Annotated in this window: 416 protein-coding genes, 23 pseudogenes and 1 riboswitch (2 of these 440 only partly in view); of the genes and pseudogenes, 219 read left to right on the top strand and 220 right to left on the bottom strand. The window is 60.1% G+C overall.

Translation table 11 applies throughout. The features are described from left to right. The 4 genes from FZ934_RS21800 to FZ934_RS21815 form a co-directional block, all read left to right on the top strand. Positions 1–105 carry the 3' end of a transcriptional regulator gene (locus FZ934_RS21800; protein WP_153272973.1) on the top strand. The gene continues 318 nt to the left of window position 1, outside the view, so the window shows 105 of its 423 coding nt (coding positions 319–423); the start codon falls outside the window, past its left edge; its stop codon occupies positions 103–105. A gap of 123 nt (positions 106–228) precedes the next feature. Continuing rightward, complete coding sequence (locus FZ934_RS21805; protein WP_153272974.1) at positions 229–759, top strand: hypothetical protein; 531 nt, start codon at positions 229–231, stop codon at positions 757–759. A gap of 423 nt (positions 760–1182) precedes the next feature. Then, positions 1183–1605, top strand: a complete 423-nt coding sequence (locus tag FZ934_RS21810) for a hypothetical protein (RefSeq protein WP_153272975.1) — start codon at positions 1183–1185, stop codon at positions 1603–1605. Between the two features lie 4 nt (positions 1606–1609). Then, complete coding sequence (locus FZ934_RS21815) at positions 1610–2188, top strand: OmpA family protein (protein WP_153272976.1); 579 nt, start codon at positions 1610–1612, stop codon at positions 2186–2188. A 70-nt stretch (positions 2189–2258) separates the two neighbouring features. On the opposite strand, the gene FZ934_RS21820 is transcribed toward FZ934_RS21815, so the two are convergent. Then, entirely contained in the window at positions 2259–3221 is a 963-nt protein-coding gene (locus tag FZ934_RS21820) for a C45 family autoproteolytic acyltransferase/hydolase (RefSeq protein WP_153273985.1), read from the bottom strand. A gap of 229 nt (positions 3222–3450) precedes the next feature. On the opposite strand from FZ934_RS21820, the gene FZ934_RS21825 reads away from it, so the two are divergent. Then, positions 3451–4755: a DUF2254 domain-containing protein gene (locus tag FZ934_RS21825; RefSeq protein ID WP_153272977.1), complete on the top strand. Its 1305-nt coding sequence runs from the start codon at positions 3451–3453 to the stop codon at positions 4753–4755. A gap of 54 nt (positions 4756–4809) precedes the next feature. Here FZ934_RS21825 and FZ934_RS21830 read toward each other — a convergent pair whose 3' ends face one another. Beyond that, the gene (locus FZ934_RS21830; protein WP_153272978.1) at positions 4810–5253 is read right to left on the bottom strand and encodes a pseudoazurin; all 444 of its coding nucleotides are present in this window, start codon (positions 5251–5253) and stop codon (positions 4810–4812) included. 308 nt (positions 5254–5561) lie between these two features. Between FZ934_RS21830 and ccoN the strand changes: the two genes are divergently transcribed. The 10 genes and pseudogenes from ccoN to FZ934_RS21880 all read left to right on the top strand — a co-directional run bounded on the left by ccoN (position 5562) and on the right by FZ934_RS21880 (position 14646). Next, the gene (ccoN, locus tag FZ934_RS21835) at positions 5562–7184 is read left to right on the top strand and encodes a cytochrome-c oxidase, cbb3-type subunit I (RefSeq protein WP_153272979.1); all 1623 of its coding nucleotides are present in this window, start codon (positions 5562–5564) and stop codon (positions 7182–7184) included. 8 nt (positions 7185–7192) lie between these two features. Then, positions 7193–7927 (top strand): cytochrome-c oxidase, cbb3-type subunit II, encoded by a 735-nt coding sequence (gene ccoO / locus FZ934_RS21840; RefSeq protein WP_113522102.1) that lies wholly within the window; start codon positions 7193–7195, stop codon positions 7925–7927. A gap of 9 nt (positions 7928–7936) precedes the next feature. Then, positions 7937–8089, top strand: a complete 153-nt coding sequence (locus tag FZ934_RS21845; protein ID WP_065691373.1) for a cbb3-type cytochrome c oxidase subunit 3 — start codon at positions 7937–7939, stop codon at positions 8087–8089. 1 nt (position 8090) lies between these two features. Then, on the top strand, positions 8091–8954 hold the full coding sequence (ccoP, locus tag FZ934_RS21850; RefSeq protein ID WP_153272980.1) for a cytochrome-c oxidase, cbb3-type subunit III: 864 nt from the start codon (positions 8091–8093) through the stop codon (positions 8952–8954). Positions 8955–8964: 10 nt separating this feature from the next. Continuing rightward, the gene (locus FZ934_RS21855; RefSeq protein ID WP_065693224.1) at positions 8965–9153 is read left to right on the top strand and encodes a hypothetical protein; all 189 of its coding nucleotides are present in this window, start codon (positions 8965–8967) and stop codon (positions 9151–9153) included. Positions 9154–9484: 331 nt separating this feature from the next. Beyond that, positions 9485–11050 carry a cytochrome c oxidase accessory protein CcoG gene (gene ccoG / locus FZ934_RS21860; RefSeq protein ID WP_153272981.1) on the top strand — a complete coding sequence of 522 codons (1566 nt, stop codon included), beginning with the start codon at positions 9485–9487 and terminating at the stop codon, positions 11048–11050. Beyond that, positions 11047–11538 (top strand): FixH family protein, encoded by a 492-nt coding sequence (locus FZ934_RS21865; protein ID WP_153272982.1) that lies wholly within the window; start codon positions 11047–11049, stop codon positions 11536–11538. The genes ccoG and FZ934_RS21865 overlap by 4 nt, the downstream gene beginning before the upstream one ends. Further along, positions 11535–13816, top strand: a pseudogene (locus FZ934_RS21870) (cation-translocating P-type ATPase). The gene FZ934_RS21865 and the pseudogene FZ934_RS21870 overlap by 4 nt, the downstream one beginning before the upstream one ends. Further along, complete coding sequence (gene ccoS / locus FZ934_RS21875) at positions 13813–13971, top strand: cbb3-type cytochrome oxidase assembly protein CcoS (RefSeq protein WP_153272983.1); 159 nt, start codon at positions 13813–13815, stop codon at positions 13969–13971. Before FZ934_RS21870 ends, ccoS begins: the two are co-directional and overlap by 4 nt. A gap of 111 nt (positions 13972–14082) precedes the next feature. After that, entirely contained in the window at positions 14083–14646 is a 564-nt protein-coding gene (locus FZ934_RS21880) for a threonine transporter RhtB (RefSeq protein WP_153272984.1), read from the top strand. A gap of 168 nt (positions 14647–14814) precedes the next feature. On the opposite strand, the gene FZ934_RS21885 is transcribed toward FZ934_RS21880, so the two are convergent. Continuing rightward, positions 14815–15765 (bottom strand): LysR family transcriptional regulator, encoded by a 951-nt coding sequence (locus FZ934_RS21885; protein WP_153272985.1) that lies wholly within the window; start codon positions 15763–15765, stop codon positions 14815–14817. 94 nt (positions 15766–15859) lie between these two features. Here FZ934_RS21885 and FZ934_RS21890 point away from each other — a divergent pair, with 94 nt between their 5' ends. The 9 genes from FZ934_RS21890 to FZ934_RS21930 are packed head-to-tail and all read left to right on the top strand — an operon-like array spanning position 15860 to position 25257. Beyond that, positions 15860–16735, top strand: coding sequence for a dioxygenase (locus FZ934_RS21890; protein WP_153272986.1), 876 nt, complete (start codon positions 15860–15862; stop codon positions 16733–16735). Further along, positions 16732–17793: a maleylacetate reductase gene (locus FZ934_RS21895; RefSeq protein ID WP_153272987.1), complete on the top strand. Its 1062-nt coding sequence runs from the start codon at positions 16732–16734 to the stop codon at positions 17791–17793. The genes FZ934_RS21890 and FZ934_RS21895 overlap by 4 nt, the downstream gene beginning before the upstream one ends. Positions 17794–17851: 58 nt before the next feature. Further along, entirely contained in the window at positions 17852–19132 is a 1281-nt protein-coding gene (locus FZ934_RS21900) for an ABC transporter substrate-binding protein (RefSeq protein WP_153272988.1), read from the top strand. Between the two features lie 55 nt (positions 19133–19187). Next, positions 19188–19907: an ABC transporter ATP-binding protein gene (locus tag FZ934_RS21905; protein ID WP_153272989.1), complete on the top strand. Its 720-nt coding sequence runs from the start codon at positions 19188–19190 to the stop codon at positions 19905–19907. Continuing rightward, positions 19907–20629: an ABC transporter ATP-binding protein gene (locus FZ934_RS21910; protein ID WP_153272990.1), complete on the top strand. Its 723-nt coding sequence runs from the start codon at positions 19907–19909 to the stop codon at positions 20627–20629. The genes FZ934_RS21905 and FZ934_RS21910 overlap by 1 nt, the downstream gene beginning before the upstream one ends. Next, positions 20616–21479: a branched-chain amino acid ABC transporter permease gene (locus FZ934_RS21915; RefSeq protein ID WP_153272991.1), complete on the top strand. Its 864-nt coding sequence runs from the start codon at positions 20616–20618 to the stop codon at positions 21477–21479. The genes FZ934_RS21910 and FZ934_RS21915 overlap by 14 nt, the downstream gene beginning before the upstream one ends. 5 nt (positions 21480–21484) lie before the next feature. Then, entirely contained in the window at positions 21485–22600 is a 1116-nt protein-coding gene (locus tag FZ934_RS21920; protein WP_246738015.1) for a branched-chain amino acid ABC transporter permease, read from the top strand. After that, positions 22593–24347 carry an FAD-dependent oxidoreductase gene (locus FZ934_RS21925; protein WP_153272992.1) on the top strand — a complete coding sequence of 585 codons (1755 nt, stop codon included), beginning with the start codon at positions 22593–22595 and terminating at the stop codon, positions 24345–24347. Before FZ934_RS21920 ends, FZ934_RS21925 begins: the two co-directional genes overlap by 8 nt. Positions 24348–24354: 7 nt before the next feature. Then, on the top strand, positions 24355–25257 hold the full coding sequence (locus FZ934_RS21930; protein ID WP_153272993.1) for an intradiol ring-cleavage dioxygenase: 903 nt from the start codon (positions 24355–24357) through the stop codon (positions 25255–25257). Between the two features lie 96 nt (positions 25258–25353). Here FZ934_RS21930 and FZ934_RS21935 read toward each other — a convergent pair whose 3' ends face one another. From FZ934_RS21935 to FZ934_RS21960, 6 genes are all read right to left on the bottom strand, one after another. Next, the gene (locus FZ934_RS21935; RefSeq protein WP_153272994.1) at positions 25354–25569 is read right to left on the bottom strand and encodes a DUF6719 family protein; all 216 of its coding nucleotides are present in this window, start codon (positions 25567–25569) and stop codon (positions 25354–25356) included. A 329-nt stretch (positions 25570–25898) separates the two neighbouring features. Further along, a complete protein-coding gene (locus FZ934_RS21940) occupies positions 25899–29060 on the bottom strand; it encodes an ATP-binding protein (protein WP_153272995.1) in 3162 nt (1053 codons plus the stop codon). A gap of 169 nt (positions 29061–29229) precedes the next feature. Then, positions 29230–31317 carry a hypothetical protein gene (locus tag FZ934_RS21945; RefSeq protein WP_246738016.1) on the bottom strand — a complete coding sequence of 696 codons (2088 nt, stop codon included), beginning with the start codon at positions 31315–31317 and terminating at the stop codon, positions 29230–29232. A 13-nt stretch (positions 31318–31330) separates the two neighbouring features. After that, positions 31331–31927 carry a nuclear transport factor 2 family protein gene (locus tag FZ934_RS21950; protein WP_153272997.1) on the bottom strand — a complete coding sequence of 199 codons (597 nt, stop codon included), beginning with the start codon at positions 31925–31927 and terminating at the stop codon, positions 31331–31333. 262 nt (positions 31928–32189) lie between these two features. Next, complete coding sequence (locus tag FZ934_RS21955; protein ID WP_153272998.1) at positions 32190–33215, bottom strand: hypothetical protein; 1026 nt, start codon at positions 33213–33215, stop codon at positions 32190–32192. Positions 33216–33476: 261 nt separating this feature from the next. Beyond that, positions 33477–34472: a LacI family DNA-binding transcriptional regulator gene (locus tag FZ934_RS21960; RefSeq protein ID WP_153272999.1), complete on the bottom strand. Its 996-nt coding sequence runs from the start codon at positions 34470–34472 to the stop codon at positions 33477–33479. A gap of 180 nt (positions 34473–34652) precedes the next feature. Between FZ934_RS21960 and FZ934_RS21965 the strand changes: the two genes are divergently transcribed. From FZ934_RS21965 to FZ934_RS21985, 5 genes and pseudogenes are all read left to right on the top strand, one after another. Next, complete coding sequence (locus FZ934_RS21965) at positions 34653–35897, top strand: ABC transporter substrate-binding protein (RefSeq protein ID WP_153273000.1); 1245 nt, start codon at positions 34653–34655, stop codon at positions 35895–35897. A gap of 103 nt (positions 35898–36000) precedes the next feature. Beyond that, positions 36001–36897, top strand: a complete 897-nt coding sequence (locus FZ934_RS21970) for a carbohydrate ABC transporter permease (protein WP_432443655.1) — start codon at positions 36001–36003, stop codon at positions 36895–36897. Continuing rightward, positions 36897–37763 (top strand): carbohydrate ABC transporter permease, encoded by an 867-nt coding sequence (locus FZ934_RS21975; RefSeq protein ID WP_153273002.1) that lies wholly within the window; start codon positions 36897–36899, stop codon positions 37761–37763. Before FZ934_RS21970 ends, FZ934_RS21975 begins: the two co-directional genes overlap by 1 nt. A gap of 29 nt (positions 37764–37792) precedes the next feature. Continuing rightward, positions 37793–39723: pseudogene (locus FZ934_RS21980) on the top strand (glycoside hydrolase family 127 protein). A 9-nt stretch (positions 39724–39732) separates the two neighbouring features. Beyond that, positions 39733–40806, top strand: a pseudogene (locus FZ934_RS21985) (ABC transporter ATP-binding protein); the annotation flags it as partial. A 94-nt stretch (positions 40807–40900) separates the two neighbouring features. On the opposite strand, the gene FZ934_RS21990 reads toward FZ934_RS21985, so the two are convergent. Further along, positions 40901–42199 carry an alpha/beta fold hydrolase gene (locus FZ934_RS21990; protein ID WP_153273003.1) on the bottom strand — a complete coding sequence of 433 codons (1299 nt, stop codon included), beginning with the start codon at positions 42197–42199 and terminating at the stop codon, positions 40901–40903. A gap of 1033 nt (positions 42200–43232) precedes the next feature. Here FZ934_RS21990 and FZ934_RS21995 point away from each other — a divergent pair. From FZ934_RS21995 to FZ934_RS22020, 6 genes and pseudogenes are all read left to right on the top strand, one after another. Then, positions 43233–44198, top strand: coding sequence for a GGDEF domain-containing protein (locus FZ934_RS21995; RefSeq protein ID WP_246738017.1), 966 nt, complete (start codon positions 43233–43235; stop codon positions 44196–44198). Positions 44199–44327: 129 nt separating this feature from the next. Further along, the gene (locus tag FZ934_RS22000) at positions 44328–45473 is read left to right on the top strand and encodes an extracellular solute-binding protein (RefSeq protein WP_153273005.1); all 1146 of its coding nucleotides are present in this window, start codon (positions 44328–44330) and stop codon (positions 45471–45473) included. Beyond that, a pseudogene (locus FZ934_RS22005) lies at positions 45473–46362 on the top strand (ABC transporter permease). Before FZ934_RS22000 ends, FZ934_RS22005 begins: the two are co-directional and overlap by 1 nt. Beyond that, positions 46362–47186: an ABC transporter permease gene (locus FZ934_RS22010; protein WP_153273987.1), complete on the top strand. Its 825-nt coding sequence runs from the start codon at positions 46362–46364 to the stop codon at positions 47184–47186. Before FZ934_RS22005 ends, FZ934_RS22010 begins: the two are co-directional and overlap by 1 nt. Before the next feature lie 37 nt (positions 47187–47223). Next, positions 47224–48303, top strand: a complete 1080-nt coding sequence (locus tag FZ934_RS22015; protein ID WP_153273006.1) for an ABC transporter ATP-binding protein — start codon at positions 47224–47226, stop codon at positions 48301–48303. Continuing rightward, positions 48296–49147, top strand: a complete 852-nt coding sequence (locus FZ934_RS22020; protein ID WP_153273007.1) for a glycerophosphodiester phosphodiesterase — start codon at positions 48296–48298, stop codon at positions 49145–49147. The genes FZ934_RS22015 and FZ934_RS22020 overlap by 8 nt, the downstream gene beginning before the upstream one ends. Here the strand turns inward: FZ934_RS22020 and FZ934_RS22025 are convergent. From FZ934_RS22025 to FZ934_RS22040, 4 genes are all read right to left on the bottom strand, one after another. Further along, entirely contained in the window at positions 49138–49983 is an 846-nt protein-coding gene (locus FZ934_RS22025) for an inositol monophosphatase family protein (protein WP_153273988.1), read from the bottom strand. The two genes, FZ934_RS22020 and FZ934_RS22025, sit on opposite strands and share 10 nt — an antisense overlap. Before the next feature lie 446 nt (positions 49984–50429). Beyond that, positions 50430–50630 carry a hypothetical protein gene (locus FZ934_RS22030; RefSeq protein ID WP_153273008.1) on the bottom strand — a complete coding sequence of 67 codons (201 nt, stop codon included), beginning with the start codon at positions 50628–50630 and terminating at the stop codon, positions 50430–50432. Between the two features lie 111 nt (positions 50631–50741). After that, positions 50742–51155, bottom strand: a complete 414-nt coding sequence (locus FZ934_RS22035; RefSeq protein WP_153273009.1) for an NUDIX hydrolase — start codon at positions 51153–51155, stop codon at positions 50742–50744. 127 nt (positions 51156–51282) lie between these two features. Continuing rightward, on the bottom strand, positions 51283–53067 hold the full coding sequence (locus FZ934_RS22040) for a methyl-accepting chemotaxis protein (RefSeq protein ID WP_153273010.1): 1785 nt from the start codon (positions 53065–53067) through the stop codon (positions 51283–51285). A 442-nt stretch (positions 53068–53509) separates the two neighbouring features. On the opposite strand from FZ934_RS22040, the gene FZ934_RS22045 reads away from it, so the two are divergent. The 3 genes from FZ934_RS22045 to FZ934_RS22055 all read left to right on the top strand — a co-directional run bounded on the left by FZ934_RS22045 (position 53510) and on the right by FZ934_RS22055 (position 55581). Continuing rightward, positions 53510–53872, top strand: a complete 363-nt coding sequence (locus FZ934_RS22045) for a response regulator transcription factor (RefSeq protein WP_153273011.1) — start codon at positions 53510–53512, stop codon at positions 53870–53872. A 188-nt stretch (positions 53873–54060) separates the two neighbouring features. Beyond that, positions 54061–54822 carry a carboxy-S-adenosyl-L-methionine synthase CmoA gene (gene cmoA / locus FZ934_RS22050; RefSeq protein ID WP_153273012.1) on the top strand — a complete coding sequence of 254 codons (762 nt, stop codon included), beginning with the start codon at positions 54061–54063 and terminating at the stop codon, positions 54820–54822. A gap of 9 nt (positions 54823–54831) precedes the next feature. Then, entirely contained in the window at positions 54832–55581 is a 750-nt protein-coding gene (locus FZ934_RS22055; RefSeq protein ID WP_153273013.1) for a methyltransferase family protein, read from the top strand. Positions 55582–55627: 46 nt separating this feature from the next. Here the strand turns inward: FZ934_RS22055 and FZ934_RS22060 are convergent, their stop codons facing one another. After that, complete coding sequence (locus FZ934_RS22060; protein WP_153273014.1) at positions 55628–56440, bottom strand: class I SAM-dependent methyltransferase; 813 nt, start codon at positions 56438–56440, stop codon at positions 55628–55630. Positions 56441–56620: 180 nt separating this feature from the next. Between FZ934_RS22060 and FZ934_RS22065 the strand changes: the two genes are divergently transcribed. Then, positions 56621–56854: a hypothetical protein gene (locus tag FZ934_RS22065; RefSeq protein WP_153273015.1), complete on the top strand. Its 234-nt coding sequence runs from the start codon at positions 56621–56623 to the stop codon at positions 56852–56854. Positions 56855–57006: 152 nt separating this feature from the next. On the opposite strand, the gene FZ934_RS22070 is transcribed toward FZ934_RS22065, so the two are convergent. Then, a complete protein-coding gene (locus FZ934_RS22070; RefSeq protein ID WP_153273016.1) occupies positions 57007–57456 on the bottom strand; it encodes an Rrf2 family transcriptional regulator in 450 nt (149 codons plus the stop codon). Positions 57457–57592: 136 nt separating this feature from the next. On the opposite strand from FZ934_RS22070, the gene FZ934_RS22075 reads away from it, so the two are divergent. Continuing rightward, a complete protein-coding gene (locus FZ934_RS22075) occupies positions 57593–58507 on the top strand; it encodes an NAD(P)/FAD-dependent oxidoreductase (protein ID WP_432443656.1) in 915 nt (304 codons plus the stop codon). Positions 58508–58539: 32 nt separating this feature from the next. Here FZ934_RS22075 and FZ934_RS22080 read toward each other — a convergent pair whose 3' ends face one another. After that, complete coding sequence (locus FZ934_RS22080) at positions 58540–60465, bottom strand: mechanosensitive ion channel family protein (RefSeq protein WP_153273017.1); 1926 nt, start codon at positions 60463–60465, stop codon at positions 58540–58542. A 10-nt stretch (positions 60466–60475) separates the two neighbouring features. Beyond that, positions 60476–61693, bottom strand: coding sequence for an alpha/beta hydrolase (locus FZ934_RS22085; RefSeq protein ID WP_153273018.1), 1218 nt, complete (start codon positions 61691–61693; stop codon positions 60476–60478). A 355-nt stretch (positions 61694–62048) separates the two neighbouring features. Here FZ934_RS22085 and FZ934_RS22090 point away from each other — a divergent pair, with 355 nt between their 5' ends. Beyond that, on the top strand, positions 62049–63029 hold the full coding sequence (locus FZ934_RS22090) for an SDR family oxidoreductase (RefSeq protein ID WP_153273019.1): 981 nt from the start codon (positions 62049–62051) through the stop codon (positions 63027–63029). Positions 63030–63040: 11 nt separating this feature from the next. Here FZ934_RS22090 and FZ934_RS22095 read toward each other — a convergent pair whose 3' ends face one another. Then, positions 63041–64804, bottom strand: coding sequence for an adenylate/guanylate cyclase domain-containing protein (locus FZ934_RS22095; protein ID WP_153273020.1), 1764 nt, complete (start codon positions 64802–64804; stop codon positions 63041–63043). Between the two features lie 120 nt (positions 64805–64924). After that, complete coding sequence (locus FZ934_RS22100) at positions 64925–65125, bottom strand: hypothetical protein (protein WP_153273021.1); 201 nt, start codon at positions 65123–65125, stop codon at positions 64925–64927. Positions 65126–65524: 399 nt separating this feature from the next. Between FZ934_RS22100 and FZ934_RS22105 the strand changes: the two genes are divergently transcribed. Then, entirely contained in the window at positions 65525–65788 is a 264-nt protein-coding gene (locus FZ934_RS22105; RefSeq protein WP_056811629.1) for a DUF982 domain-containing protein, read from the top strand. Positions 65789–65867: 79 nt separating this feature from the next. Here FZ934_RS22105 and FZ934_RS22110 read toward each other — a convergent pair whose 3' ends face one another. Further along, positions 65868–66173: a hypothetical protein gene (locus FZ934_RS22110; RefSeq protein WP_153273022.1), complete on the bottom strand. Its 306-nt coding sequence runs from the start codon at positions 66171–66173 to the stop codon at positions 65868–65870. Between the two features lie 428 nt (positions 66174–66601). Between FZ934_RS22110 and FZ934_RS22115 the strand changes: the two are divergent. The 13 genes and pseudogenes from FZ934_RS22115 (at position 66602) to FZ934_RS22175 (ending at position 84768) form a co-directional block, all read left to right on the top strand. Next, positions 66602–67494, top strand: a pseudogene (locus FZ934_RS22115) (LysR family transcriptional regulator). A gap of 258 nt (positions 67495–67752) precedes the next feature. Beyond that, complete coding sequence (locus tag FZ934_RS22120; RefSeq protein WP_153273023.1) at positions 67753–70542, top strand: bifunctional aconitate hydratase 2/2-methylisocitrate dehydratase; 2790 nt, start codon at positions 67753–67755, stop codon at positions 70540–70542. A 770-nt stretch (positions 70543–71312) separates the two neighbouring features. Beyond that, a complete protein-coding gene (locus tag FZ934_RS22125) occupies positions 71313–72314 on the top strand; it encodes a substrate-binding domain-containing protein (RefSeq protein ID WP_432443662.1) in 1002 nt (333 codons plus the stop codon). A 66-nt stretch (positions 72315–72380) separates the two neighbouring features. After that, positions 72381–73907 (top strand): sugar ABC transporter ATP-binding protein, encoded by a 1527-nt coding sequence (locus FZ934_RS22130; RefSeq protein ID WP_153273025.1) that lies wholly within the window; start codon positions 72381–72383, stop codon positions 73905–73907. Between the two features lie 22 nt (positions 73908–73929). Next, positions 73930–74919 carry an ABC transporter permease gene (locus FZ934_RS22135; protein WP_194273869.1) on the top strand — a complete coding sequence of 330 codons (990 nt, stop codon included), beginning with the start codon at positions 73930–73932 and terminating at the stop codon, positions 74917–74919. A 1-nt stretch (position 74920) separates the two neighbouring features. After that, positions 74921–75928 (top strand): sugar-binding transcriptional regulator, encoded by a 1008-nt coding sequence (locus FZ934_RS22140; RefSeq protein ID WP_153273027.1) that lies wholly within the window; start codon positions 74921–74923, stop codon positions 75926–75928. Beyond that, on the top strand, positions 75925–76920 hold the full coding sequence (locus FZ934_RS22145) for an aldo/keto reductase (protein ID WP_153273028.1): 996 nt from the start codon (positions 75925–75927) through the stop codon (positions 76918–76920). The genes FZ934_RS22140 and FZ934_RS22145 overlap by 4 nt, the downstream gene beginning before the upstream one ends. A 65-nt stretch (positions 76921–76985) precedes the next feature. Next, positions 76986–78680, top strand: a complete 1695-nt coding sequence (locus FZ934_RS22150; RefSeq protein WP_246738018.1) for a glycerol-3-phosphate dehydrogenase/oxidase — start codon at positions 76986–76988, stop codon at positions 78678–78680. Next, the gene (locus FZ934_RS22155; protein WP_153273029.1) at positions 78653–79495 is read left to right on the top strand and encodes a class I fructose-bisphosphate aldolase; all 843 of its coding nucleotides are present in this window, start codon (positions 78653–78655) and stop codon (positions 79493–79495) included. Before FZ934_RS22150 ends, FZ934_RS22155 begins: the two co-directional genes overlap by 28 nt. A 101-nt stretch (positions 79496–79596) precedes the next feature. Beyond that, a pseudogene (locus FZ934_RS22160) lies at positions 79597–81125 on the top strand (FGGY-family carbohydrate kinase). Between the two features lie 2 nt (positions 81126–81127). Next, positions 81128–82747, top strand: a complete 1620-nt coding sequence (locus FZ934_RS22165; protein WP_153273990.1) for a GMC family oxidoreductase — start codon at positions 81128–81130, stop codon at positions 82745–82747. A 7-nt stretch (positions 82748–82754) separates the two neighbouring features. After that, a pseudogene (locus FZ934_RS22170) lies at positions 82755–83243 on the top strand (alpha/beta fold hydrolase); the annotation flags it as partial. A gap of 523 nt (positions 83244–83766) precedes the next feature. Continuing rightward, a complete protein-coding gene (locus FZ934_RS22175; protein WP_153273030.1) occupies positions 83767–84768 on the top strand; it encodes a glycine betaine ABC transporter substrate-binding protein in 1002 nt (333 codons plus the stop codon). Between the two features lie 232 nt (positions 84769–85000). Here FZ934_RS22175 and FZ934_RS22180 read toward each other — a convergent pair whose 3' ends face one another. The 7 genes and pseudogenes from FZ934_RS22180 to FZ934_RS22210 form a co-directional block, all read right to left on the bottom strand. Further along, complete coding sequence (locus FZ934_RS22180) at positions 85001–86032, bottom strand: trans-3-hydroxy-L-proline dehydratase (RefSeq protein ID WP_153273031.1); 1032 nt, start codon at positions 86030–86032, stop codon at positions 85001–85003. Between the two features lie 87 nt (positions 86033–86119). Beyond that, positions 86120–87172, bottom strand: coding sequence for a proline racemase family protein (locus FZ934_RS22185; RefSeq protein ID WP_153273032.1), 1053 nt, complete (start codon positions 87170–87172; stop codon positions 86120–86122). Positions 87173–87218: 46 nt separating this feature from the next. Next, positions 87219–88217 carry an Ldh family oxidoreductase gene (locus tag FZ934_RS22190; protein WP_153273033.1) on the bottom strand — a complete coding sequence of 333 codons (999 nt, stop codon included), beginning with the start codon at positions 88215–88217 and terminating at the stop codon, positions 87219–87221. Positions 88218–88530: 313 nt separating this feature from the next. Beyond that, positions 88531–89607: a quaternary amine ABC transporter ATP-binding protein gene (locus FZ934_RS22195; protein WP_153273034.1), complete on the bottom strand. Its 1077-nt coding sequence runs from the start codon at positions 89605–89607 to the stop codon at positions 88531–88533. After that, entirely contained in the window at positions 89600–90487 is an 888-nt protein-coding gene (locus tag FZ934_RS22200) for an ABC transporter permease (protein WP_153273035.1), read from the bottom strand. The genes FZ934_RS22195 and FZ934_RS22200 overlap by 8 nt, the downstream gene beginning before the upstream one ends. A 255-nt stretch (positions 90488–90742) precedes the next feature. After that, positions 90743–91537 carry a pyrroline-5-carboxylate reductase family protein gene (locus tag FZ934_RS22205; protein ID WP_153273036.1) on the bottom strand — a complete coding sequence of 265 codons (795 nt, stop codon included), beginning with the start codon at positions 91535–91537 and terminating at the stop codon, positions 90743–90745. Between the two features lie 10 nt (positions 91538–91547). Further along, positions 91548–92176, bottom strand: a pseudogene (locus FZ934_RS22210) (TetR/AcrR family transcriptional regulator). A gap of 146 nt (positions 92177–92322) precedes the next feature. On the opposite strand from FZ934_RS22210, the gene FZ934_RS22215 reads away from it, so the two are divergent. The 7 genes and pseudogenes from FZ934_RS22215 (at position 92323) to FZ934_RS22245 (ending at position 99011) form a co-directional block, all read left to right on the top strand. After that, a complete protein-coding gene (locus FZ934_RS22215) occupies positions 92323–94359 on the top strand; it encodes an NADH:flavin oxidoreductase (protein WP_153273037.1) in 2037 nt (678 codons plus the stop codon). Between the two features lie 63 nt (positions 94360–94422). Then, complete coding sequence (locus FZ934_RS22220; protein WP_153273038.1) at positions 94423–95172, top strand: electron transfer flavoprotein subunit beta/FixA family protein; 750 nt, start codon at positions 94423–94425, stop codon at positions 95170–95172. A 24-nt stretch (positions 95173–95196) separates the two neighbouring features. Continuing rightward, positions 95197–96126 carry an electron transfer flavoprotein subunit alpha/FixB family protein gene (locus tag FZ934_RS22225; RefSeq protein ID WP_153273039.1) on the top strand — a complete coding sequence of 310 codons (930 nt, stop codon included), beginning with the start codon at positions 95197–95199 and terminating at the stop codon, positions 96124–96126. 33 nt (positions 96127–96159) lie between these two features. Beyond that, entirely contained in the window at positions 96160–97638 is a 1479-nt protein-coding gene (locus tag FZ934_RS22230) for an FAD-dependent oxidoreductase (protein WP_153273040.1), read from the top strand. Positions 97639–97657: 19 nt separating this feature from the next. Further along, positions 97658–97869 (top strand): annotated as a pseudogene (locus FZ934_RS28275) (FAD-dependent oxidoreductase); the annotation flags it as partial. Positions 97870–97949: 80 nt separating this feature from the next. Beyond that, a complete protein-coding gene (gene gfa / locus FZ934_RS22240; protein WP_153273041.1) occupies positions 97950–98522 on the top strand; it encodes an S-(hydroxymethyl)glutathione synthase in 573 nt (190 codons plus the stop codon). 84 nt (positions 98523–98606) lie between these two features. Then, positions 98607–99011, top strand: a complete 405-nt coding sequence (locus FZ934_RS22245; protein ID WP_153273042.1) for a GFA family protein — start codon at positions 98607–98609, stop codon at positions 99009–99011. Between the two features lie 183 nt (positions 99012–99194). On the opposite strand, the gene FZ934_RS22250 is transcribed toward FZ934_RS22245, so the two are convergent. From FZ934_RS22250 to FZ934_RS22260, 3 genes are read right to left on the bottom strand one after another with little or no spacing between them, the layout of a single operon-like run. Beyond that, a complete protein-coding gene (locus FZ934_RS22250; protein WP_153273043.1) occupies positions 99195–100475 on the bottom strand; it encodes a M24 family metallopeptidase in 1281 nt (426 codons plus the stop codon). Positions 100476–100502: 27 nt separating this feature from the next. Further along, a complete protein-coding gene (locus tag FZ934_RS22255; protein WP_153273044.1) occupies positions 100503–101585 on the bottom strand; it encodes an FAD-binding oxidoreductase in 1083 nt (360 codons plus the stop codon). Further along, on the bottom strand, positions 101575–102828 hold the full coding sequence (locus tag FZ934_RS22260) for an aromatic ring-hydroxylating oxygenase subunit alpha (protein ID WP_153273045.1): 1254 nt from the start codon (positions 102826–102828) through the stop codon (positions 101575–101577). The genes FZ934_RS22255 and FZ934_RS22260 overlap by 11 nt, the downstream gene beginning before the upstream one ends. A gap of 109 nt (positions 102829–102937) precedes the next feature. Between FZ934_RS22260 and FZ934_RS22265 the strand changes: the two genes are divergently transcribed. Beyond that, positions 102938–103831, top strand: coding sequence for a LysR substrate-binding domain-containing protein (locus FZ934_RS22265; protein WP_153273046.1), 894 nt, complete (start codon positions 102938–102940; stop codon positions 103829–103831). Positions 103832–103865: 34 nt separating this feature from the next. Here the strand turns inward: FZ934_RS22265 and FZ934_RS22270 are convergent, their stop codons facing one another. Beyond that, a complete protein-coding gene (locus FZ934_RS22270; protein ID WP_153273047.1) occupies positions 103866–105767 on the bottom strand; it encodes a potassium transporter Kup in 1902 nt (633 codons plus the stop codon). A 353-nt stretch (positions 105768–106120) separates the two neighbouring features. Further along, complete coding sequence (gene rsgA, locus FZ934_RS22275; RefSeq protein WP_153273048.1) at positions 106121–107131, bottom strand: ribosome small subunit-dependent GTPase A; 1011 nt, start codon at positions 107129–107131, stop codon at positions 106121–106123. A 430-nt stretch (positions 107132–107561) separates the two neighbouring features. Here rsgA and FZ934_RS22280 point away from each other — a divergent pair, with 430 nt between their 5' ends. From FZ934_RS22280 to FZ934_RS22295, 4 genes are all read left to right on the top strand, one after another. Beyond that, complete coding sequence (locus FZ934_RS22280; RefSeq protein WP_153273049.1) at positions 107562–107942, top strand: DUF6481 family protein; 381 nt, start codon at positions 107562–107564, stop codon at positions 107940–107942. A gap of 71 nt (positions 107943–108013) precedes the next feature. Further along, a complete protein-coding gene (locus FZ934_RS22285) occupies positions 108014–109054 on the top strand; it encodes a fatty acid desaturase (RefSeq protein WP_153273050.1) in 1041 nt (346 codons plus the stop codon). 135 nt (positions 109055–109189) lie between these two features. Beyond that, positions 109190–109621 carry an NUDIX hydrolase gene (locus tag FZ934_RS22290; RefSeq protein ID WP_153273051.1) on the top strand — a complete coding sequence of 144 codons (432 nt, stop codon included), beginning with the start codon at positions 109190–109192 and terminating at the stop codon, positions 109619–109621. Positions 109622–109729: 108 nt separating this feature from the next. After that, positions 109730–109915, top strand: coding sequence for a hypothetical protein (locus FZ934_RS22295; protein ID WP_153273052.1), 186 nt, complete (start codon positions 109730–109732; stop codon positions 109913–109915). Positions 109916–109993: 78 nt separating this feature from the next. Here the strand turns inward: FZ934_RS22295 and FZ934_RS22300 are convergent, their stop codons facing one another. Further along, positions 109994–110398 (bottom strand): helix-turn-helix domain-containing protein, encoded by a 405-nt coding sequence (locus FZ934_RS22300; protein ID WP_153273053.1) that lies wholly within the window; start codon positions 110396–110398, stop codon positions 109994–109996. A 307-nt stretch (positions 110399–110705) separates the two neighbouring features. Here FZ934_RS22300 and FZ934_RS22305 point away from each other — a divergent pair, with 307 nt between their 5' ends. Next, positions 110706–111929, top strand: a complete 1224-nt coding sequence (locus tag FZ934_RS22305; RefSeq protein WP_153273054.1) for an HD-GYP domain-containing protein — start codon at positions 110706–110708, stop codon at positions 111927–111929. Positions 111930–112254: 325 nt separating this feature from the next. After that, positions 112255–114011: pseudogene (locus FZ934_RS22310) on the top strand (adenylate/guanylate cyclase domain-containing protein). Between the two features lie 304 nt (positions 114012–114315). Here FZ934_RS22310 and FZ934_RS22315 read toward each other — a convergent pair. Then, on the bottom strand, positions 114316–115266 hold the full coding sequence (locus FZ934_RS22315) for an arginase family protein (protein ID WP_153273055.1): 951 nt from the start codon (positions 115264–115266) through the stop codon (positions 114316–114318). Between the two features lie 295 nt (positions 115267–115561). Between FZ934_RS22315 and FZ934_RS22320 the strand changes: the two genes are divergently transcribed. Further along, on the top strand, positions 115562–116410 hold the full coding sequence (locus FZ934_RS22320) for a sugar phosphate isomerase/epimerase family protein (RefSeq protein ID WP_246738020.1): 849 nt from the start codon (positions 115562–115564) through the stop codon (positions 116408–116410). A gap of 25 nt (positions 116411–116435) precedes the next feature. Here FZ934_RS22320 and FZ934_RS22325 read toward each other — a convergent pair whose 3' ends face one another. Further along, on the bottom strand, positions 116436–117320 hold the full coding sequence (locus FZ934_RS22325) for a sugar phosphate isomerase/epimerase family protein (RefSeq protein WP_194273871.1): 885 nt from the start codon (positions 117318–117320) through the stop codon (positions 116436–116438). Positions 117321–117442: 122 nt separating this feature from the next. Between FZ934_RS22325 and FZ934_RS22330 the strand changes: the two genes are divergently transcribed. Together FZ934_RS22330 and FZ934_RS22335 are read left to right on the top strand one after the other, a co-directional pair. After that, positions 117443–118930 (top strand): GMC oxidoreductase, encoded by a 1488-nt coding sequence (locus FZ934_RS22330; RefSeq protein WP_194273872.1) that lies wholly within the window; start codon positions 117443–117445, stop codon positions 118928–118930. Between the two features lie 16 nt (positions 118931–118946). Beyond that, on the top strand, positions 118947–120005 hold the full coding sequence (locus FZ934_RS22335; RefSeq protein WP_153273058.1) for a Gfo/Idh/MocA family protein: 1059 nt from the start codon (positions 118947–118949) through the stop codon (positions 120003–120005). A 133-nt stretch (positions 120006–120138) separates the two neighbouring features. On the opposite strand, the gene FZ934_RS22340 is transcribed toward FZ934_RS22335, so the two are convergent. The 4 genes from FZ934_RS22340 to FZ934_RS22355 all read right to left on the bottom strand — a co-directional run bounded on the left by FZ934_RS22340 (position 120139) and on the right by FZ934_RS22355 (position 123635). Next, the gene (locus FZ934_RS22340; RefSeq protein WP_153273059.1) at positions 120139–120360 is read right to left on the bottom strand and encodes a hypothetical protein; all 222 of its coding nucleotides are present in this window, start codon (positions 120358–120360) and stop codon (positions 120139–120141) included. 83 nt (positions 120361–120443) lie between these two features. Continuing rightward, a complete protein-coding gene (locus FZ934_RS22345; RefSeq protein WP_153273060.1) occupies positions 120444–121283 on the bottom strand; it encodes a TIGR01459 family HAD-type hydrolase in 840 nt (279 codons plus the stop codon). Further along, positions 121276–122556, bottom strand: coding sequence for an FGGY-family carbohydrate kinase (locus FZ934_RS22350; protein ID WP_153273061.1), 1281 nt, complete (start codon positions 122554–122556; stop codon positions 121276–121278). Before FZ934_RS22350 ends, FZ934_RS22345 begins: the two co-directional genes overlap by 8 nt. Then, entirely contained in the window at positions 122553–123635 is a 1083-nt protein-coding gene (locus tag FZ934_RS22355; protein ID WP_153273062.1) for a class II aldolase/adducin family protein, read from the bottom strand. Before FZ934_RS22355 ends, FZ934_RS22350 begins: the two co-directional genes overlap by 4 nt. 188 nt (positions 123636–123823) lie before the next feature. Between FZ934_RS22355 and FZ934_RS22360 the strand changes: the two genes are divergently transcribed. From FZ934_RS22360 to FZ934_RS22385, 6 genes are all read left to right on the top strand, one after another. Beyond that, a complete protein-coding gene (locus tag FZ934_RS22360; RefSeq protein WP_153273063.1) occupies positions 123824–124603 on the top strand; it encodes a DeoR/GlpR family DNA-binding transcription regulator in 780 nt (259 codons plus the stop codon). Continuing rightward, a complete protein-coding gene (locus FZ934_RS22365) occupies positions 124600–126006 on the top strand; it encodes an FGGY-family carbohydrate kinase (protein WP_246738021.1) in 1407 nt (468 codons plus the stop codon). Before FZ934_RS22360 ends, FZ934_RS22365 begins: the two co-directional genes overlap by 4 nt. Next, entirely contained in the window at positions 126003–127547 is a 1545-nt protein-coding gene (locus tag FZ934_RS22370) for a sugar ABC transporter ATP-binding protein (protein ID WP_153273064.1), read from the top strand. The genes FZ934_RS22365 and FZ934_RS22370 overlap by 4 nt, the downstream gene beginning before the upstream one ends. Positions 127548–127578: 31 nt before the next feature. Further along, on the top strand, positions 127579–128562 hold the full coding sequence (locus FZ934_RS22375; RefSeq protein WP_153273065.1) for an ABC transporter permease subunit: 984 nt from the start codon (positions 127579–127581) through the stop codon (positions 128560–128562). Between the two features lie 65 nt (positions 128563–128627). Continuing rightward, entirely contained in the window at positions 128628–129566 is a 939-nt protein-coding gene (locus FZ934_RS22380) for an ABC transporter substrate-binding protein (RefSeq protein ID WP_153273066.1), read from the top strand. A gap of 76 nt (positions 129567–129642) precedes the next feature. Beyond that, entirely contained in the window at positions 129643–130542 is a 900-nt protein-coding gene (locus tag FZ934_RS22385; protein ID WP_153273067.1) for a sugar phosphate isomerase/epimerase family protein, read from the top strand. A gap of 184 nt (positions 130543–130726) precedes the next feature. Here FZ934_RS22385 and FZ934_RS22390 read toward each other — a convergent pair whose 3' ends face one another. Then, complete coding sequence (locus FZ934_RS22390; protein WP_153273068.1) at positions 130727–131278, bottom strand: DUF924 family protein; 552 nt, start codon at positions 131276–131278, stop codon at positions 130727–130729. 314 nt (positions 131279–131592) lie between these two features. On the opposite strand from FZ934_RS22390, the gene FZ934_RS22395 reads away from it, so the two are divergent. Together FZ934_RS22395 and FZ934_RS22400 are read left to right on the top strand one after the other, a co-directional pair. Then, positions 131593–132822 carry an MFS transporter gene (locus FZ934_RS22395; RefSeq protein WP_153273069.1) on the top strand — a complete coding sequence of 410 codons (1230 nt, stop codon included), beginning with the start codon at positions 131593–131595 and terminating at the stop codon, positions 132820–132822. 380 nt (positions 132823–133202) lie between these two features. Further along, on the top strand, positions 133203–134321 hold the full coding sequence (locus tag FZ934_RS22400) for an OpgC family protein (protein WP_153273070.1): 1119 nt from the start codon (positions 133203–133205) through the stop codon (positions 134319–134321). Positions 134322–134342: 21 nt separating this feature from the next. Here FZ934_RS22400 and FZ934_RS22405 read toward each other — a convergent pair whose 3' ends face one another. Then, positions 134343–134591, bottom strand: coding sequence for a hypothetical protein (locus tag FZ934_RS22405; protein WP_153273071.1), 249 nt, complete (start codon positions 134589–134591; stop codon positions 134343–134345). Between the two features lie 332 nt (positions 134592–134923). Next, entirely contained in the window at positions 134924–136003 is a 1080-nt protein-coding gene (locus tag FZ934_RS22410; RefSeq protein ID WP_153273072.1) for a helix-turn-helix transcriptional regulator, read from the bottom strand. A 380-nt stretch (positions 136004–136383) separates the two neighbouring features. Here FZ934_RS22410 and FZ934_RS22415 point away from each other — a divergent pair, with 380 nt between their 5' ends. Further along, positions 136384–137127: a DUF6030 family protein gene (locus tag FZ934_RS22415; protein WP_281409941.1), complete on the top strand. Its 744-nt coding sequence runs from the start codon at positions 136384–136386 to the stop codon at positions 137125–137127. A gap of 183 nt (positions 137128–137310) precedes the next feature. Then, positions 137311–137796 (top strand): GFA family protein, encoded by a 486-nt coding sequence (locus FZ934_RS22420; protein WP_153273074.1) that lies wholly within the window; start codon positions 137311–137313, stop codon positions 137794–137796. Between the two features lie 163 nt (positions 137797–137959). On the opposite strand, the gene FZ934_RS22425 is transcribed toward FZ934_RS22420, so the two are convergent. The 5 genes from FZ934_RS22425 to FZ934_RS22445 form a co-directional block, all read right to left on the bottom strand. Then, positions 137960–138211 carry a hypothetical protein gene (locus FZ934_RS22425; RefSeq protein WP_153273075.1) on the bottom strand — a complete coding sequence of 84 codons (252 nt, stop codon included), beginning with the start codon at positions 138209–138211 and terminating at the stop codon, positions 137960–137962. A 99-nt stretch (positions 138212–138310) separates the two neighbouring features. Next, a complete protein-coding gene (locus tag FZ934_RS22430; protein WP_153273076.1) occupies positions 138311–139321 on the bottom strand; it encodes a GlxA family transcriptional regulator in 1011 nt (336 codons plus the stop codon). Positions 139322–139783: 462 nt separating this feature from the next. After that, complete coding sequence (locus tag FZ934_RS22435; RefSeq protein WP_153273077.1) at positions 139784–140278, bottom strand: histidine kinase; 495 nt, start codon at positions 140276–140278, stop codon at positions 139784–139786. Between the two features lie 195 nt (positions 140279–140473). Then, positions 140474–141376: a DMT family transporter gene (locus FZ934_RS22440; RefSeq protein ID WP_153273078.1), complete on the bottom strand. Its 903-nt coding sequence runs from the start codon at positions 141374–141376 to the stop codon at positions 140474–140476. Between the two features lie 21 nt (positions 141377–141397). Continuing rightward, positions 141398–142744: an NAD(P)/FAD-dependent oxidoreductase gene (locus tag FZ934_RS22445; RefSeq protein ID WP_153273079.1), complete on the bottom strand. Its 1347-nt coding sequence runs from the start codon at positions 142742–142744 to the stop codon at positions 141398–141400. 594 nt (positions 142745–143338) lie between these two features. Here FZ934_RS22445 and FZ934_RS22450 point away from each other — a divergent pair. Next, on the top strand, positions 143339–144358 hold the full coding sequence (locus FZ934_RS22450; RefSeq protein WP_153273080.1) for a DUF3095 family protein: 1020 nt from the start codon (positions 143339–143341) through the stop codon (positions 144356–144358). A 20-nt stretch (positions 144359–144378) separates the two neighbouring features. On the opposite strand, the gene FZ934_RS22455 is transcribed toward FZ934_RS22450, so the two are convergent. The 3 genes from FZ934_RS22455 to FZ934_RS22465 form a co-directional block, all read right to left on the bottom strand. Further along, positions 144379–145962: a Na+/H+ antiporter gene (locus FZ934_RS22455; RefSeq protein ID WP_153273081.1), complete on the bottom strand. Its 1584-nt coding sequence runs from the start codon at positions 145960–145962 to the stop codon at positions 144379–144381. A 137-nt stretch (positions 145963–146099) separates the two neighbouring features. After that, entirely contained in the window at positions 146100–146933 is an 834-nt protein-coding gene (locus FZ934_RS22460; protein WP_153273082.1) for an aldo/keto reductase, read from the bottom strand. Positions 146934–147044: 111 nt separating this feature from the next. Next, a complete protein-coding gene (locus FZ934_RS22465; protein WP_153273083.1) occupies positions 147045–148226 on the bottom strand; it encodes an MFS transporter in 1182 nt (393 codons plus the stop codon). Positions 148227–148383: 157 nt separating this feature from the next. Between FZ934_RS22465 and FZ934_RS22470 the strand changes: the two genes are divergently transcribed. After that, positions 148384–149340, top strand: a complete 957-nt coding sequence (locus tag FZ934_RS22470; RefSeq protein ID WP_153273084.1) for a LysR family transcriptional regulator — start codon at positions 148384–148386, stop codon at positions 149338–149340. A 91-nt stretch (positions 149341–149431) separates the two neighbouring features. Here FZ934_RS22470 and FZ934_RS22475 read toward each other — a convergent pair whose 3' ends face one another. The 7 genes from FZ934_RS22475 to FZ934_RS22500 form a co-directional block, all read right to left on the bottom strand. After that, positions 149432–150706, bottom strand: coding sequence for a DUF763 domain-containing protein (locus FZ934_RS22475; RefSeq protein WP_153273085.1), 1275 nt, complete (start codon positions 150704–150706; stop codon positions 149432–149434). Positions 150707–150816: 110 nt separating this feature from the next. Further along, positions 150817–151011 (bottom strand): hypothetical protein, encoded by a 195-nt coding sequence (locus FZ934_RS22480; protein ID WP_113359420.1) that lies wholly within the window; start codon positions 151009–151011, stop codon positions 150817–150819. Positions 151012–151070: 59 nt separating this feature from the next. Beyond that, positions 151071–151307, bottom strand: a complete 237-nt coding sequence (gene rpsU / locus FZ934_RS22485) for a 30S ribosomal protein S21 (RefSeq protein WP_153273086.1) — start codon at positions 151305–151307, stop codon at positions 151071–151073. A gap of 27 nt (positions 151308–151334) precedes the next feature. Then, on the bottom strand, positions 151335–151487 hold the full coding sequence (locus FZ934_RS27895) for a hypothetical protein (RefSeq protein ID WP_194273873.1): 153 nt from the start codon (positions 151485–151487) through the stop codon (positions 151335–151337). 249 nt (positions 151488–151736) lie between these two features. Further along, positions 151737–152519 carry a sulfite exporter TauE/SafE family protein gene (locus tag FZ934_RS22490; RefSeq protein WP_153273087.1) on the bottom strand — a complete coding sequence of 261 codons (783 nt, stop codon included), beginning with the start codon at positions 152517–152519 and terminating at the stop codon, positions 151737–151739. Positions 152520–152523: 4 nt separating this feature from the next. Then, positions 152524–153402 carry an MBL fold metallo-hydrolase gene (locus FZ934_RS22495; RefSeq protein ID WP_153273088.1) on the bottom strand — a complete coding sequence of 293 codons (879 nt, stop codon included), beginning with the start codon at positions 153400–153402 and terminating at the stop codon, positions 152524–152526. Beyond that, positions 153389–154915, bottom strand: coding sequence for an aminotransferase class V-fold PLP-dependent enzyme (locus FZ934_RS22500; RefSeq protein ID WP_432443663.1), 1527 nt, complete (start codon positions 154913–154915; stop codon positions 153389–153391). The genes FZ934_RS22495 and FZ934_RS22500 overlap by 14 nt, the downstream gene beginning before the upstream one ends. A gap of 75 nt (positions 154916–154990) precedes the next feature. Here FZ934_RS22500 and FZ934_RS22505 point away from each other — a divergent pair, with 75 nt between their 5' ends. Next, positions 154991–155473, top strand: a complete 483-nt coding sequence (locus FZ934_RS22505) for an Lrp/AsnC family transcriptional regulator (RefSeq protein ID WP_113358977.1) — start codon at positions 154991–154993, stop codon at positions 155471–155473. A 91-nt stretch (positions 155474–155564) separates the two neighbouring features. Here the strand turns inward: FZ934_RS22505 and FZ934_RS22510 are convergent, their stop codons facing one another. Beyond that, a complete protein-coding gene (locus FZ934_RS22510) occupies positions 155565–156455 on the bottom strand; it encodes an AraC family transcriptional regulator (protein WP_153273089.1) in 891 nt (296 codons plus the stop codon). A 135-nt stretch (positions 156456–156590) separates the two neighbouring features. Here FZ934_RS22510 and FZ934_RS22515 point away from each other — a divergent pair, with 135 nt between their 5' ends. After that, positions 156591–157673 (top strand): aldo/keto reductase, encoded by a 1083-nt coding sequence (locus tag FZ934_RS22515; protein ID WP_153273090.1) that lies wholly within the window; start codon positions 156591–156593, stop codon positions 157671–157673. A 165-nt stretch (positions 157674–157838) separates the two neighbouring features. On the opposite strand, the gene FZ934_RS22520 is transcribed toward FZ934_RS22515, so the two are convergent. The 6 genes from FZ934_RS22520 to FZ934_RS22545 all read right to left on the bottom strand — a co-directional run bounded on the left by FZ934_RS22520 (position 157839) and on the right by FZ934_RS22545 (position 161902). Beyond that, on the bottom strand, positions 157839–158378 hold the full coding sequence (locus FZ934_RS22520; RefSeq protein ID WP_153273091.1) for a hypothetical protein: 540 nt from the start codon (positions 158376–158378) through the stop codon (positions 157839–157841). Between the two features lie 195 nt (positions 158379–158573). Beyond that, a complete protein-coding gene (locus tag FZ934_RS22525) occupies positions 158574–158876 on the bottom strand; it encodes a hypothetical protein (protein WP_153273092.1) in 303 nt (100 codons plus the stop codon). 164 nt (positions 158877–159040) lie between these two features. Continuing rightward, positions 159041–159559 (bottom strand): Dps family protein, encoded by a 519-nt coding sequence (locus FZ934_RS22530; RefSeq protein WP_153273093.1) that lies wholly within the window; start codon positions 159557–159559, stop codon positions 159041–159043. A gap of 29 nt (positions 159560–159588) precedes the next feature. Beyond that, positions 159589–159756, bottom strand: coding sequence for a hypothetical protein (locus FZ934_RS22535; RefSeq protein WP_153273094.1), 168 nt, complete (start codon positions 159754–159756; stop codon positions 159589–159591). A 111-nt stretch (positions 159757–159867) separates the two neighbouring features. Then, positions 159868–161583 carry an FAD-dependent oxidoreductase gene (locus FZ934_RS22540; protein ID WP_153273095.1) on the bottom strand — a complete coding sequence of 572 codons (1716 nt, stop codon included), beginning with the start codon at positions 161581–161583 and terminating at the stop codon, positions 159868–159870. A 16-nt stretch (positions 161584–161599) separates the two neighbouring features. Further along, the gene (locus FZ934_RS22545; protein ID WP_153273096.1) at positions 161600–161902 is read right to left on the bottom strand and encodes a UBP-type zinc finger domain-containing protein; all 303 of its coding nucleotides are present in this window, start codon (positions 161900–161902) and stop codon (positions 161600–161602) included. Between the two features lie 720 nt (positions 161903–162622). Between FZ934_RS22545 and FZ934_RS22550 the strand changes: the two genes are divergently transcribed. Further along, positions 162623–162862: a hypothetical protein gene (locus FZ934_RS22550; protein ID WP_153273097.1), complete on the top strand. Its 240-nt coding sequence runs from the start codon at positions 162623–162625 to the stop codon at positions 162860–162862. Between the two features lie 87 nt (positions 162863–162949). On the opposite strand, the gene FZ934_RS22555 is transcribed toward FZ934_RS22550, so the two are convergent. After that, on the bottom strand, positions 162950–164062 hold the full coding sequence (locus FZ934_RS22555) for an NADH:flavin oxidoreductase/NADH oxidase (protein ID WP_153273098.1): 1113 nt from the start codon (positions 164060–164062) through the stop codon (positions 162950–162952). A 442-nt stretch (positions 164063–164504) separates the two neighbouring features. On the opposite strand from FZ934_RS22555, the gene FZ934_RS22560 reads away from it, so the two are divergent. Both FZ934_RS22560 and FZ934_RS22565 read left to right on the top strand, forming a co-directional pair. Further along, entirely contained in the window at positions 164505–164897 is a 393-nt protein-coding gene (locus FZ934_RS22560; protein ID WP_153273099.1) for a copper resistance CopC family protein, read from the top strand. A gap of 29 nt (positions 164898–164926) precedes the next feature. Further along, positions 164927–165190 (top strand): hypothetical protein, encoded by a 264-nt coding sequence (locus FZ934_RS22565; protein ID WP_153273100.1) that lies wholly within the window; start codon positions 164927–164929, stop codon positions 165188–165190. Between the two features lie 86 nt (positions 165191–165276). Here FZ934_RS22565 and FZ934_RS22570 read toward each other — a convergent pair whose 3' ends face one another. From FZ934_RS22570 to FZ934_RS22580, 3 genes and pseudogenes are all read right to left on the bottom strand, one after another. Beyond that, positions 165277–167526: a CDC48 family AAA ATPase gene (locus FZ934_RS22570; RefSeq protein WP_153273101.1), complete on the bottom strand. Its 2250-nt coding sequence runs from the start codon at positions 167524–167526 to the stop codon at positions 165277–165279. Between the two features lie 197 nt (positions 167527–167723). Further along, positions 167724–168741 (bottom strand): annotated as a pseudogene (locus FZ934_RS22575) (FAD-dependent monooxygenase). Between the two features lie 10 nt (positions 168742–168751). Next, positions 168752–169957: an MFS transporter gene (locus FZ934_RS22580; protein ID WP_153273102.1), complete on the bottom strand. Its 1206-nt coding sequence runs from the start codon at positions 169955–169957 to the stop codon at positions 168752–168754. A 103-nt stretch (positions 169958–170060) separates the two neighbouring features. Here FZ934_RS22580 and FZ934_RS22585 point away from each other — a divergent pair, with 103 nt between their 5' ends. Beyond that, positions 170061–170963, top strand: coding sequence for a LysR family transcriptional regulator (locus tag FZ934_RS22585; RefSeq protein ID WP_153273103.1), 903 nt, complete (start codon positions 170061–170063; stop codon positions 170961–170963). 44 nt (positions 170964–171007) lie between these two features. Here the strand turns inward: FZ934_RS22585 and FZ934_RS22590 are convergent, their stop codons facing one another. Further along, positions 171008–171604, bottom strand: a complete 597-nt coding sequence (locus FZ934_RS22590; protein WP_153273104.1) for a helix-turn-helix domain-containing protein — start codon at positions 171602–171604, stop codon at positions 171008–171010. 279 nt (positions 171605–171883) lie between these two features. Between FZ934_RS22590 and FZ934_RS22595 the strand changes: the two genes are divergently transcribed. Both FZ934_RS22595 and FZ934_RS22600 read left to right on the top strand, forming a co-directional pair. Then, positions 171884–172336, top strand: a complete 453-nt coding sequence (locus FZ934_RS22595) for a MarR family winged helix-turn-helix transcriptional regulator (RefSeq protein ID WP_153273105.1) — start codon at positions 171884–171886, stop codon at positions 172334–172336. Positions 172337–172380: 44 nt separating this feature from the next. After that, positions 172381–172782, top strand: a complete 402-nt coding sequence (locus FZ934_RS22600; protein ID WP_153273106.1) for a DUF1398 domain-containing protein — start codon at positions 172381–172383, stop codon at positions 172780–172782. Positions 172783–172817: 35 nt separating this feature from the next. Here FZ934_RS22600 and FZ934_RS22605 read toward each other — a convergent pair whose 3' ends face one another. From FZ934_RS22605 to FZ934_RS22620, 4 genes are all read right to left on the bottom strand, one after another. Next, positions 172818–174032 (bottom strand): MFS transporter, encoded by a 1215-nt coding sequence (locus FZ934_RS22605; RefSeq protein WP_153273107.1) that lies wholly within the window; start codon positions 174030–174032, stop codon positions 172818–172820. A 4-nt stretch (positions 174033–174036) separates the two neighbouring features. Beyond that, positions 174037–174891 (bottom strand): MBL fold metallo-hydrolase, encoded by an 855-nt coding sequence (locus FZ934_RS22610; protein ID WP_153273108.1) that lies wholly within the window; start codon positions 174889–174891, stop codon positions 174037–174039. A 127-nt stretch (positions 174892–175018) separates the two neighbouring features. Continuing rightward, positions 175019–175873, bottom strand: a complete 855-nt coding sequence (locus FZ934_RS22615) for a LysR family transcriptional regulator (protein WP_153273109.1) — start codon at positions 175871–175873, stop codon at positions 175019–175021. Between the two features lie 117 nt (positions 175874–175990). Then, the gene (locus FZ934_RS22620; RefSeq protein WP_153273110.1) at positions 175991–176155 is read right to left on the bottom strand and encodes a hypothetical protein; all 165 of its coding nucleotides are present in this window, start codon (positions 176153–176155) and stop codon (positions 175991–175993) included. Here FZ934_RS22620 and FZ934_RS22625 point away from each other — a divergent pair. After that, positions 176141–176442 (top strand): annotated as a pseudogene (locus FZ934_RS22625) (FAD-dependent monooxygenase); the annotation flags it as partial. The gene FZ934_RS22620 and the pseudogene FZ934_RS22625 overlap by 15 nt on opposite strands. 34 nt (positions 176443–176476) lie before the next feature. Here FZ934_RS22625 and FZ934_RS22630 read toward each other — a convergent pair. Together FZ934_RS22630 and FZ934_RS22635 are read right to left on the bottom strand one after the other, a co-directional pair. Continuing rightward, the gene (locus FZ934_RS22630) at positions 176477–177121 is read right to left on the bottom strand and encodes a pyridoxine/pyridoxamine 5'-phosphate oxidase (protein WP_153273111.1); all 645 of its coding nucleotides are present in this window, start codon (positions 177119–177121) and stop codon (positions 176477–176479) included. A gap of 11 nt (positions 177122–177132) precedes the next feature. Further along, the gene (locus tag FZ934_RS22635; protein ID WP_153273112.1) at positions 177133–177909 is read right to left on the bottom strand and encodes a class I SAM-dependent methyltransferase; all 777 of its coding nucleotides are present in this window, start codon (positions 177907–177909) and stop codon (positions 177133–177135) included. A gap of 166 nt (positions 177910–178075) precedes the next feature. Between FZ934_RS22635 and FZ934_RS22640 the strand changes: the two genes are divergently transcribed. The 4 genes from FZ934_RS22640 (at position 178076) to FZ934_RS22655 (ending at position 182238) form a co-directional block, all read left to right on the top strand. Further along, on the top strand, positions 178076–178951 hold the full coding sequence (locus FZ934_RS22640; RefSeq protein ID WP_153273113.1) for a LysR substrate-binding domain-containing protein: 876 nt from the start codon (positions 178076–178078) through the stop codon (positions 178949–178951). A 69-nt stretch (positions 178952–179020) separates the two neighbouring features. Next, positions 179021–179246: riboswitch (cobalamin riboswitch) on the top strand. 177 nt (positions 179247–179423) lie between these two features. Continuing rightward, positions 179424–180440, top strand: coding sequence for an ABC transporter substrate-binding protein (locus FZ934_RS22645; protein WP_153273114.1), 1017 nt, complete (start codon positions 179424–179426; stop codon positions 180438–180440). After that, positions 180437–181477: a FecCD family ABC transporter permease gene (locus tag FZ934_RS22650; protein ID WP_246738022.1), complete on the top strand. Its 1041-nt coding sequence runs from the start codon at positions 180437–180439 to the stop codon at positions 181475–181477. The genes FZ934_RS22645 and FZ934_RS22650 overlap by 4 nt, the downstream gene beginning before the upstream one ends. Then, entirely contained in the window at positions 181474–182238 is a 765-nt protein-coding gene (locus FZ934_RS22655) for an ABC transporter ATP-binding protein (RefSeq protein WP_153273115.1), read from the top strand. The genes FZ934_RS22650 and FZ934_RS22655 overlap by 4 nt, the downstream gene beginning before the upstream one ends. A gap of 248 nt (positions 182239–182486) precedes the next feature. Here FZ934_RS22655 and FZ934_RS22660 read toward each other — a convergent pair whose 3' ends face one another. From FZ934_RS22660 to FZ934_RS22695, 8 genes are all read right to left on the bottom strand, one after another. After that, entirely contained in the window at positions 182487–182969 is a 483-nt protein-coding gene (locus tag FZ934_RS22660) for a hypothetical protein (protein ID WP_246738023.1), read from the bottom strand. Between the two features lie 137 nt (positions 182970–183106). Further along, positions 183107–183886: an SDR family oxidoreductase gene (locus FZ934_RS22665; protein WP_153273996.1), complete on the bottom strand. Its 780-nt coding sequence runs from the start codon at positions 183884–183886 to the stop codon at positions 183107–183109. Between the two features lie 14 nt (positions 183887–183900). Continuing rightward, complete coding sequence (dgoD, locus tag FZ934_RS22670; protein WP_153273116.1) at positions 183901–185049, bottom strand: galactonate dehydratase; 1149 nt, start codon at positions 185047–185049, stop codon at positions 183901–183903. Between the two features lie 13 nt (positions 185050–185062). Then, positions 185063–186691 carry a GMC family oxidoreductase gene (locus tag FZ934_RS22675; RefSeq protein ID WP_153273117.1) on the bottom strand — a complete coding sequence of 543 codons (1629 nt, stop codon included), beginning with the start codon at positions 186689–186691 and terminating at the stop codon, positions 185063–185065. After that, positions 186692–187606, bottom strand: coding sequence for an aldose 1-epimerase (locus tag FZ934_RS22680; protein ID WP_153273118.1), 915 nt, complete (start codon positions 187604–187606; stop codon positions 186692–186694). A gap of 4 nt (positions 187607–187610) precedes the next feature. Further along, a complete protein-coding gene (locus FZ934_RS22685) occupies positions 187611–188621 on the bottom strand; it encodes an ABC transporter permease (RefSeq protein ID WP_153273119.1) in 1011 nt (336 codons plus the stop codon). A gap of 12 nt (positions 188622–188633) precedes the next feature. Then, entirely contained in the window at positions 188634–190160 is a 1527-nt protein-coding gene (locus FZ934_RS22690) for a sugar ABC transporter ATP-binding protein (protein WP_153273120.1), read from the bottom strand. Between the two features lie 73 nt (positions 190161–190233). Beyond that, positions 190234–191214 carry a substrate-binding domain-containing protein gene (locus FZ934_RS22695; RefSeq protein ID WP_153273121.1) on the bottom strand — a complete coding sequence of 327 codons (981 nt, stop codon included), beginning with the start codon at positions 191212–191214 and terminating at the stop codon, positions 190234–190236. A gap of 274 nt (positions 191215–191488) precedes the next feature. On the opposite strand from FZ934_RS22695, the gene FZ934_RS22700 reads away from it, so the two are divergent. After that, on the top strand, positions 191489–192256 hold the full coding sequence (locus tag FZ934_RS22700) for a FadR/GntR family transcriptional regulator (RefSeq protein ID WP_113358900.1): 768 nt from the start codon (positions 191489–191491) through the stop codon (positions 192254–192256). 261 nt (positions 192257–192517) lie between these two features. Here the strand turns inward: FZ934_RS22700 and FZ934_RS22705 are convergent. The 3 genes and pseudogenes from FZ934_RS22705 to FZ934_RS22715 all read right to left on the bottom strand — a co-directional run. Continuing rightward, a pseudogene (locus tag FZ934_RS22705) lies at positions 192518–193012 on the bottom strand (serine O-acetyltransferase); the annotation flags it as partial. A 241-nt stretch (positions 193013–193253) separates the two neighbouring features. Continuing rightward, positions 193254–193670, bottom strand: a complete 417-nt coding sequence (locus FZ934_RS22710) for a hypothetical protein (protein WP_153273123.1) — start codon at positions 193668–193670, stop codon at positions 193254–193256. Positions 193671–193718: 48 nt separating this feature from the next. Beyond that, positions 193719–193880 carry a DUF1328 domain-containing protein gene (locus FZ934_RS22715; RefSeq protein ID WP_153273124.1) on the bottom strand — a complete coding sequence of 54 codons (162 nt, stop codon included), beginning with the start codon at positions 193878–193880 and terminating at the stop codon, positions 193719–193721. Positions 193881–194162: 282 nt separating this feature from the next. Between FZ934_RS22715 and FZ934_RS22720 the strand changes: the two genes are divergently transcribed. After that, positions 194163–194447, top strand: coding sequence for a DUF3175 domain-containing protein (locus tag FZ934_RS22720; protein ID WP_246738024.1), 285 nt, complete (start codon positions 194163–194165; stop codon positions 194445–194447). Between the two features lie 209 nt (positions 194448–194656). Beyond that, the gene (locus tag FZ934_RS22725; RefSeq protein WP_153273125.1) at positions 194657–195121 is read left to right on the top strand and encodes an HD domain-containing protein; all 465 of its coding nucleotides are present in this window, start codon (positions 194657–194659) and stop codon (positions 195119–195121) included. 21 nt (positions 195122–195142) lie between these two features. Here the strand turns inward: FZ934_RS22725 and FZ934_RS22730 are convergent, their stop codons facing one another. The 3 genes from FZ934_RS22730 to FZ934_RS22740 form a co-directional block, all read right to left on the bottom strand. Continuing rightward, on the bottom strand, positions 195143–195718 hold the full coding sequence (locus FZ934_RS22730) for a BA14K family protein (RefSeq protein ID WP_153273126.1): 576 nt from the start codon (positions 195716–195718) through the stop codon (positions 195143–195145). After that, the gene (locus tag FZ934_RS22735; RefSeq protein WP_153273127.1) at positions 195715–195879 is read right to left on the bottom strand and encodes a hypothetical protein; all 165 of its coding nucleotides are present in this window, start codon (positions 195877–195879) and stop codon (positions 195715–195717) included. The genes FZ934_RS22730 and FZ934_RS22735 overlap by 4 nt, the downstream gene beginning before the upstream one ends. Positions 195880–195950: 71 nt before the next feature. Beyond that, positions 195951–196349: a DUF1236 domain-containing protein gene (locus tag FZ934_RS22740; protein ID WP_153273128.1), complete on the bottom strand. Its 399-nt coding sequence runs from the start codon at positions 196347–196349 to the stop codon at positions 195951–195953. A 177-nt stretch (positions 196350–196526) separates the two neighbouring features. Between FZ934_RS22740 and FZ934_RS27900 the strand changes: the two genes are divergently transcribed. Then, positions 196527–196703, top strand: coding sequence for a hypothetical protein (locus FZ934_RS27900; RefSeq protein ID WP_194273874.1), 177 nt, complete (start codon positions 196527–196529; stop codon positions 196701–196703). 306 nt (positions 196704–197009) lie between these two features. On the opposite strand, the gene FZ934_RS22745 is transcribed toward FZ934_RS27900, so the two are convergent. The 7 genes from FZ934_RS22745 to FZ934_RS22775 form a co-directional block, all read right to left on the bottom strand. Then, positions 197010–197342, bottom strand: coding sequence for a cupin domain-containing protein (locus FZ934_RS22745; RefSeq protein ID WP_112533968.1), 333 nt, complete (start codon positions 197340–197342; stop codon positions 197010–197012). A 6-nt stretch (positions 197343–197348) separates the two neighbouring features. Then, positions 197349–198104 (bottom strand): 2-dehydro-3-deoxy-D-gluconate 5-dehydrogenase KduD, encoded by a 756-nt coding sequence (kduD, locus tag FZ934_RS22750; protein ID WP_153273129.1) that lies wholly within the window; start codon positions 198102–198104, stop codon positions 197349–197351. Then, positions 198101–198943 carry a 5-dehydro-4-deoxy-D-glucuronate isomerase gene (gene kduI / locus FZ934_RS22755; protein ID WP_153273130.1) on the bottom strand — a complete coding sequence of 281 codons (843 nt, stop codon included), beginning with the start codon at positions 198941–198943 and terminating at the stop codon, positions 198101–198103. The genes kduD and kduI overlap by 4 nt, the downstream gene beginning before the upstream one ends. A 31-nt stretch (positions 198944–198974) precedes the next feature. Next, the gene (locus FZ934_RS22760) at positions 198975–199712 is read right to left on the bottom strand and encodes an ATP-binding cassette domain-containing protein (RefSeq protein WP_016554332.1); all 738 of its coding nucleotides are present in this window, start codon (positions 199710–199712) and stop codon (positions 198975–198977) included. After that, positions 199712–200731 (bottom strand): ABC transporter permease, encoded by a 1020-nt coding sequence (locus FZ934_RS22765; protein ID WP_194273875.1) that lies wholly within the window; start codon positions 200729–200731, stop codon positions 199712–199714. The genes FZ934_RS22760 and FZ934_RS22765 overlap by 1 nt, the downstream gene beginning before the upstream one ends. A gap of 70 nt (positions 200732–200801) precedes the next feature. Next, the gene (locus tag FZ934_RS22770; protein ID WP_153273132.1) at positions 200802–201752 is read right to left on the bottom strand and encodes a sugar ABC transporter substrate-binding protein; all 951 of its coding nucleotides are present in this window, start codon (positions 201750–201752) and stop codon (positions 200802–200804) included. 252 nt (positions 201753–202004) lie between these two features. Next, the gene (locus FZ934_RS22775) at positions 202005–203519 is read right to left on the bottom strand and encodes an aldehyde dehydrogenase family protein (RefSeq protein WP_153273133.1); all 1515 of its coding nucleotides are present in this window, start codon (positions 203517–203519) and stop codon (positions 202005–202007) included. 121 nt (positions 203520–203640) lie between these two features. Here FZ934_RS22775 and FZ934_RS22780 point away from each other — a divergent pair, with 121 nt between their 5' ends. The 11 genes from FZ934_RS22780 to FZ934_RS22830 all read left to right on the top strand — a co-directional run bounded on the left by FZ934_RS22780 (position 203641) and on the right by FZ934_RS22830 (position 215794). Further along, a complete protein-coding gene (locus tag FZ934_RS22780; RefSeq protein ID WP_194273876.1) occupies positions 203641–204342 on the top strand; it encodes a GntR family transcriptional regulator in 702 nt (233 codons plus the stop codon). A 394-nt stretch (positions 204343–204736) separates the two neighbouring features. Then, the gene (locus FZ934_RS22785; RefSeq protein WP_153273134.1) at positions 204737–205714 is read left to right on the top strand and encodes an AAA family ATPase; all 978 of its coding nucleotides are present in this window, start codon (positions 204737–204739) and stop codon (positions 205712–205714) included. Next, on the top strand, positions 205711–206664 hold the full coding sequence (locus FZ934_RS22790; protein WP_153273135.1) for a DUF58 domain-containing protein: 954 nt from the start codon (positions 205711–205713) through the stop codon (positions 206662–206664). Before FZ934_RS22785 ends, FZ934_RS22790 begins: the two co-directional genes overlap by 4 nt. Beyond that, on the top strand, positions 206664–207176 hold the full coding sequence (locus FZ934_RS22795) for a DUF4381 domain-containing protein (RefSeq protein ID WP_153273999.1): 513 nt from the start codon (positions 206664–206666) through the stop codon (positions 207174–207176). The genes FZ934_RS22790 and FZ934_RS22795 overlap by 1 nt, the downstream gene beginning before the upstream one ends. Beyond that, complete coding sequence (locus FZ934_RS22800; RefSeq protein ID WP_153273136.1) at positions 207163–208152, top strand: vWA domain-containing protein; 990 nt, start codon at positions 207163–207165, stop codon at positions 208150–208152. The genes FZ934_RS22795 and FZ934_RS22800 overlap by 14 nt, the downstream gene beginning before the upstream one ends. Further along, on the top strand, positions 208149–209702 hold the full coding sequence (locus FZ934_RS22805; RefSeq protein ID WP_153273137.1) for a vWA domain-containing protein: 1554 nt from the start codon (positions 208149–208151) through the stop codon (positions 209700–209702). Before FZ934_RS22800 ends, FZ934_RS22805 begins: the two co-directional genes overlap by 4 nt. Next, a complete protein-coding gene (locus FZ934_RS22810) occupies positions 209699–210976 on the top strand; it encodes a BatD family protein (RefSeq protein WP_153273138.1) in 1278 nt (425 codons plus the stop codon). Before FZ934_RS22805 ends, FZ934_RS22810 begins: the two co-directional genes overlap by 4 nt. A 135-nt stretch (positions 210977–211111) precedes the next feature. Next, positions 211112–212773, top strand: a complete 1662-nt coding sequence (locus FZ934_RS22815) for an arylsulfatase (protein WP_153273139.1) — start codon at positions 211112–211114, stop codon at positions 212771–212773. Positions 212774–213031: 258 nt separating this feature from the next. Further along, the gene (locus FZ934_RS22820; protein WP_153273140.1) at positions 213032–213652 is read left to right on the top strand and encodes a hypothetical protein; all 621 of its coding nucleotides are present in this window, start codon (positions 213032–213034) and stop codon (positions 213650–213652) included. Positions 213653–213779: 127 nt separating this feature from the next. Next, entirely contained in the window at positions 213780–215174 is a 1395-nt protein-coding gene (locus tag FZ934_RS22825) for a sensor histidine kinase (RefSeq protein WP_153273141.1), read from the top strand. Next, positions 215171–215794, top strand: a complete 624-nt coding sequence (locus FZ934_RS22830; protein WP_153273142.1) for a response regulator — start codon at positions 215171–215173, stop codon at positions 215792–215794. The genes FZ934_RS22825 and FZ934_RS22830 overlap by 4 nt, the downstream gene beginning before the upstream one ends. Here the strand turns inward: FZ934_RS22830 and FZ934_RS22835 are convergent. Next, positions 215791–216291 carry a hypothetical protein gene (locus FZ934_RS22835; RefSeq protein ID WP_153273143.1) on the bottom strand — a complete coding sequence of 167 codons (501 nt, stop codon included), beginning with the start codon at positions 216289–216291 and terminating at the stop codon, positions 215791–215793. The genes FZ934_RS22830 and FZ934_RS22835 overlap by 4 nt on opposite strands. Before the next feature lie 353 nt (positions 216292–216644). On the opposite strand from FZ934_RS22835, the gene FZ934_RS22840 reads away from it, so the two are divergent. Next, positions 216645–216947 carry a hypothetical protein gene (locus FZ934_RS22840; RefSeq protein ID WP_153273144.1) on the top strand — a complete coding sequence of 101 codons (303 nt, stop codon included), beginning with the start codon at positions 216645–216647 and terminating at the stop codon, positions 216945–216947. A gap of 6 nt (positions 216948–216953) precedes the next feature. Here the strand turns inward: FZ934_RS22840 and FZ934_RS22845 are convergent, their stop codons facing one another. Both FZ934_RS22845 and FZ934_RS22850 read right to left on the bottom strand, forming a co-directional pair. After that, positions 216954–218078 carry an HPP family protein gene (locus FZ934_RS22845; protein WP_153273145.1) on the bottom strand — a complete coding sequence of 375 codons (1125 nt, stop codon included), beginning with the start codon at positions 218076–218078 and terminating at the stop codon, positions 216954–216956. 32 nt (positions 218079–218110) lie between these two features. Further along, on the bottom strand, positions 218111–219007 hold the full coding sequence (locus FZ934_RS22850) for a LysR family transcriptional regulator (RefSeq protein ID WP_153273146.1): 897 nt from the start codon (positions 219005–219007) through the stop codon (positions 218111–218113). A gap of 202 nt (positions 219008–219209) precedes the next feature. Between FZ934_RS22850 and FZ934_RS28280 the strand changes: the two genes are divergently transcribed. Further along, entirely contained in the window at positions 219210–219398 is a 189-nt protein-coding gene (locus FZ934_RS28280; RefSeq protein ID WP_056818530.1) for a hypothetical protein, read from the top strand. Between the two features lie 69 nt (positions 219399–219467). Here the strand turns inward: FZ934_RS28280 and FZ934_RS22855 are convergent, their stop codons facing one another. After that, a complete protein-coding gene (locus FZ934_RS22855) occupies positions 219468–220010 on the bottom strand; it encodes a cysteine hydrolase family protein (protein ID WP_153273147.1) in 543 nt (180 codons plus the stop codon). A 104-nt stretch (positions 220011–220114) separates the two neighbouring features. Between FZ934_RS22855 and FZ934_RS22860 the strand changes: the two genes are divergently transcribed. Beyond that, entirely contained in the window at positions 220115–221107 is a 993-nt protein-coding gene (locus FZ934_RS22860) for a GlxA family transcriptional regulator (protein ID WP_153273148.1), read from the top strand. 437 nt (positions 221108–221544) lie between these two features. Here FZ934_RS22860 and FZ934_RS22865 read toward each other — a convergent pair whose 3' ends face one another. Then, positions 221545–223032 carry a sensor histidine kinase gene (locus FZ934_RS22865; RefSeq protein WP_153273149.1) on the bottom strand — a complete coding sequence of 496 codons (1488 nt, stop codon included), beginning with the start codon at positions 223030–223032 and terminating at the stop codon, positions 221545–221547. A 142-nt stretch (positions 223033–223174) separates the two neighbouring features. On the opposite strand from FZ934_RS22865, the gene FZ934_RS22870 reads away from it, so the two are divergent. Continuing rightward, positions 223175–223483 (top strand): hypothetical protein, encoded by a 309-nt coding sequence (locus FZ934_RS22870; protein WP_153273150.1) that lies wholly within the window; start codon positions 223175–223177, stop codon positions 223481–223483. Between the two features lie 23 nt (positions 223484–223506). On the opposite strand, the gene FZ934_RS22875 is transcribed toward FZ934_RS22870, so the two are convergent. After that, positions 223507–224232: a response regulator gene (locus FZ934_RS22875; protein WP_153273151.1), complete on the bottom strand. Its 726-nt coding sequence runs from the start codon at positions 224230–224232 to the stop codon at positions 223507–223509. A 190-nt stretch (positions 224233–224422) separates the two neighbouring features. On the opposite strand from FZ934_RS22875, the gene FZ934_RS22880 reads away from it, so the two are divergent. From FZ934_RS22880 to FZ934_RS27905, 3 genes are all read left to right on the top strand, one after another. Then, the gene (locus FZ934_RS22880) at positions 224423–224677 is read left to right on the top strand and encodes a hypothetical protein (RefSeq protein ID WP_153273152.1); all 255 of its coding nucleotides are present in this window, start codon (positions 224423–224425) and stop codon (positions 224675–224677) included. A 1-nt stretch (position 224678) separates the two neighbouring features. Next, positions 224679–224951 (top strand): hypothetical protein, encoded by a 273-nt coding sequence (locus FZ934_RS22885; RefSeq protein WP_153273153.1) that lies wholly within the window; start codon positions 224679–224681, stop codon positions 224949–224951. A 244-nt stretch (positions 224952–225195) separates the two neighbouring features. Then, positions 225196–225810, top strand: coding sequence for a hypothetical protein (locus FZ934_RS27905; protein WP_194273877.1), 615 nt, complete (start codon positions 225196–225198; stop codon positions 225808–225810). Between the two features lie 75 nt (positions 225811–225885). Here the strand turns inward: FZ934_RS27905 and FZ934_RS22895 are convergent, their stop codons facing one another. Then, positions 225886–230613 (bottom strand): beta strand repeat-containing protein, encoded by a 4728-nt coding sequence (locus FZ934_RS22895; protein WP_153273154.1) that lies wholly within the window; start codon positions 230611–230613, stop codon positions 225886–225888. 1112 nt (positions 230614–231725) lie between these two features. Between FZ934_RS22895 and FZ934_RS22900 the strand changes: the two are divergent. Both FZ934_RS22900 and FZ934_RS22905 read left to right on the top strand, forming a co-directional pair. Then, positions 231726–232690: pseudogene (locus FZ934_RS22900) on the top strand (formylglycine-generating enzyme family protein). 50 nt (positions 232691–232740) lie between these two features. Next, the gene (locus FZ934_RS22905; RefSeq protein WP_432443664.1) at positions 232741–233688 is read left to right on the top strand and encodes an HAD family hydrolase; all 948 of its coding nucleotides are present in this window, start codon (positions 232741–232743) and stop codon (positions 233686–233688) included. Between the two features lie 158 nt (positions 233689–233846). Here FZ934_RS22905 and FZ934_RS22910 read toward each other — a convergent pair whose 3' ends face one another. Next, on the bottom strand, positions 233847–235823 hold the full coding sequence (locus FZ934_RS22910; RefSeq protein ID WP_153274002.1) for an ABC transporter ATP-binding protein/permease: 1977 nt from the start codon (positions 235821–235823) through the stop codon (positions 233847–233849). Positions 235824–235938: 115 nt separating this feature from the next. Between FZ934_RS22910 and FZ934_RS22915 the strand changes: the two are divergent. Further along, positions 235939–236265 (top strand): annotated as a pseudogene (locus FZ934_RS22915) (hypothetical protein); the annotation flags it as partial. Positions 236266–236300: 35 nt separating this feature from the next. Here the strand turns inward: FZ934_RS22915 and FZ934_RS22920 are convergent. Next, on the bottom strand, positions 236301–236936 hold the full coding sequence (locus tag FZ934_RS22920) for an NrsF family protein (RefSeq protein WP_153273155.1): 636 nt from the start codon (positions 236934–236936) through the stop codon (positions 236301–236303). Beyond that, on the bottom strand, positions 236923–237489 hold the full coding sequence (locus tag FZ934_RS22925; RefSeq protein ID WP_153273156.1) for a sigma-70 family RNA polymerase sigma factor: 567 nt from the start codon (positions 237487–237489) through the stop codon (positions 236923–236925). The genes FZ934_RS22920 and FZ934_RS22925 overlap by 14 nt, the downstream gene beginning before the upstream one ends. A 227-nt stretch (positions 237490–237716) precedes the next feature. On the opposite strand from FZ934_RS22925, the gene FZ934_RS22930 reads away from it, so the two are divergent. The 10 genes from FZ934_RS22930 to FZ934_RS22975 all read left to right on the top strand — a co-directional run bounded on the left by FZ934_RS22930 (position 237717) and on the right by FZ934_RS22975 (position 245770). Next, positions 237717–237986, top strand: a complete 270-nt coding sequence (locus FZ934_RS22930; RefSeq protein WP_153273157.1) for a BufA1 family periplasmic bufferin-type metallophore — start codon at positions 237717–237719, stop codon at positions 237984–237986. Between the two features lie 45 nt (positions 237987–238031). Further along, complete coding sequence (locus FZ934_RS22935; protein ID WP_153273158.1) at positions 238032–238319, top strand: BufA1 family periplasmic bufferin-type metallophore; 288 nt, start codon at positions 238032–238034, stop codon at positions 238317–238319. A gap of 64 nt (positions 238320–238383) precedes the next feature. Next, the gene (gene bufB, locus FZ934_RS22940; RefSeq protein ID WP_153273159.1) at positions 238384–239238 is read left to right on the top strand and encodes an MNIO family bufferin maturase; all 855 of its coding nucleotides are present in this window, start codon (positions 238384–238386) and stop codon (positions 239236–239238) included. Between the two features lie 11 nt (positions 239239–239249). Further along, positions 239250–240023, top strand: a complete 774-nt coding sequence (locus tag FZ934_RS22945; RefSeq protein WP_153273160.1) for an HvfC/BufC N-terminal domain-containing protein — start codon at positions 239250–239252, stop codon at positions 240021–240023. Between the two features lie 58 nt (positions 240024–240081). After that, complete coding sequence (locus FZ934_RS22950; protein WP_246738042.1) at positions 240082–240498, top strand: DoxX family protein; 417 nt, start codon at positions 240082–240084, stop codon at positions 240496–240498. A gap of 229 nt (positions 240499–240727) precedes the next feature. Beyond that, positions 240728–241564, top strand: a complete 837-nt coding sequence (locus FZ934_RS22955; RefSeq protein ID WP_153273162.1) for a metallophosphoesterase family protein — start codon at positions 240728–240730, stop codon at positions 241562–241564. Then, entirely contained in the window at positions 241561–242724 is a 1164-nt protein-coding gene (locus FZ934_RS22960; protein WP_153273163.1) for an ABC transporter ATP-binding protein, read from the top strand. Before FZ934_RS22955 ends, FZ934_RS22960 begins: the two co-directional genes overlap by 4 nt. Then, entirely contained in the window at positions 242717–243643 is a 927-nt protein-coding gene (locus FZ934_RS22965; protein WP_153273164.1) for a carbohydrate ABC transporter permease, read from the top strand. Before FZ934_RS22960 ends, FZ934_RS22965 begins: the two co-directional genes overlap by 8 nt. After that, positions 243640–244479 carry a carbohydrate ABC transporter permease gene (locus FZ934_RS22970; RefSeq protein WP_153273165.1) on the top strand — a complete coding sequence of 280 codons (840 nt, stop codon included), beginning with the start codon at positions 243640–243642 and terminating at the stop codon, positions 244477–244479. Before FZ934_RS22965 ends, FZ934_RS22970 begins: the two co-directional genes overlap by 4 nt. Before the next feature lie 25 nt (positions 244480–244504). Then, positions 244505–245770 carry an ABC transporter substrate-binding protein gene (locus FZ934_RS22975; RefSeq protein ID WP_153273166.1) on the top strand — a complete coding sequence of 422 codons (1266 nt, stop codon included), beginning with the start codon at positions 244505–244507 and terminating at the stop codon, positions 245768–245770. 6 nt (positions 245771–245776) lie between these two features. Here the strand turns inward: FZ934_RS22975 and FZ934_RS22980 are convergent, their stop codons facing one another. The 5 genes and pseudogenes from FZ934_RS22980 to FZ934_RS23000 all read right to left on the bottom strand — a co-directional run bounded on the left by FZ934_RS22980 (position 245777) and on the right by FZ934_RS23000 (position 251189). Further along, positions 245777–246808 carry a substrate-binding domain-containing protein gene (locus tag FZ934_RS22980; protein ID WP_153273167.1) on the bottom strand — a complete coding sequence of 344 codons (1032 nt, stop codon included), beginning with the start codon at positions 246806–246808 and terminating at the stop codon, positions 245777–245779. A 148-nt stretch (positions 246809–246956) separates the two neighbouring features. Continuing rightward, complete coding sequence (locus FZ934_RS22985) at positions 246957–247259, bottom strand: hypothetical protein (RefSeq protein ID WP_153273168.1); 303 nt, start codon at positions 247257–247259, stop codon at positions 246957–246959. Between the two features lie 188 nt (positions 247260–247447). Then, positions 247448–248677, bottom strand: a complete 1230-nt coding sequence (locus tag FZ934_RS22990) for a c-type cytochrome (RefSeq protein ID WP_153273169.1) — start codon at positions 248675–248677, stop codon at positions 247448–247450. Further along, positions 248674–250440 carry a GMC family oxidoreductase gene (locus FZ934_RS22995; RefSeq protein ID WP_113358867.1) on the bottom strand — a complete coding sequence of 589 codons (1767 nt, stop codon included), beginning with the start codon at positions 250438–250440 and terminating at the stop codon, positions 248674–248676. Before FZ934_RS22995 ends, FZ934_RS22990 begins: the two co-directional genes overlap by 4 nt. Before the next feature lie 3 nt (positions 250441–250443). Further along, positions 250444–251189: pseudogene (locus FZ934_RS23000) on the bottom strand (gluconate 2-dehydrogenase subunit 3 family protein). A 372-nt stretch (positions 251190–251561) separates the two neighbouring features. On the opposite strand from FZ934_RS23000, the gene FZ934_RS23005 reads away from it, so the two are divergent. Then, complete coding sequence (locus tag FZ934_RS23005) at positions 251562–252026, top strand: MarR family winged helix-turn-helix transcriptional regulator (protein ID WP_194273879.1); 465 nt, start codon at positions 251562–251564, stop codon at positions 252024–252026. A gap of 101 nt (positions 252027–252127) precedes the next feature. Here FZ934_RS23005 and FZ934_RS23010 read toward each other — a convergent pair whose 3' ends face one another. The 4 genes and pseudogenes from FZ934_RS23010 to FZ934_RS23025 form a co-directional block, all read right to left on the bottom strand. Next, on the bottom strand, positions 252128–252706 hold the full coding sequence (locus FZ934_RS23010) for a flavin reductase family protein (protein WP_153273171.1): 579 nt from the start codon (positions 252704–252706) through the stop codon (positions 252128–252130). Between the two features lie 114 nt (positions 252707–252820). Beyond that, positions 252821–253237, bottom strand: a complete 417-nt coding sequence (locus FZ934_RS23015) for an ACT domain-containing protein (RefSeq protein ID WP_153273172.1) — start codon at positions 253235–253237, stop codon at positions 252821–252823. A 172-nt stretch (positions 253238–253409) separates the two neighbouring features. Beyond that, a pseudogene (locus FZ934_RS23020) lies at positions 253410–254636 on the bottom strand (MFS transporter). Positions 254637–254788: 152 nt separating this feature from the next. Next, a complete protein-coding gene (locus FZ934_RS23025) occupies positions 254789–255697 on the bottom strand; it encodes a DMT family transporter (RefSeq protein WP_153274003.1) in 909 nt (302 codons plus the stop codon). Positions 255698–255930: 233 nt separating this feature from the next. Between FZ934_RS23025 and FZ934_RS23030 the strand changes: the two genes are divergently transcribed. Genes FZ934_RS23030 through FZ934_RS23055 form a run of 6 tightly spaced genes read left to right on the top strand, consistent with a single transcriptional unit; the run spans position 255931 to position 261665 of the window. Then, positions 255931–257190 (top strand): ABC transporter substrate-binding protein, encoded by a 1260-nt coding sequence (locus FZ934_RS23030; RefSeq protein ID WP_153273173.1) that lies wholly within the window; start codon positions 255931–255933, stop codon positions 257188–257190. 56 nt (positions 257191–257246) lie between these two features. Then, positions 257247–258116, top strand: a complete 870-nt coding sequence (locus FZ934_RS23035) for a carbohydrate ABC transporter permease (RefSeq protein WP_153273174.1) — start codon at positions 257247–257249, stop codon at positions 258114–258116. Next, positions 258106–258915 (top strand): carbohydrate ABC transporter permease, encoded by an 810-nt coding sequence (locus tag FZ934_RS23040; protein WP_153273175.1) that lies wholly within the window; start codon positions 258106–258108, stop codon positions 258913–258915. Before FZ934_RS23035 ends, FZ934_RS23040 begins: the two co-directional genes overlap by 11 nt. A gap of 24 nt (positions 258916–258939) precedes the next feature. Further along, positions 258940–259689: a glycerophosphodiester phosphodiesterase family protein gene (locus FZ934_RS23045; protein ID WP_153273176.1), complete on the top strand. Its 750-nt coding sequence runs from the start codon at positions 258940–258942 to the stop codon at positions 259687–259689. Then, positions 259686–260753, top strand: a complete 1068-nt coding sequence (locus FZ934_RS23050) for an ABC transporter ATP-binding protein (protein ID WP_153273177.1) — start codon at positions 259686–259688, stop codon at positions 260751–260753. Before FZ934_RS23045 ends, FZ934_RS23050 begins: the two co-directional genes overlap by 4 nt. Positions 260754–260777: 24 nt before the next feature. Beyond that, entirely contained in the window at positions 260778–261665 is an 888-nt protein-coding gene (locus tag FZ934_RS23055) for a MurR/RpiR family transcriptional regulator (protein ID WP_153273178.1), read from the top strand. 21 nt (positions 261666–261686) lie between these two features. On the opposite strand, the gene FZ934_RS23060 is transcribed toward FZ934_RS23055, so the two are convergent. Further along, positions 261687–262112, bottom strand: a complete 426-nt coding sequence (locus tag FZ934_RS23060; protein ID WP_153273179.1) for an Lrp/AsnC family transcriptional regulator — start codon at positions 262110–262112, stop codon at positions 261687–261689. A gap of 128 nt (positions 262113–262240) precedes the next feature. Between FZ934_RS23060 and FZ934_RS23065 the strand changes: the two genes are divergently transcribed. The 9 genes from FZ934_RS23065 (at position 262241) to FZ934_RS23100 (ending at position 269467) form a co-directional block, all read left to right on the top strand. Next, the gene (locus FZ934_RS23065; RefSeq protein ID WP_153273180.1) at positions 262241–263284 is read left to right on the top strand and encodes an ornithine cyclodeaminase; all 1044 of its coding nucleotides are present in this window, start codon (positions 262241–262243) and stop codon (positions 263282–263284) included. Between the two features lie 3 nt (positions 263285–263287). After that, the gene (ctlX, locus tag FZ934_RS23070) at positions 263288–264250 is read left to right on the top strand and encodes a citrulline utilization hydrolase CtlX (RefSeq protein WP_153273181.1); all 963 of its coding nucleotides are present in this window, start codon (positions 263288–263290) and stop codon (positions 264248–264250) included. 40 nt (positions 264251–264290) lie between these two features. Then, positions 264291–265091, top strand: coding sequence for a dimethylarginine dimethylaminohydrolase family protein (locus FZ934_RS23075; RefSeq protein ID WP_153273182.1), 801 nt, complete (start codon positions 264291–264293; stop codon positions 265089–265091). A gap of 32 nt (positions 265092–265123) precedes the next feature. Continuing rightward, positions 265124–265921 (top strand): transporter substrate-binding domain-containing protein, encoded by a 798-nt coding sequence (locus FZ934_RS23080; RefSeq protein ID WP_153273183.1) that lies wholly within the window; start codon positions 265124–265126, stop codon positions 265919–265921. 181 nt (positions 265922–266102) lie between these two features. Continuing rightward, positions 266103–266816 carry an ABC transporter permease gene (locus FZ934_RS23085; RefSeq protein WP_153273184.1) on the top strand — a complete coding sequence of 238 codons (714 nt, stop codon included), beginning with the start codon at positions 266103–266105 and terminating at the stop codon, positions 266814–266816. After that, positions 266816–267133 (top strand): ABC transporter permease subunit, encoded by a 318-nt coding sequence (locus FZ934_RS28285; protein WP_246738025.1) that lies wholly within the window; start codon positions 266816–266818, stop codon positions 267131–267133. Before FZ934_RS23085 ends, FZ934_RS28285 begins: the two co-directional genes overlap by 1 nt. Beyond that, entirely contained in the window at positions 267130–267516 is a 387-nt protein-coding gene (locus FZ934_RS28290; protein WP_246738026.1) for an ABC transporter permease subunit, read from the top strand. The genes FZ934_RS28285 and FZ934_RS28290 overlap by 4 nt, the downstream gene beginning before the upstream one ends. 26 nt (positions 267517–267542) lie before the next feature. After that, a complete protein-coding gene (locus tag FZ934_RS23095) occupies positions 267543–268307 on the top strand; it encodes an ABC transporter ATP-binding protein (RefSeq protein ID WP_153273185.1) in 765 nt (254 codons plus the stop codon). 8 nt (positions 268308–268315) lie between these two features. Continuing rightward, positions 268316–269467, top strand: coding sequence for a M20 aminoacylase family protein (locus FZ934_RS23100; protein ID WP_153273186.1), 1152 nt, complete (start codon positions 268316–268318; stop codon positions 269465–269467). A gap of 83 nt (positions 269468–269550) precedes the next feature. Here the strand turns inward: FZ934_RS23100 and hpaI are convergent, their stop codons facing one another. Genes hpaI through FZ934_RS23135 form a run of 7 tightly spaced genes read right to left on the bottom strand, consistent with a single transcriptional unit; the run spans position 269551 to position 276514 of the window. Continuing rightward, a complete protein-coding gene (hpaI, locus tag FZ934_RS23105; RefSeq protein WP_153273187.1) occupies positions 269551–270363 on the bottom strand; it encodes a 4-hydroxy-2-oxoheptanedioate aldolase in 813 nt (270 codons plus the stop codon). Positions 270364–270372: 9 nt separating this feature from the next. Beyond that, entirely contained in the window at positions 270373–271176 is an 804-nt protein-coding gene (hpaH, locus tag FZ934_RS23110) for a 2-oxo-hept-4-ene-1,7-dioate hydratase (RefSeq protein ID WP_153273188.1), read from the bottom strand. Continuing rightward, positions 271176–272051 carry a fumarylacetoacetate hydrolase family protein gene (locus FZ934_RS23115; RefSeq protein ID WP_153273189.1) on the bottom strand — a complete coding sequence of 292 codons (876 nt, stop codon included), beginning with the start codon at positions 272049–272051 and terminating at the stop codon, positions 271176–271178. The genes hpaH and FZ934_RS23115 overlap by 1 nt, the downstream gene beginning before the upstream one ends. Before the next feature lie 9 nt (positions 272052–272060). Further along, a complete protein-coding gene (locus tag FZ934_RS23120; protein WP_153273190.1) occupies positions 272061–273467 on the bottom strand; it encodes a pyridoxal phosphate-dependent decarboxylase family protein in 1407 nt (468 codons plus the stop codon). A gap of 46 nt (positions 273468–273513) precedes the next feature. Continuing rightward, positions 273514–274494, bottom strand: a complete 981-nt coding sequence (gene hpaD / locus FZ934_RS23125; RefSeq protein ID WP_153273191.1) for a 3,4-dihydroxyphenylacetate 2,3-dioxygenase — start codon at positions 274492–274494, stop codon at positions 273514–273516. A gap of 59 nt (positions 274495–274553) precedes the next feature. Beyond that, on the bottom strand, positions 274554–276068 hold the full coding sequence (gene hpaE, locus FZ934_RS23130; protein ID WP_153273192.1) for a 5-carboxymethyl-2-hydroxymuconate semialdehyde dehydrogenase: 1515 nt from the start codon (positions 276066–276068) through the stop codon (positions 274554–274556). A gap of 53 nt (positions 276069–276121) precedes the next feature. After that, on the bottom strand, positions 276122–276514 hold the full coding sequence (locus FZ934_RS23135) for a 5-carboxymethyl-2-hydroxymuconate Delta-isomerase (RefSeq protein ID WP_153273193.1): 393 nt from the start codon (positions 276512–276514) through the stop codon (positions 276122–276124). Between the two features lie 132 nt (positions 276515–276646). On the opposite strand from FZ934_RS23135, the gene hpaR reads away from it, so the two are divergent. Then, positions 276647–277126, top strand: coding sequence for a homoprotocatechuate degradation operon regulator HpaR (gene hpaR, locus FZ934_RS23140; protein ID WP_056818627.1), 480 nt, complete (start codon positions 276647–276649; stop codon positions 277124–277126). Positions 277127–277128: 2 nt separating this feature from the next. Here hpaR and FZ934_RS23145 read toward each other — a convergent pair whose 3' ends face one another. From FZ934_RS23145 to FZ934_RS23170, 6 genes are read right to left on the bottom strand one after another with little or no spacing between them, the layout of a single operon-like run. Next, positions 277129–278112: a phosphotransferase enzyme family protein gene (locus FZ934_RS23145; RefSeq protein ID WP_153273194.1), complete on the bottom strand. Its 984-nt coding sequence runs from the start codon at positions 278110–278112 to the stop codon at positions 277129–277131. Continuing rightward, complete coding sequence (locus FZ934_RS23150) at positions 278112–279395, bottom strand: aspartate aminotransferase family protein (RefSeq protein ID WP_153273195.1); 1284 nt, start codon at positions 279393–279395, stop codon at positions 278112–278114. Before FZ934_RS23150 ends, FZ934_RS23145 begins: the two co-directional genes overlap by 1 nt. Before the next feature lies 1 nt (position 279396). Continuing rightward, positions 279397–280758 carry an aspartate aminotransferase family protein gene (locus FZ934_RS23155; protein WP_153273196.1) on the bottom strand — a complete coding sequence of 454 codons (1362 nt, stop codon included), beginning with the start codon at positions 280756–280758 and terminating at the stop codon, positions 279397–279399. A gap of 13 nt (positions 280759–280771) precedes the next feature. Further along, entirely contained in the window at positions 280772–281431 is a 660-nt protein-coding gene (locus FZ934_RS23160; RefSeq protein WP_153273197.1) for an HAD family hydrolase, read from the bottom strand. Next, on the bottom strand, positions 281428–282681 hold the full coding sequence (locus FZ934_RS23165; protein WP_153273198.1) for a Tm-1-like ATP-binding domain-containing protein: 1254 nt from the start codon (positions 282679–282681) through the stop codon (positions 281428–281430). Before FZ934_RS23165 ends, FZ934_RS23160 begins: the two co-directional genes overlap by 4 nt. Continuing rightward, a complete protein-coding gene (locus FZ934_RS23170; protein ID WP_153273199.1) occupies positions 282681–283466 on the bottom strand; it encodes an IclR family transcriptional regulator in 786 nt (261 codons plus the stop codon). Before FZ934_RS23170 ends, FZ934_RS23165 begins: the two co-directional genes overlap by 1 nt. Positions 283467–283741: 275 nt before the next feature. On the opposite strand from FZ934_RS23170, the gene FZ934_RS23175 reads away from it, so the two are divergent. After that, complete coding sequence (locus tag FZ934_RS23175) at positions 283742–285193, top strand: APC family permease (RefSeq protein ID WP_153273200.1); 1452 nt, start codon at positions 283742–283744, stop codon at positions 285191–285193. A gap of 60 nt (positions 285194–285253) precedes the next feature. Next, positions 285254–286732, top strand: a complete 1479-nt coding sequence (locus tag FZ934_RS23180) for an aldehyde dehydrogenase (protein ID WP_153273201.1) — start codon at positions 285254–285256, stop codon at positions 286730–286732. 89 nt (positions 286733–286821) lie between these two features. On the opposite strand, the gene FZ934_RS23185 is transcribed toward FZ934_RS23180, so the two are convergent. Continuing rightward, a complete protein-coding gene (locus tag FZ934_RS23185) occupies positions 286822–287334 on the bottom strand; it encodes a flavin reductase (protein ID WP_153273202.1) in 513 nt (170 codons plus the stop codon). 12 nt (positions 287335–287346) lie between these two features. Next, a complete protein-coding gene (locus FZ934_RS23190) occupies positions 287347–288906 on the bottom strand; it encodes a 4-hydroxyphenylacetate 3-hydroxylase N-terminal domain-containing protein (protein WP_153273203.1) in 1560 nt (519 codons plus the stop codon). Between the two features lie 97 nt (positions 288907–289003). Between FZ934_RS23190 and FZ934_RS23195 the strand changes: the two genes are divergently transcribed. Continuing rightward, complete coding sequence (locus FZ934_RS23195) at positions 289004–289870, top strand: helix-turn-helix domain-containing protein (protein ID WP_246738027.1); 867 nt, start codon at positions 289004–289006, stop codon at positions 289868–289870. Positions 289871–289895: 25 nt separating this feature from the next. Here the strand turns inward: FZ934_RS23195 and FZ934_RS23200 are convergent, their stop codons facing one another. Further along, positions 289896–290549 (bottom strand): glutathione S-transferase family protein, encoded by a 654-nt coding sequence (locus FZ934_RS23200; protein WP_153273205.1) that lies wholly within the window; start codon positions 290547–290549, stop codon positions 289896–289898. Positions 290550–290702: 153 nt separating this feature from the next. Here FZ934_RS23200 and FZ934_RS23205 point away from each other — a divergent pair, with 153 nt between their 5' ends. Continuing rightward, positions 290703–291497, top strand: coding sequence for a TIM barrel protein (locus tag FZ934_RS23205; protein ID WP_153273206.1), 795 nt, complete (start codon positions 290703–290705; stop codon positions 291495–291497). 62 nt (positions 291498–291559) lie between these two features. Here FZ934_RS23205 and FZ934_RS23210 read toward each other — a convergent pair whose 3' ends face one another. The 3 genes from FZ934_RS23210 to FZ934_RS23220 all read right to left on the bottom strand — a co-directional run bounded on the left by FZ934_RS23210 (position 291560) and on the right by FZ934_RS23220 (position 295023). Beyond that, positions 291560–294001 carry a glucan 1,4-alpha-glucosidase gene (locus tag FZ934_RS23210; RefSeq protein WP_246738028.1) on the bottom strand — a complete coding sequence of 814 codons (2442 nt, stop codon included), beginning with the start codon at positions 293999–294001 and terminating at the stop codon, positions 291560–291562. 117 nt (positions 294002–294118) lie between these two features. After that, positions 294119–294589 carry a MarR family winged helix-turn-helix transcriptional regulator gene (locus FZ934_RS23215; RefSeq protein WP_153273207.1) on the bottom strand — a complete coding sequence of 157 codons (471 nt, stop codon included), beginning with the start codon at positions 294587–294589 and terminating at the stop codon, positions 294119–294121. Further along, positions 294577–295023: a MarR family transcriptional regulator gene (locus FZ934_RS23220; RefSeq protein ID WP_153274005.1), complete on the bottom strand. Its 447-nt coding sequence runs from the start codon at positions 295021–295023 to the stop codon at positions 294577–294579. The genes FZ934_RS23215 and FZ934_RS23220 overlap by 13 nt, the downstream gene beginning before the upstream one ends. Before the next feature lie 87 nt (positions 295024–295110). Between FZ934_RS23220 and FZ934_RS23225 the strand changes: the two genes are divergently transcribed. Beyond that, positions 295111–296925, top strand: coding sequence for a chloride channel protein (locus FZ934_RS23225; RefSeq protein WP_153273208.1), 1815 nt, complete (start codon positions 295111–295113; stop codon positions 296923–296925). Positions 296926–296995: 70 nt separating this feature from the next. Here FZ934_RS23225 and FZ934_RS23230 read toward each other — a convergent pair whose 3' ends face one another. From FZ934_RS23230 to FZ934_RS23250, 5 genes are all read right to left on the bottom strand, one after another. Further along, on the bottom strand, positions 296996–298045 hold the full coding sequence (locus tag FZ934_RS23230) for an ABC transporter ATP-binding protein (protein WP_153273209.1): 1050 nt from the start codon (positions 298043–298045) through the stop codon (positions 296996–296998). Positions 298046–298054: 9 nt separating this feature from the next. After that, positions 298055–299569 (bottom strand): DUF4038 domain-containing protein, encoded by a 1515-nt coding sequence (locus FZ934_RS23235; protein ID WP_153273210.1) that lies wholly within the window; start codon positions 299567–299569, stop codon positions 298055–298057. Further along, positions 299566–300432 (bottom strand): carbohydrate ABC transporter permease, encoded by an 867-nt coding sequence (locus FZ934_RS23240; RefSeq protein ID WP_153273211.1) that lies wholly within the window; start codon positions 300430–300432, stop codon positions 299566–299568. The genes FZ934_RS23235 and FZ934_RS23240 overlap by 4 nt, the downstream gene beginning before the upstream one ends. Further along, entirely contained in the window at positions 300429–301328 is a 900-nt protein-coding gene (locus FZ934_RS23245; RefSeq protein ID WP_113364050.1) for a carbohydrate ABC transporter permease, read from the bottom strand. The genes FZ934_RS23240 and FZ934_RS23245 overlap by 4 nt, the downstream gene beginning before the upstream one ends. Positions 301329–301391: 63 nt before the next feature. Beyond that, positions 301392–302633, bottom strand: a complete 1242-nt coding sequence (locus FZ934_RS23250) for an ABC transporter substrate-binding protein (protein WP_153273212.1) — start codon at positions 302631–302633, stop codon at positions 301392–301394. Positions 302634–302862: 229 nt separating this feature from the next. Between FZ934_RS23250 and FZ934_RS23255 the strand changes: the two genes are divergently transcribed. Further along, the gene (locus tag FZ934_RS23255) at positions 302863–304050 is read left to right on the top strand and encodes an ROK family transcriptional regulator (protein WP_153273213.1); all 1188 of its coding nucleotides are present in this window, start codon (positions 302863–302865) and stop codon (positions 304048–304050) included. A gap of 36 nt (positions 304051–304086) precedes the next feature. Here FZ934_RS23255 and FZ934_RS23260 read toward each other — a convergent pair whose 3' ends face one another. The 7 genes and pseudogenes from FZ934_RS23260 to FZ934_RS23285 form a co-directional block, all read right to left on the bottom strand. Continuing rightward, a complete protein-coding gene (locus FZ934_RS23260; protein ID WP_246738030.1) occupies positions 304087–305997 on the bottom strand; it encodes an adenylate/guanylate cyclase domain-containing protein in 1911 nt (636 codons plus the stop codon). Positions 305998–306208: 211 nt separating this feature from the next. Then, on the bottom strand, positions 306209–306652 hold the full coding sequence (locus FZ934_RS23265; protein WP_153273215.1) for a YbaN family protein: 444 nt from the start codon (positions 306650–306652) through the stop codon (positions 306209–306211). Positions 306653–306898: 246 nt separating this feature from the next. Beyond that, a pseudogene (locus tag FZ934_RS28715) lies at positions 306899–306994 on the bottom strand (serine protease); the annotation flags it as partial. Positions 306995–307034: 40 nt separating this feature from the next. After that, a complete protein-coding gene (gene katG, locus FZ934_RS23270) occupies positions 307035–309218 on the bottom strand; it encodes a catalase/peroxidase HPI (RefSeq protein WP_153273216.1) in 2184 nt (727 codons plus the stop codon). A 256-nt stretch (positions 309219–309474) separates the two neighbouring features. Continuing rightward, the gene (locus tag FZ934_RS23275; protein WP_153273217.1) at positions 309475–309636 is read right to left on the bottom strand and encodes a DUF1328 domain-containing protein; all 162 of its coding nucleotides are present in this window, start codon (positions 309634–309636) and stop codon (positions 309475–309477) included. Between the two features lie 76 nt (positions 309637–309712). Next, positions 309713–310237, bottom strand: a complete 525-nt coding sequence (locus FZ934_RS23280; protein ID WP_153273218.1) for a hypothetical protein — start codon at positions 310235–310237, stop codon at positions 309713–309715. Between the two features lie 167 nt (positions 310238–310404). After that, positions 310405–311847, bottom strand: coding sequence for a sensor domain-containing diguanylate cyclase (locus FZ934_RS23285; protein ID WP_153273219.1), 1443 nt, complete (start codon positions 311845–311847; stop codon positions 310405–310407). A 225-nt stretch (positions 311848–312072) separates the two neighbouring features. On the opposite strand from FZ934_RS23285, the gene FZ934_RS23290 reads away from it, so the two are divergent. Next, the gene (locus FZ934_RS23290) at positions 312073–313062 is read left to right on the top strand and encodes a potassium channel beta subunit family protein (RefSeq protein WP_153273220.1); all 990 of its coding nucleotides are present in this window, start codon (positions 312073–312075) and stop codon (positions 313060–313062) included. Here the strand turns inward: FZ934_RS23290 and FZ934_RS23295 are convergent. Next, the gene (locus FZ934_RS23295; protein WP_153273221.1) at positions 313059–313538 is read right to left on the bottom strand and encodes a DUF6634 family protein; all 480 of its coding nucleotides are present in this window, start codon (positions 313536–313538) and stop codon (positions 313059–313061) included. The two genes, FZ934_RS23290 and FZ934_RS23295, sit on opposite strands and share 4 nt — an antisense overlap. Positions 313539–313589: 51 nt before the next feature. After that, the gene (locus FZ934_RS23300; protein WP_153273222.1) at positions 313590–314351 is read right to left on the bottom strand and encodes an exonuclease domain-containing protein; all 762 of its coding nucleotides are present in this window, start codon (positions 314349–314351) and stop codon (positions 313590–313592) included. A gap of 158 nt (positions 314352–314509) precedes the next feature. Between FZ934_RS23300 and FZ934_RS23305 the strand changes: the two genes are divergently transcribed. Further along, positions 314510–314983, top strand: a complete 474-nt coding sequence (locus FZ934_RS23305; RefSeq protein ID WP_153273223.1) for a hypothetical protein — start codon at positions 314510–314512, stop codon at positions 314981–314983. A gap of 3 nt (positions 314984–314986) precedes the next feature. Here FZ934_RS23305 and FZ934_RS23310 read toward each other — a convergent pair whose 3' ends face one another. Together FZ934_RS23310 and FZ934_RS23315 are read right to left on the bottom strand one after the other, a co-directional pair. Continuing rightward, positions 314987–315241: a hypothetical protein gene (locus tag FZ934_RS23310; RefSeq protein ID WP_153274006.1), complete on the bottom strand. Its 255-nt coding sequence runs from the start codon at positions 315239–315241 to the stop codon at positions 314987–314989. Positions 315242–315543: 302 nt separating this feature from the next. Next, positions 315544–316746 carry an MFS transporter gene (locus FZ934_RS23315; protein WP_153274007.1) on the bottom strand — a complete coding sequence of 401 codons (1203 nt, stop codon included), beginning with the start codon at positions 316744–316746 and terminating at the stop codon, positions 315544–315546. A gap of 218 nt (positions 316747–316964) precedes the next feature. Between FZ934_RS23315 and FZ934_RS23320 the strand changes: the two genes are divergently transcribed. Next, positions 316965–317879: a LysR family transcriptional regulator gene (locus FZ934_RS23320; RefSeq protein ID WP_153273224.1), complete on the top strand. Its 915-nt coding sequence runs from the start codon at positions 316965–316967 to the stop codon at positions 317877–317879. Positions 317880–317929: 50 nt separating this feature from the next. On the opposite strand, the gene FZ934_RS23325 is transcribed toward FZ934_RS23320, so the two are convergent. The 5 genes from FZ934_RS23325 to FZ934_RS23345 form a co-directional block, all read right to left on the bottom strand. After that, the gene (locus tag FZ934_RS23325) at positions 317930–318943 is read right to left on the bottom strand and encodes an aldo/keto reductase (RefSeq protein ID WP_153273225.1); all 1014 of its coding nucleotides are present in this window, start codon (positions 318941–318943) and stop codon (positions 317930–317932) included. A gap of 306 nt (positions 318944–319249) precedes the next feature. Continuing rightward, positions 319250–320263 carry a fatty acid desaturase gene (locus tag FZ934_RS23330; RefSeq protein ID WP_153273226.1) on the bottom strand — a complete coding sequence of 338 codons (1014 nt, stop codon included), beginning with the start codon at positions 320261–320263 and terminating at the stop codon, positions 319250–319252. 214 nt (positions 320264–320477) lie between these two features. Further along, positions 320478–321284 carry a phosphate/phosphite/phosphonate ABC transporter substrate-binding protein gene (locus FZ934_RS23335; protein WP_153273227.1) on the bottom strand — a complete coding sequence of 269 codons (807 nt, stop codon included), beginning with the start codon at positions 321282–321284 and terminating at the stop codon, positions 320478–320480. A 275-nt stretch (positions 321285–321559) separates the two neighbouring features. Further along, positions 321560–323536 (bottom strand): methyl-accepting chemotaxis protein, encoded by a 1977-nt coding sequence (locus tag FZ934_RS23340; protein WP_153273228.1) that lies wholly within the window; start codon positions 323534–323536, stop codon positions 321560–321562. 235 nt (positions 323537–323771) lie between these two features. After that, the gene (locus FZ934_RS23345) at positions 323772–324644 is read right to left on the bottom strand and encodes a LysR substrate-binding domain-containing protein (protein ID WP_153273229.1); all 873 of its coding nucleotides are present in this window, start codon (positions 324642–324644) and stop codon (positions 323772–323774) included. Between the two features lie 100 nt (positions 324645–324744). Here FZ934_RS23345 and FZ934_RS23350 point away from each other — a divergent pair, with 100 nt between their 5' ends. Together FZ934_RS23350 and FZ934_RS23355 are read left to right on the top strand one after the other, a co-directional pair. Next, complete coding sequence (locus tag FZ934_RS23350) at positions 324745–325755, top strand: YeiH family protein (RefSeq protein ID WP_153273230.1); 1011 nt, start codon at positions 324745–324747, stop codon at positions 325753–325755. 158 nt (positions 325756–325913) lie between these two features. Continuing rightward, complete coding sequence (locus tag FZ934_RS23355; RefSeq protein ID WP_153273231.1) at positions 325914–327200, top strand: GGDEF domain-containing protein; 1287 nt, start codon at positions 325914–325916, stop codon at positions 327198–327200. Between the two features lie 271 nt (positions 327201–327471). Here FZ934_RS23355 and FZ934_RS28720 read toward each other — a convergent pair whose 3' ends face one another. Next, a complete protein-coding gene (locus FZ934_RS28720; protein WP_432443657.1) occupies positions 327472–327687 on the bottom strand; it encodes a hypothetical protein in 216 nt (71 codons plus the stop codon). A gap of 133 nt (positions 327688–327820) precedes the next feature. Then, complete coding sequence (locus FZ934_RS23365) at positions 327821–328003, bottom strand: hypothetical protein (RefSeq protein WP_153273232.1); 183 nt, start codon at positions 328001–328003, stop codon at positions 327821–327823. 304 nt (positions 328004–328307) lie between these two features. On the opposite strand from FZ934_RS23365, the gene FZ934_RS23370 reads away from it, so the two are divergent. Continuing rightward, entirely contained in the window at positions 328308–329792 is a 1485-nt protein-coding gene (locus tag FZ934_RS23370) for an MDR family MFS transporter (protein WP_153273233.1), read from the top strand. 55 nt (positions 329793–329847) lie between these two features. Here the strand turns inward: FZ934_RS23370 and FZ934_RS23375 are convergent, their stop codons facing one another. The 3 genes from FZ934_RS23375 to FZ934_RS23385 all read right to left on the bottom strand — a co-directional run bounded on the left by FZ934_RS23375 (position 329848) and on the right by FZ934_RS23385 (position 332106). Then, the gene (locus tag FZ934_RS23375; protein ID WP_153273234.1) at positions 329848–330258 is read right to left on the bottom strand and encodes a type II toxin-antitoxin system VapC family toxin; all 411 of its coding nucleotides are present in this window, start codon (positions 330256–330258) and stop codon (positions 329848–329850) included. 110 nt (positions 330259–330368) lie between these two features. Beyond that, positions 330369–331574 carry a chromate efflux transporter gene (gene chrA, locus FZ934_RS23380; protein ID WP_153274008.1) on the bottom strand — a complete coding sequence of 402 codons (1206 nt, stop codon included), beginning with the start codon at positions 331572–331574 and terminating at the stop codon, positions 330369–330371. Between the two features lie 106 nt (positions 331575–331680). Continuing rightward, a complete protein-coding gene (locus FZ934_RS23385) occupies positions 331681–332106 on the bottom strand; it encodes a GFA family protein (RefSeq protein WP_153273235.1) in 426 nt (141 codons plus the stop codon). 172 nt (positions 332107–332278) lie between these two features. Here FZ934_RS23385 and FZ934_RS23390 point away from each other — a divergent pair, with 172 nt between their 5' ends. Next, a complete protein-coding gene (locus FZ934_RS23390) occupies positions 332279–333184 on the top strand; it encodes a DUF1003 domain-containing protein (RefSeq protein WP_153273236.1) in 906 nt (301 codons plus the stop codon). An 81-nt stretch (positions 333185–333265) separates the two neighbouring features. Here the strand turns inward: FZ934_RS23390 and FZ934_RS23395 are convergent, their stop codons facing one another. Continuing rightward, complete coding sequence (locus FZ934_RS23395) at positions 333266–334585, bottom strand: solute carrier family 23 protein (protein ID WP_153273237.1); 1320 nt, start codon at positions 334583–334585, stop codon at positions 333266–333268. A 366-nt stretch (positions 334586–334951) separates the two neighbouring features. Between FZ934_RS23395 and FZ934_RS23400 the strand changes: the two genes are divergently transcribed. The 3 genes from FZ934_RS23400 (at position 334952) to xth (ending at position 337493) form a co-directional block, all read left to right on the top strand. Then, the gene (locus FZ934_RS23400) at positions 334952–335836 is read left to right on the top strand and encodes an MBL fold metallo-hydrolase (protein ID WP_153273238.1); all 885 of its coding nucleotides are present in this window, start codon (positions 334952–334954) and stop codon (positions 335834–335836) included. A gap of 281 nt (positions 335837–336117) precedes the next feature. Next, positions 336118–336561, top strand: a complete 444-nt coding sequence (locus FZ934_RS23405) for an SRPBCC family protein (RefSeq protein ID WP_153273239.1) — start codon at positions 336118–336120, stop codon at positions 336559–336561. A 152-nt stretch (positions 336562–336713) separates the two neighbouring features. Next, positions 336714–337493 (top strand): exodeoxyribonuclease III, encoded by a 780-nt coding sequence (xth, locus tag FZ934_RS23410; protein ID WP_153273240.1) that lies wholly within the window; start codon positions 336714–336716, stop codon positions 337491–337493. Between the two features lie 59 nt (positions 337494–337552). Here the strand turns inward: xth and FZ934_RS23415 are convergent, their stop codons facing one another. Beyond that, a complete protein-coding gene (locus FZ934_RS23415) occupies positions 337553–338284 on the bottom strand; it encodes a phosphatase PAP2 family protein (protein WP_153273241.1) in 732 nt (243 codons plus the stop codon). Between the two features lie 308 nt (positions 338285–338592). On the opposite strand from FZ934_RS23415, the gene FZ934_RS23420 reads away from it, so the two are divergent. Then, positions 338593–340251: a phosphoethanolamine transferase gene (locus FZ934_RS23420; protein WP_194273881.1), complete on the top strand. Its 1659-nt coding sequence runs from the start codon at positions 338593–338595 to the stop codon at positions 340249–340251. 177 nt (positions 340252–340428) lie between these two features. Here FZ934_RS23420 and FZ934_RS23425 read toward each other — a convergent pair whose 3' ends face one another. Together FZ934_RS23425 and FZ934_RS23430 are read right to left on the bottom strand one after the other, a co-directional pair. Further along, complete coding sequence (locus FZ934_RS23425) at positions 340429–340914, bottom strand: tetratricopeptide repeat protein (RefSeq protein ID WP_153273243.1); 486 nt, start codon at positions 340912–340914, stop codon at positions 340429–340431. Between the two features lie 12 nt (positions 340915–340926). Continuing rightward, complete coding sequence (locus FZ934_RS23430) at positions 340927–341901, bottom strand: MBL fold metallo-hydrolase (RefSeq protein ID WP_153273244.1); 975 nt, start codon at positions 341899–341901, stop codon at positions 340927–340929. Between the two features lie 533 nt (positions 341902–342434). Between FZ934_RS23430 and FZ934_RS28725 the strand changes: the two are divergent. The 3 genes and pseudogenes from FZ934_RS28725 to FZ934_RS23440 all read left to right on the top strand — a co-directional run. Further along, positions 342435–342536, top strand: a pseudogene (locus FZ934_RS28725) (sigma factor); the annotation flags it as partial. A 181-nt stretch (positions 342537–342717) separates the two neighbouring features. After that, positions 342718–342942, top strand: coding sequence for a sigma factor-like helix-turn-helix DNA-binding protein (locus FZ934_RS28730; protein WP_432443658.1), 225 nt, complete (start codon positions 342718–342720; stop codon positions 342940–342942). Beyond that, the gene (locus FZ934_RS23440) at positions 342939–343742 is read left to right on the top strand and encodes an anti-sigma factor family protein (protein WP_153273245.1); all 804 of its coding nucleotides are present in this window, start codon (positions 342939–342941) and stop codon (positions 343740–343742) included. The genes FZ934_RS28730 and FZ934_RS23440 overlap by 4 nt, the downstream gene beginning before the upstream one ends. Before the next feature lie 255 nt (positions 343743–343997). Here FZ934_RS23440 and FZ934_RS23445 read toward each other — a convergent pair whose 3' ends face one another. Together FZ934_RS23445 and FZ934_RS23450 are read right to left on the bottom strand one after the other, a co-directional pair. Beyond that, positions 343998–344264, bottom strand: a complete 267-nt coding sequence (locus tag FZ934_RS23445; RefSeq protein ID WP_153273246.1) for a DUF2277 domain-containing protein — start codon at positions 344262–344264, stop codon at positions 343998–344000. 113 nt (positions 344265–344377) lie between these two features. Continuing rightward, positions 344378–344989 (bottom strand): L,D-transpeptidase, encoded by a 612-nt coding sequence (locus FZ934_RS23450; RefSeq protein WP_153273247.1) that lies wholly within the window; start codon positions 344987–344989, stop codon positions 344378–344380. Between the two features lie 360 nt (positions 344990–345349). Here FZ934_RS23450 and FZ934_RS23455 point away from each other — a divergent pair, with 360 nt between their 5' ends. The 3 genes from FZ934_RS23455 (at position 345350) to FZ934_RS23465 (ending at position 349488) form a co-directional block, all read left to right on the top strand. Beyond that, on the top strand, positions 345350–348061 hold the full coding sequence (locus FZ934_RS23455) for an SH3 domain-containing protein (protein ID WP_194273882.1): 2712 nt from the start codon (positions 345350–345352) through the stop codon (positions 348059–348061). Then, on the top strand, positions 348036–348482 hold the full coding sequence (locus tag FZ934_RS23460; protein ID WP_153273248.1) for a DUF2721 domain-containing protein: 447 nt from the start codon (positions 348036–348038) through the stop codon (positions 348480–348482). Before FZ934_RS23455 ends, FZ934_RS23460 begins: the two co-directional genes overlap by 26 nt. 130 nt (positions 348483–348612) lie before the next feature. After that, positions 348613–349488: an amino acid ABC transporter substrate-binding protein gene (locus FZ934_RS23465; RefSeq protein ID WP_246737918.1), complete on the top strand. Its 876-nt coding sequence runs from the start codon at positions 348613–348615 to the stop codon at positions 349486–349488. Between the two features lie 20 nt (positions 349489–349508). On the opposite strand, the gene FZ934_RS23470 is transcribed toward FZ934_RS23465, so the two are convergent. The 5 genes from FZ934_RS23470 to FZ934_RS23490 form a co-directional block, all read right to left on the bottom strand. Beyond that, a complete protein-coding gene (locus tag FZ934_RS23470) occupies positions 349509–350300 on the bottom strand; it encodes an ABC transporter permease (protein WP_153273250.1) in 792 nt (263 codons plus the stop codon). Next, positions 350297–351475 carry an ABC transporter permease gene (locus tag FZ934_RS23475; RefSeq protein ID WP_194273817.1) on the bottom strand — a complete coding sequence of 393 codons (1179 nt, stop codon included), beginning with the start codon at positions 351473–351475 and terminating at the stop codon, positions 350297–350299. The genes FZ934_RS23470 and FZ934_RS23475 overlap by 4 nt, the downstream gene beginning before the upstream one ends. After that, on the bottom strand, positions 351472–352536 hold the full coding sequence (locus tag FZ934_RS23480; RefSeq protein ID WP_153273251.1) for an ABC transporter ATP-binding protein: 1065 nt from the start codon (positions 352534–352536) through the stop codon (positions 351472–351474). The genes FZ934_RS23475 and FZ934_RS23480 overlap by 4 nt, the downstream gene beginning before the upstream one ends. 81 nt (positions 352537–352617) lie before the next feature. Then, on the bottom strand, positions 352618–353658 hold the full coding sequence (locus FZ934_RS23485; protein ID WP_153273252.1) for an ABC transporter substrate-binding protein: 1041 nt from the start codon (positions 353656–353658) through the stop codon (positions 352618–352620). Between the two features lie 118 nt (positions 353659–353776). Further along, the gene (locus FZ934_RS23490) at positions 353777–354325 is read right to left on the bottom strand and encodes a cupin domain-containing protein (RefSeq protein WP_113359470.1); all 549 of its coding nucleotides are present in this window, start codon (positions 354323–354325) and stop codon (positions 353777–353779) included. A gap of 179 nt (positions 354326–354504) precedes the next feature. On the opposite strand from FZ934_RS23490, the gene hisD reads away from it, so the two are divergent. Both hisD and FZ934_RS23500 read left to right on the top strand, forming a co-directional pair. After that, complete coding sequence (gene hisD, locus FZ934_RS23495; protein ID WP_153273253.1) at positions 354505–355809, top strand: histidinol dehydrogenase; 1305 nt, start codon at positions 354505–354507, stop codon at positions 355807–355809. Positions 355810–356069: 260 nt separating this feature from the next. Further along, positions 356070–357170, top strand: coding sequence for a branched-chain amino acid aminotransferase (locus tag FZ934_RS23500; RefSeq protein ID WP_153273254.1), 1101 nt, complete (start codon positions 356070–356072; stop codon positions 357168–357170). Between the two features lie 278 nt (positions 357171–357448). On the opposite strand, the gene FZ934_RS23505 is transcribed toward FZ934_RS23500, so the two are convergent. The 4 genes from FZ934_RS23505 to FZ934_RS23520 form a co-directional block, all read right to left on the bottom strand. Beyond that, positions 357449–358756, bottom strand: a complete 1308-nt coding sequence (locus FZ934_RS23505) for an NtaA/DmoA family FMN-dependent monooxygenase (protein ID WP_153273255.1) — start codon at positions 358754–358756, stop codon at positions 357449–357451. Next, the gene (locus FZ934_RS23510) at positions 358753–360006 is read right to left on the bottom strand and encodes an acyl-CoA dehydrogenase family protein (protein WP_153273256.1); all 1254 of its coding nucleotides are present in this window, start codon (positions 360004–360006) and stop codon (positions 358753–358755) included. Before FZ934_RS23510 ends, FZ934_RS23505 begins: the two co-directional genes overlap by 4 nt. Positions 360007–360098: 92 nt before the next feature. Continuing rightward, positions 360099–361184, bottom strand: coding sequence for a rhodanese-like domain-containing protein (locus FZ934_RS23515; protein ID WP_153273257.1), 1086 nt, complete (start codon positions 361182–361184; stop codon positions 360099–360101). Between the two features lie 18 nt (positions 361185–361202). Next, positions 361203–362801 (bottom strand): ABC transporter substrate-binding protein, encoded by a 1599-nt coding sequence (locus tag FZ934_RS23520; RefSeq protein WP_153273258.1) that lies wholly within the window; start codon positions 362799–362801, stop codon positions 361203–361205. A gap of 349 nt (positions 362802–363150) precedes the next feature. On the opposite strand from FZ934_RS23520, the gene FZ934_RS23525 reads away from it, so the two are divergent. From FZ934_RS23525 to FZ934_RS23550, 6 genes and pseudogenes are all read left to right on the top strand, one after another. After that, positions 363151–364329, top strand: coding sequence for an acyl-CoA dehydrogenase family protein (locus FZ934_RS23525; RefSeq protein ID WP_153273259.1), 1179 nt, complete (start codon positions 363151–363153; stop codon positions 364327–364329). Positions 364330–364340: 11 nt separating this feature from the next. Further along, positions 364341–365699, top strand: coding sequence for an LLM class flavin-dependent oxidoreductase (locus FZ934_RS23530; RefSeq protein WP_153273260.1), 1359 nt, complete (start codon positions 364341–364343; stop codon positions 365697–365699). Between the two features lie 10 nt (positions 365700–365709). Then, positions 365710–366050: pseudogene (locus FZ934_RS23535) on the top strand (DUF3088 domain-containing protein). 13 nt (positions 366051–366063) lie between these two features. Beyond that, positions 366064–367283, top strand: a pseudogene (locus FZ934_RS23540) (acyl-CoA dehydrogenase family protein). Beyond that, the gene (locus FZ934_RS23545) at positions 367280–368605 is read left to right on the top strand and encodes an LLM class flavin-dependent oxidoreductase (protein ID WP_153273261.1); all 1326 of its coding nucleotides are present in this window, start codon (positions 367280–367282) and stop codon (positions 368603–368605) included. Before FZ934_RS23540 ends, FZ934_RS23545 begins: the two are co-directional and overlap by 4 nt. A gap of 20 nt (positions 368606–368625) precedes the next feature. Then, positions 368626–369474: an NADPH-dependent oxidoreductase gene (locus FZ934_RS23550; protein ID WP_153273262.1), complete on the top strand. Its 849-nt coding sequence runs from the start codon at positions 368626–368628 to the stop codon at positions 369472–369474. A gap of 25 nt (positions 369475–369499) precedes the next feature. On the opposite strand, the gene FZ934_RS23555 is transcribed toward FZ934_RS23550, so the two are convergent. Further along, positions 369500–370510, bottom strand: a complete 1011-nt coding sequence (locus tag FZ934_RS23555; RefSeq protein ID WP_153273263.1) for a LysR substrate-binding domain-containing protein — start codon at positions 370508–370510, stop codon at positions 369500–369502. Positions 370511–370797: 287 nt separating this feature from the next. Here FZ934_RS23555 and FZ934_RS23560 point away from each other — a divergent pair, with 287 nt between their 5' ends. Next, positions 370798–372414: an ABC transporter substrate-binding protein gene (locus tag FZ934_RS23560; protein WP_153273264.1), complete on the top strand. Its 1617-nt coding sequence runs from the start codon at positions 370798–370800 to the stop codon at positions 372412–372414. Positions 372415–372483: 69 nt separating this feature from the next. Here FZ934_RS23560 and FZ934_RS23565 read toward each other — a convergent pair whose 3' ends face one another. The 8 genes from FZ934_RS23565 to FZ934_RS23600 all read right to left on the bottom strand — a co-directional run bounded on the left by FZ934_RS23565 (position 372484) and on the right by FZ934_RS23600 (position 381254). Then, positions 372484–373899 carry an FAD/NAD(P)-binding protein gene (locus FZ934_RS23565; protein ID WP_153273265.1) on the bottom strand — a complete coding sequence of 472 codons (1416 nt, stop codon included), beginning with the start codon at positions 373897–373899 and terminating at the stop codon, positions 372484–372486. Positions 373900–373968: 69 nt separating this feature from the next. Continuing rightward, positions 373969–374931 (bottom strand): amidohydrolase family protein, encoded by a 963-nt coding sequence (locus FZ934_RS23570; RefSeq protein ID WP_153273266.1) that lies wholly within the window; start codon positions 374929–374931, stop codon positions 373969–373971. A gap of 33 nt (positions 374932–374964) precedes the next feature. Then, positions 374965–376173, bottom strand: a complete 1209-nt coding sequence (locus FZ934_RS23575; protein ID WP_432443665.1) for an acyl-CoA dehydrogenase family protein — start codon at positions 376171–376173, stop codon at positions 374965–374967. Between the two features lie 110 nt (positions 376174–376283). Then, positions 376284–377342, bottom strand: coding sequence for an aldo/keto reductase (locus tag FZ934_RS23580; protein ID WP_153273268.1), 1059 nt, complete (start codon positions 377340–377342; stop codon positions 376284–376286). Positions 377343–377355: 13 nt separating this feature from the next. After that, on the bottom strand, positions 377356–378291 hold the full coding sequence (locus FZ934_RS23585; RefSeq protein WP_153273269.1) for an ABC transporter ATP-binding protein: 936 nt from the start codon (positions 378289–378291) through the stop codon (positions 377356–377358). Beyond that, positions 378272–379264, bottom strand: coding sequence for an ABC transporter ATP-binding protein (locus FZ934_RS23590; protein ID WP_153273270.1), 993 nt, complete (start codon positions 379262–379264; stop codon positions 378272–378274). The genes FZ934_RS23585 and FZ934_RS23590 overlap by 20 nt, the downstream gene beginning before the upstream one ends. Next, positions 379264–380268, bottom strand: coding sequence for an ABC transporter permease (locus FZ934_RS23595; RefSeq protein WP_153273271.1), 1005 nt, complete (start codon positions 380266–380268; stop codon positions 379264–379266). The genes FZ934_RS23590 and FZ934_RS23595 overlap by 1 nt, the downstream gene beginning before the upstream one ends. Then, positions 380265–381254, bottom strand: coding sequence for an ABC transporter permease (locus tag FZ934_RS23600; RefSeq protein WP_065690711.1), 990 nt, complete (start codon positions 381252–381254; stop codon positions 380265–380267). The genes FZ934_RS23595 and FZ934_RS23600 overlap by 4 nt, the downstream gene beginning before the upstream one ends. Positions 381255–381528: 274 nt before the next feature. On the opposite strand from FZ934_RS23600, the gene FZ934_RS23605 reads away from it, so the two are divergent. From FZ934_RS23605 to FZ934_RS23630, 6 genes are all read left to right on the top strand, one after another. Next, entirely contained in the window at positions 381529–383136 is a 1608-nt protein-coding gene (locus FZ934_RS23605) for an ABC transporter substrate-binding protein (RefSeq protein WP_153273272.1), read from the top strand. 23 nt (positions 383137–383159) lie between these two features. Next, positions 383160–384338, top strand: coding sequence for an LLM class flavin-dependent oxidoreductase (locus tag FZ934_RS23610; RefSeq protein ID WP_153273273.1), 1179 nt, complete (start codon positions 383160–383162; stop codon positions 384336–384338). 10 nt (positions 384339–384348) lie between these two features. Continuing rightward, on the top strand, positions 384349–385386 hold the full coding sequence (locus FZ934_RS23615) for an ABC transporter substrate-binding protein (RefSeq protein WP_153273274.1): 1038 nt from the start codon (positions 384349–384351) through the stop codon (positions 385384–385386). Positions 385387–385406: 20 nt separating this feature from the next. After that, positions 385407–386561 carry an acyl-CoA dehydrogenase family protein gene (locus tag FZ934_RS23620; protein WP_153273275.1) on the top strand — a complete coding sequence of 385 codons (1155 nt, stop codon included), beginning with the start codon at positions 385407–385409 and terminating at the stop codon, positions 386559–386561. Positions 386562–386613: 52 nt separating this feature from the next. Further along, complete coding sequence (locus tag FZ934_RS23625; RefSeq protein ID WP_153273276.1) at positions 386614–387684, top strand: LLM class flavin-dependent oxidoreductase; 1071 nt, start codon at positions 386614–386616, stop codon at positions 387682–387684. 311 nt (positions 387685–387995) lie between these two features. Then, positions 387996–388523, top strand: a complete 528-nt coding sequence (locus tag FZ934_RS23630) for a hypothetical protein (RefSeq protein ID WP_153273277.1) — start codon at positions 387996–387998, stop codon at positions 388521–388523. A 41-nt stretch (positions 388524–388564) separates the two neighbouring features. Here the strand turns inward: FZ934_RS23630 and FZ934_RS23635 are convergent, their stop codons facing one another. From FZ934_RS23635 to FZ934_RS23680, 10 genes are all read right to left on the bottom strand, one after another. Further along, entirely contained in the window at positions 388565–389386 is an 822-nt protein-coding gene (locus FZ934_RS23635) for a carbohydrate ABC transporter permease (RefSeq protein WP_153273278.1), read from the bottom strand. Continuing rightward, on the bottom strand, positions 389383–390255 hold the full coding sequence (locus tag FZ934_RS23640) for a carbohydrate ABC transporter permease (protein WP_153273279.1): 873 nt from the start codon (positions 390253–390255) through the stop codon (positions 389383–389385). The genes FZ934_RS23635 and FZ934_RS23640 overlap by 4 nt, the downstream gene beginning before the upstream one ends. Before the next feature lie 53 nt (positions 390256–390308). After that, positions 390309–391637: an ABC transporter substrate-binding protein gene (locus FZ934_RS23645; protein ID WP_194273818.1), complete on the bottom strand. Its 1329-nt coding sequence runs from the start codon at positions 391635–391637 to the stop codon at positions 390309–390311. Positions 391638–391676: 39 nt separating this feature from the next. Further along, positions 391677–393137 carry a putative N-acetylmannosamine-6-phosphate 2-epimerase gene (locus FZ934_RS23650; RefSeq protein WP_432443666.1) on the bottom strand — a complete coding sequence of 487 codons (1461 nt, stop codon included), beginning with the start codon at positions 393135–393137 and terminating at the stop codon, positions 391677–391679. Between the two features lie 130 nt (positions 393138–393267). Next, positions 393268–394017, bottom strand: coding sequence for a GntR family transcriptional regulator (locus FZ934_RS23655; protein ID WP_153273281.1), 750 nt, complete (start codon positions 394015–394017; stop codon positions 393268–393270). A gap of 425 nt (positions 394018–394442) precedes the next feature. Further along, positions 394443–394937 carry a GNAT family N-acetyltransferase gene (locus FZ934_RS23660; RefSeq protein WP_153273282.1) on the bottom strand — a complete coding sequence of 165 codons (495 nt, stop codon included), beginning with the start codon at positions 394935–394937 and terminating at the stop codon, positions 394443–394445. Positions 394938–394954: 17 nt separating this feature from the next. Next, the gene (locus tag FZ934_RS23665; protein WP_153273283.1) at positions 394955–395833 is read right to left on the bottom strand and encodes a carbohydrate ABC transporter permease; all 879 of its coding nucleotides are present in this window, start codon (positions 395831–395833) and stop codon (positions 394955–394957) included. A gap of 2 nt (positions 395834–395835) precedes the next feature. Then, positions 395836–396726 carry a carbohydrate ABC transporter permease gene (locus FZ934_RS23670; RefSeq protein ID WP_153273284.1) on the bottom strand — a complete coding sequence of 297 codons (891 nt, stop codon included), beginning with the start codon at positions 396724–396726 and terminating at the stop codon, positions 395836–395838. Then, the gene (locus tag FZ934_RS23675; protein WP_153273285.1) at positions 396723–397838 is read right to left on the bottom strand and encodes an ABC transporter ATP-binding protein; all 1116 of its coding nucleotides are present in this window, start codon (positions 397836–397838) and stop codon (positions 396723–396725) included. Before FZ934_RS23675 ends, FZ934_RS23670 begins: the two co-directional genes overlap by 4 nt. Positions 397839–397951: 113 nt before the next feature. Beyond that, on the bottom strand, positions 397952–399208 hold the full coding sequence (locus FZ934_RS23680) for an ABC transporter substrate-binding protein (protein WP_153273286.1): 1257 nt from the start codon (positions 399206–399208) through the stop codon (positions 397952–397954). 157 nt (positions 399209–399365) lie between these two features. Here FZ934_RS23680 and FZ934_RS23685 point away from each other — a divergent pair, with 157 nt between their 5' ends. The 8 genes and pseudogenes from FZ934_RS23685 to FZ934_RS23720 all read left to right on the top strand — a co-directional run bounded on the left by FZ934_RS23685 (position 399366) and on the right by FZ934_RS23720 (position 407832). Next, positions 399366–400166 carry a GntR family transcriptional regulator gene (locus FZ934_RS23685; protein WP_153273287.1) on the top strand — a complete coding sequence of 267 codons (801 nt, stop codon included), beginning with the start codon at positions 399366–399368 and terminating at the stop codon, positions 400164–400166. Between the two features lie 120 nt (positions 400167–400286). Next, entirely contained in the window at positions 400287–401804 is a 1518-nt protein-coding gene (gene glpD / locus FZ934_RS23690) for a glycerol-3-phosphate dehydrogenase (RefSeq protein WP_153273288.1), read from the top strand. Between the two features lie 44 nt (positions 401805–401848). After that, positions 401849–402924, top strand: a pseudogene (locus FZ934_RS23695) (ABC transporter ATP-binding protein). Between the two features lie 12 nt (positions 402925–402936). After that, the gene (locus FZ934_RS23700; RefSeq protein ID WP_153273289.1) at positions 402937–404007 is read left to right on the top strand and encodes an ABC transporter ATP-binding protein; all 1071 of its coding nucleotides are present in this window, start codon (positions 402937–402939) and stop codon (positions 404005–404007) included. Between the two features lie 3 nt (positions 404008–404010). Then, positions 404011–404877, top strand: coding sequence for a carbohydrate ABC transporter permease (locus FZ934_RS23705; RefSeq protein ID WP_037178749.1), 867 nt, complete (start codon positions 404011–404013; stop codon positions 404875–404877). Between the two features lie 25 nt (positions 404878–404902). Continuing rightward, complete coding sequence (locus FZ934_RS23710) at positions 404903–405730, top strand: carbohydrate ABC transporter permease (protein WP_153274011.1); 828 nt, start codon at positions 404903–404905, stop codon at positions 405728–405730. 18 nt (positions 405731–405748) lie between these two features. Continuing rightward, positions 405749–406030, top strand: a complete 282-nt coding sequence (locus FZ934_RS23715) for a DUF2160 domain-containing protein (RefSeq protein WP_153273290.1) — start codon at positions 405749–405751, stop codon at positions 406028–406030. Between the two features lie 77 nt (positions 406031–406107). After that, complete coding sequence (locus FZ934_RS23720) at positions 406108–407832, top strand: ABC transporter substrate-binding protein (protein WP_153273291.1); 1725 nt, start codon at positions 406108–406110, stop codon at positions 407830–407832. An 88-nt stretch (positions 407833–407920) separates the two neighbouring features. On the opposite strand, the gene FZ934_RS23725 is transcribed toward FZ934_RS23720, so the two are convergent. Further along, a complete protein-coding gene (locus FZ934_RS23725; RefSeq protein WP_153273292.1) occupies positions 407921–408331 on the bottom strand; it encodes a cupin domain-containing protein in 411 nt (136 codons plus the stop codon). A gap of 409 nt (positions 408332–408740) precedes the next feature. Between FZ934_RS23725 and FZ934_RS23730 the strand changes: the two genes are divergently transcribed. Continuing rightward, positions 408741–409709: an MBL fold metallo-hydrolase gene (locus FZ934_RS23730; RefSeq protein WP_153273293.1), complete on the top strand. Its 969-nt coding sequence runs from the start codon at positions 408741–408743 to the stop codon at positions 409707–409709. Between the two features lie 878 nt (positions 409710–410587). Here the strand turns inward: FZ934_RS23730 and FZ934_RS23740 are convergent. From FZ934_RS23740 to FZ934_RS23750, 3 genes are all read right to left on the bottom strand, one after another. Then, positions 410588–411067 (bottom strand): carboxymuconolactone decarboxylase family protein, encoded by a 480-nt coding sequence (locus FZ934_RS23740; RefSeq protein ID WP_153273295.1) that lies wholly within the window; start codon positions 411065–411067, stop codon positions 410588–410590. A 165-nt stretch (positions 411068–411232) separates the two neighbouring features. Then, a complete protein-coding gene (gene hmpA, locus FZ934_RS23745; RefSeq protein ID WP_153273296.1) occupies positions 411233–412447 on the bottom strand; it encodes an NO-inducible flavohemoprotein in 1215 nt (404 codons plus the stop codon). A gap of 15 nt (positions 412448–412462) precedes the next feature. Continuing rightward, complete coding sequence (locus tag FZ934_RS23750; protein ID WP_153273297.1) at positions 412463–413119, bottom strand: DUF1971 domain-containing protein; 657 nt, start codon at positions 413117–413119, stop codon at positions 412463–412465. A gap of 105 nt (positions 413120–413224) precedes the next feature. Between FZ934_RS23750 and FZ934_RS23755 the strand changes: the two genes are divergently transcribed. From FZ934_RS23755 to FZ934_RS23770, 4 genes are all read left to right on the top strand, one after another. After that, positions 413225–413641, top strand: coding sequence for an RrF2 family transcriptional regulator (locus tag FZ934_RS23755; RefSeq protein ID WP_153273298.1), 417 nt, complete (start codon positions 413225–413227; stop codon positions 413639–413641). A 321-nt stretch (positions 413642–413962) separates the two neighbouring features. Next, positions 413963–414586 (top strand): hypothetical protein, encoded by a 624-nt coding sequence (locus FZ934_RS23760; RefSeq protein WP_153273299.1) that lies wholly within the window; start codon positions 413963–413965, stop codon positions 414584–414586. A gap of 101 nt (positions 414587–414687) precedes the next feature. After that, a complete protein-coding gene (locus FZ934_RS23765; RefSeq protein ID WP_153273300.1) occupies positions 414688–420297 on the top strand; it encodes a trifunctional serine/threonine-protein kinase/ATP-binding protein/sensor histidine kinase in 5610 nt (1869 codons plus the stop codon). A gap of 17 nt (positions 420298–420314) precedes the next feature. Continuing rightward, positions 420315–420674 carry a response regulator gene (locus tag FZ934_RS23770; protein WP_153273301.1) on the top strand — a complete coding sequence of 120 codons (360 nt, stop codon included), beginning with the start codon at positions 420315–420317 and terminating at the stop codon, positions 420672–420674. Here FZ934_RS23770 and FZ934_RS23775 read toward each other — a convergent pair. The 7 genes from FZ934_RS23775 to FZ934_RS23805 all read right to left on the bottom strand — a co-directional run bounded on the left by FZ934_RS23775 (position 420667) and on the right by FZ934_RS23805 (position 429339). Further along, a complete protein-coding gene (locus FZ934_RS23775) occupies positions 420667–423012 on the bottom strand; it encodes a PAS domain-containing protein (RefSeq protein WP_153274012.1) in 2346 nt (781 codons plus the stop codon). The two genes, FZ934_RS23770 and FZ934_RS23775, sit on opposite strands and share 8 nt — an antisense overlap. Before the next feature lie 704 nt (positions 423013–423716). Next, positions 423717–424577 carry a LysR family transcriptional regulator gene (locus FZ934_RS23780; protein ID WP_246737921.1) on the bottom strand — a complete coding sequence of 287 codons (861 nt, stop codon included), beginning with the start codon at positions 424575–424577 and terminating at the stop codon, positions 423717–423719. Between the two features lie 201 nt (positions 424578–424778). Next, the gene (locus tag FZ934_RS23785; protein WP_153273303.1) at positions 424779–425702 is read right to left on the bottom strand and encodes a LysR substrate-binding domain-containing protein; all 924 of its coding nucleotides are present in this window, start codon (positions 425700–425702) and stop codon (positions 424779–424781) included. A gap of 108 nt (positions 425703–425810) precedes the next feature. Beyond that, on the bottom strand, positions 425811–426524 hold the full coding sequence (locus FZ934_RS23790) for a nitroreductase (protein WP_153273304.1): 714 nt from the start codon (positions 426522–426524) through the stop codon (positions 425811–425813). A gap of 108 nt (positions 426525–426632) precedes the next feature. Continuing rightward, a complete protein-coding gene (locus FZ934_RS23795; RefSeq protein WP_246737922.1) occupies positions 426633–428075 on the bottom strand; it encodes a mechanosensitive ion channel family protein in 1443 nt (480 codons plus the stop codon). Positions 428076–428190: 115 nt separating this feature from the next. Next, positions 428191–428811 (bottom strand): glutathione S-transferase family protein, encoded by a 621-nt coding sequence (locus FZ934_RS23800; protein WP_153273306.1) that lies wholly within the window; start codon positions 428809–428811, stop codon positions 428191–428193. 99 nt (positions 428812–428910) lie between these two features. Next, complete coding sequence (locus FZ934_RS23805) at positions 428911–429339, bottom strand: CBS domain-containing protein (protein WP_153273307.1); 429 nt, start codon at positions 429337–429339, stop codon at positions 428911–428913. Between the two features lie 530 nt (positions 429340–429869). Here FZ934_RS23805 and wrbA point away from each other — a divergent pair. From wrbA to FZ934_RS23825, 4 genes are all read left to right on the top strand, one after another. Beyond that, on the top strand, positions 429870–430499 hold the full coding sequence (gene wrbA / locus FZ934_RS23810; RefSeq protein WP_153273308.1) for an NAD(P)H:quinone oxidoreductase: 630 nt from the start codon (positions 429870–429872) through the stop codon (positions 430497–430499). Positions 430500–430758: 259 nt separating this feature from the next. Beyond that, on the top strand, positions 430759–432831 hold the full coding sequence (locus tag FZ934_RS23815; protein ID WP_153273309.1) for an ATP-binding protein: 2073 nt from the start codon (positions 430759–430761) through the stop codon (positions 432829–432831). Between the two features lie 86 nt (positions 432832–432917). Continuing rightward, positions 432918–433547: a response regulator transcription factor gene (locus FZ934_RS23820; RefSeq protein WP_153273310.1), complete on the top strand. Its 630-nt coding sequence runs from the start codon at positions 432918–432920 to the stop codon at positions 433545–433547. Between the two features lie 71 nt (positions 433548–433618). Beyond that, entirely contained in the window at positions 433619–433990 is a 372-nt protein-coding gene (locus FZ934_RS23825; RefSeq protein WP_153273311.1) for a response regulator transcription factor, read from the top strand. Between the two features lie 87 nt (positions 433991–434077). Here FZ934_RS23825 and FZ934_RS23830 read toward each other — a convergent pair whose 3' ends face one another. Continuing rightward, positions 434078–434644: a hypothetical protein gene (locus FZ934_RS23830; RefSeq protein ID WP_153273312.1), complete on the bottom strand. Its 567-nt coding sequence runs from the start codon at positions 434642–434644 to the stop codon at positions 434078–434080. 601 nt (positions 434645–435245) lie between these two features. Between FZ934_RS23830 and FZ934_RS23835 the strand changes: the two genes are divergently transcribed. Continuing rightward, positions 435246–436406, top strand: a complete 1161-nt coding sequence (locus FZ934_RS23835; protein WP_153273313.1) for an adenylate/guanylate cyclase domain-containing protein — start codon at positions 435246–435248, stop codon at positions 436404–436406. A 124-nt stretch (positions 436407–436530) separates the two neighbouring features. Here FZ934_RS23835 and FZ934_RS23840 read toward each other — a convergent pair whose 3' ends face one another. Then, positions 436531–437916 (bottom strand): PLP-dependent aminotransferase family protein, encoded by a 1386-nt coding sequence (locus tag FZ934_RS23840; protein ID WP_246738045.1) that lies wholly within the window; start codon positions 437914–437916, stop codon positions 436531–436533. Positions 437917–438027: 111 nt separating this feature from the next. On the opposite strand from FZ934_RS23840, the gene FZ934_RS23845 reads away from it, so the two are divergent. The 4 genes from FZ934_RS23845 to FZ934_RS23860 all read left to right on the top strand — a co-directional run bounded on the left by FZ934_RS23845 (position 438028) and on the right by FZ934_RS23860 (position 441093). Then, a complete protein-coding gene (locus FZ934_RS23845; RefSeq protein WP_153273315.1) occupies positions 438028–438447 on the top strand; it encodes a cupin domain-containing protein in 420 nt (139 codons plus the stop codon). A 122-nt stretch (positions 438448–438569) separates the two neighbouring features. Next, positions 438570–439229 carry a winged helix-turn-helix domain-containing protein gene (locus FZ934_RS23850; RefSeq protein ID WP_246738046.1) on the top strand — a complete coding sequence of 220 codons (660 nt, stop codon included), beginning with the start codon at positions 438570–438572 and terminating at the stop codon, positions 439227–439229. A gap of 200 nt (positions 439230–439429) precedes the next feature. Next, positions 439430–440011, top strand: a complete 582-nt coding sequence (locus tag FZ934_RS23855) for a hypothetical protein (RefSeq protein WP_153273317.1) — start codon at positions 439430–439432, stop codon at positions 440009–440011. A 110-nt stretch (positions 440012–440121) separates the two neighbouring features. Continuing rightward, positions 440122–441093, top strand: a complete 972-nt coding sequence (locus tag FZ934_RS23860) for an alpha/beta fold hydrolase (RefSeq protein WP_153273318.1) — start codon at positions 440122–440124, stop codon at positions 441091–441093. A 485-nt stretch (positions 441094–441578) separates the two neighbouring features. Here the strand turns inward: FZ934_RS23860 and FZ934_RS23865 are convergent, their stop codons facing one another. Next, a complete protein-coding gene (locus FZ934_RS23865; RefSeq protein WP_153273319.1) occupies positions 441579–442340 on the bottom strand; it encodes an SDR family oxidoreductase in 762 nt (253 codons plus the stop codon). A 272-nt stretch (positions 442341–442612) separates the two neighbouring features. Further along, positions 442613–443251, bottom strand: a complete 639-nt coding sequence (locus FZ934_RS23870) for a response regulator transcription factor (RefSeq protein ID WP_153273320.1) — start codon at positions 443249–443251, stop codon at positions 442613–442615. Positions 443252–443513: 262 nt separating this feature from the next. On the opposite strand from FZ934_RS23870, the gene FZ934_RS23875 reads away from it, so the two are divergent. Further along, positions 443514–444266 carry an SDR family oxidoreductase gene (locus FZ934_RS23875; protein WP_153273321.1) on the top strand — a complete coding sequence of 251 codons (753 nt, stop codon included), beginning with the start codon at positions 443514–443516 and terminating at the stop codon, positions 444264–444266. A 51-nt stretch (positions 444267–444317) separates the two neighbouring features. On the opposite strand, the gene FZ934_RS23880 is transcribed toward FZ934_RS23875, so the two are convergent. Further along, positions 444318–444752, bottom strand: coding sequence for a hypothetical protein (locus FZ934_RS23880; protein ID WP_153273322.1), 435 nt, complete (start codon positions 444750–444752; stop codon positions 444318–444320). A gap of 110 nt (positions 444753–444862) precedes the next feature. Here FZ934_RS23880 and FZ934_RS23885 point away from each other — a divergent pair, with 110 nt between their 5' ends. Then, positions 444863–445114 (top strand): hypothetical protein, encoded by a 252-nt coding sequence (locus tag FZ934_RS23885; protein ID WP_153273323.1) that lies wholly within the window; start codon positions 444863–444865, stop codon positions 445112–445114. Positions 445115–445315: 201 nt separating this feature from the next. Here the strand turns inward: FZ934_RS23885 and FZ934_RS23890 are convergent, their stop codons facing one another. Next, a complete protein-coding gene (locus FZ934_RS23890; RefSeq protein ID WP_432443667.1) occupies positions 445316–446086 on the bottom strand; it encodes an alpha/beta fold hydrolase in 771 nt (256 codons plus the stop codon). Positions 446087–446401: 315 nt separating this feature from the next. Here FZ934_RS23890 and FZ934_RS28735 point away from each other — a divergent pair, with 315 nt between their 5' ends. Continuing rightward, positions 446402–446521, top strand: a complete 120-nt coding sequence (locus tag FZ934_RS28735; protein ID WP_246738048.1) for a hypothetical protein — start codon at positions 446402–446404, stop codon at positions 446519–446521. Between the two features lie 47 nt (positions 446522–446568). Here FZ934_RS28735 and FZ934_RS23900 read toward each other — a convergent pair whose 3' ends face one another. Then, positions 446569–447315, bottom strand: coding sequence for an SDR family NAD(P)-dependent oxidoreductase (locus FZ934_RS23900; protein ID WP_153274013.1), 747 nt, complete (start codon positions 447313–447315; stop codon positions 446569–446571). 775 nt (positions 447316–448090) lie between these two features. Here FZ934_RS23900 and FZ934_RS23905 point away from each other — a divergent pair. The 4 genes from FZ934_RS23905 to FZ934_RS23920 all read left to right on the top strand — a co-directional run bounded on the left by FZ934_RS23905 (position 448091) and on the right by FZ934_RS23920 (position 451464). Continuing rightward, positions 448091–448525 (top strand): EF-hand domain-containing protein, encoded by a 435-nt coding sequence (locus tag FZ934_RS23905; RefSeq protein WP_153273326.1) that lies wholly within the window; start codon positions 448091–448093, stop codon positions 448523–448525. Positions 448526–448557: 32 nt separating this feature from the next. Further along, the gene (locus FZ934_RS23910; protein ID WP_153273327.1) at positions 448558–449856 is read left to right on the top strand and encodes a flagellar hook protein FlgE; all 1299 of its coding nucleotides are present in this window, start codon (positions 448558–448560) and stop codon (positions 449854–449856) included. 8 nt (positions 449857–449864) lie between these two features. Further along, positions 449865–450473, top strand: a complete 609-nt coding sequence (locus FZ934_RS23915; RefSeq protein ID WP_153273328.1) for a hypothetical protein — start codon at positions 449865–449867, stop codon at positions 450471–450473. A 157-nt stretch (positions 450474–450630) separates the two neighbouring features. Then, positions 450631–451464 (top strand): SDR family oxidoreductase, encoded by an 834-nt coding sequence (locus tag FZ934_RS23920; RefSeq protein ID WP_153273329.1) that lies wholly within the window; start codon positions 450631–450633, stop codon positions 451462–451464. A 356-nt stretch (positions 451465–451820) separates the two neighbouring features. Here FZ934_RS23920 and FZ934_RS28580 read toward each other — a convergent pair whose 3' ends face one another. From FZ934_RS28580 to FZ934_RS23930, 3 genes are all read right to left on the bottom strand, one after another. Further along, on the bottom strand, positions 451821–452171 hold the full coding sequence (locus tag FZ934_RS28580) for a hypothetical protein (RefSeq protein ID WP_348649096.1): 351 nt from the start codon (positions 452169–452171) through the stop codon (positions 451821–451823). Next, complete coding sequence (locus FZ934_RS28585; protein WP_348649097.1) at positions 452132–452467, bottom strand: hypothetical protein; 336 nt, start codon at positions 452465–452467, stop codon at positions 452132–452134. The genes FZ934_RS28580 and FZ934_RS28585 overlap by 40 nt, the downstream gene beginning before the upstream one ends. 158 nt (positions 452468–452625) lie before the next feature. Then, positions 452626–453105: an MEKHLA domain-containing protein gene (locus FZ934_RS23930; RefSeq protein ID WP_153274014.1), complete on the bottom strand. Its 480-nt coding sequence runs from the start codon at positions 453103–453105 to the stop codon at positions 452626–452628. A 262-nt stretch (positions 453106–453367) separates the two neighbouring features. Here FZ934_RS23930 and FZ934_RS23935 point away from each other — a divergent pair, with 262 nt between their 5' ends. The 3 genes and pseudogenes from FZ934_RS23935 (at position 453368) to FZ934_RS23945 (ending at position 455571) form a co-directional block, all read left to right on the top strand. After that, positions 453368–453919: a plasmid partitioning protein RepB C-terminal domain-containing protein gene (locus FZ934_RS23935; RefSeq protein WP_246737924.1), complete on the top strand. Its 552-nt coding sequence runs from the start codon at positions 453368–453370 to the stop codon at positions 453917–453919. A gap of 63 nt (positions 453920–453982) precedes the next feature. Further along, positions 453983–454907, top strand: a pseudogene (locus FZ934_RS23940) (plasmid partitioning protein RepB C-terminal domain-containing protein). 463 nt (positions 454908–455370) lie between these two features. Then, entirely contained in the window at positions 455371–455571 is a 201-nt protein-coding gene (locus tag FZ934_RS23945; RefSeq protein ID WP_153272531.1) for a cold-shock protein, read from the top strand. A 155-nt stretch (positions 455572–455726) separates the two neighbouring features. On the opposite strand, the gene FZ934_RS23950 is transcribed toward FZ934_RS23945, so the two are convergent. The 3 genes from FZ934_RS23950 to FZ934_RS23960 all read right to left on the bottom strand — a co-directional run. Continuing rightward, positions 455727–456440: a response regulator gene (locus FZ934_RS23950; protein WP_246737925.1), complete on the bottom strand. Its 714-nt coding sequence runs from the start codon at positions 456438–456440 to the stop codon at positions 455727–455729. A gap of 81 nt (positions 456441–456521) precedes the next feature. Further along, a complete protein-coding gene (locus tag FZ934_RS23955) occupies positions 456522–457823 on the bottom strand; it encodes an HlyD family type I secretion periplasmic adaptor subunit (RefSeq protein WP_153273330.1) in 1302 nt (433 codons plus the stop codon). Between the two features lie 42 nt (positions 457824–457865). Beyond that, positions 457866–459398, bottom strand: partial view of a calcium-binding protein gene (locus tag FZ934_RS23960; RefSeq protein ID WP_153273331.1) — the 3' portion only. The gene runs 1134 nt beyond the window's last position; only the last 1533 of its 2667 coding nucleotides appear in the window; the start codon falls outside the window, past its right edge; it ends in the stop codon at positions 457866–457868.

The following is a 459398-nucleotide window of genomic DNA, read 5'->3' on the forward strand; positions in this document are numbered from 1 at the left end:
GACCTCCTTCGCTTGGAGGAAGAAAACCAGAAGCTCCGCAAGCTGCTTTCGGAAAAGCTCCGCAACGAAAACGCGGACCTTCGCAAGCGTCTTGGCATGGGCTGACCGCCTACGGCGACAGCGCCAAGACGAGCTTTATTTTTGCCATATCAGGACGGAGATTTCGGCGTCGTGACCGTCGCCGGAATCTCAACTCGGATGCGTGATCAAGCACGAGGTTGAGAAGTAATGGCAAGGTCCCCTTGGAAATTTCTTGTCGGACTGACAAAGCGGCGCGGCAAGGATGAGGCAGCGCCGGCTGAGGAAACGCCTGCAACTTCATCGCCGATCGAGGCGCGGGAGGAAACGGCGACAACCGATCCGCAAGACGCGCCAGCGGCAGCAAAGACGCCTGTACGCGATGCGACCGGCGAGCTCGACGCGGCCAAGACCATCAAATCTGACAGTGACGACACTGTTGAAAGGCCGAAGCCGCGTTCTGACGATGTGGTCCCTTCGCCGGCGAGCGCTCCGGAGGCCGGCATCTCCGAACCCCAAATCTCAGCCAGATCCCGAAAGACAGTTGTCCCTCGGAGACAGGCGAAGCCAGCCGAACCGCCCGCGGCCCGTACAGAGGTTCAGCCAAATTCACGCGCGCATATCTCGACCGAAATTCGCGAACTGGACGATGAGATTAAACACCTGCGCCGCCAGTTGGCCGAACGGCTTCAATCGCAGAATACCCAGTTGAAGAAGATGCTGGAGCGATTTGAGCAGTAAAGCGTCGCAGGTGAAGAGGTGCCGGTAAAGACAAAAAAGGTCGGAACGACATATCGTACCGGCCTTCTTCGCTCGTCCCGATTACGCCCGCCAGTACATCCGTGGTCAACCGCAAGAGACGATGGTGAGCTTCAGTGTACAGTTTTCGGGCGGTCTTTCAACTGGACCAAATGCCACTCCGGATTAGCTAAAAGGTTGAGCTTGTTCACCTCCACGGCGCCTCGAGCGGCAAGCCGAACCGAGCGAGCGGCCTTGCGGAGGGCGCGCGTAAGAAGCCGCCGACAACATAGGTGAAACGGTCGCCTGTTTTAGTGTCAAGCTGTTGATCGAAGCGGTGTGCGTTACCGTAACATACAGGCACTGCCGCTAACTTTCGTGCAAGGTGCCCCGGTTCAAGCTCACACCCATTCGAGAGGGGATGAAATGCTGAAGGGCGGATTTCGACTGGCGGCCATCGCACTGGCCTCCGTTGCTTACATGACGGCGGCATCGGCACAGACGATGAGTTATGCGGACGCCGTAACGAAGTTGGCGAACGACTGTGGTGCCGATATTCAGAAACTTTGCAAAGGGCTCAATCTTGGCAGCGGACGCATTGCCGATTGCCTACAGCAGAACTCAGCCAAGGTGTCAGCCGCCTGCAAGGGGTCGCTGACGGCGGCATTCCAATCGATCTCGCAGCGCGAGCACGCGCAGACGGTCTACAAGGAGGTTTGCCAGCGCGACATGTCGAAGAGCTGCTCTGGCATCAAGGGAGACGGTTTCGTGCTGGCGTGCCTGGTGAAGAAGGAAAACCGCGTCAGCAAGGAATGCAACCAGGTAATCACCGATGCAGGCTGGAGGTAAGCGGATGAGACGCATTCTTTTGAAGACGACGCTGCTGTTTGCCGTGGCACTTCTTCCGGGCCTCGTGGCCGCTCAGGAAGTCTCTCAGGATCGCATCGTCAAGGGACTGGGCAAGCTGACGTCGGCAGCGCCGGCGATCGACCTCGAGCTTTTGCGCCAGGAAGCGATCAACGGCGGCAACAAGCAGATGGGTGAGCTGCCAAACTGGAAACGGCTGGCGAAGCTGCCTCAGATGGTTGTCGAGATCAATTTTGAGAATGATTCCGTCGCCATACAGCCCGCGTCTTATCGCACGCTCGGAATGATTGCCGATGCCCTGCATCACCCGAACATGTGGGCCTACAATTTCCTGATTGTCGGTCATGCGAGCTCAACGGGCGATGAGAAGCACAACCTCGACCTCAGCGAGCGCCGGGCTGCCGCCATCAAGGAAGCGCTCTCCACGACCTTCGCCGTCGATCCTCAGCGCCTGTATGCACTTGGCGTCGGAGAATATCTGCCGATCGACGGCACCCAGGGCGATGCGTCGAACAACAGGCGTGTGCAGCTCATCAACCTTGGCGTCTTCAAGAAGAAATCCTGAACTGACCGGCTCTAGGTGCGGCGAAAACCGAAGCCGACGCGAATGTTGGCTTCGGTCCGATTTTTTCCGGTCAAACCGGTTCGCCAAATCGGTGCGTGTATCCACCTTCCTGAAAGTCGTCGAAGCCGTGCGACCAGCTCTTGCCCGGCCAGACATAATCCACTCGCCCTTCCGCCGGCCGGTAGATGGCCGTGTAGAGAGTAGGGTGGGAACCGCTCCTGGAATATAGCGGCGGTCGCAGGAACAAGTCGGTCAGCCGCGACAAGGACATGGATGGATCTGCGAGAGCCTGCTGGATCGCGAGCTGCCGCGCCATTGACGACGATGAGGGACGGGTGGTTCGCTGATGGTTCGTGCAGGCCCTCAACCGCGAGATGATCGGTCGCTGGCGGGGGCCGAGCAGCAACGTCGCGTATTGGCCCGAGCGGTCGAGCACGGTGACGTTCTGGGGGAGAGCAACGGGTATCCGGCAAAGCGCTGCGACGGCCTCATCGACGCGGCGACACGTTTCGAGAATGTACCGGATTACCAGGATGATCGAGAAGCCGACCCCCTGCGTGCGTCCACCACCGAGCGTGACGCTTGCCGCCAATCCCTCTTCGTTCATGCCGTCAACGCAACCTCCCCATGGCCTCTGCGCCTTGGAGATCACTTTCAAGCTCGACCACGCCGTCATTTCAAATCGCCCCGAGACGATCTCAGGCGGATAGTCGAAATTGCGGATCAATGCCGGACCATCGGGCCCGAACCATACCGCCTGACTGCAACCAAAGCGCTCCGGGGCGGGCCGGTAGTGGCTCAGCATCCGATGGGCCACCTCGTCATCGCCAACCAGAGCACAGGCGCTCTCATAGAAGGGCATCAACTCCAGCATGTGCTGCAGTAGGGCGGCGCGACAGTCGTTGGCGGTCGGTGTGTCTGACGCGGTTTGTCCGAAATACCACTTCTCGGCTTCGGCTCGTCCGGCAACGAACCGGGACAGCCATGCTTCCCCTGGCCGGTCTTCCCGTGCGGTGATGAAGGTCTTCTCCATAGCGGCGGCAGTATAGGAACGGCTTTGGCGGAGTGGCAAGTTGCGTTCCGCAAAGCGGGAGGGCAGTCGTCGGTCGGTGTGTGTGTGCGATACCGTAATATACGCCCTCCGCAGTTCCCTCTCATGCATAATCTCTTCCGGTCCCATCAAGCGATCGGGATAAAAACGGTGCGGCTGATCAAATCAAAGCGCGAGAAAACATGCATTCGGGCATTCTGGGGATAGCGCGATGGGCTGGAATCGACTGTATAGCTTGAGAAGCTACATCAAGTCTTCGCTGTGGCTCGTGCCGTTTCTGGCTCTCCTTTTCTACATCCTTGCAATCCGGCTGGTCTATCTGCTCGAGCCATGGCTGGGGTGGACCGAACAATGGCCATGGGGGCTTGCTGGTTCTCAGAGGTTGCTGGAGACGATTATCACGATGACGCTGACGTTCGTCGTGTTTACCTTCGGCTCGCTGTTGGTGGCGATCCAAATCGCCGGCGGCCAACTGACGCCCAGGATTATTGCAACGACCTTGCTGCGGGACAATGCGATCCGCTTTACCGTCGGCCTGTTCATTTTCACTCTGTTGTTCGCGACAGGGGCACTGGCGAGGTTGGAGTCCGACGTTCATCAGGCGGTGGTTGGTGTCGCCGGCATCCTCGGCTTCCTGTCTATCGCAGCCTTTCTTTACCTGATCGATTATGCAGCTCGTCTCCTCAGGCCTGTGAGCATTGTCTTGAGGGTGAGCGAAGAAGGTCGCGCCGTCATCGAAGAGGTCTATCCTGCGATGGCGACCGATGACGAAGTGGATACTTCACACGACCCGAGACCAAGTGAGCGGCCTGCAAAATCCATTCTCTATAGGGGGAGGCCTGCCATTATCGTGGCCGTCAATACGAAGGCCCTGTTCGGCCTGGCTGAGAAAACGCGCTCCGTGGTGGAGCTGGTCCCACGGGTGGGTGATTTCGTCGCCTCCGGCGAGCCTCTTTTTCGGCTCTACGGCGCAAACGTCCCCGAGGAATCAGTCCTGCGAACGATGATCGCCTTCGGGCCGGAACGAACCCTCGAACAAGACGCGACCTTCGCCTTCCGGATCCTCGTGGACATCGCCATTAAGGCGCTCTCGAAGGCGATAAACGACCCGACGACGGCCGTTCTCGCCATCGATCAATTGCAGCGCCTGCTCTGCTACGTTGGCAAGCGCAGCCTTGTCGGAGAAGCGCTGATGAACCAATCCGGAGAACTGCGCGTCATCTGTCGTACGCCGGATTGGGAGGATTTCGTGAAGGTGACGTTCAGCGAGATTAGGCTTTACGGCGCTGAGAATTTCCAGATCGCACGCCGCCTGCGGGCTGTGCTGGAGTACGCTCTGCAGGTGCTGCCGGAATTCCGACACGCAGCGCTCGAAACCGAATTGGATCTGCTCGATCGGCGATTGGCCGAGCTCTACTATTTTCCCGAGGACCTTGCGCTCGCTAGGGTGGCCGATTCACAGGGCCTGGGTGGCGGCAAAGGTAGTGGTGCATCGACGCCGACCGCTACGACGTGATGTCGCTCGACAGAAAGCCGGGGCGCGAGGTCGCGCCACCGGCAGGCCGGATGACTACTGCGTCAGTTGCACGAGGTCGGCGTCCAGCCGCTTGCGAACCAGGTTTGGCACCTTGGCAATTTTGATCGCCTCGAGGTTGGAAGGGGTGTCGCCGACCTGGATCAGCGCAACCATCCCCATGCCCACATGCGGCGTGCATTTGACGACATAGGCGCCGGGCAGATCGAACCTGGCTTGATATTGTTCGTTCGGCTTGGATTTGAATTCGGGTGCGCCGTCGGGGATGAGGCCCTTGAAGGTTTCGACGTTGTGGCTCTTGTCGGTCGGGACGAAGGTGATCGTATCGCCCGGAGCGATCTTGACGAACCCTGGCTCGAAGACCATCGCGCCATCGGCGCCCTTGTTGAGCATCTGAATCTGGTGGTCCGCGGCCATCGACGGTGCTGCCGAGGCAACCAGCGCTGCCGCCACAGCGATCAGACCGAATTTCAAACGCATGTGCATGTCTCCTGTTTCCTGAGGTCGAGCTGACCTCGGCGCTCGTTCTAGGGCGCGGCGCCTCGATGTTCTTTGATGTCTGTCAAACTTGCGAGAAATGCCCCCGCCTCGTGCCCGCGACACATTGGACGCGCGGTCCTACGGCAAACTCGTTTCGTCCGCGAACGCGGCTTCGCGCGAAGCATTCATTCCAAAGCCGGTATTCCTTGATGTAGATCAAGGAGCACGGTCGCTGTCCGTGCCAGTCCTCATCCCCAGTACGACAGAACCGGCCGCGCCGGGCTGGTCTACGCACTGGGGACGACAACATGAATTATTCAACCGAAACAATCGTGGTCGCTGCGGCCGCGTTCCTGGCTTTGCTGGGGGCGGGCTACGCGCATGACCATCTTTTCGCGGTCCACATGGCCATACTGTGCTTCTGCCTCGTGGCCGGCACGGTGCTGCTTCTTCGGCGAGTGGATTTCTCGCCGGCGGCCCGTCACGCCAAGGTCGATACGTCAGGATATTTCGACGAGGTGATCAGGTACGGCCTCATCGCCACGGTCTTCTGGGGTGTCGTCGGCTTTCTCGTCGGAGTGGTCGTCGCCGCCCAGCTGGCATGTCCCGACCTCAACATAGCGCCCTGGTTCAATTTCGGCCGCCTGCGCCCGGTCCACACCTCGGCGGTGATCTTCGCCTTCGGCGGCAACGCTCTGATCATGACGTCGTTCTATGTGGTCCAGCGTACCTGCCGCGCTCGCTTGTTCGGCGGTAGCTTGGCCTGGTTCGTGTTCTGGGGCTACCAGCTGTTCATCATCATGGCGGCGACCGGCTATCTTCTCGGCATCTCGCAGGGCCGCGAATATGCGGAACCGGAATGGTACGTCGACCTCTGGCTCACGGTCGTCTGGGTCGCCTATCTCGCGGTGTATCTGGGCACGATCCTGAAGCGCAAGGAACCGCACATCTACGTCGCGAACTGGTTCTATCTCGCCTTCATCGTGACGATCGCGATGCTGCATGTTGTGAACAACCTGGCAGTCCCGGTCTCCTTCCTCGGGTCGAAGAGCTATTCGGTCTTCTCGGGTGTCCAGGATGCGCTGACGCAGTGGTGGTACGGCCATAACGCCGTCGGCTTCTTCCTGACCGCCGGGTTCCTCGGCATGATGTACTACTTCGTGCCGAAGCAGGCGAACCGCCCTGTCTATTCGTACCGCCTGTCGATCATCCACTTCTGGGCACTGATCTTCATGTACATCTGGGCAGGCCCGCACCACCTGCATTACACCGCCCTTCCGGACTGGGCCCAGACGCTCGGCATGGTCTTCTCGATCATGCTGTGGATGCCGTCCTGGGGCGGCATGATCAACGGCCTGATGACGCTGTCGGGCGCGTGGGACAAGATCCGCACCGATCCGATCATCCGCATGATGGTCATCGCCATCGCATTCTACGGCATGTCGACCTTCGAAGGCCCGATGATGTCGGTGAAGACGGTGAACTCGCTCAGCCACTACACGGAATGGACCATCGGTCACGTCCACTCGGGCGCGCTTGGATGGGTCGGTATGATCACCTTCGGTGCAATCTACTATCTGACGCCGAAGCTGTGGGGACGCGAGCGACTCTACAGCCTGCGCATGGTCAACTGGCATTTCTGGCTCGCCACGCTCGGCATCGTGATCTACGCGGCCGTTCTCTGGGTCGCCGGCATCCAGCAGGGCCTGATGTGGCGCGAATACAATTCGCAGGGCTTCCTCGTCTATTCCTTCGCCGAGACCGTCGCCGCCATGTTCCCCTACTACGTGCTGCGCACGGTGGGCGGAGCGCTCTACCTGGCGGGCGGGCTCGTGATGGCCTGGAACGTGTTCATGACGATCAAGGGTCACCAGCGCGCGGAAGCCGCTATTCCGACCGCATATGTGCCCCAGGCACAAGCTGCCGAGTGAGGTGAGACATGGCATCGATACTAGACAAACATCATATCCTCGAGAAGAACGCCACGCTGCTTCTGGTCGGCTCGCTGCTCGTGGTCAGCATCGGCGGCATCGTCGAGATTGCTCCACTGTTCTATCTCCAGAACACCATCGAGAAGGTCGAAGGCATGCGTCCTTATACGCCTCTCGAACTGGCGGGGCGCAATATCTATATCCGCGAAGGATGCTATGTCTGCCATAGCCAGATGATCCGCCCGTTCCGGGACGAGGTGGAGCGCTACGGCCACTATTCGCTTGCCGCGGAATCCATGTACGACCATCCGTTCCAGTGGGGCTCCAAGCGAACCGGTCCCGACCTTGCTCGCGTTGGCGGCCGTTATTCGAACGAGTGGCATGTCCAGCATCTCTCGGATCCGAGAGCCGTCGTGCCGGAATCGATCATGCCCAAATACGCCTTCCTGAAGGAACAGGAAGTCACCGTCAAAGACGTCGGCATGGACCTCAAGGCAAACGAGGATGTCGGTGTGCCTTATAACGACGACATGCTCGCCAATGCCGAAGCCGACATGAAGGCGCAGGCCGATCCGAACGCCGATACCACTGCTCTTCTCCAACGATATCCGAAGGCGAAAGTCGGCGATTTCGACGGTGACCCGCAGAAGCTGACCGAGATGGATGCGCTTGTCGCCTACCTCCAGATGCTGGGCACGCTGGTCGATTTCTCGACCTACGACGACGCAACCGGCTATCGATGAGGTGATCTGATGGAAACCTATACCGCAATGCGGCACTTCGCCGACAGCTGGGGCCTTCTGGCAATGGCCGCGTTTTTCGTTGGCGCGATCGTCTTTACGCTCCGTCCCGGCAGCAAGCAGACGGCCAAGGACGCCGCCGATATTCCCCTGAAGGATGATTGAGATGTCGGAAAAGCATGTTGATGAAATCAGCGGCGTCGAGACCACCGGACACGAATGGGACGGCATCAGGGAGTTGAACAACCCGATGCCCCGGTGGTGGGTCTGGACGTTCTACGCGACGATCCTCTGGGCTATCGCCTATGCGATCGCCTATCCGTCCATCCCGATGATCAAGGACACGACCAAGGGGCTACTTGGCTTTTCGAGCCGTGCCGAGCTGCAACAGGACCTCGACCAGGCGAAGGTCGCGCAGATCAGGTTCCACGATCAGATCGCGGCAAGGACGGTGCAGGAGATCGACGCCGATCCTGCATTGCGTGAATTTGCGATTGCCGGCGGGGCATCGGCCTTCAAGGTCAACTGTGCGCCATGCCACGGCTCTGGCGCGACGGGCGGTGCTGGCTTCCCCAACCTCAACGACGACGATTGGCTCTGGGGCGGAGATCTGGACTCGATCCAGAAGACCATTGCCCATGGCATCCGCTATGACGCTGACGCGGACACTCACGTATCCGAAATGCCGGCGTTCGGGGAGATTCTGGACTCCACCCAGACGGCACAGGTCGCCGCCTATGTCTGGAGCCTGACGAACACGCCCTCGGATGCCGCGCGTGCGGTAGCAGGCAAGCAGATCTTCCTCGACAACTGCGCCGCGTGTCACGGCGAGGATGCGAAGGGCAAGGCCGATATGGGCGCGCCAAACCTGGCTGACGCGATATGGCTGAAGGGGAGCGGCGAAGATGCCATCATTCGCCAGGTTTCGGCACCCAAGCACGGCGTCATGCCCGCATGGGCCCGGCGCCTGGGTGAGCCTGTCGTGAAAGAACTCACGGTCTTCGTTCATTCGCTCGGCGGCGGCCAGTAAGGATGATCCGATGAGCACCCATGATCACAACCCTCTCCTCGGGCTCTATGGCACGCCTCGCTCCGTCATTCACTCGCGCGTGTCATCGCGCTCCAGCAAGACCGTGACACCGGTGAGCGAGCAGGAAGATCCCGGCAAGATGGGCAGCTCGATCGTCAGCTTGAATTGCCTCAAGGATCAGAAGCCGACCAGCCGTTAGAAACGGATAGTACCAATGAATGTTTCGGGGGCGTGCCTTCGCAGGCGCGGCCCCTTTTCATTCCGGACCCTTGTGCCCTGTTGCCCCTGCGGACCTTGCAGCGAACTCAACAGAAGTTTGACCTATCTCAAAGGGCGACCGGCCGATCAGTGCTACACAGCTTTCCGTCTAGTGGAGGTTACGTCACGCAGTCTCTCCTGCGTGATCCCTTCGGGCCACGTCTCCTCTCCGGGACGTGGCCTTCCTTTTTCGACTGCCTTCCGCTTCTTGATCTACGTCAAGGCGTGACCCTCGGGGAGATGGAAAAACGGTGTCAAAGGCGGACACCAAAATGAACCTCTATACTGCAAACGATCCAGGCAACGTCGAACGTATCAACGCCGAGGCCGTCAATGCCCGGCACAATCGTCCGCCACTCTATGCAGCGCGCAAGAAGATCTTCCCGAAGCGGGCCGAGGGTCGCTTTCGTACCTTCAAATGGATCGCGATGCTGATCACACTCGGCATCTATTATCTCGCCCCGTGGATTCGCTGGGATCGTGGCCCCTACGCCCCCGATCAGGCCATCCTCGTCGACCTTGGTTCACGACGTTTCTTCTTCTTTTTCATCGAGATCTGGCCACAGGAATTCTATTACGTCGCCGGGCTCCTAGTCATGGCGGGCTTTGGCCTTTTCCTTGTCACCTCGGCCGTCGGCCGCGCCTGGTGCGGCTATGCCTGTCCCCAGACGGTCTGGGTCGATCTGTTTCTCGTCGTCGAACGGGCCATCGAGGGCGACCGTAACGCGAGAATGAAACTCGACGCCGGCCCCTGGACCTTCGACAAGGTCAAAAAGCGGATTGCCAAGCACGCGATCTGGATCGTCATCGGCGTGGCGACCGGTGGCGCGTGGATATTCTACTTCGCGGACGCGCCCAAGCTTGTGGTCGCGCTGTTCACCGGACAGGCACCCGCCGTCGCCTATGCGACGGTCGCAACCCTGACCGCCACGACATATGTTCTCGGTGGTCTCATGCGCGAGCAGGTCTGCACCTACATGTGCCCCTGGCCGCGCATTCAGGGCGCCATGCTCGACGAGAACTCGCTGGTAGTGACCTACAATGACTGGCGTGGCGAGCCGCGCACCCGCCACGCCAAAAAGGCTCAAGCCAAGGGCGAGCCGATCGGTGATTGCGTCGATTGCAACGCCTGCGTCGCCGTCTGTCCGATGGGCATCGACATCCGCGACGGGCAGCAGATGGAATGCATCACCTGCGCGCTGTGCATCGATGCCTGCGACGGTGTCATGGGCAAGCTCGGCAAGGAGCGTGGTCTGATCGCCTACGCGACCCTCAGCGAATATGCTGATAACATGGCGCTAGCCACCAACGACGGACGAACGCCGGTCCAACCGGCTCGCGTGCGCGACGAAGACGGTTCGTTCACCGCCGGCGTCCGCCACTTCAACTGGCGCATCATCTTTCGCCCGCGTGTCGTCTTCTACGCCACCGTCTGGGCTTTCATCGGCCTGGCGATGCTGGTGCATCTGTCGCTGCGCGAGCGGTTGGAACTCAACGTCATTCACGACCGCAACCCGCAATACGTGCTGGAGAGCGACGGCTCGATCCGCAACGGCTATACGCTGCGCGTCCTCAACATGGAGCCTCGTCCGCGCAAGGTGACATTGAGCCTTTCCGGGCTCGAGGGCGCGACCATGCGCATTCCTGAACTCGGCAAGGATGAAGGACGCTCCTTCACCATCGACACAGCGCCTGACGCCGCCACCACGCTCAAGGTCTTCGTGACGGACAGGCCGGGTGGCGGGACCAACGAGCTTCTGTTCGTGGTCGAGGATGCCGATCATTCTGATCGGGCGACCTATCGGGCCGCATTCAACACTCCAGGAGACGCGAAATGACCGCACCATCTTCATCACAGGGCTTCACAGGCCGGCACATGCTGCTGGTCATCTGCACCTTTTTCGGCGTCGTGATCTCCGTCAACGTCACCATGGCCTGGCTCGCCTCGTCGAGCTGGAGCGGCCTTGTCGTTCAGAACACCTACGTCGCCAGCCAGGAGTTCAATCAGAGGGCCGAGGCGATGAAGGCCATGACCGCTTCGGGCATCAGCGGGGTGCTGTCGATCAATGGGGGCATGGTTCACTACGACCTTCGCAACAGGGACGGGTCGCCGACCGCGATCGACGACGTCGTGCTGAACTTCAAACGGCCCGTGGGAGACCATGAGGATTTCAGCATCACGCTTCGCAAGACTGCGGAGGGTCGATTTGAGGGCGAGCACAACGTTGCGACAGGCGACTGGATCGTCGAAGCCGTCTCAAAGCGAGGCGGAGCGTTGATCATGCACGAAGCCAAGCGGATCGACACCGCGGAGTTCGGCCAATGACCTGTTGCACGATGGACAGCGAAGGCGTGCTTGCTTTGAGCTCGACCGCCTTCAGCGCCGAGGAAGTCGCGCTCGCCAGCCATCCGGTCGGCGACGGCCTGCGCCAACTCGACCTGAGCGTTCCCGATGTACACTGCGGTGCATGCATCTCCACGATCGAAGGCGCCCTGGCCAAGATCCCGTTTGTCCAGAAAGCGCGCGTCAACCTGACGGCGCGCCGGGTCACCTGCCTCTATCGCGAGGAAATGGACAACCGGCGGACCGATCCTTCGCAGATCGTCACTGCGGTTAATGCCGTCGGATACCGCGCGCATCTCTTCACACCCGCAACGCCCGAGAATGACAAGACCCGAAACCAGTTGCTGCTTGCCGTAGGTGTCTCGGGGTTCGCGGCGGCGAACATCATGCTGTTGTCGGTTTCCGTTTGGTCGGGCGCCGATGCCGCCACCCGCGACCTGTTCCACTGGATCTCGGCAATGATTGCCGCGCCGGCACTCGTCTATGCGGGCCGTTTCTTCTTCCAGTCCGCGTGGAATGCGCTGAAGCATGGCCGCACCAACATGGACGTCCCGATTTCGCTTGCGGTGACGCTGTCCTACGCGGTTTCGCTCTGGGAAACCATGCGCCATGGCGAGCACGCCTGGTTCGACGCATCGGTGTCGCTGCTGTTCTTCCTGCTGATCGGCCGAACCCTTGACCACATCATGCGAGAGAAGGCCCGCGCGGCAATCAACGGGCTGGCGCAGCTGGCTCCCCGGGGGCGATGCAGATCATGCCGGACGGATCGCGTCGCTACGTCCCCGTGGAAGAGATTTCCGTCGGGGATCAGATCGCGATCGCGGTCGGCGAGCGCGTTCCCGTCGACGCCCAGGTGATTGGCGGCAGCAGCGATCTCGACATGTCGATCGTCACAGGCGAAAGCAGCCCTGTCGCTGTTTCAGACGGAAGCGATGTCATGTCCGGCGCGATGAACCTCACGGGCGCCCTCGTTCTGCGTACCACAAAGATTGCGAAGAACTCCCTGCTTGCCGAAATCATCGGTTTGATGGAAGCCGCGGAAGGCGGCCGCGCCAGGTATCGCCGCATCGCCGATCGGGCGGCGTCGCTCTATTCTCCGGTGGTCCACTGCCTGGCGCTGGTTTCGTTTCTCGCCTGGGGTTTTGCCGGCGGGGACTGGAAGCACGCCATGCTGGTCGCCGTTGCCGTCCTGATCATCACCTGCCCGTGCGCATTGGGTCTTGCTGTTCCGGTCGTGCAGGTGGTCGCCGCCGGAGAGCTTTTCCGCAAGGGGATTATGGTCAAGGACGGCTCCGCTCTCGAAAGGCTCGCCGAAGCCGACATCGTGGCATTCGACAAGACAGGGACTTTGACGATCGGCCAGCCACGCCTCGTCGCGTCGCTGGCGGCGGAGCGGGAGATCTCCACTGCCCTTGGTCTTGCCATTCATTCGAGGCATCCGTTGTCGCAGGCGCTGGTGCGAGGCTGCGACCTAGCGCCTGTCAGCTTCGACAGCGTCAGGGAAGTTCCCGGTGGCGGGCTCGAAGCGGCGGGCGGAGATGCTGTGTATCGCCTCGGCAATGCGGCCTTTGCCTGTGGGGAGAAAGTCGAACCACGGACGGCTGGTGACAATCCCTATTCGGAAGTCGTTCTGTCGAAGGATCGCGTCGAACTCGCTCGCTTCCTATTCGATGACACACTGCGTCCGGGCGCGGCCGATGCCATCGCCCAGTTGCAGAAGGCGGGTCTGGGATCGATCGTGCTATCCGGCGACAGGCAGGCCGTGGTGGACAACACCGCCGAGGCGCTCGGGATCGACAAGGCATTCGGGGCGCTGACGCCAAAGCAGAAGGTGGAAGAATGCGCTCGCATGAGCGCAAGCGGTCACCGCGTGCTGATGGTGGGAGACGGCATCAACGACGCGCCGGCGCTGGCCGCCGCGCACGTGTCGATGGCACCGGCAACAGCATCGGACATCGGACGACAGGCCGCCGATCTCGTGTTCTTCAATGACCGGCTGGACGCGGTTCCCGACGCCATCACGATTTCAAGACGCTCCGCGAGCCTTATCCGGCAGAACTTCGCGCTGGCAATCGGCTACAACGTTCTGGCTGTTCCGATCGCGATTGCCGGTTTCGCCACTCCTCTCATCGCGGCGGTTGCGATGTCCACCTCGTCGATCATCGTGGTCATGAACGCCCTGCGTCTCAACTCGTTCGATCGAGCCTTGAGCAGACAGTCGGCAACCGTTGTCCCGGCCAACAAGGTGAAAATCGCATGAACATGCTGATCTATCTGATCCCGATCGCGCTCTTCATGGGCGGCATGGGCCTGGCGGCCTTCCTGTGGTCCTTGCGAAGCGGCCAGTATGACGACCTGCAAGGGGCCGCGTGGCGCGTGCTCAGCGATGAGGATCCAGACCAGAAGCAACTCTAGACGCCGGGACATCCGCAGGTTCCCTTTGGGCTTGCGGACACGGCCGGCTGCGTGACATTTATCAACGCTGATAGTGTGCCGAAGGCTGTCCGATCAGCAGGAGCAATTTTGATGCATTTTTCGGCGTTAGCCCTCGGTATTTTCACCCTGCTCATCCTGCCGGGTCCGACAAACGCGATCCTTGCGATGGCTTCGCAGGGATTGACGCTTGCACGCGCCATCGCCCTGCTGACCGCCGTCCTCTGCTCGTACCTGGCTGTCATCATCCCCGTATCGTCACTTACCGCTCCACTGTTGCATGGCCATCCAATCATTACGCAGACCGTGAAGCTTATCTCTGCTACCTGGGTCCTCTATCTGGCGATCAAGCTTTGGACCAGTGCTCCGAAGAGCCAAGGCGGCGTGGTGCGCGTGCCGCATCTGATCATCACGACATTGCTGAATCCGAAGGCGATCATCATTGGTCTCACCATGATCGTTTCAGATAACGGGTCATCTCCGATTGCCGCACTCGTGACCTTTTCGATCGCAGTTATCGCGACGTCGACGGTCTGGCTATTGGCCGGTCGCCTCATTCTGGGAGGCAAGGGGCAGACGCCGGTCATCGCACAACGGTGCGGATCCGTTGTGCTGCTCGCGTTCTCGGCATTGCTCACGATCAGCGCACTCCAATAGCGGTTCGCTGGAGGTGGCGGAACGGGTAAACGCTTTCATAGCGACCGTAAATCCCTTCCGGGATTGTCTTGCTCGGCGATTGGCGTTCCCCTAAAAAGCGAAGGCTCTCACTCGATCATCGGTCTCGCCTTGTGTTTCCGTGGCCCCGGCGCTGCCAGCCTTCCGCACTCACTGCCCCCAGATCACCGCCTCCTCGTGGCGTTTGATCAGATGGCGCAGCGTCTGGAAGCCGGAGCGGATATGATTGGCGAACTGCTCGACAGCCGGTGCCCGCGGCGCGTCGACTCTTTTCAGGATCGCAAGCGCTCGCTCCGGATGCGGAATATTGATCGGGAGCGCCGTAATCGACCGCTCCTTTCTCTGCGCAAACACGACGCTATGCGGCATGACGGTCAGCGCCTCGGAGGCCTTCAGATAATTGATCACGCCCATCAGCGAGCCGCCTGAGTATCGCACCTTTATCTCCGTGCCGCCGAATGACAGCAGCAGCGCGCGGAGGTCGGCGAGGAGGGGGCTGCCCGGAGGAGGGGCGACCCAGGGATAGCTCAGGAGTTGGCTGGGCTGTGGCTTCCTCTTGAGGAGAAGCGGATGCGTGACGCTGCATGCAATCACGTTTCTGCCCGGCAGAATTTGCTGGAATTCCAAACCGGAGCCCTCGTCGAGGATGTCGATCGGGCAAATTGCAATGTCGATCTGGTCCGCCTTGAGGCCTGCACGCAAATCCGGGAAATAGCCGTAGCTCTGATCGATACGCACATCGGGATGCGTTGCCTGGAACTCCGCGCAAAGGCCGGCGATCAGCGAGTCCATGAAAAACGGTGTACCGCCCACGCGCACGACACCGCTATTGCCGATGCGGAAGCTCTCCACGAGATCTGAGGCCTTGCGGGACGCGGCAAGCATAACAAAGCCATGTTCGGCGAGTGACAGGCCGAAGGCTGTCGGCTGCAGCGGACGTCTTCCCTTGATGAAGAGCGGTTCGCCGACGCGCTTCTCCAGCATGGAAAGCGTTCTCGAGACGGCGGACTGCGCCAGCCCGAGCAATGCCGCGCCTTCGGTAACGCCGCCGGTCTTCACCACCGCGGCAAGCTGGATAAGGTGTCGCTCATCGATCTTCATAACAATCTGTTATATTGCGACATAACAAAATCATCAACGTCGCTCGGGCTCGCTGCTAAAGTCTCTTCGTCTGCTAGGGAATGGGAGGAGAAGAATGGTGGGCCGTCTTCCGACGCTGACCTTCAGCGAGGCAACCTCTTCCGATGTGTTCGCCGAACGTCTTGCCGGGCGGCAGGACACCGATGTGGCGCAACTCCTCGCCGCCGCCGTCGCGCATATCCACGACCTTATCAAGCAGTTCCGACCGACACAGGACGACTGGCGGAAGGTGATCGCCTTCCTGACAGAGGTCGGTCACGCGTCGGATGAGAGGCGTCAGGAATGGGTGCTGCTTTCTGATCTGACGGGCGCGTCGGCTCTCGTTGAAGAGATCAACTCTCGCAGGCCGAAGGGCGCAACGCCCAATACGATCCGCGGCCCCTTTTTTCGAGAGGACGCCCCCGAACGCAAGCAGGGCGCATCCATCTCGCTAGACGGTGTTGGTGAGCCCCTGGCGGTATCGGTCAGCGTGCAGGACCTTGACGGTTTACCTGTCCCGGGTGCGGAACTCGTGACCTGGCAGGCCAATTCTCAAGGCTATTACGAGAACCAGCAGCCGGACCTGCAACCCGAGCACAATCTGCGCGGCCTGTTTCGAACCGACGGCGCTGGACGTGTCGAATATCGCTCCATCGTGCCGTCAGGTTACGGCGTTCCCGGCGACGGGCCTGTCGGCCGGCTTCTGGCGGCTGCGGGTGTTCCGCTTCACCGGCCTGCGAATTTGCATTTCGTGATCCGCGCTGATGGTTTCGAGACGATAACCACGCATATCTACGATGCCGGCGATCCGCTTCTGGCGGAAGATGCGCTTTTTGGCGTTCGCCCGGAGCTCGTTCACACCTTCGAACCGGCCGATGTCGCCGGTCAACGTGGGAAGGCTGTGGCTCTAACCTTCGTCATGGTTCGTTCGAAACCGAGGAGGGCGGCATGAGCATCGCATTTTCCTACGCTGGTAGTCCGGCCCGGATCGTCTTTGGAGATGGCGCCAGCAAGACGGTGTCTGAATGGATCGCGAAGTCGGGCGCCAAGCGCGCGCTTGTGCTCTCCACACCGCATCAGAAAGCCGATGCGGAGGCGCTTGCAAAAGAAATCGGCGAACCGGTTTGCGGCGTGTTTGCGGGTGCTGTCATGCACACGCCCGTCGACGTGACCGAGATCGCAATGAAAGTGCTTGCCGAAACGAAGGCGGACTGCCTGGTTGCCCTTGGCGGCGGCTCGACGACTGGGCTCGGCAAGGCGCTTGCCTATCGGACTGACCTGCTTCAGATCGTTGTGCCGACGACTTATGCAGGGTCGGAAGTCACGCCCATTCTCGGCCAGACCGAGGGTGGGCGGAAGACGACCGTGAAGGATGTGAAGATCCTGCCCGAGATCGTGATCTACGATCCGCTGCTCACCCATGGACTGCCCGTTCAGATGAGCGTGACGAGCGGCCTCAATGCCATGGCCCATGCCGTCGAAGGTCTTTACGCACGTGACCGCAATCCGATCTCGACGCTAATGGCAATCGAGGGATTGCGCGCCTTCGCGCGCAGCCTGCCCAAGATCGTTCAAGCGCCTGATAGTGCGGAGGCTCGCAGCGACGCACTTTACGGCGCCTGGCTCTGCGGCACCGTGCTTGGGGCCGTCGGTATGGCGCTGCATCACAAGATCTGCCACACGCTCGGCGGTTCCTTCGATACCCCGCATGCCGAAACCCATGCAGTCATGCTGCCTCACACCGCAGGCTTCAACGCGAAGGCGGCATCAAGCGAGCTTGCGCCGGTTGCCGAAATCTTCGGTGGCTCGGTTGGTGGCGGTCTCTGGGACTTTGCCAAGGCCGTAGGCGCGCCACTGTCGCTGCGCGATTTCGGACTAACGGAGGCCGACCTGGACCGCGCGTCGGCGATTGCCGTCGAGAACCCTTACTGGAATCCGCAACCGATCGATCGTCAAGCGATCCGGCAGCTTTTGCAGAATGCCTGGGAAGGACGTCGGCCAACGGACTAAAGTTCTGGTGCACTGTCGAGTGCGCTCTTTGGGAGGAGAGAGAACAATGGGAGGAAACATGTTCACGAGACGCAATTTTCTAAAGACCACCGCTGCCGGCGGTGCAATCATCGCTACGTCTGGTCTGGCTGCGCCTGCGGTTGCAAAGGATGTGGCGATCAAGCTTGGCTATGTCAGCCCGCAGACCGGACCGCTCGCCGCATTCGGGGAGGCCGACAAGTTTGTCGTCGACGCGTTCCTGGAAACGACGAAGAAGCTCGGGCTGAATTATGAGGTCGTGGTTAAGGACAGCCAGTCCAATCCGAACCGGGCCGCTGAAGTGGCCAAGGAGCTGATCGTCACCGACGAGATCAATCTGATGCTCGTATCGTCAACGCCGGAAACGACCAATCCGGTCTCGACCACCTGCGAAGGCGAACAGATGCCCTGCATCTCGACGGTCGCACCCTGGCAACCCTGGTTCATCGGCCAGCAGGGAAACCCGGGCGATCCGGCTTCGTGGAAGCCGTTTGACTATTCCTACCATTTCTTCTGGGGTCTTGAGGATATCATCGCCGTCTTCACCGGAATGTGGGGGCAGATCGAAACGAACAAGAAGATTGGCGGCCTCTTCCCTAATGATGGCGATGGTAACGCCTGGGGTGACAAGGTCGTCGGCTTTCCACCGGTTCTCGAAAAGCTGGGTTACAGCCTCACGGATACAGGCCGCTATCAGAACCTTACCGATGATTTTTCGGCACAAATCAACGCCTTCAAGCAGGCAGGGACAGACATTCTGACGGGCGTGATGATCCCGCCTGACCTGACGACATTCTGGAACCAGGCAAAGCAGCAGGGACTGAAGCCGAAGATCGCGTCGATCGGTAAGGCGTTGCTCTTCCCGCAGACGGTCGAAGCGTTGGGCAACGCTGGTCACAACCTCTCGACGGAGGTCTGGTGGACGCCGAGCCATCCGTTCAAGTCGTCGCTGACGGGAGATACGGCGGCCACTGTTGCCGATGCCTTCACCAAGGCGACTGGGCGCCCGTGGACGCAGCCGATCGGCTTTGCACATGCGCTGTTCGAGCTCGCCGTCGATGTCATGAAGCGAACCGAGGATGCCTCCGACGGCAAGGCCGTCGCCAAGGCGATCGGCGAAACCAAGCTGGACACGATTGTTGGACCGGTCGCCTGGGGTAGCGACAAGCTGCCGCCCTTTGCCCAGAAGAATGTCGCCAAGACACCGCTTGTCGGCGGCCAGTGGCGCCTCAAGTCGGGTGGTGGCTACGAGCTCGTGATCGTCGAGAATAGTCTTGCGCCAAACGTGCCGCTCGGCGGCAAGCTCGAGGCGCTGGCCTGAGAGACGCGGTCTGCCCGGCTCATGGGTCGGGTGGACTCCGTGTGGAGATTGATCGATGCCCCTACTGGAACTGAACGGTGTCTCGAAGTCCTTCGGCGCGCTTGTCGTCGCTGAGGACATCAGCTTTGCCGTCGAAACAGGCGAGGCGCTCGGCGTGATCGGACCGAACGGTGCCGGTAAGTCGACACTGTTCAACCTGATCAACGGCAATCTTGCTGTTGCCGGCGGATCGGTGACTTTCGACGGGAAGGACGTAACAACAGTTCCGCCGATGCAGCGCTGCCTGGCAGGAATGGGTCGCACCTTTCAGATACCACAGCCTTTCGAGCGGCTGACCGTCTACGAAAACCTGCTCGTTGCCGGCGCCTTTGGGTCACGCGCGAGCGAGAACGACGTCGCAGGCTTTTGCGCCGATATCCTTGTCGAAACCGGCCTGATCGCCAAAGCGAACGTGGCTGCCGCTTCGCTCACGCTTCTCGAGCGTAAGAGGCTCGAGCTCGCTCGTGCGCTAGCGACAAAACCGAAGCTGCTGTTGCTCGATGAGATTGCCGGTGGGCTGACCGAAGGAGAGTGCAAACAACTGGTCGCGACCATCAAGCGGGTTCATTCCCGGGGTGTGACGATCATCTGGATCGAGCATGTTCTGAACGCCCTGACCGCAGTTGCCGAACGCTTGCTGGTGCTCAATTTCGGTCGGGTGATTGGCATTGGTGCGCCTGACGACATCATGGCTTCGCGCGCCGTGCGTGAGATCTATCTGGGAATGGAGGTCTGATGCCGAACCTTCTCGAAACCTGCGGGTTGACCGCGTTCTATGGCGACTTCCAGGCAATCTTCGGCGTGGACATGCAGCTTCAGGCCGGCGAGACGATCGCGGTGATCGGCGCCAACGGGGCTGGCAAGTCGACCCTGATGCGCTCGATCGCCGGCGTGATCGCCAACCGTTCCGACATGATCCTTCATAGTGGCGAGCCGATTGGGTCGATCGACGCCGCCGATGTCGTCAGGCGCGGCATCGCCCTCGTGCCCGAGGGTCGTCGGCTCTTTCCGTCGCTGACGGTCGAAGAAAACCTTCAGATCGGCAGCTATGGAAAAAGGGACGCCGGTTATTGGTCGCTGAACACGGTCTATGAGTTGTTTCCCGTCTTGAGGGAGCGGCGTCGCAATCCAGCAACGGCTCTTTCTGGAGGCCAGCAGCAGATGGTGGCGATCGGCAGGGCGTTGATGTCCAACCCGGAAGTTCTCCTTTGCGACGAGCTCAGCCTCGGGCTCGCCCCTGTTGTGATCAAGGATATCTACGGCGCCTTTGCAAAGATCCGTGCCTCAGGTGCAGCGATCGTGATTGTCGAGCAGGACATCGCGCAGGCGCTGAAGGTCGCGGACCGGGTCTACTGCATGATGGAAGGCAGGATCACCCTGACAGGTCGTCCGGCGGAACTCGATCGGGCTGATATCCATGCGGCCTACTTCGGAGCGAGCACCGATGAACTGGCTTGATACGCTTCTGCAAGGCGTGCTGCTCGGAGGGCTTTACGCGCTCTTCGCAGCCGGATTGAGCCTCGTCTTCGGCATCATGCGCCTCGTCAACCTCGCCCATGGCGATCTGATCGTGCTTGCGGCTTTCCTGATCCTGTTGATCGTCTCGACCCTTGGACTTAACCCTTTCCTGTCTGCTTTGATCGCTGCTCCCATCATGTTCGGACTTGGATGGATGCTGCAGTATCATCTCTTGAACCGCACGCTCGGCAAGGACATCCTGCCGCCACTGCTCGTTACGTTCGGCCTTTCGATCGTAATCCAGAACGGGCTGCTCGAGACATTCACTGCCGACAGCAAGCGCATTTCAGCGGGCTATCTCGAGACTGCGTCGGTCCAGCTCGCAGGGATAAACGCCGGCGTGATGCCGCTTCTGACGTTTGCTTCGGCTATTGCCGTCATCGTGGCGCTCAACCAGTTGATCTACCGCACGGCGCTGGGGCGGGCTTTCCGTGCAACGTCGGACGATGTGGTTACCGCTCGCCTGATGGGTGTTCGGCCGAACTCGATCTTCGCGATCGCCACGGGTCTCGCAATGATGATCGTGACCATCGCCGCGCTCTATCTCGGCACGCGGGCGAACTTCGATCCGACGTCCGGTCCCGCTCGGCTCATCTATGCCTTCGAGGCCGTGATCATCGGCGGGCTTGGTTCTCTGTGGGGCACCCTTGCAGGTGGCGTCATTCTCGGTGTTGCACAGACCGTCGGCGCTTCGATCAATCCGGAGTGGCAGGTCTTGTCCGGCCACATCGCTTTCCTCCTCGTACTGCTCTTCCGGCCGCGAGGTCTCTTCCCCCGAGCTGTGGATTGAGTTCCATGACGACAGGTTTCGACACGATGACGAATGAGATCGATGCGCCACCCGGCTGGAAGATCGAGACGCGCACGAAACTTTCCGGCGCTTTCTCGGTCGTCGCCATCGTGGCTGTGGCGGCGATGGCTGCAGCACCGTTTGCGGTTTCGCGCGGCGTCGTTCAGGATCTCTTCTTCATTCTGACGATGTTGACACTTGCCCAATGCTGGAACTTGCTCGCCGGCTATGCGGGGCTGATTTCCGTCGGCCAGCAGCTGTTTGTGGGATGCGGGGCTTACGCCCTGTTTGGACTTGTCATCCTGGCAGGATTGGATCCGCTGATCGCGATCCCACTCGCCGGGATTTTTGCAGTGCTGGTTGCCATTCCAACGGCATTCTTCGCGTTCCGCCTCTATGGTCCCTACTTCGCGATCGGCACCTGGGTCATTGCGGAAGTAGGACGGCTTCTTCTTGCTCAATGGAAGGCGCTAGGCGGCGGCACCGGAACATCTTTGCCACGAGACGCCACCCGCGAGATGCTTGGGATATCAGCGCTCAGCGACTGGTTCGGCATGCGGCCGGCGGCCGCGGCGGATGCACTGGCTTACTGGCTGGCGCTCGCACTGGCGGTCGCGACCATCGGATTTATCTACAGGCTGCTGCGCAGCAAGCATGGTCTCGGCCTCGCCGCCGTACGCGACAATGAGACCGCCGCCCGTGCGCTGGGCGTCGATGCCCGGAAGCTGAAATCGGCGATCTACCTGCTGACCGCGTTCGTAACCGGGATGGTCGGTGCACTCATCTATCTTCAGAAGGCGCGGATATCACCTGACGCGGCATTCTCACTCACGGATTGGACGGCCTACGTCGTCTTCATCGTGGTGATCGGTGGTATTGGAACCATCGAGGGGCCGATCCTCGGTGTCCTCGTCTTCTTCCTACTGCAGAATGCCTTTGCGAGTTACGGTTCCTGGTATCTTCTGGCGCTTGGCGCACTGGCCATCGTGACCATGCTGTTTGCGCCCCAGGGGCTCTGGGGACTGTTTTTCCATCGCACGGGTTGGGAGCTTTTTCCGGTCCGCCGACTGTTGCGGGGCGGACTGACATCACTTGATAAAAGGGGAGGGCCGAATGGCTGATATCACCACAGACGTCTTGATCATTGGAACGGGACCGGCGGGATCCGCGACAGCGGCGCTGCTTGCGACCTACGGCATCGAGCCGCTGGTGATCAATCGCTACCGATGGCTGGCGACCACACCACGTGCGCACATTACCAATCAGCGTACGATGGAAGTGTTGCGTGATCTCGGCCGGGATGTCGAGGACGAAGCCTATCTCTTCGCGACCGAGCAGGACCTGATGGGGCAGAACGTATTCTGCACGGCTGTCGCCGGCGAGGAGATCGGCCGCATGCAAAGCTGGGGCAACCACCCGCTGTCCAAGGCCGAACATATACTGACATCGCCGGGGCGGATGAACGACCTTCCGCAAACCTATATGGAGCCGCTGCTTTTCAAGACGGCATGTTCGCGCGGTGCCCAGTCGCGTATGTCGACCGAATACGTTAGCCACGAACAGGATGGGGAGGGCGTGACGACGACCTGCCTTGATCGACTGACCGGCAAGCAGGTGACGATCCGGTCTAAGTTCCTGATTGGCGCGGACGGCGGAAACTCCAAGGTCGCCGAACATGCCGGACTGACCTTCGAGGGCAAGATGGGCGTCGCCGGCTCGATGAACATTCTGTTCGAGGCCGATCTCTCCCGCTATGTCGCGCACCGGCCTTCGGTTCTCTACTGGGTACTGCAGCCCGGCGCCGACGTCGGCGGCATCGGCATGGGTCTCGTGCGTATGGTTCGTCCGTGGAACGAGTGGCTGATCGTCTGGGGCTACGACATCAATCAACCGGCCCCTCAGGTCGACAACGCCTTTGCCACCAAAGTCGTCCGGGAACTCGTTGGCGTTCCTGACCTCGAGCCAAAGATCAAATCCGTCTCGACATGGACGGTCAACAACATGTACGCGACTACCCTGTCGAACGGCCGAGTCTTCTGCATGGGCGACGCCGTCCATCGGCATCCGCCGTCCAACGGGTTGGGGTCGAACACCTCGATCCAAGATGGCTTCAATCTCGCCTGGAAGCTTGCCATGGTGCTCAGGGGACAAGCGGGCGCCGGGTTGCTGGAGAGCTACCAGGAGGAGCGGGCTCCGATCGCCAAGCAGATCGTGACACGGGCAAACAAGTCGATTGAGGAGTTCGGCCCAATCTTCAAGTCGCTTGGCCTACTGGACTCTGTCGATCCGGTGAAGATGCAGCAAAACATGGATGCGCGGTGCAACGACACCGATGATGCTGAACATCAGCGCAAAGCAATCCGCGAGGCCATCGCCTACAAGGTCTATGAGTTCGATGCGCATGGCGTGGAGATGAACCATCGCTACGCCTCGAGCGCGGTGGTCAAGGAGAATCAGCCGGAGCCGACGTTCGAAAAGGACGCGGAGCTTCACTTCCAGCCGACGTCTTGGCCCGGCGCCCGATTGCCGCATGTCTGGCTGTTTGGCCAGAACGGCGAGAAGGTCTCCAGCCTCGACCTGACCGGCCACGGGGTCTTTACGATCCTTACGGGCATCGGCGGCGATGCATGGATCGCGGCAGCCAAAGCTGTTTCGAAAGAGTTTGGAATCCACCTCAATGTCCACAAGATCGGGCCAAGACAGGCGTGGCAGGACCTGACTGGCGACTGGGCTCGTGCGCGGGAAACGAGGGATTCCGGCGCCTTGCTGGTGCGCCCGGATCACCATGTGGCATGGCGCGCGGACAGCGCGGTGTCAGATGCGGAAGGTGATCTGCGCCGCGTTCTCAAATCCGTCCTGGATCGTTGAGGTAACCATGAGCATGGAAGAAAAAGGCTACTTTACCGAAGAGAGCTCCGTCGACGTCGTGACCAGCCGCAACGTCAACGCCAAGGACGAGCGGCTGAAACAGGTGATGGAAGTCGTCACGCGAAAGCTTCACGAGGCAGTCAAGGAATTGGAGCCGACGCAGGACGAGTGGATGGAGGCGATCATGTTCCTCACACGCACCGGCCACACCTGCACTGATTGGCGCCAGGAGTTTATCCTGTTGTCCGATGTACTCGGTGTCTCGATGCTGGTGGACGCGATCAACAATCGGAAGCCCTCAGGCGCTTCCGAAAGCACGGTGCTCGGACCGTTCCATGTGGCCGATGCGCCCGAGCTGCCGATGGGTGCAAATATCTGCCTCGACCAAAAGGGCGAGGACATGGTGATCAGCGGTCATATCCTCGACACCGATGGAAAGCCGATCGAGAACGCGGTTATCGATGTCTGGCAGGCCAACGACGAAGGCTTCTATGATGTCCAGCAAAAGGGCATCCAGCCGGACTTCAATCTCCGCGGCATCTTCCGCACTGGAGCGAACGGGCATTACTGGTTTCGTGCGGTGAAGCCGAAATTCTATCCGATCCCTGATGATGGGCCGGTCGGTCAGCTACTCGGTCAACTCGGCCGCCATCCCTACCGTCCGGCACACCTACACTACATCATCAAGGCCAGTGGCTTTGAAACACTGACGACGCACATCTTCGATCCAGACGATCCCTACATCCATTCCGACGCGGTGTTTGGGGTGAAGGAAAGTCTGCTGGCGAAATTTGAACTCGCCGACAATCCTGCCCGCGCGAGCGAGCTTGGCTTCGCGGATAAGTTCTGGGAGGTCCGGCACGACTTTGTTCTGGCGCGAGACAACGCTTTGCCGCAGCATCAGCGGTGATATTTACGCAACGGGCAGGTCGGCCTATTGGACTACGGGCCAGCCTGCAGTCTAGCGTTCCGTCGGTGCGGTATCGCCGCACCGACTTCAGGCCGTTCATTTCTTCGGCATTGGTACGCATTCCTTGATGCGTGGCGTTCCGGGCGTCGCACCGGTGACCTGTTTAACCTGGCCGGCCGGGCATGAGCCGTCGTCCACGAGGACTTTTTGCCCAGTGGCCAGCGTGCCCTTCGGCGGCTCCGCCTTCAAGATGGACTGGCAGCCCGACAGGGCGGCGATCGTCCCGATTGCAATCAGGATCCTTATCTTCATGACATCCCCTCTCTTTGTTTGCGTGTCGTGCGCCGGAAGCCGCCTTTGGGGCCGTCTATTCCGGCTTCGAAATGCAGTAGCGGGAAAGGAAACCTACCGCATGCTCCAAATGGGGGAGCGAGGATGAGGAAGTTGTAACAGGGTGGGAGAAACAAGCCGGGCCGCCCTGCCTGTATATCGCGATGTCGCTGCAGGACCGGCGCGAAGTTTTGAGGGAAATCTACAAGCTGACCCGGCACAGACGTTCGCATCGCAATTAGCATCGATCAACGCCCAGACCGGCCTTGTGTCGCTGTCGATGCGCTGATCGGTAGACCTGTCGAGCAGGCTTACGCTAACCTCGTCGCCTCCAGCGATTTGAGCGACTGCAGCGCTTTCCGCTCCCACGTTCCTGCGCCCTGTCGCCGCGCAAAATCGAGCGCATCTCGAAAAGACTGCTCTGCGTCATTCTTCTGGCCGAGACGAAGCTCAATCTCGCCTCGCAGTCTGAGAAGCTCGGCAGTGAAGTAGTTTTCACCGGTCCGCTCCACCAGCGCAAATGCTTCGTCCAGAGTTGCCGCTGCCCGTTCGATGTTGCCGGTTCGCAGGTAACTTCCGGCGAGCAGGCCGAGGTAGCACGACCTGTCGATTTCCTGTTCGCCGAGGTTGGCGTAGGTCTCTTCCATCCTCTCGATGCCGGCGAGCTTGTTTTCGCCATGCTCCATGATCCAACCTCGGAAGAACGAGGCGACGTTAGCCCACATGCGAAAGCCGTTGTCTCTTGTCAGCTTCGAGAGCTCATCGACCTTGTGCTGAAGGGGAGCGAAGTCGTCGCGAAGACCATAGAGGATGCAGCAGTTGCCCAGGCAGGCGGCCAGCCTATAGGCCGAGTGCCCCCGCGCATCCGCTTCCGCAGTGGTATACAGCTCGGTTGCCCTTGTTTCGTCGCCCATCAATTGCAACGCCCATGAGAGGTAGAGCATCGTCATGCTCGGAAAGTCGCTGCCGACTTCGGTGGCACGGTCCATGTGCAGCAGGGCCTGTTCCAGATAGTCTTTGGCTTGCTGCAAGTGCCCCTGTGAAAACAGGCACATGCCCCGAAATTGCAAACCGAGCACAAGCGCCTTGATGATGTTCCGCGACTTGCCGATCAAAAGGAGCTCGTTGCCTGCCCATTCGGCATCGGCGAAACGTCCCGAGTTGAGCGCGGTGCCGAAGAGGCCGTCGAGCGCGTGGATGGGGGCGTCCACATCCCCCAGCTTCTCGCTCAGGCGGATGACGTTGCGGTAGGCCGCGCTGCCTTCCGATGTCACGAAGCCGAAGGTGGCATAGAGAACATCGCCGCGTTCGAGTTCAAGCTTGAGCTCCATCCGGTCCCGCTTGACGGAAGGGGGGCATCTCGCAAGACAGGCAAGGCCATTGGCAAACATGTTGGCCGCTTCCACCTTGGCCCAGGTTCGGCCGGTGTTTAGGCCTGCGGCAAGCCATCTTTCTGCTGCCTTCTCGAAGAGGCCAGCTTCGGCGAAATGCTGAGCCAGAACCTCTGGATGTTCCTTCGATAGCTTCGGATTGATGCTCTCGATGGTGCGAGCCACCTCGCCATGGAGCTCGCGGTACCGTTCCTTGAGAAGGGTTTCCCGCGCTGCTTCCTGCAGGAGCGCATGCGTGAATGCGTAGTTTGCTTTGCCGGTCGTGGCCTGCCGGGTAACCAGTCCGGCCTCCACCAGTCGCTGGAGTGCTGGCTCCACGACAGCCGGAGCGAGGCCACAGACCTGAGCGACAACGGGAAGCTCGAACTCACGACCTACGACGGCCGCCACTTGGGCGATCATCTTCCCAGGGCCTATCTTGTCGAGCCGCGACAGCAGCGAGGATTGGATGGAGCTTGGCAAGTTGATCGCGGATTTGCGGGGGCTTTGTGTGGGCTCTTCGAAAGAGAGACCACTTTCCAGGGCGGCTCGTCCCAGTTCTTCCACGTACAGCGGAACCCCCTCGCTTTTTTCCAGCAGAAGTCTGCCGGTTTCGTCTGCGAGATCCTGTCCGGCAACGAGGCTCTGTAGAAGCGCGACCGCATCCTCTTCGGAAAGGCGATCAAGCGCGATTTGGTGGAGTGCAGGCGTATTGCGCTGCCAAGGTTCGCGCGAGGTCACGAGGAACAGGATAGGAAAGGGCCCAGGTTCTGCGATCAATGCCTCGAGCAGGTTTCGCGAAGAGGGGTCTATCCATTGCTCATCCTCGATCGACAGAAGGAGCGGTTCGATTTGTGCGAGGTGATGCAGCCAGTCGATCAGAATTCGATGCGACAGGTCGCGGTGCTGCGCTGGAGACCGTGCGCCGACCAGTTCATGAGAATGATCGATCGCCAGGAGGTCGGAAAACACAGGCAGCGATTCTGCGATCGGGACATCGCTCAACGCAAGAACGGCTTTGAGCTTCGCCATGGCGACGTCCGGCGTGTCGGTGGCGGCTATGCCGGCATAGCGCTTCAGCAGCGTCAGGAAGGGGAAAAGAGCGCTATTGGAATATGTGCTCGAGCATTGAAGTGTCAGATAGGCACCTCGCGGAATGCGGCGCTGCACCTCGAAAAGCAGTCGCGATTTTCCGATACCCGGTTCGCCGATGATGAGAGCTGCCTGCCCTCGCTTTTGTGCGAGCACCTCTCGCCATAAAGCCAGCAGGCTCGCGATTTCCGGCTCACGCCCGACAAGTTCCGTCAGCTCCCGTCGCTTTGCGAAGCGATTTTCGAGCATTTTCGGTCTGTCTGCCCGCCAGACATGAACGTCATTGGGGAAGCCCTTCAACGATTGCGAACCGAAATCGGAAAACTCGAAGGCGCCGGCTGTTGCGTCGTAAGTCCGCTGATCCGTGAGGATCGTTTGCGGCTCGGCGATCGTCTGAAGGCGTTGAGCAAGGTTGGGGATCGATCCCAGCGCCACTGTCGAAACGCCGGCCGGTGCGCCGACAAAGTCGCCAACGACAACCAGGCCACCGGCAATCCCGATCCGCACACGCAACGGCGGCTCGCCCTGTACCTTGATCCCGGGGATCAGCTGAAGGATCTCGAAAGCGAGTTCGAGCGCGCGTTCGGCGTCATCTTCCTCCGCGATCGGATAGCCGAACAGCGCCTGAAAGGCGTCGCCGACGTAGTTGGCGGTGATGCCGTTGTGCTTTCGTACGGCCGCGGTGCATTCCGCCAGATAGGTCTTTGTCAGTTGGGTGAAGTCTTCCGGGTCCATGCGGGTTGCGTATCCGGTCGAGTCGACCAGGTCGCAGAAAAGGATCGTCAGTTGCCGGCGCTCAGCCGAGGTCGCAAAAGCTTTGGCGGCTTCCCCGGCATTCAGCAGCTTTATCGCCGCAGCTATTTTCTTGCGCGGGCCAAGAGGTAGCTCCATCTCGCGCAGATCTTCTTCCGAGAGCATGCGAAGGCTGTCGCTGTCGATCTGCGATTGCGCGAAAACGCCAGCGAGGTGCTCAAGCCCCAAACCCTTCAGCCATTCCCTCACTTCTTCCATCGAAGCTCCCGGAAAACTGATGACCCACTCGTTCGCTCCTTAGACATCGGAAACGAGGATAGCATCTCTCCGGCCGGGCCAGAAGCAACATTAGACAAAAGACATCCGCCACCACAACTTGGGCGAGCTTTGGCTTGTGGTGCGGTCGGCCGTTGATCAAGCTGAATCGTCAGTTGCATTCAACGTCCGCGAAAACGAGCTCGCCACGTTCGGCATACTGAATGCCGTTCTGGTCGAAGCAGAACCGCTTCGGCAGGATGCGCGCGAGATAGCGTTGGCCGCACATCGCTGGCACGTCAGCCCGGAATTCTCGTGGGGTCGTGGCGGGCGCCGGCTCGGTAAATCGCCGGTGGCCGATGTAGGATAGGTTGCGGATGGTCATGAGGCCGCCGGCGTTGCCAACGTTGCCAACGTTGCCGGCGATCGCAACGAAGCCGTCGTCGCTTGCTTCGGCGATCGCAGGATACTCTTCTTCGTCTGGAGGCTTACGAGATTGGGGTATGGGGACCGACCTGATCGCGATATTGAAGCGGACGTCGTCACGCTGCGGAACGCCCCCGTAGTCATTGAGGTAGCGCCAATTCAGGCGAAGGACGCGCTCAGCGCCGCCTTCATCTGCGTTGGATGGAAGTATGGCGATCGACAAATCGGTCGGCAGAGAGCCGTCTCCTCCCGATGGTGTGGCGGGAGGAGGGCAGGCTGTGTAGAGCGGGCGGTAATTGCATTCGGCACCGCCTGCTTCCCAGATGCAGTTGCTCAATTGTCGCCAGTCGTCTTCGTCGATCTGATGCCCGCCGGCACCAACCTTGCCGCCATTCCGCGGAACCATCCAAGGGTGGATCTTGCCTTCTCCGGAGCGGCGAGCCCAGTCCGTTCGGTGTGCATCGATCTCGCGGAGTTTCTGCAGTTCCGCTCGAACGCTGACGGTGTCGGACCAGGACGGATCGGTTATGACGGGGTCTCGCCCCGCTGCGTCCGCGGCAATCCGCTGACCGGTAACCTGCGTGGTCAAGGTATGGCACTCGGTGCAGTTTCCGGAGGGATCCTGCAAGGTTTGCGCTCGGGCAAGATCCGTTGCGTAGGTGGACGTGTAAGCCGAACCGATGACACGAAACGGCAGGCGCTCCTCATGCGGCATCGTCGGAATGTAGTCTCCGAGGCTGAACGCCGAAGCGCTCTCGCCGGTTGCTCCGCCTTCGTATCCGATGCGGGATAGACCCATGTGCGGGCTGATCACATAAGGGCCCTTGTTGTCGTGACAGGCTGAGCATTGGATCTGGAATGTCGGGTCATAGAGCCCTGCGGCTTCCATCCGCCCGCTTTCATCATGATACGATCGGCCGCCGGGTGGCACGAAGGGTCGCTCCCAGTCGAAGTGAGGTCGGTCCTTGCTCCCATCGAAGAAGGCAATTTCTCCGCTTTGCCTGTTGAAGCCGATGACGCCCAGACGGGCGAAATTCGGATTATTCCTTTGCCAGTATGGTTCCGGATCGATCTCCTGGTGCGGGCTGGATTTGCGGCAGAGCGCGACCCATTCCACGCTGCCGATGACCTTGCGGCTCACACGGGAATTCATGCCGCAATAAGTGACGTTGCCGGCAAGCGAGGGCTTGTCGCAACGGGCGATCTGCGTGCTCCATTTGACGACCCTGCCGGCGGTATCGCGATGTTCGAATTGCAACGGGCTGCCGGCGACCCCGGGATTCGGTTTGAGGTCGACGATGTTGCCGTCGATCTCCAGAGGGATGACCTTTGCAGCATTGTCGCCGCAATCGATATCGGGAATGGGGCCAAAGACCGCGCGTGCTTCATCGCCAAATCTTGTGATGACGTCGGTGCTGGCGGACGCCGGCGCCCAGAGGACATCGCCGTTCCAGCGGTTCGCAAGTTCGGCGAAGGAGATTGCCGCACTGCTTGCTCCCGCAGTTCGGACCACTTCAGGAGTGTTGCCACGTGCCACGAATTCGACAGACTGCCGACAGGGCCGGAATGCTTTGAGGGCGTCAACGTAGCGCCGATGCGCCTGATCGTCAGGGAGCGCTTCCATGAGAGGCCGAGGCGCACGAGACGGCAGCGTGCAGCCCGTCAATGTGTCGCAGCGTAGATCATCAGCACAGCCGAGCGGGCCCGGAGCCGACCAAGCCCTCGTTGCTGCCGCAAGTCGACGACCGGGATCGATTGCAATCCATGCAGACAACGCGGAACCTGCCGCCATTGCGGCCAAGCAGACGAGCAATCCGAAAGCGAGTGGCCGCATTGGCGGCATCTGCTTAGCGAGCCCTGAGAGCGACTTTCGGCCCATCTGGAACGACGAGGATCATCGCGAATTTCCAAGTGCCGGCGTCTCGCTTGAACATCGTCACCATCGTCGCCGTGTAGTCGAGGACCGGTGTCTCGATCTCGGTGAACTGAATGGTCGCGACGATGGTAGACTTTCCTTCCACCGTGTCTTTGTCGATCAGGTTGAGCAGCGTATTGCTTTCGATATGTCGCCTTTTGCCGCGATCTCCCATCAGGCCGTTGATCTGTTTCAGATACTCGATCACCTGAGCCTTCCCGGTTTTCTTTTCCAGCTGATTGCGCCCCGCACATGTTTCGTAGGTCGCGCTATCCAGCAGCATGTTCTCGACACCCTGATCGCTGGAGTCATCGAGTGCCCAGTTGTAGCGATGCAGGAGGTCCATGATTTCCTGCCGGTCGGAAAGCGAGGGATTTTGAACCGTGCGGAGATAATCCGGTCGAAGCATGAAGGTGCACTGCGTCGTTTGCGCTTCCACTGAGCTCGCGAAAGAAAGACCGGCAATTGCCCCAAGCGCCAATGCGGCCAGCTGCGAGCGAACGGAATGCCTTTTTATCATGGATGCCATGCTCTGCCCCCATCAGTTAAGAATGACATGCTTGAACGCGAAGGTCTGCGAAGCTGATATGGAACGCCGTTCGTTGGTCGGTTGGCCAGGCGGTGCGACCGGAAATCATCTGCTGAACACTGCCGGTGACCGAGTTCAAGTAAAGGCCCCAACCCGCAATGTGCATCGCCTATATTAGGCTACGCTTATTGTCTGGTCGTGACAATTCCGAGATTGCGAAGCCTCTCTCGGTCTGGGTTCGGGCACGCCGACGAACGCCTCGTCAGACGATCGCGGGCGCAATGATTTTTCGGCGGACGAACACGGTCTCGAACAGCGTCTGCACCGCGGGGCCGCGGCCGGAGCCAGGGCCGAGACTCGTTGTCACCATCGCCGCCGCGATCGTTTCATAGAAGTGCTCGCCGAACGGGGCATTGCCAAGTGCCTCGACGAGGATGTCGCGCATATCACAGCTGACCTGCTGCAAGTCTTCAGGCTTGGCTGCCTTGTTTCCGACCCTGATCGCCAGCATGCCAGCGAGGATTTCGAAGAAGGCGCCGGTGAAGACCCGGGAGAAGGAATGCGGATTTGCAGCGACCTCGGTTGCCGGGCCGGTGTTGTTCAGACCAGCCGGATCCTCGTAGAGGTGGTCGTTCCAGGCGTTGCGAAGGCAATCGGCATCGGCCTGCTTCGGGTCCTCCATGCGCAGAGCGGCGCCAAACTGTTGCGCGACACGCGAGAGGCTGGAATCGCTCCAGAAATTCTGACCGGCGGTTTCCTGAAGCACGGCAGCGCAGAATGTCGGAAGCTGCATCGCGCAGAGTATGGCGCTCATGTCTCCGAACGATTCATGAAACGCGTCCGTCTCCAGGAAGCCCCGGTCGAACAAATCCGGGCGGAGCGCATCCAATATGGCGTGGCCGAGTTCATGGCAGAGCAGGTCGGGGCTTTCCCCGGAGTAGACGACCACCTCTGGATGCCCGACAGGCGAGCCGTGATAGAAGCTGAGCGACTGTCCGTCATACTTGGATTGCAGCGCCACGCCGCGGTCGAGATACACGTCGAGAACTGCCATCCCGTTCCACTCTACCGGCGGCGTGCTGCTCGCCGCCCAGAAGTCGGCAGCTCTTCGCAAAGTCGAGGCGGCATTCCAATAGCGGAAGTCCTCGGTGTTCCTATCGTTGCTATAGGGACGAGCGGCGGGAAAATTGAAGGCCAAAGGCAACTTCGCGACATCAGGTATTGGTGCGGTGGTAAACCTGCCGACCAGTGCGGGGTCTTTTTCCCAAACGGTAATTGTCCCAGGCATAAGCGCCTCCCTCTACGACCGTTTCAAAGACAATGATCTTTATGCTCTGAGCTTTTACAGTCATGCGCATCAAACGGCGGTGAACCCGCCGAGGAACTTGGAGACTTCGAACTTCCTGTACCGATGCTGAGCGGCGGTGTGTCACCGCGGCGTCTGAGGGCCTTTATGGCATCGACAACCTTCAAGGTTGGATGGCCCCTTCTGCGCGTATATTTTAGGACGACATCCTTGAGCTGTCCACATGTCTTTTGACGGCCTGTCTTAGGCGGACCCTCGGACGACAAGGCCGCACGGCAGCCGTTCGACGCCCGGCTCGAGCTTCTCCCCGCGGGAAAGGCCAAGGATCGCCAAGCCCGCGCGGTGACCGAGCTCCTTGAGCTCCATGTCGATCGTCGTCAGCGGGGGGCGCGTCTGCTTGGAGACGACTTCCCAGTTGTCGAACCCGACGACTGCGACGTCGTCGGGGATCGAGATCCCTCGATCGCGAAGCGCATCGATGACGCCGCGCGCGATCTCGTCGCTGCCACAGAAAATCGCGTCAGGCTTCGGGCCTGATTGGGAGTAGACCTCATCGATTGCGGAGTGTCCCCATTCTTCGGACCACTCACCGAACATCACTTGGCCGGAGGAGCCCACAAGTTCCCGATAGGCGTCCGCACGGAGGCGGGCGGCGAGGTAGTTCTGCTCGCCGGTGATGTGGAGGATACGTGACCTGCCGAGGGCCTGGAGATGTTGCACGGCGATGCGTGCGCCCTGGGCATCATCGGGATGGAAGCTCACGCTGTCGGCAGGTCCCTGCGCGAATGCGTAGATAACCGGAATCCGGAGTTTCAGGAGTTCGGGCGGCGGCTCGAGATCGATCCGCGTGGCGGTGAAGATGATCCCGTCGACCTGACGGTCCAGCAGGGCATCGAGATGGAGTTTGGCGAGCCGCGGGTCGTTGTTGGTCGCGCAGAGGAAGAGCGATACGCCATGGTCGACGAGGATTTCGGACACGCCCGCCGCCATTGGGAGCGTCAGTCGACCATAGGTATCGTTCGTCAGCATCCCGATGGCATGGCTGCGCTTTGTCAGCAACCCACGCGCGAGTGCATTTGGCCGGAAGCCAAGTTCGTCGGCGATCCGTTTGACCTTTTCGCGCGTCTCGGCGTTCGTCCGCCCAGTCCCGTTCAGAGCGTTCGAGGCTGTCGAAATACTGACACCCGCAGCTTTCGCCACGTCGCGAATTGTCCTGCGCCCATGGTCTGAATCGCTCAAACTCGCTCTCTCCTAATGTGCTTGATAAAACCTTTTAACAGAAAAAATACAGGAGATAAAAGGTTTTATCAAAAAGTCGTTCCGTTTGCGTTGTGGCTATGTCGACATGGAATATTTTCTCATCTAACGTTGCCTTCGTCTTGAGGTCCTGGAGCCTCGAATAAGAGAAGGGGAACCCGCATGTACCGTCTAAGAACTACGATTGCAGCTGTTGCTCTGTTGGCGAGCACTTCTCTCGCCGGCGCTGAAGAAATCACGCTATGGGTGCGTACGTCATCGGGGGCAGTGCTCCAGGGGCTTGCTGAAAAATACAACGCCGCCCATTCCGATAAGGTCAACGTCACCCAGATCACCGCTGAACAGATGGTGCCGAAGCTCGGCGCCGCGATTGCCGGTGGCGCAGCGCCAGATGGCGCGGTCCTCGATCTCATCTATCTCCCGACCTTTGCCGCAAACGACAGCCTTGAAGATATCAGCGATTTTGTGAAGGGCCTTCCATATGCTGACGCGCTGAGCCCCTCACATATTCGTCTGGCCACCTATGACGGCAAGGTGTACGGCGTCCCTGCATTGCCCGACGCTTCAATCATTGCCTACAACACGGACCTCTTCAAGAAGGCGGGTCTCGATCCCGACAAGGCGCCGGCCTCACTCGAAGAGATTGCCGCAGACGCCAAGAAAATCCATGCGTTGGACAAGGAAACCTACGGCTTTTATTTCGTCGCCAATTCCGGCAGCTGGCTGATCTACGACTTCCTGCCGCATCTCTGGGCCGCCAGCGCGGATGTGCTGAGCGATGACGGGCGCACCGCGACCGTCGATACGCCGGCGTTGCGCGATACCGTTGCGGCTTATCGCGACATGTGGAAGTCCGGCGCCATCCACCCGACCTCGCGTTCGGGCAACGGCAACAATGCGGTTGAGGCCTTCGCATCGGGCAAGGTCGGCATCCTCATGACCGGCTCGTACATCGTCAACTTGCTGACCAGCAAGTATCCCGATGTCAAGTTCGCGGTTGCTCCGATCCCCGGCCCGAAGGGCGGCGCGTCGAGCTTTGCCGGCGGCGATACGCTGGCGCTCATCAAGGGTCTCAGCGAGGAAAAGAAGAAGGTCGCCCTCGACTTCGTTAAATTCTACATGGAGCCCGAGCAGCAGGTCTATATCACACAGGAATCCGGCATGCCGTCGCGCACGGACCTCGCCAAGGAAGCCTACGCGAAATTCGATCAGCGCAACCTCATTGCCTATGACATCCTGGCAAAGGCCCGCACGCCTTACACGTTCTCGTCCGATGAGTTGTTCGTCAGCCGCACGGGCCCGTTCCTCAACCTGATCCAGGGCACGATCTTCGGCGATGACATCGATGGATCGATCAAGAAGGCGCAGGACGACTTCACCAAGATTCTCGACCGCACCAATCCGTAACGGCTGAGTGCGGGGCAGTCCTCTGCCCCGCACCTGTCCAATCGCTGATGCGCATTTTCGAGCTCTTCGAGGAATGATAGTGGTCGATACCCCGACAAAGGATATGAAACAGCCGATCTCCGGCGAACCGGAGCCGCAGGGCTGGCTCGGACTGGCATTCATCCTGCCCGGCTTCCTGTTCATCCTGGTTCTGTTTCTTGTTCCGCTCGCCATGACGATATGGATGAGCTTCTACAATTGGCCCTTGCTCGGCCGGAAGAAATTCATCGGTTTTGCCAACTACGGTGAACTCCTTGGCGATATGCAGCTTTGGCACTCGCTGGGCTTCACCATGCTTTACACGGTGTTGGTCACGGCCGCGATCTTTGCCGTAGCCTTCCCCTTGGCGCTGATCGTCGACCGCCCGCTGCGATCCGCCGGCTTCTTCCGTACGATCTTCTTCATGCCTGTTGTCATCGGCTTCGGCGCCGCGTCCACGCTCTGGATGTGGCTGCTCAACCCCGACAGCGGCGTCTTTGCCCAAGTCCTGCGCGGCATCGGCCTGATCAGCGCGGCACCCCGGCCGCTTGAAAGCTTCTGGCCGGCGCTCGCCGTGATCATTCTGATGGTCGTCTGGAAGACCGCCGGCTTCACCATGGTCATTCTGCTGACCGGTCTGCAGGGTATTTCCAACGACGTGATCGAGGCTGCCAAGATCGATGGCGCCAGCGTCTTCAGCCGCTTTCGCCGGATCACGCTGCCATTGATGCGCAATTCCCTTGTGCTGGCCCTGGTTCTCAACGTCACCTCGTCGATGCTCGCCTTCGACCAGTTCTTCATCATCACGCAAGGTGGCCCCGAAAATAGCACGATCTCGGCCGTGTTCTCGATCTACCTCGCGTCCTTCTCGTCCTATCGGCTCGGTTACGGCTCTGCACTCTCCTTTGCGCTGCTGATCGTTCTGGTTGCCATTAGTGCCATTCAATTCGTGCTGTTGCGCGAACGCGCGGAGGAAGGCTGATGACCTCCCAATCCACTCCGAGCAGCAATCCGCGCGGCGGCCACACCGGCTATCTGCTGTTCCTGCTCGCATCGATCCTGTTTGCGATCTTCTTCATCATGCCGATCGTCTGGTCGCTGGCGAATTCGTTCAAGCCAGCCGCGGAAGCGCTCGCCAATCCGGCAGCGCTGTTTTCGAAGACCTTCTCGCTGGAAAATTACCGCCGCCTCGAGAATGTCGGTGCCGGATGGTACATCTATGCGGGCAACTCGGTGCTGATCGCGGTCGGGACGGTGCTGCTGACAATCATCGTCTCGGTGCCTGCCGGCTACGGCTTCTCCAAGTTCAAGTTCCCCGGTCAGTCGATGCTGTTCGTCCTGATCATGGCGACGATGATGATCCCGTTTCAGTCGATCCTGACGCCGCTGTTCCTCATCCTGAAGATGCTCAGCCTGCAGAACAGCCTGTTCGGGCTGGTCCTGATCTACGTCACGTTCCAGCTGCCGTTTTCGGTCTTCATGATGCGCAATGCGTTTGATGCCGTGCCCAAGGCGCTGATCGAGGCCGCGCGCATCGACGGCGCCTCACAAGCGACGATCCTGCGGCGCATCATGTTGCCGATCGCCTTGCCTGGCGTAGCGACGGTGGCGATGTTCGCCTTCCTGAATTCGTGGAACGAGTTCTTAGCAGCACTCATCTTCCTGTCGGATCAGAACAAGTTCACCCTGCCTATCATGCTGGTGAACGTGTCGTCTGGTCTCTACGGCATCATCGATTGGGGCGCATTGCAGGCCGGCATCGCGGTCACCATGATCCCCTGCATCATCCTGTTTCTTCTTCTGCAACGCTACTATGTGCGCGGCCTGACGGCCGGCGCCGTGAAATGAGAAGCGGCCCGTCCGCTCAAGGAGTCTTCATGTCTAATGCCCAGAAAGCACAGCCGCGGTTGCCGATCGACCGCTACGTTCCGGCCGACCACGCCCGCGTCACCTTCGACGGCGGTTTCTGGAAAAGCTGGACGGACACCGTCCGCGACGTCACCATTCCGACCCAGCACATGCGGCTGGACGAGGAAGGCTTCCTGGAGGTTCTCGATTTCGACAAGCCTGCCGGCCCGCTCGCCCGCCCGATCCAGCCGAGCGGCCTATCGATGCAGCACTTCTTCGATTCCGATTTCGGCAAGTGGATCGAGGCCGCCAGCTACACGTTGAAGAACAATCCCAACCCTGATGTCGAGGCAAAGATCGATGCGATCGTCGAGAAACTCGAACACGGTCAGATGGCTGATGGTTATCTGAACAGCTGGTTCATCCGCCGTGAGCCGGAGAACCGTTGGACCAACCTGCGTGACCTTCACGAGATGTATTCGATGGGCCATCTGCTGGAAGGAGCCGTGGCCTATTTCGAAGCGACAGGAAAGCGCCGCTTCCTCGACGTGATGATCCGTGCTGTCGATCATATAATCGATACCTTCGGCCGCGAGCCGGGCAAGCTTCGCGGCTACGACGCGCACGAAGAAATCGAGCTCGCGCTCGTCAAGCTCTACCGCGTGACTAGGGATCCACGCCACCTGAAGCTGGCGACCTACTTTGTCGACGAGCGCGGCCAGATGCCTTCCTATTACGACGAAGAAGCGCGCAAGCGTGGCGAGGATCCCGCAAGCTACGTCTTCCAGACCTATGCCTACAGCCAGGCCCACATGCCGGTGCGGGAACAGACCCAGGTGGTCGGTCATGCCGTGCGCGCCATGTACCTGTTCTCCGCCATGGCGGATCTCGCTTTCGAGAACGACGATGAAAGCCTGAAGAGCGCCTGTGACCGACTGTTCGACAATCTGGTCGGGCGCCAGCTTTACGTCACCGGCGGCCTTGGCCCATCGGCCTCCAACGAAGGCTTCACGCGCGAATACGATCTGCCGAACGAGACCGCTTATGCCGAGACCTGTGCGGCGGTTGCGCTCGGCTTCTTCAGCCACCGCATGGCCCAGATCGAGCTCGACAGCAAATTCACCGACAAGCTCGAGACGGTGCTTTATAACGGCGCCCTTTCCGGAATTTCGCGCGACGGCGAACATTACTTCTACGAGAACGTCCTCGAGAGCCATGGGCAGAACCGCCGCTGGAAGTGGCACTATTGCCCTTGCTGCCCGACCAATATCGCCCGGTTCATCACGTCGCTCGGCCAGTATTTCTATTCCATCAAGGCCGAAGAGGTGGCGATCCATCTCTACGGTGAGAACACGGCCGAGCTTTCCGTTGGCAACGCCTTCCTGCGCCTGCGGCAGAAGAGCCAATATCCGTGGAACGGCGACGTCGCAATCTCGCTTGGCCTCGACCAGGCAAAGCGCTTCACCTTGCGGCTTCGTATTCCGGGCTGGTGCCGCGATGCTCGTATCTTTGTCAACGGCGACGCCACCAAGCTCGATGTCACCAAGGGCTACGCGGCGATCGAACGGGAATGGAAGGACGGCGATACGGTCAGACTGGCTTTCGACATGCCGGTCGACCGCCTCTATGCACATCCTGCGGCGACCGAAGACAATGGCCGCTTTGCGCTTCGGCGCGGGCCGGTGATCTTCTGCGTGGAGGAAGCCGATCTTGGCACCGAACCGCAACGGCTGAGGCTGCCGGCGCAAGGCGAGATCGCCGTAAGCTTCGACGAGACACTGCTTGGTGGGGCGACCATCCTTGAAGGTGATGCACTCGAAGCAGATGCATCCGACTGGCAGGAGACGCTCTATCGCACGCAACCGCCGGCGTTGAAGCCGACGCGCTTCAAGGCGATCCCGTACCACCTCTGGCAAACCGAGAGCCGGGCGCGATGGCCGTCTGGCTGCACGAGAAGTAGGGGAATACGATGGCTCGCCTTGAACTTCGCAACGTGGTCAAATCTTACGGCATCTACGAAGCCGTGCGCGGCATCAACCTTACGATCGAGGATAACGAGTTTGTCGTCTTCGTCGGTCCGTCCGGCTGCGGCAAGTCGACGACGCTGCGCATGATCGCCGGTCTGGAACATATCACCCGTGGCGACATCGTCATCGGCGATCAGGTCGTCAATCGGCTGGGGCCCGGCAAGCGCGATATTGCCATGGTATTCCAGAACTATGCGCTCTATCCGCACATGAGCGTGAGGGAGAACATCTCCTTCTGCCTGGAGCAGCAGAAGCTGCCGAAAGCGCAAATCGACGAACGCATCACCCGCGCCGCCGAGACGCTGCATATCACCGAACTCCTGTCGCGGCGCCCCGGTCAGCTTTCAGGCGGGCAGCGTCAGCGTGTCGCGATGGGGCGTGCCATTGTACGCAACCCGAAGGTCTTCCTGTTCGACGAGCCGCTTTCCAATCTCGACGCCAAGCTGCGCGTCCAGATGCGCACCGAGATCAAGCGCTTGCATCAATTGCTGCCGACGACGACTGTTTATGTCACCCATGACCAGGTCGAGGCGATGACGATGGCCGATCGTGTCGTTGTCATGAACGGCGGCATCATCGAACAGGCGGGGCCGCCGCAGGAGCTATACCATCGTCCGGTCAGTCAGTTCGTGGCGGGCTTCATCGGCTCGCCGTCGATGAACTTCCTGAATGCAAAACTTGAGAGCGTTGGAGATGGCTTGGTTGTCGTTCTCGACGATGGCAGCCGGCTAGCCGTTCCCGCATCCCGGACCGCCGAATACAGGCCGCATGCCGCCAAGCCAGTCGTTTTCGGTATCCGGCCTGAATCGATATCGAGCCTGACGCCGAAACCCGGCTTTGAAACGATCGAGGCGAACATCGATCTCGTGGAACCGCTCGGGCCAGAAACAATGATCTACTTCAATATCGGGCCGGTCAGCCTCTGTGCCAATGTCGATCCGGAAAGTGAGCCGCGTCCGGGTTCGCGCATGCCGCTTTCCTTCAACATGAACCGCATGCATCTTTTCGATCCGGCCGGGGCCGTTCACTCTCGTCCTGATGGCGTCAGGAATGCACAGGTAGAAGCGTTCTGGCCGGCACGGTCGTCGACCAGAACTACCATTTGGGCTGCTAGCTCAATGGACCGCCACGCTCGCGCACCATCTGGCGGAGGCGGGAGAAGACGGTCGAGGACTGGCGTACGCCGTCATGCTCGAACTCGTTGGTCACCCAAGCCTGAACGTTGCCCACATCCTTCGCGGTTGCCAGCGACAGTTCGGCATCGACATACATATCGTCGAAGTAGACGGCGGCAGCCACGGGGATTTCGCTCGATGCAAGTCTTGCGGGATCGTAGAGCGGCTCGAACTGGTCGTAGCGGGCAAGTGCATCGACCGCATCGCGGAACGGCCGCAGCGAGCGGATTTCCTCGAACATCCATGGGTACATCATTTCGCCGGTCAGGAGCAGCGGTCGGCTTCCCTCGCCAAATTCCGAGAATTCGGGCCTTACCCGTTCAGCGGCCCAGCCGGTTGCTCCAGAGCCTTGGCCGTAGATGCTTTCCTGCAGGGCGGCGAACATCGGGTTGCCATCGTACGATGTGAGGGACATGACCGATGCCAGGAAAGCGTCGGAGAAGCGTGTTTCCTCGTGGTCGGAGAATGCCTCGTCGATCAGCCAGTGGATATTCTCATATCCCGGCGCCATGCCGAAATCGATGCCGACGGTTTGCAATCTGCGGATCGTCAACCGGTCGCCATCGGGCAGGCGGACATCCTCCGCCGCGATCTTGTCCGCGATCCGGCCAATGCGGTCGCGATCGGCAGGGTATCGCTTGTAGTATTCACGGTTCTTGGCAGCAACACGCGGATAGGTCCGTCTGTATACGTCGTCCGCGCTCGCTGAAAGTCCCGCAAGCCCACCCGTCACATAGCAGGCCGCCAACCCCTCGGGAGCCCGCGACAGATAGGTCAGCGTCAGGAAGCCGCCATAGCTCTGGCCGAGCGTCTCCCAACGCGCGCCGCCAAAGACGGTCTTCCTGATATGTTCGCAATCGGCAACGATGCTGTCGGCGCGGAAATGACTGAGATAGCGAGCTCCAGCATTTCCATCGGCAAATGCCGCCATTGTGGCGCTCTCGATACGGGTGCTTCTGCCCGTGCCACGCTGGTCGAGCAGAACAACACGGTAATTCTTGAGCGCTTCGCCGAGCCACGACGGACCTCCGCCCACGGGACGCGGCGACTTGCCGCCTGGGCCGCCCTGGAGGAACAGCAGCACGGGCAGCGGTTCCTTCTTGCGGGTGGGGTCGCAGACCTCGCGCGCAAACACCTTGATCGTTGGGCTGTCCGGCTTCTTCCAGTCGAGCGGCACGTCGACGAGATGGTCACGGACGTGGACGCCGGGGATCGTGTATTCGCTGACGAGCATGATGAAATCCTGGAGATTGTTGTGTCCTTAACTGGGCTACAACTGAGGTCCGCAGGTATCAAGTCCCGAATGGCGCTGCGTCAGAGAATGTTACGAATCTCAACGTCAATATCGAATATTTACGATATTGTTCAATAATTTAAAGAACGTTTTTAAGGTAATTGGTGCACTGCCGTCAGATGGCGCCTATTTCCCGGCTTTACTGACGGAGTGATGAGTCGTAACAATACACAAAATTGCATCGTAATATCAGGTATATACGAATTGTTTCGAAAGTGATACAGTAGGTATTAGGTAGGCGCCAGAACGGTTCGTGGAGCGTCTCCAAGCGAAGCTCCGCAGCGTGGTCGACCTCACCGCCGACAGGTTCTTGCGCGAGTGGCGGATCAGCAAACGTCGGTAAGTATGCCGATTATGCCGAGCAGAACACTGGACAAGCTCAGCACGGCACAAATCACCGCCCAGAAAATCGCCTTCCTGCGGGGTTCCGATGCTCGCTCGCTGTAACTCAGCGTAGCGCCCATCCAGCCGGCTTCCGCCAGAACCGGGTCCGCCGGTTCAAAGGACGCCACGCCCTCCGACCATCGAGGGCCAGCGCCCTCGCGAAGTGCTTCCCATCCGCAATGGGCAGACAGGCAGCTGGTGAAAAAAGCACATAGAGCGAGCAATACGGAAACCGTCGGCATTACATCCCCCACTGCCTGATGAACAACACACTTAAGGCCCGTCGCGGACGTCTACGCGGCGGGCCGGCCAGGTTGGTTGTGATGTTGACGCCACGGCGCCACCCCGGCATGCGCGTATGATAACATGCCGCTGACACGTGATCTCATCCTTAATTTGGTTGATACTAATATACCCCATGCCCATGAGCGGACGTGCGCCCTTCTTTCGCTCATCAGGCAGAGGCCAAACACTGTCCACAGGCAGTTGCCGCGCGTGGAATGATTCTGCTGCGTGTCGGCGTGCAGTAAACCTCGCGTCAATGAAATCGTGCAACGCTCGCGATGATGAGATGTCGGGATGGAGGAACATGATGGTGCTGTCGTCCCTGATAGAAAAATTTGCGCGCCGCAGGGCTCCTTCTGGCCTCGGAACGATGGACCGTTCCGGAGACGTCAAACATCTGCAAAAGGTGTTCGATCACTGCTCACGGGCGGCACGGATCGGCGTCTGGGAGTGCACGCTCGCCGACGAGAAGCTCTACTGGACCGACATGGTCTACGAAATTTTCGACCTGCCGCCGAACACGCCACTGGTGCGCGACGAGATCGTGGCGCTCTATTCGCCTGAAACGATGAGTGAGCTTCATCGGCTTCGGTCCGCCGCGATCGAGCAGCGCGGCGGCTTCTCGCTCGATGCCGAGATCGTGACGCATAAAGGCAACCGCCGCTGGGTGAGGATCACCGCCTCCGTCGAATGTGAAAACGGTGCGCCGGTGCGCATCTTCGGCCTCAAGCAAGACGTCACGGCTGAGATGATCATGATGCGCGAAATCCGCCGCAGAGCCGAATTCGACCATCTGACCGGACTGCACAACAGGTTCAAGTTCCATGAACGGCTTGACCAGTTGTGCGACGTGGGATCCGACACCGCCCTTCTGCTGGTGGATCTGGATGGCTTCAAGAACGTCAACGACACGCTCGGCCACAAGCAGGGTGATCTTTGCCTGATCGATGCAGCGGCTCGCCTCAGCAGTGCCGCGGAAGGCGCCGATCTCGTGGCCAGAATCGGGGGCGACGAGTTCGCAGTGATCTATAGCGGTAGTGCGGCGAAACACATCGAGCAGATCGCTGGCCGGATCGTCGGCGCTCTCAACTGGCAATTGGGCGAGGGGGCATCCATTGGCGCGTCGATCGGCGTCGCCCATAGGTTGCCGGGGATCAGTTCCGGCGTCCTCTACGAGGAAGCGGACAAGGCCATGTACGAGGCGAAGACGCAAGGGCGCAATCGTTTCGTCCTGTTCCGCCCACAATCGAACTCCCTGAGTGCCGCGTAACGCCGCAAATCTCCATGTGAAGCCGAATGCACAGCTGTGCAATTCTTTTCTGAAATAACTCCATTGTCATGAGTCTGTTACGCATGGAGGATAGCACGGCCTTCTACATCCGAGCCAATGGAGAAGGCTATGAACAGACGCGATTTCCTCGTCACCACCACTGCCGCAGCAGGTATGCTGATGCTTCCGCGCCTCGCATCGGCCGCGACAGCGACGATCGATCTCTACAGCGGATCGGACGCGAACATCATCGACTTCTGGAACAATACCGTCCGTCCGGCCTTCGAGAAGGTCCATCCGGATCTCGCGGTGAAGATCACCGATGCAGGCGACAATACCGGTTTGCGCGCGATTGCAGACCGCGCCCTGGCTGCGTTGAAGACGAACACAAATCCGCAGGCTGATATCTTCGAGCATTTCGATCCTCGCCTCCCGCCGGCAGGCGCGGAAGCCGGCCTGTGGGTCGAATTCTCGGCGCAGAACATTGAAGGATTCGACCACGTCAATCCGCTGGCGGTCGATAGCAAGTACTCGCTTCCCTATCGCGGATCGCAGGTGCTGCTGGCCTACGACAAGACCAAGCTGGATTCGAAGGATGCGCCCAAGAGCTGGGAACAGCTGACGGCCTGGATCAAGGCCAATCCGGGCCAGTTCATTTACAACCGTCCAGACAAGGGCGGTTCGGGTGGCAACTTCGTTCGTCGTGCCATTCACGAAGCCAATGGTCGCGACCCGAAGAAATTCACGATCGACAACTTCACGGCTGATTATGCCAATCAGGCACTGACGCCGGCCTGGGCGTTGCTGAATGATCTCGCGCCGTCGCTCTACGAAAAGGGCGCCTATACGGCTGGCAATACGCAGTCGATCCAGCTACTCGCGCAGGGCGTCGTGACGATGACACCAGTATGGTCCGACCAGGTCTTGCAGGCGATCTCGCAGGGCGTTCTTCCTGAGACCACGGGTCTTGTCCAGCTTGGCGACCTGGCACTCTGCGGCGGCTTCTCGCGCATGACGGTGTTCTCGAATGGCGCCAACAAGGATGCGGCGATGAAGCTCGCGGCCTTCCTGCTGACTAAGGAAATGCAGGAAGCAATCATCACGGAAATCGGCGGCTTCCCTGGAATCTCGTGGGATCACATCTCCGACGAGCTGCGCCAGAAGTATGCCGATGTCATCCCAGCCACGATCCCGACCTTCCCGGGCGGCGATTGGGAAACCACCATCAACGACGGTTGGTACCGCAACGTCGCACCGGGCATCAGCCGCACCTGATGCGCAGGGCAATAACACTTCCGCTGCCGGTGCGGCATTCCGCGCCGGCTAGCAACAAAGGTTGGGTAGGGCTTCCGTTGGTTGCCCTGCCTGTTCTGCTGCTGGCCTGGCTGATCATCTATCCAATCTTCTCGGCGGTGACGAGCACGGTATTTATCGCCCAGCCTGATGGCACCTCGGCGCTATCCTTCGCCTCCTATCACTTCTTCTTCAGTGACCAGTACAGCCGCACCAATCTCTGGATCACGCTCTGGACCACGTTGATCTGCGGCGTGCTGCTTCTGGCAACCGGGCTTCCAATCGCTCTCTACCTACGATTTTCTCGCGGCCCGCTGTCGGCTTATGTGCAGGGACTGGCGATCTTCCCGATGTTCGTGCCGTCGATCATCCTGTCCTATGCGCTGATCCGCACAATCGGGCCGAACGGTGCGGTGGACGTGCTGTTGAATGCCGTTGGCCTGCCGAAGCTGCCATCACCCTATTTGACGCCGTGGGGGCCGGTCATCGGCTTGGTCTGGGACAACCTGCCTCTGACCGTCCTGATGCTCACGGCCGGACTGGGAAGCATTCCTAAGAGCTCCATCGAAGCGGCGCGCGATGTCGGTGCCTCGCCGCTGCGCGTCTTCCTGTCTATCATTCTTCCGCGAATGGGAAATTCCCTGCTGGTGACGACGTCCTTCGCGATCCTTGGCATCTTCTCGTCATTCACCTTGCCCTACCTGCTCGGACCGGCCTCGCCGGAAATGATGGGCCATTCATGCAGCGCACCTTCTCCGACATGAACGATCCCACCAATGCCTTGACGCAGGCGGTCATCGCCTTCGGCTTCTGCCTCGTGTTCGGAATCTTCTATGTTCGCTCCATTGCTCGAAACAGGGGAGGCAAATGATGAAGCCTCTAAACGTGGCCGTTGCCGAGGCGGATTGGATCGGCGTCCTGCTGGCACTGCTGTTGACGCTTTTCATCGCCCTGCCGCTTGTCGTCGTCGGCACCTGGGCCTTCAGCGAGGTCTGGCGCTACCCCGCAGTGATCCCGCAGCAGTTCGGACTCCGCTACTGGTCGCTGACGCTGTCGCGGAAAGATGTCTGGGACGCGCTTTTCCTCAGTCTGCGCCTCGCGACCACAGTGACTGTTCTTTCGGCGATCATTTGTCTTCCGGCCGCCTACGCCTTCGCGCGCATGAAGTTTCCGGGCAGGAACGTCCTCTTTCTGTCGTTCCTTGCGTCCCACGCTTTCCCGAAGTTCGGTCTGCTCGTCGCTATCGCCGGCATCTTTCTGCAGATAGGGCTCATCAGCACGTTTTGGGGCGTGGTCCTCATTCAGTTGGTCGGTACGCTGATGCTGATGATCTGGATACCGGTCGCGGCGTTCCAGAACGTCGATCGGCGGATGGAAGAGGCGGCGCGCGACGCGGGCGCGTCCCCGTTGCGTGTCTTCTGGTCGATCACATTGCCGCAGGCGGCGCCGACGATCGTTGCCGCCGTGTTGCTGACATTTGTCGGCACCTTCTATGAAACGGAAGGGGCCTGGCTGATCGGAGCGCCTGAGATCCGCACTATGCCGGTTCTGATGGTCACGTTCATCAACAATCAGATCGTCGTTCAATACGGTGCAGTGCTCTCCGTCATGCTGTGGGTGCCGTCTTTCGTCGCACTCATGTTCGCTCGCAGAGTGGTCGGAACCGGAACCTTCGCGAAGGGGCTGGGAGCATGATGTTCATTACGGCGAATGACGCCAGGAAGGGCTCCACATGGCGCGCTTGACCATAAAGGGTATCTCGAAGAGTTTCGGTTCCTCTCATGCGGTTCGTGATGTCTCGCTCGATGTCGAGGATGGAGAACTGGTTTGCCTTCTCGGTCCTTCCGGCTCGGGCAAGTCGACACTGCTTCGCATGATCGGCGGCTTCGAAGCACCGACCGCCGGAAGTATCCTGATCGATGCCAAGGATGTGACGTCGTTGCCGCCGGAAAAGCGCCCGACGGGGATGGTGTTCCAGAGCCATGCTCTGTGGACCCACATGGATGTCTTCAACAACATAGCGTTCGGCCTGAAACTGCGCCGCCTTCCGAAAGCTGAGATCCGCGAACGCGTCGAGCAGGCTCTGGCGCTCGTTGGCCTCGCCGATTACGGCAAGCGCATGACGACGCAGCTTTCCGGTGGACAGCAGCAGCGTGTGGCGCTTGCCCGCTCGCTCGTGCTCGAACCGAAGATCCTCTTGCTCGACGAACCCTTCGCAAGCCTTGACCAGCACCTGCGCGAGCGGTTGCGTGAAGAGGTACGTGATATCCAGCAGCGGCTGGGCATCACGACGCTTTTCGTCACGCACGGGCAGGACGAGGCGCTGGCGTTGGCCGACCGGATCGTCGTCATGCGCGACGGCAGCACCGAGCAGATCGGGCCGCCGGACCGCATCTATCGAGAGCCGGAGACGGAATTCGTTGCCGGCTTCATCGGCTCGATGAACTTCATTCGCACGACCGTCAAAGCCGGATTGAGCGAGCATGCTGCCTTCGCGCTCCCGGTCCCCGTCGCGGATGGCGACGTCGTACTCGCCGTTCGCCCTGAGGCCCTGTCAATTGCTACGGCCAAGGGGGCAGGCGCCGGCGTCGTTCACCGGAGTATCGACTTCGGGACACACAAGGTCGTCGACGTCGATCTTGCCGACGCGACGCGGGTGAAAGTCATGACATCGAGCGACAGCAATTGGACGAAGAGTATGCAGGTGGATCTTACGGCCACTGCCTTCAGAGTTTTCCGCGACAATCGTCTGGTGCACGAGTTCGCCACGACGCAGTCGCGTCAGAATGATCGGGTGTTTGGACATGCTTGACGGGCGCGGGATTGCAATCGAACGGGCCGGGCATCGCACGTGGCTGAAATGGCATCGGGGACACCGCTTCGCCGGCGACATCTCGTTCACCGGCGAGCGCATCGTCGAGGGAATGGAACTCGGAGCCAGCGTCGAGATCGACCTGGTGCGCTTCGGCGGAGATGGTTTCGCGGTGCTGCATGACGAAACGCTCGATGCAGCGACAACGGGGACCGGTCCCGTTCGGGAGGCAACGGAGAGCTATCTGCGCGGTCTCCATCTGCGCGATCCATTCGGAGCGCAGAGTGCGCACAAGGTGATGATGCTCGAGGATCTCGCGCACCTTCTGGCAAAGATCGATCGCGATCCCAGGGCCGGTCTGCAGCTTGATCTCAAGGAGAATTCGAACACCATTCGAGACGCCGACATTGCCGCATTCGCAGCGGCTATCGCTCCAGTGGCGGAGTCAGTCATTCTTTCAGGCGGCGACTCCCTTGCGGTCGAGCGGCTCTCGAAAGCCGTGCCCGAGATGGCGATCGGTTACGACCCGTGCCACGACGGAGCGATCGAACGGCTCATGGAAACGCGTGATTTTGAAGGCTTCGTAGTGGGCGCGGTAGATGCGGCGCCGCGTGCGAGAATGATCTATCTCAATCGCCGCCTGGTTCTGTTCGCCGATCAGGCAGGATTTGATATGATCGCGGCCTTCCACGATACGGGCCGGGTCGTTGACGCCTACACGATCAACTCGGCCGTGCCGTCAACATTGCCAACGGTCAGACGGCTGCTTGAGCTGAAGGCCGACCAGATCACGACCGATGATCCGGTTGGTCTGGAGCGGCTTCTGACGGAAGATCAGGTCTGAAGGCCTTCAACGAGCCAAGGGTGGAGAGACCGGTTTCCGGCGAGGATATCGCCATTCTCGGTGACCGGGCCACCATTGAAGGCGGTGACCACGCCACCGGCCTCGCGCACGAGCAGGGCAGACGCTCCGTAGTCGTGCAACGATAGCCCATCCTCAAAGAAGCCGTCGAGACGGCCGCACGCGACATAGGCGATCGACAGCGCTGCCGAACCCAATCTCCGCACGCCTGCGGTGGTCGCCATGAGACGCTTCAGTGCGCTGAAATAGACGCTCTCAGGAACGGCCTTCAGCTGGCCGGGAACCGGCAAGCCCGCACCAACAAGAACGTCTTCGGTTCCCTTGGAGCCCACACACGCGATCCGCTGCCCATCGAGATAGGCGCCGCCACCAAGCTCGGCGCTGAACAGCTCGTCCAGCATCGCGTCGTAGACGACACCAGCCACGAGCTCATCGTTCTCGACGATCGAGATGGTCATGCCGAAATGGGGTATCCCCCAGGCGAAGTTCGTCGTGCCGTCGATCGGGTCGATATAGATCACCGGGGCGCCTTCCGCGGCGTTGCGGTTGCCGACCGCCTCTTCGCCCTTGATCGCATAAGTCGGAAAGGACTTGTTCAGTTCGTCCACGATGATCCGTTCGACGGCAACGTCGATCTCGGTCTGATAGTCCCGCGGTGCTTTGGCCAGCAGTTCGCCATCCATGCGACGACGGAGCGACGAGCGCGCCTTGATCCCGCCGATGAGGACGGCTTCCGCGAGCGCCGTAAGGCGTGGAGAGGCGTCTGGGGAGATGCGGGAGGACACTTTGGCGGCTTCGGAGGAATTTGGATTCGACATCATTCGAAAGCTCATGGCAGAGCCATATGAACCTTTGATGACGAGATTCTTGTGGTGCAGCGCCAGGTGACATTTCTCGAAATAATGTGAATGTTCAGATGCTTGAAGCTCACCCCATCCCAACCGGCCCAATCAATGGATCCGAGCACGTAGGGAGCGTAGAGGAAGTCACGGATCCCGATGATCCGGTTGTCTGTTCATTCAATGAAGATAAAATGGGCGGGATCTTCCATTGGACCTTCACTGTCGAGGACCGACATGGCAGACGATCCTTCGATCGCACCGGGCGAACCGCCATTTCGAAATTTCCGTATAACGCGTGAAGTAGGGTGTGATCTTCTCGCGTCCCTGCGAGCGAAGCCGATTGACCAACTCGAGCTTTACGTCTGCTTTTCAGCGACGAACGCGCGCATGCCGGACAGAGGCAGCATTCAGATTTCGCTGGGTTACCGGTCGCCCTTTGCCGAAAGGGCAAGAAGTCCGAGCGCCACGGTAAACAACAGGGTTGTTGCGAACCTGTCCGGATATTGAAGGAAATCCGGAATCGTATCCGGGTCGGGGCCGTCGAACGATACGTATTGACCGTATACGAGCACCAGCAACGCAATCGCTACTGAAAATCCCGCGACTCTGACAAGCTTGACCATACCGTACTCTCCGCAATTTTACGGGGACGTTCCCCGACGCGACTTCGGTAGAACGACCCTATCGTTAAACGGGTCAATTGGGTCGAAAGTGGGATTGGGGCTCTCGCGCGGTCAGCCGTTGACGACTGTCCGACGATAATGCGGGAGGATGTGATCCCGTGTCAGGGGAGCAACCTGAACAGTCGGATCGCCATTGACGGAAATCCATCGGATTTCGGCAATCTCGGCCGTGGGGCGTGCAATCTGATCGCCGATGTCGACTTCGAAAACATCAGCCACGACGAGATGGCCGGGTTCGTTTGCCGCCTCTGCCTGAAAATGACCGAGGAACCGCATCCTTGAGCTGGATATTTCCAGACCTAGCTCCTCATGCAGTTCGCGGACGAGAGCCTGCTCGGCTGTCTCATCAGGTTCCAGCTTGCCTCCGGGCTGCATGAAGGCCGACGTTCCCTTCTTGCGGACCAGCAATGTTTCGTTGTCGTGCCGCGTGAGAAGAGCCGCGGCGATCTGGATTCGTCGTTCCATCGTAGTTTCGAACCGGTGGGCTGCAGGTTCTGTGAGCTATATCGACAGCCTGCCGATGCCGCAACAAGGAAGCGCTGCGCGCAGGTGGGGTCAGGCCACCTGCCGGACATTGAGCGGCGGGACCATGTCAGGCTACGGCCTTGAACGACTGCCCACTGTTGACCGCCTTTCCGTCTACGGGTGGAAGGTAGATGCTGGTCTTGCCGAACCCGCGGTATTGAGCACCCCTTGCGGCCGCGTCACTGCCCGGTTCGCGAACCCACTTGCGGCGGTTCAGCTTGAACCGCTTGACCAGTTGCTCGAGTTCGTTCGCACCCAGGGAAAGCGCCTCGGCAATCGCACTCATGTTGATCACCATGCCAGCGTTTTCCTGGGTCATCGTGTCGAGGGCGCTCATCGCGATGTTGATTTCACCAAGACTTGCCGATTGCTCGGACGATCCGCTCGAAATCGCGTCAATGTTGATGTCGATCGATTGGACGTATTCCTCGATGCTCTTGAGTGCATCGCCGGTCTCGCCCACGAGGCGCACGCCTTCCTTTACTTCCGCCGAGGAATTGCCAATCAGGTTGGAGATGTCCTTGGCCGCATCGGCAGACCGTTGAGCGAGCGCGCGGACTTCCTGCGCGACCACCGCAAATCCCTTGCCGGCGTTTCCGGCGCGGGCGGCCTCGATCCCGGCGTTGAGGGCGAGAAGATTCGTCTGAAATGCAATCTCATCAATCATGCCGACAATGTTCGAGATCTCGTTCGAAGCCGCGTTGATGCGATCCATGGCGCTGACCGTCAATGTAACCACCTGGACAGACCGCGACACGGCCGAGCGAGCCTCGGATACGAGTTTTCGGGCATCCGCCGTGCGCGTCGACGCCTCCCGAACTGTCTGTGTTATCTGCTCGAGCGTGCCGGTTGTTTCCTTCAGCGCCACAGCCTGCTGCGCCGAGCGGTCGGCAATGCCGCTGGTACTCTCCCGCATATCGCCGCTCTTTGAAGAGAGCATGCTGGTCTGGCCGAGAACCTGTTCGAGCGTTTCCTGAAATTTGGCCAGGGACTGATTGAAATCGTGACGCAAATGATCGAATTCCGGCACGAAGGGATCGTCGATCGTTACCCTGATGTTGCAGTCTGCCAACCGCTCCAGCCCGGAGCCAATCTCCTGCAAAGCGCGTACGCGGCCCGTTACATCCGTGGCGAACTTCACGACCTTGATGACGTTGCCATCATCGTCAAGGATGGGATTGTACGTCGCCTGGATATAGACGGCGTTTCCGTCCTTGGCCAACCGCTTGAACTCGTCACTGAAAAACTCCCCGGCGGCCAGCCGCGACCAGAACTGAGCGTATTCGGGAGATGAGACGTATCGCGCCTCGCAGAACATGCGGTGGTGCTGCCCGACGATTTCCTCAAGCGAATACCCAAGGCTGCCGAGAAAGTTTTCATTCGCCGTCATGATCCTGCCATCCGGCGTAAACTCGATAATTGCCTGAGCCCGCGACAATGCCGCGAGCTTGCCGCTGCTATCGATGTCCTGCAGTTTGCTGGCGGTGATATCGGTGGCGATCTTGACGACCTTGATGACTTTACCACGGCGAATGACCGGATTATAGGACGCCTCGATCCAGATCTCCTTGCCATTCTTGCCGATGCGCTTGTACTGCCGCTGATCGAACTGTCCTTCGGAGAGTCGTTTCCAGAAGGCGCTGTATTCGGAAGATTCGGCCTCGGCCGAGTGGACGAATATGCGGTGGTGCTTTCCGACGATCTCGTCTCTTTGATATCCGACGGCGCTGCAGAAGTTCTCGTTCGCATCGAGGATCGTTCCATCCGGCTTGAACGAGATGATGGCCTGCGAGCGATTTAGAGCCTCGAGGATTTCGGACGCGTTGCCGCCAAAAATAGATCTCAGTTGCAAACCATGGCTCCGATCAACAATAATTAGAATTTTCGGAATAATGGACGAAATACATTAAGTTGCTCTTACGGATGCGGCTGCATCGGTCGCTATACTTTGAAATTTGCGCTCAGAGCTACGCTTTCAACCGGTAGGCATTGAGACTGCCGCGACTGCATTTCGTGCTGGACGTCCTCTCCTAACGCCGGCTGAGCGCATCCCCGATCTTTGCTGTTCGGATTCAGGTTGCAGTCAGCCTTCTTCTTCAGAAGGGCTACTCGCGTCGGCGGTGAGGTTGGACGAAAGCTCCAGCCATGCCCGGCGACCCTCCATCAGCTGCTCGGCACGGTGGAGACGGAAACATCCATCTAACGGTGAAAGCGCGGCGCACCGCCAGGCGCAAGCAATCACTCCTGACGCAACCGCCATTCCGTCACGGCGCGGAAGATAGGGGCATCATTCGGTGAACGTTCTTCTTGTTGAAGACAACGTCGACATTGGCGACGCGATAGCGGCTCACGTGATCGCCGACGGGAACCGTGTCGACTGGTGCATGAATCTACGGGATGCTTTCCGAAAATTGCTGTCAAAGAAGTATGACCTCATCCTTCTGGACCTGCGTCTTCCCGATGGCAATGGCCTCACGCTTCTTGAGGACATCCGCGGCGGGAACGACGATGTTCCGGTGATCATCATGACGGCGCAAGACCAGCAGAGCGATCGGCTGGAGGGAATGGTGCGAGGAACGAACGACTTTCTCGTCAAACCCTTCGATCTCGCTGAATTGTCGAACCGGATGAGACTCATCAAGAACTGCACGCGATAGTTTGAAGAGCTCTGCGAGCCAACCGGTTGGATCGGCTTGCGCGCGTGTCGCCCGTCTGCCGTTTTGCGATCACTCTAAAGGTGACGCTTTCAGGTTGACGTCAGATTTATATGACCAAATCGCGCCGCGCCGGGGTGCTTCGGGGAAGAAAGCGCTCCAATTCAAATTGCTGTCTATTTGGAGCGGATATGACCGATCAGTCTACCCGTCTGGTTCTGCACACGCATGCGCGCGATCAAGTATTTGCCGACGAGCGCGAGTCGATTGCGGATTTCTCATTCAATTCTACCGTTGCCAACGTCTTTGACGACATGGTCAGCCGATCGGTGCCGTTCTACGGCGAGATGCAGCGTATGGTCTGCGAGCTGGCCCGGGATTTCGCGCAGCCTCATTCAAACCTTTACGATATCGGCTGCTCGACCGCCACGACGTTGCTCGCACTCGATCATGTGGTCGACAGCCATGTCGACTTTGTCGGCGTCGACAATGCGCCGGAAATGCTGAAAAAAGCCGCCGAGAAGATCGAGGCATCCGGAACCAACCGGTCGATCGATCTGGTAACGGGCGACCTCCACAGCGGTTTCGTCGTCGAAGACGCCAGCGTCGTGACCCTCCTTCTCACCCTGCAATTCGTTCGCCCGCTCTTTCGCGAGCGGGTGATGAAAACAATCTATCAGGGCCTGAATGAAAACGGCTGTCTGTTGCTCGTGGAAAAGCTGACGAGCGAGGATACGACCTTCAATCGCCTGTTTATCGACCACTACTACGACTTCAAGCGTCGCAACGGGTATTCATCCATCGAAATCTCGAAGAAGCGCGAAGCCTTGGAGAATGTCCTCATTCCGTATCGGTTGGAAGAGAACATCCAGCTGCTTCGCGAAACGGGCTTCAAGAGCACCGAAGTGTTTTTCCGCTGGTACAATTTCTGCGGCATTGTCGCGATCAAGTGAGACGACCCCATGAAGAACCTTATGCTGAAGATCGGGACCTTCTTCTTCAAATACCGGAACCAGGCGTTCCCGCTGATCATTGTCGCGCTGTTCGCCTTGTTTGCGCCAACCACAGCAATATTCGGCAGCAGCGCGGCGGAGCAATGGAAGGATGTTGTGGCCATCCTCGTCGTGCTCTCGGGGCTGCTGTTGCGCGCAACGGTGATCGGTTACGCCTACATCCAGCGCGGTGGGCGCAATAAACGTGTCTATGCCGCCAATCTGGTCACCGAAGGCATGTTCGGTGTCTGCCGCAATCCTCTCTATGTGGGGAATATGCTTATCTACGCCGGCCTCTTCCTGTTCCATGGAAACCCGGTGGTGGTCATCCTTGGATGCCTTCTGTTCGGGTTCATCTATCAGTGCATTATCCTCGCGGAAGAAGAGTTTCTTTCGGCCAAATTCGGTGACGCTTACAGCGCCTATTGTCGGGATGTGCCGAGATGGGCCCTGAAGCTCAGCGCATTTTCCGCCTCGACAGAGGGTATGGTCTTCAATCTGAAGCGTGTGGTGGCCAAGGATTACTCAACGATGTCCTCGACGCTGATCGCGCTGCTGGCGACGGAGTTCTATCGCGTGGCTGCCGATTCCATAACCGAACAGGAGGTATCCTACGCAATCCTTCTGGCGGTGCTCTTCGTCGGCGTCGTCGCTCTCACCGGTCTGGTGAGCTCGCTCAAGAAACGCGGCATCTTCGATGAACTGACCGCTGCGCACTGAAATCCTGTCGGTTTCATGGCTTGCACGGTATGCATTCGATCTTGGCTTATGCCATCGCGACGATCACGTGTGCCTGGATCTTGGCGCTAACTTCGCCCGTCCCGTGCCGCTCCGCCAGTGCCGACGTTGCGTGATCGGTTGCGGCGTCAAGTTTGCCGGAATCTCTGGCCTCGATCTCGCTGCGCAGTGGCGTTCCCTGGCAATAGGCAACGGCAACGGTGTGCGGCGAGGGGGCGCGGCTCTCTTCGGCGAGCGTATCGATCTCCACACGCGAGAAACCCGCATCCGCCAAATCACCGCGGATGATATCCTTGTCGTGGTAACCGTGTGGCGTGCGCGCGAGAAAGCGAGGCGGATCGTCGGGGAAAATCCCTGCGAGAGCGGTCGTTATCTCATCCGCAAACACATTCTCCTCGATCCGATCCCAGACGCTGAACAGAAGGCGCCCGCCTGGTTTCAGGACGCGCTTCACCTCTCGATAGGCAGCTGGGCGGTTCGGAAAGAACATCGCCCCGAACTGGCAGCAAACGAGATCGAAGGACGCATCCTCGAAAGGAAGGGCAAGAGCATCCGCCTGTCGCCATTGGACGCGGCTATCCGACGGCTGTTGTGAACGCGCGTAGTCGAGCATTGCCTGATTAAGGTCGGTGGCGACGTAGCGTGTATCTGGGGCAAGTCTACTGGCCATCGCGCGCGCGACGACGCCGGTGCCCGCAGCGGTTTCCAGGACTGAGCTTGGCGAGAACGAGGCTGCTCGTCGCGCAAGATCGACGGCATAGGGTTCAAAAATCATCGGAACCATATGTCGGTCGTAACTCTCCGGGATAGAACCGGCGAACTCCTTGTCAGCCTCCAACATTGGCGATCGCCCTCCGTCGGTCGTGATGGATGGCGAGACTAGCATAAGATCCAGCGTCTTGCGCGTCTTTATGGGAGCCCGGCGTGGCGCTTGACCAGATCCGTTCACAACTCCGAGAGCGGCCCATTGAAGCATGACCGGGTTGCGCTAGCTCACCGGGGTCTACGAGGAGAAAGTCGCATGCCACATGACGATCTGGAATTTCGGCTGCTGTCGGAGGCTGTGCAGCAGTGGTATCGATACTACGAGGTTACTCCGGACGAGCAATGCTCAAGCACGCTTTGCAATGCTGCGATCGACCTGTTCAATAGGGGCTATCGCACTGCTGACGACGTGGCCACCATGCTCATCGGAACCTACGTCGGACGCTGGGCCACACGGGTGAACATGCCAATCTCGTCGACAATCCATTAGGCCGATCTCGTCGGCCCGCCCAATTGCATTTCATCGTTACGCGGATCTTTCCGTTTCACCGCGCCGCCTGTTGTAGAGAGGCTGGAACACGTCCCGTTGGTCGCCGATCAAGGGAATGCGCGCAGGGCTTGCGTCGTACCGATCTCCTGACGCTAGGAGGCGCACCGCTCGTCCTTGGCTGTGCCTGAAGGCGAGGTGAAGCCCCTGGCTATATCCGCAAGCGTCACGCCCGCAAATCGCTTCAGCAGCAATTGCTCGGCATCGGCGAACACGTCCTTGAGGGTGGCGTTGACCGCCTTCTCGATCGGGCAACCCGGCATGTCATAAGCTGGGCCGAGAGCGAAGATCGAGGGCTCCCCAACCGCACGGTGAATGTCGAGAAGTGTTAGCTCGTCGAGGGGGCGTGCGAGGGTCCAGCCGCCGCCGTGCCCCTTTTCAGAGCGCACATAGCCGTTTTCGCGCAGTCCCGCCATCGTCCGCCGTATCACGACCGGGTTGGCATCAAGCATGCGAGCAATCATGTCCGAGGTCATTGCCCCATCATGCTGGCCCATATGGATCAGGACGTGCAACATGCGCGAAAGTCTACTGTCCTGTCTCATGCGTCCCGATCCCGTCATCAATGCCTGTTTCTCGCGGCATCCTAGCACGAACCCACATTTGTAACAACGAAAGTGTCGTGACCATTGACTCCGCAATGTCATGATACTTATGTTGTGGCGAGAAAAGGAGAGTGCGATGACCGACATCGTTCACGACGTGATTATCATCGGCGGAAGCTATTCCGGCTTATCCGCCGCCCTGCAGCTTGGACGCGCCCGCCGGGATGTGCTCATCATCGATGAGGGCCAGCGGCGCAATCGGTTCGCGAGCCATTCGCACGGCTTTCTGACCCAGGACGGCGTCGATCCGGCTGTTATCGCCGACAATGCGCGCGCGCAGGTGATGAAGTATCCGACCATCCAGTTTCTTTCCGGTCGCGCGGACAGCGCTGTTCGACTGAAAGCGGATCACTCATCCGGAGCCGCGTTCGAAATTGTTGCAAGCGGTCAGAGCCACTTTGCCCGCCGACTTCTGCTTGCGACCGGGGTCCGTGACATCCTTCCGGACATCAGCGGATTGCCGGAGCGTTGGGGCAAGTCCGTATTTCATTGCCCTTATTGCCACGGCTACGAACTTGAGCGCGGCGAGATCGGAGTCATCGCCGCATCGGCCTTGTCCATGCATCACGCGCTGATGCTGCCCGATTGGGGCCCGACCACATTCCTTGTCAACGGCGCTTTCGAACCGGATGCCGAGCAACGTGACGCCCTTGCCGCACGCGGCGTGAAAGTTGAGTCCATGCCGATCCGGGAGATCTTCGGACACGCCGATATCCGGCTGACGGACAGCCGCGAACTGTCGTTCACCGGGCTGTTCGCGCTGGCGCGGTTCGAGCTGACGAGCCCGATTGCCGAGACGATGGGGCTGGACCTCGAGGAGGGGCCGCTTGGATCGGTCATCAAGACCGACCCGATGAAGGAGACCAGCATGGCTGGCGTCTTTGCCTGCGGCGATGCCGCACGTCCGATGGCGTCCGTGGCGCTCGCTGTCGGCGACGGCAATCTGGCTGGCGCCGGTTTGCATCGATCGCTGATGTTCGGCTCTATTTGACGACGAGCGGCGCCGTCAAACTCTGTTGACGGTCACTTTGGTGCAGTGGCGGCGCTGGCTTGCTGTGCTCGGATTGCCTGGGCTGCCGCGGCGCCGCCGCCCTTATCGTCACCTCCAACCTGCACGGTCGGTTGGGCGAACGAGATGCCGTTTGCTAGGAACACTTCGCGGATCTTGGCGTAGGCTTTGCGGCGGATATAGGTCTGCATCCCCGGCACGGTAGTCATGGCGAAGCTCAAGACGATCCCATAGTCGGCGAACTGCTCCACGCCCTTCATCTTCAATGGCTCGATGAAGAGCTTGCCGAGTTCCTCGTCCTCTTTCAGCTCGGCGCCGACCTTCTTTGTGAGTTTGCGCGCTTTCTCGATGTCGGTCTCGAAGCCGACAGTAATTCTGAACTTGTCGATGACCCAGTCGCGGCTCATGTTCTCGACCGCGCCGAGCTCTCCGAACGGCACGGTAAACACCGGGCCGCGGTGATGGCGAAGGCGGACCGATCGCAGGCTGAAGCCTTCGACTGTTCCCTTGTAATCTTTCGCCTGGATGTACTCGCCAACGCGGAAAGCATCATCGAGCATGTAGAAGACGCCGCTGATCACGTCCTTGACGAGCGTTTGCGACCCGAAGCCGATCGCGACGCCAAAGATGCCGGCTCCGGCGATAAGCGGTCCGATCTGCACCCCGAGCTGCGACAGCACCACCAATCCCGCTAGCACGGCGACGACGACGGCCAAGGCATTGCGGAAGATCGGAAGAAGCGTACGGAAACGCGCCCGCCGCGCAGCATCGGCGGGATTGAGCGATGTCGTGTCGGTCGTCACCAGCAGCGAGCGATCAATCCAGCCTCTGGCGAGCTGCCAGAGGAAATCCGCGCAAACGAGGATGAGGACACTTTTCAGGCCGCCATAGAACAAGGAAACGAGGACGGGATCCCGTTGGCCAAGCGAGTCCGGGTTGAGGTGCCAGACGAGCGCCAGCCATCCGACCGCAAGGGCGATGATCGCGGCGCGTGCCCCTCGGATGATCAGCACGCCGCGGAAACTGGCGGGATCGCTGGTGAAGGATGCCGCCAGGCGGCCGACCCCATTGAGGATTGCCGGCAGAGCGAGCGCGTAGATGCCAATCCAGAAGAGGCCCCTCATATTGAGGCACCAGACCAGCCAGAGCACGACCAAGAAAGCCATTATGCCGAGCTTCCAGGGTCGCGACCGGCTTGATGTCGCCCATACCATCTCAATTGCCAGACATAGCCCGACGATCGAGAAGCAGTAGCTGATTGCATCCGTGACAAGCGGCGGGACGCCGAGCGGCTCTCCGATGGCGGCGGTGGCAACCGCGAGGCTAACGACCCCGATGAACAGCATCAGCCGGTTGCGCAAAGGGGGGCTGATATCGGCTGCGTAGAGAAATGCCGCCGCGAGGCGGAAGAGGATGAAGGCTGAGAGATAGGCGAGCAGCACGACGCGGGCGAGGGGTGGCCAGTCCACCGCAAAGAATACGATCGCCATCGCGCCCGCAAAGATTCCGACCGGTGCCAACCGACCTATCAACGTCTCTCGCCGTATGGAGACCTTGCGATAGAGAAACTCGGCGACCAGACCAAGGGCAACCAGCCCGCCGAATATCATGAATATGGGCGCATAGCCCCTGCTGGTGGCATCGTTGCGCGCTCTGGAGGCGGCTGCGGCGAATTCTCCCGGGATTTCGGGGATTGCCGCTCTGATCTGGTCGACACGCGCGCGGGCCGCCGATTCCCATTTCGCCAAGGAGCCAGTCGACGATGGGGTAACGGCGGGCGTTCCAGCCTCTTTGCGGCTGTTCAGCCAAGCCTGCACGTCCTTGTCCTGCAGCAGGCGCACGAGTTCGTCAATCTTCTCCTGCGAAGCCGGAGCCGGTGCCTGCGCGAAGGCGCAGAATGAAAACAGTAGCCCCACGAGGAAAGACAGAGACCATTTCATGCCGAGTATCCTATTGCGTCAGCGTCTGTGGCTTCAGGTCGCCGCCCAGCGTGTCGTCTGGCTGCTGGGGCTTCTTTTTCCGGATGAGCGGCTGCTCGATGATCGTGGCGGGTGCTGCCACCGCTGCTCCGGCAACCGTGCCGATATTCGTGACAGTGCCGCCGACGACCGCCGTAATGCCTTCACTAAGCGAGACCTTTGAATCGGTGAGCGTCTGTCCGGTCATGAGGCGCTGACCGATGAGCTGGACGATTTCAGGGCTCTCGGCGAACTTGCCGTGATTGAGGCCGTCTTCCGTTTTCACCTTCGTCAAATCGATTGCCGTGATGCCGGCTTTCTCCAGCTTCGAGCGATACGGTTCCTCCGCAGGATTGATTGCGCCCAAGCGCGAGACGCGTCCGGTGATGAAGCTGGAGACCGCAAGCGCCTTGTCGTCCTGGGAGACGAAAATCGTGAACTTCGGTCGCGGCTCGCCCATTTCCACGTACTGTTTCGCAAAGACCTGAATGTCGATGTCGGGCGAGGCAAGGATCACGTTGTGGATCTTCGAGTTCACGTGTCCATCGCGTATGCCCATCTGGCGCAACGACTCCATTGCGAGCCACGTTCCCATGGAATGGGCCATGATGGTGATATCTTTGACATTGGGGTCAGCGGCCAGCGTGCGTAGAGCCTGCTCCAGTCCTGTGCGGGAGTAGTTGGTGCTCTCCTTGTCATACTGGTAGGCCGTGATTTCGGCTCGCGACGGCCACGTAAACAGCACCGGCGTCGCCTGCATCTTGCTGTCCTGCACGATTTGCGCCAGCCGGAAAACGGAATCTTCGTAGGTATTGTTGAAGCCGTGAACGAAGACCAGCGCATGCCCGCCATTCACGTGTTGCCCAAACCACTGGCGTCCCTGGGCGATCGTGTCGATCTGTTGGACATTGGTGACGGCAAAATCCTTTGCGGGGTCCGGCGGCAACTGCTGCGGCCACTGGACGGTGCCGGACTCGCGCTTCGGCGGGAGAGACACGGTGATCTGCGTCAGGTGTGGCTTTGCGCTTCGTTCGCCATTGAACAGGGTTGCCGGATCTCCGGAGGGTTCGCGCGTGGTGGCAACCAGCATTTCGACCTTGGATGTCGGTGGTGTGTTCGCGGTGAGCTTGACCGGCATCATAACGCCGTCCGGATGTCCGCAGCCTGTCAGAACAAGGAGAAGAAAAAGGGTACCACTACGTCTTAACATACACGCATTCCAGCTATCGCCCGGGAGGAGGGCTCTCAAGACTGGAGGCTAGCAGCAGGTGCGTGGCGAGGCCTGTAGCATCACGTAGATTCTGTACCCGTTGACGCTTCTGTGGTGCGGAATTGTCACGCGTTCTCTGGGTAGAAAGAAGGACGGGATTCCACGGCTGATTGCCCCCCGATGTCGTGAGCGACGCGAGGCCGGAGAAGGCGCCTCAAATAGCTATCTCGATCAGAAAGCTCACATGGAACTCGAGGCCAAGACGGCCCATGGCATTGCATTTGCGTCGAGACGCCCAAATTCTTTCAGGCTATGAAGGCTCATCGCCGATCCAACCGAAACCGAGGTTCGTTTCATGCCGCTGAAAGTTCTTTTCATTGGAGGTACCGGCCAGATCTCCTATCCATGCGTGGAACGCGCTGTGATGCAAGGCCACGATGTGAGCGTGTACAACCGTGGCCTGACAGGAAATCCGCTCCCGGCAAGGGTCACGTCTATTGCAGGCGAACTCGGATCCGCGGCTTACACCGAGCTCGCGAAGGCGCGCTACGACGTCATCTGCCAGTTCATCGCTTTCACGCCGGACCAGATCGCGCGCGACATCGAATTGTTCTCGGGCAATTGCGGCCAGTACATCTTCATTTCTTCGGCTTCGGTCTACCAGAAACCACCTCGACACTACGTGATCACCGAAGAGACGCCGGCGATCAATCCGTACTGGCCCTACAGCCAGGCGAAAATCGCCTGCGAGGAGTTGCTGACGAATTCCGGCAATCTTGCGTGGACGATCGTGCGTCCGAGCCACACGGTTAGAACCCGCCTGCCCATCATGTTGGGAGACGGTGACGTCGTCGCGCGACGCATGCTGGACGGCGAGCCGACGATTGTCGCAGGTGATGGCCATACGCCCTGGACGCTCACGCGTTCGATCGATTTCGCCTGGCCGTTCGTCGGACTTTTCGGCAAGGATGCAGCGCTGCGCGAAGTGTTTCACATCACCTCTGATCGCGCGCACTTATGGGACGATATTCAACGGACGATCGCGAGATTGCTCGGTGTTGAAGCCAAGATCGTCCATGTGCCGACGGATACGCTTATCAAGTATAATCCGGATTGGGTCGGGCCGCTTTTGGGCGACAAGGCCTGGACAGCGATCTTCGACAACTCCAAGGTCAAGCACGTTGCGGGTGACTTCTCCTGCGCGGAAAACCTCGATGAAATCCTGGCCGAACCAATCCAGCACCTCAAGCAACGCTTCTCCAAGAGTCGACCACCAAGAGGTGAACTGGATGCATTGATCGACAGAATCTGCGCCGCGCAAGGCGCGCTGGGCTGAAACCCAGTCGGTCACTGTTTCGGCGGCACCGATTTCTTGCGGGTCGCGGGTTTCCGGGGTGTCAGCGGCAAGCCGGCGTCGCAATTCCGTGCAATCAGGGTTTCGGTGATCGACGCGTCTGCATAGGTCTCCTGCATCCGAATGTAGATTGCCGACAAGCTTGGGTCGAGGGAGAGCGCCTGGCGAACCAGAAGCTCGGCCCTTTCGATGTTGCCGCACGCCATGTTTGCCGCAACCTGATAGAGCGAGGTCCGCCGGGTCTGGAATGGCAGCGTCAGGGCAGCGCGCACCATCTCCTCGAAGCGTTCCAGCGCGTAGAGCGCCGCAACGCGCTCTTCAGTAATCCAGACCGGTAGAAAAGGATCGAGCGTCTCGGCGCGATCAAGCATATCAAGCGCGCGTTCCGGCTCCCCGGCATAAACATAGAAAGCGGCGCTGCGACCGAGGATATAGGCATCGTTGGGTGCAAGTTCGTGGGCGCGGATGTGGTGGTAACGCGCCGAAGCGAAGTCGCCCGATTTCATCTTGATCGCGCCCATGATGCGATGCGCTTCGGGGTCTGTTGGATCAAGCGCCAGCGCATGCGCGACCTGCAGCTCAGCCCGAGAGAGGTCGAAGCTCGGCAAATTGCTCCACGAGCAGACATGCATCGCAAAGGGCCGGCCGAAACCCGGATCGGCGGCCATCGACCGCTCGAACCATGATATCGCTTCGTGGATATGGTTGTCAGACACGCCGGTCAGGCGGTGGTGGTCGAGCCCGCGTAGATAATACTCATAGGCCGTCATATTCTCCGGACGCTTCAGCCGAGCCGCTGCCAGTTCCGATTGCTCAACGCGTCCAGAAACGGTCGCGGCGACGCGCGCGATGATTTCGTCCATGACATCAAGCAATTCATGAAACGGACGCCTGATACGGTCGGACCAGATGACGAGACCTTCTCCGGTCTCCAGAAGCGAGATATTGATCCGCAGATCGTCTCCCGCTTGCCGGATCGAGCCACTGATGACGTAGCCAACGCCGAGGATGCGTCCGATCTCGACAGGGTCTCTCGTCGCTAGCGCGCTGGCTGCCGTCCGGGAGCTGACGAACACGCCCTTCAGTCGGCTGAGCTCGAGCGTCAAGTCGTCTGTGATGCCCTCGGCCAGAAAGTGCTGGTCTGCAATGGCGCCCGGAGCGACATCAAACCGGGCGACAGCTATTGAGTTCGTGCGTGGCGATTGTGCAGTGCTCGGTGCGGATCGGGTCGGTGCGAACTGATAGAGGTGGCGGTCGACAAGATCGGTGACGCGATATATTCGGATCGGCTCGAAGATCCCCTTCAACTGGCGCTCGCCGATGTCTTCGAAACCGCAGGGCGAGACGCGCCGAACCTGATCGTAAAGCAGTCCCGAAACCTCGATCGCGCCAGGCGGCGCGGATGCCTCGATGCGCGCGGCGATATTCACGCCGTCGCCGCGAAGGTCCGAACCCACGACAACGACATCGGCGACATGAAGGCCGAACCGCATGTCGCCGCCGCTCGATCCGGGAAGGGCTGCGATCTCGGCGCGCGCCTCGATCGCGGATCGGAGCGCGTTGACCGGGCTGCCGAACTCGGCAAGCAGGGCGTCTCCCGCCGTGCCGAAGACGCGGCCGTCGTGACGCTGGACGACCATGCGAACCGTATCGAGCGCGGCGCCGATGCGGGCAATCGCGTCTTCCTCGTCCAATTCCATAGCGGGGGTCGAACCGACGAAATCCCCAACCATGATCGTGGCCAGCTTGCGCTGCATGCTCGCTACCCCACAACAGAAGCACATGAGGATGCTAGTTTAGCATATTAGCGATCGCTTGGTGTTTGTGATTGGAAAGACGCTTGCGCGAAGCAAAGGGGAGCCGGCTGCCGCGTCATATTATTCGGAAAGCACCAGCCGGCTCGAGGTGGCAGCGGAGAGATGTTCGGCGATGGCGCGTCGAATCTCCGTGATCGTATCGAACACGCGGTTGTCGAGGTCGATAACATGGAAACGGACGGCGATGAATCTCAGGCGGTTGTCCACGGGAACCGCGATCCCGACTTCCTGACCATTAAAGACGACAGCTTGCTTGCACATAACAATCCTCCGCCCACGCAAGACCGGGCGCACCATTAGCAAAACGAATGAAAGATTTGCGACGTCGCTAGATGGTCGCGCGCCGAGATCGCACTAAGGCGAGACGAAGTCTTCGCGCCACCCACGAGGAATGGCGATGTCGAATATAGCCGGTCATCACTCCTCCCGATTGATTGCGCCAGGCGAATGCTGGCGACTTGTATGTGAGTAAGATCGTTATCTAAAAAGGTAGTCCAGAAAGCATACCCAAGCAACTGATTTCGGCTACGTTTTAGCGATTTAAATTATATGACAATTACCGCAGTAGCGAAGAGAAAGCTGACGTACGTCCCTCCGTGCGGCGCGTGGAACGGTTCTTGCAAAGTTAGCGATGTGTTAGCTGCGTGAGGTGCGCTTGTAGTGAATTGGCACAGAAATGGTGAATTCGCCCCCTTATTGCTCGTTATGGGTGGACGAGAAAAATACAGACACATCGGGTCGCTTCGTGATGTCGCAGAAACGCTAATCATCTCGTGGCCCTCGGATGACGGTGAGGAATACATGACGGCTATCAAGGCCTGCCTTGAAGCGATCCATGGAAGGGTGGCAGCACACGAGGCCCGCGCCGCGCTTATCCGCGCTGCGGAAGAAGCCGGTATTCCTGTTATCACCGTCGTTCACTGAGAACGGGTATTTAGGGAGTGCGGCGCTGAATTATGCCGCGTGGCAGTGGATCAACGTGGCAAAGCCGTTGCGCGACGTTTCATATCCCTGACCCGTCGAGCTCTTCGACATCCTCGCCCTCCCACGGGGTGGGCATCGAACTACGGCTGAGATTGGCCGAGGGCATCGGCATCCAGCACTTCAGTTCGGGTTCGGCGTATTCGATGATCCGGCCGGGTGAAGAGTCGGACGCCCGCCAACCCTCGGCACCGAACCGATCGCTATGCGACCAGTAGGCAAGGTCAACTTCGGCCGCGCCCTGCTCGGAGGGATGGATCGTGACGAGTATCCGACTGCCGTCTTTCGGCGCGCTCGCCATGTGGCGCCAACGGTCTTGTTCGATCATCCTTTTTCCTCCTGCCTCGCTTCAGGCTGCAAGTGTCGCCTCGCGATACAAGACGGTCAACCCAAACTTTGTAGCGCTGACATCGATTGATTGTCTGGTCGGCCCGAGGCTTCTTCGGCAAGGGTCGCGGTCACAATGTCAGCTATCTCTAGTCGACCCGGTTCTGCACTGATCGGTAGTCGTTCAACGTTGTCGCTGACTCCTGCTGGTGTGATCGGTTGTCGGGGACGGTCCGTGCGATGAGGACGGCGAGAACACAAAGCGCCAGCCGCCAGGCGAAGGCGCGGAGGAGAGCTTCTGAAGCATCCATGGTTTATCCCTGCATTGGAAAACGATGCGCCAAGGATCGTGAACAGGCGACTTTGCACAATGCGCAAGATACAAGGGGACCCTACGGAAAATCCGAAGACCTCTGGACGTGGTGAGTTATGCGCTTTGACTTGACCGATCTCCGCCTGTTTCTTCAAGTCGTCGAGGCGGAGAGCATCACACAGGGAGCAGAGCGGGCAGGGATGGCCTTGCCATCAGCGAGTGCCCGTATTCGGGGTATGGAGGAAATGAGTAGGGTCTCGCTACTTGACCGAGGCGCGCGCGGGGTTCGCCCGACCGCCGCCGGCGAAGCGCTTGCTCATCACGCGCGCATCGTTCTCGGGCAGATGGAACAGATGCGGGGCGACCTCCAACTTTATGCGCGCGGCCTGCGAGGCAAGATCCGGATTTTGTCGGGCAGAGCCGCAATGGCTCATCTTCCTGATACGCTACGCCGATACCTGCTGGCGCATCCGACAATCGACATCGACCTTGAGGAGCGGCAAAGCCCCGATGTCGTCGCAGCGGTGGCCGGAGGCCATGCCGACCTCGGCATCGCCGCCGACACGACTGATACGGGAACACTTGAAACCCGGCCGTTCGAAATCGATCGCCTGGTGTTGATCACCCCGGCGACCATGCTTTCGCCAGCCGCGACGAGGTGGCGTTTGCCCAGGTGCTGGACCAGCCATTCATCGGTCTCCCGGCCGAGAGCGCGCTGCAGGGGCATCTGGCCACCCATGCTGCCCGGGAAGGCAAGCCCTTCAAATTGCGCGTTCGCCTCGACAGTTTCGAGGACATTTGCGCGATGGTGAGCAGCGGCGTCGGGCTCGCCATTGTGCCCGAGGTCTACGCGCGGAGGTACGAGGCGGTGATGGCTTTCCGGATCGTGGCGATAACGGACGGGTGGGCACTGCGGCACCTTCTCATCTGCGCGCGCAGTTTCGACGCGCTTCCGGTCCATGCCCGAGCGCTCGTCGAATATTTGTCGAATGACGCGGGTGATCGCTGAGTGAACGCTGCGCCCGGCAGCGTGCTTGCACGACTTTGAAGAGGCAGCGTTCAATCCTGGAGGGATCTGACCGGTAGAGCCTTGCGCCCCATGCTTAACCGATGAAATCCGCGAAATACCACTTTTTTACCCGAGAGAGTTTATCGTGCCGCGCGGTCTTGGTTGTCAGGGCAAAAGCCTGTAAGACCTCGACCGAACAAACCTGCCGCTCAGTGGCGCTGCGTTCCAGCGCCATACACTCATGACGTTGGAATTGCGATGAACCTTTACGTGGATTATCTGGCCGAGATCAAAAGCAGAGAAACTCAGGGGCTCGCGCCCAAGCCGATCGATGATGGCGCGCTTACCGCTGAAATCATCACCTTGATCGAGGATGCCGGCGGCGAATATCGCGCCGATGCGCTGAAATTCTTCATCTACAACACGCTGCCGGGTACGACGAGTGCCGCTGGCGTCAAGGCCGCCTTCCTCAAGAAGATCATTCTTGGCGACACCATCGTCCCTGAGATCACCCCCAAATTCGCCCTCGAGCTGCTGTCGCACATGAAGGGTGGCCCGTCGGTGGGAGTGCTGCTCGACGTCGCGCTCGGCAACGATGCCGAAATTGCCTGTCAGGCCGGCGACGTGCTGAAGACCCAGGTTTTCCTCTACGACGCCGACATGTTCCGCCTGCGCGATGCCTATAAGGCCGGTAATGTCGTCGCCAAGGACGTTCTCGAGAGCTACGCCAAGGCCGAATTCTTCACCAAGCTTCCCGATGTCGAGGACGAGATCAAGGTCGTGACCTTCATCGCCGCCGAAGGCGACATCTCGACCGACCTTCTGTCTCCCGGCAACCAGGCACATTCGCGCTCCGACCGCCAGTTGCATGGCCAGTGCATGATCACGCCTGAGGCCCAGGCCGAGATCGTCGCGCTTCAGCAGCAGCACCCAGACAAGCGGGTGATGATGATTGCCGAAAAGGGCACGATGGGCGTTGGTTCCTCGCGCATGTCCGGCGTCAACAACGTGGCGCTGTGGACCGGCAAGCAGGCCAGCCCCTACGTTCCCTTCGTCAACTTCGCCCCGGTCGTTGCCGGCACCAACGGCATCTCGCCGATCTTCGCGACCACGGTCGACGTCACCGGCGGCATCGGCCTCAACCTGAAGAACTGGGTCAAGAAGCTCGACGACAGCGGCAAGCCTATCCTCAACAATGATGGTAACCCGATCCTCGAGCAGAAGTTCTCGGTCGAGACCGGCACCGTGCTGAAGATCGACGCGAAGAACAAGAAGCTGCGCGACGAAGCTGGCAACGAGCTGGTCGACGTCGCCTCTTCCTTCACGCCGCAGAAGATGGAGTTCATGAAGGCTGGCTCGTCCTACGCCATCGTCTTCGGCAAGAAGCTCCAGACATTCGCCGCCCAGACGCTCGGCATCGAAGCAACGCCGGTCTTCGCGCCGAACAAGGAAATCGCGATCGAGGGCCAGGGCCTGACGGCGGTCGAGAAGATCTTCAACCGCAACGCTGTTGGCGTGACGCCCGGCAAGGTGCTGCATGCCGGCTCCGACGTTCGCGTCAAGGTCAACATCGTCGGCTCGCAGGACACCACCGGCTTGATGACCGCGCAGGAACTGGAAGCGATGGCGGCCACCGTCATTTCGCCGCTGGTCGACGGCGCCTACCAGTCGGGCTGCCACACCGCATCCGTATGGGACAAGAAGGCCCAGGCCAATATTCCGAAGCTCATGTCCTTCATGAACAACTTCGGCGTCATCACCGCCCGCGATCCGAAGGGTGTCTATCACTCGATGACCGACGTCATCCACAAGGTGTTGAACGACATCACTGTGGACGACTGGGACATCATCATCGGCGGCGACAGCCATACCCGCATGTCGAAGGGCGTCGCCTTCGGGGCTGACTCGGGCACTGTTGCGCTGGCGCTCGCCACCGGCGAAGCCACCATGCCGATCCCGCAGTCGGTCAAGGTCACCTTCAAGGGCACGATGCAGCCCTATATGGACTTCCGCGACGTCGTGCACGCCACCCAGGCGCAGATGCTCAAGCAGCACGGCGACAACGTCTTCCAGGGCCGCATCATCGAAGTCCATATCGGCACGCTGCTCGCCGACCAGGCCTTCACCTTCACCGACTGGACGGCCGAGATGAAGGCCAAGGCCTCCATCTGCATTTCGGAAGACGAAACGCTGATCGAGTCGTTGGAAATCGCCAAGTCGCGCATGCAGATCATGATCGACAAGGGCATGGACAACGAGGCGCAGACCCTGAAGGGCCTGATCGCCAAGGCCGATCGCCGCATCGCCGAAATCCGCTCGGGCGAAAAGCCGGCGCTGACGCCTGACGATAACGCGAAGTATTTCGCCGAAGTCGTCGTCGATCTCGACCTGATCGACGAGCCGATGATCGCCGACCCAGACGTCAACAATGCCGACGTCTCGCGCCGCTACACCCACGACACGATCCGCCCGGTCTCCTACTATGGCGGCACCAAGAAAGTCGACCTCGGCTTCGTCGGCTCCTGCATGGTGCACAAGGGCGACATGAAAATCGTCGCTCAGATGTTGAAGAACATCGAGAAGAACGAGGGCAAGGTCGAGTTCAAGGCGCCGCTCGTCGTCGCCGCTCCGACCTACAACATCATCGACGAGCTGAAGGCCGAAGGCGACTGGGAAATCCTCCAGAAGTATTCAGGCTTCGAATTCGACGATGTGAAGCCGAAGACATCGAACCGCACCGAGTACGAGAACATCCTCTATCTCGAGCGTCCGGGCTGCAACCTGTGCATGGGTAACCAGGAAAAGGCCGAGAAGGGCGACACCGTTCTCGCCACCTCGACCCGGCTGTTCCAGGGCCGCGTCGTTGAAGACACGGCGGAAAAGAAGGGCGAGTCGCTTCTCGCATCCACGCCGCTGGTGGTCCTCTCTGCGATTCTCGGCCGCACGCCGAGCATCGAAGAGTATCGCGTCGCCGTCGAAGGCATCAACCTGACGAAGTTCGCGCCGCCGAAGACCAAGCCGATCGACAGCCTTTCGGTTCACTACTGATAATTTCGCACTCGGGAAGCTCTCCCGAGTGCGTTGTTCTCTCAGGCGACATGAGATCGCCGGTAATGGTTGTCGTGTTGCCGCTGCTGCGGCGGCGCGGCAGTAAAGCGCGGTCATGATTGGCGCGACATCGATCCCGTTGCGCCAAATGTCTGTCAAGTGCGCGTGCATGCAAACCGCAGAGGATCATCTTGAGGATTCTGTCGGTATTGCGCTTCTCCGACAGCATGGGCGCTCAAATTCTTCGACACCTGCGGACATGATCTCGATGCTGAGTGCCAGCACGCCCCGACTCCTGTCCGGCCGATGTTGAATGTAGTCGGTCACGGCCAAGCAGCGTCGAAGCCGCGGGCTCGGATTCGTCCCAGCTGTTCCGTCGCCATTGTGCGCCGAAGCGTCTTGCGTTCTCTTTAGTGCAATCTTGGAGTGGGCCCAGTTCGGTGCCTCCGAAGACGCCGGCTACAAGTAAAATGCTTCCGGGTCCAGCCATTCTCGCCCTTCGGTGTTCCCGTCCCAATCTTTGGGCCTTGGACTTTCACCACCACGCACGAGGAAGCAGAAGTCGGCGCGCTCGGCGTGATGTGAAATATATTTCCGATGATGAATTATATTGACTATCAGTCCTGATTGCCCTCTACTGCCCTCATCGAACTTCGAGGAGGAAGTTCGGTTTCAACGCGATCAGCGGCGTCCGTGTGACGCCCTCGGGCTTTTGGGAGGGGCTTCGGCCTCGAGGAGGAATCTTGCGCAAATTTATCGGCTCGACCGCCATGGCGGTTCTTGCAACCACGTTTCTGGCGGGCACTGCAGCGGCGGCAACGGACAATCCGTTCCGTTGCAAGCCGGGCGAAAAATACGTGATGAACGTGATGGTCTCGGGCGTGGAATACTGGTTCCCCGTCTATGAAATGTTCAAGCAGGCCGGCCAGCAGTTCGGCTGCGAGACGGAATACACCGGCACGCCGGAATATGACGTCAACAAGCAGATCGCCAGCTTCGACCAGGCGCTGGCGCAGAACCCGGCCGGGATTCTCGTCCATCCGATGAACTCCGATCCGTTCATCGAGCCGATCAATCGCGCCATCGGCCAGGGCACGGCGGTTGTCACCTTCGCCGCCGACTCGCCGCTGTCGAAGCGCGTTTCCTTCATTACCTCGGACAACACACGCGAAGGCACCTACGCCGCCGACGCGATTGCCGAGAAGATGGGCGGCAAGGGCGAATATGCGGTGCTCGAAAATCCGGGCCAGGACAACCACGACAAGCGCATCGCCGCCTTCATCAGCCGCATGGAGACGAAGTGGCCGGACATGAAGCTCGTCGGTCGCGCAGCCTCCAACCAGGATCCGACGAAGGCCTATCAGGGGCTTTCGAGCATCATCCAGGCCAATCCGAACCTTGGCGCTGTCTTCATGCCGGAGGCGAATTCGGCGATCGGCGCATCGCAGGCCAGCAAGGAAAACGGCGGCAAGGTGCTTGTCATGTGCGCCGACGTCAACGCCAACATCCTGGACATGATCAAGGCCGGCGAAGTCTTCGGCTCGATCAATCCGAACCAGGGCATGCAAGGCTATATGGGCTTCATGCTGCTCTGGCTGGCCAAGCACCCCGAGCTGATCGACCCGATGAACGACGCCAAGCGCTCCGGTTTCAACCCGATGAGTATTCCAGTCGTCGATAACGGGCTTTCGATCGTGACTGCCGAAAATGCCGACGACTTCTACTGGGACAAGTACCTGAAGCGTCGCGGCACCAAGGGTATCGAGGAGTAACCTCCCGGGTACGCGCCATCCGCGTCATGCGGCGCGGATGGTGCTCCACGGAGGAGGAGGACGAAGATGGCTGAACGGGTTCTGTCGATCCACGGCGTTAGCAAGCAATTCGGTGCTATCCAGGCGCTGACGAATGTCGATTTCACCCTGGAGAAGGGGGAAGTCCACGCGTTGTGCGGCGAAAACGGCGCCGGGAAATCGACGCTCATGAACATCATTGCCGGCGTTGTGCAGCCGACCGAGGGCGAGATCCGGGTCGACGGCAGGGCTGTGCGGATATCGTCGCCTGCCGCCGCGCAGATGCTCGGCATCGGACTTGTCCACCAGGAAATCGCGCTTTGCCCGGATGCGACAGTCGCCGAGAACATGTTCATGGCGGCCACCAACCGCCGCCGCTCGCCTTTCATGAACTATCGCGCGCTGGAGCGTGACGCGCAGGCTGTGATGAACCGGCTTGCCGCCATCGACGTCCGCCGGAAGGTTGCAGACCTGCCCATTTCCAGCCAGCAGCTTGTCGAGATCGCCAAGGCGCTGACACTCGACTGCCGTGTGCTGATCCTCGACGAGCCGACCGCGGCCCTGACGGAAACCGAGGCGCAGCAGCTTTTCTCGATCATCCGCGATCTCAAGGCGAACGACATCTCGATTATCTACATCAGCCACCGCATGGCTGAGATCTTCAGTCTCTGCGACCGGGTGACGGTCTTCCGCGATGGCCGCTACGTCTGCACCGATCGTATCGCTGACGTGAGCCCGGATGATGTCGTTCGCCGCATGGTTGGCCGCGAGATCACGCAGCTTTATCCTGATAAGCTCGGACCGGTCGACGTCGGCGCTGAGACCATCCTGGAGGTTGACGGCCTGAGTGACGGTGAGCGGTTCCATGATGTGTGCTTTGACCTGCGCAAGGGTGAAATTCTGGGCATCGGCGGGCTTATCGGTTCCGGCCGTACGGAGATTGCCGAAGGCATTTGTGGACTTCGCTCACGCACTGCCGGCGCCATCCGCCTTCATGGTAAGCAGCAGGCGATCGGCACCTACGCGGATGCGGTCAAGGCCGGCATTGTTTATCTCTCGGAAGACCGCAAGGGTTCCGGCGTGTTCCTGGAGATGTCGATCGCCCAGAATATTTCGGTGCTGAACCTCAAGGCGTTCACCAATCGCGCGGGCCTGCTCAACGGCCGTGCCGAAGCAGCGCTTGCAGAGGATTTCGCGCGCCGGCTCGGCGTGCGTATGGGCGGCGTCGAGGCACCGGTCAAGTCACTTTCAGGCGGCAACCAGCAGAAGGTGGCGATCGCCAAGCAGCTCGCCGTCAGGCCGAAAGTGATCCTGATGGACGAGCCGACGCGGGGCATTGATGTCGGTGCCAAGACCGAGATCCACCGCCTGTTGCGAGAGCTTGCGCGTTCCGGCATCGGCATCGTCGTCATTTCGTCGGAGATGCCGGAACTGCTTGGGCTTTGCGATCGGGTTCTGGTGGTCAGGGAGGGGCGCATCGCGGGCGAACTCAGTGCAGACAATATGACGGAAGAGGCCGTGATCCGCCTGGCATCAGGGATCGGCACGGCAAGGACGGCAGATCATGCCGCGTGAAGATGGAAGGGGAGAGACGGGCATGGCGATCGATACGATGACGTCGGAAATACAGAAGACAGGGGCGTGGAAACGCATCGGCACGATGCGCGAAGCGGGATTGATCGCAATCATCCTCGCCCTCTGCGTCGCCATGAGCTTTGCCTCGCCGTACTTTCTGACGCTCGGCAACTTCCGCGCCCTGCTGATGAGCTTCTCGGTAGAGGGCATCGTCGTCGTCGGCATGACGATCCTTTTGATCGTCGGTGGCATCGATCTGGCTGTCGGCTCGGTCGTCTGCTTTGCCATGGTGCTTTCCGGCTCGCTGTTCCTTGCCGGGCTCGACCCGTGGACCGCATCGCTGATCGGCATCCTTGCCAGCGGCGTCATCGGCGCAATCATGGGCTTCTTCGTGACCGTGGTGGGGCTCAATCACTTCATCACCTCGCTTGCGGGCATGGTGATCGTGCGCGGGCTCTGCCTGATCATCACCAAGGGCACGCCGCTTTCGCTCTTCACACTGCCGGCCGGCTTCAAAGCCGTTGGTCAAGGCACGTTCTACGGTGTGCCGTATGTCATCCTGATCTTCGTCGCCGTTGTCGTCCTCTTCGATTTCCTGCTGCGCCGGGCAACGGCATTCCGCAAGGTGTTCTACACCGGCAGCAACGAGAAGGCGGCGCTCTATTCCGGCATTAAGACCAACCAGGTGAAGTTCTGGGTCACGGTGCTCTGCTCCACGCTCGCAGGTGTCGCCGGGGTGATTTACATGTCCCGCTTCGGCGCCGCGACACCGACCTTCGGTGTTGGCATGGAGCTCAACATCATCGCGGCAGCGGTGATCGGTGGCGCCTCGCTCAACGGCGGTTCCGGCACCATCCTCGGCGCCATCCTCGGCATTGCTTTGCTCTCGGTCGTCACCTCGTCGTTGATCCTGCTGAACGTATCCGTCTATTGGCAGGACATGATCAAGGGGTGCATTCTCCTTGCCGCCGTTTCCATCGATCATTTCCTGCACAAGCGGAAGGCCGTCTGATATGCCGATCGCCAGACTGAAACCCAAGACCACAGCGCCGCGCGAGGAAATCGTCATCGCGCGCCAGATGCACCAGGCGCTCGTGCTGCACTTTCTTGAAGGCCTGACCCAGGCGCAGATCGCCGACCAGCTCGGCATCTCGCATGCGACCGTCAACCGGTTGATCAAGCGTGGTCGCCAGCTCGGCCTCGTCGAGATCAAGATCAAGTCGCCGGTCGAGCCGCTGGTGGATATGGAAGAGCGGCTGCTCGCGCTTGGCGGCATCAGCCGCGCCGTCGTGGTGCCGACTGTTTCCGACAACCCGCAGACGGCACTTCAGGCGGTCGGCGAGGCGGCAGCCCGGCTGTTGATCGAAGAAATCGCCGATGGCGACACGATCTGCATCACCGGCGGCAAGGGTGTCAGCGCCGTCGTCGCCGGCCTGCAACCGGGCCGCCGCTTCGATGTCGAGGTTATTCCCGCGACCGGCTGCGTTCAAGGCAAGCACTATACCGACGTCAACCATGTCTCGACGCTGATGGCCGAGCGGCTGGGTGGCCGCTCCTATCAGATCCATGCACCGCTCTTTGCCGACAATGCCGAGCAGCGCGCGATGCTGATGGCCATGCGCTCCGTGGCCGATGTCTTCCAGCGGGCGCGAGAGGCGAAGGTTGCCGTCGTGGGCATCGGCTCGATCCTGAGCAGCGACTCGACCTATTACGACCTGCATCCATCATCGAGCACCGATCGCATGGCGATCGAGCACGCCGGCGCGAGTTCCGAACTGCTTGCACACCTGCTCGATGGCGCAGGCGAGCTTTGTGACTACAGCCTCAACCGGTCGCTGGTCTCGCTGACACTGGAGGAGTTTGCCTCGATCCCGACGAAGATCGGTGTCGCCAGCGGGTTGAACAAGGCGGGCTCCATCCTCAGCGTTCTCAGAGGCAATCATCTCGACACGCTGGTGACCGACGAGGCGACCGGGGCGCGCATTCTTGAAATAGCATCCGAGGAAGGACATCAGGCATGAGCGGCGAACAGTTGACCCGCGAGATCGGGCACTCCGGCGTCAAGGCCTCGGCTGTCGGGCTTGGAACATGGGCGATCGGCGGCTGGATGTGGGGCGGGACCGATGAGGCTGAATCGATCGCCGCCATCCATGCTTCGCTGGATGCGGGTGTCACGCTCATCGACACGGCGCCCGCTTATGGGCTTGGCCGCTCGGAGGAAATCGTCGGCAAGGCGCTTGCCGGACGTCGCGACCAGGCCGTCATCGCGACGAAGTGCGGTCTCGTCTGGCACACGCAGAAGGGCCGCCATTTCTTCGATCAGGACGGTAAGCCGGTTCACCGCTATCTTGGCCGGGACGCGATCATCCATGAGGTGGAAGAAAGCCTGCGCCGCCTCGGTACGGATCATATCGATCTCTACATCACCCACTGGCAGGACGCGACGACACCGATCGAGGAGACTGTCCGGGCGCTGGAAGAGTTGAAGGCGGCGGGCAAGATCCGCGCGATCGGCGCCAGCAACGTCGATCGGTCCGAGCTTCAGCGCTACATCGAAACCGGGTCGCTCGATGCGATCCAGGAGCGGTTCAGCATGATCGATCGCGAGATCGAGGCGGACCTGCTGCCGCTCACTATTGCAAGCGGCGTGTCGACGCTCAGCTATTCCTCGCTGGCGCTCGGGCTGCTCTCCGGCACGGTCGGGCCGGACCGCATCTTCTCGGGCGACGACCAGCGCAAGGACAACCCGCGCTTCTCGGTCGGCAATCGACAGAAGGCGAAGGACTTCTCCGATGCCATTCAGCCGGTCGCCGCGCGACATGATGCGAGCATTGCCCAGGTGGTGATCGCCTGGACGCTGGCGCAGCCGGGGATCACCTTTGCGCTCTGTGGCGCTCGCAACCCGGCGCAGGCGCTCGACAATGCAAGGGCCGGCACGCTTCAGCTTTCGGTCGACGATCTCAAGGCTATCGACGCGGCGCTCTCAGCCAAGCTCGCCCATATGGACGGATAACGGACTAGCATCATGAACCGTAAAGAGACATTGGACGGGCTTCGCAAAAGCCCGAAGGTGGACGTATGCGTCGTCGGCGGCGGGATCAACGGGCTCAGCGTCTTTCGCGAGCTGGCGTTACAGGGCGTCAATGTGCTGCTTGTCGAGCAGGGGATTATTGCTCCGGTGCCAGTGCCGCGCTTTCCCGCATGGTGCATGGCGGGCTGCGTTATCTCGAGAACGGCGAATTCAGTCTCGTGCAGGAATCCCTGGTCGAGCGGGACCGGTTGCTGCGCAATGCGCCGCACTATGTTGCGCCATTGGCGACGACGGTTCCGATCTTCGACGTGTTTTCCGGCCTTGCCAATGGCATCGTCCGCTTCCTTGGGCTTAGCCGCCGGCCGAGCCGTCGTGGCGCCGTAGTCATCAAGGCTGGGCTCAGCATCTACGACTTCCTGACGCGCAAGCGGGCGCTGATGCCGCGCCACCAGTTCCGCGGGCGCAGGAGCACGCTCGCCAAATGGCCGGCGCTCAATCCCGCGATCCGCAACTCCGCAACCTACTACGATGCCTGGGTAAGCCACCCGGAGCGCATTGGCATGGAATTGTTGGTCGATGGCCTCACGTCGAGTGCGAACGCCGCTGCGCTGAACTACGCGACTGTCGAACAGAATTCGGGCGGAGAATTTCTGCTGCGCGACAGTCTCTCGGGCGAGACGCTGACAATCAAGCCGGCATTGATCATCAACGCGACCGGTGGCTGGATCGATATCGCCAACGGCGCGCTCTTTCTGGAGAAGGCCCGCCCTGCACCGTTGATGGGGGGCACCAAGGGCTCGCACCTGATCATCGACAATGCCGGCCTGCGCGAGATGCTCGATGGCCACATGATCTACTATGAGAACGAGGATGGGCGCATCTGCATCCTCTTTCCCTATCTCGGGAAGGTGCTGGTTGGCTCGACGGACATAAGGGTCGATGACCCCGGCGCGGTGCGCTGCGAGACGGATGAGCGCGATTATATTCTGCAGTCGCTTGCCTTCGTGCTGCCCGGCGTCGTGATCCGGCCGGAGGAGATCGTCTTCCAGTTTGCCGGTGTGCGGCCGCTGCCCGCCAGCAAGGACAGCTTTACCGGCCGCATTCCGCGCGACCATTTCTGCACTGTCATCGAGGGTAGCGACGGCGGCCCACCGGTGCTCTGCATGATCGGCGGGAAGTGGACGACCTTCCGCTCGTTTGGCGAACTGGCCGCCGACATGGCGCTGGAGCGCCTCGGCCGGAAGCGCCGGCTCGATACGGCGGAGCGCACATTCGGCGGCGGACGCGATTTTCCCGACGATCGAGGCGATTGGCTGCGGCGGCTCGCGGCGACTACCGGTCTTGCAGAGGATCGCGCCGCGGCGCTCTTTGGCCGCTATGGCACGGATGCAGCCGAGGTCGCCCGTTTCATTGCGGCGGCGCCTGATCGCATGTTGCCTCATGCCGGCTACAGCGCTCGCGAGCTCATCTTCCTCATTCGCGGCGAAGCGGTGGAGCATCTGGACGACATTCTGCTGCGGCGCACGACGCTTGCCATCACCGGCGAACTCTCCCTCGAGATGGCGGATGCCGTTCTTGAGATTCTCGCCGCCGAAAAAGGCTGGCCGCCTCAGCGTGCCGCCGAGGAGCGCACCCGTTTCCTAACCCTCATACGCGAACGCCACGGCGTCTGCGAAGAAACCCTTTCCGCAAGGAACGAACAAAGGAGTGAAGTATGCGAGACAACCGCAAAGTCCGGATGAACCGGCTGTTCGGCAACGGCCGTTGCCTAGATGTCGCGATCGACCATGGCGTCTGCAACGAGCCATCCTTCCTGGATGGCCTGGAGAACATGCCCGCTGTCGTGAAGGCGTTGGTCGATGCGAAACCCGATGCGATCCAGATGAATTACGGCCAGGCTGACTTGCTGCAGGACCTACCGGGCAATGACAAGCCTGCGCTCGTCATGCGCCTCGATATGGGCAATCCCTATAACCGCATTCGCCATCGCGACATGTGGGCGGTGCTGCAGAACGAGGCCGAGCCCCTGGTTGGCGCGCTGCAGATGGATGCCGCCTGCGCCGTCGTGAACCTCTTCATGCTGCCCGACGAGCCGGATCTCTTTCGCCAGTGCGTCCAGAACATTTCTCGCGTGCGGGCCGACTGCGAGAAGTACGGCATGCCGCTGATGATCGAGCCGCTGGTCATGCAGCCGGTGACCGAGCGTGGCGGCTACATGGTCGATGGCGATGCCGACAAGATCGTCACGCTGACACGTCTTGCCCGGGAGATGGGCGCCGATATCGTCAAGGCGGATCCGACGACGAACGCTGATGATTTCCACCGCGTGGTGGAGGCGGCGCGCTGCCCGGTGCTGGTGCGCGGCGGTGGAAAGGAAGACCTTGGAGCCGTATTTGCCAAGTCCGCGGCCTTGATGCGGCAGGGTGCAATGGGCATGGTCTATGGGCGCAACATCTACCAGCATGCCAATCCGAATGCGGTAGTGCGCGGCCTGATGGCGATTATTCACGAGGATGCGAGCGGCGAGGAGGCCTTCGCACTTTATCAGCGGGGGTAATCGCGACGAGTTTCCTCGACTCCGGCAGGGAGGAGAGGGGAAGGCGCTGGGCTTTCGTTCGAAAGCGCGCATAACTGTCAGAACCTTGGGAGGGGTTCGGAATGGAAGGATATCTGTTGGGGCTGGATGCCGGAAACACCGTCATCAAGGCCGTGATCTTCGATCTTAAGGGCCGGGAAGTGGCCTATGCCGGGGAGGAGGGTCACAGCCACATGCCTTGCCCGGGCCATGTCGAGCGTGATCTCGGCGAACTCTGGGCCAACGCAAAACGGGTGATCCGTGCCTGCCTCGACAAGGCGAATATTGCTGCCAAAGATATTGCCGCGATCGGCTGCGCGGGGCATGGCAATGGTCTATATGCGCTCGATCGCGACGGTCAACCGCTTCTCGGCATCCAGTCGCTCGATACGCGCGCGACCGGACTTGTCGAGGAATGGGTGGCGGAAGGCGTTGGTGACCTTACAGCCCCGATCGCCCGCCAGCGCCCTTGGCCCTCCCAGACGCCGACACTGCTTGCCTGGCTGAAGCGCCACCGGCCGGACCTGTTCCAGCGCATAGGCACGGTCTTCTTTTCCAAGGATTTCGTCGTCAACCGGCTGACCGGCAGCCGCGTCAGCGAAGTGTCTGACATGTCCGGCGCCGGTCTGCTTGATCTTGCGGCCCGTCGCTATGACAGGACACTGATGGCGGCCTACGGTCTTGCCGACAGCATGCACATGCTGCCGCCGCTAATCGAAAGCGCCGATATCGCGGGACATGTCACGGAAGAGGTCGCGGCCGAAACCGGGCTTGCGGCAGGCACGCCTGTCATCGGCGGGCTGTTCGATGTCGTGGCGTCGGCACTCGGCTCGGGCGTGTCGCGCACCGGCAGCGCCTCTGTTATCGCCGGCACCTGGAGCATCAACCAGGTGATCATCGATAGCCTCGATCTCAATGGCCCGTCTTCATGTCCTCCACCTTCGATCGCGGCCGCTATATGGCGATGGAAAACAGCGCGACCTCGGCCGCCAATCTCGAATGGCTGGTGCGAGAGTTTTTCGATGAGGAGCATCAGGAAGGCGTTTCGCCATTCGATGCGGCCTGCGCGCTTGCAGCAGCGGTCACACCGGCAGCGGACGATCCGCTCTATCACCCTTATCTCTATGGCGCCCAGCAGGATGGCCATGCGCGGGCTGGCTTCTACGGCATGGCTGGCTGGCATACCAAGGGACACCTGATCCGGGCGCTTCTGGAAGGCGTCGCCTTCGGCCATCGCCAGCATGTCGAGACGATCCGCAAGGCAGGTGCGATGTTCGAGGAGGCTGTGCTCTCCGGCGGTGGCTCGCGCAGCAAGCTCTGGCCGCAGATTTTCGCGGATGTGCTCGGCGTTCCCGTCACTGTTGCCGTCTCGCGGGAAACCGGGGCGCTTGGGGCCGCAATCGCGGCCGGGACGGGTGTCGGCCTGTTTGCCGGTTTCACCGAAGGCGCTGCCGCGATGGTTCGCACCGACCGGCACTATCAGCCGAACGGCGCGCTTTCGGCCCACTATAACCGTCGCTACGGGCTCTACCAGGATATTGCCGAGGCGATGACGCCGCTCTGGCGGCGCCTTTCGGAGGCGCAGAGCCTCGCAACAGGAGTTGCAGCGTGACCATGTCCATGAATGAGACGCCGGTGGATGAAGGCAGCTACGATTTCATCGTCGTCGGCGCGGGGTCGGCCGGTTGCGTGCTGGCAAACCGGCTCTCGGCCGACCCAAAAAACCGCGTGCTGCTGCTCGAGGCCGGCGGCTCGGATCGATATCACTGGGTGCATGTGCCGATCGGCTATCTCTATTGCATGGGCAACCCGCGCACCGACTGGATGATGAAGACGGCCGCCGAAAAGGGCCTCAATGGCCGCGCCCTGAACTATCCGCGCGGCAAGGTGCTCGGTGGCTGCTCGTCGATCAACGGCATGATCTACATGCGTGGGCAGGCGGCGGACTACGATGGCTGGCGGCAGGCTGGCAACGCGGGTTGGGGATGGGACGATGTGCTGCCCTATTTTCTGAAATCGGAAGACAACTATCGCGGCAAGTCATCCATGCACGGCGCGGGCGGTGAATGGCGCGTCGAGCGCCAGCGGCTGTCCTGGCCCATTCTCGATGCTTTTCGTGATGCGGCGGAAGAAATCGGGATCCGCAAGACCGAGGATTTCAACGACGGCGACAATGAGGGTTCCGGCTACTTCGAGGTTAATCAGAAGGGCGGCTTGCGCTGGAACACGACGAAGGCTTTCCTGCGTCCGGCAATGAAGAGGAAGAACCTGCGCGTGCTGACCGGCGCCGAGACGGAGCGGTTGGAATTCGAAGGTAAGACGGCGGCCGGTGTAAGGTTTCGCCTGAATGGTCGCCCTTGTGTCGCCCGCGCGTCGCGCGAGGTGGTTCTGTCTGCAGGTGCGATCAACTCGCCGAAAATTCTGGAGCTTTCAGGCATCGGGCGGCCAGACTTGCTCGCGAGCCTGGGCATTCCGTTGCATCATGAGCTTCAGGGCGTCGGCGAAAACCTGCAAGATCACCTGCAGATACGAACTGTGTTCAGGATTGAGGGCGCGCGCACGCTGAACCAGCTTTACCACAACCTGTTTACCCGTGCCGGCATGGGTTTGCAGTATGCGATCAGCCGTTCCGGCCCGCTCTCGATGGCGCCAAGCCAGCTTGGTATTTTCGCCAAGAGCGACCCGTCGGTTGCCACCGCCGATCTCGAATATCACGTCCAGCCGCTCAGCACAGACCGGCTTGGCGAGCCGCTGCATCGCTATCCGGCGGTGACTGTCTCTGTCTGCAATCTCCGGCCGGAAAGTCGCGGCACCGTGCACATGACCACACGCGATGCCTCGTCAGCTCCCGAAATCCGTCCCAATTATCTGTCGACAGTGGGCGATCGGCTGCTGGCGGTCAATTCTATCCGCCATGCCCGCAGCCTGATGGAAACGAAGGCCATCTCCCGGTTTCGACCGCAGGAGATGCTGCCGGGGAGGGAATATCAAAGCGATGACGAACTGATCCAGCGTGCCGGCGATATCGCCACCACGATCTTTCATCCTGTCGGTACCTGCAGGATGGGAAGCGATCCAACGTCGGTGGTGGATACGCAGTTGCGCGTGCATGGGCTTGAGAAGCTTCGCATTGTCGATGCCTCGGTCATGCCGACGATCGTGTCCGGCAATACGAACTCTCCCGTGATCATGATCGCGGAAAAAGCAGCGGCGATGGTGTTGAGCATGCGGTAGCTGCAACGATGGTCTCGTCCTTTTCGACGAGGCGAAGGACTTCCTGAGCAATGGCTTCGGCTACGCTGCGATCATGAATACCCGTCCGGAGACGATCGGCTACGGTACCGCGGACTCACCCGTCGGACTGGCTGCGTGGCTGTACGACAAGATCGCCGACTGGGTGTTTTTCCGTGGGGAGCCGGAAAAGGCTCTATCGAGGGACGCGATACTCGACAACATCACCCTTTACTGGCTGACCAATACAGGCCCATCGAGCGGACGCATTTATTGGGAAAACACTGTCGCGGGTGCAAAGCTATCGTCTGTTCAAGTCCCGGCCGGCGTCACCGTGTTTCCCGGCGAGGTATATCGACCTCCGAGAGAGTGGTTGGCCCGCGCATATCCGAAGCTCGTCTATTATAACGTTGCTCCGCGCGGAGGTCACTTCGCCGCTTGGGAGGAGCCCGAACTCTTTGCTCAGGAAATCAGGGCAGCGTTTCGGAATATGCGATAATAAGCCTGGTAGGCCGAACCTATCAGCATTGAGGGAAGAGCATGCCGTTCGTCGATTGCAGTCGGCGAAACGTCACTTTGCTGGGTCGACCGCGCCCCGCAGGCTTAGATCGCTGCAAGTGACCTGACGACATCGCTGATTCAAAAGCGGAATTTCCCTTTCACTCTCTAGTACGAACCGATCGGGCACTCCAGCGCCGAAGGCTATCTCTCCCTTGGGTGAAGTGAAAAATGTACACAACCGTCGTAAAAATACTCTCTATAGAATATAAAATAGACATTGTTGTACATTTTGCTTGTTTGATCGGCGCCGGTTTGTTACATCTTCCTTCACGGCGACTGAGGAAGCGAAAGCATCACCCTTCCAGTTCTCGTTGAAAGTGCAGCAGAACGCAGATCGACTGACGACATAGCGTCTAAGCATGCATCGCCTCGCGCGATTGGTTTTTCCGCATTGAGTTTGGCCAGGACGTTCGCGGCCGCCTGTCCTTTTAAGAAGAGCCGCTCCAAAAAAAGGGAACAAAATGAGGAAATTACTCGCATCGACATGTCTGGTGGCGGGCGTCATCGCATTGTCTCACTCGGCAAGTGCTGCGGAATGCGGCGATGTCACCCTCGCGCTTCACAACGTTCAGAGCGCCGAAGTTCTGACCTACGTTGACAAGTTCATTCTCGAGAAGGGCTTTGGCTGTTCCGTTGAAACGATCCCCGGCGACACGGTTCCATCGACCACGTCGATGGTTGAAAAGAGCCAGCCTGATGTTTCGTCCGAGACCTGGGTCGACCTTATTCCTGAAATCGTTCCGCCCGGCCTGAAAGATGGCAAGATCGTCAAAGGCAGCAAGGCGCTTCCTGACGGCGGCGTACAGGGCTGGTGGATTCCCAAGTATCTCGCTGATGCGCATCCCGATATCAAGACTGTCGAAGACGCCCTCAAGCATCCCGAACTCTTTCCGGACCCGGAAGATTCAAGCAAGGGCGTGATCTTCAACGGCGCGCAGGGCTGGGGCGCCACCGTCGTAACCGCGCAGCTGTTCAAGGCCTATGACGCGGAGAAGAAGGGATTCACACTGATGGATCCGGGGTCCGCGGCTGGCCTCGACGGTGCGATCGCAAAGGCATACGAGCGCAAGGAAGGCTTCATCACCTACTATTGGGCTCCGACCGCATTGCTCGGCAAATACCAGATGGTCATGCTGAAAACGACAGCGGCGCAGGATCCCGCGGAGTGGAAGCGCTGCATCACCAACTTGGCTTGCCCGGATCCGAAGGTGGCAGCATGGCCCGTCGACAACGTCTATACGGTCCTGACCAAGAAGTTTGCTGACCGTGCGCCGAAGGACGTCATGGACTACTTCAACAACCGTGGCTGGAGCAATGAAACCGTCGGCAAGCTCATGGCGTGGGAAACCGACAACCAGGCGACCGGTGACGAAGGCTCGAAGCACTTTCTCAAGGAGTATAAGGACATCTGGACCAAGTGGGTTACGGATGACGTGGCCAAGAAGGTCGAAGCTGCCTTGTAATCATACCGGAGCGCGCGGCGAACCTGCGCGCTCCCTGACTTGTTGATCGACCGCGCAGAACAACGAGACTTTGTTCTCGCAGGCCTCGGCGCACTGCTTTCCTTTTCGGAAATGTCCCGATCCCAAACCTCGCAAGTCTCGGCCAACCGTGACAGCTCGCGATGACCTTACGGATCAGTTCGGCTTCCTGCCTGAAGGCGACCCCACGTGTAAAGTGGGGTATCTCAAGTTCCTACTTCAGCATCGGCCAAGTGTCGGAGAGCTTGTAGCCTCCGGGGAATGGATCGGCGGGATCGAGCATCAATTGGGCGGTCCCGCTGATCCACGCACTGCCAGTGATCGACGGCACGATCGCTTTCTGGTCGGCGATCGTCGTCTCCCTGACGATCTTCCCGACGAACTTGGTGCCGATGATTGAGACGCCGGTCAGGCTCTCGCCTTCGTGCAACTGGCCGCGCGCGTTGAGAAGTGCCATACGCGCCGAGACAGCCGTACCGGTCGGCGAGCGGTCGATCTTGCCGGGTTGGATGGCGACGACGGATTTTGCCTGGAGGTTGCCATCCTCGCGATAGGGCTTCCCAGCGAAGAGGCAGAACGAGATATGGTTCCAGCCCGTATCTTCGGGATGCGAGAAGCCCAACTGTTGGTTTGCCGCATTGGTGATCTTGATGCCCGTTTCGGCGATCAGTCGGGCGTTCTCGGGAGCAAGCTCGATGCCGACCTGTTCCGGGTCCACGACGACGAAACTGTCACCGCCATAGGCTGTGTCGACGGTCAGCTTCCCAATTCCGGGTACGTCGAGCGTCGCATCCAGCCTCTGCGCGAAGCTCTTTACGTTGGTCACCGTGATACGTTCGGCCTTGCCGTTGCGGCATTGGGCTTCCACCTCGACGAGCCCGGCGGGCGCTTCAAGAACCATCTTCGTGACAGGTTCGGTCATCGGGATAATGCCGCTGTCGAGCAAAACGGTGGAGACGCAGATCGAGTTTGATCCCGACATGGGAGGCGTGTCTTCCGGTTCCATGATAATCCAGCCCATCTGTGCCTTGGGGTTCTTCGGCGGTACCAACAGGTTGACGTGCCGGAAAACGCCGCCACGCGGCTCGTTGAGCATGAAGTTCCGTAGCGTTTCGTCCTTGGCAATCCATCTCGATTGTTCCCAGATGGTCTCGCCGGGTGGTGGAGCAACGCCGCCGACGATGACGTCGCCGACTTCGCCTTCCGCATGGCAATTGACGACGTGGACGATTTTGGTAGTGCGCATCCTTGATCTCTTTCTTTGGTTCTCGCTGGTTCGTGCAGCGGATGTTCCCAGTAGAAGCGAGGTTCCCGCAAGCGTGTCGGCCGCCCGTTACGCCCAGACGTCGCCGATCGTGAAGCCCTCAGTAAACGGGTCGTCATGGTCGAGAACGATGGTGTTCAATCCATAGATCCAGCTCTTGCCGCTAACGGTCGGAACGACGGCATTCCGGTCCCCGATCTTCGTCTCCTCGACGAGACGACCAGTGTAGATGTTTCCGAGAAGGCCTTGATGGCGGAACGGCTGGTCAAGCTTGAGCTGACCCTTGGCGTGAAGCGTCGCCATCTTCGCACAGGTACCCGTGCCGCAAGGGCAGCGATCGAGCGCGCCGGTCCAGGTTCCCGGGCTGTCCCAGGAGAAGTCGCCGGAAGCCATCGTGACAGCGTTCTTCCAGTCGGCGTTCGGGTCCTCGCTTGGACCGGATAGTTGTGAGATCGTGATGCCGACGCCGGGATAATCGGGATGGACAACCGGCAGCTGCTCGATCGCTGCCTCGCGGATCATCGACGACACGCGTGCGATCTCCCGTCCGTGCTCGGGCTTCAACTCGAGCCCCTTGAACTGGCGCACATCCGCGATGACGTAGAACATGCCGCCCCAGCCCACGTCGACGGTGACCTTGCCGAGGTGCGGCACGTCGATGACCGCGTCGAGATGCGCCGCGAATGCCGGGACGTTCTTGAACGTGACGCTCTTCACCTTGCCGTTCTCGCATTCCGCCTTGACGCGGATGAGCCCGGCCGGTGCCTCAAGCACAAGCTCGGTTACCGGCTCCTTCATCGGCAGCATGCCCATTTCGAGAAGCACCGTAACGACGGAGATGGTATTGCCACCCGACATCACGGGATATTCGATTTGCTCCATGATGATGTAGCCGGCATCGGCTTCCGGATGGCTCGGCGGCACGATGATGTTGCAGCAATGCGCGGGATAACCGCGAGGCTCCCGGAGAAGCAGCTTGCGGAGGCCGTCGTCATTTGCCTCCAGCCACTTCATCTTCTCGTAGGATGAGTTACCCGGAATGTGCGGAATGCCGCCCGTAACCACGCGCATCGGTGTGCCTGCATGAGTGTCGACTGCCTGGATGGTTCTCTTGAATGCCACGTTGCTGTTCCCGTTTGCTAACTAAATGGAGGCTGTAAGAATGTGCCTATCGCGCTGCGATCGCTGAAACTCGCTCGAAGACGCTTCGCGGAATGCTGATGCCCTCTGCAGTCATCGGGTGCTCGATCCCGGTTACTCCAGGCATGAAGACGCCCAGTTCTTGCAGACGAGCCGACTGGGATTGTGCTCGTTGGATACGCTGATCTCCGTTGTTGCCAGGCATGATCGCCACGACGGTAAGACCCACCGCCGGGGAGGTGGCGCCCGATCGGAAATCCGGTACGTCCAGCGACCAGTTTCCTCCCGACAATCCCGCCGACAGCATTTCGACGAGAAGCGCAATGTTTCCGCCTTTGCGCCCGCCGAACGGCAGAAGCGCGCCGGCAAGGGCCTTCTGGGCGTCCGTGGTGGCGTTGCCGTCAGCGTCGACAGCCCAGCCTTCCGGTATCGGTTGGTTTTCCTCGGCGGCTCGAACGATGTTCACGAAGGCAGTTGCGCTGGAAGCCTGATCGATGACCATTGGCGGACTGTCGGGTCCGAGAGGAAAGCCGAACGCCAACGGATTTGTGCTATAGACGGCCGGGCCTCCCGGTGTGGAGACGACCATCGCGTTAGCGTTGGTCGCCGCCAGGCCGATTGCGCCATTGTTGGCGAGCGTCCGGACGTAGTAGCCGAGTTCGCCGGTCGTGAAGCCGTTGGACTGCGTGAAGATTGCAATGCCGTAGGTGCGGGCTGCACCTAATAGGTCTTCAAGTGCCACATCAAAGCCAAGTTGTGCGATCCCGGCGTCGGCATCGGACGCGAGGAACGCCGGAAAGCTGCGCTCGAGGCGCGGGGTCGGATGGCCATTGATACGGCCTTCAACGAAGCCGTTCAGATAATCGACAAAATGTGGGAAGCCCAGTGTCGCCGGGCCGTGCAAGGCTGCGGAAAGCGTTGCCTCAACGAGAGAGCGAGCGCTCGCGGGCGATGCGCCGGCTGCTAGGCACGCTCGCATTGCAAGGTCCTCCGCTTCCTTCAGCGTGAGGTAAACCTCATCTGCCATCTAGGGTCTCCAATACTGTTTCTCTGCCTTCATAGGATGCGCGTGCGATGACGGTGCTGGCTCTTTCTAACGCTGTGGCTAGTGGCCCATCCGGCAGCCACGATGTTTCTTGCGACATGGCGAATTCCAGCCCCAGCTGACTGCCGGGACGGCGAAGGAAGGGCGGCTCTTGTGCGCCCCCGATTGATGTGGCGTTACGGGTCCGATGCAAGGTCGAACGAAAGGGGCGGCTAGGCATGGAACTACTCGTAAAGCTCCATGCGCGATTGGTATTCCACCCCCGCAATCATCTTTGCCGTACTCTCGGATCAGGTCACCTTACGAGGGAGACGACGCTTTCATGGTGTTGGTGGGGTTGCGAGTTGACCATCGCTGCCGCCAGCTGACGGAAGGTAACGACCCCTACGGGTTGGGACGACGCTCCGAGCACCGTTACCTCGCCATCAGGCTGTGACGTCATCATCCGAAGAGCTTCCTCTATTGTCGTCTGAGCGCCGATGGTGGGGCCTCCAACACCTGCGCCATGGCGCAGCGGGCTCATGACGGCCTCGACATGGACGACCCTTCCACGGTTCACTTCCTTCACGAAGTTCGCGACGTATTCGTCTGCCGGTCGCAGCACGATCTCCTGGCTCGTACCCTGCTGGATGACCTCACCGTCGCGAAGGATAGCGATCTGATCCCCAAGACGAAGGGCTTCGTCGAGGTCATGGGTGATGAAGACGATCGTCTTCTTGATCTCCTTCTGGATGTCCAGAAGCACGGTCTGCATGTCTGTTCGGATCAGTGGGTCGAGGGCCGAATACGCCTCGTCCATCAGCAGGACCGGTGCATCGTTCGAAAGCGCCCGCGCCAGACCGACGCGTTGCTGCATGCCGCCCGAAAGCTGGTTCGGGAACTTCTGTTCGAAACCCTTCAGACCGACACGCTCGATCCAGCGCATCGCAATGTCGACGGCCTTTGAGCGCTCCATTCCTTGAACTTCGAGACCGAAGACGGTGTTATCAAGGACGTTGCGATGGGGCAGGAGGGCGAACTTCTGAAAGACCATGGCGGTCTGATGCATGCGAAATTCGCGAAGCTGCGTTTCGTTCATCTTCACGACATCGACGCCGTCCACAACCACTTCGCCAGCCGTTGGATCGATCAATCGGTTGATATGGCGGATCAGCGTCGACTTGCCTGAACCCGACAGCCCCATGATGACCTGGATGCAACCCGACGGAATTTCGATATTGATGTCCCGAAGACCGAGGATGTGTCCGTGCACGCGATTGAGTTCGGCCTTGCCGAGGCCTTTCCGGATGGCGTCGATGTACGCCTTTCCATCCGGCCCAAAGATCTTGTAGAGATTGCGGATCTTGATGCCGCCGAAGTGGTTGTCAGCCATGGACGGTCTCCCGGTACGCCTGGAGTCTCTTGCCATAGGCTTGGCTGACTCGGTCGAACATGATGGCGATGCCGACGATGGCAAGGCCGTTGAAGATACCCAGAGTAAAGTACTGGTTCGCGATCGCCTTCAGGACCGGCTGGCCAAGTCCCTGCACCCCGATCATCGAAGCAATAACCACCATCGCCAATGCCATCATGATGGTCTGGTTGATGCCTGCCATGATCGTCGGCAGCGCCAGAGGCAGCTGAACCTTGAAGAGCTTCTGAGACCGGTTCGTACCGAAGGCGTCGGCCGCTTCGAGAACGTCCTTGTCGACAAGGCGGATGCCGAGATCGGTCAATCGGATCATCGGCGGGATTGCATAGATGACGACCGCGATGAGGCCTGGAACGCGGCCGATCCCGAGCAGCATGACAACGGGAATAAGGTACACGAAACTCGGCATGGTCTGCATGACGTCGAGCACGGGGCTGACAATTTTCTGAACCCGGTCAGACCGCGACATCAGGATTCCGATCGGAAGACCGATAGCGACCGAGAGCACGGTACAGACGAAGATCATCGAGATGGTCCGCATCGTATCCTGCCACATGTCGAAGTAGCCGATGATCATGAGGGTCAGAAGACAGCCCAGGACGATCTTCAGGCTTCGACTGGCAAACCAGGCAGCGACCAGGATGAGGACCGTGATGATGGGCCACGGCGTCTGTGTCATGAATTTCTCGGCGGCAATAAGGAATTGCTGCAGCGGCTTGAAGAAGCTCTCGATCCCGTCGCCGTAGGCCCGTGTGAAGGCGCGGAAGTTCTCGTCGATCGATTGCTTCAGACCGCGCAATGCGTCGTCGTTCATGTGAGGAAAATTGTAAAACCAGTCCATTCGGATCCCCTTTTCATGGAAGAAGCCGGTGCCAAGTCTTTTGGTTTTTGTTCGCAGCGTGGCGCCTGGCGCCTCGGCTTATGATGGCCAGCGAGCTGGCGCCGTCCGCCTATATGATTGCTCGATAGCCCGCGGAGGTCCGCGACGCGCGTCCGGCGATTTCTAAGGTCAGCGGTCTTGAATTCAGCTCGATCATTTCGTTCCCTTATTTTTGCTTGTGTTCGTTTCGTTCGTCGCAAAGTCGGCGGCCCTGTCTCAGGGTTGCCCTCCCATGACGAGGGTCTTTTCAAGCGCGGCAGCGAGACCATCCGACACCGCTGCCGCAAACCCTCGATCCTTCATCGCATTGAGGCCTGCGGCGGTCGTTCCTCGGTATTCGAAAAATGCGTCGAGGGTCTTTTGCGGATGTTCCGGTCTTGCCTGAAGGAGACCTCCGGCGCCGATGATCAGACCATTGACTGCACGAAGGGCGATGTCTTCGCTCAACCCATGCGACCGGGCGTCATCGAGCATCGCCAGCGCTAGCAGCGCTGGATACGCCGGGCCGGTCCCGGTCAAGCCGGTGAGATAGTCGATGTCTCTCTCGCTCGTAACTTCGTCCTGCGTGCCGCATGCGTCGAAGATGATCCGAACGATCGTTCGATCGAGGCTGGTCACCTGAGCTGACGCAAGCCAGGGGGTGTAGGAGAGGGCGATTTCGGCGGCCGCATTCGGAAGTGCGCGAACGACGCGGCGCGTGTTGTGCCGTTGAGCGATGGCCTCGGCCGAGATCCCCGCCATGACGGAGATCACCAGTTTGCCGCGCACATCGATGGATAGTGAATGCCAATCGTCTGGCCGAACCGACAATATGATGACGTTCGACTTGTCTGCGAGCTCCTGGCTGTCGCGTGTCCAATGTGCCTTGGGATGGAAATCGGGCTGGCGACTGCGGAACGAGAGGATCAGGTCTTCCTCGGTCACCGAGCCGGCGCGGATCAGAGAGCGGGCGATTGCATTGCCGAGCCAACCGGCCCCGCCAACAATGCCTATCCTGATCGATCCGCTCATCCGTTGTTTCCTAGCCTGGTTTGTAGCCGTGGCGGGCGAAGAAGCGATCCAACTCCCTTTGCTGCGGAATCTGGCCTGTGTAGATCGCAATGTACTCCGGAATCCGTTTCATTCGAACGGCGATGTCTTCCTGCGACTGCATCGAAATGTAGCCGATCTGCACAAGGTAGGTTGTCCGTGCGCGAACGTCGGCCGGAACGGCCTTTAGACCGAACCGCATGAACATCTTCGACAGCGCCTCCACCCGCGTCTGGTCCGCGGCCTGCACTTCCTTGAGAATGTCCGACGACTGCAAGGCCCAGCTGCGGACAGCGAATTCAAACTGAGAATCGAACAGATCCTTGTTCAGCCAGCAGTCAAAGACGTTGAGCATCGCCTCTGCGAGCGACTCCGCATATGCTTCGGACTGCTTGATCAGATTGCCCGTGTTTTTATCCCGCCACTTCTGCACGAGGGCGTCGAGCAGCTCCTCGCGATCCTTGAAGAACCAATAGAAACTCGTTCTAGATAGCTTCAGCTTCTTCGCCAGGGCAGGATCTTAACGGAATCGACGCCGGAATCGATGAGGGAGGAGTAGGCGGCTTCAAGCCAGCCTTCCTGAGATCCCCGCCATCCGGTGTCGTTCAAATTCTGGTCCATGACCTATCTCCTAACAAATTATGGCGATCGCCACAAGCAAAATGTACATCAGTGTCAAAAACGAAGACGTAAATGTTTTCGTCATTGACACTGATGTACATTTTCGCTTAGCGTCTTGTCGATGTTTCTAATCCGGAGCACGACGCATGTCGAATGATCCCCTTCTTCAGCCGTACAAATTGAAGCACCTGACCCTCCGCAACCGTATCATCGTGACCTCTCACGAGCCCGCTTATCCGGAGGAAGGAATGCCGAAGGAGCGGTATCGCGCCTATACCGTCGAACGTGCGAAGGGTGGCGTTGCCCTCACTATGACCGCCGGCTCAGCCGCGGTTTCGCGGGACAGTCCGCCGGTCTTCAACAACCTGCTCGCCTATAAGGACGAGATAGTTCCGTGGATTAGAGAAATGACCGATGCCGTGCACGAGCACGGTTCGGCGATCATGATCCAGCTTACCCATCTTGGTCGTCGCACGCGCTGGGACAAGGGCGACTGGCTGCCGGTTCTCGCACCGTCGCATCATCGTGAAGCCTCGCATAGGGCGTTTCCGAAGAAGATCGAAGACTGGGATATCGAGCGCATCATCAAGGATTTCGCCGACGCGGCCGAACGCATGAAGGCGGGGGGCATGGATGGCGTCGAGCTTGAGGCCTACGGCCATTTGATCGACCAGTTTGCCTCTCCGCTCACCAATGAACTTGACGGGCCATATGGCGGCTCGCTCGAGAACCGCATGCGTTTCTGTCTTGATGTCTTCAAGGCGATGCGAGAGCGGGTCGGCGACGACTTCATTCTCGGCATTCGCTATACTGCGGACGAGCGCCTTCCTGGTGGCACGGGCAAGGAAGAGGGGATCGAGATTTCGAAGAGGCTGCGCGACAGCGGCTTGATCGATTATCTCAATGTGATCCGCGGTCATATCGACACCGACCCCGGCCTGACCGACGTCATCCCGATCCAGGGCATGGCGAACTCTCCCCATCTCGATTTTGCCGGTGAGATCCGTGCGGCGACGAACTTCCCGACCTTCCACGCGGCCAAGATCCCGGATGTGGCAACGGCGCGTCACGCGATCGCTGCAGGCAAGATCGACATGGTCGGCATGACCCGCGCTCACATGACCGATCCGCATATCGTGCGGAAGATCATCGAGAAGCGCGAAGAGGATATCCGTCCTTGCGTCGGCGCCAACTACTGTCTTGACCGCATCTACCAGGGCGGCATGGCATTCTGTATTCACAACGCGGCGACCGGCCGCGAGCAGACAATGCCGCACATCGTAAAGAAGGCCGAGGTCCGCAAGAAGGTCGTTATCGTTGGCGCGGGCCCGGCTGGTCTTGAGGCTGCGCGCGTATCGGCTGAGCGTGGCCATGACGTGGTCGTTTTCGAAGCGGCGAACAACGCGGGCGGTCAAATTCGCCTCACGGCGCAGAGTGAACGCCGCCGTGAAATGATCAGCATCATCGACTGGCGAATGAGCCAGTGCGAAAAATTGGGCGTCACCTTCCACTTTAACACCTGGGCGGAAGCTAAAGTGATCACGGCTGAAAAGCCCGATGTCGTCATCATTGCCACCGGCGGGTTGCCTCATACCGATGTCCTGACGAAGGGCAACGAGCTTGTGGTCTCCTCCTGGGACATCATCTCCGGGGACGTAAAGCCAGGCACCAATGTGCTCGTTTTCGACGATGCGGGCGATCATGCCGGCCTGCAGGCGGCCGAGTTCCTCGCGAAGGCTGGCGCCAAGGTCGAAATCATGACGCCGGATCGGTCTTTCGCTCCCGAAGTCATGGCGATGAACCTCGTACCTTACATGCGCTCGCTGCAGAAGTTGGACGTCACCTTCACGGTCACGTTCCGGTTGGAGTCGGCCGAGAAGAGTGGCAACCAGATCGTCGCGAAAGTCGGAAGCGACTACGGCGGCGTTGCGAAGGAGCGCGTCGTCGATCAAATCGTCGTCAATCACGGCACGATCCCGCTCGACGAGCTCTACTTCGAGCTCAAGCCGCTTTCCCGAAATCTCGGCGAGACCTCATACGACCAGCTTCTGTCTGGCGAACCGCAGTCGGTGACGCGCAACAGCGATGGGCAGTTCCAGCTCTTCCGGATCGGTGACGCTGTCGCTGCGCGCAACACGCATGCCGCGATCTACGACGGCCTGCGCATAGCAAAGGATCTCTAACCGTTCGGCCGGCCCGCCTTCTTGGCGGCCGGAGAACTTTAGCGAAAACAACAGGGGGTACCCATGAAAATCCTCGTCCCCGTAAAGCGGGTTGTTGATTACAACGTGAAGATCCGCGTGAAGGCCGATGGCACAGGCGTTGAGCTCGCGAACGTCAAGATGTCGATGAACCCCTTCGACGAGATCTCCGTCGAGGAGGCCTTGCGCTTGAAGGAAGCCGGCAAGGCCGAGGAAGTGGTGGTCGTCTCGATCGGTCCTGCCAAGGCCGAAGAGACGCTGCGCACAGCACTCGCCATGGGTGCTGACCGTGCCATTCTCGTCGAGACCGACGATGCCGTCGAGCCGCTCGCCGTCGCCAAGATCCTCAAGGGTGTCGCCGACGTCGAACAGCCGGGCCTGATCATCGTCGGCAAGCAGGCGATCGATGACGACTCGAACCAGACCGGCCAGATGCTGGCAGCCCTGCTCGGCTCCGCCCAGGCCACCTTCGCCTCGAAGATCGAGATTGGCGATGGCAAGGCCCAGGTGACGCGCGAAGTCGATGGCGGCCTGCAGACCATCGAGATCAAGCTCCCGGCTGTGGTCACGACTGACCTGCGCCTCAACGAGCCACGCTATGCCTCGCTGCCGAACATCATGAAGGCGAAGAAGAAGCCGCTCGACAAGAAGAGCCCTTCCGACTTCGGCGTTTCCACGTCGCCGCGCCTCAAGGTGCTGAAGACAGAGGAACCATCAGGCCGCAAGGCAGGCGTCAAGGTCGCGTCGGTCGCCGAGCTCGTCGACAAGCTCAAGTCCGAAGCCGGCGTCCTCTAAGGTTCGAGAAAGGGAGATCTATCCATGGCCATTCTTCTTCTGGCTGACCACGACAACAACCACCTTTCCGACCAGACCGCCAAGACACTGACGGCAGCTTCCAAGATCGGCGGCGACGTGCATGTGCTGGTATCAGGCAAGGGCGCCAAGGCGGCGGCCGAACAGGCAGCCAAGCTATCTGGCGTTTCCAAGGTGCTGGTTGCCGAGGATGCAAGCCTCGCCAACAATCTGGCCGAGCCGCTGTCTGCCCTGATCGTCTCGCTGGCTGCCGGCTATGACACGATCATTGCCGCTGCGACCTCGACCGGCAAGAACGTACTGCCACGCGTCGCAGCCCTACTCGATGTCGCCCAGGTTTCGGAAATCATCGAAGTTGTCGCGGCTGATACCTTCAAGCGCCCGATCTATGCCGGCAACGCCATCCAGACGGTACAGTCGACCGACGCCAAGAAGGTTATCACCGTGCGCACGGCCTCCTTTGCAGCAACATCAGAAGGCGGTTCCGCTTCCGTCGAGGCGATCCCGGCCGTTTCCGATCCGGGCCTCTCCACCTTCGTCAAGGACGCGTTGTCGGCTTCCGACCGTCCGGAACTGACGTCTGCGAAGATCATCATCTCAGGCGGTCGCGCGCTCGTTTCTGCCGAGAAGTTCCAGGAAGTCATCCTGCCGGTTGCCGACAAGCTCGGCGCCGCCGTTGGCGCAAGCCGTGCCGCTGTCGATGCCGGCTATGCGCCGAACGACTGGCAGGTCGGGCAAACTGGCAAGGTGGTTGCGCCCGATCTCTACATCGCCTGCGGCATCTCGGGCGCGATCCAGCATCTTGCCGGCATGAAAGACTCGAAGGTCATCGTCGCCATCAACAAGGACGAAGAGGCGCCGATCTTCCAGGTGGCCGACTACGGCCTCGTCGCCGATCTCTTCGATGTCCTGCCGGAACTCGAAAAGGCCATGTAGTCAGACGGTGTGGTCACGATGGATGCACGCGAAATGAACTGCCGAATATCGTCGCTGGATGGTGTGACTTACGAAGCCGTCGTCATCGGCGCGGGTGCGGTTGGATGCGCCGCGGCACGCGAGCTTGCCGGGCGAGGGTTCAAAACCCTGCTTGTCGACCGCGGCGATATTGGTGCGGGCACGTCTTCGCGCTCAAGCCGAATGCTCTACTCCGGCGTTGGCTACCTCGCGCCGCCCTTTCCCTTGTGGCAACTCCCGTTTCGACCAGTCACGATGCTGCGACGCTTTCTGTACTCGCGGAACATCATGCATTGCCGCGCGGAACTCTTCCGGGACATGCCGGATCGGCTGACCAAGCATCGCTTTCACTATCCGTTTCGCAAGGGAGACCGATATCCGCATTGGCTTGTGGAATTCGGGTTCAGGATGATGGAGACGCTCTGCAGTCGCAAAGTCCCTCTCGCATTTCGGCGATTGTCACCGGCCGCGGCTGCGAAGGAGAGCGACATGGTGGCGTCTCTTGGCGGTCCGGTGTCGAGCGTCGGCGTCTTTGAGGAATACATGTACGCATGGCCGGAAAGGATCTGCGTCGATACGGCGCTCGATGCCGAACGGCGAGGTGCCACCATTCGCACCTATGCGAAGGTAAGTTCGATCCAGCAACGCGGAGACGGCTGGGAAATCACCCTGGAAGATCAGGCACCGGGGGCAAGCGGACAGGCGCGCATCACCACAAAGTCGATCGTGAACGCGGCAGGCCCGTGGGTCGATAGAGTTCCCGGCGGCGGAAAGGCCGAAAAGAAGCGTGTGCTCGGCCGCAAGGGTGTCAATGTGATGGTCCGTTTGCCCGACACCTGGCGAGGGCAGGGTCTCGAAGCGTTTTCCAGCAAGGGCGAGACATTCTATGTTTTCCCTTGGGGCGATTACCACTTCGTTGGTCCGACCGAACTGGTAGTCGAGGAAGATCCGGATAATGTTGGGGTTCTGGACACGGAAGTTGACTATATTCTCGGCGAGGCGAACCTATTATTCCCCGAACTCGCTCTGACAAGGGGCAACGTACTGCATGCGTGGTGCGGTGTTAGGCCAATGTCCACCACGGACGGCGAGACGGTCAGCCTTCCGGTGCGTGCAATCCAAGACCCTCGGAAGCCGGGCCTCATCACGATCACCGGATCCTACATCATGATGCATCGGCATGCTGGGCGTCTCGCCGCAAGGCTGGTCGAGAAAAGGCTGGGCAGGCGCAAGGCTCCGCCAAAAGGAATGCTTCGAGCCGATGGCGAGTCCGATATCCGCGAAATCGTCCTGAAGGAGCATGTCGTCCGTCTCGTCGATCTCATTCGCAGGCGGTTGGCGGTTGGGCTTGATCCGTCGTTGGGGCGCGATCAGGCCGAGGAGCTTTCGCATGTCGCGGCTGCCGCCGCCGGTTGGTCGGAGGCTAGGCGGCAGGAGGAACTGCGCCATTTCGAGGAGGATACCTCTCGCGTTTACCAGCGGGTGAGCGGCTAGTGGCCATCGAAGAACTGCCCTGACGCGAACGCATGAATTCGACGTCGTGATCGTCGGCGGCGGTCCTGCGGGTGTGTCGGCTGCGATCGGGGGAAGCCAGCTAATCAAGGAACTGTCGGTCATCGTGCTTGAAAATGGTACCGAAATCGGTGCCATATTCTCTCGGGTACGGTCGTCAGACCCCTCGCCATCGACCGCCTGCAGCGCGATCGCCATGAGGAGGCCGATCACCGCTGAAAGACAGACGAAATGGAGGATTGCAGCTCGGTCGGAGCATTCCGCTCCGGCCCTGGAGGGAAGGAGAACATTCTATGAGTAGTATCAATATCCACCCTGTCGTGGATTCTGGGTACCGTGCGACGGACGCGAGTTTTTCGGGCGGCACGCTCGTCTGCAATTGCGCGAGCAACCCGGTGAAGGTTAAGGTCAACAGCGATATCGCCCACAACCATGCATGCGGCTGCACCAAGTGCTGGAAGCCCGCCGGAGCGAACTTTTCGGTCGTCGCGGTAGCCCCGACGGACAAGGTCGAAGTCCTGGAAAACGGCAACAAGCTTGCCGTCGTCGATCCGTCCGCTCTTATCCAGCGCCATGCCTGCAAGGAATGCGGCGTCCATATGTATGGACCGGTCGAACGCGAGCACCCATTCCAGGGCCTGTCGTTTCTCCATCCCGAGCGCTTCGAAGGCAAAGGCTGGGCGCAGCCGGGCTTCGCAGCGTTCGTCTCGTCCATCATCGAAAGTGGCTTCGACCCGTCGAAAATGGGTGAGGTTCGTTCGAAACTGAAATCGTCCGGCCTTGAGCCCTACGATTGCCTGTCGCCCGGCCTGATGGACTACATCGCGACCTGGACCGCAAAGAAGAGCGGCGCTCTCCCCGCATGATGCCTGTCGACGCCGGCCGGTGGAACCAGGCTCGGCGTCGCCCACTTTTAGACGGAGATCAGTCCAGCAAGAGGAGGCATATCGATGCACATCGATGGCGGGTGTCACTGCGGGTTCATCTCGTACGAGGCTGACGTCGATCCCGAGATGGTCTCAATCTGTCACTGCACGGATTGCCAGCGTCTGACGGGAACCGCATATCGAGTGACCATCAGCGCCCCACGAGAGGCGTTCTCGATCACCGCCGGCGAGCCGAAGCTCTACGAGAAGCTCGGCGACAACGGTCTCAAACGGCTACAGTATTTCTGCCCAAACTGTGGATCTCCGGTGTACACCACCGGCGAGAATGAGGATGCCGAGGAGGTTGGCATCCGGTTGGGAACAGTCAATCAGCGCCATGAATTTCATCCGAGGTCGCAGATCTGGTGTTCATCAGAGCTTTCCTGGTCCCAAGATATAAGTTCGCTCCCGAAACGACCACTCGACTAGGTGGAAGTGAAGGTGAAACTTCGTCGACATGCTTCGCCTGCCGGTTATGACAGATCCAACCGCCGGGAAGGGCCCCTCCGGGAAGAAAGCCGCTGACGAACTGCAGCCAGGCAGCGCATTGAGAGCAGCGCGACGTGGAGCTTAGGGCACAAGCTGAGCGAAGAAGAGAACTCGGTTCCGCCTTCAGATTTCTTCCCAGGGGAAGGTATCCAATCGCTCGGCACCCTTCGAGGTAACCAGCGCCTGCGTCTCGAGTTTGATGCTCTCGGAGCCGTCTTCGGCGATCAGGCTCTCGATATTGAGGACCATTCCTTCCTCGATCGCGCCGGCGAATTCGGCATCGTAATCAGGATGAAGAAGGATGCCCGGCCATTCGTCCGCCATGCCGGTGCCATGCGCAGCGAGGGTGTAGCGGTACGGAACGTACTTCTCCGGGATGCGCCAGCTCTTGTCGTTGAACTCGCCGAAGGACATGCCCGGCCGGATGATCGAGAGATTATGCTCGATCTGCTCTCGTGCCGCCCAATAGAGGTCTCGCTGCTTGGCATTCATCACAACGTGCCCGCAGGTCCATGACCGGGAGAGGTCGGCACAATAGCCGTAGGGGCCGATCATGTCGGTGTCGAAGGAGATCATCTCGCCGCGCTTGATGACGTAGTCGGAGCATTCCTGGTACCAGGGATTGGTGCGCGGGCCCGCCGTCAGGAGCTTGGTCTCCAGCCACTCGCCGCCGCTGCGCGCATTCTCGAAGTGGAGTTCCGCCCAGATCTCCCGCTCGGTTCGTCCGGGCTCTGAGACTTCGTACATCCGCGCCATCCCGGCTTCACAAACGCGGATCGTCCAGCGCATGAGCTCGATTTCTTCCGGGCTCTTGATCGAGCGCGCGCGCTCCGCCAGTTCCTGCCCGTCGAGCAGGGTGAAGCCGCGGCTTTGCAGTTCGTGGGCCGGTGCCGGCTCCAACCGGTCGACGCCGATCCGTCGGTTGCCACCGTGAGACTTCAGGATATCCGCGATCTCATCGGCCCAGGCCTTCATCCGGGTTTCGACCAGGTTTCCCGCGGTGAAGAATAGAAAGGACTTCGACGTTCGAACTTCGTCAATACCGGGGAGCCCGTCGTTGACGTGCTCCGACCCTTCGAACTCGAACATAATAGCTGGCCCGTCGGCGAGGATCAGTGCGTAGCGCGACGGGTTGTGCATCGTCCATATGCTCATGTTCGAACAGTCGAACGCATATCGGATATTGACGGGGTCGTAGAGGAGGAGCGCGGAACAGTCCCATTCCTTCATTTTCGTGCGGAGACGACCAAGGCGATAGCGTCTGGCGGCGTCCAAGGTTGACGCAGGAATTGGGCTGGTCAAGGGGCGATCAGCACCCTCAGGGTTCAGATAGGCCTGCTTCCGGTCGTCCTTGAACACGGACGCGTTCGATGACGGCGACGAGTTTTCCTCGGTACGCAACATTTCCATCTCCTCCGATCATTCTTAGGGTCAACGATCGATGACGAGATCGCTAAGCGGCTTCGAACAGCACGGCAGGAACATTCCGGCATCGATTTCGCGCTGCCTGATGCCGCCGTTGTGGTTCATTTCCACGGAGCCCGAGACGAGCTTGGACTTGCATGTGCCGCAGACACCGTTCGAACAGGACGAAGGAAGCCGTACGCTTCCCTTCTTCGCAGCCGCAAGCACCGTATGATCCGCAGACACGTCCAGCGTCTTCTTCTGCTTAGAAAATTCGACCTGGTAGATCTTGCCGACAGGTTGCGCCTCTACGTCGAGGCCCGGTTGGTCAATCACGGCCGCGTCGAAGCTCTCCTCTATATAATCGGACGGCGGGACGCCTAGAGCTGCCGAGATCGAGCGAGCGGCCGCCATGAACGGCGCGGGACCGCAACACATAACGATGCGCTCGGCAATGTCGGGCACGGCCAGTTTGACGAACTCGGGGGAGATCCGGCCCGTCAGACCGGGCCAGGACTGTTCACCGACGACGGTCTCCGGCAGGAACTGCAGGCGCAGTCCCTTCATTCGCGTGGCAAGACTTGCAAGCTCCTGCCGGAAAATCAGGTCGGACGGCGTTCGCGCCGCATGCAGGAAGACGATGTCGGTGGCCTCGTACTGATCCGCAAGATCACGCGTGATCGACATGACGGGTGTGATGCCCGAGCCCCCCGAAATCAGCAGGAGCTTCCTCTTTTCGCCTTTCGGACGGATGAAGTGACCGAGCGGTCCCTGGCCTTTGACCGTCATGCCGGGTGTCATGTTGTCGTGCAGCCAGTTCGAGACCTTGCCTCCGGGTACGCGCTTGACGGTTACCGTGAACGCGTTCCGACGGTGCGGCGAGGACGAGATGCTGTAGCAGCGGGCTTCTCCGTCCGAACCTGTCGGGAAGTCGAACAGGAAGTACTGCCCAGCGTCGAAGTTGAACCGCTTGCCTTCAGGAGATGCGAACGTGAAGCTCTTCACGTCGTGCGTTTCCTGGTGGACATCAAGACAGACGAGCGTTTCGTCCTGTTCGGGATCCCAGATCGCGGTGTCAGCCCGCGTCAGTTGTTGAAATTCAATACCCATGAGCGCGCATCCGATCGATGTACCAGGTCGCGAACTTGTCGAGGTTGGTTTCGGAGAACTTGGAATAGGGGCCAGGCTGGTAGGCCGGGTCGAGGGCGCCCGCATGCGAGCGGGCAACGAGATCTGCGTCCTGGTCGGTTGTCGCGATCCAGACGTCGGTCAGCTTGTCGAGGTCGTAGTCTTTGCCTTCGACGGCATCCTTGTGCACGAGCCACTTGGTTCTGACGAGCGTGCGGCCGGCGGAAAGCGGGATGACGGTCGCAACCACCGCGTGGTCGCCCATGAAATGGTTCCAGCTATTATGGCCCCAAAGGTGGGTGTCGCCGAGGTCCTTGCGCGTCATGTGACCGAGCAGCTTGGAAGAGGCGGCAGTGGCGTCATGGGTCTGGGACTCGCCGGCGCCCGCAATGATCAGCCGCTGGGTGCGGAAGTTCGTGGCGCAGTTTTCGAGTTGTTCGACCGCAGCGGACGGGAAGCCGTCGGCCTCCCAGGATTTTGTTCTTTCATCGTATAAGCGGAAGTGCTTTTCAGCCTGCTCACGATCTTCAGGGCTCAGCGTTTCGGGATCGAAGCCAAAGTCGAGATCGACGAAGGAAACACAGAGTTCGGGATGGTTGGCAGAACAGTGGTAGCACTCGCGATTGTTTTCCATCGTGAGCTTCCAGTTGCCGTCCTCGATCACATCCGTCTGATGCGCGACCTTGGCATTGCGAATGTCATAGGGCGCAAGCCGTTCGATCATGGCCTGCTCGAGATTTGAGATGTCCTCTGGCGGATGGTCCGAGAGGCATACATAGACAAGGCCGCCGATCGATTTGAAGGTCACCGGTTTCAGGCTGTGACACTGTTTGTCGAGGTCCTTGCCCATATGAGGGGCGTAGGCCAATTCGCCAGTGAGCTCATAGGTCCAGGTGTGATAAGGACAGACCAGCTTCGAAACGATCGTCTTTCCTGCGTCGAGCAACCGTGAACCACGGTGACGACAGACATTGTGCAGGACACGCAGTTCGCCGTCATCGTCGCGAAGCAGGATCAAGCTTGTCTTGCCGATATCGACCACCGTCGCATCGCCTGCTTCCGGAACGTCGCAATCGAGGCCAATGCAAATCCAGTGTTTATGGAAGAAGACGTCGATATCCGCATCGAACACGTCCTCGCGTGTGTAGAGGCCGGCAGGCAACGAATGACCGTTGGTGCGAGCTTCGAGGAGGGCAGAGATGTCAGATGGCAGCTTGTTGAGCATGATAACCTCTCGTGGTTCGATAGCTGGCAGTTTGCGCTTGCGTCCCAGAGGCTTCAACGGCACTAATTTTTAGCGATCCATAACTTTAGGGAATGCGAAGGCAGCGTTGATGAACTTTCGGCGGCGTATTCCATCCCTGACCGCGCTGTTGACTCTCGAGGCCGTGCTTCGGCATCGGAGCTTCACGGCGGCAGCCGTTGAACTGGGCGTTACCCAGGCAGCAGTGAGCCGCCAGATCGCCGTCCTTGAAGAGGAGCTCGGCTTGGATCTCTTCGTACGAAAGCATCGCGCGATCGAGCCTACTCCGCCTTGTCTTACGCTCGGCACGACATTGGCGCAGAGCTTCGCCAATATCGCGGATACGGTTGACGGGGTAAGATCGTCCCAGCAAGGCGTGGTCACCATTGGAGCCTCGGTGGCGTTCTCTTCGTTCTGGCTTTTGCCACGGCTCGCAGAGTTTCGACGGGAGAATGCCGGCGTGCAGATCAGGGTGATTTCCCAGGATGCCAGGATCGATCTAGATGCCGGCGGTGTCGACATAGCCATAAGATATGGAAGGCCGCCTTTCACCGACGCCAAGATCGTCGCATCGCAGGAGGACTTCGTCGTTCCAGTATGTTCGCCGGACTATCAGCGACGGAGACAGCCTGGTGAACTCTCAGGCGCCGACGAGTTCATCGAGACGGATGCGCAAGACAGAACCTGGCTTTCCTGGGCGCATTGGGTCGAGGAAACGGGGCGCGATCTCCGAGTTAGACCCCATCTACGCTTTAGTCATTACACGGAGACGATCGCGGCTGCTCGGGCAGGGCAGGGGATAGCGCTCGGGTGGCGGCTTCTCGTTCAGACGTTCCTCGATGATGGAACCCTGGTCGCTCTCGAGGAGGCTAAGATGCCGACAGTGGAGAGGTTCCATGTTCTTCTTCCGGCAAAGACGCGAAGAAGCGATTCAGCTGAACATGCAGCGACCTGGCTTGCCAATGCATTGACCCACCAACGTTAGGTCCTCCAATACGAGGCCGGCTTTCCTCTTCCGGCTAGATGACTGTCTGCAGGCCTAGTTCGACGACCCTGCCAGACGGCAGACCGAAATAGTCAGTTGCGGTTCCGGCATTTCGTGCAAGCGCGATGAAGAGCCGATCCTGCCAGAACGGCATGCCTCCTTTTTTTGAAGGCAGGATTGTTCGTCGCGACAGGAAGAAGGACGTTGACATGATGTCGAAGCTTAGGCCGAGCTTTCGCGCGAGAGCAAGGACGCGCGGAATGTTCGGTGTCTCCATGTAGCCGAACGTGATCACGAGCCGGCTGAACAGCGGATTGAAGCTTTCCAGGAATATCTTGTCGTCGTCGGGAACGAATGGAGTTGCCGCGGTCACGACGCTGAGGATGATGTTCTGTTCGTGAAGTACCTTGTAATGCTTCAAGCTGTGCAGCAGCGCCGTCGGTGCGCCCTCGACATCGCTCGTCAGGAAAATCGCGGTGCCCGGGACCGTCGGCGGCTTCTTTTGCGCGAGCCTGTCGATGATCGAACGCAACGGGATCTCGTCAGCCCGCGTTCGCGCGGCAAGCAACCGCCTGCCGGAAATCCAGGTCTGCATCATCAGACCCATGATCGACGCCACGGTGATCGGAACCCAGCCGCCATCGGGAAACTTCGCGATGTTGGCGGCAAAGAAACCGGTATCGATAAGGAGAAGCGGAACGATGACTGCCGCCGCACTAAGCATCTTCCAATTCCACACATGCCGCATGACAACAAACAGCAGGATGCTGGTAATCAGCATTTCGCCGGTAACCGCGATGCCGTAGGCCGCCGACAGTCCGCTCGAGCTCCTGAAATACAGGACCAACGCCACTACGAAAACAAAGAGGAACGAATTGACCTGCGGGATAAAAATCTGGCCGGAGTGGGTTTCGGACGTGTGGAGAATCTGCATGCGCGGCAGGAGGTTAAGGTGCATGGCCTGCCGGACGAGGGAGTAGGCGCCCGATATCACCGCCTGGCTGGCGATCACCGTCGCCGCAGTGGCAAGGCATACGATCGGCACGCGCGCCCAATCCGGATGCATCCCGAAGAACGGATGTGAGGCCATGTCCGGATTTGCCAGTACGAAAGCGCCCTGGCCGAAATAGTTGAGGAGAAGGCACGGGAAAACGAACACAAACCACGCGATGACTATCGGTCGCCGGCCGAAATGCCCAAGATCGACGTAGAGTGCCTCGGCACCGGTGACCGCCAGGAACACCGCGCCCAGAACCGTGATGGCGAGGCCGACGTTGTTGCCAGCGTATTGGATGGCGTGAATTGGGTTGATGGCTCCGAGGATCGCCGGATCGTCCAGAATGTGGATGCCGCCGCTGATCCCAAGGACGGCGAACCAAAGCGCCATCACGGGACCGAACACGGCTGCCACCCCGCCAGTTCCAAAACGCTGGATGATGAACAGCATCGCGATGATCGTCAGCGTGATCGGCACCACCCAATGCGAGAGCGCCGGTGCAACGACCTGGATGCCTTCGACGGCTGACAGGACCGAGATAGCAGGCGTGATGATCGCGTCGCCGAGAAAGAGGGAAGCGCCAGCGACGCCCAACACCATAATCCAGAGAGGTCGGCCCGGAATGCTTTCGCGGGCGAGGGTCATCAGGGAAAGTGTGCCGCCTTCGCCATGGTTGTCCGCCTTGAGGACGAAGGTCACGTATTTCACTGTCACCACGACCGTGAGAGCCCAGACGATCAATGAAAGGATGCCGAACACGTTGTCGCGATGCGAACCCAGTCCCGCCGTCGCGTGCAGCGCCTCTCGAAATGCATAAAGCGGGCTCGTGCCGATATCGCCGTAAACGACGCCAAGTGCGGCAAGCACGAGTGGCGCAGTTCCGCTGCTGGTTTCATGTCCGATTTCCGGGTCTTCGGAACGAAGCTGCGGATAGGTCAAACGGGCGGTCCTTGATCGAAAATGCGAGCACTTAGGCTGAGCTTGTATGCAAATCGGCAGGCATTGGCAAACTGACGGCAGTCGAGACCGGCGATCCGCTATGGAGACAGAGCCGCGCCTTCGACTCGGTCCTCCATGACCGGCTTTGCTTCATGCTATGGCACACGCTGCATCAAAACGAGTTTCCCGATGGAGCCCATACATGCGCCGAGCTGAGTTCTCTCCGGTGCACTTGATTGCTTGTGGTGGAAGAAAAGAGCTGTTGATTGAAACGGTCTTCAAACAGCTCGTGTTGGAACTCTATATCCCCGGAAACAATGGTTTCAGGTCGAACCGGCACGGCGCGGACGTCCTTAATATTTCTTCTTGCGAACGATCTTGTTGCCACGTGGCCCGCTGATGGCCGGTGTTCTATCGCGATTTTCGACGACGAGGCTTCGCCAGCGTTCAAGACGGTCGGCGGCTAAAGTACCGCTCTTGACGGCAGCCTGAACTGCGCAGCCCGGTTCATGGGCATGGGTGCAGTCGCGAAACCGGCAAAACGTCGCCAACTCCGTGATATCGGAAAAGTGCGTATCTATTCCGTCTGTGACGTCGCTGACGTGGAGCGTTCTGATCCCTGGCGTATCGATGACCCATCCACCGCCTGGAATTGCATGCAGCGACCGCGCCGTGGTGGTGTGGCGGCCCTGTGCGTCGTACTCCCGGATGGTGCCGGTCTTCTGCTTGGTGTCGGATCCAACCAAGGTGTTTACGAGGGTCGATTTTCCAACTCCGGAGGACCCCACCAACGCGATTGTCTGACCAACGCCGTACCAGGGCTTCAAGAGGGAGGCGGCGTCGGCCGAGCGCCCGTTGAGTGCGATGACAGGAAGGTCATGCTGCAGCGCCTCGGCCTGAGACTGGAACTCGCCAATATCTTTCGCCATATCGGCCTTGGTCAGCACAACGACCGGATTGCTGCCGGCCTGCTTGGCCATGATCAGATAGCGTTCCAATCGCTCGGGATCGAAATCGGCGTTGCACGAAGTAACGATCAACAACGTATCAACGTTCGCAGCAACCAACTGCTGGCCGTGTCCGCCTTCGGTCCGTCGCTGAAACACGCTTTTCCGCTCGAGGCGTTTGACAAGCATGTCGGTCAGTGGATCGGCCATAATCCAATCGCCCACCGCAAAGTCAGCGGTACTGCTGTGGGGCGGGAGTTGCAGTCCGACTGGCCCGTTGACATCGATCGCTTCAATCCGTGCTCGATGTACCGAGGCGACACGCCTGGGGACGAGGCCTGCTTCCCCAGGTCCGATTTGATAGGCGAAGAACTCGGACCAGCCAAGCTGTTCCAGCGTTGAATGAAAGGGGGTCAAATTTTATCTCGCATTCGGTACGACAGCTGTGCGGAGTGGCTGGGGTGTGCTCGCAGCGTTTTGCCTAGCTTTGCGGATCGCGCTTTGACAACGGCACATTTGCGTCCCTCGTGCTTTTGCTTGGAAACGTTTGCAGCTAATTACCCCCTAAAGCCGCAAACAGCCAGCTATAAAACAAAGCGTCGACGTAAGAGCACGCCTGGTGTATGCACGGATTATCGATGCTTTGTTTGCCGATGCTTGTTTTGGCTGCGCTCTGCGCCTCTTGATCAACTCTCACTTTCAAAAGTCGACAGACCGCTGTGCGTGGCTCGGTCGGAATTGGTGTATGTAGCGCATTGGTCTGTGATGACCGTTACCGCTATCTACAAAGCTCCGTGCTACACGGCGGGTATTTGCTAATTAAACCTGTCTCTGAAAAGGGAATCTATTGAAATTTTCGAACGACAACAGCTTTGCCGAGCGCCGCAAGTCGGCGGCGAAATCCAAGCAGGACCTTCTGGCGAAGTTCAAATCTGCGCCGAAGCCAACGGACCCTGACATGCAGGAAAGGCTTGCTGCGCGCGATGCGGTCGCTGCTGCGAGGACCGCACGTCGTGCCGAGCGCGATGCTTCGAAGGCGGAGGAAAATAATCGCCTGTTGATAGAAGTCGCGGCTTTCGCCATGGCGGCGGAGGCGCAGGAAAAGGCCGAAGCTGAGGCCCGACAGGCGGAAATCGACGCTCGCGCTTCCCGCATCGTGGCCGATGAAGCCGCACGCAAGGCCGAGCGCGATCGCCGCTATGCGGCACGCAAGGCTCGTCGCGCCTGATGCCCGAAAACTCATATGCAATCCTGGACTTGGCGAACTCCACCCCTGAACTCAGGAAGGGCTCGCATCAGATGAACTCTCAAGCCCGCCGACAAAACTCGCCGGAGCAGGATACAGCTGGTGCCTGGCTAAAGATTCTTGCGCAATACCGGCAGCCGCGATTTGGCCGCAGCGTGTTTGAGCTCCTGATAACGGTTGTACCGTTCGCTGCGTTTTGGGCCGGCGCCTGTATTTCCATCATTCACGGTTGGTGGCTGGGCGGCATCCTTGTTCTGCCGGCTGCGGCTTTCCTGCTCCGGCTCTTCATGATCCAGCACGACTGTGGGCACGGTTCGTTCTTCGCGCGGCGGAGATTGGACACATGGACGGGGCGTGTGGTCGGCGTTCTTACTCTAACGCCTTACGATTACTGGCGGCGTGCGCATGCCGAACATCATGCCTCTGCCGGCAATCTCGATGAACGGGGAGTGGGCGACATCGCCACACTAACGGTCGCAGAATATCGCGCCCTGTCTCCGGCGCGGAGGCTCGGATACCGGCTTTATAGGCATCCGCTTGTCATGTTCGGCATAGGTCCTGCCTGGCTGTTCCTTCTGAAACAGCGTCTGCCGATCGGTATGATGGGAGCCGAAGTCTTGCCTTGGGTCTCCACAATGGCAACCAATCTGGCGATCGCGTTCGTCACTGCCTTGATGATATGGGCCGTGGGGCTTGTACCCTTCCTCGTGGTCCATCTTCCTGTTGTATTGTTGGCGGGAGCTGCCGGCGTCTGGCTGTTTTACGTGCAGCACCAGTTCGAGGAAACGCATTGGTCAAAGGCGGGAGAATGGCAATTTCCTCAAGCCGCCCTGCATGGCGCGTCGCATTATGACCTTCCGCTGGTGCTTCGATGGCTGACGGGAAACATCGGCGTCCATCACGTTCATCATCTTTCGAGCCGAATTCCGTATTACCGTCTTCCAGAAGTCCTACGCGATCATCCGGAGCTGGCAGGCATTGGCCGCATAACATTACGGGAAAGCTTCGGATGCGTGCGACTTGCGTTGTGGGATGAGCGGCAGGGAAGGCTAGTTTCTTTCCGAGAGGCCCGGAAAGCCGCGGCGCACCAATAGCATCCAACTAGACTTCCACCGCCGGGGTAAGCCCCCGGCGCGCTAGTCCACTTGCTGCTCGTTAGTCGCGCTCCATCTACCAAGCATGAACCGATCGTTGAAACAATTCTCCCGGATAGCAGGCCTGCCGACGCTATGCTGCATGGCGGACGCATTCGACAGGTTGGGGCGATCTGCTACAGAACTGGCGCCAGCGGGATCGAAATCCTTCTAATCACGACGCGCGATACCGGCCGCTGGACGATACCTAAAGGATGGCCGATCAACGGCAAGGCCTCACACCGAGCCGCCGAACAGGAAGCCTTTGAAGAAGCCGGCGCAAAGGGACCGGCCAGCGGAATCATCTTCGGTCGATATGCCTACGTGAAGGTTCTTTCGACGCGCATGCGGGTCGATGCGGTGGTCGACGTCCATCTGCTGGAGGTCCGACGCATGGCGCCTCGCTTTCCGGAACGCGGACAGCGAAAGCAGGCTTGGCTGTCGCCACAAGAGGCCGCGTTGCGGGTCAAGGAGCCAGCCCTCAAGCGTCTGCTCTCGCGGGTTCACCGGTCAGTCAAGGCTTGGTGAGATAAATCATTTGTTAATAATGGTTTGCCGAGATTATTTAATGCCGTACCAGAGCAGGGAACGATCCTCAAGGACGAAACGTCTACGACGGGATCATGGAGGCACGCCGTGGAACAGCCGCGAGACATACCGGTACTGGTCAATGTCGTAATCGGCGCCTTGTCCGGATATGCGTCCGCCGAGATCACGTTGATGTGCCCGTTGTCGGGCCCTCTTTACGCAGGCGTCGTATTTCTACTCATTCTCTTGATGACGAGCTTTGCGATCAAGACGATGAAACAATTCTGGCAATAGCGTGCAACCGGTCCGACCGGTGACGCATTGGCCTTGAGCTTACGAAGCAGTTTGGAACGCCTTTGCGGCTCAAGCTGCTTAATTGCCGCCTTGATCCGTCGCCAGACTTTTCACCAACGCGATGATCGATCTTCTCACTTGCTCATCGCGGATCTTGACGAAGGCGACGTTCAGCGCGAATCCCTCCGAAGACCGGACGAGCTGTTCGATCGCCTGGACTTCGACCATTTTGGTCGTCTGGTCCCCTTCGACTTGTCCGAAGAGGGCGGCCGGTGTTGTGCCCAAAGCATGCGCGATCTGCTGCAAGCGGCTCGAGCCGACGCGGTTCATGCCCTTCTCGTATTTCTGGACCTGCTGGAAGGTAACGCCCAGTTTCTCGCCAAGCGATGTCTGCGACATGCCAAGAACCTTGCGGCGCATCTTGATCCTTGCCCCAACTTCGGAGTCGATTTTGGCGGCGGTGTTGTTCGATGTTCTTGGCATAGGCGTCCATTGCAGGTCTTCCGGTAACAGGATTCTACATGGAGTGCCCGGACGTTAGCTAGATCGGACTAAGGTCCGGGGTGCCAGCAAAGACGACGTCACTTGTAACACTGCAGCCTGCGCTGCAGTCTTGGCGTGTGAACAGCGCGACAATATCGCCTGACGAGAAATAAAGCTTGAAACAAGCGGCGCTGAGGTTGCAAATACTACGACCTTAAGTAGATTGTCATATACTGCGGATAAATATCGAATATCGCGACGGCCAAGCGCGGCCAGTCTAATCAAACTCAATCCATTCCGGTCCGACATGGTTGCATTAGCTACTCGCCAAAGCGCAGAAGAATCCATTCTAGATCTGGAGAATTTGATACTCAGCATTTCCATGGCTCGGGGATTGGCGGAGATCATGTCCGCGGTACGCCTTGCGGCAAGAAGGCTGGTTGGTGCGGATGGCATCACGTTTGTCCTGCGCGAAGATGGGCTTTGTCACTATGCCGACGAAGACGCCATTGCGCCCCTTTGGAAGGGGCAGCGGTTTCCGCTTGAACAGTGCATATCGGGATGGACGATCCTTAATCGCCAGCCCGCGATCGTTGACGATATCTATGCGGACAATCGTATACCGCATGCCGCGTATCGACCGACCTTCGTACGCAGCCTGGTCATGATGCCAGTCAGGGAAGAGGATCCCGTCGGGGCTATCGGCGCATACTGGGCGAAGCAGCACGTTCCGAGCGCAGAAAGTGTGCATATACTTCGGCGTATTGCAAACAGTGCAGCGGTTGGCATGACCAACGTAGCACTGATCAATTCTCTGGCTACTTCACGAGAAGAGGCTCTGCGTGCCAAGGATGCCATTATTCTTGCAATGGCGTCGCTGGCCGAAACCCGTGACAATGAAACGGGGAACCATATTCGTCGAACGCAGCACTACATTCGCGTTCTGGCCGAGGCCGCACGTGCGCATCCTGCATTCAGGTCGGAACTGAGCGAGGCGCTGGTCGAACTCCTGTACAAGTCGGCGCCGCTCCACGATATCGGCAAGGTCGGTATTCCTGACCGGATTCTGCTGAAGCCTGGAAGGCTCAGCACGGACGAATTCGCGATCATGAAAACCCATTGCGAGCTCGGCATGTTGGCAATCGCAAATGCACAGCAGCATCTCGGCGTGTCGAGTAACTTCTTGAGTGTTGCCCAACAGATTGTCCTTACCCATCACGAAAAGTGGGACGGCTCGGGATATCCCCTTGGGCTGAAAGGGCAGAGCATTCCGCTCGCCGGGCGTCTTATGGCTGTCGCCGATGTCTATGACGCACTCGTCTCGGAACGGATCTATAAATCAGCCATACCTCACGCCGAGGCGGTCGCGATCATCCTCGCGGAAAAGGGAAAGCACTTCGATCCGGAGCTGATCGACGTCTTCGAAACCGTTGCTCCTCGCTTCAACGAGATCCATGAACGGTTCATGGATGGTAGGAATAGAGTTGAAGAGGAGATGGACGACCATTCCGGAGCATCGGCGGCCGTTTGACGGCTGATTTCCAGATGGTTGGCGGTCGCGGCACTATGTTGCAAGAATTGGTGCGTTCGAGCAGCTGCTCGTGACACGGCTGGGTTCGGAGGCGGTCATCGACCTTAGTCAACGGGCGGTCGGAAACGCAGGGCGCGCTGGCGACATCACTCGGACATATGCTGTCGCATTCGTCAGAAGTAGAACTTGGTTCGAAGCCGCTCACGGGTCGGTGCCATTGCAAAAGGTAGGGCAGTGGATTTCGACCACCGTCACATGTAAACTTCGGGCACTCGGACAGGCGTAGTCACCCAAAGATCTTGACCCCGCAGGAGCGGTCGCCGCTGTGGATCGAAAGCTTGCAGCCATCCTTTCCACCGATGTTGTCGGCTTCAGTCGGCTCACCGCTCTCGACGAAGAGGGGACTATCCGCGCCCTTACCTTGTGCCATGACCACATTGCGGAACTGGTGCGCGAGTATAGCGGCCGCATCTTCGGGAGCGCCGGGGACGGTCTCGTCGCGGAGTTCCCGAGTGCTGTTCAAGCGGTCCGCTGTTCGGTCGAAATCCAGCGTCGCCTTCTTCGTCACTTCGGAGACTTCCCTGGGGAACGTCGGCTGGAATTCCGCATAGGGATCAATCTGGGGGACGTGGTCGTGTCGGGCGGCGATTTGCTGGGCGATGGCGTCAATGTCGCCGCGCGCCTGCAGGAGATGGCAACACCGTCGGGCATCTGCATTTCCGGATCAGTGCGCGAGCATCTTGACGGCAAGGTGGCGTTCGCTCTGAGGAGTCTCGGCGAGCGGGCGCTCAAGAATATTCCGAGACCTGTTTGGGTGTTTCAAGTCGACTGGTCGGATGAGGCGCTCGGTGGGCTATCCGGATCATTTCCCGCCAACCGCTTCGGCAAGGATCAGCCGTCTATCGTGGTCATGCCCTTCGACAATCTCAGCGGCCCGAACGATGGGTACTTCGTGGACGGAGTGGTTGAGGAAATCACCTCGGCACTGTCTCGTGTTCGCGACTTCTTCGTCATCGCACGCCAGTCGGCATTTACCTACAAGGGGAAATTTATCGACGTGCGCGACGTTGGCCGGGAACTTGGTGTGTCCTACGTGGTGGAAGGCACAGTTCGCCGGGGTGGTGAGCGATTGCGTATTTCTGTCCAACTCGTCGACGCCGAGAGGCGGACCCAACTTTGGTCGGAACGATACGAGGGTGTGACCGAAGACCTCTTCGAGTTCCAGGACAGGATTGCGGCGCAAGTCGCCGGCGCAATCCATCCAGCCATTCGCAGTGCCGAGATCGAGCTGTCGAGGCGCAAGCCACCAAGCAGCCATCGTGCCTATGATCTGGTCATGCGGGCCTACCCGCACCTGTGGGGCCACAACAAGGAAGGAGTCAAGCTGGCAATTCCCTTGCTTCAGGATGCGATTACGATCGACCCGGCCTACGGCCGGGCCCACGCTTGTCTGGCATGGTGCCACGCTCAGAACCTCGGCTATGTCTGGACTGAAGAACCGGGGCGGGAACTGGAACTCGCATTAAGCGCAATCGAGGCTGCAACGCGCTCGATCGACGATGATCCGGCTGCTCTCACGGCGGTCGGGGAGCAATCAGCCACTGTGGTGATCAGGACCGCGCGGCCGCCTTCCTCGAGAGGGCTTTGGCACTTGATCCGAACAATGCGTGGGCATGGGCGAGGTTCGGCTGGGTCGCAAGCTACAAGGGCTTGCCCTATCCCGCCAGGGAACGGTTCGAGAGAGCGATGACGCTCAGTCCAGCTGATCCTCTGGCGTTCAATATGAGAATGGGGTTTGCGCTCGCCCTGGCATTGGCAGGGTCTCTTGCCGAAGCCGTCTCCATCGCACGGGAAGTCGTCAATAAGCATCCGGACGTGACGTGGCCCTATCGAATGATGACCGCGTGGTCATCGATGAGTGGCGATGAGGACACCGCTCGCTGGGCCGCAACGAAATTGCTGGCCGCCGAGCCAGGATTTACGATCGAGCGTTACATGAAGCGGCCTGTCTTTAGAGCCGTTCCCCAGTGGGCTGACCAGATGGCCGAGGCCTTACGAAAGGTTGGGGTGCCTGAGTGCTGAAACCCACCGGCATGGGCGCGGCTGCGATTTGGGCGACGGCTGCCAGGTTGCTCTAACTGGCTCATCCGCGACGTTGCCTGAACGATCGCTCTTCATCTTCGGTGCCGATCGCAACGTAAACATGAACTAATATACCATATGAGATATAAGAACATTCGTAAAACGGATAGGAAACAAATCGACCGAACGGGCCGGCATGGACCTTGAGGACGCGAGACGGCCACGGGGGTAGCTTACCATCGCTCGCATCGCAGCACGATTTTCGCTTTCGCGGCAGAGCCGCTTGCTTAAACTTCGGTGCGCTTCATTTTCGGTGACGCGTCTCGGATGGCACGCTGCGCGCGAGATGGCCGAGTACGTGGCAGACCAGCCGGCCGGCAACTGTTGCCGTCATTGCATTGATGTCGGCCGCAGGGTCCAGTTCGACAACGGAAAGCCCTGCCAGTGTCCGGTCCTGCATTGTGGCGGCGATCAGATCGGTCACTTCGTCGAGGCGAAGCCCTCCGGGTGACAGCGCGTTCACACCGGGGCAAATCGACGGATCGAGGGCGTCGAGATCGATGTGGATCAGCAGATGACCGTCGCGGGGTAGGGCGTCCGCAACTGTCGTCATGCCCAATGCTCGAGACTTCCGAACTGTAAAGATGCGCGCACCCCATGACGTTGCGGTCTCAACTTCTTCTCGACGCGCGCTTCCCACGGCCCGGATACCGACCTGCGTTATAGAACGGACATTCGAGAGTTCGGACGCACGCCGCATCGTGCTCGAATAGCCGAACCGCTCGCCAGCTATGTGGTCGCGCCAGTCGATATGCCCATCGATCTGCAGGATGTGTAGAGCTGGCACATCCGACAATCCCTTCATGAAGGGGATGGCCGTGGAATCGTCTCCGCCGATCAGGATAGGCATGGCTCCGTGCGCTCGGATATCTCGCGTCGCACTTTCGATTGCGTCTCGATTCTTGTCATTGGCGTGCGGTGTCGTCGGGACGTTCCCAAGATCGACAACCTTGAGTGCGCCATCGTTCAGCAGTGGTCCGTCGAAATCGAAATCCCAGTGATCGATGTGAACGGAGGCGGTGGTGATTGCACGGCGAACGGCGTCCGGTCCGGTCTCGCTTGGCGGTGCAAATTGGGCGCCGGCATAAGCGGTTCCATGCACGGCACCAAAGATTGCCACGTCAGCATGGGCCGCATCGGCGGCGGAAGGGACGCCAAGGAATGTCCCGGATACCTTCTGAAATTTCTCGGTCATATCTGCTCCAGGCGGATCAAATCGGTAGCCTGCCGACCACTATCTGGTGGCGCCGATTGCTCGTAGCCATCAACGCACAGATTCCACAAGATCCCAAGTCGGAGCATCTCCCAAACCGCTACCACTGCGCCGCCCCGACCGTTCTCTAAAAGGTGCGCCTTGCTGAACTAAACTTAGAATCCTGTAGCCGGTGCCGAGGACTGCTTGTTGCCTTCCAATGACCAATTGATCCGCTTTGTATTGGCTGACATAGTTCCGCCGCGCATCCGCTCCCACCAAGCAAAAGATCCCATCTATGACCGAATTCGCCAATCAACCCTCCACGCCCGTTTCCGCTCGTCCGCTGGCGAAGATCAGCCTGAAATGGAGCATGGTCGAGGAGCCTTCGCTCTCCATCCTGGAAAAATTCCAGCTCTTGCGTGATCTCGGTTATGACGGTGTTGAGCTAGACTCGCCCAATGATTTGCCGCTCGACGAGGTTCTGAATGCCCGCGACAAGACCGGCCTCAAGATCCCCGGCCTCGTCAACGCCGTGCACTGGAAACACCCGCTGACGGATTCTGATCCGGCGGCGCGTCAGGCCTGTGTCGATTCGATGGTCAAGGCGCTCCACGATGCCGCGCTCTACGGCGCGACGACGGTGCTGCTCGTTCCCGGCGTCGTCAACGCGGACACCAGCTACAAAACCGCTTACGCGCGAGCCACCGAGGGAATCGCCGAGATCCTGCCGGCCGCGGAAGAAACAGGCGTATCGATCGCGCTTGAAAATGTCTGGAACGACTTCCTGCTCAGCCCCCTGGAGGCGGCGGATTTTGTCGATCGCTTCAATCATCCGAAGCTCGGCTGGTATTTCGATGTCGGTAATGTCCTTCGCTACGGCAGACCGATGCATTGGATCGAGGCGCTCGGGCCGCGCATCCTGAAGATCGACATCAAGGAATACAGCCTCGAAAAGATGAACAGCGAAGGCCCGTGGAAGGGTTTCGATGTCGAGTTGGGCGAGGGCGATTGCGATTGGGCCGCGGTCAACAAGGCTCTGTCGGATGTCGGCTATTCCGGTTGGGCGTCAATCGAGGTCCCGGGAGGCAACCGAAATCGCCTCGCCGATCTCAAGAAGCGCGTCGACCGGATCGCCGCGCTCTAATCTCAAGATTGCAGGAGGGCAATGTTCAGCGGCCGCCAGCCGCAAACATTGCCTTTGCATTCTTCAGGCCGATTTCACAGCCATATTGCGTCGGTTCATTGCCTTCGTATTCCAGCGAGACGAAGCCGTCGTAGCCCGAGGCGACGATGTCCTCGATGATCGACTGAACAGGCAGATCGCCATAGCCGAAGACCGAACCGCGAATTGCCTGGCCGCCCACCGTCTGCAGCCAATCGGTGCCAGGAGCGGTCTGGCGCACATAGAAGTCCTTGATGTGGACGAAGCTTGCGTCGGAGAGGCAGGCCCTCGTTCCCGTCAGCGGGTTCTCATCGACGCAGAGGAAATTGCCGATATCGACGGTGAGCTTGAAGCTCGGCAGATTGACCGCGTGCAGCAGCCGCTTGATCCGCTCGCTTGAGTTCATGAAGAAGCCATGGTCCTCGACGCTCGTCGTCACGCCATATCGCCCGGCATGCACGGCAAGCTCGTGGGTCGCTTGGGCGATAGCGGGGAATGCCGCTTCGAACTGGCCAGGCGCCGTCACGCGCAGCGACCACGGCACGACGTCGTGGCGCAGGAAGCGCACGCCAAGCTTGTCACACAGCTCGACATAGCGCTTCAGCCGTGCGAGTTGGAACGCGCGTTCGTTATCATCGATGAAGTTGCCCGAAGTGCATAGGCCGGCAAGCGGCACACCGCTCTTCCCGGACGCTCCCGTCAGCCGCTCCAGCATCTCGGCGTCATCGATGAGTTGATATTGCAGGTCCTGTCCTTCGGGGGCGACGGAAAGCGTTGCCAGTTCGACATGATCGCCGCCGTGTTTGCCGACCCAGGCGAACACATCCTCGATCTGCATGGCCCCGCTCTGCATCAACGGACGGAAACTATATGAACTCAGACCTATCTTCATCGCGGCATCTCCTCGATCGCTGTTATCAAACTTTGTTCGTAGACTAACGATCCCGGTTGACATCCGCTAGGATACATCTTTGTTAGATATCAAATTGATACCGAAGAATGGGGAATAACGTAATGCCTGAGCAATCTGCCGACGTCGTCATTATCGGGAGTGGCCCGACCGGCTCGGCCTATGCGCGCGTCATCAGAAACAAATGGCCGGAAGCGCGTATTCTGATGGTTGAGGCCGGCCCGCAGATTCTTCCGCAAAAGGGTGCGCATCTCGACAACATCGTCGATCTGGATGAGCGTGCGGCTTTCGAACTGCAAGCCCAGGGCGGCGATCGCAGCCCGCGCATGCCGATCAACAAGGAGGAATGGGAAGCGCGTCGCGCCGGCGGTTTCGACGGATCGATGTTGCGCCGTTCCGGCCTATTCATCGCCAATGAAGCCGATCCGCAGGACGAGAACCTGTTTGCCGGCTTCTCGGCAGCCAATGTCGGCGGCATGGGAACCAAGTGGTCGACCGGCACGCCGGTGCCCTCCGAAATCGAACTCGTGCCTTTCATCCCCACCGACGAGATGCACAAGGCTCTGGCGGTGTCGGCGCAATTGCTCGGGACCAACAAGGATCCACGCGCCGGCGATGTTGCAGCCATCGCCATGCGCGAGCGACTGGGCGAAGTCTTCAATCCCGGTCGCACGCCTGATCGCTTCGTTCAGCCCATGCCGCTTGCCGCAACGCCTGGCCCCGAGGGCCTGCGCTATCACGGCACGGACGTCGTTCTCGGCGATCTCGTCGATGAACCGAAGGAACGCTTCCAGATTCTATCCGAAACGGCTTGCCGCCGCGTGATTCATGAGAATGGCCATGTCACCGGTGTCGAACTTGTCCGCGTCGGCTCGGAAGAAGCCTTCGTGGTCAAGGCCGCAACGGTCGTCGTTGCCTGTGATTCGCTGCACTCGCCGCAACTGCTCTACGCCTCGGGTATCCGCTCGGAAGCGCTCGGCCGCTACATCAACGACCACTATATCGTCTCGCAGATCAGCGAAATGCAGACCGATGTGCCGATGGCGTCGATGAGCTGGATTCCGTCCACCACGGAGTTTCCCTATTCCGTCACGATTGCCGCGACCAGCCTGCATACGATGCCGAAGGCCAGCGAAATGAGTGGTCAGCCGATCGGCATGGGCTTTTTCGTGGCCTCCGACATCAGTGCCGACAACCGTGTCACCTTCGATGACAACAACCGTGACTGGCTCGGCCTTCCCGCCATTTCGATCCACTGGCGGCAGTCGGAAGGCGACAAGGCGCGCCTGGAAGAGGCCAAGGGCCATGCGCAGCGCATTTCGGCCATCATCGGTCGCCCAGCCCCCGGCTTTGCTACCTTCGTGCAGCCCGTTGGCTCGTCGCTGCATTACCAGGGGACGATCCGGATGGGCGAGCGCGACGATGGTACCAGCGTCTGCGACAGGAACTCGAAGGTCTGGGGCTTCGACAATCTCTATGTCGCCGGAAATGGCGTCATCCCGACGGTGACCGCGACCAACCCGACGCTGTTCAGCGTCGCTCTCGCCAGCATCGGCGCCAGCCAGATCGCTGACGCTCGCCGCACTGTTTGACTTGGAGATTGCCTGAATGACAAAGCAAAAACTCACGGTTCTGATCGTCGGTCTCGGTCAGATGGGCAAGAGCCATGCGCTCGCCCATCACAATCACCCCGGATTCGAGATCGTCGGTCTCGTCAATCGCTCGGTACCCGACCTGCCGGAAGAACTGCGTTCCTATCCCTTGCGTCACGATTATTTGCAGGCGCTTGAAGAGTTCACGCCCGACGTCGTCTGCATCGCGACCCACACGAACACCCATGCGGATATGGCCGTCGCGGCGCTGGAAAGCGGCGCGCATGTCTTCGTCGAAAAGCCGCTTGCCGCCAATGTCGGCGATGCGGAGCGCGTCGTGGCCGCCGCCAAGGCCAATGACCGGAAACTCGTCATCGGCTATATCCTGCGCCATCACCCATCCTGGATGCGCCTGATCGACGAGGCACGCGGCCTCGGCGGTCCTTATGTCTTCCGCATGAACCTGAACCAGCAGTCGAGCGGCAGCGCCTGGGCGATCCATAAGTCGATCATGCAGACAACATCGCCGATCGTCGATTGCGGGGTGCACTATGTCGACGTCATGTGCCAGATCACCGATTCAAAGCCGGTGGAAGTGCGCGGCATGGGCGTGAAAATGGCCGGCGGCCTGCCTGATGGCATGTACAATTACGGCCACTTCCAGGTGCTGTTCGAGGATGGAAGCGTCGGCTGGTACGAGGCCGGCTGGGGTCCGATGATGTCGGAGACCGCCTTCTTCGTGAAGGACGTCATCTCGCCGAATGGCTCCGTTTCCATCGTCATGGACGAGGGCGCAAGCTCCGCCGATCTGGACGCCCATACCCGGACGTCCAGATTGCGCGTCCATCATGCAGAGCTGAAGGCAGATGGTTCTCCGGCAAAAGCGGATGATTGGCTTGATATGCATGACGAGCCGGGCCATCAGGCGCTGTGCGATCGGGAGCAGGACTTCGTCTATCGGTCTGTGGTCGAAAACCTCGACCTTACCCGTCACATGGACGACGCCGTGACCTCGCTGCGCATCTGTATTGCCGCGGACGAGAGCGTCAGGACCGGCCGCAGCATTGCTCTCTAGCTTACCCTCTGGCCGCGAAATACCTCGCGGCCAGAGGCTCTAGAGCCGTCATGCATTTGGGCATGCGTGAGATTCGCACTTCGCGCGAGGCGTACTGGCTTGCTCGCCTGCTGGTCCGAACCGAAAAGGGCCGCTAAGGCAACGACTTCAATAGCTTAAGTTTGTGTCCTGGTGCAAATACTAAGATCCGGTCCTGCTCAAGCGCAGAGAGGACCGACATGATCTCCTCCTGCGTAAACCCCGCTGCATTCAGTGGCTCTTTTACATCGAGAAGGTTGATCGTGACGTCGGGCTTCACCTTCATCGACCGAAGTTTTTCGATGAGGGCGGTTTCAGTTTCTGCAAATCGGCTCATGCGGCATCTTAGCAAAGATCTGGCTGAAGCGAAGTTCTCTCAGGCGAGCATCCTGGAGTTTCTCGGGAGGTAAGATCTTTCTCCTAGAACACAAAGGCTTGCATCATATACCTCGGAGACGCACCAGTGTCGGCAATGATGCGGTGGAGTTCGTCGTCGCTGTTATCGGCCAGTATCCCGGTTCTGACGAGTACGCTGTCCAACCCGGCAGACGCCGCTCCGAGGATATCGTGTTCAACACTGTCGCCTATGCAGACGACGCGTCTCCTGTCCTCAACGTCGACAAGCTTAAGCGCGTGATCGTAGATTTCAGGATAGGGCTTTCCGACCCAGACCACTTTCCCGCCTATCGCTTCATAGAGCTTGGCAATGCTGCCTGCACCCGGCGCGACGGAACCCTCGTGGAGTTTGTGGATATCAGGATTGGTGCAGTAGCACGGCACATTGTTTTCGGCAGCCGGCCTCAACATCTCGCGGTAATCGTCCATGGAAATGCGCTCGGCCTCGCTGCCCGAGATGATGACGATGTCTGCCTCTTTCCCGCTACGCACGGAGGTTAGTCCCAATCGATCGGCAAGGTTGGTATCCCCACCGCTTGAGATCGTCAGCGCTCTCGCCCCCTGGGAGATGGCAACCCCGGGCCGTGACAAAATCTCGAAGGCAACATCGCCCGATGTCACGAAGAAGTTGAAACTATCCGGCGCGAAGCCGAGCTTCACCAGCCTTTCGGCATTGTACTGGCCGCTGCGCCCCGAATTTGAGAGGATCACGATCCTTCTGCCCGACCGGCTCAATTGCCGAAGGGCATCGACGGCGCCCTGATACGGCCCGATATCGTCGCGAAGGACGCCGAACTGATCGACGAAAAACACGTCATACTCGGCGCTCAATCGCGCCACGTCCACGGTGACAGATTTAGGCATCTTCCTGCTCCAACGCGGCGATGACCAGAGATGCCGTACCGACGGCGGCCTCCAGCGATCTGGCCGGCAGCGTCTCAACGCCGAGCGCGTGAGACCGCATTGCTGTCCAGGCCGGATTGCGTGCGCCGCCGCCGACTGTTCTCAAGGACTTGATAGGCATGGCGCCCAGTTCCTCGAGGCGTCGGTAGCCAAGGCGTTCGATCTCGGTCATCCCCTCCAGAATGGCCTGGAAGAATTGGGCGTCATCGGCGGGCCGTGGATCCAGCCGAGGCTGATAATCAGGATCGTTGAAGGGAAACCGTTCGCCCGGCCTTAAGAGTGGATAGTAGTTGAGACCGAGCGGCTGCTCCGGGTTGATCCGGGCGGTCAAGTCGTCGAGCCTGTTATCGCCGATCAGGGCTCGAACCACGTTGCCGCCGCTGTTGGAGGCGCCTCCGAGCAGCCAGAACTTGCCCACCCGATGGGAATAGACGCCGAATTCCGGCGCGTTGATCGGGCGGTCGGAGGCGAGTTTCAGCACGATCGTCGAGCCGAGCGCCGTTACCGCATCACCGATTTCCGATGCTCCGGTCGCGAGGAAAGATGCACATCCGTCCGTCGTACCGGCATGGAAGAACGTCGATTTCGGAAGACCGAGATCCCGCAAATAGCCTGCGACCGGTGCGACCCTCTCGCCGGCGCGCACGACCTTGGGCAGTGCGCTCACATCCATCCCGGCACGCTCGATCCACTCAGGCCAACGCTCCGAGGCGAGATCATAGCCTGTTTTCAGGGCATTGTTTTCGTCGCTGATGCGCTCCGGGCAACCGAGCATCATCAGGATCCAATCCGCCTGGTGAACGACGGCCACGGCGTCCTGCCCCCGGGACAGGTAGATGGCCCGCGCAAGCCCGGAACTGGCGCCGACCGCAGTACTGCCTGCGGGAGCGTGACGAGCGATCCGGCTGACGATCTCAGGCTCGGGGCAGGGGTCGTTGTACATCAGCACCGAGCCCGTTGGCCGATTGTTCCTGTCGAGTGCTAGCACGGTGCCGGATGTTCCGTCGACTGCGACACCTCTGACCGCGGTCAGGTCGACCTGCGAGTTGAGGTCTTCGACGGCCTGTCGCACACGTGTCCACCACGCGGCGGGTTGCCGTGTCTCGGCGGGACTTTCGAATGGCGCAGCCGCGAAGCCTAGAGGGTTGCCATGCCGATCGAGGGCGCTCGCCCGCGCACCCGATGTGCCGATGTCGATGCCAAGCGCATATGCCTGCTCGGAACCGCTGGTCACGCCGAGTGCCTCGTTGACTGCCGATCCAGCGCCTGACGGTATTGTTCTGCTTCCCAATGTGTCAGTTCATATTCGTCGGCATCGGACAGATAGGCGATCTTCTCGCCATCAGGGATGCGACCGACAACCTCTGCAAGGCAGCGGGCCATGACTTCGCCTCCGGCCGTAAGCGTATTTGACAGCAGGATGCCTTTGCCGGGAACGATCACCAGTTTGGGCAGTTCGCGTCCCTCCCTGGCGTAGGCTGCTTCCAGATCGTTGGCGTTCTGTTCGGGCGTGAGCATGCCGATCTCGGTTCCGAGGAAGATCACATGGTCGGGGTAAAGTGAGCCGCCGAGGGCAAGTGCCTGGTTGATGTCCGAAAGCGCAATCACATGACTGTCGAGGTCCTTTGCGGCGTGAAAGCTTGATCCGTTGGCCGCAGTGGTCAGGGCGTCGAAATTCGGGGCAGCGGTTGCGCGCGGGGCTGAACGAAGGGCCTCGGTGACGCGATCAATCCGCTCGGCGACTTCGCTTACCGTTTCGCCGCAGACGATGATGCCGTGGTTGAAAAGGATCAGGATATCAGGTCTTGCTGCCGCGGCTTTTTCAATCTCTCGAGCCAGAGGCGTTCCAGGGCGTCTGTAGGGAACAGAGGCCCACTTCAAGTCGTGAACCGCTGCCATCCGAGCCGCCAGGATCTCGTCGCGTCGGTCCAGCACCGCAAGCGCAATCGCATTGACGCAGTGATAGTGGGCGACCACCGGGCTCTGCAGCGCGGCATGGAAACTTGTCTCGATGGACGGCCGCAGGCCGCTCGAGTTCAGTTCGTCAACGACGAAATCGATCGACTTTTCGGCCCTGGGGTCGCCTTCCCGCAGTGCCGTGACCAGCGGATCCACGAGAACGGGGACCATGATGTCCTGTTCGCGGGCCTTCGCAAGCCAGGTTCCCGAGGCCTTCACCCACATGACGCCGTCATGTTTGATCGAGGTATTGCCGCCTGCGCCCTGGGTTTTCTGTATGTCGTTGCCGATCTCGCTTGAGAGATGGAGGAAATCCCCGAACAGGTCGGTTTTCCGCAAGTCCGGAATTGTCATCTGGTTCTCCTCCTACGGCACATTGCTCAACTGGGCTGAATAAGCTGAGCAAACTTTGGCGCGATCCTATAAATGTGATCGAAGATCGTCAACTGTGAAGATTTTCAGTCTAATCTATTGCGACAGTTACGTCAGTGTGATTATAGTTCGTCATAGCGCTTGAGGAGAAGCGCGAATGGAGGCACTTCTTGAACGATTCCGATCGCCATCGCCTGATCACCGAGATGCTGCTCGAAACGCCTTTCGCATCGGTGCGCGATCTGCAGGAGCGCCTTGGCGTGTCTCCAGCTACCATTCGGCGCGATATCGACAAGCTTCACGAGATCGGCAAGGCGCGGAAAGTCTATGGCGGGATTTCCGCAAATGACGCGTCCGCGACCGGGCGGCTCTCGGCGCGGCCTTACGATGAAAATCGCGACATTGCGGTGGATGCAAAGCGCGCGATTGCCGAGAAGGCGGCCGGCCTCGTCAGGGACGGGGACTCCATTATCGTGCATGCTGGCTCCACCTGCTATCAGCTCGGGCAGCAGCTTGCTCGGCGCAATGTGCGCGTCTACACCAATTCGATGCCGCTCGCTGCTTATCTCGGGGAGCACGGGACGTGCCACCTGACACTCGCCGGTGGCGAGCTTTATCGCGAGCCCGGCATAATCCATGACCCTTCGGCGGGAGCGCCGGATTTCTTTGCATCTCGCTTCTTTCTCGGCACGCAAGGCATCAGTGCGGAAGGGCTGCTGGAATCGCATCCCCTGCTCACCAAGGCTATCGGCGAGCTCAGCACGCGTGCCGACGAAATCGTCCTCTTGGCCGACAGCCGGAAGTTCTCGATCCAGCCGCGCAACATCGTGCTGCCGCTTTCGAGGATCGGGACGATCGTCACCGATGATGGCCTATCCGACTCGGGCGCCAAGATGCTTGAGGATGCCGGCATAACCATCCTGATTGCCGCGGTCGGGGTGCCATCATGACCGGACATGCTGCAGTAGCGGTCTTCGACCTCGGCAAGACGAACTCGAAGCTGTTCGTCCTCGGCCACGATGGCTCGATACTTTGGGACGCTCGCAGCAAGCCAAGCTGGGTCGATCATGATGGAGTTCGGGTTCTTGACGATCAGGCGCTCTTCGCGTGGATGAAGGACGTCTTGAAGACGGCGGTTGAAGATCATGGGGTAGGGCACGTGACCTTTTCCGGACACGGCTGCACCTACGCGTTGACCAAGGGTGACAGTCTGGTCCATCCGATCCTCGACTACGAGCAGGAGCCGCCGCGCGAGGTTGCTGATCGCATCGACATGATGGTTCCGGCCTTCCGAGAGACCTATTCGCCTCGCCTTCCACTCGGCTTCAACTATGGTCGGCACATTCTCTGGGTCGAGGATACCAAGCCCGAGCTTCTGGCTCAAACCGATGCCATCTTGTCCTATCCTCAATTCTGGTCCTGGCGGTTTTCAGGCCGGAAGGTGTCGGAAGTTTCTTACATCGGTTGCCATTCCCATCTCTGGGCGCCTCTGATCGGGGACTTTAGCAGTCTGGTCGACGGCAGGGGGTGGCGGGAGAAAATGCCGGCCTTTGCCAGGGCGGGCACGGAACTCGGTACATTCCTGGTCACGACGAAATACGGTGAAGCCGTTCCGGTCGCCGTTCATAACGGAGTCCACGATAGCAACGCGGCGCTCTATTTTTACCGTTCGGTCGGGTTCGACGATTTCACGCTGGTGTCCACGGGGACGTGGGTCGTTATCTTCAACTCCGCTTGCCCGCTTGAGGCGCTGGACGAACACCGTGACATGCTCGCCAACGTGACCGTTGATGGCAGGCCCGCGCCGACCATTCGGTTCATGGGAGGTCGGGAATACGACATCGCGAGCGGTGGCTGGAACAAGGCCGTGAGCCTAGAGGCATTGGCGCGCGTGATTGCCAAGGGAGCATTCGCGTTGCCCTCCTTTGCTCCCGGCGGTCCCATGCAAGGCTTCGATGGGCGATTTGTCGGCCCCTCGGTCGATGGCGAGGAGAGGGCGGCCACGGCTCTTCTCTATGTCGCGCTGATGACCGACCTTTCGCTTGACCTGATACGATCAAGCAACCCGATCGTTATCGACGGCGGCCTCGTCAAGACCGGTTTGTTTGCGGAGTTGCTTGCCCAATTGCGTCCGGCCCAGCCGATATTCACGAGCAAGACGGCCGAAGGAAGCGCCTTTGGAGCCGCCGCGCTCGTTTTCAATGAACTCGGCCATCATCCGTTCGCCAACGAGACGGTTGAGGCTGCCTCGCTCGATGTCGAGGGTCTTGAGTCCTATCGGCGCACCTGGAGTGGTTTCCTTGGGATCAAAGACCCGTCCGCGATGCAGCCAGAAAAGGAGCTCCACGCATGAGTGCGGCAGCGCCAAGGGCGAATGCGCCCGTTCTCGAAATGAGAAACATCAGCAAGACGTTCGGCAACACGAGAGCTCTGACCAACGTGTCGCTGACGGTCTATCCAGGCGAGGTTCACGCGCTGATGGGCGAGAACGGCGCTGGAAAGTCCACGCTGATGAAGGTGCTTTCAGGCGCCTATACGGCTGATCCAGGCGGCACTGTTGCAGTTGACGGTCAGCCGATCGTATCAGGCGATCCCATTCGCGCAAAGGCGAACGGTATCGCGGTTATCTATCAGGAACTGTCTCTCGCGCCAAACCTGACGGTTGCGCAGAACATGTTTCTCGGCGCGGAGCCTGCTCGCTTCGGCGTTATCGACAAGACCGCAGCGCGCGAGCGCGTCGAACCGATTCTCAAGCAACTCGGCATTGAGTTCGGCCCGTCGCAGCTTGTCGCGGGCTTGTCTCTCGGCGAGCGGCAAATGGTGGAAATTGCGCGTGCGCTGACGACGAATGCGAAGATCATCGTCATGGACGAGCCGACGACCTCGCTCACATCGAGAGAAACCGAACGTCTGTTCGAGGTCATTGCCGGCCTCAAGGCTCGCGGTATTGCCATCATCTATATCAGCCACCGCATGGAAGAAATCTATGCGCTCGCCGATCGTGTCAGCGTTCTACGCGACAGCGCTTATGTGGGAACGCTCGAGCGTGCCGAGCTTTCAGCCGAAAAACTCGTGTCGATGATGGTTGGTCGCGACCTGTCGTCTTTCTACAAGAAAGAGCATCGCGCGCCGCAGCAAGCCGCCCTAACGATATTGTCCGTCCGCGATATCGGAGACGGGCGACGCGTTCACGGATGCTCCTTTGACGCAAAGGCCGGGGAAGTCCTCGGGATCGCCGGTCTCGTTGGTTCCGGCCGCACCGAACTCGCACGGCTGATTTTCGGGGCCGACAAGAAGATATCGGGCACCGTACTGCTCGAAGGCAGCGAATTGACGATCGGCGGCCCGCGCGATGCCATGGACGCCGGTATTGCCTATCTCACCGAAGACCGGAAGGGCCTGGGGTTGTTCCTCGACATGACGATCAACGAAAACATCAACATCGGTGTGATCGGCAAGGACGCGGCCAAGGGTGGCATTCTGAATTTCGCGGCGGCTCGCGAACGCGCGGCAAAGGCGATCTCCTCACTTTCCATTCGAACGCTGAGCGCAAGCATCAATGTTGGAGCGCTGTCGGGTGGAAATCAGCAGAAGGCACTGATCGCCCGCCTGCTCGAGACCAAGCCGAAAGCCATCATCTTCGACGAACCGACGCGCGGCGTCGATGTCGGCGCGAAGTCCGAAATCTACCGAATTATCGACGAACTTGCGCAGACCGGCATCGCGATTGTCGTCATTTCCAGCGACCTTCCCGAGATCATCGGGATTGCCGATCGCGTTCTCGTCATGCGCGAGGGCCACATCGCAGGCGAGGTGTCGTCGACGTACGAGCAACCAATCCGCCAGGAAGCCATCATGGCGTTTTCGACCGGCTCGGCGCCGAAAGTCGCCTGAGTTCGCCAATTCAAAAGACGGGACAAGAAGCATGACCGCCACATCGACCGAACAGCCGAACGCCAGCAAAGCCAGGTTCCGATCAACGTTGACGGCGCTCGGCATGCTTCCGGTTCTCGTCATATTGGCAATAGGCTTCCATCTTCTCAGCGGGCGGTTTCTAAGCGTCAACAACCTGTCGATCGTCATGCAGCAGGCATCGATCAACACGGTGCTGGCTGCCGGGATGACCTTCGTCATCCTCACAGGCGGTATCGATCTTTCGGTGGGCTCGATCCTGGCGGCATCTGCCATGGTTGGCGTCATCGTTTCTCTTTGGCCGGATATCGGCATGCTCGGAATTCCGGCTGCAATCGCCGTCGGTCTTGCCTGCGGTGTTGTCAACGGAACGATCATTTCGGCTCTGAAGCTGCCGCCGTTCATCGTGACCCTCGGCTCGCTGACTGCGATGCGTGGCATCGCTCGGCTGCTCGGAAACGACACCACAGTCTTCAATCCGGATCTGCCCTTCGATTTCATAGGAAACGGCAGCTTCCTCGGCGTGCCGTGGCTTGCCATCATCGCGCTTGCGACGATCCTGATCTCCTGGTTTATCCTCAAGCGGACCGTTCTCGGAACCTGGATCTATGCGGTTGGCGGCAACGTCGAGGCCGCACGCCTGACGGGGATCAAGGTGCCGCTCGTCCTGCTGTTCGTCTATTCGATGTCCGGCCTTCTTGCCGGTCTTGGCGGGGTCATGTCGGCAGCGCGGCTTTACGCGGCCAACGGTCTCCAGCTTGGCCAGGCATACGAGCTCGATGCGATTGCCGCTGTTATTCTTGGTGGTACCAGCTTCGTCGGCGGTGTCGGGTCGATCTGGGGCACGCTCATTGGCGCGCTGATCATCGCCGTGCTGTCGAACGGCCTCATCCTCGTCGGTGTCTCGGACATCTGGCAGTACATCATCAAGGGACTTGTCATCATCGTGGCCGTGGGGCTCGACCGCTACCGGCTGAAGGGGCTTAGCCGCACGTAAGGTGTGGCTGATGGGACCGGGGTTACCGGATAACAAGGCGCAGGAGGCGCCCAATGGAGGAAAGAATGCGCATGATTTCGAAACTGCTCGCCGCCACCGCACTGGCTGCATCCATCGCAATGCCGGCGGCCGCAAAGGACCTCGAAAAGATCGGCATTTCGGTCGGCCTTCTCGGCAACCCATTCTTCGTTGCCACGATCAAGGGCATTGAGGACCGCGCCAAGGAAATCAATCCAAACGTTCAGGTCACCTCGGTTTCCGCGGACTACGACCTCAACAAGCAGGTATCGCAGATCGACAGCTTCATCGCTGCCGGTGTCGACATCATCATGCTGAACGCAGTCGATGCCAAGGCGATCGCTCCAGCCGTCAAGAAGGCTCAGGCCGCCGGCGTTATCGTTGCCGCGTTCGACGTTTCCGCACCGGGTGCGGACGTCACCGTCATGACCAACAACGTGAAGGCGGGCGAAGAAGCCTGCCAGTACATCGTTGATCAGCTGAAGGGCAAGGGCAACGTCATCATCATCAACGGACCGGCATCGTCGTCGATCATCGACCGCGTTCAGGGATGCAAGAATGTTCTCGGCAAGAGCCCTGACATCAAGATCCTCTCGGACGATCAGAACGGCCAGGGCTCGCGCGACGGCGGCCTTGCGGTCATGCAGGGTCTTCTGACCCGCTTCGACAAGATCGACGCGATCTTCGCGATCAACGACCCGACCGGCATCGGCGCTGAACTGGCGGCAAAGCAGTTGAACCGTAACGAGTTCATCATCACTGCCGTCGACGGCGCCCCCGATATCGAAAAGTCGCTGGCAAGCGGCAAGTCGATGATCAAGGCCTCCGCCTCCCAGGATCCCTACGTCATGGCAGGTGACTCGCTGAAGATGGCTGTCGACGTATTGAACGGCAAGAAGCCTGCCGAAAACACTGTGCTGCTGGATCCGAAGCTGATCACGGCCGACAACATCAAGGACTACAAGGGCTGGACGGCAGCTCGCTAAGGTCTCCTCCCGTGCGGCCCGCCGATGCCTATGTGCTCGGCGGGTCGTGATCTCAAGCAATCAGGAATACGGTCTCATGTCCAAAATCGGCGTCCACTCCTTCGTCTGGAGCGCCGGCTCCTCGAAAGACGAGCTGGCGAGAACTCTTGCCCGCTCCCGCGAGCTCGGCTTCAATCTTGTCGAATTCTCGTATCTCGATCCAAAACAGGTCGATGTGAAGTGGCTCGCCTCGCGTATTGAAGAACTCGGACTGGATGTCGCAATCAGTATGGGGCTGCCGGCGGAAGGAGATATCTCCAGCGACGACCCGTCCGTTGTTGCCCACGGTGTCGATATTCTCGACCGTGCGGTTGCGCTTGTCAGGGATCTCGGCGGATCGAAGCTTGCAGGTATCCTGAGCTCTGCTCATGGAAAGCAGGAGCACGCGCTAACGAAGAAGGCGTGGGACACAAGTGTGAGCACGCTGTCGAAAGTCGCGGAACGTGCAAAGTCGGCTGGCGTCACCTTGAACCTTGAGGTTGTCAATCGCTTCGAGAGCAACATGCTCAATACCGCCGCCCAGGGTCTTGCCTATATCAGGGACACGGGTGCTTCGAACGTCTTTCTTCACCTCGACACATTCCACATGAACATCGAGGAGGCCGACGTGGGTCTGGCGATCCGCAATGCGGCGGACAAGATCGGTTACGTTCACATCGGTGAAAGCCACCGTGGCTACCTCGGTACGGGGAATATCGACTTCGCCGCGATCTTTGACGCCCTCGTGGCAATCAGATGGGATGATTTCGTCACGTTCGAGTCATTCTCCACCACGATCGTCGACAGGGACCTGTCGCTGAAAACGGCGATCTGGAGAAACCTCTGGAGCGACAATGTTGCACTTGCCGAGCATGCGCGGCGGTTCATTGAATTGGGGTTGGAGACAGCGCGTCTGAAAGCGCAGCTTGTCACCAATGCTCACCTGCCAACGGTGTGAATGGTTCCTTCCGGCGCAGTTCGTTTCCGTTCCAGAGTGTCCCATACGAGGGAGGCGCATGCGACGCCACGCCCGTTCGATACGATGCGGTCGGCTGCCGACACGGCGACTGAATCGAGGGCGTCAACAGCGATTGGCTGCGGCGAAATCTGCCTGTCCGTTGCCCATGGGCGGGCGCCGCGGTTCAGAAACCCGCTCCCGGCTGCGCGAGATAACGGAGTTCGGCCTCGGTCGATTGCCGGCCCAATACCCGGTTGCGATGAGGGAAGCGACCGTAGGATGCAATCACCTCGCGGTGGCGCCGTGCGTAGTCGAGGAACTCTGGATCTCCAAGCTCGGCGAACAGTGCTACCGAACGATCCTGCTGGGCGATGTCCTCCGCATGTTCGAAGGGCAGGTAGAAGAAGACGCGGAACTCCTCGGGAACACGCTTGTCGTCGCCCGACTGAAGCGCCAATTCGGCTTCGGCCAAAGCCAGTCCATCGGTCGCAAACGCCAAAGCCGTTCCTCGATAGATATTGCGCGGAAACTGGTCGAGCACGACGGTCATTGCGAGACGGTTCTGCGGGGTTTCTCGCCAAACGCTGCTCTCTCCCGACGCCAGTGCAAGGTGGGTGTCACGAAACTGTCTTTTGATCTCGCTGTCGAGTTCAGCTGCGCCTTCGAACCAGTCTTTGCGGTCACATTTTTCGAACCAGAAGGCGCAGACTTCCTCAGGCGTACAGATAGAACTCATGTATCCTCCAAATCCTAGCGAATGCGCTGTTGGCATAACTCCTATCACGCAGCTAGGTTCTTCGAGTCGGATATTCAACTGGTAACCCATTTGGCGCGCGCTTCTCCTAAGAATGGCGGATTAGGTTCCATAACGTTGATTATCGAGCAAGACGTGTGCCTCTCAACGTCAGCCGGCAGAGTTACAACCCTGCCTGGCTCATAAAAATGGACTGGCCAGTACGGTTCCATGGGAAAGTGACCTCGACCCTCAGTTTGCAAGGTCCTAGAGATACGCAAGGAGAACGGGATCACCGATCCCTTTGGGAGAGTTTCATGACCGCATCAGTTTCGGAGGCGTCCTCTGTCGATACTGCGAGCGCCAACCGGCCTCGAGTCCATCTGTTGGTTTTGCTCGCTCTGGGCCTATCGCATCTCTGCAACGATACCATCCAGTCCCTGATTCCGGCTGTCTATCCGATTTTGAAGAGCGAGTTCGCCCTCGATTTCGTACAGATCGGCGTCATAACGCTTGTCTTCCAGATCGCAGGTGCACTGTTGCAGCCGGCGATCGGGCTCTACACTGACCGCCACCCGTTGCCCTACTCGGCGGTGTTCGGCATGGCGTTCACGCTCGCCGGTCTCATCAGTCTCTCCTACGCTTCATCCTATGTCCTGATTCTGATCTCGGTGACCCTGGTTGGTATCGGTTCGTCCATCTTCCATCCGGAAGCGACGCGCGCAGCTCGTTATGCATCCGGCGGCAGGCAAGGATTGGCGCAGGGTATCTTTCAGGTCGGCGGGCAGATCGGCGGCGCACTCGGCCCGCTTTGCGCCGCGGTCTTCATCGTTTCGAATGGCCGGCATAGCCTGGTGTTCTTTACGGCGATGATCGCTCTGGCGATGTTCCTGCTCACATGGAGTGCTCGGCAATACTGGTCGATCCAGTCGCAGTTCGAAGCCGCGCTTCGCAGCAAGGGCACGAAGGACTCCCGACCTGACCACTCGCGCCGTACCGTCGTTATCGGTCTCGCTGTCCTGACCTTGCTCATGGCATCGAAGCTGACCTACCTTGAGAGCTTCCGCTCCTTCTATACATTCTACCTGATCGATCGCTTCGGCGTCTCGGTGTCGATGTCGCAGATGATGCTGTTCGTGTTCTTCATCTCGTCGGCTGCCGGAGTCTTGCTTGGTGGTATCGTCGGGGACAAAATCGGCAGGTACCGGATCATCTGGATTTCCATCCTGGGTCCCCTGCCCCTCACCCTGCTCTTGCCCTATGCCGATCTGTTCTGGACGGGCGTGCTGACGGTCGGGATCAACCTCATCATGGCAAGCGCGTTTGCCTCCATCATGATCTACGCCATGGACCTCGTTCCGAAGCGGATCGGCCTGATTGGCGGCATGTTCTACGGCCTCAATTTCGCGATTGGCGGGATTGCCGCAGCGTTCCTGGGCGGCCTGACCGACAGGATCGGCATTGAGGGTGTCTACCAGATATGCTCGTTCATACCGATTGCCGGCTTCCTGGCTATCTTCCTGCCGCGTCTGGAGGTCAGGCGATAATGCCCGTCTGATTTCACTGCCTAGGCCGGGAATCTCGCAGCAGATATAGAAGTCGTCTCCGGTCCGATCGGAGAAGTTGCGGACCATGACGGCAACAGGCTCGTCACGACGAAAAGGCGTGCTTTATGAACGACATAATGAGCTGCGCCTGTAGAAACGCCGCTCCTCAATCAGACGTCCGATCATCCCGGCGATACTCCCAGGATGACGGCTATGTCGGCGGATTACTGTCTCGAGTTGTCAACGGCCGACCAAAGCCCTGGGCGGCTATTTCAGTTCGGATGTCAGGAATGTGAACTGCTCGTTCATGTCGGCTTCATCCGGCGATTGCTACCTTTGGTTCGTCGTCAACAGAAATGAATCACCAGGACAAGTTAGCAATGCAGCACCCTGCCGCTCCATCGGCCGGCCGAGATCCGCGCCTTGATTTTTTCCGTGGCCTGGCTCTGGTTATGATCTTCATCAACCATGTGCCTGGCAATATGATGGAAGGAGTTACGTCGAAGAACTTCGGTTTCTCGGATGCCGCCGAGGCCTTCGTCCTGATGTCCGGCATGTCTGCGGGCCTCGCCTATTCGAGCGCCTACGCCCGCGATCGTATTCACGCGATTGCTCGCATATTGCGCCGCGCGGGCCGGCTTTACAGCGTCCATCTGCTCACGACGGCGCTGGCGGTCGTCATTTTGATGGCCGGCCACAATTTTCTGGGTACGACCGCACTTTCCGAACGCGTCAACATGATGTCGTATCTTGAAGCGCCATGGGCGACCGCCCTTGGCGTGCTCGGCATGACGCATCAACTCGGCTACTTCAACATCCTGCCGCTCTATATGCTGCTGCTGGCAGCGACGCCTTTCTTCCTGGCTCTTGCCTCGCGCAGCCGGCGTCTTCTGTTGGCCGTGTCCGTTTTGATCTGGGCGATTGCCGGCTGGAATAATATCAATCTGCCGAACTTCCCAACCGAAGGCTCGTGGTTCCTGAATCCGTTCTCGTGGCAGCTGATCTACTGCATCGGGCTATGCGCCGGCATCTCGTCGAAAGAGGGCGAGGTTCTCGTCAGATACAGCCCGGTGTTGATGACGGCTGCGATCGCGTATCTCGCCTTTGCAATGTTCGTCATTCAGGGCCAGCATTACGATCTGACGAGTTGGGGCGATCACCCGGCTCTGCTGGTCGGATTTGACAAGGGGATACTGCCCCTTCCTCGGCTGATGCATATCCTGGCGCTGGCATACGTGATCTCTCAGATTGCCGCGTTCCGTGCGATCGCTGGGAGCGCCAAGCTGGCCGCTGTGTCCCTGCTTGGAAAGCAAGGCCTCGCTGTGTTCGCCTGGGGATCGGTTGTCTGCATTTCGCTACAGGTTCTGAGAGATGCCTACGCGTTCTCGCCTGCCCTTGACTGCGCGACGCTCGCGGTGGGCTTGGCGGTTCAATATGCCGTGGCAATACGTCTGCAGGCCGAGAAAATGGCGCTACGGCCTCGTTCGCAGATGGCATAGAACCAAGATCGATCGGCGACGCTAAACGCGGGTCGATCGTTGGAGCAAATCGCGCCATCTCTTCGCGTAACCGTCAACCACCGGCGGGTTCATATTGGAGGCTCTGAAACGGGCTTCCAATACCTCCACATCAAACTCTTCCAGAGGAGTCTCCTTTGGATAGTGCTTGAGCGTGTACCTGAACATGTCTTCCCAGCTACGGCGCACGCCGAGCGACTCGTCGGCCAGGTCGCCGCGCGTGCGATCAATGAGTTCTTCCAACGTCGTCATATGCTGCCTCAACGAATGCCGGAGCCAGATAACAACAATTGCGTCGCTTACGCGAGGACCTCGATGAAAACGGATGCTGTCATCCTCGGATGACCAAACATGCGGAGCCGCGCGGGCGGTGCCGACGTCCCCACGGAACGGAGACGCCGCCTACGCTGGTACGGAAAATTGGTGGTGAACGGGAAGCTCTGACGCGCAGCGAACTGAAACGCAGGAGACCGTTTCAGCGCTCAACCCTCTTCCCGGTCAACCTATAAGAGAGTAACGAGAACCGGCGAGGCGCGCATATACCAATTGATATAAGCCCGCCTGCTCCAGTCACCATCAGTCGTTTATTTGGAGAGACCGAAGATCAGCCGGGCGAGGTCGATCTGCCGCTTGGAGCCTGTCTTGTCGAATACGGCGTGAAGCTGTGCGCGAACCGTTCCGACCGAAACATCGCGGGACTTTGCGACTTCGTCGACACTTCTGCCGAGCCCGATCTCCCGGGCCACACTCGCCTCGGCGGGGGTCAAGTCATAGAGGCCAGCGAGAATGCCATCGTCGACCTTGGCATCCTTGAGCACCGGAGTGATAGCAAGCAAAAGATCCGCGGCGTTGAAGATGTCGTGCGCTGCGCCTGCGATCGGTAGCGCGTGGACGACCATCGCTGGGTGTTCATCTTCGGCGGCAATGGGAAAGGAGCCGCCGAGTTTGGCGACGCGCGCGTCCAACAACGATGCCCAGCGGGCGTCCGCCGCCTTCTGAGCAAACACAAGTCGGCGCCGGTGGTCGCGAATGACACCTGGAATGAGGCTCGCAAAGCTTTTGTTGGCGACCACAAGCCGCCCGTTCTTCAACGCCGCCGCCCAAATTCCGAGCGTCTCCATAGCATCCACAGTGGACTTGATCTGTTCGAACTTAAGCCTCGATGCCAACAGCGCCGCCCGCGCAAGGTGTGGCCGGAGCTCCGTCAGCGCCGTTGTCACCTCTTTTGGGAGAGGGCCCTCCTCGAAGCTGCGGTGCACCGACAGCTTGATGATGTCTCCCGATGGCGAGGTTATTCCGGTGCCTGCATGCCAGAAGCATCCGTGAGGACGCATGAAGCCCTGGTAGTATTCGCTTTCCATCATCTCCTCGACGGACATCACGTCGGTGTCCATCAGGAAGCGGGGTTCCGCGAACTTGCGGCTTCGCTCCTCACTATGAAGATAGGGGTTCTTGGATCCCCAGCCCCCGTCGATATAGGCCTGCATCTTCGGAATGACGGAATCATTTCCGATCCACCTGAAATCCCCATCCGGGGAAACTCCCATCAGGACACCGTCGCGCGATTGGCTGCGCCGGGCCAGCTGGTCGAGTAATCCAGGGCCTTTCGAGAGCTCCGGCACCACCGCAGCTTCGTATATCGTGTCGATGAAGTCGTGATCCATGTGCGTCCCCTGCACCGGGAAGCCTAACACATACAACACAATGTTGCGGTCTTTTTTACAACCCGCCTTAGATGACGCCACAGCCACAACGCTGGGTGTTTGGCGCGGCGCGCAAGCTTGTGCGCGCCGAGACTTCTGACTGGCGACAGGCCGAGATGGCTTCGTCGTTGCCCGGCATTCAGCACTGAAAGCCTGGACCAGCGTCGCTCCTGGACCGATCACTTCCAAACGTCTTCAACCGCTGCTATGTTAGCGATGTCGCATTCACGCTCGCGGTGGTGTTGAATTTGGGAAGCCAGTCTTCAGGAGGTCAAGCAGCGACCTCGCCGCCTTGGAGGAAAAGCCGGATAGTGCTCGTAGGGCTCGTCTGCGTCGTCGTCATGGGGGCGGTTTCAGGGGCGCTCCATTGGCGAGAGGTGGCTCTTAGTCGCCACCAAAATCCGATCGTTGACAATGAGGCCTTGCCCGCTCAATCGACTGGGGATGTGATTGCCGTGCCCGTCAGTTCGCAATCTTCCATGTTGGGTGGAACACGCCTTTTCGACGCTCCAAGTCCCGAACTGACCAGCCAGTTCATTCGCAGGTGGCGGATATCCGGACCCCAGATCTGTGCAGCCTTCCGTGACGCCGGCATAGAGGCGACAGAGTGGCGCGCCGCTTCCATGCGTGGCGTCAGCTACGAATGCTATTTTCAGCGGATCTATGAGAGAGACGATATTCGTCCTCTGCGCTCGACCTTTCTGCGCGTTCGCGGAAACGCATCGGGTGAGGTTCTTGAGATCAGCGGCAGGATTGTCGGGCCGACGACGGATGACCAAGGGCTCCTCGACCCGTCCCTGATGCGCATCTTCGAGGTCTTGGTCAACGAGGTACGGTGGGGGGACTTTCAGGACACGCTGATCCCGATCCGGAAACTGCTGGATATCAGATGCGAACGCTTCGGCGCATCCTTCGAGTTCAGGCGAGAGCTGAGCCGGGAAAACAGCTACGATTTCACCCTGGTCCTGTCTCAGAACTCCGACCAGCAGGCCCGCACAAGAGCGTACTTCTCTCCGGATCGATGGATGGTCAAGCCGGATTTCGCGAGGATGCGTCCTGTGCTTCTAACGGTGTCGAGCAGGTAACGCGGTCATCAGGACGAAATATGGTCTCGTTGTCCGGCCTGTCAGGTGGTTCGAACGCTCCCTAATGACGGCGGCCCACGACGAGCAGCGGTCAAATCGCTCCTTGCATTCTGTCGAACGGATCTGTTTCCTGATGCGATCGTTGCCGACCAGGTAGATGAAAATGTCGTTTGGAAGAAACCTATGCAAACCCATGTTTTGACTGGAGGCTGCCAGTGCGGCGCGATCCGATACGCGCTTGATCAGCAACCGCAGAACGTTCACGTGTGCCACTGTCGCATGTGCCAGAAGGCGGTTGGCGGCCCCTTCGCGATCATCTGCCCTGTCGTGAAGTCCGCATTTCGCGTGACACGCGGAACAGTCAGTTATTTTCATAGTTCGGATATCGCTCGCCGGGGCTATTGCCGCGACTGCGGTACTCCGCTGATATTCGACTATCCGGATGCCGAGGATGTGGGAATTCTTGTCGGGACGCTCGACGAGCCCGATCGCGCGCCACCGGAAAATCAGTATGGAAATGAGAGCCGCGTCGCCTGGTACGCCGGGCTGATCCAGGTGCCCGGAGATCGGCCGACTTACGCCGACAACGCAGAGATGCTGCACCGGATTTCCAGCACCAATCACCAGCATCCTGACCACGAAACGATCAATTGGCCGCCGGCCGATTAGCATCCCGCTCGCCCATAGTGTCGATCAGCGACTTTTCTGAGCCGTTGCTTTTACGACGGATCGATGACCGGATCATTTCGGGACCGACCTTCGTTATGGGAGCGCGGATACCCCGTTCCCATATAAACTCAGCCGAGTGACCTCTGCTTTTTGCCTGACGCGTTCAGTGGCTGCTGTAGAGCGGTGGGAAGTCGTCGTCTCCCCGATCCGGAAAAAGGCTCCGTCTCATGCGCCGGATTGCTTCGGCCTCGCGGCGCTGTCGCGAAAGCATCACATTTGTCACCTCGGTAAAAGCCGCCCCGTCTTTGTCAGCGACGCGTACCGTTCCTCCTTGCGCAAGGAAGTCGCAGAACGCTTCAACGGACCGGAGCCGCGTCGTCAGTTCAACATAGCGATCTTCATATCGTTCCTGCATCACTGCCTCCTCGGAGGATTGTCCACGCAGAGTTCGGCGATATCATGGCTGTCGTCATTGTGGATCATGCGGATGCCGGAACCGCAGGCTGGCGCATGCTCAGTGCACCTCCAAAGGCATTGCCCGCACCTGCGAGGGCGTCGCGCCGAAGGTTCGCTTGAAGGCGCGCGTGAAGTGTGAGGCGTTTTCGAAGCCGACATCGAGCGCGATTTCGATCATCGACAGTTTGGGGTTTGCAAGGAGTGCCTTTGCCCGTTTCAGTCGGACGCGCTTGTAGGCCTGCGCCGGCGACATCCCCGCCTTCTCCATGAAGACGCGCTCGAGCTGCCGCCGCGACAGGCCGACCGAGGACGCGAGTTCGGGGATCGAGATGCAGTACTCCATGTTCTGTTCCATCAGGATCATCGCAGCCCTGACACGATCATCCTCGTAGTTTTCATAGAGCGGCCGGTGCGGCTGTACGTCTCCCGGAGATCTTGCCTTCTCGATCTGCAGGACTTCGAGCGCATTTCGTTCCGCCTCGTGGCTGATGTATCGGCGAACAAGAAGTGCGGCCATGTCTGCGGCGCTGGTTCCGCCCGCACACGAACCGCGCTGGGCGTCGAGATTGAAGAGCCGGTCCGAGCGAGCCGACAGGGTCGGAAACCGCTCCTTGTAAGCCTGTACATGGAGCCAGCTGACGCAGGAGTTGTGGTTACCCATGAGGCCGGCCTCGGCAAGGATGAAGGTCCCAGTGCAGAGACCTATCAGGGGAACGCGTTGTGCGGCGGCACGCTTCAGGAATGCGACGGTTTCGTCGTCCACCGGTCGGTCGACGGTCAGTAGACCGCCAACCACCACGATGTAGTCAAAGCGAGACGGGTCGATGAAGTCGGAGGTCGGCGCGACCTGGACGCCGCAGCTTGAGGTGACGAGATGACGCGTGCTTCCCAGAACCTGCCAATCGGCCCGCACCCTTCCGGAGCGATCGAACTGATCGCTCGCAAGACGCAAGGTGTCTACGAAAAGGGCGAATGCCGATAGCGTGAATGTCCGCGCAAGCACGAAGCCAACCTTGAGCTGCTTGGTTGCGACTGCATTTTCCCCGGTTCGAAAATCCTCTGGTCTCATCGGTCATGCCTCCTGTTTCGAAAGCCCATCATCAAGCGATCTTAAAATCCCTACGCGAGTGGATCCCGCTCGTCCACGACCACGGCGTTGTGACCAACGACGCAGGCGCAATCCCCGATGCGGAAGAGCGTGTCCGCCATCGATCACTTGGGAGCAGCCGACGACGTGTTGTTTGTCGCTGCGAGCCGCTCCAGCGCGCGGGCTAGCCGGTACCGCGCCAGGTACTCCATGACCGAGATGCCAAGCAGGGCGAAGTCGCGGTGATCGAACCAACGACGCAGATCACCGCGGTTCTCGCGGGAACGAACATCGTTTCTACGGTTCGCGAATCTCCTTGCTGGCGATATAATCGCCCGCTTCAGTCGGATTTCAGCAAGGTGCATCTCTTCGACGCGAAGACCGAGAGACGCTTGTCGGCAGGTTGGAAAAAAGGCAGCGAACCGAGTTCGCTGCCTCGCCCGGTCAATTGACTGGCTTGATGGACGCCACGATGGCTTTCACTTCCGCGTCGTGCTTGTCTTCCTCGCCCTTGTTGCCCCAATAGGTGACGACAAGCGCCTTGTCCTGAGACGTCTGGACAAAGAGCAGACCGACGCTGACGGGGCCGTCCTCGTCCTTGCCGTCCCACTCGATCGTCGTCATGTTCATGCCGTTCACCTCGGTAACCGGCGTGTCTTTCTGCGTCGACGGATCGATGTTGACGCCGTTTTTCGTCAGGAAATCCACGGCGTCGGAGACCACCTTCTCGATCGAGCCGTTGTCTGCGACATCGGCGGAAAGATAGACGGCCGAGTCGGCCGACGTTGCTTCGATGCCGCTCTCTGTTTCACTGGGTCCCCAGCTGTCGGGGATGGTGATGCTGGCGATGGGTGCGTCGCTTGGGAATTTCAGCGTCGCCGCATGGGCGAAGGCGGGAATGGTGAATGCGAGCAGTGCAAGGGCAATGGTTCTATTCATCGGAAAATCCTTGGGGGCCACGAGCGACGAATAGCGCCGATATCTTAATATCCCACCTCAACCCTGTAAGATGTTCGACAGAAACCCGACCTCACTGGCACGTGCAAGAAGCCGTACGACATCACTCTACTGTACGCATGCGATACAAACGGTTCGCCCAGCTCGACGGTTCCGCCGCACGCGATCGAAGATCGCCTACTGTTGCGATGCAGGCGTGCGTGCCGCGATTACTAGTCGTCGTTCCCAGGCGACGAGTACAATGCTGGAGCCGACGATCAGCAGCGCACCGATGAAGACGTTGAGCGTCGGTACTTCAGCCCAGATCGCATAGCCGTAAACGAAGGCCCAGATGAGCCCCGTATATTCCACCGGCGCGAGCGCGGAGGCTGGTGCATGACGAAAGCCTTCGTAAAGGAGGAACTGGCCGACCGTTGCGACCACACCGAGCGCAATCATGAGCATCCAGCCGATGGCGTCAGGCGTCTTCCATATCCACGGGAAGGAGACAGCGCATGCGAGACCGAACAGCAGGCTCGTGGCATACATCTGCGTCAACGTGCTTTCGCTTCGGCTCACCAGACGGACAAGGATCGTGCTCCACGCCCAGCACAGGCCCGCCACGATGCACATGGCGGCTGGGATGAGGTTCGGGGAATGTGTCGGATTGGCTGCGACCAACACGCCGACGAAGCCTCCCACGCCGGCGATCCAGCGCCCTACCCCGACGGATTCCTTCAAGACGATGATCGACAGGAAAATCGTTATGATCGGAGCCGAGAAGTAGAGTGTGGTCAGCTCCGCCAGGCCGATATGTCGCGCAGCATTGTAGAAAAGCAGCCAGGCGATGAGCATGAGCGCCGCGCGAAGAACGACCGTGTTCCTGTAGGGACTCTTGAAGATCGAGGGGTGACGGCGATAGCGCAGGAGCACACCGGTGACCAGCACGATCACCAGACTGCGCATGAACAGGATCTGCGGAACTTCATAGTCGGCCACAAGCCATTTCACCAAGGCATCCTGCAACGCGAAGCATGAATATCCGGCTGACGCCAGCGCAATGCCCACCAAAGGGCTCGCGGTGGTTTTTCCAAAAGTCATTAAAGAACCTCGTAAAACATACTAAATCGCCGGCCCCAGTCGGATCGGACTGCCATCGCAGAAGCGATCGAAGCGGAAGCGGCGGATATCGTGACCGACGGAATTGCCCTGGATCATGTCGGAGACGACCCTGCCAACACCGGGACCGATGCCGAAGCCGTGACCACTCATCCCAGTTGCGACCAGCAGACCGGCGATCGCAGGCACGCGATCGATGATGGGAACGACGTCGGGCATCGCATCGATCATTCCCGCCCAGGTCGCCTTGAGGCGCACTTTTCCGAGATTCGGGAAAAGCGCCGGAAAGTTGCGCTCGATCGCATCGAGACTTGAGCGGACCGGAGCGGGGTTGAGCACCCGCATCCGTTCGAACGGGCTTTCGCTATCCGGCGACCAGTCGCGTGGTGTCGACCAGCCATCGGGGTATCCCGTTGGCGCAATAGGGTGATACCGCGTTCCTGCGGGATGGGCCATGAGCGCCGGCAGATATTTCGTGGCGTGCCGGAATGCGTCGGGCCCGACATAGAGCAGATTGCTCCCACCCGCCGCCAGCGTGTAGCCGCCGTCCTGCCGCCGTCGAAACGCAATGCCGTGCTCGATAGCGGCGCCCTTGTAGACCTCGGGCAGCGGTTCAGTCGCGGCAACGGTCGCCCTGACGCTCAACTGCGGGATCACCACATGGTGCTTTCGCAAGAACAGCGACGACCAGGCGCCGCTGGCGACGAGGACGGTGGAGGTTTCAATGCGACCGGCCTCGGTCCATACGCCGCTGATCCTTCCTGCGGCGACGTCGAGTCCCCGCGCCGCACAATTCTCCACGATCGTCACCCCCAGCCGCGAGGCCAGCCGCGCGAGCGCAGGCACCGCCAGCCAGGGTTCGGCCCGCATGTCGGACGGTGTCGTCATCGCCCCGGCGTAGCGCTTGGACATGCCTTGGATGAGGCTTGATGTTTCATTGCCATCGACAAGGCGCGTGTCGACGTCGTGAGCGGCGGCGATCCGCATGAAGGCCTCGAAGGCTGCCATTTCCTTGTCGGAACTCGCCAGATAAGTCACGCCGGTCTCGTTGAGGCCGATATCTTCGCCGGTTTCCTGCGCAAGCTCCCGCCAGAGCCGGCACGCCTCGATGACGATTGGCAACTCGTCTGCATCGCGTCCCTGCTTTCGGATCCATCCCCAGTTCCGTGACGATTGCTCGGCTGCGATGCGGCCCTTTTCGAGCAGCGTGACAGAAATATTCCGCTTCGCCAGGAAAAGAGCTGTAGTGACACCAATAACGCCACCACCGATGATGACGACATCTGACGATTTCGGCAGTGGGCTTTGAAATTGAACGGGATCGGCTACGGAGAACGGGAAATTGGGCACGCGACGCATCCAGACGGCAAGAGACCAGCTCCTCGTAATCACACTTGTGTGGCAGTTCAAGAACAGCAAGACGTTTTGAGGGAGTGTGCGGGAATGGTGCCACACGCGGCCCAAGTCGGGGCCATTTTAGCGCCGCAGGACCGCTCGTCGAGTTAACGGATGGACAAAAGAAAAAAGGGCCGACGGAAAACCGCGGCCCATAAGGTGTGAAGGTCAAAAACCTCCAGAGGGGAACAGCTGCTGCGGCGGAACTGGGAGGAAAGCCGCCATGTGCATCAGCTGTAGGCGTTATGCACTTTTTTTGACCGCTTGGAAAACATTTTTTGTGCAACGCAGCTATGCAAATGCTGCGGTGCTCCTATTGGAAGGAAACGCTGGGAACGGAAAAAGGAGCTGTTCAGCCGCGAACCAAGGCGAGATACGTCGGCTTCGACGGGAAAGATTTGTATTCTAATGTTTCAGACGCCTCTGAGCATACGCTTCCATATAAAATTGGCCCGATCCGGATATATGCCGGACAACTCCCCTTGGTTTAGGTGATTGTCGAAACCGCCGCGCAACGCGGCTAGAAACACCTGCGCCCGGAGCTAGATCATGATTGCATCGTTGACAAACAGGGAGCGTGCCTACAACGAGTTTGCAAGCGTGCTCGATCAGTCTGCCTACGAACCTCTTCCTGAAGACTGGCTGATCGGAATGACCGATATCGTTCATTCTACTGAGGTGATCGGACAGGGGCGCTATCGCGATGTAAACCGCGCAGGTGTTGCGATCATCGCGGCTCTCGGCAATGCCTTGGGTACGTTCGATTTCCCGTTCACCTTCGGAGGAGATGGCGCAGCTTTCGCCGTGCAGGGCACTGCCCGGGACACGGCGGAGATGGCGCTTCGTCAGGTCGCGGCATACGCGGAACGGGAGCTCGGGCTGGAGATGCGCGCCGGCTTGACGAGCTTGCGCGACATCCGCGCGAATGGCCACGATGTAAGGATCGCACCTTATGCCGCATCGAGCAATGTGACCTACACCATGTTTTCAGGGGGCGGAATCCGCTGGATGGAGGAGCAGTTGAAGCTCGGACGCATCCAGTCTCCCGGCGACCGAGAAGGAAGTGCCGACGCTCCTGATTTGACCGGCCTTTCCTGCGACTGGGCACCCTTTGCCAACAACAACGGGACAATTTTGTCCCTGCTGGTCGCGCCACGGGCGGAAGAAAGTGCTGCTTTCACGCATCTCGCGAAGCGCATCGTCGAGGTGTTTGATCGTGATCCGCGCAATTCCATACCGCTTCCGCAAGAGCGCCCGGCAGGGGATCCAAAGAGCGGCAGGATCAATGCTAAGATCTGGACCACCGCCGCTCAGAATTCCGACTTCCGCAAGTATGACGATGCGCTCCGCCTCACGGTGGACTGCTCGCTGGAGCAGGTCGAAATCGTGAGGTCGATGCTCAAGGCTGCAGAGCTACGTGGCGAAGTCACCTACGGCCTTCATTGCCAATCACATGCGATCATGACCTGCTTCGTGCCGTCGTCTAACCCCCATGCACACCGTCACTTCCTCGACGGCATGGATGGCGGTTACTCGATGGCGGCCGCCATGATGCGCAAGGCGGCATAAGGTCGTCACTAGAATCCTGCTCAGGCCTTCGCCGAAATCGCACTCAGTTCTTCCAGGTCGAGATCTCGCTCAAGCTCCTGTAGGGTCTCGTCGTCGATCTCACCTGCCCGGTGGAGCCGAATAAGCTCCTTTCGCCCGACGGCGACGGCTTCCAGCACAACGTCGAAATGGGCATGAAGCACCGGCTTGTAATCCTCGGTGCGGGCCGCGTAGTCGATAATAGCAGTCGCCCTGCGCTGGTAGCGTTCAAGCAGTTGAGGATGGATGAGCTTCCCGTCGCGATCGTAGGCGAGATCGCGCACCGATGCGAACTGTACCTGCGCCATCGCCGCTTCGGCCTCGCTCATTGTCATCCGAGCTTTTTCGGATTCCGGCTCGGTGAGGCCGGCCCAGCTGATCACCCGACCGAGCGTCGTACCTTGCACAAGGACCGTCCCGACAATCACGGCAAAGGCCATGACGAGAATGAAGTCGCGGTCGGGGAAATCCTGCGGCAGGCTCAGTGCAAGAGCCAGGGTCACAACTCCACGGACACCGGCCCATCCGAGAACCACGACCCCGCCCCCGCCTATTGGTGCGGTCTTCGCCAGGCCGAGACCGTTGCACACCCGAATGACAAGCTCGGATCCGAATATCCATGCAAAGCGCGTGACGACGAGCGCAAGCAGGATTGCCAGCGCTGGCAGCGCCATCGTCTCGGCCAGCTGGCCGAACCCTCCACCGCGCTCCACCACATCCCGGAGCGACAGGCCAATCAGGATGAATACGGAGGCTTCCATGAGGAAGACGAAAACTTCCCAGAACGACGTTCCGCGCATGCGTGTGGCGGCGGATAGAACGGTATGCTGGTGCCAGGTCGCGACCAGCCCCGTGGTCACGGTGGCTATCACGCCGGAGACATGCAGAAACTCGCCAAGCAGGTAGGAGATCCATGCGAGCAGCGTTGTCGCTGCGATAATGAGGTATTCGTCGCCGAGACGACGAACGAATTTCACCCACACGGTTCCAACGACAGCGCCGACCAGCGCGCCTCCGATGGCGAGCAGGAAGAAATTGCCGATGGCGCTGGTGGCGCTGAAGGTTCCCGTCGCCGCCGCGGCAACCGCGAACCTGAAAAGCACCAGGCCGCTGGCGTCATTCAGCAAGCTCTCGCCTTCGAGCAGGATCTGCAGCCGGCGTGGCAGCTTCACGCGTTCAAGCACTGCCCGGGCGGACACGGCGTCTGGAGGTGATACGATCGCACCAAGAGCAGCGCATGCAGCCCAGGGAAGCGCCGGCATGAGAAGGTGAGCCACGACTGCGATCATCACGGTCGTAAAGAACACGGCGCCGATTGCGAGCGAGGCGATGCCCACCATGTGCCGTCGCAACCTGCCAACTGCGATCGACCAGGCACCATCCAGAAGCAGCGGAGGAAGGAATATGACGAGCACCAGTTCCGGATCGACCGTGATCGCCGGCAGGCCGGGAACGAAGGCAAGAGTCGCGCCGCCGGCAAGCAATGCCACTGATGGCGGCAGCCCAAGCCTTCGCGCGAGGTAATGAAGGGCGATGATCGCAAGGAACATCGCGATCACCAGTTCGAAGAGATGTGTTGCGTCCATGCGTCTCCCCGACACGGCCAAGCTCGCAGCAGACTAGCACAGAATTTTGCCGGTCAAACTGCAACACGGGGAGCCGTCAGGCGATCGCTTGACACCTTCGGACGAATGACGTCCGAAGGTGTGCCCACGTTACTGGCTCAAGCAACCTTGTCCCAGCTAGGAGCGAGACCGTCAGGCGACACGATCCTGCCGTCGGCTTTGGCGAGCGCATGGATCGCCGCCATTTCGTCGCGCGATAGGTTGAGATCGAAGATCGCCAGGTTTTCGGCAACACGAGCCTCGCTGACAGTCTTGGAGAGCGCGATGATACCATCCTGCTGCACAAGCCAGCGCAACACCACCTGCGCGACCGTCTTGCCGTGATTTGCGCCAATATCCTTCAGAACCGGATCGGAGAAAACCTTGCCGTCGGCCATACCGAAATAGCCCGTCACGGACATGTCGGCCGCCTTTGCTGCGGCAATGACGACGTCCTGATTGATATAGGGATGGTACTCGATCTGGTTGGTGACGAGCGGCGCCTTGGAAAGGGCGCGCGCTTCCGCCATGAGCGCAGTCGTAAAGTTGGAGACGCCGATATGGCGAACCTTGCCTGCCTCCTTTACGTCGTTGAGCGCCGATATCTGCTCGGCGAGGGAGACTTTATCATTCGGCCAGTGCAGCAAGAGAAGGTCGACATAGTCGGTCTTGAGCTTTGCCAGGCTCTCGTCGACCGACTTCAGGAAAGCCTCACGCTTGTAGTTCTCGACCCACACCTTCGTGGTCAGGAATATGTCGCGGCGCTGGATGCCTGACGTGACGATTGCTTCGCCGACTTCGGCCTCGTTTCCGTAGATCTGCGCGGTATCGACGTGGCGGAAGCCAAGCTTCAGCGCATGCGGCACGATCTTGAGAACGTCGCTGCCAGGAATCCGGAAAGTGCCGAAGCCGAGAGCAGGAATGGTTACGCCATTGGCGGTTACAGTGTGCATTGTTTGTCTCCAGGGAATTGAGAGGGGCGTTCAATTTGAGCGTTTTGGGCGAGGATCAAGAGCACTAGACATGTCTGGCGGATCGGAATGGGGGCGTTTGCCCCCAAGTGATCACGCCGCGTTCAGAGCGGGGACGCCGCGCCGATCGAGTGCGCCGCTCCAGATCGTGAGCAGCAGTGCTCCGACGACGAGAATAGCTCCGACCCATGGCGTAGCACCGAGTCCCAGCGGGGATTCGACCACGATGCCGCCGAGCCAGGCGCCGATCGCGATGCCGAGGTTGAAGGCTGCGATGTTGAGCGCAGAGGCGACGTCGACCGCGCCGGGGCGATGTTCCTTGGCGAGCTGCACGACATAGAGCTGCAGGCCGGGCACGTTGCCGAACTGGAGGAAACCGAGCGCCGCAAGCGTTACGATCATCAGCACCGGCGATGTCGCAGTGAAGGTGAGGATAGTGAGCACGATCGCCTGCATCGTGAAGAGGCCGATCAGCGCCTTGACCGGATTGTTGTTCGCAATCCTGCCGCCGGCGATGTTGCCGACTGCGATCGCAAGGCCGTAGAGCACCAGAATGAGGCTCACGCTGCGCTCGGAGAAACCGGTGATTTCCTGCAGGATCGGCGCGAGAAACGTAAAGGCAACGAATGTGCCGCCGTAGCCAAGTGCGGTCATCGCAAAGACGATAAGCAGGCGCCCGGAGCCGAGAACGCGAACCTGGTCGATAAGCCGGGCAGGCGGTGCTTTTTTCAGATTCCTCGGCAGGAGAATTGCGATCGCGAGAAACGCAACGATGCCGAGAGCGGCGACTGCCCAGAACGTGGCCCGCCAGCCGAGAATCTGGCCGATATAGGTTCCCATCGGAACGCCGGTGACGATGGCGACGGTCAATCCCATGAACATCATGGCAATGGCCGACGCACGACGATTTTCGGGTACCAGGTCCGCCGCAATGGTGGAGCCCACCGAGAAGAAGACACCGTGGGCGAAGGCTGCCAGCACGCGGGCGACGAGCAATATATCGTAGCTCGGTGCAAGTGCCGCGGCGGTATTGCCGACGATGAACAGGGCCATGAGGCCGAGCAGCAACGGCTTTCGTTCGATCTTTCCCGTGAGAGCAGTCAGGATTGGCGCGCCGAAGGTCACGCCAAGGGCGTAAACGCTGACGATGAGGCCGGCGAGCGGAAGGGTGATGTGGAGGTCATTGGCAACGGTCGGCAGGAGGCCGACGATGACAAACTCCGTGGTACCGATCGCGTAGGCCGCGATCGTCAAGGCAAGGATGGCTAAGGGCATGACAAGTTCCTCTATGCCCGCATGTTCCAGCAGGGCATTTTCAAAGCGGCTGAGCCGCGGATTGAATGGTTGCCGGCAATATGAGGCAGGAGGACTTGCATGATAATCGACTGCATTGGATAAATGCTTTTGAATTTAATTCACAGAAAAAGCGAAGATGGATAACCGCGCCGGCGAAATGGAAGTCTTCGTGGCTGCCGCCGAATTGCAGAGCTTCTCTGCCGCCGGTCGGCGGCTGGGCCTGTCGCCCTCTGCCGTCAGCAAGCTCATTACCCGGATCGAAGATCGGTTAGGAACGCGCCTTCTGGTTCGTTCGACCCGCATCGTCACCCCGACGCCGGAGGGCGAAATCTACCTCGCCCGGGCCAAGCGCGTGCTTTCCGAGATCACAGACATTGAGCAGCTCATATCGAGCGGTGGGAAGGTCGTTCCTCGCGGGCCCTTGCGCATCAATGCTTCGCTGGGCTTCGGCGAGCGCTATCTATTGCCTCTCGTGCCTGATTTCCTGGCGCTCTATCCTGAGGTCGAACTGGATATCTCGCTCACCGATGGTGTGATCGCACTCATCGAGGAGCGCACCGATATCGCGATCCGTTCCGGTGCAATGAACGACTCGGCCCTCAAGGCTAGGAAACTCCTGGAAAGCCGTCGTGTCATCATTGCCTCACCGTCCTATGTGGAGGCGCATGGCATTCCGCGGAATCCGCACGACCTGGCGCGGCACAACTGCCTGACGTTCAACTTCCAGCGACGCCTCAACGAGTGGCCGTTTCAAAACGAGGGCACTGGCGACATCTATCGCCTCCCGGTCACCGGCAACACGTCGGTCAACAGCGGCCTTGTCATGAAGCAACTCTGCCTGTCGGGTACCGGCCTCGGCCGAGTCGGACGGTTTCACGTTCAGCGGGAGATCGAAGCGGGGCTGCTCTTCCCTGTTCTGGAAGACTTCAATCCTGGTGATATGGAAGTGATTCACGCCGTCTATGCCGGGCACGAGCATCTGGCCGCGCGTGTCAGAGCGTTCATAGACTTCCTCGCAGCAAGGCTCGCTGGTGAAGCGAAGCCCTCGGCGGAAAAACTCAATCAGGCGGAGAACGATTCGAAAAGTGCGTGAACGCCTTGGCAGGCGACTTCAAATTACAAGATCAACGTTTTGATATTATAGCGATTATCATACTCGATAGGTGCATTCAGTTCAGATCTTCCTACCCGGTTCGATCCTTCTTGCGCTTCGCATCGGCGAGCTCGTCCCGTGGAGGCTCCCATCCGAACACGCTGCGGCCGCCCCAATCATGCGAGTGCGAGAACTCGCCGGCAACGATTTCCTTGAGGTCCGGCCCGGTCACGTATTGCTCCAGGCGCCGCGCCTGATCATCGAGACGCTTCAGCGCCTGCAATTCCTCATCACGCCCGAGCTTCGCACGACCAACGGCCGACTTCATGACATTGATGGTTTCGTCATAGACCCGGATCGGAACGGGAAACGGATGCCGGTCCTTGCCGCCATGCGCCAGCGAAAAGCGGGCGGGATCGGAGAAGCGGCACGGCGCCCCGTGGACGACTTCGGCCACCATGGCGAGCGCACTCACGGTTCGAGCGCCGACGCCTGGTGTCAGGAGAAGTTCCTCGAAATCCTTCGGACCACGATTGGCGGCGGCGGCCAGCGTGCCATGCAGCCGCTTCATGTTCACGTCCTCTGCGCGGACGTCGTGGTGTACAGGCATGATAAGGTGCGGCAGCAAGGGCTGCGTGGGGTCTTTCTTCGCCCGCGGCGGGTCGATCGCTATGATCTCCCGGACAATGCGATCCGGCCCGAAATCGGCAAGCAGATCGAGCTGGCCCTTTCGGGAGGCATCGGCCCGATGATCCGCGAGATTGACGATCTCGCCCTGTTTGCGCCCCTCGATTGCCGCATGCGGGGAATCGAGGAAGCTCTTGAGGTCCTGCGATTGCCAATGATAGCGCCGAGCCTGTCGTTTATCGCCGTTCATCCCCTGTTGGACGACGACCCATTTGCCGTCATCCGTGACGATGAAGCCGTGCAAGTAGAGATCGAAACCGTCCTGAACCGCGGCGCTGTCGACCTTGGCGACCAGCCTGCTCGTTCTGGCAAGGGCAAGCCCATCGATTCCGACGCGATTTCCGATCGCGACGAGTTCGTCCGGCGTCTGCCTCGAGTTTCTGCCTCGGCCACCACAGACGTGGATACCAAGATCGCCTGACATCGGGGTCAGCCCGCGCTTCAAGGCGCCGATCACGCTCGTGGTAATGCCGGAGGAGTGCCAATCCATTCCCATCACGGCGCCGAAAGACTGGAACCAGAAAGGGTGCGCCAGGCGGCTCAACAATTCGTCGCGTCCATAGTGAATGACGATCGCTTCAGTGATGACGGCACCAAGCCGCGTCATGCGCTCGCCGAGCCACCTGGGAACACGGCCGCCATGAAGCGGAAGATCGGCGCTGCCAGCACGTTGAACCATGGAACACTTATAGGATGGCGGGAGGGGACATGACAGTGAAATGTTGAGCCTTCGCGGGCTGATCGCTGTCCTGAAATCGTGTCCGAGGAGTTGCCTCCTCGGACGATGCGCTAGTGAACGCTCGGCACCTTGGCGACGACGGCAAAGTCCTCGGCGACCAGTTCGCTGATCGCGATCAGGACCTCTTCTGCCGAGAAGCCGGCGGCCATCGTCGCACGGATCAAGTCCTGCAGATCGGGCTCCACGACGTCGCGGCAGTCTTCAAGGCGCTCGTCCGACACGGTGGCGCTATGCAATTCTTCCATATTTTGACCCTTCGGTGGGTCGGCTGGCGCTCAGGCGACCAACCGACGGGGTTAGCAAGCTAGCGTGCCGTTGGCCGGCGCTTCGTGGAGGGCAATAGCCCCTCACGCTGCATCTGTTTGCGGGCTGCCTTTCGCTGTCGCGCAATCGCCTGCGCCCTCTCACGAACGCGCCGTTCCGACGGCTTCTCGTAGGACCGGCGTTCTCTCATTTCCCGAAACACGCCCTCGCGCTGGAGCTTCTTCTTCAGGGCGCGGATTGCTTGCTCGACATTGTTGTCTCTGACGATGACTTGCATGGTCGTCTCCTGTTCTGTTGGCGATAGCTAGCCGAGTTGCTCGGCAATGATGCTCCGAATTTCGGCGCGCGTGAGCAGGCAGGGATATGGCTTCCATTCCTTGGCCGGCCGCTTGACGGCCTCGCCATGCTCGCGCGGCTTCAACGCCGCCGGAGCGGCAGCAATGCTTGTTTTCTTCAATCGAATTCCTTGGACGACTGCGGCGTCATATGATTATCCGGCGCCAAACGCGCTGGGATCCGTCCCGAGGACGATCGCCGTGGTCGTGTGTGATTATCTGGGTGATGGTGCAGAAATAGGAGGTGATCGTGTCTATTACAAGACCGGCGGCTATTCCTGCCCGACACTCGGCATTCAGCGGATAGCTTTTGCGAGCCCATCTTCGACGGTCGTGCGGCAGCAGCCCTTCATGCTGCGCCGAGTCATGCATCAAGCGGCCGGATAGCTCCGTGCCAGAACATACAGGCTGACGGCGAATATGACCCATCGAAAGATCTGGGCAAGCGTGTTCCGGTGCGTCGCCAGCCGGCAGGCGCCGATCGTGCCGATAATTCCGCCGCCAATGCCGCCGGCGATGAAGTAGAGCGCGGTCAGCCAGTCAACGAAACCGGATGCCGCATAGTTGATAGCCGTGGTTAGGCCGAAGGTGCCGACGGCGAGGAGCGAGGTGCCGACCGCGTTGATCAGGGGCATGCCCGTGGCGAGCAGCAACGCGGGCACGATGAGGAAACCGCCGCCAATCCCGAAGAAGCCGGAGCAGACGCCGGTTGCGATTGCGATCAGCGTGGTCTTCCCGTGCGTTCCGATCGTCAGCGACTGCGCCGTCACATCTGTCTGACATCTCGCCTGCCGCATCAGAAAGCTGACCAGCATCATCAGGAGGCCGAACAGGAAAAGCAGGCTTTGCCCATTGACCAGCTTGCCGAGGCTCGAGCCGAGATAGGCGCCGAGGCTGCCGGCGATGGCAAATATGATGGCACATCGCCACCAGACATGCCCCTTGGTGGCATGGCCCGCCAGGTTGAAGTAGGCATTGGCCGAAACCGCGAGGGCGCCCGTCCCGATTGCCGTATGAACATCCCGCATGCCGACGACATACATCAGCAACGGTGTTGCAAGGATGGACCCGCCTCCCCCGATCAGGCCGAGCGTGCAGCCGATCAGGGATCCGGAGCCGAGCGCGAGCAGGAGATGAGGAAGTGATCCGTCCATGCGGTCAGGAACTCCACACCGATGCCGGGAACGCGTCGAGCGGGATCTTTAAAAAGCGCTGGCCGCTCTCCTCCGCCGGGGGCAATTCCCCTGCCCGGATATTGACCTGAAGCGCATGGAGGATCAGTCGCGGCATGGGCAGTGTCTTGTCACGGGCTTCGCGACGTTGGATGAAATCCTGCCGTGACTGGCCGGCGACATGGGGATTGCTTCGCTTCTGCTCGGCGACCGAACTCTCCCACAACGGCTGACGGCCTCCGGGCATATAGTCATGACCGGTGAAAAGGCGTGTCTCGTCAGGCAGGCTCAGAATGGTCTGGATCGACCGCCAGAGGCTCTCGGCACTGCCGCCCGGAAAGTCGGCGCGCGCAGTCCCGCTGTCGGGCATGAACAGGGTGTCGTGAATGAAGGCAGCATCACCGACGACGTAACTGATCGAAGCTAAGGTATGTCCCGGTGAATGAAGGACGCGAGCGTCCAAATCGCCGATCTTGAATGTCTCGCCATCGCGAAACAGTCGATCCCACTGCGAGCCGTCGCAGGCAAGATCAGGCCAGTTGTAGATATCACGCCAGATTCGCTGCACGTCTCTGATATGCTCGCCGATCGCCGTCGGCGCGCCGGTCTGTCGCTTCAGATAGGCCGCTGCTGAGAAATGATCGGCATGCGGGTGGGTATCCAGGATCCAGGCGAGTTTGAGGTCGTGACGTCGGATGTGATCGAGAATGGCGTCCGCGTTCGTCGTCGCGATGGAACCGGACTTCTCATCGAAATCGAGCACCGGATCGATGATGGCGCATCTGCGCGAGCTTGGGCATGCGACGACATACTGGATGCTGCCCGTTCGCTGATCGTAAAACCCGGTGACCTCAGGCTTGAGCATAGGCTTTGCCTTCGACCACTGCGGTCCGTGGAGCGAAAATCGCCCGGCTCGGATCGACATCGTAGTCTGCTTCGAAGCTCGTCGCGTCCGTCGCTATCTGCTTCACAGCCTCGAGAATGAACTGAACCTTTTCCTCGGAAAGGAGGACGCTGAAGTTGAGGCGAATGAAGCCCGGCTTGCTGATTTCGTCACCGGAGAGGATCGCCTGCCGTATCCCCTCGGACTGCTCTTCGTCGATGGACAGCAGCCGGTGCACGTATGGTCCCGCGCAGGCGCAGCCACCGCGAGCCTGAATGCCAAACCGGTCGCTCAGCATTCGCGTTACCAGTTGCTGGTGCACGTAGCCGCCCTTCCCGTTCTTGACACGGAAGGAGAAGATCGGAAGTCGCTCAGGTTCCGAGAGGCCGAGGATCTCGATCTGCGGGATATCCTTCCAGGCGCTGAAAGCGCGCTCTGCGAGCTCGCGATTGCGCTTTGCCATCGCTTCGGCACCGATGGCGTCCTTGACGATAAAGGCGAGCGCGGCGCGGATGTCTCCGACCACGTTCGGCGTTCCGGCCTCCTCGCGGGCTTCCAGACTGTCAGAGTAGTCGTGGGTCTGCGGCGACACGAATTTCACCGTTCCACCGCCCGGCCAGGACGGCTTCCTTGTCGAAACGGCATCGCGTCGAAGGATCGTTACCCCGGATGCGCCGGGGCCGCCGATAAACTTGTGGGGCGAGACGACCATAGCGTCGATTTCTGCGTCACGGCCTGGCGACATCGATATCGGGACATATGGCCCGGCGCCGGCGTAGTCCCAGATCATCTTCGCGCCGGCAGCTTTCACCATAGCCGTGATTGCCGCGACATCACTGGTAATCCCGGTAATGTTCGAGGCTGCGGAGAGTGTGCATACCGTCAGATCAGCCGCCTCCTGCTCGAGCGCATGCTTGAGGAGGGACAGGTCCGGCCCACCCGTTGGAGCCTCGGCGATCTCGACAATCTCCGCTCCACTTTCCCTCCAGGGCAGGATGTTGGAGTGATGCTCGTAGGGGCCGATGACAACGCGGACCCGTTTGCCGGCGGCAACGGCTTCGGTAACGCCAAACAGCTTGACCAGGCGATTGATCCCGGATGTCGCACCAGAGCCCGTGAAAATGACGGCATGCTGGTCCGCCCTCGCTCCGCAGAATGCGCCGATCATAGCACGCGCATCCCTCCGCATCCGTGTCATGAAGCCACCACAGTAGGAGGCCTCGGTGTGGCTGTTGGCGTAGTAGGGAAGCACTTCAACGAGTATAAAGCGCTCGATCTGATGGAGCGCACGGCCGGACGCGACGTAGTCGGCGTAAACCAGTTCTTTTTCGCCGTAGGGGCCGGAGATCGTCGCGTGTGCCCCGACGAGGCCATCACATAGATCGGCCATCACGCCCGATTTGTTCAAGCTGCGACGAAAATTGGAAAGCGGGGTTTCGGAACGACCTGGCGCTGCGGGGGCGATGTCCACGGGCTCTCTCCTAAGCTCGGATATTGACACCGATCGTATCCTGCTTCACGGTCAGTAAATTCACCTATTTTCTGAGTATTTTCCCGATCGGCATTTCAGATGAACGACGAACTGACAAAAATCGACGCATTTGATATGAAGATTCTGAGTGCCATGCAGAACGATGCGAATCTCTCCCAGCGAGATCTGGCGGACAAGGTCGGCTTGTCGCAAAACGCATGCTGGCGGCGGCTGCAGCGGTTGAACTCGATCGGGCTGATCCGAGGTTCGCACAGCGACATCGATCTTCGGGCACTCGGCTTTGATCTTACCGTCTTCGTGATGATCCGAACGCGCCACCATTCCAAGGAATGGAGCGAGGGATTTCGCGCGCATGTCGAACGGATCCCCGAAGTGATCGATTTCTATCGGATCGGCGGCGACTGGGATTATCTCATCAAGGTCGTCACAAAGGGCATGTCCGGCTACGATGCGTTCTATCAGAAGCTCATCACGAACTTCGATCTTGCGACGGTGACCGGCTTCTTCTCGATGGAGGCGATCATCAACAATCGTCCGGTCGATCTGATGAGAATGCGGTGACGTTCTGGAGGATCTCCATGTCGACAGCCGCGCGTTAGGTGCGGCGGCAGTCCGACTGCCCTGCCTTCTGACGCAGCAGTCGCGATCGAAGTCACCTCATGACGTCGCCCACCGAACGAAACCTTGCCGCATCAACCCCCGGCGAAGCGCCGAACTCGCGCCGATATTCCCGATTGAACTGCGACGCGCTTTCGTAGCCAATCTCGAACCCGATCGACGCAACGCTCCTTTGTTCGGACAGAAGTTTGGTCCGTGCGTGGATGAGACGCACGCGCTTCTGATACTGGATCGGCGTCATCGATGTCGCGCGGCGGAAATGGCGGTGGAACGAGGTGACGCTCATGCCAGCCCGTGAGGCGAGGTCCTCGACCTGGACCGGCTCGGCAAAATTTTGCTTTAGCCACGCGATGGCTTGGACTATTCGGGACGTTGGTCCACCCTCAAGGCCGATCTGGCGGATGACCGAGGCATGTTCGCCGGTCAAAAGCCGCCACATCACTTCCCGCTCGATCGCCGGACGCAGCGCTGTGGCATCCGACGGTGCGTCGAGGAGGGTAAGGAGGCGAACGAGTGCATCCAGAAGGTTTTCCGGCAGCGGGCTGACCGTAGCACCCATATCGGTATCGCTGGTCAAAGGATGAAGGCCGGTCTCAACTGCCAACGCGGCCAGCGCGGCCGGGTCAAGCGCCATCTCGAAGCCGAGAAACGGCTCTTCTGGGCTCGCCTTCGTGACATGCGCACTCACCGGGACATCCAGCGAGATTACGAGAGAATCCCCGGCACGGTAGTCGCAGACCGTGTCGCCGATAACCGTTTGCTTGGCGCCCTGAGCCACCACGGCAAAGGTCGGAACCGCAAGCCCAGCCAGCGGATCGGTCACCCTAGTCGAGCGCAGTAGCCGGATGCCCGGAAGCACGTTGGTTAGGTAGCTCGGGCCGGCGTGTTTCTCGATCAGCGCAGCGAGTTCCAAAAGCTTTTGCATCGGCCATCCGGATGGTTTGGGACATATCAGCAAGCGGTTGGCATGATTGTGCAACAGGATGGCAGCAATGGTCTACGCCGATTGGACTCCGAGATATTAAATCAGGGCAATTGAATTCGCAAATCAGGAGCTGTTATGTCGCTGGATTCATTTGTTACTCTCGGCCGTTCGGCCCTTCGTGTAAGCCCGCTGACATTGGGCACCATGACCTTTGGTGAAGACTGGGGCTGGGGGACGGATGCCGAGCATTCGGTGGAGATCCTCGCGGAATATCTCGATCGGGGCGGCAACTCGATCGATACGGCGAACATTTATACCAATGGACATTCTGAAAAGATCATCGGTGACTATTTCGCTGGACAGCCCTCAAAACGGGACCGCGTGGTTTTTGGAACCAAGTTCTTCGCCAGTCTCCATCCGGGGGATCCGAATGGTGGCGGAGCTGGACGCAAGTCGATGATCCATCAGTTGGAAGCGTCACTACGCCGACTGCAGACCGATTATGTCGATATCTACTGGCTGCACAACTGGGACAAGTTCGCGCCAATCGAAGAGACACTGCGTGCGCTGGACGATCTGGTTCGTTCTGGAAAAATCCGGTACATCGGGCTGTCAGATCTCCCAGCATGGAAAACAGCCGAAGCATCGGTTCTGTCTCACTTTCGCGGCTGGACGCCGGTCATTGCCTTGCAACTCGAATATTCCTTGCTCGAACGCACCATCGAAGGCGAGCATGTCCCCATGGCGGAGGCCTTGGACATGGCCATCATGCCCTGGAGCCCGCTGAAGAACGGCTTTCTGTCCGGCAAATACCGGCGCTCGGCGGCCATGCCGGCGGACGCGTCGAGATCCATGATTACCGGCGCCCCATCCGAAGCCGATTACGATGTCATCGATGTTTTGCATCAGGTTGCTGAAGACGTCGGCGCCAGTCCGGCGGCGGTTGCGCTCGCGTGGCTCAGGACCAAGCCTGCCGTTACCTCGATTTTGATCGGTGCCCGCCGAAAGGAGCAGTTCGTTGAGAACCTTGCCGCGTTAGAGGTTGCGCTCGGCGAGGAGCACATTGCGCGTCTTGACGCTATCTCCAAACCGACCCTCAACTTTCCCGCCCATGTGCTCGAGACAGGGACGCCGATGCTTGGCTACGGAGGAACCCGCATCAACGGTGTTCAAACAACTCTTTGGCCCATGCTTGCACAGAGCACCGCCCGCTACTGAGTCGATCTGCACTCATAGCCACCATCGACGCATGCGACGACGAACACGGTTTAGGAAATCAATACCGGTCGTCGCCCGCCTGCTTGGCCGCCGATGCGTTCTATCAGAAGCTGGTCACGAACTTCGATCTTGCAAACGGTGACCGGTTTCTTCTGCCGCGTTACGTCAGCCGCAGGAACCGCCCATCGTTTCCCGGGCCTCGCTTGCGACGCGATCGTATTCCTCTGCCTGCTGAAGGGATTGCTCGCGCTCGGTGCCCGAATAGAATTGCGCGCAATATCGCGACTTCTTGGCGCCTTCCGAGTTGATCAGGTAGGCACCTCTCGCGTTCATGCAGGCGCCGCCCGATGAGGCCTGCTGCTGAACGTTCTGAATCCACTGAACAAATCGGCTGTTCGGATCATCACAGTCAGATCGACTATCGCCCGGCGGCTGCGGAAATCCGGAGGTCGTGACAGCAGGTGTTGTCGCGGCGATCCTGGTCGGCGTGGGATAGTCCGTTCGAATAGAGGGCTCCCGCGTGCGCTCATTGTCCGCCAGGCGTTTCTCGTCCGCTTCGATCTGCTCCCTGGTTTTGCCCTGGAGGTCACTCGGCCCCACGACGACGACCGCATCCGAAGGAACCTGTTCGATGGGGACGGAATTGCACGACACCAGCAGCGTCACACAAAGCAAGACGATGTTCTTTTTGAAGCTGGCAAGCACGATATCGCCCCCTCGATCATGATGTTTTGGGGATACCGAGCACGGAATTGCACACAGCGCATCCCGCATTTGGGGGATGCCGGCATCAGAAGACGCCGACATCTCGATCTGCCAACTCGCAGGCACGCCAAGGAGGTCCTTCCTTGGCGGCCACGGGCGTCATCAGTGCGTATTCGGAAAAGCAATGGGCGGGACTTAGCGCCCGAGCCAACGATACTCGGCAATCGAGGCTTTGCCGGTCTTCTTGTCGTATAGGCAAATGAGATTGACGGACGCCTTACCCTTGCCCATCGTGCCCCGTAACATGACGGCAATCTTTCCCGCCGCGTCGTCGAAGACAACCGGTGCGGAAGCCTCTGGCGAGGGCATCGCCGATTGGCCTATGCAGGTCCCATTCACTTTGGCAAACAGTGCCTTCCACGCGCCGTCGCTCGATGCGGAGACGCTCGCTGCCGTAGCTGAAACAATAAGCGCTGTCGCGACAATGGTCTTAAACATAACGAATTCCTTGTTCATCCGTCGCCGGAATCACTCGTGACGACAGTTTGATTCCTGGCCGAACGGCAAGGCCAAACTTTGGCGAAGGAAGGTTGCGATTGCAGCGTGTCATCCTGCTGATGCCGGATGGGAAGAGGCGCTGATAGTCGCGCCTCTTGGGATGCTTAGCCGTTTGTGCCGCGCAGGATTTCGAAGAGGAACCATGTCCGGCGCTCGCCTTCGTCGATCCAGTTCTCGAGCAGGCTCGCGGTCGCGACGTCGCCGTATTCGTCACAGGTATCGTGTAGTGCCCGCATGCTGGCGACGAGCGAAGTGTTGTCCTCGCGCAACTCGGCAAGCATGCCATGCGGATGGACGAAATCGGCATCGTTGTCGGTGATCCGCTGGCGACGGGCGATATCGCCGATCGAGCGCAGCGTTGTCCCGCCGAGCTTGCGCGCCCGCTCTGCCAGCGGATCGGTGATCGCAAACAGCTGGTCGCCGTGCTCGTCGAGCAGCAGATGGTAGTCGCGGAAACTCGCGCCGGACATATGCCAGTGGAAGTTCTTGGTTTTCAGGTAAAGCGCAAAGACATCGGCAAGCAATGTCGTCGCGCCGGCCGAAATGTCCCTGACCGCCTCTTCGCTCAGCCCCGACGGGGTCTTCAGAGACAAAGTGCGGCGGGATTTCAGTGTGTCGTCCATTTCTTCATCCTTTTCGATCTTGATGCATTTTATTCCAGGCGGCCAGATGCCGGTGGATCACTTGCTGGGAAGCTCTCGCGAAGCGCCTCATCGAGCTGCTCGTCATCAGCGGATTCGCGATCGGGACTGGATGCCGTCTCCTGCGGTTCGGACAGCATTTCCGTGCTGTCAGGGATCGTCTTGACCTTCTTCGTCATCGAAGCTGTCTCCTTGCCTGCGGTGAGTATCCGATGGTGGCCATCGATATCTTGGACAATCGGATTCCGATTTGTATTGAATGACCGAAGCAAAACCGCCGGCAAAGCTTCCTATCGCGCGGGGTGAAGCGAACGGTCTTCCTGAGCTGCCGCAGCTCCAGCGAACGCCTTCAACGCCTCATGGATTTGACTGACGACAGCCGCCCCCTCGCCGACCGCGGCAGCAACGCGCTTTGTCGAACCGGCCCTGATATCGCCGATCGCAAAGACATTCGGAACGCTGGTCTCAAGTGGCAAGGTTGGTCTCGCGCCGACTATATCCCCGCGAGGCTGCTCGCCCGTCACGATGAATCCTCTGTTATCGACCGAGATCCTCGACGGGAGCCATTCCGTATTTGGATCAGCGCCGATGAAGACGAAGAGGTGCTGCACGGCAAGCGGCTTTTCGACGCCCGACGCCTGGTCCCTGATCATCGACGACGAGAGCTTGCCCTGTTCATCCCCGGTAATGCCGACGATCTCACTGCCGACATGAACGTCGACATTTCCAAGAGCGGCGATGCGCTCGATGAGGTAGGCTGACATTGTTTCTTCAAGCGGCCGGCGGACGACGAGATGCAGGCGCCTGACTTGCGGCGCCAGATACACCACGGCCTGGCCGGCGGAGTTACCGCCACCGATGAGCGCGACGTCTTCATCACCACAGAGCCTCGCTTCGATGGGCGACACCCAGTAGGAGACGCCCGATCCCTGGAAGTCCGCAAGCATCGGAATGTCCGGGTGCCTGTATCGCGCCCCCGACGCGATCACGACGGTTCGTGCGCTCACCGTCTGGCCGTCGGAGAGCGTCAGCGCGAAGGGACCGCGCGTCCGGTTCTCCGGCGCAGCAAGGTTTGCAACAGCCAGCGGCAGGGCGATTTCGGCGCCGAATTTCAGAGCCTGGTTGAAAGCTCGCCCCATCAGCGCCTGGCCCGTTATGCCGGTCGGAAAGCCGAGATAATTTTCGATCCGCATCGAAGCGCCGGCCTGTCCGCCCGCGACTGCCTGCTCGAGTACCAAAACATCGAGGCCCTCGGAACCACCATAAACTGCGGCCGCGAGACCAGCGGGGCCCGCGCCGACGATTGCAACGTCGTAGACGCGCCCTTTGCCCAATGTCGGTGTGATGCCGAGGCAGCGCGCCACAGCCGCCTCGTTCGGGTTCTTCAGGACAGTGCCGGCAGGGCAGACCATGATCGGCAGGTCGGACGACGCTATACCCAAGCGCTGTACAAGCGCGAGGCCTTCGGCATCAGATGTGGCGTCCAGGGCGATATACGGATAGCCGTTTCGGCGCAGAAAACCTTCAAGCCGAACCAGCTGCCCGCTACCGGGCGTCCCGATCAGCACCGATCCGGAGGCGCCACTATCGATCAGCGCGACACGTCGCAGAATGAAAGCTCGCATGACGAGTTCACCGATCTCTGCGGAACCGACGATCAGCGCTCGGACATGGGCTGCATCGAATGGGATCGCTTTGCAGCCGCCGGCGCCCGCCCGGGCACCGACAAGCGACGGACGCGCCGAGAGCTGACTGACCTCCCCTGAGAATTGGCCGGCAGCCAATGTGACGATCGGTGTTTCGGCTCGCAGCCCCGTGCCGCTGAAAACCTCAAGCTGACCATCGAGGACGAGCCACGATGACGCATTTGTTTCGCCGATCGCAAGGATTGCCGCTCCGGGCTGGAAGGAGACCGGCTCGGCCGACGAGACGCGTCTCGCGACCGCAACTTGCTTAACATCGAGGACCGGGAACTTCTGGTCGTCACGAGAACCGGAACTGGCCATTGCTCGAGCCTCTCGATCAGTAGTAACGCGGGATGGGACCGTTTTGTGGGGTTTGGTCCGGCAGATCGACGAAAGTCTCGTCGACGAAGCACCACCCCCAGCCCTCCGGTGGATCGTAGCCTTCGATGATCGGGTGTCCCGTTCGGTGGAAATGCGCCGTTGCGTGCTTGCCGACGGACTGATCGCAGCAGCCGACATGCCCGCATTCGCGACATAGACGCAGATGAAACCACTCCATTCCCTGCTCAAGGCATTCTTCACAGCCGAAGGTTCGCGGCGTCACGGAGCGGATTGTCGATTTGTGCACACAGGCGGTCATGAGCGGTGCCATCCTCTAAAGCTGCGGATATCGTTTCAATATGGTCCCATCTGGTACCGACACCGATGACACCGGTCTTGGACATATTGCCTGCACTTGTACCGAAACATCGCGATGCAAATCGGCCGAGGCGTTGTCGGCCGATTGATGCCGGCGACATCACCAAGGCGCGAAGGCACACCCGGCTATACCTGAGTATGATTACGATCAGCACCGCGTGCTGATAGCGTGTTTTTTATTGATTGCTTGAAATGAATACTGACCGCGGAGACTATTTTGTTCCAGATACCTTTGACAACAGCGCAAACCGAGAACTATCGGTTACTCGCGCAAGTGCTTTGCTCTTCCGAACATCCGCGTCACGACGTTGACCCGCGCGTTCCCTCATCCCGCAGCCAGGCAGCCCTCCAAGAAGAGCCGGTGCATGGCCGGGAAGAGCGGTCGGATCGGAGTAATGGTCCGTCCACTGCGCCGAAGCATCGGGCATTCAGTGAACTTTCTTTGACCGAGGCGATATCGGATCCCCTAATCGGTCTTCTCAACGAGGCTGACAAGATCGACGCAAGATCGTTTGCTCAGCTTCTCCAGAGCGCGTCGCGGGTCCTGGAATTTCGATCAATCACGCGATCGCAGTAAGCGGTCCGACGGAGGATGAAGAGGTCCACTCTCCGCATCGTCGAGGCCGTGTCCGACAACTTGTAAACCTCAAGGAGCACTCGCATGCACGTAACATATCACGTTGATGAACACGACGGCGGCTGGGCGTACCACGTCGATCAGGTCTGGTCCGAGACATTTCCGGATCACGGATCGGCTCTGAAAGCAGCAAGGGCGGCGGCATCGCGCCAAGGCACGAGCGACGCGAGCGTTCTGGTGACGTATGAGAATACCAGCGGACAATGGGTGACGGAGCTGGCTGGAAACGGCGAGCGTGTCGACGCCAATGTCGTGGATAATTGATCAGTCTTCTCGGCCGATCGCAGCGGAATCCGAACAGGTGAACCAACATGCGGTGAGCGACATTTCCGTCGTTCACCGCATTTTGCGTTATTGGGCCTTGTGCTCGAAGAGGTGCCGGAATTGCCTCGGCTGGCACCGCAAGTACTGATCCGCAGCCTGGACGGTCTCGCCGAAATGAGCCGCAGCGTGCCACGGCCAACGAGGGTCATAGAGAATGGCTCTGGCAATTGCGACGAGATCCGCGTCCCCTGTCGTCAGGATGGCTTCCGCTTGCTCGAATTCGGTAATGAGGCCGACAGCGATCACCGTAATCTTGACAGCCTGTTTGACTGCCCGCGCAAGGGGAACCTGATAGCTTGGGCCAACGGCGATTTGCTGGTGATGCGCCAGGCCACCCGACGATACGTGAATCGCGGCGCACCCGCGCGCTTCCAATGCGCTGGCGAAACGGATGGTCTGCTCGACATCCCAGCCGCCCTCGGCCCAATCCGTCCCGGATAGCCTCATCGTGACAGGCTTGTCCGACGGGAAAGCTTCGCGAACCGTATCAAAGACTTCCAGCGGGAAGCGTAACCTGTTTTCGAGAGAGCCGCCGTACTCGTCGGTTCGTTCATTGGACAGCGGTGACATGAACTGATGGAGCAGATAGCCATGCGCGCCGTGAATCTGGACGGCGTCGATGCCCAGTTCCGCGGCTCGTCTTGCCGCGTCGCCGAAGGCTGCACGGATCCGCTCGAGGCCGGCCTTGTCGAGGGCATTCGGATGGTCGTAGTGCTCCCGGAAGGGAATTGAACTCGGGGCCACCGTCTTCCAGCCGCCCGCTGCATCCGGCGCGATCTGGTGGCCGCCCTTCCAGGGGATCTCTGAGGAGGCCTTCCTGCCCGCGTGGCCGAGCTGGACGGCGATCGGCATATCGGACCAACGGCGGATCCCGGTGAGCACCCTGTCCATGGCCCGCTGACACGCATCGGAGTAAAGGCCCACGTCGCCATAGGAAATCCGGCCTTCGGAAGTTACCGCCGTCGCCTCGATGGTCAGAATACCGGCGCCGGACAGGGCAAGATTTCCAAGATGGATCAGATGCCAGTCCGTCATCTCGCCATCGGACGCGGAGTACTGACACATCGGCGCGATGACGATCCGATTCTGCAGCTTCAACGATCCAATCTCGAAGGGTGAGAAAAGCTTGGTTGCACTCACGGCATCACCTTTCAGTTAGGAGTCTCGCCTAAAGGGCGGGAACGGAGGCGCCTGGACAGGCTTCCGGTATCACGAGAAAGGATCGCTTACGAGCCTCTTCTTGACCGCGCGATTGTGCAATTCGGCCAAGCGATTGGCGATCATACCTTCGTCTAGCGCCACTAGATTTTTGCTGCCGAATGCGGGCCTTTCCCAGCGACGCCGAAGAACCTATCGGTTGCCGCAGCCTCCTACACCACGTTCTCGCGAGCCTATCCCGCCGACACACGCGGTTGTGGGCGGCGGCGGGCCTTGGGGCATCAAGTCAAGCATAGCCAGTAGCCTCGTCTGCGCTAGCCTACCTAACACCAAGGTATGCCCACCCTATACCTCAACGTCATTTAAAACCCGCCGCCCGCGCGCGATTATTAGGCTGCATTTTATTCAACACGGGAGCCGCAAGATGTTCAGGAATACCGTGATCGCAACATCCATCGCCGTGACATTGTTCCTGGCGACGCAAGCGCAGGCATCGCTTGAGCCAAACGGAAGGTCGTCAGGCCTCACAGAACCCTTCCAGAATCTTACGCTTTCGTTCACGTCCACGGTCGACGTGGAACGTACGCGGGTCAGGATATTTGGCCCCGACGGCGAAGTCGCTGTGGGAAAAGCCCAGAGAGGCCGAGAGGGCAACGAACTGGTCATACCGATAGCCGCGGCGCTGCAGCCCGGCATCTATACGGTTCGGTTCACCGCCTATTCGACGGAAGGGCAATCGCTGCAGGGAACGTCGACCGTCACAGTTCCCGTACGGGCACCCTTGGCACAATATTCGGCCGAGTTGCCGCCGCTCTAGCATCAACCCGATTACACGAGGTCGAAAAAATGCTTCTCCAAGTCCATGTCCCGGATGTGAAGAATGGCCCGTCGACCGTGGCTTGTGCTCCCCGAATACTTCGGGCGGCCAACAACAATCTGCCGCGCGGCATCGATGCCGGGCCGTTCACCGCGCCCGGCAAGCCACGGCAACTCTGGCTACCGGCGATCATCGCCGCAGTGGCCACGGTTGCCCTCTGTGCAGTGCTCCTGGTTGTCGGCGTCCAGGCATTGTCGCTCGTTGATATCCAGGCCATGCAAAGCCTCCATTGATCGACGGCGGCGGCAAAGCCGCAATGAAAAAGGCGCCAGCATAACCGGCGCCCTTTACAAGAATGACGGGACCGCTGCCCGTCCCCCTACTCCTTCGTCTGACGTAGTGGCGTGAACCCGATCTGCATCTTTTGCGGGTTTTCCTGCCGAAGCGTCCGCAGCATCTCCTCGTATTCCCGCTCGACCTCGGGCGTAACAGACGGCCGGACCTCCTCCAATGCCTTGGCGAAGTTTTCCTTGGTGACGATCGTTGCATCGAGGGACTGCCGCAGCGCGATCAAGCCGGCCCGCCGGGTCAGATCCTCGAGGTCTGCGCCGGTGAACCGCTCGGTTTTCTCCGCCAGCTCATCGAGGTCGACATCGGTGGCAAGCGGCATCTTCTTGGTATGGATACCGAGGATCTTCCGCCGCGCCTTTGCGTCAGGCACCGGCACATAGACCAGTTCGTCGAACCGGCCTGGGCGGAGCAGCGCGGGATCGAGGAGGTTCGGTCGGTTTGTCGCCGCCATCACCACGACGCCCTGCATGTCCTCCAGTCCATCCATTTCAGCGAGCAGCGTGTTCACCACCCGCTCCGTCACCGCCGGCTCTCCGAGGCCGCCACCGCGCGCGGGCGCAAGAGAGTCGATCTCGTCGATGAAAATCACGGTCGGGGCAACCTGACGGGCCCGCTCGAAAAGCCTGGAAACCTGCTGTTCGGACTCGCCGTACCACTTGGACAGCAGGTCGGACGACTTCGTCGCGACGAAATTCGCCTCCGCTTCGCGGGCAACGGCTTTGGCAAGCAGTGTCTTGCCGGTGCCAGGGGGGCCGAAGAGCAAAAACCCCTTCGCCGGTCGGATTCCCATCCGCTTGAACGACTGGGGCGACCGCAGCGGCAACTCCACGCCTTCCCGCAGTTTCATCTGCGCTTCGTCCAAACCGCCGACGTCGTCCCAGCGGACGTTGGGCGCCTGGATCATGATTTCACGCAGCGCCGAAGGCTGGATACGCTTCAGCGCAGAGGTGAAGTCGTCCTGCGTGACAGTCAGTTTCTCCAGCACCTCGGTCGGAATACCTTCCTTCAGATTGATGTCAGGCAGGATCCGCCTGAGGGCGTCCATGGCCGCTTCGCGCACGAGCGCGCCAAGGTCCGCCCCGACGAAGCCGAAGGTCGTCCGTGCAATCTCATCGAGATCGGTGTCCTCGGCAAGCGGCATGCCTCGCGTATGGATTGCCAGAACTTCGCGCCGGCCATTCTGATCGGGAACGCCGATGACGATCTCGCGGTCGAAGCGGCCGGGGCGACGAAGCGCTTCATCGATCGCGTCCCGTCGGTTGGTGGCGCCGATGACGACGATATTCTGGCGGGGCTCCAGGCCGTCCATGAGTGTGAGAAGCTGGGCAACAATGCGCCGCTCCACCTCTCCCGTTACCTGCTCGCGCTTTGGCGCGATTGAGTCGATTTCGTCGATGAAGATGATCGACGGAGCATTTTGCGAGGCTTCCTGGAAGACCTGCCGCAGCCGCTCTTCGGATTCCCCGTAACGGCTGCCCATGATTTCAGGGCCGGCGATATGATAGAAATTCGCTTCAGTCTCGTTGGCGACGGCGCGCGCGAGAAGCGTCTTGCCCGTCCCTGGAGGTCCATAAAGGAGAACGCCCTTCGGTGGATCGATGCCAAGGCGCTGGAACAGTTCCGGGTGACGCAGCGGCAGTTCGACCATCTCACGGACTTGCTCGACGGATGAGCCGAGGCCGCCGATATCGTCGTAGGTTACATCAGCCCGCCGTGCCTCCTTCGGCTCCTCGAATTGCGGGCGCAGCTCCACGACTGTTTCCGCGGTCATCTGGACGATCCCGCGAGGCTGTGTGGAGACGACGACCAGCCTGATTTCCTGCAAACCGTAGGCCGGAAGGTTCAGCAGGCGCGGATCCCTCACCCGTTGTTGAACAGACGTCGAGACCACATCGCCGGCGACCATGGGAAGGTGCAGGAAGGTGCGCTGCAATGCCTCGCCGGACCCCTGAAGGACAAGGTTCTTTTGCGCCGGCGCCAGCACGACTCTCGTCGCGGGACGGGCTTCTGCTTTGCGCACTTCCACGTGGTCGCCGCTCGACGCGCCGGCGTTGACGCGCTGCAGGCCATCCAGTCGGATGATGTTGAGCCCGTGGTCCTCTTCATAGGGGCGCATGGCGATTGCAGCCGTATGCCGCCGACCGATCAATTCGACGAGGTCCCCCTCGCCAATGCCGATCTTGGTCATCGAAGCTGCGGACATACGCGCGATGCTCGCGCCGGCATCCTGCGGCCGCATATTTGCGACTTGAAGCGTTAGGTCGTCTGACACGGGCATTTTCCCTTCATCAACGTCTTGAGTGAGGAGTCATCGGGTTAGTTAGGAGCGCGCGAGAAATTGCAAAGACGGCATGCCCGGCTCTCGGAAATTCTGGCTATGATCTCGAAATGCTATCGTGCAGGCAGAGGGTGGCCAACTGTACGAAGGTGTACCTTCGGACCGTTCCGGTACGAACGGTGGTAGATCTCCAGCGATCACAGCGCCGTGGCGCCGAGTTGACGGCCGAGCTCCACGATTTTCCTGCCGGCCTCGATTCGCTCGCCCTCATATGCCTTCAGCGCGGATTGCAGGTTTTCCGCCTGCCTCAGATGGTTTCGCAGAGACATCACATCGCCAGCTGCCTTGGAGACACCCATGGCGGTGTGCGGGCGCGCGATGAAGGCGGCATCGCCGACCAGCGCGGTGGCACTGCCAACCATATGTCTCGCCTCATAGTCGAAGATCGCCTGGATCGACGGGGTTGGCTCGGTGTCGACGGCCATGGCGAATGGTGGTGGCAGCAGACGATTGGCATCGACGTGCAGGAGCTTCCGGGCGGTACCAGACCCAGTTATACCGGCGCCGCCCTTGGCTGATTTCGCCGTCGGGACCTGGAACCAGATACCCGAGCATGTGATTGCCCGGCGCAATATAGAACGCGAAATCACCAGCAAGGACCGAGGCCGCTTTTGGCAACCGGTCTTCAGCAATGAGCCCGCGCCATGCAACATAGCCGGCATAGTTGTTCCTGGTGTCGCGATTGATCGCCGCGCGGACGGTTGAGCCGATACCGTCCGCCCCGATGACGAGATCCGCACTTTCGGCGCTCCCATCGTCGAACTCGAGCAGGGAATAGCCCGCCTCTTCGCGCACGCCGACGACCGGCTTGCCAAGCAAATAGGCACCTGGATCGAGCCGAGCGGCGACGGTCGAATAGAGCAGGTCCCACGATATCTGTGTTTGAGGAATGCGGGCCCGCCGGGCGATCGCGCCCGATCTCTCGAACCAGATGCGATCCTGCGAGACCACGCCGAACGTCGCCAGATGCTCGACGCCGATTTCCCGAAGGATGTGAAATACCTCCTGCTGCGGCACGAGGCCGGCTCCCCTGCCGGCAAAGCCGGAAGAGGACCGTTCGTAAACCTTCACGTCATGCCCGTCGCGGGCGAGAAGAATTCCGGCAAAGAGGCCCGCGAGCGAACCGCCAACGATACGAATACGGAGAGGCTTCATCTCGATCTCCTTAGTGGGCGGGCTGGGTCTTCGGACGAGCGTGCTCAATCACGCGGATCGCCAACGCCACCAGACCGAGGACGCCGCCGAGAACACTGACGCCAACCCAACCCTCGTAGCTCCAGACGGTGGAGGCGAGTGCAGCGCCCGCGGCGCCGCCTAGGAACATGGCTGTCATGAAGATGGTGTTGAGGCGACTGCGGGCCTCCGGATCGAGGGCGTATACGATGTGCTGGTTCGAGACCAAGGCGCTCTGAATGCCGAAATCGAGAACGATAACCCCGATGACGAGGGCGATCAGCGAACTCCAGAAGCCGAACATCAGCCAGGCTGCGATCGTCAGGATTGTGCCCAGCCAAACCACGAAATGCGGGCCCTTGCGATCCGCGACCCTGCCGGCCAATGGGGCGGCAAACACTCCGACAGCCCCGACGATGCCGAACAGGCCGGCAATATCCGCGCCAAGGTTGAACTTGGGCGTTGCGAGGTACAGCGCCAGAACGGTCCAGAATGCGGTGAAGGAACCGAAGAGTGCCGCCTGCATCAAGGCTGCGGTTCGCAGCGCAGGCTCGCGCTTCCAGAGGTGAGCGAGAGACCGCAGGGCGTTACGATAGGCCATCCGTGACGTAGGCGCATGATCGGGCAGCGTCAGGAACATCAGGCCGGACGCGCCGAGTGCCATTGGAACACCGAGCCAGAACATTTCTCGCCAGCCAAAGTGCTGCCCGACGAAGCCCGACAGGGTTCGGCTAAAGAGGATTCCGGAGAGAACGCCCGCCATGACGGTGCCGATCGTCGAGCCCCGTTTTTCAGGCGCGGCAAGAGATGCGGCAAATGGGACAATCTGCTGGGCGACCGTCGAAGCGGCGCCGACGATCAGGGATGCAATCGCGAGTGCCCAGGCCGTGGGCGACAGCGCGGCCACCACCAGGGCTGCGGCCAGAATGATGAATTGTCCGATGATCAGCTTGCGACGATGGACGATGTCACCGAGCGGGAGGAGCAAGAGGAGCCCAAGAGCATAGCCCAACTGCGTCGCTGTGGGGATAAAGCCGGTGACCGGTTCGTGGGCGAAATCCGCCTCGATAATACCGAGCATCGGCTGGTTGTAGTAGATATTGGCGACGGCGATGCCGCTTGCAGCGGCCATCGCGAAAAGTGCCGGCTTTCCCAGCCCCGCCTTGGGTTTGTGGGCATGTTTGGCGTTGATATCCATGGCTTTCACCTTCGTTGGATGAGGTCTGCGAGATATCTAGCTTTTTACCTTGAATGGATTTAGTGGTCTTGGATGTTCTGCCTCTATAACGGAATTCGATATAATGAACACGGATGACGTTCTGGTCTTCACGACGGCGGTCAATGCAGGGAGTCTTGCCGAAGCAGGCAGGCGGTTGGGCATCGGCCCGATGGCGGCGAGCCGACGACTGGCCGCGCTCGAGGACGCTTTGGGCGTCAGGCTTCTGCATCGTACGACGCGCTCGATTTCACCGACCCCCGAGGGGGAAACGTTCCTGCCGTTTGCGCTGGCCCTGGTCGAGAACGAGGCGGAGGCAAAGGCGCGTCTGCGATCGTCCGACCGCGGCGCAGCAGGATTGCTCAGGGTCTCCGTGCCGGTGTCCTTCGGCTTGAAGTTCGTGGCTCCCTTCATCCCCGACCTGCTGAAAGAAAACCCCGAGCTTCGAATATCGCTGGATCTGACGGACAGCCTCCCCGATCTGATCGCAACCGGGGCCGATCTCGCGATCCGGATTGCACGGCTTCGGGACAGCAGCCTGATCGCACAGAAGATCGCGGACAATCCGCGCGTGCTTGTCGCAAGCCCGGATTACCTTGCACAACGGGGCACCCCCGCTTCGGTCGACGGTCTGACAGCCCACGACTGCCTTCCGCTCCGCGGTGCCACCCATTGGACGTTCCAGGAGGGTGGAGCCGAGAGACACATACGTCTGAACTTCCGTTTCACCAGCAGCAGCATTGAGGGATGCCACGCAGCAAGCATCGCCGGCGGTGGTATCGCACTGCTGTCGTTGTGGAATGTGTCTGACGACATTCGGGAAGGCCGCCTTGTTCCACTCCGCCTGCAGGGAGCTGAACCCGAAGTCATCGGTATCTGGGCTGTTTATCCGACGACGAGGCTTGTCCTTCCCAAGGTCCGCACCTTTATCTCTGCTCTGAGATTACGCTTGGCGACCGTCACGGATCTCTTGCCGGAGGCGGATTGAGTTTGTGCGGTCGTGCCAGGCAACGGGATCGGTGATGTCACCCGTCAGATAGCGGCCGCCGGAAGCTGGTCTCGCGCGGCTGGCCTGCGATACTCTGCTCGTGAAGCAGCTTTGACGCGGCGCCACGCGCTTGGCGTGCTTCCGGTCATGCGCTTGAAAATTCGGGAAAGGTGGGCCTGGTCCGCAAGGCCGCAATTCAGCGCGATCTCGCAGAGCGGAAGGTCGGTGTTCAGCATCTGCTCCTTGGCGTGCTCGATCCGGCGTTCCATGACATAGGCATGCGGCGGGAGCCCGAAGCTCGCCTTGAACGCCACTGAAAAGTAACTCGCGCTGAGCCGCGCGACCGCAGCAAGCTCGCCCAGCGAGATCCCGCCATCGATCCGGCTCTCGATGAATGCGCGGAGTTTCGCGATCTGCCACGCCGCAAGGCCGCCACTGGATGGCGCCCTCAAGGTTACCGCCCGCTCACCTGCCGGCCGGAGTAGCGTTGAAGCTCTTTTGACGAGATCGATTGCTGAACTCTCGTCATCGTCAATGCATCCGAGAGCGTCGAGCAGCAGACGAGAAATTTCCGTCGACGTTTCCGCAGCGATTCCGAAGCCGGAGATGGGGGATCCGAGGCCGACACTATTGGATTGCATAACCGATCTCCTGCGCAACATCGTTTTTCGATGCGGTGATCATGGCCGACAGGCCCTCTGCGCGGAATCCTACTGAAATCTAGTTCCTACCAACCTCCGGCGTGCATGAGACATACCTAGGTATAGGCCACCACCAGGGACCCCGATCTCCCAGCATCAAGCGATCCGTCAAAGCATCCGCGCATACGGATGGTCGGCGATCCCAGCGCCGCACTCAAATATAGTTGACTAGGAAACCATGCCGATGTAGTTTCCTAGTCAATAAAATGGAGTGCACGCATGCAATCGCCCTCGGACCTGCCGAAGCACACCGGGTATTGGATGAGAATGGTCTCAAATGCCGTGTCCCACGACTTCGCGCGAAAGATCGCGGCGGAAGACGTGACGGTAGCGGAATGGGTTTTCATGCGTGCCCTCTATGATGAAGAGGCGTTGCCCCCTTCCGCCCTTGCCGCGAAGATGGGGATGACGAAGGGCGCGATCAGCAAACTGGCCGATAGGCTTGTGTCGAAAGGGCTGATCGCCCGCGCCGAGCACGAGACCGATAGGCGCGCGCATAGTCTTTTTCTCACGTCGGCAGGACGAGAGAAAGTTCCCCGTTTGGCGTCGTTGGCCGACCTCAACGAAACCGAGTACTTCGGCCTGCTCACCGAGAAGGAGCATGCCGCGCTTGACCAGATACTGAAGGCGCTGGTCGAGAGGCGCGGATTAGAGACTATTCCGATCGATTGATGCCTCGCTGATTTCAACAGCCCCACGCATAAAGGAGAACCGCCATGGACGCGGAGCGTATTTCTGTTGCCCAGATCTGCCTGGAAGCCGCGCATGACGGCAGCTTGAGCTTCCCTGCGATCGTCGGGAAACTTCTGGAGGCCGGATTTGAAGGATATGCGGTCGACTACCGCCGCAACATCCAGACCTACTATCTGCCGGAGGGCGACAGCGTCACGCTTGAGATGAGTACATCCCAAGGCGCCGTCGAAGCAGCGTTCGCACCGCGAGAAGTGGAGCGTTTGGTCCGTTGGGCGCAGGCGAATGGGCCGGACTACAGCTACAGATCCTTCTGCGAGCGCGTGAAAGAGGCCGGATGCGCGGGGTATCTGGTCTCGTTCCTGGGCCGTCGTGTCGTCTATTTCGGCCGGACGGCCGAAACCCATGTCGAACACTTCCCGAATTGAACCGAGGTCTCGGGCGTCTTCGGTTACCCATTCGATCAGTGGGCGCGCGCCTTTGCGGGACGGACCTTACCGGCCTTCCTGCGAACCAGATCGAGAAGAACCGTCAGTGTTGCCAACACAGTTACGATGGCGACGCCAACGTCGACCGCAAACGCCAGTCCGATCGTGGTCGCGATTTTCCCGAGTGAAAGTGCGACCACGGCCTGCGCCAGGTAAGCCACCAGAAACAGGGCCGAAAGCGTAGTCGCCCAATGCGTGACGGGTGCGTGCGTGTTGATCAACGACAGGCCACCCAGCAGCAATAGGCTGTATGCCGAGCCCGATCCCACCTGCGCGACTGTGTAGACCGCAAGCGAATGCGTGACCGTCGCTGTCGCCAACAATGTCGCGGAAATGGCGGCGATGACCGCCCCTGCCAGAAGCACCCGCGTCGCGCTTTGGCCACGAGCCGGCGCGGTTGCCACCGCCGATGCGAGAGCAAACAGTGCGATCGTTCCTCCATTCACCAATGCATTCGAAGACGACACGACATCCTTTGCGACCTGCGCGCCGAGCGACAAGGTCATGGACCCCAGGACATAGGATGACGTCACCGCAGCCGTTGCCGTGACGAACGTCGCGAACAGGCCGTTGGGAATTGACGGAACCTTGGGTCTCCACACGCCTGCCGGGCGCGAAGCCGTGTGATTTGGCAGATGCCAGGTCGCTGCCATCAACAGTAGCAGGACACCCGTCAGCACCGCGAAATTCAGCCGCGTTGGCAGCGGAGCATATTCTATGAGCGCTCCACCGATCAGTGCAGCCGCCATCATTCCGATCGCCTGGGCGGCTGCCGTTGCGCTCCCAGCCTGGGATGTCTTGTGCGGCGCGCTGAACTCCACGACTGCCGCGGCCGACGGACCGGCCGAGAGGCCAACCCCGACGCCCATGAAGGCTCGACCAACGAAGATCCAGTCGACATCGGGCGCAACAGCGAAGATGAACGCCCCAGTCGCGGATGCGAGCAGCCCGAGCAGCATGGTTTCGCGTCTTCCGATATAGTCGGAAAGGTTGCCGAAGAGAACGAGAACAAGGACGACAAAGACCGGATAGATCGCGAATATCGCTGTTGTCGCGAAGGTCGTCAGGTGCCATTCCTGCGCGTAGAGAGGGTAGGTCAGCGTGGGAGCCGCACTGGTCCAGATCGTGTGGGCAACAACGGCTGCTGCGACCAGGAAGCTCGCCTGCCGGCCAAATACCATTCGTCTCATTGGATTACGTCCTAACGCTTGTGAACTTATAGGCCGCGCCGATTTTCTCGATCCGTCCGACGCCAGGATATGACCAGTGGAATCCGAGGAGCTTCGCGTTCTCCCGAGCAGCACGATCGAGAAGCGCGATCCGGGTCTGGCGCGCCTGGTCCTTGTCCATGTCGAAGCCGAAACTCCAGGTCGGATGCTCAAAGGACACAATCTCGCTGGCAGCCGCATCCACGGTCACGATCAACGGAACCTCGCCCTCAAGACGCAGCGAAATATGGCCGGGCGTGTGCCCCGGCGTCGCCAAAACCGAAAGCCCGGACACGACCGCGTCACCATCCTCCAGGAGGGATACCCGGCCGCTGATCGCAGCGAAGTCACGGCGAGCAGCGCTCACGTAAGGCCGCCTGTCGGCCGGAAGCGCATCCGCATGAGGCCCCATCCAGAAACTCCATTCGGCGAAGCCAACGACGTAGCGGGCATTTGGAAAGCGAAGCGATCCATCCTCTCGCGTCACGCCCCATAGATGATCGGGGTGGGCATGGGAGAGCACGACGATCGTGACATCGGAACTGTGAACGCCGACGCGATTGAGATTTTCCTCGAGCCGACCTTCGCTCGATTGGACGCGGTTCCCGGCTCCAACGTCTATGAGGATCACATCCTCGCCGGTGACGATGAGCGGTATGTTCGACTGCGCCTTGGCCAGATTGCCTTCACCACCAAGCCGGGTGACGATATCGGCCCGTTCTCCGGCATTAGCCTCGGGCGCAAACATCTCACCGGGCAGCGTCAAATGACCGTCGGACAAGACGGTAACGTCGAACTTGCCGTGCCGAAAACTATGAAATTCTGTCGTGTTCTGAGCCATGATCAACTCCTGTCTGGTGCGACAGATGTCGTTCATGGTGCGCTGCAATTAAACTTACGATTTTGGACTGCGGGCGTTCAGAAACGTTCGGCGCCGTTCAGGCGCTCTAGCAAGAGGCAGGGGGCGCTCATCGCGTCGCGAGATGATGGACCGCAAGGTCCACGAAGGCGCGCAACCGCCCGAGCCGCTTCAAGTCTCGATGATACCCCATCCAGATATCACGTCCCGGAGGAGGTTCGCCGACTTCCAACATTCGCAGCCCAACCTGCTTGTCGCCGACCGGTCGCGGCAGCACTGCCAATCCCACGCCTGCGGCGCACATCTGCGCTTGGACGTTTCGATTGTTGGATCTGAGGGTGATCGACGCCTTGGGAAAGAGCGACCTCAGCCAATCGATATCGGCGAATGCGCCGAGGGAATTGTCCATGATGACAAGCGAATGCCCCGCCCCGTCGCCAAGCTTCGGCGAAGGGAGATCTCTTGCGATGTAGACGCCGTAAGGCATAGCGATCAGCCGTCGCTGGATCACATCGGCCTCGGTGAATTCCTCGATCCTGAAGGCGACATCCGCCTCCCTCTGGGCGAGGCTGAAGAGCCTTGTGCCGGTGAGCAGTTCTGTATCGACCTCGGGATGAAGGCGCGCGAATTCGGCGATCACGGGCGGCAGCACCCAGGCGCCGAACCAATCGGGCGACGTCACGCGAAGGGTTCCGTTCAACCGCATTGCGCCACCAGCGAGACGGCGCTCGAGGGCGAGCGCCGTCTCTTCCATCTGCTCCGCGATCGAAAGCGCGGCTGTCCCCTCCTCGGTCAGCACGTAACCGTCGGCCGTGCGCTGGAATAACGTCTGGCCGGTTGCCTCCTCTAGCGAGCGCAGTCGCCGTCCGATCGTCGGGTGGCTCAATCCGAGGGTCTTTGCGGCACCTCCGAGCGTGCCGGCGCGTGCCACCGCGAGAAAGATGCGAACGTCGCTCCATTCCATTTTCAGCGTACCCTCAAGCTGTTCCGCCGGCGCGACGGAGCGTTACGGCTGAGTAGCGCGTTTATGGTTACGCTGCGAGTGGAAACCACGCGTTTGCCGATGCCGCTCAGGGATGGTTCAGTCGATGCCTCGCAAGATCAGATCGACGCCGGCAAGAAATTGCGCCCGGTCACCGTGCTCCACCAGCTGCGTCGCGATGCTTTCCAGGAACAGAAGCGGCTTTGAGCTATTGTTCGCCCAGCGATCGATCAGCATCGAGAGCGCACCCTGCCCATTGAGCATCGGTGGACCGCACCCCTGGAGTGACGCTGCTTGGCGACACGGCTCACCTGATGCCACCGTCGGGCGACGGAGCAAACATCGCCATGTTCGATGGAGCCGAGCTGGCGAAAGCAATTCTGGCACATCCCGATAACCCGGAACTCGCACTCGCCACCTACGAAGAGCTAATGTTTTGCCGCAGCCATGCAGCTGCGGCTGATGCACGGGAGGTCGTTGATCTATGCCTTGGCGATAAGGCACCTCACAGTCTTGTCGATTTCTTCGCACAACCCCGTGGCATATCGTAAAATCTCCGAGTGTCGCCTCCAGATCGAGGCCGGACTACGGCCAGAGCGGCTCCTTGAGCCAACCGCTCTTCGCCTTGCGATATCGAAGCCGTTGATGAAGCCGGTCTGGATTCCCCTGCCAGAATTCGACCTCATGTGACATGACCATAAAGACCGACCAGTTGGGCGCGACGATATCAGGCGTCTCGGCGATCCGCCGAGCCTGTGCCTCAACTGCAAGATCGAGTTCGCGGCGAGACGACAGGACCTCGCTTTGACGACCGACCAAGGCGACGGCGCGCGCAGCGGTGGATCGCCGTCGGAAGTCAGAGTTCCGCTCAGCCTCCGGCGCAGGTAAGGCGATGCCTCGGATCCGGACTTGGCGCCCAAGCTGCTGCCAATAAAACGTCAGCGCAACGTAGGGATTTGCGGCGATCTGTCGGCCCTTTGGCCCGGCGTCCGTCGTCGCGAAGTGCCAGCCGCGATGGTCGAGATTTTTCAGTATAAGAACGCGCGCGTCCGGCGCCCCGCTTTCATCGACCGTGGACAAGATCATCGAACGCGGCTCCCTGACCCCGGACTCGATCGCCTCCCGAAGCCAGATCGAGAAGAGATCGCATGGGTCGTCGCACGTAGCATCAAGATCGAACGGCGGGAACGGGCCCGAAAGTGAGGTGAGTGATTGAAGTTGATCCTTCATGCACATGTCTCTCATGGCCTTGCCACGAAAAGTCTCAGCGATCCCTCGAAAAAGGGCTGCGTGCGTAGTGCGCCGTATCGCGCATCCCATGTTCCGTTCGCGAGATCGCGGCCAAGCTCAGCCACGAAGCGATCGCCGACACTTGCATCCACGAAGCTCCAGGCGGAATTGGCAAGTCGCGCACCCGGCTCAAGCAGACGTTCTGGCCGGCCGTAATAGGCCTCGCCAAACCCATCGACGCAATTGAGAGGGATCGGCACCGGGAGAATCTCCACCGGTCCGCCTAAGGCCTCGGCGATGGCATCGGGTTCCGGATAGCGCCGGGCCTCCACGGCAATCATCTCAGGTGCATAGTCGTTCAGCCAGCAGCGATGCAGTTCCTTCGGATCACAGGAAAGAACAACGACCGGGCCACGCGTGACGCGCCGCATCTCCCGGAGACCGGCCCTCAAGTCGGACCACTGATGGATCGTAAAAGTCGCCATGCTGGCGTCGAAACTCTGGTCGGCGAAAGGAAGACGTTCGGCGACGGCATCGGTCGCCGAGGGCAGGTGCGCCGGCCTCTGCGCGCGCATCGAGGCCGAAGGTTCAACGGGCGTGACCTCGCGGTCAACAGGCTCGTAGGAACCGGCCCCTGCCCCGACGTTTAGGACTGTTCTGGCATCGCCGAGTGCGCTCAAGATGAAGCTCGCAATGTGCGGGTCGGGTTGGCGGTAGGAGATGTAACCTTTCCCGATCACGCCGTAGTTGGCATCACCCGCGCTGCCGTCATTATGTCTGTTGCTCATCGCTTTTTCCTCGCTTTAAGACGCGTTTATGCTGCCGTGGGAAATGTGTTCTCCCCGGCCAAAATGTTCCAAAACCGAAACTACTGTTCTCGATGCGGATAAAAAACACTGGAATTGCAATGGCGGAAACCGATATGATCGAACAACCAATGTTCCTAAAAGTCACATGGCGAGAAATATACCTTCTCTCAACGCGCTCCGCGCCTTCGAAGCTGCAGGCCGTCACGGTCGAATGACCCTCGCCGCGGACGAGTTGAACGTCACCCATAGCGCGGTGAGCCGGCAGGTTCAGCATCTCGAGGAGGTGCTGGGCGTTCCTCTCTTTGAGGGACCAAAGAACAGGCTCCGGTTGACCGAGGCCGGAGCAGTGCTTCTCGCAGGCCTTAGTGGCGCGTTCGACCAGATCGACGCGTCGGTTCGTGCAGTCGCCGATACCGAGGCTGGGTCGATCGACGTGTCGTGTCCGGGAACCTTCACGATGCGCTGGCTGATCCCCCGGCTATATCGCTTTCAGGCCGAGTACCCTCAGATAGACGTGCGTCTGACGGCATCATCGCGTCCCGTGGATTTCGGCCGGGATGGTTTCGATGTCGCAATCCGGGTTGGCGATCCGCCATGGCCGACAGGCGCGGAGGTCATCCCGTTATTTCCCGAGCAGACGGGCCCAGTCATGGCGCCGACCGTTGCAACGTTCGAGGGAGCCGCACTCCTTCATACGCGAACACGGCCCCGTGCATGGGAAAATTGGCTCGCGCGGTCGCGAGCGGCACCGTGGATCGGGCCCAAAGTCGACTATGAGCACTTCTACTTCATGCTCGAAGCTGCAAGGGCGGGATTGGGTGTCTGCGTGGCGCCATGGCCCTACGTCGTCGATGACATCAAGGCCGGGCGGCTGAAAGCACCACAGGGCTTCATCGACAGCGGCCATCAGTACGTGGCCCTGAGGCGTGCTCGGCGCAACCGAAAGGCCAGTCTGTTTTGTGATTGGCTGGCAAACGAAGCGTCACAGTTTTCCAGTTCAGAACCGGCTCCCTCAGCGTGACACAATCACGACAACCACCCGACCTCACCGGAAATCGCGGTAGCAAGGCTTGACGGTCGCGGTCGCTGCGTCATAAGTGGCCACGACGGTTCCCCGAGAATGACTTCAACGGGAATAATAGGGAACACGGTGCGGAAGACCCCAAAGGGACCAAGACCGTGGCTGCCCCCGCAACTGTAAGCGGCTTGCCGATCATCCTCGGGCCGGAGGGCCATGCCACTGCGACTATCGCGGGAAGGCAGATGACCGACACATATCCGTGAGCCAGGAGACCTGCCGTCAATCACGATCCAATCAGCCGGGCGGGGATGCCCGACAAGGAGCAGACATGATTGACCAATTTTCCGACCACCTGCGACACGCCATCCGTCTCGATTGGACGATCCGCCGCTAGCACTTTTTCTTTCGTCGCCGCCGCAATGTCTTGCGCGTCGACACCGCTAGCTCCTTCTTTCCAATCAGAGAATTTCCTATGCGATATCTTTTGCAGACTCTTTCCCTTGCGCTCGCGCTCGTCGGTACTTCCGCGCCGGTGTTTGCCGCCACCCAATACCCCCTCACCGTCAACAATTGCGGCCAGACGCTGACCTTCGCCAAGCCGCCGACAAAGATCGTATCAATCGGCCAGGGCATGACCGAGGTCCTTTTCTCGCTAGGGCTCGCCGACAAGATTTCAGGAACGGCCGTATGGGTCGGCCCGGTTCTACCGCAATATGCCGATGCCAACAGCAAGATCAGACGCTTGGCCGAAAACGATCCGAGCTTCGAATCCGTGGTTGCCGCTGAACCGGATTTGGTCGCTGCCGAATTCGAGTGGCACGTCGGGCCCCAGGGTTCAGTCGGTAAACGCGAACAGTTCACCGACCTCGGCATCAACACCTACATCGCGCCGGCCGATTGCGTGGCGAAGATTAACGCGGACGGCGGCGATGGCGTGCGCAAGGAATTGTTCACGATGGACCTGATCTATCAGGAGATATCAGAACTTTCCGAGATTTTTGACATCAAGGATCGTGGCGATGCCCTGATTGCCGATCTGAAGAAGCGGGAGGCCGATGCGGTCGCTTCTCTGGGGCTCGTGCCAGGCAAGAACCTCCCTGTCCTCTTCTGGTTCTCCAGCAAGGAGGTCAAGGGCGATGCCTTCATCGCCGGCAAGAACAGCGCTCCGGCCTACATCCTGAAGACGCTTGGCGCCCGCAACGTCGTTGCGACCGAGGAGGAATGGCCGCTAGTGGGGTGGGAGACGATCTCCGAGGCCAACCCCGCAGTCATCGTCATCGCCACGATGGACCGCCGGCGCTATGCTGCGGATGACCCTGCGGTGAAGATCGACTTCCTTGAAAGCGATGCGGTGACCAGGGAACTCGACGCGGTCAAGAACAAGCGCTTCGTGATGATGGACGCGCAGTCGATGAACCCGACGATCCGGACCATCGACGGCATCGAGATCCTGGCGAACGGCATCAAGTCTTTCGGCCTGTCGCAGTGAGCGATATCGGTTCAACGCATAGCAGATGGTGGGCGTATGGCGCGCTCACCGTCGCAGCCATCCTGGCGCTCGGCTTCGTGGTCAGCCTTGCCGCGTCCATCGGTGAGATCGCGATACCAGTCGATACGACGGCAAAGGTCGTGTCGAACCGGCTCTTTGGAACCGCCTTCGAGCTGAGCCGCATCCATCAGGGCATCGTCTGGGATTACAGGCTCAGCCGCGCGTTGGTGGCGGCAAGCACCGGCGCCTCGCTGGCGCTCAGCGGCGTGATCCTGCAGGCGCTCTTGCGCAATCCGCTTGCCGAACCCTACGTCCTCGGCATCTCTGCAGGGGCGTCCACCGGCGCGGTTTCGGTCATGATCCTTGGCCTGGGCTATGGCGTGCTGGGGCTATCAGGCGGAGCCTTCGTCGGCGCCGTCATTGCCTTCCTGCTGGTGGGTGTGCTGGCGACCGGAGCGGGAGGCACCAGCGAGCGGATTATCCTTTGCGGCGTGGCGGGCTCGCAACTCTTCAACGCGCTGACGTCCTACATAGTAACTACCTCGGCCAATGCCGAACAAGCCCGCGGCGTACTGTTCTGGCTGCTTGGGTCGCTGAGCGGTGTACGCTGGCCAGATGTCTATCTCTCGGTGCCAATCACCGTCATCGGCTTCGTCCTCTGCCTCGCTCACGTTCGCGCACTCGACGCCTTCGCTTTCGGCAGCGACGCGGCGGCGGCCCTCGGGATTGCCGTGCGCAGGGTGCAGTTCACCCTCCTTGGCGTCACGGCAGCGATGACCGCCGGCGTCGTCAGCATGGTCGGCTCGATCGGTTTCGTCGGCCTCGTCATTCCGCACGCCGCCCGCTTCCTCGTCGGCCCCTCGCATAGGCGACTGCTGCCCGCGACCGCGTTCGGTGGAGCTATTTTCATGGTCGGCGCCGACATTGTCTCGCGCATCATCATCCCGCAGCAGGTGCTGCCCATTGGTGTTGTCACCGCTCTGTTCGGCGCGCCTGCCTTCGCCGTCATCCTCTACCGCGTGCGGAGAAGCGCATGAGCATCATGGTCGACAAGGTTACCTATGCCGCCGGCGATACGCTCATCGTCAATGGCGTCAGCATGGCAATCGAAAAGGGAAAGGTGCTCGGCCTGCTTGGGCCGAACGGCTCTGGCAAATCGAGCCTGTTGCGCCTCATCTGTCGCCTGCGGCAAGTGAGGAGCGGCGTCATCACGCTCGGCGACGACGATGTCTCCAAGCTTTCTCGCGCGACCCTCGCGCGGAGGATTGCCTTCGTAGAACAGCAGTCGGCGACGGATATGCAAATCACCGTGCGGGATGTCGTGCGCCTTGGGCGGACTCCGCATCGCGGTCCATTGTCGGCCTGGACATCTGATGATGACGAGGCGGTCGCGACAGCCCTCGCCCGCGTCGATATGACCGAGCGCGCCGGCCAGCTTTGGCACACGCTATCGGGCGGCGAACGCCAACGCGTGCATATCGCCCGAGCCCTGGCGCAGACGCCGAGCGAGCTGCTTCTCGACGAGCCGACCAACCATCTCGATATCCAGCATCAACTCGAGATCCTGGCTCTCGTCTCCAGACTTGGGCTGACGTCGATCGTTGCGCTGCACGATCTCAATCTCGCGGCGATGTTCTGCGATCAACTCGCTGTCCTGCAAAAGGGCGCCGTCGTGGCAACGGGCTCGCCTGCGGAGGTCCTGACGGAGGATATCATAGCGGGCGTTTTCGGTGTCCGCGCCCATGTCGAGAAGTCGGCAGTTCATGGTCGTCCGCACGTCCAGTATCTGATCGGCTGACAAACCCGTATCGCTGCTGGAAATCATATCGGCGGACAGGTGACCACGGCCCGTCGTAGTTTGGGGTGCGCCGCGCCGTGGTCTGCTGAGAGATTCGTATTTCAGCGCGTGTTGAACTAGAACCTGACGACAATCCCGCAATCCCCCAAATCTAAGGGAATGCGGCATCATTCGCGGTGACCTGCCGGAAAACAGACAAGCGATTTCCCACAAATTGCCTGCGCCATGCCGAGGAGCGGCTTTGCGGATCAACGGGATGCAGGGCAGTGATCCTTTAGAGTTCGGATCTTTTCCGAAGCGTCCTGAAGATCAAAACCGGTGCTATAGGCCACGTCGGCGTCGACAGAGAACATCGTTGCGAAATGGGCTCCCGAAGTGAGAGCGGTCAAAAACCGCGGCTGCGTCGACAAGACGAAGCTCCTCATATCTGAACGGGAACCTGAGAGCTTGACGGTCTGTTTGAACCGCCCGATCTCGAAACGGGCTGATCGCAAGCCCATATCGCCAAGCGTTGGATCCGAGATCTCGAACACCAGGCCGCTCTTCTTGTCGCAACGGACCATGTAGCAGACCGGATTGTCCGCATCATCCGTCGAGCATGTCCCGACCGCGCCACTATGCGCACCTTTCAGTTGGACCCACGGCGCCGGCGGCTCCGTCTCCTGGGAGAGTGCAGGCGATGCCAACGCAAGGCCCGCGCCCAAAGCTATCCCGAACTGAAGCAAGCTCATCGCGCTGTCTCTCCCCACGGCCTCGGTGACGAGACTAATCCAGAGCCGGGACCGCAATCAAGGACAGCGCTTCCAAGCGCCGACCGCATGACAATGAAGCTTATTGGCGACGGCGCCTCAACTGGACCACCCCGCACTCAAACGGGGTGCTGTTGCACGCTGAGGCCTCCGTCGACCGTCAGGCAGGTGGCGTTCATGAATGGGCATTCGTCGGAGGTCATGAAAACGGCCGCCATAGCAATCTCTTCGGGTGAAGCGATGCGCCCGCCGGGATGAAGCTTCATTGTCTCGGACTTGGCTGCCGCTGGATCAGGGAAGCTGTTCCAGTAGTCGATCACCTTCTGGGTGGCGACGTAGCCGGGCGCCAGGGCGTTCACCCTGACGTTTCTCGCCGCATATTCCAGACCCAGCGACTTCGTCATACCGAGCAAGGCGTGCTTGGCGAGAGGATAGGGAAAGGTATGCGGAATAATGGTGAAGGCATGCGTCGAGGCGATGTTCAGGATCACGCCGCCATCACCCGCAAGCATGCCCGGAAGAACCGCCTTGCAGCAGTTCCAGGCGCCCTTGAGGTTGATATCGAAGCAGCGATCCCACTCCTCGTCGCTGGTCTCGAGCGGTTCGGAGAAGACGTTTACTCCAGCATTGTTGACCAGCGCGTTGATCGGGCCGATCTCATCGGCCGCTTGGGCGACCGCTGAGGCAATCGCCGCTCCATCCGTGATATCGGCAGCGCGATAGCCGACCTTGCCACCCGTCCGCCTGAGGGCCTCGGCCTCTCCGGCAAGCAGCGTCGCATCGCGATCGATGAGGAACAATGCCGCGCCTTGGCGCAGAAACTCTCCTGCGACGGCAAGACCGATGCCTTGCGCGGCGCCTGTCACGAATATTCTTTTACCGTTCAGTCGTCCGGACATATCAGTGCCCACGCTCACCACTCCGCGAAACTTCCGTCGCTGTGCCGCCAGATCGGATTGCGCCAGCGATGTCCTTCCTTGGCACGCTCGATCACGTACTCTTCATTCACCTCGACACCCAATCCCGGCCCCTGCGGAATGCTGACAAAACCGTCGGCATAGTGGAACACCTCCTTGTTGGAGATGTAGTCAAGAATGTCGTTGCCCTTGTTGTAGTGAATGCCGAGGCTCTGCTCCTGGATGAAGGCGTTATAGCTGACGGCATCCACTTGCAGACAAGCAGCAAGGGCAATCGGTCCAAGCGGGCAATGCGGCGCCAATGCCACGTCATAGGCTTCCGCCATGGTGGCGATCTTCCGGCATTCCGTGATGCCGCCGGCATGCGACAGATCGGGCTGCAGGATATCGACATAGCCTTCGGAGAGGATGCGCTTGAAGTCCCACCGCGAATAGAGCCGTTCCCCGAGCGCGATCGGCGTCGAAGAGTGATTGGCAATCTCCTTCAGCGCCTCGTAGTTTTCCGACAGCACCGGCTCTTCGATGAACAGCAGCTTGTAAGGCTCGAGTTCCTTGGCAAGTACCTTCGCCATCGGCTTGTGGACGCGACCGTGGAAGTCGACGCCAATGCCGATGTAGGGGCCGATCGCTTCGCGGATCGTCGCGATGGTCTCGACGGCCTTCTCGACCTTGTCGTAGGTGTCGACGATCTGCATCTCCTCGCAGCCATTGAGCTTGATCGCCTTGAAGCCGCGGGCGACAACGTCCTTCGCGTTGTTGGCGACGTCAGAGGGACGATCGCCGCCGATCCAAGAGTAAACCTTGATCTTGTCGCGCACCTGGCCACCGAGCAGCGAGTGAACAGGTTGACCGAGCGCCTTGCCCTTGATGTCCCACAATGCCTGATCGATGCCTGATATCGCGCTCATGTGGATCGCGCCGCCGCGGTAGAAACCGCCGCGGTACATGACGTTCCAATGGTCCTCGATCAGAAAGGGATCCTTGCCGATCAGGTAGTCCTCGAGTTCGTGGACGGCGGCCTGAACTGTGAGCGCCCGACCTTCCACGACCGGCTCGCCCCAACCGACGATGCCTTCGTCCGTTTCTATCTTGAGGAACAGCCAGCGTGGCGGGACGATATAGGTGGTCAGCTTGGTGATCTTCATGGGGATTATCCGATCATGCGAGAATGAGGTCGGCCGCCTTGGCGGCAGCGGCGAGAACGGCGGCGTTGGTGTTGCCGCTGACAATGGTCGGCATAAGCGACGAGTCAACCACTCTGAGACCACGCGTGCCGCGTACCTTGAGGTGGCTGTCGAGAACGGCGTCCCGGTCGCCGTCATGGCCCATCTTGCAGGTGCCGACGGGGTGGTAGCCGGTCTTGACGGTGCGCCTGCAGTGATCGGCGATCGCCTCGTCGCTGGTAACATCCGCACCAGGGAAGATTTCCTTGTCGATCAGATCACGCATGGGCGTCGCCGCAAGTACCGTCCGGGCAAAGCGGAAGCCCGCCATCGTCGTCTTCAGGTCATCAGGATGAGCGAAGATCTGCGTATCGACGATCGGATTTTCAAAAGGATCCTTTGACGCCAGCGTCACCGATCCGCGCGCCTTCGGCCGCAGGAGCAGCGAGTTTATGGTGACGCCGTCTCCAGGTTCCGTGCCCATGACGTCGCGGTCGAGATAGACTGTCGGCACGCAGAACATCTGGATCGTGGGTTCGTTGTTGTTGCCCTCGGGATCGAAGAAGGCACAGGTCTCTACGCCAGTGGTCGAGACCGGCCCGGTCTTGAACAGAAGATACTGCAGCCCGGCCTTCAGCATCGGCCAGCCGCGGTCCTGTCCATAATAGCCAAACGAGCCTTTGGTGGTCGCAACCACCGGGCACTCATAGTGGTCCTGCAGGTTCCTGCCGACGCCCGGAAGCGCGACCTTCACGCCGATGCCATGCCGCGCGAGCTCGTCCTCGGGACCAATTCCCGACAGCATCAGGAGCTTCGGCGTCTGATAGGCGCCGGCGGCGACGATGACTTCGGCACCAACTGTTGCCGATTTCCGGCTGCCATTGACGACGTAGTCGACGCCAACTGTCCGATCCCCTTCCATCCGAAGCGCGGTGACCGTTGCGCCGGTTTCGACCGTCAGCAGCGGATTGTCCATGACGGGTGCAAGGAAGGCGTCCACGGCGCTGCAGCGGCGATGGGTCTTCCAGTCGATCGTATGCTGCATGAAGCCGACGCCAAACTGATGGGCGCCGTTGAAATCAGGATTGTAAGGGATACCCATGCCCTGCAGCGTCTTCACGTAGGTTCGCGTCATCGGGCTGGTATGCCCGAGATGCGAAATCTTCAGCGGGCCGCCTACCCCGTGATATTCGCCGCCGAGATGATCGTTGTCTTCCTGTCCCTTGAAGTAGGGAAGCATGTCCCGATAGGACCAGGCGCCATCATTGTTTGAACCAGGTCCCGTGATAGCCTTGTTCCAGCGATCGAAATCGGCAGCCTGGCCGCGCATATACACCATCGCATTGACCGTGCTGCCGCCGCCGAGCACCTTGCCTTGCGGCACGATCGGCCCACGACCGTTCAATTGCGGCTGCGGCGCGGTCTGATGCATGGTGAGGTACGTGTCCTTGGCCAGGAACTTCATGTAGCCCGCGGGAAAATGCATGATGGGGTTGGCCTTGGCGGGCCCGCGCTCGAGGAGCAGCACGCGTGCCTTTCCGCGCGTCACAAGCTCGGCAGCAACGACGCAGGCCGAGCTGCCGCCACCAACAATGATGTAATCAAATCCGCTTGCTGCAGACATTCACTGGTCTCCGCTGACCTGATTGGAAATGCTCCGTGGGCGCAGGCATATGCGTCCCGAAAGGCTTTCACCGGGCCGAAGAACCCGGAGGTCGCCAAGACCCGGAAGATTGTGTCCGTTCGCCAGATGCGACATCGGCTCGAAGCAGAAATAATCCCGCTTGAACGAGGGATCGAAGACGGTATCCGAAACGAACACGAAGGCGTGCTTGAAAAGCGCGTCAGCCACCAGATGAACTTCCGTATCCCGTTCCGGCCAAGTGACAATCGCCTCGCCGGACCAGTCCTCGAAGCCGTTGTCGACCCAGCGGTGTGGAAGCGGGCTTGGCGAACCGAAGTCGAGATCGCCGGGAATATCCGTCCGTTCTCCAGGCAGCCAGCCCTCCACTTCCGTCCAGAATTTCCGGGCCGGCGCAAACAGCGTCGTCTCGGGCGTCATCGGGAAGTAGGGATGCCAGCCGAGGCCGAATGGCAAGGCCTGCTCCCCGCGATTTTCAACCGTAAGCGAAAGCTCGAGGTGATCTTCGGTAAGTGTGAAGCGCTGGATCGCGTTGTAACGATAGGGGGTAGGACCACCCTCATGGCTGAAGCTCAGTTCCACCGAGCTATCGTTTTGCGTCACCACGTCCCATTCCGAGGTCCACCCCTCACCGTGAAGATAATGGCGATCCCATTCTGTGTTCGGTGAAAAGCGATAATCCACGCCCTCGAAGACGAAGTGATTGTCCTTGACCCGGTTGCCGAAAGGCACCAGCGGGTAGCAGGAAGAGGACAAGGCATCCGCGTCATCGGACGTCGCCGGCCGCAGCAGCGGCACCCGTTCACCCTCTGCTTCTCGCCAAAAGCCGAGGATGATGCCCCCTTTCGTCGAAACACGAGCGCTAAGCGGACCCGCCGTGAGGTCGATCACCGTCATCGGCCTATCGATCCTTGTTGCGAGACATGCTGCGCTTGATCGCCTGGATGTTGGCGAGCACTGCAATGACGATGATGAGACCGCGCACGACCTGCTGGAAGAAGGGATTGATGCCCAGCAACACCAGGCCATTGCCGATCAGGGTGATGACAAGCACGCCAAGCAGCGTCCCGAGCATCGATCCCCGGCCGCCGGAAAGCGACGTTCCCCCGACCACGACCGCTGCGATGACATCGAATTCGAGACCGGTCGCAGCCGTCGCATTGCCCGAACCGAGGCGCGAGACGAGCAGGATACCCGAGATTGCGGCCATGGCGCCGGCAATCGCGAAGAGCCCCACGCGGATCTTCGCAACGGGGATGCCGCTCAGGAACGCTGCATGAGCATTACCGCCAACTGCGAAGACCGAACGGCCGAATGCGGTCTTGCGGCTGACGAAGGCGAACACGGCAAAGAGAACGAGCATGATGATTGCTGCCGGCGGCACGCCGAGGACCGAGCGATCGAGCGCATCCAGCATATCGTTGCGTCCGATCGAAACCGGCAGGGCGTCGGTTACGAAAAGTGCCGTGCCACGGAGCGCGCTCCACAGACCGAGCGTTCCGACAAAGGACGGAACATCGAAATAGGCGCGCAGGATGCCGGGGATCGTACCAAGCAGCGCACCGACGACGATCGCGAGCGCAAAGGCAAGCGGCGTCGGCACACCCCATTGCAGGAAGAAGGACAGCACGACCGAGATGAAGGCGACCATCGGACCGACGCTGACGTCGATCTCACCGGAGATGATGATCAGGGTGGCGGCCCAAGCTGCGATCCCGATGGTCGCGGCATCGCGCAGGATGTTGATCTGGTTGTTGAACGACAGGAAGCCATTCGCGGTCGATGTAAAGACGACGTAGAGAACAACGATCGCAACGAACAGGCTGAGCTCGTTCATATGCTGCGACAGGTTGAAGGTCGACTTGTTGCTATTGTTGGAAGAGGACGGCTTGACCGCCTGATCGAGTGACATCTGGTGCCTCCCTCAATGTCCGGTGATGCAGGCTGCCATGACGGAATCCTGATCTATGTTAGGTGACTTGAATTCCTCCTGCAGCGATCCGTCTCGCAGGACGAGAACGCGATCGCAGACGAGAGGAAGTTCCTCGATTTCGCTGGAAACGAAGATGACGCTGCGGCCTTCGGCGGCAAGCTGGCGAATGATCGCGTAGATCTGCGCCTTCGCTTCGACATCGACACCGCGCGTCGGCTCGTCCAGGAGAAGAACGCGGCTGTTTGCGTAAACCCAGCGGCCGATGACGACCTTCTGCTGATTGCCGCCGGAAAGCGTGCCAATCGGCGTATCGGTGCGCGCGGTCTTGATGTGAAGACGGTCGATGACCTTGCGCGTCGCTTCCGCCATCAAGCTCGACGACAGGATGCCGCCCTTTGTGACGCCGGAGAAATTCGTCGCGAGCGTGTTCTCGTCGACGCCAAGAAGCGGCACGATGCCCTCCTCCTTGCGGCTCTCCGGCGTATATCCGAAACCCTTTTTGACCATCTGCTTGTAGCCCGCGGAGCGAACCGACCGGCCGTCGACGAGAATATCGCCGTCGTCGAAGGAGCGTACTCCCATGATGGCCTGTAGCAGTTCCGTGCGCCCCGAGCCGAGCAAGCCTGCAATGCCGAGCACCTCGCCTTCGCGAAGCGAGAAGGAGATGGAGGAAAGTTTGGGTGCGAGCGCCAGGCTGTTGACCTCAAGCACCACCTTCGAACGGCTCTTGTCTTCAAGAGCAGCGTTCTGCGACGCTTCCGATCCAAGCATCAGCCGGACGATCTCACGAGTATCCGCACCCTTCACGTCGACGGTATCAATGATACGGCCATCACGCATGACGGTTGCCGAATGCGCGATTTGCCGGATCTCGTTCATCCTGTGGCTGACGTAGATGACCGCGATGCCCTCAGACGCAATGCGCGTCACGGCCGCCATCACTTTTTCCGCCTCCGCGGCGGCAAGCGAACTCGTTGGCTCATCGAGAATGACGATCTTCGGCTTGCCGACGAGAACGCGGGCGATCTCGAGAAGCTGCCGTTCGGCCGGGCTAAGACCCGCCACCAGACGATTCGGCGGCAGGTTGAGGCCGAGGCGCCCCATGGCCTCCGCAGCCTCTGCTTCCATCTTGTCGTATTGGATGACCCCGCCCTTGCGCGGCCACCGCCCGAGGAAGAGATTTTCGGCCAGCGTCATGCCCGGAACCAGGCTGAGCTCCTGATAGACGACGCGCACGCCCTTTTCGAAGGACTCCTGAGCGCGACCCGAACCGGAATGCGTCAGCGATTGACCGTCGATCTCGACGGTTCCGCTGTCTGGAATCTCCGCACCGGTCAGCATTCGGATGAGGGTAGACTTTCCCGCGCCGTTCTTGCCGAGTAGTGCCCTCACCTCACCGGCGGAGACTTCGAAGGTCGCGTTATCGAGTGCGAGCACACCCGGATATCTGCGCGTGCATCCTCTGAGCGACGCCACGACGCGCGAAGGAGCAGGATTGGTCATGGAAACTTGGGTCATCATCATCCCCTCGAAAGAAAGATGTCGCCGGGGTTCCGGCGACCTCTCCGTTCAAGCAGTTATGGTCGGGATCTCACGGAATACCGTCGGCGTGAGCCTTGAGCCAGGCCTTGCCGTCTTCAGACGACTTGTAGAGATCGATGTCGTAGGCAACCTTGATGCCTTCCGGCGGCTGGCCATCGATCGACTTGATCGCCTGAGCGAGCGCAAGCTTGCCAAGACCCTGGCCGGAAATGTCGACAACCGCCTTGATGACGCTGAAGTCCGCCAGTTCCTGCGCGATCTCGGTCGTCATGTCGCCGCCGAAGACAACGACCTTGTCGGCCTTACCCTGGCTCTTCACAGCACGCGCTGCGCCGAGCGTTGCACCACCGGCTTCGCCGAAGAAGGCATCGATATCGGGGTTGGAGGAAAGCATCGTGCTCGCTACGGAAACCGCCTTGTCGAGGATCGCGCCTTCCTGGTTGGCGACGATCTGGGCACCGGGAACCTTTGCCTTCAGAGCTTCCTCGAAGCCCTTGCGACGGGTAACGCAGACCTCGACGAATTCGCAGTTGAGAACCGCGATCTTCGGCGCATCCTTCTTTTCCGCGATGAAATATTCGGCCGCAGCGTCGCCGAGCTTATGACCGAAGTCATAGGGATCTCCGACAGCATAAGCGGAAATGTATTCCTTCATGTCGGCATCGTTGAGGCAGGTGTTGTAGCACACGACCGGAATGCCGGCGTCATGCGCGCGGCGAATAGCGCGGTAGGAACCGTCGGCCGAAACCGGCGAAACGATGATGGCCTGAACCCCTGCCGAGATCAGCGAGTCGATGAAGGACGATTCCTTGCTGACGTCGCCCTGGGCGTTCGTCTCGACGACGTCGAGCTTGCGACCCGCGTCGTTCGCGCCGGTCTGGATACCCTTGCGGACGCCGGCGTAAAAGCCCTGAGCGTCCATGTAGATCGCACCGACCTTGAGGTCCTTGTCCTGCGCAAAAGCCGGAACTGCGGCCGATGCAGCAAGAGCGGTAAGCGCCGCAAAGGCGGCATGTCTGATGAGGTTCACCTTTTCCTCCCAAAAAACTTGACCGTCGACGAAGACCGAGGCTCACCCGCCGTCCTCTCCACGACGGCCACACCATATTCCTCATCATACAAATGTCAATATAAATACGATTTATTTTTCGAGTATCAATCCGATGAGGCGCTTTCTCGGCCGAAATGCGGGCCTCCGACGGGTAGATCAGTTATAATAAATCGTATTTATTTGACCATTGGTACGCGGTTGACTAGACATGCGTAGCAGGGAATTTTGGTTGCAGTAGAATCGGGAGGACGCGGTGACGGTCGTGAAGACGGGACGCACTTTGACGGAAGATGGTGATCCCATCGCTGCGCGCGGAAAACGCAGCGTGCGTGAAGGACTTTTGCATCATCTCGTCGACAAGATCGTATCGGGCGAGATGGCCGAAGGTTCGACTTTGCCGAACGAGGCCGAGCTCACCGAACGTTTCGGCGTCAGCCGCACCAGCCTGCGTGAAGCGATGCAATACCTGTCCGCTCTTGGCCTGGTACGCTCGCGGACGCGGGCGGGAACAACCGTTCTGCCCCGCGAGAACTGGAATTATCTGGATCCGCTCGTACTCGATGCCCTCTTGTCGAACGGCGCCGATGAGAACTTCTACACATCGCTGATCGATGCCCGCCAACTGCTGGAGCCGGCGGCCGCTGCGCATGCCGCGGCCAATGCCACTGCGCGTCAGCTCTATCAGATCTCCAAGGCCTTCGAGGATATGGTCGAGGCGAACTCGCGCGACAACGAGGCCTGGAGCCGCGCCGACCTCGAGTTTCATACCGCGATCATCGATGCGAGCGGCAACTGGGTCTATCGCCAGTTCGCCAGCGCGATCCGCGCAGCGCTGCTAGCGAGCTTCCGGCTGACAAATCGCGCCAGCCAGTCCCACGAGCAGGCAATCCTCAAGCATCAGGATGTGCTGGAGGCCATTCGCATGCGCCGCCCCGATGCAGCCCGTCATGCCATGGAACAGTTGATCGGCGTAGCTCGCAGCGAAATCACGGATGCGCTGCGTAAAGCGCGTATCAGCTGAGTGTGATGTCGCGGAAAGATGTTGAATAACAATATTAAATTGTTGCGCTAAAGATTTCGCATATAGCTCTAAGCTTCACTGCATTCCATCTGTAGCTATAACCGAGATGAAGCGTCACTGCCGGTCGTTGGGCCGGTTTGACCCGGAGATGATCCCGCCGTCCTGATCGGGCGTCCCACCCGTCACCCAACCTTCCCCGCTGCCAAACTTCGAAATGTCTCCGCCGACAATGCGGTCCGTTATGTTTAGCGGTTCGGGATACCTCTGCTTGATCGTTGCCGGGACACCAACAGCCACGCAATCATCAGGCACATCCGTCAGGACGACGGCATTGGCGCCGATCACAACGTTGTTGCCGATACGGATATCTCCAAGGACCTTGGCGCCGGCGCCGATGTCGACATTGTCGCCGAGAACAGGAACGCCTGATTCGCCCACGCTTTTCAGGCCGACGACGACGCCGTTTCGAATGCGGCAATTGTCGCCGAAGCGCGCGTAGCCGCTGATGATAATGCCTCCGAAGTGGTCGATAATGAAATTGTGGCCGACCGTAGCCTCACAGGGCAGTTCTATGCCGGTCAGAATCTGGATGAGCTTGAAAAGCACCTTGTAGACGAGTGAAAAGGCCTTTCGCAGCAGAACGGGTCGCACGCCGTAGCGCCAGCGCCCAAAGCGATAGACCAGCATCACCCAGAATCCCTGGCACCACCACTGGCCTTCGTAGGCCCGCAGATCGGCGCGTATGTTCTCGAACATACCAATTCCTAGCGCGTCTATGGCTGGCGAACCGGATCCGGATGATCTTGAACGTTTTCGCGGGCGATACCTGCCTTATGAAGTCAGTGTTCGTCACGGCGTCAATACGCCGAGCGGAAGCTTCACTTCTCGCTTGACGGGCATGCTGCTCCTAAAGATGGCAGAGCTGACCGTTTCGTCCAGAATGCCATCGAAATTAATCTGCACACGTCATTACCCGACCAGCCATCTCGTCGCTGGCTCAGCTATCAATTCGCCGTCGAACCGAAGCCACGACGAGTGGAAGGGCGGCCGCCACCAGCGAGCCGAGCGGTAGCTTCTTGACGACCTGTGTCGCCACGAATGCAGATGCCATGCCGCCGGCGAGCTTCAGCCATGGATAATCGCCCAACTGGGCGTGGGCGCTCGCATTTGCCCATTCGGCACGCGACTTGACCGCGGTTTCCGCCTGTTGTGCGACGATTGAAAGCCGCGCCCGCAGATGCTCCAACTCTTCGCGAACGACCGCGATGTCCTCCTGCACATCGCTGGCCGTACGCCGCCTTCCATTTGTATAGACGGACTCCGACGGCAATTCCGCTTCCAGGGTACCGAGATGGGCCTGCAGCTCTTCTTCGGTATCGAAGCCACGCCCACCAGATGAGGTCTCAACCACCATATCGATGCACCCGTCTATCATCGCGTTGAAAGGTCACGTTCGGGTATTTCAACGCCTTGCCACGCGCATGACCAACGACACGACGAAAAGAACCAGAAAGATGAAGAACAGGACCTGGGCGATCGATGCCGAAGCCCCTGCGATACCGCCGAAGCCAAGGACGCCGGCGATCAGCGCGACAACCAAGAAGACAAGAGCATAGTACAGCATTTTGTGCCTCCGAATTTTGATAAGACCAGAACGAAAATGAAGGCGAATGGTTCCGGCCATGGAATCCGGAGCTGGCACTCGGCGTCCGTCCTCCACTGCACTAGATCCTCATTCGGAGACATCAGGCGAAGATCGAGCTGCTTGTTGATGGCGACCTCTCGGCTGAAGATCGCATGCGGCTGCTTGGGGACTATCGCTGCGACGTTCAGTTTGCATCAGGCAGTCTCGCAGACAGCTGCCGAAGGATACTCGCATTTTGACCTTCGTTGGCGCAGCCGATCCGTGACGACGACAGAAGAAATCTATCGACGTTTGCGCAGTGACTTCGACGTCGTCCGCTTCAGCGCGTACGGGCATGGAATTTTAAGCCTCCCGAGAGGCGGTGCGGCGCTCAAGCGATCGGCTGAGCGAAGCCATCGTCGGAAAGCCTCACCCTTTCAATCTGCGATGTCGATGCTGAACTTCTATATCAACCGTGCGGGCCGCCAGCGCACCGACGCGCAACGATCGCGATTGGAGAATGCCAAGAACGAACTGCGCGAGGACTTCGATCGCGATCCGAAATGAGAACCGGCGCAAAATATCGCCGTTCATCGGACCATGGTCCGACTTCCTTGATCAGGCTGGGGTCCTAACTACAACACTGTCCCCGAAGCAGAGGACAAGAAGAGGGGCTATAGCTTTTGTCGGGTAGTGCTGCTGAGCCCCTCTTCTGATCGGACCTGTGAATGGAAGGGGCACCTGCCCGGGCAAAATTCGATTTGCGGAGAACAACGATGACACAGCGTGAATTCATCAACGAGCATGACCATCGGTCCTCCACGGATCTCTTTCGTGCTGCGAAAATCGCCTTCGCCGCGCATGCCGGACAAACAGACAAGGCGGGCGAGCCCTATTTCGCACACTGCAAGCGCGTGGCGGACGCTCTCACCGAGAACGATCAGCGCATCGTCGCGTTTCTTCATGATGTCGTGGAAAAAGGTTCCGGTTGGAGCTTGGATCGTCTTGAGCACGAGGGCTTCAGCTCAGCGATCGTCGCGGCCGTCGATGCTCTCACCATGCGCCCTGGGGAAGATGACGATGATTTCGTCGTCCGCGCAGCGACGAACAGGCTGGCACGGCCCGTGAAGGTAGCGGACCTCGAGGACAATCTCGAGCAGGCGGAAAGAGCCGTCGAAGACCCTTCCAAGTTTCAAAGAGGTCTCAAGATCGTGGCAAAGATCCGCGCCGGCAGACATTGATCTGATAGGATCAGATCACGTTCAGATCGGCGGTGTGCAAGAGCGGCGCGGACCATCGAAAGGCTGATACGTATTGTCTTCAGGGCGATAGGATTGATAACGATCCGCGCACCATGCGTCAGCGTCAACACCGGTCGCCATCGGAGCGCTGTCGCTGGCCGCTGTCGCGTCCGAGATTTCCTGTGGCTGGTAGGGCGACCTGCATGACCGGGTGACGCCGCTGAAACTCAAGTACTGATTGGTGGCCGGATCGTAGGTGCGGTAACGCTGCGAACACCAGCCCACATGTTCGGTCGAAAGCCCCGCAGTTGCATTTGCCTGCGGGATCGAAGCCGGCGCCAAGTGGCGCGCGACCACAGCCGTTTTGACTGCTTTTGGCGGGGCGGTGACATAGCTGGACAGAGCCGGCGGCAGGCGCTCGTAGTCCTGTTTGCTTCGATCAATCCTGACAGGCTCAGTCGTCCAGAGATCGGAGACAGAAAGGCTCGCTAAGCTGTGCGGCTGAGAGCTCATGACTGCCGAAGCAATCGAGGCAGCAGCCGTACAGACGCCGACGGAACTCGCAATGCCAAACGCCAGTGAAACGACCGCTTTCATGGCTGGGCATCCTGATGCTCGACCTGCACGAACACTCTACCGTGCTCGGGTTGCAGCGTGTGTGCGTTCGCCAGCAAACCTACGATGATCGCAGCCATCGCAAAGGCGATCGCGACGACGGGCACGGCCGAACCGCCGCGTTTCTGCTCCTGGTAAAGCATTGCGTCTCTCCAAAAGAGTATGAAGACTGGGGCTGGAAAGCGGACGCGGCATCTGCCGCGCCCGTGCCGGATCAGTTGATGACCTGGATGACCTTGCGAGACGAAGGTTCGACGATGACGCGTTCATCGTTCACGATTGCATAGGCATATTTTGGATTTTCCGGAACCGGCGTCACAATGACGGTCTGGGGAAGCGGCTGACCGATGACGACCTTTTCCTTCACCACGACGCGCGCCTGTGGAGCCGGCGCTTCACGAACATAGGTGACAACCTTCTGCGGCGGCGGATCGATTACCGTACCGACGATCGCACCCGTAACGCCACCCACTGCCGCGCCCACCGGGCCTCCAACGATCGCGCCGGTGACCGCGCCACCGGCGGCACCATTGACTGTCGACGACTGTGCGAATGCCGCGCCCGAGATAAGGGTCGCGGCAGTGGCCGCGCCTACGATAAGCATGTAACGCATCTTTTCCTCCTTCGTTTCCTCACGGCCTTCCTGACCGCTGCCAAAACAACGGCCGGAAATCTTGCCGGTTCCGGCAATCGGACCTCAGTCCGGGGTGCCCCGGACCAAAGTCCGAGACAAGGAACGTCGCGGTCACCGCATTCGTTTTGTTGAGGAAATTCTGATGGAGCTTAGGTCATGAGCAGCAAGAAGGCATCCGATACTATTCCATTTGCGTTGAATGCTTCCGTTCTCGCCCTCGTCATTCTGTTGGCAGGTATGCTCTATCTCCTCGGCGTTGCCATGTCGGGCGACACAAAGCAATTGAGCGAAAGCATCCGCGGAGCCATTGTCATCGATACGCGCGATCTTTGAAGCGCGAAGGCGCAAAACGGCGTGAGCGATCTTCTTATCCCGGCTTGGGCTTCAGCACTACGCAGCCCCCAAAAGCAGACAAGCCGCGCACCCAACCCGTGTTTATGCAAGAGTGGGGGTCGCAAAAAGGCGCATGCGCGCCAGACCCACGCTTACTGAAATCACTATCCCGCAGTAGAACTGTCTCGAGTTTTTGGTCTATCGAGCCGGCCCATCTTCCATCCTTCTCCCCGGTCGCCTGATGGGAGGAGGTGCTATGCTGCACAAACCCGGGCGCTACGGCGGGAATTGACCGGAATTCTCCCTTTACAGGAAATCATCCCGCCGCGGCGTGAAGGTGTCGATCAGCAGTCCCTTCTCGACGGCAACGACTCCATGCACCAGATTGGGGGCGACGATGAAGCTGGAGCCGGCGTCGAGGCGGGTTGTCACACCATCGACGGTGACGTCGAATGCGCCCTCGGCGACGTAGCTCACCTGCGTATGCGGATGCGAGTGAGGCGCGCCGATCGCGCCGGGCTCAAAACTGAAGGCGACGAGCATCATTTCCGGACGGTGCGAGAGAACGGCGCGGCGGTTGCCGGGCGCGACTTCGGTCCAGGTGATGTCATCGGGAAGCGTGTAGTGATCGGCCATCATAATCTCCTATCGGGCAAGCCAGCCGCCATCGACCGGCAGCACCGTGCCATGAACATAATCGGAAGCGCGCGACGCCAGATAGACCGCCGTGCCCACCATATCCTCGGCCTTGGCCCAGCGGGCGGCCGGGATGCGTTTGAGGATATCGGCGCTGCGCTCCGCATCGGCGCGAAGCGCCTCTGTGTTGTTGGTTTCGACATAGCCGGGCGCGATGGCGTTCACATTGATGCCCTTCGACGCCCACTCGTTCGCCATCAGCCTTGTGATCCCGGCAAGCCCGCTCTTCGAGGCCGTATAGGACGGAATGCGGATGCCGCCCTGGAAGGAGAGTAGCGAGGCGATGTTGATGATCTTTGCCGGCGCTTGGCGCGCGACCGCGGCCTTCGCGAAGGCCTGGCAGAGGAAGAAGACGGATTTCAGGTTGGTGTCGAGCACCGCGTCCCAATCCTCCTCCGTGAATTCCAGCGCGTCGGCGCGGCGGATGATACCGGCATTGTTGACGAGGATATCGGGCGAGGCGCCGGCGGCAAGGGCGCGTTCGACAACGGCCTTCGCCTCCCCGGTATCGGACAGGTCCGCCTTGAGCGATACGAACCGGCGCCCCGTCGATGTGACCGCATCAGCTGTGCCGTCCATCGCCGAGCGGCCGACGCCGACAATGTCGGCGCCCGCTTCAGCCAAGCCAACCGCGATGGCCTGGCCGATGCCGGTATTGGCGCCGGTGATGATGGCCCAGCGGCCGGTGAGATCGAAAAGGCTCATCGCAGGTCTTCCATCGGCACCTTGTCCATGTCGGTGAAGCTCATGTTATCGCCAGCCATCGCCCAGATGAAGGCGTAACGGCCGGTTCCGGCGCCGGAATGGATCGACCATCCGGGCGACAGCACCGCATCATGGTTCTTCAGCACGACATGCCGCGTTTCGCTGGGTTCGCCCATGAAATGGAAGATGCGCGTCTGCTCCTGCATGCCGAAGTAGAGATAGACCTCCATGCGCCGATCATGAAGATGCGCCGGCATGGTGTTCCAGACCGAACCCGGTTCGAACATCGTCAGCCCCACCAGCAATTGGCAGCTGTCGCAGACATCGGGGTGGACGTATTGATTGATGGTGCGGGCGTTGGATTCTTCCGCCGAGCCCACGACCACCTTCCTGGCCATCTCACGGGTGATGTGCACTGTTGGGCAGGTCCGATGCGCTGGCGCGCTGAGCAGATAGAAGAGCGCAGGCGCAGCTGGATCCTTGCTGGAGAAGCTCAAAGCCCCCTCGCCCATTCCGATATAGAGCGCTTCCTGGAAGCCGAGTTCGTAAACCTTGCCCCCTACGCTGACGGTGCCCGCGCCGCCGATATTGACGATGGCGGCCTCACGCCGGTCGAGAAAGCGCTCCGTGCCGGTCTGGGCGATGGCGGCGATCTCGATAGGCTTGCTGTCCGGCACCACGCCGCCGACAATCATGCGATCAAGGTGGCTGTAGGTGAGATTGGCCTCGCCCGGGCGAAACAGCTGCTCGATCACGAAGGCGTCGCGCAGGCCCTGCGTGTCGCGCCTTGCGGCATCCTCAGGTCCGACGACCTGGCGTACTGATACTGAAATGGTCACGGGCTATGCCCCTTCTGTCTGTTGGGTGGGATCAGGTGAGCACGACGTATTCGGTCAACTGGTTGATCGTCGTGTCCGCCTTGTCGACATCGAACACCTTGGTGCCGTGGCTCATGATCACGAAGCGGTCGCAGACCTGATAGGCGTGGTAGATGTTGTGGGTCACAAGCACGCTCGAGACGTTCTCCGCCTTGAGCTTCAGCACCTGGTTCAAGAGTGCTTCGGTCTCGCGCACCGAGAGCGCCGAGGTCGGCTCGTCGAGAAGCAGAACGCGCTTCTTGAAATAGACCGCGCGGGCGATGGCGACCGCCTGCTTTTGGCCGCCAGAGAGATTGCCGACCAGCGTATCGGGGCTATCGATGCCGGAGATATGGACGGCGTTCTGCAACACCTCCATGGCGATCTCGCGCATTTCGCGCTGGCGCAGGAAGCCGAAGCGATCAGTGAGTTCGCGGCCCATGAAGATGTTGCGCGTGATCGAAAGCGAATCCACCAGCGCCGTATGCTGGTAGATGGTTTCGATACCGGCATCGGCGGAGTCAGAGCGGCAGGTAAACGCCGTCTTTTTGCCGTCGACGCTGAGATAGCCGTCCGTCGGCTTGTGAATGCCCGAGATCAGGTTGACCGTGGTCGACTTGCCAGCGCCGTTGTCGCCGAGCAGCCCCACCACTTCGCCTTCGCCGATGTGGAAGCTCAGATTGCGCAGTGCGGTCAGCGCGCCGAAGCTTTTCGAGATGTTGTGCAGTTCAAGAAGATTGGGGGCCGACATCACGCAAGACCTCGCCGCTCGATAAGATGGTTGAAGATGGCGGCCAGCACGATCAGCGTCGCGATGAACATGTCGAGATAGAAGCCTGGCGCGCGCAGCAGAAGCAGCACGTCGGTAATGGTGTGGATCAGGAGCACACCGAGGAATATGCCGACGATGGAGCCCCGGCCACCGCGCAGCGACAGTCCGCCGATCACGCAGGCGGCGATCGCCTGCAGTTCCAGTCCGGCACCCTGCCCCGGCTGCACGCTGCCGACGCGGGCCGTGGCAATGATACCGGCCACTGCCGCCATGCCGCCCGCGATCGCGAAGGCCACCAGCTTGACGCGGTTGGTGTTGATACCGATCGCTTCCGCAGCACCGCGATTGCCGCCGGTGGCAAACACATGGTTGCCGAAGCGGTGACGGTGGACGAGGTAATGGAAGCCGACGACGAAAAGCACGATCCAGATGAAGGCGGCGTTGATGCCGAGCAGCGTGCCGGAAAACAGGCTGGTGAAGATCGGTTCGGGATCGAAGCGCACCTGGACGGCACCGTTATAGAGCAGCACGGCGCCGCGCCAGAACAACAGGCCGCCCAGCGTCACGATGAACGACGGCAGCCCGAAGCGCAGCGTGATGTGGCCGTTCAAGAGTCCGATCATGATGCCGGCCAAGACGCCGAGGGGTGCCGCTATGAAGGCGCTCATTCCGGCGCCGACGAGGCTCGCCATCAGGATAGCGGTGAATGTGTAGACGGAGCCGATGGAGAGGTCGAACTCGCCCGCGATCATCAGCACGCCGGCGCCGAGCGCCAAGCAGCCGAGCACGGGGATCGCCTTCATCAGGATCGTCAGGTTCTGCGGCGAGAGGTAGCGGAACTGATCGGGATAGAGCAAGGCGCCTGCGATGCAGACGATCTGCAGCGTCATGAAGACGAGGAAGATCGCGCCTGCCGGCATCGCCATGATCTGCCGGATAATCGGTTGTTTCTGCGTCCGCGACCGGGGCGCGGCACTTGTCTCAAGAATTGGTGTCACGGTCTGGTACTCGATCGATTGGAGACGGAGAACCTGCCGGCATCGCCGGCAGGCTCCCACGAAGCGCGGTTTAGCGGAAGCTGCCGATCAGCGGCTTGACCGAGCTGATGCGCGACTTGTCGAGGAAGGCGCCCTGGCCGGTATCGACATCAGTCGGCGTCAGCCCATACTTCTTCGAGAGCGCGATCTGGGCGATCGGGTAATAGCCCTGAAGGTAGGGCTGCTGGTCCATGGTCGCGAACATCGCACCGGACTCCACCGCGTTGACGATCTCGACCGCGAGGTCGAAGCCGCCGAACGGGACCTTCACGCCCGCATCCTTGATGGCGCCTGCGCCGACGGTCGAGGTGACCGAACCGGTGCCGAACACGGCCTTGACGTTGGGGTTAGCGATCAGGAACTGCGCCATGATGTTCTGCGCCTCGGCCGGATCAAGCCCGGCGCGAACCGTCTCGACCTTGATGCCGTTTTCCTTCATCGCCTTTTCGATGCCGCCGCCGCGCGCGACCGCGAAGCTCGCTTCGGGGATTTCGCGAGGATTGAAGACGACGTCGCCGGACTTCAGGCCGAACTCCTTGATCATCCGATTGCCGAGCTCATAGCCGGAGGCAAACTCGTTCATGCCGACATAAGCCTGGCGGCAATTGCCCTTGGCGCCTTCCAGATCGTCATTGTTGAAGCCAATGACGACGATGCCGGCCTTCACGGCCGCGCAGATGCTCTCATCGAAGGCATCCGACGAGGAAATGGAAACCGCGATGCCATCAACGCCGGCTGCCGTCGCGCTCTCAATCAGGTCGTTCTGGCGAACCGGATCATTATTGGCATATTGCACGTCGAGATCGACGCCGAACTGTGCCGCCGCATCCTTGGCGCCTTTCACCACGGGATTGAAGAACTGGACACTCGGATCGAGATAGATGATCATCGTTGCCTTGACGTCGGCGGCCAATGCCGTAGATGTCATCATCGTGGCGATACCCGCGGCGAGTGCTGCGGTTTTCAACCTGGTCAATTTCATTTGCGTATCCTCCCTTTGGATGTGCAATACGGGTCGAAAGACCCAAGTCTCGGCTGGCGGGCTCCGACCAAAGATCACGCCGGCCGAGATTTTCCTCCGAGACGTCCCGCCTTCTCCCAAAAGCGGAAACGTCCTATCCCTTTAATTCCCTGAAGCGCGTCGCGATCTTTCAGATTCGCTCATGCGCTTCAGCTTCTTGTTTCGTCGCATGTCTTTGTCCCGAAACCGGTAACCACTTTCGGGAGACATGCTTTAGCCGAACCACGGCGCCGGTCGCCCGAACGTCACGTGTACGCCCTTGAACTGGGAATATTCATCAAAGCCATAGCGGCCGAGTTCGCGGCCGAGGCCGCTTTTCTTGTAGCCGCCGATCGGCAGCTCCGGCGTGCCGTCGATGACGCTGTTGATCCAGCAGCGGCCGGCGCGAATGCGGCGGATGCTCTGCATGGCGTTTTCGAGATTGGTGGACCAGACCGAGGCGGAAAGACCGAACTCGCTGGCATTGGCGAGCGCGACGGCTTCGTCCGCGGTCTTGAAGGTCAAGGTCGAAAGCACCGGTCCGAAGATCTCCTCGCGAGCGATCGACATCTCGGGCTTCACGCCGGCAAACACGGTCGGCGCGTAATAGATACCCTTGTCCTTGCCGACGCGTTCGCCGCCGAGCAGCAGCTCCGCACCCGACGCGATGCCAGCCTCCACGTAGGAATGGACCTTGCCGACATGGGCTTCCGAGATCAACGCGCCGATCTTTGTGCGATCGTTCAGCGGATCGCCGAAGGTCACCTTGCGCGAGATATCGAGCAGGCGCTCCATCAATGCGTCGCGGATGCCTTCCTGAACCAGGAGCCGGCTACCTGATATGCAGCACTGCCCACCATTGTGATAGACGCCGTAGGCGATACCATCGGCGGCCGCCTCGAGGTCGGCGTCGGCGAAGACGATCTGCGGCCCCTTGCCGCCGAGCTCCAGCCCGACACGCTTGACGCTGCGCGCGGCGATCTCGCCAAGCTTTGTGCCAACGCGCACCGAACCGGTGAAGGCCACCATATCGACGCCTGGATCTTCGGCAAGCACCTGGCCGGCCGGATCACCGTAGCCGGTGACGACGTTGAAGACGCCATCGGGAATGCCGGCCTCACGCGCTAGTTCCGCCATGCGGATCGATGTTCCCGAGGTGAACTCGGACGGCTTGAGGACGACGGTGCAGCCGGCGCCGATCGCCCACGGCACGCGTTCGGAAGCGATGATGAACGGGAAATTCCACGGCGTGATGATGCCGACGACGCCGACGGCTTCGCGCAGCACCAGACCGAGGCGATCGTCGCCGATATTGTTGTGAGCCTGGCCTTCCAGCGCACGCGCCTGACCGGCGGCATAGGACCAGAGGTCGGCACAGAAGCCGATTTCGCCGCGCGCTTGGGCGATAGGCTTGCCGACCTCGAGGCTTTCGGCTAGTGCGAGCTCTTCCTGATGCTTAAGGATCAGGTCCGCCACCTTGAACATCAGACGCGAGCGCTCCGCACCCGACATGCGCGGCCACGGGCCGGTGTCGAAGGCACGGCGGGCGGCGGCAACGGCCAAACGTACATCATCGGCCGAAGCTTCCGGCCAGGTGCCGACGACGACGCCCGCGTGACCGGGGCTGACGCGGTCAATCGTGCGACCGGATGCGGCATCCACCGACTTGCCATCGACAAGCATCTGGTAGCGGGATTTAATGTTCAGCCGCGGATCACTGGAATCAGGCGCAATGAAATTGGACAGCACGTTTCCCTTAAAGCCGACACATCGTGCCGGCCCTCCCTTTTTACCCGGTTTCAGACCACCGGATTTATGTTGCGTTTGAATTGTATGGTACTGTATGGTGGTTTAAATTGGATGTCAACGCATGACGGCGACGAAAGACATGAACCTCGAATCCTTGAAGATTGAGACCGGCGAAACCGCCGCGGCCCAGGTGGAACGTGACCTGCGGGAAGCGATTATCAAGCTGGAACTAGCGCCGGGCACGCGGTTGTCGGAACAGGAAATCGCGACGCGCATGGGCGTATCGCGTCAGCCGGTGCGAGAGGCGCTCATAGCGCTCGGGAAGTCGAAGCTTGTCGACGTACGACCGAACAGGGGCACCGTGGTCGTCCGGATCTCGGCACGACAGATGATGGAGGCGCGCTTCGTCCGCGAGGCGCTCGAAACCGCCGTTGCCCGTCGCGCCAGCGATAGCTTCGACACGTGGACACGACGGCGGATCGACACCATTCTCGCCCGGCAGAGAGGCGCCATGGAAGCCCACGACCACAATGCATTCCGGCGAGAGGACGAGCAGTTTCATATCGCGATCGCGGAAGGCGCCGGCTGCAGCCTCGCCTGGAATGCAATCGCCGACATTAAGGCGCATATGGACCGCGTCTGCAATCTGCAGCTTCGCCACCCCGATTCGATGATGCGGCTGATCGCCGAACACGAGGCGATCATCACGGCCATCGATGGACGCGATGCCGACGCCGCCGCCGGCGCCATGCGCGCGCATCTCAACGGCATCCTCTCGGATCTGCCGCAGATCGAGGCGGATCATCCGGATCTGTTCGAATGAGGCTGACGCAATCGCTCTTCGCGATCCTGCGGCATATGGCCGGAGAGTAGATTTTTCGGCCAATCACGCGGAAGCCAATCGGCATCTCCCAATATAGAGTGCCCAGATAAGACGAGGTCGCTCGCCAAATGAGCGACTTGATCCTCCGGTCATTTCCAGGTGGCGGGAGACCGTGATGTGGTCAGCCAAGTGACAAGCGCTTCGAAGACGCAGCCGCGGGAAATACCGACCAGACCGCTCCGAGTGCGTCTGCCATCATCCCGATCCGATTGAATCAGCGCGGAAACAGTGAAATTTACCGTAACGTAACTTCACGTGTTTTTTCGCATCCGGCAGACTGCCCGCCAATCCGATTACTTGTCCGAGCGAACCGCTCGCGGTGGAGGAAGCGATTGTGACGGCACGTGATGATGTTCTCGATCTGGGCAAGCGCATCGGTCAGTCGATCATCGGTCAGGAGACCATGGTTCAACGTCTGCTGCTCGGCCTCTTGGCCAACGGCCATTTGCTCGTCGAGGGACTGCCCGGCCTTGCAAAAACGAGGGCGATCAAGAGCATGGCAAAAAACCTCGATTCCGAGCTGTCGCGTGTCCAGTTCACGCCCGACTTGTTACCTGCCGACATCACCGGCTCCGAAGTCTATTTTTCGGAAGGCGGCAAGGGCGAGTTCAAATTCCAGCAGGGTCCGATCTTCGCCAACCTGATCCTGGCCGACGAAATCAACCGCGCGCCCGCCAAGGTGCAGTCCGCGCTCTTGGAGGCAATGGAGGAACGCCAGGTGACCGTCGGGGGGCAAAGCTATCCGCTTCCCGACCTCTTCATGGTGATGGCGACGCAAAACCCGATCGAACAGGAGGGCACCTATCCCTTGCCGGAGGCACAGCTGGATCGGTTCCTCATGCACGTCGAAGTCGGCTATCCCGATGAGAAATCGGAGGCCTCGATCATGCGCCTCAACCGGGGCGAGGAAACCGCAGCTCACGACGAGAACAAGCATACTGACATCAAGCGGCTCGACCCACAGTCGATCTTCGATGCACGCAAGGAGATCGGTTTCGTGACCGTCTCCGAGCCCGTCGAAAAATATATCGTTTCCCTCGTGATCGCCACACGCTACCCGGATCGCTACGACAAGGAGCTTGCCAAGCAATTGCAGGTCGGCGTCAGCCCACGCGGAACCATTGGCCTGGACAAAGTCTCTCGCGCCTACGCATGGCTACAAGGGCGTGACTACGTGACGCCTGACGACGTCAAGGCGATCGTCAACGACGTTTTCCGACATCGGCTCGTCTTGTCTTATGAGGCTCATGCCTCGAATACGACGGCCGACCATGTCATCGATCGGATTACCGAACTGGTGGCTGTCTCATGAACGGAGAAGGCGATCGCTCAACCGGGGTTCATGTAACGACGCAGCAACTCGTCGCGCTCGAGAGCCGCGCGCGAGACCTGACATTCGTCCAGAAAGCCCGCAGTCACCAGCAGCTTGCGGGGCGAATGCAATCGGCGATGCGGGGCCGCGGCCTCGTTTTCGAGGAACTGCGCGAATACCTGCCCGGAGACGATGTGCGGTCGATCGACTGGCGTGTTACGGCGCGAACCAGCAAACCGGTCGTCAGGGTCTACAGCGAGGAGAAGGAGCGACCTGCCATTCTCGTCGTCGATCAACGCATCAATATGTTCTTCGGAAGCCGTCTCGCCATGAAATCGGTCGCGGCTGCCGAAGCTGCGATGCTGACCGCGTGGCGAATTCTGGGCTCCGGTGATCGCGTCGGCGGCTTTGTGTTCAACGATCGGAACGTAAGCGAGGTAAAGCCGCATCGCAGCCGGAATGCGGTGATCGCCTTCGCCGACCGCATCGCGACCATGAATGGGGGATTGGATGCGACTTATGCGGCTCCCCAGTCGCCTGTTGCCCTTGATGACGTGCTTCACCGGGTGGCGGAAATCGCCCATCATGACTTCCTCGTGGTCGTCGTCAGCGATTTCGATGGTCACGGCGAAACGACGCGGCAGCTGCTGCTTCAGCTCTCGTCCCGAAACGACGTCGTATGTCTTCTCATCTACGATCCCTTCCTGCTCGAGTTGCCCTCCTCCGGCGAGATTGTCGTCAGCGGCGGCACGCTGCAAGCGGAACTGCCGCTAGGCCAGCCGGCCGTGCGCCGATCTATCGACAAGTTCGCCGAGGACCGCGGCGACGAACTCAGGGCCTGGCAGCGCCAACTCGGATTGCCAATGCTTCCGGTTTCCGCCGCAGAGGAAGTCGCTCCTCAATTGCGGAGCCTGCTGGAGCAATCTGCCTGGCGGCAACGGAGGCGATGATGGAGCAGGAAGCCCGACCCGATCCGATCACCGAGGCTGCCCTTCGCTCTCTCAAGGACATCGCGGTCCCCCAACCCGTTTCCTGGATACCGCAAACCTGGGGGTGGATGGCCCTGGCACTGATCCTGCTGGCAGCAATTCTGCTGTGGGCTCTCGTGCTTTACAGACGCTGGCGCCGCAACGCCTATCGTCGCGAAGCGCTGCGACTTCTCGACGAGATCGCGGATGATTTCCGACGCCAGCAAACCCGCGACGGCGCAGGCGCACGCCTTGGAGAGTTGCTCAAGCGCACAGCTCTCGCAGCCTGGCCACGCAAGACAATTGCGGCGATGTCGGGCACCGATTGGATCGATTTTCTGAGCGCCAACCAAGGCAGCGACATCGGCGAGTCTCTGAAAAGTTATCTGAACGATCTGGAGTATCGAAGCGGCGCGACACCGAGTGCTGACGCTACGAATGATCTCCTGCGTGATGCGCGGCGCTGGATTGAGAGGCACCATGTATCAGCTTGATATGCCATGGGCGCTGATGCTTTTTCCGCTTCCCTTGCTGATCTGGTGGCTCGTTCCTCCGCATCGTGAAACCTCGGCCTCTATCCGGCTACCGTTTTTCAACCAGGTCGCCCGCGCGGCCGGTGTCGAGCCGACGGAGGGTTCGGTCGTGCCGAAACGGTCTTGGCCGCAGACATTCGCCGATGTTCTGGCATGGTGCCTCATCGTCATCGCATTGGCGCGTCCGCAATATGTCGAACCGCCATTGGAGAAGACAGAGCCGCAACGCGATATCCTTCTGGCTCTGGACCTGTCGCAGTCGATGGATACGCGCGACTTCGCGGCACCCGACGGAACATCCAAGCCACGCGTTGATGCTGTCCGGACTGTTGTCGCGGACTTCGTCACGAAACGGCCGGGCGATCGCGTCGGGCTGATTGCATTCGGCGACGCGCCCTATCCGCTGGCACCGTTCACGATGGATCATGCTCTCGTTCAAACGTTGGTGGAGGGCCTTCTTCCGGGCATCGCGGGGCCCCGTACGGCACTCGGCGACTCCCTGGGTCTTGGCATCCGAATGTTCGAAAAGACCACGGTTCCCGAAAAGGTGATGATCCTGCTGACGGATGGCAACGACACCGCAAGCAAAATGCCGCCTCTCAAGGCCGCTGATGTCGCCAAGACCAAGGGGATCGTCATCCACGCGGTCGGCATTGGCGACCCTGCTGCAACAGGCGAAGACAAGCTCGACACCGCATCTCTCCAGAAGATCGCAGTGAGTACCGGCGGGCGTTACTTCTTCGGCGGCGACCAGAAGCAGTTGCAGGATATCTACAACGAACTCGACCGCATCACGCCCCAGGATCAGAAACAGCTTTCCTGGCGTCCCCGCATAGAACTCTTTTATTGGCCGCTCGGCGCAGCAGTCGTCGTTATGGCGGCATGGTATGGGCTAACCGCGATCTTGGGTCTGGTCCGCAGGAGGGCTGCGGCATGATCTCGGATTTTCATTGTCTGCGGCCATTCTGGCTTGTCGCCCTTCTCATCCCTCCCTTCATTCTATGGATGGCATCGCGCGCGGGCGACTTTCGCAGCCGCTGGAAGGGCTTGATCGCACCGCACCTGCTCGACAGCCTGATCGTCCAGCCCGATCGTCGGCATCGCTACGCGCCCGCCTGGGTTCTGTCCGCCCTGCTGACGCTCGCAATACTCGGCGCCGCCGGGCCGACCTGGAAACGCGAGGCTCCGCCATTCGTTGCGGATACGGCATCCCTCGTTATCGCGGTCGATCTTTCACCGACGATGGATGCGATCGACATTCCACCCAGCCGCATCGAGCGGGTCAAGCTGAAGATCCATGATCTGCTCGCGGCCCGGACCGGTGCGCGCACCGCCGTGGTCGCGTACTCGGGAACAGCCCACCTCGTCGTGCCACTCACCGACGACATCGAACTGATCGAGACCTATACCGATGCCCTGGCGACCGGCATCATGCCGAAACCAGGCAGAGACACGGCAGCCGCGCTCAAGCTGGCGGACGACCTGCTGAAACGCGATGGAACGTCAGGCACCATCGCTCTGCTTACGGATGGCGTTGAACCGGCTGCGTTCGCAGGCGCCAAGGAGATTGGCAGCGCCATCGTCGTTCTTGGCGTCGGCACATCGCAAGGCGGCGCTGTCAAACAGCGCGACGGCAGTTTTCTGAGCGCCGCCGGAGGCGCTCGCCTCACCGCAAAGCTCGATGTCGACGCTCTCAAGAAATTCGGCAGCGACACCGGCGCCGATGTCGCGACCATCACCCCTGACGACACCGACGTCCGATGGCTGGCGCAACGCGTCCGCACGAATTTCGCCCAGCAAACAGCGACTGAGGGCGATCGCTGGCATGATCTCGGGTGGTGGTTCATCGCTCCTGTGGCTTTGTTGTCCGCCCTGTCGTTCAGACGCGGTTGGCTTGTCAGGCTTTCGGCCGGCCTGCTTGCCATTCATCTCCTGTCGCCAACATCGGCATCCGCTTTCGATCTCGCGAACATGTGGCTGACGCCGGACCAACAAGGTCGCCGAGCCTACCAGCAGGGCGACTACCCGACTGCTGCCGACCACTTTCAAGATCCCATGTGGAAAGGCGCAGCACTCTACCGTGCCGCCCGCTACCAGGATTCAATCGACGCCTTCGCGTCCATCGACACGCCGGAAAGCTGGTACAATCAGGGAAACGCGCTCCTGCATTTGAACAAGTTCGAGGAGGCGGTTGCCGCCTATGGCAAGGCGCTGACGATGCGAAAGGACTGGCCCGACGCCGTGGCGAACCTGGCTGTCGCTCAACAACTCCTGAAGCAGGAAAAGGACGCGGAGCAGGAGCAAGAACAAGACCCGAACCAGAAACCTGACAGTGTCCAGTTCGACGACAAGGGGAATAAGGGCAAGGCGGGCGAGACTGCGGTCGCCGAGCAGACCTCCGAAATGTGGGTGAAGAACATCCAGGTCAGCCCTGCCGACCTCATGGCCAGAAAATTCTCGATCGAGGCGGGAGGTTCGAAGCCTTGAAGAAGCTCATTCTCGCCATTCTGCTTGTTCTAGTGCCCTCGGTTGCCCTCGGTGCCGAACCGTTTGCGCGTGCCACAGTAGAAGCAGGCAACGGGATTGTTCCTGGCCAGCAAGTCCGTGTCGATATCGACGTGTACGTTCCGGACTTCTTCACATCGCCTCCGCATTTCCCCCTTTTCGATCTTCCAAATGCGCTCGTAACGCTGCCTGCGGGGCGCTCGGAGAACCTGACGGAGACCGTCGATGGCGTTCGATACACCGGCATCCGCAAGACCTACGCAGTCGTCCCTCAGGTCTCTGGCACCTTTACAATGCCGCAATTCGGCGTCGAGCTCGGCCACTCCTCGGAAGGCGTGCCGACGAAGGCAACGGTGACTATACCCCCGGTGTCGTTCACAGTCGGAGGGTCGAGTGAAAAGCAACAGCAAGTCGCCTTCGCGGCAACCGATCTGACGGTCGAGGAGGCGTTCGATCGTGACGCCCGATCCATGAAGGTCGGTGATGCGCTCACCCGAACGATAACGATCACCGCGGGTAATACCCAGGCGATGATGATCCCGCCACTCGACCCCGGAACCGTGCCCGGCCTCAACAGGTACGAGAATGCACCCGCGATCCAGGATGGCATCGCTGTCGGACGCGACACCGCCAGTCGCCGGACCGAGACCTACGTCTATACCGCCGACAAGGAGGGATCGTTCGTAATCCCTGCCATTTCATACACATGGTTTGACGTATCGAGCCACGGGAGCAAATCGGCGTCTTTGCCGGCGATGACGGTCAACGTGGCCGCCGCAACCGCGGCGTCGGTCGCAATCAAACCTGTGCTCGAGGAGGCGCCGCGCCCGCTTCCACATGTCAACCGGCAGCGGATCGCCATTCTCATCCTGGCGCTTCTCGCCCTTGCCGCGCTCGCGTGGATTGGCCGTAAGGCCTTTCCTGTGCTCCGAAATCGCCTGCGATTGGCCAAGGAAAGATACCATTCCTCTCACGGTTATCGTCTCAAACTTCTACGACATACAATCGCGACCGGCAGCGAAATGGAGATCTACGCGCACCTTGCCGAATGGAGCCGAAATCTTGGCTACCGTACGCTCGGGGATTGGCTGCGCGAGGCGCCCAATGAACTGAGGTCGCAGATCGACATACTCTCCGCCAAGCTTTTCAAATCCGCCGGCGGGACCATCGACCGAACGAAATTGGCGACCACCGTCGATTTCGAGAAGGCCGCCACGGCCATCGTCGAAAACGTGCTGCCGCCCTTGAATCCATGATCGTTCGAAGCCTCCTATAACCGCGAATTGGCTCGCGATCACAGATTTACCCTCGTTTTTACCGTAACGTACTTCCGCAGACGCCATGATGCGTGCCTTCTCTCCCGGCATCGTTTCAATCGAGGAGACTACCAGATGGACAGCACACAGAATGGTAGACCGGATGCCGAATTGACATCTGTCAGCCGCCGCAACCTTCTACTCGGCGGAAGTTCCCTTGCTCTCACAGCTATCGCGGCAGCCTCCGCGAGTAGCGGCGCGAGTGCGCAACAAGCCGCGCAGACGCAGACTTTGCCTTCATCAGGCAAGAAGCCCAACATTCTCGTCATCTTTGGCGACGACATCGGCATACCGCAGATTAGCGCATACACCATGGGCCTGATGGGCTACCGCACGCCCAATATCGATCGCATCGCCAAGGAAGGCGCGATCTTCACGGATTCCTACGGCCAGAACAGCTGCACCGCGGGTCGGGCGTCCTTCATCCTGGGGCAGGAGCCGTTCCGCACCGGTCTCCTGACGATCGGCATGCCCGGCGATCCGCACGGCATTCAGGATTGGATGCCGACGATTGCCGACGTGCTGAAAACCCAAGGCTATGCAACAGGGCAGTTCGGCAAAAACCATCTTGGCGATCAGGACCAGCATCTGCCGACCAAGCATGGTTTCGACGAGTTCTTCGGCAACCTCTACCATCTCAATGCCGAGGAAGAGCCCGAGGGATATTTCTACCCGAAGGATCCGTCCTTCCGCAGGCAGTTCGGCCCCCGTGGGGTGATCAAGTCAAGTGCGGACGGGAAGATCGAAGACACCGGCGCGTTGAATACCAAGCGTATGGAGACGATCGACGAGGAATTCCTGGCCGCGGCCAAGAACTTCATCGATCGACAGGCGAAGGCTGAAAAGCCCTTCTTCTGCTGGTTCAACTCGACGCGTATGCACGTATTCACGCATCTGAAGCCTGACTCGCTTGGCAAGACCGGCAAGGGCATCCATGCCGACGGCATGGTGGAACATGACGGGCACGTCGGCCAGTTGCTGGACCAGTTGGATCAGCTTGGCATCGCGGACGATACCATCGTCCTCTACACCACTGACAACGGTGCCGAGCTCGCGCTGTGGCCTGATGGCGCGCAGACAATGTTCCACGGCGAGAAGGGGACGACATGGGAGGGCGGCTTCCGCATTCCGATGATGGTTCGCTGGCCGGGCGTCGTGAAACCCGGAACGGAAGTCAACGACATCGTGACACTCATGGACTGGATGCCGACATTCGCCACCGCCGCCGGCATATCCGACGTCAAAGAGCAGATGAAGGCAGGTTTCAAATCCGGGACGAAGGAGTTCAAGGTCCATCTGGACGGCTACGACTTGTCGCCTCTTTTGAAGAGTGAAGTGGAAACCGGCCCCCGCGACGCGGTCTATTATTTCGACCAGGGCGGCAATCTCAATGCAATTCGCTGGAACGATTGGAAGCTTGCCTTCGCAGTTAACAGCGAAGGCAACATCGCTACCGCGACACGCGAGGTGCCGAGTTGGGCAAATATCTTCAATCTGAGAATGGACCCCTACGAACGAGGGCTCAAGGAAGGTGGCGGTGCGATGGAATTCCTCGCCCGTAACATGTGGCTCCTGGTTCCCGTGCAGGCAAAGATCAAGGACTTCTTCTCTGATTTCGACCAGTTCCCCTATCAGGAAGGCAGCACGCTGAACGCCAGCAACATCAATTACGGCCTGCTCCGCCAACAAGCGGCTCTGAAACGACTGAACGAACTCGAGCGGCTTGCGCCGCAGTAATACGCGGCGGGGAGCTCAAGGGGCTCCCCGCTTCCGCTTTGTGGGTCAAAACGGATGAAGGCGTCCCAACACGACGGAGGTGCGCTCTAGCTTGGTATGCTGCCAGTACACGACCGCCAATCACACAACAAACAAAATGCCTCACCGTTCTTTGATTGGCGACGGTTACACGCCGGCGATAACTTTGCCATGAAATTGCAACGAGCTACTCGGCTGTTGCCAATCGCTGCCAAGCGGCAGGTCTCGAGGAGAGTAACGATGCGCATCTATCTCAAGACGATCCTGTCCTCGCTTGCTTTAGCTGCCATAGTCGGAGTGAGCGCGCCGCACGATGCCAATGCCGCTGACAGGATCCGCGTTCACGGCACGGTCGAAAATCTCGATGGCGACACCTTGAAGATCAAGGATTCGGATGGTCGAGACATCGTCGTAAAAATCGCGTCCGGCCTGAAAGTACTCGGTGTCAAAAATGCGTCCGCGGCCGACATCAAGGCTGGCGACTTCGTTGGGATCGGTTCGCAGCCGGCCGCGGGCGGCATCAACAGCGCGGTGCAGGTGGTGATCTTTCCGGCTTCCATGAAGGGTACCGGCGAAGGCGATCGGCCTTGGAACGTCAGGCCGAACGGCTCAATGACAAACGCGGCGGTGGCCAATGCCGTCAAGGACGTCAACGGTCAAACGGTAACGCTGGCCTATAAGGGCGGCGAACGGAAAGTCAGCATTCCTGACGGAACGAAAATAGTGGCGCTTACCCCAGCCACCCGGGAGGATCTAAAGCCGGGCGCTGCGGTATCGGCGCAGGGCGTCGACAGCGGTGATCAAACGCTGGCGGCCGATCGCTTGGCGGTCGGACTTGACGGCGCAACACCTCCGATGTGACCTTTCACGTCACCGATTGAACACAGTCGTTCATCAGGCCAGTATTGACCTTGGCAGAGGCGCGATTTCTCTGGACCTTTTCTAAACTGGTGCCATGTTTGTCGAGTACTCAGTCGACAGGCCGCAGATGCATTGGCTCAAACGTTGGAATTCCCGATCTCTCGCCTCGCAGTTTTTTCTGACCGGCGGCATTGTCTCGATCGGTGCCATGTTTCTCATCGGCAGTCTCGTAACGACGATGATCGAGGACGCCGTCATCCATAATTCGGGTGCGGCGACCGCCCTGTACGTTGACAGCGTGGTCGCGCCTCTGCTGCCTGATATGCAGACTCAAACGGTATTGGATGAAGGCAGCGCGCAGGCGCTCGATGAGACCTTATCGCAGGGAGCGCTCGGCCAGCGGCTGGTCTCGTTCAAGCTCTGGAGGAGAGATGGGACCATCCTATACTCGAACGAGAAGGAGCTGGTAGGACGCACCTTCCCGGTCAGCGACAAACTCAGCCGCGCCTTCGCAGGCTCGTTGGAAGCACGTTACGAAATTGCTTCAGATCCAGAGAGCGAAGAGGAAAGAAAGCTCGGCAAACCATTGATGGAGATCTATAATCCCGTCCTCCAGCCGTGGTCGGGGCAGGCAGTTGCGGTGCTTGAATTCTATGAAACGGCACAGGGGTTGTCGGATAGCCTCGCCCGGGCACGGTTGCAGAGCTGGGCGTCCGTCGCCGCTCTCACAGCGATATTCTTTCTGACCTTGTCGGCCCTCGTCTTTCGCGGGAGCCAGCTGATCGACAGGCAAAGACAGAATCTGAAGGACAAGGTCGGGGAACTGACCGGGCTGCTTGCCGAAAATCAGGCGCTGCAATTGCGATTGCGTCGATCGTCGCAGCGTGCAGCCGCATTGAACGAGAGCTATCTTCGGAAGGTCGGCGCCGACCTTCATGATGGCCCAGCCCAGCATATCGGCTATGCATCACTTCGTTTGGACAGCGATATGCTCGTCAACGACAGGACGAGTTCGGAAGCAAGGCAGAAGGAGCTTTCCTGGATCCGTTCCAGCCTTGCCGAAGCAATGACGGAGATACGGACCATCTGCAGGGGTTTGATCCTGCCGCAGATCGAGAATGCATCCTGCGACGAGATCCTGAAAAGGGTTATCGAGGCACATGAAGGCCGAACCGTGACTTCGGTGGAACAAAGCATCGATGACGATGGTTCTACGCTGTCCGCGGCGGTCAAGATCTGTATCTATCGTTTCGTGCAAGAGGCGCTCAACAACGCGTACCGCCATGGTGGAGGCGTAAAGCAGTCCGTGACGGCCAATATCGAGGACGGTGTCGTGCGTATCGAGGTTAGCGATCAGGGTGTTGGCTTCGACCCCAATGATATCAGGCCAACCGGGCTCGGACTCGCCGGCTTGCGGGAGCGGGTAGACAGCCTGGGCGGAGAACTGGCAATTAATACCGGAGCGGGCGGAACAACCGTTACAATGACCTTGCAGTCTCTGGAAATGGAGGACGTAGAATGACGGCGATTACCATCGGGATCGTGGATGACCATCCACTTTTTCGCGAGGGCGTCAGCCGCAGCCTCTCCGAAGTCGACGATTTCGTCGTCGTCGGCGAGGGAGAAAATAGCGAGGATGCCGCCCGGCTGGCTGCGTCCGACCGTCCCGATGTGATGCTTCTCGATGTCTCGATGCCGGGCGGCGGGATCGACGCGATCGGCGAAATACTGTCGAAAAGTCCCCGAACGAAAGTGCTGATGCTCACAGCGTCCGAGGAGATCGGTACGTTGTCGTCGGCATTGCAGCGAGGAGCTGCTGGATATGTCCTGAAGGGGATTGGATCGCGCGGCCTGGCCGAGGCGATCCGGACCATTCACCAGGGATCGCGCGTGGTGTCGCCGGCCATGCATGCCAAAATCCTGGAGAGCTCGCTTCGCGCACCAGACCCGATGCCGGACTCGCTGACGCCTCGCGAGCGGGAAGTGATGGAGCTAGTCGCCGAAGGGCTCTCCAACAAGCATATCGCCATTCGCCTGAATCTGCAGGAGAAGACCGTCAAGCATCACATGACCCAGATATTGCTGAAGCTTGGCGTTTCCAATCGCACGGAAGCCGCCGTGAAGTGGCGGCAGAAATACTAGCGAAAATATCGGTTGAGGCGCCTGAGGTCCGCCTGTGTCGCCTGCCGGTTGCTGATCGTCCTGCCCTTGGAATCCTTCATCACGTAGCGACCGGCAACGATCGCTTCCGTGATGCCGTTCGGGTGCCGTATTCTTATCGAGCCATCCGAACCTTGGCTGGCCTGCGTCTCGGTATCGGCTGTGTTGCGGCTGCTCGCCGTTGTATCCGACGTTGCGCCAGCGGAACCGCCGTTGCCCTTATTACCGTTGCCGTTTCCGCCCTCGGAATTCCCATTGCCACCGCCGTTACCATTACCATTGCCACCACCGTTGCCATTTCCATTCCCGTTGCCGTTTCCATTCCCGCCGCCGTTACCATTGCCGTTGTTTCCGTCCTTGGCATAGGCGTCGAGCGAGATGGATTTTGCGCCCCAATTGTCCATCGCAACGGGAAGAAAGGCCGCGACTACCGTGCCGCCCACCACAGTCTTCAGAAAAGTGCGCCTGGAGAATGTCATGACTTCCGTCCCTGTTCGTCGTAGTTCCTACGCAGAACTAAGCGCATGAGACCTATATGCAGCTGAAAAATCAAGGCCGTAAGACCATGGTACAGGGTCCTATGGGACTATGGTCCGTGGTTAAGCATCCTCTGAAGGGGCTGTCGGAAAGTAAATAGGTGGCGTTTTTTTGATCGCTTTGGCGGCATTTAATTGTGCACGCGCGCGGTCGATCCAGCGTAGGTGGAGTGTCACGCCGCTCTCCACCATCGTCATTTAGCCGGACATCCGTCGTTTGGGGGCCGGACGCTCAGACCGGCTCGGTTTGGCACGGCACTTGCGTCGTTCCGTTACCACGGATCGATCGGTGAGCTATGTTGAACCCTGTGTTGACGAGCCTTCTGCTTGGAGCCGCGCTGGCGCTCAGCCTGCGTCGCTTCATCCTGCCCTATATGGCGGAACAAGACGTCCTCAAGGCCGCCGCGCCCGTGAACATGATCGCGAGCGCCGTGTTCCTCGCGGCGCTCGCGCTGACCTGCTCAGACAAAGGCTTCTGGAATGCCAGCGCGACATTGATCGGCGGCATGACGCTGGCTTCCGTTTTTGACGACAGGAGACCGAAGCTTGTGGTCGCAATCGCGGCCGCTTGTTTGCTGAGCTATCTCGCCATGCGGTGACGAGGCTCAGGCTGCCGCACCCGGACGCACCCCGGCCTTCGGGAGCGATCTTGCGACGGCACTCAGCAGATCGGTTTGCGAGATGAGCCCGAGGATCTTCTGGTCATCGTCAACGATGATGACTGCATGCGTGCGGCCGTTCGTCAGGACCGAAAGCAGCTCCAGGGCAACATCATCGGCCCGTGCGGTGGTCGCTTCCGAAGCCAGTCGCTCCACCGTGCCGGAGGCAACGGCCAGTTCCCGCAGGCCTACCGTTCCTACAAGCTTCCTATTCTGATCCAGCACTGGCAGGGTTCTGACATTATGGTTCAGCAGCAGCCAGCGAGCCTGTTCGACCGTCGCATCAACGTCGACGGTCACGACATCACGCGACATGATATCCGCGCAGCGGATCTCCGCATTGGAGCGCGCGATGGCCTCAAGCTCGGCCTGGCGCAGGATGCGCCCGAGGTCGGCACGATCGATATCGAACGTCTCGTTGAATGTCGCAAGCGCCGCGTCGATATCTTCATCGACGAAGCCGGCGCGCTGGCTGGACGGCGGATCGGCCGTCAGATGCGTATTCGCAGGCGCCGCGACGACGTGAGGATAATTGTGTCGCGACAGCTTGTGAAACAGGAGGCCGATCGCGACGAGAAGGCAAGAATTCAGCGCCACCGGCACGAACGGGAAAAGCATCCCCCAGCTGGCAACGACCGGACCGCCGAGAACCGCGGTCAGCGCCGCGGCGCCACCTGGCGGATGCAGGCAACGGGTAAACGACATTGCAGCGATCGCAAGCGAAACCCCAACACCCGTCGCGATGATCGGATCGTGGATCAGGCTCGCGGCGACGACACCCATGAGAGCCGAAATCGTGTTGCCGCCGATGATCGACCAGGGCTGCGCCAGCGGGCTGGCCGGCACCGCGAACAGCAGCACAGCCGAGGCGCCCATCGGCGCCACGATCAGCGGCAGGTGGGATCCCTCACCAAACAGCATCCCGCAGAGGAGGCCGGTCAGAGCAATGGCCACGAGTGCGCCTGCGCAGGCGAGGAGGCGATCGGACAACCTCGCGCCGGCGAGAATGGGATGGAACCAGCGAGAGAAGGGACTGCGGCTCGGCGCGTCACTGGGCTTTGGGGGTCGCATGCATGCACTCTTCGGATAGAACGGAAAACTTCTTACTGGATAAAGGTCTCAGGGGCCACCGACGCCAACATGATCTCTTCGAAGGCCAGGAGCGGATCGGAGCGCTCGGTCCTGCGGGAAATCAGCAGCGTATCGATCGGGCCAAGCCGATGGACATTGCTGTCTTTGCTCCATGGCAGCATCTCAAGCACGGAGCGTGGCATGACACCAACAGCATTCCCTGCCACCACATGCGCAAGGATCGCATGATAGGAGGACATTTCCACTGTCGGAAGGTTCGCGCCCTTGCGGATCCAGCGCTCAGCCACCTGACGGTAGGTGCAGCCAGGTTCCAGCGCTGCCAAGGCAGGAAGGCGGATGTCTTCGGGCTTGGCGACCGGCGAATGATTTGCCGGAAGCACGAGGAGCAGGTCCTCCCGATAAACAGGCGCGGCGTGAAGATCGTCGGTATTTATGCCGGTAGATGCCAGCCAGTCACCTTCGCCCCGTGGAGTTGCGATGAGGGCGCAGTCAAGGTCGCCGGCTACAACCGCCTTCGTGAGCTCGCGAGTAGCCCCGAGTGTCAGCCGCAGGGTGACCTCCGGATTTTGCTCATTGAATTGAGTAAGGACGGGAGGAAGGCGGCTGGCAGCTGTGCTCTCCATCGTGCCGACGCGTAGTATCCGCGGGGGTTCGACCGACTTCAACGCGGCCTTGGCTTCTTCCGCGAGTGCCTTGATCCTCTTCGCATAGAATATGAAGCACTGCCCCTGTGCCGTCAGCGTCATCCTCTTCCCATCGCGGCTGAACAATGGCGCCTCCAGCTGCTCTTCCAATAGCTGGACGCGTGTCGTGACGTTCGAGGGTGCGCGCGCAAGCCGCTTCGCAGCGCGCGTTACACTACCCTCCTCAGCTACAGCTAGGAAAATCTCCAGAGAGGAAAGATCCATATCGATCTCATTTCGTGAATGATGCGCCGTAATATTCCAATTCGGAGAATGATTGCAATCCCGTGCGACAATGCGACGTTCAGATTTTTGACCGGTCGCCCGGTGAGGTGGCGCACTACTCTTCTATTTCAGATATTTCTGAAACATCGTGTGCCGCTCGGCGTTTTCTTCCATGGCGTCTCGAATTCGTGGAGAAACACAAATGACTCACCAACGCGATAACCGGCAGGTCCGTATCCCGGGTGCGAAGGATCACAACATTACGGACCACTGCAAGAAGTTCGGAATTTCGTCATCCGAAGAACGAAAACTGCGGAAATTGCTCGGCAACGATGCGCCATTGCATGAGATTCAGGCAAACAGCGCACCCAGGCAGCCGCGCTTCCGCTAGCTCGGAGTGCGTCCGTGATGCGAAACCACGGTGGACACGGCCCGAGCGAGAGCGTGTCCATTTTTGTGCTTATCCTAGCCAATTCTCCGTCGTTATAAGAGACGCATAAGCGGCTAGAGCTGCCATGAAAGCGCTATGAACATCGGCAGCCGGGACCTTTCGGTCCGCGAACTCAAGATCCCGCGTTGCGCATGCATCATGCACGACAGTCACCCTGAAACCGAGATCCGCAGCAGCCCGTGTTGCCGCGTCGATGCACATATGGCTCATGGCGCCGACGATCACCAGTTCCTTCGTGCCTTGTTCGACGAGCAGTTCGCGCAGGTTCGTCTCCCGAAAGGCGTTCGGGTAATTCTTCACGACGACCGGCTCATCCACGAGCGGCAAGACGGATCGATAAATTTCAGCGCCTTCGGATCCCGCAACAAAAAACGGCGCATCGGCAGGGATCGCCTCATGTCTGACATGGATAACCGCATCTGAGCGCCTACGCGCAGCAGCAATGACGCGGGCCGCGTTCGCGGCGGCATCCTCAATACCGACAAGCGGTAGCTTGCCATCCGGAAAATAATCGTTCTGGAGGTCGATGACGAGAATTGCACGGTCGGTCACGGAAGATTCCCTTGGGTTTTACATTGTGGTGTCTGGAAACGGTCGCACTGCGCCTGCATTTTCACAATTGGCGATATCGACAGAATGGAGGCTGATATCGACAAATGACCGTATCAACCATCGAGATCGGCCTGGTTATCTATCCAGGCGCCCAACTTGCCAGCGTCTACGGACTGACCGACCTCTTCGGCGTCGCGACCCGCCTTGCGTCGCGGCGCCCGGAACAAAGAACGGAGCTTGCGATCACGGTTAGCCACTGGAGGCTACAGGAGCCGGACTTGCAGCCGGTCAGGGTCTTCGAAACGGAACCCCGATCCAGGATGATACCGGACGTGCTGATATTGCCCCCCGCCCTTGGTGAGGCGCCGTCAGCCGAAACCGCCAACGCATATTCTCCGTGGCTGATCGATCAGCACCGTCAGGGCACGATTCTTTGTTCGGTCTGTGCCGGCGCATTTCTTCTCGGCGAAACCGGCCTTCTTTCGGGAAGATCCGCGACGACGCACTGGGCGCACGCGGACCTGTTCGCGGCCCGCTTCCCGACAGCCCGCCTGGACGTCGACAAGCTTGTTATCGACGACGGCGACCTCATGACCGCCGGAGGTGTCATGGCCTGGACGGATCTTGGCCTAAAGCTTGTCGAGCGTTTTCTTGGCTCAACGATCATGGCCGAAACCGCTCGGCTTCTCGTCATCGACCCGCCAGGACGCGAACAGCGGTTTTACAGCAGCTTCTCGCCACGGCTCACGCATGGAGATCTCGCCGTTCTGAAGGTTCAACACTGGCTGCACGCGACAGGCGCCAAGGATATGAGGCTGGCAAAACTCGTGGCACAATCGGGCCTGGAAGAGCGAACCATGTTGCGCCGCTTTCAAAAGGCGACCGGTATGACGACGACCGAGTACTGCCAGCGAATGCGGATCAGCAAGGCCTGCGAACTGTTGCAGACCAGCGTCACCCCGATCGAGACCATCGCCTGGGATGTCGGCTACGGCGACGCCGGTGCTTTCCGCAAGATCTTCCTTCGAATTGTCGGCCTGACGCCTAGCGACTACAGGCAGCGATTCAATTCACGGGGCACAGTGACATCCGCCTGACAGCGGCGAGGCGTGGAGATACCAGGGTGCTCGTCGTCGGGCGATAGGCGTTCGCTTGCAACCCAGCCTCGTTGCTACGAGCGCTGGGACTGGAGGAGCCGCCGCGCCTTATCCACAGCCGCCTGCCCTTTTCTGGGGATGTTGCGGACAGGTCACGAACATTAGACGAACATAACCGCATCCTGTCCTTTAGAGGTAGCTCCACCGAGTTATGTCAACGCTAGTCTCGAACGTGCCGGATCGGCGTTCTTCGCGACGTCAACAACTCTGATGCCGATCCTCCATTGGCCCGCCGTGACCTAAAGACTCACGGCGGGCCATCGATGATCTGCTGTTTCGCTGAGATTTCGCTATCGATTGCGGCCTTCGCCCAGAAGATGTGGCTGTCACCCAGTGCTTGATCGCAAATGCCACAGTCCGGTGCGTCTCATCATCGTCTAGGATTGCTTCGAAAGCGAATGACGGGGAAGCGATAGCACCGCCTCGAGCCCCTCGCCTTCCAAACTCTTGAGCGTGATGTCGCCGCCGATCTTGCGGACCAGGTTTCTTGCGATCGTCAACCCCAGCCCCGATCCGCCTGTATCGCGATTACGGGAATGTTCGAGACGCACGAAGGGACTGAAGACGCGCTCGAGCTCCTGATCCGGAATGCCAGGTCCGCGGTCGCGAACCTTGACGAAGACGAATGCGTCGGATGCGGAAACGTAAATCCGCGCCTCCGACCCATATTTGATGGCGTTCTCGACCAGATTCCGCACCGCGCGCCGCAGCACCACCGGTGGCGCGGAACACACAAGCCTTGTGCCTTTGGCCGGTCGGCCATCCAAACTGGCCTGCTCGTATTCATCGGCAATGGCATCTGTCATGCTCCAGAGATCGATGAGTTCGGCCGGTTCCGAGGTCGTTCCGAGCTTGGCGAGATCGACCACCGACTCGACCGTCTCCTCGACGTCGGCGATATCCTGTTCCAGCTCGGTCTTGAGTTTGGAGTTTCTCAGAAGCGCAAGGCGCAGGCGCATCCGCGTTACCGGCGTCCGCAGATCATGCGCCAGTGCGACAGCCAATAGCTCGCGCTCTTCGAAGCTCGCCTGCAGGCTTGCCTGAGCCCTGTTAACCGTTTGCGCCGCTCGCCTGATATCCCGCCCGCCTGCCTCTACAATCGGTGGGCTGTTGATGTCCTCGCCAAGACGGCCAAGCGCGCCCTCCAGCAGCTGATACGGCGCGGCAATCCTCGAAACGCTCCAGAAGGCGAGCATCAGCACAAGTGCGCTGACCAGCAGGTATTTGGGCAGGCTGTCGGGTGCCAGCAGCGGCGCGATCGGCGTGACCGGTGTCACGAAATTCAGCCATTGGCCATCCTTGAGCTGCAGGGAAACGGTATAACGCTGGCTCTTCAGAAAATCGCTGGCTATCTCTGACAGATCTTCCTCGACCTCGCCGCTATCGGCCGTCGGCTCGGCCGCGGCCTGCCCGGGCCCCTCCTGCTTGCCGGGGTCCTCCAGGCGGACACGGACGTCTTCAACACCCAGCTTCGATAGTCGCGCGAAAATGATGTCCTCGAGCTCGGCAAGGGTGTCGTTCGACGCCACGGGAGCACCAACGGCCGGAAGCGACGAGAGATTGACGACGATCGTGGAGTCCGCGAGCTCCGTTCCGATGCGCGCCCGCTCCGGCGCGGACAAGGGCGCCATGAGCTTGGCAAGCCAAAAGGCCCGTTCGTTGAGCCTGTAGAGATCGACGATCTCGTTTGAAGCCGATCGATCCTTCGAGACGATCAGGAAGAGGCTGGTCTGGCTGGCGAGCAGCGCGAGGATGAGAACAATCAGCACCCAGCCCGGCAGTGTACGCGGGAGCAGGCGGCGACCCGATACGCCGTAGAAGCGCGCGGGGTCGAACCGCGCCCGCCGGGGCGCACGCTCAGCCACGGGAGCCGCCGATCTCGTGGCCCGGGCGCCCCAGTTCACATTCTTTACAATCCAGAAACATCATTTTCATCCGCCCGACAAACAAATCCCCCTCTGCCGTGCAATAAGGCGCCAAACACCGTCATAGCAAGGAAAAGGGTCCATGGTGGACAACAATCTCAGGAAGCCGCCCGCTGAAAATGCGTCCGCGCCGAGGCACGGCGAGAACGACAATTTGCCGGCAGATGGCGGAGCTGTGAAGCAGCTTCGGATCGATGCGGATGGAAGAGTTCGCGAATTCATCCTGTCGCCGAGCGACGAGGAAGACGTCATGGCACTGATCACAGAGCTTTCGGATCGTGCCGACGCAGACCGGCACGCATATCGCGAAGACCTGGTGGATTGGCGCGTTAGCGTCGCCATCCTGGCGGTGGCCGGCACTCTGGCGTGGCTCGCGTTCCTATACATCTAGTGATCTGCGGATAGGAAACCCTGTCAGCCGGCACCTTGCGTCGTCTCGGCAACGAACTGGTAGCCACCACCACGCACGGTCTCGATCATCGACGGTGACTTCGGGTCATCCTCCAGCTTGCGTCTCAGTCGGCTGATCAGGATATCGATGCTGCGGTCGAAGCTCTGGCTGGTGTCGCCTCCGCAACGCTCGATCAACTGCTCTCGGCTCAGCACTCGTCCCGAGGCCTCCACCAAGGCAGCCAGCAGGTTGAATTCCGACCGCGTCAACTCCACGCGAACACCGTCACTGTCGAGAAGCCTGCGCCTGTCCACGTCAAGCGTCCAGCCACCAAACCTGTAGACGGATATTGTCTCGCTTGAAGCGGGCGCGTCCCGGTCATTGTGCCGGCGCAGGACGGCACGCACCCTGGCCAACAGTTCGCGCGGATCGAACGGTTTCGACACGTAGTCGTCGGCGCCCATTTCGAGCCCGACGATCCGATCGCCGGTGTCGCTGACCGCGGTCAGCATGATAATCGGAATCTTCGACCGCTGCCTCAGCTCCTGGCAGAGTTCGAGCCCGCTCTTGCCTGGCAGCATGATGTCGAGGACGACGAGATCGGTCTTTCCTTCTGATAGCACTGTCTCCATGCCCTGCCCGTCGCTCGCAAGCGACACTCTGAAGCCGCGGCGTTGAAAGAAATCCTTGAGCAGGGATCGGATCTGGGCGTCATCATCGACGATGAGGATGTGCAAGGTAGAGTTCAAGATAGGTTTCCCAACGACCTCGGCAAAATAGGCGAGTTGGCTTGTCCTTGCCACCTGACGACCCACACAACAAGACGATGTTACACAAGGGAAACCTTTTCATCACGTCGTTGAAAAGCGGCGGGCGGCGAATTGTGAGAGAACAACCTGAGTAGCGGACGTCTGTCTGGACCAAGGTTACGGAATGTTCTTGAGGCCATCACTTCTTTTTCTAAGCTTTGCACTGACGCCCAACGCGGGGTGGGCCGAGGAAGAACAGTCGACGCGCGACAAGCGCTGCATGGACATGCGGCTCCGGTTCGAACGCGCCGAGCGCCAAAACCCGGAACGCGGCGGCCGGGAGATCGACAAGCTGCGGTCACTGGGTATCGATCTTTGCTCGAAGGGCAAGCAGGCGCAGGGCATAAGAGCCTTCGCCAGCGCGGTCGAGATTCTGGAAGAATAACGTGAGGCTCTTGCCGAAACGCGGAGGTCTGAGCGGGTGGTCCGGCGTAACCCTCGTTCACAACGTTCGCCGACGTGGTCTACTTTCGACCGCCTTTGCGTTCCTTGCGGGCTGCCTCTTCTGCCTTTCCGCAGCAATGACGGCAGCGCTCGCCCTTGCGGGTGCGACTGATTGGATGCCGTGTCTGGTGATCTTTCTGCTCGGCTGTGCGTTTTTCGAGATAGCGGACACGCTCAAGCGCGACGCAAGTCCGCCGGACGAGGAGGAAGCCTGACGTGCACGCTAACCGCCAGAGCCGGAAAGACCAGCTACGGCCAACCCCGCCGGAAGGGATGGGGCGGATCATCCTTGTGGCCGAATGGGGCCCTGTTGCGCGACGGACGCGCCCTCTTGAAGAATGCATAGTTATGCACATCCCAGGATCGTTGGCACCCTTGAGGATGGGCGGAGGGGCGCTTACTGAACCCGGGCTGCATCGCGGCTGCGGAATCGCTCTTCTAGGAAAATAGGACGACAACATGCCAGCACTGGAAGCAATTGTTTCGCTTTCGCTAGCGTTCTCGCCGACCCCGGCGGTTCGCAGCCTGCCAGATTATCTTCCTTTTGGAGTGATGCAGCAGGAGCGCCCGTCCAGTCTCGGCTGCCGAGCGATAGGCGGATCCGTTATGGATACGACGGGGCAGTATGTCTGTACATCACTGCCGTCCGGTAGCAGCCTGTTTGACGAATATATCGTCGCCTATGTGCAACGAGCAGGAATCTGCAACGTGGTCGGCGTCTCGCCCTACAGCAAGGATGATGCCCGCGGCAGCAGCGCAAGGAGCCTGTTTGCACGCGCCAAGGCCGAAATGACCGAGAAGTTCGGGCCGCCGGATGAGGAAGTCGATCATTCCCATACCCCAGCCGCAGCCAAGGACGGAGAGTTTCGCTCGTCCGTCATCGCGCAGGACCGTCAGGTCTTCTCCCAGTGGAACGACCTTGGGGCACGCTTCGCAAACATGCAGTCCGCAACTCTGGTGATCTCGGGCGACGAAGAACTGGGGCTGGCCATATACGAGGTGGTACGCTTCGCCGGCAACGATGATTGCCTTCAAAGCCTGGAAACGGTCACCGGCCCGGCTCCGGAAAATTGACACACGGCTTATGGTCCAGTCCAAAGTAAAACGGGCGACCACAAGGATCGCCCGTTCTTGAATCGGTCAGACCGTTCAGAACGCCTGGTATGCGTGCACGATGGCCGCCACCTGATCGGCCTGCATGGCATCGACCTGCGCCCCTGAGATTACAGAGAGCTGCGCCGTCGACAGCAGCGAAATATCCTTTGTCGAAAGGCCGGTGATGGCGGACGTGTTGATCGAAGCAATGTCCTCCAGCGAGAACTTGGCAACGCCTTCAGCACTGAGCGCAGCAATCTGCGCCGAACTCATTGCGGCGATTTGGGCTGGGGTCAGCGCTTCGACCTGCGCGACCGACATCGAGGCCAACTGAGACGTCGTCAGAGCGGTCACTTGAGACGTGCTCAACGCGGCAACCTGGCTGGTCTGCAGCGCGCCGATCTGCGCAGTCGACAGCCCCTCGATCGCCTTGCTCTTCAACGCCGCGATCTGGCTGGTGGACAGGTTTGCAATATCGCTCGTCCTAAGTGCCGCGACCTGAAGGGCGGTCAGGACGCTCAGTTGCGTCGTCGTCATTGCCGACAGCTGATCGCTCGTCAACGCCCGAACCTGGAGGTAGCTCAAGGCTCCAACCTGGCTCGCGCCAAGGGCCGCGATCTGGCTCGTGCTCAAGGCGGCGACATTGCCTGTCGAAAGACCCGCGATGCCTGCCGTGCTGATTGCTGCAATCTCATCGGTGGTAAATGTCGCGAGATCGGCGGCGTTGAGCGCTCCAATCTGCGACGAGCTGAGGTTGGCGATCTGCGACTTGCCGAGCGCCTCGACCTGTGAGGTGGACATAGCGGCAAGCTGCGAAGTCGTGAGACCGGCGATAGCGTTTGCGCTCAGCGACGCAACCTGATCGGTGGTTAGCGCCGCGATACTTCCAGCAGAGAGACCAGAGACGGTCGATGACGTCAGAGCTGCAACCTGCGCCGTGGTCAACGCTGCCACCTGACTGCTGGTTAGCGCCGCTGCCTGGCTTGATGTCAGCCCGGCGATCTGAGCGGTGGTCAGCGCATTCAGGCGTTCAACCGTCAGCCCCGCCAAGGCGCTGGAACTGATGCCGGCAATCGCCGAAGCGCTGATTGCGCTGATCTCTTCGACAGGAAGGCTGTCGATGCTTGCCGGAGAGAGGGCCGCAATTTGCGCAGCGTTCAAGGCACCGATCTGCGCGGCGGTAAGCGCGTCGACTTGCGAAACCGACAGTGAAGAGACCTGGTCAGCCGTGAGCGCTGCGATCGCTTTCGAGTTCATCGCCGCGACCTGTGCTTCGCTCAAGACAGCGAGATCGCCAACGGAGATGCCCCCGACCGCGCCAGCGCTCAAGGCTCCGATCTGTTCCGAGGTCAAAAGCCCGAACTGTCCGGTCGACAGGGCTGCGACCTGTGACGAGGAGAGCGCCGCGATCTGGCTTGTCTTCAGCGCGGCGATCTGCGCGGTCGACAAAGCGCCGATCGCCGTCGAGCCAAGTCCGGTAATCCCGGACGAAGAAAGCGCCGCGATCTTCTCGTCGGTCAGAGCCGACAGCTGCGCTGTGCTGAGAGCACCGATCTGGGCGGAACTGAGCGCAGCGATTTGCGCTGAGGACAATGCCGCGATCTGGTCGGCAGACAGCGATGCGATCTGCGACGAGGTCAGACCCGAAAGAGCCTTTGTCGACAAGGCGGCGAAATCTGCTGCCGGCAACGCGCCGAGTTGTTCCGTAGTCAGGGCACCGACCTGCGCCGATGTCAGCGCGGCCCCCTGCTCCACGCTGAGGCCCCCGATCTGGCTCGGGGTGAGGGCCGCGATCTGTGCGGATGACAGAGCAGCGATCTGCGCGGTCTTCAGCGCAGCCAAGTGGTCGGCGTCGAAACCGGAGAGAACATCCGTCGCAAGACCCGCAATACTTGCGGTACTGATCGCTGCGATTTCATCCAGCTGGAAAGTGGCGAGATCCGCGCTGCTCAACGCACCGAGCTGAGCGGAGGAAAGAGCCGCAATCTGTGCGGAGGTCAAAGCCTCGACCTGGTCGGTCGACAGTGCGTCAATCTGCAGGGAAGACAGGCCTGCAAGCGCCTTCGTGTTGAGCGCCGCCACCTGCGAGGGAGTAAGAGCGGCGATCGTATCGCTGGAAAGCGATTTCAGTTGCGAACTGGAGAGCGCGGCGATCTGGGCAGTTGTCAATGCCGCAAGCTGGAGCGGGCTCAGAGCGGCAATCTGATCGGAACTCAGCAGAGCAATCTGGCTCGTCTTCAATGCTTCGAGCTGGTCGGCAGAAAGTGCCGCGATGGTAGCCGTTGTCAGCCCGGCAATCGCCTTCGTGCTGATGGAGCCAACCTCCTCCGGCAGGAACGTTGCGATATCACCTGGGGTGATCGCCGCGATCTGCGTGGCGCTGAGGCTGCTGACCATGAGGCTCGTCAGAGCTTCGACCTGGGCCGTGGAGAGGGCTCCGATCTGCGAACTGCTGAGCCCAGCGACAGCGCTGGCGCTCAACGCAGCGATCTGGGAGGCCGAAAGCGCGGCGAGGCTGTCACTCGCCAGCACCTTTACCTGCGTCGCGGTCAGCGCCGCGACCTGTGCGGTGCTTAGAGCATCGACCTGTCCCGGCGTCAGGGCCGCGATCTGGTCGCTCTTCAAGGCCGCGATCTGGTTCGTCTTCAGCGCACCGATCTGGTCAGCGTCGAAAGCTGCGATGGTGCTTGGCGCCAGTCCGCTCAGAGCGGCAACGCTGATCGCGGCAAGTTCACTCGGCAGGAACGTCGCAAGGTCCGCTGTCGTGAACCCGGCCACCTGCCCCGCGGTCAAGGCGGCAACCTGCGCCGCCGTCAACGCCTCTGCCTGATCGACGGAAAGCGCTGCGATCTGTGCCGATCCCAGGCCGGCAATCGCCTTTGTGCTGAGTGCCGCGATCTGCGATGGTTCCATGGCCGCGAGACCAGCATCCGACAGGGCACGTACCTGCGACGAATTCAGCGCCGCAATCTGCCCCGTCGACAGCGCTTCGACCTGCTCGTTCGACAGCCCGTTGATGAACGTCGTCTTGAGTGCCGCGATCTGCGCGGTCTTCAGCGCAGCAACCTGGCTCGGGCTAAGCGCTGCAAAGGCGTCCGAGGTCAGGCCCGACAGGGCCGCCGTGCTGATCGCCGCGATTTCGTCAGGCAGGAAAGTCGCGATGTCAGCGGCAGAGATCGCCGCGATCTGTGTCGCGTTGAGTACCGCGATCATCTGTGTCGTCAGGGCTTCGACCTGGCTGACCGACAGGCCGGCAATCTGTGCCGAGGTCAGGCCGGTCACGCCCTTGGTGCTGATCGCAGCGACCTGGGCTTCCGAGAGGCCGGACAGCGCATCGCCAGTCAGCACCTTGATCTGCGAGGCACTCAGTGCAGCAACCTGCGCCGTGGTCATTCCGCTGACCTGATCGTTCGTGAGTGCCGCGATCTGCGCCGTCTTCAGCGCCGCGATCTGGGCCGTCTTCAGCGCGGCAATCTGATCGCCGCTGAGTGCCGCGACCGTTGCCGGAGAGAGGCCTGCAATGCCCAGGGTGCTGATGGCCGCAAGCTCGCCGGTCGAAAACGTGGCCAGCCCGTCCGATGTGATCGCGCCGATCTGCACCGCGGTCAGCGTCGCGACCTGGCTAACGGTCAGGGCTTCGATCTGATCGGTCGACAAGCTCGCGATCTGACCCGTCGTAAGGCCCGTCACTCCCTTGGTGCTGACCGCGCCGACCTGCGCCGGCGTCAGCGCAGCGAGACCGTCGCTGGACAGAGCCTTCACCTGCGACGCGCTAAGAGCCGCGATTTGCGCCGTCGTCAACGCCGCGACCTGCGTAGAGGTCAGCGCCGCGATCTGGTTCGTCTTCAGCGCCGCGACCTGGGCGGTCTTCAAGGCGGCGATCTGCTCGCTGCTGAGAGCGGCTATGCTTGAGGCAGTCAGGCCTGCCAAGGCCACACTGCTGATCGCACCAACTTCCTCCGGGAGGAATGTCGCTATGTCATCGGCGGTCATCGCCGCGATCTGGGATGCGCTCATCGCCGCGATCAATTGCGTGGTCAGTGCTTCGACCTGACTGGTCGAGAGGCTAGCAATTTGCTGTGTTGTCAATCCGGCGATCGACTTGGCATTCAGAGCCGCGATCTGGCTCGACGCCAGGCCGCCAAGGCTGTCCGTGGTGATCGCCTTGACCTGAGACGACGTCAGCGCAGCAATCTGGGCGGTGCCGAGTGCGGACACCTGCTCAGGCGTGATGGCGGCGATCTGCGTCGTCTTCAGCGCGGCAATCTGGGCGGTCTTGAGTGCCGCGACCTGGTCGGTGCTGAGAGCCGCGATGCTGGCGGACGTGAGACCTGAAAGGGCTACCGTGCTGATCGCTGCGATTTCGGCCGGCAGGAAGGTGGCGATGTCTTCGGGGCTCAAGGCGGCGATCTGCGCTGCGCTGAGAGCCGCGACCTGTGCCGTCGTCAGCGCTTCGACCTGGCTGAGATCAAGCGCCTGCAATTGGTTGGTGCTCAGCCCCTTGATCTGGCTGGCCGACAGGCTTTCGAGTTTAGCACTCGACAGCACGGCCAGCTGATCGACGGTCAGGCCACCAATCGCGGTTGCCGAGATCGCGCCCAACTGCGTGTTGGAAAACACCGCCAGATCTTCCGTTTCCAGCGCGGAGACCTGGCTCGCCGAGAGGGCCTTGATCTGCGTTGTCGAAAGGGCGGCGATATCCTCAGACGTCCAAGCCGCGATTGTTGCATTTGATAGCGATCTGATCGCGTTGACACTGAGAGACGGGACGATCGAGGTCATACTTAATATCCGTTGCGAAATTGAGTGGAACGGCGGCCCTGGCGAATAGATCGCTCTCGCTGGCCCAGTGGCGCGAAACCGAGCACCGCCTGGACACACGAACGTCGGACATGCCGGCCGCTGTCTGAAGTGTTTCTAAAAATGCTCAATCAAACGATTCCTGACGGAAACACCAACATGCCGGAATGAACATCCGACATTGCTGATCGATACTTCCACACGGCCAACCTTGCGCATGGCTGGTCGAGGTGGGACGCGCCCCGACAGTCGTTACAATTGCGAAACCGTTACGCGCTCAACCACGGAAATTTGTTAAAACTCAGAAACAATTGGCTCCGTCTTCCCAGGGAAATTGCATCTCGCAACACAGCTTCGCAATCAAGCGAATCGAATCCGAATCACAACCAGACGTTATTGCCTCTCTCTGAAACGGGCGAATTCGCCGGCTTTTCGTGATCTCATATGGAAGATCGCGGCTCGCAGTCAGAGCGTAGCCAAAAAGCCTGAGGGACGAAATCCATGACGCCACGAACGCGGCATTATCCCGGCTCACCTATGCGGATCTTCTTTCGGTCGAGCCGACCAACCGGGCGCCGATTTTTCAAAGTCCCGCCTGGGCAGCCGCAGCCACCAGTCTATCGCGTTGGACGGCGCAGAAAGTTGGCTCGCATAAGGTTGGGGTTTCATGATTTCCCCGTGAAACTCTGCCGCGAAATCTGCGTGCGAGCTCACGGACGTTTCGGGGACCGGCCCTGCTAGGGCGGCTGCCGCAAATCCCGTTAGAGCCAACCAGGTGAGTGCGTGCACTTTGGCTTATTTCACCTCTTCAAAATCGGCGGACGTCCGACTGCCGCCGAGAGCAGGCCTATCGCGTCCGTTTGAAACAGAAGCCGTTTCCGCGCATAAGTGCGCAACGGTAAATGAGTTCCATGCGACAGTAACATTAACTGTTACGCGGACGTCCGGCAGTGTCCCCTGGCATCCCAAAAGCATAAGCGCGAGACCTGATCACCGACCTCGTGTAACGTAAACGACCACCTCGTTTACCGTTGCGTACTTATCAGCCGCCGCACGACGCTGTACCATTCTCCGATCTGTTTCGGAGAGCAAGCATGGCATTGGCATTCGACGACAGTAAAGCGCCCGGCTCCATGATCTGGATCCCCGGAGGCACCTTCGTGATGGGATCGGATCGCCACTATCCGGAGGAGGCGCCGGCTCATCCGGTCAGTGTGGATGGCTTCTGGATCGACGAGACGCCCGTCACCAATCGAAAGTTCACGGAGTTCGTCAATGCAACCGGACATGTGACGATGGCGGAAAAGGCGCCGGATCCAAAAGATTATCCAGGCGCTCTTCCGGAAATGCTGCGCGCCGGCTCCCTGCTTTTCGTGCAGCCGAAAAGCGTCGACGGCCCAGATATTTCTCAATGGTGGACCTTCAAATTCGGCGCAAACTGGCGAAAGCCACTCGGCGGCTTGAGCGACCTGCGCGGCAAACTCGACCATCCGGTTGTCCACGTCGCATGGTCGGACGCCAAGGCCTATGCGGACTGGGCGGGACTGGATCTCGCGACCGAAGCGGAGTGGGAGTTCGCGGCACACGGTGGATCGGACAGTGAATTCGCCTGGGGGACGAACTGACGCCCGGCGGCAAGGCCATGGCGAACACCTGGCAGGGTATCTTTCCGACACGATCGACCAAGGCCAAGGGTCACGAGCGCACCTCGTCCGTGAAGTCGTTTCCTGCAAACGGCTATGGCCTTTACGACATGATCGGAAATGTGTGGGAGTGGACCTCCGACTACTGGACGACACGGCATCCGGAGCCGGCAAAACATTCCTGCTGCATTCCCTCCAATCCCCGCGGCGGCGAGGCGGAGGCGAGCTATGACCCGCGCCAGCCGAACATCAGGATTGCGCGTCGCGTCCTCAAAGGCGGCTCGCATCTTTGCGCCCCCAACTACTGCCGGCGATACCGGCCGGCCGCGCGCCATGCGGAGCCTGAGGACACGTCGACCAGCCATGTCGGATTCCGCTGCGTGAAGAGAGTTTCAAGCCAGGGAGAACCACGATGAGAGCCTTGCGGATGTTAACGGGGATAGCATGCGCCGCTCTCCTTTCGGTGATGGCCCTATCAGGGCGCGCCGCAAGCCAGGAAACGCTTCCGTCCTGGAACGATACTGCTGCGAAACAGCGCATTGTCGACTTTGTGAGGGCCACGACGACCGAGGGCGGAAACGGCTACGTCGCGCCACAGGACAGGATCGCCGTCTTCGACAATGACGGCACGCTATGGACGGAACAGCCCTTCTATATCCAGCTCGGCTTCATGCTGGACCGCGTCAAGGCGCTTGCGCCCGAGCATCCTGAGTGGAAAACGAAGGAGCCGTTCAAGAGCATACTCGCCGGAGACCTGAAAGGCATCGCCAAGGGCGGCGAGAAGGGCATCGTCGAGATGGGGATGGCAACGCATGCCGGGATGACCACCGACGAGTTCAACAAAATCGTCACCGACTGGTTTACGACCGCCAAACACCCCAAAACCGGCAAGCTCTACACTGACATGACCTATCTCCCGATGCGGGAGCTCCTCGACTATCTGCGCGCCAACGGTTTTGCGACCTATATCGTTTCTGGCGGCGGGGTGGAATTCATGCGGCCCGTGACGGAGAAGCTCTATGGAATTCCGCCGCAACAGGTCGTCGGCAGTACGATCACGACACAATATGCGATCGTCGACGACGTTCCCGTCTTGAGGCGATTGCCGAAGATCGACTTCATCGACGACGGCCCCGGAAAACCCGCCGGCATCAACAAATTCATTGGCCGTAGACCGATCTTCGTCGCGGGCAATTCCGACGGCGATTATGAGATGCTTCGCTGGGTGACAGCCGCCGAAGGACACGGGTTCGCCATGATCGTTCATCACACGGACGCCGATCGCGAGTACGCCTACGATCGGCAATCCCCATTCGGAAAGCTCGACAAGGCTCTGGATGAGGCGACCAGACGAAACTGGCTCGTTGTCGACATGAAGGCGGATTGGAAGAAGGTGTTCGCATTCGAACCCTAGCCGAGCCGTTGTGCTCGTCGTTCCCGCGGCTCAAAGTGGTAAGAAACGCAAAATTTAAACTGCTGTTTACCGTTACGATGGACCGCCGCGGTGTTGAACACCCGCATTTTCTGTCGGTAGCTCTGCGGTTAGCGATCACTCTAGTCGGTTCATTCAGGTCACCGGCGAAGCGATCCGTTGCGTTTCGGAAGAGGCTTCTCAACGAGGCGCAGGAGCAAGTTCCGTTTTCTCTTGTGCGGGACTAAATCAACGTCGCTGACAAGCCTCGCACCGCCATCACGCCGCTCCAGGGTGACTTTACGGCTGTGGAAGGCTTCCAGTTCGGCTCTGTGCGCCACGCTGATGATGGTGACTTTCGGCAATTCGCGGATCACCATCTCCATCATCCTGTCCTGGCTTTTCTCGTCGAGCGCCGACGTTGCCTCATCCAGCACGATGATATCGGGATTGTGGAGCAGGAGACGCGCGAATGCGAGCCGCTGCTTCTCGCCACCAGACAACGTCTGGTCCCAGGGCGCATCCTCCTCGATCTTGTCGGTCAGGTAATCGAGCCCAACCTTGTCGAGCGCATCCTTGATCTTTTCCAGCGTCCAGCGATCGGCGGCTCCGGGATAGGCGACAGCACGCCGAAGTGTTCCCGAGGGGATATAGGGCCGTTGCGGCAGCATGAACAATTGCCGATCAGCATGGAAACAGACGCTGCCGCCACCCCAGGGCCAGAGGCCCGCGATGGCGCGCACCAGCGTGCTCTTGCCGGTGCCGGATTCACCGGCCACCAGCACCCGCTCGCCGGGCTCGATCTCAACCCGGGTTTCCTTGACCACGGCGGTGCCGTCATCGAGCGACACCGAAAGATCGTTGAGACTGAGTACCACGTTACTTTTGGTTTCGCCGCGTTTGATACGCCCCAGGGCATCGCTCTGTTCGGAGCGTTCGAGACCATCAAGCGACATCATGAGCGAGGCGATACGCCTTGCGCAGGCATTCCAATCGGCAAGGCGTGGATAGTTGTCGACCAGCCACCCGAACGCACCCTGAACGATGGCGAAAGCGGAAGCTGCCTGCATGACCTGCCCAAGCGTCATGCTGCCTTCGAGGAATTTCGGCGCGCAGAGGAGAACAGGGACTACCGGTGCAAACAGGCTCGACCCCTGGGAGACGAGCGTTGTGCGCATATGCTGGCGTGCGAGTAGCGCCCATTGCTTGATGACGTTGCCGAATGTCTTTTCGAGATCGTTTCTCTCCTCCTCCTCACCGCCGAGAAGCGCGATACTTTCGCCGTTCTCACGGACATGCGTAAGGGTATAGCGAAATTCGGCCTCGGTCTGATTTTTGACCTCGGACACCTGGACGAAATGACGGCCTATCACCGCCATCGAGCTGGAGGTGATGCCGGCGTAGATGACCGCAGTGATAACAAGGAAACCGGGAATGGTAACCGTGGAACCCGCGATTGCCAGGTGCAGGGCGCCGCCGATGGTCCAGAGCACGATGATGAAGGTCGAAGCCGACAGAAACGCAACGATGACACCGGCGACGAAATCGACAGGCGCCTCGGTCGCTATCCGCAGATCCTCGGCGATGCGTGCCTCCGGGTTCTTGTGGTCGCCGCCAATGAGGTTCAGCTGGTAATATCGGCCGTTCGCCAGCCAGCGGGCGATAACGGCTTTCGTAAGCCAGGAACGCCAGCGACGCTGGATGGCCATGCGTAGGGCGACCTGTGTCGTGACCAACGCGATGCTACCGAACACGAGCGGCAGGAAGACAGCACTCAGATAATACACCGTATCGGCGTTGCGCTGCTCGAGAGCGTCGAAGATCGCTCGATTCCAGACGTTGATCCCATACTGGAAGCCGACATTGACGCAGATCAGAGCCAAGAGGGCGATCGTGCATGGCCAGGCCAGCTTGTCGCCGTTCCTGGTCCAATATCCGCGTGCACTGATCCAGAAGCGCGTCAGAAGGTACTTCTTCCGCGCCTGCTCGGCCTCTTCGGCCGTCCATTGGGGGTCAGGCTCGATTCCCTCCGGGGGCGGCTCTGTTTCGGCAGTCGATAGCTTTTCTCGGCGCAACGTCTCGTCATCGCCCGCTTTGGCACCCTTGACCGATTTCGGACCCAATTCAGTGTCGATCATAACCACGACAACGGCTCAAAAATGGAAAGGTTTCACGCCTCACCCGCTGGAAACGGCATCTGGGACTTTGGTCCGATAAGCTGCGGCTAGCTCTCGCCGTCGGCCATGTGACGACCCCGCGCAGCGCCGCAAGCTCTTCGATCTGATCGCCGCCAGCGACGTCGCGCTGTTCGCCAGTGGCCACCTGCATTGGGCATGGGCCGGGCGGCATCTTGAAACCTCGCTCGTCTGAGGTCCTTCCGCTGCCTTCATCCTCGGCGGCATGGAACGCGACATGCCCGGCGAGAGGCTCATCAGTGCTGTCGTTCACGAGTTCGATCAGGGCGTGACCAGCCAGATCGTCGCCGTTCCCGGCATGGTGGCACATGGGATGCAATCGGTCGCGTTGGCTCTTGCCGGCGCGACTTCATCCTGCCGCTGGCCTTCGGCATCATCATCCTGACTGATGCAGCATCTCGAAAAAGCGGAGGAGGCTTTCTACCATTTCAGATATCGCGAACCGATGATCGCACCCGCGGCAGCAACGATGGCAGTTGCGATCATATACCAGGTCGCCAGGAAGAGTGGACTGTCATCAGGGCAATGCCAGGCGTAAAGCGCGGTGGCAAGACCGGCAGAGGCAAGGCCGGCGACGGCGCCGCCGAGTGCCGGGCTTGCCGGTGCGGCGCTTTTTAGCGCCCAGAGAAAACCGGCCAGAGGAGCGAGCGACAGGACCGGGATGAAAAAGACGCAGAAGGCCGCGTTGCGGCCGACCAGCGCGGCGCGCCAGGAACTCTCGGGTATAACTGTCAGTTCCATTGCCACGCCTGCAAGGACCAGCGAAAGCGGCAGCAGCAGCGCCAGCGCAGAAGACTTCAGCGGCGCGCCGGGCCGACCGATCCTGAAGACGAGACTACAGGCGGTGACGGCGAGCGTCAGTGTCGTAAAGACCTTGAAAAGCACGCGGGCGGTCTCGATTGCCGTTCCCATGTCATGGCGGATGCCGATGGTGGAGAACAGCAGCGCTGCGGAGATGAGGACACCTGCCACGAGCGCGCCGCGGAGCAGCGGGCCGAGGCGAGATCGCACCGGTGCATCGGCGGCAAGGATGCTGATCAGATCATCGGTCTTCACTCGTCTCACTCCGGTATAGGGCTGCCAGCGCCTTCAGCGCCCGGTGCAGCGAAACACGCACCGCGCCCTCTGTCATTTTCAGCCTTTCGGCCGTTTCGCGGATGCCCGCCCCTTCGATCGAGATCGAGCGGACGATATCGCGCTGTGGGTCTTTCAGCCGTCCCAACATGTTTTCTGCATCAAGCCGGTCAAGATTGCCCGCCTGCTCTTCTGCCTCAAGCGTTGCCATCACGTCGTCGATCGGCACATCGATATGGCGGCCGCGGCGGCGCAGGCTGTCAATAAGCTTGTTGCGCACGATCGTCGACAGCCACGGGCCGATCGGGCGCGCCGGGTCCCAGGTGCCGCGCTTCAGATGCACGGCAAGCAGGACTTCCTGCACCACATCCTCCGCCTCGCTCGCCGGTGCGCCGAACTGATCGCAGCGGCGGCGCGCCATGGCGCGAAGATGCGGCGTCACGGCGGAAAGGAAACGGTGATAGGCCTGCGTATCGCCATCCATGGCGCTGCGCATCCAGCCTGCCCATTCCTCTTCGCGCGCCGAATGTTTCATTCGACATAATCCTCTACGGAGGGCCACACGTTTTTGTTACCGCCCATGCAGAAATATTTCAGACAGGCCTCACGGACCTTTGTTTTCCGGCTTTTCGCTTGCCATCGCGTAAACGGCAAGATCGCTCTTCGTAAAAAAATCGTGGGTGAAGATGTAACAACCACAGCCACGCCTCCGTACCCCCTGTGCAAGCTAATCACGGCTCGCCATTCCACGGAGATGATAAAATGAAGAACAGCATCGTTACGCTCGCACTGGCAGGTTCCATCGCTTCGGCGCTCGCAACCGTTGCGGCACCGGTCGCTTTTGCCGCCGACAGCAAGGAAAAGTGCTACGGCGTTGCCATGAAAGGCCAGAACGATTGCGCCGCCGGCAAGCATGATTGCGCCGGCAAGTCGACCGTCAGCTACGACAAGATGTCCTTCAAGCTGGTTCCGACCGGCACCTGCACCTCGATGAAGACGCCTAAGGGTCACGGCTCGCTGACCCCGGCCTGATCGGCCCGCGACGCTCCCCGAAATCACGAGATACCGGAGAAAACCATGACCAAACTCCCCGCCACTGTCTTTGCAGCCTCGGTCACGACGGCGTTGTCCCTGATCGGCAGCGTCCAGACCACTTCGGCTCAGGATGTGTCCAAGGAGAAGTGCTACGGCATCGCTCTTAAGGGGCAGAACGATTGCGCTGCCGGCCCCGGCACGACCTGCGCCGGCACGGCGAAGATCGACTACCAGAAGAACGCCTGGAAGCTGGTTCCATCCGGAACCTGCACGTCGATGAAGCCCCCTGATGGAGCCGGCTCGCTGACGCAGGGCCCAGCTCCGGCCTGATCCGGTTGCAGCACTCACCGGCGGCGCCGCAAAGGCGCCGCCAACCCAATCAAGGAGAGACAGGATGAAACCCTCTGCATTGCCCCGCCGTCCCGGCATCGGTTTCAAGCCCGAACATTTCGCAAGCATCATCGCCACGCCGCAACCCGTCGGCTTTTTAGAAGTCCATGCCGAAAACTACATGGGCGCCGGCGGCCCGCCGCATGCCCAACTCGGCAAGCTGCGCAAGGACTATGCGCTGTCGATCCATGGTGTCGGCCTGTCGATCGGCTCGATGCAGCCACTCGATAAAGATCACCTGCAGCGACTGAAAAGCGTTTGCGACCGCTATGAGCCGGAGAGCTTTTCCGAGCATCTCGCCTGGTCGACGCATGACACGCTGTTCCTCAACGATTTGCTGCCCCTGCCTTACACCATGGCAACGCTGTCGCGCGTTGCCGATCATATCGATCAGGTACAGGACACGCTGAAACGGCAGATGCTGCTCGAAAATCCGGCGACCTATATACTGTTCGAGGAAAGCACGCTGGAGGAGACCGAGTTTCTGGCCGAGATCGTCCGGCGGACCGGCTGCGGCCTGCTACTCGATGTCAACAACGTCTTCGTCGCTTCCACCAATCACAACATGAACCCGCGCGACTACCTCAGCCGTTTCCCATTGCAATGGATCCGGGAGATCCACCTGAGCGGCCATTCCGAAACGACCGACGATGAAGGCGCGCCGTTGCTGATCGACTCGCATGACACGCCAGTCAAGGACCCAGTCTGGGCGCTCTATGAAGAGCTAATTGCCCGCACAGGGCCGGTCGCCAGCCTGGTCGAATGGGACAACGACGTTCCGGACTGGCCGGTTTTGCGGGCCGAAGCAGAGGCTGCAGGTGCCATTCTCGACCGCGCAACGCGGCTGCGGGCAGCGTGATGAGGCGTGCCATGCCTTTCACCACTCAAGAGCAATTTGCGGCAGCGCTCCGGGATAGCGCCTTGCCTGTCCCTGACGGGATCGCATCGTGGAACGCGGCTCGTCCGCTGCGGCGCTTCGGTATCTACCGCAACAATGTGATTTCGGGGTTGGTAGGTGCGGTTGCATCGCGCTTCCCGGTGACCGAAAGGCTCGTCGGCGAAGAGTTCTTCTCCGGGATGGCCTATCAGTTCATCTGCCTGCATCCGCCACGCTCACCGCTGCTTCTCGCATATGGCGATGACTTTGCCGATTTCGTCGAGAGCTTCGAGCCGGCTCTGGAGATCGGCTATCTGGCCGATGTGATACGGCTGGAGGCAGCGCGGGGCAAAGCCTATCACGCCGCCGACGCAGCCCCCTTGGCAGCCGATCGACTGGCAACTTTGCGCGAGGAACAGCTGGCCTCTTTGGTGTTCATTCGGCACCCGTCGGCCTCTGTTATCCGATCGGCTCATCCCGCGGTAACCATCTGGGCGATGAACGCAGGCCAGATGCCCTTTGCGCCTATAGAGGACTGGCGCGGCGAAGACGCGCTCGTCATCCGGCCCGAGATGATCGTCGAGGTACACAGGCTGCCGCCAGGCGGAGCGCAGTTTCTCGATGCGCTCTTCAGCGGCGCAAGCTTTGCAGCGGCTGCGGGTGAGGCCCTTGCGGCGGCACCTGAATTCGACCTTTCCGCCAATCTCGCCGCTGCGCTGCAAGCCGGCGTGTTTACAGATCTATCGACAGGAGACGACGATGAATGAGGACATCATGCTTACAGCACCTTCGAGCGGCGGCCTTGCCTCCCGCGTGCAGTGCCTGATGAGGGGTTTCGGGCTAATCCCCCACGATCTGATTGCGAGCGTCGCACGGCTGTCGATTGCAGCGGTATTCTGGCAGTCGGGACAGACCAAGGTAGATGGCTGGCATGTCACGGACAACGCCGTCTATCTTTTCCAGACTGAATACAAGCTGCCCTTCATAGATCCGTGGGTTGCGGCGCATCTGGCGGCCTTTGCCGAACACTTCTTTCCACTGCTGCTCGTTATCGGTTTCGGCAGTCGGCTCTCGGCGTTGGCACTTCTCGGCATGACCCTGGTGATCGAGATTTTCGTCTATCCGGACGCGTGGCCGACCCATGGTACATGGGCAGTCTGTTTCCTGACGATCATCGCTGGCGGTCCCGGGCGGCTTTCCCTTGATCATCTGATATCCCGCTATTTTGGGCGGGAATCGTGAAAATCCTCCTACTCTCGACGACCCCAGGTATGTAGTAGGGATTTCCGCTATGCCGAATAACTGGAGCCGGACGTGGACAGCGTACCGGGATGTGACGATCCGATGACGCAATTGGAAGAACGGTGGAAACGGTTGTTACTGGCCTGACATTCGGGGGCTCTAAAGAGGCGTCAGCTTAGAGCCCGGTGCCGGCATTCCGGCGGGGCTCATCGAACTGGAGAGCCCCGCCGTGAAGATTGTTCAGATCACCGATACCCATTTCAGCCCGTCAAAGCCGCATTTCAACGGCAACTGGCAGCCTCTGAAGGAATGGCTCGAGAGGAGCGGTGCGGACCTGATCGTGCACACTGGCGACCTCTCCGTCGATGGCGCCGACAAGGAAGAAGATCTGCGCTTCTGCATGGATCTGATGCGGCAGGTTTCCATTCCCATGCTGCTTGTCCCGGGCAATCACGACGTCGGGCATCTTCCGGGCTCCCTGCAGCCGGTCGACCAGGTCCGGCTCGGGCGCTGGCGCAGCGTGGTCGGCGCGGACTATTGGGCCGAGGATGTCGCCGACTGGCGGCTGATCGGCATCGACAGCCTGCTCCTCGGTTTCGAGGACGCCGAAGAAGAAGCGCAGTTCGAATGGCTCGAAAAGACACTCGCCGAGCGCTCCGGCCGGCGCGTCGCGATGTTCGCCCACAAGCCGCTGTTCGTCGATGCGCCCGATGAGGGCGACACGGGCTACTGGAGCGTTCGTCCCGCACAACGTCGCAGGCTCTTCGATCTGATCGCGGCCAACGACGTCGCGCTGTTCGCCAGTGGCCACCTGCATTGGGCATGGGCCGGGCGGCACCTTGACACCTCGCTCGTCTGGGGTCCTTCCGCGGCCTTCATTCTCGGTGGCATGGAACGCGAGATGCCGGGCGAGAAGCTCATCGGTGCTGTCGTTCACGAGCTCGATCAGGGCGTGACCAGCCAGATCGTCGCCGTTCCCGGCATGGTGGCGCATGTGCTCGATGATATCGTTGCCGAGGTCTATCCGCAGGAAGCTCACAAGGTCCAGACGGAGCCGGCGCAATGAGTGCGGTCTCCCTTAAGGGCATTGCGAAATCTTACGGCGACAACGCCATCCTCAAGGGTGTCAGCCTGGATGTGCAGCCGGGTGAGTTCATCGCGCTCGTCGGCCCCTCGGGCTGCGGAAAGAGCACGCTCCTTCGCATTCTCGCCGGCCTCGACCATGCTGATAACGGCGAGATCAGCATCGACGGCCGCGAAATGTCGGGCGTCGCCGCAGCAGACCGCAACATCGCCATGGTCTTCCAGTCCTACGCGCTCTATCCCCACCTGACGGCGGGTCAGAACATCGCCGTGCCGCTCGCGATGCGCCGGCTTAGCCGGACACAGCGGTTTCCGTTTGTCGGACCGCTCATGCCCGGCCACCGCGCGATCCGTTCCGGCATCGCCCGCGATGTCAAGGAAACGGCAAAGGCGCTGAAGATCGATCATCTGCTCGATCGCAAACCGGCACAGATGTCAGGCGGCCAGCGCCAGCGTGTTGCATTGGCCCGTGCGATGGTGCGCCATCCGAGCGTCTTCCTGATGGACGAACCGCTCTCCAACCTCGATGCCAATCTGCGTGTCCACGCCCGCGGCGAGATCGTGGAGCTTCACCGCCGCGCCGGCGTGCCGACCGTTTATGTCACGCACGATCAGGCAGAGGCGCTTTCGATGGCCGACCGCGTCGCGGTCATGATCGGTGGGGAACTGCTGCAACTTGCAGCACCGCAGACGATCTACGACGATCCCGCCCATATCGAGGTCGCCCGCTTCGTCGGCCAGCCGCGCATCAACCTGCTTCCGGCCCGCGTCGAGAATGGGACTGTCGCTTTCGGCGATATCAGGCTGGCACTCGAGGCCAGAGGTTTCGCCGGCTCCGAGGTGACGCTCGGCATTCGTCCGGAATTCGTACAGCTTGCAGGTGATCGGCAGGGAGCGTTGTCATCGCGGATCGAACGCATGGAGTTTCTCGGTTCCGAAGTCCTCCTTTTTTGCCGCCTGGACGCAATCGGGGAAGCAATCGTCGCCAAGCTTGCACCGGCCGAAGCCGCAGGTCTTTCCACCGGCATGCAGATCGCCCTTTCACTCGCTTCGGACAAGGCACTGGTCTTTGCCGAAGATGGCCGCCGGCTGCGCACACTGCCGTTGACGGTCGATGCTTCCAGGGAGAAAGCCCATGGCTAGCATCGCCATCAATCACGAGGGTGCAGCTTCCGCCGCTGTCCAGCACGAGCGCAGCGAGGCGCGCACCGCCTGGTTGCTGGCGACGCCGGCAATCGTGCTCCTTGTCCTTTTCGTGCTGCTTCCCGTCGTTGCCGTGCTGATCCTCGGCTTTACGGATTTTGAACTCGGCGTCGGCAACATCCGCTTCGTCGGCTTCGAGAACTATACTCACCTCTTCGGCGACCGCATCTTCCGCAAGGCGCTCTGGAACACGACGCTCTACACTGCAATCGTCGCGCCTGTTTCGATCCTGCTCGGTCTTGGCGTCGCGATGCTGATCGAAGGTGAAGGCTGGGCGAAGAGCTTTTTCCGTACCGCCTATTTCCTGCCGGTCGTTTCCCTGATCGTCGCGATGGCAACCGTGTGGCAGTATCTGTTTCATCCGACCATCGGGCCGATCAATGCACTGGCTGGCCTCGCCGGTCTGCCCAAGCTCAACTGGCTCGGCAGCTCATCGACCGCGCTCTACAGCCTTGCCATCATCGGCATCTGGCAATCGGTCGGCTTCAACATGGTGTTGTTTCTTGCCGGACTGACGGCAATCCCGAGGGAGCTCTATGCCGCGGCCGAGATCGATGGCGCGAAATCGTCGCTTGACCGCTTCCGCCTCGTGACCTGGCCGATGCTCGGGCCGACCACGCTTTTTGTCGTCATCATCAGCATCACCAATGCAGTGAAGACGTTCGAGACCGTGAAGACATTGACGGATGGCGGTCCGAACCATGCCTCCGAAGTGCTGCTCTTCACAATCTACCAGGAAGGCTTCGTGTACATGAAGGTCGGCTATGCCTCCGCCATGACCGTGGTCTTTCTCGCCATTCTCGTCGTGCTGATGTTCCTTCAGTACCGTATCCTCGACCGGCGGGTGCACTACACATGAGAGAACAGTCTCGTCTGACGCCCGGTCGCGTGTTGCGGCTGGCGCTCCTGATCCTCGGCGCCATCATCTTCCTGGCGCCCTACATCTTCATGATCTCCACGGCCGGTAAGGCGCAGGATGATATCTTCACTGCGGCCCTGTCGCTTATCCCGCAGCAGTTCCGCTACCTGGAGAATTTCAGCAAGGCGCTTGCGAAAGTCGATATGGGCCGGCTTCTGTGGAACGGCGTTCTCGTCTGCGCGCTGATTTTCTTCTTTCAGGTGATTGTCGCCATTCCTTGTGCCTACGCCATGGCCAAGCTGCGTTTCCGCGCAGCGCGCACCATGATGGCGCTCGTCATGCTGGGGCTGCTTGTGCCGATCCACGCAACTGCGCTGCCGCTCTACGTCGGCTTCGACAAGCTCTCGCTGCTCAACAGCTATACCGCGCTGGTCGCGCCGTTCACGATTTCGGTTTTCGCGATTTTCCTGTTCCTGCAGTTCTTCCGCGCCATGCCTGACGATCTCATCAATGCCGCGCGGCTCGATGGCATGTCGGAACTCGGCATCATCTCCCGCGTGATCGTGCCGAACGCATGGCCGGCGGTCACCGCATTCGCGATCTTCTCGGTCGTCGCGCACTGGAACGATCTCTATTGGCCTCTGATCGTGATCAGCAAGCCGCAATACGCCACGCCGCCGCTTGGTCTCATGAACTTCCGCGCCGCGGAAGCCGGTGACGACTACGGGGCGCTGATGGCGGCCACCATCATCATCACCATCCCTCTCGTCGCAGCCTACCTGTTCGCCCAGAAGCGCTTCGTCGAAGGCATAACCATGACCGGTCTCAAAGGCTGACCGGTCGAACCCAGGAGAACCAGCGATGAAGCATTTCACCAAGTTCCTCGCAGCGGCGACGCTGTCGATGGCTGCGGCCCTGCCGGCCTATGCCGAAACAACGCTGACCGTGCACTATCCCATGCCAGGTTTCTTCAAGGACGTGATGGACACGGTCTCGAAGAAGTTCATGGAAGAAAACCCGGACATCAAGATCCAGTTCGCCGCCCCGTCCGCGACCTATGAGGATGGCATCCAGCTCATTCTGCGCCAGGCCGGCACCTCGGAAATGCCCGACCTCACCTTCATCGGTTTGAACCGCCTTCGCATGCTCGACGCCCGCAATGTCGCTGTCGACCTGACGCCGATTGTCCAGAAAGAGGGCAACATGGCCGAGCAGGGTTTCTCCGACACCATTCTCAAGCTCGCCCAGGTCAACGGCAAGCAGGTCGGCCTCGCTTTCGCGACCTCGAACCCGATCATGTATTACAACGCCGATCTGGTGAAGGCTGCCGGTGGCGACCCTGACAACCCGCCGAAGACCTGGGACGAAGTCATCGCGCTCGGTGGCAAGATCAAGGCACTCGGCAATGGCGTCGACGGCATCGACTTCCGTTGGCAGGGTGACGACTGGATGTTCTCGGCACTGCTCTTCGGCGCCGGCGGCTCGATGCTGAGCCCGGACGAACAGAAGGTCGCCTTCAACGGTCCCGAAGGCCAGAAGGCCGTCGACCTGATCGCCCGCATGGTCAAGGAAGGCGGAATGCCGGTGTTCACCAAGCCGGCAGGCGAGCAGGCTTTTGCCGCCGGTAAGGTTGGTTTCGAGTTCCAGACGACTGGCGCGCTCGTCAACACGATCAAGAATGTCGGCAAGAAGTTCGATCTGCGCACGGCGAAGATCCCGCTGATCGATCCTGAAAAGGGCCACCTGCCGACCGGCGGCAACGCCGTCGTCATCCTGACCCATGACACCGCCAAGCAGGAAGCCGCCTGGAAGTTCGCGAAGTTCGCCGCCGGTCCTTACGGCGCTTCGGTTGTCGTCCCCGGCACCGGCTACGTCCCGAACAACGAACTTGCCGCCAAGTCGGCTGAGTATCTCGGTGACTTCTACAAGAAGAACCCGCTCTTCCAGGCCGGCCTCAGCCAGATGCCCCTGATGGTTCCGTGGTATGCCTTCCCGGGATCGAACGGCGTCAAGGTTACCCAGACGATCGTCGACAACCTCTCCCGTATCGTCGACGGCTCTGCCGAACCGAAGGAAGCGCTTGACGACGCAGCCGCCGATGTCGAAGGCATGCTGCCGCGCAGCTAAGACGCATTATGAATGATAATGGGAACCGCCGCGCCTGAGGGTTGCGGCGTTTTCGCCTTGTTCAAGGGTTCGCACGGTGCCTCCTTCACGCAAAACATAGGAGAGCTCGAGATGCCGGCGCGGCGCATTGTTCTCGGCGATATCGAGCAGCAGCGAGGCGGCGGTCGTCCCCATGATGGCATCCGGCATCTCGATGGTCGTCAGCGGCGGATCGATGAGCTTGCCGATCGCGATGCCGTCGAAGCCGGCGACAGAGACATCACCGGGAACCGAAAGCCCCTCGCGCCGTACCGCTCCGATCACGCTGAGCGCGATCAGATCGTTCGAACCGATGATCGCCGTTGGCCGGTGGGCCTGCAGGGCGCGAGCGAGATCCAGTTGGTCGTAGCCGCTGACAAAAGACGTCTCGATGGCAGGAAGCGGCGCCACTCCCGCCTCCTCCATCGCCTTCCGGTATCCGTGATATCGCAGCAGCGCCCGGTCCGAGGCGGCGAAGTTGCCGGAGACATAGAGGATCCTGCTGTGCCCCCTCGACAGCAGGAATTCGGTCAGCCGGTGCCCTGCCTTGTAGTTGTTGACGGTCACCGCCGCAGGAAAGCGCTCGCTCGGCGAACTGCCGAGAAGCACGGTCGGCGGCAAGTCGCGCTGGGCCGCAAGGCTGGTGCCACCATCGCAGACCGTTAAGATGAGACCGGTCGGGCGCTCGCCCAACAAGCTGGCGACCGCATGCGCCTCCTGGTCCGGATCATAGTTCGACTGGGCAATCAGAACGCTGTGGCCGGCGGCTAACATGCGGTTCTGTATGCCTGACAGCGAGGAGGCGAAAACCGGATTGGTAACGCTCGGCACCAGGACACCGATGACGGGGCGCCGGGTATTGCGTGTGAATGGTGCGCCGAATCCGTAGCCGATCTCCGCTGCCGCCCGCCGTACCCGAAGCGCAGTCGCCTGGCTGACCGGTCCGCTCAGATTCAGGACCCGGCTCGCAGTCGCTGACGAACAGCCCGCCCGCAACGCAACCTGTTTCAAAGTCGCCATCGATCGTCGCCCTCGCTCGGAAGATAAGTTGGGGCGGATCAATACACACGGCTTGTCATGGAACGATGACGGCATTCGATGGAACGCCGACGGCCTTCACCCAGGCGTCAAAACCTGACCGGCCGACTAACGACGGGCGCGGACGACTTCAATGCCTCGTCGGGGATATAGCCTCGGACTGCGAGATGTCATTCAACGTAGCCAGAAGCTTCTGGAAGCCGCGCAGTATGTTCTGGAGTTCCTCTTCCTCCATGGCAACGATCTCCGGCAGCCTTGCGGAAACGGATGCGATCAGCCGATCGATCCAGATGCATTTTTCCGCCGGCACGTCCCGGAGCGTCACGTCCCTGTAGGTTTCCAACTGCTGCAAGATGCGGGTCATCAGACAACGTCTGTCTTCAATCGTCAGCCTGCGTGCATGTGCGATCTCAAATTCGCGAGCGGCAGTCATGGCGTCCTCCCTGTTGTCCGAAATAGCTAGCAGAATTCAGCAGTTCCGGCCACGGACTTAGGTCCCACTTCAAATAGCGTAGGGAAACGGGAGCATCGGAGTATGCCCAGCCCTTTTGAGAGGTTCTTAGGGCCGGAGTATCAGGCTTCGGGAAGCCGGTTCTTTCCGGCCTCCCGATTGTGCGATAGCTAGTCGCGCAGTGCTTCGCGAAGCTTCTCTACCTGAGATGCTTCCACGGCGGGCGCCGCATTACCCCAACTGTTGCGGACATAAGTCAGCACATTGGCAACGTCCTTGTCGGAGAGATTCCAGGCAAAGGAAGGCATCGACGGCCCGGTCGGCGCCGCATGCGTGCCGCCGGACTGGCTGCCGGCAAGAACCACGCGCATGAGGTTCGTGGCATCGTCGTTGTTGACGAAGGCCGCACTGGCGAGCTGCGGAAACAGCTTCGGCACGCCGGCACCGTTCGGTGTGTGGCAGGCCGAGCAACGGTCGGCATAGATCGCCGCCCCTGCGACCATGCGCCCGTCGCTTGCCGGGATCGGCTGCGGAACAACGATCGTGATTTCACCGCTGTCCTTCAGATAGGTCGCAACCGCCTTCAGGTCCGCATCGGTCCAGTGCTGGCTCGACTTTTCGACCTCTTCGGCCATCGGCCCGGAGGCGATGTCGAAGCGATTTGTACCCGTCTTCAGATAGGCGACGATGTCGTCCTCCGTCCACGCTCCGATCCCCTTGTGCGCGTCAGTGGTGATGTCCGGAGCGTACCAGTTGTCGAGGTTGCCGCCCTGGAGGAACTGACTATTCTTGTCACCCCCCATCATATTCTTCGGCGTATGGCAGGTGCCGCAATGCGCGAGACCTTGGACGATGTATGCGCCACGGTTCCAGTCCGGCGTTTTCGAAGCGTCTGGTTTGAACTCACCCTTGTCGAAATTCAACGCATTCCAGACCGAGAGGCTGGCGCGCACGTCGAACGGGAATGGCAACTGATTGGTTTCGACCTTGTTGTTCACCGGCTCCAGGCTTTGGAGATAGGCGAAGATCGCGGCGTTGTCCTCTTTCGAGACCTTGGTATAGGCCGTGAACGGCATTGCGCCATAGAGATGATAACCACCCCTGCCCTCGCCTTCGGACATGACCTTTTGGAACTCGTCCGGCGTCATGCGGCCGATGCCCGTTTCCGGATCCGGCGTGATATTGGGGCCGACCAGATCGCCGAATGGCGTCTTCAGGACGACGCCGCCGGCGAAAGGCTTTCCGCCGGGCGCCGTATGGCAGGCCGAACAGTCACCGAGGGTAGCAAGATAGCGCCCCTTGTCGATCTGCTCGAAAGAATCCTCGCGCGCCGACTGGGCAGCGGCGGAGTGTGCGACCAGCGCTAGGGCGCCCGCCGCAATCAGAAGGGAGTTTCTCATGCTTGCACCAACGGTCCCGGGTTTTTCAGATATTGGTTACGGATGGCATCCGCCGCCTTGAACGCCAGTGCGCCGACCGTACCGGTGGGGTTGTAGCCGGGGTTCTGCGGGAAGGCGGAGGCGCCGACGACGAAGAGGTTCGGTACATCCCAGGTCTGCAGGTATTTATTGACCGAGCTAGTCTTCGGATCGGCGCCCATGACGAAACCGCCGACAACGTGAGACGATTGATAGGGGCCGGTATTCCAATGCCCTTTCATCGGATTCTTGACGATCTGCTTGGCACCCATCGCTTCCGCGATTTCGGCAACCTTGTCAGTGCAATAGGATGCCATCTTCAAGTCGTTTTCAGGGAAGTCGAAGGTGACGCGCAGCAGCGGCCTGCCGAGACGGTCCGTGTAGGTCGGATCAAGCGACAGGTAGTTGTTGCGTGTCGTGTAGCTGGAGGCCTCGCAGCCGACGCTTGCGGTCGACAGGTAGTGCTTCACCGTTGCCTTCTTCCAATCCGAACCCCATTTCGGCGTGCCAGGAGGTGTCGGACGGTAGTTGATGGGAGCAGCGCCGATCGGAGTGATGCGGATGCTGCCGCCACCGAAGAAGCCAAGGCCCGAGTGGTCGAAGTTGTCGTTGTTGAACTCGTCGATACCCATGCCGACGGCGCCGCCGCCAATGAACGGATTGAAGTTCTTGTCATCGAAGAAGAGCTGCACGCCGTTTGCCGTTTGATAGGCGTAGTTGCGGCCCGTCGTGCCGACATTGGTAGCAGGATCATAGGGCGTGCCGACGCCAGACAGCAGCATCAGGCGCACATTCTCGAAGGTAAAGGCGGTCACGACGACGAGATCGGCGGGCTGTTCCCACTCCTCGCCCGAGGAATCGACAAAGATGACACCAGTTGCCTTCTTGCCTGTGGAATCGAGCGTGATCCTCAGCACCTCGGAGTTGGTGCGGGCGGTGAAGTTGGACTTGCGCACAAGAGCCGGCAGGATCGTCGTGATCGCGCTCGCCTTCGAATAGTTGGCGCAGCCGTAGTTGGTGCAGAAGCCGCAGAAGGTGCACGGCCCCATCGTGACGCCGAGTGGGTTGGTATAGGGCTCCGAGATCAGCGCGGACGGAACCGGGAATGGATTGTAACCGAGGTCTTTCGCCGCCTTGGCAAACAAGGTCGGACCATAGGGCTGCTTCATCGGCCCCGTCGGATACTCGTTGGATCGCGGTCCCTCGAAAGGATTGCCGCCCTCCTTGATCTCGCCGCGGAGATTTCCGGCTTTCCCGGAGATGCCCGCAATCTTGTCGAAGGCATCGTAGAAGGGCTCCATTTCATTCCAGTCGGTGCCCCAATCCTGCAGGACAAGCTCTTCAGGAATGGCTGACGCGCCGTACTTTTCGGTCAGGTGGCTCTTCAGGCGAAATTCGTCCGGCTGGAAACGGAATGTGATGCCCGCCCAGTGATTGCCGGCGCCGCCGGTGCCGTTGCCCGGATGGAACGATCCCCAATTGCGCATCGGGAGCGCCGTCTGGGAGGGATTGTTGCGGGCAGTGATGGTGTTCTGTGCAGTCCGCAGCATCAGTTCCTGACGCTGGGCATAGCGCAGTTCGTCGGCAACGGAGGCCACGTTGAAATCCGCGGCGGTATCGCGCCACGGGCCGCGTTCGAGCGCCACGACGTCAAGGCCCTGGTCGGTCAGTTCATTTGCGATGATCGCCCCGGCCCAGCCAAGGCCGATGACCACTGCGTCGGTGGAAGGCAGTTTGCGCGCCATGTCTTAGTTCCTTGCTGTCCATTCCGGCCGGCCGGCGATGCTCAGCGGCGGGAGGTCGATTTTCTCGTTGTGGCGTTCGACATATTCACGGTAGTCGTAGCGCGCGCCGGGGAAGCCGATCATCTTCCAGGAAACCATGTCGCGGTTGCCGCCGTAGATCGGATCGGCAAAGAAGCCTTCCATCGTGTTGGTGAGCAGCTGACCGAAGAACATCTTCGAATCGATCGCATCCAGCTTGATCTCGCCACTCTCCAGCCCCTTGAGGACCTTGTCCTGGTCGGTCTCGCCAAGCTCGGCAAAGGCCTTGCCCATGGCGCTGCGACAGTGCGCGTTGAGTGCGGCGATCCCGATCCTGTAGCGCTGCTGCGGAACAAGTTCGGACTGGTCACCCTGCTCAGGTGTGCCGGCCATGAACGGCCCTCGCATATAGAGACGCTCGAAGGTCCCATAGGACCCGGCAAGCTGCCGATCGATGAAGGTCGCACATCCGGCGTCCTTGCCGCTGACGCTCAGTTCATCGGCCGGAATGATGCGTGACACGATCGCCTCGACGGTGCCGGCTTCCTCGGCGTTGAAGAAGTACCAGCCGCTCGGCCCCAGCGTTTCGGGCGGGTTGTAATCAAACGGCTTGAAGGGGGCGCGCCGCGAATGATCGTGGCGCCAGCGCTTCCTGCCGCAAGCACGAAGAAGGCGGCGACGCCGGAGCGCAGCACCTGTCTTCGGCTGAGGCCGTCGAATTTAGCGTTCATGGTTGAACCTCGTTGTTATGAATAAATTACAGGGTGGCGCGGCGAAGACGCGCTCGGCCAAATACGGGGCGCGTGCCTAGCTGGGGAAGGTAGCGGTCTCTGATATCGACTGAGCGCGCACTCGGCCTGAGTTGTTCGGACAGTGTTCGGCAGCCCTTCCCCTTGCGGGGTAGCGGCGCGTCGCTCGCGGCGTTCCGCCACTTGCAGAGCGACGGATTCGCCCTAGCTGATTTTCTGTAGTGACCGCGGCTGACGTCAGACAGTGACGCATGATCTCACCATCCCCTTCAAAGCTAAGCGCGAATATTGTTCGCATCCTTATAATCAGTTATGACACTACCTGGGATGCGTCAATGCTGGGGGAGGATTTTCGTGGTTCAGGCCGAAGACGTGTGGAAGGCGCCGGGATTTCTCATTCGGCGGTGCCATCAAATCGCAACGGGCATTTTTCTCGACGAGGCAAGGGCGCAGGACTTTACGCCGACTCAATTTGCGGCTCTCGCCTTCATTCAGCTTCAGCCGCGCATCGACCAGCGTACGCTTGGCGAGGCAATCGCGCTCGATCGGTCGTCGGTGACGAAATGTGTCGACCGACTGGAACAGCGCGGCTTCATCCGCAGGGAAGTGAGCCCTGAGGACAAGCGCTCCCGCCTCCTCACCATCACGGAAAGCGGAACGGCCGTCCTCGACGACGTTGCGCGCGCGACAAGTCGGACACGAGATCGGATCGAGACGCAGTTTGGCAAGGAGAAGCTGGCGTTGCTGTCAGGATTGCTGAGCGAGTTGAGCGATACGCTGAACGACACCAGCCGTGCGCCTTTCGCGACAAAGGATTAGCGGCTGCAAGGCGTACCGCCGTGCGGAAGCTAGGGCCACCCTCGGACTGTCAGCATGATCCGGATACCGAACACGACAGGCCCGCCGTCAGGCGCACGCGATCACCGGGTTTTGGCGTCCACCGCTTCGCCGATTGCATAGAAATGCCCGCCGGCAACATGATGGATGCTACGCCATTTCGGCTCCGCGGTTTCGAAATGCCAGCGGCCACCGTGGAAAACACGATCGTCGGCCCAAGCCGCTGTAACCTCGGCAACGAAGAGGTCGTATTCTTCCTGAACGTGCGGTTCGTTGATCACCTTGCAGGCGAGCCATGCGGAGCATCCCTCGACACAGGGCATAGTCTGACCGGGCATTTCAAACAAAGGCACTTTGGCATGCGTCAGTTTGTTTGGCTCTTCATAAAGACTGAGCGTGCCGACATTGTCAGTCAAACCGACCTGTTCGAACGTCGGCACCTGAACGACGAACGCACCGCTCGCTTCTATAAGGCTGCGCGTATGAGCTATCTTGTCGAGCACGACCGTCAACTTGGGCGGATCGAAATCCAGACCGCAGCACCATGCGACGGCCATCACGTTGTCGACGCCCTGGTGGCGAGCAGACACGAGCACCGTTGGGCCGTGATTGACGAGGCGCCCGGCCTTTGCGAGTTCGACCGGCTTGATGTGGCTGTTCATGTCTTGGTGGTTCCATTCAATTGCGCGCGTCCCGAACGGTTTGCCTCGCCCCGGCATTGCGGTCAACGCGGAAAGGCGATGCGGCGGCAAGCTATCGTGGGCGTCAAGGACGTATCACCGCGCGGCTGCAGCGCCTTCGGCAAGCGCGCAGAGCGTCGCCATTGCACGGTCGGCGTCTTTGGCTGCCACGAAGATGTGGTCATGGTAATAGGCAGCAACCACGTTGGCGCTAATCCCCTCGGCAGCAAGCGCCCCGGCCATCGCGGCCGTTAGCCCCACAGCCTCCAAAGACGAATGCACCGTCATGGAGATACATCGGCAGGGAGAACTGAGCGGCCAGCCTGTCTTCGCGCCAACGTCCTTCGGCAGGATGACTGTCGGCCCCTCCGCCTCTGCGAAGACGCCGAGGGGGTTAAGCGCGATGCAGGCTTCCATGGAGCCCGGCGGCGCGGCGGCAAAAACGAACTCGCCTGGAACAAGCTTCGGCTCCAGGGTCGCCAGCAATGTTTGCAGGTCCGTCACGCCAGACATGTTTTCTCCCTTGGAAAGGACTGCGTTGGCAGCGGCACCCGAGCAAAGGCGCCGCCAATCGCATATTCGGCGGCGCCGCCATCTTTGATCGAGGCCGCAGCTATCGAACAAATAGCAGCCTCAATGTGTGAAATCCACGCTTCGTCGGCGTGCTGTTCGGACCTCAGATGCTCTAATCGCCCGTGAGAGTTTTGACGCGCACAAGATCGGGGAAAAGCCTGATCCAGAGGAGGACGACGAAGATCGTCCCCAATCCTCCGACAACACCCGTCATGACCGGCCCGAGAAGTGCCGCGAGCATGCCGGACTCGAATTCACCCAGCTGGTTCGACGTCCCGATGAACAGCGAATTCACCGCGTTGACACGGCCGCGCATGTCGTCAGGTGTCAGCAGCTGCACAAGCGAACTGCGAACGACGACGCTGATCGTATCTGACGCACCAACCACGAAGAGAGCCCCGATCGAGAGCGCGATATTCTGCGACAGCGCGAAGACGATCGTTGCGACGCCAAATATGGCAACGGCCCAGAACATCTTTCGGCCGGCACCGGTCTTCAAGGGATGACGCGCGAGATAGATCGACATGACGACCGCGCCGATGGCCGGGCTGGCGCGGAGCAGGCCAAGCCCCCAAGGGCCCGCATGCAGGATGTCGCGGGCAAACATAGGCAGCAGCGCAGTCGCTCCGCCGAGGAGCACGGCAAAGAGATCGAGTGAAATCGTGCCTAAGATGACAGGCTTGCTTCGGATGAAGGACACCCCCGCGAATACCGACTGCAGGGTGACCGGCTGACGAACCGGCGCCAACCGCTCCATCTTGATCGATATGACGTTGATGCTCGCGATCAGGAACAGCACAAAGGAAAGCGCGAAGGGTGCGACCTCATCAACGCCATAGAGAAGACCGCCGAGCGATGGTCCGAGAACCAGTGCGGTCTGCATCATCGATGTCGTGGTGGCGATCGACTTCTGCAGCAGGTTGGCGGGCACAACAGTCGGAAGCAGCGCTGCCATTGTCGGCCGCTCAAAGGCCTGCGCAGCGCCCAGAATTGCAACGGCGATCAGAATCCCGGTCGCGCTCAGCATATTCTGCCAGGCAGCGAATGCCAGCACCAGCGCGGTTATGCCTTCCACCACCTGGCAGACGAGGCCAATACGGCGCCGATCGAAGCGATCTGCCACCTGGCCGACCACAAAGGTCAATATGACCATCGGCAGAAACTGACAGAACCCGACCAAACCAAGTGCGAAGGCGCTTCTCGTCTGGTCTTAGATCATCCAACCCATCGCCACGGCCATCGATTGAAAAGCGAGCGAGGACAGGACGCGCGATGCAGCAAAATTGAGGTATCCGGGATGACGCAGGACACTTTCCTGGTCGGTATCAACGCTATGCATGGAGACTTTCATCGGCCCGAGACGAGCCTGTGTATAGGAGCTAACTCGCATCTAGACCAAACATGCGTTTCAACAAAGGTCCGATTCGGCATTTACAGTCGCCGGCTTCGACAAGGCTCGCCGCCTCACGTGATCGTGAAAAGCGTTAGCCCTCAGGGCATCATTCCTGACCGGCTTGCGGGGTTATTCTTCGAATGCGCGCGCGGTTCTCGCCACATCGTGAACAAGCCGGCGCTCACGACGATGGCTGCCCCAAGCAGCATGTTCCAGCTCAGCGTCTCGTTGAAGAACAGCACCGCGATGACCGCACCGACGACGAGCTGCAGGTAGGTGAGCGGCTGGACATCAGACGCCTGCAGGGTGTCGTAGGCGCGGATGAGGCAATAGTGGCTGACCGCGCCGCACAGACCCAGTGCTCCGACGACCAGCCAGTCGGGCGGCGCGATAGGTGACCAATAGAAGGGACCAAGCAACGAAATGGCGACGGCGCCACCAACGGCCGTATAGAAGAGGCTCGTGACGGCTGGATCATGACGGCTGACGGCCCTTGTCGCGACGCTATAGGTGGCGAACATGAATGAGCATGTCAGCGGCAGCAGCAGAAAAATGCTGAACTGGCTTCCCATCGGATTGATGATCAGCAGCACGCCGAACAGGCCTGCGAGAACCGCGAGCCAGCGCCGCCAGCCCACATGTTCGCCGAGAAACGGGATGGAAAGCACGGTAACGATCAGGGGTGATGCCTGGAAAATCGCCTGCGTAATGGCAAGCCCCGTATGGGCGAGACCGTAAACGAACATCGCGATTTCTGCTACCAGCAGCATACCCCGCGCAACCTGGAGAACCGGCCGCTTCGTTGCCACCACCGCGCGAATGCCTCCCGGGCGTCGAGACGCGAGCAGGATAACGAATGCCGCGAAAACCCAATATCGGATCATCGTGATGAAGATCGGTGAATAGCGCTCGCCGAGATATTTGGAGAAACTGTCCTGGATCGCGAATATGAACACGGCCAGCAGCGTAAACGCATACCCGCTGGCTTTTTTGCTGTCCTTGAAGATCGACGTTCCTCCGGCTTGGCAGACGCCGAGCCTGCACCAGACAAGCAACTAGGCCAACCCATCCCCTCGCTCAAGGTCAGAAGTCTTCGATCCGGTACACTAGAGGAATTCTAACCGCAGGCTCCAAGCCTCCGTTGTCATCAAAGCTTCACGTCGCATTCAAAAAACTGTCTCAGCCTCGGCCTATTTGCATGACGAACGTTGTGCAATTTCTTTTGCAGAGGATATTATTTATGCCATCAAGATTGCAAACCACCATCGCCGCAAGCGCTGCTGCACTTTTCTCGGTCGTCGGTTCGGCTCACGCGGAAACCACCGTCAAGTTCTGGCATAGCTTCAGCAAGGCGAACGGCAAGGCGCTCGAGCAGATCATCGGCAATTTCGAGGCCGCCAATCCAGACATCCATGTCGAGGCCGAATATGTCGGCAACTACAACGACATCGTCACCAAATTGCAGGCAGCGATCCCGGCACGACGCGCACCTGATGCCGTCATCATGGAAGTGACCCGCTACGGACTGTTTGCCGATCGCGGCGTCCTCATCGACCTGACGCCCTATTTCGATGCTGATCCCCTGAAGGACGACCTTTACGACTACGCGCGCGAGGTCGGTGTCTACAAAGGCAAGAACTACATCGTTCCCTTCAACTCCTCGACGCCCGTTCTCTACTTCAACAAGGATATCCTTGCGCGCGCCGGCTACACGAACGAGCCTTCACTGAAGACCTTCGACGACATCCTCGCCGTTTCGAAGACGATCACAGAGAAGCTCGGATCGGAAGGCATCAGCGGTATCGCGGCGCCTGGCCAGTTTGCGCGCTGGGGTCTCGTGATGTCGAACGACAGCGAACTCCTCGATGCAAAGACCGACGAGGTGCTGCTCGACAAGCCGAACACCATCGAGGCTTACCAATGGATGGCTTCGCTGGTGCATGAACAGAAGGTCGCCTCGCCCGACGGCGTCACCGACGAAGACGTCGGCCGCGATGCCTTCTATGCCGGCAAGGTCGGCATCTCCTTGAACTCGACGGGGGATTACGGCGGCGCGAGAAAGGCGCTCGGCGACAAGCTCGAGGTTCGGGCAATGCCGTGCAACAAGACCTGCTCGGTTCCGATCGGCGGCGCCGGTATCGGCATCCTGTCGACGTCGTCGAAAGAGGTTCAGGACGCCGCTTACAAGTTCATCAGCTACGCCGCCTCGCCGGAAGCGAATGCGATCTGGTTTGCCGCGACCGGCTACCTGCCGATCAACAAGAAGAGCGCCGCACTGCCGGTAGCCGTCGACGCGCTCGCCAAGCAGCCCGGCATCGACGTGGCGATCAAGCAGCTCGACTTTGCCCACGGCCGCGCTCGTCCGCCTGTCGTCACCTGGATGCGCACCACTGAATACAAGATGTGGGAAGCCATGGCGCTCGGCCAGCGCGGTGTCGATGAGACGATGAAAGACTTCGCCGCGCAAACGCGCGAAGAAGCCAAGCGCGCCAGCAACTGAGTTCTAACGGCAGGACGGTGTGCCGCTCGGGCATGCCGTCCTCATAGATCGATCCTATGCTTCGTATCCTTACACCCTACATGCTTGTCGCACCGTTGATCGCCTTCATCGCGGTGTTTACCTACGTTCCGATCTTCGAAAGCGTGAACCTCAGCTTCCGGCATTGGGACTTCCTGTCCTCGGACATGCCATTCGTCGGGCTGGAGAATTACAGGCTGCTGCTGGCGTCCCGCGACTTCTGGAATGCATTGACCGTCACGGCGATCTTCGCACTCATTTCCGTACCGCTCAGGCTTGGCCTGGCGGTCGTGATCGCCAGCTATCTGGTTAGCGAAACGCTGCCATCCCGCCTGCTTCGGGGCGCGCTGTTCCTCCCCTCGGTGACGTCAGCGGTATCGATCGCCGTGGTCTTCTCCTGGGTGTTTTCCACCGACTACGGGATGGTCAACTCGGTTCTGACGTGGCTGGGCTTCGGAAAAGTTGCCTGGCTACAGGATCCGCAGCTGGCACTTTGGGTCCTGATCTTCGTCAACACCTGGAAGCAGCTCGGATACGACATCGTGATCTATATCGCCGGACTGCAGGCCGTGCCCCAGGAACTCTACGACGCAGCAGCCGTCGATGGCGGCAAGCGATTCCATGTCTTCCGGCGCATCACCATCCCGCTCGTGATGCCAACAACCTACTTCCTGCTGGTCATCTCGGTGATCGAGGCGTTTCAGGTCTTCACCATCGTCAACATTATCACGCACGGCGGCCCGGCAGGGGCGACAGACATGCTCGTCAACCTGCTCTATCGCGTCGGCTTTGAGCTTTTCGATATCGGCAGAGGCTCGGCGCTTGCCGTTCTCCTGTTCATTTTCCTGATCGTGCTGGCGCTGATCAAATCCCGTGTCATCGGCCGCAGGGTGCATTATGAAGCGTAACAATCCTTTCCTGACGGGCCTGGCGCTCGCCACCGGTCTCCTGTTCCTGTCACCGGTGCTGTATTCGATCTGGATGTCCTTCCAGACGGCGCATGCGTATTACGCCGGCGGCGTGGAGTTCACGGCAGGCAACTATCTGCGCGCGGTGGCCGAATACAAATTCGCGCGATATCTGCTGAATAGCATCATCGTGTCGGGGTTGGTTACCCTGCTCGGCATCACGATTGCGACCATGGCCGCCTTCGCCTTCGCGCGCTTCCAGTTTCGTGGCGGCAATCTCCTGTTCGGCGCAGCCGTCGCGACGCTGATGATACCGAGCCACATCAGCCTGATCCCGAACTACCTGACGCTTGCCAAGGCCGGCCTTCTCGACAGCTACGCCGGCCTCATCCTGCCATCCGTCTCGAACGGCTTTGCCGCGTTCTTCCTGCGCCAGTACATCAAGGGCATCCCGAAAGTGCTGGACGAGGCCGCCTACATGGACGGGGCAACACCGTTGCAGGTGCTCTGGCGGGTCATCGTGCCGATTGCGAAACCGGCGATCTTCTCGATGGGGCTCTACATCTTCATTACCGAGTGGAACAATTACATCTGGCCGCTCGTCGCTGTCGGCAAGGAAGACTTCTACACGCTGCAGATCGGGCTCGCACGCCTCTATCGCATCAACCCGGGCGAAGGCTTGGTCGACTGGCCGCTGGTCATGGCCGCATCCACCCTCACCATTCTACCGGTCCTTCTCGGATTTCTGCTTGTCGAACGTCACCTCGTGCGCGGCATCACCATGGGCGCGGTCAAGTAATCAATGAACAAGGACAAGCATACGATGACACGCATCGCATCTCACCGCGGCGGAACGCTCGAGTTTGGCGACAGCACTCCCCAAGGCTTCCAAGCGACGGCGCAAATGGCCGTGGAAGAGCTCGAGTTCGACCTACATCCGACATCGGATGGCGCGATCATGGTTCATCATGACGCGACCCTCGATCGCACAACTGACCGCAGCGGCGAGATCTGCAAGCTGACCGAGGCCGAGGTCCGCGCCGCCACCATCAACTACGGCGCCGGCGGACATCCGATTTCACTGGACGAGCTGTGCGCGATCTATGCCCGCAGCAAGGTCGATTTCCGTTGTGAAATCAAGCCCGACGCCGAAGGTCGTCCCTATGGAGACTTCGTGCCGCGCGTCGTGGAGCGCCTGGCGAACACGAGCATGCTGGAGAGAACAGTCTTCTCATCGTTCCAGGTCGCGACCCTGGACGCACTTGCCGCTGCGACGGACCGCCCACGGCTATGGCTTGTCAGCCCGCCCGTACTGCACCAGCTCGGCTGCAGGGCGGTGATCCACCTGGCCCAAAGCCACGCGATACCCGAGATCGGCGTGCACGTGGATACCGCCGATGTGGAACTGGCTCGAATGGTCAATGAAGCCGGCATCGATTTCGGTTGCTGGGGCGCCCACAACGCCACGCAGATCAAGAGCGCCCTGACATTGGGCGCCAAGGTTTTCACAACCGATCGCCCGAGCCTCGCCATCGCGCTCCGTGAGCTTCATCTCAAGGAGACCGCACAATGAGCGGCATCAAGCTGAGAGATGTAAGAAAGTCCTATCCAGGCGGAGCGGAAATTCTCCACGGCGTATCGATGGATATCAGACATGGCGAGTTCATTGTCATTGTCGGCCCGTCCGGATGCGGGAAATCAACGCTGCTGCGGCTGATCGCCGGGCTTGAACGCTGCGAACAGGGCGACATCGAGATATCAGGTCGGCGGGCAAACGACCTTGCCCCGCAAGACCGCGACATCGCCATGATCTTTCAGAACTATGCGCTCTATCCTCATATGACGGTCCGCGAGAACATTGCCTTCGGCCTCGAGCTACGCGGCATGCCGAAGAAGGAGCGCAACGCTCGCGCCGAAACCGTCGCCCAAACGCTTCAGCTCCAACCCTATCTCGATCGAAAGCCGGGCGCACTGTCGGGCGGGCAGCGTCAGCGCGTCGCGATGGGACGCGCCATGGCGCGGAACAGCTCGATTTTCCTCATGGACGAGCCGCTTTCAAATCTCGACAACTCGCTCCGCGTTGCCATGCGCACCGAGATCAAGGAGCTGCATCGCCAGCTCGGGGCGACGATCGTCTACGTGACTCACGACCAGACGGAGGCATTGTCCCTCGCCGATCGGATCGCTGTCATGAAAGATGGCGACCTCCTGCAGTTCGATACACCTGACGCGATCTACGATCGTCCCCAGGACCGCTTTGTGGCAAGTTTTCTGGGCGTTCCCGCCATGAACTTCCTCCCCGTCGAAAAGCTCCCCGGTTGGCAGGGAAGACAGGACGTAACGGCAGGTCTGCGTCCGGAGAACATGTCGGTCCACCTCGAAGAGCCAGCTGAACCAGCAATGCCTGTTAAACTCGCATTGTCAGAAATGACCGGTTCAGACATCATCCTCCATTGCGACAGCCCGGCCGGACGTCTGACGCTCACCAGTCAACGCAGGAACGTTCCGTGCAACGCAGATACGTTCTGGGTGACATGCGATCTCGAGCGGGCCGTCTTCTTCGATAGCAAGAGCGGCAACAGGGTCGATCTAGGTGCTCAAGACGTCAATGCATCCATGCGCGTTGCCGGACACTAATATCGGGATCAGGCAAGGGAATATATGACCACGCAGGACCAGATGCCCAAACTCCTCGGCGACCTTATTGCCCGCAACTCGACCAAGCTAACGGAGGCCGATACGCGGCTGCTCGACGTCTTGATACGAGATCCGATCCGAGCGGCCATGGAGAACGGCAAGGATGTCTCTTCGCGCGCCGGCGTCCACCCGGCTTCAGCGGTCCGTCTCGCTCGCCGGCTTGGTTTCAAGGGATATCCCGAGTTCAGGGGATTTCTCCAATCAAACCTCATGGAGGGCGGCGGAGATTTTGAAAACCCGGCTGCGCGGATGGCCGCGCGTCTCGTTCGCGCCGAGGAGGGATCGCTGCTCGCCTCTGTTCTCGACAGCGAGATCGCAGCCCTGCAACAAGTCCGGAACGCCGTATCCGACGCCGAGATCCGCGTATTCTCCGAGGCACTGCGGGACTGCCGGCGGGTGCTGATCTTCGGACGTGGGCATTCGGCCGCACTGTCCTCGCTCATATCCCTGCGGCTCAATCGCTCCGGCTACGAGGCTATCGATCTCGGTAACCAGATGCACCAGCTGCCCGAACTGCTGGCCACCTTGAGGCAGGACGACATCGTCTGGCTGCTGGCCTTCAGACGGGTATCCCCGCTCGTTCAAGAAATCCGAAAGGTCGCGGCGGAGAAACAAGCGAAAGTCCTCGCACTGACCGACCTTCGTAGCGCCCGGATCGATCCCGCCCCACAGCACAAGATATCTGTATCGCGCGGCGGCGCCGGCGAGTCGCAATCCCTTGTCGTTCCGATGACGATCGCCAATGCCATCATCCTGGACCTTGCGGCAATCGACGATGGCCGCTCTCTGCGATCGCTGGGCGCCTTCAAGGCTTTCAGAGGGGAAAGCGGACTGTCTCCAGTCCTTCTCTAGACCAGAGCCTGTCGACAGCAGCTAGACACTGCTCAGCAATATGCTTGTCTCACTGTTGAGAACCCCTTCGACGGTGCGAACCTCCCTGAGCACGCGATCGAAATCGTGCAGGCTGCTTGCCCGGATCTCTGCCACAAGATCCCAAGAGCCATTGGTGGTGTGCAGCGCATAGAGTTCCGGCAGGCCGCGCAGAAACTTGATGACCTTCGTCGTCGAGCGGCCCTGCACCTCGATCATCATGATCGCCCGTATCGAACCGTCCTCGTAGTCCTGGCGAACGCGGATCGTAAATCCGAGCGCGGTGCCCGATTGTAGGAGCCGGTCTAGCCTTGCCTGGATGGTGCCGCGAGAGACACCCAGAATGGTCGCGAGCTTCGAAAGCGGCGCCCGCCCGTCTTCGCGAAGGATGGAAATCAGCTGGTGGTCGAGATCGTCAAAAATGTGCATGGCAATTTGTACAGTTTCACCTAGCATTTTGCCATATTTTTTGTGCACTTTTCTGCGATTTTCGAATTTTAACTCGCGCTATGTGTACCTACGCTGCTCCCTAACAAATGTCCTGAGGAGCTGTAAGCGTGGTTCAATATGTAGGCGTCAGCAATGTCGTTGAGTTGGTCCGATCCGTCGGCATCGACGCATTCCTGCTTGGTCTTGCAGACTATATCGAAGAGGATTTTCGGCGCTGGGAACAGTTCGAGAAAACCCCTCGTCTTGCCAGTCATTCCCAGATGGGTGTCATCGAGCTGATGCCGACCTCCGACGGTCAGCACTACGGCTTCAAATACGTCAACGGCCATCCCAAGAATCCTAGCGCCGGTCTTCAGACCGTGACGGCTTTCGGCGTGCTGTCCGATGTGAGCACGGGCTATCCCTGCCTGGTATCGGAAATGACGCTGATGACGGGCCTTCGCACCGCGGCGACCTCGGCACTGGCCGCGAAGTATCTTGCCCGAAAGAACTCCCGCACGATGGCGATCATCGGCCTCGGTGCCCAGTCGGAGTTCCAGGCGCTGGCGTTTCGCGCTCTTCTCGGCATCAAGAGCCTGCGCGTCTACGATATCGACGCCGATGCCGTGTCGAAGTTCCGGAGCAACATCGGCGATAAGGACTTCGACGTCCTCGTTGCAACAACAGCCGAAGAAGCTGTCGCCGGCGCTGATATCATCACCACTGTTACCGCAGACAAGCGCAATGCGACCATCCTCTCAGACAATATGGTCGGCGGCGGTGTGCACATCAACGCTGTCGGTGGTGACTGCCCCGGCAAAACCGAGCTGCAGGGCGATATCCTGCGGCGTGCCGATGTCTTCGTCGAGTTTCCGGAGCAGACCCGGATCGAGGGCGAAATCCAGCAGATGGCACCGGACTTCCCGGTCACGGAACTCTGGCAGGTCATGACAGGCGCGGCGAACGGCCGTCGCTCCGACGAGCAGATCACGATCTTCGATTCAGTGGGATTTGCGACCGAGGATTTCTCTGCGCTGCGCTACCTCCGCGACATCGTGCAGGGAACGGCCTTTTACACGGATCTCGATCTTACCACCCAGCCTGAAGATCCACGGAACCTCTACGGCCTGTTTCGCCAACCCGAGACCGTCCTGCAGCGGAGCGTTGCCTGAGCCATGAAGAGACTTTCCGTGCAGGCTCCAAAATCCGTCGTAATGATCCGGCCGCATCACTTCACGCCGAACCCGATGACCGCCAATGACAACTCGTTTCAGTCCAGCGACGAGCAGCGTGCAGCAGCAGCTGTCGCATCCGCCGCGTTCGGTGAAGTGACACGCATGGCCGAGGGCCTGGCTGCGGCCGGCGTCACCGTCCATGTGTTCGAGGATGAGACGGTTGCCACGCCCGATTCCGTCTTTCCGAACAACTGGTTCTCCACGCACTCGGGTGGCCATGTGGCCATCTATCCGATGTACTCCGCAAGCCGTCAGTCCGAACGTCGCTCGGACGTGATCGAGATGCTGAAGACCGACTACCGCGTCCAGGACGTGATCGACTATTCCGGTCTCGAGAAGGATCACGTCTATCTCGAGGGCACCGGCGCCATGGTGCTGGACCATATCGGCCGGGTTGCCTATGCGGTGCGCTCCAACCGCACCAATGAAGTCGCTCTGGAGCGCTTCTGCACGCATTTCAATTTCGAGCCGATGGTATTCGATGCCGTCGACCGCCACGGCAAGTCGATCTACCATACGAACGTGCTGATGTGCATCGGGACGGATTTCGCACTGCTTGGATCCGCGATGATCAAGGATGAGAGCCGCCGGCGCGAAATCATTGCCCGTCTTGAAGAAACCGGCCGCAAGGTCACCGAACTCTCGATCGAGCAGATCGAGAATTTCGCCGGGAACGCGATCGAGCTCGACGGGCGGGATGGCCGACTGGTCGTGCTGTCGGCGCGCGCCCTCGCCGCTCTGGATCCAGCCCAGATCGAGGCGATCGAGGAGACCACGAAGCTGCTGCCATTCGATGTTTCGACGATCGAACTCGCCGGCGGATCGGTTCGCTGCATGCTCGCTGGCATTCACCTGTCGCGCCGCGAACCGGCAGCCACACAATTGCTTTACGCAGCCGGTTGAGCCGGATAGAGAAGCCCTACGAAAATAAAGGTACCCGGAAATGTCGCAAGCCAGATCAGTTTTTCAGTTCAACTCCATCATCGTGCGCGAGCCGTCGCGTTCCGTCGTCAACGGCCTTCGCGCCGATGATCGCGGCAATCCCACCTATGAAGGCGTGAAGTCTGAGCATGATGCCTACATCGCGGCCATGCGTGATGCTGGTGTCGAGGTGACGATCCTTCCTGCGCTTGAAGCCTTTCCGGACTCGATCTTTGTTGAAGACCCCGCGCTCGTCTTCACGGAAGGCGCGATCCTGCTTCGTCCGGGTGCGGAAAGCCGCGTCGGCGAAACCGCCGAGATCACCCCGACGCTTCGCGACATGTTCGAGACCGTTCTTGATCTGCCAGGCAGCGGCTTTGCAGATGGCGGCGACGTGCTGACCACACCGAAGAGCGTGATGATCGGCCTTTCGGCACGCACCGACAAGGTCGGCGCCGAGGCTCTCTCCGCCTGCATCGAAAAACTCGGCCGGAAGGCTGAAATCGTCGCAACGCCCGAAGGCGTTCTGCACTTCAAGACCGATTGCTCGCTGCTCGACGACGAGAGCGTGCTTTCGACGGCACGCCTTGCCCGCTCGGGCGTCTTCAAGGATTTCAAGCAGATCATCATTCCGGAAGGCGAAGAGCCGGCTGCCAACGCACTGCGCGTCAATGACGTCGTTATGGTCGGCTCGGATTTCCCGCGCACGATCGAGATGCTCGACAAGCTCGGCTACAAGGTCGTGCCGATGAAGACGACGCAGATCGGAAAGATTGATGCGGGCCTGTCCTGCATGTCGCTGCGCTGGTACCGCAACGGCTGATAGCAACCTCAAGAAAAAACAGGGAGAACAGTATGCACAGCTTCTCAACGAAGATTGTCGCCGGTGTCGCGCTTCTTTTGTCCGCAGGTCTTGCACATGCCGAGGATACGATCCGCCTCGGCATGACGCCCGAGCCCTACATGCCATTCACGCAGGTCAACGCCGCCGGCGAATGGGAAGGCCTTGAAGCCGACCTGTCGCGCGCCGTCTGCGCAAAGCTCCAGTCCAAGTGCGACATCAAGCAGATGGCATGGGATGGCCTCATTCCCTCGCTGAACGAGAAGAAGGTCGACTTCATCATCGGCGCCTTCTCGATCACCGATGACCGTCGCAAGGTCGTGGATTTCAGCACGCCCTACTACACCGAAGGCACGTCCTTCGTTGGCGCCAAGTCCGACAGCACCAAGGTCACCACCGTCGATGCACCTGACGGTTCGGGCAAGATCATCGACCCGGCGATCGTGTCCGGCAAGATCGTCGGCGTGCAGACGTCGAGCGTTCAGGCGGCCTATGTCGGTAAATACCTGGCCGGCGCCGAAGCCAAGAGCTACGATACCGCCGACAATTCCGTCGCCGATCTCGTGGCGGGTCGCGTCGACTATGTTCTCATCCCGGATCTTTACATCCAGACCTTCCTGAAGACGGACGCCGGCGCCGACTACGAAGTGAAGCTCGAAGTTCCGAAGAACACCACGCTTGGCGAAGGCGTTGCCTACGCGACCCGCAAGGGTGATGCCGATACCCTCGGCAAGGTCAACGCTGCTCTTGCCGATCTCGAAAAGGACGGCACGCTGCAGAAGCTGGTCGACAAGTGGATTTTCGGCAAGTAATCGCGTGACAGCTGGGCGCCGGCTGCGGCCGCGTCCAACTGTCAACTCAATTGTCCGACTGCTTCCCTTGGATCGCCCAACGGCCTCATCGCAGCCTCGCAGTTGATCTCCTCACTATCGGCAAAACCAAGGGCCGTCCGGCCGACCGCCAAAATCAAGCCGGATCGAGCAGGTACAACGCATGGACTCATATTGGCACTTGCTTGGCTGGGGTGCGGAAGGCTGGGGCGACGATTTCGCCTGGGGCCTGCTGATGACCCTCCAGGTATCGATCATCTCCTATATCGTAGCCGTGATCTTCGGCTTTCTCGGGGCCGCCGGCAAACTTTCGAAACATCGCTCGCTCCGCCTGATCGCCGGGCTTTACACGACGGTCGTGCGCTCGCTCCCCGAATTGCTGGTTATCCTTCTTCTTTATTTCTCGGTCGCCAGCGGTGCCGAGCGCCTTCTGAAATATGCGGGCTTTGTAGACGACAGCTTCCAATTCAGCCCCTTCTGGGCTGCGATCGTCGCGCTCGCGTTCGTTTCAGGCGCCTTCATGACCGAGGTCCTCCGCTCCGCCTATCTTGCAATTCCTCCTGGCCAGCTAGAGGCGGCAGTCTCGATCGGCATGCGGCCGCGCAAGATCGTAACCCGCGTCGTCATTCCGCAAATGATGCGACACGCCGTGCCCGGCATGGGCAATCTCTGGCTGTCCATTACCAAGGAAAGCGCCATCATCTCGGTTCTCGGGTCTTTCAGCGAACTGCTCTATACGGGCTACCGTGCGGCGGCGAGCACCAAGCAATACATTCTCTTCTACGGCCTGACCGCGTTGCTTTTCCTGCTGATCACGTTGGTATCCGTTTTCGCGATCAGCCGCCTTGAGAAGCATTTGAATCGGGGGCATCGCTGATGGAAACGATCACCAACGTCATTTCCTTCCTCCCCGCTTTGATCAAGGCGACGCCGCTGACATTGCTTCTGACGGCAACGGCGGGAATCTTCGGCCTGATCATCGGCACGCTCGCGGCACTTGCCCGCCTCTCTCGCCACCGCCTGCTGGCATGGCCCGCCTTCGCCTTCACCTTCGCCTTTCGTGGCACGCCTTTGCTGGTTCAGATCTACCTGATCTACTACGGCCTTGGTCAGATCCTGCCGGAACCTGGGTTCGGCATAGTTTCCTATGGCCCTATCTGCGGGACGGCCTGTGGTACGCGATCGCGGCATTGAGCCTGAACCAGGCGTCCTATAATGCGGAAGTCATCCGTGGGGCGATCCAGGCAATCCCACGCGGCCAGGTCGAGGCAGCGCTGTCGATCGGCATGCGGCCGTGGACGATCCTTCGTCGCGTCACGTTGCCTCAGGCGTTCAGGCAATGCCTGCCGGTTCTGACGAGCGATCTGATCATCCTTTTGAAGACCACGTCGCTCGCCTCCACCATCACCATTCTTGAGGTGATGGGAACAGCGCGGATGCTGCAGCGTCAATCGTTGCAGATCTTCGAACCGCTGATTGCCGCCGGCATCATCTATTTCGCAGTGGTCTTCATCCTGACCCGCATCATGAACGTCGTCGAACTCCGCATGACGCGCTACCGCGCCGCTCGGACGTGAGCTTTAGAGCCTCGGGAGGAATTGAAATGGTCGAGACAGCACTCTCTGTAAAAGACATCCACAAAAGCTTCGGTGGCGTCGAGGTTCTCAAGGGCATCTCGTTCGAAGCCCGCAAGGGTGACGTGATCTCCCTGATCGGAAGCAGCGGCTCGGGCAAGAGCACCCTGCTGCGTTGCATAAACTATCTGGAGACGCCGGACAGGGGCGAGATCTCGGTGGCTGGCGAGGTGATCAAGACCAGTCCGTCGCAGGGTGGAAAGATGCATGCCACCGATCCACGCCAGCTCGAACACATTCGTACTCGTCTCGGCATGGTTTTCCAGGGCTTCAATCTGTGGTCTCACCGCACGATCCTCGAAAACATCATCGAAGGGCCGATCCACGTCCTCGGCGTCTCGCGCAAGGAGGCGATTGCCGAAGCGGAGACGCTGATGGAAAAAGTCGGCATCACCGCGAAGCGCGATCAGTATCCCATGCAGTTGTCTGGCGGCCAGCAGCAGCGCGCGGCAATTGCCCGCGCTCTGGCGATGAAGCCCGAGGTCATGCTCTTTGACGAGCCGACCTCCGCTCTCGACCCTGAACTCGTCAACGAAGTCCTGCAGGTGATCAAGAAGCTCGCTGAAGAGGGGCGCACCATGGTGATGGTCACGCACGAAATGGCGCTCGCCCGCGACATTTCGAGTGAGGTGATCTTTCTTCACAAGGGCTTGGTCGAGGAGCGCGGTGCGCCCGGCAACGTGATGAAGGACCCGCAATCGGCGCGACTTCGGCAATTCCTCCAGCTTGCATGAGGGCTTCAATGAGCGATATCGGCTTCCAGGACTTTCTCCCCGAACTCGTCAATATCCGGCACAGCCTGCACCAGATGCCGGAGATTGGCCTCTCCGAGTTCAAAACGTCTGACTTCATTGCAGAGCAGTTGACGAAATGGGGCTTCGAGATCGCGCGCGGCCTCGCAACCACGGGGATCGTCGCGACGCTTCGTGCCGGCAGCAGCAACCGCGCCATCGGCTTTCGGGCAGACTTCGATGCGTTGCCGATGCAGGAAGAAACCAACCTACCCTACGCAAGCCAGCACCCGGGCGCGATGCATGCCTGCGGGCATGATGGCCATACGACGATGCTTCTCGGAGCAGCATGGGCGCTGTCCCGCGACAAATCCTTCTCGGGCACCGTGCATTTCATCTTTCAGCCGGCCGAAGAGAATTTCGGTGGCGGCAAGTTGATGATCGAGGACGGCCTGTTCGAGCGCTTTCCGTGCGATCAGATTTTCGCGCTACACAACTGGCCGGGCATTCCCAGCGGCACATTCTCTACCCGCTCGGGTCCTATCGCAGCCTCGATCGACGTTGTAACCGTGACCGTCAAAGGCAAAGGCGGTCATGGCGCGCAGCCGGAGATCACAGTCGATCCCGTGGTCGTCGGCTCCAGCATCGTTATGGCACTGCAGACGCTGGTGTCACGCAACGCCTCGCCGCACGAACCTGCCGTGGTCACGGTCGGCGCGTTTCTGTCAGGCTCCGCATCCAACATCATCCCCGACACCGCAGTGCTCGAGATCAGCATGCGGGCGATGAACCCTGCCGTGCGAGAAGAGATTCGCGAGCGGGTCGAACAGATCGCCACATTCCAGGCAAAGAGCTTCGGTGCCGACGTGCAATTCGACTGGCAGGTCGGATATCCGGCGACCATCAATGATCCCGAGGCCGTCCGTGTTGCGGAAGCGACGATTGCGACCCATTTCGGCGACGCCGCCTCGACCAGGCTCCCAGTTCCGCTGATGGGCAGCGAAGACTTCTCATTTCTGCTTGAGAAGGTACCCGGCGCCTATGTCCTGATTGGCAACGGCAACAGCTCCGGCCTGCATACGACGACCTACGACTTCAACGACGGCATCCTCGAACGAGGCGCGATGTTCTTCTATCACCTGGCAAAGGACCAGCTCGCCTAGTTCGCCGCATCGAACACCGGCCCGCGCCCGAACGCGAACCGTCGGACAAGTATCGACCGCTTCCGCGAGAAAAGGCCCAACGTTCAATATACGCGGCCGCTGGCTGCCGTCTCCACCTTCGGATATCCAGCGGATCGGAAGGTGGCCAGAAGCCCAGTCGTGCTGTTTACCAGCAGCCCGACGTCCGAGCCGATGCCAACGAAGGTAGCGCCAAGGTCCAGATAGCGTCGTGCAAGGACGGGATCGGCCGTGAGTATCCCCGCCGCCTTGCCATGCGACTGAATACGCGCGAGGGCATGTTCGACCGCCTCCTGCACTTCCGCTGCTCCTGGCTTGCCGAGAAAGCCCAGATCGGCGGCGAGGTCTGCTGGCCCGACGAATACGCCGTCCACGCCTTCGGTTGCGGCGATCGCATCCAGATTGGCCAAGCCGGCCCGACTCTCGACCTGCAGCAGAAGGCAGATCTCATCGTTCGCCGTCTGCAGATAGTCGGGCGTCCGGTTGAATGCGGATGCGCGAGCGAGAGCCGCACCAACGCCACGAATGCCCTCGGGCGGATAACGCACCGCCCGTACCATTGTCTCGGCCTGCGCACGGCTCTCCACCATCGGCACAAGGATCGTCTGGGCGCCGATATCCAGGATCTGCTTGATCAGCCAGGCCTCGCCGATCGGCGGCCGGACGATCGAATGAACCGGGTATGACGCAACCGCCTGGAGCTGCTGGACAAGCGAACGGATATCGTTGGGAGCGTGTTCCGCGTCAAAGAGCAGCCAATCATAGCCAGCGCCGGCGCAGATCTCGGCGGTGTAACTGTTGGCGAGCGCCTGCCAGAGACCGATCTGCGGCCGCCCGGCATGCAGCGCTTCCTTGAAGCTGTTCCTGGGAGCTGCCATTCGGAAAACCTACTCGAAGAAGAGACTGACGGTCCCGTAGGGCCCAAAATCGCCAACGATTGTATCGCCATGCCGCGCCTCGATCGGCCGAATGAAAGAACCCGCCAGAATGATCTGCCCGACCTCGATACCGTCGCCATACTGCGCCAGCCGGTTGGCGAGCCAAGCCACACCACGCGCCGGCTGGTTCAGGACGCCGGCGCCCAGACCCGTCTCCTCGACCTCGGCATTTCGGCTGACGATAGCGCCCATCCAGCGCATATCGATCTGGTCGGGCTTGACCGCCCGCCCGCCCCAGACGATACCGGCATTCGCGGCGTTGTCCGAGATCGTGTCGCAGATGTTGCGGGCTCTCTTCGTCTCCGGATCGGTCCGGAAAATCCGCGTATCGAGAATTTCAAGCGCAGGCGTCACGTAGTCGGTAGCGTTGAGCACATCGAAGGCGGTCACGCCGGGTCCACGCAGAGACCGTTTCATGACGAAGGCGATTTCGGCTTCCACGCGCGGCTGGATGAACCGGTCCTTCGGGACCGTCGCACCGTCCTCGAAGACCATATCATCGAGCAGCACGCCGGAATCGGGAATGTTGATGTTCAGCGCATATTGCATGGCCTTCGACGTCAGGCCGATCTTCCAGCCGATGACCTTGCGGCCGGCAGCGATCTTCTTCGTTACCCAGGCGCCCTGTACGGCATAGGCATCGTCCATTGTCATGTCGGGATGCTTGAGGGAAAGCAGTCCCATCTGTGTACGGCTCCGCTCCGCCTGATCCAGGCTCTCGGCGGCGGCTTCGATTTCTGCGGCGGTCAACATCAGAATACCTCGTCGGCGATCGTGTTACGGAGTATCCCAAGCCCTTCGGCCTCAACCTCCACCACGTCCCCAGGCTTCAACCAAATTGGCGGATCGAAGCGAGCGCCCGCACCGGTCGGCGTGCCGCAGACGATGACGTCGCCGGGCACCAGTGTCGTGAATGTGGAGATGTAGTTGATGATCTTTCGAAACGAGAAGATCATCCGGCTGGTCCGGTCGCTCTGGCGCACCTCGCCGTTGACCCGTGTTTCGAGCTTGATGTCGGCCAGCTGCTCCTCGTCCGTGAACGGCACCAGCCATGGGCCAATGGAACCCGTCCGGTCGAAATTCTTGCCCTGCGTCACGTTGAATTTGGCATGACGCACCCAGTCGCGGATCGTGCCTTCGTTGCAGAGCGAGAGCGCCGCAATGTGACCGAAGGCATCCGCCTCGGCGATGCGCCGTCCGCCCTTTCCAATGACGATGACGATCTCACCCTCATAATCGAGTTGCGGGCTTTCCGGCGGACGGATCAACGGTTGCCCGTGGCCGGTGAACGAGCGCGGGAACCGGATGAACAGCGAGGGGTTCGCCGGCAGTGCTTGCCCATCCTTGTATTCCTCGTTGCGATCGGGAAAGTTGACGCCGACGCAGATAATCTTTTCCGGCGACGGTATCGGGATTTCATAGGCGATGTCGTCGAGCGCATAGTCGACGGGCAGAGCCGCACTCTCCGCGCCCAGTCTGCTTAAAGCATTGGCCTCGATAACCTCACGCAAACTCGGCCAGCGCTCGCCGTAGCGGGCTGAGAGATCGACGATGCCATCGGCTTTCACGAGGCCGTATTTCAGTGTGCCGCCGTGGGAAAAGCTGGCGAAGCGAAGGCGTTCGGTCACGGCGGTCTCCTAATTCCATGTACGGGCGATCTCGGTGATGACCGTGAAAGCCGTGTCAGCGTCGTCACGAGTCATCTCGAATTGCCCAGCCTGGAAGCGGATGGCGATGCGACCGTCGACGCGTGTCTGGGTCAAATAAATGCGGCCGTCGTCGTTGATGGCATTGACGAGCGCGATGTTGTGCTGGTCGCTATCGCCGCGGCCCTTATGGCGGAAGGAGAAGAGCGAGAGAACAGGCTTGCTGACGATTTCGAAATCCGGCTCAGCGGCAATCCGTTCGGCAAGCTCCTCCGACCACCTCACGTGGTTGCGGATCATGGTGCGCAGGCCCTCGAGCCCATGATAGCGCATCAGGAACCAGAGCTTGAGCGCTCTAAAACGGCGACCCAGCGGAACCGACCATTCCGAATAGTTGACGATGCCATCATGGCCATGGGTTTTCAGGTATTCCGGCTGAATGGCCAGAGTGCGTACCTGATCCTCGGGGCTTTTGATGAATTGCACCGAGCAATCGAAGTTGGCGCCCAGCCATTTATGCGGATTGAAGACGACGGAGTCAGCCTCCTCGACACCCTTCCATAGCGTCCGAAACTCCGGGCAGATCATCGCTGAACCAGCCCAGGCGGCATCGACATGCAGGTAAAGCCCATGTGCCTTCACGACCGCAGCAACCTCGGCGATCGGATCGCATGCACCAATCGAGGTGCCACCGGTGCAGGCGATGACACCCGCTGGGATGTGACCGCTTTCGAGATCGGCCCTGATCGCCGCATCCAGCGCTTCCGGGTCCATGCCGTTCAGCGGTCCCTTGGTCGGGATCCGCACCAGGTTGGCCTCACCGATACCCGCAATCCAGATTGCCCGGTCGATGGACGTATGGACCTGCTTGGACGCATAAACGCGAACGGCGCCGTGCGCCGCGAGCCCCTCGCTGTTGCCTTTCCACCCAAGCGCCTTCTCGCGCATGACCAGGACGGCGGCAAGCGTCGCGGTCGAAGCCGAATCCTGGATGACACCGGCAAAACCATCCGGCAGGCCGAGCGCCTGTCGCAGCCAGTCGACCACGCGGGTCTCGAGTTCCGTCGCTGCCGGCGACGTCTGCCAGAGCATGCACTGCGCAGCGACGGAGGTAACGAGATAATCCGCTATGACGGAAACGGGAGCGGCATTGGCCGGGAAATAGGCAAAGAAGCGTGGGTGCTGCCAGTGAGTGATGCCATCGGGAATGATGCGCTCGAAGTCGGCGAAGATCGCCTCCATCGCCTCACCCGCTTCGGGGGCGGCATCAGCGATCTGCCTGATAATGTCACCGGGCTTCGTCTGCGCGCGAACTGGCCGCTCGCGCAGGTTTGCCCGATAATCCGCACCCCAATCGGCAGCCGTGCGCGACCATTGGCGGAAGGCTTCGTTGTCCATGTCCTACTCCCTTACCGGCACCATATTGATTGCTTCGTCCCGACCATCAGGGCGCGACGATCGGTTGAGCCTTCAGGACCGAGTCTCGCGGTTCGGTACCAGCAAACTGGCTGCCTTCTTCAAACCAGGATTTTGGCGCCGGGGCTCCCCAGAGCGTCTGGCGCTGTGGATCCTTGAGGTCCCATTTGATCGGCTCCAGATCGGGATCGACGGTCTGATAGTCGGAGCAGTAGATCTCGATGCGGTGACCGTCGGGATCGCGAATATAAAGGAAGAAGGCATTGGAAATGCCGTGGCGGCCCGGGCCGCGCTCGATGTTGGCGAGCCAGCCGGTCGTCGCCATCAGATCGAGCAGGTCGATGATATTCAGGGGCGTCGGCACCCAGAAGGCGGTGTGATGGAGGCGTGGGCCTCGACCGTTCGTGAAAGCGATGTCATGCACGCCGCCCTTGCGATGCGTCCACGCTGCCCATAGCCGCCCCGTTTCCTCATCTGCAGTGTATTCGGTGACGCGGAAGCCGATCTCATTGTAGAAGGCCACGCTTTCATCCACATTTGGCGAAAAGCAGTTGAAGTGGTCGATGCGCAGCGGCTTCACGCCCTTGTAGAGGGCGTATTTCTGATGGATCGGCTCCAGACGATCCATCCTCGAATAGAATTCGAGCGGAATGCCATGCGGGTCGCGCGTGCGGAAGGTACGCGACTGATAGGGCCGCTCGATCCACTCGACTGGCAGATCCTTGCTCTTGAAGAAGTGCCCGGCCTTGTCGAGATCCTCGTCGGAAAACACCTTGAAGCCGAGGTCGCGGGCTTCGGCCTTCTCCGCCTTCTTCAGGACGATGCAGTGATGACCCCGCTCCTCCAGTGCCCTGAGATATATTGTGTCGCTCGTCTCGTCGGTGACCTGAAGTCCGAGCGTGTCGACATAGAAGGCGCGCGACTTGGCAAGGTCGGTGACGGCCAGCTCAACGTGGCTCAGGCGAACGATGTTGAACGGCGGATAGAGATTGGGCTTCGGCAGGGGCATTCTTTCCTCCACGGGACCTGCATTGCAGGCAATTCTGATCAGGGGTAACGACGGGTGCGTCAGCCACCGAGCTTCTGGATGGCATGCGCTTTGTTGGCGAAAGCGATATTCTTGGTTTCCATATAGAAATCGAAGGACCAGTCGCCGCCATCGCGCCCGATACCGGAGCTCTTCACCCCGCCGAACGGGGTTGGCAGATGGCGGACATTTTCGGAGTTCACCCAGATCATCCCCGCCTCCAGCGCATCGGTGAAACGGAAGGCTCGGGTGACGTCATTGGTCCAGAGATAGCCGGTCAGGCCGTATTGTACGTCGTTGGCAAGAGCGAGCGCCTCGTCCTCGTCCCTGAACGGGATCGTGGTCAGTACCGGGCCAAAGATCTCCTCCTGCGCGATGCGCATGTTGTTGTTGGCGCCGGTGAAGAGGGTCGGCGAGACATAGCAGCCGCCACCGGGCCCTGCGAACTTCTCACCGCCGGCAGCAACCGTCGCGCCCTCGCTTTTGCCGATGCCGATATATTCCAGCACCTTCTTTTCATGGATCGGATGAATGAGCGGACCGACGACAGTTTCGGGATCGAGCGGATGCCCGACCTTGATACGCTTGGCCTTCTCCGCAACGAGCGCGGTAAACCTGTCATAGATGCTCTCCTCCACCAGCAATCGAGACGAGGAGGTGCAGCGTTCGCCATTCAGCGAATAGATCATGAAGACGGCCGCGTCGGCAGCGCGCTCAAGATCGGCATCGGCGAAGACCACGACGGGGTTCTTGCCACCGAGTTCGAAGTGCACGCGCTTCAGCGTGTCGGCGCCCTGCTTCATGATCATCGACCCGGTCCGGCTTTCGCCAACAAAGCCGATCGCCTTGATGTCGCGATGTTCGGTCAGCGCCTTGCCGGCATCTTCGCCGAAGCCGTTGACGAGGTTCCACACACCCTTCGGCAGCCCGGCTTCCTCGGCAATCTCGACAAGCAGTCGTGCGGTCAGCGGCGAGAATTCGGCGGGCTTGTGCACGATGGTGCAACCAGCGGCAAGCGCCGGCGCTATCTTCCAGGTCGACAGCATGAAGGGCGTATTCCACGGCGTGATGATGCCCACCGGACCGATCGGCACACGCGTGGTCATGTTGACCTGTCCCGGGCCTCGCAGAGTCCTGCCATCGCGGGCTTCCGGCGCACGATCGGCGAAGAAGCGGAAATTCTCCGCACCTCGGAGCGCTGCCTTGGCCATGAATTTCAGCGACTGCCCGGTGTCCATGCACTCGACAAAAGCGATCTCTTCGGCGCGTGCCACGATCGCGTCGGCGATCTTGTGCAGAAGTTTCTTGCGCGCATCTCCATCCATCGCCGCCCAGGCCGGAAACACTGCCTTGGCTGCTTTGGCCGCGCGATCTATATCAGTGGCGCTGCCTCGCGCTACGCGCGCCAGCGGCTTCAGGTCGATCGGCGATATGGTTTCGAATGTGGCGCCTTCGGCCGCCGGGACGTCTTCGCCGCCGATGCGGTTGAGAACGCCATTTTCGAACTGAGACAGATAGCTTTTGGCCTTGGCAATGTTTTCGTCGAGTTTCGACATATCAGCTCCATGGTGCGCGAGGCACTTCTCGGATCGTTGCAGTCAGTGAGGTGTCAGGCGCTCGCGGCTCGAAGTCGCGGATGGATCGCGTTCTTTTTCCAACTGAGATCCGGGTCGATCTCGCGGATTTCGAGGGTCAGGGCGAAGTGTGGCGTCTCGAAAAGAGGTGCGAGATATTCCGTGACCGTTGCGAAGATGGCGTCCCCCGTCGTCTTGCGCTCGCCCTTGCTCCGTCCGACACCAACGCGGAAAGACATATCGATGAAGGCGTTTTCGGCCAGCAGGTCGGCAACAGCGTAGGACTCACAGCGAATGGCGCGCACACGGACCGCTCCGAGTTCGAAAAGGCCGGTTTCCATGATCGTCGCGTGTATCTCCTGACACAGCGCGGTGAAATCGACCCGGCCATCCAGGTTGGCCGAATATTCCATCGTGAAATGCGGCATCCTTTCCTCCCGAAGCTTTGCCTTTATTTATTTAACATGTTAATGATTCGGTATGCGTTGTCAAGCCCTCGGCGAGTGGCTTGCGGACGGCGGCAATTGCAAACTCAGCGTAAATGGACCATAGCATCGATGATGACCGACCGCGCCGCGACCAAGCCCAAGATCCCGCAGGATGCGCTTTTGCCCCGCAATACGCGGCGCTCGCTTCCGATTGCTCTGTTGCGAGCGCGCGAAGCGCTGATGAGCCATTTCCGCCCGATGCTTGCCGAGCACGACATTACTGAGCAGCAGTGGCGCGTTATCCGCATCCTCGCCGAGGCGGGCACCGTGGACGCCTCTGACATGGCCGACCGCGCCTTTATTCTGGCGCCAAGCCTGACGCGCATCATCCGCTCGCTCGAAGAGCGCGGCATCATCGACAAGGCCAAAGACGACAATGACGGGCGTAGGGTTCTGTTGAAGATCACCCCTGCCGGTCTGGCGATTATCGAAGAGGTCGCACCCGAGAGCCGGCTGATCTACGACCGGCTCGAAAAGCGTTTCGGACGCGAGCGGATCGAACTCCTGCTCGACATGCTGGATGAAGTCGCTGCCTTCAATGGAAACGACTGACATCAGATATCATTCCGGAGCACGATCGCCAGTTCACGAACGTCCCCGACATAGCGCGACAGGCGATCGGCGGTATCGGGAAGGTCCGGCCTTGCGGCCGCCCAACCGACGTAAGTCACGCTGCGCAGCAACAGGAACAATGGCAGATTGCTGAGTGCGCCCTCATCGAGCGGGCGCCGTTCTCTGTAGCCCTCAATCAAAGCGTTCTTGAGTGCGGCATAGTGCGGTTCGTGCCTGTTGCGAAGAAGCGCCGTCGCGATATCGAAAAGGCGATAGCCGTAGCCGCAGTCGTCAAAGTCGATCAAGGCGACACTGTCTCCATCGACAAGCACGTTCTCGCGAACGAGGTCGGCGTGAATCAGGCCACAATCCAGCGACCCAAGAGCATCGATGCGTTCCTGCAGATCGATGCGCAGTTTTGACAGAAAGTGTCGCTCTTCCACCGGCAAAATCAGACAGTCCCAAAACCGGCCCCAGAGCGGATTTTCTCCCAGTAGACCATCCTTGTTCCAGGCGTGGCGGGTAAATCCAGTCGGGACAGCCCATCGATCGGCAGCGTTGTGCGCCTCCGCCATGACACCGCCGACCGATCGATAGATCCGTTCGATCTCGCGCTCCGAATGACAGAGCGGCCTGCCAGTTTCACCGATCTGTTGCCCTCCCACCCATCCGATCAAATCCGCATACTGACTTTCCTCGCCGGTAATTTGCACAAGGAGATCCCCGCTGTCAGTCGCGATCGGCTGCGGCACAGCTATGCCGTTACGACGCAAGTCATCCATCCACAAAAGTTCGGACTTCAACGCAGCTTGCGAATGGTATCCGGGCCGGTGCAATCTCAACGCGGCCATTTGACCGTCGCGCAGATGGACCTTGAAGACCGCGTTCTCACGGAATTTCAGGAGTTCCGGTTCCTGGGCTGGTAGGCCAAAGGCCGCAAGCGCCTGCCGGGCCCTGCGGTGCAGATCAGCGTTGACGGATGTCATCAAAGCGCCGCCAACACATCGTCGAGCGTCGAAAGCATGAGATCCGCATTCGCCTTGCTGAAAGGCATCGGCGGACGGATCTTGGTCGCGTTTTGATGGATTCCGAGTTTCCCCATCAGGACGCCGCGCTCGCGCATCTCGTTGATGACCCTGGTGGCTATCTCTGAGGCAGGCTCCTTAGTTTGCCGGTCAAGCACAAGCTCGCAACCGAAGAACAGGCCGCTACCCCTGACGTTGCCGATGAGATCGTGTTTCTCGGCTAGGCTGCGCAGCCCTGTTTGGGCGTATTCTCCGACGATGCGGGCGTTCTCGACCAAACCTTCGTCTTCAAGGACATCGAGCACCGCCATGCCGGCGGCGCAAGATACCGGGTTGCCACCGAAGGTGTTGAAATAGCGGAATGCCTTGCGAAACGCGTTCAACGTCTCTGAATTGGCGACGACGCCACCGATCGGATGGCCGTTACCCATCGGTTTTCCGAGTGTCACGATATCGGGCACGATACCGGCGCGCTGATGGCCCCACATGTGCGAGCCCGTGCGCCCGAATCCCGGCTGAACCTCGTCGCAGATCAGAAGGCCGCCTGCCTTGCGGACAATCGCCGCTGCTTTCGGTAGGAAGCCCTCCGGCAGATCGGGAAAGCCTTCATTGGCAAAGAACGGATCGATGATGAGCGCGGAGAAACCAAACTCGCTGGCCTCAAGCGATGCGATCGCCTCTTCCAGCGCCGCTGCCCAGGCTGCGGCGAAAGCCTCGCCCGGAACTCCACCAAGCGGACGATAGCCATCAGGCGCCGGCACATGCCGGACGTGCCCGCCGAAGCCTCCGACGGGTGGCATTCTGGTCGACAGTTGCGATACTGCCGTCGTGTTGCCGTGGTAGGTATGATCGGTGGCAATCACACCGGTCTTGCCGGTCAGCGCTTGCGCCATGCGAAGCGCCACATCGTTCGCCTCGCTGCCCGTACAGGTCAGAATGGCGGTATCGAGGCTATCGTCAAAGGTCGCCGTCAACCGCTCGACATAGTCGAGAATACCTTCATGCGGGTAGCGCGTGTGGGTATTGAGCGTCGAGGCCTGGCGGGCGATCGCTTCCACCACGCGCGGATGGCAATGGCCGACATGCGGCACATTGTTGTAGCAATCGAGATAGCGTTTGCCGTCGGCATCCCACAGCCAGACGCCCTCTCCTTTCACGATATGGACGGGATCCAGGTAGAAGGTCGACATGTTCTTGCCGAGCAACTTCTCACGCCTTGCGAGCAACGCCGCGGTATTAGGCATCTCATTTGCCTCCCGCCGCAGCCGCAAAACCGGCATCGAGGGCAGAGACGATACGCTGAACGTCAGCCGCGGTGATCACCAGCGGCGGCGAGATGATCACGTTCGCGCCCGACGTGCGCACGATCACGCCGGCCTCGTAGGTCGCCTCATAGACCGTAGCGACGGCCTCCTTGCCGGCAGGGGTCTTCTTGGCTCGATCCGACACGAGCTCCAAAGCCGCCATCAGACCGAGACCGCGCACGTCGCCAATCAGCTCGTACTTGGCCTGCAGACCCTTCAGCCCCTCCAGAAGCTCAGTGCCGCGCGCCGCGGCATTGGCCGCAACGTTGAGGCGCGTCGTCTCCCGGAGCGTCGCAAGTGCCGCGGCAGCGCCAACCGGATGACCCGAGTAGGTATAACCGTGTCCGATCGAGCCGAACGGGCTCTTGTTGTTCTCGAAGACGCTCGCCACCTTCTCCGAGATCATCACGGCGCCGAATGGGAAGTAGCCGTTGGTGATGGCCTTTGCCGTGCACATCAGATCGGGCTTGACGCCCCATCCACGCGAGCCGGTCCACGCCCCGGTCCGACCGAAGGCGCAGATGACCTCGTCGGCAATCATCAGTATGCCATGGCGATCGCAGATTTCGCGTATAAGAGGCATGAAGGTCTCGTGCGGAACGATGACGCCGCCGGATCCCAATACTGGCTCCATGATGAAGGCCGCGATCGTATCTGCTCCCTGGAACGCGACCTCGTCCTCGAACTGACGGGCGATTGCCTGTGCGATCTCAGCCGGATCCGATGTGTTGAACGGGTTACGGTAGGCATAAGGCGCGGCAAGATGGATGACACCGGGCAGAAGCGGCTCATAGTTGCGACGGAAATTGGCGTTGCCATTGACCGAAGCGCCGCCGAAATGGGTCCCGTGATACCCCTTCTTGAGCGACACGAACTTGGTGCGTTCCGGCTGCCCGTTTATCTTGTGGTACTGGCGAGCCAGGCGCAACGCCGTCTCGACCGAATCTGAACCGCCCGACGTGAAGAACGAACGGACGAGGCCGTCTTCCTTGAACCATTCGGCAAGCTCATAGGAAAGTTCGATCAGTGGCGACGTGGTCGTGCCGCGAAAGGCGGAGTAATACGGCAAGTCATCGAGCTGATCGCGTATCGCGGCCTTAACCGGTTCACAGGAATAGCCGAGGTTGACGTTCCAGAGTCCTCCGACCGCATCGAGAACCCTCTTGCCGTGGACGTCGGTGATCTCTACGCCCTCGGCGGCATGCACGATGCGCGGCGGGTTCGCTTGCATCTCGGCGGGATGCGCCATCGGGTGCCAGACGTGCCGGGCATTGTTCTCAACGAGGAAATTGGTTTCGCGCATCGGATGTTTCCTTTCAAAGGCCAAGCTGTTCAAGCGCCTGTGCATAGCTTTGTGCGGGACGGGTAACGTCGAAATGCACATGCGGCAGATCGACGGCGACGGCCCCTTCGATGTTCTTCTTCTGATCGTCGACGAAAACGCAGTTGGCGCGGTCGAGCCCGAGTTCATCCAGAACCCGTTCATAGGCTCGCGGATCCGGCTTCAGGATCTTCGTGTAGGTGGCGTCGACGATCACATCGAACTGATCGATCAGAGGGAACCTCTTGCGAAATTCCACGCCGTAGAAGAGATCGAGCTCGTTCGAGAGGATCGCGAGCTTCGACCCGGCTGTCTTCGTGCGGATAATCGCGTCGCGAGCCTCCGGCCTGAGGACGAGTTCGGCTTCCGCCCCCCTCGCCCGCTGCACGAAGGTCTTCATGTCGGTCCAGTCTTCGCCGACGAGCGCCCCCACCTCGCGCGTCCGGATTGTCCAGTAGTCGCGCTCGGTGATCTCCCTGTTCTGCATCGAGACCCATAGCGGGTCTGTCGAGGCATCGAATGGACCCCGCCATGTAAGCGTGCCGGGCTTCAGGCCGAGCGCCCGTTCCGTGACATCGTGCGTCTCGAACAGCGTTCTTGTGACAACCCCGCCAAAATCAAGGATCAACGCCTTGTCGGCATTGCGGACGCTCATGCCCGCCCCCTGGGGACGACACCCTCCGCGACCCACCGATCGAAGATCTCAAGCGCCTTGGCCGAGAACTCGCTGGAATTGATGTGCGTATCCACCTCCTCGAGCTGGATCGTTCCAGGAACGACCGCGCGCATTTCATCGAGAAAGGCATCGAGTGCGGACGGCTCGTGAAGGGGCTCACCTTCCTGGTCCCACTCCTGAATGCCTTTCAATGGAAGGATCAAGGCCACCGGAGCTGTGGCTGCCGACAGCTTGTCCGCAACAACGCGAGCGACCTCGCGACGGCCTTCGGATGGAATGGTGATGGAGCCCAGCAAGCGATTATGGGCATGATAGGGGCGACCGGCAAAACGCTCCGGCAATGGCTGCCAGGCAGGCAGATCAACCATGTCGATGGCTCCCGGCGCGACAATCTGCGGGATCCCGGCACGTGCCGCATTTTCCAGGCGGTCCGGACCGGAGGTGACAACGGTGCCGTGATGATGGTTCGTCACCTCCTGGATGCAGAGATCGAAGACCGCCGCAAACCCCTTTTGCGCAGCGATCGCCTCGAAGGCCCGCCCGCCCATTCCCGTGGAGTGGAAGACCGCAACATCGTAGCCGCGGCGCTCGAGCTCAGGCTTCAAGAACTTCATGTATTTGAGGCACGAGGAGCCAAGCGATGTCATGCCGATCAGCGGGCGGCTTTCGTCCGGCCGCACGCTCGATTTCGCCGCCCCGACCACAGCACCGCAGGCCTGCGACAGGACCGTCCGACAAATCGGATTGAGACCGTATAAGCCGCCGGCCCAAAGGATCATCATTAGGTCGGGCGCGATGCGCTCAGGCGGGAGAAGATGCGAATAGGCTATAGTGGAGATGATGAACTTGGGGACGCCGAGCGGCAGCACCGATGCGACTTCCAGCGCCAGATCGGTTCCCATCGACCCGCCGAGAACGATCATGCCATCGACCCCGCCTGCCGCATGAAGACTGGCGACCAGACGGGAGGCCCCCTTCGCCATCAGCGCCATCGCCGAGTTTTCGTCTCCGCTGTCCATGATGGCCTGCACCGTCGTTTCGGCGGCGGTCGCGATGTCGTGGCGCGAATAGTCCGGCTGATAAGGAGGATCCCCCAACACGCTAACGTCGATCATGACAGGCAGAGCATCAGCCTGGCCGACAATGTCAGCCATGAACTGAAGCTCCTCGCTTTTGGTGTCGCCGGTGCCGATCACCAAAATCCTGGGTAAGCGAGCTATTGCCCCCATCAAGCACTCCTCCGTGACAACGGCTCGGCCCGCTTTTGCAGGTCCGCTCCGAAAAATGCGTCTGAAATTCGCTTCGCCGTCTCGATCGCGGCAAGACCATGGGTGCGGATCCGCTCATCGTCGGTCCTGACGAGCGGCGCGGCAATCGTGACGCAGCCGATCGGCCGTGCGCCCGGCGCCTTGATGGCAGCCGACGCGCTGATCACACCGGCTTCGAACCCCTGGCGATTGACTGAAAAGCCATTTGCCCGCGCTTCATCAACGAGGCGGCGAAAGCTGTCCGGTTCGCGCGGCGTGTAACTGGTGAACGTCGGTAGCGGTCCATGCAGGGCGGCTTCGAATTCAGCGCGCGGACAGGACGAAATGAAAGCGATGCCCGAGGCTGTCGCGTGAAACGGCAGAACCGTGCCGACAGAGACAAATACGCGATGCGCCTTGGTCGAATCCTCGACATGCACAGTCGAAAGACGCCCGCCGCTGAACTCTGACAGATGCACCGTCTCATCGACCTGATCCGCAAGTTCCCGTACGAACGGTGCCGCCGTGCGCAGGAACGGATAGCGCGCTTCCCGGATGCGCCCGAGACGCACCGGAGCTGAACCGATCCTGTACTTCCGCGTTTGCGGCAGCTGCTCGACGAAACCGTGGCGTTCGAGCTCGACGAGGAAGCGGCGAGTCGTCGCCTTGTCCAACGAGCATGCCTGGGCGATCTCCGTAAGGCCCGCATCCTCGGCCATGAGCGACAGCGTATCGAGCAATCCCAGCGCTTTGCTGATCGTTCCCATTCTTCTTCCTCACTGAACCGGACGACCTCCTGCCCGGGGTAGTTTCCCACCTATCAAGACCATCTCGGCGGCACCGAGATACTTAACATGCGAAATAACTTGACAGGAACCCGGTGTGTTTGCAAGTCTATATTTGAAGCATTGGTTCAAATATTGAACCGAACTCAACTACCGTTCCGCAAGCAACACAAGAACAAAATCTGCGCGCGGAACGACTACTGGGAACCGCCGACCGAGGCGGAAAAGTCGCAACGCCAAAGGGGAGCAAGCGCGATATGAGTACCTCATCGACTTCAGGCAGCGGGGAAAACCAGCTGCGCAAGAACAGCCTCGGCGTCGGGGCGGTTACGTTTCTCGTGGTGTCCGCAGCTGCCCCGTTGACCGCGGTGGCCGGCGGCGTGCCGCTGTCCATGTTGCTTGGCAACGGCCCCGGTATTCCACTGACTTTTGCCCTGGTCACCGCCATCCTTCTGCTGTTTGCGGTGGGCTATGTCGCGATGGCCCGCCACATCCGCAACGCCGGCGCCTTCTATGCCTATACCGCGCGCGGTCTGGGTGGCCTGATGGGGGGCGCAGCCGCCCTCGTTGCCATCCTCGCCTATAATGCCATGCAGATCGGCGTCTTCGGAATGTTCGGCGCAGCGACCTCCGGCTTCTTCGCCGGCTATGGCCTGAACCTGCCCTGGTGGGTCTGGACCTACATCGGGATCGCGGCTGTCGCCATCTTCGGTTACCGGCGGGTCGATCTTTCCGCCAAGGTGCTGACGGTGCTCGTGATCCTTGAATATCTCGTCGTGCTCGTCATCGATGCCGCAATCTTCATGAAGGGTGGAGACGCGGGCCTGTCCGCCACGCCATTCACGCCATCCGCTTTCATGAGCGGGACGCCTGCTATCGGCATCCTTTTCTGCTTTGCCGCCTTTATCGGCTTCGAAGCGACGACGATCTATAGCGAAGAAGCGCGCGAACCGCATAAGACCGTTCCTCGCGCCACCTACATCTCCGTGCTCATCATTGGTCTCTTCTATATGCTGACATCGTGGCTGATGGTTATCGGTGCCGGTGCCGACAAGCTGGTGCCGCAGCTGCAGAGCCTTCAGGATCCGACCACCTTCCTGTTCGGCCTCGCCGAGCAGTATGTCGGCCACTGGATTACCGTGGTCATGAGCGTGCTCTTCATCACCAGCCTCTTTGCCGGCGTTCTCGCATTTCACAACGGCGTTGCCCGCTACATGTACGTCGCCGGGCGCGAAGGCCTGCTGCCGAAAGCGGTTGGCGTGACCCATCCGGTGTTCCAGAGCCCGCATGTCGGATCCATGATCCAGACGGTGATCGCGGTTCTCGTCGTTGCCCTCTTCGCCTTCACCGGACAGGACCCGGTCCTTGCCCTGTTCTCTTGGCTCACCAACGTCGGCACGCTCGCAATCATCCTGCTGATGGCATTTACCGCCTTTGCGATCGTCGCCTTCTTCGGACGCAATCCGCACCTCGAGCCGAACGTGCTGGTGACGAAGATCCTGCCTGTGATAACCGGCCTGATCCTGTTGGCACTGGTCTTCTACATCTCGGCCAACTTCGGGGCCATCGCCGGCGCCAATGGTATCCTTGCGGTGCTGCTGCCGGGTTTGGTGGTCATCGCAGCCGTCGTTGGTTTCATCGCGGCTGCACGGCTGAAGTCCGCCGACGCTATCGGCTTCGCCCGGCTTGGCGCCGGCCAGGAAGCTTGATCTAAGGACTATCTCATGGCGGGCTACCCAGCCCGCCATTTTTGTTTCGAGGACAGAAGAATGCAGGACAAGATCGACCAGCTGCGCAGCCAGACCATCGCCCCGCAGGCACTTTTCATCGGAGGCGCATGGCAGCCGGCCGAAGATGCGGCCACACTGGACGTCATCTCGCCGATCGATGGCCAACGGCTGACGACGATCGCGGACGCTGGTCCGCGCGACATCGATCGTGCCGTGCAGGCTGCCCGCTCCGCCTTCGAGCGAAGCGCATGGTCACGGGCTGCCCCGGCCGAGCGCAAGAAGGTCCTGCTGAAGATCGCCGATCTGATCGAGAAGAACGCATTGGAGTTCGCTGTTCTCGGGGTCCGCGACAACGGCACCGAGATCTCGATGGCCCTGAAGGCCGAGCCCGGCAGCGCAGCCGGCACATTCCGCTATTACGCCGAAGCGATCGACAAGGTCTATGGAGAGATCGCGCCGACGGCGGACAACATCCTTGGCCTCGTTCATCGCGCGCCCGTTGGCGTCGTTGGTGCGATCGTGCCGTGGAATTTTCCGATGATGATCGGTGCCTGGAAGATCGCGCCCGCGCTGGCCGCCGGCAATTCCGTCGTCCTGAAGCCCGCCGAAGGCGCGTCGCTGACGCTCCTGAAACTGGCTGCATTGTGCGCCGAGGCCGGTTTGCCCGACGGTGTGCTGAACGTCGTTACGGGCCGCGGCGCCGTCACAGGTGAAGCAATCGGGCTTCACATGGACATCGACGTCCTTGCCTTCACGGGTTCCGGTCCGGTCGGCCGTCGCCTGCTCGAATATTCGGCCCGCTCCAATCTCAAGCGGGTCTATCTGGAACTCGGCGGCAAGTCGCCGAACATCGTTTTTGCCGATGCGCCCGACCTCGATCAGGCAGCCAAGGTTTCGGCTTACGGCATCTTCCGCAATTCCGGCCAGGTCTGCGTGGCCGGGTCACGCCTCCTCGTCGAGCGATCAATCCACGAAGAATTCTCGAAGAAGGTAACGGAGATTGCCGCCGCGATGAAGGTCGGCGATCCGCTACAGGCGACGACCGAGGCTGGCGCGATCTCAAGCGAAATCCAGCTCGAGAAGAATCTCGGACACGCGGCGCAGGCGCTAGCGGAAGGCGCCGTATTGCGCACTGGCGGCAAGCGCATCCTTCAGGACACTGGCGGCTTCTACATGCGGCCAACAGTTTTCGACGTGACGCCTGACATGACACTGGCTCGCGAAGAGGTCTTCGGACCAATCTTGTCAATCATTCCGTTCGAGACTGAGCAAGAGGCGCTCGGCATTGCCAACGCCACCGAATACGGCCTCGCTTCGGCGGTCTGGACGGCTGATCTTTCTCGTGCCCATCGCATGGTGCGCGGCATCCAGGCGGGCGTGGTCCACGTCAACACCTATGGCGGCGCTGACAACACCGTACCGCTCGGCGGCGTCAAACAATCCGGCAACGGCCACGACAAATCGCTGCATGCGCTCGATAAATACGTGAACTTGAAGACGGCCTGGATCCAGCTCTGAAGAGCCGCACTCCAGCGACGTCTCCGCACACGAAAAGGCCGCCACTCCTACGAGATGGCGGCCTTTCTTCTGTGTAATCCGCCGAGTGATCAGCCTCCGAAGCTCCCCACCTGCGAGGGAACGTTGACGTAGGCCCGGTCAAAATAGAGCAGCGCATTGCCATCCGTGCGCGACCGGATGCCAACGACCTGACCGAGGAAGATGTGGTGTGTGCCGACGAGCCGTGCCTCGATCAGCTCGCAGTCGAACGAGACCATGGCATCCGCAAGCGCCTGGCTACCCGACGGCAGGTCCACCCATTTCGCGGCGGCGTATCTCGCCGCCATATCAGCCTGCCGACCCGCGAAATAGCCGGCAAGTTCCTGGTGATCATCCGCCAGGACGTTGACGCAAAAGCGGCGGTTCTCGAGGAAGAGCGCGCATTGCGCCGACCTCCCGTTCATGCAGACAAGCAAGGTGGGTGGCTCGTCCGTGACACTACACATCGCCGTAGCGGTAAAGCCACCGCGGCCGGCCGATCCATTCGACGTGATGACATTGACGGACGCGCAGACGCGCGCCATCGCATTGCGAAATTCTGCCTTGGAAACCGCCTCCTCCATTGCAGTTCCTCCTTAGCTATTCAGCGGCGGTAACCAGGTGTCGCCGGTCCAGCCGTTTTCGTCGTAATCGCTCATGCACGTATCGACGAGCCGCTCCATTTCGGCGAGACGCCCGCCTCTCTCGGCGCCTTTCAGCACCTGCAGGCGCACCTCTTCCGGCGCCCCGGCGTAGTTCAGCTCGTAAAGCGCATGGCGCCCGCCGAATTCCGTGCCGGTCGCATCCCAGAGCAGCTTCATGATCTTGATCCGCTCGATATGGCCCATATCGTTGGAACCACGAACATACTGGGCGAGATAGCGATCGATCTCCGGATTGCCGAAGTCCTTTGCCGACGACGGCAGGTAGATGAGGCCCGAAGCCACGACCTTGCGAACGGTCTCGATCACGCGCGGATAGGCTTCGGACATGAAAGTCCGGTAGCTCAGGGCTGCCTCCATGTTCGGAAGCACCGCGCCGTTGGCCCACGGCTGCGGATTGTAGGCCATCGCATTCGAAAAGCTCCAGAACATATGCCTGAGAGCGATGACCTCACCGAGCGCTGCCTGATTTCCCCGAAAGGCATCGCCGCCGGTCGCCCGGAGAGCCTTGGAAAGCAGCCCCGCCAGAAAGTCGAGCTTCACGGCGAAGCGCGTGCAGCCCTGGAAACAATAGCCATGCATGAAGCCCGAGGCAGGATGAAAGGACAGGATCTTTGCGGCGTCCCGCAGCACCAGCACATCTTCCCAGGGGACGAAAACGTTGTCGAGCACGAGGATGGCATCGTTCTCGTCGAAGCGAGACGAAAGCGGGTAGTCGAACGGGTGGCCAACGGTGTTGGCCGTCTGCTCGTAGGAGACGCGGCAGAACATCTTGATGCCAGGCGCGTTCATGGGAACTATGAACATCACCGAAAGCGAAGGGTCTTCGGTTACCGTCGCGGAGCTCTGGGCCAGGAAATTGTAGTGCGTCAGGGCCGACGAAGTCGCCACCACCTTGGCCCCCGACACGAAGATACCGGCATCGGTCTCCTTGGTGATATGAACGAAGACGTCCTTGACGGCATCCGCCGGCTTGTGGCGATCGATCGGCGGATTGACGATCGCGTGGTTCATGAAGAGCACGGATTCCTGCGCGCGCTTGTGCCAGGCAAGCGCGTTGTCCTTGAAGGGGCCATACCAATCCGCATTGGCGCCAAGTGTGTTCATCAGTGCGGCCTTGTAATCGGCCGTGCGACCCATCCAGCCGTAAGACATTCGCGCCCAATCGGCGATCGCACTTTGCTGGTCGACGAGTTCAGCGGAGGACTTCGCGACACGGAAGTATTTGTGCGTATATCCACCATTGCCGGTGTCGGTCGGCGAAGTCAGGCGCCCCTTGGTCTTTTCATCATGCAGGGCATCGTAGAGGCATGCCAGCGAGCGAACCGAATTTCGCATTGCCGGATGGGTGGTAACGTCCTCCACGCGCTCACCGTTGATGTAGACTTCGCGACCGTCACGCAGTGACGCCATATATTCCGCCCCCGTGAATGGGCGCGTCTTGTCTGCGCGGCAGTCCTCGGCAAGGACACTGCTACGGGTTTGGATATTCATTGTCTCCTCCTTTGACTTTCATAAAACCTAGGCCTTGCGCTGCACGGCTTCCATGGACAGAATTGCAAAATCGCTTGGACTTTTTCTGGTGTGCTTGATGGCGAATTCTGTTCCCAACTTCTTTGTGTATGGCGAGCCGGATCGACCGCTCGAGCCGGGATTCATGCACGTTGAAACGGTGATGGCGCGGAAAAACGTCCATCTCGGCCGTGTTGATGCTCACAGCCATGCGCGGATGGCGCAGATCACCTTCTGGACCAAAGGTCATGGTACCTATTTTATCGAAGAGCAGAGATTGGATTTTTTGGCGCCAGCCGTCAGCTTCGTCCCGAGTGGGGTCGTGCACGGCTTCACGGTAGAACCAAGCGAGACGGATGCGATCGTCGTCTCCATTGCCGACAGCGCCTTGGCACCGCTCGACGAGCGCACGATCCTGCCGATCGATGCGCCTGTGATGATCGCCGATACAGGCGATCCCGCAAGTTGGGCGCGGCTTTCGAGGATCATGCAGCAGATGGCGGACGAATACCGCGAAGGACGACCGGGCATGGAGATGGTCCTGACGGCGCTCGCCACCGTGGCCATGACTGAAATTGCTCGTTTCGGGTCGGGACAAACGGGTGATCTTCGTCCCGCGCAAACCGTCCTCGCATCACAATTCCGGCAGCTGGTCGATCGCCATTTTCGGGAAAACTGGCCCGTCGAACGCTACGTCGATGAACTCGGCACGACGCCGCACCTGCTTACCAAGGCCTGCCAGTCCGCATTCGGCCTATCGGTCAAGGAGTTCCTCAGTGAGCGTCGTCTGCTAGAGGCCAAACGGCTTCTGTTGTTCACGGTGCGCCCGCTTGAAGATATAGCCTACGAGGTCGGCCTGAAGGACGCGGCGTATTTCTCGCGTTTCTTCAAACATCATACCGGCCAACCGCCAAGCGTGTGGCGCGAGCAGTATCCTCGTCACTGACAGACAGCACGACTGTCGGCTTTTCTCAAGGCGTCGGATTGGCGGCCTTGAAGACCGCCAACTGACCTTCGAATGCCCGTCTGTATCCGGGCCGCGCTTCGCCGCGGGCGACATAAGCATCCAGCGTCGGATATTCCTTCAGTATTCCCGGCCCTCTCAACCTGAGCAGCACCGAGACCATCTCAAGATCGCCGGCACTGAACTCGCCATCGAGCCATTCTGCATCACCGAGCCGGCGGGAGAATTGGCCAAGTCGCGTGTGGATGCGCCCCAGGATGGCCGGCAGCCGCTTGTCGTACCAGGGTTCATTCCGTTCCAGGATGTTGGCGACTTCGAGTTCAACGATCGTCTGCTCCATCGTGCTGACCGCGGCGAACATCCATGCAATCGCGCGTGCCCTTGCGTCTGGATCGTCGGGCAGCAGGCCCGCATAGCGTTCGGCGATATGCAGGATGATCGCGCCGGATTCGAACAGCGCTAACTTGCCTTCCTCGTAGGTCGGGATTTGCCCGAACGGTTGCAGAGCGAGATGCTGCATTTGCTTCATGGCCTCGAAGGAGAGAAGACGCACGTCGTAGGGCTGACCGACCTCCTCCAGCGCCCAACGGACGCGCATGTCGCGCGCCAGCCCCCTACCGCGATCTGGGGATCGTTCGAAGGCAGTAATGGTAATGGCCATGACTTCTCTCCTGGTTTGTCTGCCATGAAGACGAAGGACTGCCTCGGATTCCGACATTCCCCCATCGCGAAATTCTTTGCCAGTAGTGACTAGATTTTGAAGGTTACTGATGCTGAATTCACCGGAGGACATGTACAGGGAGGACATCATCCGATGAGCGACAACAGCACTTCACCGTTCGCATTGGCCGCCTGCGCTGAAATGCTGTGGCAGGACAAACCGATCGAGTGGCGTGCCTCGCGTTTGAAGGAAATGGGCTTCGGCGTCGGCCTCTGGAACTGGCCGGAGCATGACCTGAAGAAGCTCGAGGCAACCGGCGCGACCTTTACCATCATGAACGGCTACCTTGCTGGTCGGCTCACCGACGACGAAGGCGCGGCCGAACTTCTGAGAACCGCGCGAGAAACCGCAAAAGTCGGAAAGCGCCTCGGCGTGCAACGGTTGAACCTTCATGGAACCGGCCTCGGCGATCGCGGACTGCCGGTGCAGCCGGTCGAAGTGGTCACCGGCGCCATGTGGCTGAAGGCACAAGATACTCTCCGCCGTATCGTGGATATGGCCGAGGAAGAAAACGTCGTCTTCACTCTCGAGAACCTCAATCTGCCGGTCGACCATCCCGGGGTTCCGTTCGGTCGTGCGGAAGATACCTTGGCGCTGGTCTCAAGCATCGACCACCCCCGCCTTCGCCTCAACCTCGACCTCTATCACGCCCAGATCGGCGAAGGGAACCTTATCGAGCTTTGCCGGAGATGCCTGCCGTGGATCGGGGAAATTCAGGTTGCCGACGTTCCCGGTCGCTGCGAGCCGGGAACCGGCGAAGTCAACTGGAACGGCATCGCGAAGGCGCTGGCAGGCATGGGTTACACCGGCCCGATCGGCATGGAAGCCTGGGCCGCCGGCGATCCGGTCGTTGCTCTTGAAGCGTTCCGCGCCGCTTTCACTCTTTGACGCTTCTGTCACGGGGGCCATGCATCAAACCAAGCGGATCGCCGCTGCAAGGCGCGCGGATTTCAAATGATCTCGACCCGGTAGTTGGTGCCTTCCCACTCCTCAAGCTCCGTCCAGAAGAGCGTGAAGTCGATATATCCGTTGGTGATACCGTCGGTTCGCAAATCACATATTTGCGTGCCAAAGCCCGTATCATGTGTCTCCGCATCCGCCGTCGTGACCCAGCCGTCTTTCGACCAGTGCACCAGCGCGGGTTCAGGCAGTTCAATGCGCAAGACGCGGCCGGCCGGCATCCGCATCCGCTTCGCGGTTGGGCGCCAGGAAATTGGAGGAGATGGCGGAGCCCCGGCGATATAGCGGGCAACGGTTTGTGGCGGCATGTCGAAGACCACGCCATCGCGGATGGAGCGCAAGAGCTTTATGTGCTCGGCATGCGCCCAGACCAGAGGCATTGCGCTACCCGACGGGCGACCGAGAAACAATTCACGAGCCGGCAAATCCGCACTATCCCACACCTGCTCGGGAATAAGGCCGCCGTCGCTTGCAGAGGCTTCGAGTGCGGCGAGAAGGCGCCGCGCCTCATCGGATCGGCCGGCGGCCAGTTCATAATGGGCGCGCTCCCCTGTCAGCAGCGGCCAGAGCCGTCCAATACCACTTCCTGCAAACGGCCTGCCGTCGTCGCGCTCCCCATAGCCGTCGCCGTTGTAGCGATACCAATAGGATCCGGTCGGAAGATCACGCCGGAGCTCGGAGTCGATCGCTGTGACCGTATCAACGATGCGAGGATCGTCGGCCGCTCTCAAACCGAACCTGACCAGAGCCAAGGCGTCCGGGCTCAGCAGCAAGTCCGCCTCGATAACTTCGCCGCTGTCGTCACGGTTGCGGATCGGGATGAAATCACGCCCCAGGGACGGGCAGCCATCGCTGTCGGATGCGATACGAACATAATAGCCGGCAATGCCGAGACGCCGGGACAGCTCTGTATCGCTGGCATACGTCCATTCCTCTATGGACTCGTTCCAGCCATCCGCGACCTCACGCAAATATTGCGCCTGCGCCATGCGCCCCGCCGCTTCCAACGCATCAGCGGCCGCAAGCAATCCGGCGATCTCGACTGCCAGGGTGAAGGGAGAATAGCCACCGTCCTCCTCCCAACGATCCTGCTGTGTCGCCGGTCCATTTCGAACGATATAGGCGGCCGCCGCCTCTATCATCTGGAGATAGCGGCCGTTCGACGATGCTTCAATCACGCCGGCGCGAAGAAGCATGTCGTAGAGCAGGATCGGGAAGGCCGTCTCGTCCATCTGGATGCCGTTCCAGTAGGGGCGTCCATCGAGCCAGGCATTCTGGACCCAATGACCGTCGGCCTCCTGGATGGCCAGAAGATAGTCAAGCACCGAGCGGGCATCCGCTTCCGCGCCAGCTGCAAGCAGCCCACCAGCAGTCTCGACCAGATCGCGCGTCCAGACCAGATGATAGCCGCCAAGGTCGTCGTCGCTCTTATTGAAACCCCATGGCACGGAGAGGCTCGCGATAATTGCACCGGACGTGTCATCACGATGCGTGGCGAGCACGCCCGTACTGACCCGGTATCGGTTCAACGTTTCGGGATCATGCGGTTCGTCGAGCGGAAACAGCGTCGACTGCCATTCGCGCCACCCCTTGCGATAACGCCTCAGTGCAGGCACTGCCCCCTGATCCAGGCTGAGAACGGCCCGAAACGCCGCCTCCTCCGGCTGCGTTCCGAAGCCAATGGCGACCAGCGCGCGCCCACTTCCCGCCTCCATGTCGAGTGTGCCAGACAATGCGACATTGCCGGATGTGGCGAGCCGATAGTCCTGGTTGAGGCCCTGGCCGCGCGAGAGCGTTTGCCATCCGTCGGACATGCCAACATAGCCCGCCGATCGCGCAATCCACGGAGCCGTCGAAGCCACAGCAAGCGAGCGGCCGGAGCCTTGCGCAAATAGCATCGGCCTGCCTTTGAACTCCCCATACCACGCGGTGTTGTCCGCGCCACCATTGACCAGATGCGGCGCGACGAGCGCATGGAGCTGGTAGTCCGACAAGGACCCGACCAATGCTTCGAAGTGCAGATCTTGAAGGACGACCTCCCTATCGGGGTCGGCGAACACCGTCTTCGTGATCCGATAACGACCGTCCCTTGCCGTATTGACGAGGCGGAATGCCGGGACACCGTCCTCGATTGCCTGCACCGAATGATCGGCATCCCGCTTCTCCTCGGAGAAATAGCCGTCCGCGGTCACGAGGAAACCGAAATCGCGCACGCACGCCATATCGAGGCGTGGCGCATAGATTTCGTTCAGAATACCGTGGCTTGTCGTGAACCAGACGCAGCTTGCCGGGCTGACGGCCGTGCCGACAGCGCTCTTGTCACTTGATGTCCAGCGAGGCTCGATCCCGGGTGCACCCGGCGGCACGATGGAACCTGATGCTACTGTCGGAACGGCCACTTGCTGATCCTCCGCCCAGATGGCTGGCCTCATCAGTGAGCCATCCCTGCGGTGAAATCAAGCGTCCGCCATTTAAAACGGAGAGTGGGCTTCGCCAACGAAGGTCAGATCGGCGGGACTTCGCAGCCCCGCTGCCCGATCGGACCGGGTTCATTCCTTGTCGGTCTGCAGGCTCTTCAGAATATCGATCAGCTTCGGCGCCATGTCCCTGATCTCCGTCAAGTGAATGGCTGTGAGCCGCATCAGCACGTCCTCTGCCTTGTCGGTCAGTTCAATCGTTTGCCGGCGCCTGTCCTTCTCATCCGCGCGCCGCGAGACATAGTCGGCCGCCACCAGCCGGCCGACGAGTTCGGTGGCCGAATGCGGTGCGATCAACAGACGCTCGGCCAGCATGCCGATCGTCATCGGCTCTCCCGCCGGATGACCCTTTATTGCGAGAAGCGCCTGATGCTGTTGGGTCGGCAGACCCTCCTGTTGCGCGGCCGAGCTGCTGAAATCCATGAAACGACGCAGCGTATAGCGCAAATTCGACAGAGCTTCATAATCCGTAGCGGTCAGTCCGTCGGTTTTCGTCGTCAATGACCCTGCCCCCTTGATTGCCGCGTGCGTTACTGCATCCATGCAGCCATTTCCATTCTGCGATGATCCTGCAGCACGCGCAGGGCCAGCGTGAGTTCCGGCGCCATCTCTCGAATTTCGTGGAGATGCGCTGAAGTCAACTGCCGCAATAGTCCTTGTGCCTCCTCTGTCAACCGGGCAACCGGCTTTCGCCGCGCTTTCACCTCGATGACAACGCTCCCCTGCGCCTCGAGCGAGCGTGCCAGTTCAAGTCCTGCATCGACCGGGATGAACAATCGTTCGGCAAGCGACGCGATGCTCATTTGACCGCCGACGCCAAGCCCCCGGATTGCAAGTAAGGCCTGATGCTGTTGCGGAGAGAGGCCAAGCCGCTCGGCAGCCTTGATGCTAAACTGGCGAAACTTGCGGATACGGTACCGCAGATTGGCCAATGCTTCGTAGTCTAGGTCGGACAATCCATCAAACTTCGTCGTCACAGCGGCACCTCCACGATTGCTTGTTGATTTATATCGTATCACGATATATTTGCGAGGTCGAACGGAAGCCTCAAGCAAGGATCAGCGATGCATCCCAGGATCACTCAACGCCCACATGATTTCACCGGTGGCCTCTCCCGTCGCGAGGCGGGCGATTTCACCACCGACAGACGCGTTCTCGCGCTCATTGCCATGGCGCTCCTCGTCGGCACCGGCGGCGCTTTTGCAGCCTGGGTTCTCGTCAGTCTAATTTCACTGGTGACCAATCTCGTCTGGTTCGGCCGACTGAGCATCACCGCCGTTTCCATCGCGCAAGCACCGCGCTCGTTCTGGACGGTTGTAGTCCCGGTTCTCGGAGGATTGGTCATCGGCTTGATGGCGCGCTTCGGATCCGAAAAGATCCGCGGGCACGGAATTCCGGAAGCTATCGAGGCGATCCTGATCGGCGGCAGCCGGATGTCGCCCAAGGTGGCAATCCTGAAGCCGCTTTCGTCAGCGATTTCGATCGGCACCGGCGGCCCCTTCGGCGCCGAAGGCCCGATCATCATGACGGGCGGCGCTATCGGCTCGCTCTTTGCGCAATGCTTTCATATGAGTTCCGCCGAACGCAAGACCCTGCTTGTCGCCGGCGCAGCTGCCGGCATGACGGCAATCTTCGGCTCTCCGATCGCAGCTGTGATGCTCGCAGTCGAACTGCTGCTTTTCGAATGGAAGCCAAGGTCTTTCATTCCGGTCGCGGTCGCGGCTTGCGTCTCGATCTGCTGGCGGCCCTTCCTGTTTCAATCCGGCGCCCTCTTTCCGGTCTCGTTCCATATGGAGCTTTCTTGGTGGGGCATGGCGCTTTGCGCGACGATGGGGATCGTCGCTGGCCTGCAATCCGGCATTCTCACAACCCTCCTCTACAAGGTCGAGGACCTCTTCGAAGCGCTGCCTGTCCACTGGATGTGGTGCCCGGCGATCGGCGGGCTCGTCATCGGCCTCGGAGGCCTGATCGAACCTCGGGCGATGGGCGTCGGCTACGACATCATCGATGGGCTTCTGCACAGTACGCTGCTCCCGCAAGCCGTGCTGGTTATCCTCATCGTCAAGGCAACGATCTGGCTCGTGGCGCTCTCCTCGGGAACCTCAGGCGGTGTTCTCGCACCGCTGCTCATCTTCGGCGGGGCTCTCGGATGGCTGATTGGACTGGCACTCCCGGGCGAACCGGGCTTCTGGGCATTGCTCGGCATGGCGGCCATGATGGGCGGAACGATGCGTGCACCGCTGACCGGCACATTCTTCGCGGTCGAACTCACCGGTAACATCTCGATGATCGTGCCAATTCTCATCGCCACCGTCAGCGCCTATGCAGTCACCGTAATACTGCTTAGGCGTTCGATCCTGACGGAAAAGATCGCCAGACGCGGGCGCCACATCACGCGCGAATACGGCATCGATCCCTTCGAGCTAACACGTGCACGCGACATCATGATCGACAAGGTGGATACCCTTTCAGCCGACATGACGGTTGGGGATGCCTGCTCGTTCTTCGCCACATCCGTGCACACGCATCGGCTCTATCCGGTCGTTGATACCTCAGGCGTCGTCAAGGGAATGGTCTCGCGCGCCGAGGCGTTGCGTTGGCAGGAGGATGTTGCGCTCTCCGATAAAACGCTGGACGAACTCACCTCGGATAGCTCCGCACCCGCCGCTCACCCGGACGATACCGTCGGCTACGTGGCGGACCTGATGCTCGCCGCAGATACGGGGCGCATTCCGATCGTCGATCCGCAAACCGGCAAGCTCCTCGGCCTGGTCGCACGGAAGGATCTGCTTCGTCTTCGCCACTCGCTGCGCGTCGCGGAGACCGAGCGGCAGCCATTCCTTGGGCGCGGTCGCGACTTACAAGCCGACGCGATCTGATTGATCTGAAACAGGAATGGCGACCGCGCATTGCGTGGCCGCCATCTCCTTGTTCCTATAGGTACGTGATTTAGATCCGTCGCCCGCTGCCGTTGTCGAAGACGTGCGCGCGTTCAGTGATGAAACTGACCGAGATCATCTGGCCCGGATCGATGCTGAGGCGGTCCTTCGAGACGATTGCGATCTCGTGCCCGCCGAGTCTTGCGGTGACATGGGTTTCCGACCCCGTGGGCTCCACGACCAAAACCTCCGCAGACACCCCGCCTTCCTTGCCGATCACGATATCGTCCGGCCGAATTCCATACGAAACGTCGGTACCGTAACGCAGTTCTGCCGCATTCGGCACGGTTGCGATGCCTGCGACCAGCAGGCCTCCCTGCGTCGCCTTGGCCGGTAGGATGTTCATCGCCGGGCTGCCCATGAACGTCGCGACGAATAGATTCGCCGGGCGATCATAGAGTTCGAGTGGCGTGCCGATCTGCTCGACGCGGCCTGAATTCATCACCACGATCTTGTCAGCCATGGTCATGGCCTCGATCTGATCGTGGGTAACATAGACGATCGTCGACTTCAGGCGCTGGTGGAGGGCCTTGATCTCGGCACGCATCTTGACGCGCAACTTCGCGTCGAGATTGGACAAGGGTTCGTCGAACAGGAAGACCTTCGGATGGCGAACGATCGCCCGGCCCATGGCAACGCGCTGACGCTGTCCGCCCGACAGTTGAGCAGGTTTGCGTTCCAGAAGAGGCGTAAGCGACAGGATGTCGGCTGCCTTGTCGACCTCCGCCTTGATCTCCGCCTTGCTCTTGCCGGCAAGCTCAAGCGCGAATCCCATGTTCTGCGCAACCGTCATCTGCGGGTAGAGCGCATAGTTCTGGAAGACCATGGAGATGTCGCGATCCTTGGGCTCGAGGTCGTTGACCCGCCTGCCATCGATCGAGATATCACCCGACGTGACCGTTTCGAGACCCGCGATCATGCGCAGCAACGTGGATTTTCCGCAGCCTGACGGGCCGACCAGAATGACAAACTCGCCATCCTTGATCGACACGTCGACGCCGTGCATGACGGCGACCGCGGCATAGGACTTCTTCACATTGGAGATTTCGACGGATGCCATTGGCTTACCTCAATCGAGTTTGCGCACGCGCAGTGCGAGATAGGGACGTCCCGGCAGTTCGATGCCGAAGGCAGCGTCCGCCTTGCCGCCCCGCGTGATGTTTCCATGCCGCTGCGGATGGGGGACAAAGGCCTCAATCCGTTTGGCCGGCGTCACGGTCATGTTCCACGTGTCGATGAGATCGACCTCGTAGCGACCGTCGTCGGTCGGCAGACCAGTGGTCCACTGGTTCGGCTGGTGCTCGCCGAAATAGAGATACGACACCTTGCCGCCCAGGTCCCGGGCGCCCGAAATTCTGCTCCACGGCCACTGGTCATGCATGCCCATCGGTTCTAGGCCTTCGAGCTTGTCGCCCTGCATCAGCTTCAGAAGGAAGCTGATCCGCTTCCAGCTCTCGCCGTGAAGAACACCGCCCTTGGCCCACCAGATCAGATCATCAGGATCGACATATGTCTCGCCGTGGCCGGCATAGCCGCCGCGCATGACAGTGATCCAGAAGCGGTGAACCAGTTCCTCGGCGCTGATGTTGCCCCAGCAGTAGATGATGTTGCCTTCGTATTCCGGCTCGTCGTTGACGACAGGCTTGCCATACGCCAGCCGCCATTCCGGCGTCCGCTTCACATCCCAGTTCTGGATGCAGACGTGAGTGATCCACGGCTTGCGATGATCGAAATTCATGTTCTGGTCGCCATTGTGGATCGACCGAAGATGCTGAACCGGATCGTTCTCTTCCAGGATGTGGCAAAAGCGATCCCAGGTTTCGACCGGAATGGTATCGAGCAGGAAGTCGTACTCGTTCGCCAGCGCCCACCAGACATTGCGGAAGGCGGAGAGACGCGCGGCAGCATATTCGACGTAGCGAAGGTTCTGCGCCTCGGTCATCGTCGCATAGCCCCAGCGGTCGTAGGGGTGGAAGAGGATCAGGTCCGCCTCGATCCCGAGGTCGCCGAGGCGAGCGATCTGCTTTTCCAGATGCTGGAAAGCTGCCGGGTTGGGACGATCGAAATCGATGCCGCCGCCGCTCGTCTCCAGAAACATCGGCTGCAACGGCTCATTCGTGTTGAACGGGTAATCCTTCGGGAAAACGCCCATACGGATCTTGTTGAAGCCGCTCTTCTCGAGGCTCGCAAGTGTCTGCTCCTGCATATCGAGCGGCTGGTGCGTCCAGGCGTAGCAGGTCGTTCCGAATGGAAAGTATGGCGTGCCGTCGGCATGGGCGAAATGGAAGCGATTGCGGACATGCACCGGGCCGTGCACGCCATCTCGCGCGGCGTTCACGGTAAGGTTCCCTTCCCGGCCATCGAGTTCGGCGACATTGGACGTCGTGACGTAGGTCCACTCGCCAACGGTATCCGGCATGAAGCGGATCACATACTCATTGCCGCCGTCATGAAAACCGGTGACACGCACCGAGCGATTGCCCTGCTTGAAGTGCGCATGCAGCGTGACATCGAGATAAGGGTTGCCGTTAGCCGGCGCCTGCAGGCGGGCTTCAAAGATATCGTAGAGATGGGTCATGGTCATTCCTTGACGGCCCCGGTGGTCAGACCGGCGACGAAATAACGTTGGAACATGAGGTAGACGATGGCTGCAGGCAGCACCGTCATGATGATAGCGGCGTTGAGCTCGCCGTAGTCGCTCGAGAACTGGCTTTGGAAGCTCATCAGGCCGAGCGGAAGGGTCCACATCTTCGGATCCTGGAGGATGACGAGTGCCATGGCGAACTCATTCCAGGTGGCAACGAAATCAAGGATCAACAGCGCCGAAAGGACGGGTAGCGACACCGGCAGGAAGATCCGTCGGAAGATGGTGAAATGCGAGGCGCCGTCGATACGCGCAGCCTCCGAGAGCTCCTTCGGCACGGCCGAGAAGAAACCGTGGAGAATGAACACCTGGTAGGGAATGCCGAAGGCAAGGTAAGGCAGGATGATGCCGGGATAGGTATTGATCAGGCCGAACGCATTCACCTGTCGGAAAATCGGCGCAAGCATGACCTGGAACGGAAGCATGGTGCCAAACAGGAAGAGGGCAAAGAGCGCCTTGTTCATCCGCATCGGAACCTTGGCGAGCGCGTAGGCCGCCATGGCGGAGATGAACAGACCAAGCGGCACCTTGATCACCGTGATCACCACGCCGTTAAACGCCGTGGTCGAGAAATTGCCGCGTTTCCAGGCCGCAACGAAATTGTCGAGAGCAAGTTCAGTCGGCGGCATGAAGGCGCTCGAGCCCATCACAGTGGAGTTCGACTTCAACGAGGTGAAGACGATGAACAGGAACGGCGTGATCCAGATCAGCGCGAGCAGAATGAACGCGATCCACAGCGCGACGAGAACGGGGTCGACCTTTGCGGAGCCGACGGGCCGGAAGGCTTGCGAGAACATCTTCATCGCACCATCTCCTCGCGGCGGAACATCCACCGCATGTAAGGCAGGACAATCACCAGCGTGATCAGCAGCAGGACGACGGAAACAGCAGCACCGCGACCGAATACGCCAAGCTGCATGGACTGCGTATAGGCCCACATCGCCAGCATCTGGGTGGACTGAGCCGGCCCGCCGCCAGTCATGCCGTAAACGATATCAAAGGCTTTCAGCGAATTGATCAAAGACAGAACGAAGACCACCGTGATCGTCGGCCCGAGCGCTGGAAGAGTGACGTAACGGAAAACACCCCAGCGCCCCGCCCCATCGATGCGAGCGGCTTCGATCAGCGTCGTCGAGACGCTCTGGAGACCAGCTAGAAAAAGCACCATGGAAAAGCCGACGGATTGCCAGACATGCGCAACGAAGACCGACCACAGAGCAATCTTCTTGTCGCCCAGCCAGTCCATGATCCAACCGTCCAGATGCCAACTGGTCAGCAGGCTGTTGAAGAGCCCGAAGAACGGGTCGTACATCCACTTCCAGATCGTCGCGACGGCGATCGAGGCAATGATGACGGGCAGGTAAAAGATCACCCGAAGGCCCGATTTTCCTGGGATATTCTGATTGAGCGCGAGCGCCAGACAGAAGCTGATCAGATTGGGGATGATCACGGCAAATGCCGTCCACAGGATGGTATTGGTGAGCGCACCCCAGAATACCGGGTCCTGCGTCATGATCGCCCGATAGTTCGCCAGACCGACGAACTTCGCGTCCGGACTGAGGCCGTTCCAGGATGAGAACGACATGCGGATGACGTCGACCATCGGATAGACGGCGAACAGAAGGTAGACCACCAGAGCGGGCGCAAGCAGGACATAGCCCTGCATCTGCGGCCCCATAGATTGGCGCGCTTTCGACATTTCTTCTTCCGAACCTTGTGGTGGGGCTCCGCCTGAAACACGCGGAGCCCCGGCCTTGGGAGGTTATCCTCGATTGGCGATGAAGGTCTGCAAGGTCTTGCCCGCGTCGTCAGGCTTGATGTTGCCGGACGCCACTTCATTGATGACGCGCCAATATTCCGTGGTTACGTCGAGCGGGAATGCCTGGTCGCCATTCATGTAGATCTTCGTGTACTTGCCGAAGATATCCATCCATTTCTGGTCGAGCGCCGAGACGTTCGAGTACTTGACGTTCGCGTTGACCGAGATCGAGCCAAACGCGCCGAGGTTCTCCTGCTGGACCTTGTCGGAGAGCAGATAGTCAAGGAACTTCGTCGCTTCTTCGGAGTTAGGGCTCTTCGCCGAAACGTAGAGATATTCGGCAAAGCCGTAGAGACGGTCGGTTCCAGTCGGGAACGGGAAGAGATCGAAATTGTCGATCTTCTTGGAGTCCGCCAGCTGGCTGACCAGCCAGTCGCCCTCGACCATCATCGCCGCGCGATTGGCAAGGAAGAGATTGAAGCTCTGCGAGTTGTCGATCCCCATGAACGGCTTGAGGATGTAGTTCTGCGACCAGTCGTTCAGCTCCTGGAAACTCGCGGTGGCACATGGCTCGGTGCCCCAGTCGAGCTTCATGTCCATCAACTGGTCATGCTTTTCGGCGCCGCACTTGGCTTCGAGGATGACGTCCATCAGGCGCATCAGGTGCCAGTTGACCGTGCCACCGAATGTCATCGCCGGAATGCCGGCCTGCTTCAGCTTCGCGGCGTCGGCTTTCAGCTCGTCGTAGGTTGTCGGAGGCGCGGTGATGCCGGCTTTGGCGAACAGTTCCTTGTTGTAATAGATCCCTTCGCCGTGGAAGGTGTACGGCACGCCGTTACGTCCGCCGGGATAGATCTTCGAAAAGCTTCCCGCGGTGCCGACCAAACGCTTGTCCCAGTCGTACTTGGTATAGGCTTCATCCAGCGGCTTAGACAGACCCGCCTTGACGAATTCCCCGCCCAGCCCAAGGCCTGCCCACATGAAGTAGATGTCTGGCCCCTGGCTGGATTGCGCGGCAACGCGGAGCGCCGCCTTGTGCTCATCCACGGAGCGGCCTTCGCGGGTCACGGTGACGCCGGGGTTCGCGGTTTCGAATTCCTTGATGATCTTGTCCCACGCCACGTTGGCGGAGTTGTTGTCAAAGGTGAGCGTCCAGATCTTCACTTCACCCGCATTGGCAACACCGGAAACGAGCGCTGCACTCATCGCCAACGCAGACAGCGTGGCGGTCAAACCATTCTTCATCGAAGCCTCCCTGAGCGGTCCTCTGCCGCGACAGCAATCAACCAAACGCATTCAAAACTGTCAATGACTTTTTTCTATTTCGAATTAAGTATGAGATTATACGCGACATTAACCGCATACTTAATTCCCTTATGTGCGTGACAACTCCATCGCTGTGGGGATTTTCTGCCGATTGAAAAAAGTTGACTCGGCTTGGGAGTTCAGTCCAAAACGCAACAAGGAGGCGGCCATGCAAAATATCAACGAACTCTTCCTCGACCACGATTCGCCAGCCGGCCGGCTCGTTCGAGGGCTCGCAGCCTTCGGTGCGGCGACAGCGGGGCAGCTTTCAAAATCAACAGGCCTTGGCCGTTCAACGGTTTCAACCGCACTGACCGAACTCAGGGATGCCGGCATCGTCATAGACGTCGACGCCAAGGCCAGCGGCTTCGGGCGACCGTCCCAGCTACTTTCGCTTAGTCCCGGATCGGGCCGCTGCGCCGGCGTCCTGCTGGGGCTTGGGGAGATCCGCATCGTCATCTGCGACATGACGCATGCGGTGCTATCCGACGTCTGGATTCCGATACGCCGCGACTACACGCCGGAAGAGGCCGCCGACCAGGTTCGAGATAGCCTGACGAGCCAATGCCAATCGCTCGGAATTACGATCGCCGACCTCCTCGGCGTCGGCGTGGCGATTTCCGCGCCACTCAGCTACGACGGCAAGGTGTTGAACGGGGACGTCCTGCCGACATGGGCAGGCGTCGATCTCGCCGAGATATTCTCGACGCGGCTGGATTGCCCGCTGCATGCCGAAAACGAGAGCCATTGCGGAGCGCTCGCCGAGATGACCTGGGGCTCGACGGTCGGGGAAAGCGATTTCATCCTCTACAAGTTCGACCTCGGCGTCGGCGGCGCAATCGTGCGTGACGGCGCGGTCGTCCGCGGTGTCAGCGGCAGTGCGGCCGAATTCGGTCACATCGTCCTGGATCCCGATGGCGCCTATTGTCGTTGCGGCAATCGCGGCTGCCTACAGACCTATGCCGGCGGCTACCATTTGATCCGTCGCGCCGAAGAGTTCAGCGGGCAACCCGTCACCATCGATCAGTTCGTGGAACGCGCCCGCGAAGGCCGGATCGGCTACAGGCGATTCATCGAGGATGCCGCCGAAAAGGCCGGCTGGGGCATGGGCATCACGTCGTCAATCCTGAACCCACCACTTTTCGTCATCGCCGGCAAGCTGGCGACGATCGGCAAAGCCTTTCTCGAGCCCCTGGAGCGAAGCTTCAATCGACACACGCTGCAGCATCCGGATCTTCCCGGCGTCAGCGCCCCGCGTTTCGTCGTGGCAAAATTCCTCGGCAACGACGACACTGTCATGGGCGCCGTCGCGCTCGTGCTGCGGCAACACGGACGCATCGTCAGCCCTGCGACATAAGCGCGACAGCCAGCGGGCAGCTTCAGTGCCCGCCCTTCAGATCGTGCCACGGAGCTCGAGCAACTCCGTCTGCCCGCTTCGTCCCTTGACGCTGACAACGCCAACCGGAGCGAGTTCGAAAAGCCGGCCGACGGTATCCCGGATCGCGCCGCTGACGAGGATCGTCGTTCCATACTGTCGATTGAGTCCCTCGAGACGCGAGGCAATGTTCACCGTATCGCCGATCGCCGTGTACTGCAGCCGCGCCTCGGCCCCGACACTCCCCACCACCGCGGCACCGGTATGCAGTCCGAACCGTGTGATGAGCAGAGGGCGGCCATTCAAACTATTCGCGTGGTTCATCGCATCCACGGCCTGCTTCATCGCCAGCGCACAATGGCATGCATGCTCGACGTGATCAGGGTCGTGCAAGGGAGCATTCCACATGGCGAGGATGGCATCCCCCATATATTGGACGATCGTCCCGCCGTGACGCTCGACGATCTTATTGAGGCCCTCGAAATATTCCGACAGGAGAGCAACGACCTCTTCAGGTGAGTTCTCTTCCGAGATCGTCGTGAAATCGCGAATATCGGTGAATAGCACCGTGACATCCTGCCGGACCGCGGCACCTACATTCGCCTGACCGGCGATCACAATTCTGCGGACGAGTTCCCTGGGAACGTAAAGCGAGAAGGTGCGAATCGCGTGGCGTGCGGATCGCAGCGCTCTCGCGAGCGCATTCACTTCGGAAATCCACGAATGGACGATCCGGCTTTCGCGAACCTCCAGCTTGCCCAACTGTGTTGCCTCCTCGGCAAGCACGTAAAGCGATCGGCTGACGAAACGCGAGATGAAAATCGCCGCCAGGATTCCCAAGGTGAGGCAGGCTGCCGCGATCGCGAGATTTCGCGTCAATCTCTCTTCGACTGGCCCAACCAGGTCGCTCAGCGGCGCGACGATCGCGACCGTGTATTTCCTCCCGAGCCCGGCCACCGCTTCATGAAAAACCTCGGCAAGATATTCCCGCTCTCCAGCTTGAAAATGGGTAACGGTCCCCGTCTGGGCGCCACCGGATTCAAGCAGATGTGCAACAGCAGGAAGCGCCGGATCGACGCGAGCGAGGTCCGCCAGGGATACCGCCCTGCCACGACGGAGCTGCCCTCTGACTTCGCTCATCAAATCGCGGTCCGAATGGACGATCAGATTCGCATCCTGATCGAAAACATATGCGCGAGCGTGCTCGGAAACGGCACTGATGTCGACGATGTCCCCAAGCGTAACGAGCATGACGTCGGCTCCGACGACAACGTGTCGATTCGACGCCGTAGGCGTTGCGACGGTCACTGTAAGGAAGTTGGTTGATGCCGAGATATAGGGGCCAACGGAGACAGCCTTGCCGGTACCGACAGCTGTCGTGTACCAGGGCCGAGTGCGCGGATCGAAAACATCATCGCGATCCGCCGCCCTTTTCAAGAGCCGCATGTCTTTGCCATAGAAAGTCCAGACGGTGTTCGGACCGCCATTCGACCGATCGATGGTACGCACTGCATAGGCCGCGTCGGCAGGCGCGTTCATGTCGGCGCGCCACTCGGCATTATCAGCCGCGTCGACGACCTGAACGAAGCTACCGTCGGGATAGCCCGCGTAGAGGTTATCGACACGAAAGGAGGACCTGAGCACGTTCAGCAGAAATGCTTCCTTGGTGTCCACATCATAAGGAGGTGGCGTCGTCATCTCCGGCACGGCTGACGCGGCGACGATTGCCGAATAGCCTTCCCGGAAGACGTTGCGGTAATCCTCGATGACCCGCAACCCGAGCTGTCGCATCTGCGCTTCCCCCGTCGAGACTGCGGCGAATTTCCCCTGGCTATAGGTAATGAAGATCAGCGGCAGCGAGGTACAGGCCAAGAGCCCAAGGATGATAACGCTGAGATGCAGCCGCAAGGGCATGGCCCAGGTGACCAAGATCCCCCTCAGCGTCCTCCAATACCCCTGCCCCATAGGCTCCCCGCCTCCGCCGACGCCTCGCAAGCGCGCTCACTTGATCGCGCACCTGACTGATTGGCTAGATAACCGAATAGGCGGTGATCCGGTCAAGCGCAGTTTCTCGCAAGATCGCTGCGGTGCCGACGTCTCAACGCCAAATCAAACAGACCGTGCGGACGGTTTGCAACTATCATTCGCCGGATTCGGCGGCTGTAGGCAAATGTGCGGTCGGTCGGGAAACGACATAGAGCGCGCATCCGCCAAGCAAAAAACCGACAAGGAGCGCAAGCCAGATACCTGGAGAAACAGCGAAGAAGAAGGCGATGTAGCCGCCCGACATCCCCAGTACCGCAAGGATCTTCGCCTTCGACGGGATCGCACCATCTTCGCGCCAGGCCCGTAAAGGCGGACCGCACCAACGGTGATTGAGAAGGTAGGCTTCGAACCGAGGAGACGACCGCGCGAAGAACCAGGCCGCAAGGATCAGAAAGATCGTTGTCGGCATCAAAGGGACAAGTGCGCCGATGATACCGAGCGCGGCCATGAGGCACCCTAGCGCGGCATAAACGGCTCTGACCACCCAATGCGGTTGGCCTGACGTCCGAGCTACGGAGATATCGGGAGGATCGATCATAGGCTTTAAACGGGAACCTTCTCACGCTGCGGTCCGACACCCCGAGCGCGAGCAGCCTCGATATGAGGCGGACGACACGCAGCCCGCGTCACGCCGACGCCCCCAATCTAACGCCTCCAGTGTCGCCGGTCACTCTCTCAAGTCATTCTTTTTGTTGGTCGAACAACGGGCTGTTCGACCCAGGCCTTTCACCGAGAAGATCAAGACCTCGACATCGCTATCGATCGTCACGCCATCAGGCAGCCGTACATGTTTGGCGGTGTGCGAGGTTACGGCGAAAGCGATGCTTTGTCTTTCCCTGATGACCGGCGTATTGACGCCGATAATCTGCCCTGCAGAGGCCCGGGCGCCTTTCACCAGCGCCCGGGCACACTATTACCTTTTACCGCCGAGCCAAATCGAAACGGTCGGCGTTCATCACCTTTGTCCAGGCCGCGATGAAGTCCCGCACGAACTTGCCCTTGGCATCGGACGAGCCATAGACCTCGGCAAGAGCGCGAAGCTGGGCGTGCGATCCAAAGATCAGATCGACGCGGGTGCCGGTCCATTTCAGGGCGTTCGTCTTGCGATCACGGCCTTCATAGACACCTTGCTTGCCGGCGGCCGGGGTCCATACGGTTCCCATGTCGAGCAGGTTGACGAAGAAGTCGTTCGTCAGCGTCTCGGGCTTGTCGGTGAGGACACCGTGCTCCGGCTCGCCGGCCTTGAGTACGCGCAGACCGCCGACGAGCACCGTCATCTCAGGCGCCGTCAAAGTCAGCAGCTGGGCACGGTCGACAAGCGCCTCCTCCGCCTTCAGGAACTGGCGGCGGTTGGCGTTCACATAGTTGCGGAAACCGTCGGCGCGCGGCTCCAGTGCCGCGAAAGACGCCGCATCCGTCTGCGCTTCGGTCGCGTCCATTCTGCCGGGCGTGAACGGAACGCTTGCCCCGGGACCCGCAGCCTTTTCGACACCTGCGTTGCCGGCGAGTACGATCAGGTCCGCGAGAGAGATTTTCTTGCCTGATGTCTGGGCTGCGTTGAAGTCCTTCTGGATGCCCTCGAGAACGGAGAGCACCTTCGCCAGCTGTGCCGGCTGGTTGGCATCCCAGTCCTTTTGCGGTGACAGACGGATGCGCGCACCGTTTGCGCCACCGCGCTTGTCCGAACCACGGAAGCTTGATGCCGAGGCCCAGGCCGTGGACACCAGTTCTTGCACCGTCAGACCGGACGCCAAGACCTTCGCCTTCAAGGCTGACACGTCGTTGTCATCGACCAACTCGTGATCAACGGCCGGGACAACATCCTGCCAGATCAGATCTTCGGCAGGCACCTCGGGACCGAGATAGCGTACCTTGGGTCCCATATCGCGATGCGTGAGCTTAAACCATGCGCGAGCGAACGCGTCTGCGAACTGGTCCGGATTTTCCATGAACCGGCGCGAGATCTTTTCATAGATCGGATCGAAGCGGAGCGCGAGGTCGGAGGTCAGCATCTTTGGCCGGTGCTTCTTCGCGGGGTCGAAGGCATCCGGAATCGTCTCACCCGCACCCTTTGCAACCCACTGCTTGGCGCCCGCCGGACTGCTTTCCAGTTCGTATTCGTAACCGAACAGGTTCCAGAAGAAGTTGTTGCTCCACTTGGTGGGTGTCGTCGTCCAGATCACTTCCAGACCGCTGCCGATAGCATCGCGACCGACGCCGGTGTTGAATTTGCTCGACCAGCCAAGGCCCTGCGCCTCAATCTCGTCGCCTTCGGGATCGACGCCGACGAAGGACGGATCGCCAGCGCCGTGCGTCTTGCCGAACGTATGGCCACCGGCGATCAGCGCAACGGTTTCTTCGTCGTTCATTGCCATGCGGGCGAAGGTTTCGCGGATGTCGCGGGCAGAGGCCAATGGGTCCGGATTTCCGTTCGGTCCCTCCGGATTGACGTAGATAAGACCCATTTGCACGGCGCCGAGCGGTTCTGCGAGTTCGCGCTCGCCACTATAACGCTCGTCTCCGAGCCAGGTGCCTTCAGGGCCCCAATAGAGCTCTTCCGGTTCCCAGACATCGGCGCGGCCGCCGGCGAAGCCGAAGGTTTTGAAGCCCATGGATTCGAGCGCGACGTTGCCGGTCAGGATCAAAAGGTCGGCCCAGGAAATACGGCTGCCGTATTTCTGCTTGATCGGCCAGAGAAGGCGACGGGCCTTGTCGAGGTTGACGTTGTCAGGCCAGCTGTTGAGCGGGGCGAAACGCTGCTGTCCCTGCCCCGCGCCGCCGCGGCCATCGGTGATGCGGTAGGTGCCGGCGCTGTGCCATGCCATGCGAATGAAGAGGCCGCCGTAGTGTCCGAAGTCGGCCGGCCACCAATCCTGGGAGTCCGTCATCAACGCGTGAAGGTCTTGCTTGACCGCGTTGAGATCGAGCTTCTTGAACTCCTCGGCATAATTGAAGGCCGCTCCCAACGGATCGGAAAGACCCGAATTCTGATGCAGGATCTGAACGTTCAGCTGATCCGGCCACCAGTCACGGTTGCCTCTGCCGCGAGGCGTATTGCCATGGGGCACGGGACATTTGCCGGCGCTATCAGGTTTCTGGTCCATTGTTTTCTCCTCGGTTTTTTGATGCGTCGAAAACGGGAGGACATGCCGGCCAGCCTTTGGGACAAAAAGAACACCCCAGACACCGCGGACCCGCGACCTCCACTGCCTCCTTCATAACCGATGTGAACCATAACTCTAAGTTGGAATTACTGATCAAGGCGATAAGCTAACGTTATCGCCGGTATGTGCCGCAGGCAAAAAAATGGCGCCGCCATTCGGCGACGCCTCTTCTGCATAGATTTCACATTCCGTCGCGTCAGCGCCTCAGGACGCGCATAGCCAACGACACGACAAAGAGAACCAGGAAAAGGAAGAACAGGACCTGGGCGATTGACGCCGATGCACCGGCAATACCGCCAAAACCGAGCACGCCGGCGATGAGTGCGACCACCAAGAATACGAGAGCATAATAAAGCATTTCCACCTCCGTCATTCTGACCACAGGAAAACGGAGAGAGAGGCGATTTGGTTCCGAGACAGGCCCGGAAGCGCTTCTAGGTGGCAATGACCGCGCGGCGTGTGAATGCATTGTCGCCATCATAGGGCTTCGGCGGCTCGGCCGCGGCAAGGTAGGCATTCGCGGGAACCGTCAATGCGAACCAGAGCCCGGCGCCAACCACAAAAAGTTGGCCGACCTCATCTCCACCGCCGGCCAGCATCGGCAGACAAGCGGAGATCATCAGCACAAGCACCCGCACGACCCACTCGGTCTCGCGCTTTCTGATCGCAAGCGCAGCCATGGCTCGATATCTGCGCGCGTCGTATCCGCCGCTGTCCGGCTTCGTCAGAAGCTTCCACGCTGGAGGAAAGGATAGCATCAAGAGGGCACCGGCGGCGAGCAGACCCGGTGTTCCAGGAAGACACCAGCAGCTCACCCCAAGCAGGAACAGGATAACCACGAGGTTCCATATCGGCCCAAGCGCGTCAGGAGAACGACCGCTTCGCCGATGCCAGACCTGAAGCATCCACGACGCTGCCTGAAGCATCGGCTGATCGATAAAACGATTGATGAATTCCATAACGTGCCCTTCGCTCGCCTGCGCGGCTAACAACCAGACAATTCCGGCATGAACGTGGCGCGGTCGATCGTTTTGGAACCCGCGCTAGGCTCTGGCGCCAGGGTGTATCCGGATTACCTTCAGCCTCCAGATCGGACGGCCCCGAGTCGTGCCCAAGCCTGAAGCTATCACTTTCGACTTTTTGCCAAATTCGGGTGAACGGCGGACGAGCTGCTGCCTTCCGACGACATAGCGGAAGTGACGACGATACCTCGGCCCTTTGCCTTTGCGGCGTAAAGCGCTGCGTCCGCTCTCTTCAGGGCCTGGTCGCATGTTTCACCGCCGCCGACCTGAACTTCACCAAGCCCGAAGGATGCGCCGACCTGTGCCTCGACGTCGTCGATCACGTAGGGCTGAGACAAAAGCTGCGACAACTGCCGGCAACGCCACTCGGCTTCGGCCATTGGGACCGATGGCATGAGAACGGCGAACTCATCGCCCCCCAAACGGAAGACAGCGTCGCCATCCCGTGTTCCGGCTTTCAGGCGCTGAGCGACCTGCCTCAGCAATTCATCCCCGGCTGCGTGTCCATGTCTGTCGTTGACGCTCTTGAACCCATCGAGGTCGAGGCACGCGACTGTGAGGCTACCGCAGCTGGATAGCCTCGCGAACTCCGGCTCGATCATGGAGCGGTTCGCCAGGCCGGTCAGAAAGTCATGCGTGGCGGCGTGGCGCATGCGTTGTTCAGCCTCGACCAACGACACCACCGTCCGGCGCGACAGCCGCATGACGAACAAGCCGCCGACAATCAGCAGGATGGTGACGGCAGCCGCGAGAGGCAGGGATTGCAGCAGCAGATCGCTCGCGGGCGTCGGTGGGTGCCATGACAGAACTTCGACCTGTCCGTCCTGCCCGACGGCAATCTCGGCGCGCGCACGGTCCGGTGAAACCGAGCTCAAAGGGCCGATGGTCGCGTCATCGAGAAGAAAGCGGTTGCCCAGAAAATCCTGCAGACTGCCTGCGATCGGGATCGCGGAAACGAGAATTGGCGCTCGGTTTCCACGCGGCTTGGCCGTCTGGAAGTCAGCCTGAAAGAGGCTGGCTGTCAAAAGGACCGCGTCGCTGCCAATAACCTCGATCTTGCTGAAGGCGATCGGGTCTGGAATGCCAGGCTTCTTCACGCCGGCTTCACGCTCGCGAACGCGCCGAACGAGAGAACCGGCGTCATCTACAATAGCCGACGCTCGCCGAACGAAGAAGGGCCGACCCACAACCTCGTCCGCCGTCTTGGCGTAGATCATGCTGTCTTCAGCATCGAGAATGGCGGCAAAACGCGTCCTCGACGTCCCGATCAGGGAGCTGCCGATGTTGCGATCCGCCCACTCGCGATCAAACGAGTTGTCGATCTTGGCGATCGACTCGTCCCAAATTGTCCATGCGGTCAGTGCGAACTCGACGTCCGCGATCCATATCGAGATGTTCCGCTTGACCAGCGTCTCCTGCCGCTCGCGGCTTTCCGCATCGAGGCGCTTCACCCCATAGTAGGGAACCGCCGCCAGGCCCGCGATCAGGATCGCGACGAGCACGAGAACGGGACCAACCAACTTGAACTGGGAGAAACGCGTAGTCACGAAAGGGTATCCTGATGGCTCATTTTGGCCGAACCTACAGCCGCATCGCTTTAGCGCAGGTTACCGCCCAACCGATTTCAGCGACTGGGGTTAATGCTTAGCGACGTTTTCTGGCGATGCATTTCGATCACGCTTCAGTATTCAGATCGGGCTTGCGCAGTCGCCGCAGACCCCTAGATTGGCCCAATCAACCGCTGTAGTTGATTTGTTTTGTGGAGGTTCATCGTGGAATATCGTCGTCTCGGAAAGTCTGGCCTGAAGGTCAGTGAGTTCTCATTTGGCTCGTGGGTAACCTTCGGCAAGCAGGTCGATGGTCGGGATGCGGTCGAGCTTATGAAACTCGCCTACGACAATGGCGTGAACTTCTTCGACAATGCCGAGGGTTATGAAAGCGGCAATTCGGAGGTCGTCATGGGCAATGCGCTCAAGACGCTCGGATGGAGCCGCGACAGCTACATCGTCTCGAGCAAGGTGTTCTGGGGAGGACAAAAGCCGACGCAGCGCGGGCTTTCGCGAAAGCACGTCACCGACGCCGCACACGCCGCCCTGAAGCGGCTCCAGGTCGACTATCTGGACCTTTACTTTTGCCACCGCCCCGACATCGACACCCCGATCGAGGAAACCGTGCGCGCGATGCACGATCTCGTGGCGCAGGGGAAGGTTCTATACTGGGGAACATCCGAATGGTCAGCGCAGCAGCTGACAGAAGCCTACGCGGTCGCGCGCGACCTGCGCATCACCCCGCCGACGATGGAGCAGCCGCAGTACAACATCTTCGAGCGCCAGAAAGTTGAGGCCGATTATCTGCGCCTTTACGACCTGCTCGGCTTGGGAACGACCATCTGGTCGCCGCTGGCATCAGGCGTCCTGACCGGGAAATATAACAGCGGCGTACCCGATGACAGCCGCATGAACCTTCCCGGCTACGAATGGCTGAAGGAAAAACTGTCCAGCCCGGCGGGCCGCACTCAGCTCGAGCATGTCCGTCAGCTTGCGAAGCTTGCCGATGAGATCGGTGTTTCGATCACGCATCTCGCCTTGCTTTGGTGCCTCGCGAACCCCCACGTCTCGACCGTCATCCTCGGCGCATCGCGGAAAAGCCAGTTGGAAGATAATCTGGCTGCGCTGTCGAACAAGGAAAAGGTCACCGCGGACGTGCTCGCGCGGATTGACGCCATCGTCGGCAACAAGCCTGCGGCACCACAGCGATTCTAACGGATTGGGATCTCGGCGGTCGGGACAGGAACACGTAGCGCATCGACTTCGGTCAATCGCTCGCGCTCTTCCCGATACGCCAGTTCCATGCGCATCAACCTTCGCTCCGGGAAGGGCCTCTCTTCCCGGATGAAGGCAATCATCTCATCGATGTCGTTGCCGCCTCCGGGAGCATCTCCCAACGGGAGGAAAAGTCGCTTGCGCAGCTTCTGCGCCCAGTAACGGATCTCGCGCTCGGCCGGAGGGTACGAAGCGCCCAGACGATAGAGTTGGCTTTCTGTCCTCGCCCAGCCTGGCGGAGAACTCTCATCGATCTGCAGCACAGCGGATGCATGACCGTGGTCCCCATCCTCGACATCCGGATCACCGAAGAACCACGCGTATAGCCACGGCTCGCTGTCTGCGGCATGTTCCAGCAGCCACCCTTTAAGGATCGGGGCTGTCGCCAGTTCGGCTTTGCTTGGTGCCGATGTCATCGCTCTTTGTTCTCCATTGGCATCCCCGCCGCTATTGAAAACGCAGCAAAATCATAGAAGTCGGTCCTGCACCACCTCAATCGTTTGTCCGGAATCGCCTTCACCACGACGGCGAAGTTCGCTGTTCGCCGAGAACCTGACATCAATGTCCTTGTTCCGGGTGAACTCGATCAAGGCATCCGACGTGAGCCGATCCCACGGTCTTCCGCGGTCCGGTCCGGATGGCACCCGTGGCAGGAGTCCGGGCTCAAGGCTCCAGGCAAGCAGTTGCTCAAGTGACGCCTCATTCAAAAGGTCGCGCAGATGATGGGCCGTCACATATGCATCAGGCATCGCCCGATGCGCGGGAAGACCGATCTCGTGCACCAGTCCGACCGGCATACGCTGGTATCGCAGCATCTGGTTCGAGAAGCGCGGAAGATCAGGCCATACGCGTAACGCACACTTCCATGTACAGATCCACGGAGACCCTCCGGTCATGCTCGGTCTGCAATACCGCTGTTCGAATGCCGCGCGATGGGCCGCCAAGGCCGTGACGCCGCCGACCGGTCGAAGCACACTTGGAGCGACCTGCTTCCACAATGGCGCGTCCGCGACCTGCGCGTCGAGTATGTGGTGCACCGCCATCGTATCCGGAGAGATCGGACGACCCGGGTTGACGAACCGCGCGCCGCGATCCTCGCCGACCTGCCAGCGGCCATCTGCATCAGGGACGACATCCTGCCATCCGATCTCGCAGACGTCGTTCGCGCCGTTTCCGCCGGTCTCGAGATCGATAACGCGTATGCGTGGATTTTCAGTCGTGCTCAGCATGACGACTTATGTAGTGCACCAGGCGCGATACCGCACACCGGTGCGGCATCTTCCCGGAAAAAGCCGAGCCAAACTCCTCCAAAAGCACGACCACGACCCGCCGACCTTGCATGCGGTCCATCCGTGCATTAGCTCATGACTGGAATGGAGCAGGCCAAATGATCCTCTTGTTACTCGCAGTTCCGATCGTGCTGGTGTGTTATTTCCTGTTTCCCCGCCCAACATTATTTGCCCTGATCGTCATTATCTTCGTCGGCGCCGTCGTCGCGACATATGTCTATCTTCAGCAATCCGACCGCAACGACTCGGCCAGTCTGGTCGTAGGGGCGAGCAAGGGGACCGACGGTTGCCTCGACCCAGCGAAGCCTGTCTTTGTTCAGTTCACCAACGGCTCCAAGCGTCAGGCAAATGTGATACGTTTTCGGCTGCTCGCAAAACGCCCGGGCTTCAGCATCGAGGCATATTCCGACTATCTCACCAGCTACAAGATCATCGAGCCTCATGGAACCTACGGAACATGTTGGGCTCTCAACCACTATAGAGGCCTCGAAACACTACCAGGTGGGCCGTCGCCAAAAGATCTGGAATGGTCGGTTGAAATCTCGTCTGTCGATTTCGCGAGCGATAACTAGCCGCTACTCGATATAATAGTCCTGGCCAACGTTCTGATAGGTCAGCTTGAGCGTTCCATCGGGTTGAACGACATACCGTTCCGATACCCGATAACCGAATTTTCCGAGGAAGGTGTACTTTACCACGGTACCCGGCCTGTAGGGAGAATGGATCACCCTGCCATTGTATGTGAGGCTGCCCGGCAGAGGCCGAATTTCTGCGGACGAGGTGGTACAGCCGGCAGCTCCAACCGCCAACACTGCGAAAACAATTGCCATCTCAGTTCGCGCTCGGCGTGCCATCGAACCGCCTCCTAGTCTTCAAGACGCCATCGTTGCTTCGACGTAGAAGTTCAACGGTGCAGTCTCATTCATAATACGCATCAGAACACGTCGTAAGAGTGCTTTGCTGTCGCACTTGATTTCAAGGTGCTCCCGAAACTGCCCCGCTACTATGCCTGGCCAACGGCCCTTGTTGCCGACTTCACTTTACGAGCTCGAACGCCTGTAGGCATTCGAGCTCTCACACACCATTCCTCTATTTTATCCAAGCCCTGCCGCCAAATCGCGGTCGGATCATCTCACCGGCTCCTTAGCAGCAGCGTCAGGCCAAAGATCACCAGTCCGGCAGAGGTCACGGCGAAGCCAGCCCAGGCGGCGGAGAGGAGACCGTAGCCAGCGGCAATCGTTACGCTGCCTGCCCAGGCGCCGACGGCATTTGCGACGTTCAGCGATGCGAGATTCATGGCACCCATCAGGCTTGGAGCTTCCGGAGCCAACTTGGTCAGGCGCACCTGGATCGTCGGGATTGCGGCCATCATGGCGGCTCCGACGCCGAACATCGCTGGGAAGAAGACCCACGAGTGGCCCCCACCAGCGGCAAGGGCCGCGAGAATAACGAGAGCACTGCCGAAACCGATGACGATACCACGTGCCGGATAGAGGTCAGCAAGCTTGCCGCCATAGATATTGCCGGCGGTCATGCCGAGGCCGAACAGAGCCAGTGCGACCGGAACCATCTCGGGAGCGAGCTTGACGACATCGGTTACCATCGGCGCGATGAACGTATAGACCGCAAAGATGCTGGCAACGCCGAGGGCAGCGACGAGCATGACACCCCAAACCTCTCCCCTGCGCAGAGCGGAGATTTCCTGAATGACAGGAACGCCATCAAGTGCCTTGGTGCGTGGCACCCACTGCCAGATGGCGCCGAACGCAAGCATCGAGAAGGCCGCTACGGCGAGATAGGTTTCGCGCCAGCCGATCGTCTGACCGAGGAAGGTGGCGAGAGGCGAGCCAACAATGGTTGCGACCGTCAACCCCGTCATCACGATAGCGAATGCCTTGCCGGCCTGGCCTGGTCCAACAATGTAGGAAGCAACCACGGCGCCCGCGCCGAAATAGGCGCCCTGCGGCAAGCCACTGACAAAGCGTGCCAGCATCAGAAAACCGAGGTTGGAAGCGACGGCCGACAGCACGTTGCCGACGACAAAAAGGCCCATGAGAAGAAGAAGAAGTGTACGGCGATTGAGCCGGGCTGCGGCGAGCGTCACCAGAGGGGCGCCGATGACGACGCCGAAGGCGTAAGCGGTGATCGCATTGGTCGCTTCCGGCACGCTGATACCAAGGCTATCCGAGAAGAGTTGAATGATACCCATGCTGGCGAATTCCGACGTTCCGATCGAAAAGCTGCCGAGCGCCAGCGCGAGCAACGTCAACTTCTGCGAACGGGCACCAGCGGTCGGTGCGGGAACAAAGACTTGGGCTTCCGAGACAGTTGCCATCATGATGATCCTTTCTAGAACAAATCGGCGGAACAGTCGTTTCGAGGAGTTCAAGTCCTGCGTGCTGCTCTGATGATTAGATCTCACATCGAGCCGAGGATCAGTAGACGGCCGACCTTCCCAGCATTTGAGAAAGAAATTCACAGATAGACTTCCGGCAATTGATATCCGCCTCTAAGATCCCGAGTGCTCTTGTGAATTGAAATCGGGGATGTGCCATGGACAATCGCGCGGGTGAGATGATGGTCTTTGTGCAGGTCGTGGAGGCCGGCAGCTTCTCGGAAGCCGCGAGACTGCTTCTGATGACGCCCTCCACTGTCTCCAAGCTCGTTGCGCGGCTTGAGAACCGGCTCGGCATCAGGCTCGTCGAACGCTCTACCCGGCGGCTGGTGCTGACCAAGGAGGGCGAGTTCTACTATGAGCGCAGCCAAAAACTCCTTGCCGAACTCGACGAGACGGAACAACAGATCGCGCATGGCGGCGCGGAGCCAGAAGGCATCATCCGCGTCAGCTGTTCGGTGACGTTCGGCGTCGCGGCGCTGGAGCCTATCCTGCCTGCCTTCTGGGACGCCTATCCGGGGATCATTATCGACCTTTCGTTGTCCGACGATACCGTCGACCTCTATCTCGACCGCACCGATGTCGCGATCCGGGTCGGGAAGCTTCCGGACTCCAACCTCATCGCCCGCAAGATCGGCACGACGCAGCGACGCATTGTCGCCTCGCCGGCCTATCTCGAAAAATGGGGAGTCCCGCAAGCGCCCGAAGATCTGCTCAAGCACAATTGCATCGGCTTCAACTTCCGCCGCGCCAACCCCGTCTGGCCGATGCGCGAGGGCGGCCGTATCGTGGAGCGCATGCTGAGCGGCACGCTGCTCGTCAATAACGGCGAGACCATTCGGCGAATGGCCATTGCAGGGGCAGGCATCGGGCGCATCGCCGACTATCACGTCCGCGGCCCGATCGCGCGAGGCGAACTGGTGGAGGTGTTGGCGGACAGCTCTGTCGTCGAATTCGACGATATCCATGCACTCTATCGCGGTACGCAACTGATGCCGGCGCGCGTGCGCGCCTTCCTCGACTTTACCGTCCCGCGCATGCAGGCATTCCTGGCGACTGATCCCACGGTCTAAGCCTCGCCACCCGAAGGTGAACGAGGCTTGTTGCGTCGATCAGGCTACCATCAGCCGTGGATAGGCAAAGGCGCATCGGGATTGACGAGGCCCGCCTGCCGGATCTCGCGCCAGAAATCGGCGGGAACCACCTCGTCGAGAGCTGCCCGATCCTCCGCGATGCGGCCAGGCTTGCTGGCGCCGGGGATGACCGCCGCGACCGCCGGATGCGCGAGCGAGAACTGGAGGCCCGCGGCCTTCATGCTGATACCATAACGATCGGCAATCGCCTTGATCCGTGCCACCCTGTCGAGGATCGCCGGTGTCGCCGGCGCATATTCGAAGTTCGGGCCGCCGACGAGCGCGCCTGAGCTATAGGGACCGCCAACGACAATACCGAGACCACGTTCCGCCACCTGAGGCATGAGGCGCTGAAGGGCACGATCATGATCGAGCAGTGTGTAGCGGCCAGCCAGCAGGAAGCCATCCGGACGAGGACCGTCAAGTGCAAGCAGCAACTCGATCGGCTCGACGCGATTGACGCCGAGACCCCAGGCCTTGATCACCCCTTCGTCGCGCAACCGGTCCAGCGCCTTGAATGCACCCTTGCGCGCGCTTTCGAACACACTGAGCCACTCGTCGCCATAAAAATCCTGGGCCACGTCATGAACCCAGGCGATCTCGATACGGTCTGTCTTCAGCCGCTTCAGGCTGTCCTCGATCGAGCGCAGGGTGGCATCTTCCGAGTAGTCGTTGACGATCTTGTTGGGACGGCCGTATTTGAAGACATCGCCCTTTTCGCCGAGATCGCGCGCGCTGACGTCCTCGATCTCATCGAGGATGACCCGGCCGACCTTGGTGCTGATGACGTATTGATCGCGGGGCTTGTCCGCAAGCGCATCACCCATGCGGATCTCGGCAAGACCGGCCCCGTAGAAGGGCGCATTGTCGTAATAGCGGATGCCGTCCCTCCATGCAGCCTCGACAGTTTCTATCGCCTCCTGTTCCGGAATGTCACGAAACATGTTGCCGAGTGGAGCAGCACCAAAACCGAGCTTGCTCGGCAGAATATCCTTCAGAGTCATTATCTTATCCTTTCGTGCCGGCGATGTGACCAGGGCCGGTCCCTGTTGAAAGAAGAGATAGAATGCAAGAGGCAGCGGCGGTAGCCGGTGAAGGTTCGCAAGATATGAGAAGGAAATTCACAGATGGTCAAGCTGTCATGTAAAAGCACGTAAGCCGGAGCAGGACTGCCCTGATGAGAGCGGGCTGCACCTTCTCCCTTGGCCAATTGCTGTCACAACCGATACTCGCCGATTGCCCCGAACGGCATCGCTTTCAAGGATGCCTGCGGACGGCGCCGACGCTCAAAGTCGATGATATTGCGCTGCCTACGCGCCACTTAATTGTACCGGCACGGTGGAAGCGGCGGACTCCTGGTGCACAGGCGCAAACTCACTCGGGAGGCTGTGCCTAGGATGGCGCGGATCATCGTGCGGGTTCAGGAAATAGCGCCGGGCAACGTCGAGATATCCGTCGTAGACGAGACCGCCATTCATGGAGACGAACAGGTTGCGATCCCGACGATAGAGGCGAGGAATTCGATACCACGGAATTCCTGGTCGCTGGTGATGCAGAACGTGCAGGTTGTTGTAGAGAAAGAGCAGACCGAACAGCGGGCTGTTTTCGACGATCGCCGTCCGCTCATCGTGATGGTCGGCATAGCGATGCTCGGCATATGACCGCAATCGCGTCAGTGCGGCGCCGACGTACACAAAGCCGAAGTAAACCCAGAACGGCATTTTGCAGACGACCATGACCCAGACGAGCAGGGCAGCGACCGCCAATCCATGTTGCAGCCAAATCAGCGCCCTTTTGCGATTGCCGTTGGCGATCATCACCGTTTCCTGCGCCAGAAAACTCGCGATCATGACAAACGGACCAATGAGCAGCCTGCCAAGCAGGGTCATATTCCACGAAGCGACCAGTTTTCCCACGCTTCCCAACCGGTCCCATGCTGCCTGTGTGAAGTAGGACGATTCCGGATCCTCGATCGGGTCGGTCAGATGCTCATCCCTGTGATGAACCAGGTGTGCCTGCCGATAGATCGGATAAGGCAGCCAAAGCGAGAGCGGCGGCCAGCCGATCGCGTCGTTGATTGTTTGATTTCGCGTCGGATGACCATGAATGACTTCATGCTGGAGCGAACCATGCCAAGCGACCAACCATCCTCCGAGAACAACCACAAGAATAAGCGGCAACGATTCCCAGAACCATGTGATGGCGACGAACCCTGAATAGATCACGCCGGTAAGTAAAACTGTCTGCCATTCTACGCGTGCAACGGAAATGTGTCTCGGGTGCTCAACTGCATTGCGGTCAGAAGATGTTAGATCGGCCACCATTTGCTCCGAAGGACGCTGATTCTTCGGAAAGTATACGTTGTGCCACCACTGGGCCGCACCGTACCGGGTTCTCACAACGGCTTAAAAAACAGAAAATCCCCCATATACACAGGTGGAAACGGAAAATATTACTCTATTAAATTGCTGGACAATTGCCCTGAACCGAGCAGCAGCGAGAAGCGTCCGCTGCCACGGCAACGCGCACCGTCAGCCCTCAAGCGATTGCGGGATAGCCATAGGCAGTTGCCTCCCCTTCAAATCCAACCAGCACGTCATAGTCTCTGTCTTCCAAGACCTGGACGCCTTGAAGCGAGAGTATGTCGCATACGGCAGAAAGGTTCCTATCAGATACCGTATCCGCCAGAGCCCGGCGGAGCATGGCCAGCTCGTCGGCAGAGGTAGATGCCGCAGTTATGAAAGGTAGTCCCGGGCCTCTTGCCGTTTCGGCAAGGATTCGCACACCGGCAACGCCGGCCGGATCGAAACGAAGGGTGTTGCCATAGGTTACGCAGTCGATTGCAGCAATGTCGGCCGCGCCACTCGCAACAGCCTCGATGCTTGCTCGATGGCCGCCGGTCTCGATCACCGACGAAAAAAAGCGCCCGCCCTTGGCATAAGGCGCGATAAAATGACGAAAGAGATTGTAGCCGGAATTGCTGCCGGGTTCGTTGATGGCGGCGCGAGCACCTCGAAGATCTTCAACCGTTTCCGCCGTTGAACCGGCCGCCACGATGATGAAACTGCATTTGAGTGGCCCCAAGCATCCGGGCAATCCATAAACGGGTGTGGCAACCAGTTGCACCGTTCCGCGCAGGCGCTGGACATATGGATATCCGCAGGTTTGCCCAAAAAGCAGATTGGTGTCGAGCCAGGCCTGATCGTAGCGGATGTCATGGCTCAGCCGAACTGGAGCATCGAGCCCATAGTCGCGGATCCGATCGCCCAGAGCCTCCCATAACCGTTCTGTCGCCTCGGCGACCGGCGGCGGACTTACATACATGGCAAGACTGGCAAGGCGCATCGGAAACTCCAAGAAGATCAAAAAATCTATGCATTACATGGATTAATCGCAACGCGTTTCATGCCGCGGAAGAGTTTTCTTGTGATCGAAAGATCAACTGAAATATGGTGCGATGCTCTCTTCATCCGCCCGAGGGCTTCGTGAGATTTGGTATGTCGACTCTGATCAAAGCCGAGCATGAGGCGAGACAGCTATGTCTGCCGCATCACGCGCAGATAATTCAGGAGGCGGCTTCGAATGCTCGCTGCCGCCTCCCGCTACTCAAGTAGATTTCCTCAGAACTCCTGCCAGTCGGACCCGCGGCCATTTACGGCCTTGGCGACCCGAGCGGTCAGGCGATGAATCGCAGGCATCTCGGTCTGGCGATCGGACGCGGCAGCGAGCCGCGCAGCGACCTGCCGTAGTTTGAACTGCGATACCAGTCTCGCGAGGTTCTGAGCCTCCGACGACAGCTTATGCGTCGCGGCCGAGGTCTCTTCGACCATTGCAGCATTTTGCTGCGTGACCTGGTCCATCTGGTTCACCGCGGTGTTCACCTCCGCCAGGCCAGTCGACTGCTCCTGCGATGCTGTGGCGATAGACTGGATGCGCTCGTTGATCTCGACGACGTAGTTTTCGATCTCGCCCAGAGCGCTGCCTGTCTGTTCGACAAGCTGCACACCGGAGCCGACGCTTTCCGCCGACTTGTTGATAAGCGTCTTGATGTCTTTCGCCGCGGTCGCGGACCGTTGCGCGAGTTCTCGCACTTCCTGCGCGACGACGGCAAAGCCCTTGCCCGCCTCACCGGCACGCGCTGCCTCGACGCCAGCGTTCAGTGCAAGAAGGTTCGTCTGGAAAGCGATCTCGTCAATGACGTTGATGATCTGCGTGATCTCCTGTGAGGCGTGCTGGATTGCGCCCATAGCCTCGATGGCGCTCGCAACGATGCGTGCGGAATCCCCGGCACGATCTCTCGCGTCAGAGACCATGCGGCTCGCTTCCTTCGCCCGGTCGGTCGAGTTCTTCACCACGGCCGTGATCTCATCGAGGGCGGCGGAAGACTCTTCAAGGGCCGCAGCCTGCTGCTCGGTGCGCTTCGACAGGCTGTCGGAGGATGCCCGCAGTTCGGCGCTGTTACCGCTCAGCGTATCGCTCGCGGAACGAATGTCGGAAATGGTGTCCTGCAGTCGAGAGATCGTGTTGTTCACGTTGCGCTGCAACTGAGCGAAGACGCCCTTGAAATCGCCATGCATGGTCTGCGTGAGATCGCCGTCGGCAAGCAGGCTCACCACCCGGTTCGTTTCACCGACGCCGATCTCGACCGAGGAGACGAGCGCATTGACGTTGCGAGCAAAGGCATCGAGGTTCTCGTCGTCGTAGGTCTTGTCGATACGGCGCGAGAAGTCACCGTCGGCAGCCGAAGAGACGACGGTCGCGAGACCGGCCTGGAGGCTGTCGCTCTTCTGGCGCATTGCGCTTTCCTGAGCATTCATGCGCTGGACCTCGATGCCATTGCGCTTGAACACTTCGACCGCTGCGGCCATATCGCCGATCTCGTCGGGGCGGCCGACATACGGCACTTCGGTGGAGTAGTCCCCGTCCGCGAGCGACTTCATCGTTGCAGTAACGCGACCAATCGGCCGGCTGACCTGGTGCGTCGCGATATAGAAGGCGAGGCCGACACCGCCGAGGATACCAACGAGTGTCGCTACGAGCGTGGCGATCAGGACGTTCTGCTGGAAGGTACGAAGGTCCTCGGTTACCTCCCGAAGGCGGGCCTCGTCCGCGGCGACGATGTCGTCGATTTCCTTCTGGAACGACTTCCGGTTGGCGCGGTTCTCGTCGGTGTTGCCCTGCTTGCTTGCGGCGGCGGGACCTTCGGTAACGGCTAAGCGCGCGGTTTCGGTGCGGAGTGTCGTGAACGCCTGCGCGGCCTGCTCGAGCTGGCCGAACTCCGTCTTCTCCCAATCCGGAACGGCAGGTTTCCAGGCGGCAAGAAGCTCGTTCATCTGAGCGAGCGACTTCGATGCACCATCCGCATAAGTCTGTGACGCCTTGGCGGATTCGGCGGCGTATGCACCCCGGAGGTCCATGACGACTGCCGTCACCAGCCGGTTCAATTTTTCGCCCATCTTGCTTCGCATGGAAATGTTTTCCAGCGCGCCGACGCGGTCGTCGTAGACGTTGATTGTATAGATGCCGATCGAGCCGATCAGCAGAGCGACGAGCGCCATGACGGCCACGATCGCGTAGATCTTGCCACGGATTCTCATATGAACTCCAGATATTTGCAGTTGGCGGATTGCAGCCGTCATGGCCAAGGGAGGGTGATCGTGCGTAACAGCCTAGAGTTTAACGGGATACAAATCTGCACCCGCATTATTTGTCATTCAGATCTGTCAATTAGCGACATCTAGACATGACTTGAGCCAGGATCGCGCGACGTCGCGCAACCGTAGGCAACCTAGTCCCTGCCTCTGTCAGGACCGCACAAGGCGCCACGTGTCGTTAAGCGTAGGCCCGGCAATAGGCTTCGAACTCTCGGGCGGGAGCTGTACGGTGCCGTTCCCTGTGCCGAAGCAACGTGAACCGCCGCGGCGAAAGTTCGACGTCGAGTGCTCGCAACTGCCCGTTCTCGACGAACGGCGTCACGATCGACTCGGAGAGTGCCGTCAAGCAGGTGCCGCTTCGCACCGCCGATAGTACCGCCTCGTTCGAGGGGAGAACGAGAGAAACGTTAAGCGAAGCCGGATCGATTCCCATCTCGCGAAGTGCCTGTTCAAGCACTGAGCGCGTTCCCGACCCCGCTTCCCGCATGATCCAGGATTCTCGCATCAGGTCCTCGGCGCGCACCTCGTGCTGATTGCGAGCACCGGCGACGACCACCAACCGATCGTTCGCGATGGTGGAACTGGAAAGTGCGGGTTCATCCAGCGTCCCCTCTATGAAGCCGAGTTCTGCGTCACCATTGATCACCGCGGCGGCGACTGTCGCGGTGTTCCCGATCGTAAGATTGACGTTCACGCCCGGATAGGCCTGCGAGAACCCGAGAAGGAGTGGCGGCAGCCAGTAGTTGGCGATCGTCTGGCTTGCATGAACATCCAACTGTCCGGTGCTGAGGTTACCCAACTCGGCAAGAACGGCCTCGGTCGTCTTCACGCGGGCAAGCGTTTCCTTTGCTTCGCGCAGAAACACCTTCCCCTTCCTGGTCAGCCGGATGCCGCGGCCAACGCGGTCGAAGAGCACGACGGAATAGAAGTTCTCAAGCGCCTTGATCGAGGCACTAACCGCAGAAGGCGTCAGCCGCAGAGCGACCGCCGCCTGGGTCAGATGCTCGCGTTCGGCAACCGCCACGAAAATGGTCAACTGTTCAAACGTCACGCAACCGTTCTCATTTACAGAATGAAACATCCATTATTATTCGATAGATCAAAACGGAATGGAAGAATAGCCTTCAAATGCCAAGTGCATTGGAGCTTTCATGTCGACCTTCCCGAAATTGCCTGAGATTATTCCCGGCACAATCGCCGCTATCGCGATAACTGCCCTGTCCCAGCTCATGGTCTTCGGAGAAAGAACCCTGACTGGTTTCGAGCTCCTTGACGGGCTCGTGATTGCAATCCTGCTGGGCACCCTCTGGCATACCGTCTTTGGGCTGCGTCCGTTGTTGAAGCCCGGCGTCGCGTTTTCGAGCAAGGTTCTTCTGGAGCTTGCGATCGTCTTCCTCGGTGCTTCCGTGAGCGTCGCGACTGTTGCCGACGCCGGATCGAAGATGATCCTCGTTATTGTTGGCACCGTGCTTTTATCGCTGATGATCAGCTACGGCATATGCAGGGTGCTTGGATTGCATGACCACCTTGCCACGCTGGTGGCTTGCGGAAACTCGATTTGCGGGAACTCGGCCATTGTCGCCGCCGCTCCTGTGATCGGCGCGCGCTCCGACGACGTCGCTGCTTCGATCGCGTTTACGGCCGCGCTCGGGATCGTCGTCGTGCTCGTGCTGCCACCCCTTTTTCCTGCCAGTCACCTCAGCGAATGGCAGTATGGCGTCTTGGCCGGCATGACGGTCTACGCGGTCCCGCAGGTGCTTGCCGCCACGGCGCCAATTGGGGTCGCAAGCGTTCAGATCGGCACGCTCGTGAAACTGATGCGCGTGCTGATGCTGGGCCCGGTCGTCCTGCTGTTGAGACTGAAGAAGGGCAACCAGAGCGTAGCCCGACCGTCGCTGGCACATCTTGTGCCGTGGTTCATTGTCGGTTTCTTCGGGATGATGTTTCTGCGCAGCCTCGACCTGATACCAACCACGATTCTCACCATTACAAAGGCCGGATCGACCTACCTTACAATCGTCTCCATGGCGGCGCTGGGGCTGTCCGTGAACATGCGGACCGTCTTCGCATCCGGCGGCCGTGTCCTTCTTGCCGGCATTCTCTCCATGTTGGCGCTCGCCACCATGAGTGTGGTTGGATTGATGATCCTGCATGCGAACTGAGGGATGCTCACGCAGATAGACGTTCCTGCCGCTGGAGATCCGTTCCGGCATGAAGCAGCTTCCCGTGCCCGGTGTCGCGCCAAAACTCGTTAAGATAAGGCTTTCAACCTTTTCGCCGCGCATGGTCACATGCTTGCTTCCGCCCTAAATCTCAAGGCATGGACACTGACCGAGTAGCCAACTCTTCAGACACGATCAAAACGTCCGCGAAAAAAGCCTCTCAACGGTTGACGCCCGAGATCGTTGACGAAGTTGATCGCCTTCTCGCGGGGCGTACGCGCGACATACGCCTGAGCGCCGATCTCGCCGGACTTTTCCGCGCCAGGTCTTGGTCGTCGACAGCGAAAATCATCAGAGCCTGGATGGCCTGGGTCATCGTTCTCGACGTGCTGACACTGGCCGTCAACGCAGTGCTGCTATCGCCCGGCTCGGTTGTTCCCATGCTCGCGCCAGCTTCGATCCTGCCTCCCGTCGCTCTCGCGGTCGGCGCCGTATTCCTGAAGCCCCGCCCATTGTGGATGCAGGACACCGCTATCCAGTTGGGCATGTTCCTGATCCTGCTGTCGGTCGCTCTCGTTGCGGTCAATGCGGGGGGCGAATATTACGAGCGGCACCTGACGATCATGATCTTTGTCGCGGTAACGGCAATCATCATCTTTCCCATCCCGCTCAAATGGTCGATGTCGATCGCAGTTTTCGCGCTCAGCCTCTATCTGGTCTTCCAATTGCAAAATCCGGACATCAGAACGGGAAGCGCCCTTGCAGGCGCGCTCTTTTTCGCGAGCGGCGTGATTGCGACACTGGTCGCCCGTCGAACTGCAAATATCCTGGCGCACAAGACATTCCTGCTTGAGCTGCGCGATCGCGCACGCCTCGCAGAATTGACGGACGCCAACTCGCGCCTGGAACTCCTTGCCCGAACCGATCCTCTCACGGGCATCGCCAATCGCAGATGGATGATGGAAACCCTCAACCGGGCCTGGAGCGAGGATCTTGAACCGATGAAAGGTGTCGCAATCCTGATGTGCGACGTCGATCACTTCAAGCAGCTCAATGACAGCCTGGGCCATGGCGAAGGGGACCGCTGCCTGGTGAAGGTGGCGGGGATCATACAAAGCAGCCTGCGAGACGAGCGTGATCATGTAGCACGCTATGGTGGGGAGGAGTTCCTCGTGCTTCTTCCGGACGCCGACGGGCAGGACGCATCAACCGTAGCCGAGAGAATCAGAAGCCGGGTCGAAGCCGCATCCCTGCCCAATCCAAGTTCCACCCTCGGACCCTATGTCACCGTCAGCATCGGCCTCGCTGCATACAAACGTGGTGGTGAATCCGTCTCGTCCGAAATGCTCCAGCGCCACGCCGACAAAGCGCTGTACCTCGCGAAGAGAGCCGGCCGCAACCGTGTGGTTATCTATCCCGCCGACGCGCGCGAGGTACAGCGCTGATATCGTTCATTGCCTCCAAAGTTCCGGCATTGAAGGCAGTTTTATTAGGACGAGAATCCGAATGGAGGCATTCCATTTTCGCCGGGCACTTCCTGCGGAAATTCCAACAGACCTCTCGGTGGGTGAATATCCGTCCGTCCTGCTCTACGAGCGGCTGCAAACTGTATTGATTCGATCAACTCGAGATCAAGGACAGGCTTCTGAAGGACGCCCAATGCGCCGGGAACCCCACCTCTGAGAACGCCCGGATCGCTGGTCATGAACAGCACCGTCACATCGGCTTCCGCCAATGTTCGCCCGACGATCGGGCCAGTCGGCCCTCGAGATTGACGTCGACAAGTGCCATGTCCACATGATCGGCGAGCAACAGCGCTTGATACATATTGCTGGCGATGCCAACAGCGTGGTGCCCAAGTTCCTCGACGGTATCTTGAAGATTGAGAGCGACCAAAGGCTGATCTTCTACTATTAATACATTGAAGGACATAGGTTTTCTCCGCTGGTTAAATCTTCTCCGTTGTGCTCCAGTTAGGAGGTAACACTTGGAACCCGGCAGGTGTTCCGCAGAGAAAGTGCCAGATCGGCAATGGTAAGCGCCGCTGCAACTGTAGCGCCGGAGTTCAGAACACCTCTCGATACACGAAAACGACAACGATCATGATCGGGACAGTGACGATGCAGATCACCGACCAAAGCGTGCATCCTGCGCCGACACCAAAGAAAGAGAAGGCATGCAACAGCGCATGCCGCCTTATCAACCAAGGCAGAAGAATGCCAAGAATGATGCCTATCAACCAGCTCATTTCGTCTCCTTTTGCGATCAAGCTCGGCGGAAGCAAAATCATCGCTGACCCGAATTGTTCCCTTGCGAAACAGCGCGAAAGCCCGTGAAAGAACTGGGAGCATGGCAACGAACAACGCCGGCCCTCCCATGCAAGATCGGGCCAGATGGGCAACCAGTGATGCGGCAGACTTCTCGCTCCGATGGATTAATTTCACGAACCGTTCGACGAAGGCTCGCGGAGGGTTGGCTGGCGCTCGCCGCCGTTGTAGGGCTTCGTCGCGACTGATGCCTTGGCCAGGCTAGCGGAAGATGGGACTGAGGAAATGAACGATATATCCCGTCAGACAGAGAAGGCCGTGACGCCATCCGCTCTGTCGGAGTCCGAGAAGAACGTCATTATCGCGGGCGTCCTTCTTTCCATGTTGCTCGCCGCGCTGGACCAGACGATCGTTGCTCCAGCCATGCCGACGATCGGCAAGGCACTCGGGCACGCCGAGTATCTTCCTTGGGTTGTGACAGGCTATCTGCTCACCGCGACCGCCATGGCGCCGCTCTATGGCAAGATCTCGGATGTGCGCGGACGGCGACCGACTATTTTCGCCGCCATAATCATCTTTCTTATTGGATCACTGATCAGCGCACTTGCGCCTAGTATGCTGGTGCTGATCCTCGGCCGCGCTGTCCAGGGGCTTGGCGGCGGTGGCCTGTTCGCTCTTTCACAGACGGTTATCGGCGATCTGGTGCCGCCGCGCGAGCGCGCGAAATATGCTGCCTGGATCTCCGGTACCTGGGCGGTGGCGAGCATTGCCGGACCCCTGCTGGGAGGCACTTTCGCCGAACATTTCCATTGGTCCCTGATTTTCTGGATCAACCTCCCCCTCGGATTGGTGGCACTCGCGATCATCAACAATCCATTGAAGAAGCTTCCGGTCGCCGCACGTACGCACCGGATAGACGCCGCCGGCGCCGCCCTCCTCGTGGCTGCGACCGCCATCTTGCTACTTGCTCTCAACTGGGGCGGCAGCCGCTATTCATGGCTTTCCCCGACGATAGCAGGATTACTGGGCGCTTCCGCTGCCCTCTGGGCAATGTTCGGCTTGCGGCTGCGACGCACGGCTGAGCCGCTGATCTCGCTGGAAGTTCTCGGCAATCCGATCGTGCGGTACGGGACGCTATCCATGTTCACTGCGCAGGCTGCCAACGTCGGCCTCTCGGTTTATCTCCCCGTCTACATGCAATCATTCCACGGCCTATCAGCCGGTGGCTCAGGCGTTGCCATGCTTGGCCTGCTCCTCGGTGCCGTTGTCGGAGCGACGGTCAGCGGCCGCAGCATCCCGCGTGTCGCGCGCTACAAGATGATCGCGATCGCCGGCGCCCTTTTTAGCCTGATCTGCCTCGCCGCGCTGGCTTTCCTGGCCGGTCGCTCGTCGCTACTTGTGCTTGAACTCCTGACCATCGGCGCAGGCTTCGGGACTGGCATGACGTTTCCGGTCGCGACCATCTCGGTTCAGAATGCGGTGGATCAGGCCCATCTTGGCGTCGCCACAGGCGTGCTGACGTTCCTGCGGTCACTCGGCGGAGCCTTGGGCGTCGCAGTTCTTGGCGCGATCGCGCTCGGCAATGGCCTACCCCTTGGCGGCGAAAGCTTGACCGCGTCGAGCGCGACAGCCACATCGGCCGCGCCTTTCGCTTATATTTTCTTCGCATGCGCCGCAGCCATGGCGTTATCACTTCTCGTGCTCCACCTCATGCCGGAAAAGTCCCTGCGGGGTCGCGCCGAGAACGACGTTCCGACCGTGGTGGAATGACCGCACGAAAGCATCTGCCTGCTGAAGGCGGCCGGCTTCGTCGCCGCCGCGATTATCAGGCGGCTGCGACAAGCAGGTCCTCAATAGAGGCAACATGGACAAACGACCGCGCCGCCGTAGCAAGATCGCGATCCAAGGTCACCAGTGCATCCGCCTGAAGCCGTGTTACCGCGATGTACTCGGCACTGTAGGTATCTTGCCAGTCAAGCGTGTTGGCTATCTCCCACGCGTGGCGTTGTAGTACACGATCGCCAAGCAGCCGAATTTGCAGCCCTCGAAGATAGTCGAGCTGAACATCAGCCTCCTTCTTCGCAAGATCGCCACTGCGGACGGCAGAATAGAGTTGCGACAACACCTGCGATCGCAGGAGCGTCGGGGCAACCAAGGCGTGGTCCTTAGGCACCTTTGCCTCGTCCTTCGCCAGCAACAACGCGACATCGTAAGTTATCGCAAACCGCTTCTTCACTGGGCCCTCCTCCTGCAGTCAATTGTCCTGCAACGCCAATGTTGCGTCAGCTAGCGTCGCGCGCAGACAATCCAACCGGCTCTCTTCAGCGATGCGCTATCCGGTGACCTCTAGATCAGCGCTTCCAGCGTACCGGCGGCTGCCAGGAGAATGACCACAGTCCACGGAGGCATTTTCCAGACGATGAGAAGAAGCAGGCCGAGCAGAGCGAGGGCGAAATCTTTGGGCGACAACACCGCGCTGACCCAGACAGGGTTATAGAGCGCCGCGCCTAGCACTCCCACGACCGCGGCGTTGGCACCACTCATCGCTGCCCGGGCAAGCGGAAACCGGTTCAATCCGCCCCAGAACGGCAGCGTTCCAACGAGTAGAAGGAAGCCCGGCAGAAAGATCGCAGAAAGACAGATCACAGCGCCAAGGACGCCGTTCGGAGAAGCCTCCATAGCGGCTCCGAGATAGGCCGCGAAAGTGAAGAGCGGGCCAGGCACGGCCTGCGCGATACCATAGCCGGCGAGGAACGAGCTATTGGAGATCCAGCCCACTTGGACGGTTTCCGCCTCCAGAAGCGGGAGCACCACATGGCCGCCCCCAAACACCAGCGAGCCCGAACGATAAAATGCGTCGAATAAGCTGATAGCGTGGAGATTGGCATAGGAGGCGACGACGGGCAGCACCACCAGCAGCGCAAGGAATACCAGGAGGCAAATCATTCCGACCCGCTTCGATATGTTGAACAAAACCGTTCCGCCCTCCTGCGAGGCGATCTGTCGACAGAGCAGAAGGCCGAGAAATGCCCCGACGACAATCGCCGCCAACTGTCCAAAAACGCCCCCGAAGGTGACGGCAAACACCGCGACTATGGCAATTGCCGCACGCGGCCGGTCTGGGGTGAGCGATTTTGCCATGCCCCATATAGCCTGCGCAACAACCGCGACCGCCACGAGCTTCAAGCCATGAAGCAATCCCTGTCCGACAGGATTGTTGAATGCAGTCGCCGCCATCGCGAACACGACCAGGACAATGGCGGATGGGAGCGTGAACGCCGTCGATGCGGCAAGTGCGCCAAGCGGACCGGCGCGCATCAAGCCGAGCGCGAACCCAACCTGGCTCGATGCGGGCCCTGGCAGAAACTGGCAGAGCGCGACAAGGTCCGCATAGCCTCTCTCGTCCAGCCACTTTCTTCGGATGACCAGTTCATCTCGGAAGTATCCAAGATGCGCGATCGGTCCGCCGAATGACGTCAAGCCAAGCTTGAGGAACGCGCCGAACACTTCTCCAGAGTTTCCTGCAGCGGCCGCCACTCGCTCACTCCTGATGCCATCAGTATCCACCCCGATCTCCTCTATCGCCTGGGGCAGAGCTTATTCTTCGTCAGCGTGACACGATCATGACATAGCTCAATGGGTGCACCACCCAACGATCTCAAACAGTTCGCTCGAACCGAAGTATCCCGGCCACCTTGGGGCCGGCACCGGTATCCGAAGGATGGGAGACACCGTCCGAGACCGGAACCTCCGCAAAATCGAAGGGACTGATACCCTCGATGCAAGCGACGTTGACACCGAACTGGCTCGTGTTCGAGCGGCGCTGGTGATGAGTATAGATCCCGCATGTCTTGCAGAAATAGTGCTTAGCGGTGCCCGTATGAAACTGATAAAGCGTCAGATTATCTTCGCCTTCAACAAACTCGATGTCAGACAGGTCTGCCGAAGCGGCAATCGCGCCCCGCATCCGGCAGTAGGAGCACGTACAGCGGCGGATGGTGTTGAATTCGTCCGCCAGCCGAACGCGGAACCTTACGGTGCCGCAGTGGCAAGCCGCGTCATGCTGCTGTCTTTGATCAATCATTACCGCCTCGCTCGTTTTGGCAATCAATAGCGAAGCCGACGGCTCTCTACAATGCGGCGATAACTCGCGTGGCAATTCCCAATTCGCCGTTCGATTTGCCACGAATTGAATGTCACAATCCTGTTCGAATTGACGACTAGATCGGCGAAAAATCGAGAACGAGGATCAGCAGATGGCAGAAGAGAAGCCCCTGGATTTCGCAGGCGAGATCGTCGACTTCGACGCCGGGCACGGAGAAGCCGCTACCGTCGAGATGGACGACTATACGAGGAGCCTTGCGCAGGCCAAGGCAAAGTCGGTCAAGCTCGTCGACGCGATCACGGGCGCCGCGCTGAAGAAGAAGGACGCCATCCACTTCGACGACATGCGCCCATCGCTCGCGGATTTCATGCGGCAGAAACACCCCGGCCTGCGTTCCGACGACTACATCAGCCGCAAGGTGGTCGATGACTATCGCGGCCAGTACATTGCCGAGCTTCTGCGCGACGAACGTGGCGAACTCTCGAATCTGGAAGACGAAGTCGTCGAAAGCTTGAGGAGCCACGACACGCTCGCAGAAAACATCGAAGAGGACTACGAGGAACACCGTTCGATCGGCGACCGCGTCGCCGATGTCGTCGCAACCTTCGGCGGCAGCTGGACCTTCATCATCTCCTTCTGCCTGTTCCTCGCCGTCTGGATGGGGATCAACCTGGTGCTTGGCGAGAAGGAAGCATTCGACGTCTACCCGTTCATCCTTCTGAACCTTATCCTGTCAACCATCGCCGCTCTTCAGGCGCCGATCATCATGATGAGCCAGCGACGCCAGGAATCGAAGGATCGGTTGCGGGCGCTCAACGACTACAAGGTCAACCTCAAGGCCGAACTGGAAATCCGCCACCTGCATGAAAAGGTCGATCATCTATTGAACCGGCAGTGGGAACGGCTGACCGAGATCCAGCAGATCCAGATAGAGATGATGCTCGAACAGGCTAAAGCCGCCAATCGCGCCCTGAAGATGAGCAAGGCGCAGAAGACCAAGACCAACGCGCTGAAGAACCTGTTCGGTACTCCCAAATCGGATGAGACCGACGAATAGGGTGGACAAAGCAAAATGCCAGGCCGCTGTTACTCAACAGGGCCTGGCATTAGATTATGCGCAGAAGGGGCTGCAGCTCGCTCAAATAGTCTGACGACGAGCCAGACCGAGCGCGTGGTAAAGAACGATCGCTCCGATGGTCGCCGTGCCGATCCCATCGAGCGTGAAGCCGGCGACATCGAGCTTGAAGTTGCCAGCACCCAGCACCAGCGCGACGCCAACGGTGATGAGATTGCGCGGCTCGGCGAAATCCACCTTGTTTTCGACCCAGATGCGGCCTGCGGTGGCGGCAATCAGGCCGAAGACGACGATCGACAGGCCGCCGAGAACCGGTCCCGGAATGGTCTGGATCAACGCACCGAACTTCGGCGAGAAACCGAGAAGAATTGCGACGCAGGCAGCCACTAGGAAGACAAGCGTGGAAAAGATCCGCGTGACCGCCATGACACCCATATTCTCCGCGTATGTGGTCATCCCGGTGCCGCCGAAGAAGCCGGAGACCATCGTTGCCAGACCATCACCGATGAAGGCCCGGCCGAGATAGGGATCGAGATTACGACCGGTCATCGCGCCGATCGCCTTGATGTGTCCGAGGTTCTCGGCAACGAGGATGACAACGACAGGCGCGATCAGGGTGATCGCGGATGCCGAAAACACCGGCGAGGTGAAGTGTGGCAAGCCGAACCAGCTGGCCGCGGCAACGCCCGAAAAATCAACCGGCGTGCCGAGACCGAAACCGTTGGCGAGTACCAGGTAGGCGACATAGGCGATCGCCCCGCCGAGAAGAATAGGCAGTCGACGCGTCATACCCGGCGCATAGACGGCGATCAGGCCGACCGCGGCAACCGTCAGCAGTGCCACCCAACGCGATAGCTGGCTGCCATCCGGGCTCGCGGCCCCCGTGCCCGAGGCACTGGAAATCGCGATCGGTGCAAGCACGAGGCCGATCGCGGCCACGATCGCGCCGGTCAACACCGGCGGCATCAGCCGCTCGATCCAGCGGTGACCGGCGAGCATGGTGATGACGCCGATCAGCGTGTAGAGCGCGCCGGCGGCGATGATGCCGCCGAGCGCCAAGGCGATGTTCGGATTGGGAGCGCCGGCCGAAGCGGCTGTTGCGACCAGAACCGGTCCGATGAAGGCGAAGGACGAGCCGAGGTAGCTCGGCACGCGACCGCCAACAGCGATGAAGAAGATCAGCGTCGAAATGCCGGAAAACAGGATCGAGACATTAGGATCGAATCCCATGATCATCGGGGCAAGCACGGTCGAACCGAACATCGCCACGACATGCTGGAAGCCAAGCACGACCGTCTGCGCAGCCGGCAACCGCTCGTCGGGCAGAATGCGCCCTTCCGTCTTCAGCCGCCAACGCGGAAAATACCCACCCGTCTCGCTCATCGCTCGTCCCGTTTCTTTTGATTTCACCACAAAACCTTCGGGGTTTCCGATCGGTCGGTGGAATAAACTGAGTTGTTATCGCCCGGATACTTGCTCGACGGCGACCGCCGGCCCTCGTACGGGTACCAACGCCGTCGATACTGCGAACCATTGCTGCTGTCATGGGCATCAGACGGCTTTCCACAACACTCCCAAGTAATTCCGGGCTTTGTCTTGCCGAGACTGGCAATCCGACCAATCTGCTCGGCGTATCTCCGTTGGTGTCCATGCCGGCGCCACGCCGCCGTTCACAAGAATTCGATGTGACTGCGAAAGCAATGTCGGAATAAGTAGAACTCATCCGCCACATGAAAAAGGACCGCGTCCATGCTTGCCCCCAAAGCCTTTCTCGCCCTTTTGTCGATCTTCGCCTTTGCCCTGGCCGGCGCAGCATCGGCGCAGATGCCGCCTCAGCAGCCCGCTTCCAAGAGCTTCAAGGTCGGTTCACTCGACGTCGTCGCACTCCATGACGCCCAGTTCGTCAGGCCGAACGACAACAAGATATTCGGCGTCGGCCACACGCCGGAGGAAGTCGCCGATCTGCTCAAGGCAGCGGGCGCCCCGACGGATACAGTAACGCTCAGCGTCGACGCGCTGCTGGTCAAGGAGCCGAAGAAGCTGATCCTCATTGACACAGGCGTGGGTGGCGCGCTCCAGCAGTCTCTATCTCAGGCCGGCTACAAGCCTGAAGACGTGACCGACATCCTGATCACGCATTCACACCCCGACCACATGGGCGGTCTCGTCAAGGACGGCAAGCTGGCCTTCCCCAAGGCCACCATTCGCATGTCCGCGGCGGAATGGGCATTTGCCAAGAAGAACGATCAGCTCGCAAGCATCGTCAAGGTGATCGATGGCCATGTGAAGACGTTCAAGCCGGGCGCCAAGGTTGCCTCCGGCATAACCTCGGTCGGATTGAAGGGCCATACGCCAGGTCACGTCGGCTATCAGATCGTATCAGGCAAGGAAAAGCTGTTCGACATCGGCGATACCGTACACAGCTCGATCATTTCGCTCGCCAAGCCCGAATGGCCCGTTGGCTTCGACAGTGACGCGAGCGGCGGGGAAAAGAACCGGATCGAGACATTGAAGAAGCTTGCGCAGACCAACGAGCTCATCTTCGCGCCGCATTTTCCGTTTCCGGGTGTCGGCCACATCCAGGCCGACGGCGATCATTTCAAGTGGGAGCCGACCCTGAGTTCCGGACAGTAAACAACACCGACGCGGCGCACCTCCTGCTGCCGCGTCGTCTTTCTGGAAGCGACTGTTCACACCAATACTGAACCGTTCGATCTCGTGGAATTCCTCGTACGCAATGGGAACGGCACAGTCGACGCCCAGCGGGCAAGAAAGCACCCTGACCATGCCTAAGGATCGGCTGTGCGACATTGGCAAGACGCCATTTCTCCGCTGGAGCTCGATTTGATTGTAGGATTGACAAGAGCCCGTTCGTCCTAGGCACATTCGTAGTGTTCAAGCCAAAGGAGAAGACCATGCCAGGCACAGTTCGACTTCACCGCGTTTTGACGACCAGCCCCGACAAGATCTATCGCGCCTTTCTGGAGGCGGATGCGCTGGCCAAATGGCTTCCGCCGAACGGCTTTGCCTGCACTGTGCATCATCTGGAGGCGGCGGTCGGCGGGACCCACAGGATTTCCTTCCGAAACTTTACGACCGGTCACAGCCATGCATTCGGCGGCAGCTATCTCGAGCTCGTTCCCGGCCAGAAACTTCGCTACACCGACAAGTTCGACGATCCCAACTTGCCCGGCGAAATGGAGGTTACCGTTACGCTCAAGAAAGTCTCGGTCGGGACGGAACTTGAAATCGTCCAGGCCGGCATCCCCGACGTGATCCCGCCAGAGGCATGCTATCTCGGCTGGCAGGAGTCGCTGCGCAACCTGGCGCGCCTTGTCGAACCGGAGATCAATCAATAGACCGCATGCGGTCGCGCGTACGAGCGCCCTCTCAGTCCCACCTTCCCAATATTGCGGCATGCATGGAATGCTTGCCGCAAGTCCGCATAGAGGCGGAACTGGAAACCTAGATCCGAGTTGTTCGCCAACGTGTTTTCTCGCAGGCGGTGTTGATGAAGATAGCCACCTACAACATCAACGGTATCAACGGCAGGCTTCCCGTTTTGCTGCGATGGCTCGGCGAAGCCTCACCCGACATCGTCTGCCTGCAGGAGCTGAAGGCTCCCGATGAAAAGTTTCCGGCCAAGGCGCTTGAAACTGCCGGTTACGGCGCGGTCTGGCATGGTCAGCGCTCCTGGAACGGCGTCGCAATTCTGGCCAAGGGAGCAACGCCCGTTCTCACCAGGCGGGGGCTTCCCGGCGATCCTGATGATACGCATAGCAGATACATCGAGGCGGCGATCGAAGGCATCCTGGTGGGTTGCCTTTACCTGCCAAACGGCAATCCGTGGCCCGGACCGAAATTCGAATACAAGCTCCGCTGGTTTCGTCGGCTCAACGCATACGCCAGCGAACTCCTCGACCTTAGCGTGCCCATCGTCCTTGCCGGCGACTACAATGTCATGCCGAAGGATATCGATGTCTACGATCCGAAACGATGGCGCGACGATGCACTTTTTCGCATTGAGGTCCGCAAGGCATATAGGGGGCTGGTCGACCAGGGTTGGACCGACGCTCTCAGAACCCTCAATGGCAACAAACGCATCTACACATTCTGGAAGTATTTTCGAAATGCGTTCGCCCGCGATGCTGGTCTGCGGATTGATCACTTCCTGCTCAGCCCGGCCGTCGCAGAGCGCCTGAAGGCAGCGGGCGTCGATAGGGATGTACGCGCGCGGGAACACACCAGCGATCATGCTCCCGTATGGATTGAGATTGGCGACGTTTCCTAACGCCATCCGGCATGATGTTGCTTGCGGCGATATGAATGCTGAGGCGAGATCTGACTCTCTCATCGACCAGTGAAATGCTCTTCGAGAGCAAGCAGACCCGCGAAGATGACGATCGAGAGGAGCCACCCGAGAACCACATCGGATGTGTAGTGAGCACCGACTGCGACCCGGAGGAATGCGGTTGAAAGCGATACAAGGATGACTGGCGGTGCGACCCAGGCGCGGTAGCGGGGCGGAAGCAATATGAGCACACAGATCAGCCAGCCTGCTCCGGAGGCCTCACCCGAGACGAAGGAGCAATTGGCCTGGCATGCGCCGTGGAAAGATCCCGCCGGCATGAACCGGTTGCCGCCGCCGAACAGGTCGGTTCCGCTCGGCCGCGGCCTGCCCGAATGACCCTTCAAGACGAGGTTGGTGATCAGGCCCGTGCCAAGCGCCAGGCTTGCAAGCGACAGCCACAGGCGACGGATTGGAAGCCGATCGCGAAACCGGTGCGAGACGCGCGCCGCGATCAGGCATCCCGCAATGATCGCGACGGCGACAAAAGGTAGTGCATAAAGGAACCAGCGAAGCGCCGTGATCGATGGCACCTGGTTGAGGGCAAAGTAGCCGCAGGGCTTCGCGGCCGTGGTGCCAAGACACAGTGGGCCGCTGAAGAAGTATGCGGATATGCGGACGTCGATCATCGGCCACGTATGGAAGATCGACAGCAGCAGCGCCCATAGCGAGGTGAGGATGAAAAATCGGTCGGCATAAATCCGCTGGTTGGAAACCGCGTGTAACGTGGTCATTTCGAAACTTTCAAATCAAATTGGCTCGGGCCTTATTCCGCCCTTCCCTGACAGAGGCCTGAACGGCCATCGGGAAGAAGCCTGGGCGTGGTGACCGTCTGGCCGGGTCGCGAGAGTCGTCGTTTCGATTGATGAGCGATCGACTGGCAACGATGACGCACCGGAAGCGGTTTGCTTCCAGTGTCCACAGGGTGTCGGAGCCATTCAGGTAGCTGTCAGGTTCATCAGCGATGCGGTTTGAACTGGCTCGGTCTGAAAGACTCGCCCGAGCAACCCATCAGGCCAGCATCAAGAGATACCAACAGGCAATGAAGCAAGCTTTCTGGAAATTCCGCCCGAGCGTCGGCAGCTTTACGATATGTGCAATTACAACGGCATATCTTCTGCTGATCGCGAACCAAACCTTCTGGGCGCGGGCAGCGGACTACTTTCGGAACGACCGCTTCGCCCTCATCCTCTTCATAACGGGCATATCCGCAGGGGCGCTCGCTCTCCTGACGCTGGTTTCCGCCAAGTATGTGACGAAGGCGTTCCTGATCTTCTTCGTTCTGACAGCCTCTGCGGCGTCATGGTTCACCGATCAGTTCGGCGTGATCGTCGATCGTGAGATGATCCGGAACATGATGGATTCCAATGCCGCGGAAACCGGCCATCTCATTACGCTTCGGTTCGTGATCCATCTTCTCCTGACGGGTGTCCTTCCCGTCGTCCTGATCCTGTGGGTGCGCATCGTTCACCGCCCGATCCTGTCGAAGCTTCTCCACAACAGCGCGATCATCGTGGCCTGTCTGCTCGTTCTGGCGGGCTCCGCGATCAGCGACTACAAGACCATCGCCGGCGTCGGACGCGCGCACCCCGATATCATGGAGCCGTTGACACCCTTCTTTCCGATGACGAGCGCGGTTCGCTACGGTCTTGACGTCATGAAGGGACCGCGTGGCGCGCCGAAGCCTCTCGGCACGGATGCCCGCAGAATTGCCGGCAACAAGCCCAGGGTTACGGTCATCGTCGCTGGCGAAACCGCTCGTGCAGAAGACTTCTCGCTGGGCGGCTACAAGCTCGACACCAATCCGGAACTGAAAAAACGGGACGTCGTCTACTACCCGAACACGACGAGCTGCGGAACGTCGACTGCGGTCTCGATCCCCTGCATGTTCTCCAACTACACCAGGCAGAGCTATTCGCATGACAAGGCGCTTTCCACGGAAAACCTGCTCGATGTCCTGAAGCACGCCAACGTATCGGTATCCTGGCTGGACAACGACACTGGCAGCTACAACGTGACAGACAGGGTGGCATATGACTTCCTGCCGCCGTCGGCCGATCCACGCTTCTGCAGCGGGGGCGAATGCCATGATGAAATCCTGCTCGACCGGATGGACCAGTGGCTCAACAATATCCACGGCGACAGCGTGCTGGTACTTCATCAGCTCGGCAGCCATGGGCCCGCATACTTCGCTCGTTATCCGGACGCATTCCGCCGCTTCGTCCCGGACTGCCGCGCCGAGGACTTCGGCAAGTGCTCGGAAGAAGAGATCCGCAATGCCTACGACAACACGGTCCTCTACACGGACTTCGTGGTTTCGCAGGTTATCGACAAGCTGAAGGCGCGGGAAATGTCGGTCGCGGCATCCGTCATCTACGTCTCGGATCACGGCGAATCTCTCGGTGAGAATGGCCTTTACCTGCACGGTGCGCCCTATCTTGTGGCACCGTCCCAGCAGACACACGTTCCGTTCCTTGCGTGGATTGCTCCCGATGTTCAGAAGGCGAACGGCTTCGACGTCAGTTGCATGAGCAAGAACGCGTCCACACCAGTCTCCCACGACAATTTCTTCCATAGTGTGCTGGGATTGATGGACGTTTCCACGACCGCATACGACCGATCGCTGGACATATTCGCTGCCTGCCGGACGCCCGGCGCCGTTGCTGAAAATTCCACAATGAAAACTGCCGTGATTAAATGACTTCGCTCCGCCGTTGCCGGCGGAGCCGTTCTGTCCTCACCAAATGACAGGGCTCCTCTTAAGCCGGGCGGGCCGGACAAAACCGGCCCGATGTATAGCCTCGAAGCGCGGCCTTGGCGACAGACGCCGCGCTCCGACGCTCACGCTCTCATGCGGTACGGCAAGATCGTTCCTGCCTCAGTTGCCAGCATGCGCGGCGATCGCCTCCTCAAGGTCTGTCAGCTCTTCGCAGCCGGCCGGGCAAAGCTGCTCGAGCGAGGCAAGCTGCAACTTCGCCTTCGCTGTATCGCCTGTCTGCAGATAGAGTTCGCCGAGGTACTCGTGAGCCGCCTTGTGATCCGGCTGCAACTGGAGCGCCTTGTTGTAGTAGGCGAGCGAGGTGTCGTACTGGCCCGTCATGCGCAACGTGTAACCCAGCAGATTGTAGACATCCGCCTGCTGGTTATCCTCGGCAAGGCCGCGCAGCTCATCAAGAGCAGCCGCATAGTCCTTTGCGGCGATCTTGGCGCGCACCGACGTCAGATCCGGCCCGTTGCCGGTTGCCATATCGTCGATGGCAAACGCCGGAATGGCTGTCAGCGTCGAGATCGCTGAGCCCGCCGCAGATACCGAGCAAAAGCCTATCGCAGCGAGAACGACGTAGTTTGTAAATGATCTTTTCATGGCGATATCTCCTCAGGCCTGAATGGTTGGCGTGAACGCGTAGGCATTTCCGTCCTTGACGAAGCTGCCCGATCCGGGGAACGGAAAATGCGAACCGCAGATGGCGATCTTGTCGGCGATGACGCGATCGATCAGCTTGCGTCGGCTGGTTATCGCAAGCGGCCCGTCCTGATCGTAGCTGCCCTGCCACTCCGGGTGGGGAGCGAGCAGCGCCGGGACGTACATGATGTCAGCCGAAACCAGCAGTTGGCTGTTTCCGGAGCTGACGAGATAGGCCGAATGACCGGGAGTATGCCCGGGCGCCGAAACCAGCTCGATCCCGGGCGCCACCTCCGCGCCGCCCTCCACGAGTTTCCAGTTCTTCCAGGTCGGGAAAACGGCCGCTATACGCTTGCCGGCGGGTTTGCGCCCTTCAGGAAGCGTCTCGACGCGCGACGGATCGGTCCACCATTTATATTCGGTGGAATGCACGACAAGCTCGGCATTGCCGAAAACCGGCGCGTTTGAACCCTTTTCCATCAACCCCCAGACATGATCCGGGTGGAAATGCGAGATCATCACCGTATCGATCTTCTTATAATCGATGCCGGCGGCGGCCATGTTGGCGGGAAGATGGGTTGCGTTGGTCTGCCATTGACCGACGCCGGAGCCGGCATCCATCATGATCAGCCTGCCGCCCACGTTGAGCACGACAACTGTCAGCGGGATCGGCATGAAGTCGGTCGGGAGATTGGCGTTCGCGAGCGCTGTCTTGGTCTCCTCGACCGAGGCATTCTTGATGAATGCCGGATCGTGCGGCTTGCGCCAGATGCCGTCATAGATGGCGGTGACTTCGATGTCGCCGACCTTGTAGCGGTAGAAGCCGGTCATTGGCTCGTCGGGAGAAGCGGCAAAGGCCGGCGCCAGTATTTCTAGTTTGGATGCCAGGCCGAATGCGACTGCAGCGGCAGCCGATCCGAGCACGGCGCGGCGTGACATATCAAACATGGTAGTGCCTCCTCAAAGCGTTGCGGGGTCGATCTGACGAGGTGCAGCAGCATGCCGTCCTCGCTGAGAAACTAGACCGCATCGGGTAGGAGGTTATTCCGTCGGCCCGAGACATTTCATGCAATCCATTGAAAATACGCGGATATTTCAAACGCACCTCATTGCGGTCGAAAAATCTGCGGTCTCCGGGAATAAAACCGGACCGCCGACGATCTTCATAGGGATAGGCCGTGTTGCGCACGCACCGACCGGAGGATTAAAATCGGCTGGGGCTGCCGGCCGTTGAGGATGTGATGACTGACGTCAGTATCGCCTACCCCATACTGCTCGACGATTATCGGCTGGTCACTGCCGCACGACGCTGGAGCCGGCGCTCCTCGGCATTCGCCAAGATTTTTGCCCGGGCAGTGACCGTCATTATCGGCCTCATGGAAGAAACAAGAGGCCAAGCCCGGCCCGAGGTGCTCGCGGCCCCCGCTCAGCGCCTCTCGGCCGATCTCGCACTGCGGTTTCAACAGACGATCCTGCCGCATATGGATGCCTGCTACAATTTTGCACGGTTCCTCAGCCGCGATGCGGATGCGGCGCAGGACATTCTGCAAGACGCGTTTCTGCGGGCCTATCGCAACTTCGCGACTTATCGCGGTGGCGACTCTCGCGCATGGATCTTTGCGATCGTGAGAAACTGTTACCTCGCATCGCAGCAGAAAGGGCGACGCCGTGCGCGCTTCGAAACGCCGTTGGACGAAGGCGGCGCGGATTCCGAAGAGACCTTGCCGCATGAGATCGCATCGCAGGAGGACACGGGAAGTTGCCATGATCCGCGAGAACGAGTCCTACAGAGTTCGTCGCGTCATCAACATGCTGCCGGATGCCATGCGCGAGATTCTGGTGCTACGCGAACTGGACGAACTGTCTTATCGGCAGATCGCCGAGGTCATTGATATTCCGATCGGCACCGTGATGTCACGCATAGCCCGCGCGCGCCACGAATTCGCCGAGGCGTGGACCGCTCTAGGAGATGGAGAGGTGCCAGCGTGAACGACGACCGGAATCCTGGTTGCGGCGAATGGGGGCCGGTGTTGCATGCCTTCATCGATGGCGAACTCGATCTTATGCAGGCCGCCAAGTTTGACACACATCTGGCGGGGTGTCCGGATTGCCGAGAGGAGATCGAAAGGGTGCGTGGTGTACGACGACTGATAGGCCGAGATGGAGTACGCTTTCCACTTCCGGACGAGGTGCGCTCTCAGGTTCTGTCTGCTCTGTCGCAAGAAGTGCGGATGCCGCGTTCGACACCTCGCGCAGAGACCCAGCCCGTGAGCACGTGGGGCCGCGCCTTCCGCTTCATACGAGACTGGAGCCTCGTGCCATCGCTCGCCGCGCTGGCCGCAAGCGCCGTGCTATTCTTGAACACGCCTGCACCCGATCTTGGAATCGAGGATCAGCTGCTTGCGAGCCATGTGCATTCGATGTTGGCCGATCATCTTACCGATGTGCAGACCTCCAATCAGCATACGGTGAAGCCCTGGTTCAACGGCCGCATTGATTTCTCTCCGCCCGTCAATGACCTTTCCAAAGACGGTTTCCCGCTGGTCGGTGGCCGCGCGGACTATATCGGCGGCAGGGTCGTCGCGGCGCTGATCTACCGGCACAACGGACACGTCATCAACCTGTTCATCTGGCCCCAGGCGGCGGGAGGCCAGGCAGACAGCGAGCATGACGGTTACAATATGGCCAGATGGTCGGCCGATGGGCTTGTGTTCTGGGCAGTATCCGACGTCAGCGCCGCCGACCTCGCGAGATTTCGGACAAGCTTCATGCGGCCGCCCGCGAACTAGAAGTCGGCACGGAATACAGCCAGACGGCGCCGAGGCGGCGTGCTCAGATCATCGGAGGAGGCTACGGCCCGGACGTTGGGCACAAGACCGTAGCCTCCTCTGCTCCCTTGCGAAGGAGATAGAAAGCGCGAAGTATCATCACTACATCGAACGCTTCCCATGTTGACAGTTAGGTCGCGGAGAGCCCGCGGGTAGTCGGACCGAAGTCTGATCCCGCCATATCACGGCAAGCGGTATGGCTCGGCCACAAGTGCCCTAAGCGAACCGGACCGCGCTTCTTGCACGTGCTTTTGCCGCGACTTCCTCGCGATCACGTGGCGGCTGCGATGTTTCCATAGATCCGAGCAGATCGCGGGCGCACGCCGCGATCGAGCTTACCGCGTGCTCGAATGCAATCTCGTTGCGCTTCGAAGGTTTCGTCGTTCCGCTCAGCTTGCGCACGAACTGCAGCGCCGCGTCGCGAATTTCCTCATCCGTTGCCGGTGGATCGAAGTTGAACAAGGGCTTTATATTTCGGCACATGGCTTTGCTCCCGTTGGTGCAGAGGGCTCAACATAGAAAACTAGCCGCGCGACTGCCGATGGCAACCGGGAAACAGAGAACGCTACTATAGCCAGACGTATTGCCCCCGCGGTTCAGCGCTGGACGATGACCCTGGTTCCCGGCTGAACCAGCTCGTAAAGCTCCTCGACATCCTGCCGATACATCCGAAAGCACCCGCTCGACGCATTGGTGCCAATGGAGGAAGGATCGTTCGTCCCGTGTATGCGCAGCAGCCCGTCGGCGAGATAGATGGCTCGGGTTCCAAGCGGGTTCGACGGACCCGGACCGACGACGGCCGGGAGTCTCGGATTTTTCTGGCGCATGCTGGCTGTCGGTCGCCATTCCGGGTGCTGTCGCTTCGACACGACCCGCGTCGATCCGTACCACTGCTTGCCCGCACGACCGACGGCGATCGGGTAGACATACTGCTCACCCCTTGATGTCGTATAGACGAGCGTGTGTTCGCGCGTGGCTATAACGATGGTGCCCGCAGTGCCGCGCATCGACGGCGCCCGTCGCTCCCTGTAGGGCTCGCGGTAACGCGGCGGAGGCTCATATTCGGGCGGTGGCGGATAGGCGCCGTACGGGTCATCATAACCGTAGCCACCATACTCGTCATATCCGTCATATGGCCCATAAATCTGGGCTTGGGCCTGAAATACCGTCAGCAAGAGCGCCGCGGCAAGGAGAACCAGCAATCTCATCTTCGCCATCCGCTTGTCATACAAGCTTGATTGGGCCGAACTCTGTGGCGGCACTATGACCGTAAACGTGGCTTCCTCAGTTCCGTTGCTCTTGCATAGTCACGCGGACCGAACGGCACCGCGGGAAGATGCGCTCATGCAACGCCGCAAGCTCCCCTGCGCCGAGTGCCTGATCCGCACCCCGTGACGATCAACCCGCCTGCGCCCGCTTCTGTAGAAATACGTAAGTGGAACTCCCAATGTGCGGGGTTGCTTCATGCCCCTATCCTGCATTCGACTGGGAGACTGCTCGCGTCAACCGCGCCAGCCTTGCGAGGCTAGCAGGCCGCTGACCGGGCGAAATCAGCAGGGGGTGGTGTGGTGCACAAAATATTCGCCTATCTGACGATTGCCTCGTTTTTCTCGACGACCGCCTTCGCCGATCCCGCCGTTCTGACCGCGAACGTCAATCTCAGAACGGGACCGGGCACCGGCTTCGAGGCGATGCGCGTGCTTCCTCAGGGGGAAGAGGTCGACATCAAGGAGTGCGACGACGGTGCCGCCTGGTGCGCTGTCAGCTATTCCGGCGCCAATGGTTTCGTGGCAGGCAAATACCTCAATCAGTCGGAAGCGAGCGCGCCCGCCTGGCCCAGGATCTTCACCACCGAGACAGGCGCAACAATCACCCTCTTCCAGCCGCAGATCACCAGTTGGACCGATTTTACCCTTCTCGAGGCTCTCATTGCCACCGAACTGAAACCCTCTGCCGACGCTAAGCCGATTTACGGCATCATCGGGGTTTCTGCCAAGACAGTGGCCGATGACGAAAACGAGAATGTCACGCTGACTGAGGTCAAGGCGACGCGGGTGGAGTTCTCGTCGCTGGATCGCAAGCAATTGTCGGATCTGTCGCTTGAGGTCGGAAAGCTCATGCCGACCGATCCCATCGTCGTTTCGGAGGACCGGCTGACGGCAAGTCTGGCGGATTACAAGCGCCTTGCTGATGTAACCGACATCAAGGCGGATCCGCCGCCGATTTTCACCAGCGAAACACCCGCGATCCTCGTCCAAACCAATGGCAAGGCAGTGTCCGCCCCGGTGAAAGGCGTGCCGGGTCTTTCCTTTGTCGCCAACACCAACTGGGATGTTTTGAAGGTCGACGCCGCCGGCACGTACTATCTTCGGGATGACAAGAGCTGGCTGACCTCGAACGCGTTGGAGAGCGGTTGGACCGAAGCCAGCGCCCTGCCGGATGTTATCTCCAGCTTGCCTGCGGACGAAAACTGGAAAGACGCAAAGACGGCACTTCCGGCGGTGCCCTTCGCGGACAAGACCGTGCCGACAGTGTTCTACGCCGAAAAGCCCGCCGAACTCCTGCTCTTCGATGGCAAGCCGGCTCTCGAGCCGGTGCCGGGAACAGGCCTTGAATGGGTGTCGAATACCACAAGCGCCGTCTTTTACCAGAAAGCGAGCAAGACTTGGTACACGCTCCTCTCGGGAAGATGGTTCTCGTCAGCATCGCTGAACGGGCCCTGGACCTTCGCCACCGCCAACCTGCCGGAGGATTTTCAGCGCGTGCCCGACGATGCGCCATATGCGGCGGTGCGCGCTTCCATTCCCGGCACCTCGGAGAGCGCCGAGGCGCGCCTGAGGGCGAGCATTCCGAAGATGGCGCGCGTCACGACCGACGGATCGGTCAAGGTGGAGGTCAGCTACAGCGGCGAGCCGAAATTCGAACCGATCGAGGGCACCTCGATGTTCTATGCCGTCAACGCAAGCGAACAGGTGATCAAGGTCGCCGACAAATACTTTGTGCTCAAGGACGGCATCTGGTTTGTCGGTGACACGCCGACCGGGCCATTTGCCGTCGCCCGCTCCGTCGCGGACGAGATCTATACGATCCCGCCGTCATCACCGGTCTACAACGCCACCTATGTCCGCGTGTACGAGACAGAGGACGATGCGGTCTGGTATGGCTATACGCTCGGCTACCTCGGCGCCTATCTGGCCTGGGATACGCTGGTGTGGGGTTCGGGCTGGTACTATCCACCCTATTGGGACTACGACAACCCTGATCTGCCCTATTATCCGCCGCCGATAACCTACGGCGTCGGTGCCTTCTACAATCCTGCTTATGGCGCCTTCGGCCGCTATGGCTACGCCTACGGACCGAACCGCGGCCTGGTTGTCGGCGCTGCGTATAATCCGACGACAGGCACCCATATCCGCGGCGGCGCGTTGGCCGGCCCCAACGGCGAGAGAGGCTTTATTGCCGCGTACAATCCGCGCACGGGCAATGCCGTCGTCGCCCGCGGGGGCCAGAATGTCTATGGCTCGTGGGGTAGCGTCTCCGTCAAGCACGGCGGCGAATTCGCCCGCATCAGCGGCGGATCGACCGGAAGCGCCGGCGGATTGCGCTGGCGCAACAGCGAAGGCGACAAGGGATTCATCGTCGGAAGCAAGGGCGGAGATGTCTATGCCGGGCGTGACGGCAATGTCTATCGACGCCAGGACGGGGAGTGGCAAAAGCATTCCCCAGACGGCTGGCAGCCTGTCGGGCCGGAACGCCCTGACCGCGGCAACATCAATCGGGCCGGCCAGCGCCCAACGGCAGACAGACCTCAGGCATCCAGGCCGAAAACCGCGCAACGTCCGGCCGCACCACGCCGCAATCCGCAGCGGTCGCTCGACAGCATTCCCTCTCATCTCAACTTCGACATGAGCGGGCGCCAGTTCGGCAATCGCAACGAACTCAACCGCGCCTATGGCCGGGGTCCCCAGTCAGGCGGCAATTTCCATAATTTCAACCGCGGCGGCGGTTTCCAGGGCGGCGCAAGCCGCGGCGGCGGTGGTGGTGGTGGTCGCAGCTTCCAGGGGGCGGCGGACGAGGCGGTGGCAGTATCCATGGAGGCGGTGGTGGCCGTGGCGGCGGTGGCGGTGGTGGGCGAGCCATGCCCCGTGGTGGCGGAGGAGGTCGCGGCCGATGAACCGCGACCCTGCCCCTCATACAGCAGGCGCTCTCCAACAATGGCGCAGACAGGTCCGGCCACACGCGTAGGAGACAAGGATGGACACCCCTCCGATCATCGTTAACTACGCCGAGGTGATCCAAACATCGCTCGCGCCGGTATTCCTGTTGGCGGGCACAGCCGCGCTCGTCGGAATCTACTGCACCCGTCTCGGAAGGGTATCCGACCGGTTGAACGAGGTGATCGATACCGATCTCCCGAGAGCCGACCGGCAACGGCAGCTCATCTATCTCCGCCGTCGTACGCTGGTTCTGGAAATCGCCGTCATACTCGGCGTCGTAGCCGGCATCTGCACGTGCGGGGCAATCCTCAATCTCCTCTCAGGCGCACTGGCCATTCGGCTGCAGCCTCAGAACATCTTCTGGTTCTTTGGTGGCGCAATCATATCGTTGATGCTGTCGCTCGTTGCCTTTCTGTTCGAACTGCTCGCGGCCGGACGCAGCATTCTGATACAGATCCAAAAGGATCGGGATTTGATCAGTTGATCGCCGTCCTCGGCTGGACCCGGCGTTTGGCGAACCCGAGTTGACAAACGCCCAGCAGCTCATAGTCTGCGTGCATATCTTCAGGATCGCAACCGCCTCCGGGATGAGGATCAGGCCTATGGCAAAGTGCATGACGCGACTGCTACTGGTCAAACTTGCCCTTTGCCTCTCCGCCTTCGCGGCGGGTGCCGCAACGCTCGATACGATCGCTCAGCGGAACAGCCTGCGGATCGGTTACATCGCCGACGAGGCCCCCTTCTCGTCGGTCAAAGCCGGCGCCGATCCAGAGGGATACGCCATCGAACTCTGCGGCAAGATCGCCGATGAGATCGAGCATCAGTTTCCGGATTTGAAGCGCGAATACGTTCAGATGACCCTCGCCAACGGCTTCGATGCGGTGAAGGATGGAAACGTCGATCTTCTCTGCGGTGCGACAACGGTCAATCTGAAGCGACGGGAAATCGTCGATTTCTCGCAGCCGATCTTCCTCACGGGGGCGACTGCGCTGCTCCGCAAGGATTCGGCCGACTACCTGCAGACGATGTTCCTGGACAAGCCCGCCGTCCGTGCTGTCAGCCAACGTATCGCATCGGCGCATGCAATCGGCGCACGCGCCAGCACGACGACGGGGATCGCCCTGCGGGAGGCATTGGAAACGACGCCAGCTTCAAAGACGAAGCTCGCCGATTTCGAAACTCATGAGGAGGGGTTAGCGGCATTGGAGGATCACAAGATCGACGCCTATATCGCTGATCGGGCCCTTCTCATAAGCCTCGTCAAGCGAGCGCGCGATCCCTCCTCCCTCGAGATCGGCGACCGGTTGTTTACCCACGAACCCTACGCGATTGCGCTCCGCCGCGATGATGCCGATTTCCGGCTGCTCGCCGATCGTGCTTTGACGAATTTCTATTTGTCGGACGATTTTCTGCCGCTTCTGGAGCATTACTTCGGAGCCGAAGCGCCGATGCTTCACACGCAGGTCATCATGGAACACGTGCCCTATTGAGAATGAAGGTGCCCGGCCGACTAGGCTCGTTGCGCCTGCGTCTTTCTCTTCCCGAGATTGACGAAGAGAGCAATGAGGACAGTGCCGAGGATGAATACAAACGCAGCCGCCGCGATCGCCGGGCTGATATTCTCCCTGATGGTCGAGAACATCTGACGCGCCAGCGTGCGCTGATTTGGTCCCGCGACAAACAATGTCAGCACCACCTCATCCAACGACGTTGCGAAGGCAAACACCGCCCCCGAGATGATCCCTGGCATCGCCAAAGGAAGCGTAACCGTTCGAAGAACGACGTGAGGTGCCGCCCCCATGCTCGCGGCCGCATGCTCAAGGCGACGATCGATACCCTGGAGAGAGGCAGTCACGTTGACCACCACGAAGGGAACGGCGAGAACCGTATGAGCAATGATGACACCGAGGTAGGTATTGGCGAGCCCGTACTGAGCAAACATCAGCTGCATCCCGACGCCAAGCACGACGGCCGGCACGACCATCGGCAGCAGGAAAACCGTGCGGATGAAGCCGAACAATAGCGAGACCTTTTTTCCGCGAAGACCGAGCGAGCCGATTGTGCCGAGCACAGTGGCCAGCAGGGTCGTCCCGGCGCCGATGATCAGGCTGTTGAAAATCGACCGGCGCCAAGCATCCGCCGTGAACAGCTCATTAAACCAGCGCAGCGAAAAGCTGGGGATCGGATAGTTGAGAAAAACGCTGTTGGTGAATGCCAGCGGCAGGATCGCGATCAATGGCGCCATCAGGAAGAAGACGACCAGGGCTCCAAATAAGATCTTTGCGAGTGTCAGCGGCTTCATGCCCGGGCATCCTCAGATGAGAGCCGCAGATAGACAACGTACAGCAAAATGGTTGCAAGAAGCAGCACTAGGCCGAGAGCACCAGCCATCCCCCAGTTCGCGGCACCCGTTGCGTAGTAGGCGATCACCGAACTGATCATCTGGTCCTTGGCGCCGCCGATCAGCGCCGGGGTGATGTAGTAGCCGAGTGCGCTCATGAAGACGAGCAAAGAACCCGAGACCACGCCACGCAGCGATAGCGGCAGCAGCACGCGGCTGAAAGCACGGATGGGATTTGCTCCTAGCGAAGCTGCCGCGGGCATCAGGTTTTTCGGAATACCGATCAGAACGCTGAATATAGGCAGAACCATGAACGGCAGGAGAACATGCGTCATCGCAATAACGACCCCTACCCTGTTGAATATCAATGGAATGGGACTGCTGGTTAAACCAATCGCTTGCAACGATGCATTGATCAGGCCGTTGTCCTGCAGAAGAATGAACCAGGCTGCGGTACGCACGAGAAGAGATGTCCACAGAGGAAGCAACACCGCACCCAAAAGAAGCTGCCGTACCCAACCGGTGACCGAGGCTGCGACCATCGCAAAAGGCAGACCGAGCAATATGCAGCAGATGGTGACGGTTGCCGCAGTCGTCAGCGTGCGTATCAGCGTGTCGCGGTTCGCGGACGTGCCCTCAGGCGCATTGGCGATCGATCCGCTGGCATCACGTGTGAGATCAACGGCCGCGAGCAGGTTTCTATCCGTTATCGGCGAACTCGCGGCATCTTGAATGGCAATCCAGAAAGCCGGATCGCTCCACCGGCTATCAATTGCAGAAAGATCACTGACGCTCTCGTCCGCAGTTACTGCCGATCTGGTTTTGGTCATCAGCGTCCGAAAACCCGACTTGGCGCTGTTCAGCCGCCGAACGAGGTCTCCGAAAAGCTCATCATCCCGGATGCCCCTGATGTCAGCGGCAAACGCCTTCTGCGCATCTGCCGGCGGCGCGCTTGCCCGGTCCCATCCCTTCAAGGCGGACGCGACCGTCGGCAGGGCGCGCGACGCAACGGGATCTGACACGGCAGACTTCATCATGGTCGCAAGCGGTGCGACGAAGAAAAGCACGAGGAAAAGTGCCAGCGGCGCTACCAGCAGGAACGATCTAGCCTGTTTCCAGATCCAGCTGTCCCTCATGATACCATCCAGCAATGATCAGGAGAGAAGGACGCCACGACTTCGTCCCCGATGTTGAGGGGCGAGGATTTGCGGTGCGCCTTGATCATCAGATCTTTTCCCTGGCTCTGGACCCGCACCTGCAGATGGTCGCCATGGTAGACAATGTCCGCGACGGTGGCCTTCAGGCGGTTGCCACCGGTTGCTTCCGAGTTGATGTCGATCCGTTCAGGCCGAATCGAAACCTTCACCTCGTCTCCGACCGTTGCTGGCAGTGGCGCGTTGACCTCGATGCTCGCGCCGCTCGCAAGCAAAACGCCAAGGACACCTTCCCTTGCGCTCTGAACCTTGCCGGTAAGAAGGTTGGTCTCGCCGATGAACTCCGCGACAAACTGTGTTCGCGGGCTGTCATAGATTTGTCCAGGCGTGCCGATCTGCTCGATCTTGCCGTGGTTGAAGATCGCGATCCGGTCCGACATGGTCAGCGCTTCCGTCTGATCGTGCGTCACAAAAACGATCGTCAGCCCGAGCCGCCGGTGGATGTCGCGGATGTCGAGCTGCATCTGCTCGCGCAGTTTCTTGTCGAGAGCACCAAGCGGCTCGTCCATCAACACGACCTCGGGCTCGAAGACCAGCGCACGCGCGAGCGCCACACGCTGTTGCTGGCCGCCAGACAACTGGATCGGCTTGCGACCCTGGAAGGCACCGAGTTGCACCATGTCGAGCGCTTTTTTGACGCGCTCGACGATTTGCGAGCGGGAAACGCCTCTCATCTTCAGTGGAAACGCGACATTCTCGGCAACAGTCATATGGGGAAAGAGCGCGTAGTTCTGAAACACCACGCCCATATTGCGCTTGTAAGGCGGGAGGCCGTCGACCCTTTTGGCGTCGACGGAGATCTCTCCGCTTGTCGGCTTCTCGAAGCCTGCCAGCATCATCAGCAGCGTTGTCTTGCCGGATCCCGAAGGCCCGAGCATGCTGACGAATTCGCCTTTACCTATCGAAAGGTCGAGATCGTCGACCACCGTTATGGGTCCAAACGACTTGCTGACTTTGTCAAATTGAATAAAGGCGTCGGTCATCAATGCCCACTCTCTCCCATTCGCGCCGCCCGGTCAGAGCAGCCCGAGAAGGGGCCTCTTTCGAGGCCCCGAACCACAAGATTATTGACCAAGCCAAGCGTTGAAACGCTGGGTCAGCTCTTCAGAATTATCCGTCCAGAAGTCAACATCCAGAGGGATTGCGCCCTTCAGGTTCTCCTCCGAGGTCGGAGATTCCTTCTGGTACTTCTCAGGCACCAGCTTGGCCGCGCCAAGATTTGGCAGGCCGTAGGCAATGTATTCAGGAAGCTTAGCCTGGTTTTCTGCCTTGCTGGCATAGGCGATGAAGTCCATGCCCGCATCCTTGTTCGGGGCGTCCTTCAGGATGACCCAGCTGTCGATAGCATAGACGCTTCCCGGGAACACGAAGCCGAAATGCTTGCCTTCAGAACGGTTGATGCCGGTGATGCGACCGTTATAGGCAGCCGTCATGACGACCTGACCGGAAGACAGAAGCTGCAGCGGCTGCGCGCCGGCATCCCACCAGACGATGTCGCTCTTCAGTTCATCGAGCTTCTTGAAGGCGCGGTCGACGCCGCCTTCGGCACTGAGGACCTTGTAGACCTGATCGGCCGGAACGCCGTCGGCCATCAGGGCGAATTCGAGCGCATACTTCGGACCCTTGCGAAGACCACGCTTGCCCGGAAACTTCTTGGTATCCCAGAAGTCGGCCCAGCTCTGCGGCGCTTCTTTCAGCTTCTCGGCGTCATAGGAAAGACCCGTGGACCAGACGATGTTGCCGACGCCGCAATCGCTGACGGCGGCCGGAAGGAAGGCTTCCTTGCCGCCCATCTTCTGCCAGTCGATCTTTTCGTAGATGCCATCGGCGCATCCAAGAGCCAGTTCCTCGGATTCGACCTCGACGACATCCCAGGTGGGCGTGCCCGCCTTGACCTTGGCCTGAAGAACGCCGTAGCCACCTTCCCAGCTCTCATCGAGGACAGGCTTGCTGGATTCTTTCGCGTAGGTCTCAAAGAAAATCTTGCGCTGCGCATCTTGGAAGTTGCCGCCCCAGGACACAACTGTCAGGTCGCGAGCCTGTGCAGCGAGAACGCCGCATGCCAATACCGTAGTCGCAATAAGTGATACTCGAAGGAGTTTCATCGAACGTTCCCCTTTTTGGAATTGAACATGGATTAGGAAACCACGTTTTAATCGTTTTGGAAGGCGGCCAGAGCGGTGTGGTGACTATTCTCACCGCCGGTTAGGGGCGTAGATGTGCTCAATAGGTGGGTGGTGTAATCGCACTCAGGATTTCACTCTCGCCGTCGTGGACATTTCGAAATCGGTGCGGCAGGCGGCTGTCGAAATAGTAGCCGTCACCTGGCCCGAGAACTTTCTGCTGTCCGCCGACAGTGATCTCCACCGCCCCCGACAAGACCATTCCAGCCTCCTGCGCAGCATGGGTGAAAGCTTCGCCCGAGTCCGCGCCGACGGCATATCGTTCGTGCAGCATCAGGAGTTGGCGATTTGGATGATCGAGGCCAATGACGCGGTACGAGATGGTGTCGACCTTTCCGATCTCCACCAGATCCTGCGCGGTATAGAAAGGCGTATAGGGCAGACTCGACTGCAGATCAGAAAAGAAGCCCGGCAGCGTCGTCCCCAATGCATCGAGGACAGCGCCCAGCGTGTCGATGGATGGGCTCATCCGGTCGCGCTCGATCAGCGAGATCGTCGAATGAGATATTCCCGACCGCGCGGCCAGCTCACGAACGCCAAGGTCACGGCGACGCCTGAGTTCCCTGAGCTTACTTCCAATCTTCGGCATGAAGGCCCCTGTTCAAAGTCAAACACTCGCGCAACATCGCATCGTCCGATGCGATCGCCTACCGGCAGTTAGTAGCCGCCTCAGGGACTGGTGAAAATACTGAACAGCTGTCCAGTGGGTAATTGTCGGACTGTCTGGAGTGCGTGATGCTTTATCCAGCACGCACACAGGAGACTTTCATGACATCGCGGCTCGATGCTCTCAACGGCAAATTCATTCAGATCAAGGAACCGACGCGGGACGCAGTCTCCGACACGGCGCCAGTGGAAAAGACGGTCAAGGACATCATTGCCCAGGTCCGCGAGCGCGGCGACGCGGCTGTCCGCGAGTACTCCCTTCAATTTGACAAGGCCGAGCTCGATAAGTTCGAGGTCACCGAAGAAGAGAAGCTGAAGGCCGTCGCAGATCTCGACCCGCAGACTCGCGAAGACACTGAATTTGCAATCGCCAATGTCCGCAAGTTTGCCGAAGCCCAGCTGAAGACGATCCTGCCGCTCGAGGTTGAGACCTTGCCCGGCGTTCACCTCGGCCATCGCGTCATTCCGATCGAAGTTGTCGGCTGCTACGTTCCCGGCGGTCGCTATCCGCTGCTTTCAGCTCCCGTCATGACGATCGTACCGGCGAAGGTCGCCGGCTGCGACCTGGTCATCGCCTGCCTGCCGCCGAATGCCCATCCGGCTATGATCGCTGGTTGCCACCTCGCCGGTGCTGACCGCATCTTCCGTGTCGGCGGCGCACAGGCTATCGCTGCCATGGCCTACGGCACCGAGACAATTCCGGCTGTGGACAAGATCGTTGGTCCGGGCAATGCCTTCGTCAACGAAGCGAAGCGCCAGGTGTTCGGCCAGGTCGGCATCGATCAGCTCGCAGGTCCGAGCGAAATCTTCATCGTTGCGGACGAAACCGGCAATGCCGAGATGATCGCGACCGACCTGCTGGCACAAGCCGAGCACGACGTTCGCACCCGCGTCGGTCTCGTAACCACGGACCGCAAGCTTGCGGATGCGGTTCTGGCCGCGGTCGAAAAGCAGCTGCTGGATCTGCCGACGGCCAACGTCGCGGGCGTCGCCTGGAAGGACTATGGCGAAATCACCGTCGTCGAAGATGAAGCTTCGATGATCGCCTATTCGGACTACATCGCCACCGAGCATCTCCAGGTCCACACGCGCGATCCTCAGGCAACAGCCAAGAAGCTGCGCAACTATGGCTCAATCTTCATCGGTGAACTGGCGAGCGTCGTCTATTCGGACAAGTGCAGCGGCACGAACCACACCCTGCCAACGATGGCAGCCGGCCGTTACACTGGCGGGCTCTGGGTCGGTTCCTACGTCAAGATCGCCACGCACCAGTGGCTCGACGAGCGCGGCGTCGCAGCCGTCGCCCCGGCCGCCGTTCGTCAGAGCGCGACCGAACAGCTCGAGGGCCATCGCCGCGCGGCGGCCCTGCGCCTCAGCCCGCAGCAACTTGCTGCTGTCTCGAAATAAGCTTCTCGTCGGGTCGAATACCCATCGCTTCGCAAGCCAGGCCATCCCTCTCGGGGATGGCCTTTGCATGTTGGCGTATTCACGTCACTTACCTGGCCTGTCCTAAGCTCGCATCAAGCAACCTTCACGAGTCGCATGTGACCCGACGCGGCGCCCGTCCTCGGTAAAATGACCGTTCGGTTGTTTTCAGACTTTCCAAGACTGGCTCGTCGGAAGTAGTGTCGCCGCCATTCATCCAATGGGCTATTAAGGTGCCACCAATGACCGCGACGTCGACTTCCACCGAAATCCAAATCGAATTCCACAAGTCCCCCGTTTCCGAGGCCGATCGTATTCGGCTGTTGGAGACACCGGGATTCGGAAAGGTTTTCACGGATCATATGGTGCTGGCGCGCTGGACCGCCGACAAGGGTTGGCATGACGCCAAGGTTACGCCGAGACGCCCTCTCGAGCTCGACCCCGCGAGCGCGGTTCTGCACTATGCTCAGGAAATCTTCGAGGGCATGAAGGCTTACCGCGCCGACGACGGCAGAATTCTGCTGTTCCGGCCGGAAGAGAACGCCCGCCGCTTCGCGCAATCTGCCACCCGCATGGCGATGCCTCCCGTGCCGGAGGAGCTTTTCCTGAACGCGGTGGAAGAACTCGTTCGCGTTGACAAGGCTTGGGTGCCTTCCGGCGACGCCAGCCTTTATCTTCGCCCCTTCATGTTCGCCAACGAGGCATTCCTGGGCGTTCGTCCGGCCCAGGAGTACATCTTCTGCATCATCGCTTCTCCTGTCGGTGCTTATTTCAAAGGCGGAGCGAAGGCCGTCTCCCTGTGGGTCGAGACCGAATATACGCGGGCGGCCAATGGCGGCACGGGTGCTGCGAAATGCGGCGGAAACTACGCTGCAAGCCTCATCGCGCAGGCAGAGGCGGCGAAGAAGAACTGCGATCAGGTCGTCTTTCTCGATGCGGCTGAACATCGTTGGGTCGAGGAACTTGGCGGCATGAACGTGTTCTTTGTCATGAACGACGGTTCCGTCGTGACCCCGCCGCTCGGCGGCACGATCCTGCCCGGCATCACGCGTGCCTCTGTCATCACGCTCGCCGAGGAGAAGGGCCTGCGCATCGAACAGCGCCCTTACTCGTTCGCGGAATGGCAAGCCGACGCTGCCAGCGGCAAGCTCTCCGAAGCTTTCGCCTGCGGCACCGCCGCAGTCTTGGCGGGCATCGGTCTGGTTCGGCATGCCGGCGGCGAATTCCTTGTCGGAGACGGACAGACCGGCAAGCTGACCACCGAACTCCGCGAAGAACTCGTCAGCCTGCAAAAGGGCGTCACGAACGACGAACGTGGCTGGACGCGGCGCATCCTGGCTTGAGCCCTGGATAGTGACCGTCCGCGGTCTGCTTGAGGCTCGACCCTCCTTGTGAAAGATCTCGACGACACAGCAGTGTTGTCGAGATCGGCTACACTTAGGAAATCACGGCGGGCGGAACATCCAGCCAGCAGGCAGTGCCACCAGAGGTGCTGATGTCGTTGTTACCTATAATCCCGAAGCGATGCGCTGATAGGCCGGAAGCTGATCCGCAACACTCGCTTACTATGGCAGTGACGCGATCGGCGACAACTTGATGCGGCAGACCATGCCACGCTACTTTATGCGGGATAGGGCAGCCCGTATCTGTCGCGTATCGTGCGCCCCTCGTATTGGCGGGGATATACGCCTCTATCCTGAAGGACCGGGATGACCCTGTCGACAAACTCCTCGATATCGTCGGGCGCCCGAGGCGGCTGCAGCGTGTAGCCGTCCACCGTGCCGTCTTCCCACAGGTCGATCATCTCTTTGGCCACCTCTTCCGCTGAGCCGAGCAGAAGCCGGTGGTGCCCTTCGGAGCGGCGGACCGCCTGGCGAGCCGTCAGCTTCTCATGCTGCAGCAGGTCGGAAAGCCCGAGCCCCATACCCACGGCCTGCTGCCTGTTCGGGTCGGGTACGAAACGTTCGTAGTCCAGAACGGCATCAGGATCGAAACGGTCACGGTCCAATCCATGCTCGCGCACGAAACGATCCAGCAGGCCATCTTCCGATCCCGTCCCACTGTAAAGCTCGTGCTTGCGCAACGCCTCCTTGCGGTCCTCACCCAGGATGACGACGAGGCCGGGGACGATGCGAATGCCGGATGGATCCCTACCGAGCGAAACGGCCCTCTCGCGAACCTTGTTGCCGAAGGCTTTCCCTGCCGGTTTGGAAAGGATGTTGCAGTAGATGATTTCGCCGTGCCGCGCCGCAAGCTCGATGCCGCCGTCCGACGCTCCGGCTTGGGCAATCACCGGATGGCCCTGCGGGCCGCGCGGGACATTGAGGGGGCCTCGCACCTGGAAGATGGCGTCGTCATGATCGATAGCAACGGCACTCGTGCTGTCCCAGAAGCGGTCGGGCGGAACTTCGCCCTCGCGGCGCGGATCCCAGCTTGACCACAGCTTCTTCGCCACGTCGAGAAATTCGGTCGCGCGGGCATAACGCTCGTTGCGCGGGGGAAGTGCCGCACTGCCAAAATTGGCGGCGACGTTGGGATTGAACGACGAGACGATATTGACGATCAGACGCCCGCCCGAAACGATATCGAGCGACTGGGTGCGCCGCGCAAAGTTATAGGGCGAATTGTAGGTGGAGGATACCGTAACGACGAAGCCGATATCGGGCACCTGCGCGGCCAGCGCCGTGCACAGGATCAGCGGATCTATTGTGTGGAAGGGGCGGCCGAGCGGTTCCGTCATCAGTGCCGGATGGTCTGAAAAGAATACGGCGTCGAACAGCCCCTTGTGGGCGATTTCCGCCAGGCGCCGGTAATAGGCGGGATCGTTGATATCGTGCCGATTACCGCTGCGATATTTCCATGCATTGGCGAGATAGCCGGTGGAATTCAGCCCCACATTGAGGTTCATGCGACGTTTTTGGATGCTCATGCGTCAGTCCGTTCCGCCTGCTCTTCTCTTGCTACGCCCACGCCCGCCTGCGGGCCCGGGGTCGTGCCGTTGACGGCGAAATCGCCGACGATGCGATCGTGGTAGATGCGCGGATTGTGGGATGCGATGGTGCGGGCGTTGCGCCAGTGGCGGTCGAGACCGTGGCCGCGCTTGGCAGCGGATGCTCCGAGCGCATCGAACAGCACCGTGCTCGCATCAAGGATCAACGAGGTGACAACGGTGACAGACTGGCTGACCTCGAGTTCAGCATTGCGGTCGGCCAGTTTGATTTGCTCCTGATCCCCACCCTGGTTGGCATCGTAAGCGCGCTGAAGCGCCTTTGCCGCCTGGAGCACGATCGAGCCGGCGCTGTAAGCCGCGCCTCTCACCTTCCCGACCACCTGCTGGACCTGCGCGTCCTGGGCCGATCGGGACGCATTGCCGCGGCTATAGACCCTTTTTCTCGCCGCTACATGTCGCGCCAAGTCGTTTGCCGCCGCACGCCCGATACCGGCGAGCGAGGCGAGATGGACCAGTTGGAAGAAGCCGCCGGAATAGCTGAAGCGCACCGCGCTCGGCTTGATCAGTTCGTCGGCGATCTCGACATCGCGGAAGCGGGCAGTGCCGCTCGCCGTCAGCGATTGGCCGAAGCCATCCCAGTCGTCGATGATTTCGACACCCGGCGCCGACGTCGGCACCAGCGCGCCGATCGGTTGCCCGTCCCCATCCATCGCCCCCAGCGTGATCCAGTCCGCGTAGAGCGAGCCGGTGGTGTAGAATTTCTCGCCGTCGAGACGCCAGTTGGCGCCATCGCGGACCAGTCGCGTCGAGTAGCTGCCAAGCGGCGTGTCGCCGAGTTCGGAGAACCCGCTTCCGACCGTCTCGCCCTGCCCGAGCCTCTTCAGCCAGGCATCGCGCCAGGCGCTGTCGGGCGCGTTCAGCAGATCCTCGGTGAAGCCGAAGTGGCTGCGATAGGCGTTGGTGAGGTTCGGATCGGCCGCGGCAAGCTCGATGATCAGGCCGAAAAGCTCCGGCAAAGTCGCGCCCAGGCCACCAGTCGCGACAGGCAACCGCAGCCGCGAAAAGCCCGATGTCTTCAGCCACTCGTAGGCATCAAAGGGCAATTCATGTGCGAGGTCGCGGTCGACAGCCCGCTCGGCGATACGGGCGAATATTGGCCTGAAGGTCTGCGCGAGACGCTCGAAGCGCTCGCTCGGCGGTGCGCCCCAGGCCCCATTGATATCAGTCATGACGTTGTTTCCTGTTTACAACCGCAATACCGCCGGCTGACGACGGCGGTATCCGAAGCTCGGTTCCCGTTCCGGCCAAGGCGAGCGTCGCCTCAGGCGGCCGCCCGCTCTTCCGCGTCGAAATCGTGAAGCAGGATCGTGATTTCGTACCCACGGCGGGCGAGCCAATGGGCGACGATGCGGGCGCGTGAACCCAGCAGATCATCGACCAAGACGACGCGGGCGCCACGCACGGCGATCGTCCGGTAGGCCACGCCGAGAAGCTGCCCGCCCTCCGACGAGATCGATCCGGCAAGGTTCGCGCGCGCAAACTCCTCCGGGGTACGAACATCGAGCAGGTAGGTCGTGCGTGACGGATCGGCGTTCCATCGCTCGGCGGTCTGCCGATCGATGAACGTCAGTCCATCGCTTGCAGAAAGGCTATCGCCGCGCTCGCTTGCGAATTGGCGGGCCTCTTCGCTTGGGTCGCCGTAAGATGCCGTGCGCCCGGTCTCGAGTTCGAAACCCGCATCCGTCCAGCCGCGCGTCCCGTCGTCGAGATAGGAGACGGCGTTGGCGACACCGGCATCGATCAGCGTCTGCGCTCCGAGAATGGCGCGCGGCAGGCCGGCGCAGGAAACGACGACTTTCGTTTCGGCCGAGGGGACGAGATCCTTGAAGCGCAGCAAGAGTTCGGCGCCAGGCACGCCGACGGCGCCCGGTACGTGCGCCTTCTCGTATTCGGCAAGCGTGCGCGTATCCAGCACGATGACATCCGTTCCCTGATCACGGAGCGTCTGCAGTTCCGCAGCGGATATTACCGGCGTCTGCCTCTCTTCGCGCACCTTGGTGACGAAGGGAACGCCCGGAATATCGAATGTCGGAAGCTCCTTGCCACCGTCCACCCAGGCGGGAATGCCGCCTTCAAGGAAATGGATGTCCGTCCAGCCCGCTTGCCGCAAACGGCTGACCGCCGCTTCGGCAGTGCCATCGCCGCCGTCGACCAGAACCATGCGAACGGCCCGACGCGGCACGAAGCGGTCGAGTTCGGCTTCCAGTCGCTCCGTGGGCAGGTTGGTCGCAAACAGCGGCGACGCATAGCCGACGTTCTCGGCCGAGCGGATATCAAGCACCGCCAGTTCCAGCCCATCGCCCAGCCAATCGATCAATGTGGCCTTGTCTATCCGATATTTAGTCATGTTTCCTGCTCCTCGATATCAAGCGTTCGGGTCGAGCCACAGGTCGCCGAAGCTCCAGTTGAGCCCCTGCGATCCCGTGACGTAGTTCTTCACCCGCTTGTTGGCGACAATCTGGGCGCCGGCGGCGACGAGGTCGACGGAGGCCACCTCGTCGTGGATCAGATGCTGGAACTTGCTCCAGGTCTCCCAGCGCTTCTTCTCATCCGGCTCGGTCGCGGCCGCTTCGAGCAACTCGTCCGCCTTGGCGTTCGAATAGTGGCTGGCATTGGAGAACGGCAGGCCGATCTTGAAGTTCTTGCTCCAATAGGCGCGCTGGATACCGAGCGACGGATCGAAGGTGTTGGAGAGCGACTCCACCACCAGATCGAAGGCGCGGTCTGTGTAGACGGTCTTCAGGAAGGTCGGCAGGTCGTATTTCTTGATCTCGATGCCGACGCCGATCTTCTCCAGCTGGCTCTTAAGCACATCGGCATAGCCTTGCGGCAGATAGGAATTGTAGGTCAGCCTCAGGTCGAAGCGCTTGCCATCGGCCTTGCGCGGATAGCCCGCGTCGTCCAGCAGCTTCTCGGCGGCGGCCGTGTCATATGGATGGGCGACGACGCTCTTGTCGTACCACTGCGGCAAGGCCGTGCTCACGGGGCTCGGCGACACCTGCGCGTAGCCATAGAGCGCGACGTCGACGATCTCCTGCAGGTTGATCGCCTGGGCAATGGCGAGTCTCACCTCGCGCTTGGCAAACAGCGGATTGTCGTAGTTGAAGAACAGCTGCTGCTGCGGACCGGAATACGCATAGGTGGTGGTGTCGACGATAAGGCTCGGGATCTGCTTCAGCCGGTCGAGATCGGCAAGCGGCACCGGATTGTCGCCGATATCGGCTTCGCCCGTTTCAAGCGCCGCCGACCTGGCGGCCGGGTCGGTGACGACGCGCAGGATGATGCGGTCGAGATAGGGCTTGCCGGCATCCCAATAGTCGGGATTGCGTTCGAAAATCAGATGGCTGCCCGCCACCCATTCCGTCAGCTTGAAGGGGCCGGTGCCGATCGCTGTCTGCAGCGTCTGCCCGTCGCCCGGCGCCAGCTTCTCGAAGATATGCTTCGGCACAATCGGTGACTCCGAGCTCGATTGCGCCGAAAGCAGGAAGGGAGCGGGTTTCGACAGCACGATGACGGCGGTCAGCGGATCGGGCGTCTCGACCGCCACCACGTTCTGGTAGGTGATACGGCCGCGCGGATGCGCTTCCTTCAGCCGGAAGATCGAAAAGGCGACGTCGTCGGAGGTGAAGTCCTTGCCGTCGTGCCACTTCACGCCCTTGCGGAGCTTGAAGGTGTAGCGAAGATTGTCGTCTGAAACAGACCATTCCGCCGCCAGCAGCGGCTGCGGCCTGACGTCGAGATCGAACGTCAGCAGCCCCTCGACGATTTTCGGGCCGATCGCCTGGCCGGTGCCCGACGAGGTGTTGATGGCGAAGAGCGCGTTACCTGGATCCACCCGGTAAAGCCAGTTCAAGGTGCCACCCGTTGCCGGCGCGGCACTCTGTCCGAAGGCGATCGACGGGAGCAAGGTGCTGGCGCTCGCAAGCAACATCAGCTGGTTGAAACTGCGACGGTTGATGGACACGCGAGAGCTCCTCTTTGGTTGGGTTTTGGTCCGCTGAGGGGGAGCTTCCGTGCTGCGTCCGAAAAGGCGAAGTCAAAGTTTCTTCTCGCCGGAGAAAGAAAAATTGCACCCGAAGGGCTGTTCGCAGGCAGCCCGATGAAAAGGAAAAGCTGCTCAATTTCCATGCTTCGGCAGGATGAGGTTTCGCCGAAGTCCACGCCGACGAAACGCGGAAACTGGGCACCCTAGCGAAAGAATTTCTTTCCGCGAAATCAAACAGATATTTCTGGACTTGAACGGCCGGCCAGCCAACCGTTGACGGGAAATAGCGGCGCATACGCCCCTGTTACCGTCATTTCCTGGAGGCAAGATGCCGTTCGAAACAAATGCCGACGACACGCTTCTGGCCAAGGCGAGCGAACTCCGCCAGGCGTTTCATCTCGATTCCGTCGAGAGAGACAAACAGGGCGGCAGGCCTGTCGACCAGATCAGGCTCCTGAAGCAAAGCGGGCTGCCTTCAGCGCAGATCGCCAGGGAATACGGCGGCCAGGGCGCCTCCTGGCTGACGATCCTGCGCATCGTCAGGGAATTCGCCAAGACGGACGGATCGCTCGCCCATCTCTTCGGCTATCACCACCTTCCGCTCAACCTCATCCTGTTTCGCGGCTCGTCCGCGCAGAAGGAGAAGTGGCTGACTGGTTCAGCCGCTGGCAACTGGATCTGGAGCAATTCCGGCAACGCTTTGTCGAAGACGTCGAGCGGCGAAAGAACCGCCACGGGCTGGATCATCAACGGCAGCCGCCCCTTCTCCTCCGGCTCGCATGTGGCCGATTACATCCAGATCTCCTGGGAGAACGCCGATGGCGCCCGACTGACCGCCGCCGTCCCCGCCGACCGCGAAGGTATCGTCATCGAGAACGACTGGGACGGCATCGGCCAGAGACAGACGGGAAGCGGCACCGTGCGTTTCGTCAACCTTGAAATTCATGAGGACGAGCTGATCAGCGCGCCCGACGTGCCGCTGACGCCGTGGTCCTCCCTCACCTCGCTCCTGCAGCAGAGCGTCCTCCTCAATGTCTTCGTCGGCAGCGCACAGGGTATTTTGAAGGAGGGCCGTGATTATACGACGACGAGTTCGCGGCCCTGGATTTATTCCGGCGTTGAACGACACGTCGATGATCCCTGGATCAAGCGCCAATACGGTGACCTCTATATCCGCACCCTGGCGGCAACGGAACTCGCCGACAAGGCCGCCCGCAGCCTTGATGCAGCCTATGCCGAGGGCCCTTCGCTGACCGCCGCCGACCGTGGCGCCGCCGCGATCGATATCGCAACCGCAAACGTCTATGCCGGCGAGGTCGGGCTTGCCGTTTCCAGCGAGGTCTTCGAGGTCATGGGCGCCCGTTCGGCGACCAATGCCAACGGCTTCGACCGCTTCTGGCGCAATGTCAGAACCCACACGCTTCACAATCCCGCCGAGTACAAGAAACGCACGATCGGCACGTGGCTGCTGACGGGCGAATTTCCCGTGCCGGCCATCTATCGCTGAAAGGAATCCCAATGGCGAGACGCAACGACAAGATCAAGCTCGGCGCATTTCTGCTCTTTACCGGGCACCACGTCGCCGCTTGGCGTCACCCAAAGGCCTCCGTCGGCACCGAGTTCGAGAACTATGTGGAACTCGCAAAGCTCGCGGAAGCGGCGAAGTTCGACACGATCTTCTTTGCCGACGGTGTTGCCGCGCGCATCAAGGACGTCGAGGCGGCAAGCCGCAAGGCCCACAGCGGCGTCTATCCGTTTGAGCCGATCACGCTGCTGTCCGCGCTGTCATCCGTCACCCGCAACATCGGGCTGATCGCCACCGCCTCCACCAGCTACTCCGATCCCTACAATCTCGCCCGGCAGTTCGGCTCGCTCGACCGGCTGAGCGGCGGCCGCGCCGGCTGGAACCTTGTGACCTCCTCCGACCCTGACGCCGCCTTCAACTTCGGCCACGAGACGCAGATCCTTCATTCCGACCGCTACGAACGGGCGGAGGAATTCGCCAATGTCGTGCTCGGCCTCTGGGACAGCTGGGAGGACGATGCCTTCTTGCGCGACCGCGAGAGCGGCCGCTACTTCGATCCAGCCAAGCTGCATCGTCTCAACCACGACGGCCGGCACTTCAAGGTGCGTGGGCCGCTCAACATTCCGCGCTCGCCGCAGGGCCGACCGGTTGTCGTCCAGGCGGGTGCCTCCGAGCCCGGCAAAGAACTCGCCGCCCGCACAGCAGAAGCGATCTTCGCCGCCCAGATCACCCTTGAGGAAGCAACCAGCTTCTATGCCGACGTCAAGGGCCGGCTCGCCAAATACGGCCGCTCGCATGACGACCTGAAAATCCTGCCCGGCATCTTCCCCGTCGTCGCCCGCACGCGATCGGAAGCCGAGGAGAAGTTCCAGTCGCTGCAGGAGCTCATCCAGCCGGAGGTCGGCCTAAACCTGATTTCGCAGCTGTCGGGCGTCGACCTCAGGGATTACCCGCTGGATGGTCCGGTGCCGGAAAATCCGCCCGCGACCAATGCCGGCAAGAGCCGACAGGCGCTGGTTCTGGATCTCGCCCGCCGCGAGAACCTGACGATCCGCCAGCTCTATCTGCGCATCGCCGGTGCGCGCGGCCACTGGCAGGTTGTCGGCACACCGGATGATATCGCCGATCAGCTCGAGGAGCGCTTCGAAAACTACGGCGCCGACGGCTTCAACATCATGTCACCGATCATGCCGGGCGGGCTTTCCGATTTCATCGAGCTCGTGGTTCCGGAACTGCGCCGGCGCGGCCTCTTCCGCCACGAATACGAGGGCACCACGCTGCGCGAGAACCTTGGTCTCAAGCGCCCCGAAAACAGTCTCGCCGCACGTGGCGGCGCCGTCGCGGCCGAGTGAGGGGAAACACATGAGCCGCGACACCCTTTTTCTCATCGCCCCCGGCTTCTCGGATCCGAAACAGCCCGGCCAGACCTTCGTCTGCCCGCATTGCAACGCCATCGAGGGGTTGCTTGCAAGTTTCCCCGATCTGGCCAGCCGGCTCGACATCCACCGCGTTCCCTTCCCCGTCCGCGCGCACGCGTGATCGAGGCGGTGGGCGAGGAGAACCAGTCCCTGCCGGTGCTGGTGCTCGCCTCCAATCCGCCGCCCGACGCCGCGGACTGGAAAGGCAAGCGCTTCGTCTCCAAGACCAGCCGCATCCTTGAGCTTCTTGCCGAGCGACACGGCTTTCCGCGACTGCACGACTGACGGAAGAACGACGATGACCGTAAAGCCCGCAGGCTTCGAACCAGCCGCACTGCCACCCGTACTCTTCGAGCCGGACCGAGCCGATCCCTACCTCGCCAAGGCCGCCGAACTTCGCGACATCTTCGCAACCGATGCCGTCGAGCGCGATCAACAAGGCGGGCGTCCCACCGAGCAGGTGCGGCTGCTCAAGGAAAGCGGTCTCGTCAATCTCCTCATTCCCAAGGAGTTCGGCGGCGAGGGACAGCCCTATTCCACGGCGCTACGGATCGTGCGCGAATTTGCCAAGGTCGACGGCTCGCTTGGCCATCTCTTCGGCTATCACTTCAGCCCGATCCAGAATGCCCTGACCAACGTCAACGACGAACGTCTGGCCGCGATCCTGCGACGCTCTGCCGAGGGACGCTGGTTCTGGGCAACACCACGAACAGCTTCTCCAAGAGCCTCTTCGGCAGGAAGGTCGAAGGCGGCGTTCTTTTGAACGGCTATCGCCCCTTCGCCTCCGGCTCGCATGTCGCCGACTATCTGATGGTCGCGTGGGAGGACGAGGAGACGAATGCCCGCAGCTTCGCCTATATCCCCGCCAGCCGGTCCGGCATCACGATTGCCGACGATTGGGATGGGATCGGCCAGCGGCAGACCGGCAGCGGCCGCGTCTTCTACAAGGATGTCTCGATCACGGATGCCGAAATCCTGCCGGAGCGTCCGAAGGACGCCATATCGCTGCTGGCGCCTCAGCAGCAGCAGAGCGTTCTTCTCAACGTCTTCATCGGCAGCGCCCAGGGCGCCCTTATCGCCGCGCGCGACTACACCGTCACGAAGTCCCGCCCCTGGATCTATTCGGGCGTCGAGCGCCACGCCGACGATCCCTGGATCAAGCGGCAATACGGCGAACTCTGGACCAAGGTGCAAGCGGCCACCGCGCTCGCCGACCGCGCCTTGACCGCCATCGACGACGCCTATGCCAGGGGGCCGGCGCTTACGGCGGAAGAACGAGGCGCCACGGCAATCGCGGTCGCCTCCGCCAATGTGCTGGCCGGCAAGGTCGCGCTGGAGGTCACCAGCGAGATATTCGAGGTGATGGGAGCGCGCTCGGCCGTGCGGCCCTATGGTTTCGACCGCTTCTGGCGCAATGTGCGCATCCACACGCTCCACAATCCGGCCGAGTACAAGACCCGCAATGTCGGTTCATGGTTCCTGACCGGCGATTATCCCGAGCCGGGTGTCTTCCAATGAGCCGGCGGCAACTGCATCTCAACGTCAACATCCTGCATTCCGGCTTTTCCCCCGCCGCCTGGCGGATGGAAGGCAGCGATCCTCGCGCCTCCTTCGACATCAACCACTACATCAAGGTGGCGAAGATCGCCGAACGCGGCACCTTCGACGCCGTCTTCCTCGCCGATCAGGCCGCCATATCCGACCGCATCGACTTCCGGCCGCTGACCTCGCTGGAGCCGACCATCGTCCTGGCCCTGGTCGCGGCCAACACCGACCGCATAGGGCTGATCGGTACTGCCTCGACCACCTACAACGAGCCCTATAATATCGCCCGGCGCTTCGCGACACTCGATCATGCAAGCGGCGGGCGCGCGGGCTGGAACATCGTAACCAGCGCCGACCTGGCGCAGAGCAGAAACTTCGGCCTCGAAAAGCCTGTTGCCCACGCAAGCCGATACGAGCGCGCCGGCGAGTTTACAGCCGTCGTCAAGGCGCTCTGGGACAGCTGGGAGGAAGAGGCCTTTGTCGGCGACGTCGCGACGGGTCGCTTCGTCGATCCCGGCCGGGTTCATCCGATCGCCCACAGCGGCAAGCACTTTTCCGTGCATGGCCCGCACAATATTCCGCGCCCGCCGCAGGGCCATCCCGTCCTCGTGCAGGCAGGTGGATCGGACGACGGGCGCGAACTCGCCGCCGAACATGCCGAGGCCGTCTTCTCCGCCTCGCAATCCTTCGAGGAATCCCTGGATTACGCCAGGGACTTGCGCCGTCGCGCGGCCCGTTACGGGCGTTCTGAAAACGGCATTCTCGTTCTCGCGGGCCTCGCCACCATCATCGGCAGCACCGAGGCCGAAGCCCGGCGAAGACAGGAAGAACTGCGGGACCTGATCCCGCTGGAATACAGCCTCGCCCGGCTCGCCGGCGTCCTGCAGGTCAATCCGAAGAGGCTCGAACTCGACCGACCGCTGCCCGACGACATCCCGCTGCCGGCGGACGGCGGACACACATTCTTCCGTGCGACGCTCGCGCTGGCGCGGCGACACGGCTTGACCGTTCGCGGCCTGATCCGGGCGCTGAACGGCGGCACCGGCCACCGCACGATCGTCGGGACGCCTGCCGCCGTGGCCGACGACATCGAGACCTGGTTCAGCGCCGGCGCGGCGGATGGCTTCAACCTGATGCCCGACGTGCTGCCGCATGGCCTCGAGGTCTTCGTCGACGAGGTGGTTCCCCTCCTGCGGCGGCGCGGCCTGTTCCGGCGCGAATACACCGGTCACACGTTGCGCGACCACCTTGGCCTGTCGCGCCCCCACAACCCCTACGCCAGCGCGGCGGAATGACGGTCCGGAAAGGACACCCCATGACGCCATCTCTTGCGGCGAACGCAACCGGTACCGACCGGCTTGAGGCCTTGGCAGCCGAGCGCTATCGCCAGCCGCAACACCTCGGCACGGAGTGGAACGAGACCATCGATACGCTGCTTTCTCACCGCAGCGTGCGCGGCTATCTGCCGGATCCGGTTCCGCACGCCGCGGTCGAACTCGCCGTTGCCGCCGCGCAATCGGCCGCCAGTTCCTCCAACCTGCAGGCATGGAGCATCGTCGCGATCGAAGACACCGATCGTCGAAACAGGCTGAACGCCGTTGCCGGCAACCAGCGCCAGATCGCCCAGGCGCCTCTGCTGCTCATCTGGCTGGCCGACCTTGCCCGGCCCCGTGCGATCGCCGCTGACGGCGGCTCGGCGGGAGAGGGTCTCGACTATGTCGAAAGCTTTATGCTCGGAGTGATCGACGCAGCGCTCGCGGCGCAGAACGCCGTGGTCGCCCTTGAATCGCTGGGGCTCGGAACCTGCTACATCGGTGCGATCCGCAACGACCCTGAGGCCGTGGCGCGCGAGCTCGGCTTGCCTGAGGGCGTCTTCCCGGTCTTCGGCCTGACGGTCGGCTTTCCCGATCCCGCACAGCGCGCCGACGTGAAGCCGCGCCTGCCGCAATCGACGGTGCTGCATCGCGAGCAATATGGGGACGACGTGCGCGGGCGAGATCTTGCCAGCTACAACAGGGCATTGCGAAGCTTCCAGTCGGAGCAAGCAATGCCGGGGATCGACTGGACAGATCATGTGCGCAACCGCATCGGCACGGTAGAGGCCCTGAAGGGTCGGCATGTGCTGGCCGCGACGGCGCGCAAACTAGGCTTCCCACTCAAATAGAGCGACGAGGCCGTCGACGAATGAGCTATTCGGCCGCCATCATGTCGGCGGCCGGTCGGATGCGGCGTGCGATGATCTCGTCCATCGTCTGCAGCGCCCGCGCCTCGGCAAGCAGCCACTCGCGAAACAGATCGACGCGCATCAGCCGCGCCGTGTGCGCCGTGGTCGCGAAGAAGTAAGAGGAACTGACAGGCTGCGGCACGCCGAAGGGGCTGACCAGCCGTCCCGAGCGAATGTCGGCTTCCGCCAGTCTGATCTTCCCGAGCCCCAACCCTTGTCCCGCCAGCGCGGCATCGAGAACGAGCGACGACTGGTTGAGGCGGAAACCGCCCTGCGACGGGCGATAGGAAAGCCCGGCGGCGCGCAGCCATCCGCTCCAGTCAGGGCAGGACTGATCACGCTCGGCCCCCTCCTCATGCAGAAGCGGCACATCCTCAATCGCTTCCGGCTTGCCCCACAACCCATGCGTCTCGGCGAACTCCGGGCTGCAGACCGGCAGCACGGCGTCGGAAAAGAGATGATCGACGATGAGCCCCGGATACGGCCCGCTGCCGTAGCGGATCACGCAATCGGCGTCGCCGGCATCGAGGTTGGTCAGCTGCGTCGAGGCATCGACCAGCACCTGCAGCCCGGGAGCCGCCCGGCGCAGCGCATCCAGCCGCGGAATCAGCCATTTGCTGGCGAAGGACGGTGCGACGGATATGCGGATCGGCTGCTCATCGTCGCTTTGGACGAACTGGGCCATGGCGGCGAGGACGGCGTCGAAGGCGCCGGTCAATCCGGGTACCAGGGCCAGCCCGGCCGGTGTCAGATGCAACTGGCCCCGCACGCGATTGAATAGCGGCTGGCCAAGGTAATCCTCCAGCAGGCGAATCTGCTGGCCGACCGCCGCCGAGGTCACATGCAGCTCTTCGGCGGCGCGAACGAAGTTCAGATGTCGTGCGGTCGCGACGAAGGCCCGCAGCGATGTCAGCGGCGGCAGCCGCGCAAGCGTCGGCTGGATTGTCTTTCTGCGGGAGTCGGCGAACGTGCTCATGAATTGATTGCACCACAAACCCGCCTATGAAGACGAGAACCGACTTTGCTTCCGTTCCCCCCGAGGGAACATTTTCTTGCGTCGCGAGCGCCGATCGGAGATGCAAAAACTCATTTTTGAGAATTGTCTATATTTTTAGTAGATTAAAGGCATCCGACGACTACGGACGCGAAGATTTCCTTTCCCGGACAGGCAGAAAAACATTCTTCCGGTTTTGCGCCACGCTGCCCGATGATGCCGGCGACGACGCTTCGATAGAGGCGCCCATCGCAATTCACGGGGTATTCATGGATATCAGCAGACGCCAACTCAACAAACTTCTCGCCACCACGGGGCTCATTTCGCTCCTGCCGCTCAACGCCTTTGCCGAGACTGCGGCACCGACAAAGGGCGGAACCTTGAACTTCATCGTCGAGCCCGAACCGCCGACGATCCTGGCACTGGCCCACACGGCAGGCGGCACCCAGAAGGTCAGCCCCAAGATCACCGAGGGCCTGCTGACGTATGATTTCGACCTGACGCCGAAACCGCAGCTCGCCACCGAATGGTCGATCAGCGACGACGGGCTGAACTACACCTTCAAGCTCCGCCCGAATGTGAAGTGGCATGATGGCAAGCCTTTCACGTCGGATGACGTGGCCTATTCCATCGAGCTTCTGAAGCAGGTTCACCCGCGTGGTCGCGGCACCTTCGCCAATGTCACCGATGTCGAAACGCCGGACACGCTTACCGCCGTGATCCGGCTTTCCAAGCCGGCTCCCTATCTCCTCAGTGCGCTTTACGGGGCGGAATCCCCGATCGTGCCGAAGCACGTCTACGACGGCGTCGCGATCGCTGATGTGCCGACCAATCCGAACGGCAGCGCACCGATCGGCACCGGCCCCTTCGTCTTCAAGGAGTGGGTGCGCGGATCGCACATCATCCTCGAGCGCAACCCTGATTACTGGGACGCCGGCAAACCCTATCTCGACCAGGTCATCGTGCGCTTCGTGCCTGATGGCGCGGCTCGCGCGGCTGGCTTCGAGACCGGCGAATTCGACATCGGCGGCGACAATCCGATCCCGTTGAGCGATCTGGAACGCGTCAAGGCGCTCCCCAATATCGCCGTCGATTCACGCGGCTACGAGACTAAGGGCGACCAGACGCAGCTGATCTTCAACCTCGACAGTGAATATCTTAAGAACGTCAGCGTTCGCCGCGCCATCGCCCACGCGATCGACCTCGACGTCATCCTCAATACCGTCTGGTACGGCTATGGCCACGTGTCGCCGACCCCGATCAGCACCTTTCTGCCGCGCTATCTCGACACATCGATCAAGCCCTATGCCTTCGACCTGAAGGCCGCCGAACAACTGCTGGACGAAGCAGGCTACAAACGCGGCACCGATGGCGTGCGCTTCAACCTGCGTCTCACCCACAACTCCTACAATGAAGGCTTCAAGCGGGTCGCCGAATATCTGAAGCAGAACCTGACGCGCATCGGCATCAACGCCACGATCGATTCCTACGACTTCTCCACCTACATCAAGAAGGTCTACACGGACCGTGCCTTCGACGTGACGGCCGAATATCTCGGCAACCAGTTCGACCCGACGCTCGGGGTGCAGCGCATCTACTGGTCTAAGAACTTCAAGCTCGGCCTGCCATTCTCGAACGCCAGCCACTATGCGAACCCGGAGGTGGACAGGCTGCTCGAAGCCGCATCCGTCGAGATCGACGATGCGAAACGCAAGGAGCAGTTCTTCGCCTTCCAGAAGATCATTGCCGATGACGTGCCGGTCGTGAACCTGATCGCGCTCGAAAACGTCACTGTTTTCAACAAGCGGGTCAAGAACCATACGATCGGGGCGGAAGGCGTGCAGTCCAACTTCGCGGATGTCTACATCAAGGATGGCGAAGGCTGAGGTGCGGCGGCCGGACCTGCACAGGAAAGGGGCGCCTCGCGGCGCCCCTTTCTGCATTCAGAGATAAGATCAGGCGACGCGGATCGGCGTGAATTTCGCCAGGATGCGATCGGCAAGCGCAATCGCTTGGGTGCGCTGCTCGGTGATCGAGCTCGATTCCCACGCAACGCCGCGCAGCGGATGACCGATGGCGCTGAGGTTACGGTGAACAACCCCTTCCTCGTTGATGAGGTCACCCGCCGGCGTCGCATCGATGCCGTAGCCGGTGCTGTGAGGACGAACCTCGCCGCTGGCGAGCAGGCTCTTCACGAAGGGGTCCGCGATGCGGCGCCAGTCATGCAGCTGATGTCCACGGCAATCGATCACGCCGTCGAATGGCAGGGTCTCGATATCAGCTCCCGTCTTCAGCCGTGCGGTGATATCGCCATCCTCGGCGGCAAATCCGAGGATACGGGCACGGCCATGCGTCAGCCGGCCTTCCTCGATGACGCTCTCGACAACCTGGTGGCTCTCCGGCGCCGAGCGATGCGCGGTCACATCCCAGAAGGCCCTGAGATGCCGGGTGAACCGCAGCCGCTCGCGATCGTTGGCGCCTTGCCACATCGAGAGAATATGAGGACGGATCGCCAATGGCAGACCCTGCCAGTCCGCGCCATCCGCCGCAATCGCCCGCCGTTCCGCCTTGACGCGGCTTAGCAGCTCGCGCGCTGTCACCGGCAATGGCCCATCCGCCAGAAAGTCGCGTGCCGCCTCGACGGTCCTGCGTCCTTCCACGAACTGGCCGCGGCGCGATACCACGCGGTACCGCCCGCGATAGCCCCTCGCCTCCATGCTGGCGATGGCATCGACCATCGACAGGCTGGAACCGATCAGCAGTATCTCGTTGCAGTCGATCAGCCGATCAAGCGCGCGCGCGTCCCACGGATTGGCCGCGAAGCGCGGATGGCCGGCAAGCTGGGCTTCGTTTGACGACAGCCGAGCCTGGAAGGCGCCGAGGGCCAGAATGGCCTCGTCGGCCTCGACAACGGCACCGTCGGTGGTGGTGATCCGGATTCTGTTCGGCGCGGCGACAAGTGCAGCTGCCGACGACCGGATATGCCGCAACGTCGAGCCGAGCCGCGCATTGGTCGCGGCACGCGCGAGTTCGTCGCGAACATAGGTTCCGTAGAGATAGCGAGGCGGGCTGCTTGATCCCACCTCGGTCGGCGGCGTCCAGCCGTGTGCCGGGCCGTTCTCGACCAGCCAGCGCGGGAGATGACCGGGGTCTTCAGGATGGAGGGAGAATATCTCCGCCGGTCCGTTGACGAGATGGACCGGTTCCGGCGTACTGTAGGCAATGCCTCGACCGAGCTCCTCGCGCCGCTCGATGATGGTGATCGCCAGCGGCACCTCGGTTCGGTCGAGCAGCTTGAGCGCCGTCACCGCGCCGGCAAAGCCACCGCCGACGATGGCGACCGAGTGATGCGGAATACGATCGATACGCAATGATCCTCCTTTCCCATCGGGGTCGACGGGGCGTGATATGTCGTGATCTGAAAAAGCGGACGGATGCCCTTATGCGATAAGCCGGTCACGGTCGCGGCGATGACCTTTCAGCAGTTCACGCGCGTTTTGGCTGGCAATCAGCTCCGCCTCATGCTCGCTCAGTCCAGCCGCTTCGAAGGCTGCCGCCAGTCCGTCCTGCGTCGGGTCGTGTCCGAGGATCGGCCAGTCACTGCCGGTCAGCACGTGATCAGCGCCAACAAGGCTGGTCACGAAGCGAATGAATCGCGCCTCAGAGGGCATGATGTCGATATAGAGATGACGCCGCTTGCCGGCCGGCGCGTCGACGAAAATAGAAGGCAGTTCGCCAAAGGGGCCGGTCAGAGCGAGCGCTGAGACCCCAAGTGCGGTGATGACGACGCGAAGCTCCGGCAATTCCTCGAACACGCCTGACGTCACCAGCGAGATCGCGGCGGCGGCGTTGATCGTGCCGCGGCTCAGGCGGGTGCCGAGCCTGCCGAGGCCGGACAGCTGTGTCGAAAGCGGCTCGGGATTGATCGGATGCAGGAAGACGGGAACGCCGAGCTCCGCCGCGACCTTGAGGACCGGCCGCGCTTCCGGCGCATCGATCAGTCTGTCGCCCTTGGCGCTGTCGAGAAACAGACCGGACAGGTTGAGCCCGATAATGGCGCGCCGCGCCTCGGCCGCGGCTGCCTCACCGCCATATGCATCCACGGTCGCCAGGGCAAAGAGGCGATCCGGACGGCGCGCAACCGTGGCGGCGAGATCGTCGTTCAGCCGACGGCTGACGTCGCCTAGATCCGCATCGGGCACCGCGACCATCGAGAGCGCAACGCCAATAACCCGCCGCGATATACCGGCCGCATCGCTGTCGGCGATCAGCGCATCGAGATCGGAGATCTTCGTGCCGATCCGTGCCCATAGCGGATCGAGCGGCCGACCCGGCACCCGATAGACCTCCCAGCCCTGCGGCAGAAAATGCGTATGGAAATCGACGATATCGAGCTTGCCCATGGTGACTCCGTGACGATCGCTGCGTGGATGGCTTTAGAAGACTTTGCCTTCCTCCAGGTGCGTTGTGGTTCTGTTGATGTAGAAGTCGCCGACCACGCGCGCCTTGTGCAGCAGCGGGTTGTGGTTGAGCACCGTGCGGATGTTACGCCAGTGCCGGTCGAGGTTTAGATGGCGCGAAGTCGCGGAGCCGCCGCCGAGTTCGAAGACGTTGGTCGCGGCCGCCAATGCGATTTGCGAGGCGACGATCTGGGTGCGCGCCGTCGTCAGCGCGCTCTCGATCAGTGCCGCTTCGAGTGCCTGTGGATCGCCCGCGCCGAAAAGCTCTGCCGTTTTGTCCAGCGCGCGGGCGCTTTCGCGGATCAGCGTATCGACGGCAAAGGAGCCGGCAGCGATCTCACCCAAAATCTTCTGCACGAAGGGGTCGACATTGGCGGTTTCGGCGGCGCTGTGGGCGGCTGAGCGTGCCTGCCGGCGGACATAATCGGTGCCTTCGGCCAACGCGCCGCGCACCGCGCCCGCCATCGAGGCCGCGAGGTGGAGCTGCCGCAGGGTCGAGGTGTGGCGCCCGACCAGCGTGTTCAGCCCGCGCGTCGAAATCTCGTGCGGCAGCACCTCAACATCTTCGAGCAGAACGCCACCGCTCGCGGTCAGCCGCTGGCCCATGCCGTCCCAGTCGTCGAGGATAGAGATGCCGGGGCGATCGACCGGGAGCAGGACGCTGACGAACTCGCCGTCATCATTCCTGGCGCTGAAGGAGGCGAAGTCCGAGAAGGCAGTGCCCGTCGCATACCATTTGCGGCCGTTGAGCCGGTAGTGATCACCCGATTTCGTCAACCGCGTCGTCACCTCGCCCGGGCGCTTGGTCCCCTGTTCGGTGTGCGCGCCGCCAAAGAGCCTGCCCGACAGAACCCGGCCGAGCTGCGTGCGGTCGATCGCCGTGTTCGGCGTGAGAATGAGGGTCTCGGTGAAATTGAAATGGCTGCGCAGTGCATGCGCGACGTTCGAATCCGCCGCGCCGATCGCCATGATCATCTCGATATAATCGGCAACCGATCCGCCCGGTCCGCCGAGCGCGACGGGAACCCGCAGCGCGCCGAGCCCCGCTTCCTTGAACTGGCGAAAGGCTTCGAAGGGAAGTTCCCGCTCGAGATCACGCTTGGCCGCTTCCTTCGCAATCTCCGCGACAAGTGTCGGGATCTTTGCAAGCAGCGCCGAGAGCTCACCGCCCTCTTGCGCGGGCATTGGGGACAGTGATGAGGGAGCGGTACTCGGCATGCGGGATCCTTCTCGGCCAGAGGTTGGAGGAACCCGCCTCAGCGGCGGGCCCCTGTCTTGTTATCTAGAGGTCATGATCAGGCGACGGCGCGCGCCAGCGGTACGACATTGTCGGCACCGCCTGGCGCACCGCGCGGCACGCGGCCTTCGACCGGATGGCTCGGATCGTTGAAGCCTGCGGTGGAGGAATGACCGGTCGTGACCAGCCTGTCGACCAGCGCCTCGTCCTCGGCGTCGAGCTTGACGTCGAGCACGCGGATATAGCTGTCCCAATGCTCTTCCGTGCGCGGGCCTGTGATGGCGGCCGAAATCAGCTTGTTGTTCAGCACCCAGGCGAGCGCGAACTCGGTCGGCGAGATTCCCTTGCGAGCGGCGTGCGCGGCGATCTCGCTGGCGATGGCGATCGATTCAGGACGCCATTCGGTCTCGAGAATACGCTTGTCGCCGCGGCCGGCGCGGGTGTCTGCAGCCGGCTCCTTGCCCGGCTCGTACTTGCCGGTCAGCACACCACGGGCGAGCGGCGAGTAGGAGACGACGCCGAGACCATAGTGATGGGCGGCCGGCAGCTGCTCGGCTTCTGCGGTGCGATTGACGATGTTGTAGAGCGGCTGGCTTGCCACCGGACGGTCGATCCCGAGTTCATCGGCAAGCTGTGCGATCTCCGCGATGCGCCAGCCGCGGAAGTTGGAAACGCCAAAGTAGCGCAGCTTGCCGGCGCGGATCAGGTCGGCGATGGCGCGCACCGGCTCTTCCAGCGGCGCGTCGAAGACGGCGCGGTGGAAATAGAGGATGTCGATATAGTCGGTGTTGAGGCGGCGGAGCGAATTCTCCACGGTCTCGATCACCCACTTGCGCGATTGGCCACCGAGGTTCGGACCCTTCTTGTGCGAATTGACGAACTTCGTCGCCAGCACCCAGTGATCGCGGTGCGCCTTGATGCCCTTGCCGACAACCTCTTCCGACTTGCCGTCGTGATAGACATCGGCGGTGTCGATGAAGTTGATCCCCTGCTCGCGCGCCTTGTCGATGATGCGGAACGCGACGTCATCGGGCGTCGGGCCACCGAACATCATGGTTCCCAGGCTGAGCGGTGACACCTTGAGCGCGCTGCGCCCGAGATAGCGATAATCGACCATTGTATTCTCCTTCTTACTGAGCGTGGTGGCAGGCGGCGGCATGGCCGCTGCCGAACTGGCGGAATGCCGGGTCTTCAACCCGGCAGATATCGGTGGCGAGCGGACAGCGCGTGTGGAAACGGCAGCCGGAGGGCGGGTTGTGCGGGCTCGGCAGATCGCCCGTTATCGGTGCGGCCTGCTTTCGCCGCGATGGATCGGGCACGGCGGCGAGCAGCGCCTGCGTGTAGGGGTGCTTGGCGCCCTTCCAGAGCTCGCTCGTCGGCGCGCTCTCGACGATGCGGCCGAGATACATGACGAGCACGCGATCCGCGAAATAACGCACGACCGAGAGGTCATGCGAAATGAATAGATAGGAGAGGGACAGCTCCGTCTTCATCTCCACCAGCAAATTGAGAATCTGCGCCTGGATCGAGAGATCGAGCGCCGAGACTGGCTCGTCGCAGATGACCAGTTCCGGCTGCAGGATCAGCGCCCGCGCGATGCCGATGCGCTGGCGCTGGCCGCCGGAAAACTCGTGCGGGTAGCGATCGAGCGAGTCCGCCGGCAGGCCGACATGAGCGACCATCTGCGCGGCGATCGCCTCGCGCTGCTTGCGCTCGCCGATGCCGTGGACCGCCAAAGGCGCCGTCAGGATGGTGCGGATCGTCTGCCTCGGGTTGAGCGAGGCAAAGGGATCCTGGAAGATCATCTGGATGCTGCGCCGGACCGATTGTAGTTCGCGTCCCGCCATCGCGGTGACGTCCCTGCCCTTGAAGGTGACGTTTCCGGACGACGGATCGACAAGCCGCACCAGCGACTTGCCGAGCGTGGACTTGCCGCAGCCGGATTCTCCGACCAGCGCCACCGTCTCGCCTTCGGCGATCTCGAGCGAGACGCCATCGACTGCGCGCACCGTGCCGCCGGCACCGGCGTAATGGGTCGAGAGCCGGTCAACCGACAGAAGCGACATGGGCCTTCTCCGCAATGGCTGGAACATAGGGGCACGCCACCTGCCTACCGGCGGGCAACGAGATCAGTTGCGGCACCACGGAAGCGCATGAGGGCCGCGCGACCGGACAGCGCGGGCGGAACGAACAGCCCTTTTCGCCAGCAGCCGAAACGATCGAGCCCGGGATTTCCGACAGCGGCCCGTCGCGATAGTGGTAATCGGCCTTCAGGCGCGGCGATGCCGATAAGAGGCCGTTCGTGTAGGGGTGATACGGCTTCTCGAACACCTCGCCCGGAAGCCCCTCCTCGATCTTGCGTCCGGCATACATGACAACGACGCGGTCCGCCCATTGCGCGACGATGCCGAGATCGTGGGTGATCAGGATGACGGCCATGTTCAGTTGCACCCGAAGATTATCGAGGAGCTGCAGCACCTGCGCCTGGATCGTCACATCGAGCGCCGTCGTCGCTTCGTCGGCGATGAGCAGCTTCGGATTGCAGGCGACCGCGATCGCGATCATCACGCGCTGGCGCATGCCGCCGGATAGCTGGTGCGGATATTCGTCGATGCGGCGGCGCGCCTCGGGGATGCTGACAAGATCGAGCAACTCGATGGCGCGCTCACGCGCCTGGCGCCGGCTCAGATCCTCATGGATGCGCAGCACTTCGATGATCTGGTCGCCGATCGTCAGTACCGGATTAAGCGAGGTCATCGGCTCCTGGAAGATCATGGCGATGTCGCGGCCCCGGATGCGGCGCAGATCCCGTTCCGGGAGGCCGACGAGGTCGCGACCGTCGAAACGGATCTGGCCGCCTGCCTTTGCATGTCGCGGCAGCAGGCCCATCAGGCCGAGCGCCGTCAGCGACTTGCCGGAGCCGGATTCTCCGACGATCGCGAGCATCTCGCCGGGATTGGCCGAGAAACTCACGCCTTTCACCGGTTCGGCGGACGCGAAGCGTACAGAGAAGTCGGAAACCTCGAGAAGTTTGGCCATCAACGATCCTCCGAGAAGCGAGGGTTCAGCGCGTCGTTCAGGCCATCGCCGATCAGGTTGAGCGAGAGCACGGTGAAGACGATCGCCAGCCCCGGCAGCGCCGTCAGGTACCAGGCGGTGCGGATGACATCGCGGCCGGCGCCGATCATCGAGCCCCAGGAGACGCGGTTGGGATCGCCAAGGCCCATGAAGGAAAGTGCCGATTCCATCAGGATCGCGCTTGCCACCATCACCGACGACGTCACGATCAGCGGCGGCAGCGCATTGGGCAGTATCTCGCGGAAGATGATGCGGGTGTGGCCGAAGCCGAGGCTGCGGGCGGCCTGCACATAATCCTTCTCACGGATCGCCCGGAACTCCGCACGCGTCAGGCGCGCCACCGTCGGCCAGGAGACGATCGCGATGGCGATGGTCACGGTTGCCGTCGTGGGCTGTGCGATGGCGACGAGAACGACGAGCAGCACGAAGCTCGGTATGGTCTGGAAGATCTCGATGAACTTGACGAGGATATCGTCGACTAGGCCGCCGAAGTATCCGGCGACGGCACCGATCGCGATGCCCGCCGTCAGGCCGAGCGCGGTGGCAGCAAGCCCGACGGTCAGCGAAATGCGTGCGCCATGCACGATGCCGGCCAGCACGTCGCGCCCCATCGAATCCGTGCCGAGCGGATAGGCCGGGTTTTGCCCGGGCCAGAGAAAGGGTCGCGCCACCATCTCCAGCGGATCGCCCGGGAAGATAAGCGGCGCAAGCAGCGCCGAGAGGGCAACCAGAAGCAGGATCGCCGTGCCGAACAGGGCGTTGTAGTTCGCAAGAAAGATCTTGAGCTCCCGGCTAGCGCCACGCCAAGCAATACCTGAAACCGAGGCTCGGACATCGGGCGCATGGATATGCGTCCAGCGCGACTGCTTCGGCGCTTCCGTGATTTGCGGGGTCGTCTCGGCGTTTGCCTGCGGCGCGAAGTCGATCGCCCGGCCGGCCAGTGTTCCGAGTTTCTGACTGTTCATCGGCTTGCTCCAATTCGGGGATCGATCCACGCCTGCAGGAGATCGACGGCCGCGTTGGCGACGATCACGAGGAAGGACGAAAGCAGAAGGATGCCGAGCAGCACGCTGAAATCGCGCGCCATGACGGCTTCGAAGGCAAGGCGCCCGAGACCCGGCCAGCTATAGACGGTTTCGACCACGACAGCGCCGCCGAGCATCCCGCCGAAGTGCATGCCGGCCATGGTGGTGATCGGAATGAGAGCGTTGCGAAGCACGTGCCGCGTGGTCAGCACGAAAGGCGAGACCCCCTTGGCGCGCGCGGTGCGCACGAAATCCTGCGACTTGACCTCCAGCATCGAGGCGCGCGTCAGCCGGGCATAGATCGCGAGATAGAAGAGTGCGAGCGAGGTTGCCGGCAGCACCATGTAGCGCGCCCTGTCAAGCAAGGCTGGGAGACCCGTCAGCCGCGAACCGATCGTGCTGTCGCCACCACTCGGCAGCCAGCCGAGCTTGACCGAGAAGAGCAGGATCAGCATCAGGCCGATCCAGAAGCCCGGAATCGAATAGAACAGCAGCGAGATCACCGAGATGATACGATCCGGCAGGCGCCCGGAGAAGGTGGCCATCAGGGAGCCGAGCAGCAACCCGACCACGATCGCGATCGCCAGAGCCACCAACATGAGCATCAGAGTGCCCGGCAGGCGCTGACCGATCAGGTCCGCGACCGACATGCCGTAGCGCGGAGAGAAGCCAAGGCTGAAATGCGCGAGGTTGTTCAGGTAGTTGGCGAGCTGCACCAGGATCGGGTTATCGAGCCCAAAGCGTTCGCGCAGCGCCGCCATGGTCTCGACCGTGGCGGAGCCGGATTCGGCCGCCATCACATCCGCCGCATCGCCGGGCGCCAGCTTCAAGAGGAAGAAGTTGAGGATGACGATCCCAAGCATCGTAGGCACAGCCTGAATGATCGTCCTGCTGATCGTTCGACCAATCCGCCTGTAAGCCGACATGTGCTCCTACCTCGCGATCTGAAAAGATTTCACCTCGTCGTGTCGCTTAGTAGTTGACTAAATCTGTGGGTTTTGTCAAATCAATATTGGTAGATAATTCCAACAGAAGCGAACTTTCACGCATTTTTAGCAATCTAATACCGCATATCGACAACGCATAGGTTTTCATCCTACTCCAAAGCAGTGATGGGGCAAAAATCTCTAAAGCAGGATCGATCTGCGGAATGGCACTGAAGCGGGCCGTGACGGCCCTGGATCATGAGGGTTGAACACGATGTCACTATTTCCCGCACCCACACGCCGCAGCTTTCTGCTCGCCTCGGTCGCACTCGGTGTCACCGCGACGGGTCGGCTACCAGCCTTCGCGGCCACCGCGACGCGCGGCGGTTCGGCAACGCTTCTGCTGGCTGCCGAGCCACCCGTCCTGACGACGATCGCGCACACGGCCTATAACGCGGTCTATGTCTCGCCGAAGACCACGGAAGGCCTTCTCACCTACGACTTCGAGCTCAATCCGAAGCCGTTGCTGGCTAGGGAATGGACCATCAGCCCAGATGGGCTGACCTATACGTTCAAGCTGCGCGACGGCGTGAAATGGCATGACGGGCAGCCCTTCACCTCCACCGACGTTGCCTTCTCGATCAAGACGCTGAAGGAAGTGCACCCGCGCGGCCGCAACACCTTCCTCAATCTCGTCGACATCGAAACACCCGACGTGCAGACGGCCATCCTGAAGCTCTCCAAGCCGGCGCCCTATCTGATCACCGCGCTCGCCGCCTCCGAAACGCCGATCGTGCCGCGCCATATCTATGAAGGTACCAAGGTCGCGGAGAACCCGGCCAATCTGGCGCCGATCGGAACCGGCCCCTTCAAGTTCAAGGAATGGGTCCGCGGCAGCCACATCGTCTACGAGCGCAACGCCGAATACTGGGATCAGCCCCGTCCCTATCTCGACCAGCTGATCATCCGTTTCATTCCGGATGCCGCTGCCCGCTCGATCGCCATCGAGACCGGCGAAATCGACCTCGCGCCATCGACGCCGGTTCCGCTCAGCGATCTCGAACGCCTGCAGGCCGTCGAAGCGCTCGGCTTCGAGACCAAGGGCTATCAATACCAGAACGGCGTCAGCCGCATCGAGTTCAACCTCGAGCGCCCGCTGTTCAAGGATGTGCGCGTACGCCGCGCCTTCGCGCATGTCATCGACCGCAACGTCATCCTCAACACCATCAACTACGGTTACGGCGCCGCCATCCCCGGCCCGATCAATCCCAATCTCGCCAAGTGGTACGTGCCTGATCTCAAGACCTATCCGATTGATCTCGCTGCAGCCGAGAAGCTGCTCGACGAGGCCGGCTATCCGCGCGGCGCCGACGGCATCCGTGCACACATCAATCTCGACTTCGTACCGAGTGGCGAAACCTATCCACGCGGCTCGGAATACATCCGTCAGGCGCTGGCCAAGGTGGGCATCGACGCCAAGGTCCGCAGCCAAGATTTCGCGACCTACACGAAACGCATCTACACCGACCGCGATTTCGATTTTGCCTTCGAGGGCATGAGCAACCTCTTTGATCCGACGGTCGGCGTGCAGCGCCTCTACTGGAGCAAGAACTTCAAGCCGGGCGTCCCCTTCTCGAATGGCGCCGCCTACAGCAACCCAAAGGTCGACGAGCTGCTCGAGGCGGCGGCAATCGAGGTCGATCCGACCAAGCGCGTCGAACAGTGGCGCCAGATCCAGCAAATCCTCGTCGAGGACGTTCCGGCGATCGACATCGTCAGCCAGCCGGAACTGACGATCTACAACAAGCGGATTTCCGACCACACGATCGGCGGCGAAGGCATCGCGGGCAGTCTCGCCTTTGCCTACGTCGCAGCGTCCTGAGCCGGATCAACGGGAGAACAACCATGTCCATTCAACATCGCCCCGGCTCGATCGTCGGCCTGCCAAAATTTCCTGCCCCGACCGATTTCCCCGATAGTCCCCTATCGCAGGCGCTCAAGCAGCCCGTGCTGCTCGGCCTCTTCCTGCCGATACAGGCAGGCGGCTGGACGCAATCGACGCTCGAGCGCTCGACCGACTGGCGCTTCGACTACAACAAGGCGCTGACGCTGAAGGCCGAGGAACTCGGCTTCGATCTCGTCTTCGCTCTGTCGCAATGGCTGCCCAAGGGCGGTTATGGCGGCGTCTTCGATGGACAGGCGCTCGACAGCTTCGTCTCGACGGCGGCACTTGCCGGCCTCACCAAGAAGATCATGCTGATCTCGACCATGCATGTGCTCTACGGCCCATGGCACCCACTGCACCTGGCGAAATTCGGCGCGACGCTCGATCATATCACCGGCGGACGCTGGGGCATCAATGTGGTCACCGGCCACCGCGCAGTCGAACACGAAATGTTTGGCTGGCCGCGCATCGAGCACGACAAGCGTTATGAACTGGCGGCCGAATTCCTCGAGGTCGTCCAGCGCCTGTGGAGCGACGATGAGAACTTCTCCTTCGAAGGCGAAAGCAGCTGGAAGCTCGGTGGCGGCTTCGTCACGCCGAAACCTAATTTCGGCCGACCGATCCTCGTCAACGCCACCGGTTCGAATGCCGGCATCGCCTTTGCCGGCCGTTACTCGGATATCGTCTTCATCACCAGCCCGACGGGCGCCGACATTGACAGCGCGCTGCAATCGCTGCCGGCACATACGAAACGCGTCAAGGACGCGGCGATCGGGGTCGGGCGCACGGTGCGCACGCTGTTGAACCCGATGGTGATCTGCCGGCCGACAGAGAAGGAGGCCTGGGAACTCGCCGACCGCATCGTCGCCCATGCCGACCAACGCTCGCCGCAGGGCTTCCAGTCGCTGAACTCGGACGCGCAGGCCTGGAAAGGCCGCGATCCCCAGGATCCCTACCGCGCCATCGGCGGCAACATTCGTGTCATCGGTTCACCGGAGCAGGTGGTCGATCAGTTCGTCAAGCTGAAGGAGGCCGGCGTCGATGGCCTGCAGCTCAGCTTCTTCGACTTCCGCGACGATCTTGAATTCTTCGGCACCGAGGTCCTGCCGCTGATGAAACAAGCCGGCCTGCGCCACTAGGAGAACCGCCATGACCCGTAATGCCATTTCCGAAATCTGGTACACGCGTTGCCCGGTGCCGACACCCGTCGGCCTCGCCGCGCAGCTCGGTTATCTCGAGGAGAACTTCCGCAAGGACGGCGTGGCGCTGAAATCGATAATCGATTCACCCGACCGCAACATCCGCCAGAGCCATTTCAACCACACGCTCGACTGGTCGTTTCGCCATGGCGGCAACGTGCCGCCCATTCGCGCCCGCTCCGAAGGCCGCAAGACGCGGCTCATCGGCATCACCTGGACCGACGAATTCCAGGCGATCATCACCCTGCCGGAGACAGGCATCAAGACCACGCGGGACCTGAAGGGAAGACGCTTCGGCATCGCCCGCCGCCCCGAGGGCATCGTCGACTTCATGCGCGCCACGGCTCTGAAGGGGCTGATTTCCGCCCTCTCGCTTGAAGGGCTGGCACTCGACGACGTCGAGATCGCCGACATCGCGCTTTCGGACTCCGTGCTGTCGACGCAGGAGGGGCCATCGCTCTTCGGGTTGAAGCGTCGGCAGGCCTATGGCGAGGAGGTCGCGGCGCTTATTCGCGGCGACGTCGACGCCATCTATGTGAAGGGCACGGCGGGCATCAATGTCGCCAACCTCATCGGCGCGGTCGAGGTGGCGGAGTTCGGCTTCCACCCCGATCCGAAGATCCGCATCAATTCCGGCTCGCCGCGCGTCCTGACGGTGGACGAGCTTTTGGCCGACGAGCGGCCGGATCTCGTCGCGCGCCTGCTGGACTCGATCTTCAAGGCGAGCGCCTGGGCAGAGGCGCATCCCGATGAAACGAGGCGCTTCGTCGCGCGCGAGGCCGGCGCCACGGAAGAACAGGTTCTCGCCGCCAATGGCCCGGACATCCACAAGCACCTCGGCCTTGGCCTCCAGCCCGAACTCGTGGATGCGATCGGCCACTACAAGGACTTCCTGCGCGATTTCGGCTTCCTCGCCGCCGATTTCGACATCGCCGACTGGGTCGACCGCCGCCACATCGACGCCTTCGACCGCCGCGCCGTGGCCTGATCGGGAGAGAGAGAACCATCATGCTTCAGGAAAAGATCGATCCGGTCGACAAGGCACGGCGCCTCGCCGTCGATTTCGCCGAACGCGCCGCTCACCATGACGCGACGGGCGACTTCCCCTTCGAGAATTTCACCCGTCTTTTCGAAGCCGGACTCCTTGGACTGGTGACGGCGCCCGAGCATGGCGGCCACGGCGGCGGGCTCGTGGAAGCACAGGCTGTCATCAGCGAAATCGCGCGCGGCGAACCTTCGACCGCGCTCGTGCTCGCCATGCATTACAACAGCCACTACAGCCTGCGCCGCTTCGCCAAGTGGCCGGCTTATCTCGCAGAGCGGGTGCTCTCGGCCAACCGGCTCGGCCCCGCCCTGATCAACGCCGCCCAGGCGGAACCCCGCATCGGCTCCCCTGCCCACGGCGCGTTGCCTGAGACCATCGCACGCCGCGATGGCGACACCTGGCGCATCAGCGGCCACAAGAGCTATGTGACCGGCATCCCCGTTCTCAAATGGGTGGCGCTGCTGGCGCTGACCGACGAGGCGGAACCGCGTCTGGCTTCCTTCCTCGTTCCCACCGACAGCCCCGGCCTGCGCATCGAAAAGGCCTGGAACGCCGCCGGCATGCATGCGACCGCCAGCGACGACATCATTCTCGACGACGTCGTCATTCCGCTCGAGGACATCATCGAAGCCCAGCCGGCCTCGGAGCCGCTGCGCCGCGAGGAACATGCGACCGCCTTTTTCTTCTCGCTGATCGGTGCGGTTTACCACGGCGTTGCGCTTTCCGCGCGCGACCGGGTGCTCGCCTTCGCTGCCCACCACACACCGGCAAGCCTCGGCGCGCCGCTCTCGACCGTTCCCCGTATTCAGGACGGTCTGGGAGAAATCGAGGTGCGGCTGGCGACCAATGCCCGATTGCTGCGCTCACTCGGCGAGGATGTCGATGCCGGCAAGGTCGTCGGACTTGATGGCATGCATGTCCGCCATGTCGTCATCGACAACGCGGTCGCCATCACCAGCCTCGCTCTCGAGCTTGCCGGAAACCCCGGTCTCAACCGTGACTTCCACTTGGAGCGTCACCATCGAGACGCCATCACGGCCCGCTCCCATGCGCCGCAAAGCCACATGATCCGGACCATCGCCGCCCGCAACGCGCTTGCTCGTCTGGCGCCGCGATAGCGGAACAAGGCCCTCGGGTCTCACGGTTTGATTTCACAAGCGCAGGCTAGCTATGAGCAAAGACAGCGAATTCCTTTGGTACATTCCAAATGACACCAGGCCGGGGCATCGTGGCGACACCGTTGTCGAAAATCACAACAGCCTCGCCACGCTGACGGAGCAGGCCCGCGCACTCGAGGAGCATGGCTGGAAAGGTGCGCTCATCGGAACGGGCTGGGGCAGACCTGATACCTTCACTGTTGCCGCGGCACTTGCGGCCAGCACGACGACGTTCGAGCCGTTGATCGCGATCCGCCCCGGCTACTGGCGACCCGCGAATTTCGCCTCGGCCGCCGCCACGCTCGACCACCTCACCGGCGGCCGCGTTCGCGTCAACATCGTCTCCGGCCTCGACAATCTCGCCGCCTATGGCGACCAGGAGGGAGACCAGGCACAGCGCTACGCCCGCACCAGGGAATTCATGCGGCTGGTCCGCAGGCTCTGGATCGATGAGAACGTTAGCTATGACGGCGAGCACTTCAGCGTCGCTGAATCGACCGTCGTGCCGCGCATTGAGGCGCGCGGCGATCGCCGCCATCCGAAACTCTATTTCGGTGGCGCCTCCGAGGCGGCCGAAAGGGTGGCTGCAACCGAGGCGGACGTCCAGCTCTTCTGGGGCGAGCCGCTCGATGGTGTCCGCGAGCGCATTGCGTGCCTGAAGGACCTGAGCCGGGAGCTCGACCGGGATCTGCCGCCGCTGGAATTCGGACTCAGGATCACCACGCTGGTGCGCGACACGACCGAGCAGGCCTGGGCCGACGCCGAGGCGAAGGTGGCGGAGATGGCCAAGGGCAACGGCGCCGGCTGGAGCGATCACCGCAGGGCGGTCGCCGTCGGCCAGCAGCGGCTGTTCGACCTGCATCGGGCCGGCGACGTTCTCGACGACAACCTCTACACCGCGCCCGGCAAATACGGCGGCGGCGGCGCTGGCACGACCTGGCTGGTCGGCTCGGCCGAAGACGTCGCGAGGTCGCTGCGTAAATACGAAGATCTCGGCATCACCCATTTCGTGCTCTCGGATACGCCTTATCTCTCGGAGATTAAACGCCAAGGGAGCGAGTTGCTGCCGCTCCTGCGTGAATGAGGTGTGAGTGGGAAAATGTTGAGGTGTCTCTGCGGCAATGTAGTGCATAAGGCATCCTCATCCACCCTGCCCACCTTGTTGAGTTCGCTACTCGGCGGGGTTTTCATCCTTCGCAGGCTCTGTTTGGCCCGTACAGTATCGGCGCCGCGAGAGTGGTTATCGGTTGCCAGCTGCAGAAATCCGGCATGGATGTCGCTTGGGCAGTGGTCACTCATCCGGAGATTGAATACACGCACCGGCGCGTTTGATGACGTGACTCCGCTCCACCTATATGCGATATTACTAATATATGCTATCTAAGGGGGATGGAGATGCGAAGGCTATATCTTGCCGCCATGGCGGCATCAGCATTTTTTCTCGGATATTACGGCTCCGCAAGTGCTGAGGACTGCTCAGCCAGTCTCACTGCGGAGTTGTTGAATCCTGCCAGCGCTAGCCGCAATTCGGAGTTGGGACAGGGGATCGCTTGCCTCGCTCAACCGATCAGCGTCGAGAGGTCCGGTGTTAACGCACCGACACCGGACGACATCGCTGCGGCAAAAAAGATCATTATTCTTGCTGGAAAAATCATTGGGAACGGTTCTCCGGCAGCTGCCGGAAAGGGCCCCAAAGTGATTACGCCCGGTGCCCCGACCGTTGCCTCGGTTTCCGGTTCATCCTCCGGTTCCGGAGGAGCGTCACGCCAGAAAAGTGCTCGTTCCGACCAGACCATGCCACTGGCAGCCATGATCAAATGCCGGACATCAGCATTGCTGGGCGAGAAACCACCTGCATGCCAGTCCACTCATTGGAACAAGAATGAGGTGATCATGGCGAGCAAGCTCATCGGCAACGGCTGATTTTGCAAAGCCGCCATTGGATCCAAGCAATGGCGGCCTCGCTAGCCCTTCACCGCGCCGGCAGTCATCGAGCCGGAAATCTGCCGATACATCAGAAGCCCAAGCAGGGCGGGAGGAAGCGCGCCGAGCGCCATCACTGCCGACGCGACGCCCCACTGCACGCCGCCGCCGCTGGCGGCGAAGAAGAAGGAGGCGCCGACTGTCATGGGCACCGCTTTGTTGGTGGTCAGCATCAGGCCGAACAGGAACTCGTTCCATGCGGTGATGAAGCCGAAGATGAACGCCGTGATGAGCGCCGGGCGGATAACGGGCGTGATGACGCGAACCATCGCCTGGAAGGATGATGCACCGTCGATCCGCGCCGCCTCGTCGAGTTCGAGCGGCACGTCATTGATCGCGTTGACCAGCATGACGAGGGCGAGCGGGATATTGACGATCGTCAGGATCAGTCCCAGGCCAATCTGCGTGTCGAGCAGTCCGAGCCATTGATACATCATGTAGAGCGGGATCGCGAAGATGATGAGCGGCACGGCTCGCAGGTTGATGACCAGCGGCAACATCACCCGTCGGCCGACATCGCTTCTTGCGATGGCGTAGGCCGCCGGCAGGCAGAGCAGGATTGCAAGCCCGGTGCCGAGCACAGCCGCAATCGTGCTGTTCAGCAGGTAGGAATAGATATTGAAACGATCCGTCTGGGTCAGCACGCGCGCATAGTTGGCGAGCGTCGGCTGGTTGATCCACAGGCCGGCATTGCTGGACAGCTCCCGTGCGCTCTTGAACGAGGTGACGAGCGTGACGATGATCGGAAAGTTCATCGCAAGCGCGGCGATCGCAAAGACGATCCAACGAAGTGCGTTGATCATGCTGCCTTCCTCCTGCGACCGGCCAGCCAGTTCAACCCGTAGAGCACCGCGAGGGAGGCAATGAACAGCACGACCGAGGCCGCAACCGCCTTGCCGATCAACCCGTCCTTGAAGAAGGCCTGGTAGATGTAGATGGACAGCGATGTCGTCGAGCCGCCAGCGCCGCTGCCGGTCAGCGCATAGACGTTGTCGAACACACGGAAGCCGTCGATGAAGCGGATGAAGAAGGCAATGACCAGCGTCGGCGTCATTAGCGGCAGGTCTATTAGCCACAGAATGCGCCAGGCCGAGGCGCCATCGAGCGAGGCCGCCTCACGGACATCGAGCGGAATTGCCGAATAGGCGACATAAAAGAGCAGGAAGGCGAACGGCGTCCACTGCAGCGTCTCGACGACAAGGAGCGTTTTGAAGGCGTTGTTGACGTCGAGGAAGGCCGGGCTGTCGCCAAACCAGAGGAAAAGATAGTAGGGAACGGGCCCGGCGAACTCGTGCAGCACGAGCCGGTACATCAGACCGATCATCGCCGGCGCGACCATCAGCGGCAGCATCAGCGGCGCCATCAGGACCGAGCGCTTCGCAAGCAGCGGCGCCAGGAAAATCGCGAGAAACAGCCCGATCCCGCACTCCGCGATCGCCGTAATCAGGCCGAACGTGAAGGAGAAGGACGTTGCCTTCCAGAAGGAGCGGTCCTGCAATACGGCGAGATAGTTGCCGAAGCCGGTGATCGTCGGGCTGCGCAGGTTCTGGAAACCGACGGTCGAGATCGAATAGATCAGGTTAACGAGGGCCGGAAAGCCCAGGAAGAGCAGCAGGAAGCCGATAAGCGGCACCAGATAAGCCCTGCCTTCTGCACGTGATACGATAGCCATTTCGGTCCGCCGGATGGAGGGATGCCGGGCTTGGCCCGACATCCGGATCGAGGTTACTTCTTGAGGAGATCCTGCATACCGGTCTTGGTATGAGCAAGAGCGTCCTCAAGGCTCTGTTGGCCCGACCAGTAGCCGGTGAACTCCTTGGCCTGCAACTCGTAGACAGAGAGCGCATTGGCCGACGTTGCGCCGTTCATGACGTAGCCGTACTTACTGGCGAATTCGCCAAGCTTGACGAGATCGGGGCGTTCCGACGCGATCTTCGCCACGATATCGGGCATCAGGGCCGGCGAACCGCCGCCGCGCGCGTAAGTCAGGGCCGCATCCTCGGTTGCCAACCATTTCAGGAACTTGATGGCCCCTTCCTTGTTCTTGGCATTCTTGTTGAGGCCGAGACCAAGGCCGTGAATGTGGTCGGCGCGACCGTTCGGACCGGCCGGCGGTGCGACGATGCCCGTTACATCAGCCACGGCCGGCGACTTGTCGGCGCTGGTGAGGTCGGCGGCTGCGGCATTCCACTGCAGAGCCGTTGCAGCCTGGCCGGCGGCGAAGGCGGCATTGGTTTCAGGATATTCGTAGCTCAGCGAATCCTTTGGCGAGGCACCGGCATCGTAGAGGGTCTTGTAGAGCTGCAAGCCGGTCTTGTAGGCGTCCGAATCGACGGTGACGTTGCCGCTGTCGTCCATCCAGTTTGCGCCATAGGAGCGCGGCAGCGACTGGAACACCATCATGTTGAACAGCAGGTTCTTCATCTGCAGCACTGTGCCGTAGCGAACCGGGCTATCCGGATTGGCCTGCTTGGAGAAATAGAGCGCAGTTGCCGCCCAGTCGTCCCAGGTCCAGCTGTCGGGATCCTTCGGCTGCAGATCCTTGCCGAGCACCTTCTTGGCAAGCTCGGAATAGGTCTTCTTCGCCGCATCGTCCTTCAGCAGGGCGTCGATCAGGTCCTTGCGATAATACATGAAATGCAGCGACAGATCCGTCGGCACGCCATACTGCTTGCCGTCGAACTGCATGGTCTTCAGGACGGAATCGCCGAAGACCTTCGCGGCGTCGGGTCCAAGATCCACGGGTTCCATGTAAGGCGCGTAACGGCCAATGGTGTAGGTGGCGACGAGATTGATGTCGAACGCGTCCGATCCGGCCGCCATGTCAGCCTGCAGCTTGTCGTAGAAGCCGTCGCGGTTGAAGAACAGAAGCTCGACCTTGTCGGCGTCGGACGCGGACTTGTTGTAGGTTTCTACGGTCGCGCGAAGGGCGGTCTCTTCCGATCCGCCCGGCCAGCCCAGCACGGTGACGGTGGCATTGGCGAGGCCCGGCAGAGCCGCGCTTGAAAGAAGCGTGGCGAGAGCCGGAGCGATTATCTTTTGCAGTTTCATCATTGTTCCCTTTCTTTCTTTGGTTGCTTATCTGATCGATTTCTAACGATGCTGCCGCGCCAGGTCCGCAGCGCCGATTATGCCCGCGCGGCTGCCCAGTTCCGCCGCGACGAGGTGAGGCGTGATCCGGGCGTTGAGGCCGCCGATCTTCCCACGCACGAGGTCGAGATAGCCGGGCGCGAGGCCGATGCCGCCGCCGATGACGATGCGTTGGGGATCGAGCATCAGCTTGATGTCGCGGCAAAGGAGCGCGACTTGCGCCGCCGACTGTTCGACGATCGTCTTTGCCCATGCGGACCCGGCCGCCGCTTCGGCAAAGACCGTCACCGCATCGACAGCGTGGCCGGCGTCCCTTGCCTGCTGTGCGATCCAGAGACCCGAGGTCAGATCCTCGAGCGGGGCCGCGCCATGCGAGGCGCTTCGGGTCAGGCCGAAATGGCCGGCGAGACCGGAGGCAAGCTTGCCGTTGATGACGATACCGCCGCCGATCCCCGTCGAGATCGTCAGGAAGACGATGTCTTCCCTGCGGCCGGCGCCGAACCGGTGTTCGCCCCAGGCTGCTGCCTGGGCGTCGTTGACGGCGAAGGCTGGTGCGCCAAGGCGCGCGGTTGCGCGCTCGATCAGCGGATAACTGTCGGGAATGCCAAGCGTCGCCGGATTGAGAGCGGACCAGCAGCCATTTTCCACGAAACCAGTGACGGCAATGCCTGCGCGAGCAAACCCGCCGCTCCACCCGCTGATCTCCGCTGCGATGGCATCCAGCCAGGCGTCGGGCCCTTCCTCGCGCTGCGTTCGCACAATGCGCTCATCGATGACCTTGTCACCCTGGACCAGCGCCACCATCGTCTTCGTGCCGCCGATGTCGATGGCGAGTACGGGCTTGTCGGCGTCCTCACGCTGCGAGAACGCGGCACTGACGGCCTCGTGAAACCACGTCGTCGCGTGTTCGGTGCGTGTAATTGCCGAGCCGACGACGACGGCGAAGGCGCCGGCGGACGCCGCTTCGGCCGCCTGCTCCGGCGTGCGGATGCGGCCTTCGGCGATGACGTGGGGTGTCAGCGTCCGCATTGCCGCAATCAGGGCGATATCCGGATCGACCGGCTCAGGCCCGCCGACATAACCCGAGAGCGTGGTTCCGACAAAATCGACACCCTCCGCCAGCGCCCGCTTGGCGTCCTCGAACGAGGAGCAGTCGGCCATCGTCAGCTTGCCCTTGGCCTTTGCCGCAGCGACAAGCGCGCTGAAGGCTGCCGGGCGGACACGATCGGTGGCGTCGAAGGCGATGATATCGGCACCGGCATCGGCAAGATCTTCGACATCGGCGATGAAGGGTGTGATGCGAACCGGGCTGTCATCCAGATCGCGCTTGACGATCCCGATGATTGGAACAGCCACATGCGGGCGGGCCGCCTTCACGTAAGCAACGGATTCGATCCGCACCGCCGCAGCACCTGCCGCCGCGGCGGCATTGGCGAAGCCGATGACGAACGCGGCATCATCCATCGGACCATCGGGAACCGGCTGGCAGGAAACGATGAGGGCGTTCTTCAGGTCTTCGTGCGTCACGGGATGCTCCATTTCGGGCATCACGATAATTGGAAAATACCAGATGGCAACCAGTTTATGACTGGTATTATCTTCGGAGTTCGAAGACGAAATCGAAGACGTCGCCCTTGTATCGGGTCTCGCACAATTCGACGATCTGCCCATCTCCCAGGAAGCAGCGGCGTTCCGTCACGAGAAGTGGCGCTCCGGCTTCGCAGTGAAGATGGGTCGCATCGTCGGCGGTTGCCGGCCGCGAGCGCATGCGCTGAACCGCCCGCTCGGGCAGGAAGCCACGAGCTTGCAGCGCCTCGTAAAGCGATTGGTCGACCAGGTGCGGCGACGGCAGGAAGCGGACCGGAACCACCGAGGTCTCCACCGCAATCGGAAGCGAATTGGCAGTCCGGATGCGCTTGATCCTGACGACATTTGCGTCTCCGGCGATCCCAAGCGCCATCATTTCAGTCGATGATGCGCGGGTAATCTGCCTCGATATCCAAATACACCCAGGCACTTGGCCCCGGGCGCGGATATCCTCGGAGAAGCTGGTCAGGGTCGCCAGAGACTTTTCGACGCGCGATCCGATCTCGGTCTTGAAGCCGTGGCGACGGCTGAGCAACCCTTCTTCCTCCAGCAACGACAGCGCCTTGCGGACGGTGACGCGCGACAGGGAAAGAGAAGACGCAATCACCCGCTCACCCGGCAGCACACTGCCCGACTGGAACGTCTGCGTCTGGATCGCTTTCTCGATGGCGAGCTTCAACCGCTTGTAGAGGGGTATATTCCCCGGGATCTGATCAAGTGATTTCTCGATCGCATCGATCACCTGGTTCTGAGCCATAAAATTCGCCAACGCCCGTTAAAAAAATCGGTTGGACATATACTGGTATTATCGGTCGGTGACAATTGGGACTTGATGGAGCCCGCCTTAGAGAAAGCGGGAAGCTCTTCTGCCGTCGGGGAAACGGCCGACGGATGCAACGGCTCTAAAGTGAACTCAGGCGTAAGGAAGCAGAAGGAGCGCTACAGCCGAGGGAGTTGTTTTCGAAGTTATGCGCCAGATCGTCGAAGGCCGACCGCGCCGAGGCACACTGCTAAGTCCCGCGAGAGCGCCGCGCATGGAAACTCAAGTACGTTCAAGTATGCGATGAAATGGCTCTGGCGCCCTGGATCGTATAGCGGCTTCACAGCTCAAACACGATCCAGGTCACACCTTACACCCGCTTCCGGCGTCTCGACACTGTGCCTGCCTGTAGGCCTGCCAGCTTAGTCGGAGACCTCATTCGGCTGCGCCTGTGGCAGCATACCGCGGTAGATGCCAGGCACCGACCCTTCGATCGGAATGGCGCCAACGCTTCTGCGATAGAATTCCATCGGGCCTGCTCCGCCGATCACGCCATACGGGTATCCCTGCGCATACATGTCCAGGAGCGTTTCCAGCAGCAGGGCATGGCCGACGCCCTTCCCTCGTGCCGCCTCATCGACGCCGGTCGGGCCGAAGAAGCCCTTCGCGGTCGCGTCATGGCAGGCAAAGCCGATCAGCCGTTCGTCCTTGATCGCAATGAAACACGTTGTCGGCTGGCGCATTGTCGCGGCGGTCGCTTCAGCCGCCCACCCTGCCCCGAAACGCGGCTCGATCCACGACGTCAGCACCGGCAGTTCCGGCGGCAGCACGCGCCTGATCACGACGCCTTGGCTTACCATGCGGCTATCCAGTGCCGGATCACGTTTCAGCTCGTAGAGCTTGACCAGCATGTCCATGTTTTTTCCTTTCTATGTCAGCCCTTGACCGCGCCAGCGGTCAGGCCGGCAACGATGCGCCTCTGGAAGAAAAGCACCACGGCGATAAGGGGAAGCGTAACCGTGACGGAAGCCGCCATGATCTGTCCGAAGGGATATTCGTAGCGGCTGGTGCCGGCGATCAGGCCGATTGCGACAGGCACCGTGCGGTTCTCGTCGGTAAGGGTGAAGGTCAGCGCGAACAGAAACTCGTTCCAGGCCAGAATGAAGGCAAGAATGCCGGTGCTGGCGAGCGACGGCCCCATCAGCGGCAGCAGGATCTTCATGAGGATACGGAAATGCGAGCAGCCGTCGATGATGGCGGCTTCCTCCAGTTCGCGAGGAAACTCCCGGATGAACGTCGTCAGGATCCACGTTGTGAATGGCACTGTTGACAGGAGATAGGTGAGGATCAGTGCACTCGGGCGATTGAACAGCCCCAACCAGTTGATCAGCTCGAACATGCCCGAGAGGACCACGACCTGCGGGAAGATCGAGATCATCAGGATGATCATCAGCACGGCCCGGCGCTGCGGGAATTCGATCCGGCCGAGCGCATAGGCTGCCGAAAGGCCGATGATCAGCGACAGCAAGGTGGTAGACACCGCGACGTAAGCCGAGTTCACAAGAGAACTCATGAAGACCGGATTGTCGATCAACTGCCGGTAGTAGGTGAAATCGAGCGCCGGCAGGAGTGCCGAGCGATAGAGCGCCGCCCCCTGCTTCGTCGACGAGACGAATGCCCAATAATAGGGAAACAACGTGTAAATGAGCACCAGAAGGAGTGCGAAGATTTGCAGTCCTCTGACAACACGTCGCCTCATTCTGTAGTAGGACGCCGGCTTGCGCAGGGATCGTTGGGCGATTGCATTTGCCATGTTCATGTCCCCGCCGCCCGGTCGAGGCGAAGCGCCCCGATGATAATGATCGCGACCAGCGCAACGAGCAGGAAGACCCATGTCGATGCAGCGGAGCCGACCCCGAGTTCCTGGAAGCTGATCAACCGGTCTCGCGCGTAGATCGATACCGTCATGACGTTCTCGTTGCTGGCCGCCAGAACATACGCAAGGTCAAACATGCGCAGCGCATCGAGAACGCGGAACAAAACCGCCACCCCAATCGCCGGCCGTAGCATCGGCAGGGTGATCGACCAGAAACGCTTCCAGGCCGGGATGCCGTCGACCTCGGCGGCTTCGAAGATTTCCGGCGAGATCAGCTGGAGGCCGGCAAGGATCAGCAGGACCATGAAAGGTGTCGTCATCCACACGTCGATGAAGATGACCACGCCCATGATCAGCGAGCTGCTGGCCGTCCAGGCGATGCCATGATCGACCAGCCCGAGCCCTGACAGGATCTTGTTGATGACGCCGAACTGGTCGTTCAGCATCCACTCCCAGATCTTGGTGGCAACGACCACAGGAATGGCCCACGGCACGAGAATGGCGGCGCGCGCCAGACCTCGGCCGGGAATGACCTCGTTGAGCAGAAGCGCGATCGCGAGGCCGAGCACGGTCTCGATGGCGACCGAGATTACCGTGAAGACAAGCGTGTTTTTTACGGCAACCCACCAGCTGTGATCGTTGATGACCTCCATGAAATTATCCAGACCGACCATGGAGTAGACGGAAGGATCATCGAGATAGGCATCGGTGAACGAGAAGAAAAAGGTTCTGCTCAAGGGCCAGACGGCTACGAGAAGAATGACTGCGGTGACAGGGATAAGGAAGAGCCATGCGGCCCGGTGATCACGGCGAGCAAGTTTGGCGCTCATGGTTCACGCCCCTGCCCGATACCAGCCGACGCGCTGCTCAGCAGGACGCGCTTGCCGGCGGCGGCAAATGCGAAAATGGCGGAGTCTGCAAAATCAAGCCCGACGCGCGTGCCGATCTTGTCCGGCGAAGGCGCGGTCGGGAGCCTGACGACCCAGACAGTCTCGTCCGTGATCCGGCAATAGCCGAAATGCTCATGACCAAGGTCCTCGACACGCTCCAGCGTGCAGGCAAGGCGGCCATCCGCTTCGGCGACGAGGCGCAGGGCTTCCGGACGGACGCCGATCTCCGCGATCGGTCCCGACGGATTTTGCGCGACCAACGAGAGGGAGAGATTCCCGGGGCCGACAATCGCTCCGGCATTGGCTCCCGTCTGCGCCGAAACGGCCAGGAAATTCATCCGCGGACTGCCGATGAAACCCGCCACGAACCGATTATCGGGCGTATGGTAGAGCTGCTGCGGTGTTCCCACTTGCTCGATGCGACCATGGTTGAGGACGACGATCCGATCCGCGAGCGTCATCGCTTCGGACTGGTCGTGGGTAACGTAGATCATCGTGGTCTTCAGATCGTCGTGAAGCTTGGCGATCTCCATGCGCATTTCCATCCGAAGATCGGAATCGAGGTTGGAGAGCGGCTCGTCGAACAGGAATATCTCCGGCTGCCGCACCAGGGCCCGCCCGATCGCCACGCGCTGCCGCTGGCCGCCGGACAACTCGCGGGGCCGGCGCTCCATGAGGTGATCGACCTTGAGCATGCGCGCAACGGCTGAAACCTTCTGATTGATCGCATCCTTGGCGACGCCCAGCGTTTCCAGGGCGAAACCGATATTCCGGGCGACGCTCATGTGAGGGTAAAGCGCATAGGACTGAAAAACGAACGCGACGCCTCTTTTTGACGCCGGGACATCGGTCACATCCTCTCCGCCGATCGTCACAACTCCCTTCGAGGCCGCGACCAGGCCCGCGACGATACGGAGAAGTGTCGACTTGCCGCAGCCCGACGGGCCGACGAAGACCACAAACTCACCGTCGTTGATCTGCAGGTCGACGCCCTGAATGACAGTATGCGTACCATAGTTCTTCGATACGGATTCAAGAGAAACCGAAGCCATTTTTCACCCGGACTTATCACAATGAAAGGTTCGCCGCTTATCAGCGGCGATCGGCGGCACGCGTCGGAAGGGCAGGCTCATTCGAGCTCGCCCTCCCCGCGTTCAGACTACGCTCAACGGCTTTCCTTGAGTTTTTCCAACCGTCCTGCCAGTGACGTCAGCCCGGCTTTGATATCGCCGCTGCCGGAGAGCATATCGTGGACCGCGCGATAGAAGGCCTGCGATACGCGGTTATAGCTGGTGCCGGTATAACCAGACGGACGCACGGCGCTGTCTGCGAAGGCCTGCTGGTTGTCCTTCAGGAACGGGATCTTCGCCAGAACCTCGGTATCGCTGTAGAGCGCCGGGATCGACGGGTTGACCGCATCCTGCAGCGCCCGCTTCTTCTGCATGTCGGGACCAGTGATGAAGTTCACGAAGTCGGCGGCCACATCGGGCTTGGAGCTGTACTTCGAGACGCCGTAATACATCGGGCCGAGGCAACCGCTCGACTTCTGGCCTTCCGCGCCGACCGGCAATGGCATCACGCCGACCTTGTCGACGATTGCGCTGCCTTCCTTGTGCGACGTGCCCCAGACATAAGGCCAGTTGCGATGGAAGACTGCATTGCCGGATTCGAAGACAGCGCGCGAGGCTTCTTCGTCGTAGTTCAGGGTTCCCTCCGGGCTGATCGATCCGATCCAGCCCTTGGCCTTTTCAATTGCTTCGGCCGCCTTCGGATTGTCGATCGTCACCTTGCCGTCGTCGGCGATGATCGTGCCACCGCCGTTCGACGCAACCAGTTCGATCGCATCGCAGGTGAGGCCTTCGTAGCTCTTCGCCTGCCAGGCGTAGCCCCACATTTCGGCATTGCCGGCAGCGCGTTCCTTGTCCTGGATCTCCTTCGCGGATGCAGCGAGTTCATCCCAGGTCTTCGGCGGCTGCTTGCCGTACTTCTCCAGAAGATCCTTGCGATAGAACATCAGCCCGACGTCCATATAGGCGGGCATGGCGATCAGGTGGCCATCCAGCTTGGCGGCGTTGAGCGTGGAGGCAAAATGCTTGTCCTGGTCCGCCTGTGGGATCACCGTCTTCAGATCAAGCAGGCCGTTCTTGAACATGCCGAGCCAGATCACGTCGAGGAAGAGAACGTCGATGTCGGTCGACTTGGCCGCAAGAAGCTGCTGGTAGATCGGGATCGCGTCGTCAAGCAACGCGGGCATCTTGTTGATCTTCGCCTCGTTGCCCGTCTTTTCCTTCCAGGCATTGGCGACGTTCGTGCAGAGTTCGAACTCCGTCGGCGCGCAGAAGACGGAAATCGTCTCGGCGCTGGCCGTTCCGCTCCAGAGGGCGGCGGAGAATGCGAGGGCAGCAAGGCTCTTCTTAAGCATGATGGTTCCCTTGATTGTTATCGAGCTTGGCATCGTCGGAACTCTTCGGTCCCTTACGACAATAGGACTGGTTATGACCAGTTATGTCAACATGGACTTTTCAAAGAATTGCGTTGAGGATAGCGAGGCCGGCAGGCAGACCAGAGGACAACCGAATTTGAAGACTCTCGAGACTGAAGACACATTGGTTGCCAAACAAGGCGTGATTGATCGCGACGACCCCCGTCCACTGCATAAGCAGGTCTATGCGGCGCTGCTGGCGGCGATCAGCGATGGCCGACTGCCACTGCGCGGCAAGCTTCCTTCCGAGCGGGAACTTGTCGATCTCTACGCCGTCAGCCGCATCACCATCCGTCACGCGATTCGCGAATTGATTCAGCAAGGCGTGGTGCATAGCCAGCCGGGAAAAGGGCTCTATGTCGCCGAGCGTGGCGGCGGCGGCTTCGAACTGCAGGTCCTCAAGAGCTTCACCAGCATCGCGCTGGCCAATGGTCACAATCCCGGCCACCAGCTGATCGAAGCGAGCCTCGTGCGTGCGCCGCTCGAAATCAGCCGTCCGCTGTTTCTCGCGCCCGGCGCCGAGGTCGTCCTTCTGTCGAGACTACGCCTGCTCGACAATATTCCGGCCGTCATCCAGACCGACTGGATCCCCGCTGCGCGCGTTCCCGGGCTGCTTGATCTGGATTGGGGAATCGCAAACCGCTCGCTTTATGAGGAGTTGCGCGAACGCTACGGCATCTTTCCAAAGCGCGGACAAACGACGCTGAGTGCTCGGCTCGCGGATGAGAACGAGGCACGCCTTCTGCAACTGTCACCGCCCGCAGCCGTCCTCACCGTCGACCAGATCGCCTTCGGTGACCGGAACCGGCCGGTCAACATGACGGCCCTCGTGCATCATCCCGCCCGGTATCCGCTGACACTGCTGCAGTCCGAGACTGGAGATTTTACACAGTACTGACGTGATGGTAGCCGCCCCGAATACCTGCCAGGTGCTCAAACACATCCACATTCGTTTGACATTCGAATAATCTTCATTTTAACTGCACTAACTTTCGCAATCTTGGCTCGGAGGGGGAACGTGAGCCGGAAGATTTACGATCTTTTTGTCATCGGCGGAGGCATCAACGGGTGTGGGATCGCCCGTGATGCAGTCGGGCGCGGCTATTCGGTCGCACTTGCAGAAATGAACGATTTCGCTTCGGGAACATCATCCGGCGCGACCAAACTCATCCATGGCGGACTTCGCTATCTCGAGCACTACGAGTTTAGGCTCGTGCGTGAATCGCTGATGGAGCGTGAGGTGCTTTGGGCAACGGCGCCGCACATCATTCGGCCGATGCGATTCGTGCTTCCCTACCATAAGGGCGGCATCCGTCCGGCATGGCTTATTCGTCTTGGGCTGTTTGTCTACGATCACCTCGGCGGGCGGAAATTGTTGCCGCCAACCAAAGTTTTGGACATGCGTCGCGATCCGGCCGGCAAACCACTGAAAGCGATCTTCACCAAGGCTTTCGAATACTCGGACGGCTGGGTCGATGATGCCCGCATGGTTGTCCTGAATGCACGGGACGCAGCCGACCGCGGCGCACTGATCATGCCGCGAACGAAAGTCGTCGCGGCCAGACGCAAGAATGACCTTTGGTCGATTGAGACGGTCGACACCGCCAGCGGCCAACAGAGCAGTTTTCAAGCGCGAATGCTGGTGAATGCAGCCGGCCCGTGGGTCGATCAGGTCATTCACTCGGCCATCGGACAGAACGAGGCTCAGCATGTGCGGCTGGTGCAGGGCAGCCATATCGTCGTGCGGAAGAAGTTTGATGATCCTCGAGCTTATTTCTTTCAGAACCCGGACAATCGGATCATCTTCGCGATACCTTACGAACAGGACTTCACGCTGATCGGCACCACCGATCGCGACTATTTGGCTGATCCAAAAGATGTAAGGATCACCGAGGAAGAGACGACCTATCTCTGCAATGCGGCAAACGAGTATTTCAAGGAGCCCATCGTAGCCGACGACATCGTCTGGACCTATTCCGCCGTGCGGCCGCTGTTCGACGACGGCGCCTCCAAAGCACAGGAAGCAACGCGCGACTACGTGTTGATCGTCGAAGGCAACGGGGCAAGCGCACCTCTGCTGAATGTCTTTGGCGGCAAGCTGACGACATACCGGCGGCTGGCGGAACACGCGCTGGAAAAGATCGCTACGGCCATCGGCCCCAAGGGTGCGCCGTGGACGGCGAAGGGCCGCCTGCCGGGCGGCGATTTTGCGGCGACCGGCTATGAGGCGCAAGTCGGTGATCTGAAGGGTCGCTATCCGTTCCTCGCAAATCGGCACGCCCGCCGACTGGTGCGTTGCTACGGAACAAAGGCGGCTGCGTTGCTCGGACAGGCGAAAAATACCGAAGATCTGGGGCACTGTTTCGGTGGCGATCTCTATGAGATTGAAGTCCGCTACCTGATCGAGCATGAATGGGCCAGGCACGCCGATGACGTGCTCTGGAGGAGAACGAAGGAAGGCCTGCGCCTGACCAAGGAGCAGGCTGGGTTATTGGAGGAGTACATCGCCGCGCTACCGGCTCAGATGGCCGGATAAGAAGCGGCATGTGGTCCCCGCTGTGAGGAGGCACGGGAACCGGAATGCTAGAATTGCGGAACGCCGCAAAGATGGTGGGCGCGGATTATCATATCCACGCAACCAGTCTTGCGTTTGAACGAGGCACGCTGAATGTGCTGCTGGGGCGACGCTCTCCGGCAAGACTTCGTTGATGCGACTGATGGCCGGGCTCGATCGTCCGACCAGCGGTTCCATTCATTTCGACGGCGTCGACGTCACCGGCATGCCGGTGCAGAAGCGCAACGTTGCGATGGTGTACCAGCAGTTCATCAACTATCCGGCCTTTACCGTCTATGAGAATATTGCCTCGCCGATGCGCATCGCAGGCAAGGATGCCGCGACCATCGACCGCGAGGTGCGCAAGGCTGCCGACCTCATGCGGCTGACGCCCTATCTCGACCGCACGCCGCTCAACCTCTCCGGCGGGCAGCAACAGCGCACGGCGCTTGCCCGCGCCCTGGTCAAGAACGCCAGCCTCGTGCTGATGGATGAGCCGCTTGCCAACCTCGACTACAAGCTTCGCGAGGAACTGCGCGCGGAATTGCCGAAGATCTTCGCGCAATCGGGTGCCATCTTCGTCTATGCCACGACCGAGCCTTCGGAAGCGCTGCTCCTCGGCGGCAATACCGCGACGCTATCGGAAGGGCGCGTCACGCAGTTCGGCCCAACCATCAGCGTCTACCGCAAGCCGCTGGACCTGATAACGGCCAAGACCTTTGCCGATCCGCCGCTCAACTTCATTGACGTGGTAAAAGCTGGCGGCGTTTTCCAACGCCAGAACGCCGAGATTTTTGCCGTTCCAGGCCACCTTGCGGGCATGGGGGATGGGCCGGTGACGGTTGCATTTCATCCGCATCACCTCGGTCTTTCCGAGCAGACCCCGGGGGCGGTGCGCCTCAAGGCGCGCACGCAGCTTTCCGAAATCACCGGCTCCGAGAGCTTCGTCTATCTCGACTATGATGGCGTGCGCTGGGTGATGCTGGCGCATGGCATTCACGACATCGACCCGGATACGGACATCGATGTGTTTCTCGACGTGCGTCACCTGATGGCGTTCGACACTGACGGGCGCGCGATTGCGTCCGGCGTAACGGCTTGAGGAGGCAGGGACATGGCACGCATCACGCTCGACCACATCCGCCACGCCTACGGGCCGAACCCGACATCGGACAAGGACTACGCGCTGCGCGAAGTCGACCACGAGTGGAACGACGGCGGCGCCTATGCGCTGCTTGGACCGTCAGGCTGCGGGAAGACGACGCTGCTCAACATCATCTCCGGCCTGCTGCAGCCGTCACACGGGCGCATCCTGTTCGATGGCAAGGATGTGACGAACTTGCCGACACAGGCGCGAAACATTGCGCAGGTGTTCCAGTTTCCCGTCATCTACGACACGATGACCGTATACGACAATCTTGCCTTTCCGCTGCGCAATCGCGGCGTTGCGGAACCCGAGGTGGATCGTCGTGTTCGCGATATCCTGGAGATGATTGATCTCATGCCTATGGCGCGGCGCAAGGCGCAGGGGCTGACCGCCGACCAGAAGCAGAAGATTTCTCTCGGTCGCGGCCTCGTGCGCAACGACGTCAACGCCATCCTGTTCGACGAGCCGCTGACCGTCATTGATCCGCATATGAAATGGGTGCTGCGGTCGCAACTGAAGCGGCTGCACAAGCAGTTCGGCTTCACCATGGTCTATGTCACGCACGACCAGACGGAAGCGCTGACCTTCGCCGACAAGGTGGTGGTCATGTACGAGGGCGAGATCGTGCAGATCGGCACGCCGTCCGAGCTATTCGAGCGGCCGAGCCATACGTTCGTCGGCTATTTCATCGGTTCTCCCGGCATGAACGTCCTTCCCGCGAAGCTCGACGGCAACCGTGCGACTGTCGGCGGCGAGACCTTGTCCCTCGACTACGCGCCGAAGACTGCGACGGGTGCCAAGACCGAGCTCGGCATCCGGCCGGAATTCATTCGCATCGGGCGCGAGGGAATGCCTATTACAATCAACCGCGTCGAGGATATCGGCCGGCAGAAGATCGTTCGTGCGACGTTCGAGGGACAGCCGATCGCGATCGTCGTGACCGAGGATTCCGAGATCCCGGCAGAGGCGCGCGTGACCTTCGATCCCGCCGCCATCAACATCTATGCCAATTCCTGGCGCGTCGGCAGGGAGGGCTGAGCCATGAACAAGACCTGGAACAACAAGGCCTGGTTTCTGGTGCTGCCGGTGCTGGTGCTGGTCGCCTTCTCGGCGGTGATACCGCTGATGACCGTCGTCAATTATTCCGTGCAGGATACGTTCGGGAACAACGAGTTCTTCTGGGCGGGCACGGACTGGTTCGTGCAGACGCTGCAGTCCGACCGCTTCTGGGCGGCACTGCAACGCAACCTTGCCTTCTCGCTCATCATCCTGGCTTTGGAGATCCCGCTCGGCATTTTCATCGCGCTCAACATGCCGAAGAAGGGGATCGGCGTGCCCGTCTGCCTCGTGCTGATGGCGCTGCCGCTACTGATCCCGTGGAACGTCGTCGGCACCATCTGGCAGGTGTTCGGTCGCGTCGATATCGGCCTGCTCGGCCATACGTTGGAGGCGATCGGGCTCGACTACAACTACGTCCGCGATCCTGTTGATGCGTGGATCACCGTCATCGTCATGGACGTCTGGCACTGGACGAGCCTTGTGGTGTTGTTGTGCTATGCCGGCCTCGTGTCGATCCCGGATGCCTATTATCAGGCGGCGAAGATCGATGGCGCGTCGCGCTGGTCGGTGTTCCGCTACATCCAGCTGCCGAAGATGAAGCGCGTGCTTCTGATCGCCGTACTGCTGCGCTTCATGGACAGCTTCATGATCTATACAGAACCCTTCGTCGTCACCGGCGGCGGCCCCGGCAACTCGACCACCTTCCTGTCGATCGATCTGGTGAAGATGGCCGTCGGTCAGTTCGACCTCGGTCCGGCGGCTGCGATGTCGATCATCTACTTCCTGATCATCCTGCTGCTCTCATGGATCTTCTACACCGTGATGACCAGCGGCGACGAGAACGCGTGAGGAGGAGAGGACCATGGCCCAATCCATGACAAAGACGATGAAATACAAGCCGGCCGGCAACTTCTCCTGGGTCGTCTCGACCGTCTACATCATCTTCCTGCTCTTGCCGATCTACTGGCTGGTCAACATGAGCTTCAAGGAGAATGCCGAGATCACCGGCACCTTCTCGCTCTGGCCGCAGAACCCGACGCTCAGGAACTACACGATCATCTTCACCGATCCGTCGTGGTACAACGGCTACATCAACTCGATCACCTATGTGGTCATGAACACGGTGATCTCGGTGCTGGCGGCACTGCCCGCTGCCTATGCCTTCTCGCGCTACCGGTTCCTCGGCGACAAGCACCTGTTCTTCTGGCTGCTCACCAACCGCATGGCCCCGCCGGCCGTTTTTGCGCTGCCGTTCTTCCAGCTCTATTCGGCATTCGGCCTGATCGACACCCATATCGCGGTCGCGCTGGCGCACTGCCTGTTCAACGTGCCGCTGGCGGTCTGGATCCTCGAAGGCTTCATGTCCGGCGTGCCGAAGGAGATCGACGAGACGGCCTATATCGACGGCTACTCGTTCCCGCGTTTCTTCATCCGCATCTTCATGCCGTTGGTGGCATCGGGGATCGGGGTGGCGGCCTTCTTCTGCTTCATGTTCTCGTGGGTGGAGCTGCTGCTTGCCCGCACGCTGACGACCACCGCGGCAAAGCCGATCTCGGCGATCATGACGCGCACGGTCTCGGCTTCGGGCATGGACTGGGGCGTGCTGGCGGCAGCAGGCGTGCTGACCATCATTCCCGGTGCGCTCGTCATCTATTTCGTCCGCAACTACATCGCCAAGGGCTTTGCGCTCGGCCGCGTCTGACAAGGGAGGAGACCCGACATGAACTTTTCCTGGATGGCGTGGACGCTGCCGACTGCCTTGTTCTTCCTGACGATCCTCGTGCTTCTGATCGGCATGAGCGTCTGGGAGTATCTGGCGCCGGGCGGCTCGCCGCGGGTGGGAGTCCTGCGGTTCGAGACGACACGGGGAGACCGTCTCTTCATATCGCTGCTGGGAGCAGCGTTCATTCATCTCGCATGGTTGAGCCTCGTCGGGCCCAACCTGTGGTGGGCTCTCGGGCTTGCCGTAGTCTACGCCATCGGCGTGTTCCGCTACGTCTAGTCCGGGGAGATACAGATGGCCGGGGGTACTGGCCGCCTGACGTTAAGACTGCAATCGCAAAACCTTGGGAGGATATCATGCGACGGCATCTACTAGCGACAACAGCAGGCATCTTGCTGGCCATGGCGGGCTCCGCCTACGCCGGCATGGACGAAGCGAAATCATTCCTGGACAAGGAAGTGGGCGAGCTGTCTTCGCTTTCCCGCGCCGACCAGGAAAAGGAAATGCAGTGGTTCATCGATGCGGCGAAGCCTTTCGCCGGCATGGATATCAAGGTCGTCTCCGAAACGCTGACCACGCACGAGTATGAATCGAAGGTGCTGGCTCCGGCCTTCACCGCCATCACCGGCATCAAGATCACGCATGACCTGATCGGCGAAGGCGACGTCGTCGAGAAGCTGCAGACGCAGATGCAGTCCGGCGAGAACATCTACGACGCCTATGTCAACGACTCGGACCTGATCGGTACCCATTGGCGCTACCAGCAGGCCCGCTCGCTGACCGACTGGATGGAGAAGGAAGGCAAGGACGTCACCAATCCTGGCCTCGACATCAACGACTTCATCGGCACCAAGTTCACGACCGCGCCGGACAAGAAGCTCTACCAGCTTCCCGACCAGCAGTTCGCCAATCTCTACTGGTTCCGCTACGACTGGTTCAACGACGAGAAGAACAAGGCCGATTTCAAGGCGAAGTACGGCTACGATCTCGGCGTCCCGGTCAACTGGTCGGCCTATGAGGACATCGCCGAATTCTTCACCGGCCGTGAAGTGAACGGCAAGAAGGTCTTCGGCCACATGGATTACGGCAAGAAGGACCCGTCGCTCGGATGGCGCTTCACCGATGCCTGGCTTTCGATGGCCGGCAACGGCGACAAGGGTCTGCCGAACGGTCTGCCTGTCGATGAATGGGGTATCAAGGTCGACGAGAACTCGCGTCCGGTCGGTTCGTGCGTGGCGCGCGGCGGCGATACCAATGGTCCGGCTGCCGTCTATTCGATCCAGAAGTATCTGGATTGGTTGAAAGCCTATGCACCGCCGGCAGCGCAGGGCATGAACTTCTCCGAATCCGGCCCGGTGCCGGCGCAGGGTGAAGTGGCGCAGCAGATCTTCTGGTACACGGCGTTCACCGCCGATGCCGTCAAGCCGGGGCTGCCTGTCGTCAACGAGGACGGCACGCCGAAATGGCGCATGGCGCCCAGCCCGCATGGCGTCTACTGGAAAGACGGCATGAAGCTCGGCTATCAGGACGTCGGTTCCTGGACGCTCATGAAGTCGACGCCCGACGACCGCGCCAAGGCCGCTTGGCTTTACGCGCAGTTCGTGACCTCGAAGACGGTCGATGTGAAGAAGAGCCATGTTGGCCTGACCTTCATCCGTGAGTCCACCATTCGCGACAAGAGCTTCACGGAGCGCGCCCCGAAGCTCGGCGGTCTGGTCGAGTTCTACCGCTCGCCGGCCCGCGTCCAGTGGTCTCCAACAGGCACCAACGTTCCCGACTATCCGAAGCTGGCACAGCTCTGGTGGCAGGCCGTGGGCGATGCGTCCTCCGGCGCCAAGACCGCCCAGGAAGCCATGGATTCGCTTTGCGCCGAGCAGGAAAAGGTCCTGCAGCGCCTGGAGCGCGCCAAGGTCCAGGGCGATATCGGTCCGAAGCTCGCCGAGGAACATGATCTCGAATACTGGAACAAGGACGCGGTCGCCAAGGGCAACCTCGCTCCCCAGCTGAAGATCGAGAACGAGAAGGAAAAGCCGGTCACCGTCAACTATGACGAACTGGTCAAGAGCTGGCAGTCCAACTAACGGGCTGCCTCGGCCGGGGATCAACGTCCCCGGCCGATCGAACCTGGAATCCCGATGCCAGGTAGCGTACGGTATCGCCTTAGCAATCCTATTTGTCCGGGGTCGTCAGTTCGGTCTCTGCGGTATCGACGACGAAAACCGCCAGGATTTCGGCGTCCTCGGTATCACTGGCATTGGCGCTGATCTTGTGATGATCGCCGGGTGCCTCGATCCAATTTTCGCCGGTATTGTAGACCTTGGGCTCGCCGTCGTTCACCTGGCTTTTGATTTTCCCCTCAATCACGGTCGCATAAATAAACGCGCTCTTCGCATGAGTATGCGAGGGGTTTGAGCCGCCTGGGCCGTATTCAACGAGGACACCACGAAGGCTTTTACCGGGGACGTTCGGCAATGCATGGTCGAAAACCACGGTAATTTTGGCGTTATGCGGTTTATCAGCAGCAAGAGCAGGCATTGCTATCAACGAAGCGACGAGTACGACCGAGAGTGTTTTAAGCATGGTTTGCATCTCCTCTTTGCTGCGTTGCAGGCTGGACGGTTGGCTTACATTACAGAATTGATGGCTCAGTTTTGAGATAAACGAAGGTTTGCCGTATTCGCTGAAACCCGTTGAACGTTCGGCTTCGCACCGTCGAGTTCGCCAGCACTATCGTCAGATACTCGCAGATCGCGTCCTCGTGCCTCTATGTGCAAGCATCCATCTTTGCGGGCCACCACGGCCGGCGATATCCATAAAACCTAAGTTTGGATTACCGGCTAACGACGGCACCTGTACTTCTTTCCCAGCCATCCACGGGGTCTTCAGCGTCTGAAACAAGCGCAGCCCCCGGGCCTTCGCACCAAACGAAATCCGTGGCCTGCCGAGGGCAAGCGATTGGCCGAGCGTCGAACCAACACAGGAGTGCGTTATGTCGCAAGCACCAACCGAAAACCATCCGTCGGCTGTCAAGCAGCTTAAAGTCCCGGCGGACACCACTTTTCATCCGGGCAAGAAGGGAGCCGAGGAGCTGGTGCCTTCGCGCTATGCTCTGAAGATCGGCGATATCGACGTCATGGTTGTCAGCGATGGCGTCCTGCCTCTGCCGACAGAAATGATGGGGCACAATGCGGACGCTACCGTTCGGGCGAACTGGATGGCGGATATGTTCCTGCCGCCGGATGCGTTCGACTGGCCGCTAAACGCGGTTGTCGTTAAGAGCGGTGACAAGACAATCCTCGTCGACGCGGGCCTCGGCCTCGATCCGAACCTCAACCTTCCTCGCGCCGGCCAATTGATCCAGCGCCTGCAAGCCGCGGACATCGATCTCGGTTCGGTTACTGACATCGTCCTCACCCACATGCACATGGACCACGTTGGCGGCCTCGTCGTCGGCGGCATCAAGGAACGCCTCCGCCCCGATCTGCGCATCCACGTTGCTCAGGCAGAAGTCGATTTCTGGGAGAACCCCGACTTCACAAGGACGCGTATGCCGGACGGCTTCCCGGACGCCTTGCGCGCAACTGCAAAGCGCTTCCTCGCGGACTACAGGAATAACCTTCGGACCTTCAAGGACGAGCAGGAAATCGCACCTGGCGTCATCGCCCGCCGCACCGGCGGCCATACCCCAGGTCACTGCATCGTTCGCCTGGCTTCGGGCAACGAGGCACTGACGTTCGCCGGCGATGCAATCTTCGCGGTCGGGTTCGACCAGCCGGAATGGTTCAACGGTTTCGAACACGACCCCGAGGAGGCCGCCCGTGTCCGCATCAATCTCCTGCGTAAACTCGCCGGAACCGGTGAGCTTCTCGTCGCCACCCATTTGCCATTCCCATCGCTCGGCCGCGTCGCCGTCGCCGGCGACGCATTCCGGTGGGTCCCGGTCTTCTGGGATTACTGAAGAAAACCGCAACTCCGGAGATCGGTTTGACGATCTCGAGGAGGCGGAACGTTCCACCGTTGAAATGACATCCTCTGAACGGGGAAAGTGCGGTGGCATTTGCGGCAGCAGCAGCTGTCCAAAATTCGATGTGAGATTGGATGTCCGGCAATAGCCGGACATCCATTGTTCGCTTTCACCAAGTGCTTGGGATCCCGGTCGGTCGAGCGCCGGCATCTTGATCATGATGGTATTGACTAGATTGCGAGCATGACATGACACCGCTGGCGACATGCTGCTGCGGCGAACTATCGGCAACCACCAACGGCCCGCCAGCGATGGTCGCCCTGTGCCATTGCCGATCTTGTCAGCGGCGCACCGGCTCGGCCTTCGACGTGCATGTTCTGGGCACCAACTCCGCCAGCGTTAGCCAGGAAAGCGATCGTCAGTTGGCGGAATGCTTCCATGTGGCTTATGATCCGTCGGAGGACGCGATTTGTCGCCGCGATGCAATCGTTGGGGAGCTTGGTCTGCACAGTTACGAGTTCGCTGCTGATGGAGCCCACTAGCTCTCACTGATCTGTGCGTCGGCGAGAAATGCAGGTTCGGCAGGGCTGTCGCTGACGAACTCCTGTGGCGTGTACAGGACCTCGGTCTGGACATATCTGCTATAAGGCGTGTGGCTATCGCTACGGATTTGCTGGCCAGTGCCGGTATCGTTGATTGTTCCGTCCTTTTTTGGCTTGTCCGCCGCCGGCTATTGGATCCGGCCGGGGCCAGCGTAAAGCCAATGCTTGAGGTCGGACAGGCAGCCGTTCTTCGACTCAGCGTCAAAAAGCTGGACGGTGTTCGGCTCGGACGCATGCGGCCGGTTCCCCGACCGCATGCGCACTGCGTTGTTATGCGAGGCCTGCCTTGTCGAGGCCAAACGCCTTGTCAGCAGAGCCAGGAACTGCGCGGAACGCAACGCTCGCGCGGTTCCAGCTGTTGATGACCATGATCTGGAAGGTCAGGTCGGAGATTTCCTTCTCGGAAAGCTGACCGCGGACCCGTTCGTAGAGTTCGTCGGGAATGCCGCCTTCGGGCAGCTTGGTGACCGCTTCCGTCCATGCAAGCGCGGCACGCTCGCGCGGGCTGAAGAGCGTGGACTCGCGCCACGCCGCAAGGTGGTAGAGCCGCAGTTCGCGCTCGCCGTGGATCTTGGCTTCCTTCGAGTGCATGTCGAGGCAGAATGCGCATCCGTTGATCTGGGAGGCACGAATGTCGACTAGATCGATGATGGATTGCTCGATGGAGCCGTTCTTCACTTCTGTGCTGAAGCCCATGAGTCCCTTGAAAAGCTCGGGCGAGAGCTGCGCGTAGTTGATCCGCTGTGTCATCGTTTTCTTCCACTTTGATGTGTGTTGAGTGCCCTCGCGACCACCAGGTCTGCGGGCCGCACTAATCGTGGGACACGGCGCGGGATCAGGATAGCTATACACGCGTTGGGGTTACGCGCGCAGCGTGTTCCCGGCGGGGCAATGCGCCGCCGGGAACACTTGATTTCAGGCCGCGATGAGCTCGGTTGTCGGCCCGAAGAACTCATAGTGTATTCTGTCCGGACGAATGCCTTCTTTAACAAGGCCCCAAACCAACGCGGACAGGAACCCCTTCGGGCCACAAATGTAGAAGTCCGCCGCGTCAAACGGCGTATTTTCCTTAAGCCATGAAACGGTAACGAAGCCGTCGTGATCGTGAGACAGTCCTTCCGCATCTTCCGCGGTGGGCTCGCTATAGAACGTCTTCACGGTCGCGCGGCCGTGATTGCTCGCCAGCTTGCGAACGTGCCGGTCCATAGCGTGGGTTTGACTGTTGAGCGCACCATGCACGAAATGCGTTTCAAGCTCGGGATACTCCGATGAGATCGCCTCGAGAATGCTGACCATCGGCGTCAATCCAACACCGCCGGAGAGGAGCACCACAGGCCTCGGCGGTTCCTCGGGCAAATAGAAATCGCCCGCCGGAGGGGTGACTTCGAGAACCGCGCCAACATCCATCTGATCGTGGAGATATTTGGACGCTCCCTGCCCGTTGGTCTCGCGCTTTACCGATATCCGGTACGTCTCATTGTTAGGAGCGCTTGATATCGAATAGTTGCGCTTGACGGTTTCTCCCGGCGCAATCGGAAGGCGGACTGTCAGGTACTGTCCGGGCTTTTGCCGCACGACCGGCCGACCGTCCTCAGGCCGAAGGATAAATGAAGTGACCACGCTGCTTTCCCTGATCTTTGCCTCGATCCTGAACGCACGCCAACCGCTCCATCCACCAGTTTGGGCTTCGAGCTGGGTTCGGATTTCCAGCTCTCTCTCTTTCAGGATATCCGCCAGAAACCAGTACGCCTCTCCCCAGGCATCGAGGAGTTCGGGCGTAGCTGCTTCGCCCAATACGTCCGCGATAGCCGACAGGAGTGCCTTGGCGACGAACGGATAATGCTCGGGAAGTATGTGATAGCCGATATGTTTGTGGGCTATCCGCTCGACCACCGGGACCAGGGCTCCGAGGTTTTCGATGTTCTGCGCATAAGCCAAAATGGCACCCGCCAACGCTTTGACCTGGGAGCCGCCTTCTCCTTGATTTGCGTGATTGAATAGTTCGCGGATGTGATCGTCCTGGAACAGGATCGAATACATGCGGCGGGTGATGTCAGAACCGTGAGCAGCAAGGGCGGGGACGCTAAGTTTGACGAGCTCAATTGTCCGTGGTGACAGGGGCTTGGGCATGGATCTTCCTTTCGTTCAATGAACCAGCGAGCCTGGGTTTTGGTCGTAAAATTCGAAGGTGAGTGCGACTGGACCCACGATCTCGAGGTGATGCGGAGTGTCGGGAGGGACTACGGTTGCCGTTCCGGCTTCGATCATTCGCGTTTTGGAGTGATCGCCTTCGACGTACTGGATTTCGCCCATACGGACACGGACGACTGCCCAGGTCTTCTGATCAAGGCGGCGCTCCCGAAGAAGTACTGCCGGCAGACTCTGATGCGTGAACTCGCACGAGATTTTGTATGGCCGGAGATGCGAGACCGGTGACATTCCCTCGGATGTGGCAAACATGGCCATGCGGAACCGACCGGCGATCCTCGTAGCTTTGGCTTGCAGCAGCGAGGCATCGGCGGCCGAAAGCAACTCATCTGTTGTCGCCTTCCACAGCGTGAGCCAACGCTCAAACATTCCTGGCTTGAAGCGATCGATATGAACCAAGTGCATTGCCAGCGGGTTTCCCTTGTACTGCCCGGTCATCAGCGCCACCGATGACCAGAACTCGCTCAGCCGCACCAAGTGCTCATCCCAATCTTCAACGACCGAAAAGACCGGCCCGAGTTCTTCGTCGGCGCGGACGCGATCGTAGAACCGCCGAACCACCTGTCCGATTTGTTGCTGGTCGAGACCTTCCATTAGCCCGCTCCTAAACATTCATCTGAGATGCATGTATATACGAAGCAGAAAACATGCTATTTAAATGCATGTTTTATACATGGTCTTTTTGACGCAGGAGCCGTGATGCGCCTCACCCGCTACACAGACTACGCGATACGCGTTTTGATTTTTCTGGGAGCTCGAGAAGGCGAGTTATGCTCGATCCGCGCTATCGCCAGCGCTTTCTCAATCTCCCAAAACCACCTGATGAAGGTCGTGCAGGACCTCGCCGCGGCCGGGTTCGTCGAGACGGTTCGGGGGCGCAACGGGGGATTAAGATTGTCGCGCGAGGCTCCGGACATCAATCTAGGCGCCCTACTCCGGCATACCGAGGGCCTCACGGATTTGCTGGACTGTCCAACCTGCATGGTCAGAAGCGGCTGCGGAATGCCCAGCATTCTGTCCGAAGCGACGGCTGCATTTATCGGAGTATTCGACAAATACACCGTGGCCGATCTTGTTCGACGCAGGGAACTGCTCCGCTCACTTCTCGCAGCGTGAGTGTCGCGCCCGCGGATGCCCAACAATAAGGTTGCAACCGCAACATTGCCGGCCAGCTATACTCAAAACTTCCACGACCTAAGCACCTGTTTTATATAACTATTATTTTGGATCTCCGCGCTTTCCACTGCGGATTTCGCATCCGCAATTTCCAGCCAGGCGCAAGCTCGCGTTCATAGCCGTTGAGTGCGCAACGGGGAATTGCACTCCCCGGCGGGCTCGATCAAAAATGTGATCAAGCCCCAGCGCGGTCCGACGTCCGGCCTAGCGCCGCGTCCGAATGTCCACCATTCACAAAGGCATATTGGAAAGGTTAGTCTCATGATTTCCGCGATAGCGCTGGCGCGCAGTTACTCCACACGGCTCGCACTTGGCGTCCTGCAAAACAATTCAACCACCGAAACGAACGCCAGCCCTACCTCAAGACTTCTCGGCTCTCTGGGCTTCGACAACAGCAGATCGACCCGGCTCAACTCCAAAACCTTATCAATAATCCTGCAAGCTCTGCAAAATCAGGGTGATGCAGCCGGCGATCAGACTCAGCAGCACACGACGGGATCGATCGGCTCGAAGGATTTCATGACGAAACTCAAGGCGCAGCTTAGCGACAGCGGCAGCGAACCGATGAGTTACGTCAACAACCGGGAAATGCTCAAGGCGCTGAAAGACGGAACGCTTACGGTCACAAGTCCGGCAACCGGGGAAACGGTGACGGCCTATGAGCCGAATAGCTCAAACCACACCTCCAAACCCGAGAAAGGCGACCCGAAGGCCTGGAACAAGTTCCTGGACGAACACCTGAAGCGCGATGAGAAAGGCAGCTTTGTAAAATCGGCGGATGGGTCGTATGTCGACGCGAAAACCGGGCAGAACGCCTACTTCGAGAAAGTCGACGGCAGCTATTATTACTTCACGTGGCCCGGAAAAATGTCGGCAGATGTATAACCAACGGGTGTGGTGAACGGCCAATGCAATTCAGGTAAACCAACGCAATAGAACGTTGGTTTACCTTCGTTTGGTGGGGGCGATTCATGTAAAATGTATGAATGTCGCCGATCCATACAGCAGCACAATCCGATCTGACGACCGAAGCGGACCTAGCATTCGCCGCCTCGATCGCAGCTGCCATACTTAGCGATGCTCCTGTCATAGCCGAAAAACTCCATTCCGAAGCTGACCGAGTTTGGTATCGAGTAAGCGGATCGGGCGGCCAAGCCGTACTCGTTCAAGCTGCCGTCAGTGACCCCTCTGGAAAGTGGGCGGAATTGCTTACTCGCGAGTTCGATCTCCTGAGTGGCTTTGCGCAGAGCCCGGCCATACTACATCCGCTCCACGTGAGTGTAGGTGCTCAGCGGATCGGAATTGCCTTCCAAGACCCGGGCGGAGTTCCCTTGGTCGGCGTCTTTCGAACTCCCGACTGGGAACGTCGCTCCGCCGAACGAAAGCTCGAGGTCGCTTACCACGTCGCCAGGGCATTGCGGCTCGTTCACGAGAGCGGATTGATCCACGGGGACGTAAGACCCGACAACTGTTTTCTGAAGACGTCGGGGGAGATTGCCTTGGCAGGTTTCGGCCGCGCGGGCCGGGCTCACCCTGAGACCGCCTCCTTGCCGGCATTCCCACTGGCAGCGCCAGCCTACATGTCCCCAGAGGAGACGGGACGGACCAATCGCCAACCCGATCAACGCAGCGATCTCTACAGCCTTGGCGTAACGCTCTTCGAGCTATTGACAAACACCCTGCCCTTCGCGGCCTCGGATCCGCTGGAATGGGCGCATCGCCACCTGACCGCCCGTCCCCCAAAGCCCAGTGCGAGATCGGAGCGGTTGCCGGAGCAGGTGGACGCTATTCTGCTCAAGTTGCTAGAGAAGGATCCCGACCACCGATATCAGTCTGCCCGTGCAGTGGAGAGCGATCTTCGACGCTGCTTGGTCGAATGGGCCTCCGGAGGAAAGGTTGACCGCTTTCCAGTTGCCCGTGGCGACCTGTTCAGACATTCGGGTCACGAGGCAACGTTGTACGGACGCGATATCGCTCGACAACTTCTCCTGAACTCGGCCGAGCGCGTGGCGGCATGTGGAGATAGCGAACTCGTTCTCGTGACGGGGCAAGCAGGCATCGGCAAATCGTCTCTAGTGGCCGGTATTCAGCAGACCCTTATCGGCCGCGGCTTCCTTTTCGCCGAAGGTAAATTCGACCAGAATAGATGGGACACCCCCTATGCCACAATTGTTCAGGCATTTCGGGGGCTGGTCCGACAACTGCTGGCGAAGGATGAACCAGCGCTTGATGAATGGCGGGCAAATTTCGCCAGGGCGCTGGGGGATAATGCCGGGTCGATCATTGATCTTGTCCCCGAGCTTGCGCACGTCATCGGACATCAGCCGACGGTGATGGCCGCCGAGCTCACAACTGCCGCCGTCCGTTTCAAGCACGTCTTCAAAGCCTTCTTGAGCGTCTTTGCCACCGCAGAGCATCCGTTGGTGATATTCGTCGACGATTTGCAATGGCTTGATCCTGCCACTCTCGATCTGATCCACGTTCTCGCGACGGAGAATGAGTTAAAACATACGCTGATCGTCATCGCGTATCGCGATGACGAGATCGATTCCACGCATTCTCTCGCCACCGTCTTGCCGAGCGTTCGGCAAATGCCTCGCCGGGTTACCGAAATCAGGCTCGAGAGATTGTCGCCGACCGACCTGGTGCGCTTATTGGCGAATGTCTTCTCTTGTGCTCCGGATCGCGTAGCAACGTTAGCTGCGATCGTCGGCGAGAAGACTGGTGGAAATCCGTTTTTTGCCCTCCAGTTTATTCGGAAACTCGCCGCCGACGGAGTTCTAACCTTCCATCCGGAAACCTCCGAATGGGATTGGAACGAGGAGGAAGTCACGGGCCGAAACGTTACCCAGAACGTTGCCCAGCTACTTTCGCTTCAATTGGATGGGCTGCCCGAAAATACGAAGACCGCACTGGGAATTCTGTCCCTGTTGGGCAACACGACCGACACTGACACAGCTGCGCTCACTCTCGGAATATCCACAGACGAACTTGGGCCGATACTCCGTCCGGCCACCGAAGCGGGCATGGTACGAATATCCTCCGGTTCAATTTCGTTCATTCATGACGAAATCCAGAAGGCGGCATACCTCTCGATAGGCGGCAGCGAGCGCATCAGGGAGCACCTGAGGATCGGACGACTGCTACTTGCCAGGACCGACGCCACGAGCTTGGACGAGAAGATCTATGAGATCGCCGGGCATTTCGACAAAGCACTCGGCTCCCTTTCGAACAACGAGCGCTTAAGCGTTGCCAATGTCTTCCTCGCCGCAGGAGAGCGCGCGAAGCAGGCGAGCGCTTATACTTCTGCGCAATCATACTTCGAAAAAGGGCTGACCGTCTTAGATAGAAACACCGAAGAGATGCATGCTCTATCGTTCAGATTGTGCTTGGGCCTTGCTGAATGTGACATAGTCACGGGAAACCTCTCCTCCGCTGAGGAGCGACTTGGCGCGCTAATGAAAAGGACAATCGTCTTCGCGGACCGCGCGGAGGTGATATGCCTGACAGTGTTGCTGTTGTTCACTACCGGCCGAAACGTGGAGGCGGTGGAAGCGGGAGTGGGCTTTCTGGTGGATGCGGGCATTGCATGGCCGCCCCAGCCAAACCACGCTGATGTTGTCAGCGAATTCGAGGAACTTCACCGGCAGCTACTCGAGCGACCGATCGAGGAACTTGCAGGCTCCCCCGAGATGACCGACCAACACATCATGTCTTGCATGGCAGTGATGACCGAGGTCTTCCCAGCGGCCTACGCCGTTGATCGTCGGCTGATGGAATTTCTGTTGTTGCGCATGACCGTCCTCAGCCTTCAACACGGCTTGTGCGACAGTTCCAGTGTCGCTTTTTCGGCATTGAACATGGCGCTCGGTGTTCAATTCGGTGACTACGCAACGGCGTACAAGTTCGGCGAACTGTCGCGAAGGCTCGTGGACCAGGGCCGAGCCGGCAGATACAAGGCACGCGTCTACTCCCTCTTCGCAGGCTTCGCGGTTCCCTGGATCAAACCACTGTCGTACAGTGCGCCGCTTACCGAAGAGGCTTTTCGCATCAGCACGGCGACGGGTGACCTCGCCTTTGCCGCATACAACGCTCGAAACCACATCACGCACGACATAATGTCGGGCAAACCGCTCAGCGAGGTCCAAGAGCGGGCGGAAAGCGCACTTGCTTTCGCCCGCACAGTGGAGCTTGGCCTGCCGCAGGAGAATTTCTTCAGCCAAGCACGGTTCATAAGGAAGCTGCGGGGTATCGCAGCCGACGGAAGTGCAGATGTCGATGGTTGGGCGATCGGGCAGGTTGATCCTCAGCCCGGCGCTGCGATGATGATCTGTTATCACTGGGTTTTCCGTCTGGTCGAACACTACTTGGCCGAAGACTTTACTGCCGCGCGGGAAGCCGCCTCCCACATAGAGCCGATCAAATGGGCCATGCGATCTTCGATCGAGGAAGCCGAATTCGAATTCTACGCGGGCCTTAACTCATCCGCGTTGGCAGTTCGCGATGTGATCCCCGCCGGCCGCCGCGAACAGCACCTCGAAGAACTGCGTAGGCGCCACGCGCGGCTGGCTACATGGGCAACCGGATGCCAGGAAACCTTCGCTTGCCGAGAAGCGTTGCTCGCCGCCGAGGTTGCTAAGTTGGAAGGTAGGGGCGCGGAGGCACAAACACTCTACGAAAAGGCCATCCGAACTGCCAGGGCGAACGGATTTCTCCAGGTGGACGCAATCGCCAGCGAGTTGGCGGGACGCTACTATGTCACACAAGGATTGGACATCCCGGCTGAAGCCTATCTCAAGCGCGCGAGAGAGGCCTTTTCGCGATGGGGCGCGGCTGCGAAGGTCAGGCTTCTGGACTTCAGCTTCATCAACCTGACCGATCGCGCATCACTGCCGCAATCACATGCGTCTCTGACATTGCCTGTTGCGTCGTTGGATATTGATGCCGTCGGCAAGGCATCTCGCGTGCTGTCGAGCGAGACTGTACTCGCCAGCCTTGTCGAAAAGCTGATGAAGCTTGTCGTGCAACATTCCGGCGCCGAGCGCGGTGTCTTGATGCTCCTCTCAGGCAACGAGCTCTTTATAGAAGCAACGGCAGCGACACGGGAGTCTGAGATAGACGTCAAACAGGACCGGAGGCTACCTACGGGATCCGAACTTCCAACGTCCGTTCTGCAATATGTACTGCGCACGCAGTCTCCCGTAGCCTTGCACGACGTGGCGGTAGGAATCTTCGACCCCGCTGACGAATACTTCCAGGCGAACCAACCACGATCGATCCTATGCGTACCGGTCTTCAATGCGACAGACCTGATTGGTCTTCTGTATGTCGAGAACAACGTCGTCTCCGATGTCTTCTCTGAAGATCGCACATCAGTCTTGGGCTTCCTCGCCTCGCAGGCGGGCATATGGCTTGGCAATGCGAGGCTCTATTCCGAACTTCAACGGAGCGAGACTTGGCTACGCGAAGCGCAACGACTCAGCCGCACAGGCAGCTTCTACTGGAGCGACGAGTTGGATAAACTCGAATGCTCAGAGGAAATCCATCGCATACTCCGCCTCCCCCGGGATCATGTCTTGACCATTGGCGGCCTAGGCGCCCTCGTCCACCCCGCGGAGCGGTCCGATTTTATCCAACTCGTCGACGGCGCTCGGGATTTCGGCGCCGACATTGATCGTCAGTTCAAATTGCAGTTACACGACGGCAGCACGCGTGATGTCCGTTTGGTGACGCGTAGCGGCTATGACGCGAACGGCGGCCGCCGGCATCTCGGCTCGCTGCAGGACGTCAGCGAAATGCAACGAACGCAAGACGTGCTTGCGCGTATCAGCGCCGAGCTCGCCCATGTCTCGCGCACCGCCACTCTTGGCGTCCTCGCTGCATCAATCGCGCACGAGGTCAGCCAGCCTTTGTTGGGCGTGGTAGCAAACGCGGAAACCTGCCAGATCATGCTCAACTCCGACCCACCCGACCTTGATGGCGCACGGCGAACTGCGGCACGCAGCCTCAGGGACGGAAACCGCGCGGCCGAGACCATCCGGCGTCTCCGCAGCCTGTTCGGCAGCAGGTCGCCCACCATCGAATCTTTCGACTTGAATGACGTGATACGCGAGGTTCTGACGCTTGCCGGAAACGAGCTTCAAGCGAATGACATACTGGTGCACACATCGTTTAAACGAGGATTGCCCTCGGCCTCTGGAGACAGGGTACAGGTTCAGCAGGTCGTGCTGAACATTCTGCTAAATGCGGTCGATGCCGTTCAGGGATTGCCCGGAGGCAGGCGCTCCATCAGCATCTCCACCAGACCTTACGGCGACGATGAGGTGCGGATCGACATTACCGACAACGGCTGCGGCATCGACGCTGACGACAGCGAACGCCTGTTCGAAGCGTTCTATACAACGAAGTCGAACGGCATGGGCGTTGGCCTATCGGTAAGCAAGGCGATCGTTGACAGCGTCGGAGGTCAAATCTGGGCGGCGGCAGATTCAGGTGGCGGCGCGACCTTTTCTTTTACCCTTAAACGTGCCAGCAGTTCGGGTGACAAGCGAAGCAGCTCTGAAGCGAACGGATCGCGGCCTGACCGCAACGCCTGAATGGGGACGTTATCGACATGCACTCCCCACCAAACATCGCGATCATCGACGACGATCAATCGGTGCGAGAGTCATTGATCGATCTTCTCGAGGTACTGGGTTTTTCGCCGACGTCCTACGCATCCGCATTTGAGTTTCTTGCTTCTTCGTCAATCTCGCAGACGGATTGCTTGCTGCTCGACATATCGATGCCTGGAATGAACGGCGTCGAGCTCAACGCAGAACTGACGAGCCGGTCGATCAACATCCCGGTGGTGTTCATGACGGGTCACGCACAGGAAGCGATGATCTCGGAGGCGAGATCGGCGGGGGCCTGTCTCTTCAAACCGTTTGCGGGTCGGGAGCTGAAGGCGGCCATCGAAGCCGCCATCACTTAGCCGGCTGTGGCAAATCCGAAGGTTCCGCTTCTGGCTCAGGCGCAACCGTTCCAAGCGGCAGCGTAAAGATAAACGCCGCTCCCGTAGGTTCGGACGCCTCCGCCCAGAGCCGACCGCCATGGGCCTCGACGATCGACTTGCAGATGGCGAGCCCCATACCCATCCCGTCCGACTTGGTCGTGAAGAAAGGTTCAAAGACCCGGTCAGTGGACACCAGGCCAGGCCCATTGTCGCGCACCGCAATCTTGATGACAGCGCCCTCCCTCCTGGCGTCGATCGAGAGCCTTGCCCGGCCCGTTCCATGATACCCGGCCTCCAGGCCGTTTCTCATGAGGTTGACGAGGACCTGCTGAATCTGCACGCGATCGAGTGCGATGCTCGGCAGATCGGGCTCGATCGTCACGTCCAGGCGTACATCTCTACGAATAGCGTCTTCCGTAAGGAGTTCGCGCGCCAATCCCACGACCTCCTTGATAGAGCTGGGCTGCTTGGCATCGTTGCTATGCTTGAACAGCGCACGTACTCGGTTGAAGACATCCATTGTCGTTTCCGCGCTTCGCATGACCCGTTCCAGAGCCTTCAGGGCGCGCTCAACATTTGGCGGATCTGCGGAAAGCCAACGGTGACTTGCGTCAGAACTGGAGACGACTGCGGCCAGAGGCTGCCCAACTTCGTGAGCTATCGAAGCGGTCAACTCGGCCAGGCTTGCTGCCTGGCTCGCACGCGCAAGGTTGCGCTGGGCGAGACCGAGTTGCTCCTGATCTCGGACCCAGTCATCGATGTCGACGCAGACACCGTTCCATTGGATGATAGCGCCTTCTGTGTTTCGCATCGCCGCGGTGCGGGTTTCGACCCAACGATATTCACCGTCGTATCGCCTTAGACGATGTTTCATGACGTAGGGTTCGCCAGTGCGCAGCGAATAAGCGTAACGCTGTCGCACCGCATCGAGGTCGTCGGGATGAATGATCGCGTCGAGCGTTCCCTCCAGCCGCGACGCGCGAAGACCATCCTTGTCCTCAATCCCGAAACCCAGGAACTCCTGTAGCTTCCGCGAACGATAAATCGGCTTGCCTTCCGTCGTTGCGCAATAAATCATCGTCGGAAGAGTCTCGACCAGTTCCTTCAGAGACCGCTCGTTCTCCCTCAGAGCTTCCTGAACCACCATCTCGTCGTCGACGTCGATCGACAGGCCAAACCACTCGGTTATGTGCCCTGCCTCATCACGGAGCGGCTCAAACCTGCCATCAGTCCAGCGATATCCACCATCGGGTATTTTCCTGCGATAGCGAATGGAAAACGCGCTTCCGCTTTCGACGCCCCGCAAAGAGGCCTCGACCGATCCAACGTCTTCCGGATGCACGTATTCCAGCGCCGTCTTCGCAAACTCTGAAAGGTTGACCGTAGACAGTCCAAGTTCGTCGAGATACCGCCTGCTGACGTAAAGCAGCTCACCCTCGGGCGTCCAACTGCAAACGTGCACGGGCAACGCGTCGATCAGCTGTTGAAGATGCCACTCGCTCCGTTTGAGAGCCTCCTCGACCCGAACTTGATCGTCAATGTCCAAACAAAGCCCGTTCCATTGAACGAGGCGGCCATTTCGATCGTGAAGAGCCGCAGCCCGGCTCGACATCCATCGATAAACACCGTCGTGCCGGCGCAAGCGGTACTGGGAAGAGAAGCCCTGCCCGCTGGAAAGTGATTGGGCGAGCTCGGCGCTGAACCTCTCTTGGTCTTCAGGGTGGACAGCAAGCCGGATCATCGCCTCTAGACGAGTACCATCCGCTGAATCCAATTCCCCCACATCCATGCCGAGAAATTCGACCATCGGCTTGTTGAAAAACGTCGGCTCGCCGTCTGGCTGCAGCCTCCACAGATTGCTTGGAACGAAATTCACTATCTCGAGCAATTCCTGCTCACGGTCTCGAAGGGCATCGACAGTCTTCCGATGGACGTCGATATCGATAGACGTACCGTACCACCCGGTGATCTTACCATCCGCGCTCCGAGACGCGCGTGCAGCCGTCCTTGCCCAGGCAAATCCGGTTTTACGCTTGATGCGGAACTCCGAATTGAACGGCTCGCCCGTATCCAGCGAGTGCTGCCAGGCGGCTGCGACCCTGTCGTACTCCTTGGGGTGAAGAAGCCGTTTCCAGGCAATACTGCCATCGGAGCGAGACGTATTCAGTTCTTCAGGCGTAACCCCAAGCGTGGATTGCGCGAAAATCGGAAGGTATATCCAATTGCCCTCGGGATCGAACGCCCAGCCGTTTCCAAAGAGATTCTCGATGGTCCTGGCCGCCGCAATGGCATCGGAATGCGGCTTACCGAAATCCATCGGATCCAAATCTCGCTGCGCCATTGTGGGCGCGAGCGGCGGTATGTGCAGGCTGGACTTCATGGGAGGCTCGGCCCGCAGCTCTGACCACGCGGATTCTCCGCCGGACTGGGTGGACCTGAAGCGAAGGACCTGGGCCACATCGGTCCAGAATGCCCGAGACTCCGCAAAGGCCATCGCCCTTTGCTCCGAGGCGTCGAGTTGCGAATTGCCGTTCGCCGAGGTCTCGCGGGAGTCGCGCCCGCGACCAATCTCTGCATCCAATGGACGCGAGGCCATGGGAACCAGCGCCGAGGCGAGAACGGTACAAAGCGATGCTCCGAGAAACAGAACTGCATCGACCGCGGTTGGTTGGCGACCAACCACCAGCAGTATCAAAAGCGCACAAACGAACGCGGTGAGAATGCCCAACTGGACCAAGCGCAGTGTTCGACCTCGAACGCTCAGCAGGATCGTTGCAACCGCTGGGACAAAACCCAGCATCGTTTCAGACAGAAACAGGATGATAGCGCCGACCAACAGAGCCACTGTGCTAGCCGTGGCTACAAGCTGCCGACGGGTAAGCCCTACTAGGTCGTTCGCCGATGGCGGACTACGTTCTTGCATTGCCTCGTACGCTTAGCTGAAGCGAAATTCCATCAGGCCCCTCCCGACGGATAGGCGCATACCGTAGCAGAAAGTCGAGGAGATGTTGACGCGCTCCGTCACATTTTGAACGATGACGTGGATGCCGATTGAAGCTCTTTAATCGTCTCGGCGACGAAGTCGGTAAACACCTGCAATCGCTGTGTCGGCATCTTGCCCAGCGTGTGAAGAACCTGGAAGGGCATCGGTTTCAGCATTGTCGAGGGGACGAGCTCCACTAACGTGCCGCGAGCAAGGTCGGCCTGCACTATCAGCTTGATCACATAGGCAAGGCCAAGTCCCGATTTCGCTGCCTGGCGGATGGCCGTCGCAGTATCGAGATCTAGTCGGCCCTTCGGAACGAACTCCGTTCCGTCAGCCAATTGAACGGCATAGACCCTTCCGTCAATCGAGTATCGGGCAAACGGCAACTCGCGAAGTGTGTCGATGCCGATCGAATTGCCGTGTTTGCTGGCGAAGGACGGAGACGCCACCACCGCCATTTCCAAGTGCGTCAGGGTTCGGGAAACAAGCGAGTTCTCGTCAGCATAACCCACTCTGTAGACCGCATCGTAGCCATCGCGGACAACGTCGGCGTGGCGGTCACTCATGTCCAACTGCAGCGAGATGTTCGGGTGTGCTGCCATGAAGCTCTCGAAAATCGGCGCGAGAAGTTGGCGGCCGAATTCGCCGGGCAAGCTGACCCGCAAATGGCCCGACGTGTTCTCATTGAATTGGAGAACGTCCCCAGCTTGCTCGATCTGGGCAAGGATCGGTCGCACCCATTTATATAGCGCCTCTCCCTCATGCGTCAGCGTTAGCGTTCGAGTGGTGCGGCGCAGGAGCTTTGCACCGAAAATTGCCTCAAGCCGCGATATGGCTTTTGAGGCTGATGACGGACTCGTTCCAATGCTGCGCGCAGCAGCGGTGAACGATCCCATTTCGACCGTTCGACAAAACGCGAGCAATGCCGCGGCTTCATTCAGAAGACCATGCACCGAGATTTTCCGCCTATACCGAGTGTTGGCCGTGCCGCGCCTGTGCACGCCGCCCCCAATGGCCGACTGCCACCGGAGGATAGACCCGCCGGCACTCAAAGAGTACCAAACCGATGTTTGGGTAGACCCGACCGATACCTTCCCTTACTCACTGGCAAGCCGCGGCGTAAAGGCGGTTACCTTCGGGACCTCGACCGCCAGGAAATCCACGAGCGACCGCACCGCCGGAAGAAGACCGTTGCGGTAGGGTATCAACGCGCTCATGCGGGCATCTGCCGCCATCCATCCGGGCAATATCTGATAAAGCCTTCCCGCCTCGATCTCCTCGAGACACATATAACCGGGGAGTGCAGCGACACCAAGGTTCGCGCACGCGGCCTCCTTCAGGGCGATCATGTTGTTGCTGAGAAACCTTGGCTCGATTGGAACCTCGACTTCGCGACCTGCCGGCCCCTTTAGGCGCCACAGATCCGCACCATGGCGGTCGTTCGCCAACGTCGAGTGAGATGACAACGCCTCTGGCTCCGTCACGTCTCCCGCCTTCCGGAGATACTCCGGACTTGCGAAGAGATACCACGGCACACTGGCAATTCCCCGCTGAACGAGAGTGGAGTTTTGGAGGGAGGCTACATGCCCGCGCAAAGCCAGATCAAATCCCTCGGCCACCATGTCGACCAGCCGGTCGGTAGCGATCTCAACGATCCTCACTTTGGGGTATCGGTTCAAAAAGGTTGGGATCACATCGCGCAGAGCGAACTGGGCAATCTCGACCGCTGTCGTAATCCTGATCGTTCCGCTTGGCTCGTGCAGTCTTTGGCGGACGAACTCCTCGGCGGAGTCCGCTGAATGAAGCAGCTGAAGCGCATATTGGTAAAACTCCGCTCCGACATCCGTCATCCCGAATTGTCTGGATGTGCGATTTATCAGCCGCACCCCAAGCGAGTCCTCCAGCTCCCTGACCCTATGACTGAGGGTCGACTTCGGCACACGGAGGCTCTCGCCGGCCGCGGTAAACCCGCCGCGATCAACGACTTGGACGAAGAAGTACACGTCTTTGAGGTCGAGCATAGGCACCTATCACTTTGGCGCATGAAAGCACGAAAAGGTCATCGCGAGAGTTCGCGAGGCCCCAATTAATCGGCGGCTCTTGGGCATAACGTCAAGTGGCCGATGCGTTCAGCCGACGAATTCAACGAAGTCTTCGATCGCCAACTTGTGGTTCATCATGTTGTTTTCGGGAAGGCTATCATCCGCCCAGCCCAAAGACATGCCTGCTATCACCATGTCCGACTCCGGAAATCCGAGCTCCTCGCGCAGCAAATGGTGCTGTAGTGACCAAATCTGCTGGGCGCATGTATCCAATCCCCTTGCTCTGGCTGCAAGCATCAGATTTTGCAGGAAGCACCCGTAGCAGATGAAGCTCGCCCATTCGAGCTTCCTGTCCATCGTGAAGATCATACCGACGGGCGCTCCAAAGAACCTGAACTGCCGTTCGACGTCCTTCAGTCTGCCGTATCTGTCGCTCCGAGGGACGCCGACAGCATCACCAAGCTGGCCGCGAAAAAGATTGAAGCGGCTGATGAACGGATCAGGCAGCGGCTGCGGGAAAAACGGGTACTCCGGTGCCAGCTTTTCCGGCCCGGCACGAAAGTTTTCGACCGCTCTCGTTGTGATCCGCTCGCGCGCACTGCCCTTGAGTACATAGCATCGCCATGGTTGCGTATTGCTCGAGCTCGGAGCGAAACGGGCTGCGTTGAGAATATCCGCCACCGTCTCCGTGGGAACCGGAGTACTTAGAAAGCCTCGCTTGGCCCGCCTTTCCGTCATGATCTGGTCGACAATGGTTACTCGGTCAAAATTGGATTCGTCCCATCTCGAATTGGTGTGCATGACAGCTCCCCTTTCGTTTTTCTCAGCTGTTGAAAAACTAATAGCTTGCGAAGTTCCTGAGCTTATAAGCATGGCCTAACGCAGTTGAACGATGCACCTTTAACCTTGCTAGCTTCCCCCGAGCATGACCCGGATCGCGTGGACAAGGTCCGCGCGCGTTCCGTCGGACTTGATAGGGGGTGGCGATCCAGAAACATTGTGCGAGCCGTGATGTCCAACGCGCCGCGCTAGGTCCTCGATCAAACCGGGTCTGCCCGCAACGAGATTGTCGAAAGTCGACTTTTCAATCTCATAGAGTGTGGCAGGTGTCAGCGTTAAAGCTTGATGGCTCTCGGTCTGGCCTGCAATCACGCCTCGGGCTCCAAGCATGTCGCCAGGCGCAAGTCTCGCGACGATTTCGCCTTGATCGCGCAACAATACGACACCTTCGCCGATAAGGAGAAGCCTGCCAGATACCGAGCCCTTTGCCAGCAACTCTTCCCCTGCCGCGATCTTCTTCTCAACCGCGCCGGCGGACAACTGCTCCCGCTCGCCCTCAGTCAGATCCGAGAACAGCGCGATCGATCTAAGCAATGCCAACGCCGACATCTTTGGGGCGGCGATCTCTCCATCTTGAAAAACCTGTGTGCCCAGGGGGCGCGCGAAGACAAGGCCATTGGCGTTGCAATGCCTGTAGACAAGGTCGATCACGTCGTTTCGAGCGGAACTTCGCTGTCCGGGGTTCATGACCCTGAAGTAGAGTTGAACATCGATTGCGGATGCATCGATCCCCATCAAGGACACACTCGAAGGGGGTTCCTGAACGATACTGTTACAACTGCTGAGCGCCTCCAACATTACCATCTGAACAAGCGCCGGAGCGTGGGTCGGGACGATCCGGACGGCGAGAACGATCTGGTGGGTTTCGTCGGGCTTGCTAACGTTCGTCAGTCCCTGTTTGGCAAGCACACTGTTCGGCATCACGACAAGATTGTGGGCGCCCGTGAGAAGGTAGGTCGAACGCCAATTACTGGCGACCACACGGCCCTCGGTTCCATCGGGAAGCAGGATCCAGTCTCCGATCGTGTAAGGCCTCCCGAGTGTGAGGGCGATGCCGGAGAAGACATCGCCGAGCGTGTTCTGCAGAGCAAGGCCGAGAATGATGGCGAAAACCCCCGACGTGGCCAAAAGGGTTCCGATCGGAACCCCGAAAACGAACGCCATAACGGACAGCAGCACGCCCAGATAAACGATTGCGACGAGGAGGTCCTGTATTAGGCGGGCCTCGCGTGGCCTGCCGTCGAGCACGATGTAAATCCGAACGAAACCGATGGTCGCCCAGGAGAGGTGTGTCCACCAGAGTATCTTGGCGAGGACGATGAGCGAGCCGCTGCTGTCGAGATGCGGCGCGTCAAACCGAAACGGCACGATCCGCGCGAACACGAGCGCCACGGTCATCGCAAGGAAAAATACGATCTGCGTTACCAGCCGTTCATTGGGTCTCGACCGTCCCTGCAGATGCCAGACGACAATCCCGGCTACACCGAGCAGGTTGATCAAAACCGTGAGCAAAAAAGTATCTTGAGGCATTGAGACCCGCATTCGCAACGGGTCGCAAAACCTCTCGCCCGTCGCCCTCCAGAGGATTTTTGCCGTCAATCCTATCCCCTGGAGGTCCGCCCCGATATTAAACCAATTGGTAGGGGCTCTGGTCGAATATATCGATCCATCCGGGCTGCGCCTTCACCCGCGCGAGCCATGCGGCGATGGCTGGAAACCGCTCCATCTGGTATTGGCCCTGATGTGCAAGCGAAACATAGGTGAAGACTGCCAGGTCGGCGACTGTGTAGCGATCCCCCACCAGCCACTCGTGGCCAACGAGCCAACGCTCGAGCTTTTCAAGTCCCAGATAGCCGTCGGCGTGCAGCCGCTCGATCTGCTGGGACATTTTGTCGGCCAAGCCACGAAGATGATACACCCTGGCCATGGCGAGGAAGCGCTGAAGATCGCCTTGCTCGAAGAACATCCAGCCGATGACCTGAGATCGCAGATACGGATCGTCGTACAGATATTCTGTACCCTCGCTCAGATACAAAAGGATGGCGGACGACTCCACCACCGTCCGGCCGTCTTCAAGTTCCAGGACCGGAACGCGGCTGAAACGGCTCAATGCGAAGAATGCGTCGGTCTTGGTCTCGCCGGATTCCAAATCGAGCGTCCGTCTCTCGAAAGGGAGAGCCAGTTGGTTGAGCAGGATTCTTATCTTCCATGAGTTGCCGGAGTAACGGCTGTCATAGAGTCTAAGCATCGCGTGCGTCCCTCGCTTCTCTGATCGAACGAGTCGCAGCTTAGCTTCTAACCCACGGGGCTGGCTATCAAATTTGAGCTTGTATTCTCTCCGCTCGGTTCAACCGGCGATGTATGAGCGAATGTACTTCGCCTCGTATTCGATTGCCCTGATGTGATGCTTCACTGCGTCACCGATCAAGACGAACCCCGCCAAGTGGCCGTCTTCCTCCACCGGCAGATGTCGGGCCCGGTGCTTGTTCATGGCATCCATCAGCCTGTTTATGCTCGTCGCTCTGGTGCAGGAAACTACGTTTCTCCACATGACCTCCGAGAGTTCCATATCCATGCAAGCGATCCCGCGCTGAGCAATCGCCGCAACGACATCCCTCTCGGTGAAGATGCCTTCGATGCGGTTCTCGTGATCTACGATGATTATCGCGCCGATGTGGTTCGAATGAAGCAAACGACACGCATCCTTCACGGTATTGGCGCTTGAAGCGGTTACGACATCACATCCCTTTTCCATCAAGATCGCACTTACTGACATATTGGCCTCCTCCCATTCATCGATGTTTTGCCGCGACATACGTTGCGCTGACGCCCAGACGTGCTTCTATCTCGCGCGCGAAGCCCAAAAGCTCCTTATCCCGCCCTCTTCCGGCGGCGATCTGCAATCCAATCGGCATTGGCCGCAACGAACGTCTGGCTGCTGACACCCCTGATGACCATCTGGTTCATGTTCCACCTTTGCTATTTGTCATTGCGTCTCGGTCTTGAATGGCTTGATCAGCCGTGATCGTAGAGCCACAAACGCTCGGCCAGAAGTCGGCGCGGTGAAAACGGAGCGTCCAAAATCATGGACGCTCCGGCCGGAGCAAGACAATCGCGTTGAGCTCCATCGCCCTCTGCGGGCGGGATTTGGTGAGCGAACGCTCTGCAATGAGGATATCCGAAATATCATCGTCCAAATTCTTGGACGCACAGTCCGGCATTTGACGGCTTCTTCCGGCCGCCAAGATTCGCCATTTTCCCCGCAACACTGTGGCAACGGCCAACAGCAGCAACCCGGAGGCAGATATGTCGAAACCCAAGGTGCTGATCGCGTTCTATTCGCGGAACAGCTCTACCGAAATTCTAGCAAACGCGATTGCGCAGGGAGCGATCGAAGAGGGTGCCGAGGTCCGCGTCCGTCGCACTCGCGAACTGGTCAGCGACGAAGTCATGTCGCAGATACCGGGCTGGAGCGACAATGCCAAGGCGATGAATAGCAAGTACGAAGCCCCGAGCGAGGCAGACGCCGAGTGGGCCGATGCCATCGTATTCGGAACACCCACCCGTTTTGGCTCCATCTCGTCCGAACTGAAGGCCTACATCGATGGCCTAGGCGGCCTCTGGTTCCAGGGCAAACTCAATGGGAAGGTTGGTTCGGTTTTCGGTTCCACCTCTTCCCTCCACGGTGGCAACGAGTCCACGCTCCTGTCGATCTATACCCCGATGGCCCACCTCGGGCTCATCATCGTCCCGCTCGGCTATTCGGATCCGGCGATGTTCAAGGCCGGCACTCCCTACGGCGCAACACACGTTTCCGCCCGCGACAGCCTGAAACCAGATGACGATCATCTTGCTGTGGCGCGCTTCCAAGGTCGACGTGTCACCGCAGTGGCTCGCGGCTTGCTCCACGCGAAAGTTCTCGCCGCGGCTGCCTGACAACGGGCGTGGCGGTGTGTCGTCGACACGCCGCCATCAATGGAGGGCGTCAATGTTAAAACGCGGCTCGATCTTCCTCTGGCTGACCATCGGCGCCGTCGCCATCTGGCGAGCAATTGGTCAGACAGGACCGTTGCACAGCGTCTACGATTTCCGCGAGCCACTCCGCCCCTCAACACCGACGCAACGGCGTCCACGGAACCAACGGAACAATCCGAGCAAGAGCGAGTCGCTACCAACGGGTTGTTGAACAAGTGCTATGGCCGATCAGATCAATACGGATGTCGATTGCGCAAGGCGTGTCATGGACAAACTGACCGCCGAAATCACCGACGTGTCCAGCGAAAGCATCGTTGTCTATGACACGGACGGCCGCATCGTTCATTGGAACGAGGCATCGCACCTACTATACGGCATCGTTAATCCGGAGGCCGTCGGAAAGACCGCGGCAGAGCTGTTTGGGGCATCAGGCGATGAACCGACACGCGAAGAGATAGCACTAAGGCGCTCATGGCAGGGCATTGTCCAGCGACGTATGGCTGATGGGGTGCCGCTGCTCGTCGAAGTTCGAGTTAGGGCTCATCGACAGGATGACACCGGCACGGATCTATTCATCGAGTTCGCCCGTCGGGCAGATCCCCGCATAGTCGAGGGCCATTCGGTCGGGATCCAAAGGGACTGGGTAGCCGTTTGGAGTATCGAGGTATCGGGTGCGACCGCTGCGCTCAGGAAGATGAACGGCGGCACCGAGAGCGGAGCGAGCCATCTATTCTCTACGGATCCGCATTTGGTGGCCGACCACCTCAAAATCAAAGACCTTAACCTCACTGCCGCCAAGCTGTTCGCAAACGAAGGCTCCCCGATCGCAGTCGTTGGCAAGAGTGCGTACCGCTGCTGGCCAAAGAACCACAGGGATGCCCTGCTCAATATGACGCTGGCGGTGCTGCCTATGGCGGAACGCGACACTCCGATACTCAGAAGGATCGTCGGACCCGACACACTTACCGTCTGGCGGGCCAATGCAGATCACCCATCTCTCATTTCAGTCAGCGTGACAGGCTCGTGGAGCGATCCGGAAACCTACTGGGAGATCGCCGCGAGCGAGCAACGCTACCGCAACCTTATCGACAACATTCCGCTCCCCGTTTGGCAGGTAGATGCCCGCGTCATGAGTGGCGTCATCGAAAGGCTCAAGGCATCCGGCGTCGACAACATCGAGGATTACCTTGCAACCCAACCAGACTTGGTTCGCTTTGCCAGCGAGGCTGTGGTGGTCACCGAGGTAAACGACAGCGCCATGCGTCTCTTTCGAGGACAACGAAGAGAAGACTGCCTGCAGGACGTATCCTATCTTTTCGCTGGCACACCCGCTGCGGCCGCTCGCGTGGTGATCGCCCACTTCGGTGGCGGAAGGAACTACAGCGAAGAAATGAAAATCCTCACGTTCGACGGCGAGCTGCTCGACGTTCTGTTCTACGTCACGTTTCCCCAATATCCGGAAAAGTTGGACAAAACGCTGATCATGATGATCGACGTCACGGAACAGCGTCGCATCGAACGACAACTGAGGAAGATCGAAGCCGATTTCGCTCACGCCGCCCGCATTTCCGCTCTTGGCGAATTGGTGACATCGATAGCCCACGAGGTGCGCCAACCGCTGTCCGTGATTGTTACCGATGCCGATACAGGGATCCGTTGGCTTGCCCGGGACGAGCCAAACTTGCCGAAGGTAAAGACCATCATGGCGCGGATCATGGAGAACGCGCATAGGGCAAACGAGGTGATCCGGCGAATAAAGGATATGGCGATCAAGTCCGATCCCGTCCGCGACTTGGTCGATATAAACGACATCGTCCGAGAATCCGTTCTCTTCGTGAGATCGGAAAGCCAAGCACATGACATCGTCATTACCTCCCGGCTTGCAGGCGGCCTACGACAAATCTTGGGCGACCGCGTCCAGCTTCAACAGGTCGTCGTTAACCTTCTGATCAACGCGATACAGGCGATTGCGGCAAACAAACCGCGTATCCGCGAGATCTTGGTCGAGACAATTCCGTCGGCGAACACGGCATCGCTCGTTGTCAAGGATTCCGGTGGAGGGATTAAACCTGATGACATTGACAGGATCTTCGACGGTTTCTTCTCGCGGAAACCAGATGGGATGGGAATGGGGCTTGCCATTTGCCGATCGATCATTGCTGACCACGGCGGAACGATAACGGCTGCCAACGAGGCAACACGAGGTGCCGTGTTTGCAGTTGCGTTGCCGGTCGCCGACGGGCCGCAAGAGGTTGCAGTTGAAACATTTCCTCGTTTAATTGCAGATACATAGCAAACTTTGGTTTACTTGATTGAGGAGGATCGGGTGGTACAATGAACGCTGATCTGATGCCATCAATTCCGGTTGGAGGACCCGTCATGGCAGACGTTGCCGAGCCCCTAGTGCCACCCCCGCAGGTCGTCCACATCGTAGAGGACGACGAACAGTTTCGGCTATCGCTCCTCGACCTTTTCCAAGCGCTGGATATCGAGGCCGAAGCGTTCGAGGACGCGGCTTCGTTTTTTGCGAGAGCGTCGACAGCCGCCTCGGGGTGTTTGCTCCTCGACGTCCGGTTACCAAGTGTCAATGGCATTGAATTCCAGGCGAAGCTGACTGGGGGCGGCTACGATCTTCCCGTGGTCTTCATGACCGCACACGGCGACGTGGCAACCAGCGTGACTGCGATGAAGGCCGGTGCAGTCGACTTCCTTGAAAAACCACTCCGAACAAAAGAACTGCTGGATGCCATAAAGTCCGCCTTTTCTCTGGATGAGAGCAAGCAGCAAGAGCGAGCCTACCGGATTGAGATGCGAACGCGCGCGGAGACGCTCACGCCACGCGAAATGCAGATCCTCGGTCTCGTGGCCAGCGGATTGATGAACAAGCAAATAGCGTTCAAACTCGGCATCAGCGAGATCATGGTCAAACTTCACCGCGGCAGCGGGATGAGAAAGATGCGCGCGAAATCCCTCGCGGAACTCGTCCGCCAGTTCAAACTCATCGGCTAGGAAAAGTCTTAACCTCCCGACAATCAACACAAGGCAGGCCTGTCACGGCCAACGTCACAATCAGAGGTTCAATGCGTCCCAAGCCACACACCACAGTCGCCATCGTCGACGATGATCAGTTCGTGCTGGCGTCACTGCACGACTTCTTCGACGCAATGGGCATCGACAGCAAGACCTATAGCTCCGCGGACGAATTTCTCGCATCCGATGATGCGACCAAAGTGCATTGCGTGCTCGTCGATCTAAAAATGCCCGGGACCAGTGGTCTCCAACTATTGGAATCGCTGGTCGAACAAGGGGGGCCGCCGGTGTGTATAATGACGTCGTTCGCAGACAGCAGGACCAAGGCGGCGGCCGTCCGTGGCGGCGCGGCGGGCTTTCTCGAAAAACCCATCAACTCGGCCGACCTCCTCGCTTTTATCTCCACCAAGAGCAGGCATTGAGCATAGCGGCTTGTAAGTAACCGGTGTTTCGCTCGCACCTTGGCAACAAATTTTAAAGGTGTCGTGACCCGGTAAGTGTTGGTTCGCCTAAGGCGTAACGCTGAGCGGTGCAACCATCCCGGCCGCATAGTGGCCAGGCAGGTTGCAGATCAGTAGATACGAGCCCTGCGGCAGAGTGATTTCCAGCGTTTTCGACTTGCTTGGTTGAATGTCCTCCGCTTCGCCAAGCACCTTGACCTGCTCTTCCGGGACCTGCGCACGCGCATAGTCATAGGGCAACGGCGCGTTGGGGCTATCGACTGGCACGATGAGCATTTCATGCAACACGCTGCGTGACCAATTGGTAACGTCAAAGGTCACTGTCCCTGCTTTGACGGTCGGCTTGTCAGTGCGGATCGACATCATGCCCATCATCATTCCATGGCCCATCATCCCACCCATCATGCCGTAGCTCCCGCCCGGAGTCGTCGAGCCCGGAGCCTGCCCCATCATTCCGGGGCCCATCATGCCGTATCCCATCATTCCTGTCGGCATAGCGCTGGAGATGTCGATGAGAGCTACCCGTACCGTGGCGGCTTCGTCGGCCGCCCACCCGGTTGTGGCGGCAACGGTGGATATCAATAGCGCACCCGCGCAAGCTCGAATTCTACGCATCTTAAACACCTCCCTATCACTCCCGATAGTAGATGCAGCATACCGTGATCGCGGCATTGATTTGCATCAAGGTGATGCGCATCTGCGCTCCCGCTTCCTGGGCATGAGAACCTCCAATGTACTCTCCATGGAGAAACTCCCGTTGCTCGTCCGTGGTTATGCGATCACAGATCAGGGCGGCGAGGACAACGTGGGAGCCGAACACCGGTTACGCTTGTAACGCCCAAACGGACGTATAGTTCATTTCGATTGCCGGAGCGCGTAGTTTCCTGTTCATCGCAACGGGAGTGCAGCATCGTGTTTGGAGAGCGGGGCTTGAGGGGCTTCATCCGCCTGGCGAAATCGCTATGGAAGGAGCCTTCGCGGAACCGCTCCTCTGCCAGCGAGGCCGAGCGATCTCTAGTTCCGATCTATGTTGCCAGGCATATCCTCATGGGTTCCCATTCAGCCAACATCACACTTCCGATCGTCTGTCGGACCTCCAAAATCGCGAGAATGAAAGTCCATGAGGATCCTGCGCCTAATTTGCAGTCCTATACATGAGCTCTGGTCTCGTTATTGGTGACCTAGGGTCCGGCATTGCCTTCGACGGGAGCGAGAGATGAACGCAAAAACACTTGATCGGCAGTTAGAGGTGATTGAATGGCTCTCGCAAGGCCTTCGAGACGAAGCCGCGTCCGAGAAGATATTCGTGCATCTCTGCGAGCGCCTTATGAACGCCGGCATTGCGCTGAGCCGTGCGACCTTGCACTTCAGAGTTCATCATCCGCAGTGGCTCGGCACTCGCGTCATCTGGACCAGAGGGCTGCCCGAGGTGGACGTCCACACGGTCGCCTATGACGTTGAGGCCACCGACGTTTTCTTGAGAAGTCCGTTTCGCGTGGTGATAGCCACTGGAAACGAGGTCCGTCAGAGGATCCGGATCCACGGACCTCACATATTTCCCATATACGAAGAGCTGCGCCAGCAAGGTCATACCGACTACGCTGCCTGGCCGCTCGATCACACACAGGGCCGCCGGCATCTGATTACGTTTGCCACGGATCGGCCGACGGGCTTCGACGACGCAGACATCGCACTGATACGAAGTGTGTTGCCAATTTTCTCCCTGATCACCGAAATCCGTCTCAAAAACCAGTTGGCGCGAACGCTGCTACAAACCTATGTCGGGCCGCACGCCAGCGAGCAAATTCTGGATGGCGCAACGACTCGGGGAAGCGGGACGACCTTGAGCGCAGCCATAATGATTTGCGACCTGCGGAACTTCACCCTTCTTTCCGGCAGTCAACACCGAGATCGGGTGATCGAAATCCTGAATGAGTACTTCGATCTAATGGCCGATCCCATCGAAAAGCACGGCGGCGAGATCCTGAAATTCATGGGCGATGGCTTGCTCGCCGTTTTCCCCCTTGACGAGCCTGGTGCATGCCAGAGGCTGATCGCAGCGTTGGCCGCCGCTTATGAGGCTTCAGCGCGGCGCAGTTCCACGAAGTTTCCAGTCCAGTTCGGGACCGGGGTTCATGTGGGCGAAGTGATGTATGGAAACATCGGCTCCAAGCGAAGATTGGATTTCACCGTAATTGGTCCGGCCGTGAACCTCGCTTCGAGGCTTGAAACGTTGACGAAGCAGTTGAAGAGACCCGTGTTGATTTCGGGAGACTTCGTAGCTTCCGCTGGATGCGCGGCGCAGACGGATTGCCTCGGAATGCACAGCGTTAAGGGCTTCGATGAAATGATCGAGGTACACGCCCTCCGGATTTGAGGACGGATGTTATCAAATCGGTTGTTCGCTGTGTCCGAGCTAGGTTCCCCCGGCGACACCTCGTTGTTCCAAGGGAAAGCTGCATACAACAAGAGCCACTGGCCGGCGTCGCCTTTGGATCAAGCTACGCGTACGGATGGGACGAGATGACCTGCGAGAGGGTTTCACACTTTCCGCGAACTGTGCGGTCTCGGACATTCGCTATTCCAAGAAGCAGACCTTTTCCGGGGCCATGAGATTGATACCACGGAGAAAGTGGTAGCACGCCGAGGCCGGCCCTTTGGGCCTCCGCCGCGATCGCCACGTCATCAGCGGATTTCGGGAAGAACAATCGAACCGACAGCGCTCCCTCATATTCGCAACGAACCCCTGGGTGGATCTCGCGGCATAGATTCTCGACCAGCAACGCCTTCCGTCGAGCGTACAACGCCTTCATACGTCGAAGATGTCTGTAGAAGTGCCCGCCGGACATGAAGTTCTGCACCGCTTGCTGCGCGACGACCGAGCCGGCCGGCGCGAGGTGGCCCACGAAGGCGCCGAACATATCGGCAAGCGCTAGAGGCACGACGAGGAATCCAAGCCGCAGACCTGGATTGAGCGTCTTGCTGAAACTCCCGATGTGGAAGACCCGGCCGAACCTGTCATCGGCAGCCAAAGCCGGCAATGCCCTCCCCGACAGCTGCAATTCGCCGGCGTAGTCGTCTTCGATGATCCAGGCGTCAGCCTCACTCGCCCAATGCAGGATCTCCGCGCGTCTGGTTGCCGACAGAGACATTCCGAGCGGTGCTTGTTGGCCCGGAGTTATAACCGCGAGCCGCGCACCCTCTTCGCCAATTGGAAGCCTCACCCCTTCGCGATCGACAGGCGCCGCGATGGTCTCCACTCCGGCTTGCTGGAGCGCGTGCCGTGTGCGGGGAAATCCTGGGTCCTCCACAAATGCTCTGTTGCCACGAAATCCCATAGCGCCAAGCACGATTCCGAGCGCTCCCGCGAAACCTGACGTGATGAAGACCTGGCTGGGATGGCAGCTGTAGCCACGGGCCGTCGCCAGATACCCAGCTACCTCACGCCTTAGGGAAAGCAGCCCTCTTGGGTCCGGGTAAATCTGTGGTCGCGCGCCCTCTGTTGCGATTGCTCTGCGCCAGGCACCGTGCCAGGCTTTTGACGGGAATTGGTCCTGCGCTGGAACGCCCAACTGAAAATACTGCGGGCCTTCCTCGAAATCATAGAACAATCCCCGAGGCGCGTGCACCTGCGGGGGTGTTTCGACCGGCCCCACCGGAAGCGCCATGGCTACCCAGGTTCCACCCCTCCCCTTGGTGACAATGAAGCCGTGATCTTTCAGCAGATCGTAAGCTCGCTTTACGGTTCCTCGGGACACGCCCAGTTGTACCGAAAGGTCCTGCCAGGACGAAAGACGCGATCCCTTTTCGAGCGTGCCGCTCAAGATCGCCGTGCGCATACCAAGGAAAATCTGTTGGGTAATCGAGACCTTATGCTCACGGTTCACCAACGGGAGAAACGCACCCGCCATTCGGTACAACGCCTTTCTATCTTATTGGGCCTATCGGCTTTCGGCACCGTGGACCAAGGTCGCAAAATTCAATTTGCAGGAGTCGATATGTTTATCCGAGCCCTTTTGATACTGGCCGCCTCATCGTTGTCAACGCATTCGGTAAACGCATCGGACGTCCACGCAGCGTCCGCGAAGATATCGATCGTCTTCGATCAACCGCTACCGAATGTGCCTGGAAAAAGCATGAAAGGTGTACTCGTAGAGTACGGACCGGGCGGCTCGTCGTCGGCACATATTCACCCCAAATCGGCGTTCATCTATGCGACGGTTCTCGAGGGCGCAATTAAGAGCAAGGTCAATGATGGCCCGGAGAAAATCTTCAAGGCCGGGGAGAACTTCTCAGAGCTTCCGGGAGATCGCCACGGCGTGAGTGCCAACGCCAGCACCACCGAACCTGCCAAACTCCTTGCCGTGTTCGTCGTTGACAGCGACGAGAAGAACCTGGTGACGGACATCCAGCCGTAGTCACTCCACAGCTCTATCCAAGACACCCTGAAATTCCGAAAGCAGCATCCGTGGAGCTCTTCATGAAGCACGTCCTCGTACTCGATCGGGATCAGGTCACGAGGTTGGAACTTACCGAGCTCATGGGTCGGCACGACATGCGCGCGACCCACGTCACCGAAAACGATCATCTTTTAGGCGTTCTCGCCAGAGAGATGGTGGACGCTCTCCTGATCGAGATAGCGCTCGACGAGATGGTAGGTGTCATCCGCCATCTCACAGGAGTTACCGACGCGCCGATATTGCTCGTCGGGCCTGAGAAAACCATAGAAGAGGAAAAAGTTCGCGGCCTGGAAGCCGGCGCGACCGACTATATTTGCAAGCCTGTCGGAAGCCGCGAGCTTGTTGCCCGCCTAAAGGCCGCGATACGAAACAAACCGGCTTCCGCCCAGCGACAAGACCGACGTTCGTACACGTTCAGCGGCTATGAACTCTTTCTTCGTCAACGATTACTGACTCATCCTGACGTCGGCGAAATCAAGCTGACAACCGCGGAATTCAACCTGCTGACGGTATTTCTAGCCAGTCCACGGATGATATTGACACGGGCGCGTTTGCTTTCCGAAAGCAGGCTGCATGAGGGCGAAATTGTCGATCGTAGTCTGGATGCCCTGATCTTACGACTTCGTCGAAAGGTCGAACCCAATTCCGCAAAGCCCCGGCTGATCCGGACCGTACGCGGCTCTGGCTATCTATTCGATAGCGAGGTCGCCTTCGAACTTCGAAACCCACCCAGACGGTAATCCCGGCGGACGACCGCAAACTTCCGTATAGCTTTAAGCACAGTCACTAGAGATCTAGGGTCAAGCGGGACTGCGAAGCATCTCAAGGAAACGTTCGCTCATTTCCTAGCCGTCGCCAGCAGGAACAGTTTTACCTGATCATCAGCGCGCCGTCCGATCACGACGTCAATCGTCGACGGACGCGCATCGTGGGTCTCATCATGGCTGTCACTTCCTATACGGGCTATCTGCGAGATCTAAAACGGATCATTGATCGCATCCGCGACAGGCCCTTCGAATTCGACAGTGCCGATGTCCAACTTACGTTGTGCAAAAACGGGTTTGGTTACAGATGCCGTGATCGCATCGATGAAGGACACCTCTTCTCAGAGCATCATATGGGGCCTCTGAATATCAACAACTGGCAGCCGGACCATGAACAAGTCGGACGCGCCGAGATTGATGAATTCTTCGAATTGCCCGAGATCTACGCGTATTCGGATCTCGCTCTCCTATCCGAGAAGAATCCGCTGACGGTAGCGCATTGGGATGCGACGATAGGAATCATCGAGATCGAAGTCCGGGAGCGGCATTCAACTTCTCGCATCCAGCGCATGTTATTCGCTGGCTTCAGCGACCGGATACATGCCGAGTTCTTCCTCGCCGTTGAGCGAGACCTCATCGTCAAAGGTCATCAGGCGGGAACTCATCTGTACGAGTGGCGGGAGAAACTTCCGGTCGAGAAGACGCTGGCGGCAATGCCGGCATCGGCAATTGGCCGCGCTCGGCAGACGCGCATATAACCTATGTATAGTTACAATATAAAATCTATATATATAGTATTATGCAATTGTATTGCTCGTCTATTTTGACGGCAAATACAATAAACAATTATTTTACTTTGGAGAAACCGATGACCAGATCTTCTCTTGGCGCCACGCGACGCAATGTCGTCGCAGGAACATTGACACTCGCTGCAGCCGCGGTGGCTGTTGGAGGTCCGCCGGCGACCGCGGCAAACAAAAAGAAGGCTCAAGCAGTGACCTCGGGCGACAGCCACTTTGTCACCGCAAGCGATGGCACCCAAATCTTCTTCAAGGATTGGGGTCCCAGAGACGCGCAACCTATCGTGTTCCACCATGGCTGGCCGCTCAGCGGAGACGACTGGGACAATCAGATGCTTTTCTTCCTCGGCAAGGGCTACCGTGTCATTGCACATGATCGCAGAGGACATGGCCGGTCTGCCCAGGTAAGCGACAGCCACGACATGGATCACTATGCGGCGGATGTCGCCGCAGTCGTCGAACACCTCGATCTTCGCAATGCGATCCATGTTGGTCACTCGACTGGCGGCGGCGAGGCAGCGCGTTATACGGCACGTCACGGCAAGGGTCGTGTATCCAAACTGGTCCTCATCGGAGCAGTACCTCCCATCATGGTCAAAACGCCATCCAACCCAGGCGGCCTGCCGGTGGAGGTCTTCGACGGGTTCCGCACTGCGCTCGCCGCCAATCGCTCGCAGTTCTATTTTGACGTGGCAAGCGGCCCGTTCTACGGCTTCAACCGCGATGGCGCAAAGCCCAACGACGCCGTGATTAAGAACTGGTGGCGGCAGGGCATGACGGGAGCAGCAAACGCGCACTACCTCGGCATCAAGGCGTTCTCCGAGACAGACTTTACCGAGGACCTCAAGATCATCGACGTGCCGACGCTCGTACTCCACGGCGATGATGACCAGGTTGTCCCTGTTGCCGACTCCGCCGAGCTTTCCGCGAAGCTCCTCAAGAAGCCGACCCTGAAGATTTACAAGGGGCTGCCTCACGGTATGGCTACCACTCATGCAGATGTCATCAATGCTGACATCCTTGCATTCATCCAGGCCTAACAGCCTGGGGGCGCTCGGTCACGAGCGCCCCCGTCGGTCCTCAAACTCAGCTTTTCAATACTGCCGCCAGCGTGGGCACGTTCAACGCAACTCCTGGCGATGCTCCGCTACCCATGCTGCGATAGGCACGAAGTACGCCCATACGACCGCTAAGAGCCGCAAGACACCAGCCTTAGCCGCGCTCCGCTCGCGCAAACCTTCATCAGGACTGCAATTGTCTTGTTCGCTGCAACGTCGCATACGTAGGTCTGCCTGCCTGCTCCTCACCGGCAATCCCGGCGGAGCAACGGATGTCACTTGCCTGCAGAAGCTGGTCATTTGGTGGGATTGTCGACGATTTGCAGGCTGTGACTATGATCGCCTTTTGGCGACGCTGACCGGCCGCCCAACATCGATTGCGGCTACCGAAAAATGTGGGACCGCACAGTTCTGGACGATCCCACATTCACTTCAGATATCGGGCAAATGGCTGATTGCGAGTGCAATCAACGTGCCGGCGGCGGGGTCGCTGTCTTCACCCACTCGGAATAGGCCGTCCGGCCCAGAAGTACGCCAGCGGTCGGCATCAGCGTCTTGTCATTGAGGACCGCGCCGAAGTACGGCGTCTTGTTGTCAACGACGATCTCGCGCTTGTCGCCGATCTGACGAAGGTACTTCTCGACTGCATCCGCAATGCGGATCGGCTCCGGTCCCGCAATTTCCTTCACCCCGTTCGAGGGTGAACCCAGCACGATTTCCGCGAGCGCGTCCGCGACATCGTCGGAGAAGATCGGCTGCATCAGCGCGGGAGACAGGTGAACCTTGTCACCCTGCACGCCGGACTGGGCGATGCCGAACATAAATTCGAAAAACTGGGTGGAATGGACCAGCGTGTACGGAATCTTCGATTCCCGGATGAGGTTCTCCTGAACCAGCTTGGCCCGAAAATAGCCGCTGTCCTGCAACCGCTCGGTCCCGACGACGGACAGCGCCACGTGATGTTTCACACCAGCCGCCGCTTCAGCGGACAGCAGGTTACGGCCGGATGCCTGGAAAAACTCCATGACCGCCTTGTCTTCGAAGGATGGGGAGTTCGCGACATCGACAACGACCTGCGCCCCGGCAAGTACTTCGGCAAGCCCCTCGCCGGTAACCGTATTGACTCCAGACGCCGGAGAAGCGGCAATCACCTCATGGCCCTTGGTCTCGAGGCGCTTCACGAGTTTCGAACCAATCAGGCCGGTTCCGCCAATCACGACGATTTTCATTGTTCGCTCCTATTATGGTGATCCGTCTACTGTGCCCGAACTGGCGCAATAGACACGCACGGTCAGGCCCTGGTCGCTTGGACGCTCGACCCGCTCCGCTGAGAGTTAATCTGCTCTACGACCGAGGATCTGACCTACCGAAAGTCTAGGAGAATATGCTGGACAGCATAGCTAAACGTAGGTTGGGGATATCCCTTATCGACTCCCCGACTGTGCGCGAGCGTGTCCGCTTTCGTTCATATCCGAGGATATGGAGACCTCAATCTTGCCGTTCAGTCCCGCAGCAACATCTCTGCCTTACGGACCAGATCGGGTAGCGAGCGGCTCTGCATCTTACGCATGACACTCATACGATGCAGTTTTACCGTCATCTCGCTGATGCCAAGCTCGTAGGCCGCCTGCTTGTTCATCAGACCGCGCACGACAGCCAGCATAACCTCGGTCTCACGGGGCGTCAGCGTTTCGGCAAGTGCTCTCACCCGTTCGCGATCGGCGTCCGTGTCCCGCCGCTTGCTGTCCATCTCGATGGCGTGTTCGACGGCCTGAAGAAGGTCCTGATTGACGAATGGCTTGGTTATAAAGTCGGTCGCCCCCGCCTTCATCGCCCGAACGCTGGTGGGCACATCGGCAAACGCGGTCAGGAAGATGACAGGGAGCTTGCTTCCGATCGAAATGAGACGATCCTGCAAGTCGAGCCCGGTGCAGCCAGGCATTCTTAAATCAACGACGACGCATCCGGGCGCGGTGGTGTCGGCGCACTGGAAGAACTCTGAACCGGAAGAGAATGCGGAAGCACGCTTTTTCGTAACCAGGAAGAGATCAAGGAGCGCTTCGCGCATTTCCTCGTCGTCATCGACGACGTAAACGATGGGTTCGGCGGGCACGCCCGGTTTCCCATTCGCGATTTGCATGTTGCTACCCCGCATCTCAGGCCCTGCGATTGCCACAGCCAGCCTTGGCCAACCTTGACCCTGCGCGCAGATATACCACAGTTCGGTCCGATCTTGATCATAAACCTTCGTTTAGGTTCCCCCGCGCCACCGCCTTCTCCCATCACGAGCTGCGAGAAAACAGCTGTATCGAAGTCATTTGGGTCAAGGCAAAACTTCGTTTAGTCGCAACTCCGACCACAAGCTTCTACGATCCATCATCGCAGATCTTATGGAGTTTGACATGAAGGTGGTGGTGGTCGGTGCCAGCGGCACGATGGGCTCGAGGGTGGTTCGGTATCTCGAACGTGATGGAACGAACGTCGTCGAGGCGTCCAGCAGCACCGGAATAAACGCGTTGACGGGCAATGGCCTGGACGAAGCGTTCGATGGTGCGGATGCCGTAATAGACGTCACGAATTTCGGTTCGTTTGGCAGCGGAGACGCGCTTGGGTTCTTCAAGCAGGCAGGAGCCAATCTGCTGAAGTCGGCGACGAAGCACAACATCCAGCATTATCTCGCTCTTTCGGTGGTCGGAACTGAAGGTCTTGTCGAGAACGACTATTTCCGTGCAAAGCTCGTTCAGGAAAACCTGATCCGTGCTTCCGGCTTACCCCACACCATAGTCCGCTCTACCCAGTTCTTCGAATTCCTGAGCGGTATCATAGGCTCCTCTTCGGACAGCCGTGTCATCCGCCTCCCGATGGTTCGGCTTCAGCCTGTGGCCGGCGACGAAGTGGCCGCCTGGATAGCGAAGCTCATCGTCGAGCAACCGCGAGATTCGATTGTCGAGATTGGAGGCCCTGAAGCTGCCAGTCTTCTTGAACTTGCGAACGAACTGATGACCATTACCGAGGATGGCAGGCCAATCACTGCAGATCCGAATGCACCGTATTTTGGGGTTTCGGTACGCCGTGAAGGCCTGGTACCATCGGTTCCTGCCGCTCTCGGAAAGTTGACATATCACGACTGGCTGTCGAGGACGCTGCGTGCTTGAGAAAGTCGCCGGAACTAGCATGGCTCCGGCAACGGCTTTGGCGGTTTCCGATCAGAGACGGACAGTTGCCACTCTTTTCCCAGCCATCCCGGAATTCGTGCAAGCCCAGACAGTGCCGGCGATACCAAACAGTGCCGGGAGGCTCACTGCTGGGAAATCACGCACGATGACCGAGGCCGAGCAAATGCCAACCGCGACTTCCCAGAGATGAAAGCAGGCGTGGGCAATCAGCCACAGGGTGGCGGCCGCCCAGAGTTCAACTCGGCGCTCAGGCTTGAAAGTACCGATCGCGAAAGCCAGCGCAATGAATCCCTGGATGATGCCGATGTCGCGAATGAAATGCTGATTGTAAAACCCGGTATCGGTCACGCCTGGAACGAAATAGTACCAGCCTTCTGGATCGTAAAGCATATAGAGCGCGAGCCAGGAGGCTAGGATTACATTGGACCACACCATTGCGAGTACACAAAATTTGACGATCTGCATTTCAATCTCCTTCAGTTGACTGCCGAAGAAATTATCACCGTGACATAGTCGAAACCTCCCAAACGAAGGTTTGGGCACTGAGCGCAACAACAGAGTGTGGGGAGCCGATCTTGCAGAAATTTATAGCCTATCTTCCCAATGGGGAGCTTTTCGATGCGAAGTACGCACTTCTGCAGTTTGCGGGCGTGGTGTCCGACGAAAAGCACCTTGTCGCCATCGAGACGGAAGCAGAAATGGAAGATGTCGATTTCGCGCTTGCCAAGACCGGTATGCCATACTTGCTGCTGCGCACAGAAGATGCCGTTGCCCGCAACGGTGACGCCGACCTCGCGGCAGTCGCTGAACTGGGGTCCGGACGTTAGTCGCGTTTCCATGTCTGGATGCTTGAAGAGCTTGGCCAGCGAAAGCCGTGATTGTTCGTCATGGTCGACAATGTAGACCGCCGCCACGCCGGGCAGCTTGGCCTCATGCATCATGTAGGGCTCCGCCTTCCGTTCTTGTCGGCTACTGGCGCATGGAGTTCGCAGCAGGAGCCTTGCCAGGCGTAGCTCCTGCTCCAGCTATCAGTTCGCCGATGCGGCCTCTTCTATAAGTTTGGTCACTTCACCGGGGTGAGAGATCATGACGACGTGAGATGCACCTTCGACCGCGACGGTCTTTCGCGACTTTGCTCGCTCGGCCATCCACTGCAGGGTCTTTGGTGGAATGTTCTTATCTGCGTCGCCGTAGATGAACCACGACGGGATAGCCTCCCAGGCTGCCGCGGGAGCCGGTTCGGCGAGCGCCGCGTCGGTAATCGGCCGCTGGGCTACTGCCATCAGGCGCGCAGTAGCGGCCGGAACGTCGGCTGCGAATTGCCCGGGAAACTTGCTCTGATCGATGTAAAGGTCCTTTTCGCCTCCGGGCAGGACGACGGGCGGCGCCAGAGTAGGTGCCAGCGTGCTGCCTGGAAATTTGCCGGACAGATCCACAGCGGACTCTCCTTTTTCGGGCGCAAAAGCGGCGACGAATACCAGCGCCTTAACGTTCTGGGCATCGCTTGCCGCGTCGCTTATGACAGAGCCACCGTAGGAGTGCCCAACCAGCACGACGGGCGTCTTCACGCCTCTGATAACGTTGGCGACGTAAGCCCCATCGCTTTTGACGCCACGGAGAGGGTTGGCGACGGCTACGACGGGGTATCCATCTTTCTTGAGACGGGTCACCACCAGGTTCCAGCTTGACGAGTCCGCAAAGGCCCCGTGAACCAAGACGATTGTCGGCTTCGGCGTATCCGCATGCCCAGTGATTGAGGATGCCATATAGAGGCCCGCCGCGACTGCGAGCCGTGCGATGTTGCGCATTTGCTTTCCTTTTATGTTTAGAGGCCCTACCCGCCGTTAGCACTTGGTGGATCATGTTGGGTAGGGAGCGTTTCCGGTCTGATCTGACGGCAGACGGCGACGAGAGCAGTTTCGCTGCCGGCCTCTCCCGCCTCAACCCAAACAAAGGTTTGCCAAGGCAATCAATGGAGCTCGTTGGGTCTTTTGATCCCCTCCAGTGCAACGACACACTGCATCAAGCGGTAAGCGACAGAATCATTGTTCTGCTGCCCCGGCGACTATCTGTTTGGCGAAAGGCTGACAGTCGCTGACTGCTATCTTTTTGTCATGCTTCTCGGGGCCGAACGCTTTGGCCTCGAAGCACCGAAGCCGCTGGTCGCGTTCCGCGAACGAATGCGAGCGCGACCCGCTGTGAAAGTAGCATTGGCGATCGAGGGTCTGAACTAGGCTTAGCTCGACATCGACCCGCCGAAGCGGGTCGATGAGATTGGGTCTCAGGTCAGATGCATTCCCCCGTCGACGATCAGTTCCATGCCGTTGACGAAAGACCCTTTTGACGCGAGGAACAGTGCTGCCTCGGCGAGCTCTTCGGGTCGTCCCATGCGACCTGCTGGGATCAGGCCCGCCATATGGGCCTCGAAGCCGGGGCGGTCGGCGTCGCTTACCCCGAGCTTGCTCAGTATCTCGGTCTCTACGGGACCAGGGCTCAGGATGTTGACCCGGATGCGGCGATCCTTGAACTCAATCGCCCAGTTCCGTGCGAAAGCCGCTAGCGCCGCCTTGGAGCCCGCGTAAACGGTGTGCTGCGGGAGCACTTTGGTGGCTGCCAGCGAGCTCGTGACGATGATATTCCCTCCGTCGCGGATCAGGGGTGCGATCGCTTGCACGCCGAAGAAGACACCGCGCGCGTTGATATCGAAATGCCGGTCGAATTCTGCCTCCGTAACGGTCGCCGAGCCCTCGAGGTTTATCACGCCCGCGTTTGCGACATAGATGTCAATGGCACCGAACCTCCGCTGCACCATATCTGCCAACCGTCTGTGAAAATCGGGCTCGGCAACGTCTCCGCAGACGCCCCAGGCATCTTGGCCGATCTCCACAGCCGCGGCCTCGACGACATCTTGGCGACGACCGGTAACTAGAACCTGCGCGCCCTCCTCCGCGAAGCGTTTGGCAGTCGCCTTCCCTATCCCACTGTTTCCACCGGTAATGATTGCGACTTTTCCCGTTAAAGATTTCATTTTCCACTGCTCCGTTTTCGATGTCACTGAGATACGCGTCCGGGACGATCGGTATTAGCCGCTCGACCGGAACATCATTCGTTCCTGAAGTTGCTGAATGGCTTCGCCGTGCAGCCAGCCACGCGGATCGGCCGCACCTTTCGGAAATCGATCGCGCGACAGTTGTTACGGTGACAACGCCGCCGATCTCGTGATCGCGCTAGGCTGTGCGGCAACGGTACGGATTGAAACACCCGTGCCGTTGCCGTGGACCCCAATGCTATGCCCAGATACCTGCCGGGAATCCGGGCCGAGCACTGCGGGCAATCTTGATCTCTACGAAATCTCCAGACCGGGCGTCGGCCGACCGCCAAAGTTCGGGCGAGCTCGACTGCCATTCGCCACATGCCGGGCTATTACAGCCATCGAAACAACGGACATTGCGCGGACAGTATAGGAAGAGACCGCCCGGCTGCCGTCGATCTACGAGGCCGCGCCGTTCGATGTTAAAATCGTCCACAACGTCGCGGCCGCAGCCGTTGTCAGCCTCTCTCGACTCATCGTGGTACCCTTGCTTCTAAGCACGGCAATAGGCCACGGGCATCACACTCCGTACAGCTATACGCTCGTTTGATAGCCGATTTTGACGCGAACCAATTAAAGATACTGCAACCAGTAATATACATATGGTTGCGGTTGCAACATTGGCCGCCGATACTCGTTTTTGGCAAGTTTGAAGCAAGCCCGTCGACCCAGCGTGCGCCCACCTACCGCCATCAACGGGAAATGGAGCGTCATGAAAGTTGAGTCCTACAATTCGATTTATAGTGTGTTTTCAAGCACGAACCGCAGGCCACCGTCGATCGCCGACGAAAAAATGGCCTTGCTTCAGTCCGAACAACCCAAGGCTAAGCCGACCACGAGCGACGACCAACTCGTTGCCGACTTTCATGCGCGGATGGCCCGGCAATCCCTCGACTGGGCGGACTCCGATAAGAACGGCAAGGTTACCAGGGATGAGTACCTGAACGGCCAGGCCCGCCTTGCCGAACTCAACGACCGCCCAAATGATACGGCCGCGAACGAGAAACGATGGGCGACGATCGACACGACAGGCAAGGGCTGGGTCGACGAAACCGAGCTCGGCGAAGGGCTCGCTAAAATGCTCCCCGTAAGTGTCGGGCACCTCGATCGAGACTTGGCCGAGCGCCTTCGCAATCCCCGCGTCTAAGCTTTTCAATCGTCACTTCAGGAGCATTTTCAATGAGCATCTTCGGCAGCATGAAAACCGCAATATCGGGTATGAACGCGCAGGCAAATCGTCTGAGCACGGTCGCCGACAACATAGCGAACGTCAACACGGTTGGCTACAAGAGCGCGTCAATCGCATTCTCGACGCTTGTCATCCCTGGTTCGTCCGGCAACTATAACTCGGGAGGCGTTCAAAGCACGACGCGATACTCGATTTCCCAGGAAGGCAACTACACATCGACGACCTCCGGCACTGACCTGTCGATCAAGGGAGACGGCTTCTTCATCGTCCAGGGCGACGACGGGACGACGGTTCTGACCCGTGCGGGCGACTTTCTTCCTGATGACACCGGCAATCTGAAGAACTCGGCTCAATATACCCTGATGGGATACCCCTACACGTCCGGATCTCCGGCCGTCGTGGTCAACGGCTTTGACGGCCTCGTGCCGATCAATATCAAAAACCTTGGCGGCCTTGTCGCCAGGCCGTCGGATTCCGGATCGTTTGAAGGCAATCTGAATTCGAACGCGAAGGTCGCCCCCACGGGAACAGACACGCTGCCGGGCGCAAACGATCCATCCAGCACGACCGCGGACACCAAGAAGATGTCGGTCGTCGGTTACGACAACCTCGGAAACACTGTGATGTACGATCTGTATTTCACAAAGACCTCGGCGGGGGACCCCACGGCCACTCCCCCCGTCGACTCCACATGGGAGGTCGCCGTATTCCGCAATGCCGACGCGGCGGTCGGCTCCAGCCCCTTCCCCTACTCCAACGACGCGGTCGCCGTGCAGACGTTGACTTTCGATAAGAACGGAAAGCAGACGAGCACCGGCGAGGTCACCATCAGCGATCCGATAACGGGGAACACGATCGACATGGATTTCAGTAAGATGGGCCAGGTCGCTTCCGACTTCTCGGGAAATGGCCGGCTGAATGGACAGGCCCCGAGCGCCGTCACGGATATCAAGATCGACAAGGACGGTACGGTCTACGCGATTTACAAATCGGCAGACCCCAAGCCCATCTACCGTATCCCGCTGGCGACCGTCCCAAGCCCGGATCTTCTGACGCCGCTGAACGGCAACATCTACACGGCGAACGGAGACTCCGGCGTGACAGTAACCGGCTTTCCTCAAACGAACGGTCTTGGCGTGATCAATTCCGGATCGCTTGAAGGCTCAAACGTCGATCTCGCCGATCAGCTCACGACAATGGTCGAGGCCCAGCGAAGCTATACGGCGAACTCCAAGGTATTTCAGACCGGCTCTGACATCCTCGACGTGCTTGTAAACCTCAAGCGATAACGGTCGCGATGCCGGGCGAAATCGCTATTCCGCCCGGCGTCGGTTTCCGCGTCCACTTCCAAAATTCTTTCCCGCGAGAACCCGAAATTAAGCGTCGTTCCGTACCGTCGGACGCGTCGATATCCGGTAATAAAATGCTGACACAACTCATCCTTTCCCCAGAAGAACAGGGCGTCCTGCCGACCCTTGGCGGCCTTTCAATCGCACGGAAAACAGACCCAAGCGAAAGCCGCCTGGCCAAATGGACCGGCTCCGGGCCTGGGCCCGTGGCTCTCGGCGGCGGCCAATGGATAAACGGCGTCGCACTTTGTCCAGAATTCCAGATTCCCTACCCCAGCCGAGTGGCCTCGCTGACCTGGAAATGGGATACCAGCAGGCTCGGCGAATGGCAGCGTTTCGCAGAACTTAGACTGATGATCTTGGACCTTGAGGCGAAATCGTGTTGGACCCTCGATGTAACGTCCACGCCAGCCTCCACTACCATTGTGCCCGAGAACTCCGGACTGTCCGCCAACTGCGCGATTGCACTGCAGTTGAAAGCAGGCGAGCGGATCGGCAAGCTGTACAGCCCTCCCTTCGTAAAGTCCGTGGAAGTTGCTGTGAGATATCGGTTCTAGCTGTCAGATAGCGTAGCGGTATTCGCACCGGGAAGCGACACGGCGGGTTGGCTTCCTTCGGTCCGTTTTTGGACGCTGCGTCCAAATCTCTCCCACTTTCGAGCCTGCTCGGATCCTCCTACCTAACCGCTGTTTCAAATCCTCAAGGAGATTCTGCATGGGCACGACGTGGCTAGTCACTGGGTGTTCGAGCGGCCTAGGACGCGCAATAGCCGAAACGGTGTTGGCGCGCGGCGACCGCGTGATGGCGACAGCTCGAAGTCTTTCAGCATTGGAGGACCTTCATAGTCGATACGGTGACAACGTACGCCTATTCGAACTTGACGTTACCGCCGCAAAGATTTGCCAAGCCGCTGTGAACGAGGCCGCGCGCGTGTTTGGCGGTGTCGATGTCTTGGTGAACAATGCTGGCTTCGCGCGCGTCGCTCCGTTCGAGCAGACGACAGCCGAGGACTTCAACGATGAAATCGATGCGAACTTCTTCGGCGTCGTCAATATGTGTCGGGCGACCCTGCCACTCATGCGGAAGCGCGGATCAGGTACGATATTGAACATCTCTTCTTCGGCTGGCCGTGTCGCTGCAGCGGGAACAGTTGCCTATTGCGCGGCGAAATTCGCCGTCAGTGGCTTCTCGGAAGCTCTGGCTAAGGAAGTCGGACCATTGGGTGTAAGGGTTGTCTCGATAGAACCAGGCAGCCTCAGAACGAAATGGACCGCATCTGCGCTGGCAAATCCGCCTGAGCTCTTGCCGGAATACGAGAAAGTCATCGGCCCCAATCTAAGATTTGGCCGGGAAATCGTTGGTCAGGAACCGGGTGACCCTGAAGAGTGCGCGAAGGTCATCTACGATTTCGCGCTGAGTAGCGAATTGCCTCACCATCTGGTTCTCGGAAGTGACGCGGTGAAGCGGATAGAGGCCGGAGAGCGGACACGGGCACTAGACGCTGCCAAGTGGTTGGCAGTTAGCGAGTCGATCGGGTTCACGGACTGATCTCGACGGCCAAGGTGGCACGTGAAAAGGGCCGTCTCCGGCGGGAAGACGGCCCCACTATGCGGACGCGGCGTCCGCAGTCCTCGGCGACGAGGGAGACCGAGGATAGTCAAGTCGCTTGGGAGGGAAACCACGATCTTGACGCCTGGAAATTACTGCGCGGCTGGCCCCGAGAGTAGATATACGTTGGTTTTGGATAGAGGTAACACGTTGCGCTGGAGACCGTCGCCGTGCGCGCCGGGCTCGGGATCCCAAACGAGTGTTCCCGGCAAGATCTCCGATTCACGGACCGGTGAACCTCTCTCCCGCGCGGTTCTCATCGCGAATAGGCAGTATGCAAACACGTGTTTAGACGCCTAGCTGTCGAAGGGAGCGTTCATCACGAAATCCGCAGAAGACGGCCCTTCGTAGCCGGCCACATACCGCTGTCCGAAGTCGCGCAGAAAATTGTCGTAGCTCGTGTCTGGAGCGTTCTCGATCATGTGGCAGAAGCAGCTGGTCATCTTCTTCTTCAAACTCAACCTTGGGAAGGCGTCGACGATCGCCCTTATCTCTTCAGCTGGAATTTGGGAATACTGCAGACCGACCACATCGAGGCAGATACCGGCCGTACAAAGCGCAACCTCCGGCTCCTTGTAGAGTCCGATCGAGGGCGTCGAGTTGAGGGCTACACTATCCCAGATAAGTTGCGCCCGCTGGCCGACCACCCCGGCTTCCAACGCGAAGCGTCGCGCAATATCGGCCCCTTCGACCTCGAAGCGGCGCGGTCCCGAAACGACGTATTCAACGTCACGTCATGCAGAAGGGTGCCTAGGGCAACAACTTCTTCGTCGTGATCGATATTCTGAATCTTCGCCAGGCTCGCCGCAAACAGCCACGAGCGCATTACGTGATTGAATAAGTATGGCTCGTATATTTTTCCGGCGTACTCCAACGCCTTTCGGACAATCTCGGTATCCGGCACAACCACGCCGGCAAGGGTGCGTTTGAGTTCAACAGCCATCACTATCTCCAGGCAATAGGTCTCAGGTCCACTGGAGCTGCATGATTAAATAACTTCGAATTCCGATGTCACTATACGTTGTAAGTACCGGCCCGCATTCGGGCGCCAGCACGTTCGGTTTCCGTCTTTGTGCAGAGAATTCGATGGCGTCCGCCAAATCAGACTTCGTCCGTCCATCGTGAAAACGTGGCTGCCTGACCTCGATATTTCCCATCGGCGTCCACAAGCTGCCAAACGAGGCCATCTTCCATCCAGAAGCGGGAACCTGATTTGCGGACGCGAAGGCCACGATAGTTCTCAATGAACCCATTCGTCGCAACTGCATCCAACAACCGCTGACGTTCTTCACGATCTGGCGCTTCCGCTGAAAGGCGTGAGGGTAATGAGGTAAACTCATCCCACCCATAACCAAAGAGATCTTGAGCGCTTTGATTGGCGTAAACGAACCGTGGGTCGGGATCGGTGTTGTGCGCGACCACGATGAAGCGGGCGTTTCTGTAAAGCCACGTCGGGCCCAGCGTCGGATCGAGGAGTGGCTTTCCGACAACTCGTCGGTAGCTCTCGGTCAGAAGCTCGCAATATGCGAGATCGGTCGATAGGTCCGGTGTGCGGGCGGCCGTTCCAAAGGCGTGTGTCACGTCAATCTCCAACAAGGTCGCCGCTGGTCTAAAATCACGCGCTTCCAGCGTCAGTCAGTTTCGTCATCTGCGAAATTTCGGAATCCGCTCGCATGTGAATAGCGGAAGCTACGACGGCCAGGCAATCGTCAGCTCCCTTAAGCGCTCCCATTCTCAGGGGAGCGCGAGAGCCCGGAAGATTAGGTGTTTAATCCCGGCATTTAGTGGGCAGACGCACATTCCGGCAATGGTCATTGAGGCGAGCAAAAATGATTGCCTGGTCATGAGCCTTGTCGAGAACTGTGCTCGCCGGCAGCACCAGGCGATCGATCTCCTCCAGGAAATAGCCAACCTTCGCCAGCGCGGCTACAGCGATAGGATTATTGGCGCAAAGATCGGTTTCACCGCGGAATATGTCAACATGATTGGCGGCCTTCTTGAAAGGGGCGAGGAACGGCTTCTTTCTGCGGTTGAAGCAGGCATCCTGCCGCTCGGCCTCGCTGTTGATATCGCCAAGGCGGATGAAGAAGGCGCGCAAGCAGCACTAATGGAAGCGTACACGCAAAAGAAGCTTCGAGGAAAAAAGCTCGTCACAGTACGGCGGCTGTTGCAGCAGCGTAGCCTCAAAGGCGGCCGGCTATTTGACCAGAATTTTGGGCGATATAACGCACCGAGACGTACGCTAACCAGCGAAACAATGGTCCGGGCGTACCAACAAGAGGCTGATCGACAGAGAGTCCTGATCAAAAAGGCGGAGGTGACGCAAGGCAAGCTCCTGTTCGTCGTTGAGGCCATTCGGTCGCTCATGCCGAAGAGGGTTTCACGAACCTATTGAAAGCCGAAGGGTTGGATGCGGTTCCCGCTCCCCTCCGGTATCGGCTTACGAAAGGCTAGGAAAATGGACGACGATGATCGCCACAACTGCATACAAGACAGGCCCGTGCGCCAGAGCTTCGAAAACGATTGCATCCTCGTACGGATGGATCAGTTGTTGCCGGGAAGGATTATGCGCAAGGCCATCAAATCAAGCCGGAAATATAAGCAGATCGCAACATCCATCGCTGAAGTCGGATTGGTTGAACCACCTGTTGTGGCCCGCAACCCGGACAACGTCGGTACATTCTTCATTCTCGATGGCCACCTTCGCATCGAGGTCCTGAACGATCTGGGACGCACCGAGGTTGAGTGCCTCGTCTCAACCGATGATGAAGCGTTCACATACAACAAACAAATCAACAGGCTGGCTGCTGTTCAAGAATACGCCATGATCGTCAACGCTCTGAATCAGGGAGTTCCTGAGGAACGGATCGCGAAAGTTCTCTCCGTCAATGTGTCGACGGTCCGGCGACGCTCACGCATGTTGAATGGGGTCTGCACCGAAGCAACGGAATTGTTGAAGGATAAGAACTGCCCGATGGCAATCTTTGAGATCCTGAAAAAGATGCAACCTCTCAGACAGATCGAGGTCGCGGACATGATGATCAACGCCAACAACTATTCCGTCGCCTTTGCATCTGCGGTCCTAGCAGGAACGCAGATGCAGCCAGTTGGTGGAGCCAGACAAACCCAAGAGCGTCAAGGGAATGACGGCCGATGCCATCGCGCGTATGGAGAAAGAACTGTCCCGTCTGCAAGAGGCTATGGCTTCGATGCAGGATACCTATGGAAAGGACCACCTGGAGCTTACCGTGGTCAAGGGCTATCTCAAGCGCCTGCTCGGAAATGCCCGCGTGGTCAGCTATCTCGTTGTCAATCGACCAGAGTATCTTCCAGAGTTTCAAAACATCGTCGACATTACGTCAACGATGCCCTCAGAAACTTGACGCTCACGGGGGACCGTCCTTAGCGACGGGTCGCAATTCTACGGACTGCGGCGCTCATTCGACGTATCTGCAAGCGTTGCAGGGCGTGAAGATCATCGAGACTTGTAAGCTCTGGGGCCCGACGACGACGCCCGCAATGCACAGATATGATCGTCCCTCTCAGCAAATCGGCCCACGCCGGCTGTTTCCATAGACCGACGGTTCGCGAGCAAGGATCGGTCGCGGACCCAACCCTGCCGGTAGGCGGCGCGCCTTGAAGTCATGCCGACCGGGCCCGACCGATCGAGGATTGTCCGCGCCTCGGGCACGGGTCAGTCTTCCACCTTTGCGATGGCCGCAGCTGAGGCAGCCCTACTCATAACGCCACCCCCTCAGATAACGCGTTCAGAGCGGCAGCGTTGCTTGCCTGCGATCACGCTTCGGTTTATGACTGCGCCTAGACACTAAACCATAGGAGCAGTTTGTGGCGAATGGCACTGTAAAGTTTTTCAATCAGGACAAGGGCTTCGGCTTCATTACGCCGGACAATGGCGGTCCAGACGTCTTCGTGCATATCTCGGCAGTCCAGGGCGGATCGCTGCGCGACGGCCAGAATGTCAGCTACGACCTAGGTCAGGATCGCAAGACTGGAAAGTCCAAAGCCGAGAACGTCCGGCCGGCCTGATAGGGATCGACATAAAAAGTCGGTGTGAAATCACACCGACTTTTCTTTCGTCTTTTATCCACCAATTGCGATAGCTCCCTGACAAATCTTAATTGTCAGCTGAGCTCATTCCTAGATTCCAACACCGGCACCATCTGACATCATCCGCGCCGATGCTAGTTGAACGCGTTCGCTCCCGTCGCGGCAAGGTTGCTGCTGTCCAGCTTCTGCGCGGCGAGGACAACCTCGAGCCGATTTCGCGCATCTAGTTTTTGCATCAGGACAGTCATGTAGTGTTTTACAGTCTTCTCGCTGATATCGAGCGAGGCGGCGATCTCGCGGTTGGTGCTGCCACGCATCAGGTAAGCGATGATCTGCTCTTCGCGGGCGCTCAACCGTGCAGAGGTTTGCGCTTTGCGCCGCAGTGAGTCCGTCTTCATCGACATGATGACCTTGGTGGCGAAGCCAGGGGTCATGAAGGTGTTGCCCGCGTGAACCGTTTTGATGGCCTCGTGAAGGTCGGAGGCGGTGCTGCCCTTCAAGACATAACCGGAAACCCCTAGGCCCAGCACCTGGATGGCCGTCTCGATACTCGAGCTGGCGGTAAATACGATAATGCGCGTGCGCTGATAGCGTTGAGCGATGATCTCAATCACTGCAAGCGGATCGCCCGGCATGCTGAGATCGAGGACGATAACGTCCGGACAGAGCTCGTCTACAAGCTGCAAGGCGTCGACGGCATTTTCGCCGCGACCAACGATGGAAAGATCCGCTCTATTTGAGTAAAGACTGACCAATCCTTCAAGTAATATTGGATGATCATCCACGAACGCCACGGAAATTACCAAGTCGCCCTCCCATTCATCACCTTCAACAGTAACATATCTCATCGTTACTATCTTAGTAAGATAATACTTATGGGTAGCGCGGTAGTAAAATCACAAATACACCTATTGGGTCTTGCAGCTACTCTACTCCTCCCTGAATGCCTTCATCATTTGGTCGGTGAATGGCTTGAGGATGTATGACATTGCGGTACGCTCCGCGGTCTGAACGAAGACTTCGACAGGCATTCCGGGCAGGAGCTTGTTTTCCTTGAGCATGTGCGCATCGTCGAGGGACACGGTCGCGAGATAATAGGGTTGGCCGGTGGTTCGGTCGAGGGTCGTTGCGGCGGCGATGACGTCGACGGCGCCGTGGAGTTCCGGCGTCGTACGCTGATTGAACGCGACGAAGCGCATCCGTGCTGCCTGCCCGGTCGTGACACGATCGATATCGACGGGCGGGATACGAACCTCGATCGTGAGATCGCCGCCATCAGGAACGACCGACATGACCGTTGCGCCGGGGGCGATGATGCCGCCGATCGTGTGGATTTGGAGGTCGTAGACGAAGCCGTCGACGGGCGCACGGACTTCCATCCTGCTCATTCTGTCGCGCGCGGCGACCTCGCGCTCGCGCAATTCGGCGATCCTGGCCGAAAGGACGACGATCTCGGTCTGCGTTTCCTTCCTTGTGGTCTGATCGATGGAGATCAGTTTCATGTTGAGCTCGCTGATCTGGCCGGCGGCCTCGGCGATCTTGGCGACCAGCTCGCCACGGCTGCCCTCTATGCGGGCGCGCTGGCGCAGTAGATCGCGTTTTTGCGAGATCGGCACGAGCCTGTTCTGCAAAAGCTTCTCCATCTTGACGAGCTCCTGCTCGACGATCTCCGCCTCGCTCTCGTTCGACCGGTTCTGAGCCTCGAAGCCATGCACCTGCTGCTCGAGCTGGCCGATCTGCAGCCGCAGCTGCTCCTTCTGGTTGGCGATCATCCGGCGATTTTCCTCGAACAGCTTGTTCTCTCCGGCAATGACGGCGGGACTAAGCGCGAGCGTTTCAAAGGCAATGCCGTCGGCACCATCTCGCTCTGCGATCAGTCGGGCGTGGGTAGCGACGAGCTGCTGTATCTGTGCCTGGACGATCGACAGCTCGACGCGTGTCTGGGTGTCGTCGAGAACCAGGAGCACGGCACCCTTCTTGACCTGGTCGCCGTTGTCGACCCGGATCTCGGCGACGATCCCACCGTCGCGATGCTGGATGGTCTTGACCTGCTCGGAGACGACCACTTGGCCATGGGTGATGACGGCACCCGACAGCTTGGCCTGCGCCGCCCATCCGCCGACGCCGAAGACCAGCGTCCCGGCCAGCAGTGCCGAGACGATCACCCGTGAAGAGATCCCGAACTGGACATTGCGGTTCGTCTTTTCCTTGATTGTTGCTGTCGTCGTCATCTTGGTTCCTCCCGAAATCGTTCATCGAAGCAGGGTAGATTGTCAGCCCTGGTTCACCGCATCCTGCGCGCCACCATCCAGTGCGGCGAGAATGAAGTCCTGTTGCGTCAGTTCGTGATGACCGCGCAGTAGGATCTGGATGTCGTCGTCGTGGTCGAGATCGACGATGGTGCGCACGACCGTTCGCGTGTCGTCGCCCAATGCTTCGTAGAAAAAGCTTACGCGGCCGATCTGCGGCGAGGCTCCGTCGAGCTCCAAGCCCGCGAACATCAGCGTCCCTGCCTGCCCCGCGAAGGCGGAAAGATCCAGGCGGTCCCCGACGTGGAAGTCCATGATCTCGTCCCACCCGTTGCCGTCGTTGCGTGCCGCGGCGACGGAGTTGAAGACGAAGACATCATCACCGTCGTTGCCGGTCAGAACGTTGACCGAGATCGACGCCACGAGCACATCGTCGCCCCTACCGCCAATCGCATTCTCGACGCTTTTCAGAACATCGTTGCCGATTTCCGAACTGGAGGCGGTGCCGATTTCGAGGTCGATCACCACCCCTGCGATGGTGGCCGACGCATCATAGACGTCGTTGCCGCTCCCGCCGTCGATCTCGTCGTTCCCGTCGGTGTCGCCGTCCATGTGGGCGATGACGAGGAAAACATCGTTGCCATTGCTGCCGTAGAGGCGGTCGTTGCCGTCGCCACCGACCAGATGGTCGTCACCGCTGCGTCCATCGAGCCGGTCGTCGCCAGCCCCGCCATAGAGGATGTCATCGCCGCTGCCGCCGGAGAAGCGATCGCTGCCGCGACCGCCGTGGATGGTCTCGAACCCGAGGATAGTATCGCGGCCGATCTCCTCGCTCTCCGCATAGCCGGTCTCGATATCGGCAATCACCGCCTTGACGAGTGCCGACAGGTCCAGCGTATCGCAGCCGTCGCCCCCATCATAGATGTCGTCGCCGTCATCGAGGCCTGCGTCGCCGGTCACTGCGACGACAACGATATCATCGCCGTCGTTGCCCGTGACCGTGTCATCGCCACCGCCGCCGCTCAGTCGGTCGTTGCCGGCTCCCCCCTCAAGTGTGTTGTCGCCGTCGTCCCCGACAATCGTGTCGTCAAAAGCGCTGCCCTCGACGCATTCGATTTCCGCAAGGCTGTCTGTTCCGATCGCCGCACCGGTTGCTGTCCCGGCCGCAAGATCAACCACCACGCCGCTCGCGGCGGCGCTGGCATCGTAGGTGTCGTTGCCTTCACCACCGACATAGGTGTCGTCGCCATCGCCGGGCACAGGTCCGGCGGCCACCGCCGTCTGTCGTGTGTCCTCCTCGACCAGACCGGCACGGAACCGGTCATCCCCTGCCCCGCCAAGTGCCACATCCTTGCCGGCGCCACCGCCGAGATCGTCGTCGCCATCGCCGCCATCGAGCAGATCGTCGCCCGCTTCGCCAAGCAGGGTATCGTTGCCTTCCTCGCCGAAGAGGCGATCATTGCCCGCGCCGCCGAAAAGGCGATCGTTGCCCGACTCGCCCATCAGGCTGTCATTTCCGTCCTCGCCATGAAGGTCGTCATTGCCGACGCCGCCGAA

It is taken from the genome of Rhizobium grahamii (assembly GCF_009498215.1).
Classification (GTDB): Bacteria; Pseudomonadota; Alphaproteobacteria; order Rhizobiales; family Rhizobiaceae; genus Rhizobium; species Rhizobium grahamii_A.

What these genes read in the sequence shown, in the direction of transcription:
- FZ934_RS22895 (WP_153273154.1), bottom strand. Translation starts at nt 230,613, where the DNA reads ATGACCTCGATCGTCCCGTCTCTCAGTGTCAACGCGATCAGATCGCTA.
- FZ934_RS23630 (WP_153273277.1), top strand. Translation starts at nt 387,996, where the DNA reads ATGCGAAGGCTATATCTTGCCGCCATGGCGGCATCAGCATTTTTTCTC.
- FZ934_RS22220 (WP_153273038.1), top strand. Translation starts at nt 94,423, where the DNA reads ATGAAAATCCTCGTCCCCGTAAAGCGGGTTGTTGATTACAACGTGAAG.
- FZ934_RS22075 (WP_432443656.1), top strand. Translation starts at nt 57,593, where the DNA reads ATGACCGACATCGTTCACGACGTGATTATCATCGGCGGAAGCTATTCC.
- FZ934_RS21885 (WP_153272985.1), bottom strand. Translation starts at nt 15,765, where the DNA reads ATGAAGATCGATGAGCGACACCTTATCCAGCTTGCCGCGGTGGTGAAG.
- FZ934_RS23295 (WP_153273221.1), bottom strand. Translation starts at nt 313,538, where the DNA reads ATGACATCGGCACCAAGCAAAGCCGAACTGGCGACAGCCCCGATCCTT.
- FZ934_RS21995 (WP_246738017.1), top strand. Translation starts at nt 43,233, where the DNA reads ATGATGGTGCTGTCGTCCCTGATAGAAAAATTTGCGCGCCGCAGGGCT.
- FZ934_RS22395 (WP_153273069.1), top strand. Translation starts at nt 131,593, where the DNA reads ATGACCGCATCAGTTTCGGAGGCGTCCTCTGTCGATACTGCGAGCGCC.
- FZ934_RS23030 (WP_153273173.1), top strand. Translation starts at nt 255,931, where the DNA reads ATGCCATCAAGATTGCAAACCACCATCGCCGCAAGCGCTGCTGCACTT.
- FZ934_RS23805 (WP_153273307.1), bottom strand. Translation starts at nt 429,339, where the DNA reads ATGTCAGTAAGTGCGATCTTGATGGAAAAGGGATGTGATGTCGTAACC.
- FZ934_RS23705 (WP_037178749.1), top strand. Translation starts at nt 404,011, where the DNA reads ATGAACAAGACCTGGAACAACAAGGCCTGGTTTCTGGTGCTGCCGGTG.
- FZ934_RS23265 (WP_153273215.1), bottom strand. Translation starts at nt 306,652, where the DNA reads ATGATCGATCCTCCCGATATCTCCGTAGCTCGGACGTCAGGCCAACCG.
- FZ934_RS23385 (WP_153273235.1), bottom strand. Translation starts at nt 332,106, where the DNA reads ATGATTGATCAAAGACAGCAGCATGACGCGGCTTGCCACTGCGGCACC.
- FZ934_RS22000 (WP_153273005.1), top strand. Translation starts at nt 44,328, where the DNA reads ATGAACAGACGCGATTTCCTCGTCACCACCACTGCCGCAGCAGGTATG.
- FZ934_RS23160 (WP_153273197.1), bottom strand. Translation starts at nt 281,431, where the DNA reads ATGAGCGTCCGCAATGCCGACAAGGCGTTGATCCTTGATTTTGGCGGG.
- FZ934_RS22585 (WP_153273103.1), top strand. Translation starts at nt 170,061, where the DNA reads ATGAACACGGATGACGTTCTGGTCTTCACGACGGCGGTCAATGCAGGG.
- FZ934_RS21930 (WP_153272993.1), top strand. Translation starts at nt 24,355, where the DNA reads ATGAGCATGGAAGAAAAAGGCTACTTTACCGAAGAGAGCTCCGTCGAC.
- FZ934_RS23485 (WP_153273252.1), bottom strand. Translation starts at nt 353,658, where the DNA reads ATGAAACTCCTTCGAGTATCACTTATTGCGACTACGGTATTGGCATGC.
- FZ934_RS22195 (WP_153273034.1), bottom strand. Translation starts at nt 89,607, where the DNA reads ATGGCTGACAACCACTTCGGCGGCATCAAGATCCGCAATCTCTACAAG.
- FZ934_RS23100 (WP_153273186.1), top strand. Translation starts at nt 268,316, where the DNA reads ATGAGCGATATCGGCTTCCAGGACTTTCTCCCCGAACTCGTCAATATC.
- FZ934_RS21905 (WP_153272989.1), top strand. Translation starts at nt 19,188, where the DNA reads ATGCCCCTACTGGAACTGAACGGTGTCTCGAAGTCCTTCGGCGCGCTT.
- FZ934_RS23400 (WP_153273238.1), top strand. Translation starts at nt 334,952, where the DNA reads ATGCTTGCCCCCAAAGCCTTTCTCGCCCTTTTGTCGATCTTCGCCTTT.
- FZ934_RS23475 (WP_194273817.1), bottom strand. Translation starts at nt 351,475, where the DNA reads ATGAGGGACAGCTGGATCTGGAAACAGGCTAGATCGTTCCTGCTGGTA.
- FZ934_RS21825 (WP_153272977.1), top strand. Translation starts at nt 3,451, where the DNA reads ATGGGCTGGAATCGACTGTATAGCTTGAGAAGCTACATCAAGTCTTCG.
- FZ934_RS22815 (WP_153273139.1), top strand. Translation starts at nt 211,112, where the DNA reads ATGGACAGCACACAGAATGGTAGACCGGATGCCGAATTGACATCTGTC.
- FZ934_RS21940 (WP_153272995.1), bottom strand. Translation starts at nt 29,060, where the DNA reads ATGGAAGAAGTGAGGGAATGGCTGAAGGGTTTGGGGCTTGAGCACCTC.
- FZ934_RS22660 (WP_246738023.1), bottom strand. Translation starts at nt 182,969, where the DNA reads ATGAGCTTGCTTCAGTTCGGGATAGCTTTGGGCGCGGGCCTTGCGTTG.
- FZ934_RS23710 (WP_153274011.1), top strand. Translation starts at nt 404,903, where the DNA reads ATGACAAAGACGATGAAATACAAGCCGGCCGGCAACTTCTCCTGGGTC.
- FZ934_RS22010 (WP_153273987.1), top strand. Translation starts at nt 46,362, where the DNA reads ATGAAGCCTCTAAACGTGGCCGTTGCCGAGGCGGATTGGATCGGCGTC.
- FZ934_RS23675 (WP_153273285.1), bottom strand. Translation starts at nt 397,838, where the DNA reads ATGGCTTCGGTTTCTCTTGAATCCGTATCGAAGAACTATGGTACGCAT.
- FZ934_RS22995 (WP_113358867.1), bottom strand. Translation starts at nt 250,440, where the DNA reads ATGGCGCGCAAACTGCCTTCCACCGACGCAGTGGTCATCGGCCTTGGC.
- FZ934_RS23650 (WP_432443666.1), bottom strand. Translation starts at nt 393,137, where the DNA reads ATGGATGATGCCGCGTTCGTCATCGGCTTCGCCAATGCCGCCGCGGCG.
- FZ934_RS22725 (WP_153273125.1), top strand. Translation starts at nt 194,657, where the DNA reads ATGACACAGCGTGAATTCATCAACGAGCATGACCATCGGTCCTCCACG.
- FZ934_RS23060 (WP_153273179.1), bottom strand. Translation starts at nt 262,112, where the DNA reads ATGCACATTTTTGACGATCTCGACCACCAGCTGATTTCCATCCTTCGC.
- FZ934_RS21900 (WP_153272988.1), top strand. Translation starts at nt 17,852, where the DNA reads ATGTTCACGAGACGCAATTTTCTAAAGACCACCGCTGCCGGCGGTGCA.
- FZ934_RS22710 (WP_153273123.1), bottom strand. Translation starts at nt 193,670, where the DNA reads ATGGTGGTTGAGACCTCATCTGGTGGGCGTGGCTTCGATACCGAAGAA.
- FZ934_RS23780 (WP_246737921.1), bottom strand. Translation starts at nt 424,577, where the DNA reads ATGGGATCGTTCACCGCTGCTGCGCGCAGCATTGGAACGAGTCCGTCA.
- FZ934_RS23955 (WP_153273330.1), bottom strand. Translation starts at nt 457,823, where the DNA reads ATGACGACGACAGCAACAATCAAGGAAAAGACGAACCGCAATGTCCAG.
- FZ934_RS23755 (WP_153273298.1), top strand. Translation starts at nt 413,225, where the DNA reads ATGCGCCTCACCCGCTACACAGACTACGCGATACGCGTTTTGATTTTT.
- FZ934_RS22570 (WP_153273101.1), bottom strand. Translation starts at nt 167,526, where the DNA reads ATGCCCGTGTCAGACGACCTAACGCTTCAAGTCGCAAATATGCGGCCG.
- FZ934_RS21880 (WP_153272984.1), top strand. Translation starts at nt 14,083, where the DNA reads ATGCATTTTTCGGCGTTAGCCCTCGGTATTTTCACCCTGCTCATCCTG.
- FZ934_RS22305 (WP_153273054.1), top strand. Translation starts at nt 110,706, where the DNA reads ATGGTTGCATTAGCTACTCGCCAAAGCGCAGAAGAATCCATTCTAGAT.
- FZ934_RS23395 (WP_153273237.1), bottom strand. Translation starts at nt 334,585, where the DNA reads ATGAGCGAGACGGGTGGGTATTTTCCGCGTTGGCGGCTGAAGACGGAA.
- FZ934_RS23815 (WP_153273309.1), top strand. Translation starts at nt 430,759, where the DNA reads ATGGCCGATCAGATCAATACGGATGTCGATTGCGCAAGGCGTGTCATG.
- FZ934_RS23460 (WP_153273248.1), top strand. Translation starts at nt 348,036, where the DNA reads ATGGACACCCCTCCGATCATCGTTAACTACGCCGAGGTGATCCAAACA.
- FZ934_RS22630 (WP_153273111.1), bottom strand. Translation starts at nt 177,121, where the DNA reads ATGAAGGATCAACTTCAATCACTCACCTCACTTTCGGGCCCGTTCCCG.
- FZ934_RS23390 (WP_153273236.1), top strand. Translation starts at nt 332,279, where the DNA reads ATGGCAGAAGAGAAGCCCCTGGATTTCGCAGGCGAGATCGTCGACTTC.
- FZ934_RS21925 (WP_153272992.1), top strand. Translation starts at nt 22,593, where the DNA reads ATGGCTGATATCACCACAGACGTCTTGATCATTGGAACGGGACCGGCG.
- FZ934_RS22020 (WP_153273007.1), top strand. Translation starts at nt 48,296, where the DNA reads ATGCTTGACGGGCGCGGGATTGCAATCGAACGGGCCGGGCATCGCACG.
- FZ934_RS23555 (WP_153273263.1), bottom strand. Translation starts at nt 370,510, where the DNA reads ATGAGCACGTTCGCCGACTCCCGCAGAAAGACAATCCAGCCGACGCTT.
- FZ934_RS22510 (WP_153273089.1), bottom strand. Translation starts at nt 156,455, where the DNA reads ATGCAAAAGCTTTTGGAACTCGCTGCGCTGATCGAGAAACACGCCGGC.
- FZ934_RS22840 (WP_153273144.1), top strand. Translation starts at nt 216,645, where the DNA reads ATGTTGAACCCTGTGTTGACGAGCCTTCTGCTTGGAGCCGCGCTGGCG.
- FZ934_RS23190 (WP_153273203.1), bottom strand. Translation starts at nt 288,906, where the DNA reads ATGAATATCCAAACCCGTAGCAGTGTCCTTGCCGAGGACTGCCGCGCA.
- FZ934_RS23530 (WP_153273260.1), top strand. Translation starts at nt 364,341, where the DNA reads ATGGCGAGACGCAACGACAAGATCAAGCTCGGCGCATTTCTGCTCTTT.
- FZ934_RS23515 (WP_153273257.1), bottom strand. Translation starts at nt 361,184, where the DNA reads ATGACTAAATATCGGATAGACAAGGCCACATTGATCGATTGGCTGGGC.
- FZ934_RS22290 (WP_153273051.1), top strand. Translation starts at nt 109,190, where the DNA reads ATGCTGCATGGCGGACGCATTCGACAGGTTGGGGCGATCTGCTACAGA.
- bufB (WP_153273159.1), top strand. Translation starts at nt 238,384, where the DNA reads ATGAAACCCTCTGCATTGCCCCGCCGTCCCGGCATCGGTTTCAAGCCC.
- wrbA (WP_153273308.1), top strand. Translation starts at nt 429,870, where the DNA reads ATGTCGAAACCCAAGGTGCTGATCGCGTTCTATTCGCGGAACAGCTCT.
- hpaD (WP_153273191.1), bottom strand. Translation starts at nt 274,494, where the DNA reads ATGCCCCTGCCGAAGCCCAATCTCTATCCGCCGTTCAACATCGTTCGC.
- FZ934_RS22100 (WP_153273021.1), bottom strand. Translation starts at nt 65,125, where the DNA reads ATGTGCAAGCAAGCTGTCGTCTTTAATGGTCAGGAAGTCGGGATCGCG.
- FZ934_RS22175 (WP_153273030.1), top strand. Translation starts at nt 83,767, where the DNA reads ATGAGGAAATTACTCGCATCGACATGTCTGGTGGCGGGCGTCATCGCA.
- FZ934_RS22130 (WP_153273025.1), top strand. Translation starts at nt 72,381, where the DNA reads ATGGCTGAACGGGTTCTGTCGATCCACGGCGTTAGCAAGCAATTCGGT.
- FZ934_RS22335 (WP_153273058.1), top strand. Translation starts at nt 118,947, where the DNA reads ATGACAAAGCAAAAACTCACGGTTCTGATCGTCGGTCTCGGTCAGATG.
- FZ934_RS22320 (WP_246738020.1), top strand. Translation starts at nt 115,562, where the DNA reads ATGACCGAATTCGCCAATCAACCCTCCACGCCCGTTTCCGCTCGTCCG.
- FZ934_RS22870 (WP_153273150.1), top strand. Translation starts at nt 223,175, where the DNA reads ATGGTGGACAACAATCTCAGGAAGCCGCCCGCTGAAAATGCGTCCGCG.
- FZ934_RS22345 (WP_153273060.1), bottom strand. Translation starts at nt 121,283, where the DNA reads ATGCCTAAATCTGTCACCGTGGACGTGGCGCGATTGAGCGCCGAGTAT.
- FZ934_RS23340 (WP_153273228.1), bottom strand. Translation starts at nt 323,536, where the DNA reads ATGAGAATCCGTGGCAAGATCTACGCGATCGTGGCCGTCATGGCGCTC.
- FZ934_RS21810 (WP_153272975.1), top strand. Translation starts at nt 1,183, where the DNA reads ATGCTGAAGGGCGGATTTCGACTGGCGGCCATCGCACTGGCCTCCGTT.
- FZ934_RS22340 (WP_153273059.1), bottom strand. Translation starts at nt 120,360, where the DNA reads ATGAGCCGATTTGCAGAAACTGAAACCGCCCTCATCGAAAAACTTCGG.
- FZ934_RS23405 (WP_153273239.1), top strand. Translation starts at nt 336,118, where the DNA reads ATGCCAGGCACAGTTCGACTTCACCGCGTTTTGACGACCAGCCCCGAC.
- FZ934_RS22125 (WP_432443662.1), top strand. Translation starts at nt 71,313, where the DNA reads ATGGCGGTTCTTGCAACCACGTTTCTGGCGGGCACTGCAGCGGCGGCA.
- FZ934_RS23045 (WP_153273176.1), top strand. Translation starts at nt 258,940, where the DNA reads ATGACACGCATCGCATCTCACCGCGGCGGAACGCTCGAGTTTGGCGAC.
- FZ934_RS22490 (WP_153273087.1), bottom strand. Translation starts at nt 152,519, where the DNA reads ATGGACGGATCACTTCCTCATCTCCTGCTCGCGCTCGGCTCCGGATCC.
- FZ934_RS28280 (WP_056818530.1), top strand. Translation starts at nt 219,210, where the DNA reads ATGACTCACCAACGCGATAACCGGCAGGTCCGTATCCCGGGTGCGAAG.
- FZ934_RS21970 (WP_432443655.1), top strand. Translation starts at nt 36,001, where the DNA reads ATGAAACAGCCGATCTCCGGCGAACCGGAGCCGCAGGGCTGGCTCGGA.
- FZ934_RS23615 (WP_153273274.1), top strand. Translation starts at nt 384,349, where the DNA reads ATGACCCGTAATGCCATTTCCGAAATCTGGTACACGCGTTGCCCGGTG.
- FZ934_RS23320 (WP_153273224.1), top strand. Translation starts at nt 316,965, where the DNA reads ATGGACAATCGCGCGGGTGAGATGATGGTCTTTGTGCAGGTCGTGGAG.
- FZ934_RS22560 (WP_153273099.1), top strand. Translation starts at nt 164,505, where the DNA reads ATGTTCAGGAATACCGTGATCGCAACATCCATCGCCGTGACATTGTTC.
- FZ934_RS23120 (WP_153273190.1), bottom strand. Translation starts at nt 273,467, where the DNA reads ATGGACAACGAAGCCTTCCGCCAATGGTCGCGCACGGCTGCCGATTGG.
- FZ934_RS23935 (WP_246737924.1), top strand. Translation starts at nt 453,368, where the DNA reads ATGAGCCTTGTCGAGAACTGTGCTCGCCGGCAGCACCAGGCGATCGAT.
- FZ934_RS22600 (WP_153273106.1), top strand. Translation starts at nt 172,381, where the DNA reads ATGGACGCGGAGCGTATTTCTGTTGCCCAGATCTGCCTGGAAGCCGCG.
- FZ934_RS23200 (WP_153273205.1), bottom strand. Translation starts at nt 290,549, where the DNA reads ATGGCCATTACCATTACTGCCTTCGAACGATCCCCAGATCGCGGTAGG.
- FZ934_RS22860 (WP_153273148.1), top strand. Translation starts at nt 220,115, where the DNA reads ATGACCGTATCAACCATCGAGATCGGCCTGGTTATCTATCCAGGCGCC.
- FZ934_RS23135 (WP_153273193.1), bottom strand. Translation starts at nt 276,514, where the DNA reads ATGCCGCATTTCACGATGGAATATTCGGCCAACCTGGATGGCCGGGTC.
- FZ934_RS21830 (WP_153272978.1), bottom strand. Translation starts at nt 5,253, where the DNA reads ATGCGTTTGAAATTCGGTCTGATCGCTGTGGCGGCAGCGCTGGTTGCC.
- FZ934_RS22620 (WP_153273110.1), bottom strand. Translation starts at nt 176,155, where the DNA reads ATGCTCAATGGGCAGGGTGCGCTCTCGATGCTGATCGATCGCTGGGCG.
- FZ934_RS23195 (WP_246738027.1), top strand. Translation starts at nt 289,004, where the DNA reads ATGGCGAATTCTGTTCCCAACTTCTTTGTGTATGGCGAGCCGGATCGA.
- FZ934_RS23145 (WP_153273194.1), bottom strand. Translation starts at nt 278,112, where the DNA reads ATGACATCCGTCAACGCTGATCTGCACCGCAGGGCCCGGCAGGCGCTT.
- FZ934_RS23095 (WP_153273185.1), top strand. Translation starts at nt 267,543, where the DNA reads ATGGTCGAGACAGCACTCTCTGTAAAAGACATCCACAAAAGCTTCGGT.
- FZ934_RS21990 (WP_153273003.1), bottom strand. Translation starts at nt 42,199, where the DNA reads ATGCTCGTCAGCGAATACACGATCCCCGGCGTCCACGTCCGTGACCAT.
- FZ934_RS22745 (WP_112533968.1), bottom strand. Translation starts at nt 197,342, where the DNA reads ATGATGGCCGATCACTACACGCTTCCCGATGACATCACCTGGACCGAA.
- FZ934_RS23865 (WP_153273319.1), bottom strand. Translation starts at nt 442,340, where the DNA reads ATGAAAATCGTCGTGATTGGCGGAACCGGCCTGATTGGTTCGAAACTC.
- FZ934_RS23080 (WP_153273183.1), top strand. Translation starts at nt 265,124, where the DNA reads ATGCACAGCTTCTCAACGAAGATTGTCGCCGGTGTCGCGCTTCTTTTG.
- FZ934_RS22120 (WP_153273023.1), top strand. Translation starts at nt 67,753, where the DNA reads ATGAACCTTTACGTGGATTATCTGGCCGAGATCAAAAGCAGAGAAACT.
- FZ934_RS23355 (WP_153273231.1), top strand. Translation starts at nt 325,914, where the DNA reads ATGGACACTGACCGAGTAGCCAACTCTTCAGACACGATCAAAACGTCC.
- FZ934_RS23830 (WP_153273312.1), bottom strand. Translation starts at nt 434,644, where the DNA reads ATGCGTAGAATTCGAGCTTGCGCGGGTGCGCTATTGATATCCACCGTT.
- FZ934_RS22850 (WP_153273146.1), bottom strand. Translation starts at nt 219,007, where the DNA reads ATGGATCTTTCCTCTCTGGAGATTTTCCTAGCTGTAGCTGAGGAGGGT.
- FZ934_RS22540 (WP_153273095.1), bottom strand. Translation starts at nt 161,583, where the DNA reads ATGGCCAGTTCCGGTTCTCGTGACGACCAGAAGTTCCCGGTCCTCGAT.
- FZ934_RS23550 (WP_153273262.1), top strand. Translation starts at nt 368,626, where the DNA reads ATGACGCCATCTCTTGCGGCGAACGCAACCGGTACCGACCGGCTTGAG.
- FZ934_RS23670 (WP_153273284.1), bottom strand. Translation starts at nt 396,726, where the DNA reads ATGAGCGCCAAACTTGCTCGCCGTGATCACCGGGCCGCATGGCTCTTC.
- FZ934_RS23645 (WP_194273818.1), bottom strand. Translation starts at nt 391,637, where the DNA reads ATGATGAAACTGCAAAAGATAATCGCTCCGGCTCTCGCCACGCTTCTT.
- FZ934_RS21890 (WP_153272986.1), top strand. Translation starts at nt 15,860, where the DNA reads ATGGTGGGCCGTCTTCCGACGCTGACCTTCAGCGAGGCAACCTCTTCC.
- FZ934_RS23600 (WP_065690711.1), bottom strand. Translation starts at nt 381,254, where the DNA reads ATGTCGGCTTACAGGCGGATTGGTCGAACGATCAGCAGGACGATCATT.
- FZ934_RS23465 (WP_246737918.1), top strand. Translation starts at nt 348,613, where the DNA reads ATGACGCGACTGCTACTGGTCAAACTTGCCCTTTGCCTCTCCGCCTTC.
- FZ934_RS22440 (WP_153273078.1), bottom strand. Translation starts at nt 141,376, where the DNA reads ATGACTTTTGGAAAAACCACCGCGAGCCCTTTGGTGGGCATTGCGCTG.
- FZ934_RS23525 (WP_153273259.1), top strand. Translation starts at nt 363,151, where the DNA reads ATGCCGTTCGAAACAAATGCCGACGACACGCTTCTGGCCAAGGCGAGC.
- FZ934_RS22905 (WP_432443664.1), top strand. Translation starts at nt 232,741, where the DNA reads ATGGCCCTATCAGGGCGCGCCGCAAGCCAGGAAACGCTTCCGTCCTGG.
- FZ934_RS21945 (WP_246738016.1), bottom strand. Translation starts at nt 31,317, where the DNA reads ATGCGGCCACTCGCTTTCGGATTGCTCGTCTGCTTGGCCGCAATGGCG.
- FZ934_RS22200 (WP_153273035.1), bottom strand. Translation starts at nt 90,487, where the DNA reads ATGGACTGGTTTTACAATTTTCCTCACATGAACGACGACGCATTGCGC.
- FZ934_RS22545 (WP_153273096.1), bottom strand. Translation starts at nt 161,902, where the DNA reads ATGACCGCCTGTGTGCACAAATCGACAATCCGCTCCGTGACGCCGCGA.
- FZ934_RS23545 (WP_153273261.1), top strand. Translation starts at nt 367,280, where the DNA reads ATGAGCCGGCGGCAACTGCATCTCAACGTCAACATCCTGCATTCCGGC.
- FZ934_RS23835 (WP_153273313.1), top strand. Translation starts at nt 435,246, where the DNA reads ATGAACGCAAAAACACTTGATCGGCAGTTAGAGGTGATTGAATGGCTC.
- FZ934_RS23870 (WP_153273320.1), bottom strand. Translation starts at nt 443,251, where the DNA reads ATGCAAATCGCGAATGGGAAACCGGGCGTGCCCGCCGAACCCATCGTT.
- FZ934_RS22525 (WP_153273092.1), bottom strand. Translation starts at nt 158,876, where the DNA reads ATGTTTAAGACCATTGTCGCGACAGCGCTTATTGTTTCAGCTACGGCA.
- FZ934_RS22825 (WP_153273141.1), top strand. Translation starts at nt 213,780, where the DNA reads ATGCATTGGCTCAAACGTTGGAATTCCCGATCTCTCGCCTCGCAGTTT.
- FZ934_RS22300 (WP_153273053.1), bottom strand. Translation starts at nt 110,398, where the DNA reads ATGCCAAGAACATCGAACAACACCGCCGCCAAAATCGACTCCGAAGTT.
- FZ934_RS22495 (WP_153273088.1), bottom strand. Translation starts at nt 153,402, where the DNA reads ATGCTCAAGCCTGAGGTCACCGGGTTTTACGATCAGCGAACGGGCAGC.
- FZ934_RS22965 (WP_153273164.1), top strand. Translation starts at nt 242,717, where the DNA reads ATGGCTAGCATCGCCATCAATCACGAGGGTGCAGCTTCCGCCGCTGTC.
- FZ934_RS22090 (WP_153273019.1), top strand. Translation starts at nt 62,049, where the DNA reads ATGCCGCTGAAAGTTCTTTTCATTGGAGGTACCGGCCAGATCTCCTAT.
- FZ934_RS23720 (WP_153273291.1), top strand. Translation starts at nt 406,108, where the DNA reads ATGCGACGGCATCTACTAGCGACAACAGCAGGCATCTTGCTGGCCATG.
- FZ934_RS23015 (WP_153273172.1), bottom strand. Translation starts at nt 253,237, where the DNA reads ATGTCTGGCGTGACGGACCTGCAAACATTGCTGGCGACCCTGGAGCCG.
- FZ934_RS22420 (WP_153273074.1), top strand. Translation starts at nt 137,311, where the DNA reads ATGCAAACCCATGTTTTGACTGGAGGCTGCCAGTGCGGCGCGATCCGA.
- FZ934_RS23165 (WP_153273198.1), bottom strand. Translation starts at nt 282,681, where the DNA reads ATGGGGGCAATAGCTCGCTTACCCAGGATTTTGGTGATCGGCACCGGC.
- FZ934_RS23570 (WP_153273266.1), bottom strand. Translation starts at nt 374,931, where the DNA reads ATGGGCAAGCTCGATATCGTCGATTTCCATACGCATTTTCTGCCGCAG.
- FZ934_RS22410 (WP_153273072.1), bottom strand. Translation starts at nt 136,003, where the DNA reads ATGGATCACGACTTCATCGACACGATATACGAAGCTGCGGTGGTGCCG.
- FZ934_RS22830 (WP_153273142.1), top strand. Translation starts at nt 215,171, where the DNA reads ATGACGGCGATTACCATCGGGATCGTGGATGACCATCCACTTTTTCGC.
- FZ934_RS23055 (WP_153273178.1), top strand. Translation starts at nt 260,778, where the DNA reads ATGACCACGCAGGACCAGATGCCCAAACTCCTCGGCGACCTTATTGCC.
- FZ934_RS23855 (WP_153273317.1), top strand. Translation starts at nt 439,430, where the DNA reads ATGGCTGTCACTTCCTATACGGGCTATCTGCGAGATCTAAAACGGATC.
- FZ934_RS23575 (WP_432443665.1), bottom strand. Translation starts at nt 376,173, where the DNA reads ATGCCCGCGCAAGAGGGCGGTGAGCTCTCGGCGCTGCTTGCAAAGATC.
- FZ934_RS22665 (WP_153273996.1), bottom strand. Translation starts at nt 183,886, where the DNA reads ATGTCCGGACGACTGAACGGTAAAAGAATATTCGTGACAGGCGCCGCG.
- FZ934_RS23915 (WP_153273328.1), top strand. Translation starts at nt 449,865, where the DNA reads ATGCCGGGCGAAATCGCTATTCCGCCCGGCGTCGGTTTCCGCGTCCAC.
- FZ934_RS22590 (WP_153273104.1), bottom strand. Translation starts at nt 171,604, where the DNA reads ATGCAATCCAATAGTGTCGGCCTCGGATCCCCCATCTCCGGCTTCGGA.
- FZ934_RS22085 (WP_153273018.1), bottom strand. Translation starts at nt 61,693, where the DNA reads ATGTTAAGACGTAGTGGTACCCTTTTTCTTCTCCTTGTTCTGACAGGC.
- FZ934_RS22960 (WP_153273163.1), top strand. Translation starts at nt 241,561, where the DNA reads ATGAGTGCGGTCTCCCTTAAGGGCATTGCGAAATCTTACGGCGACAAC.
- FZ934_RS23625 (WP_153273276.1), top strand. Translation starts at nt 386,614, where the DNA reads ATGAGCAAAGACAGCGAATTCCTTTGGTACATTCCAAATGACACCAGG.
- FZ934_RS21895 (WP_153272987.1), top strand. Translation starts at nt 16,732, where the DNA reads ATGAGCATCGCATTTTCCTACGCTGGTAGTCCGGCCCGGATCGTCTTT.
- FZ934_RS23480 (WP_153273251.1), bottom strand. Translation starts at nt 352,536, where the DNA reads ATGACCGACGCCTTTATTCAATTTGACAAAGTCAGCAAGTCGTTTGGA.
- FZ934_RS23850 (WP_246738046.1), top strand. Translation starts at nt 438,570, where the DNA reads ATGGGTCGGCACGACATGCGCGCGACCCACGTCACCGAAAACGATCAT.
- FZ934_RS23210 (WP_246738028.1), bottom strand. Translation starts at nt 294,001, where the DNA reads ATGAGGCCAGCCATCTGGGCGGAGGATCAGCAAGTGGCCGTTCCGACA.
- FZ934_RS22375 (WP_153273065.1), top strand. Translation starts at nt 127,579, where the DNA reads ATGACCGCCACATCGACCGAACAGCCGAACGCCAGCAAAGCCAGGTTC.
- FZ934_RS22795 (WP_153273999.1), top strand. Translation starts at nt 206,664, where the DNA reads ATGGAGCAGGAAGCCCGACCCGATCCGATCACCGAGGCTGCCCTTCGC.
- FZ934_RS23450 (WP_153273247.1), bottom strand. Translation starts at nt 344,989, where the DNA reads ATGAGATTGCTGGTTCTCCTTGCCGCGGCGCTCTTGCTGACGGTATTT.
- FZ934_RS23175 (WP_153273200.1), top strand. Translation starts at nt 283,742, where the DNA reads ATGAGTACCTCATCGACTTCAGGCAGCGGGGAAAACCAGCTGCGCAAG.
- FZ934_RS22080 (WP_153273017.1), bottom strand. Translation starts at nt 60,465, where the DNA reads ATGAAATGGTCTCTGTCTTTCCTCGTGGGGCTACTGTTTTCATTCTGC.
- FZ934_RS23350 (WP_153273230.1), top strand. Translation starts at nt 324,745, where the DNA reads ATGTCGACCTTCCCGAAATTGCCTGAGATTATTCCCGGCACAATCGCC.
- FZ934_RS23500 (WP_153273254.1), top strand. Translation starts at nt 356,070, where the DNA reads ATGACCGCGACGTCGACTTCCACCGAAATCCAAATCGAATTCCACAAG.
- hpaH (WP_153273188.1), bottom strand. Translation starts at nt 271,176, where the DNA reads ATGTTGACCGCCGCAGAAATCGAAGCCGCCGCCGAGAGCCTGGATCAG.
- FZ934_RS23750 (WP_153273297.1), bottom strand. Translation starts at nt 413,119, where the DNA reads ATGGAAGGTCTCGACCAGCAACAAATCGGACAGGTGGTTCGGCGGTTC.
- FZ934_RS23950 (WP_246737925.1), bottom strand. Translation starts at nt 456,440, where the DNA reads ATGAGATATGTTACTGTTGAAGGTGATGAATGGGAGGGCGACTTGGTA.
- FZ934_RS22450 (WP_153273080.1), top strand. Translation starts at nt 143,339, where the DNA reads ATGATTGCATCGTTGACAAACAGGGAGCGTGCCTACAACGAGTTTGCA.
- FZ934_RS23420 (WP_194273881.1), top strand. Translation starts at nt 338,593, where the DNA reads ATGAAGCAAGCTTTCTGGAAATTCCGCCCGAGCGTCGGCAGCTTTACG.
- FZ934_RS22025 (WP_153273988.1), bottom strand. Translation starts at nt 49,983, where the DNA reads ATGTCGAATCCAAATTCCTCCGAAGCCGCCAAAGTGTCCTCCCGCATC.
- FZ934_RS23680 (WP_153273286.1), bottom strand. Translation starts at nt 399,208, where the DNA reads ATGCTTAAGAAGAGCCTTGCTGCCCTCGCATTCTCCGCCGCCCTCTGG.
- FZ934_RS22975 (WP_153273166.1), top strand. Translation starts at nt 244,505, where the DNA reads ATGAAGCATTTCACCAAGTTCCTCGCAGCGGCGACGCTGTCGATGGCT.
- FZ934_RS23245 (WP_113364050.1), bottom strand. Translation starts at nt 301,328, where the DNA reads ATGTCGAAAGCGCGCCAATCTATGGGGCCGCAGATGCAGGGCTATGTC.
- FZ934_RS23155 (WP_153273196.1), bottom strand. Translation starts at nt 280,758, where the DNA reads ATGCGCGAAACCAATTTCCTCGTTGAGAACAATGCCCGGCACGTCTGG.
- FZ934_RS23180 (WP_153273201.1), top strand. Translation starts at nt 285,254, where the DNA reads ATGCAGGACAAGATCGACCAGCTGCGCAGCCAGACCATCGCCCCGCAG.
- FZ934_RS22065 (WP_153273015.1), top strand. Translation starts at nt 56,621, where the DNA reads ATGCCACATGACGATCTGGAATTTCGGCTGCTGTCGGAGGCTGTGCAG.
- FZ934_RS23910 (WP_153273327.1), top strand. Translation starts at nt 448,558, where the DNA reads ATGAGCATCTTCGGCAGCATGAAAACCGCAATATCGGGTATGAACGCG.
- FZ934_RS23790 (WP_153273304.1), bottom strand. Translation starts at nt 426,524, where the DNA reads ATGCACACCAATTCGAGATGGGACGAATCCAATTTTGACCGAGTAACC.
- FZ934_RS23310 (WP_153274006.1), bottom strand. Translation starts at nt 315,241, where the DNA reads ATGGCAATTGTTTTCGCAGTGTTGGCGGTTGGAGCTGCCGGCTGTACC.
- FZ934_RS22930 (WP_153273157.1), top strand. Translation starts at nt 237,717, where the DNA reads ATGAAGAACAGCATCGTTACGCTCGCACTGGCAGGTTCCATCGCTTCG.
- FZ934_RS23445 (WP_153273246.1), bottom strand. Translation starts at nt 344,264, where the DNA reads ATGTGCCGAAATATAAAGCCCTTGTTCAACTTCGATCCACCGGCAACG.
- FZ934_RS23365 (WP_153273232.1), bottom strand. Translation starts at nt 328,003, where the DNA reads ATGAGCTGGTTGATAGGCATCATTCTTGGCATTCTTCTGCCTTGGTTG.
- FZ934_RS22800 (WP_153273136.1), top strand. Translation starts at nt 207,163, where the DNA reads ATGTATCAGCTTGATATGCCATGGGCGCTGATGCTTTTTCCGCTTCCC.
- FZ934_RS22430 (WP_153273076.1), bottom strand. Translation starts at nt 139,321, where the DNA reads ATGAGACCAGAGGATTTTCGAACCGGGGAAAATGCAGTCGCAACCAAG.
- FZ934_RS22690 (WP_153273120.1), bottom strand. Translation starts at nt 190,160, where the DNA reads ATGACCCAAGTTTCCATGACCAATCCTGCTCCTTCGCGCGTCGTGGCG.
- FZ934_RS23715 (WP_153273290.1), top strand. Translation starts at nt 405,749, where the DNA reads ATGAACTTTTCCTGGATGGCGTGGACGCTGCCGACTGCCTTGTTCTTC.
- FZ934_RS22190 (WP_153273033.1), bottom strand. Translation starts at nt 88,217, where the DNA reads ATGGCAGATGAGGTTTACCTCACGCTGAAGGAAGCGGAGGACCTTGCA.
- FZ934_RS22315 (WP_153273055.1), bottom strand. Translation starts at nt 115,266, where the DNA reads ATGACCGAGAAATTTCAGAAGGTATCCGGGACATTCCTTGGCGTCCCT.
- FZ934_RS22580 (WP_153273102.1), bottom strand. Translation starts at nt 169,957, where the DNA reads ATGGATATCAACGCCAAACATGCCCACAAACCCAAGGCGGGGCTGGGA.
- FZ934_RS21950 (WP_153272997.1), bottom strand. Translation starts at nt 31,927, where the DNA reads ATGGCATCCATGATAAAAAGGCATTCCGTTCGCTCGCAGCTGGCCGCA.
- FZ934_RS23205 (WP_153273206.1), top strand. Translation starts at nt 290,703, where the DNA reads ATGAGCGACAACAGCACTTCACCGTTCGCATTGGCCGCCTGCGCTGAA.
- FZ934_RS22730 (WP_153273126.1), bottom strand. Translation starts at nt 195,718, where the DNA reads ATGAAAGCGGTCGTTTCACTGGCGTTTGGCATTGCGAGTTCCGTCGGC.
- FZ934_RS21815 (WP_153272976.1), top strand. Translation starts at nt 1,610, where the DNA reads ATGAGACGCATTCTTTTGAAGACGACGCTGCTGTTTGCCGTGGCACTT.
- FZ934_RS22255 (WP_153273044.1), bottom strand. Translation starts at nt 101,585, where the DNA reads ATGGGTATTGAATTTCAACAACTGACGCGGGCTGACACCGCGATCTGG.
- FZ934_RS23785 (WP_153273303.1), bottom strand. Translation starts at nt 425,702, where the DNA reads ATGCTCGACCTCAAAGACGTGTACTTCTTCGTCCAAGTCGTTGATCGC.
- FZ934_RS22835 (WP_153273143.1), bottom strand. Translation starts at nt 216,291, where the DNA reads ATGACATTCTCCAGGCGCACTTTTCTGAAGACTGTGGTGGGCGGCACG.
- FZ934_RS22595 (WP_153273105.1), top strand. Translation starts at nt 171,884, where the DNA reads ATGCAATCGCCCTCGGACCTGCCGAAGCACACCGGGTATTGGATGAGA.
- FZ934_RS22070 (WP_153273016.1), bottom strand. Translation starts at nt 57,456, where the DNA reads ATGAGACAGGACAGTAGACTTTCGCGCATGTTGCACGTCCTGATCCAT.
- FZ934_RS22685 (WP_153273119.1), bottom strand. Translation starts at nt 188,621, where the DNA reads ATGTCACTCGATCAGGCGGTCAAGCCGTCCTCTTCCAACAATAGCAAC.
- kduD (WP_153273129.1), bottom strand. Translation starts at nt 198,104, where the DNA reads ATGAGCCTTTTCGATCTCACCGGCCGCTGGGCCATCATCACCGGCGCC.
- FZ934_RS22780 (WP_194273876.1), top strand. Translation starts at nt 203,641, where the DNA reads ATGACGGCGACGAAAGACATGAACCTCGAATCCTTGAAGATTGAGACC.
- FZ934_RS22530 (WP_153273093.1), bottom strand. Translation starts at nt 159,559, where the DNA reads ATGGACGACACACTGAAATCCCGCCGCACTTTGTCTCTGAAGACCCCG.
- FZ934_RS23900 (WP_153274013.1), bottom strand. Translation starts at nt 447,315, where the DNA reads ATGAAATCTTTAACGGGAAAAGTCGCAATCATTACCGGTGGAAACAGT.
- FZ934_RS21935 (WP_153272994.1), bottom strand. Translation starts at nt 25,569, where the DNA reads ATGAAGATAAGGATCCTGATTGCAATCGGGACGATCGCCGCCCTGTCG.
- FZ934_RS23620 (WP_153273275.1), top strand. Translation starts at nt 385,407, where the DNA reads ATGCTTCAGGAAAAGATCGATCCGGTCGACAAGGCACGGCGCCTCGCC.
- FZ934_RS23035 (WP_153273174.1), top strand. Translation starts at nt 257,247, where the DNA reads ATGCTTCGTATCCTTACACCCTACATGCTTGTCGCACCGTTGATCGCC.
- FZ934_RS23610 (WP_153273273.1), top strand. Translation starts at nt 383,160, where the DNA reads ATGTCCATTCAACATCGCCCCGGCTCGATCGTCGGCCTGCCAAAATTT.
- hpaI (WP_153273187.1), bottom strand. Translation starts at nt 270,363, where the DNA reads ATGGCAGCTCCCAGGAACAGCTTCAAGGAAGCGCTGCATGCCGGGCGG.
- katG (WP_153273216.1), bottom strand. Translation starts at nt 309,218, where the DNA reads ATGGACCAGAAACCTGATAGCGCCGGCAAATGTCCCGTGCCCCATGGC.
- FZ934_RS23845 (WP_153273315.1), top strand. Translation starts at nt 438,028, where the DNA reads ATGTTTATCCGAGCCCTTTTGATACTGGCCGCCTCATCGTTGTCAACG.
- FZ934_RS21845 (WP_065691373.1), top strand. Translation starts at nt 7,937, where the DNA reads ATGGAAACCTATACCGCAATGCGGCACTTCGCCGACAGCTGGGGCCTT.
- FZ934_RS27900 (WP_194273874.1), top strand. Translation starts at nt 196,527, where the DNA reads ATGAGCAGCAAGAAGGCATCCGATACTATTCCATTTGCGTTGAATGCT.
- FZ934_RS22225 (WP_153273039.1), top strand. Translation starts at nt 95,197, where the DNA reads ATGGCCATTCTTCTTCTGGCTGACCACGACAACAACCACCTTTCCGAC.
- FZ934_RS23800 (WP_153273306.1), bottom strand. Translation starts at nt 428,811, where the DNA reads ATGCTTAGACTCTATGACAGCCGTTACTCCGGCAACTCATGGAAGATA.
- FZ934_RS23335 (WP_153273227.1), bottom strand. Translation starts at nt 321,284, where the DNA reads ATGCGCCTTGCCAGTCTTGCCATGTATGTAAGTCCGCCGCCGGTCGCC.
- FZ934_RS21920 (WP_246738015.1), top strand. Translation starts at nt 21,485, where the DNA reads ATGACGACAGGTTTCGACACGATGACGAATGAGATCGATGCGCCACCC.
- FZ934_RS22245 (WP_153273042.1), top strand. Translation starts at nt 98,607, where the DNA reads ATGCACATCGATGGCGGGTGTCACTGCGGGTTCATCTCGTACGAGGCT.
- FZ934_RS23820 (WP_153273310.1), top strand. Translation starts at nt 432,918, where the DNA reads ATGGCAGACGTTGCCGAGCCCCTAGTGCCACCCCCGCAGGTCGTCCAC.
- FZ934_RS23085 (WP_153273184.1), top strand. Translation starts at nt 266,103, where the DNA reads ATGGACTCATATTGGCACTTGCTTGGCTGGGGTGCGGAAGGCTGGGGC.
- FZ934_RS23470 (WP_153273250.1), bottom strand. Translation starts at nt 350,300, where the DNA reads ATGAAGCCGCTGACACTCGCAAAGATCTTATTTGGAGCCCTGGTCGTC.
- FZ934_RS22155 (WP_153273029.1), top strand. Translation starts at nt 78,653, where the DNA reads ATGCGAGACAACCGCAAAGTCCGGATGAACCGGCTGTTCGGCAACGGC.
- hisD (WP_153273253.1), top strand. Translation starts at nt 354,505, where the DNA reads ATGACATCGCGGCTCGATGCTCTCAACGGCAAATTCATTCAGATCAAG.
- FZ934_RS22380 (WP_153273066.1), top strand. Translation starts at nt 128,628, where the DNA reads ATGCGCATGATTTCGAAACTGCTCGCCGCCACCGCACTGGCTGCATCC.
- FZ934_RS22415 (WP_281409941.1), top strand. Translation starts at nt 136,384, where the DNA reads ATGGGGGCGGTTTCAGGGGCGCTCCATTGGCGAGAGGTGGCTCTTAGT.
- ccoS (WP_153272983.1), top strand. Translation starts at nt 13,813, where the DNA reads ATGAACATGCTGATCTATCTGATCCCGATCGCGCTCTTCATGGGCGGC.
- FZ934_RS22985 (WP_153273168.1), bottom strand. Translation starts at nt 247,259, where the DNA reads ATGACTGCCGCTCGCGAATTTGAGATCGCACATGCACGCAGGCTGACG.
- FZ934_RS21855 (WP_065693224.1), top strand. Translation starts at nt 8,965, where the DNA reads ATGAGCACCCATGATCACAACCCTCTCCTCGGGCTCTATGGCACGCCT.
- FZ934_RS23050 (WP_153273177.1), top strand. Translation starts at nt 259,686, where the DNA reads ATGAGCGGCATCAAGCTGAGAGATGTAAGAAAGTCCTATCCAGGCGGA.
- FZ934_RS22635 (WP_153273112.1), bottom strand. Translation starts at nt 177,909, where the DNA reads ATGAGCAACAGACATAATGACGGCAGCGCGGGTGATGCCAACTACGGC.
- FZ934_RS23255 (WP_153273213.1), top strand. Translation starts at nt 302,863, where the DNA reads ATGCAAAATATCAACGAACTCTTCCTCGACCACGATTCGCCAGCCGGC.
- hmpA (WP_153273296.1), bottom strand. Translation starts at nt 412,447, where the DNA reads ATGCCCAAGCCCCTGTCACCACGGACAATTGAGCTCGTCAAACTTAGC.
- FZ934_RS23725 (WP_153273292.1), bottom strand. Translation starts at nt 408,331, where the DNA reads ATGCTTAAAACACTCTCGGTCGTACTCGTCGCTTCGTTGATAGCAATG.
- FZ934_RS22355 (WP_153273062.1), bottom strand. Translation starts at nt 123,635, where the DNA reads ATGACAATTCCGGACTTGCGGAAAACCGACCTGTTCGGGGATTTCCTC.
- hpaR (WP_056818627.1), top strand. Translation starts at nt 276,647, where the DNA reads ATGACCGACCGCGCCGCGACCAAGCCCAAGATCCCGCAGGATGCGCTT.
- FZ934_RS22150 (WP_246738018.1), top strand. Translation starts at nt 76,986, where the DNA reads ATGCGTCGTCGGCGGCGGGATCAACGGGCTCAGCGTCTTTCGCGAGCT.
- FZ934_RS23665 (WP_153273283.1), bottom strand. Translation starts at nt 395,833, where the DNA reads ATGGCAAATGCAATCGCCCAACGATCCCTGCGCAAGCCGGCGTCCTAC.
- FZ934_RS22260 (WP_153273045.1), bottom strand. Translation starts at nt 102,828, where the DNA reads ATGCTCAACAAGCTGCCATCTGACATCTCTGCCCTCCTCGAAGCTCGC.
- FZ934_RS22265 (WP_153273046.1), top strand. Translation starts at nt 102,938, where the DNA reads ATGAACTTTCGGCGGCGTATTCCATCCCTGACCGCGCTGTTGACTCTC.
- FZ934_RS22820 (WP_153273140.1), top strand. Translation starts at nt 213,032, where the DNA reads ATGCGCATCTATCTCAAGACGATCCTGTCCTCGCTTGCTTTAGCTGCC.
- FZ934_RS22145 (WP_153273028.1), top strand. Translation starts at nt 75,925, where the DNA reads ATGAGCGGCGAACAGTTGACCCGCGAGATCGGGCACTCCGGCGTCAAG.
- FZ934_RS28585 (WP_348649097.1), bottom strand. Translation starts at nt 452,467, where the DNA reads ATGGCTGTTGAACTCAAACGCACCCTTGCCGGCGTGGTTGTGCCGGAT.
- FZ934_RS22910 (WP_153274002.1), bottom strand. Translation starts at nt 235,823, where the DNA reads ATGATCGACACTGAATTGGGTCCGAAATCGGTCAAGGGTGCCAAAGCG.
- FZ934_RS23825 (WP_153273311.1), top strand. Translation starts at nt 433,619, where the DNA reads ATGCGTCCCAAGCCACACACCACAGTCGCCATCGTCGACGATGATCAG.
- FZ934_RS22535 (WP_153273094.1), bottom strand. Translation starts at nt 159,756, where the DNA reads ATGACGAAGAAGGTCAAGACGATCCCTGACAGCACGGAAATGCTGTCC.
- FZ934_RS23300 (WP_153273222.1), bottom strand. Translation starts at nt 314,351, where the DNA reads ATGCTGAGCACGACTGAAAATCCACGCATACGCGTTATCGATCTCGAG.
- FZ934_RS22285 (WP_153273050.1), top strand. Translation starts at nt 108,014, where the DNA reads ATGAACTCTCAAGCCCGCCGACAAAACTCGCCGGAGCAGGATACAGCT.
- FZ934_RS22325 (WP_194273871.1), bottom strand. Translation starts at nt 117,320, where the DNA reads ATGAAGATAGGTCTGAGTTCATATAGTTTCCGTCCGTTGATGCAGAGC.
- FZ934_RS22845 (WP_153273145.1), bottom strand. Translation starts at nt 218,078, where the DNA reads ATGCGACCCCCAAAGCCCAGTGACGCGCCGAGCCGCAGTCCCTTCTCT.
- ccoP (WP_153272980.1), top strand. Translation starts at nt 8,091, where the DNA reads ATGTCGGAAAAGCATGTTGATGAAATCAGCGGCGTCGAGACCACCGGA.
- FZ934_RS22735 (WP_153273127.1), bottom strand. Translation starts at nt 195,879, where the DNA reads ATGCTTTACCAGGAGCAGAAACGCGGCGGTTCGGCCGTGCCCGTCGTC.
- FZ934_RS27905 (WP_194273877.1), top strand. Translation starts at nt 225,196, where the DNA reads ATGCCAGCACTGGAAGCAATTGTTTCGCTTTCGCTAGCGTTCTCGCCG.
- FZ934_RS22465 (WP_153273083.1), bottom strand. Translation starts at nt 148,226, where the DNA reads ATGCCCTTAGCCATCCTTGCCTTGACGATCGCGGCCTACGCGATCGGT.
- FZ934_RS23040 (WP_153273175.1), top strand. Translation starts at nt 258,106, where the DNA reads ATGAAGCGTAACAATCCTTTCCTGACGGGCCTGGCGCTCGCCACCGGT.
- FZ934_RS23415 (WP_153273241.1), bottom strand. Translation starts at nt 338,284, where the DNA reads ATGACCACGTTACACGCGGTTTCCAACCAGCGGATTTATGCCGACCGA.
- FZ934_RS23860 (WP_153273318.1), top strand. Translation starts at nt 440,122, where the DNA reads ATGACCAGATCTTCTCTTGGCGCCACGCGACGCAATGTCGTCGCAGGA.
- FZ934_RS22565 (WP_153273100.1), top strand. Translation starts at nt 164,927, where the DNA reads ATGCTTCTCCAAGTCCATGTCCCGGATGTGAAGAATGGCCCGTCGACC.
- FZ934_RS22460 (WP_153273082.1), bottom strand. Translation starts at nt 146,933, where the DNA reads ATGCACACTGTAACCGCCAATGGCGTAACCATTCCTGCTCTCGGCTTC.
- FZ934_RS22390 (WP_153273068.1), bottom strand. Translation starts at nt 131,278, where the DNA reads ATGAGTTCTATCTGTACGCCTGAGGAAGTCTGCGCCTTCTGGTTCGAA.
- FZ934_RS22215 (WP_153273037.1), top strand. Translation starts at nt 92,323, where the DNA reads ATGTCGAATGATCCCCTTCTTCAGCCGTACAAATTGAAGCACCTGACC.
- FZ934_RS22385 (WP_153273067.1), top strand. Translation starts at nt 129,643, where the DNA reads ATGTCCAAAATCGGCGTCCACTCCTTCGTCTGGAGCGCCGGCTCCTCG.
- FZ934_RS23740 (WP_153273295.1), bottom strand. Translation starts at nt 411,067, where the DNA reads ATGACACAGCGGATCAACTACGCGCAGCTCTCGCCCGAGCTTTTCAAG.
- FZ934_RS23700 (WP_153273289.1), top strand. Translation starts at nt 402,937, where the DNA reads ATGGCACGCATCACGCTCGACCACATCCGCCACGCCTACGGGCCGAAC.
- FZ934_RS22165 (WP_153273990.1), top strand. Translation starts at nt 81,128, where the DNA reads ATGTCCATGAATGAGACGCCGGTGGATGAAGGCAGCTACGATTTCATC.
- FZ934_RS23920 (WP_153273329.1), top strand. Translation starts at nt 450,631, where the DNA reads ATGGGCACGACGTGGCTAGTCACTGGGTGTTCGAGCGGCCTAGGACGC.
- FZ934_RS23655 (WP_153273281.1), bottom strand. Translation starts at nt 394,017, where the DNA reads ATGGCTCAGAACCAGGTGATCGATGCGATCGAGAAATCACTTGATCAG.
- FZ934_RS28730 (WP_432443658.1), top strand. Translation starts at nt 342,718, where the DNA reads ATGATCCGCGAGAACGAGTCCTACAGAGTTCGTCGCGTCATCAACATG.
- FZ934_RS22675 (WP_153273117.1), bottom strand. Translation starts at nt 186,691, where the DNA reads ATGTCTGCAGCAAGCGGATTTGATTACATCATTGTTGGTGGCGGCAGC.
- FZ934_RS22135 (WP_194273869.1), top strand. Translation starts at nt 73,930, where the DNA reads ATGGCGATCGATACGATGACGTCGGAAATACAGAAGACAGGGGCGTGG.
- FZ934_RS22400 (WP_153273070.1), top strand. Translation starts at nt 133,203, where the DNA reads ATGCAGCACCCTGCCGCTCCATCGGCCGGCCGAGATCCGCGCCTTGAT.
- FZ934_RS22425 (WP_153273075.1), bottom strand. Translation starts at nt 138,211, where the DNA reads ATGCAGGAACGATATGAAGATCGCTATGTTGAACTGACGACGCGGCTC.
- FZ934_RS23185 (WP_153273202.1), bottom strand. Translation starts at nt 287,334, where the DNA reads ATGGAGGAGGCGGTTTCCAAGGCAGAATTTCGCAATGCGATGGCGCGC.
- FZ934_RS22655 (WP_153273115.1), top strand. Translation starts at nt 181,474, where the DNA reads ATGAGCATCATGGTCGACAAGGTTACCTATGCCGCCGGCGATACGCTC.
- FZ934_RS21910 (WP_153272990.1), top strand. Translation starts at nt 19,907, where the DNA reads ATGCCGAACCTTCTCGAAACCTGCGGGTTGACCGCGTTCTATGGCGAC.
- FZ934_RS23770 (WP_153273301.1), top strand. Translation starts at nt 420,315, where the DNA reads ATGCACTCCCCACCAAACATCGCGATCATCGACGACGATCAATCGGTG.
- FZ934_RS21955 (WP_153272998.1), bottom strand. Translation starts at nt 33,215, where the DNA reads ATGCCTGGGACAATTACCGTTTGGGAAAAAGACCCCGCACTGGTCGGC.
- FZ934_RS21865 (WP_153272982.1), top strand. Translation starts at nt 11,047, where the DNA reads ATGACCGCACCATCTTCATCACAGGGCTTCACAGGCCGGCACATGCTG.
- FZ934_RS28285 (WP_246738025.1), top strand. Translation starts at nt 266,816, where the DNA reads ATGGAAACGATCACCAACGTCATTTCCTTCCTCCCCGCTTTGATCAAG.
- FZ934_RS22030 (WP_153273008.1), bottom strand. Translation starts at nt 50,630, where the DNA reads ATGGTCAAGCTTGTCAGAGTCGCGGGATTTTCAGTAGCGATTGCGTTG.
- FZ934_RS22230 (WP_153273040.1), top strand. Translation starts at nt 96,160, where the DNA reads ATGAACTGCCGAATATCGTCGCTGGATGGTGTGACTTACGAAGCCGTC.
- FZ934_RS22945 (WP_153273160.1), top strand. Translation starts at nt 239,250, where the DNA reads ATGCCTTTCACCACTCAAGAGCAATTTGCGGCAGCGCTCCGGGATAGC.
- FZ934_RS22990 (WP_153273169.1), bottom strand. Translation starts at nt 248,677, where the DNA reads ATGAGAAACTCCCTTCTGATTGCGGCGGGCGCCCTAGCGCTGGTCGCA.
- FZ934_RS23230 (WP_153273209.1), bottom strand. Translation starts at nt 298,045, where the DNA reads ATGGCATCCGTCGAAATCTCCAATGTGAAGAAGTCCTATGCCGCGGTC.
- FZ934_RS22715 (WP_153273124.1), bottom strand. Translation starts at nt 193,880, where the DNA reads ATGCTGTACTATGCTCTTGTCTTCTTGGTTGTCGCGCTGATCGCCGGC.
- FZ934_RS23240 (WP_153273211.1), bottom strand. Translation starts at nt 300,432, where the DNA reads ATGAAGATGTTCTCGCAAGCCTTCCGGCCCGTCGGCTCCGCAAAGGTC.
- FZ934_RS23275 (WP_153273217.1), bottom strand. Translation starts at nt 309,636, where the DNA reads ATGCTTTATTATGCTCTCGTATTCTTGGTGGTCGCACTCATCGCCGGC.
- rpsU (WP_153273086.1), bottom strand. Translation starts at nt 151,307, where the DNA reads ATGCAAGTCATCGTCAGAGACAACAATGTCGAGCAAGCAATCCGCGCC.
- FZ934_RS23280 (WP_153273218.1), bottom strand. Translation starts at nt 310,237, where the DNA reads ATGGAATTCATCAATCGTTTTATCGATCAGCCGATGCTTCAGGCAGCG.
- FZ934_RS23605 (WP_153273272.1), top strand. Translation starts at nt 381,529, where the DNA reads ATGTCACTATTTCCCGCACCCACACGCCGCAGCTTTCTGCTCGCCTCG.
- FZ934_RS23170 (WP_153273199.1), bottom strand. Translation starts at nt 283,466, where the DNA reads ATGGGAACGATCAGCAAAGCGCTGGGATTGCTCGATACGCTGTCGCTC.
- FZ934_RS22110 (WP_153273022.1), bottom strand. Translation starts at nt 66,173, where the DNA reads ATGATCGAACAAGACCGTTGGCGCCACATGGCGAGCGCGCCGAAAGAC.
- FZ934_RS23765 (WP_153273300.1), top strand. Translation starts at nt 414,688, where the DNA reads ATGTCGCCGATCCATACAGCAGCACAATCCGATCTGACGACCGAAGCG.
- FZ934_RS22790 (WP_153273135.1), top strand. Translation starts at nt 205,711, where the DNA reads ATGAACGGAGAAGGCGATCGCTCAACCGGGGTTCATGTAACGACGCAG.
- FZ934_RS21820 (WP_153273985.1), bottom strand. Translation starts at nt 3,221, where the DNA reads ATGGAGAAGACCTTCATCACCGCACGGGAAGACCGGCCAGGGGAAGCA.
- FZ934_RS28720 (WP_432443657.1), bottom strand. Translation starts at nt 327,687, where the DNA reads ATGTCCTTCAATGTATTAATAGTAGAAGATCAGCCTTTGGTCGCTCTC.
- FZ934_RS22550 (WP_153273097.1), top strand. Translation starts at nt 162,623, where the DNA reads ATGCACGTAACATATCACGTTGATGAACACGACGGCGGCTGGGCGTAC.
- FZ934_RS23905 (WP_153273326.1), top strand. Translation starts at nt 448,091, where the DNA reads ATGAAAGTTGAGTCCTACAATTCGATTTATAGTGTGTTTTCAAGCACG.
- FZ934_RS22435 (WP_153273077.1), bottom strand. Translation starts at nt 140,278, where the DNA reads ATGAATAGAACCATTGCCCTTGCACTGCTCGCATTCACCATTCCCGCC.
- FZ934_RS23730 (WP_153273293.1), top strand. Translation starts at nt 408,741, where the DNA reads ATGTCGCAAGCACCAACCGAAAACCATCCGTCGGCTGTCAAGCAGCTT.
- FZ934_RS23010 (WP_153273171.1), bottom strand. Translation starts at nt 252,706, where the DNA reads ATGAACAGCCACATCAAGCCGGTCGAACTCGCAAAGGCCGGGCGCCTC.
- FZ934_RS23760 (WP_153273299.1), top strand. Translation starts at nt 413,963, where the DNA reads ATGATTTCCGCGATAGCGCTGGCGCGCAGTTACTCCACACGGCTCGCA.
- FZ934_RS23660 (WP_153273282.1), bottom strand. Translation starts at nt 394,937, where the DNA reads ATGGACATGCTGGTCAAGCTCTACGAGCTGAAACGTGATCCGGCACTG.
- FZ934_RS22140 (WP_153273027.1), top strand. Translation starts at nt 74,921, where the DNA reads ATGCCGATCGCCAGACTGAAACCCAAGACCACAGCGCCGCGCGAGGAA.
- FZ934_RS23075 (WP_153273182.1), top strand. Translation starts at nt 264,291, where the DNA reads ATGTCGCAAGCCAGATCAGTTTTTCAGTTCAACTCCATCATCGTGCGC.
- FZ934_RS23490 (WP_113359470.1), bottom strand. Translation starts at nt 354,325, where the DNA reads ATGCCGAAGATTGGAAGTAAGCTCAGGGAACTCAGGCGTCGCCGTGAC.
- FZ934_RS22470 (WP_153273084.1), top strand. Translation starts at nt 148,384, where the DNA reads ATGGATAACCGCGCCGGCGAAATGGAAGTCTTCGTGGCTGCCGCCGAA.
- cmoA (WP_153273012.1), top strand. Translation starts at nt 54,061, where the DNA reads ATGACCGATCAGTCTACCCGTCTGGTTCTGCACACGCATGCGCGCGAT.
- FZ934_RS22680 (WP_153273118.1), bottom strand. Translation starts at nt 187,606, where the DNA reads ATGACGGTGATCGACCTCACGGCGGGTCCGCTTAGCGCTCGTGTTTCG.
- hpaE (WP_153273192.1), bottom strand. Translation starts at nt 276,068, where the DNA reads ATGTCGAAACTCGACGAAAACATTGCCAAGGCCAAAAGCTATCTGTCT.
- FZ934_RS23880 (WP_153273322.1), bottom strand. Translation starts at nt 444,752, where the DNA reads ATGCAGATCGTCAAATTTTGTGTACTCGCAATGGTGTGGTCCAATGTA.
- FZ934_RS22250 (WP_153273043.1), bottom strand. Translation starts at nt 100,475, where the DNA reads ATGTTGCGTACCGAGGAAAACTCGTCGCCGTCATCGAACGCGTCCGTG.
- FZ934_RS23330 (WP_153273226.1), bottom strand. Translation starts at nt 320,263, where the DNA reads ATGGTGGCCGATCTAACATCTTCTGACCGCAATGCAGTTGAGCACCCG.
- FZ934_RS22405 (WP_153273071.1), bottom strand. Translation starts at nt 134,591, where the DNA reads ATGACGACGTTGGAAGAACTCATTGATCGCACGCGCGGCGACCTGGCC.
- FZ934_RS22060 (WP_153273014.1), bottom strand. Translation starts at nt 56,440, where the DNA reads ATGTTGGAGGCTGACAAGGAGTTCGCCGGTTCTATCCCGGAGAGTTAC.
- FZ934_RS22180 (WP_153273031.1), bottom strand. Translation starts at nt 86,032, where the DNA reads ATGCGCACTACCAAAATCGTCCACGTCGTCAATTGCCATGCGGAAGGC.
- ccoG (WP_153272981.1), top strand. Translation starts at nt 9,485, where the DNA reads ATGAACCTCTATACTGCAAACGATCCAGGCAACGTCGAACGTATCAAC.
- FZ934_RS22615 (WP_153273109.1), bottom strand. Translation starts at nt 175,873, where the DNA reads ATGGAATGGAGCGACGTTCGCATCTTTCTCGCGGTGGCACGCGCCGGC.
- FZ934_RS22205 (WP_153273036.1), bottom strand. Translation starts at nt 91,537, where the DNA reads ATGAGCGGATCGATCAGGATAGGCATTGTTGGCGGGGCCGGTTGGCTC.
- FZ934_RS22950 (WP_246738042.1), top strand. Translation starts at nt 240,082, where the DNA reads ATGAGGGGTTTCGGGCTAATCCCCCACGATCTGATTGCGAGCGTCGCA.
- FZ934_RS23580 (WP_153273268.1), bottom strand. Translation starts at nt 377,342, where the DNA reads ATGGTCGATTATCGCTATCTCGGGCGCAGCGCGCTCAAGGTGTCACCG.
- FZ934_RS22015 (WP_153273006.1), top strand. Translation starts at nt 47,224, where the DNA reads ATGGCGCGCTTGACCATAAAGGGTATCTCGAAGAGTTTCGGTTCCTCT.
- ccoO (WP_113522102.1), top strand. Translation starts at nt 7,193, where the DNA reads ATGGCATCGATACTAGACAAACATCATATCCTCGAGAAGAACGCCACG.
- FZ934_RS23560 (WP_153273264.1), top strand. Translation starts at nt 370,798, where the DNA reads ATGGATATCAGCAGACGCCAACTCAACAAACTTCTCGCCACCACGGGG.
- FZ934_RS22980 (WP_153273167.1), bottom strand. Translation starts at nt 246,808, where the DNA reads ATGGCGACTTTGAAACAGGTTGCGTTGCGGGCGGGCTGTTCGTCAGCG.
- FZ934_RS23315 (WP_153274007.1), bottom strand. Translation starts at nt 316,746, where the DNA reads ATGGCAACTGTCTCGGAAGCCCAAGTCTTTGTTCCCGCACCGACCGCT.
- FZ934_RS23370 (WP_153273233.1), top strand. Translation starts at nt 328,308, where the DNA reads ATGAACGATATATCCCGTCAGACAGAGAAGGCCGTGACGCCATCCGCT.
- FZ934_RS22610 (WP_153273108.1), bottom strand. Translation starts at nt 174,891, where the DNA reads ATGGCTCAGAACACGACAGAATTTCATAGTTTTCGGCACGGCAAGTTC.
- FZ934_RS23235 (WP_153273210.1), bottom strand. Translation starts at nt 299,569, where the DNA reads ATGACCATGACCCATCTCTACGATATCTTTGAAGCCCGCCTGCAGGCG.
- FZ934_RS23595 (WP_153273271.1), bottom strand. Translation starts at nt 380,268, where the DNA reads ATGAACAGTCAGAAACTCGGAACACTGGCCGGCCGGGCGATCGACTTC.
- FZ934_RS21805 (WP_153272974.1), top strand. Translation starts at nt 229, where the DNA reads ATGGCAAGGTCCCCTTGGAAATTTCTTGTCGGACTGACAAAGCGGCGC.
- FZ934_RS22640 (WP_153273113.1), top strand. Translation starts at nt 178,076, where the DNA reads ATGGCGAGAAATATACCTTCTCTCAACGCGCTCCGCGCCTTCGAAGCT.
- FZ934_RS22505 (WP_113358977.1), top strand. Translation starts at nt 154,991, where the DNA reads ATGAACGACGAACTGACAAAAATCGACGCATTTGATATGAAGATTCTG.
- FZ934_RS22605 (WP_153273107.1), bottom strand. Translation starts at nt 174,032, where the DNA reads ATGAGACGAATGGTATTTGGCCGGCAGGCGAGCTTCCTGGTCGCAGCA.
- FZ934_RS23225 (WP_153273208.1), top strand. Translation starts at nt 295,111, where the DNA reads ATGCATCCCAGGATCACTCAACGCCCACATGATTTCACCGGTGGCCTC.
- FZ934_RS22370 (WP_153273064.1), top strand. Translation starts at nt 126,003, where the DNA reads ATGAGTGCGGCAGCGCCAAGGGCGAATGCGCCCGTTCTCGAAATGAGA.
- FZ934_RS22935 (WP_153273158.1), top strand. Translation starts at nt 238,032, where the DNA reads ATGACCAAACTCCCCGCCACTGTCTTTGCAGCCTCGGTCACGACGGCG.
- FZ934_RS23585 (WP_153273269.1), bottom strand. Translation starts at nt 378,291, where the DNA reads ATGTCGCTTCTGTCGGTTGACCGGCTCTCGACCCATTACGCCGGTGCC.
- FZ934_RS22925 (WP_153273156.1), bottom strand. Translation starts at nt 237,489, where the DNA reads ATGAAACATTCGGCGCGCGAAGAGGAATGGGCAGGCTGGATGCGCAGC.
- FZ934_RS22515 (WP_153273090.1), top strand. Translation starts at nt 156,591, where the DNA reads ATGTCGCTGGATTCATTTGTTACTCTCGGCCGTTCGGCCCTTCGTGTA.
- gfa (WP_153273041.1), top strand. Translation starts at nt 97,950, where the DNA reads ATGAGTAGTATCAATATCCACCCTGTCGTGGATTCTGGGTACCGTGCG.
- FZ934_RS23150 (WP_153273195.1), bottom strand. Translation starts at nt 279,395, where the DNA reads ATGCCTAATACCGCGGCGTTGCTCGCAAGGCGTGAGAAGTTGCTCGGC.
- FZ934_RS22455 (WP_153273081.1), bottom strand. Translation starts at nt 145,962, where the DNA reads ATGGACGCAACACATCTCTTCGAACTGGTGATCGCGATGTTCCTTGCG.
- FZ934_RS23775 (WP_153274012.1), bottom strand. Translation starts at nt 423,012, where the DNA reads ATGGATTTCGGTAAGCCGCATTCCGATGCCATTGCGGCGGCCAGGACC.
- FZ934_RS22055 (WP_153273013.1), top strand. Translation starts at nt 54,832, where the DNA reads ATGAAGAACCTTATGCTGAAGATCGGGACCTTCTTCTTCAAATACCGG.
- FZ934_RS23325 (WP_153273225.1), bottom strand. Translation starts at nt 318,943, where the DNA reads ATGACTCTGAAGGATATTCTGCCGAGCAAGCTCGGTTTTGGTGCTGCT.
- ctlX (WP_153273181.1), top strand. Translation starts at nt 263,288, where the DNA reads ATGAAGAGACTTTCCGTGCAGGCTCCAAAATCCGTCGTAATGATCCGG.
- ccoN (WP_153272979.1), top strand. Translation starts at nt 5,562, where the DNA reads ATGAATTATTCAACCGAAACAATCGTGGTCGCTGCGGCCGCGTTCCTG.
- FZ934_RS22365 (WP_246738021.1), top strand. Translation starts at nt 124,600, where the DNA reads ATGACCGGACATGCTGCAGTAGCGGTCTTCGACCTCGGCAAGACGAAC.
- FZ934_RS23430 (WP_153273244.1), bottom strand. Translation starts at nt 341,901, where the DNA reads ATGTTTGATATGTCACGCCGCGCCGTGCTCGGATCGGCTGCCGCTGCA.
- FZ934_RS22805 (WP_153273137.1), top strand. Translation starts at nt 208,149, where the DNA reads ATGATCTCGGATTTTCATTGTCTGCGGCCATTCTGGCTTGTCGCCCTT.
- FZ934_RS23590 (WP_153273270.1), bottom strand. Translation starts at nt 379,264, where the DNA reads ATGGCCAAACTTCTCGAGGTTTCCGACTTCTCTGTACGCTTCGCGTCC.
- FZ934_RS23425 (WP_153273243.1), bottom strand. Translation starts at nt 340,914, where the DNA reads ATGAAAAGATCATTTACAAACTACGTCGTTCTCGCTGCGATAGGCTTT.
- FZ934_RS22035 (WP_153273009.1), bottom strand. Translation starts at nt 51,155, where the DNA reads ATGGAACGACGAATCCAGATCGCCGCGGCTCTTCTCACGCGGCACGAC.
- FZ934_RS22330 (WP_194273872.1), top strand. Translation starts at nt 117,443, where the DNA reads ATGCCTGAGCAATCTGCCGACGTCGTCATTATCGGGAGTGGCCCGACC.
- FZ934_RS21965 (WP_153273000.1), top strand. Translation starts at nt 34,653, where the DNA reads ATGTACCGTCTAAGAACTACGATTGCAGCTGTTGCTCTGTTGGCGAGC.
- FZ934_RS23305 (WP_153273223.1), top strand. Translation starts at nt 314,510, where the DNA reads ATGATCCTCTTGTTACTCGCAGTTCCGATCGTGCTGGTGTGTTATTTC.
- dgoD (WP_153273116.1), bottom strand. Translation starts at nt 185,049, where the DNA reads ATGAAGATCACCAAGCTGACCACCTATATCGTCCCGCCACGCTGGCTG.
- FZ934_RS23250 (WP_153273212.1), bottom strand. Translation starts at nt 302,633, where the DNA reads ATGAAGAATGGTTTGACCGCCACGCTGTCTGCGTTGGCGATGAGTGCA.
- FZ934_RS28735 (WP_246738048.1), top strand. Translation starts at nt 446,402, where the DNA reads ATGCTTCTCGGGGCCGAACGCTTTGGCCTCGAAGCACCGAAGCCGCTG.
- FZ934_RS23215 (WP_153273207.1), bottom strand. Translation starts at nt 294,589, where the DNA reads ATGGATGCAGTAACGCACGCGGCAATCAAGGGGGCAGGGTCATTGACG.
- FZ934_RS22770 (WP_153273132.1), bottom strand. Translation starts at nt 201,752, where the DNA reads ATGAAATTGACCAGGTTGAAAACCGCAGCACTCGCCGCGGGTATCGCC.
- FZ934_RS22740 (WP_153273128.1), bottom strand. Translation starts at nt 196,349, where the DNA reads ATGCGTTACATGCTTATCGTAGGCGCGGCCACTGCCGCGACCCTTATC.
- FZ934_RS22760 (WP_016554332.1), bottom strand. Translation starts at nt 199,712, where the DNA reads ATGTCGGCCCCCAATCTTCTTGAACTGCACAACATCTCGAAAAGCTTC.
- FZ934_RS23640 (WP_153273279.1), bottom strand. Translation starts at nt 390,255, where the DNA reads ATGGCTATCGTATCACGTGCAGAAGGCAGGGCTTATCTGGTGCCGCTT.
- FZ934_RS23505 (WP_153273255.1), bottom strand. Translation starts at nt 358,756, where the DNA reads ATGAGCATCCAAAAACGTCGCATGAACCTCAATGTGGGGCTGAATTCC.
- FZ934_RS22970 (WP_153273165.1), top strand. Translation starts at nt 243,640, where the DNA reads ATGAGAGAACAGTCTCGTCTGACGCCCGGTCGCGTGTTGCGGCTGGCG.
- FZ934_RS22095 (WP_153273020.1), bottom strand. Translation starts at nt 64,804, where the DNA reads ATGCAGCGCAAGCTGGCCACGATCATGGTTGGGGATTTCGTCGGTTCG.
- FZ934_RS23510 (WP_153273256.1), bottom strand. Translation starts at nt 360,006, where the DNA reads ATGACTGATATCAATGGGGCCTGGGGCGCACCGCCGAGCGAGCGCTTC.
- FZ934_RS23875 (WP_153273321.1), top strand. Translation starts at nt 443,514, where the DNA reads ATGAAGGTGGTGGTGGTCGGTGCCAGCGGCACGATGGGCTCGAGGGTG.
- FZ934_RS22645 (WP_153273114.1), top strand. Translation starts at nt 179,424, where the DNA reads ATGCGATATCTTTTGCAGACTCTTTCCCTTGCGCTCGCGCTCGTCGGT.
- FZ934_RS21915 (WP_153272991.1), top strand. Translation starts at nt 20,616, where the DNA reads ATGAACTGGCTTGATACGCTTCTGCAAGGCGTGCTGCTCGGAGGGCTT.
- FZ934_RS22480 (WP_113359420.1), bottom strand. Translation starts at nt 151,011, where the DNA reads ATGGAAGAATTGCATAGCGCCACCGTGTCGGACGAGCGCCTTGAAGAC.
- FZ934_RS22475 (WP_153273085.1), bottom strand. Translation starts at nt 150,706, where the DNA reads ATGGTTCAACGTGCTGGCAGCGCCGATCTTCCGCTTCATGGCGGCCGT.
- FZ934_RS23635 (WP_153273278.1), bottom strand. Translation starts at nt 389,386, where the DNA reads ATGATCAACGCACTTCGTTGGATCGTCTTTGCGATCGCCGCGCTTGCG.
- FZ934_RS21975 (WP_153273002.1), top strand. Translation starts at nt 36,897, where the DNA reads ATGACCTCCCAATCCACTCCGAGCAGCAATCCGCGCGGCGGCCACACC.
- xth (WP_153273240.1), top strand. Translation starts at nt 336,714, where the DNA reads ATGAAGATAGCCACCTACAACATCAACGGTATCAACGGCAGGCTTCCC.